The sequence below is a fragment of the Pedobacter xixiisoli genome (genome assembly GCF_900215335.1).
GTDB classification, from domain to species: domain Bacteria; phylum Bacteroidota; class Bacteroidia; order Sphingobacteriales; family Sphingobacteriaceae; genus Pedobacter; species Pedobacter xixiisoli.
In genome coordinates this window covers 919,694-1,381,066 of record NZ_OCMT01000002.1, presented here as the reverse complement: position 1 = coordinate 1,381,066, position 461,373 = coordinate 919,694, and the positions used below count along the sequence as shown (strand labels likewise).

Below are 461,373 nucleotides of genomic sequence, written 5' to 3'. Positions count from 1 at the left end.
TGAGCAGTTTATGGTATTACAGCATGTAGAAAGTGGCTTCGAAAGACTAAAAGCTATGGGTAGAATTTATATAAATTTTGCTATTCAAAATACTGATTTTTACCAGCTTATGTTTATTATGAAAGAGCCTATGGAGTTTATATCTGATAAAGATTGCTGCGAATGGGAGGAAGGGGAGTTTGCTTTTGGTGCTTTACAACAAACTGTTTTGGATTGCAAAGCTGAAGGTTATTTTAACGGCTTGAATGAAAATAATGTAGCCTTAAATATTTGGGCTTTAGTACATGGTTTGTGCAGTTTGAAATTGCAAGGTCACTTAGACCATGTGGCAAGTGCACACCTTCACGTACCAGAAGATAGAAACATTTTGGAGGAAGCTTTTGAGACCTTGGTACTGATGTTAGATAAAATGAAATGATATGTTAACACTGTTAATTATTAAAAATAGATTTTACTTTGTTCTGCTGTTCACGCTGCTTAGTTTTTCTGTTGCAAATGCGCAAGATGTGCTAAAAGCTTATGTAGATACTGCCTTTAAAAACAATATCGTTTTACAACAAAAAAATGTATCGTTAGAGAAAGCGCAATATGCTTTGAAATCTGCAAAAGGATTGTTTCTTCCTAATGTGGCATTTCAGGGAGCTTATCAAACGGCAGATGGTGGTCGTAATATTCCTTTGCCATTGGGCGATTTGATGAACCCAGTTTACAATACACTGAATCAAATCACGGGCAGCAGTAATTTTCCGATGCTAGAAAATCAGACTATTAATTTTTTGCCTAAAAACTTTCACGACGCGAAATTGCGTACTACGGTTCCAATTATCAATACGGATATCATTTATAACAAACGTATTGCGGAGCAACAATTGGTGTTGAAAGAATTTGAGGTTCAGATTTACAAACGTGATTTGGTAAAGGAAATCAAAACTGCTTACTATAACTATTTAAGTGCGCTTGCGGCAGTAGATGTTTATAAGTCTGGTTTGCAATTAGCTAGGGAAGGTCTTCGCGTAAACGAGAAACTTTTGGAGAACGGAAAGGGTTTGCCTGCTTATGTACTGCGCTCGCAAAGTGAAGTGGAAAGTGTGAATGCGACCTTGTTGGATGCGGAACAAAAAGTGAACAACGCTCGTCTGTACTTTAATTTTCTATTGAATAGAGATGCCAATGAAGCAATTATTGTGGAAGCTGCTAACGACAAATCAGAATTGGCAAAAGTGGAAGGTTTACTGGCTGGTTTAAATATCGCTAACCAAAGGGAAGAACTGAAAGCGCTGGGACAAGTGGAAGGCATCAGTAAAAACGTTCAAAAGATGAACGGGCAATTTGCAGTTCCAAAACTCGGAGCATTTTTAGATGTAGGTACACAATCCGAAGGTTTTCATTTTAATTCGAATACCAGATATTATATGGTCGGCTTGCAATTGGACATCCCAATTTTCTCTGGAAACAGAAACAGCAACAAGCAAAAAGAAAGTAGCCTCGATTTGAGAAATGCACAATTGAATTCGAACTTGGTCGCTCAACAATTGGGCTTGTCTGCCAAAGTTTCGCAAAACAACCTACGTTCGGCATATCAAACTTACCAATCGTCGCAAAAACAGTTTGAAGCGGCTGCTACCTATTTAAGGCTAATCGATAGAGGTTATTTGGCAGGTGCAAATTCGTTTGTAGAAACCATCGATGCTAGAAACCAATATACATCGAGCAAAATTTTAGTAAATATTAACCTTTATAAGGTGCTTACTGCCATGGCCAATATGGAACGTGAAACTGCATCTTATGTAATCAATTGATAACCATGAAAACGAAAATTATACCTATTGCATTTGGTTCGGTTTTCTTGTTGTTGCTTGCCTGTAAAGGTGGAAGCCAGCGAGAGAAAGCGATTATTCAGCAAGACACCATTCCTGTTAAGGTGGTATCATTAGTGGAGGAAGATACCGATGCGGAAATTATCACCTCTGGATATTTTACTACCAATGATGAAACCATTCTTTCGTTTAAAAACGGCGGTGTAATCAATCGGATTTATGTAAAAGAGGGAGACCGAGTTACTAAGGGACAGTTATTGGCTTCTGTAAATCCAACAGAGATTGGTTCTCAGGTAGAGCAAGTTCAGCTTTCTGTGCAAAAGGCGCAACGCGATTACGACCGAGCCAACAAGTTGTTTAAAGATAGCGTGGCTACTTTGGAGCAATTACAAAATGCTAAAACAGCCTTGGATGTCGCTAAACAGCAAATTCAATCTGCAAAATTTAATGAAGGTTATACGGCAATTAGAGCAACCAGAAATGGCTACGTGCTTAAGAAACTTGCTAATGATGGACAAATTGTTGGACCAGGTACTCCTGTGCTACAAATTAATGGCGCAAGTGAAGGTAACTGGATTTTGAAAGTCGGCTTAAGCGATAAACAGTGGTCGGCTTTGAAAGTTGGCGACAGAGCAACTATTAGTTCTGAAGCGTTATCGGGGCAAGTTTTGCAAGCGAAAGTGAGTAGGAAATCAGAAAGTATTGATGCGCAAAGCGGGACTTTTGGAGTAGAGCTGGCTTTAGTAAATCAAGTTAAAGGTTTGGCTGCTGGATTGTTCGGCAAGGCAAGTATCTATCCTTCGAAAAAACAGAATTCATTCACTATTCCCTATGATGCGCTTTTGGATGGCGGTGAAAATGAAGGGTATGTTTTTATAACCAATGACAACCAAACCGTGAAAAAAGTGAAAGTACAATTGGGAGCGATACAGAAAGATAAAATCGCAGTAACTGGCGGCTTGGAAAATGCTAGCTCGGTAATTATTTCAGGAAGCGCTTACCTAACCGATGGTTCGAAAATTAAGGTGGTTAAGTAAGCCCTCCGAAGTATCTGAGCGGGCCCTCTCTGCCTTCGGCATCTCTCCCCTGAGGGTAGAAAAAAGCGTTGAACAAAGTGCGGTGGTAAACGAATCAGTATAGATATGCAAAATGCTTAGGCGTCATGTGTCCCCCTTTGGAGGGGGTAGGGGGAGGATTTTTAAGAACGGGACTTGAAGTGCTTTATACAGGCTTAAGTTAAATAAACCTGATGGCAGCGGAAATTTTTTTGTGTGATGCTTCGACAAGTTTAGCATGACAATCGCAAAAAGATTATAGCGAACAGCAGGGCTAAAGGCAACGATGAAAGTAGAACGTTGCTTTTCAAAAAATAGATAAAATTCGAAAAGAATCGGAATGAAAATATCAGATTATGCAGTAAAAAATTATCAGTTTACCTTAATTATGGTACTGATGGTGATGGCTTTAGGAATCACCACTGTTTTAAATATGCCGAGGGCAGAAGACCCAGATATGAACCCTCCAAACTTTCCTGTGGTAGTGGTTTATCCTGGTGCAAGCCCAAAAGATATGGAAGAACTAGTGGTAAAACCGCTAGAGAAACGTATTTATGGCTTAGATGATATCAAAACTATTAAAACAACGATTAGAGATGGTTTGGCTGTTGCTGTAGTTGAATTTAGGTACGGCGTAAATGTAGATGATAAATATCAGGAGTTGGTGCGTGAAATTAATAGCGAGCGACCAAACTTGCCACAAGATATTTATGCGATGGAAGTGCAAAAAATATCTCCTACAGATGTGAATATTCTACAAGTAGCGTTGGTTTCTGAAAATGCTTCGAGAGATAAACTGAAAAGTACTGCCGAAGAATTACAAGATCGTTTGGAGAAAATTTCGTCCTTAAAAAATGTAGAAATAGTTGGCTTGCCCGACCAGTTGGTAAAGGTTGATTTGGATTTGGAGAAACTGGCTTTGTTGCGTATTCCGGTTACTCAAATTGCCAATGCGATACAGAGTGAGGTGGCTAATATTCCAGGGGGAAGTATTGATGCAGGAACTAAATCTTTCAATGTTAAAACTAGCGGAAACTATCAAAGTATAGATGAAATTAGAAACACCATTGTAGCCAGTGGCGGCGGTAAAAATACTACGCTTAAAGATGTAGCCAATGTGTACTTCGATTATTCGCAAGACAAGCATATCACTCGATTAAATGGGTTTAGAACGGTATTTGTAGTGGCTGCCCAAAAAGTTGGCGGTAACATTACCCAAACACAAGAAGCTTATTTGCCAGTATTGGACGCTTTCAAGAAAACTTTGCCGAGCAATATAGACCAGCAGGTGATGTTTGACCAAGCAGATAATGTGAATAATCGTTTAGGAGGCTTGGGTGTAGATTTTGGAATTGCGATTTGCTTGGTGCTAATTACTTTGCTGCCTTTGGGTACTCGAGCTTCGTTGGTGGTAATGGTTTCTATTCCATTGTCGCTTGCTATTGGTATCATTTTGATTAACCTTTTAGGCTTCAGTTTAAATCAGCTGAGTATTGTGGGCTTGGTGGTTTCGTTGGGTTTACTGGTGGACGACAGTATTGTGGTGGTAGAAAACATAGAGCGATGGATGCGTGATGGGCATAATCGCCTGACCGCAACATTAATGGCTACTAAACAAATTGGTTTGGCGGTAATGGGCTGTACAGCAGCTTTGGTGATTGCTTTTATGCCACTGATGTTCATGCCCGAAGCTTCGGGAGAGTTCATTAGAAGTTTGCCGGTAGCGGTAATTTGTTCGGTAATTGCTTCTATGGTGGTGGCGCTAACGGTAGTTCCGTTTTTGTCGAGCAAGATTTTAAAACCACATGCAGATGTAAATGGAAACATCTTTTTAAGAACCTTACAGAAAATTATTCACGGGTCTTATGCGAAGTTGTTGGATAAAGCATTGCACAAACCTTATTTAACCATTTTAATTGGGGTAGCGGTTTTTGCAGGTTCCTTGGCCTTAATTCCAGTAATTGGTTTTAGTTTGTTCCCGTCTTCAGAGAAACCACAATTTATCATCACGGTTTCTACTCCTTTGCAATCTAATTTAAAATACACTGATTCTATTGCCAAGCAGATTGAGAAAGAAATCAAGGAAATTCCAGAGGTGAAATATTTTGCTTCGAATGTAGGTAAGGGAAATCCTCGTATCTACTATAATTTGCTGCAAACTAACGAGCGTAGCGATTTTGCTGAGATTTTTGTGCTGTTGCACCCCGATGTGAGGGCAGATAAAAAAGTAGAGCTGATTGAAAAACTGAGAGCGAAATGGTCGCCGTATTTAGGTGCTAAAGTAGAGGTAAAAGATTTTGAACAAGGCCAACCGATTATTTCTCCGGTAGAAGTTCGTGTTTTTGGAGAGAATTTGGATAGCTTGAGAAGAATAGCTGGACAGGTAGAAAACTTACTGCTAAAAACAGAAGGGACGATCTATACCAACAATCCGCTCAAGAATCTGAAATCTGATATCAAGGTAGAAATTAACAAAGAAAAAGCTTTGGCATTAGGTGTGCCAATGGTAAATATTGACCGTACGGTGCGAATGGCAGTGGCAGGTTTTGAAGTAGGTAAATTCCTTAATCCAAAATCTAGTGGCGATGATTATAATATCTTGCTAACCACTAAATATTCTTCAAACCCGAGCTTAAATGTTTTCGATAACCTGTACGTAAACAATGTGCAGGGAACTTCAATTCCATTATCGCAGTTGGCTAGTTTAAAGCTCGAAACTTCAGCTTTGAGCATTAATCACCAAAATAAGGTGCGTACCATTTCTGTAAACTCATTTGTACAAAAAGGTTACTTAAATGATAAGGTAATTAAGGATGTAGAAGCGCAGATGGCTAAAATGAAATTACCTGATGGTTATCATTTCGAAATGGGTGGAGAGGTGGAAAGTCGTAACCAGTCGTTTGGCGGATTTGGCAGTATTATTTTGGTAACGCTGTTTATGTTCATCGCGGTGTTGGTGTTGGAATTTAAAACTTTCAAAAGCACTTTGATTGTACTTTCGGTAATTCCATTGGGGATTGTTGGTGCGGTGTTGGCTTTGATGGTTACTGGAAATTCACTTTCATTTGTAGCCACCATCGGGATTGTAGCATTGGCAGGTATCGAAGTTAAAAATACCATCCTATTAGTTGATTTTACCAACCAATTGAGGGCAGAAGGGAAAGAGTTGAATGCCGCAATTGAAGAAGCGGGAGAAGTACGTTTCTTGCCAATTATCCTTACTTCTTTAACTGCAATTGGAGGTTTATTGCCAATAGCAATGTCGAGCAATCCTTTAATTTCGCCTTTGGCCATTGTAATGATTGGCGGATTGATTAGCTCGACTTTGCTATCGAGAATTATTACACCGGTAGTTTACAAATTGATGCCACCTAAGATTGCGAAGGCAGAAGATTAAAAATATGATAAGAACGGCAGGGATGCTGTTCTATGAAACCAACAAAGCCTTTGACTTATAAGTTCAAAGGCTTTGTTGGCTATGTGGTTGTTGAGGAAGCTATATAGCTCGATATTGCAAATGTAGAACAGCAGGTTGTTAAGTTGCCGTAGCAGACCCTGCAAGCTGATGCTGAAATAAATTCAACATGACGAAGCGATCAATTTACGTCACCCTGAATTTATTTCAGGGTCGGTGATATCGATAGCTTGTTGTGTTAATATGTCAAAGCTCTTCGGAGTTTGTAACTCCGAAATCTTATCATATTTTTAATCCGAACAAATAAACAAGCAAACGATATAGTTGTATAAGTGGGAATTAGAAATTCCCCGATAAGTAATTCGACATTATAAATGTCGAACAGTGAGGGATGCGTCATTTCGACTTTAATGGAGAAATCTTTGAACTGTGTGTGAGCAAATTTACAGATTTCTCCATTTCGCTGCGCTTCAGTCGAAATGACGAGAGAGATCAATTTACGTCACCCTGACCGCGAAGTAGCGGCAAAGTAAATTTATTTCAGCATCAGTAATATTCAAGAACAAGTTATGCTGGTGTGTAAATAATATAACAAACGATAACAAAAATCATTACCTATCACTTCGGTCATCCATATTCAAATCGGTATCAAACGGACTTTTAGTAAACGGATAAATAGATTGTTTGATAAATCCTTTTGGATAAGAAGCCTCATGTACACCTGTTCCTGCTGGCCATTTTTTGTCGGGCAAATAGTAAGTGCCGAACATCATATCAATAAAAGGAAAAATAGAAGCAAAGTTATGCCCATAGTATTTTGGGTCTTCGCAATGGTGCCAATGATGATACTGTGGCGTAGTAAAAATGTATTTAATGAATCCAAAGTTGATACGAGTATTGGCATGAATTAGTACAGCATGAATAGCAATAAATACAATGTAAACGCTAAATACAGTAGAAGAAAATCCTAAAATGTAAAGCGGAATAAAAGTCATTGCTCTGGTGAAAAAGATGTCGATAAAATGCGTTCTACTTCCAGCTAACCAATCCATGTTTTGGGTAGAGTGGTGGATAGAATGGAAACGCCATAAAAATACTCTGGTGTGAAAAAAGCGATGTGCCCAGTATTGAAATAAATCGGTAGCGAAAAAAGCCAGAAACAAAGCAACGATAAAAGGCAAACCTTGCACCCAAGCATGTAGATTTTCTAAGCCAATCCACCCGAAAAACAACACTGCAGGTTTTTGTGTAACGATACCGAAAAACTGTATAAATAAATGACTGATGACGAAATAGGTTAAATCGGTACGCCACTCTTCGTGAAACTTGGTCTGAGATTTATTTCTAGGGAAGAATAACTCTAAAGGCACGAAAATCGCTACCATCAGCAATAAATCTAAAATCATCCAGTCTAGTCCAAAATGCCAATCTGTTTTTACCACATCTCTTCCGTTTAAGGTGAGAGCACCTAAAATAATAGCCAAACCTGTAATGGAGGTTCCTATTAAGGCCAATTTAATTTTCTTGCTCAATAATAAACTTACTGCGGCGAAGAAAAAGGAAGCAATTACCCCGAAAATCATCAGTGCTTCCGCAATAGTTTTGGTGTAAACTTCTCTAAATTCTGGTGTGGTTAATTGCTCTGGATACCTGAAACAGAAAACCGCCAGTAGCACCAAAACTGCTAAAAAAATAGATAAATACCCGCTAATCTGTCCTTGTCCTACTTTGAGGCGTTTGTTTGTAGTCATTTAGTTGTGTTGTTTGTTTCAATTATAGCAAAATTGCTGCAAATTTTAAACCATTTCAAATCTTGACTAGCATTTAGAGACGATAGCTCTGCTAAAAATAAAACAAGCTTGTGTTTCCAAACCCTTAGCGCAAAAGCTAAATATTCAGTAGTTTTGTGCTACTTATATGCTAAAATACCTACGTCTTTTATTGTTGCCATTTAACGTGATTTATGCCTTGGTGGTATTTATCCGCAATAAATTCTACGATTGGGGCATTTTTCAGTCTACCAGTTTCGATATGCCTGTTATTTGCGTAGGTAACTTGGCTGTAGGAGGTTCGGGCAAAACACCAACTACCGAGTATTTGGTAAGGCTACTGGGCGAATATAAAGTAGCTATTTTAAGTAGGGGCTACGGTAGAAAAACCAGAGGTTTTATTTTAGCTAATGAAACTGCAACTGCGGAAACCATAGGCGATGAACCTCTGCAGTATTATCGGAAATTTAAAAACGTGACGGTTGCGGTTTGTGAAGACAGGGTAAAGGGTATTCGAGAATTGAAAGATGGACATGATGTAATTTTACTGGATGATGCTTACCAGCACCGTAAAGTAAAAGCTGGCTTTAATGTGTTGTTGTTCGAGTTTGCAAAAATCAGGAAGTTCCAAATGTTAATGCCCGCCGGAAATTTGAGAGAGCCGTTTTCGGTAGTTAAAAGAGCACAGGCAGTTCTGATCACCAAATCTCCCGCAGAAATAAATGAGGGCGTAAGAACTGAAATTGCTAATAAACTTCAATTGGAACCTCAGCAAGATTTGACTTTTTCTAGCATCGGATATCAACAATTAAAACACATTTATACTGGGGAAGAGGTAGTTTTTAAGGCAGAACAAGAAGTTTTTTTATTAACTGGAATTGCTAATCCTGAACCACTGAGACAATATTTAGAAAGTATGCCCGTAAATATTCATGCCTTCGAATACCCCGACCATCATCGTTTTACGGAGAAAGAAATAGAAGCTTTAGCTAAGGCTTTTCAAAAGCATCCCGCAAAGGAAAAAATCATTGTCACAACAGAAAAAGATGGACAACGTTTATTAGATGATAAATTAAGAGATTTACTGTTAAATTTGCCTGTATATTATCTGCCAATTGCAAATGAAATTAACGCAGCCGATAAGTGCAGATTTGACCAAAAAATATTAGATTATGTTGCAAGCGCTAAACGATTCGATAAAATACATTAAAAATAAAATAGGTGAGTTTGAACCAGAAGTAGGTATTGTTTTAGGAACAGGCTTAGGTGGTTTAGTTAGCGAAATTGAGGTGCAGCATAGCATTATGTATTCGAGCATCCCAAATTTTCCAATTTCTACTTTAGAATTTCACTCTGGTAAATTAATTTTTGGAACACTGAAAGGTAAAAAAGTAATTGCCATGCAAGGCCGTCTGCACTTTTACGAGGGCTATAGCATGCAACAAATTACTTTCCCAATTAGGGCAATGAAGTTGTTGGGCATTAAGTATCTTTTTGTTTCCAACGCTGCGGGTTCTTTAAATCCAGCTTTCAAAAAAGGCGATTTGATGATTATTAACGACCACATCAATTTACAGCCAGAAAGCCCATTAAGAGGATTAAATAACGAAGATTTTGGGCCACGTTTTCCAGACATGAGCCAGCCTTACAACAAGGAGCTGATTGAGAAAGGTTTAAAAATTGCACAAGACGAAAATATAACTTGCCATCAGGGCGTTTATGTATCGGTAACTGGACCAAACCTCGAAACTAAAGCAGAATATAAGTATTTGCGTATCATTGGTGGCGATGCTGTTGGAATGAGTACTGTACCAGAAGTAATTGTAGCTAACCACATGAATATACCCGTTTTTGCAATTTCTGTATTAACAGACGAAGGTTTTCCTGAAGATTTAAAACCAGTGAGTTTAGAAGAGATTATCGAAACTGCTGCTAAAGCAGAACCTCAAATGACAAAAATTTTAAGCCAGCTTATCTCAACTCTATAATGCAGAAAATATTTGTTGCTGTACTTTTCTTTTCGCTATTTGGTATAATCAACGCTTTTGGGCAAGATTTGAAAACCTCTATTGCCGGTAATAAGGAATTAGATTCGTTGCGTAAAAAGGAACAGATGGGCAAGGATTCGGTAGTTTTTACTTCTAAATACATCCGCTACACTACACGTAAACTTACCAAAGACAGTATACAAACTATTCCGTTGGATACTACCTTAACTGGTATCCAAAATTTTAGCCCAATAGCACAGCCACGCTACCCAACAGTAGGTACGGGTTTGGTTGGTTTAGCGGTTACTCCTTTGCTGTTTGATCCTGTTAAAACTATTGGTTTCGATGCAGGTTTCCATTCGTTGGATATGTACAGGTTTACCCACGACGACACCAAGTTCTATAGAGCTCGTACACCTTTTACTAGTTTGTCTTATATCAGTGCTGGTGACAACGTACAATTACTGAAAATCATCCACTCGCAAAATATCAAACCTAACTGGAATTTTGGAGCAAACTTTAACCGTATTGGTGCCAATGGTTTTTACAAACGCCAACGTGGTGATGTTTTAAATGGAACCTTATTTACTTGGTATCAAACTAGAAACAAACGTTATAATATTTGGGTTGATGCTGTTTTCAACACCATGAAGGCACAAGAAAATGGCTCTATTTTAAAAGATACGGTCATTTTTTCTAAAGGTGGAAATACTTTGGTAAGTAAAGTGACAGAACCCGTAAGATTGAATAGTGCTAGTCAGCTTTACCGATATAATTCTTTGATGATTAGGCAGAGTTATTTTGTTGGGCGTATAGATAGTACCACGAATAGCACCACGCAAAATATATTGCCAACCAATAAGGTAACTCACACCTTTGTTTATAACAATAGTTCTTTCAGCTTTAAAAAAGACGAAGAAGATTTGGAAGGTGTTTTCCCTTCCATTGCAGTTTCTGATTTGGTTTTCACCAACGATACCACCAACGTAAAGCATATTCAAAATGAGTTTATTTATAGCTTTTTCTTAAGGGCGAAAAATAGCAGTATCATTAAAAACGAATTGAAAATTGACGCGGGTATCAGAAACGATATTTACAGTTTTAAGCAACAAGTTTTACAACGAGATACTAGTATCTTCTTTGGTCGTAATTTCAGTGCCCAAAACACTACCTTGTTGGGCGCTTTAGGCTACCGCTTTAGTGATAAAGTAGATGTAAACTTAAACGTTCAGCAGATTTTTCAAGGCCGTAACGCTGGCGACTACCTTTACGAAGCCAGCAGTAATTTCGCTCTAAATGAGAAAACTGGTAAAATTGTGATGAGTGTTTACACCCAAAATAAATCTCCAGAAGAAATCTTTAACCGCTACTATGGTAACCATTACCAATGGGATAGAAGAAACGATTTTTCACGCACCAAAACCACCAATTTTTCTTTTGCTTACATCAACAACTTTTTAAAGCTAGATGCAAGTGCATCGTATTATCTAATCAGCAGCTACCTTTATTTTCTTCCTTCATCAACTTTGGATAGGGCAATTGTACCCGAGCAATTTAATGGCGAAATTAGTTTATTACAATTTAAAGTTGGCAAGCAGGTAGACGCCGGTAGTTTCCACATTAATGCCTACGGAGTTTACCAAAAAACCGACCAGCAAAGCTTATTGCGTACACCAGAAATTTATCTTTTCGCAAGTGTTTACAAAGACCAAACGTTTTTTAAAGTATTAAAGACTCAAATCGGATTCGATGTTTTCTATAACGACTCTTACTTGGCGAAATCTTATTCAATAGCAGCAAGTCAGTTTTACAATGGCGATGCGGTAACTTTTAGTTCAAAACCAATTGTAGATGCTTGGGTGAAAGTTGGTTTAAGAAGAGCGAATCTTTTTGCTAAATATCAATATGTAAATCAAGGTTTGTTGAGTGGCGGTTATTACACCGTTAACCGTTATCCAATGCCAGATCGCTTGCTTACCTTGGGCTTTACTTGGAACTTTTACGATTAATTTTTGAAAAGCAATACCAGTTTCACTTCGGTAAACGAAGCCGAGCTTTCCGCTTAAATCTTTTTGTCAACAACATGTTGTGCTAAGTTGTCGTAGGCTTTTTATTGCAAAAAGTTTCGGTAAACTAAACTTGGTGAATAACAAAAAGGATTACCGCTTCAATCTCGTTTAAAACGCAAGGTCAATTTATCAATCTGCGTTACCTTTTAGATCGCATAGCCTTTACTACTTTAATACCGGCTTGGTTAAGGAAATCCTGATATGCTGGAGTTTCGCATCCGTAAATGGCAATTTTACCTTCTGCATCGTGATGAATACCCCAGCCATAGCGTTTGCCCAAAGCAGAAGCCCTCAAACAAGCTTGTCCTTTAGAGAAGAATTCAGCTTTGGCTTTATTAAACTCGGTGGCTAATAAATCTTTCTGTAAGGCATGTGCCAAAAACAGCACGTCATCAGAATTGTATTGGTAAGGGTTATTGCTAATAATATCAAATTGCCATCCAGCCAATGTTTTAAGGTCAGCTTTTTCTGCCGGTATTTCGCCTCGAGCAGCGTTAGAATCATCCGCGATAGCGATAAAAGTATTTTGGTAGTTTGTGGTGTGAATTTTCATCTTTATGCATTAAATTCTCGTTGCGAATAATCGTAATCAGTAAAAACAATCATCTTTTTATTTCGCAATACGACCAGCAAAATAAGCTACAGGTAAATATGCCCCAGCTAAATCTACAATGGTAAACCAAATGGGCGAAGGTAAAATCGTCACCATCCAAATGCCTCCCATTAAGAAAAACATGCCAATAAACATGGCGAACAATATTTTCATGGTCGAAATACGAGCGGCAATGTAAGCGCCTATAAAGGTTCCAATGGCATGTGCCAAAAATGGAAATATATAGTGTTTGGGCTCAAATAAATGCATGCTGGCTTTTAAGCCTGCTTCGGTAGTAATGTCTGCACCAGTTGGAGGAGCAATGATGTTTCCGCTAATCATGATGATCGCAGTGTTTACTAAACCGCCAATAATAATACCGACGATGATGGCAAGAATGTTTCTTAATATTGGATGCATACTGCGTTATTTTGATAAAGCTTTGATGGCTTCGATTTTTGAATTTACGAAATTGATTTGACCTAATTTATTGCTTTCAAAAATAAAATCTTTAATGCTTTTACTTTGATACGGTGCAAAATTGCCCACTATGGCTAAACTCATACGATAGTTAGAAAACTTCTGTAATATTTCGCCCGCTATTTTTGTACTTAAATCGAAGAATTTTGGTGTAATGTTTTGCTCGTAAATAATCATTTTATCAAAACCTTGGTAGTATACATTTCCTACCAACTCCACACCATCTTCTATATTAGTTATTACAAACTCATCAGCAATTATTTCTGCAATTCCGTTGTCAATTGGTAAAATTTCCATATCCAAATTTATAAAACTAATGTCAACCAAAAATTAATTCAAAAAAAAGCCAGTTTCCAAACAGAAACTGGCTTAAAATTAAATTTGTGGATTCTATTAGAATGAGTATCCTAAACTAAACCCCCAAACTCTATTTGCTAATTTGCTATCTCCAGAACGCTCAGCTTTTGGTTGTACGTTAGTTAAGCCCATTCCATAATTCGCACCTAGCAAAAATCCATTACCCATACGGTAACCTACTCCAAAGTTGGCACCAAAATCTGTGCTAGTGAAATTGTCTCCAGAGTCGTTACCAAATTTTAAGTCAGTTTCAGTAGTTCCAGAGTTCGCTCCTCCACTAATTTTAGTTTTTGCCTTACCGTCAATGTTAAATCCGATGTATGGACCAGCACTTATTTGTATAGCTCCTTCGTTTCCAGTAGGAATTCTAAATACAGCATTTACAGGCACCTCTACTGCCATGATATTTGCCGTAGCTTCGGTAGTTACACCCGCTGTTGTATTTTGCAACTTCGTACCTTTATTTTGCAACGAGACACCCGGTTGTATAAAGAAGTTATTACCTACGCCGAAGTCACCAAATACAGTAAAGTTATAACCAACGTTCTGTTTTGTTGCATCGTTAATTGCACTAGCACCATCAAAGCCTCTTGCTCTAATTGTACTTAAGTTCACACCAGCTTTAATTCCTATACGGGCATCGCTTCCAGACATTGTGTTTTGTGCAAATAATGCAGAACTTGATAGTGCGAGAGCGGTTCCAAATAATAATATCTTTTTCATAACATTTCATTTTTGAGTTGAAACTATTTTCAACACTCACTCAATTCCAAAAGCTATGCCAAGTTCCGTAACAATTACCGATGAAAATACTTAAAAACAGCATTTTTAGATGTTTTATCGCATGTTTTGACCTGTAGAATGAATGATGCTTTTTAACGTAACAGAGTGTTTACAAAAGCAGACAATGTTGTGCTCGTTAGTGGAAAATTGGCTTCAGGACAAGTTGATTTCTCTATTCATATTGATTCGTTTTAGAAAATATTCATCGTGAGATACCACGATTAAAGTTCCTTCATATTCGTTGATAGCTGCAGTTAAAATTTCAACATTCTGTATATCCAAATTATTGGTGGGTTCATCTAAAATGATTAAATCTGGCGCTATATTTTTAATGGTTAAACAGCATAACATCAGCCGCATTTTTTCGCCGCCGCTTAAACTCTTGCATAATTTGTTCCAATCATCCTTACCGAACAAAAAACGGTTTAGTCTAATCTTTACCTCATGTTCTTGCAGTAGGTTGGTATTGTAATTTTGAGCTTGTTCGTAAATAGAGAGTTCGTTATCAATTAACGAATAATCTTGGTCGATATAAATGGCATGACCAATAGCTTGATAGATTTCGTCCAACGAACCTTCCAAATTGCCTAATATTAATTTGATTAAGGTGGTTTTGCCAGAACCATTAGCTCCTTTTAGCGCAATACGTTCGCCACTATTGATTTGAAGGTTTAGACTTTCTTTCCAAAGCAATTCATTTCCGAAGCTATAGTTTAAGTTGCTTGCCTTAAATAGGATTTTCCCTTTATGCAGTTTGGCATTGTCGAAACCGAATTTCATTTGATCTATATCGGCTATATTTGTCCTTAATGAACGTAATTCTTCCGTAATTCCTCCAATTTTTTCAGTATGAATATCCTTAATTTTGGCAGTGCTATTTTCTGCATTGTTCCTCAAAGTATTCATCATGATGCGAGCTACGCCAGCTTTCTCTTGTTTCTTTTTGCCACGAGCATCTTGCTTTTGTTGCCGTTCTGAAGTCTCTTGTTCTTTTTCTTTCGCCTTCCGTAAAGCCTTTTCTTTATTTTGTATATCATGACTTAATGCATTGCTTTCTATTTGCTTTTGCGCTGCATAAAAATCATAATTGCCGCCATAAATATGGATACCAGATGTGGTTAATTCGCAAACGGTGTTTAACAGGTTAAGCAATTTTCTGTCATGACTGATAATGAGTAAAGTGCTCTTGGTATTTTGTATAAATTGATATAACAATTCTCTGCTAGCAATATCTAAGTGATTGCTAGGTTCGTCCAACAAAATAAGTTCTGCCTGATGAATTTGTATACCTGCCAAGAACACCTTTGTCTTCTGCCCACCACTTAGTGAAGCCATTTTTTCGGAGAGTTTGATGTCTTTTAGGTTCCAATATTCTAAGGCTTCTTTGCAGCGCTCTTCAATAGTCCAATCGTCATTAAGCAAATGGAAGTTTTTTTCCGAAGCATTACCATCTAAGATTTGTTGCAGTGCATGGAGTTTGTCTTGAATTCCCAAGGCTTGAGCTACGGTTAACTCATTAAACTGCCCAAAAACTTGTGGAACATAGTAAGGCGTTTGGTCAATTGTTATTTGTCCAGCAGATGGTTGCAATGCCTTAGTAATGATCTTTAACAGTATTGATTTTCCAATGCCATTGTTGCCAATTAACGCAATTTTATCGTGTGGGTTAATGGTTAAGTTTATACCATCAAAAAGTAATTCCTTATTAGGATGTATGTAGCTAATATTTTGTAGGGTAAGCATAATTTCTTTCTTTAAAGATGAATAGATAGGCAAGGCAATTCGCTTTGCGGTCTTTAATGAATGGAAAGAAATTTAATCTTACATGTGGTGGTGACTTTGATTTTTACTGTTGCAAATATAGGATTTTTTTAAAAAGGGCAAACTGTATCAAATTGAATAGTTGCCCTGATTTGTCAGTCTGAGCTTGTCGAAGACCTTGTTGAAATACTTTGACAAGCTAATTATAAGGACTAGTTAAGTCTTCTGAGGTTTCTTTTTCGCTGCCGGAAATAATACATTATTCAAAATCAATCGATAGCCCGGCGAAGTAGGATGCAAGCTTAAATCGGTAGGCGGATCATTAACTTGGTGCTGGTAATCTTCAGGGTCATGTCCTCCGTAAAAACTAAACTGTCCTTTTCCTATTTCGCCATGTAAATAGCGAACTTCAGCACCAGCTTTGTTTTCTCCCAATACCGTAACATTAGGTTTCACCAAACTCTTACGAAATGCAGTGGTTTGTCCCATAAAACCTTTAATTGCTTTTTCATGGTTTTGGGTAAGCATGGTAGGCACTAAATCCCATTTGGCAGAGAAATCAAATAAAGTAAAATAATCGTTGCTTTGATTAAAATTGGTCCGAGTTTGCGTTACATCAATATCCGAAAACTCGTAATTATAAGGATTCATATCCAATTTAAAATTGGTAAATGCTACCGCCTTGTTGTAATCTAATCTCGACTGTGCATTTGGGTCCATGCCATCGCCATCAAACATACTTTCTAAAATATCTACACCTTCAGCTGCTAGAGCGATGTCAAAACTGTCGGTGCCAGAGCACATAGCGAACAAAAATCCACCGCCAGCACAAAACTCTTTAATGCGTTTAGCAACCGCCAATTTCATTTCCGATACTTTTTTAAAACCATTGCGCTTGGCTGCTGCTTCTTGGTTTTTTACATCTTCTTGGTACCAAGTTACATTTCTGAAAGACGACCAAAACCTTCCATATTGTCCCGTGAAATCTTCGTGGTGGAGGTGCAGCCAATCGTAAGTAGTTAATTTGTCTTTGAGTATTTCGTCGTCGTAAATTACATCGTAAGGGATTTCTGCATAAGTGAGTACAAGCGTTACGGCATCATCCCAAGGTAACTTGCTTTTGGGTGAGTAAACGGCAATTTTTGGAGCCTTTTCCAGCTTTACCATTTCCATATTTACGGCTGGGTCGCTAATTTCGTTAAGGATGGCACTAACTTTTGCGTCAGCAAGCACCTCATAAGAAACACCTCTTATTTTCAGTTCATTTTCAATGGACTTGGCTTGCTTGACCAAAAAGCTTCCTCCACGATAGTTTAGTAGCCAATCTACTTCAGCTTGTTGCTTAATACACCAATAGGCAATTCCGTAGGCTTTAAGGTGGTTTTTCTGACCTTCATCCATATAGATTAGGATAGAAGCCGCTCTTGCTGCTATTTGAAATAACAGAAATAAAACCAGTAAGCTATATTTTTTGCCTTGCATATATACGAAGTTAAAACTTACGAGCTAAAAAGTAGAACGTTGAGATGTAAATTGTTGGGGCGAAACAGCTTTCGCCCATGCACAAGGCGAAATATCTTTCGCATATTTATGAGGGTGAAAAATGTTTAGCCCGTACGAAAAGCTAAAAATCTTTCCTGAGGAGTGCTTAGCCTAGGCATGCCAGAGGAATAAAATTGTATGATCAGAACTGCGAAAAATCATTAGCAGTAGCATTCATTTCACAATTATCTCATCATCATGTTAACTAATTATCACATTTAATTTATTTGTGTATTTTTGCATCCTTATTAAAAAAGAAAATGGGTAAAGCAATTATAAAAACGGTAAAAGGCGATATGACCGTGGAGTTCTATGAAAAAGATGCTCCTAAAGCTGTTGCTAACTTTAAAAAATTAGCCAGAGAAGGATTTTATGACGGTGTAGCTTTTCACCGTGTAATTCCTAACTTCGTAATCCAAGGTGGTTGTCCAAACTCTAAGGATGGTGCTTCGGGTATGGCTGGTACTGGTGGTCCGGGTTACAAAATTGATTGCGAGTTAGATGGCGAAAACCAATACCACGATAGAGGTGTGCTTTCTATGGCTCACGCTGGTAGAAACACTGGTGGTTCTCAATTTTTTGTGTGCCATAGCAGAGATAATACTGCGCACCTAGATCGTGTACATACTTGTTTCGGTAAAGTAGTAGAAAACGTTGATATAGTTGACGATATTCGCCAAGGCGATAAAATTTTAACTGTAGAAGTAATAGAAGATTAATTAGACATTAGATTTGAGCTATTAGATTTGAGACTATCTCTCACTTCTCTTATCTCATTTCTCAAATCTCAAAAATATATGAATTTAAGAGGAATTGTATCTGTTTCGGGCAGACCAGGTTTGTTCAAATTAATTGGACAAAATAAAGCTGGCTATGTTTTAGAAGGTCTTGATGAGCAAAAATTAAAAATCGTTGCTAATCTTTCTAATACTAAATTGGCTTCTTTAGAGGATATCACTATCTACGGAGAAGATGAAGAATTGAAGTTAACTGACGTTTTAGCAAATATTGCAGCTACAAAAACTGCAATTCCTGATGTTAAAGCTGATGGTAATACTTTAAGAAAATTCTTTGAAGAAGTTGCTCCAAACCACGACCAAGAGAAAGTTTATGCTTCTGATATGAAGAAAATTTTAGCTTGGTACAACTTCTTGAAAGATATGCCTTTGTTTACTGAAGCAGCTCTGGTTGCTGAAGAAGATGCGGCAAAAGTAGAAGATAAAGTTGAAGCTAAGCCTAAAGCTGCACCTAAAGCAAAAGCGGCTAAAGCACCAACGGCTAAAACGGCTGCGCCTGCTAAAAAAGCAACGATGCCAACTAAAAGAGGAGCTTAGTCTTTAAAAGAGATTCAATATGATACAAACACCAACCTGCTGAAGGTTGGTGTTTTTTTATGTGAAAAAGTATTTATACGCATACCATAATACCACTAGCACAACCATGATAATAAGGATAATGTTAAGGTATTTTTTCTCTTTAGAAGTGTCTGTTCTAAATCTGTAATTTCTTTTATAATCGTTAGGTAGTTTCATAATTCCCTCCTTTTTATTATTTGATGATTGTGATAGTTATTTTCCATAATGTTTAGCCGCAGATGCACGAATAAGTTTATAAATTATTCGATTATTTTTAAATCTGTGCGTCTGTGGCTATCTTTTACTCATGGTGATAAGGTTCGTTTTTCAAGATAGTAAAAGCTCTGTAAAGTTGCTCTACAAAAAACAGACGTACCATTTGGTGAGAGAACGTCATATCTGATAATGAAATGCTGCTATTTGTTCTTTTGTAAATACTTTCGTCAAATCCATAAGGTCCGCCTATAATAAACACCAAGTTTTGCACACTTCCCACCATTTGTTTATTGATATACTGAGCATACTGCACAGAAGTATATTTCTTGCCTTTCTCATCTAATAACACCACTACGTCGCTATTGTTCAATTGTTTTAAAATCAACTCTGCCTCTTTGGTTTTTTGCTGTGCTTCGGTAAGGTTTTTGGTATTTTTCACGTCAGGAATGATAACCATGTTGAAGTTAATGTAATGTTTCAAGCGGTTGAGATACTTCTCAATTCCTTCAATCAAATATTTGTCTTCAGTTTTACCGATAGCAATTAAGGTAATCTTCATGTATATGCTTTCATTTTTTATCTTTACCGTTGTAAATGTAAATCTTATAGGCACCTTTCCCGTCATTTCGACTGGAGCACAGCGTAATGGAGAAATATTTTATATGGATAGTCCTGAAAAAGATTTCGTCCTAAGGTCGAAATGACGACCGCCCTTGGAGCATACAAAACGTAATAAATTCCACAAATATAATGTTAAATACCGAGCTAGATAGATTAAAACGATACGAGCAATCTGCAAAAGAGCAACAAACAGAGATTGCTATATTGAAGAAAAAAGTAGATCAACTTTCTTTTGTGCGGGTGGCTTTGTTATTGGTGGAAATTGGCTTTTTTGTAGGATTGGTTAGTTCTGAAGGGACTACTGCAAACGCAATTTGGTCGGTGTTACTTGTACTGCCCATATTTACTTTCGCTGCGGTAGTTAGGCGACAAAATAAACTTGAAAAGCAATACAAGTTTCATCAGAATTTACTTTGGGTTTTTGAAAATGAGATTACTCTACTGCAAGGTAAACCTAATGGATACGATGACGGAACCGCTTTTGAAGATGAAAACCATCCTTATCTTTCTGATTTGGATATTTTTGGAAGGTCATCGCTTTATGCGTTAATAAACAGGGGAGCATCAAAAATTGGTGTAGAAGAGCTGGCTAAGCATTTGGCTACGGCGAGTAACCAAAATACCATCATCGAACGCCAGCAAGCAATCAAAGAATTAACGGAACATATAGATACTACCTTCGCTTTTAGAGCTAATTTAAAAGGGCATGAAGTAACCAGAATAGAAGAAATTAAACAAAAATTGGGCAGCCAATTGTCGAAGCAAATAACCTTCACATCAAATAAATTGCTGCGAGTTTACGTGAAGTTGGTGCCTTATTTAATGTTGCTGTTATTTTTAATAGGATTAATTTTTGGCGGCACATTATGGAATATTTTCGGTGTGTTAGCTTTTACGAATGCAATGCTAACTTTCTTCTATTCTAAGCAAATTACTGCGGTTTATTATGGATTTAGTGGTAGTTCTGGTTTGTTAAGTAGTTATGCGGATGCCATTGAATGGACAGAACAACGTGTTTGGAAAAGTAAATACATTAAAGGTCTTTTCCAGTCGGAAGAAAAGGTGAGTGTTCATATTAAAACTTTGGCTAAAATCATTGTGGAATTTGATGCTCGCTTGAATTTCCTTTTGTATGCTGTACTTAATTTCTTTTTGCTATGGGATTTGAAATGCTGTATCAAACTTGGAGATTGGAGTAGAAATGTAAGTGATAAAGTGGCTCAGGGTTTAGATCGTATCGGTTATTTCGAAGAAGTGATTTCTTTTGCGACCTTAAATTACAATCATCCCGATTGGGTTTTTCCTACAATTAACAAAGATTTCGCTTTACAAGCAGATGAGCTGGGACATCCTTTAATTGCCACCCAGAAGCGGGTGAATAATACCTATTACGTAAAAGAAACGCCAACGGTGGACATTATCACTGGCTCTAACATGGCAGGTAAAAGTACGTTTCTGCGTACAGTTGGCATTAACATGGTATTGGCTTATGCGGGTGCACCGGTTTGCGCAAAGCGGATGAACTTATCTATTTTCCGTCTGTTGACTTACATGCGTATCAAAGATAATTTGATAGAAAGCACCTCTACTTTTAAAGCTGAACTAAACCGTTTGAAAATGATTTTAAGTGAAGTAGAGTTACATGCTAATGCTTTTGTGCTGATTGATGAAATGCTACGAGGAACTAACAGCAAAGATAAGTTTGACGGTTCTAAAGCATTTATAGAAAAACTGATTAAAATAGGAACACCAACGTTATTTGCTACACATGATTTACAACTTTCAGAATTGGAACAGGTACATCCAGTTGCGGTACGTAATTTCCATTTTGATATTCAGCTGGTAGGTAACGAAATGGAATTTGATTATTTAATTAAACAAGGACCTTGTACGAAATTTAATGCGGCTATTTTGTTAAGAGAGATAGGTTTGGGTTAGATTTGTTTTTAGCCATCCAAAAATTTTTTGCCACAGATTCACAGATATTAAAATGATTAATTATTAAATTATATTTCTAATTAAAGTTATCTGTGGCATCTGTGGCTAATCTTAAACCAATAATTTAACTTTAATTTAATCTCATCATCCTAATTATTCATTTTATTTGATGCAATGTACAGCAGCGATTTTGGGAAAGACTTTTTATGGGGCGTGGCTACTGCCGCTGCTCAAATAGAAGGTGCTGCGAATAGCTACGGCAAAGGTCCTAGTATTTGGGATACTTTTTCGAAGCGTACTGGTAAAATCAAGAAAGGGCACAATCCAAGCGAAGCCTGTGATTTTTACCATCGTTATCCAGAAGATATTGCTTTGGTAAAAACCCTCGGGTTTAATGTTTTTCGCTTTTCTATTGCGTGGTCACGCATTTTTCCGATAGGTCACGGTACGCTAAATAAAGAAGGCGTAGCTTTTTACCACAATGTGATAGACGAGTGTTTAAAGCAGGGCGTCACACCGATGATCACGTTATACCATTGGGATTTACCAGAGGCCTTATCTAAAGAAGGCGGCTGGACTGCCTTTGGAATTAATAGCCATTTTAACGAGTTTGCGACTTTTTGTGCCAAAGAATATGGCGATAAAGTAAAACACTGGATTGTAATTAATGAACCATTCGGCTTTACTTCGTTGGGTTATATGTTGGGCGTTCATGCGCCAGGACAAAATGGCGTAAGCAATTTCTTTGATGCCGCCTTGCATACCGCAATTGCACAAGCAGATGGTGGCAAAATATTGAGAGCTGAAGTGAAAAATGCAGTGATTGGAACTGCCTTTTCATGTTCTGAAATTATACCTTACACACAATCATCACAAGATATAATAGCAGCGAAAAGAGTAGATGCGTTGATGAACCGTTTCTTTTTGGAGCCTACTTTAGGTATGGGTTTTCCTACCGCAGATTGGGATGTGTTGGAGAAATTCGCCATTAGTCACTCCACGTGGCGCCACCAAGAGCGAATGAGGTTTGACTTTGATTTTATTGGCGTACAGAATTATTTCCCATTGGTGATTAAATACAACGCTTTTATTCCAGTAGTACAAGCTTGGGAAGTGAAGGCAAAAAATAGGAGGGCACCTCATACTGCCATGGGTTGGGAAGTTAATGCCGATAGCTTTTATCGTATCATCAAACAGTTCGCCGCTTATCCTCAGGTGAAAAATATCATGGTTACTGAAAATGGCGCTTATTTTCAAGACCATTTGGTTGATGGTAAAATTAACGATCAAGCAAGAATTGAATATTTCGAAGCTTATTTAGCTGCCATGCTAAAGGCTAAAAATGAAGGCATCAACATCACTGGTTATTTAGCCTGGACTTTAATGGATAACTTTGAATGGGCGGAAGGTTACCAAGCTCGTTTCGGACTCGTGTACAACGACTTTAAAACCCAACAGCGCACCATTAAACAATCTGGGTATTGGTGGCAAGATTTTTTATCGAAGTAAATCCTTATATTTAGGGATATGACAGAAGACAAAATTGTAGTTTATAAAACATTCGAAAATCCAATGGAAGCAAACATCGTAAAAAGTCGTTTGCTTGATGCAGGTTTTAACTGTTTCCTTACTGGAGAAAATGCAGCCTTAGTTTATCCGGTATTTGATATTTCTATAAGTGGGATACAATTACATGTTTTTGAAAAAGATGTTCATGCTATCGACCAGTTTCTAACTGAAGATGAAGCTTTGGAAGGATTGTAAAAAAGTATTAAGGAATTAGTAGGTATCATTACAAATAATAAATCCCAACTAGCTTTTAAACCAGTTTTCTTTCCCTTGTTGGCGTCCTCGCCAACGAGCCTTATAAATTCTACTACAAATAGTCTTATCAAATTTTGTTAGTTTTAAGTCTACCTATTTTAGATTTTTATGCTAAAATCATATCATCCAGAATTTCTTACAGCTACGATTTTAAATTGGGAACATTTATTAAGTGATGAATTTAAGCAAATAATAATTGACACGATGGGTTGGCTTGTAAGACAAAAACGTTGTACAATTTATGGCTTTGTGATTATGCCAAATCACATTCATTTATTATGGAAGATTGAAGACGGTTTTGAAAGAGCTAAGGTTCAAGGTGCCTTATTAAGCTTTACTGCTCATGAATTTAAAAAGAGAATAAATGGAGATACTGAGAAATTAAAAAGTTATCGGGTTAATCTGTTAGATAGGATGTTTCAATTTTGGCAGCGAGATTGTATGGTTAAAGAATGTTGGGGAGAAGAGTTCTTAAAGCAAAAGCTAGATTATATTCATAAAAACCCGTTGCAACCTCATTGGCATTTAGCTGGTTCGTCAGAAGGTTACTATTGGTCTTCAGCATCATTTTATGAAAATGGAGAAAGTCCGTTTGACTTTTTAACTCATTATAAAGAATAGCATTTTTTTGCACGTTGGCGGGGACGCCAACCTGAGCGAGAATGAAGCTGTGGAAGGGTTGTAATATGGTGATCAGGAATTAGTCTTCAGATATCAGTTATATCAAAATAAAAATCCCAATTAGCTTTTAAACCAGTTGGGATTTTTGTCTTAGGGTCTTTCGAAAGATTATGCCTGCGCAGCTTTCGCGGCAGCTTCTTTTCTAATGATATTTAATGCGCCGCCAGCTTTGAACCACTCAATCTGTTGTTCGTTATAGCTATGGTTTACATCAAATTGCTCTGTAGAGCCATCTGCATGGTGTAATACCAACGTTAATGGTTTGTTCGGCGCAAATTCTGTTAAACCTACAATGTCAATAGTGTCATCCTCTTGAATTTTGTTGTAATCTTCCTTGTCGGCAAAAGTTAAGCCTAACATTCCTTGTTTTTTCAAGTTGGTTTCGTGGATACGAGCAAAAGATTTTACCAATACAGCACGTACACCTAAGTGACGAGGTTCCATAGCAGCGTGTTCACGAGATGAACCTTCGCCATAGTTTTCATCGCCAACAACGATAGAACCAATTCCCTCTGCTTTGTAAGCACGTTGCGTAGCTGGTACAGGACCATACTCGCCTGTCAATTGGTTTTTAATGTCGTCGGTGTTATCGTTAAAGTAGTTTACGGCACCAATTAACATATTGTTAGAAATGTTATCTAGGTGACCACGGAATTTCAACCATGGACCAGCCATAGAAATATGGTCGGTAGTACACTTACCTTTAGCTTTGATTAACAGTTTTAAGCCTTTCAAATCTGTACCTTCCCAAGCTGCAAAAGGGTCTAGCAACTGCAGACGGTGAGAAGTAGGGGAAACTGCAACTTCAACATTAGAACCATCTTCTGCTGGAGCTTGGTATCCTGCATCTTCTACAGCATAACCTTTTTCTGGCAATTCCCAACCAGTAGGCTCGTCTAATTTCACCTGCTCGCCTTTATCATTGGTTAATGTATCAGTTAATGGATTAAAGCTTAAATCGCCAGCGATAGCCAAAGCCGCTACAATTTCTGGAGAAGTTACGAAGGCGAAGGTGTTTGGATTACCATCGGCACGTTTAGCAAAGTTTCTGTTAAATGAGTGTACGATGGTATTTTTCTCCGCTTTCTCCGCACCTGTTCTGTCCCACATACCAATACATGGACCACAGGCGTTGGTGAAGATTGTGGCATCTAAATCAGTGAAAGTATCTAACAAACCATCACGGTGTGCGGTATAGCGCACTTGCTCAGAGCCTGGGTTGATACCAAATTCAGCTTTTTTACCCAAACCTTTTGCAATAGCTTGCTTCGCTACCGAAGCAGCACGAGATAAATCTTCGTATGACGAGTTGGTGCAAGAACCAATTAAACCCCATTCTACTTTAGTTGGCCATCCATTAGCAGCGGCAACATCTTTCATTTGTGAAATAGGTGTAGCCAAATCTGGTGTAAATGGACCATTCAAGTAAGGTTCTAATTCATCAAGATTGATTTCGATTAATTGGTCAAAATATTTCTCAGGTGCTGCGTAAACTTCAGCATCTCCAGTTAAGTGTTCTTTTACCGCATTGGCAGCATCAGCAACATCGGCACGGTCGGTTGCACGTAAATAACGTTCCATGCTTTCATCGTAACCGAAAGTAGAAGTAGTAGCACCAATTTCTGCACCCATGTTACAGATAGTGCCTTTACCAGTACAACTTAGGTTAATGGCGCCATCGCCAAAATATTCTACAATAGCGCCAGTACCGCCTTTTACGGTTAAAATACCAGCAACTTTTAAAATTACGTCTTTAGCGGAAGTCCAGCCGTTTAATTTTCCAGTTAGTTTCACACCAATTAGTTTCGGGAATTTTAGCTCCCAAGGTAAGCCAGCCATTACATCGCAAGCATCGGCACCGCCAACACCAATGGCCAGCATGCCTAAACCACCCGCATTTACCGTGTGGCTATCAGTACCAATCATCATCCCGCCTGGAAAAGCATAGTTTTCTAAAATTACTTGGTGAATGATGCCAGCACCTGGTTTCCAAAAACCAATGCCGTATTTATTAGAAACCGAAGAAAGGAAGTCGAAAACTTCTGCACTTTCGGTTTTAGCATGAGGTAAGTCAATTTCTGCACCTAGTTTAGCAGTGATTAAGTGGTCACAATGTACAGAAGAAGGTACGGCTACTTTTGGCCTTCCAGCTTGCATAAATTGCAGTAAGGCCATCTGTGCCGTTGCATCTTGCATAGCTACTCTATCTGGAGCGAAATCCACATAGTCTGCACCACGAGTAAAAGCTTTGTTAGATTTTCCGTCCCAAAGGTGTGCGTATAATATCTTTTCTGAAAGTGTTAAAGGTCTACCAACCAATTCGCGAGCTGCATCTACGCGTTCGCCAAAAGTTGCATATACCTTTTTAATCATTTCTATATCAAAAGCCATAATTGTTTTGTTAAAATTATCATCAATAACGATGTTATCTAAATTAAACAATTTTCAAGACAGTTGTTTTTGAGATTTGTCAAATTGTGTTATTTAAAAACATTCTATGCAATTTTTTTTGCTTAAACAAAAGGCCATCTCGATTATCGGGATGGCCTTCTTTATGTATTGACAAATAAAATGTCTTATTGCTTCGTAGAAATAGGGGTAAACTTAGTTAGATTGATACCTTCTACTGCTAATTTATATTCTTCGATGCTTGGGATACGACCTAAGATTGCAGAAAGAACTACCACTGGCGTAGATGCCAATAAAGATTCTCCTTTTTTGCCATCTCTGTCTTCTACCACACGACCTTGGAACAAACGGGTAGAGGTAGCCATTACGGTATCGCCTTTGGCAGCTTTTTCTTGGTTACCCATGCATAAATTACAACCTGGTCGCTCTAAATACATGATATTTTCATATTCGGTACGAGCTGAACTTTTTGGTAAAGCATCGCTGAATTCAAATCCAGAATATTTCTGTAAATATTCCCAGTCGCCTTCTGCTTTTAACTCGTCGATGATGTTATAAGTAGGCGCCGCAACCACCAAAGGAGCTTTGAATGATACAGAACCAGTTTGCGTCTCTACGTTTTTCAACATTTGAGAAACGATTTTTAAATCGTCTTTATGTACCATGCAAGAACCTACGAAACCAAGGTCTACTTTTTTATCGCCACCATAGAAAGTTAAATCTCTGATGGTATCATGTGTGTAGCGTTTAGAAACGTCAGCGTTATTTACATCTGGGTCAGCAATCATTGGCTCGTTGATGATATCCAAATCAATTACTACTTCTGCGTAATACTTGGCGTTATCATCTGGAGTTAAAGCAGGTTTAATACCCGTTTTAATTTCCTCGATACGTTTGTTTGCTTTATTGATTAATCCTTGAAGAACTTGGTTATGGTTGTCCATACCTTTGTCAATCATGATTTGAATACGGCTTTTCGCAATTTCTAAGGACTCGATTAAAGTATCATCTTGAGAAATACAGATGGAAGCTTTAGCTTTCATTTCTGCTGTCCAATCAGTAAAAGTAAAGGCTTGGTCGGCCAATAAAGTACCGATGTGTACCTCGATAATACGACCTTGGAATACGTTTTCGCCATCAAATTGTTGCAACATCTGTAATTGCGTTGCATGAACCACATCACGGAAATCCATGTGTTCTTTCATTGCACCTTTGAAAGTTACTTTTACCGATTCAGGGATTGGCATAGAAGCCTCGCCAGTTGCCAAAGCTAGGGCTACTGTACCAGAATCTGCTCCGAAAGCAACACCTTTAGACATACGTGTATGTGAATCTCCACCGATGATAATTGCCCACTCGTCAATGGTGATGTCGTTCAATACTTTGTGAATAACGTCAGTCATTGAATGATATTCGCCTTTCGGGTCACGAGCGGTGATTACACCGAAATCGTTCATGAACTTCATTAATTTCGGGATGTTGGCCTGTGCTTTTTTATCCCAAACAGAAGCCGTGTGGCAACCAGACTGATAAGCGCCATCAACAATTGGAGAGATTACTGTAGCAGCCATTGCCTCTAATTCTTGAGCAGTCATTAAACCTGTGGTGTCCTGAGAGCCTACAATGTTTACCTCAACACGAACATCAGAACCAGCATGTAAAACTTTTCCTTGAGCTATGCCTACTGCATTTTTATTGAATATTTTTTCTACAGCAGTTAAGCCTTGGCCTTCGATAGAAACTTCTTTTGCTGGGGCATAAACTAGCGGAGCTTCTATTCCTAAAACTCTAGCCGCAAAAGTTTGGATTTTTTTACCAAAAACGATGGCGTAAGAACCGCCAGCCTTAATAAATTCCATTTTCTGCGGAGTTAATGCTTTTGAAATATCAATCAGCTCTTGCTCTCCGTTAGATAGTTTTTTAGTTTTTGTATTGATGGTCAATACCGTTCCTGTTGCTACAGAAAAAGCCTCCTCCAAAACTGGCTCACCGCTTTCGTTACGAATAAGGTCGCCATTTTCGTCAGTTTTCTTTACCCAGTTTTTAAGGTCGATACCGATACCGCCAGTAACATCTACTGTAGTTAAGAAAATTGGAGAAATACCATTAGTACCACCAACAATTGGAGCAATATTTACAAAGGGAACATAAGGGCTAGATTTTTTTCCAGTCCAAAGCGCTACGTTGTTTACCCCCGACATACGTGAAGAACCTACACCCATGGTGCCTTTTTCAGCTACTAACATCACGCTTTTGTCTGGATGTTGCGCTTGTAACGCTTGGATTTGTTCTTGAGCTTCTGGTGTAATCATGCATTTACCATGCAGCTCACGATCAGAACGAGAGTGCGCTTGGTTACCTGGAGATAATAAATCCGTAGAAATATCTCCAATGCCAGCAATAAAAGTTACCACTTTGATTTCTTCGGCAACCTCAGGTAATTTGGTGAAGAATTCGGCTTTAGCGTAACTTTCTAATATTTGCTTAGCGATAGGATTTTCATTTTGATAAGCTTCTTTTAAACGGTCTGTATCAGCATCGTATAAGAAAACTTGTGTTTTAAGAACATCAGCTGCTTTTTGAGCCTTCTCCGCATCATCAGCTAAGGCAATGTCCAATAAAACTTTAATAGAAGGTCCGCCCTTCATGTGTGATAACAATTCGAAAGCAAAGTCAGGCGTAATTTCTGCAACAACAGCTTCGCCCAAAATGATTTCTTTTAAGAATTGTGCCTTTACACTAGCTGCGCTAGTAGTGCCTGGCAAAGTATTGTAGATAAAAAACTTAACTGAATCTTCTCTGTTGGCGTTGTTGGTGTCTTTGATTTGAGCAATAATTTCACTTAATAAATCTGCTCCATCAATAGGTTTAGGGTGAAGATTTTGGGTTTTTCTCTCTTCAATCTCCTGGATATAATCGTTATAAATACTCATCTTAGTTGTGTTATTCTTTTTCTATGGAGGTTGCGATAAGATACACAACCTGTTTTTTAAAAAAAGAATACTGGTTTTCGTGGATTAATTTGTGTTTAACGACCAAAGAACGCAGTTTTATGGTCAAGACCAAAAATAACAAAAAACTATCTTTAAATATAATCTAGGCAGGCGATTAGCTAATTTGGAATTATTCTAAACAGCGGAATTGTAAGCTTAAAATATTAAGTTGTAATTCTCATTATAGAACACAAGATTTAATCAGCGCAGACATCTTTATAGACATTGTAAAAATAGTTTAAAGTCTTAGGTTCCAAATTGCCAAGTGTGTCAATTGAAATTTTAAAAGCTTCAGTTTGTGTCGGGCATGAATGAAATTTAGCTAGGTGAAGCTCAAATCCATTAGATGTTTTTTTATAGGAGCTTCCTAATTTTTTCTTTAAGTCAACTGAGAAATTCTGCGTTTCTGCAATGAGTAAAGCATTGGCTAAATTGTCTATTTTACCAATAAACGTTTGAAGGCTTTTCGTGTCGTAAGCATATTTCAGTTTTTTTCCATCTTGATACGCTATGTAATAATAACCGGTCCAATTTTTATTGATAAAGCCATCTCTCGGGACATCATATTTTAGATTTCTAATACTAGAACTATCTCCTTTACTAATAATTACTTTTGATGTCTTTTCATATTCCTTATAAACACATTCCCAATAAATGTATTTTTTTGAAGGATTGATATGTTTAATGAGGTTTTCTAAAGTATCAAATTCAGTGGGGATTTTTTTAAAGTCTTTTTCTACTGAGGGTGTACAAGAAAATAAGCATAATACGAGTAAGAAAAATAGGTATTTCTTCATGCTTTGTCTCTGTGAGATTATTTCTTTCCTAAATTTTTAATCTCTTTTTTCGTCATTTCTTTCTGGATAATTTCTGGAGTAATGGCTGAGGTATAATATTTCTGATTGGTTAAAATACCATTGGCATTAGCTGTGGTGCAAAAATAGGGCGTAACAAAACCATACAGACTTTTAGATTCTTTAGTGTTCTTTTTTGCTGCACCTATATCCGCAGATTTCAAATAAGTAATCATCAATGAAATACCATAACGCTCATTGGTAATGTTATTCATTCCCAGTGCTGTACCAGGGAATACAGTTTGACCCTGTTTCACAAAAATACCTTTCTTGAAACCTCGGTAATTTGCGAGTGTGCCATCAGCATGTTCTATAACGATGGTATTTACTTTACTGGTATATTTCAGGTCTTTGGTGTCTTCGTCATACAAGTCGGAAACGCTGACTACAATCCCTTTTCTAACTGCTGTTACGGTATCTATTTCTTCGGTATAAAAACGATAAGATTTCCAATCATCAGGAGTAGTAGAACCAAAATAAGTAGCATTCAGGAAATTAGCTTCAGTGGCTCTTACTTTCTTACCTTTTCCATAAGGTAATGCATACACAAAAAGTGGGTTATACTTTGGGTTAAGTTCTCCTCTAATGTAACTGTAGCTATATGCATAGCCAATACTTTGGTCTCTATTGCTAGGCGTTAAAGTAAGGAAGTTGCCTCCGCTGTGTTTAACCTTATAAGTAGGGTCGCTAACGCTGTGAGTGTTGGTTAGTTCCCTAAAATTTAAAACAACGGTATAAGTTCCTGGAGAAGTTTTTTCGGCGGTAAGTGTAACGCTCTTGTCTTCGTTTCTTTTACTACTAACAGTTAGCTCTCTATCTTGGGCGTTTAGGGTAAAAGTATTTGCACAAATTGTGAGAACGAGAATGGCTTTAGATAGTTTGTTCATGGTTTCCTTTTAATTGAATGGCTAAAATAAGATTTGCTATATGTTTTTAATATTAAGGATGAAAAAAACTTCACGAATCCATAGAAAAGCCAAAAATTAAAGTGTTTCGAATCGAAAACCTTTCTTTAAAAGAGATTCAATCGATTTTGGTAGCGCATATTCTAGTCTTTCCCAAGCTTTTAAACTATCGTGAAATACGATGATAGAACCATTTCTAGTTTTGCTAATTACGTTTTCATAACATTTTTCTGGAGCTAAATTGATGTCAAAATCACCACTTAATACATCCCACATCACTATATCTAGTTTCTGATTATGGGTTGTGGGTTGTGTATTGACCATAACTCGCAACTCGCAACTCTTAACTAAATCCTTAATCTGACTTTTCTTAATCCTCCCATATGGCGGGCGAAACAAATTAGTATTTGTTAATTCTTGACATTTCCAAAAATTATTGATGTAGGTTTCGTTCTCTGTTTTCCATCCTTTTAGGTGGTTGTAAGTATGGTTGCCGATAGCATGACCTTCTCTTTTAATGCGCTCAAATACTTGTGGATGTTTTTGGATATTGTCGCCAATGCAAAAAAACGTAGCTTTAACATCAAAGCTTTTTAATGTATTTAACACAAAGTCTGTAACATTTGGTATTGGACCATCGTCAAAGGTGAGATAAACGATTTTTTCTTTGGTATCTTTATTCCAAATTAAATTGGGATAAAACCATTTGAGAAAAAAGGGCGGTCTAACAGTGTACATGCTGTAAAAGTAATATTTAAGCACTATAGTTAAAAATTTACAAAAAACGACCTCCCGTTTATTTATAATTGTGAACGAAATTTATGAGACAAACTTCTAAAATAAGCTTTTTGTTTGCGGCGTTCTCCCTGTCTGTGGCAGGTTTTACAGCCTCAGCACAAGAAGTGATTACCATTCAGCAGGCGATAGATAAAACGCTAAATAACAATTTGCAGGTAAAGCAGGCGCAGTTTAGTGCAGCATTGGCCGATGAAAATTACGGTCAATCGAAAAATGCGTTACTGCCATCTATAAGTGGAAGTATTAATGGTAATAGAAACTTTGGTAGAAGTATTGACCCATCTACTAACCAATTTATTAGTCAACAGTTTAATGCCGCTAGTGGAAGTATTAACGGAAGTGTAGATTTATTTGCTGGAGGCCAAAAAGTTAATCAAATTAAGCAGAATAAGTTATTGTTGGATGCGGATAAGGCTAATGTAGAAAAAGTTAAAAACGATTTGATACTACAAGTGGTTACGTCTTATATGCAAATTTTGTTTAATAAAGATTTACTAAAAGCCGCACAGCAACAGCTAGAAGTAGCTAAACAGACATTAAATCAACAACAACAATTGTTGGATGTAGGTAATAAAACTTTAGCCGATGTTTCACAAGCTAAGTCACAAGTTGCCACCTCGGAACTTGAAGTTACTAATGCTCAAAATAACTTAGCAATTTCTTATTTGACACTTAACCAGTTGATGGAATTGCCATCTGATAATAAGTTTGAAGTACAGGTGCCATTAGTAGATGCCATTACTTATGCTAAAAATAGTTACAGTGCACCAGAAGTAGTTGCAACGGCAATGACTGTATTCCCTGATATTAGGTTGGCTTCTTTAAGAGCTCAGGCAGCAGAAAAAGCAATTGATGTTGCAAGAGGAACTTATTATCCCCGGTTATCATTTGGTGGTGGCGTAGGTTCCAATTATTCTAGCATAAAACCAAAAGTAACAGAAGTAAATAATGGTCTTAAAGAGGTTGTTATTGGAAAAGTACAAGGTACCCAACAACCCGTTGTAAATGAAGTTCCAGATATCCTGAGAACTTTGTCCAATTATAGCTTTGGCTCACAGATTCAAGACAACTTTAATCAGTTTGTTGGTTTTAGTCTTTCTATTCCAATTTTTAATGGATATCAAGCTCGTTCTAATGTGAGAAGAGCAAAAATCAATTATCAAAATGCACAAGTTGACGAGCAGCTTTCGAAAAATAATCTTAATAAGGTTATTTATCAGGCAGTTGCCGATTTAAGAGCTGCTGAAAGTAGATTCCGATCTACTACAAATGCATTTGCGGCACAAAAAGATGCTTTTTTCGTAATCGAACAGCGCTATAACGTTGGTTTGGCTAATTCTGTAGAATTTAGTACTGCACAAACGAATAGAAACAAAGCAGAAATAGATATGATACAGGCTAAGTACGATTTGTTATTCAAATCGAAAGTGATAGATTACTATTTAGGCAAACAAATCGCATTTTAATTAATACAAAAAGAAACCACGACTTGTCCCGACCATTCGGGATTGGAATATTAAATAATTATGAAGTTAAAACACATTTTAATAGGCGCAGGTGCAATTATCGCAATACTAATCGTATTGGCTGCTACAGGTGTAATTGGTAAAAAGCAGGTAGAGAAAGTTACCGTAGAAAAAGCAGGAAATAAAACGGTTATCGAAACAGTAACTGCCAGTGGAAAAATACAACCTGAAACTGAAGTTAAACTAAGTTCTGAGGTTTCGGGAGAGGTGACGGAGCTTTTGGTTAAAGAAGGTGATATAGTGAAGAAAGGGCAGTTGTTGTGTAAGGTACGTCCAGATATTTTGCAGTCTAGCTATGAACGTACGGTTGCTTCTTATAATGCTCAAAAAGCTAGTGTGGCTTCGGCTCAACAACAATTGGTACAAGCGGAGGCTAACTTTGTAAACGCAGAGGCAACTTACAAGCGTAATGTTGAGCTTTTTAATAAAAAGGTGATTTCTGCCGCAGAGTTCGATAATGCTAAAGCGGCATATTTAACAGCAAAATCTACGCTGGCTAGTGCAAAAGAAGGTGTAGTAGGAGCTAAATTTAATTTGGAACAAACCGGAGCTAGTGTAAAAGAGGCTGGCGCTAACTTAGCTCGAACTACTATTTATGCTCCTGTTGATGGCGTAGTTTCTAAACTTTCAATTGAGTTAGGCGATCGTATTTTGGGTACGTCTCAAATGGCTGGTACAGAAATTATGCGTATTTCTAACTTGAGCAGTATGGAAGTAAATGTAGATGTGAACGAAAATGATATTAACCGCGTAACTTTAGGCGATAGCGCAACCGTAGAAGTCGATGCTTTTGCAGGTAAGAAATTTAGAGGTGTGGTAACGGAAATTGCAAGTTCTTCAACTGCAGTTGGTGCCACTACAACATCGGTAGATCAAGTAACTAACTTCTCGGTAAAGGTAAGATTGTTAGCTGCATCATATAGTGCAGTTAAAGGCGGTGCAAAAGATTTGCCTTCGCCATTTAGGCCAGGTCTTTCTGCTACGGTTGATATTGAAAGTGAAACGGTGAACGGCTTAGCTGTACCAATTCAGGCAATTTTTACTGATGCTAAGACTGACGGTGATAATAGTAGCAGTGCTCAAGATGCCGAAAAGCAAAAGAGTAAACTTAATGATAAGCAGGTTAAACAATATATCTACTTATTTGACGCAAAAGCTTCTACGGTGAAAAAAGCAGAAGTAACCACGGGTATCCAAAATGATCAGTTTATTATTGTAAAAACGGGGTTAAAAGCTGGACAAGAAATTGTTTCGGGACCTTATTCGGCTATACAAAATAAACTTAAAGATGGTTTAAAAGTAGAGCAAACATCTAAGGATAAGTTATTTACTTCTGGAGACAAAAAGTAGGTACAACAAGTCATAATATTTAATTATTTTTGCAAAGGTTTAAAAAGGTGCTCATCGCATTTTTTTAAACCTTTTGTTTTTAATCTGTGTTTAAAATTAAATACCCGCTTTAAGATAATTAGATATGAGTGCACCTAAGATAGCCATGATTGGCGGTGGAAGTTGGGCAACAGCCATTATCAAAATGCTTTCAGATAATGAAACTGAAAAGGAAATTTTTTGGTGGATGCGCAACGAAGAAGCGATAACTCATATCAGGAAATATAAGCACAACCCTAGCTATTTAAGTGCGGTTGAGGTTAGGCTAAAACCAGAAAATGTATCTTCAGACATTACCCACATTATTGCTCAGGCCGATTACGTGATATTAAATGTGCCAGCTGCTTTTTTAAAAGACAGCCTAAAGGATATTAGCCCGGCGCAAATGAAGGGTAAAAAAGTAGTATCTGCCATTAAGGGAATTGTGCCAGAAGATAATTTGATTATTGGCGATTTTTTGCATGAGAAATATGAATTACCTTATGAAGATATCTTGGTAATTAGTGGTCCGTGCCATGCAGAGGAAGTAGCCCTAGAGAAGCTTTCTTACCTTACTATTGCTTGTACAGATGTTAATTCTGCAAGTGTTTTTGCTAGTTACCTCAATGCCCGTTATATCAAGACCAATATTTCTGATGATATTTTTGGAACTGAGTATGCTGCGGTTTTGAAAAACATTTACGCAGTGGCTAGTGGTATTTGTCATGGTGTTGGCTATGGTGATAATTTTCAAGCGGTACTCATTTCTAATGCTATTCGCGAGATTGAACGTTTTGTAGATGCGGTACATCCAATTGAAAGAGACATCAAAGAATCTGCCTATTTGGGTGATTTAATGGTGACCGCTTATTCCCAGTTCAGTAGAAATAGAACTTTTGGCAACATGATAGGGAAGGGTTACACGGTAAAATCTGCGCAGTTAGAAATGAACATGATTGCCGAAGGGTATTATGCTGCAAATTCAATGCATCGCATCAATGAAAAATATAAGGTAGATATGCCAATAAGTGAAGCGGTTTATCAAATTTTATACGAGCGTAAATCTCCTCATATAGAGATGAAGATGTTGACCGAAAAGTTGAGTTAAATCCCTAAATCGACTAAAAGGGGACTTGAACTAGCTGGCGTCTAAACACAGCTTAGACTAGTTTCAGTGTCAAAGTCTATTGGCATTTTAAATCAATTCAAATTATACCAGCTTTTTGATATACTTAACGTGAGTTCGGGATGAGAGAATTAAGATGTTCGCTAGCGATAGCCCTTCAAATCTACGTTCAGCTTATATTCGGTCTCTTGTTTTTCGGTTTGCAGCAATAAGCCACCGCACTTTCTTTGAAAGAAAAATAAGCAACCGAGAGTTTTTGTTACTTTTTGCGGCCAAAAAGTAAGAGCCCAGCGGCGGCGAGCTAAAAAACACATTCTAGTATCGATTGAATAAAGTTTAAGACAATGCTTAAACCGAACTCACTTTTATACTTGCTTTTTGAGCGAACCGAAAACTCTCAAAACCAAACCTTTCTCTTTTTTGTTCTCTATTCATTAAATTCTAAGATAATGAAAAAGAGATATTTATTAGGTCTGTTCGCTATTGCTGCGATGACCCTGTTTTCAACAAGTGCTAGTGCACAAGAGAAAAAAACTGAAGCTGGAAAAGTAATCCAAAAAACTGGCAAGGCAGTAGAAAAAGGAGCGAATGCTGTTGGTAATAAAACGGCAGAAGTAGCTGTTAAAGGCAGCGCTAAAGTTGCCGACCAGACCTATAAAGGTAAAATGGCTCCAGACGGTACTAATGTTTACATCGATGGTAAAAACCGTAAATATTATGTAAACAAAAAAGGAGCAAAGGTTTATTTAAAAGCAAGTGAGATTAAGAATAGACCGGTGCAATAAGTCGATATTTTTCAATTTACAGTTTGCAATGAGGCGCCCAAAACTGTAAACTGATATAAAAAGAAAAAGTCCCATTAAATTTAATGGGACTTTTTCTTTTTATAATTGGAAACTGAAAACTAAGATCTACGTCTTCTATCGCTTCCGCCATTTCCACTTCCGCCTTCACGTCTTCCGCTTCCGCCGCTTCTTTCTTCACGACTACGTCCAGAGAAGTCTCTGAAACCGCCTTCACTACTTCCGCCACCAGAACGATCACCACGTCTTCCGCTTCCAGAACGATCTCCACCGCCGCTTCTTCTGTCGCCACCACGATCTCCACCTCTTCTATCACCACCGTAGCCACCACTTCTTCTCTCTCCTCCGTTACCACCTCTGTAGCCACCACCGCTTCTTCTTTCACCGCCTCTACCTCCAACTGGAGCTTCGCCACTTTTCTCAATTCTAACTTCTCTACCGTTGTATTGTACGTCTTTAAAGTTGTTGAAAAGTGCATCAACTGCACCATTTTCTACCTCTACAAAAGAGAAAACACCTTTTAAGTCGATTTTGCCAACAGCTTTGCCGCTAATTTTACCGTTGTTGCAAACGAAGCTCAATAAATCACCTCTGGTAAACTCATCTACCGAACCAACGTTAATAAACAAACGAGAGTAGCCATCTTCTGCACCACGCCCATTACGTTCTCCACGCTCTCTTCTTTCACCACGCTCACCTCTGTCAAAACGGTCATCAGCACTTAAGTTAAGGTCTGGTGCGTTTTGGTAATATTCTAAGAAACGGTTAAACTCTAATGACGCAAATTTCTTAATTACTTCTTCTTTGCTCAAATCAGCAAATTCGTCGTTAATTCTCGACATATATTTGTCGATTTGCTCTTCGTTAACCTCTACGTTATGTACACGGTGAATTAAGCCGAACAATTGTTTTTCGCAAACATCAAAACCTGTAGGTAATTCAGCTTTTGTAAATTGTTTGCCAATGATTCTTTCAATCTGACGGATTTTACCAGTTTCTTTAGCGTTGATGATACATATAGAAACACCAGTTTTACCAGCACGACCAGTACGGCCAGAACGGTGAGTGTAACTTTCAATTTCATCAGGCAAAGCATAGTTAATTACGTGAGTTACCCCTGAAACGTCAATACCACGAGCAGCAACATCAGTAGCAATTAATAATTGCATGTTACGATCGCGGAAACGTTGCATTACCTTGTCACGTTGTTGTTGAGACAAGTCTCCGTGTAAAGCATCAGCATTGTAGCCATCTTTAATTAAATGCTCGGCAACATCCTGCGTATCCATTTTCGTTTTACAGAAAACCACACCAAAAATATCTGGGTTGTAATCTACAATACGTTTTAGGGCAGCATACTTATCGCGAGCTTTTACAATGTAATACTCGTGCTCAATATTTACGTTACCTGTGTTTTTTGTGCCCATGGTTAATTCTACAGGGTTGTCCATGTAGTTTTTAGCTATGCGACGAACCTCAGGAGGCATCGTTGCAGAGAATAACCATGTTTTTTTATCGTCTGGTGTAGTCGATAAAATGTCGTTGATGTCTTCTTGGAAGCCCATGTTTAACATTTCATCTGCCTCATCCAATACTACATATTTAACGCTAGAGAAATCGATGGCTTTACGACCAATGATATCTAACATACGGCCGGGCGTGGCCACTACAATTTGTACGCCATTGCGTATTTCGCGTAGTTGTTGCATAATGTTAGCGCCACCGTAAACGGCAACCACGTGTGCATTCTGCGTGTTTTTAGAGAAATTTTTGATGTCGTTTGCAATCTGCAGACATAGCTCACGCGTTGGGCACAAAATTAGTGCTTGCGGCTTATTGCTCTTAAAGTCTATTAATTCTAACAACGGCAAACCAAATGCGGCTGTTTTTCCTGTTCCTGTTTGGGCCAAACCAACAAAGTCGTTACTACCTTCTAACAGTACAGGAATAGATTGCTCCTGAATAGGCGTAGGATTTTCGAATCCTAGCTCTTTTACGGCATTAACAACGTCATCACTTATCCCCAATTTACTAAATGGGTTTATCATTATAACATTTTTTATTAAGGCGCAAAGGTACGGTTAATTATTCGTAATATATATAGTTGTAAATAATTTGTTTTAAGCTTAATAAATTGTAAATAAGAAAGTTATGAAGGGTGGTGTTTGCTCAATTGGCTTGGTGCCGTGTTCGAGGCGCATTTTTAGTGCTTGTTGCTCTCGAAAGTTTTCCTGTTTCGACTTTTTTTCGGGAGCTTTACTGTAATCTAAATATGGGCTAATTAACTTCCGACTGACGCTATTTGGTTAGTTTCAAAAATGTGATGCAATTAAGATTTGATAAGTTTTTAACACTTCATAAGTCTTGTTATTATCGCTAGACCGAGTATTGTTGCTCGCTATTTTGTCGATTTTATAAGCAGAAGCTCAACAAGTTTAAGGATACAGAAAAGCCAGTCTTTGAAATAAACTGGCTTTGATGCTAAGGATTGCATTGCAATAAATGTCGTAGAGTCGACTACTATATAAAACCTTTGCTTACATGTAGCTTAACGCAGTCTATCAGCAGAGCGAATCAGTTTTTCATCTTGTTTGATCCCTCTAATCGCCAATAAGGTAAAAATGATAGCTACTAATGGAAGAAATATTCCTGGTTCAATATCTAGTACTTTTAGCTCTCCAAGACTTTTTACCATTTGGGTGAGCCAGAAAGATAAAGCGAGGATTAGAAAAATATTTAGCGAAGCGATACGTATTTGTAGTTTTCTATTTCTGAAATTAAAGACGTTAATCAAGCTGATTAATCCAGCTAAAATAACACTTACTAAAAGCGGGATATTAGTTGCCTGCTCTTTTGCGCCTTCTAATTTAAGACCGGAACCATTTAATATATAGTATCCACTATCCGTAGATGCGCCGATGGTAGGTACAAATAATAGGCATAAAATATTGATTGCAGCAAGCAAAAGCCAAATAGATTGAATTCTTTGGATCATGAGTTTTAATTTTTTACAAACTTAATCTTTTGAGGATAAAAGAACAAAGAACAAGGATGAAAGACTTCTTCTTTGTAAAATTATAGCGCATGTTTCATAATCTTTTATCCTTATTCTTTATTCCTTGTTCTTTCCGCTATTTTTGCAGCATTGGAAACAAAGCGATATTTTATTGAATTGAGCTATAATGGCACAGATTTTCATGGTTGGCAAACACAGCCCAATAGCATTACTGTGCAGGAATGTTTAGATAAGGCGTTAAGCACCTTTTTTAGGCAAGAAATAGTTTCATTAGGTTGTGGAAGAACAGATACAGGGGTGCATGCCACACAATTTTATGCGCATTTCGATTTGGTAGATGTAAACCCGAAACAAGTAGAAAATTCAGTAAAGGGGATCAATGCTTTGTTGCCTTACAGTATTGCTTTACATCGTATTTTTGAAGTAGCTAACGAAGCGCATGCCCGTTTTGACGCAACAGCTAGAGAGTACAAATATTACCTGCATTTCCATAAAAATCCTTTTAAGTTAGACCGGTCTTGGTTGTACAAAGGTCAATTGGATATCGGAAAGATGAACCAAGCTGCACAAGTATTATTGCAGCACAAAGATTTTTCTTGCTTTAGCAAATCCAATACACAAACCTTTACCAATAACTGTAAAATCAGCTATGCTAAAGTTGAACAACAGCCCGATGGTTTGATTTTTACCATTAAAGCTGATCGTTTTTTGCGTAATATGGTGAGGGCTATTATGGGCACTTTGGTAATGGTAGGTAGGGGCGATATTGAGATTGCTGCTGTTGAAGAAATCATAGCAAGTAAAAATAGAAGCAAAGCAGGACAATCTGTGCCAGCGTGCGGATTGTATTTAGTCGCAATAGAGTATCCTTATATTAAAATTGATTAAAATGACGAAATGAGAAATTGATTGAATAGATATCGGAGAGCTTCATTCGATCAATCAAGTTGTACTCATTCAAAATTAAAAATATGGCTGTAACCGGAGACGCGTTTAATTTTAGCTTATTGAAAAGGGTGATGGCCTATGTGAGGCCTTACAGGGCTATTTTTGTGTGGTCTGTTTTGCTGACGATATTATTAGCTGCAATTGCTCCTGTTAGACCAATGCTAGTGGGCTATACTTTAGATCAGCATATTTTAAAGGGTGATTTCCAAGGCTTGCTAAACATTACTATTTTGATGTTGATATTGCTGGCTCTGCAAACTGTTTTTCAATATGCACATACATTATTGACTAATAAACTTGGTCAATCGGCTATTAAGGATTTAAGAATAAATATATTCAATCATATTACTAAGCTAAGGTTAAAGTTTTTCGACAAAACACCCATTGGTCAGTTGATTACCCGTACAGTATCCGATCTGGAGACCATCGCAGATATATTTTCGGAGGGCCTAATTGCTATGATTGGTGATTTACTGCAAGTGATTGTGGTTACTAGTATCATGTTCTACATGGATTGGAAACTTACACTTGCCGTGCTTATCCCAATGCCATTTTTAATTATAGCAACTCGGATTTTTCAGAAAGCTATCAAGGTAGCTTTTCAGGAAGTAAGGGCAGAAGTTTCCAACTTGAATACTTTTTTACAGGAGCATATCAGCGGTATCGCTATTATCCAATACTTTGCAAGAGAAGATCAGGAATACAGAAAGTTCGAGAAAATCAACTCTCGCTACCGTGATGCCAATATTCGTTCCAATTGGTATTATTCGATTTTCTTTCCTGTAGTGGAGTTAATTTCGGCGATGTCACTAGGTTTGTTAATTTGGTATGGTTCCAAAACAATATTAAACAATCCTACTATTGAGCCGGGCATCATCACCACTTTTATCATGTTCATTAACATGCTATTTAGGCCCATAAGGGAGTTGGCAGATAAATTTAATACGCTGCAAATGGGGATGGTTGGCGCTGAGCGTGTTTTTAAGGTGCTAGATACGCAAGAACAGACCGAAGATAAAGGAACTTTGGCACCACAGAAACTAAGGGGCGATTTGTCTTTCCAAAACGTTTGGTTCAGCTACGACCAGGATGGGGAGGAAAACCCGAAATATGTTTTGAAAGATATTTCTTTCGAAGTTAAATCTGGACAAACCATTGCGCTGGTTGGTGCTACTGGAGCGGGAAAATCATCCACCATTAATATTTTAAATCGCTTTTACGAAATCCAAAAGGGAAGTATTGCTATTGACGGTAACGCGATTCAGGATTATGAATTGGCGTATCTGAGGAAAAATATAGCTACGGTGCTGCAAGATGTGTTTCTTTTCTCAGATACAATCTATAATAACATCACATTAAATAATCCAGAAATTAGTTTCGATGAAGTAGTAGATGCTGCGAAAAAGGTTGGAGCGCATCATTTTATTGAACGTTTGCCTGGTGGATATCATTACAATGTGATGGAAAGGGGAGCTACACTTTCGGCAGGACAAGCACAGTTGATTTCATTTATTCGTGCTTTGGTGTACAAACCAGCTATTTTAGTATTGGATGAAGCTACCTCATCTGTAGATACAGAAACAGAATTGTTGATACAGAATGCTATCGATAAATTAATGCAAGGCAGAACTTCTATCGTGATTGCGCATCGTTTATCAACTATCCAAAAAGCAGATTTAATTATTGTTTTAGATAAGGGCGAAATCAAAGAAAAAGGAACGCACCAGCAATTGTTAAAGTTAGATGGCTATTACAAACGTTTGTATGACCTACAGTTTTCTTCAGTAGGCATCGCAAAGTAAGTTACAACTTGCTAAACTCTTGTTCTATCACATATTTATGCACATCTGTGCCAATAGTCTCCTGGCGTGTATGCGTAATTTTGAAATAATTGTTTCTCAAATAAGAAATTGTCCAAGTGCTATCTGGAGTGGTGGCAAAGTTGATGTTTTTTCCATCAGCGTCAATACTGTATTTAATAGTATCTCCATTTTTGATAAAGGTCATGCCTTCTGTATACTTTACCCTAACTTTAGAAGTGTCATTTTGTATTGGAAGTATGGTGTCGATTTTCGAGCTGTCAATTATACCATTTTTGTATTCTAACCTTACGTACGTTTTGATAGGCCATTGACCTACTAAATATCTTTCTACAAATAGTTTACTGTCTACAGGCTCTTTCTTGCAAGCATATCCAATAATTCCCGTTAATATTAAGCCTAATAAAACAAACTTTAATTTTCCCATCACTTTTTGATATATGCAAATATACAAAACAAAATTGCTAGACATTTTTTGGATGAGGGTTATTTTAGTCCTAGAAATAAAGTGAATTCAATGTATTTTTAAAATATTTTAAAAATAAGTTATATATTTCCAGCTTCAAACCAAACCAAACCCAACCAAAATGAAGAAAATTATTTCGAACCTTACTTTTCAGGTATTATTTGCCATCTCTCTAGGTATTTTAGTGGGCGTACTTTATCCAGGGTTTGCTCCCCATGCCGAATTGATTAGTAAGAGTTTTATCAATATGATTAGCATGTTGATTGCTCCAATCATTTTCTTTACTATCGTTTTAGGTATTGCCCACATGGGCGATATGAAAAAGGTAGGTGTGGTAGGTGGAAAAGCCTTGCTTTATTTCGAAGTTGTAACAACCATTGCCATTGCTATTGGATTGTTGGTGGCTAATATATTGAAACCTGGAGTAGGTGTTAAAGTGCCAGAAGGCGATGTAACTAAAATTGCTGAGTATACTAAACAAGCTGGTTCTATCAACTGGTTAGAGTTTATTGCACATATTTTCCCTAAGAATATTTTTGAAGCTTTCTCAAAAGGTGAGATTTTGCAAATCCTTGTTTTCGCTATTTTATTTGGCTACGGCCTAAGTAAAATGGGGCAGGCTGGGCAATCACTTCTAGTAACTTTTGATAAGATTGCAAAGGTGCTTTTTAATATGATGAAGGTGATTATGCGTTTGGCGCCCTTAGGTGCTTTTGGCGGAATGGCCTATAGCGTAGGTAAATTCGGTTTGCATACCTTGTTGCCAATGGCGAAGTTAATGGGTGCTGTTTATCTTACCTGTTTTCTGTTCATATTTATTGTGTTAAATGCAATCTGTCGTTACTATAAGTTCAGTTTGTGGAAATATCTTAAATACATTCGCCAAGAAATCTTAATTGTTTTGGGTACTTCATCATCAGAATCGGTTTTGCCAAGTATGATGAAAAAGATGGAAGATATTGGTTGTGAGAAATCAGTAGTAGGTTTGGTCATTCCAACGGGGTATTCTTTTAACCTCGATGGCACCGCGATTTACCTTGCTATGGCGGTAATTTTCTTAACCCAAGTATTCGGCATCGATTTAACTTTGGGAGAACAGGTAACGATTATGTTGGTGCTAATGGTAACGAGTAAAGGTGCCGCAGGTGTTACGGGTAGTGGTTTTATTGTGCTTGCAAGCACTTTAACCGCTTTAAAAATTATGCCAGTAGAGCACATCGCTATTTTGTTAGGGGTAGATAGATTTATGAGCGAGGCTAGAGCAATTACAAATATGATTGGCAACGGCATTGCGGCTATTGTAATTGCTAAAAGTGAAAACGAATTTGACGAAGAGAAATATTTGTTGGCGGTTAGTCCTGCGGCAATTGAAAATGCTGAAGAAGAGAATATAATGAAGGAATAAATAAAAATAACTAATTATCAATTATCAATTATCAATTATCAATTATCAATTATCAATTATCAATTTTTTCGGTATCAACCATTTATCATTAATAATTATCCATTAAAAATCATCCCCAATTCCAAAATTGAAGTTCTTTTTGGTCTAAGCTAGTTGCGATACTCGCTACGTAACTTTCTTCAATCATAAAAGTACGCATCTTAAAAACTTCTTTATTTCGCTCCAAATACTCGCTGAGGCAGTCTATTAGGTGTAGGTTATCACTTACGCCTTCTCCGCTAGCTTTTAATAAGGCCTCTTTTCGGGTCCACATTGCATAAAAGTTAGTAGGATTAACTTCTTCGGATCCAATAAAATCGATTTCCTTTTTAGAAAAAGTGATGTCTAAAATGGATTTGAAATCAAATTCTCTGTTTAAATATTCTACATCAATGCCAACTGGCTTAGGGCTTATGGCAATTAAAACATAATCGCCCGTGTGGCTAATGTTAAACTCAATGTCTTTTACCGTTGGTTTTTTATGTTCGTGAAAAATGAACTCTACTTCGTGTGGCGCTTTATTTAAGCATAGCGAAAGGATAGTACGGAGGCAGAATTTACTAACGGCATAACGTTCTTTGTCTTTTTGAATGAACATCCTGCCAGCCTTATCCTGCTCGCGATCTGATAGTACTTCGGGTAGCTCTCTTTTGATTTTCTGAAAATGATTTTCGACAGAAATTCTGAAAATATGAGTTTTATCTGTGGCTAATGATTGTTCAATGCTATAGGGTTTCCACGCAAGGTCGTAGCTTAACAGGGTATCTATCATTTTTAGGTTGAGTTAGTTTAGTGTTGGGCTGATGGAGTAAATATCGTTAATTTTTATACTTTACACTAAATATTTGTATAAGTTGTTAGTTGTTGAAAACTAATTAGTTGTGCTTTGTAAAAGCTTTGTTGAACTAAAGGTGGCTAGTGGAACTTCTCCGCCTGTAGTTCGTCAGGAACTATTGCGTTAACTCAATAATGGCATTGCGTTTTGGTACAAAGTAAGTGCATAGCTTTTGTAATGATTGATGTTAAGCTTAAACTAATGATTTGTAAAGAAATAACTAGATAACAAATAATATGCTTTTGCAGTTGACATTCCGTTGCAATTAGTTTAAGTTTGCACAACAAAAAAAATAGATACAATGAGTGTTTTAGTAAATAAAGATTCAAAAGTAATTGTTCAGGGTTTTACCGGAAATGAGGGTACTTACCATGCTGAGCAAATGATAGCTTACGGTACAAACGTTGTTGGTGGGGTAACTCCTGGCAAAGGCGGACAGGAACATTTAGGCAGACCTGTTTTTAACACAGTTAAAGATGCTGTTGATAAAGCTGGCGCTGATGTATCTATTATTTTCGTGCCTCCTGCATTTGCTGCTGATGCGGTTATGGAAGCTGCAGAAGCTGGTATCAAAGTAATTGTTTGTATTACTGAAGGTATCCCTACAAAGGATATGATCGCAGTAAAATCTTATATTGCTGATAAAGATTGCCGTTTAATCGGTCCTAACTGCCCAGGTGTAATTACTGCTGATGAAGCTAAAATTGGTATCATGCCAGGCTTTATCTTCAAAAAAGGTACTGTTGGTGTAGTTTCTAAATCAGGTACTTTAACTTACGAAGCGGTAGACCAAGTAGTGAAAGCTGGTTTGGGTATTACTACAGCTATCGGTATTGGTGGTGACCCAATTATTGGAACGCCTACTAAAGAAGCGGTTGAGTTGTTAATGAACGATCCAGAAACTGAAGGTATCATCATGATTGGTGAAATTGGTGGTGGCATGGAAGCTGAAGCTGCTCGTTGGATTAAAGAACACGGTACTAAGCCAGTTGTAGGTTTCATCGCTGGTCAAACTGCTCCTGCTGGACGTAGAATGGGCCACGCTGGTGCTATTGTTGGTGGTGCTGATGATACTGCTGCTGCTAAAATGGCAATTATGCGTGAATGTGGTATCACAGTTGTAGAAAGCCCTGCAGAAATTGGTGCTGCTATGGCTGCTTTGTTGAAAAAATAGTCTCGACAAAATATATTTTAGAAAAGCGTCCCGACATAAAGTCGGGACGCTTTTTTTTGGAAGTAAAACTTACTTGCTGGTGAAAAATCCCAAATGTTTAATAATTATATTTGTGTAAGGTAGCTTCTAAAAAAACTAAATCTTCTGCTAAAGCGTATATAATTAAAAATGTATAGCATGAAACTGATAAGCAATAAAACATTCTTAGCATTAACCTTGTTAGTGGCAACAAGTATATCTGCTTGTGCGCAACAGCAAAAGGAAGAGGGAAAGCAAACTACTAAAGCATCCTCAAAAACAACGAAAAAAATGGAATGGAATAAATTAACTAAGGAAGAAGAACGCGTTATTGTTGGTAAAGGAACTGAATATCCTGGAACTGGCCAGTACGATAAGTTTTTCGAGAAAGGTACTTACATCTGTAAACGTTGTAATGCTCCTTTATATAAATCGGATACTAAATTTGATGCACACTGCGGCTGGCCAGCTTTTGATGACGAAATTAAAGGAGCTGTAAAACGTATTCCTGATGCTGATGGCTCACGTACAGAAATTGTATGCGCTAATTGCGAGGCTCACTTAGGACATGTGTTTGTGGGTGAATTTTTAACATCGAAAAATACACGTCATTGTGTAAATTCTGTATCGATGAGCTTTGTGCCTGATAAGAAAGAAGAGTAGTGCGAAAGAATATAGTCAGGATTCCGATAAGCTGAAATGAAAAGCGGAGTAAACTGTAAAGTCTACTCCGCTTTTTTATATATGATCTTTCATTCTACTCAAACGGCAAAAACTAAACTACTTCAACTACGCCCGCTTCTGTTTTTACAGGAGATTTTGTTTCTACTTGTTCCGCTGCCTTAGTCTTCGCAAATCTCAGAATCAACCAATAAGCGAAAAAGGAACCTACTAAGGCCATCACTGCACCAACTAATGAAGGATAATTGTAAGTGAATCCATACACCAAAGGAAAACCTCCGAACAAAGCGCCCAAGGCGTTTCCGATGTTGAAACTTGCCTGACTAGCAGAGGCAGCAATCATTTCAGATCCTTTCGCAGTTCTAATCATCAACATTTGTATCGGCGCTGCTAAAGCAAAAGCAATAGCTCCTGTTAAGAAAGTGGTAATTAACGCTAATATTGGATTGGATGATACAAAGAAAACCACAATCAAAATAGCACACATGGCAAGCAGCAAAGCAATGGAAGCTTTGGCAGGTGAGAATTTATCGGCCAAATAGCCACCAAAAAAATTGCCTACCAACATGCCAAAACCAGCTAACATCAAAATATAGGTAACATTTGCTTCTTTAAATCCAGCAACTTCAGTCATTAAAGGTGCGATATAACTAATCCAACAGAATAGCCCTCCAGTACCTATAGAAATCATTAAGATGATGATCCAAGCCTCTCTTTTTGCGAAGAAGCTCAATTCTGTTTTCATGTCTCTGTTTTTCTCCGATTGAAGATTGGGTAGCCAATATTTAAGACTTAAAAGTGTAATGATTCCTACAATCGCCACAATACCAAAAGAATATCTCCAAGAGTAGTTGTGCCCAATAAAAGTGCCAAGTGGAACACCGAATAAATTAGCGATAGTAAGCCCAGCGAACATTAAGGATACTGCTTGTGCTTCTTTACCTTTTGGTGCAATACGGCTGGCAACTACAGAGCCTACTCCAAAAAAAGCACCATGAGGTAAGCCAGAGAAAAATCTGGCAATAAATAAGGTTACATAACTTGGAGAAAACGCAGAAATAGCATTAAAGACAGTAAATAAAACCATCAATGCAATTAAAATATTTTTAGGTGGATATTTTGCTGCAATAATTGCTAATACGGGTGCGCCTACTACCACGCCAAGTGCATATGCCGAAATTAAATGTCCAGCTTCTGGAATTGTGATGGAGAGGTCTTTGGCAATATCTGGTAAGAGGCCCATCATTACAAATTCTGTAATACCTATACCTAAACCACCAAAAGTTAGGGGAATTAATTTTTTGTCAATCAACATTTAGCTTAGTGTTTTATTTACACTAAGCAAAGTTAGCCGTTTTTATTTTAGGATACTGTCACCTTAGAGTTAATTGTGTCTTAAAATAATAAAAGCCCCAATGTTTATCGGGACTTTTAGTTTCAACGCTTCTTAGCGTAGCTTAAAATCTTTGCTATCGTTTCTGCTGATGGCTCTCTGTAAAGCTTGTCTAATTGCTGTTTAATGCCGTCATAGAATTTTTGATCATCTTGGTTTTGTTGGTCAAAAGCCTCGGGTTTCGATAGGTTTTTTAAATTAGTTGGAGTAAAGGTTTTTGTCATACGCATTTATATCTTTTTGTTTAGATTTTAAACGCAACTAAAAGCCCTTTATTTTATGAATGTTGTGCTTGAATTAAAATATTTTTAGAAATAACGATTAAACTGAGGTTAAACCATTGTTAAATCAGTAAAGAAGTTATTTTAGTTTAAAAATCCTTTTTGTAACATTTATGTTGCTTAGCTTCTGCTTACACTTACTTCCTTCACGTTCATCATTTTGCGCAAGTTGCTTAGTGCATAACGCATTCTGCCTAAAGCGGTATTAATGCTCACATCAGTTAATTCAGCAATTTCCTTGAAGCTTAAATCAGCATAATGACGCATAATTAATACTTCTTTTTGTTCATCCGGCAAATGATGAATCATTTTGCGCAAATCTGTGTGCGTTTGTTCTCTCAACATACGCTCTTCTGCACTTTCCTCATGAATCTGTATAAGGTTAAGTACATCTGTGCCATCCGCACTAGTAATTGTTGGTGTACGTTTTTCCTTTCTGAAATAATCAATAACCAAATTGTGCGCAATACGCATTACCCAGGGTAAAAATTTGCCTTCTTCATTATAACGGCCAGAGCGTAGGGTGTTAATTACTTTGATAAAAGCATCTTGAAAAATATCTTCAGCCAGATATTGATCCTTAACCAATAAGTAAATTGAAGTGAAGATTTTAGACTTGTGCCTACGAAGAAGTTCTTCGATAACATATTCTTCGCCACCGATATATAACTTCACTAAATCTTGATCACTAACCTGTTGTAACCTCATAGGAGTGTGTTTGATTAAACCCATCTTTATTAAATAATAAACACGTAAATTTTTAATCTATAGCTTTTCTCCTTCTGTTTTTTAGTTAATGAGTAATGAATGATTTTGCGTTACAATTTCAAAAGAAACATTTTTTTGTGAGATTCAAAGAATTAATTTGTTAAAAATTCTAAAAAATCCGGATCAACCTAAAAATTTCCTGCCGTTAACGTTAATTATATATTTCATTAGCGATTGACATATTGCTATCAATCACTATAACATATGGCAAATTTTGTACCAATTGAATTTTTATTGTTTTATGAGTGGTCATGAATATTTGTTAGTGATTGAATAAGTGGATTTTGAATGACAGAATAACCTCATTCATCTTTCTTCACGCTTCCGACCTCGGACTTTTATAACTATCTTTGTGAATTATATCGAGAGGTTATCAATGAGCAAGGAACTAGAGAAAGATCCACATCAAAATATCATCATAAAAGGGGCTAGAGTACACAATTTAAAGAATATTGATGTCGCTATTCCTAAAAACAAATTTGTCGTAATTACTGGAATGTCTGGCTCTGGAAAGTCGTCGTTGGCATTTGATACACTATATGCTGAAGGGCAACGTAGGTATGTGGAGAGCTTATCATCTTATGCCCGTCAGTTTATGGGACGGATGAACAAGCCTGATGTTGATTACATTAAAGGTATCGCTCCGGCCATTGCTATCGAGCAAAAGGTAATTACTTCTAATCCACGTTCTACGGTGGGTACTTCTACCGAAATTTACGATTACCTTAAATTATTGTACTCGAGAATTGGTAGAACCTATTCCCCGATTTCGGGCAACGAGGTAAAAAAGGACACTGTAAGTACAGTAGTAGATTTTGTATCGGCGTTAGCGGAAGATGAGGTAGTGACCATTTTCTGTCCGTTATATCCTCAAAATAATAGAACCATAAAAGAGGAGTTAGCTATTCTCCTACAAAAAGGATTTTTAAGAGTTTCTTATTTAGGAGCTATCAAGAAAATAGAAGATATATTAGAAGATGAATCTATTAATGATGCAGAACTAACTGAAGTCGACCAGGTTTTTATTTTGATTGACCGTATAGTGGTTGCTCATGACGATGAAACTTTAAGTCGCGTTGCAGATTCAGCACAAACTGCATTTTTTGAAGGTAAAGGCGATTGCTATATTGAAAACGATGGCAAGCAAACTTTCTTCTGCGACAGATTTGAGTTGGATGATTTGAAATTCGAGGAACCCACACCAAACTTCTTCAGCTTCAACAACCCTTATGGTGCCTGTAAACGTTGCGAAGGTTACGGAAATGTAATCGGCATTGATGAAGATTTGGTAGTGCCTGATAAAAGCAAGAGCGTTTATGATAGTGCCATTGCGCCTTGGCGTGGTGAGAAAATGGGCGATTGGCTAAAAGCATTCATTAAAAATGCGGATAAGTTTGATTTTCCAATCCATAGGCCATACAGCGATTTAACCGAAAAACAACAGAAACTACTTTGGACAGGTAATAAATACTTTAGAGGTTTGGATGATTTCTTCAAGGAATTGGAGGAGCAGACCTATAAAATCCAATACCGTGTGATGTTATCGCGTTACCGTGGTAAAACGTCTTGTCCAGATTGTAAGGGAACTCGTTTACGTAAAGATGCTTCCTACGTAAAAGTTGGTGGGAAATCTATTTTAGAATTGGTATTGATGCCACTTTCTACGATTCTGCCATTTTTTGATGCTTTAAACCTAACTGAAAACGAGCAGAAAATCTCGAAGCGCTTGTTGGCAGAAATCAGTAGCCGAATTTTGTATCTAAATAATGTTGGTTTGGGGTATTTAACCTTAAATCGTTTGTCAAATACTTTATCTGGTGGCGAAAGTCAGCGTATTAATCTAGCCACTTCTTTAGGTAGTAGCTTGGTAGGTTCTGTTTATGTTTTAGATGAACCTAGTATTGGTTTGCATCCGCGAGATACACATCGTTTAATTGGTGTGCTAGAATCATTGAGAAACGTTGGAAATACTGTTTTGGTGGTAGAACACGAAGAGGAAATGATGAAAGCTGCCGACCATCTGATTGACATCGGTCCTGAAGCGGGTACACTAGGTGGGAATTTGGTTTTTAGTGGTACGTACGAACAAATTATTAAAGACAAGAAATCACTTACTGGCAGGTATTTAGCAGGACTTGAAAGTATAGAGATCCCTAAAAAACGCAGAAATTGGAAAGACCATATTCTCATTAAAGGTGCTCGAGAGAATAACCTGAAAAATGTGAATGTAAAATTCCCTTTAGGCATATTTACTTGTGTTACGGGTGTTTCTGGTTCTGGTAAAACCAGTTTAATCAAACGTATTTTGTATCCGGCTTTGCAGAAAGCCATTGGTAATTATGCAGGCGAACAAACTGGTTCATACGATGGTATTTTCGGGAACATCGATTTGGTGCAGCAGGTAGAAATGGTAGACCAAAACCCAATTGGCAGGTCTTCACGTTCTAATCCGGTAACTTATGTAAAAGCTTGGGATGATGTAAGAGCCTTATTCTCAGGTTTGCCAGCAGCAAAGGCAGCAGGTTTAAAGCCGGCGGCATTTTCATTTAACGTAGAAGGTGGCCGTTGCGATGTTTGCCAAGGCGAAGGCGAAGTTAAAATTGAGATGCAGTTTATGGCTGATATTTATTTGCCATGCGAAACTTGTGGAGGTAAACGCTTTAAACAACAGGTGTTAGATGTAACTTATCAGGATAAAAATGTGTCTGATATTTTAGATATGACCATTGATCAAGCTGTTGAGTTTTTTGCGAAGGAGCCTAAGATTATGGCTAAGCTACAGCCTCTGGTTGATGTTGGCTTAGGTTACGTTCACTTGGGGCAGTCTTCGAATACTTTATCTGGAGGTGAAGCACAACGTATCAAATTGGCTTCATTTTTAATTAAAGGAAATAATGCGCAAAAGGCGGTTTTCATTTTCGATGAACCAACTACAGGTTTGCATTTCCATGATATCAAAAAATTATTAAAGGCATTAAATACTTTGATAGAACAAGGCAGCACCGTAATTGTTATAGAGCATAATATGGACATGATCAAGTGTGCAGATTGGGTGATTGATATTGGTCCTGAAGGTGGAGATAAAGGCGGAGAGGTAGTTTTTGAAGGGAAACCAGAAGACTTACTCCATGTAGAGAACTCTTATACAGGACAGTTTTTAAAAGCGCATTTGAAGGGTTAATAAAAAACAAGGAATAAAGACAGATCACCTAAAAAACAAACAACCAACAAACCGGATATGCTTGTGCTAACATTTCTAATTGGCGTTGCTCTCAACGCGATGGGATACATCCCACCGGGTAATATTAATCTAACGCTGGCGCAATTAACCATCAACAGGGGAATGCGCCAAGCTTGGGGATTTATCCTTGCTTTTTCTTGTGTAGAGGTTTTCTTTACCTTCGGGATGATGCGTTTTGCTCGTTGGATTTCTAGTGATGTAGATATTGATGCCATCAAAGTTGGAAACTTTCAGTTGAGCTTTTTGGTTGATGTTTTCATGATTGTACTTTTACTAACCATGGGGACATTGGCATGGAAAAACCGAGATAAAGTAAGCCAGCCTAAAGCTGCCGAAGATAGTAGGAAAGGCAGTGTACTTTATGGCGTAATTTTAGGGGTGCTCAATCCTGTTCAAATTCCTTATTGGTTGTTTTTTGGAAACTACGTTATTCTGCACGAGTGGATTACAACCAGTTATCTTTCTTTAACTATTTTTAGCTTAGGCTCTGGTGTGGGTTCCATTTTGGCGCTTTATGCTTACGCTTATTTCGCTAAATTTATTCAGGAGAAATTTACACTGAGTAGCCGATTAATCAATAAATGCATTGCAATTTTTCTTTATTGTTTGGCGCTTTATTTGGTGATAAAGCAAATAGTGGTTCATTTCGGGTAGTCTATTTAGAGAGTAACACGTCATTTCTATGAGGAGGCACGACGAATAGAAATCTCGAAAAAAGCCTACTGATTTAAACTGAGCATGTTGCTAGATTTAACCACGTTGATTTTCAGTTCTTTCCACACTGTGCTCAGAAATCGAAATGATGGAAAGTTAAAAGAACCTGTGTACTAAAATTAGCCATTCTTCAGCTTAAATAATTTTGTGCCGAAAACAGAAAGCGAAATAAACTTAATGCCTTCCGCAATAGCGTAGTATAAATGTAAATTAGATGGGGGAACGGTTTTACCTTCGATATATAATTCTGCTCTTGCATCTAATGCAGGTAATAGCCACACAGTTTGTACAATCAATATTAAAACCACTATAATGTAAAACGGATTGATGCTGATTTTTTTCGCTATCCTGATGTTACTAATCAAAATCGCTACTGCAAATACCCATTCCACTTTGTTGAGTGCAGCAAAAACCAATCTGCCTATACCTAAACCAATTGGCAAAGTAACCCCAGGTGCTCTAAATTTTAACCAAGCTTCCATAAAGCTGATGGCACAGATAAAGCCCACCCAAGTGAAAGTACAAATGACTGCGATAGGTTGTTCTACTTTTGATTTCATGTTTAGATTTGAGACGGTAGATTTGAGATTTTAGACTGCAAACTGAAAATTGTAAACTGCCGACTGGGAACTGCTAAAGCAACGGTTTTGCATCGTTATTACGATAATATTCAATTTTGTACATGAACATTTCTGCCATTTTATAACCTCGCCATTTTGCTTCGCTCGCTTTTTCTCCAGCAAAAAACTCGTCTAAAGTGCCGTTCCATATTTGTAGCCAAGTATCAAAATGTAAGGCTTCTACAGGTAATTTAGCATGTGGTGGAAAAGGACTTCCCGTGTAGGTATGAACCTCTAAAAGTACAGTTTGCCAAAAGCGATACATTTTTTCTAGGTGTTCTGCCCATCTATCTCCAATTCGTTCGTTGAAAATTGGACCTAATAATTCGTTCTCTCTTACTCGCGAATAGAAGGTGTTTACTAATAATTGAATGTCTTCTAAGTTACTAATATCTGCCAATGCCATTTATTCATATTTAATATTCAAAGATAAGGCTAATTGAACTTTTGTTTTTATGACGGAGGTCAGGTTATTTGATTATGGTGGTCAGGTATCAAGAATTAGTGCTCAGATAAATGACCAATATCCAAGTACCAATAATCAGACACGTCATATTATAGAACCTGCAACTTTCGACTATCAACCATTAACCATTTACAATTAACCATTATCAATCGCCTACTTCTTCATAAATTCCAAACTCCAGATTTTTTCCGCTTTGCGACCAATCAATATAAAGGAAATAGCTAGAACGAGAAAGAAAACCGCTTTGTGCCAGCTGTCCCAAAAATATTCGAAATAGCGGGTGTAAAGATTGATGAATAGAAAGATAATCCCGAATTCTCTTAACATCGCATCGTTTTTTTTAAGGCCGATGATGATGGCGAGCACACATATTACCGCAGAGATAATTGCCCAATAGAAAAGCGTAGTTTGTTTAATGAGGTACCATTCTTCTAAAGTGCCATAATTGCCAAAAATGGATAGCAGTAATAGCGAAGTAAATAGGTACAGTAATCCAGCAAAATAGGTAATATCGAAGAAATAGGATAGTTGTTTGTGTTTCCTTAAAAATAAAGAAACCCCAGTAAGTAATAATCCGAAAAAGACGAACCTAAGCGGATAATTTAAGCCCAAAAAGTACCAGTTCCATTTTGAAAGATAGCCTGTTTCTGTACCAAACCAAGCGCCCAAAGCTAATAAGGCGAAAATCCAAATTAATCTTGATTTGAAGAAATAAGCTAGTGATAGGTAAATTATAACCGAGAAAAATATCAATAACGAAAAGTGATTACTATTACTGTTGAACGCTTTACCTAGATAGGCAATGGCATTTGCAGTGAGCATCACTCCGGAAAAAATAATCGCCTCGTTACTGAATACATGTTGAGGTTTTGTTTTTTTTCTGCGAAAGCCCAAAATGTAACATCCAGTTGCCACGAATGCAGATATAATGCTGATAACAATATTTGGTGTATTGTAAAGATTTTTGATGTAATCGAGTAATGATTTATCAACCAATAGTGCACTTAACGAAATTACGCCGCAGGCCATTGCAATCCAGAATGAATACTGGGCCAAACGACGCCAATCGAAAGTTTTAGGTTCGTAACTGGCTTTCAGCTTTTGAATGTCAGTATCAGCTAAGAAACCTTCTGATTGCCAATAATCTAGCATTTCATCTAAAAATTCACTATGATCTTGGTCTATCTTTTTCATTTGCAAAATGTAATAAAAGAGCAGCGTATAAAACTAATCGTAATTAACATCCCGGTTTTCAACCACCCCTCTAAAAGAGGGGAATTAAATACAGCCATTCCCCTCTTTTAGAGGGGTGCCCAAAGGGCGGGGTGTTTTACTAAAAGTAAATATAGTTTTTATCTCCTATTTCAATAATTCGGGAATACGCTTATTGTTGCCCACAATCCAAACAATATCGTCATTTTCAAAAACAAGATTTGAATCCGGATTAAGGATACGTTGACCATCTCGTTCAATACCAACTACCAAACCTTGCGTTTTTTCTCTGATGCCGCTTTCTCTGATGCTTTGACCAAATACTGGAGATTTGCTGTTAATGACAATCTTCTGTAATGACATATCCTGTTTAGGGAAAGTTTCGTCTTCGTCAATCTCTATCTGTTCACCATCAAAAAGATGCTTAACGCTAGCCAATTGGTCATCTGTTCCAATGACGAGTACTTTATCGTTAGGGTACAGTCGTTCATCACGTTTTGGGGTTGGAATCATGATTTTACCACGTTCAATCATGGCAATGTTAATTCCGTATTTCTCTCTCACAGCTAAATCCACTAGAGTTTGTCCTACCAACCTCGACTCTGGTGCTACCGTAAGTTCTAATAAGTGCGTATCCCAAGGTAGGATTTCGGGTTGTTTTTTAGCGGTTTCTCTAGCGTTAAGGTTATAGAAAAATCTGTTCTCCATACGTTCGTAAAAACTTTGTAGTTTGCGTGAGAAAACAACCATTACCGCAACAATTAAACCTAGCGCTATTCCTGCAGCTACCCAAGTATCAAAGAATTCGTACATCAGGAAACCTACAAAGAATACACCTAGTGCAATTCTAAAAACCTCCATGGCGATCAATGGACCACGAGTATATTTTTTGTTTAACCACAAATGCGAATAGGCAACTTTTTGTATCCTCTTAATAGATAAAGCCCATAAAAATGGAGACATAATGAGGAAGGAAATAATTACACTAATCACAACTCCGTCTTTTCCATTGGTAATGTTTTTAACTATAAATGGATGTAAATACCTCGAAGCTAAAACCACAATCGCAATAATAATTACCGAGTGAATGATGGTGTTGGAGATATAAGCTCTAAGTAGAACTTTCCAATCGCTCAGGGTGGTGATACCTTCGGTGCTACTGCTATATCTGCTAATGGCATCTAACCATTTTTTTGGAAGTATCTTCGCCAAGAAATTATAGAAATTCTCTGAATACTTGATGAGGTATGGCGTAGTAAATGTCGTAATTGCCGACACAGCAACGGTAATAGGGTAAAGGAAGTCGCTGGTTGCTTTTAACGTTAAACCTAAAGTAGCAATAATGAACGAGAACTCTCCAATTTGTGTTAAACTCAATCCAGTTTGCACCGATGTTTTAAGTGGTTGCCCCGACAGTAGTGCACCACTTCCAGTAGTTATTAGCTTACCAACAATGGTAATACCTGTGATAATTAGGATTGGCTGCCAGTAGGCTAACAATATTTTTGGGTCAATTAGCATCCCGACGGAGACGAAAAACACTGCTCCAAATAAATCCTTCACTGATTTGGTGAGATGTTCAATTTTTTCGGCTTGAGGTGTTTCTGCCAGAATTGAACCCATGATGAATGCGCCGAGTGCTGGCGAAAATCCAACCTTTACAGCCAGTATTACCATTACTAAACACAATGCTAGTGATACGACCAATAAGGTTTCGTCGTTCATCAATTTTTTAGTCAATTTTAAGAAAGAAGGAATGATGAAAATACCACCTAAGAACCAAAGTATAAGGAAGAAACTAAGTTTCAGTATAGATACAATCATTTCTGCTCCCTCAAATTGCTGACTAACGGCAACTGTGGTAAGCAAGACCATAATTAAGATGGCTGCTAAATCTTCTACAATCAATGCCCCGAACACAAGGTTGGCGAATTTCTTGTGCTTTACACCAAGTTCATCAAACGCTCTGATGATAATGGTGGTAGATGAAACGGAAAGCACAGCACCTAGAAAGATGCTATCCATGGTTTCCCATCCCATTAATTTACCTGCAAAGTAGCCAATGAGAGACATTCCTATAATTTCTACCAAAGCGGTAATAGAGGAGGAACCTCCAACCTTGACTAGCTTTTTAAAACTAAATTCGAGTCCTAAACTGAATAGCAAGAAAATAACACCGATTTCTGCCCAAATGGTCACATTTGCATTATCGGAAACGGTAGGTATAAATTTGAAATGTGGTCCAACTAAAAGTCCGGCAATGATATAGCCTAAAACCAGTGGTTGTTTGATTTTTTTGAATATAATAGTGGTAATGCCTCCAGCGGCAAGTATCAATCCTAAATCTGCAATAAGTACAGGTAAGTGTGTCATCTAGCTAAAAATGTTGTTGGGTTGTTTAAATTTTAATGATTAGAAATGAAAACAGTGTTTACCAAAAGGCATGTTTAGGGTATAGATAGCTGTAGATATATCGGTAACTGAAATTTTCGAAAGTATTCCAGCCAATAATTGGTATTATAACAGGTAGGGCGGACTTGGTTTTAATACTAAAAGGCAAATCTGGCAAATTGCTTTGAGAGAAAAACAGTCTAGCTTTTGTAGAATGAAGTTTGATTTTTGTAACGCTTGGAGATTTTTTCTTCTTGCTGATATTTACGCTATTAGAAATACTCGTTTGCAAATATTTTTGCTTGTGCGAAGGCATTTCGCTGGCAGATAACGAAGAAAAACATAACGTTAACCATATACAAAAGAGCAGCACATACTTCATAGCCCACAATTTACAAAAAAATGTTGGGTTCTTTAAGGTTTAAAGCAATAAAGGATAGTTGTTAAAATTGAAAACGACAATTAGATGTTAATGACCTTCAAAAAAAGCCAAAGTATCTTGTTTGTCTCGTTGTAGTTGTATTTTTAATGCGTCTAATCCGGTAAATTTTACATCGTGCCTTAAAAAAGCCAAGAAATTCATCTTGATATTCTGTCCGTAAATTTCTCTGTCGAAATCAAAGATGTTCACTTCGATGTTTCGAGTCATACCGTTAATAGTAGGACGTTGACCGATGTACGCCATTCCTCTGTAGGTCTCTGGGTTTTTCTCTTCGCCCATTTCAACCGTAACCGCATAAATGCCATCACTTGGAATAAGTTTGTAGGTTTCAGATACGAAGATGTTCGCCGTAGGAAAACCAATGGTTCTGCCAATTTTATCACCTTTAATTACTGGCCCATAAATAGAAAAGGCATAACCTAAATATTCGTTTGCCAAGGCTACATCGCCATCTAATAATGCTTTTCTAATTTTAGTAGAGCTTACGGCAACGTCGTTAATATCTTGCTCCGGAATTTCCTCTACTTCGTAACCGTGTGTAGCAGCATTTTCCACTAAAGTTTGGATGTTACCCAATCTATCTTTGCCAAAACGGTGGTCGTAACCGATGATGATTTTTTTTGTGCCAATGGCATCAACCAAGATGTTTTTGATGTACTCTTCTGCACTTAAATTAGAAAAATCTCTAGTAAATGGTGTGATGATTAAATGATCTACCCCTAAACTTGCTAAGATTTGAGCTTTCTCATTGACAGTGTTAATCATCTTCAAATCCTGATTTTCAGGGTCGATAATCATTCGTGGGTGCGGGAAGAAAGTAAGTAGTACTGTTTCTCCGCCAGATGATTTTGCCAGCTCACAAAGTCTTTTGATGATTTTTTGATGCCCAAAATGTACACCGTCAAAAGTACCGATGGTAACTACCGCATTGGCTAATTTCTTAAACTCCGAAAGTTGAGTATATATTTTCATCCAGCTATATCTTTGCTTAATGGAGATGAGCTATCATGATTATTTGCTTATTTTTTGACTTGAAAATCATGATGGTTCAAAACGTATAAATCTTTTTTAACCACATAGAAACATAGTTTTTCCTGTCTATTAGATAAAACATTCTGTGTGTATGTGGTTTCATTTTAATTTTAATGGAAAGCCTGACGTTTAACTACGCCACCTTTTAAATCAGCAATTTGTTGTTGTACTACAAACGCATTTGGGTCAATTTCGTTTACTTTATCTTGCAGTTTGCTCAATTCGAGCTTCGTTACCACTGTATAAATAATGTCGATGTCTTTTTTCTGCAAATAACCACCTTCGCCTTTATAAATGGTTACACCACGTTTCATCTCGTTAATAATAAACAATTTGATGGTTTCATTCTCCTCAGAAATGATGGTTACACCTGTATAAGCTTCCAATCGGTTTACAATAAAATCGATGGTATTGGTAGCGGATAGGTAGGTTAGTATAGCATATAATGCAGTATCTATATTTATAAAATAAGCGGCAAAAAGGAAAATCACAATGTTAAGCATGAAAATGATATTTCCTACCGTTAGTTGGCTATTTCTACTGATGTAAAGTGCTAAAACTTCGGTGCCATCAATTACACAGCCACCACGCATTGCCAAACCAATACCACCTCCCAAGAAAAATCCACCAAAAAAAGCGACTAAAACTTTCTCGTGGGTAATGGGTTGGAAAGGAATAAAAATCAATCCTAAAGAAAGTGCCGCAATGGCGATGGACGTTTTAAGTGCGAAAGTTTTTCCAATTTGCTTATATCCTAAAATGATAAAAGGAATATTAATGATGACGATGAGGTACGATAAATTCCATTTGGTTAATGTGCTTACTAATAAGGAAATACCTGTTACGCCACCATCGATAAAATCTTCGGGCATTAAAAAACTTTTCAATCCAAAACAAGCAGAGATTACACCTAAGCACATGAAAAGGATTTCCCTTGCCATACGCTTACTTTCTGTACTATTAAGCTTTTTCATCAGTTTCGATATTTGCTTTTGCTTCTTCTTTTTTATTACGAAGATAACCAATCAAATCTGGGAGCTCATAGGCTTTACTCAATAAAAAGTTACCACTTCTTGTGCGTGTAAGTTTAGACAAATAAGCTCCGTTATTCAGTGCTTTTCCAAAATCAGAAACCAACGAACGGATATAAGTTCCCTTGCTGCAAACCACTCTAAAATCTACATCTGGTAAAGCAATTCTGGTAATTTCGAACTCATTAACGGTTACGAAGCGTTTTTTTAATTCCACCTCTTCACCCAAACGAGCTTTCACATACAAACGTTCGCCGTTTACTTTTACTGCAGAATGCGCTGGCGGATATTGACTGATGTCACCAGTAAATTGTGCTGTAGCCGCGTAGATTTGCTCCTCGGTAATATTAGCAATCTCGAAAGTGCCATCTACCTCGGTTTCCATATCGTAAGATGGGGTGGTAGCTCCTAAAACTAAAGTTCCTGTGTATTCTTTTTCTTCCGCTTGGAAAGTATCAATTTGCTTGGTGAGTTTTCCTGTGCAAACAATCAGCAAGCCGGTGGCTAAAGGGTCTAAAGTACCAGCATGGCCAACCTTTAACTTCTGTGGTTTTAACGAGTTACGGATTTTTCCAACAACGTCAAAAGAAGTCCATTTATACGGTTTATTGATGAGCAGGAGTTCGCCAGCGGCAAAGTCAAATTCTGGAAATGTAATATTTTCTTGCAATACGGTATTTTATTAGGCCGCAAAGTTACAGATTAAATGATTGATAATTCGTGGCCAGAAAGTAATAAAACCAAGATGATTAAGCCTACTACAATACGATACCATCCAAAAGCTTTAAAACCGTGTTTAGTAAGGATATTGATGAATGTTTTGATAGCAATAATAGCTACGATAAAACCAACCACATTGCCAATAACTAACATATTGATTTCTTCGCCAGAAAAAGTATGGCCTTCTTTTAAAAACTTGTATAATTTGATAACAGACGCTCCCAGCATCATTGGTATGGCCAAGAAGAATGAAAATTCGGCTGCTGCCTTACGTGTGAGGTTTTGCGTCATTCCACCAACTATTGTACTTGCAGAACGAGAAGTGCCAGGAATTAAGGCCAAGCATTGGTAAAGACCAATAATGAAAGATTGCTTATAACTGATTTCGTCCGAGTTGTCAATTTGTGGCTTGTTAAACCATTTGTCTACAAACAGAAGTATCACTCCCCCAACAACTAACATCACAGCTACCATTAATGGACTTTCCAATAGCGAATCAATAAAGTCGTTTAACACGATCCCTAAAATTGAAGCTGGTATGGCGGCTACCACCAATTTATAATAAAAGTTTAACGATTTGAAAAAGCGTTTGAAATATAATACCAACACTGATAAGATAGTGCCAAGCTGGATAACGATGGTAAAAAGTTTGACAAAAGGAGTAGGCTCCATGTTCATCAAGGCCGTTCCAATAATCATGTGACCTGTAGAAGAAACAGGCAAAAACTCGGTTAATCCTTCAATAATAGCAAGGATGATTGCTTGTATATAATTCATTATGGAATTTACGATTGTAGATTTGAGAATTACGATTCTAGTGCAATTGCCTAGCTTTCGTGTAGAGGCTCTATCTCTTTAAAATAGCGTAAACACCAAATCCAAACCCAAAAAGTACGGTTATCGGAGCAATAAGTGTTCTTCTAGTATCGTAGATATCTCCATCTGCGCCCATCATCAATAAAAAGCCAACCACAACAATTACCATGCTGATGATTAACAATTGGTAGTTTTTCTTGGTAAATACCAATTCTTCTTTTTGGTTCTGCGTTGCAGAAGTTATTTTTTTATCTGACATGATCTATCTGTACAGGTCGTAAATTTTTAAACGTAAATATTTGCTTACCGCAAACCAAGTGCTAATTGCAGTAATGAAAATGCCAATCGCTATCATACTGATGAATACAAAGCCAAATTCGGTAAAGTTTCTCAAAATGATGATTTCTGGCAACTCTTGTTGTGCGTAGTATAGCAATCCTAAAAGGATGATAATGGCAATGAATGATGCAATAATACCATGTAAAGCCGCAACTAAAATAAATGGCTGACGGATGAAGTTCTTCGTAGCGCCTACTAACTGCATACTCTTGATTAAGAAACGCTGAGAGAAAATGGCTAAGCGAATAGTATTGTTGATTAAAGCAATGGCAATTACTAATAAAATTCCCGCAAAACCCAATACGATTAAACTAATGGTATTGATGTTTTTATTCACCATGTCAATCAATGAGCTTTGGTAAACTACTTCTTTTACAATAGGATCTTTTTCTATACTTTTTCTTAACGCATCGATATTTTGGTTATTAGCGTAATCAGCTTTCAAGTAAACATCAATGGTAGAAAGTAGCGGATTGTAACCTAAGAAATTCACGAAATCCTCACCTAAATCTTTGGTTAAGTTATGCTGAGCAACTTCTTTATTTACGTATTGCGTTTGTTTAACTGCAATATTGTTGTCTAAATTCTTTTTAAAAGCAAGCACTTCGGTTTCTTTAGCACCTTCATCTACTATGATGTTTAGAACAATATTTTCTTTCACATAATTAGATAAGTTTTTAGCGTGTACCAAGATTAAACCCAACATCCCCAACATTAACAACACTAATGCAATGCTGAAAATGGTAGAAATATATACTGTTTTGGTCTTTTTAGCCGCCTGACTTACTTCAAATTCTTCCATACGTACTTAATTGTTTTTGCGAAAATAAGTAAAGATAACTTAAAATTAAATTTAATGAGGGCTTAATTGCTCAATTGTTTTATTGTTGGTAGTGAATAAAGTTGAGAAAATGTATCGATTAGTGAAGATAGTTTAACATTCTTTAACGTGTTTAGTCCGGAAGTTGATAGTCGGGAAGTCCGTAAGTTAGCAAATGCGATAATATTTCTTGTTTGATAATGATGCTTGGTTCTTGATTATTTTCTATCCCGCAGATTTTTGCTGACGTTTCCGCACATTTAAGAGGAATTTGCATCAGCGATAATATGTGTTGTTTGATTATTGGTGCTTGTCTATTGGTTATTTCTCTGACCACTGATACCTGACTACTGCCCCCTTTTTGACCAATCGTAAATTTCCTTACCTTTGCCCGTTAAAGAGCGTTATTAGAAACAACATATCAATGGATTATCAATTTGCAGCCATAGAACAAAAGTGGCAAAAATACTGGGCAGAAAATCAGTCGTTTAAAGCCGAAGCCAATTCAGACAAGCCGAAATACTATGTTTTGGACATGTTTCCTTATCCTTCGGGAGCAGGTTTGCACGTTGGTCATCCACTGGGTTATATTGCTTCAGATATTTTTTCGAGATACAAACGTTTAAAAGGTTACAATGTATTACATCCAATGGGGTACGACTCATTTGGTTTACCTGCTGAGCAGTATGCTATCCAAACTGGGCAACATCCGGCAGTAACTACTGAAACTAACATTAATACTTACCGTCGTCAGTTAGACCAAATCGGTTTTTCTTTCGATTGGAGCCGTGAAGTTCGTACCAGCGACCCAGCTTACTACAAATGGACACAGTGGATTTTCATGCAGCTATTCAATTCTTGGTACAACCTAGAAACAGATAAGGCAGAGCCGATTTCTACCTTAATTCATAAATTTAATGAGGCTGGCAGTGCTGATGTAAAGGCTGCTAAAGATGAAGATACAAGAAGTTTCTTGCCAACTGATTGGGCTGCTTTTAGCGAAGAAGAAAAGCAAGTAGAGCTATTAAAATATCGCTTAACTTATTTAAAGGAAAGCACGGTAAATTGGTGTCCTGCTTTAGGTACCGTATTGGCTAACGATGAAGTTAAAGACGGTTTTTCTGAGCGTGGTGGTTTTCCTGTAGAGCAAAAGAAAATGATGCAATGGAGTATGAGAATTACTGCCTACGCAGATAGGCTTTTGCAAGGATTGGACACCATCGATTGGCCAGAACCGATGAAAGAAATGCAACGCAACTGGATTGGCAAGAGCGTGGGTGCATCGGTGAAGTTTAAAGTAGAAAACAGCGAAAAACAAATTGAAGTTTTCACTACACGTGTAGATACGATTTTTGGTGTTTCTTATTTGGTTTTAGCGCCAGAGCACGAATGGGTAGCAGAATTAACTACTCCAGAACAAAAAGCTGATATCGAAAATTACATCTTACAAACTAAGAAGAAATCGGAATTAGACCGCATGGCGGATGCTAAAACTGTTTCTGGTGCTTTTACGGGAACTTACGTGGTTAATCCGGTAAGTGGCGAGCGTGTACAATTGTGGATTGCGGATTATGTATTGGCGGGTTATGGAACAGGTGCCGTAATGGGCGTGCCAAGTGGTGACCAACGCGATTGGTTGTTTGCAACGCACTTTAATTTGCCGATTATCCAAATTTTGGATGCACAAAAAGATATTGATGTACAAGCCGACCCAACCAAAGAAGGTAAATACATTAACTCTGGTTTCATCAACGGCATGGAATATAAAGAAGCGGTTGCTTTCTTAAACCAATGGTTAGAGGACCAAGGCGTAGGAAAAGCAAAAGTAAATTTCCGTCAACGTGATGCTATTTTTGGTCGCCAACGTTATTGGGGCGAGCCAATTCCAGTATATTTTAAAGATGGTTTGCCTTACTTGTTAAAAGAGGAAGAGTTGCCATTGTTATTGCCAGAAATCGATAAATATTTACCAACGGAAACTGGGGAACCGCCACTAGGTAGAGCCGAAGGTTGGAAATATGAAGACCAATACGAGTACGAATTATCTACCATGCCAGGTTGGGCAGGAAGTAGTTGGTACTGGTATCGTTATATGGATGCGCAAAACAACAGCGAGTTTGCTTCAAAAGAAGCGGTAGATTACTGGAAAGATGTGGATTTGTACATCGGTGGTAATGAGCATGCCACAGGTCACTTGTTGTACAGTCGTTTCTGGAACAAGTTTTTGAAGGATTTAGGTTTTGTGCAAGAAGAAGAGCCTTTCAAAAAGTTGATTAACCAAGGGATGATCCAAGGTAGGAGTAACTTTGTTTATCGTGTGGTTGATGAAGAAGGACGTGGCACTAATACTTTGGTATCTGCTGGTTTAAGAAAAGACTACAAAACCATTGCTCTACATGTTGATGTAAATATTGTTGAGAATGATGTCTTAGATATCGAGAAATTTAAAACGTGGCGAGATGAATTTGCAAACGCTGAACTTATCTTGGAAAACGGCAAATACGTTTGCGGTGTAGAAGTTGAAAAGATGTCGAAATCTAAATTCAACGTGGTAAACCCTGATGTGTTAATTGCACAATACGGAGCAGATACTTTGCGTATGTACGAAATGTTCTTAGGTCCGTTAGAGCAAAGTAAACCTTGGAACACCAATGGTATCGAAGGTGTGTTTAAGTTCTTACGTAAATTCTGGCGTTTGTTCCATAACGAAGCTTGGGAATTTACCGTAAGCGATGCTGAACCAACAAAAGCAGAGTTGAAAGCATTGCATAAAATCATTAAGAAAGTACAAGATGATGTTGAAAGGTTCTCTTTCAATACCTCAGTTTCTAGCTTTATGATTGCCGTAAACGAACTAACAGATTTAAAATGCAACAAGAGAGCAATTCTACAAGATTTAGTAGTAGTATTGGCACCTTATGCACCACACATCTGCGAAGAATTATGGTCGTTGTTGGGTAACAAGGATTTGTCTACAGCAGCATATCCAACTTTTAATCCTAATCACTTGGTAGAAGACGAGTTTGCTTATCCAATTTCTATCAACGGTAAAATGAAGATGAATTTGAATTTGAGCTTGGCGTTAGAACCTAAAGACGCTGAGGCAGCTGTTTTAGCCAATGAACAAGTTCAAGGATTTTTGAATGGTGCTACACCAAAAAAAATCATCTTTGTAAAAGGAAAGATTGTGAATATTGTAATATAGTCAGCACGTCATTTCGAGCGAAGTGGAGAAATCTTTCAGGTTGGTCATATTAGTCGAAAGATCTCTCCACTTCGTATTACTACGGTCGAGATGACGACCAAACTATTTAAAAACCCCAAATAAGTGTAAAACTAATTTGGTATTTTTTGTTTCATCACATCACATCACATCAAAGCTAAAGCTTTTCTACAAAAACAGGAGTTTCGGTTACATTAACACTTAACTTGCCGTTTATTAAGTTCACCTTCGTAGCTTTTGCTGTTCCTTTGTCCGTTTGCAAATGGTAGAGGACTGCCTGTTTAGTATCGCCTAAATTTAAGGTATAGTTAGCGGTACGTCCAATCTGGTCTGGAATCGTTAATACGTAAATTTCTTTGTTCCCCTTTTTATAAACATCAACAATAGGGTCTTGATGGATGGTATTTGAGTAAGTATAGTCGCCTAATATAGTTTTAGCTTGTTGCATGTAGTACCAAGATGGACGAGCGCTCAAATCAGGATTAATAAAGCCACTGGTGCTAAATTGAATTGAAGGATCTCCGTTAACAATATCATTCAGCATGTAAAATACAGACCTGCTAATACCACTTCTAGCATAGAGCAATGAGGTACGTAAATTCCAGTCTGCTTGTGTTACCAAAGCTGATTTGCTGCCGATGGAAATGGCTCTTATGTTACTATTCGGTGAAATGTCATAGCCAGTTTCTGTAACCCATACCGGTATAGAATTTGCTTTTTCCCTAGAAAGTGCGACAAACTTTTTCGTAAGCTCTCCTATCAGTGAAAGCTCTGGTGCCAAACCGACAGTGCTTCGGCTCCGTTGGCTGTAATCTGTATCGCCAGAATAAGCATGGTAATTAATTATATCGAAGCATAAGTTCACCGATCCATCAGGGTTAAGGCCACGGTATTTTCTACACCACTCAATCATACGACTAACGTAATTCGTATCTGGTACGGCCAGTCCACCCATTACAACTTGAATGGAGGTGTCTGCCGTTTTTACCCCTACATCTTTTCCGAGTGTTTCTTTATGCCCGTCATAAAAAGCAGAAAGATTTGCGGCATATTCTTCAGGACTTTGGTAAGCCTGCTGCCCCTTCCACCATTTATCCCTTTCGTTATCACATTCGATATATTCAATGAGACCTAGACCTGTTTTCAATTCGTTAGCGTTATCTCCAGGCCAGCGAGTTTTAGTGTTGATCTTAATTAAAGAAGGATCTATGTTTTTATTTCGACCGTATCTTGCAGCAAGTTGGAAGCCAGCTTTTGCTTGTGCGATGTAAGATTCTGGTTTGCTCTTGTCCAATGGATAAGGAGCAGGCACATTTTCATAATCTCTTTGGTTTTCGGGATAGGAGTTAATTAACCATTGAGGAATGGTTTTTAAACAAACCAAAGTTCCGATATCTTCCTGAGCATTGCGTTGGTAAATAATATCAAGGTTCCAATTGCCGGTATGCGAAGGGTTAAATGTAAAGCTATCTTGTATGGTTTCAATTTTTTCCCAATCTAGATAATGCCTTACTGTTCCAAAGGCTTTAATCCGTTCCATTTTAGCTTCATTAATATGGTTTTCCTGTTGGTAGGTGAGGTAATCCCATTCAAATAAGTTAATGCCCAAATAGTTCTTAAAAAGAGGTTTTACACTTGTGTTTTGCCAATTGTTTGCAGCCTTATAAGGAGTGAAATTAGGTTTGGTACAAAAAAAGCAGCAGGAAATAACACAGATAAATGTGACGAGCGGGTATTTGGACATGGGCTATTGGTTTATTACGTACTAAATTATGGATATAAGCTGAACAATATTCTATGCGAATTACTTTTTTAGCGGAAAAATGATTTATCCTAAACCATTCGCCGTTTAAAAATTGCCATTCACCGAGGGTTTCCTACAAGTTGTGAGAAATTACTTTAGTGCCCCTGTAACAAAATATATCTTTGAAAGACTAATACGTACAAACAACAGAATAAAATGAAAAAACTACTACTAATTTGTGCCGCTTTACTGATGATGATGAATGCAAAAGCGCAATTCCCGATGATGGGAGGAGGCAATGCAGCACCGAAAGTAACAGGGCGTATATCGGCAACTATTTTAGATTCATTAACTAAACAACCTGTAGAATACGCTACAGTTTCGTTAATCAATACCAAAACATCAAAACCAGTAAATGGAGCCTTAACAGATGCAAAAGGTAAGGTCTCTATCCAAAACATCGCCCCTGGCGAATATAAATTGGTGGTTGGTTTTATTGGGTACACCACTAAAAATGTATTGGTTAAAACTACTCCAGAAAAGCCAGACAACAATATGGGCAATGTTTTTTTGTCAGGTAGTGCAAGTACTTTAAATGAAGTAACTATTGAAGGAAAAAAGAACGTAGTTGAGAATAAAATTGACCGTATGGTTTACAATGCAGAAGCAGATGCTACCAATGCTGGTGGAGATGCAACTGATGTAATGCGTAAAGTGCCGATGTTATCTGTAGATATGAATGGAAACGTTCAATTGCGTGGAAGTGCAGTGAGGGTTTTAATCAATGGAAAACCATCTGGAACGATGGCAAATAGCGTAGCTGATGCCTTGAAAATGATTCCTGCAGAGCAGATTAAGAGTGTGGAGGTAATTACCAACCCATCGGCTAAATATGAAGCAGAAGGTTCTGGTGGTATCATCAATATCATCACCAAGAAAAGCAACGCAGAAGGTGTAAGCGGTTCAGTAAATGCTTCGGCAGGTACACGCCAAAACAACGGTAACTTTAACTTAACAGCAAAATCTGGACGTTTTAGTGCAAATACGGCATTAGGTGGTAGTTTTGCTTATCCGCAAGAAACCAAAACATCTTTCCTAAATACAACTAGTTCGGGCGATGTTTTGCAAAATGGAATGTCTGATTGGAAAAGAGAAGGCTTTAACGGTAGTTTAGGTCTAGATTATGATTTTAACGCTTATAACAACTTAAGTACCAACGCTAAATACAACAGGTTCTATAACGGAGGACCTTCTGGATCAAGTATATTCGAGAATGGAGTACCAAATGGGACTATTGTTGGTAGAAGCGATATGGGGAACAACAACTTGGATTGGAATTTGGATTACAGAAAGACCAGCAAAAAACAAGGCGAAGAATTTTCTGTTGCTGGTCAGTTAATACAAGGCAGAAATACCAATGAATTTGTAAATGATCAACGCGATGCTTCTGGGGCTCCATTAAGATATACAGAGAGCGATAACGTAGGTAAAAATAGAGAGTATACCTTACAAACTGACTACGTATATCCTTTTAGTAAGACAGTAACTTGGGAAGTTGGAGCAAAAGGAATTTTAAGAAATATCAGAAGTGAGTTTGCTCAAAATTCTGCACAGGATTTTGATTACGACCAAAATGTTGGTGCTGCTTATTCTACTATCGCTTTCAATTTAACGGAAAAGATAAAATTTAAAGGAGGCGTAAGAGGCGAGTATACGGAAATCGGTTTTACCAATGCGAACGGTGTTCCAGTTAAAAATGATTATTTTAACTTGTTCCCAAGTGCGGTACTTTCACAAACCATTAAAGGATCTACTACAATTAAATTAGCCTATAATAAAAGGGTGCAACGTCCAAGTTTGGCTTACTTAAATCCATTTTTGAATGAAACAAACCCGTATAGCGTAATGCAGGGTAATCCAGATCTAGATCCAGAGTTGAGCCATAATGTAGAATTAGGTTACTCAACTTTCATTAAAGGTTCAATGATCAATGCTTCATTATTTTACAGAAATACTAGAAACGTGATTGAAAACTTTGTTACGGATGGCGATATTCCAGGATCAACCTTGACTACTTATAACAACATTGGAACTACACAAAGTTTCGGCGCAAACGTTTTTGCTTCTTATAACCCAACACCAAAATGGACTTTAATGACTAACGTAGGTGTAAATACTTACGAAATTGAGAACAAAGATCCTAATAGAATAGGCATGCACGAGGGTACTTATCTAAATTATAACCTCTTTTTACGTTCTGCTACAGCATTTAAAGGTGGTTGGAATTTAGAATTGTTTGGTGTGGTTAACTCACCTCGTTATACTTTCCAAAGCAAGACAGATCCAATGTTCTTCTATGGAGGTGGTGTGAAAAAAGACATCATGAAAAAACAAGCTTCACTTGGGTTGAACTTATTGAATCCGTTCAATAGAGATCTACATATCAAAACGGTATCAAAATCGGGAGAGTCATTTGGTCAAACCTCTAATATTTACTATCCATTACGTCAGATCAGCTTAAACTTTAGCTACAAATTTGGTAAGTTGAAGTTTACTGAGAAAAAGAAAATTAAAAATGATGACGTGAAGCAAGACCAACAACAAGGTGGCGGCATGGGCGGCATGGGACAAGGTAAATAAGTAAAAAGTTAAAAGTATAAAGTTAAAAAGGGCTGTTCTAAAGTTTAGAACAGCCCTTTCGTATTTCCGTCATTTCGAGCGTAGTCGAGAAATCTTTGGATTATAGTTGCTTAGTATTTCGCTTTAAGATTGCTTGGTGCCTCGCAAAGACGATATGATTATTTAGCAAAAAATGATTTTCTATTGCATTACGATCCCGAAATAAATTCGCAATGACTTTCTATTTTAGGTCTTCGCTAAGTCACCGATGGAAATGAAATACCCTTAATCTTTCCATAAAGTTCAACGGCATACAAATCAGTCATGCCAGATACGAAATCCAGTACACTCTGTACACGAGAATATAGATCTTCTTTTTCGGTATGGAATTGTTTTGGTATCAGCTTTACTAACTTTTTATAATAGTGACTATCGTTATTGACCAAGGCAGGCACAAATTCTTCTAGTAAACCAGCCATTACCTTATAGCCAGAAACCTCTTTTTGTATAACCGATTGGTAGTTGTAGATTTTTTCTACCGAGACTTTCTCAATCTTCTTCCAAGCATTTAAATAAGCCTCGGGTAGGGTATCTGTTAAACTTTGATTAAAAGTGCCACTTAGGATAGCGCTTTGTTGAGCGTAGAAAACAGCAGAGCATTCGTAGATTAAAGTGCTAATTGCTTTTGCTCTCAACAAACTTACTTTTGCATCGTCATCTTCTAGATCGTTTTGCAGTCGTTCTTCTAAAGTGGTGCTGTTACATAACGGCAATAGCAAATTTTTCACTTCATCGAAACTTAGTATCTGCAAACGATGCGCATCTTCTAGGTCAATAATTCCGTAGCAAATATCATCAGCGGCTTCTACTAAATAACTAAGCGGATGTCGAAAATAACCTAGTGGATTTTCACTGTCGGATATCATCCCCAATTCTGTAGCTATCTTTCTGAAAATTTCTTTCTCTGATTGAAAGAAACCATATTTTTTACGATGCAACAACGGTTTTTGATGCCCTAATATAGATTCGCAAGGGTATTTCCCGATAGCGGCTAAAGTAGAATACGTAAGCGCATAAGCACCATTTCCTTTACCTTCGAATGGATGTGTTAGAATGCGGATAGCATTGGCATTTCCTTCAAAATGGGTGAAGTCCTTTTTTTGCACTTCTTCTAGTTGGTCTAGATAGAATTTGCCTTCGCCATTAGTGAAATAACGTGAAATTGCTGCTTCTCCCGAGTGTCCAAAAGCTGGATTACCTAAATCGTGTGCGAGTGCTGCTGCGGCAACAATATTGCCTACTTCACTCATCAAAGGCACTTCTTTGTCAATATTTGGGTTGTCTTTTTTAGTTTGGTTATAGAAAATCCTTCCTAAAGATCTACCCACACTTGCTACCTCTAAACTGTGCGTTAAACGATTATGTACAAATACACTTCCTGGTAAAGGGAAAACTTGTGTTTTGTTTTGTAGCCTCCTAAAAGGCGAAGAAAAAATTAACCTGTCGTAATCGATTTGAAATTGAGATCTGGCCTCGTCTGTATCTCTTATTGCTTTGTCTTCGTGTCCCCAACGTTTTGCTGAAAGCAAATTTTTCCATTCCATCATATAAAAAAGTGGTATTCTTGAATTAGGTAGCAAATGTACATTTTATTGGTTTAATGGTAGCGTAAGTAATGAACTGTAAAATATTGCCAGATTGTAAAACATTGCCGTCGACTTTAGTCGACGGTTTTTAAATATTTGGCTTTAGCCAAAATGTTAATCGCCATCAGCTGTTTGGTTAATAATCGATATGCTTCTTGGCGAATTGATCAATCGCTTTTTCGACACTCGGAATATCTTTTGAAGTAATGGCAGAACCAATTACATGATTGCCAGTTTTAGGTAAGGCATGCTTTTCTTTTTTCTCCACAGTAGTGCCCAATTCATCAAACATGCTAAGCATTGCAGATACCTTAACCACAGGATCTTGTTCCTTTTCGTTTTTATAATAGTAAAGTAATAGCGTTGGTTGTTTCACTTTTTCAAAATTTGTTTTTGTCATGCTGCTTTCCAATAGCTCTTGTAATTGAACTACAGATTCTAAGCGATAATGATCATACCAGTATTTTTTGTAGACGGGAGATTTTCCGTCTAGGATACGTTCATTGCTTTTACTGACAGCTTGGGCAATTTGCAAGCCCCAAGGTTTAGTTAACAACCAAACTTTATCATCATTAATGGCAATGTTTGGCGATAGTAAAATCAAGCTATGTACTTCAGGATAAGTAGCTGCTAACTGTAAAGCCAAGGTTCCGCCAGTAGAAGTGCCTACTAATATTACTTTTTTACCCAGTTTTTTACCAACTGCAAAGGCTTCTTTCGCTGTTTCCCAAAGTCTGTCGGCAGTTAAATATTGCATGGGAGCCACTGTATCAATACCATGATCTGATAAGCGAGCTAAATAAAGATTGGCTTTAATGGATTTTGCAAAATTGATATGAACTGGATTCCCCTCTTCTTTTGATGCAGAGAAGCCATGAAGATAAACAACTGCGTATGCGGTCTGTTGATGACTGCTGTCTGCCCAAATAACTTCAGCTTGATTGTTAGGTTTTATTTTATGTTTGCTTTCCTGATTTTTAACATGAGTAGTTAAAGAGTCCAAAGCTGGTACTGTTGGCAGTGATGTTTCATACTTTGCCTTTTGTGTTTTTGGTCCAAACAAATAAATAATTCCCAAAAGAGCAATTAAGATAGCGAGAGTTCTTAGAATGGTTTTCATAAGTGTATGGCTTGTTTGGCTGTAAGATTAATAAGATTAATGAAGGTCTGTGCGAATAGTTTCATTAAAAATACGCTTTTAATAGAAATTCAACTAAGTTTGCAAACACATTTTTGACAGATGCCCGGAATAGATCAGATTAAGCAGCCTATTGCAGCAGAAATTGATGCCTTTGAGGTAAAGTTCAAGGAGTCGATGCAGAGTAGTGCGCCCCTGCTAAATAGAATTACCCATTATATTGTTAAAAGAAAAGGGAAGCAAATGCGCCCCATGTTTGTATTTTTTGCAGCCAAGCTTTGCGGTGGTATAGTAGAATCTACGCATAGAGGTGCTGCTTTGGTTGAGCTGTTGCATACAGCAACTTTGGTTCACGATGATGTAGTGGATAACGCTTACGAGCGTCGAGGTTTCTTTTCTATCAATGCGCTTTGGAAAAACAAAATTGCTGTTTTAGTGGGTGATTATCTGCTTTCTAAAGGTTTGCTACTTTCGGTAAACAACAATGAGTTTCAGTTGTTGAAGATTGTGTCTGAAGCGGTACAACAAATGAGTGAAGGGGAGCTTTTGCAGGTAGAGAAGGTACGTAGGATGGATATAAGCGAGGAATTGTATTTTAATGTCATCCGTCAAAAAACAGCCTCCTTAATTGCTTCATGCTGTGCATGTGGTGCTGCATCAAGTGGCGCTTCGGAAGAAGATATTGAAAAGATGCGATTGTTCGGTGAATTGGTGGGAATTGCTTTTCAAATTAAAGATGATACTTTTGATTTTGGAACTGATGATGTGGGCAAGCCTGTAGGCATCGATATTAAAGAGAAGAAAGTGACTTTACCTTTAATTTACGCTTTAAACAGGGTTGATAAAGCCGAGCGTAAAAATATCATTAACTTAGTAAAAAACCATAACGACGACCCGAAGAAGATACAGCAAATCATCGATTTTGTAAATGCTAATGAGGGTGTGCATTATGCCAATCAAAAAATGCTTGAATACCAAAATAAGGCTTTCGAAGTTTTAGAAACATTTCCAGATGGAGATGCTAAAACCGGACTGCAGCAATTGGTCAAATATACTACAGAACGTAAAAAATAATGTCGCACGAATTAATATTCATCGGTGGATTTCTTCTTTTCATCGTATTTATCCTAGCCCTAGATCTGGGCCTTTTTAGTAAGAAAGAGCATGTAGTAAGCTTAAAGCAAGCCGGTATCATGAGCTTTGTCATGGTGCTATTAGCGCTAAGTTTCTATCTGCTGCTAATCTTAAAAGGCGATTATCTTCATGGGATAGATAGTATGGAGCGTTTAAAAGAAGTTATTGCAGCTCACAAGCATCCAATCACTATTGTTCCGGAAAGTTTCGAGGCTAGTTTGCAAATTTATAAGAAAAACTTAGGGATTGAGTTTTTAACGGGTTACGTAGTAGAATACGCACTTTCTGTAGATAATATCTTCGTTATCGTGCTGATTTTCTCTGCATTTGCTGTGCCCGAAAAATACTATCACAGGGTTTTATTCTGGGGTATTTTAGGAGCCATTATCATGAGGTTTATCTTCATCTTTGTAGGTGCGGCTTTAATCAATCAGTTTGAATGGATTTTGTATGTGTTCGGTGCGTTCTTGGTTTTTACTGGTGTGAAAATGTTTTTCTCTAAAGATGAAGACGAGAAGATAGATCCCGAAAACCATCCCGTAGTTAAATTTGCTTCACGTTTTTTCAAGATACATCCTAAGTACGAAGGCAAGAAGTTCTTCCACAAGATTAACGGTAAAAAGTTTGTAACACCTTTGTTTTTGGTACTACTTATTGTTGAGTTTACTGATTTGATTTTTGCGGTAGATTCAATCCCTGCGATTTTTGCAGTAACGAAAGATGCTTACATTGTGTTCTTCTCTAATATTTTTGCCATCATGGGTTTGCGTTCAATGTTCTTCCTTTTGGTGAATATCATTCATAAATTCCATTACCTAAAAACGGGATTAGCAGTTTTATTAACCTTCATCGGAGTTAAAATGTTGGGGCATGGTTATTTAAAAGCTTGGGGTTTTACTACGGAACATTCTTTGATTATTATTGTAGGAATTTTAGCTTTAAGTATCATCGCTTCGCTGGTGTTCCCGAAGAAGAAAATACATACAGTCTAGTATTTTTATAATAGACAACTTGCTGTTTCTTTTCAATTTTCCTTAGTTAATTGGATATTTTCCTTAGCTCACTTCTTTTATCTTTTTAAGATGCGTTTTGACAAATAGTTTTGTGCTATTCAAATCATATTAATCTAAAAAAAAACGAGGAAATGAATAAGGAACTGGTGTTTTTAAGAAGCTTTGGTGTAGCTACAGCCTTTGGTGTGATTATACTTGCCTCTTCGGCTTTCAAAAAAATAGGTAATCAAAGGTTTACGGAAATAGATGTAGAAAGAATCAACATCATCGAAAAAGACGGAACGGTTAAAATGGTCATCACCAATGTAGACCGTTTTCCTAACGGTCAGGATTCTATTAATCACAGGCCTACCAATGTAAAACGTAAAAAGCGTTCTGGAATGCTGTTTTTTAATGAAGAAGGAATAGAATGTGGAGGTTTTATCTATGATGGACAAAAGAAAGCCAACGGCCACAGTGCTGGTTTGTCTTTAACATACGATCAGTACGATGGCGATCAAGTGATGCAATTACTTACCCAAGATTTTAAGGAAGGAGAACATCGTTATGTGACTAGTAGTTTGGTGTTTAATGATAGACCTGCAAATGAAACGCAGTTTAACGATCAGCTTTACGAAGAGCTTGCAAAGTTGAAAAAGACCGATCCTGCAGCTTCTAAAAAGAAATATGAAGAATATGTAGCAAAAGGTTTAATGGGTGGTGCTCCTCGTGTGATGCTTGGTCAGACCAGAAGCCGTAAGAATGGATTATTCCTAAATGACGACAAAGGGAGGCCAAAAGCGATGTTCTACGTAGATGAAAACAATGAAGCTAAACTCAGTTTTTTCGATGACAAAGGAAATGTGATTGCATCTTTTCCTAAGTAAGCTAAATAAGGTTAAGTAGCCCAAATAAAAAGGGCTACTTTTATATTTTTATGTGATGAAATTTCTAAAAACACTACAGCTTCATCAATATTTTTTTGGATTCATATTTCTGTTTGGTTATGCGCAATCTATACAGGGACGTATTTTAGTGCGACAAACTGTCGATTTCTACACATTTACACCAGAAGCGGCAATCGGTACATTTATAGAAAGCTGTATTGTGTTTCTAATTATCACAAAACTATTAAAGCGATTTCAAAGGTCTAATGAACTAGACTTTGTAGCGGTAATCAAAGTTTTTGCGCTATCATTATTATTATATCTTTTCGTAGCAAATCTTATCTCGGCAATAATAGCATTGATTTTTAATACTTGGGATAGAAATTTCAACGGTAATGTATTTCTAAATAATAACATAGGTAATGTTTTAGATGTATGTATATACGGAGGCTTTTTTATCGCCTATTTTTTCTATCAAAAAAACAAGAATGATACCAAGCAGCTGCTAAGCTATAACAAAGCGTTGGCTGATAGTAAAATTGCTCAATTGAAAATGCAGCTCAATCCACATTTTTTGTTCAATAACTTAAATGCCCTAGATCAACTTATAGAGGAAGATCAAAGTAAAGCTTCAGATTTTCTAAATGATTTTGCTGAGCTGTATCGCTATGTACTTGAAGTATCCAATGAAAAGTTAGTTTCGATAACGGAGGAATTGGTATTTGCACAATCTTATTTTAGGATCATGCAGTACAAGTTAAACAACGGCTATCATCTACAAATAAATGCTCCTAAAGAAGTTGATGGCTTTGTAGCTCCTTTAGCACTACAACTACTTGTAGAAAATGCAGTGGAGCATAATTTAGGTACTGCGAGCCATCCTGTCAATATTCTAATAGAAATTACAGACCAACTCTTAGTTACCAATAATGTTGCAATTAAAAAGAAAAAGAAGACAGGGGGAGGTAGAGCCTTGCAAAATCTAAGCGAACAGTATGCTTTGCTAACGAATAAGCCTTTAGAAATTATAAAGACTGAGGATTCTTTTACTGTGTGCTTACCTATTATTTAGTAAATAACTGATGACAAAAATTGTAATTATAGAAGATGAAGCACCTGCAGTAAGAAAACTGAAGCGATTTTTAGAAGAGCTAAGCGAACCACTGACCATTGTAGCAGAATTAAGTAGTGTTGAAGATGCGATTGTCTTTTTTAAAGATAATGTGGATATCGACATCGTTTTTTCCGATATAGAATTAACGGATGGTAACGCTTTCGGCATTTATCAAAAAGTAACGCCTAATTGTCCGATTATATTTACTACGGCCTACAATCAGTTTTTAATGGATGCTTTTGAAAGTAACGGCATCGCATATCTTTTAAAGCCATTTTCTTTCGGCAGGTTTGAAAAAGCATGGCAAAAATTCAAGTTGCTTTATCAGTCGAAACCCCAACTTGATAATTCGATGATAGAAAAGCTGGGTTCGCTATTGGGTCAATCTTCCATCCAAAAGAATTACAGAACCAGATTTTCCATCAGTAAAGCTAAGAGCACCTATTTTTTAGAAATCGATGATATTGTTTTTTTAAACGCGGAAGATGGAATTGTTTTCGCAATAGATTGTCAAGGCAAGAAACACCTGCTTACACAAGCCACCTTGAAAGAAATAGAGGAAGATTTAGACCCGAAATGTTTTTTTAGGATAAATAGGGGGCAGCTTGTTCACAAAACTTACATTATAGGATTAGAGCGTTATAACAAAAATACCTTAGCTGTTAAATTAAAAAATAGTGAACAAAATTTGATGACTAGCCAAAGTGCAACTTCTGTGTTCAAAGATTGGATAGAAAAATAAACTTACTTCACTCTTTTTTTATTATCTGTAACGAAAGCTTCCCAGCCAGAGTAAGATTTACTTTTGCCTCCACTGGTAGGGATTCTTTGGAACGAGTGACAAACGGCAACTGCTAAACCATCGGTAGCATCTAAAAATTCGGGAGTTTCTTTAAAGTTGAGCAAGCGTTGCAACATTGCGGCAACTTGTTCTTTGGTGGCAGTTCCTTTTCCGGTAATCGACTGTTTGATTTTTCTGGGAGCGTATTCTGATACTGGAATGTTTTTAGACAGTGCGGCAGCCATAGCGATGCCTTGCGCTCTGCCGAGTTTAAGCATAACCTGTATGTTCTTGCCGTAAAACGGTGCTTCGATGGCTAAAGCATCCGGCTTGTAGGTCTCTAGCAATACCATGGTTTTTTCGAAGATGCGCTGAAGTTTAAGGAAGTGGTCGTCTAAGTGGTCCATGCGTACGATGCCCATAGTTACTAACTCCATCTTACTCCCTTTTTCCAAAATCACTCCATAACCCATAATTGCCGTTCCTGGGTCAATACCTAAAATAACACGTTCCTTTTTTTCAGTCAACATAGCACAAAAATAGAACTTATTTGTTCAATCTCTTGTTGATTTACACACATCTAGATTTTATACCAATTTAAGTTTCCAGATGTTTTTATGTATTTTTGTGAAAGTAGAAAATAAAAAATCAAGAGTCATGACCACATTTTCGTTTGAGATAGAACAATCTGAAGTTTCAAAGCTTAAAGCTGTACTTAAGGCTTTTGGAGTGAAAAAAATGAAGATTAAAGATGATGAATCTGAGTTGAGTAAAGAGGAGTTTGAGGAAAAGATTGAGAAAGCTAAATCAGGTTCTGGAACCATCCTTAAAACTAAAAAAGATATAGACTCATTTTTTGACTCATTATGAGTTTTATCATAGATTTTAAAGATATAGCTAAGAAAGATGTTGTTAAACATCAGAAATCTGGTCAAAAGATTCTAATAGAGAAAATAAAAATCTTCACATTTGAGTGTCAAACTAACCCTAGAGTTGGTACGGGTAAACCTGAACAATTAAAACACCAGAAAAGTGAAATTTGGAGCAGAAAGATAAACGAACAACACAGGTTTGTTTATGAAATAAAGGATGAATTTGTTTATGTCCTTTCAACATGGGGGCATTATAAAGATAAGTAATTTTGACATCCAACTATAAAACAGTACTAACCACTCTCATCAAAATAGCCGTAGTGGCTTTTGCTTTTTGGTTCATTTACAATAAGCTAACCAAGCACAATGATCTTAAAGAGTTCATCAAACTATTAGATAGTATTCCGAACCAGCAAATTTGGATGGTAATTGGTAGTGTATTTATATTAATGCTTTTTAACTGGGGTTTGGAAGCCGTAAAGTGGAAAGAACTCATTGCCAGAGTGGAGCAAATTAGCTTGTGGCGAGCTGTAGAATCTGTGTTTTGTGGATTAACGTGGGCCGTTTTTACGCCTAATAGATTGGGAGAATATGGAGGCCGTGTGTTTTTCCTTTCTCCAAAAAGGAGGATTATTGGCGTTGTAGCTATGACCGTAGGAAACATCGGTCAACTCGTGCTAACTAACGTTTTTGGCGCAATCACCGTTTGCATATTCGTATATCACTTTATTCCGTTAGAACCTATTCTGCAAGCTGCAATTTGTGCGGCAGCTTTCGTTTTTGCACTGTTTTTTATCATCTTCTACTTCAATATTAAATGGCTTAATGGTTTATTGTTATCTGTAAAATTTACTCGCAAATACCAAAAGTTCTACGCTGTATTAGCCCGGTATCAAAAGAAAGAGCTTTTAAAGATATTATTGTTTTGCTTAGCTAGATATGCTGTTTTTACCACGCAATATATCATCATGTTTTTATGGTTAATACCCGAACTAAGGTTGCTTGACATATTAATGTTAGTGCCAATCTTGTTTTTTGTACAATCTACTTTACCTTCATTAGATTTGCTGGATGTAGGCATTAGAAGTGTAACAGCCTTGTTTTTCTTCAAATATGTAACTAGCCAAAACACAGCGGTGGTGGCATGTATTGCAAGTATTTGGCTCATCAATATTATAATTCCTGCTATCTTAGGCTCATATTTCGTATTTAAACTCAACTTCTTTGGAAATACTCGACGCAATTAACTACTTCTCCGCTTTTTTAACACTCATCTATGTGTTTGTAGTGATTACTTTCATTGTCGGTTGGATTAGAATTAAGCCTTATCTGAAAAGTTTGAAGCAGCCCTCTACCGTTGTTTCTATAATTATTGCAGCTCGTAACGAAGAAGATAAAATTGCAAAAACGATTGATGATGTATTGGCACAAAGTTACCCAAGAGATTTGTTTGAAGTAATCATTATTGATGACCATTCTACTGACCGTACAGCCGAGATCGTAAAATCTTACAAAGGGATTAATTTAATTCAGCTTAACGAACATAAAGCATTGAATTCTTATAAGAAGATGGCGATTCAAACCGCTATTGGTCAAGCCAAGGGCGATTTGATTATCACTACCGATGCCGATTGCAGGATGGGAGCTGAATGGCTTGCCACTATCGTAAATTATTACGAAGCCACTAACTGTAAAATGATTTCCTCGCCTGTGGCTTATTTTGAAGAGAAAAGCTTTTTCGAAAGGGCTCAAGCCTTAGAGTTCTCGTATCTTATTGGTTTGGGAGCATCAACCATAGGTAATAAAAATCCAAGTACCTGTAACGGTGCAAACTTAGCTTATGAAAAAAAGGCTTTTTTCGAAGTTGGCGGTTTCAAAGGAATCGATGATTTGGCTTCTGGTGATGATGAATTGCTGCTGCACAAAATGGCAGCTATCTACGGAGATAAAATCGGATTCCTTAAAAATAAAGATGCTGTAGTTTACACCCATGCCAAGGAAACATTGGGCGAATTTATTCAGCAGCGTAAACGTTGGGCGTCAAAAAGTACTCGTTATAAAGAAAAATCAGTTATTATTTTAGGCGTAAGCGTTTGGATGTTCAATCTAAGCATTATCGTCAATGCCATCTTGGCTATTTTCTCTCCCGCAACATTACCCTTCTTAATATTTCAATTGGCTGCAAAGCTGGTATTAGAATTTATTTTCCTTAATAATATGATGTCTTTTTTCAAAAGAAAAGCATTGTTATGGTGGCTGCCAATTTTGAACGTACTGCATATCATTTACATTGTTTATATTGGCATTGCCGGAAATTCGGGCAAATACAATTGGAAAGGCCGCATGGTAAAATAACATGGCAAATAATACACAGTCTGCTAAAATTTGGAAGAAGTTTAAGCGTAATACGTTCGCATTAGTTGGCCTTATCTTTATCATTTTAATGGTATTGGTTGGTGTTTTGGGCTATTTAATCACACCCGACCAAACGCCTTACGCCAATACACAGCAGTTGCAAATCAGCAAAGAAAAACCTGGGAGTAAATTTAAGTTCCTCATCGTGCAATGGTACTCAAACGTAGAAGACGTAGGGTTTTTCGAAAAAATGCTCTACGGACAGCCAGCTAAATTTAAAAGTGTGCCTATTACTTCGTACAAAATTGTTAACGACGAAGTGATTGCCTACGAATATATAGGCGAGGAAAAAAATCTAACGCCAACGGTTTACAAGCTTAGAGATCTTTGCAGAAATTGCACTTTGCCTAGTAAACTTGGTAGCACAGCAATGCTTTTTGAACGCAATAATGTTTACGAGCAAACTTTTTACTTAGGTACAGATATTTATGGGAGGGATTTGTTAAGTCGTCTAATTCTTGGGATACGGGTTTCGCTTTCTGTAGGCTTAATGGCAGTACTCATTTCTATGTTTATTGGCGTTGGCTTGGGTGCTATTGCCGGTTATTTTGGAGGAAAGATAGATGCAGGAATCAGTTGGTTCATGAACGTAATTTGGTCCTTGCCGTCGTTACTTTTGGTTATTGCTATTTCATTTGCTTTGGGCAAGGGATTTTGGCAAATTTTCATCGCCGTTGGTTTATCTACTTGGGTAGATGTAGCCCGTTTAGTGCGTGGACAGGTGATGGCTCTCAAACAGGTAGAGTTTGTGGAGGCTGCAAAAGCGCTTGGTTTTTCTAATAGCAGAACCATCATTAAGCATATTTTACCTAACATCGCTGGACCAATTTTGGTAGTAGGCTCGGCCAATTTTGCTTCGGCTATTTTGTTGGAAACAGGGTTGAGTTTCTTAGGATTTGGTGCGCAACCGCCAATGCCAAGCTGGGGAACCATGATTAAAGAGCATTACGGTTATATCATTATGGATGCCGCTTATTTGGCCATGTTGCCAGGTTTGGCCATTATGCTTACGGTTTACGCATTTAACCTTATCGCCATTGGTTTACGTGATGCTTTTGATGTAAAAGGGCAAAATGTAAGCGTTTAAAATTTTTCTTTCTTGAAAAGCAGTAGCATTGCTAATCGGCGCCGAAAGTCCCGCTTTTTGCTTTATTCGCTGCGCTCATGTTCGCTCCAATCGGGTTTGATTTGCAAGGACTTTGCAATTAGCTTGGTTTTAGAAGCACAACTTTAAGTACAATAAACCCGATTGAAATGAAAGCCCGAAAGCGAGTGCAACGAGTGCGGACTTAAAATGGAAAGCGGGACTTACACTTGTGAGTAGCATGCTAAAGCTTTTCAAAACTCATTAAAAAACAATTATAATTTTCATCACTATTGCGTGTAAGGGTTTAGAAGTGTTATTTTTGTAATATGCTGTTAAACTGTTATCAAATAGAACTTATTGAAGCTGGCTGCGATGAAGCTGGACGTGGCTGTTTGGCTGGTCCTGTAGTTGCTGCGGCTGTAATTTTGCCTAAAGATTTCTATTTGGAAGGTTTGAACGATTCGAAGCAATTATCTCACAAACAACGAGATTTGTTGCGTCCAATTATCGAAAAGGAAGCGTTGGCTTGGGCAGTTGCTATGGTAGACCACGAAGAAATTGACCAAATCAATATTCTCAATGCCTCTTTTTTGGCTATGCACCGAGCTTTAGACCAACTCACTTTACGACCAGAATATTTAGTGATAGATGGGAACAGGTTTAAAACCTACCAAGACGTAAAACATTCTTGTATTGTAAAAGGCGACGGAAAATACCTCAATATTGCCGCTGCTTCTATTTTAGCCAAAACCCATCGAGACGAGTACATGGCAGCTTTAGATTTGGATTTTCCTGACTACCAATGGAAAAAAAATAAAGGTTACCCAACTATTGCACACCGAAACGCCGTTATCAATATAGGCCCGTCTCCGTTCCACCGAAAAACATTTAACGTAAGTAGTCCACAATTAGCTATAGAATTCGAACTTGAAAGTACTTCTGTTAAGCCATAGGGTCCCTTTTCCGCCAAATAGCGGTTATCCGATAGTGGTTTATAACACTATCAAGGGCTTGCTTAGTCTTGGGGTAGAGGTTACATTGTTCAGCCTCAATAATTCAAAACAGTACATAGATGTAGATGATATTTACGATCCTGTTTTCGAAAAAATCAGTTTCCATTCTTTTACGGTAGATATTGAAGTAAATGCTTGGGATGCTTTTGCGAACATATTTTCCAATCAATCTTACAACGTTTCTAGGTATTTTGATAGCGATGCTGAGAAAGTGCTAGAAAATGTTTTGAGAGAACAAGAGTTTGAAGTAGTTCAATTTGAAGGTCTTTTTGTAGTACCTTACTTGGACGTGGTTAAAGCATATAGCAAAGCCAAATTAGTTTACAGGGCGCACCATATAGAACACGATGTTTGGGAGCGACTAGCGCTTCGGGAGCGTTTTACCCCTCGAAGAACTTACTTAGAATTTTTGTCGCGAAGGTTGAAGGCTTATGAAATGGAACAAATCAATCGCTTTCATCAGGTTTTTGCCATTAGTAATCCCGATAGGCAGAAATTGTTGCTAATGGGATGCGAAACGAGGTTGGATGTTTTTCCAGTAGCCTTAGATTTTGAGAAGTATAAAATAGATACGAGTAAAACGAGTTTCCCAACTTTGTTTCACTTGGGGGCTATGGATTGGCGCCCAAACAAGGAGGGCTTAGAATGGTTTTTGGATGAAATTTGGCCTGATATTGAAGAACTAAGCGGAGAGTTGCGTTTCTATATTGCTGGTAAAAACATGCAGAAGCATTTCTTTGAATACGATTCTGATAACCTCATTGTAGAAGGAGAGGTGTTTGATGCGGTGGATTTTATTAATAGTAAGGCTATTATGATTGTGCCTTTGCTTTCGGGTAGTGGAATGCGGGTAAAGATTATCGAAGGTATGGCCATGCAAAAATGTATCATTGCTACCACTATGGCTGCAGAAGGGATTGATTGTAAACATGGTAGGGATATTTTAATTGCAGATACCGCAGATGAGTTTTATCGCTCTATCTTAAAATGTATTACACAGCCCAATAAATGGCAGGAAATAGGTAAGAATGCACGTAAAACTGCAGAAAAGCATCATGAAGTTAATGCCAACGCAAAGCGGATGTTTGATATTTATGGAGAGTTGGTTGGTATTCAAGAAGAACCATTGTCAAGCTGAGCTTGTCGAAGCTTTTGATGAACATTTCGACAAGCTCAATGTGACAAATGCAGTATTATGATTTTGGAACTTCCAAGTTTGTGCTAATCGCAATTCTGTTCCAAGCGTTAATGGCCACACAAGCCATGATAATTTGTGCCACATAACTTTCGCCAAATGTATCAACTGCTTTTTTGTACAAGTCATCATCAACACCGCACTGACTAATTAGCGTAATTTTTTCTGTTAAGCCTAAAATTATTTTTTCTTCTGCCGAGAATAAATCCGTTTCACGCCAAGCGTTTAATAAAAATATACGCTGTGGAGTTTCGCCTAGTTTAATGGCGTCTTTAGTATGCATATCTAAACAAAAAGCACAACCATTAATTTGCGAAGCTCTAATTTTAATTAACTCTTTGTGAGATTTTTCTAATGACGTTGTTAATAAATAATTTTCTAATCCATACATGGCTTTGTAAGCATTAGGCTCCAGTTTCGATATATCCAGTCTTTTCATTTTTGTTGTTTTTTATGTGATTTGATAAAGCAAAGTTATTGTGCCTATAGCTCAAAAAACTTAAACTGGTTTAAGAAAAGATAGTTTAATAAATTATCCACATAGACACATAGAATAACAAATTAAAAACTATGTGTCTATGTGGTTTTATCTATTTTCCAAGATGTTTTTTCTTAATCTCGCTCAAATATTCTGTTGTAAAACCTAAATAAGAAGCCAGCATATATTGTGGCACACGCTGTAAAAATGTAGGTTGAACTTTTGCAAAATAGATATACATTTCTTCCCTCGAATAATCGTTAATATACTTGATTCTGAGTTGAGAAGCAGCGAAAGCCTTTTCGTACACTTTCCTAAAATAACGTTCCATTTGAGGGAATTGGCTTAACATTTTTTCCTGTGCTTCGTAGCTGATGGCTAAAACTTCAGATTGCTCAATTGCTTGTATGGCGAACGAACTTGGTCTTTGTTCCAAAAATGCGAGGTTGTCTGTCATCCACCAGTTTTCTATCGCAAATTGAGTGGTTTGCTCAATGCCCGTTTCTTTCATGAAAAACAAGCGTAAACACCCTTTTAGCACAAAGAAATGTCTTTTACAATGTTGACCTTCGTTCATCAACATCTCTTTTTTCTTCACAGAAAGCACTTCGAAAAACAATAATATTTCTGCAAAATCAGCTTCGCTAACGTTAACAAACTTTTTAATATGTTGATGTAATGAATGAGCCATGGTTGGCTAAAGATAGTTTTTTCTACCTTTTTTTAGGTTTCAACAACGTTTCGTAGTGTTATAGATATGTAAAAATGAAGTAGCGTTTTAAGCTTTTGGCTTATTTTTTTGCAAATTAGCAGTCACTAAATAGAATGGCTTCGGATATGGGCAAAAAGATTTTGGTATGGTTTAGAAATGACCTTCGCTTGCATGACAATGAAATGCTTGTTGAGGCTATTGCTAAGGCTGATGAAATTTTGCCAGTTTATGTATTCGATCCTCGTCATTTCGAGAAAACCCAATATCATACTTATAAAACCGGTGCTATAAGAACTAAATTCTTTATAGAAAGTGTTGCTTCACTGCAACAGTCTTTACAAGCAATAGGCGGTAATTTGTTAGTGCTGCAAGGTCATCCAGAAGAGGTGTTGCCTGCATTAGTGGTGAAGCATGATATCACGGAAGTTTACCATCACAGAGAGGTGGCAAGTGAAGAAACTGCCGTGAGTTTAAAGTTGGAAGATGCGCTTTGGAAGCAAAAAGTGAATCTGAAACATTTCATTGGGCATACACTTTACAATAAGGAAGATTTACCTTTTCCAATTAAGGATATTCCTGATGTGTTTACGCAGTTTAAAAAGAAGACAGAGCGTGATGCTGTGGTAAAACCTTGTTTCCCCACGCCAAGCGCAATCAGTTTTATCAGCCTTGAAGATTGGGGTGCAATTCCTTCAATCAACGAATTGTTGCAAGATGAAGCTGCGGTAATCCTAAAAATCCAATCTGAGTTTATAGGAGGCGAAAAGGAAGCATTAGCACATTTGCATGAATATTTGCACGCAGGCGAAGGAATGGTTTTAGCCAACGCTACGTTGAAAAAGCATGAGATTGTATCCAAACTTTCTGCTTGGTTAGCATTAGGTTGCCTATCGCCAAGAGAGGTGTATTGGAAAATGAAAGATGCCGAAGCGACACACGGTGTAAGGCCTTATTTTCATCAAATTGTTTTGGGCTTGTTGTGGAGAGATTATTATCGTTTCATGTTCAAGAAATATGGCAATACCTTCTTTAAACCTCTAGGCTTTAAGAAAGATGGCGTTTCGTTACAGTTAGAAAATACATCAGCCTTGCAAAATTGGAAAGATGGCAATACTGGACAACCATTAGTTGATGCCTGCATGCAAGAGTTAAATACTACTGGCTATATTAACCAGCTGGCCAGACAACTGGTAGCTACTTATTTGGTTAAAGAATTGGAAATAAACTGGGTACTTGGTGCTGCTTATTTCGAAGAGCAACTGTTAGATTATGCTCCGGCAAGTAACTGGGGTAATTGGGCTGCCGTTGCAGGTGTGGGTAACGACCAAAAATTGTCAAATAGTTTTGATTTTGAGAAGCTAATGAAAATTTTAGACCCAAAAGGTGCGTTCGCACAGGTCGTTCGAGCTTAGAAAAGCGTCTATATTTTAGTTACAGTTTTTTAATTTATTTAAATGTGATTTTATTGCCTTTTCTAAAGGTAAAATCCTAATTTTGCAATACTTATCGTAATAGTTATATATACAAATGGATAACCTAACTTATCTTAACGGCCCCAACGCCGAATACGTTGAATCCCTATACCAGAGTTATAAAGAAGACCCTAGTTCTGTAGAGTTTGGATGGCAGAAGTTTTTTGAAGGTTTTGATTTCGGAAGAGGAGCAGATGCACCTGCTGTTAGTGGTGGCGATGCTCCAGAGCACTTTTTGAAAGAAATTAGTGTTTTAAACTTGATTAATGGCTACCGTCAACGTGGTCACTTGTTTACCAAAACAAATCCGGTTAGAGAAAGACGTAAGCACTTGCCAACTTTAAATATCGAGAATTTTGGTTTAGCTGCGGCAGATTTAGAAACTGTTTTTAATTCAAGCGTTGAGCTTGGCATTGGCCCAGCAAAGCTGAAAGATATTGTTGCTTTCTTAGAGCAAACTTATTGTGGTTCTATAGGTGTTGAGTACAAATATGTACGTACGCCAGAAGTACTTTCTTGGTTAGAAGGTAAAATGGAAGGTAACCGCAATACACCCAATTTATCTAACGATGAGAAAATGAGAGTAGTTAAAAAGTTGAACGAAGCAGTTGTTTTCGAAAACTTTTTAGGTACTAAATTCTTAGGTCAAAAGCGTTTCTCTTTAGAAGGCGCTGAGGCATTAATTCCAGCGTTAGATGCTGTAATTGAAAAAGGAGCTGATTTAGGTATTGAAGAATTTGTATTGGGTATGGCACACCGCGGTCGTTTGAACGTGTTGGCTAATATCATGCAAAAAAGTTATAAAGATATTTTCACTGAGTTCGAAGGAAGAAGTTACAATCCGGAAACTCCTTTTGGTGGCGACGTGAAATACCACTTGGGTTACTCAACCGATGTAACCACTAATAAAGGTAAAAACGTACACTTAAGCTTATGTCCAAATCCATCGCACTTAGAAACTGTTGATGGTATTGTGGAAGGGATGAGCCGTTCTAAAATCGATTTCAAATATGCTGGCGATGATGGTCGTTTAGCTCCGATCTTGATTCACGGTGATGCTTCTGTAGCGGGTCAAGGTATTGTTTACGAGGTCATCCAGATGGCTGGTTTAGATGGTTACAAGACTGGAGGTACCATCCACTTGGTCATCAACAACCAAATCGGTTTTACCACCAATTATAAAGATGCTCGTTCTAGTACTTACTGTACAGATATTGCTAAAGTAACTTTATCTCCAGTTTTTCACGTAAATGGTGATGATGCAGAAGCGTTAGTTTATGCAATTAATTTAGCAATGGAATATCGTCAGAAATACAGAAATGATGTATTTATTGACATCCTTTGCTACCGTAGATTTGGCCACAACGAATCTGATGAGCCTAAATTCACTCAGCCTTTACTTTACAAAGCAATTGAGAAACATGATAATCCATTAAAGATTTATGTGGCTGAATTGATTAAAGAAGGCAAACTTGATGATGCTTGTGCAAAGAACATGGAGAAAGAGTTTAAAGCGCTATTACAAACATCATTAAACGAGGCAAAAGAACACAATGCAGCATTATCAGATGTTAAATTTGGTGGTGCTTGGGCTGATTTACGTATCGCTACAGCAAAAGATTTCGAATCTTCTCCAGAAACAGGTGTTAAAAAAACAACCCTGCTAGAAGTTGCAAAAAGAATTACCACTTTACCAAAAGATAAAAAGTTCTTCAAGAAGATTGAAAAGTTATTTGAAGAGCGTTTGAAAATGGCGACAGAAACTAACGTTTTTGACTGGGCGATGGGCGAGCAGTTGGCTTACGGTACTTTATTGGCTGAAGGGAAACGTGTTCGTTTAAGTGGTCAGGATGTGAAACGTGGTACTTTCTCTCACCGTCACGCGGTATTGACGCTAGAAGATTCGGAAGAAGAGTATACTCCATTATTGAATATTTCTGAGCAACAAGCTCAATTTGATATCTACAACTCACACTTGTCTGAGTATGGTGTTTTAGGTTTCGAATATGGTTATGCAATGGCTAACCCTAATGCATTAACTATCTGGGAGGCACAATTTGGTGACTTCTTTAACGGAGCTCAAATTGTAATCGACCAATATATTGCAAGTGCGGAAACTAAATGGCAAAGAGCTAACGGTTTGGTAATGTTATTGCCTCACGGTTACGAAGGTCAGGGTCCAGAGCACTCGTCAGCACGTATTGAGCGTTTTATGGAACTTTGTGCAGAGTACAACATGCAGGTAACTAACTGTACTACTCCTGCAAACTTCTTCCACGCTTTACGTCGTCAGTTTAAACGCGATTTCCGTAAACCTTTGGTGAACTTTAGTCCTAAGAGTTTGTTACGTCATCCACTTTGTGTAAGCCCATTAGCAGATTTTACTGCTGGAGGTTTTAAAGAAGTAATTGATGATGCTAACGTAAAAGTGGCTGATGTGAAGCGAGTTGCTTTCTGTTCTGGTAAGATTTATTACGATTTGTTGGAAGCACAGAAAAAGAATGAGAACAAAGATGTCGCTGTTGTACGTGTAGAGCAATTATATCCAACTCCTGTAGACCAAATGGAAGCTATTGTAGCTAAATATAAAAACGTTGAGGATGTGGTTTGGGTACAAGAAGAACCAGAAAACCAAGGTGCTTGGCCATATTTGTTACGTAGATTGAGAAAAACGTCATTGAGTAATATCGATGTGATTTCGAGAAAAGAAAGCAGTAGTCCGGCCACTGGTTATATGAAGCAACATACTAACCAACAGGCTTATATTGTAGCTAAAACTTTCGAAACTTCGGTAGCAGAAGTAGCGAAGAAACCACTTAAAGAAACTGCTAAAAATGCAGTGAAAGATAAAGTTTAAGAAATAGTAAATAAAGACTAGCGTTAAGCGATTATGATAGGCTTTGAAAAAAAAAGCTTTTTGCTAATCGCCAAACGCCAAACAAAACATATAATTTAATATGAGTTTAGAAATCAAAGTTCCGCCAGTAGGCGAGTCGATTACCGAGGTAGTATTATCTCGTTGGGTTAAAAACGATGGCGAATTTGTGGAGATGGACGAAATTATTGCGGAGTTAGAATCAGACAAAGCAACTTTCGAACTTACTGCAGAGAAAGCAGGAACTTTAAAAATTGTTGCTAGCGAAGGTGATACGCTAGAAATTGGTGCTGTAGTTTGCAGCATTGAAGAAGGTGGTGCTGCTCCGGCTGCTGCGAAAGAAGAAGCTCCAAAAGCTGATGCTCCTGCGGCAGATAAAGTTGCGGCGCCAGTTGCTGAAAAAGAATCTAAAGATAGCTATGCTTCTGGAACTCCATCTCCAGCTGCTGGTAAAATTTTAGCAGAAAAAGGCGTTGACGCTGCTAGCGTTAAAGGTACTGGCGTTGATGGCAGAATTACCAAAGAAGATGCAAACAACGCACAAGCTGGTAAACCTGCTGCTAAGACAGAATCGCCTAAAGCTGCTGCAGCTCCTGCGGTTGCTGGTTCAAGAAATGAGCGTGCTGAAAAAATGTCGCCATTGCGTAAAACGGTTGCTAAGCGTTTAGTTGCCGTTAAAAACGAAACGGCCATGTTAACTACTTTTAATGAAGTTAACATGAAGCCAATCATGGATTTACGTGGAAAATATAAAGACCAATTTAAAGAGAAACACGGTGTAGGCTTAGGCTTCATGAGTTTCTTCACTAAAGCAGTTTGCGAAGCAGCGAAAGATTTTCCTGCGGTAAATGCTCGTATTGATGGCGACCAAATTATTTTTAACGATTTCGTTGATGTTTCTATCGCGGTATCTGCGCCTAAAGGTTTGGTTGTACCAATCATTAGAAATGCAGAGAGCATGAGCTTAGCGCAAATCGAAAAAACGGTAATTGAGTTAGCTACTAAAGCTAGAGATAGCAAATTGACAATTGAAGAAATGACAGGTGGAACTTTCACGATCACTAATGGTGGTGTATTTGGTTCAATGATGTCTACACCGATTATCAATGCGCCTCAATCAGCAATTTTAGGTATGCACAACATTATTGAGCGCCCAATTGCTGAAAATAAAGAAGTGGTAATTCGCCCGATGATGTACATTGCTTTATCTTACGATCACAGAATTATCGACGGACGTGAGTCTGTAGGTTTCTTGGTAAGAGTTAAACAATTATTGGAAGATCCAGCTAGATTATTGTTGGGCGTATAATCGCCAACTGTCATGCTGAATTTATTTCAGCATCTGGTAGAAATAAATACAAAGCCTTGTTCATGAAAATGAGCAAGGTTTTTTTTGTGCGCTATACTCATCTAATTCGTCATTGCGAGGCACGAAGCAATCTTAATGCGCCATATTATGTTAATCGTTGTAAGATTGCTTCGCAAAGCTCGCAATGACCACAAAGTGTTTTATGCACAAAAAGCAGTTGGGTATGACGACCCTACTTAGGATGACGGCAAGAAAAAAACACTTTGTTTAGTTTCTGTTACGTTTTCGTTGCTTTTAATAGAATTTAATATTTTCGTTATCACACAAATTAAAACCAAATGAGAAAAATTGTACTTGTCGCTTTCTTAAGCGTCTTCACATCCTTGAGTTATGCACAAACCATTAATCAAAATACTGGCTGGCTTTTTTTGATGAACACCACTAAATTTAATGATAAATGGGGAATGCATTTCGATTTGCAAGTTCGTTCTGAAAATAATTGGGATGGTGTTAGAAACTTATTAGTAAGGCCAGGAGTAACTTACTATATCAATAAGAATTCAAATGCAACTGTGGGCTATTTATATACGCCAACTTTTTTGCCAAATGATATTTTAATTGGTGCGGCACCGATGAAAAATACCTTAACAGAACACCGTATTTGGCAACAGTACATCTACAATCATCAACCTTGGAAAGGGGCAGCATTAAGTCACAGGTTTAGGTTAGAACAACGTTTTATAGAACGTCAAATTGATGATTTGTTTTCGCAACGTTTTCGTTATTTCTTTAGGCTGGTTCAGCCGCTACAAAAACAAGAAGGTGCATTTACCAAAGGGATATTTGCCGCTTTGCAGAATGAGCTTTTCTTCAATATTCAGAATAAAGAGCAGTTAAACGGAAGTTTGTTCGATCAAAATAGAGCTTATTTAGCGGTAGGTTATCGAGTTTCTAAAAGCTTTGATATCGAAGCTGGATATATGAATCAAACAGTAAATGGAGCTAATGCCAATACTGTAAATAATGTGGCTCAGTTAGCTTTGTATACTAGGTTTTAAAAAACCTTAATTGTTTTCACAATAGAAACTTAGATTTGGGAAGATATCATTTTAATGCTGTTAAGTCATATATAGGTTAAATAAGTATTTATACTTAAAATAATCACGTATTTTACGCAATTTTGGCGAATGAAACGTGCTTCTATATTAGTACTAGCTTTGCTGTTCGGCAGAAAAATAAATGCTCAAGAAATTATTTCAAAACCCATTTCAGAAGCAAAGATTGGCAAAAGTTTATTTTCCAATTCTACTCAGAGAGATTTCTCTAGAAAAGGTCAATTCTATGTGCATTGGGGTTGGAATTTTTCTTGGTACGATAAAAGTGATATCACATTTCAAGGTCCAGGATATGATTTTACTTTGAGAAATGTAAAAGCAAAAGACAGACCTTCCAAATTAAGTTTGGATTATGTTAACCCAATGGAGTTAACTACACCTCAATTTGATTTTAGATTTGGATACTTTTTTAAAGACAATTATAGTATTTCCATCGGTTGGGATCATATGAAATATGTAATGGATATCCCACAGAAAGTAACTATAGATGGATATATCAACGCTACAGTTTCTAATCCGGCAATAGCGACTGGAAGTTATGCTGGTGTTTACAAAGATCAGGAACTAGATGTTAAGGATGATATGCTGACATTTGAACATACTGACGGACTGAATTATGTAAGTGCAGAATTAGAACGCTACGATGATATCTGGATAGCCAAGAATAAAAAACAAATGTTAACGATGGAAACGGGAGTGGGAGCAGGCTTTGTAATTCCACGTTCTGATGTGAGATTCTTTGGAGTAGGTGAAAATAACTTTTGGAATTTTGCAGGTTATGGAGTTTCGTTAAAAGCAGGTTTAAAATTTAACGTGACAAGAAAGCTATATTTTCAAAATGTGACTAAGGCAGGTTATATCGATATGGATAAAATTCGTACCACCGGCAGAAACGATATAGATAAAGCTAAGCAAACTATCCGTTTCTTAGAGAACTATACTGCTATTGGCTACCAGTTCTAAAACCTGCATTTGATAAATAAAAAGCCTAGTGAATTTAACCACTAGGCTTTTTGTTTGGTGTCTTGATTGGATTAATCTAGTTTTTTTACTCCACCAGAGCCTAAAAATTTCTTCTCTTTAACATCTGCGTTGCCGGTATAATAAACTTTTCCAGAGCCACTAATTAAGGCACTAATTTCGCCATTTGTGTGTATGTATGCGCTGCCCGAACCACTGATGGTAGCCGATAGTGAACCTACTTTTAAAGCTCCCTTTTTAGAAAGTACACCAGAACCACTAATGGTTAAGCTTGCTTCGTCGGTTTCGCCAGAAATATTCAATTTACCAGATCCGCTAACTACACCGCTGTATTCTTGCACGTCTACATTTGCAGAAATAGAACCAGAACCACTTAAAGTTGTAGTAAGGGAATTATTGTTAATTGTTCCTTTCACTGTGATGGAGCCATCGCCACTCATGGTTAAGCTTTTGATGGTCTTAGCATTTACATGAGCAATAATTTTCTTGTCCTTGTATTTATGCGACCAACTCGTCCAGCTCATTTGTGGTCTGATGATTAAAGCATTCCCTTTTACTTCTGTAACGAGCGTAGCAATCGCCTCTTCATCACCTTCAAATCTAATGCTTTCGGTATTGCCTAAAGTAATGATTACTTGTAATGGACCGCCTGCAGCAACAGCATTGAAGTTTTTCACCTCTGTTTCTTTAGCCTTAGTTTTTACTTTGGAAACACTGATGTTAACAGGTAGTTCTGACTGTACAGGTTTTGCAATAGCTACACTTACAGCTAACATTAAACCAACGGAAATATATTTTTTATTCATTTTTGTAATTTATCTGTCTAAAAGACGTGGTCTATTCTAAAAACGTTGCATCATTTAGAAACTTATTTAAAGGAATAAGTTGTTAACGTAAATTTAATACAGTTTCTTTTAATTATTCTGGCTTTGTCCAAAATAAATTAGGGTTGTTAGTTTTGTATTGAATGAATTTTACTCCAGATTTTTCGTAATTAACCTCTTTCAGCTGTGGAGTTTGTTCTATTCCATCTAAAGGTAGCAGCTCTACGTAAGTAATATTTTTGCCTCTTACCGAAGTTTCCGTATTGTATTCACTTGTTAATGGGGTTTGTAATCTGTATAAATTTTTTGCCATATATTTTTCGAGGTATTCTTCCTTGGTTTGCAGATTTGTCCTGTTCCAATTGGCATCAGCGTTTAATACCAATGGAAGCCCTTTTATCAGCCTTTCCCTTACTTCTTGTACGCCTAAAAGATTTCCTTTTTCATCCATTACGTAAGAATCGAATGTTGGATCCATCCAAATCCATTTGTTTAAATCTTTACTATAAACCATGTTGATTACATGGCAGTCATCAAATTTACTTTCTCTCGGCATACAGGTGATGTGCCTAGATTTGATGTCCATCGCCAAGTAGCATTCATTCAAGATTGTAGCCAGCATTCTGCAGTTCACTCCACGGTTTTCGGCTTTGCAAACTTTAATCAAATCGATAGCATTTTGTAAGGTTGGATTATTGCTGCTTCCATCATGTCTGATTAAATTATGTACCCAATGCATTAAATTGAATATTTGCGAAAGTTCTGTGCCTTTACCAGCTATAGAATCTAATTTTAGTTCTTTCCTTACTTTTACTAAATCAGGATGGTCTTTTGATTGGTAAGTAAATGCTGGGATAAAACGATTATCCGAATAGTTGTATTTCTCTGCTTTCTTTAGTTGTGCTAATCTTGAAGGTTGATATTTAATTTGAGTTTTGGCGGTGTCTTTACCATTTAGTAAAATAATGAAATCGTACTTTTCTACTTTCGGATCAATTTTGAACGAAATAGAATCTACATCGGTGTAGAAAGTAACTCTTTTGCCCGAAGTAACATATACATCTAGTTTTTCTTCGGGAACAATTCGCCAAGCTTTTTTAGTTAATTTTTGATCATCCCTGATATCAACTTCTATTGAATTAGCTTTGATGATAGGCAATTTTTTCTGTGCAAATGCGAATTGGGTTAAAAGTGCAATAATGCAGCTGGAAAGTAATTTAGTCTTCATGTTTTGGTTGTTAATTAATTGAGCAGGAGTTTGACCTGCCCAATTTGAAGACGAAATTTTAAGCTAGAGGTTGCATGGTTAAACCAATTATTCTGCTTTTTTGGTTTTTACATAAAAATTTCTTTCTACTGAAAAATTATCGGAGTTAATGCTGCCATCTACCTTGATTGATTGCCACTCATTACTTGGCTTAACTAAAGTATATTCGTTGGCTCTTAAAGATACTTTTACAGGCATATCAAAACCTACAACATCTGTTAGCCAGCGGTATTTTAATTCACCGTTTTCAATTTTGTATTCTAGCGTAGGAATTTTAGCATGGCGCAAATACTGGTCGAAAAACTTGTCTAACTTTAATCCACTTTGTTTGGCGATAAAAGCTTCTACTGCCGCCGAAGTAGTCGTTGAGTGATAAAAAGTCTTGTTCAAACCTCTTAAAATCTGTCTAAACTTTTCATCGTTATTTACTAACTGGCGGATGGTGTGGATGATATTGGCTCCTTTCGAATACATATCGCCATCGCCTTCTGTGTTCGTGTTGTATATGCCAATAACTGGTTTTTTGTTGCCAATCCCCTTTCGCTGACCAATTACGTAATCTTCCCCAGCTTTTTTGCCCTGTGTACTTTCGGTAAAAAGCGCTTCAGAATAGGTAGTAAAACCTTCGTGAACCCACATATCTGCAATGTCTTTAGTGGTAATGTTGTTGCCAAACCACTCGTGCCCAGTTTCATGGATGGTAATGAAATCCCATTTTAATCCATTTCCGGTACCAGATAAATCCTGACCTAAATAACCTTTCATAAACTGATTACCATAAGCTACGGCACTTTGATGTTCCATGCCCAAATGTGGGGCCTGAACTAATTTGTAACCGTCTTTGTACCAAGGGTAGGGGCCGAACCAATATTCGAAGGATTTGAGCATTGGCTTTACATCAGCATCCCAATGCGGACGAGCTTTTGCGCTGTCTTCTTTCAAAGCGTAGAAATCCAAATTGAGTTTGCCGTCTTCGCCATTGTAAGTGTCTGTCCAATGGGCGTACTTGCCAATATAAAATGCGATGCTGTAATTATTGATAGGATTGCCCACAAACCAGTTGTGTTTGGTGTAGCCATCTTTGCCGTCAGTTTTACCACGATAGCGACCGTTGGCAATACAATCTAAGTCTTTAGGTGCGCTAATGCTGACCAACATGCTATCCACTTCATCACTTTGATGATCTTTGTTTGGCCACCAAACGCTAGCGCCCAAGCCTTGACAGGCTACAGATACAAAGGGGTTGCCAGATTTGTCTTTTCTGAAAATAAAACCCCCATCCCAAGGTGGCATTTTAGCAATTTGAGGATTACCACTATAAAAAACTGTGAAACGCTCTTTACTGCCTTTTTTGATTTTTGGGAATTTCACAAAAACCGCTGCAAATTCTCTGATGAACGGCAACTCTTTACCTTTAAAAACCACTTTTTCAACTTTCAGGTTTTCAAATAAATCGAACTGTAGACTTTCGAAATCTTTGGTTGCAGTAAAAGCGAATTCATTACTTCCGCTCACAGATTTATTGTCGATATCAATTTTCACATCTAAGTGATAGTAATTGATATCGTAGCAGGTTCTCAAGTCTGTTAAAGCACCTCTTAGAAATTTGGCTCTGTCATTTTTTGCATTGCTGCCGAGCATATCTTGGGCAATTACCGTTAAGCAAGAGCCTAGTAACGCAAGAGCGAGGAATGTTTTCTTCATTTGATTATATTTTAACCACATAGAAACATAGGAAAATTTATATAAGGCCTATGTTTCTATGTGATTTGTTTTACGGTTTTAATACAGGTAAAGATAAGAAAGAACCGTCGGCTTCGCCATGATAAATTCTGTGCGTTGCTTTTTGGAAATCGCTTGGTTCTGCCTCATAAATATTCATGAATTGCTGCGGATTTCTATCAGCCAAGGGAAACCATGAGTGTTGTACTTGCACCATGATGCGATGTCCTTTTTTGAAGGTATGACCAACATCTGGTAGTGCATATTTCACTTTGGTTGCCTCGTTTGGCACAAAAGCTTCAGGTTTTTCGAAGCTGTTTCTATACTTGCCTCTCAAAATTTCGCCACGAACCAACATTTGATAGCCAGCCATCATTTTGTCTTTATCAGCAGGAGAAACTTCTTTAGTATCTTCCGGATAAACATCGATTAACTTCACTACATAATCTGCATCAGTACCCGAAGTGCTGACCATTAAATTAGCTAAAACAAGTCCAGTAAGGGTAAGGTCTTCTGTTAAAATATCGGTTTGATAAGTTTTTACATCTGGTCTTCTGGAAGCAAAACGTTGGTCGTCTACCATGTATTCTCTGGTACGGTTCGCCTGTACACCATCTTGATAAGGAACAGGTGCGTTAGGGTCGCTTACGTATTCATCGAAACTATTATTGGTAGTCGGTTTTGTGAAGGATAATTTCCCGTTAGCATGGAAATACAAAGATTTTAGCTCTACGTCTTGTGGAGGCCAAGTATTGAACTTTTTCCATTGGTTGCTTCCAGTCAAGAAGATGTTTGCTTCAGCAGCATCAAAATTTCCTTCGCCTTTGAGGTAATATTTGAAGAAAGGTAATTCTAAATTGTCTTGATAGTAAGTGCTAGTAGGCGTACCAAAGTTGATATCTCCGAAACTATCGCCTTTGCCACGCACCCAACCACCGTGGTACCAAGGTCCTGCTACTAAAATGTTGTTTGCTTTTGGGTTTTGTTTTTCTATGGCTTTGTAAGTCGCGAAAGCTCCGTATGCATCTTCGGCATCAAAGAAGCCACCAACGGTCATTACCGCAGGTTTTACATCTTTCAAGTGTTTCACAATTTGGCGAGCTTGCCAAAAAGTATCTAGGTTTGGATGTTTAAACAAATTGTTCCAAAACTGGATGCTATCGCCCATGTATTTTTCTTTCAAGTTTTTTACCGAGCCAGCTTCTAAATAGAAACGATAGTTGTCTTTAATTGGAAACTGGAAAGGTTTCGGACCTTTGTCTGGTGTAATTGGTTGCGGGCGAGGAACACCAAAAGAAGTCATAAATTTAAAGGCATCCATTAAAAATAGCGCACCACCGTGATGGAAATCATCGCCAATAAACCAATCGGTAACGGGTGCCTGTGGCGAAACCGCTTTTAATGCAGAGTGAGATTTAACCAAAGAAGCGGTAGAGTAGAAGCCAGGATAGGAAATGCCGTACAAGCCTGCTTTTCCGTTATTGTTTTTGATGTTTTTTACTAACCAATCGATGGTATCGTAAGTATCGGTGCTTTCATCGACAGCTTTTTTGCCTCTGTCTAAATTGGTAGGTCTAATGTCTTCAAAATTTCCCTCGCTCATCCAACGGCCACGTACATCTTGGTAAACGAAGATAAAGCCGTCACGCATTACTGCAGGGTAGCCACCTAAGCTGGTTTTATATTCGTTTTCTCCGTAAGGACGTACCGTGTAAGGAGTACGATTAATTAAAAATGGATATTTCTTATTGGCGGAAATATCTTTTGGGATGTAGATAGCAGTGAAAAGTTTCGTTCCATCACGCATTGGAATTAGGCGTTCTATTTTGGTGTAGTGACTGCGTACGTAAGCAGAATCTGTTTCTTGTGCAAAAGTGATTTCTGCAAAAAAGCAAGAAACTAAAAATAAGGCGAGGAGTATTCGTTTCATTGTTTGATTGGATTTAGGGTTAGTTCTAAGCAGAAAACTTAAGGCTGAAAGCCCTTGTGGGAAAGAAACGCAAATAAAATCGTCATTTCGAGCGGAGTAAAACGAAGTCGAGAAATCTTTAGATTGTGTTTAGCTAATTCAAAGATTTCTCCATTACGCTACGCTTCAGTCGAAATGACGAGAGAAAATTAGTGACCGCCGTCTGAGGTATCAATTGGTTTGCGGAATGCGAAACCTAATACGAAATATACTAATGCAAGGATATACCAAACATAAGGGCAGTCATTTTTGAATGCCAATGCTCCTAACAAAAATGTAGCTAGGCCTACTGCAAAAAATGGAATGTTTCTTAAGCTTATCATATTCAAACTTAGATATTATTGCTTAAATAAGCAATAATATCTGTTTGAAAAAGCAGTTCTATCATACTCAAATTTACAGACAAATAGTTTCGGATTGAAAAAAGTGCAAGCGATACGGTCAAAATAGTAAATTACATTGTGATATAAGTTGTGCCTAGATAATCAAAGTCATTGTCGAATAAAAAATTGTATACTGAAAATCCGTTATTGCTTAAGCTGGGATCTAACCCCAATGGCACACCATTAGTTATAATAGTTTTACATAATAAATGATGAGATAAGAAAGAATAGTTAGGGAACAAAACTGTAACAATTCGTTTTATTGTGTCCATATATTTTTCCTGATAATTAGCAACACGTGTCTTTGAAGAACGAATACTTGTTGTTATAGGTGTAAATGTATGTAAATGTAAAGAGGAATTTTTATGGATTATTCTTTCTTCATAGAACGCTGTAAAGTATTGAGTTAGTAATGATAATCTCAATTCTAAGCTATAGATTATTGTTAGTTCTTCTATATCTTTTTCATGAAGTTGTATTGAAATAGAATAGTTAGGGAACTGTTTTTCAAATTCTGAAAGAACATTAAACTCTTTGAATTCTTTTTCTATATCGGATATTAGTTTTCTTTCGGTAAAAGATAGATTATCAGTGAGTAATCGATTGATTTTTGCTTCTGTTATTTTGAATATATCGTCAAATTGAGAAGGTGAGCCATTCGGCATGGTCGGAAACCCTAAATCATAATATCTTTCGATTTCTTTTATTAAATTGTCAATGTTCATATGGCAGGAGTTATAGTTTTAATAGCCTAATTGCAATAGGTTGCTACCGTTGATGGTACATTTCCCAGACATCCACTTGTAGAGAAAGATGAACCGTAACCGCCAGAAATCTGTAATACAGTGTTTATTTGAGTAATAAGGGCTTGTCTAAGTGTAACAGAGTTAGCCACAGGAATAATATTCCATTTTACTTCATACATTATTGCTTCAACGGCAAGATTATAAGATGTTAAAAAGGCTGTAGACGCAAGTGCACCATTAGTATTTTTAGTTGAAAAACATGCTTCACCTATAATTACTGGAATTGAAGAAGTTCCACTCGATGTCGTTATCTGCATTGTGAAACCTAGGTTTTTGTAGGCCTCCAGTATACGAATTGCCAACTTTAATCACCGCAGGTACTCCACATAATCTGGCGTGATTGGCATCTATAGTTACTGAAATAATACCGTTTCCGGTATATACACCGCCGACAGGAATATCTCCTCCTCCAGGATTTGGGTATGTTGGTATATAAGGTATGCCGCCACCACCACCACCGATGATTGTTACTGTGCCTAATCTGGAATAAGTAAAGTCAATATATTGTCCAACTGTATATAGTTTTTCTGCCTCATCATCATAAATATCTATTTCAAACTCTTCTTCGATATCCATAACAATTTCCCTGATATTTAATTCATCCGCTCCTAAATCCATTACTAAATCTGATTCGAGTGTTACGTAGTCATCTGCGATACCAATGCTTTCCGCAATAATTTTTTTAACTTTTTGGGTAACAGTATACATTGATGGTGGTTGGTTTTCATCATACCCACCGTAGCTGTGCTTGTTTTCAATTTTGAGCTTTTCGCTTTGTTGAGTAAGTTCTAGTTCATTCTTACTGCAAGAAAAAATGAAAATGCTTAATAAGATAGTTGTAAGATGTTTTTGTTTTTCATATGATAGGATTAAAAATTTTCGACAAAAATATTTAAAGTATTTGTAAAACGCATAAATGTGACAATTTTTCACACTGCGCAGTTTGAGGGAGTAGAGTGATTTTTTATGTTTAGTAGTAGCAAATACTTTGGTTCTCTAAACGGGATTGCAGCGGAAAAACTTTTTGTTATTATTCCTGTCATCCTGAACGCTAGTGAAGGATCTGTAAGTTAATGCAGACCAGAAGTAGATTCCTCGTTCCTCGGAATGACAGGTTAACTAGAAACAAAAAGATTGCAGCGTAAAGCCCGACTTTCGAGTGCTATGGAATGCTGGTATTGCTTTTCAAAAAATATTCTTTGCTCTTCAATTTATGACCACCTTAAAACCGTGACCAAGTTTTTACAACATTAAAACACTTAACTTTTGGTGTTTAAGCGGTAAAACGTACATTTGCCAGAACAAAAATTCTTAAAAGATCATGCAATACGATGTAGTTGTTATTGGCTCGGGTCCGGGCGGTTATGTAGGTGCCATCCGTTGTGCACAATTAGGTTTAAAAACAGCGGTAGTAGAAAAATATAAAACTTATGGCGGTACTTGCTTAAATGTAGGCTGTATTCCGTCTAAGGCATTGTTAGATTCTTCGGAGCACTTCCACAACGCGGCTCATACTTTCACTACTCACGGTATTAACATCAAAGATTTGAAAGTTGATATGAAGCAAATGATTGCTCGTAAGGATGATGTTGTAGCGCAAAACACTGCTGGTATCACTTATCTTTTCAAGAAAAACAAGATTGATGCTTTTGAAGGTGTGGCTTCTTTTGAAGATAAAAACACCATTTTGGTAACTAAAGCAGATGGTAGTACAGAAAAATTAACTGCTAAAAATGTAATCATCGCTACAGGTTCTAAACCTACGGCTTTGCCTTTCTTGCCCATCGATAAAAAACGTATCATCACTTCTACCGAGGCTTTAACTTTGAAAGAAGTTCCTAAAACTATGATCGTAATTGGTGGTGGGGTAATTGGTTTAGAGCTAGGTTCGGTTTATGCTCGTTTGGGTACTAAAGTAACTGTGGTTGAGTTTGCTCCAGCTATTATCGGTACAATGGATGCTGGTTTAGGTAAAGAATTGCAACGTGTGCTAAAGAAATCTTTAGGCATGGAATTCTTAACTAGCCATAAAGTAACTGGTGCATCGGCTAAAGGTAAAGTGGTTACGGTAACTGCTGAGAATGCTAAAGGCGAAGCAGTTTCTGTGGAAGCTGATTACTGTATCGTTGCGGTTGGCAGAACGGCTTACACTGCTGGTTTAGGTTTAGATAAAATCGGAATTACTACAGAAGAAAGAGGTAATAAAATTCCTGTGAACGACCACTTAGAAACTTCGGTTGCTGGTGTATATGCCATTGGCGATGTAGTTAAAGGTGCCATGTTGGCTCACAAAGCAGAAGATGAAGGGATCTATGTGGCTGAGCGCATTGCTGGACAAAAACCGCATATCAACTATAACTTAATTCCGGGTGTGGTTTACACTTGGCCAGAGGTGGCTTCTGTGGGTCAAACCGAAGAGCAATTGAAAGCTGCTGGTGTGAAATATAAAGCTGGTTCGTTCCCTTTCAAAGCGAGTGGACGTGCGAAAGCAAGTATGGATACTGACGGTTTCGTGAAAGTATTGGCTGATGAAAAAACTGATGAAATTTTAGGTGTTCACATGATTGGTCCACGTGCTGCTGATATGATTGCAGAGGCGGTGGTAGCGATGGAATTCCGTGCTTCGGCAGAGGATATTGCTAGAATTTGCCATGCACACCCAACTTATACTGAAGCTTTAAAAGAAGCGGCAATGGCTGCTACTGAAAATAGAGCGATACATATTTAATTTAAGTGGTCAGGTATCAGTTTACAGTGGTCAGTTGATTACTACTTTATATACAAATCCTGCGGTTGTTACCGTGGGATTTTTTTTGCTCTCGTCATTGCGAGGCACGAAGCAATCTTACAACTTAGACAAAAATACAAATCGCTTTAGTATTGCTTCGTGCCTCGCAATGACGAAAACTTTAAGCTTTTCTCATCTCAATCTTAATTTTCTTCATTCCTTAATGGTTTTATTTTTAGATATGTATTTTAGCATTGATGAGAATTACCTTTTCTTTAGCCGCGATTTTACTTTTCCTTTCTGCATGTGTACCCTTACGGTCTATGAAATATCTAATCCCCGATTTGGGCGATAGTGCCAAGTTCGAAAATGTAACTATCCAAAAATCTGCTACACCTTTTTACTTTAAAAATAACTTAGCGAATAAAGTTTACGACTCATTAAAAACACGTTTAGATACTTCGCTGATTGGTACAAAAACCAATGTCTTTTTGGTCATTAAAAACGATAGCATCATTTACCAATACCTATCAGATGGAAATACTTTAGCAGTGAGGCAACCTAGCTTCTCTATGGCGAAATCTTTCGTTGGTACTTTGGTTGGCATGTCTGTAGATAGAGGAGAAATCAAATCAACGGATGATCTGGTGATTAAGTACCTGCCCGAGCTAGCTAAAAATGATGAACGTTTCAAAAGATTAACGATTCAACAGGTGTTGGATATGCGCAGTGGATTTGACTTTAAGGAACGCTCTTTTAGTCCATTTTCGCAGATAACCCGCAGTTACTATGGTGCCAATTTGAAAAAGATAGTGGGCAAACTGAAGATGAAAAACGAACCTGGAAAGGTTTTCGAATATCAAAGTATCAATACTCAAGTGCTGGCTTTTATTTTGGAGAAAGTAACGGGAAAGGGCATGCAAGAATTGATGCAAGAACGTTTATGGAAACCACTGGGTGCTGAGAGCGATGCGCTTTGGAGTTTGGATAACGATGAAAATATCAAAGCTTTTTGCTGTATTAACGCCACAGCTTTAGATTTCGCTAAAATTGGAAGACTTTACTTAAATGGAGGTAATTGGGAAGGCAAACAATTGATTTCTAAAAAATGGGTGGATATAACCACCAATCCAGATACTTTAACCAAGTTAAGGTATAAGAACCAATTTTGGGCAACCCGAGATTTTAAATTCTTTAAAGATTCAATTAGTACAATAAACGCTTTGCTTAAAGATAAATTGGATTATCCAGTTGAACTAAATCCAGATGGTAGGTACTTTTATGCAAAAAAGGTTTACGATTACAAGGCGCAAGGTATGTTCGGACAATCAGTTTATGCAAACCCACAAAATAAAGTGATTATTGTGCGTTTGGGAGATAGGCAAAAGAAAGTTAATCTTCACAGTTTTGTACAAATGGTAGGACGGAGTGTGAAGTAGTTGATTTGAACAACCTCCATTGCTTCAAAAGTAATCATTGTGTTAAAATAATAAATAGCAAGTGTTTGAGGTGGTTTTATTGTAGGTTTTTATAGACCTTTGCAGAAAATTTAATCCCCGCCGTTCTTTCATGTCAACAATTGCAGATAGTCCCGATTTGTCCGTTAAGGAAACTTCTAAATATAGTAAGAAGACCGTCCGTTTAGCAGTATCGCTTTTTTACTTTGGTCAAGGTTTAGTATTTGCCAGTTGGGCAAGTCGTATACCAGATTTAAAGGCTGCGTTAAGTCTTTCTGATGCTGCCTTGGGAAGTATTTTATTAGCCTTACCTATTGGTCAATTAATTACTATGCCCGTTTCTGGGCGTTTGGTAGCAATTTTTGGCAGCAAGAGAATCCTTACCTTGGCAACTCCAGTTTACGCACTTTGCTTAACCAATTTGGCTTTGGCTACTCATGGCTGGCATTTAGCTGTTTTTCTATTGTTATTTGGAATTTCGGGAAACTTGTGCAACATCGCTTTAAACACACAAGCGGTTACCGCCGAGGGGCATTACGGAAAACCAATCATGTCATCGTTTCATGGTTCTTGGAGTTTGGGGCTTTTTACAGGTGCTTTAGTAGGTTTATTGATGATGAACCTACACTTAACTACTGCGGTACATTTTTGGATAATCGCTCCCTTGGCTTGGGTTCACATATTTATTAACCACCGTTTTTTATTGATTGGTAAGTCGGTACAAAAAGAGAAACCAAAGTTTTTAATGAAACCACAGGGTATGTTGGTTCAGCTGGGGATTATCGCTTTTTGTAGTATGGCAACCGAGGGTGCTTTGATGGATTGGAGTGGTGTTTACTTTAAGGAAATTGTACATGCGCCAGCTAAATGGGTAATTCTGGGATATGCTTCTTATTCGGCGATGATGACTATAGGTCGTTTTGTGGGAGATAAGTTCATTGCGTCGTTAGGTCGTAAAACGATGCTACAACTTTGCGGAGTCATTATTTCAACAGGGATGTTCCTATCCGTGGCTTTTCCTACTGTTATTGTAGCAACTATTGGTTTTATGTTGGTGGGTATTGGGGTTTCGGTGATTATTCCCATGACTTATACCATTGCAGGCAATAATGATAAGATGCCATCTAGTTTGGCTATTGCGATGGTATCAAGTATCGGTTATTTTGGTTTCTTGATGGGCCCGCCATTAATTGGTTATATCTCTGAGTTATTTAACCTTCGTTATTCTTTTGCCTTGATTGGCTGCTTTGGTATCCTGATTAGTTTATTGGTAAGGAAAATTAGTGCGATTAGGTAGGGGATAGGGATTAGTGGTCAGGTGTTAGGAATCAGGTACTAGGCTTTAGTAATTAGTTGGATGTTTAAGCAATTTGCTACTCTCTCCTTTTTAAGGAGAGATGCCTGAAAGGCAGAGAGGTTTTGGATACTTCTTACTTCATTTGAATAGGATAATTTTTGTCGATTTATTCCTTGTATAAAAGAGATTTAAAATAATTTATTTACCCTCTCTCCCGATAAATCGGGATCTCTCCCTAAGAGGGAGAGAATGTATTAATCAACGGAAGCACTGAATTCTTGCAACACCAATTTCAACTTATTTATCCTGACTGACCAAACTTTGTGCAAAATGAAAAGTTGCGCCGAAAATACAATTAAAATTGCCACCAAAGCCCACCAATTACTTTCTGAAAAGTTGATATTGTAGGTGAAGAATAACATCATTCCAGAAATAAATATGATTCTTGTTATGAGATTTTCTACTCGTAACACTTTTAGATTGGATACAAAATCAGTTAAATTGTCTTTAAGGTTGGTACCACCTTTAAATAGCTTTTGTAGCTTGTAGCTTTTGACGTGATGTAAGATTGGAGCCAGAATAGCTATGGTGATAATGATGTTCACAAATAATGGTTTATCTGCGCCATCAAACATCGAATAATAGCAAAATAGAAAAGCGGTGAATCCCAAAAGCTCTATAATCATCTGTTTCTTAATGGATTTTAAAACTGGATTGCTATGTTCTTTACACATCTTGTTTAAATCTTCCTTACTTTTTTGAGCTGGGGCAATGCCTTGCCAAACTGATTTTAGATTATCTGTTTCCATGACTTAAAATTTGATGAAGTTTGTTTTTAATTCGGTTGATTTTTACGCCTACGTTATTTTCGCTAATTCCAATAATTTCTGCAATTTCTTGATAACTCATTTCTTCTAAGTAAAGTGCAATGATGGCTCGTTCGCCTTCGTTTAATTGTTTTATACCCCAAAGTAATTGCTGTTGTTGTTCATTTTTTTCATTTGGATGATGAAAGTTGTTGTCTGGTAACACCGCTACAAATTCTATCGTAGGTTTTCTTTTTCTAAAAGAACTGATGGCAGTATTTAATGCAATGCGGTATAGCCAAGTGCTAAATTTAGCGTCCCCTCTAAATGAAGTGAAACCTTTCCAAGCTTGGTAGGTAATTTCTTGAAATAAATCCTCGTAGTCTTCCCTTTGATTGCAATAAATACTGCAAACCTTACCAATAATTCCTTGATTGGAAGTAAGTAATTGAAGGAACTCTATTTCGCTCATAGTTTAGGTTTGCAAGCTTATATTTAAGGTAGTTTGGAAGCGATATAATAAAGGTCGTCATTGCGAGGTACGAAGCAATCTTACAACTACTAAAATATATAATTTGCTTTAAGATTTTCATTGTCTGTTTGTGTTTTAATTGCATCGAGCTTGCTCTGCAAGTGCTTCGTACTTCACAATGACAATAAGCTAATTTTTTATTGCTTCTATCTTCTCATTTAACAAACGCATACTATCTAAAATAACGATTTGCTTTTTTTCTAGCTTGTCTATTCTTTGAGAAAGCTCTGCGTCTCTTAGTTGTGCCCGTCCATCTGGCGATGAGTTTTTGCCACAGCTGGTTAAAGCCAATAGCGAAATTATTGTGATTGCAATTCTTTTCATTTTATGTTCTTTATGGGTATAAGTAGCGAATTGAAAAGAAAACTTACACTTGCTAGTATTTTTTTTGATGGGAGTAATGCCTACAGTTTAATAAACGGGATTGCAGTGGAAATACTTTTTGCGTGTCACGTTGAGCTTGTCGAAACGTTGTTGCCATAATAATCCTTCGACAAGCTCAGGATGACGGAATGGAAGGCCGAAACGAGAACAAAAAGTTGTAGCGTAAAGCCCGACTAATTTTAAACCAAGTTGATGACCTTGCTTTTCGAGAGAATATTACATCCATAACACCCCCGCCCTTCGGGCACCGCTCTAAAAGAGGAAATATAAAAAAGTCCCGATAACAATTTGCTATCGGGACTGGGTTTATTGTGTGTTGGGAAAAATTCTTAGTGGTGTTGTTCCCACTCATTTACATCTTTATGGTCGTAAGGTTCTACCATTAATTCTTCAATGGTTTTTCCTTTTTTGTTGAAACCGAATTTCTCTAAAATATTATCGAAAATTTGGTACATTACTGGTACAACTACCAATGTAAGGAATAGCGAACTGGTTAAACCGCCAATAATAACCCATGCCAAACCATTTTTCCAGTCGGCACCAGCACCACTTGCCAATGCAATAGGTAACATACCGATTACCATGGCAATAGTTGTCATCAAAATTGGACGTAAACGAGCATGGTTAGCTAAAATTAGCGCTTCGTGAGTAGTTTTGCCTTGCGCTTTCATTTGGTTGGTAAAATCGACCAAGATAATCGCATTCTTCGCTACTAGACCCATTAGCATAATGAAACCGAGGATAGTAAAGATACCCAAAGCGTTATTAGTTAACGCCAAAGCAAGTAAGGCTCCAATTAATGCCAATGGTAAAGAGAACATTACCACAAACGGATAAACAAAACTATCGTACAATGCCACCATGATTAAATAAACCAAGATAATTGCTGCTAACAAAGCGATACCTAAAGTACCGAAACCTTCGCTTTGGTTTTCTTGGTCACCAGCCCAGAAGAAACTTACACCTGCAGGCAATTTCATTTTATCTAACTCCGTTTGGAAATCAGTTACCACAGAACCTGTCGGTCTGCCCACTGTTTGCGCTTGTACTGTTACCGAAGTAGATTTATTTAAACGCTCTAATAAACTTGGTCCAGAACCTTCTTTAATTTCTGCAAATTGCGAAAGTTTGATTTGTTGGCCTGTAGCATTTGCAAAGATCAGGTTACGTACGTCATCAATATCTTTACGATCGAAATCTTGGTACTGGATGTTAATGTCGTATTCGTACTCACCTTGACGGAATTTACCATCGGTATTACCAGCAAAAGCTGTCTGCATGGTTGAACCTACTGTCGAAAGGTTTAATCCTAATGCCGACATTTTATCCCTATCAACTTTTACGTTAATCTCTGGTGTACCTTTTTCTACCGAAAGTTTAGTTTGCGTAGCACCAGGAATTTTCGCTAGTACTTTTTCTGCTCTTTCTGCAACAGCTAAAACAGTATCTAACTGAGGTCCCATTACTACCAATTGAATTGGAGCATTATCAGCGGTTCCCAAAATACCGATTGGAACGGTCTTGATTTTAGCGCCTACCAACACTTTTTCCAACTCACGGGTGTAAGTTGTTGAAATGATATCAGAAGAGACATTGCCACGTTCTGGTTTGTCTTTTAACTTAACGTTAATTTCCGACTTATAAGCAGTAGCAGTGGTAGCGCCCATGTTTCCGCTAGATTGACCAACAGTGGTAATCATTTGAATTACATCTTTCTGACCGCTTAAATAGTTTTCAGCCTTTTGCGTATATAGGTTGGTCTGTTCTAAAGAAGCATCTTTAGGCATCTCTATTTGTAACAAGAACTCGCCTTTATCAGACTTAGGGAAGAATTCGAAACCAATGTATCCGCCAGCTAATAAGCCGCAAGAAGATAGCAGTAACAAAACCATTGAAACAAGTGTAATGGCTTTGTGTTTAAGTGTCCATTCTAATAATCCAGTAATCCATTTGGTAAATTTTGCCAATTGTTTTTCGAACCAAAGGATGAATTTACCAAAGGCATTTTTACCTTCTATTTTCTCCAATTTACCAAAACGAGAGAAAATTAACGGTACAATAGTAAACGAGGCAACTAACGATAGTAATGTTGCAATAATAACTACCACACAGAACTGACGTAAAATGTTAGCTACCATACCAGTACTTACTGCGATAGGGAAGAAAACTACCACAATTACGAAAGTGATGGAAACTACGGTAAAACCGATTTCACGTGTTCCGTCTATAGCAGCACGAACCTTGTTTTTACCCATCTCCATGTGACGTTGGATATTCTCCAAAACCACAATCGCATCATCTACCAAGATACCTACCACTAGGGATAGACCTAGTAAAGACATTAAGTTTAATGAATAACCGAATAATGAAATACCAATAAACGTAGCAATTAAAGATGCAGGAATGGAAACCATTACAATGATGGCATTACGCAAACTGTGTAAGAAGAAAAGCATTACCACGGCTACCAAAATAACCGCTAAAATTAAATCGTGGATTACCGCATCGGCAGATTGCAAGGTATAAACAGAACTATCGTTTACAATCTTGATATCTAAGTTGATGTCTTTATAATCAGTTTTTAGTTTTTCGATAATTGCTTTAGTGCCTTCACTTACCGTTACCGCATTGGCATCACTTTGTTTAATAATTTGCAAAGCGATAGAGTTAGCTCTGTTGATACGGGCAATTTTCTCAGTTTCTTTTTGGGTATCCTGAACATCGGCAATATCGCCTAAACGAATTTGTGCGCCATCTTTACCTGTAGAAACTACTAGGTTACGCATCTCTTCGATACTTGCGTATTTACCAGATAAACGTACTAAAATGTCTTGCTCTTTAGTTTTAACACTTCCTGTAGGGAAATCTAAGTTAGAAGCTAAAATTGCCTGTTGTACAGCTGGTACAGATAATCCGTAGCCTTGCATTTTTTTAGCATCTAAACCTACTTTAATTTCACGCTCTGAACCACCAATTAAGTTAACTTGCGCTACACCAGATACACGGGAAATGATTGGTGCAATACGTTTGTCCATTAAATCGTAGAACGAAATATCATCCATGTTACCAGATGCAGACATGGTGATTACAGGGAAATCGTCTAACGAGAACTTACTCAATGAGGGTTGTTTAACATCGTCTGGTAAATCCGCCAAGATGGCGTTCACCTTTCTTTGTGCATCATTTAGTGCAATGTCTATTTCAGCTTTATCCGTTAAGGTAATTACCACTACAGATAAACTTTCGTAAGAGCTGGCATTAATTTTCTTGATGTTTTCCATCGAAGAAACCGCATCTTCAATTTTCTTGGTTACGGTACTTTCTACTTCGTTTGGCGAAGCACCAGGGTAAATGGTAGAGATAGATACTACGTTTGAAGTGAACTTTGGTAAAAGCTCGTATCCTAACGAGAAATAGCTCAATAGACCCATCAAGGTTAGTGCGGTAAATACCACAATTACCAGCGACGGTCGTTTTATGGATATGTCAGTGATTTTCATTTTTTTATGTTGGGTAATTAGTATCGAGATTTAAGTATCGAGTATCGAGATTTTAGCTCGTAGCCCGCAACTCTTAACATTCAACTATCCTTATTTAATAATGGTAACCGGAGTGCCTTCTGTCAAGTTAATTTGACCACTTGTAATTACTGTTTCTCCTTCTTTTAAGCCTTCTAAAATCTCTACGTTATCTCCCAAAATACGACCAGATACTACTTTACGAGTCTCGGCAGTGTTTTTAGATTTGTTTAGAACGTAAACTTCGTTGCTACTTACACTACCCACAAAAGAAGTACGAGGAACCAAAATTGCAGGAGCTTGTTTAGGGAATTTGAATACCGCTGTACCATACATACCTGCTTTTAAGCTAGATTTAGTATTGTTAGCTACTTCAATCTCGATAGGGAAGTTTAAAGTTTCGTCAGCTTTTGATGCAATAAAAGTTACTTTTCCAGAAAATTTCTCTGTAGGGAATACCGATGATTGAATTTGAACTGCATCACCATTTTTTAGGTTAGCAACCTGTCCTTCGTTCACGTTTACTTTCAACTTCAATTTGGAAACATCTACCAATTCGAACAGTTGCGTACCTTGAGCGGTTACAAACGCACCTACCTCAATGTATTTTTTGTTTACGATACCGTTAATTGGAGATTTGATGTTAGCATCGCTTAATCTTCTTTGTGAAGCTTGTAAACGTAATTTAGCATTTTGAGTTGCCAATTTAGCTTGGTCTAACTGTTGTTGTGTAACACCACCAGTTGCATAAGAACTTTGATACCTAGCTTCGTCTTTTACCGCATTTTGGTAAGCAGCTTCTGCAGTTTCTCTATCGGTATTGATAATTTCAGCATCGATACGAGCTAAAACTTGTCCTTTGCTTACACGGTCACCTTCTGACACATATATTTTAGTCACACGACCGGCATTCTCTGATAAGAAGTTTAGCTCTTGCTGAGGAGCAAAGTTTCCGTTAGCAGTAAAATCCAAATTCACTTCTTTGCGTTCTACGTTTGCAGCCTTTACAGCTACAGCACCACTACCTTTCGCGATAAAATCGGTGGTCTCTTGTGCCTTCTTCTTGTTGTTGTTTAATATGTAAAAAATTGCAGCTAATATGACAACAACTACAATAATTATGGTAATTACTCTTTTCATCTGTTTATTGATTTGACTTTATTTCTTCTGTACTTTGGTTTATTGTGCTAAAGTGTTGATTTCGCCTTTAGACTTGATCAACTGTATTTCGGCAATTTTATAGTTTAATAATGCTTGTGTGTAGCTGTTTTGAGCTTGTGTTAAAGCATTTTCAGTATCTAACAGGTCGGTTAGAGAAGCCAATCCGTTATTGTAATTGTTTTGTGTACTTACATAGATTTCTCTAGCCAACTCTGCGTTTTTCTTTTGAGCATTAATGGTATTAATGCTGTTTCTCAATTGAATTTTAGCATTCTCGTAAGCCATATTCAGCGAGTTGGTGGTTTCCCTACGATCTACTTCATATTGTTTAATCTCTACATCTGCTTGTCTTACTTTAGAACGAGTTAAGAAACCATTGAAGATGGGAACACGTAAAGTTAAACCTATTGCAGAGGCATCAAAGCCAATCGCATTACGGTTGGATGTTAAGAAATCGAAACCATTTGATTGGCTGTTATAGTTGTAGTTTGCCGTTAATGCAAGTGTAGGATAGTATTCAGAGACGTAAGCCTTACGCTGTAGATTTAGCAATTTTCCTTGTACATCCAATAACTTCATTTCGGTCCTTGATGCTGTGTTCAAAGTATCTGCCAAAACTGGATTTTGATTAACGTCGGTTAGTTCAGAAGAAGGAAGTGTAATTGGATTGTTAATAGGCATTCCCATGGCAAATTTCAATTGATTTTCTAACATGGTAATCCCATTCGCAGCTTCAGCTCTTTGTGTGTTTAAATTAGTGAGGTTAACATTGATACGATCAACATCAATCTTCTTGGCTAAACCATTTTTATATTGGTTTGCGATAATTTTCTCAACTACTTTTACGTTTTTGATATTAGTATCGATTACATTTAATTGCTGCCTGTTCACCAATACTTGATAATAATTATTGGCAACCTGCTCAATTACTTGTTCTTGGGTAAGTTGTGCATTTAACCTGTAATAAGCTTCGCTAGATTTGGCAGCTTGTAAGCCAGTAAATACTTGCTGGTTAAATAACTGTTGAGATAATTGTACTCCGGCTACAGAGTTCCAAGCTTGTCCCATTTTAAAAGATTGAGTTTGTCCGCCAATATCTGCAACCAATTGACCGATGATTGCATTGTAAGTTAAGCCTACGTTACCCGTAATTTGTGGTAAGGCTTGTGCTCTTACCTCTTGCGTTTTAAACTTACCTTTATCAATTTCTAATACCGCCTTCTTAGCAGCCGCATTGTTTTCTAAAGCATATTTTAACGCATCTTTTAGCGTTATTGGCTGTTGTGCGTAGGTGAGCGCTGGCAAACCGAGACTGGCTAAGAGCAGTAACATTAGTTTTGCCGTCTTTATTCTAAACATAGTTGATATAATTATTATTTTTTGGGGTTAATGCTATATTAATTGTTTTTTACTAGTTCCTTTTGGTTCAATAGTTCATCGTCGTATTTATGGATTAACTTAAGTCCTTCATTGTTACAAATTCCGAACAAAAAATGACGAGTTATTTCCACCATAATACTTGATAAGCTATTTTTATTGGTGTCATAATGACCATTTTGAGTGAAAACCACATCTACTTGATCTAATCTCATTCTGGTAATGATTTCGGTATCGATATCTGCTCGGTAAAGGCCTTCTTGTTTACCTCTTTCCAAGTTTTCAGAAATTTTTCTTCCAATTTCTTTTTCTTTAAAAGCAACAAATTTTAACCAAGCTTCCTGATGATACTTCTGTAGGTCATAAAAAAGCATCGGGTTCATTGTTGCTAAAAAGTAGTCCATGTCCTGCATTCCTAAATACAGTTCTTGCACTGCATTTTCAGATTTAGCAAAACAATTGTTCATTTGTAGGTCCTGATTTACAATCCTGTCCTTAATCAGGATATTAATCAATTCATTTTTATCCTTGAAGTTCTGATAGATTGTCTTTTTTGATATGCCTAAATGCTTCGCAATATCATCCATCGTTACGCTTTTAAAACCGTACTGGCAAAAAAGTTTATCTGCTTCGTTAATGATATAATCTCTTACTTCCAATTTGTTATCCTTTCAAAAATCTGACGCAAAACTATGGAAACTTTTTTTAATCTGAAAGTTTCCTAAAGTATTTTTTTCTGATATTTAGTAATTTACAATTGAGAGACAAATACTTTTTAGCTCATCAGACTAGGACTACAACATGCAAAACTTAAAACGTAAATCTATTTTGTAAATCATTGTTACATTTGCAGTAAACAATAGCTTTATGCCACTTTTAGAAAACCACTCTTTAAAACTACTCAATACTTTTGGGATAGATGTAAATGCCAAACTTTACGCAGATATTTCTTCGGAAGCAGACTTGACATCAGTTTTTTCAAATCCAGTAGTAAAAGAAAATAAGTTGTTGGTGTTAGGGGGTGGTAGCAATATGCTTTTCATTAAAGACTACGATGGGCTGGTGCTTAAAATCAGCATTAAAGGTATAGATGTTACAGAAGACGGTGAAGATATTTTGGTAACTGCTGGAGCGGGAGAGGTTTGGGATAGTTTGGTAAAATATTGCGTAGCTAATGGATATGCAGGTGTTGAAAACCTAACATTGATTCCTGGTACGGTGGGAGCATCGCCTATTCAAAATATTGGAGCTTACGGCGTAGAGATTAAGGATGTTTTTGAAAGTTGTACGGCATTTGAAATTGCTACTGGACAAGTTCGCTCTTTTTCTAAGGCAGATTGTGAGTTTGCCTATCGTGAAAGTGTATTCAAAGGAAAGTTGAAGGGACAGTTCATTGTTACTTCGGTTACTTATCGATTGTCTCGTACAGCTAATTTGCAAACACACTATGGTGCTATCAATGCCGAATTAGAGCGTAGAGGAATTACAGCGCCAAGCATGGCTGATGTTTCTGAAGTGGTTGCTGCCATTCGTGTAAGCAAATTGCCAGACCCAAGTACCATTGGTAATGCAGGGAGTTTCTTTAAAAATCCAATTATCGATAAAACTGTGTTTGATGATTTACTGTCGCAATTTCCAGACATGCCGCATTATCCAGCACCAGATGGAAGGATAAAATTGGCTGCGGGTTGGTTAATCGAAGCTTGTGGTTTTAAGGGAATGGTAGACGGAAATACAGGGACATGGAAAAATCAAGCCCTGGTATTAGTGAATCATGGCGGCGCTACAGGACAGGAGGTGTACAGATTTTCAGAAAAAATAATCAATACTGTACAGCAAAAATTTGGAGTGTTACTAGAAAGAGAAGTAAATATCCTTTAGTTATAGCTTTCTTGAGTACTTTTTATTAGTTTTTAAATTTTAAGAGTTCAATTCTGCCGTTTTTGGTATCATAGTTGTAATGTGTTACACAACTATGACAGTTGCCACCCATCTAGCATCTGTTCTTTATTAACTAAAAACTAAGAATATGACACAGCTGCAATTTAACGAACAACTAAACGACTACTCTACTTCATTAAGGTCATTTGCTTTAAATTTTACTAAAGACCTTGAAGATGCGAATGATTTGGTGCAAGACACCATGCTTAAAGCAGTAACCTATTATAGTAAATTTAAAGAAGGTACCAATTTAAAAGGCTGGTTGTTTACCATTATGCGTAATACTTTTATCAACAATTACAGACGTTTGGTAAAAACAAATGCCTTAATTACGCAAAGCGATGACATTACCTATGCTAATTTGCATTACAGTGCAACAAACAACGGCGTAGAAAGCAAGTTTGTATTGAAAGATATCAATAAAGCTTTGGATTCGTTAGCTCCAGAATACTACATTCCTTTTATCAAATATTTCGAAGGATTTAAATATCATGAAATTGCTGAAGAGCTAAACATTCCAATTGGTACGGTGAAAACTAGAATTCACGTAGCAAGAGGACAACTGAAAAAATACCTTAAAAACTACTCTCTTGATAGAGGATAAGGTTAAAAATATTTTGAAGCCCTGAACTTGTTCGGGGCTTTTTTTATGAAGCATCGTTTTGAGGTTAGCCTTTTAGTTCTGTTCAGCAACCAAATTATCAATATTTCTTCTTGCTGAATTGATTTCAGCATTTGCCACATGTCTCTTTAGTTAATCCAATCATCTAATGCTAATAAAAGTTACTTTTGTGGAATAACACCCAACACCATGAAGTTTACTTTTCTTTTATTAGCACTCGGCCTTTTCGTATTGCCACTGATCTTCCATTTCGATAAAAAGATATTTAGGGATGGCAATTTTAGAGCTGCTTTGGGCGCCAGTCTAATTTCGGCAATTGTATTTTCTACTATAACTGTGGTATTGCAATTATTGGGTATAGTGGCTTTTGATGCAAGCAATACGATAGATGTGGTTTTTAAAGACATTCCGGTAGAGCAGTATCTACTTAATTTGAGTTTCAGTTTTACCGCAATTGCTCTGTTTCAATATCTTAATATGAAGTTTCCGAATAATGATTTGCAGAAATATAGTTTATCGTTAAGTAATTTACTGTTAGGCTTATGTGTGGCGTTTTTGTTTTTCGGTTATCCTAAATGGTACACCCTGTCTACTTTCGCTACACTTTTAATTTTACTGTTTTTAATTGAATATGTAGCAACGTTGAGGTTCATGTATAGAGCTTACAGAGCTTTTGTGGTAATGTTGATTCCTTTTTATTTGGTATATGGTTTTTTATTTTGGAATGAAATTTCATTAGTAGCTAAAAACCAGCTTACGGGAATGTACGTTGCCAAAATTCCAGTAGAGAATCATTTTATTGCACTTTCTATGCTGTTGGTCAGCATTTATATGTTCGAGTTTTTTAAGAGCAAAAGACCAGCCTAATGGAGCTTCAAACTTATACCAAACAGCAATTGGCCTTGCGTAATGGTCAAGACAAACCTCAAATTTGGGTAGCTTTTAAAGGCATTATATATGATGTTAGCGAAAGCAGGCTTTGGAAAAATGGTAAACATTATGAGCATTGGGCTGGGCAAGATTTAACCGAAGAACTAGCCGATGCGCCACATACCGAAGGTGTTTTTGAGAAATTTGAGAAAGTAGGGACTTTGAAAGTTTAAAGGGAGTAAGATAGCTTCTTCAGTATATAAACATTAAGAAATTAAGGGAGATTAAGATTGATAACGAGTTGCTTAATTGGTCTTAACTTCTTAATGTTAAATCAACTATTTATTGTTTGATCTCGAAGCTACTTAAGCTTACGAATTGTTGCAAGCGGGCAGTGATTTCTTCTTGGCTTAAGTTTAATAATCTTTCTGTACCAAATTTCTCTACGCAGAACGAAGCTAGTGCAGAACCGTAAATCAACGCATTTTTCATATTGTTGAAGTTGATGGTGCCTACTTTCGCTAAATAACCGATAAAACCACCTGCAAAAGTGTCGCCAGCACCGGTAGGGTCAAACACATCAGCTAATGGTAATGCAGGAGCAGAGAAAATTTTGTCTTCGTGGAATAGCAAAGCACCATGCTCACCTTTTTTGATAATCAGGTATTTTGGTCCCATGGTTAAGATTTTGTTAGCTGCTTTAACAAGAGAATATTCTCCAGATAATTGACGAGCTTCAGCATCATTAATGGTCAAAACATCTACCATTTTAATGGTTTCCAATAAGTCATCCATCATAATATCCATCCAAAAGTTCATGGTATCTAATACAATTAACTTAGGACGATTTTTTAGCCTCTTGATTACCGTTTGCTGAATTTGAGGGGTAAGGTTGCCAAGCATTAAATATTCGCAATCTTGGTAGCTTTCTGGGATAATTGGGTCAAATTTTTCCAATACGTTTAATTCGGTAATTAAAGTATCGCGACTGTTCATGTCGTTATGGTATTTTCCGCTCCAAAAGAATGATTTTTCGCCTTCTTTAATTTGCAAACCTTCAGTATCTACACCGTGTTTGTTTAGGGTTTCGATATCCTCTTTTTTGAAATCATCGCCAACAACAGCAACAATTTTTGTTTGATTATAGAAGTAAGAAGCGGCTAAACTAGCGAAAGTTGCGGCTCCACCAACGATTTTATCTGTTTTTCCGAATGGTGTTTCAATAGCATCGAATGCTACAGTACCTATGATTATCAGGCTCATACGTTATTTATTGATGTTTTTATCTTTTTTTTCGCTACAAATATTGCATAAATAATTTAAAAGCCCTAATATTGCATTCCCAAAACAAACAAGAGTGTTCAAAATAATAAAAGAGCATTTGAGAACGTTTTAAGGATTACCAGCATTCCTTCTTAGCTCAGCTGGTTAGAGCATCTGACTGTTAATCAGAGGGTCGCTGGTTCGAGCCCAGCAGAGGGAGCAAAGCCTTACTAGAGTAGGGCTTTTTATTTGACAAATTGATAACCATCTTTCCGAGGAAAATTCCTTCTTAATTGGTTAGAGTCCCGTAGGTACGGGATTAATCAGAGGGAGAGGAAAGGTAAAAGAAAATATTCCTTCTTAGCTCAGCTGGTTAGAGCATCTGACTGTTAATCAGAGGGTCGCTGGTTCGAGCCCAGCAGAGGGAGCTTGAAAGCTCAAGCTTAGCCCCACTCCGTCCGAGTGGGGCTTTTTTGTTTCTTTACTTTTGTGCGATGTAATGCTCATATTAAATTTTTTGAAAGAAAATAAGTTTTGTCGCCAGCAAGGAGTTTTAGCCCAACTGATTAGAGTCTGGTACGTACGGGATTAATCAGAGGTTAGCTGGGGAGTACTGTCCCGATAATTTTGGAGCCCAGTAGAGGGAGTTTGAAAGCTCAAGCTTGAGATTACTCCATGCGAAGCTTTTGTATCTTAACATTTATGTTTTACCTATATATTCTTTATTCTACTTGTTCAGACAAATATTACGTTGGCTACACCAGAGACTATGTTCGGCGTTTGAAGGAACATAATTCTTCTGAGGGGTTAACCTTCACTTCTAAACATAGACCTTGGGTTCTAAAAGCAGTTTTTCTATGTGGAGAAATTGAAAGCGAGGCTGTACGTTTGGATAGGTTCATCAAAAAACAAAAGAGTAGGCGACTGCTCGAAAGGCTTATTGACGTGGTAGCGCCAACAGGAGTTTTAGCCCAGCTGGTTAGAGTCCCGTATGTACGGGATTAATCAGAGGGTCGCTGGGGCTTTTTTGCTCTAAATTTTCGCTTAACTATTTTAAAGCTTTTGCCCAACTATTCGGTTAGTTCTAATATCTTCGTATAACGAATAGATTTTCACCTATCCAACCTCTAAATATGCTAAACGACACCTTGACCTCACTGTTTGAAAGAGATTTAAATAAGGTAATTAAAGAACTCGAGCTTTATCAAGCTGAGCATAATATTTGGCGCATCGAGAAAAACATAGCTAATTCGGCAGGCAATTTGGTACTTCACCTTATTGGCAATTTAAATACTTATATAGGTAAGGAAATTGGTGGTACGGATTATGTAAGGAATAGAGAATTGGAGTTCTCCCTCAAAAATATTCCACGAGAAGAACTGATTGCAAAGTTGAACGCTACGGTAGCAGTTATCAAAACTTCGCTTAAATTATTAACCGCTGAAGATATGGGCAAGGCATATCCAATCTTAGTTTTATCAGAAACAACCTCGTACGAATATTTTTTAGTGCATTTGCTAAGCCACTTGGATTACCACCTCGGTCAAATTAATTACCACCGACGGTTATTAGAATAAAATTAGTTGAGTGAATAATAGCAATGGGTATATAATGTAGACAGTTGCCGTGTTATCACAGATCAAGCCGCTTAACCAAAAAAGCCACCTGATTGCTCAAGTGGCCCAACCAAACAAGTTACTATTTATTCAAATTAACTAAGGTTATTGTGTTTTGGGATAATGCTTAGGTTTTGCAAAATTGAATTTAGGTTCTAAATAGGTGTCCTATTTTTCTTCTCCTCTGCTTAGCGTTAATTTGATTATCCTAAGTTACGTTGTGTTTTTGATTTGTAACGATGTAATTCTACTCGAAATTACACGTGTTTTTACTTGAATAAATACGTTTATTCTAACTAGCTGATGTCGGCCAATTCATTAATGAGACTATTGACTGCGCTGCTGAGCTAAAAGGTGTGAGGGCTCGAGAATAGATGGCAACTCGCAAAATTTCAATAAAGGTAGCAAGTGCTTCCAAATCTTTGGGCTGGATAGGTTTTTCAAAAGAAAAAGGTAAGTTATTCGTCATTACAGCTTCAATACTTAACATTTTCTTATCATTAACTCAATAGAATGTTAATGGATTTTTTGAAAGTTTGCAATGTTTTAAAAATCAGTTCATTGTGTTTGTTTTTGAACAGCTTGTTGCTGTGTTGTTAACGGCTTGTTCATGGTAGTTTCTTTTTTGTAACGCCCAGTTTTACAAGTGGGAGCGTCATTATTTTCAATTTCGTATCGATCAAAAAAAGGATATCCAAATTCAAACAAATTAAAGAACAGATGAGACATTCAGATTTTACAGCTGGGTGGCTTCATTACCTTAAAACAAGAACAAGTAAACAATGAAAACACTTTTTACTTCAGTACTTTTACTCTTAACTGTGGTATTTGCCCATGCACAACAAGGCAGTGGCGTAATTACAGGTAAGGTGATCGAGAAAATAACTAAGGCATCCCTTCCAGGGGCTTCTGTTAGATTAAATGTAGGTAATCGTTACACCATCTCAGACCAAACAGGAGATTATGAATTTCTAAGAGTGCCAGAAGGTACTTACGAAGTGGAGGTGATTTATATGGGTTACCAGGCACAGAAACAAACCATTACGGTAAGCAGAGGCAGCAATGCCGTACTTAATTTTTCTCTGGAAGACGGTGCTTATGCCATGAACCAAGTGGTGGTAATGGGCGATAGGTTAAGGGGACAGGCTCGTGCCTTGAACCAACAAAAGAACAAATCAAACATTTCTAACATCATTTCATCAGACCAAGTGGGTCGTTTTCCAGATGCCAATGTGGGCGAGGCTTTACGTCGTGTGCCGGGGGTAACCATGCAGAACGACCAAGGTGAAGCTCGTAATATTATCATTAGAGGTTTGGCGCCAGAGCTAAACTCTGTAACGTTAAACGGCGACCGTATTCCATCTGCCGAAGGCGATAACCGTCGTGTACAAATGGACTTGATTCCATCCGATATGATTGCGACTATTGAAGTAAACAAAACCTTAACTTCTGATATGGATGCGGATGCGATTGGTGGTTCGGTGAATTTGATTACCCGTGCTTCTCCAAATGGCGAACGTGTTTCGGCAACCTTATCATCGGGTTACAACCCAATTCGTGATAAAGCTTTGTATACAGGTAGTTTCGTGTACGGAAATCGCTTTGCTAACAATGCCATTGGTATGGTAGTGAGCGGTTCTTACAACAACCAAAATTATGGATCTGATAACGTTGAAGCGGTATGGGCAAAAGATGATTTCGGAAATGCTTTTGTGGAAGAGACGGATATCCGTAGGTATGATGTACAAAGGGTGAGAAGAAGTGTGGCTGCGGCTTTAGATTTCAAATTAGGTACCAACCATACCATTTTTGCTAATGCGATGTACAACTGGCGTGATGATAGAGAAAACAGGTACCGTATGCGTATTGATGATATTGCACCTCAGTACAACACTAGCAATGAAATTATTGGCTACAGAGGTCGTGTGGGTTTGCAAACCAAAGGCGGTATTGATAACGATAGAAACAAAATGACTCGTTTAGAAGATCAACGTGTACAAAACTATTCGTTACGTGGCGAGCATTTGATTACTTCTGGCTTAGATATGGATTGGACGGTGAGTTATTCTACAGCGAGAGAATATCGTCCGAATGAGCGTTACATGTTGTTTAGACAAAGCAATAGAACGTTAGACTTTACAGGTACCGACGAATTTCCAGTATTTAACGCAACTAACCTTAATGCCAATGCTGTAGGTTTAAATACCATTTCAGAAAATACCGACTTAACAGAAGAAAGTGAATTAGGTGCGAAATTAAATTTCAGAGTACCACTTTCAGTAATTGAAGGGCAAAAAGGTCGCTTACGTTTTGGTGGTAGATTGAGAATTAAAGATAAAGACAGAAATAACAGCTTTACCAAATATACTCCAGTAACTGGGGCGCTAATCCCGAATTTAGGTTCTATTCCTAATACGTTTTTCGATGGAAAAAACTTTCAGGCTGGAGAGCAATATGTACCAGGCTTATTTGCCAGCAGAGCTTATTTGGCTAGTTTGAACTTAAACAATACTGCTGTATTTACTGGCGAAGAAGATCCGACCGAATTTTTAGCATTAAACTATACTGCTAAAGAAAATATTTATGCAGGTTACTTGCGTTGGGATCAAGACATCAACGATAAATTATCGGTAATTGCTGGTTTGCGTTTAGAGCATACCAGAATTAACTATACGGGTAACATTATCGAGGATGAAGAAGATTTAGCAGGTACACGTACTTCGAAAAATAACTATACAGATTTATTGCCGAGCGTAACCTTAAAATATCAAGCTAATGATGATTTAGTTTTCCGTGGAGCATTTACTACGGCTTTGGCGAGACCAAATTACTATGCACTTACCCCATTTGTGGGCATTATTGCTGGCGATGAAGAAATTGCTGCTGGTAATCCGAACTTAGATGCTACGTATGCCTATAACTTTGATTTAATGGCAGAGCAGTATTTTAAATCGGTAGGCTTAATTTCTGGAGGTGTATTCTACAAAAAACTTAAAAACTTCATCTACACTTACGCCGATAGAGCATACACTACTTCGAAATTTGCGAATGATTTCCCTGATTTGGCGAACCCAATTCCTGCTGGTGAGCAATGGGCTTTTCAGCAAGATAGAAATGGTGAAAGTGTAAATGTGTACGGATTTGAGGTGGCTGCGCAAAGACAATTAGATTTCTTACCAGGGAAATTCTTAAGAGGTTTTGGTGTGTATGCCAACTATACCTTCACTAAATCTAAAGCAAAAGGTATTGCTAACAGCGATGGCGATTTGAGAGAGAACATTACTTTGCCAGGCACAGCGCCACACATGTTAAATGCTTCTTTATCTTGGGAAAACAGCCGTTTTTCTGCAAGGTTATCGGCAAACTACACAGCAGCTTATATTGATGAGCTAGGTGGCGATGCTTTTGGTGATGCTTACTACGACAAGCAATTCTTCTTAGATGCGAATGCTTCTGTGAAGGTTTCTAAAGTAGCTAGGTTTTTTGCTGAGGCTACCAATTTAACTAATCAGCCATTAAGATATTACCAAGGTACAGTAAACCAAACTAGACAAATGGAATACTATCGCCCTAGATATAATTTGGGAGTGAAGTTTGATTTTTAAGATGGGTAATTGAGAAGATAGCAGGATAGATTGCCGCGTCGCTACTCTCCTCGCAATGACGAAAATAGTCGCGTCATTGCGAACTGAAGCGTTGGACTTAACAAGAGGGTGAAGCAATCTCATTTAATGAGCTCGTTGAAAATAAACACCCCGGTTTTCAACCACCCCTCTAAAAGAGGGGAACTGCATCCAACATTCTCTCCGATATATCGGAGGGTGCCCAATGGGCGGGGTGTTGAAGATGATTTAGTGATAGAGTGCAGACAGGGTAAAATAAATATAGCAGTATGATAAAACAGATTTTATGGTTCCTATCAATGGTATTTTGTGCAGCAGGGCAGCTTGTTGCACAAAATCCAACTGCTATACATGAAGTTAACGAGCATATAGAAAGAACTTCGCCACAAACTTCGGATGCCTTGTTCGTTAGACAGAACGAAATCTATAAACAAGCAAAGGCTGATGCTGATTTAGTGCAACAGGCCAGAGCCTTGCAGCGGATGGGGCAAATCTGTTACCAAATGGGTTTGTTTACGCAGTCGCTCAATTATCACATCAAAGCTGATGAAATTTACCGTTCTGATAAAAACGAGAAACAGGCTGCAGATAACCTGAACGATTTGGCTCTGCTTTTCCTGATCACCAAGCAGGAAAAAGACGCCAAATCATCTTACTTCAAAGCTTTAACTACCTTTCAGCGATTGCGAGATAGTAGCGGTATAGCCCGTACTTATGCCAATATCGGTCATTATTACGAGAAGACGTTGAACTATGACAGTGCCTATTTCTATCAGCAAAAAGCCATGCAGGTGTTTGATCGCATTGGCGATGCGGAAGGTGCGGCCTTGGTACACGAAAATTTAGGTAGCATTTATGAAGACAAGTCTCAGTTTGATAAAGCTTATTTTCATTTTTCTAAAGCCTTAGCTTGGTTTGAGCAAGGTGGCAATACCGAAATGCTGATTGATGCTTATAACAACGTAGGTGATGTTTACCGGAAACAAGGTGACTACACAGGAGCATTACGTTATACCAGAAAAGCAGAAGCTCTGGCCAAAAGTACCAAGTCTTACAGCAGGTTAAGCAGTGCCTATCGGGATTTAGGGAAAACTTATAGCTTCCTTAAAAAAACCGATAGTACTTTTCTCTATTTGGAACTAAGCAGACGATACTTTTTGAGGTCTTATTCTGAAGAAAGTAAAAATCAGGAAGCTTTGCTTAAAGTAATTTACGGGCTGGATAGAAAGGAAATACAGCTTGCCGAAATGGCTCGACAGGAAAAGATAGCTTGGGCAATTTATATTGCTTCGGGCATTGCTGCGGTGATGTTTATTTTGGTGGCTGGCATTATCATCCGTAACCAACGTCATCGCATTTTAAAGGAAAGAGCAACCAATGCCAAGGAAGAGGAAATCTTGAAAACCAAGCAAGAGCTGATGGAGGTTGATCTGAATAATAAGAAATTGCAAGAAGAGCAGTTCAAGCAAAACCTACATACCAAAGCCAAGGAAATTACGGCGCATACTTTACAGACTATTCAGAAAAATCAGTTGTTGGAAGATATTAGGGAAGCCTTAACGGAAATGATTAAGAGCGATGGTAGAAGCTATAAAAAGGAGCTACGTAGCTTATTGAATAAAATTAATCAGAACTTTCATAAAGATGCTTATTGGGATGATTTTAGAAGGATTTTCGAAGAAATTAACCAAGAGTTTTTTGACCAATTGCAGCAAATCAATCCAGGACTTTCGGCAACAGATATCAAGTTTATCTCGCTGATTAAGCTCAACATGAATGCGCCTGATATTGCAGCATTGCTAGGCGTTTCTACAGACAGTTTACGTGTGGCAAGATATCGCTTGCGTAAAAAGCTTAAATTAGAGCAAGGAGCTAGTTTAACCGCATTTATACAATCAATTTAGCAGACTGTTGCTAATTTGATTACACCATTTTTTATTTGTTAACTATTTGTAACGCCATTTTTTTGGCGATACGGTAGTTTAACGCAAAATTTGTTAAACATTAATACAATTGTAAATGAATCATTCAAAGACATATTTTTTAGCACTAATGCTACTGGCCTTAAACGCTTGTGGCCAGAAAATAAAAGAAGATAAAAATAAAAACAACGCTAATACGGTACAGGCTACCGTAATTACTGAAAAAGTAAAACACGACACCGACGACCCTGCCATTTGGATTAACCCCGCTGATGCGAGCAAGAGTTTGATTCTTGGTACCGACAAAGATACAGATGGCGCTTTATATGCTTTTGACCTTTCGGGAAAAGTAGTAAAAAGAGTAGGGAATATCCAGCGCCCCAATAATGTAGATATTGCCTATGGCATTATGCTAAATGGTAAGAAAGTAGATGTTGCTGTCACTACAGAGCGTCAGGCCAATAAAATCCGCATTTTTACTTTGCCAGATTTACAGCCCATTGATAATGGCGGTATCGAAGTTTTTGCTGGCGAAACAGAAAGAGACCCAATGGGAGTGGCTTTGTATACTCGTCCATCAGACCAAACCGTTTTTGCGGTAGTGGGTAGAAAATCTGGTCCGGCAGATGGGTACTTGTGGCAATATGAATTGAAAGATAACGGCAAAGGTGCGCTTACTGGAGCAGTGGTGCGCAAGTTTGGTAAATACAGCGGCAAAAAAGAAATTGAAGCCATTGCGGTAGACAATGAACTAGGTTTTATCTACTATTCTGATGAACAGGTAGGGGTAAGGAAATACCTAGCAGACCCAGCAGCTAAGAACGACCAAGAGTTGGCGTTGTTCGCAAAAATTGGCTTTTCAGAAGACCATGAAGGAATTGCCATCTATAAAACGGGTGCTCAAACTGGCTATATCTTGGTGTCTAACCAAGGTTCGCAAAGTTTTATGGTTTACCCACGAGAAGGTAGCAATGGCAATGCAAATCAGTATGATTTAATTACTGAGTTTCCGGTAAGTGCGATGGAAACTGATGGAGCCGATGCTACCAACGTAAACTTAGGCCCTAATTATCCAGAAGGTGTTTTTGTGGCGATGAGTACGGATAAAACTTTCCATTTCTATGATTGGAGATTGATTGCGGCAAAGATTAATGCGGCGGCGAAGAAATAATAAATTGTCAGGCTGAGCCTGTCGAAGCCTTTTAAATTAAGACACTTCGACAAGCTCAGTGCGACAAATACCAAAGTAATCCCTCCAGTAGTACAGTGTCTATCGTTAATTTCCTTTTCCCGAAGGAACTGCTAACGTAGGGTAGTTTTCGTAATGCTTCCCCGAAAGCCATAAATCATTCCCTTCGAACCTTAAATCATAGCTTTTGGTGAAAAAGAATTTATAATATGCCGCATCATGCTTTGCTTTTTTTAGCTCGCTTGCATTATAAATGGCACCAGTTTGTGCAATAGGCTGCATGTATCCTTTGGGAACTTTTGGTGCAACTGCAGTTACATTAAAGCCAATATTAATCATTTGGCGGTCTTGGGTGCTTTGATTATAAGTTCCCACAAAAGTTTGTTTATTTGCTAAAGTCACTTTCCAGTTCATATCATCTAAAAAAATGATTTTATTGCCATACTTAGCTTTTTTTGAGAGTCTTACATTGATGAAATATTCGTCAGTGTAGGATTTGTCGTCTTTGAGATCAGTATCGAAATAATAGGTAGTATTTTGTAGTGGATAAGAATAATCAACTGGAAATTTAATTGGTCTGTTTTCAATAGCGATTCTACCATTCGTAAAATCTTCTATCACTACTAAGCTTAACAGGTTATAGCTTTTACCTACTTCTTGTACATTTCTTTTGATTGCTATCCTTATCGTCGTGTTCTTATCTTTATGCTCGAACAGATTTTCGTTCATCTTCTTCAGCCCACTTTCTCCTGCTCGCTTCATAAACCGATTTAAATCTTTCGCCATGCTGTAATAATCTACCCTAATTTCCTCTTTATCTTGACTGACATTGGAAGATAATTTAACCTTTTCGCCGCTTTGCTTATTCACAAATAATAGGTCATCAGCCAAAAAGAACCCTTTCTCATTTAAGAAATAACTGTTGGGTTTGATTTCCATTTTATCTCCCGTTTTTTCTACTGAGATAAGCGATTTTAAGTTCATCGGGAAAAATTCCTGACAGGAACTTTTATTTATAGTTAAGCCCATTATGATGGCGATGCAGATCAATATTCTCATGATGTAGGTAGTTATAAATAATTTATTTATTGTTCTTATCATAAAACTCGAAGAAATCCTGTAGCCTGAATATTTTCGTTAAAAAGGCATAATCTTGGTTCATTTTATTATAACTCTCCGAAGATGGTTCTTTAGTATCGATATTGCCTTTTCCCAAGGTTCTGTCTGGTATAAATAAAGCGGTACTTACTTCGGGCTCACCTAAAAGCGAATAAACTTCTTTGCCTTCTACTTGATAAGGTTTAAACTGGTCTCTCAAATCTTTTTTAGTGTAGATGATATTGTAAATCACATATTTAGATTTAGTTGGATTGATGACGCCATATTCCGTTGGGTCTAGGTGTAAATCTTGCCCCGCGATATTGTAGGCCTCACAATCAATTTTATGATGCCCCAACTCAAGTTCCACCGCAACATAACTGTTTGCAGGTACGTTGTACGCTTGTCCGTCAATTTTTACGTTAATGGCTTTTGCTGTGGGGTTGTCAATTAGTGTAGCACCATTGAGCTTGGTTTTCAAAACAACCTCATAATAGCCATAGGCAAATAAAGCACCAATAAAAAGTAAGATGACTACGATGTGTGCCTTGGTTAATTTTTTGTTCGCTGTAGTTGTCGTCATGGTTTTGGTCATTAAATTTATTCGAATATAAAACGCAGTTGGCAGTAATTAGTTTGTGGTCTTATATTCAATTGGTTTCGGTGTAAATGCGTAGCAATTTGATTTAAATTCGTAGCGCTACAATTGCCATCATCTTCTTTTTTTCTCGGCAGAGTAAGTATATCTTCCTATTTTGGTGTCATTGTATCAACCAACCTTTTTGCAAGCCAAGTTTTGATGTCGGAAAAAGAAAAGATTAAGCTACTATTTCAGGAAATCCAGCAGGGAGATAAAACCGCATTTAATACACTTTTTGTAGCTTATTACGCAAAATTGGTGGTTTTTGCCCAACAATACACCAAACAATTGGAAAGTGCTGAAGAAATTAGCGCTGAACTTTTTGTGAAGCTTTGGCTAAAGCGACAACAACTTTCTACGGTACTTCATCCAGAGGTTTACCTGTATGTTTCTGTTAAAAACGCTTGCTTAAATTTAATCAGAGCTGATAAAAAACGAGCTGTAGTAGGTTACGAAGAAAATCAACTGTTTCCGACAGAAAGAGCTGCGGCAAATTCAAAATTGGAAGACAAAGAGTTGTTCAATTTGCTCGATAAAGCGGTAAGCTCACTTCCCGAGCAGCGAAGGATTATTTTCAGATTGATTAAGGAAGATGGATTGAAAACGGATGCAGTTGCTGCGATATTGGGAATTTCGAAAAGAACGGTAGAAAATCAGTTGTACAAAGCAGTGAAAACACTTGCCGATGAGATGAGTGATTATTTGGGCTATCATCCGCAATCTAAAACAGCTAGGAAACAGCTTTCGAAGTTATCTGCCATTTTTTTGATGTTGCAGTAAGTAGTTTGCTAAAAGTTGGTGTCTTAATGAGATAAGATTAAAACGATGGAAAAAGAAAAGTTCATCCTATTGCTTTCTAAAAAGCTTTCGAAGGAAATTTCTGCGAGCGAACAAGCACATTTGGAGCAGGCACTTCAACATGAAACATACCGAGTATTGGCTCATGAGATGGAGAATTATTTTTTGAAGAAGAAAGATGTCGACACCATTTTACCGCCACTTGATGCCACTTGGCAGAAAATTGCGGAAGCTGAAAATAATGCCGTAGCTCCTCGATTTGATTTTTCTGCACCCAAAAGAACTCTGTTCTCGCATGCTTTAGTGAGGGTTGCGGCCATCGTAACACTTGTTTTGGGCATAGGTTTGGTGGCTTATCATTTTTCTAATCGAAGCCAAACGATATTACTTACTGCAACAGACCATAAAATCTTTAAAATTTTGGATGACGGTACCCGAATTTGGTTAAATAAGGAATCTAGCATTACTTACAATGAAAATTTCGGAAAGCATCAACGTGAAATTACCTTACAGGGAGAAGCGTATTTTGATGTGGTTAAAAATGCTGCTGTTCCTTTGATAGTTCATGTTGGGGCGCCAGAGAAAGGAATTGATATTGAGGTGAAAGGTACTGCATTTAATGTGAATGCATACCCAAAAAATAGTGGAATAGCAGTGGCCTTGCTGAGAGGTTCTATAGCCGTAACCGATAGAGGAAACGTGAAAAATAGTGTGCTGCTGAAACCTAATGACAAGCTGGTGTTTGTTAATCAAGCTGCCTTAACCAATCAAAATATTTTTCAGATTGTTGCGCTGAAACCTGAAATGATGCTGAGAGAAGCGAGTTGGGCGGCAGATACGCTGGTTTTCCACAAGGAAAGATTAGTGGATTTGGCCCCAAAGCTAGCCAAGAAATACGATTTGAAAATCGAAATCCGTAGCGAAAAATTAAAGGAAAAGCGCTTTAGTGGTACATTTATCAACGAAACCATTTATCAAGCATTGGAGGCATTGAAACTTTCCTATCCATTAACCTACACCGTTGACAAACAACTGGTAATTATTAAGGATTAGGAATGAAGAGAATTATTTTAATTGCCCTGATTTGGTGTGTCTGTTTTACGGCTTTTGCTCAAGATAAGAAGTTTAGTTTGTCGCAAGAAACGTTGTCGCTGCCATCGTTATTTAAGAAAATACAGGCACAATGTGGCTATACCTTTGTATACAGTGATGAAATCGTTTCGGACACCATGATGGTAACTGTAAACGCCAATCGATTGCCAGTTTCGGAAGTTTTAGCGAATGTGCTTCCCCATAGAAAGCTCTTTTACCAAATGCTCTCGGAAAGCATGATTGTAATAGGAAGTGAAAATTTATTGAAGCAGCAGGATGCAACTGCGAAATCCTTATTAACAGGAGAGGTGCTGGAAAATGACGGTGCTGTGGTGCCTTTCGCTACCGTGACCTTGTTTCAAGATACCACTCAAATTAATGGTGCCATTGCAAATGAAAAAGGCGAATTTCAGTTTTATCAATCGTTAAGAGTTGGCGCTGCTTATTTGCTGAAAGTTTCTTCAATGGGCTTCGAAACTGCTCAAGTTTCCTTTTTTCCTACTGAGCAAAATCGTTCATCGAAGGCTTTCGGAAAAATCAAATTGAAGCACAAGGCTAGGGTTTTGAAGGAAGTAAATATCAGCGGTGCGCAAAAGGTGATTGAGATGGATGGTAGTAACATCGTTTTCAACGTTTCTAAAAGCTTGACGGCACAAGGTACAAATGCACTGGAATTATTGAGCAGGGCGCCCGGCGTTACAGTGGGTACTGATAACAACATTGCTTTAAATGGCAAAGGTGGCGCAGCGGTACTCATCGATGGCAAACAGACCTACCTCTCTAATCGGGAAATTGCAGAATTGTTGAAGTCTATGTCTGCTTCCGAAATCAAATCGATAGAAATCATGAACAGCCCAAGTGCCAAGTATGATGCGGCAGGAACGGCTGGCGTAATTAATGTGAAAACATTGAAGTCTACTATGCAAGGCTTTTCTGCTGGCTTTACTACAGGTTTAAGTTATGGTGCTTACTTGCGCAACAACCAAGATTTATTTTTTAATTATAGAAAAAATAGACTGAACGTCTTTGGGAACTATAGCCATTTCATAGGTTACTATTCTTATTTATATGGAGCAGATAGAATCCAAGAGGGGAAATTTTATGATAGTTTTACCGATGATGTGGACAAGCGTAACAAAATGGGCTCTCGCTTGGGTGCAGATTTTGCCATCGACAAAAAGAATACCGTTGGCATTTTACTGAATGGGAATTTTATTTTCGGGGGAGGAATTACCGATACACAAACAGATATTGGTGTTGCCCAAAGCAATCAGATAGACCAAACATTGAGTGCCATTAACGATTATTATCAGCAACAAACCCAACGCTACAATGTAAATTTAAACTATAAATATGAGGATACGTTAGGCAATATCATCAACTTTGACGCAGATTACGGCGATTTTACCAAAGGAGCGGGCAACCTTCAAACCAACAAATATACCGCAAGTAATGGTACGGTATTAAGCGATAATCTGTACCGTTCTTTAAATGCCATTGACATTGGTTTGCGGGCAGTTAAAGCAGACTACACCACCAAACTTTGGAAGGGAAAGCTAGAAACGGGACTTAAATTTTCATCGGTTTCTGCGGATAATGATTCGAAGTTTTTGGAAGTGAAACCAGAGGGCGAATTTAGAGACCCAGATAGGTCGAACAGGTTTGTTTACCAAGAGGAGATTGCGAATGCCTATGTGAATTATCAAAAGACTTTCGGTAAATGGCAGTTGCAGGGAGGTTTAAGGGTAGAAAACACGGCTTCTAAAGGCGAGTTAGACGAAATTTCTGTAGTGGCTGGCAATATGAAAGTTACCGAACGTAATTATACCAATTGGTTCCCGTTCTTCTCCGCGGCGATTAAGCCCAGTGCTCATCATAATTTTTCATTGAGTTACTCGAAAAGAATTGACCGACCAGCCTATCAAAACCTCAATCCATTTATTTACCTATTGGATGAACTTTCTTATTGGCAGGGAAATCCGTTTTTGGCACCTCAAATAAGCCATCGTTTGTTGCTACAGTACGCTTATAAAAGTTCTACCATTATTGGCTTGAGTTATACGCATACCAATAATTTTAGTGTAGAAGTTACCGATGTGGTTGATGATACGAAGATTGTAATGGTTCCTCGAAATTTGGGTACACAGCAGCATTTGGCCTTAACGCTAACGCAAACTTTAAGTCCTGCAAAATGGTGGAATGTAATTTTTAACGGTACGCTTTTCGGCTTACATAATGACATTGATTTTGGTGGAGGTAGAAAATTGGATTTGAAGCAATTGGCCGGTAGGATGAATTTACAGCAGACTTTTAAACTACCTTATGGCTTCAATGCGGAAGTAGTAGGGATTTATAATTCGAGGAAGTTAGCGGGTGCCAATCAGTTTCCAAGGGCTACCGGTCAGATAGATTTGGGTTTGCAACGTAATTTGATGAACGACAAAGCTACGCTGAGATTAATTTTTGCAGATATTTATAAAGGAACTAAAGCTTACTCTGTACAAAGTGTAGATGGTTTGTATATCCGCAACTACAGCTATTTCGAAACCAGCCAAGTCAGGTTGAATTTTAGTTATCGGTTTAGCAGTGGTAATTCTAAAGGGCCTAGAACCAGAAGTTCGGCGCTTGAAAATGAGCAGGGAAGGATTAAGTAAAGGAGTTAGTCTTGGTTAATTTTATAGCCCACGGTTTAAACCGTGGGCTATGAATCTTAATCATTTTTTATTACCTTCGTCGCCCCGCAAATTTTTATTGTTTTAGCTTCCTTCTCATGAAACGATTTTTATATGGTATCGACTTCGGTACTACCAACTCTGCTTTGGCCATTTACGACGAAGACTCGAAAGAAATTCACAGTACCATCATCATTCCTTCTCTAATTTATTTCTACCACCAATTAAATACTGCTGCCGAGAAATGCTATGTAGTTGGCGAAGATGCCATCGACGCTTACCTCAGCGAAGGGATGAAAGGTCGTTTCATCAAATCCATTAAGCAAATTCTTTCTCGTAGCAGTTTTTCGGAAACTCGAATTCACAATAGAAGATACAATGCTTCAGATTTAGTGGCGATAATTTTAAAAGAGCTAAAAGGCAGAGCTGATGAAATCGTTGGTCAGGATGTGAAAAAGGCAGTAATTGGTAGGCCTGTTTTCTTTGACGATGATAACGTACAGAAAGATACCTTAGCGCAAAATCGATTGAACAAAGCCGCTGAATTGGCTGGTTTTACGGAAGTCCGGTTTCAGTTTGAACCCATTGGTGCCGCCTTTGCCTACGAGCAAACTTTAACCAAAAAAGAGCATGTATTGGTAGGGGATTTAGGCGGTGGTACTACCGATTTTACCTACTTGGTGCTAGACCCCGCTAAAGTGGGAAGCAAAGACCGCAAGAAAGATATGATGGCTACAGGCGGTATTTACATTGGTGGCGATAGCTTTGATTCGGCCTTTATGTGGGAACGTGGTACGCCATATTTTGGCAAACATACCACTTACGAAGCAACGCCAGGCAAAGTACTGACAGTCCCGAAATCATTATTCGCTAATATCTGTTCTTGGGAACAAATGAACTTCTTTAACGGTCAACGGATAAGAAAGGACATTGATGATTACTACTATTATTCTGGCAAGGATAGAAAGTTTAAAAACCTAATTACGCTCATTGAAAATAATTTGGGTTATTCTGTGTTCCAAGCTATCGAGCAAACGAAGATTGCCCTATCAAGCGAAGAGGAAGCCAATTTTGCCTATCATCAAATGGAGATAGACATTGATGAGCAAGTTTCATTGATAGAATACGAAGAAATTATCCAAAAGGATGTCACTAGAATTGCTAATTACTTGGAAGAATTTCTGATGCAAAATAACATTGAAGTAGAAAAGATTGATAGCTTGTTCTTAACTGGTGGTACTTCTATGGTAGCAAGTATCCAATCTTTATTCAAGAATAAATTTCCTCATATTACTTTAAACTCTGGCGATAACTTTAAAAGTGTGGCCAAAGGTTTGGCTTATAGTGGTTATTTGTTTGAGGAGTAGGTTTTGCTATGCCCAAACCCAAGCACGTCATTCACGCGTAGGCGGGAATCTTAAAGCGATCGTAGAATTCTTCTAAAGCATTAAGATCCCGTATCGAGTACGGGATGACGCACTATTCATGGACTGCACTTCTTGATGCGACATGAAATTAGCATTACGAAGTTTAAAAAACTTCGTAAGTCTGTAAAACAATAATTACCCCAACAAAACCTTATCGGGTGTAATTGGTAAATCTCTTAATCTTTTTCCAGTAGCATTGTAAATGGCATTGGCAATTGCTGCGGCAGTGCCGATGATACCCACTTCTCCCAAACCTTTAGAACCTTGTGGATTGATATTTGGGTCTGGTTTATTGATGAAAGCCACCTCAATTATCGGAGCATCTGCATTTACAGGAAAGTGATAGCCTGCGAAATCGTTGCCCACTAAAGTGCCCAAACGTTCATCGGTGGCTTGTTCTTCCATTAGCGCCATACCAATGCCACCAACTGCCGCTCCCGACATTTGATTCGCAGCAGCTTTTTCACTGATAATTTTACCACCGTCAGAAACTGTTACTAATCTTTCAATCTTCACTTTTCCTGTTTTGCGGTTAACCCTTACCTTGCAGAAATGTGCCGCCGAAGAACAGAAAGCATATTTTTGTCGCTCCGCACCTGGGCCAGAACTAGCTTCCACTTCTAATATACCTAGCTTATTTTTCTCCCAAAGGGAAGCATAGCTGATGAAGAATTGACTGTTCGCTGTTTTAAGAGAAATTCCCTTGTCGGATAACAAAATATCAGCTGCTGCCACATTTTTATAGGCTTCATTTTGTAGGGCAGCATGCTCAGCTAGTTTCAGTTTTAGTGCATTTACAGCAGCTACTACCGCACCGCCAATAGAAGATAATCCATTACTTCCACCTTGACTAGGCGCAGGGGGAAGGTTGGAATTTCCTAATTCTATCTTGATTTTGCTTTTAGAAATTCCTGTAGTTTCATGAGCGATGTTTTGCATTGATATTCCTGTACCTGTACCAATGTCTGTCATTGCTGTCTGTACGGTAATCGAACCGTCTTTCTGCATTTGGATACCTGCACTTGCATTACCTCTACCTGCGTTCCAAGCACCAACGGCCATTCCGTATCCAATATTCCAATCGCCTTCTATGTTTTGTGAGTGCGCAGCTTTTCGGTCTTTCCAGCTAATCATTTGTGCACCTTTTTCAATGCACTCGTTAATGTAGTTGGTAGACCAAGGTAAACCCGTTTCTGGATTTTTCTCCAAAGCCAAATTTTTCATCCTTAAAGCAACTGGGTCGATGTTGAGTTTGTAACTCAGTTCATCAATTGCACTTTCAATAGCAAAGTCTCCGGTGCAGTCCCCTGGGCCACGCATCCAAGTTGGCGTAGATAAGTTTAAGGGAACTGTAGCTGCTTCTGCTTTTAAATTATCGAAATTGTAAATTAATCGGGTTACACGAGTAATGCCTTCGTTAAAGTTTTCGTAAACCGAAGTACCGTTTTTAGCTTGGTGATGGATACCAATAAATTTGCCATCAGCATTAGCACCCAACTTAATTTTTTGCCAAGATGCAGGGCGGTAACCCACCGAATAAAACATCTGTGGCCTGGTTAACATCAGTTTTACTGGACGTTTGACCAACTTTGCCGCCATGATGCAAGCCAAAGCATGAGGCCAAACTCTTAAGCCCGAACCAAAACCACCGCCTACAAATTCACTAATTACTTCGATGTGATTTACAGGGATATTAAATAATTTGGCGAAAGTGCGCTGTACATTATTTACTCCCTGGTTTTTATCGAATAACTTCAACTTATCGTCAGCCGTCCATTCTGCAATGGTGGCATGCATTTCCATCGGGTTGTGCACTTCTGCTTTGATATTGTATTCTGCTTCTATAGAATGGGCAGCACTATTTAAAGCCGTAATATCTCCTCTATCTTTTCCTGCAGGTGTAAGCGATACGAAGCCTAAAGTTCCGTTAAAATCTACAGTTTTTGCATCTTCCCTATATTCTGCACTAACCAACGATGCCGCATAAGTAGCATCTTCCAAAGTCTCCGCAATTACTAAAGCAATAGGCTGCCCTTTAAAATAAACTTTATCGGTATGAAAAACAGGTAAACCAAAACGAGCTTCCTTGATTTTCTCTTCATCGGCCATGCCAGGCACCACAGGTTTCTCTAAATGCGTAATAACACCTAACACACCTGCCACTTGTTTGGCATTGCTCGTATTGATGTTGAGTATAGTGCCAGCGGCAATAGTGCTGCCTACCAAAACAGCGTGGCAAAGTCCATTCACTTTATATTCTGCTGCGTATTTACCGCTACCAGTTACTTTGGCAACGCCTTCTACACGACCCTCCGGTGGCGTCATTAAATCGAAAGGTTCATCAAAAAATCCCATAGCTATTTAATTATCGATTTAAACATTGTTGTAATGCAGTTTCAATCGCTCCTTTTAACATCGGGATTTTGAAACCATTATGCGATTGTGCTCTTAAATCTTTAATGGCGATATCAGCCGCAGCTTCAAAAGTTGCTGCATTGGCAGTTTTGCCTTTTAGATACTGCTCGGCTTCGAGCCAACGCCAAGGTTTGTGTGCTACACCGCCTGATGCTAACCTCGCTTCCACAATTTGATTATCTTTTAAGTTTAATGCTGCTGCCACAGACACCAATGCAAAAGCATAACTGTCTCTGTCACGAACTTTCACATAAGCACAGTTTTTAGCAAAAGCGTTTTCATTAATTTCTATGGAATGAATGAGCGCATTTGCCGGTAAATTATTATCTCTTTCTGGCGTAGTTCCTGGCAGGCGATGGAAATCTGTAAATGCAATGGACTGCGTTTTTCCGCTTTTGTCTTGGACCTTAACGCTGGCATCTAGCGCAGCTAAAGCCACACATAAATCTGATGGATGCACCGCAATGCATTGGTCGCTATAACCCACAATGGCCGACATGCGATTTTCGCCTGGTATAGCACTGCAACCCGAGCCTGCTTTGCGTTTGTTGCAAGGAGTGGTTACATCGTAAAAGTATGGGCAACGGGTGCGCTGTAGTAAATTTCCGCCAGTAGAAGCCATATTACGTATCTGTGGAGAGGCGCCAGCTAACACAGCTTTGGCTATCAAAGGATATTTTGCAAGGATGATGGCATCGTTAGCTAATGGAGTATTGCGTACCATGGCACCAATCTGTATACCTTTTGCGGTAACTTCAATTTTTGCCGGCAAAGCCGATGTAATATCTACCAAACTTTCAGGCTCTGCGATATGCTTTTTCATCAAATCTACCAAGTTGGTGCCACCCGCAATGTATTGCGTAGTGCCATTTTTCTTCGCTAATGCCTGATTAATGGCTGATGATTTTGAAAATAGAAATGGTCTCATTTTGCAGCTACTTTTTGAATAGATTCGACAATACCATTATAAGCGCCACAACGACATAAATTGCCACTCATAAATTCTTTAATTTCTGCTACCGATTTGGTGTGTCCTTCTTTTACACAAGCTACCGCCGACATGATTTGTCCTGGCGTACAATAACCACACTGGAAACCATCACATTCGATAAAAGCTTCCTGCATGGGGTGAAGTTTGTCGCCGTTAGCTAAACCTTCAATAGTCGTCACTTCCTTACCTGGAACCATTGCTGCTAGCGTCAAACAGCTTAATGCTCGTTCGCCATCAATATGAACGGTGCAAGCACCACACTGACCATGGTCGCAACCTTTTTTAGCTCCCGTTAGGTTCAAGTCTTCCCTCAGCAAATCCAATAGCGTAGTTCGCGTATCCGCCTTGATGGCGTAACTTTTTTTATTGATAGAAACGGTGAGTGGCAATTGTTCCTTTTTGGGAACAATGAAGTTTTTTACTTCCTCATAAAATGCCTTTACACCTTTTGGGATAAAAGCCAATGCGCCAAGCGCCGACGAGGTTTTCAGGAAAAACCTTCGGGAAAAATTGTATTCCTGCTTCATAAATGATGGTAATCGTTTAAGGCAACGGATTTATTAATGAAATTGTTTTGTTTATAAAGTATGGTTGTTAGGCCATCCTCTAAATAAAAGTAAGAAAAATAAGTTGTGGTTTTAGCAAAGGCTCAAATTTGATACAAAGGTTTTTTTAGCCACAGATGCACAAATAATTTCAAATAAATCAACCACATAGACACATAGTTTTTCTTACAATCATTCTATGTGTCTATGTGGTTAAAATAAATTCTATTTATCATAGCAAGCGTTTGGTGAGGACAACAAACGTTAACGATGGCTAAAGGCGGGTGTCTTCACCCGCCTTATCTGTACATCTGTTGCAAAAATCTTAACTATTTTTCAAAGAAGCCATATCAATCACAAAACGATAGCGCACATCACTTTTTAGCATGCGCTCGTAAGCGGTGTTGATCTCCTGCATCTTGATGATTTCGATTTCTGAAACGATACCTTTTTCACCACAGAAATCTAACATTTCCTGAGTTTCGGCAATGCCGCCAATTACAGAGCCAGCTACCGATTTACGTCCTAAAATCATTGGAACAGTATTTAAGATAGGCTCTAAACCTCCTAAATAGCCCACTAAAACTAAAGTGCCGTTGATATTCAATGTAGCTACATAAGGGTTTACATCGTGAACGTAAGGAACAGTGTCAATAATTACATCGAACTGTCCACGTACGGCTTTCATTTGTGCTTCGTCTGTTGAGATTACCACATGGTCGGCACCTAATGCTTTTGCGTCTTCAGTTTTATCAGGAGTTCTAGAAAACAAGGTCACATCAGCACCTAAGCCTTTGGCTAATTTAATAGCCATGTGGCCCAAACCACCTAAGCCAATTACCGCTACTTTGCTACCTTCTTTAACATTCCAGTGTTTTAATGGCGACCAAGTGGTAATTCCAGCACATAACAATGGTGCTACCGCTGCTAAATCAAGGTTGGCAGGTACCGCTAAAACGAAGTCTTCCTTAACTACCACTTTTTCTGAATAGCCACCAAAAGTTTGTCCGCCTAATTGTAAATCTTGTCCGTTATAAGTGCCAGTGAAGCCGTTTAAGCAATATTGCTCTAAATCTTGCTGACAGCTGCTACAAGTTTTGCAAGAATCTACAATACAGCCAACGCCTGCTAAATCGCCTACTTTAAATTTGGAAACGGCACTGCCAACTGCGGTAATTTTCCCTACAATTTCGTGACCTGGTACTGCTGGATAAATAGAACCTCCCCAGTCGTTACGGGCTGTATGTAAATCTGAATGGCAAACGCCACAGTATAAAATCTCAATCTCTACATCGTTTGGTTGTACTGCTCTACGGTTAATGCTCAATGGAGCTAAATCTGCTTCAGGTGCCGTAGTACCGAAAGCTTTAACACTTGTTGTTTGCATATAAATTTATCTATGATTATTATTAATTGGTTTTGTTTTGAAATTTGGTCTTTTCCTCAAATAGAATAGGGCTCATGTCTAATAGCTCTAAAGATTTGATCATCTTAAGCGTGCCGGTTTTGTATTTTAGAAAATGAGGTGTTTTAATGTGCGCTTCATAGGCGGTGGTATTTGCATAAACTTCTAAGATGGATATTTTGTAATGTTCATCTTTTTCATGCATTGCATATAAAGTTAACACGCCAGGTTCTTTTGTTAATGATGCTTTAATTTCCTCAGTTAAAAAAGATTTATACTCTTCTAGATATTCTGGGTGGACTTCAATTTTTGCTATACGTATCATCCTTTCTTGATGCTGAGCATGTGATTGCTGATAACTAAACAAAGAAAATAGAGTTATGATTGCAGCCGAAGTAAATTTCATTCTAATAACAGATTAATTTAACACTCGATATTCCTTAGGAGAAACGCCAACTTTTTGCTTAAACAATCGAGTAAAGTGCTGGGGATATTTAAAGCCCAATTCATAAGCAATTTCGCTTACCGATTTACGCTGGTCGAAAATGAGTTCTTTGGCCACATCTATTACCTTGTTTTGAATATACTCTTGTGGAGATTGCCCTGTTTCCTTTTTAATTAAATCACCAAAATAATTTGCGGATAGGTTTAGTTCTTGGGCACAGTAAGCTACCGATGGTAAGCCAATGTTCTGAGGATTTTCTGAAGAGAAATAACCATTTAATAAATCCTCAAATCGTTCTAAAAGCCCTTTGTTGGCATTTTCACGGGTAATAAACTGACGGTCGTAAAAACGGGTGCAATAATTTAGAAATAGTTCGATATTTGATACAATCAGTTGTTTGCTGTGTTTATCGATGGCGTGTTGTAATTCGTATTCGATTTTCGAAAAGCAATCTAATATTATTTTTCTTTCCTGTTCTGATAGGTGTAAAGCTTCGTTTACGGCATAAGAGAAAAATTGATAGCTGTTCATGTTTTTGCCTAATGCAGTGCCATGCAATAAATCAGGATGAAAAACCAAGGCAATACCTTGCGGATCGTAATATTCCTCACTATTTTGACCAATTACCTGTCCTGGTCCTAAGAATATCAAAGTGCCTTCTTCGTAATCATAGTTTTTTAAGCCATAACGTAAATCGCCGCACTTAATCTGCTTTAAAAAGATAGTGTAGAAATCGTAACGTAAGCGTCTGTGTTGCCTAGGACTAGCTTTTTCCAAATAAACCACGTTTACCAAAGGATGCAGTGTTTCGTTGTTGTTGAATTGGTTGTATTCCTTAATGGTGCTGAAATTGATAATCTCTGCCATGATTTCCTAATTTGTCTTCACAAATTTAAAGAAAGAAATAACCGCTTTTGTCATGTGTAACTCCAATCAGTAATTATGGTAGGTAATACAGGAATCAATATAAGTAAAAAAGAGATTGGTTGATATTTGCTCGCAGAACAATATTTAAGCGTGGTCTGCTAATCGTTTTCTATTCCCTATAATTGTATCTTTCGGATTAGAAGCAGCATAAGTAATGGAAATAACTCAATCTACAGACAAAGAACTTTCTACTGGTCATCGTATCAAAGCCATTGTTGGTGGCTCCATAGGTAATTTGGTAGAATGGTACGATTGGTATGCCTACGCTGCTTTTGCCATTTACTTTTCTGGTTCTTTTTTTCCAAATGGAAACCAAACGGCGCAGTTGCTTAATACCGCCGGTATTTTTGCAGTAGGCTTTTTAATGCGCCCCATTGGAGGTTGGCTGTTTGGTACAGTTGCCGATAAAATTGGTCGTAAAAAAGCGATGACGGTTTCGGTTTTGTTAATGTCTTTTGGTTCTTTATTAATCGCAATAACGCCCACTTATGAATCTGTCGGGATTTTTGCGCCGGCTATGTTACTATTGGCTCGTTTGCTGCAAGGTTTAAGTGTGGGGGGAGAATATGGTGTATCGGCCACTTATTTAAGTGAAATGGCGACAAAAGATAGGAGAGGATTTTATTCCAGCTTTCAGTATGTAACGCTTATTGGCGGGCAGCTGATGGCTTTGGGCATCCAATTGGTGTTGCAGAAATTTATCCTAACAGAGGCGCAGCTACACGATTGGGGTTGGCGAATTCCTTTTGTAATAGGGGCGATGTTGTCGGTAATTGCGCTCTACTTGAGGTCTAGTTTGCACGAAACCGCGTCCTTCGAGAAAAACAAATTAGCCGCTGATGAAGCGAAAGATAAAAAAGGTTCGATTAGGGAATTGTTGAAACATCCTAAAGCACTGATCACCGTAGTAGGTTTAACCTTGGGCGGTACTTTAGCATTTTATACTTACACTACTTATATGCAGAAGTTTTTGGTAAACACGGTGCATTTAAGCAAGCAAGAAGCAACGTTGATCTCGTTTTTGTCCTTATTTATTTTCGCCTTGATACAACCTCTTTTTGGCTTGCTGTCGGATAAAATTGGTCGCCGCCCTTTGTTGTTAGGTTTTGGCATTGCTGGAACTTTGCTTACCGTTCCGCTGTTGAATGGATTAAGTAACGCAGCGGGTATGTGGGAAGCCTTTGTTTATCTCCTTATTGCCTTGTTGATTGTTTCGGGCTATACTTCTATCAATGCCGTAGTGAAAGCTGAGTTGTTTCCTACGCATATTAGAGCACTTGGGGTGGGCTTGCCTTATGCGCTAACGGTGGCTATTTTTGGGGGCTCGGCAGAGTACGTCGCTTTGCTGTTTAAACAAAACCATGTAGAACATTATTACTATTGGTACATTACTGGTTGTATTGCTTTTTCGTTGGTTGTTTATATTTTTATGAAAGACACCAAGCAAAATTCGATGTTGAACAAGGATTAGGAGATGTAAAAAATCAATATTTTGAATAAACAAAGACATCTGTTTTTTTCTTTAGTTAGTAGCTTTACTGCCGCAGTCAAGGATAAAAGATAATGCAAGAATCCACTTCACCACCCAGCACCACGAAAAAACTACTGCCCGTAATACTGGCAACGTCCATCTTTATGCAGATGTTGGATTCTACCATCCTAAATACATCACTGCCTACCATTGCCAAAGATTTGAACGAATCGCCGCTAAACATGCAAAATGCGATTATCAGTTATGTGCTAACTTTGGCGCTATTTATGCCGGTGAGTGGTTTTTTGGCAGATAAGTTCGGTACCAGAAAAATATTTATTGCCTCACTAATTTTATTTGCTGCAGGTTCTTTATTTTGTTCGCTTTCCCATAATTTAACGCAGTTGGTTTTTGCTAGGGTGCTACAGGGTATAGGTGGTAGTTTAATGACGCCCGTAGGAAAGTTGGCGCTCATTAGAACTTTTCCCAAAAACGAACTGCTTAAAGCAATGAACTTTGCCATTATTCCAGCATTAATTGGTCCTGTGTTGGGGCCATTGGTGGGCGGTTATATGGTAGATTATTTATCGTGGCACTGGATTTTCCTTATCAACATTCCCATAGGGTTAATTGGCATTGTTTTAAGTATCAAATACATGCCCGACTATCGTTCAAACATCATCGATTTTGATCTTAAAGGCTTTTTGATTTTTGCTGCGGCTTCTCTATTGCTTTCCATTGCGTTAGAAATGTTCGGTAATACGGCGCACATGACACCAGTTTTATCTGTGTTTTTTCTGGGCTTCTTAATGTTATATTTCTATTATCGCCATGCCACTCGAGACAATAACCCTATCTTCCCATTAAACTTGTTCAAAGTTAGAACTTTTAGAGTGGGCATTGTTGGTAATTTGGCCACTCGCTTAGGGATCAGTTCGGTGCCCTTATTGCTACCAATGATGATACAGATTGCTTACGGTCAGTCGGCAGTTACCTCTGGTTGGATTGTGGCGCCAATGGCACTTACAGCCATGTTAGCTAAATCTAATGTCATCAAAATTCTCAATAAATTTGGTTACCGCAAAACCTTAATGTTCAATACGTTTATGATTGGAATATTAATTTGTTGCATGGCCATTCCAGTAATACAAACCTCGTTTTACTGGTATATGCCAATCATCGCTTTGCTAGGTTTTTTCAACTCCATACAGTTTACCGCAATGAACTCCATTTCTATTGCCGATTTGCGACAATATCACACCAGTAGCGGTAATTCCTTAGCTTCGGTGAACCAGCAGCTTGCCATCGGTTTTGGTATCGCCTTTGGCCTAATTGTTTTAAAGGTTTTTCAGGGCGATGTGAAGTTGATTCACAACGAAATTCACAATGCCTTTCGCTATACTTTTTTAGTTATCGGAGGTTTAACCATCCTATCGGGATTTGTTTTCAGAAGACTACACTTTAAGGATGGTGAGAACATGAGAGCAAAAGAATAAACTCCAGCCTTATGGCTTGCCTCTCTGGTAAATAGCGTCACTTCTATAGACTCAAACAAAGTGATTAGTGGTTTGTTGGATAAGAAAAAGGACAACGCTACTATGCTCCAAGCTTCTAGTGAAATATTAACGGAAATGGCTTCTATGGCTAAAATTGGCGTTTGGGAACTCGATGTTCTCCAAATTAAAGCCCGTTGGTCTGAGGAAGCTTTCCGCATTCACGGTGCCTTGAACGCCACAGATGCCGATATTGAACAAATTGAACAGGGCTATACTCCCGAAGCGCTTTTAACTTTAAAGAGTGCTATTGACGAAGCCATTAACGAAGGACTACCTTTTGATTTGGAATTACCTTTTAATCATCCTTTAAATAAACGTACATGGATTAGAATGATGGGCAAGCCTATGAAAGAAAATGGAAAAACTGTAAAACTATACGGCGCTTTCCTTGATGTGTCTGCAAGAAAGGAAACCGAGCGCAACTTGATTAAAGCAAAGGAATTGGCAGAAGATGCCGATAAACTGAAAACAGAATTTCTGTCGACCATGAGCCACGAAATTAGAACGCCGCTAAATGCCATTATTGGTTTTACGGACCTTCTGCTAGTGGGAGAGACTTTGCCCCATCAAATTGAATCCTTAAATATTCTCAAGTTTTCGGCAAATAACTTGATGGACTTGATCAATGATATCTTGGATTACCACAAGATCCAATCGGGTAAACTGGGACTAGAAGTAGTGGCTATTAATATTCGGGAATTATTGGAACACACACTTGGCTATTTCAAAAGGCAGTTAGAGCATACCGACGTAGAACTGAATGTAAGGATTGCTTCGGAGGTGCCCCAATGGGTTAATGGCGATCGTACACGATTGGCGCAGGTGCTCACCAACTTAATGACCAATGCAGTAAAATTCACCAAAAAAGGTTCGATTACAGTAGGTTTAACAACTAAAAAGGAGGGAAGAGTAGATTTCCTTGTTTTCTCGGTAGCTGATACGGGTATTGGCATTGCTAAAGAAAAGCTAGGCTTGATTTTCGAAAGCTTTACTCAAGGAAGCAGAGATACGACAAGAAAATACGGAGGTACAGGCTTAGGTTTGGCTATTTCTAAAAAACTAATTGAACTGCAAGGTGGAAGTATCGACGTGGCAAGCAAACATGGCATAGGTTCTACATTTACGGTTTGCGTTCCTTTTTTAGTGCCTAAAAATCATCAACAATCTACTGTGATCACAGAAGACGATTCGCTGAATGGCAAGCACATACTTTTGGTAGAAGATAACGAAGTGAATGTGATGTTGGTGTCTAGGTTGTTGAAACGCTGGGGCGTAACTTTCGACGTGGCAGAGAATGGACAGGTAGCGGTCGACCAAACTATCGAAAGAGATTACGATTTGGTGCTAATGGATTTGCACATGCCTGTGATGGATGGCTATCAGGCAACTAGGAAAATTAGACAATTGGAGGGAGCACAGCAGCGTGTACCCATCGTAGCCTTAACGGCTTCTGCGGTAACCGTTGTTAGAGAAGATATGATTCAGCAAGGGTTTGATGAATTGGTGTATAAGCCTTATCCTCCGAAGGAGCTTTTCGCTAAACTTAAAATGTTACTGTCTTGATGGTATAGCATCTAATCAAGTAAATCCACTATTATTTTAAAATCTGAAAGTGACCTGTTATCTTGCAGGAAAGCTTTGATATGATAGCACTTAAGGAAACTTTTTACACGCTTTTAAATCGCTACACTATTAACAACGAGTTGATTGAAGAACTTTGGGATGAGATAGAAATAGCGTACTCAGGGCAGCAGCGGTACTATCATTCTCTAACTCATTTAGAAAATTTACTGGCACAGCTCGAAGCCATAGCAGCGCAATTGCAAAACTGGGATGTTATTTTGTTTTCATTGTATTATCACGATATCATTTACAGCGCTACACAATCAAATAATGAGGAAAAAAGTGCTGAACTAGCCGAAAATCGAATGCTAAAAGCTGGAATTCCCTTAGCTATCATCAAAGAATGTAAGGAGCAAATTCTGGCAACAAAATCTCATGTTGTTAGCAATAATCACGATACTAATTATTTTACAGATGCAGACCTTTCTATTTTAGGACAGGATTGGGATAGTTATGCTGCATATTTTAAGAGCGTTAGAAAAGAATATCAAATATTTCCAAATTTGATTTATAAAGTTGGTCGAAAGAAGGTTTTAAAGCATTTTTTAACGATGCCGAGAATTTATAAAACAGCCTACTTCTATGAAAAACTAGAATCTAAGGCGAGAGAAAATCTACAAAAAGAAATTGATTTGCTTTAGGCTTTAGCCTGGTAATAAAATGATGAATCACGTTGAAATATTAAAAAGATAAGTCAAACGCAAAAGGGAAAATTGTCTTTAAAATGTATCAATATGCAGGTTATCAGATAGCTAAGTTTTTGTTTACTTTGGTTTGACAAACCAAACCCTAAGTATTGCCGTATATTTGCTCAACGTTCTTTATTGGATTAAACTTGTTCGAAAAGCATCAAATTAAATAAAAATAGATGCCATAAATAAGTTGAGTCTTTTTAATAATTAACAGAGTAAAATTTTTAATCCCATCATGTCTACCAAAAGAAAAACGTCGCTCTACCTCGTATGTTTTTATGCTTTATTTTTAATCACTTCCTGTGTAAATTCAAAGAAAAACAAAGTTACTTTCCAAGCTCAAAACAAAGAAAGCCAAGCCGAAGTTTCGGTGCTGTATAGAACAGAAACGTCTTTAAGTATCCAACTCACCTGTGTTTCGAAAGCTAAGGGTATAGATATCAAGGAGGTTAATCTGGTTTGTTTAAATCCTAACCCAATAGGTAATAACGTAAAGGTTTTAGATACTGCCGATAGTAAGCCGGTACAGGTTTACAATGGCGAGTATAATGGCAATAAAATAAGGGTGGTTCTTCCTTACGGAAATCTAGAGAAAACCAGCCGAGATTTAATTTTAAATGTGGTGAGCGCCAGTAAAGCGAACTTAGAGCTAAAACTTGCGAAGAGCAAAGTCGTTAAGCAAGAAGCTTAGAAATACTAAAGCTTACTAAAGCCTTCAATAATTTAGCTAAATTTGAAGTCTAAGGAGCAATTAGTATGAAAAGTAACAACGAAAGAGTTTACAAGATGTCTTTTGCTAGTGTTTATCCGCACTACATCACCAAACTAGAAAAAAAAGGACGTACGATAGCTGAACTAAATGAGGTGATTACTTGGCTAACAGGTTACGACGAAAATGCGATACAGCAGCATATCGATAACAAAACTAATTTCCAAGATTTTTTTGCCCAAGCTCAGCTTCATCCCAATGTTTCAAAAATTACAGGAGTAATTTGCGGCTACAGAATTGAAGAAATAGAAGACGACTTAATGAGGCAAGTACGCTACCTGGATAAGCTGGTTGATGAATTAGCAAGAGGAAAAGCAATGGATAAAATATTGAGAAAGTAGCTTTTTCAGTTTAGCGATAAGATGCAGATGGAATTCTATAGACCAAAAAACGAGGTCTTGAAAAAATATATCGAAGGTTACTATTTTATTGCTTCTTCAGAAGAGCCAACATCTTTACATTATTGGACTTTCCCAAATAACTTTTTTATTGTTTCGGTAAATGCCAATGCCGATATACAGGTTGAAGAAAATAAAATTGTGGTTAAGGAATCCGAGCACGAAAATTTAGTAGCTAATTATGTTTCGCGTTACACAAATCCAATAGAAGTTAATTGCGAAGGCGCCATCAACGAAATTACAATTTATTTCAAGCCCTTAGGTATTCATCATTTTATGGCTAACGCAGATGAGCTGATCCTGCAAAAAAGTGCCTTATGTTTTAATCCTTTTCCAGATTTCAAGGAGACAATGGCTGCCGTTCTAAAACAAAAAGATAGAATGCTTCAACGAGATATGCTAGAACAGTATTGGCTTTCAAAACTTCGTACTGTTGAGTTATCGTTGCTAGAAAAAGTAATTATTGATATAGAAGCTGATCTGAGGATAGACGGAATTGCCAAGAAACATAATTTCTCAAGACAATACCTGAACAAATTATTCACTCAAGGGGTAGGTAAATCTCCTACAGAATATAGAAAGATACACCGTTTTAGAAATGCGATAGCAAAACGAAAAGAGACCGATAGCTTAACGGAATTATCTTACGAGAGCTTGTTTTACGACCAGTCACATCTCATTAAAGACTTTAAACAGTTGGCAAAAGTTAGCCCAAACGCTTTCTTTAAAAAAGTAGATACCAATAAAGGATATATCTGGCTGTTTATTTAGCAGGTTACATTTTTACAATTTTGATTAAAGCGTTAAACTTATTTTTGTTGCGTAATCGAAATTGATATGAAGAAAATACTTTACCTAATTGCTGTCTTATTTGCCCAATCCCTGTCTGCCCAACAGCTGCCAGCCTGTAATTGCGAGCAAACCCTAACAAAACTAATCTCCAAAGTAGAGACCGAATATCCAGGCTTTTCCGCAAAAACAAAAGAAGCCTTTTTATACAATGGATTTAAAGAAAACCTAATTGCTGAAGCTAAAAAAGCAGACGAATTGACTTGTCGGCAACTTTTAAAAAGATACACCGATTACTTTAAAGACCCGCACTTGTGGGTAGGTGCCAATGGCGCTCCCTTTGCTGCTGGAGGTGTAATTGGTTCGGTTGCTTCTTTTGCGGTGGATATTAAAGACTTTCAAGATAAGGTTCAATCTTCAGAGGATCATTTAGAAGGTGTTTGGATAACAGATGGCTACAAAATAGGAATTAAAAAGAACGGAAAAGATGAATATGTTGGCTTTATTATAGAAGCCGAATCTATCTCTTGGAAACCTAAAGAAATTAAATTTAAGCTATTAACTAATGGAGATTTTGAGTACGCACTCTTAGATAAGAGCTTAAAACAGGGTTCGTATAAATATTACGATGAAGGTGTGCTTTTTTTGGATGAAGTAAGTGTAACCTTGGTAAAGCAAGTGCCAAAATCGAAAGTGAATGAGGCAAAAGTTGCAGCTAGGTTAAAAGAATTTGAAGGTTTCTATATTAAAAAATTGACTGCTAGAACAACCATTCTAAAGCTGCCTAGTTTCGAATATCAATATTTGAAAGAAATAAATGAACTTATTGAACAGCATAAAGAGTTGCTTGAAAATACTGAAAATCTGATTGTTGACCTTAGAGGTAATCCAGGGGGTACCACCGATGCCTATAAAAAGTTATTGCCCTACATTATGGGTAAAAACATACGCAACACCGGCGCAGAGTTTTTAGCTACCCAAACATATATTGACAACTTGGAACGATACAAGAAAACGCTTGATGCCAATGCTTCAACAGAAGGAATCGACAAGAATATTGCAACTTTGAAACAACAGCTTGGTAAGTTTGTAAACTTTAATGGAGGTGGGGAACTTGTTCAAATTCAAGAAGTGGAAATTGCCGCGAAAAGTCCAAAGAATGTGGTTGTACTAGCCAATAAACGAACGGGAAGTTCTGCAGAATATTTCCTGTTTCTCGCTAAGCAAAGCAAGAAAGTAAAATTAATGGGCATACCAAGTTATGGTGCATTAGATTACGGTAATGCTTATTTAATAGATTTTGGTTGTGCGAATTATCAACTCCTAATGCCAACTTACAGAGCCTTGCGCTTGCCAGAGTATCCGATAGATAACATTGGGATCCAACCCGATGTCCATTTAGATAAATCGGTAAAAGACTGGGTAGAATTTGCTGTAAAATATTTGGAAGAATAAAACGAAGCGTCTCATTTATTGGGACGCTTTTTTGTTGAAGGTGAAAAGTAAATGCTTATTCCTTTAAAACCAAAAAAGCCCACATTGCTGTGAGCTTTTAACCAGTAGCGGGGAGCAGAATCGAACTGCCGACCTCAGGGTTATGAATCCTGCGCTCTAACCATCTGAGCTACCCCGCCGATTTTCGAGATGCAAATATAGGATTTAATCCAGTAAACAAGAAAAATATTTTCAAAGGTTTTTATTTCCCATAAAACTAATTCAGATGTGCTTGTTTTATAGGTTTTTGCAGTAGGAATAAATTTTGTGAAACCTTTAAATCTATCTGCTGTGAGTTTTAAAAAATACTTATTTCTAAAACTTTGCTTTTATAAAAGAAATTACTTTTCTTTAGAAAAATATAGTCAGTACTAAAAAAGAAGTAAGGATGTCAGAAAAGAAGAAATTTACATTAGAATACGCCATAAGGTCTTCACCACGTATATTATACAGTTTTTTGAACGAGCCCAACGGCTTGTCGCAATGGTTTGCAGATGATGTAATATTTAGAGACCAAACTTATACTTTTACTTGGGACGGAGAAATACAAAAAGCGAAGCTCATTAGCATTAAAGAAAATAAACTAGTGAAGTTTAGATGGGTTGATGATGAACCTTATTGCTACTTCGAAATGGAGATTGTACAAGACGAACTAACCAACGATGTAGCTTTGGCCATTACCGATTTTGCTACGGATGACACTTTGCAGGAAAGAAAACAGATTTGGGATAATCAAATTACTTATTTGCTGAGCGTATTGGGAGCTTAAGTTCCGAAATCAAATTGCAGTACTTCATCTTTGCCTCGGTTAAAGGTGTATGTTTCTAGCGTTAAAACAAAAAACTTACCAAGTATAAGCCTCCAATTTCTGCAAAAAACGCCTATCTTTGCATAGTTGAAAAAGATTCATTTACTGCTAATCAAGGCATTTATTAGACCTTTTGCCGTCACATTTTTTATTGTGATGTTTATTCTGTTGATGTTCTTTTTGTTTAAGTACGTCGATGATTTAATAGGCAAGGGGTTCGAATGGTACGTTATAGCCGAATTGATGATGTACGCATCGGCTTCAAATGTAGCTATGGCATTGCCGTTGGCCATTTTGCTGTCTTCCATCATGACTTTCGGTAACCTCGGAGAGAATTATGAGTTAGTGGCCATCAAGTCGGCGGGAGTTTCTTTGCGTAAAGCTATGCAGCCATTGCTTATTCTCATTGTAGGTTTAGCAGTCGCCTCCTTTTTCTTTTCAGATTATATGCTGCCCAAGGCCAATTTAAAATACGGTTCGCTACTCTGGGATGTTCGTAATAAAAAGCTTTCCTTTTTAATTAAAGCCGGAGTGTTTAACAATAGCATTCCAGGTTATTCTATGCGTATAGAGCGCAAGGGCGAAGGAGCGGTAGATTCCCTTTATGGCATCATGATTTATGATCATAAAAGTGGAAGTAACACTGGTATTCCGCAAATTATTATGGCCGAAAAGGGGAAGATGTCCAAAACCTCAGATGGTAACTACATGGTGCTGAACTTGGTCAATGGCGTTCGTTACCAAGAAGCTGCGTCTAATAACGGTAGCTATAATCCTCGCCAGTCGTTAACTAGGATGCGCTTTAAGCAAACGGAAGTTAAGTTCGATTTCAGTAGTTTTAAAAGCATGACACGTACAGAGGAGCAAAATTTTAAGAATAATGCACCTATGCTGAACCGTAAAGAGTTGCTGCACCGAAGAGATTCGTTGACAAAAGGTTTGGATAGTATTGGAAGGGCGTTGCAAACAAATGCACAGTATTACTTTAAACAAAGTAGTTATATAAAAGGATATACCAAGGTTAAAACCCCTCCAACGATCTTTAAAGGCGATGTGCTTAGCTTTATCCCCAAAGATCAGAAAGCGCAGGCATTACAAAGTGCATACGATCAAATAGACGCTTTGAAGCAAACGATCAAAGGTCAGCTTGCAGATTACGAGTTTAGAAGTAAGGAAGTTTTAAGGGCGAAAATAGAGTATCAGCGTAAGTATACCTTAGCCGTATCTTGCTTGTTGCTTTTCTTTATCGGCGCACCTTTGGGGGCTATCATTCGTAAAGGCGGTTTAGGTTTGCCGGTGGTAATTGCAGTGATTTTCTTTTTGTTCTACCATATCATTTCTACAGTAGCCGAGAAATCTGCCAAAGAAGGATCTTTAGACCCTGTTGCGGGAATGTGGATGGCCGTAATTATCCTCACGCCAGTAGGTGCTTTCCTAACTTACAAAGCAACGGTAGATTCTGCCTTATTCGATATCGATTATTACAAACAACTAATTGTTGGCTTATTCAAAAAGCTTTTTAAGCGTAAAAAAACTACAGAAATAGAAGCCAAAAACTAGTTTTTTGCTTATTTGTTTAAAAAGCTGCGGCTGTTTTCCATCGCAATGGTAGTCCCGCTTTACGTTTCAATCTTTTTTGTCTTCTACTGCCGTCATTTCGAACGCATGTAAGAAATCTCCAAGTTATGCGCTACTAAAAAACAGATTTCTCCCTGCGGTCGAAATAACGCGTCAAAAAAGTATTTCCACTTCAATCGGGTTTGGCTTACCTAGGCTTTTGCTAGGAACGTTAAATAGCACCCCTCATTTTGCCGATTAGACCTGATTGAAATGGCAGCCCCGAGCAAACGTAGTGTAGCGAGGGCTATAATGAAAAGCAGGACTACAGGAAGTTTGGAATAGCTGTTATTGCTCTTCAAATTATTTGCTAATTATAATAACTGTTGATTTATTAAAACTAGGAAACTGCTTCTCCAATGTCATAATGTTCTTTACAGGTCAAAAACTAGTGGCTAATAACCCACAACTCATAAAATGGTTGTACCTTTGCACTCAAATTAAAAGTGGGGCAAATCCCATGCATTTTGTTATTGCCAAAATGGAAATCAAATTAAATACAATAGAAGAGGCACTTGCCGATGTAAGAGCTGGAAAAATTATCATAGTAGTTGATGATGAAGACCGTGAAAATGAAGGTGATTTTTTAACGGCTGCCAGAAATGTAACACCAGAAGTAATCAACTTCATGTCTAAGTACGGACGTGGTTTAATCTGCGCTCCACTAATCGAAGAAATGTGCGATAAATTGGAATTGAACTTAATGGTTCAAAACAATACCGTTTTACACCAAACGCCATTTACTGTATCGGTAGATTTAATTGGACAAGGTTGTACTACAGGTATTTCGGCACACGATAGAGCTAAGACTGTACAGGCTTTAATAAATCCATCTACTAAGCCAGAAGATTTAGGTAGACCTGGGCATATTTTCCCGTTGAGGGCTAGAAAAGAAGGCGTATTACGTAGAACTGGGCATACAGAGGCTACCATTGATATTGCTCGTTTAGCAGGTTTTGAACCTGCTGGCGTTTTGGTAGAAATTATGAACGAGGATGGTACCATGGCTCGTTTGCCTGACTTGATGCTAATTGCTAAACAACACGATTTAAAAATCATTTCTATCAAAGATTTGATTACCTATCGTTTAGCAGCAGAAAGTTTAATTAAAGAAGAAGTAACGGTGAATTTGCCGACACAATGGGGCGATTTCAAAATGACTGCTTATACGCAATTGAGTAACGGTGCTACGCACATGGCTATCTCAAAAGGCGAATGGGAAGAGGGCGAAGCGGTGTTGACACGTATTCACAGTTCATGCGTTACGGGAGATATTTTTGGTTCTTGCCGTTGTGATTGTGGTCCACAGTTACACAGAGCTATGGAAATGATTGAGAAGGAAGGTAAAGGCTTAATTGTATATATGAACCAAGAAGGTAGAGGTATTGGTTTAGTGAACAAACTGCATGCGTACAATTTGCAGGATGCGGGTATGGATACGGTAGAAGCAAACATTCAACTTGGTTTTAAAGGCGATGAACGTGACTATGGTGTTGGTGCTCAAATTTTACGAGCGCAAGGTATTACCAATATGAAACTGATGTCCAACAATCCAACTAAAAGAGCTGGCTTAGTTGGCTACGGTTTAGAAATTGTAGAAAACATAGCGATAGAGATAGAAAGTAACAAACACAATGAATCTTACTTAATTGCTAAGAGAGATAAAATGGGACACCAGATTTTAAAGGGCTAACTTTTTAAGTTAAAAGTAGAAAGTAAAAGGTTAAAAAGCGTCAGGAGGTAATTACTTCTGGCGCTTTTATATTTTAGTAGTCGAAATCGTCAGTCGTAATTCTAAAGTTGTAAATACCCTTATTTGTTTTGGTTTTTCTTCTTCTCAGTAAGAATCGCTTCTTTATCTATTCGCTGCTTTTCTTTCTCCGCGTCTTTCTTCTTTTGCTCTCTGCGATATTTGCCCGAAATTTTTTTCAGTAGCTCTGTAAAGGTGTCGAACTGTTGGTTATAAATTAAACCTAAAGAAAATACATTTCGATATGGATCTATACCTGGGTTGGCAAATATACTTTGAATAGTGGGTGGTTTATTGGCGATTTTACCAACTAAGCTGCCATCTTTTTTAATTAAGCCTAGTATTTCTACCTCACGACCAATCTCATTTCTAAAACCGATAGAGTTATCAATAGAACTTTTGCTAATATCGGTGATTCCAGCACTAATAATTACCCGGTCATTGAAGAGCTTTGCTGAGGCACTAGCTTCATTAAACGAACGAATATTAATGTCTACAAAGTTTAAGTTTAAGCTAGATAGTACATTGTTCAGCTGGTTAAAAATCAAATCTGTTGCGGTACCTGTGCCTACCGAGCCTAATTGCTGACTTAAATTCTCAGCACCTGTACCAGGAGCAAATCTACGCTGTATAATTAAGCTTAAAGCTTGAGTGTTTAAGTTGTTTCCGTCGTTAAAATAAGACTGTAGTTCTTCTTTGATAGCTGGATTGGCAGGGAAAAAAATATCCAATTTAATATCTGGTTTCATTAATAAGCCTGTTAAACCCATTTCCACCTCGGTTTGTGCAGTTTGTGTAGCATTACTACTTGCATCTCTATTTGCAGCTTGATAAAGGTCGCCCAAGGCTGCACGTAACATGTAAATGGCCTTCAGGTTAATTTGCGCATTAGTTGGGTTTCCAGTCCACCTAATGGTTCCTCCTTGCCTAATTTCAAATCGCTTATTGATTACTTCTCTCGCCGTAAAATCAAATACACCACTTTCAATAATGTAATCGCCCTTCATCTCAAAATCACCCACTTTAGATATATTGAGCTCTAAGTCTGCATTTCCCGTTCCACTAAGCTTGCCTAACACGGTAAAAATATTTACTGTAGTATTTGGGTCAACGCTTAGTTTAAATCTCATGCTTAATCCTTCGAAGCTCGATATTTTTTTAACTACTTTGGTGGTGTCTTTACTTACAAAAGTGATGAAGTCTTTGTCCGTTATTGTTTCAGAACTGTTTAATGGTAAGCTAAATACAGTTCCTTTTTCGGTTTTGGCATCAATGTCAATAAACATATCATTGGTAGGTCCTTTAAAAGAGAATTTACCGGTACCATAGGCTTTCCCGAAATAAACAGCATTATCTTTTGATGTAGTATTTAACGCTAATAAATTTTTTGCCTCAAGTTCTACCTGAATGTTAGGGTTGTCTATATTTTTTAGGTCTACCGAACCACTTGCTGTTCCTGTATGCCCCTCCAAGTCTTTTAGTACTAAATTGTTTAGTTGTATAGCACTGTTGTTTACCGTTACTTGGTCGTCTATAATGTAAGTTGTTTTTAAGTAGTTAACAGTTACCTGCGCTTTATCCAAATTGATATCGCCATTTATCAATGGTTCTGAGAAAGGACCTTTTACCGATAAATCTGCAGATACCTTTCCTTTTAGGTTAGAAACCAGCTTGCGCACAAAAGGGGTGAGTAAGGCCAGCTCACTGTCATCTAATTTTACATTAAGATCAATTTGCTTTTCTGCGGCATTGATATTTCCAGTGATATTGAACGTTTCTCTGTCGGCAGCCACAATTTTAGCGTAAACCGTAGCTATTTTGGTATCACTATTAAAAGAAGAAGTATCGGTTAAGCTGCCGATGTAAGTACCATTAAACCCTAAAGAATCAACCCTCAAGCTGTCTGAAATTTTAGGCGATTTTAATAAGCCGTAGACCATTGTCTTTCCGTTTGCTACACCAGCAAGATTAACGCCTGCCGATTTGAAGAACGGATTTAGCGTTTTAAGATTAAAATTTTCTAAAGCTAAGGTGACCACATCAGTTGGATCTTCAGAAATAATTCCATTGATTTTTAACTCCTGTGTACCGCTGCTCAGCGAGAAGTTTTCAATTTTTGTTTTGCCTTTGTTGAGTCCAATTTGTACTTTTTCTTCAATATTCCAGTCTTGATAGTTTATTTTCAAGTTAGAAGGGAGGATACTGATTTTAGCGGTATCAGGTAAGAATTCAACTAGTCCGTTTAAATCGAGTTGGTTGGCATCATCTGCGTTAGAAAGCTTAACGTTTAGCGATAGACTGTCGTTCCGTAGAATATTAGAAATGTTGACGTTCTTGATGTAAAGGCTGTCATTTAAATCTATTCTATCCGAAGAAACAATGGCAGTAAGTTGTTGTGGCGAAGTATTCTCGTCGATAATAACGTTGTTGGCAACGATACCTTTGAACTTTAATCGTTTAATTACGCCACCCAACGTAGCGGTGTTATTTCTAGAGTCGAAAGCACCTACTAGTAAGGATTCTTTGTCAATTTCTAATCCCGGAGAAATCAGTTCAGCAATAGGCTCGAAGTTTTTTATCCTTAACCTAAAATCAAATACCTGTGTTTTGAATTTATAGATGTCTGTTTTTAGAGACGGAACGTATGTTTTTCCAATGGTTTTAAAATAAGATACAATGGTTCCTAAATCATACTGGCCCTTAATTCCTGCTTCCAGAATATCAGAATTGATGCTTAGACTTCTATCCATCCCCGTACCTCGAGCATTTAAAAATACAGAATCAATTTTATAGATTCCACGTAGATTGTTCAAGGTGATTTCTTGAAGCAGCAATCGTCCTTGTATATTATCTAAGTTAGTTCCGGAGAAATTGGTGCTGAAAATTGCATCTACTTTAAGGGAATCTTTGTAAAGTTTCAGTGTTTTTAAACGGGCATTTCTGATGTTTGCTTTAAAGTTAAAAACTGGTAGTTCTGGATTAAGGTTTACGCCGCCATCAAAGTCTAATTGTACGTTTTTATCATTTATTTTTAAGTTTCCGTCAAAGAATTTTTTCTCAAAAGTACCGTTGATATCAATGTTTCTGTAACGATAGCCTTTAAAATCTAGGTAACTGATCTTTCCCTTCAACTCTTCGTTTAGGTCTTTGATTTCTGTACCTCTACCTTTAATATTCAGTTCAGAGGTAACTCTGCCTAATAATTTTTCATTGAGTAAATCGCCAATATGAAAATCGTAAGTTTTTACATTCCCTGAGTAAGATGGAATGCCTTTTTTATCAATTTTCATGTTTACATCAGACTTCAAACGGCCTAACTTGGTTTTAAACTCACCATAGGCGATGAAATCATTCTGAAAACCAGTGAAATGCCCATTGAAGTTGATATTTCCAAACTTGTTTACAATTTCTGGAATTGATTTGACGCGTTTCCCGGTAAGGTCAGTTAGAATTTCGTCTAAGTCTTTCTTGTTGGTTCCCGCAAGCTCAATCTTCATGTCCATAAAAGTTTCATCCCAGTTGGGAAGTCCTTTCATAGAGAAATCGCCTTTAATGTAAGTTGCTTTTCCAGTCTTAACTGATAGCTTTTTTGCTCTTAAATTATTTACTAAACCCGTAATCTGCCCGTCAATATCGATATCCAGTTTCATCTTTTTTAACGCAGGAGCAAAAAAAGCGATATCACTGGAAGATATATGACTATTTACGAAATTGGCTTTCATCCTTACCTTATTTTCGTAATCCTTAAAATCTCGGAAGCTTTTAAACTTCATTTGATAATAGTCGGTAAGGCGAGTTTTATTGGTGACTAAAAGTAGTTTTTTTAATTCTATTGCATTACTATCTACTGTAGTAAAAGCGCTCAGGTTTTTTAAATAAAAGCCACTTTTTTCCTTTAGAGTAAGGTTCTTGATGTTCGCTTGCAGTAGGTGGTCCTTCGTATCTAGACCTTCGAATATGCCATTCATCTCGGTAACATCAACATCTTCAAAATTTACGCCATCAACCTTTTCGTTATCATTAAAGTTTTTGTATTTGAAGTGAAGATTATTGATGATAACCCTATCGAAGAGAATTTGAAACTTTTTCTTTTTCGAAGGAGTCTTTGGCTTACCGCTATCAAAATAATCAATTATGAAATCCAAGTTGCTATTCCCATCGGTCTGTTTTTTTAGAAAGAAAGTTCCATCGTTTAGTTGAACAGTGTTGATGTCTACTATTCTTTCTTTCAAAGAAAAATAGTTAAGATCTACCAGAAATTTTGGAAAATGGGCCAAAGTATCTTTCTGTAGGTCTAATACTAATAATTCTTCAAGCACTACAGATTTGAAAGGCCTTACATAAAGCCCACCAACTTTAACGGTTGTATTCAATTCTTTAGAAAGATAATCTGCGGCTTTTTTGGCTACAAACGTCTGTACAGGTTTAAACTGTAGGGAAAAAACTACGCCGGCAACCAACAATATGATTGAAGCGATAATCCACAGAAGTATTTTTAATAGTTTTTTAATAATTTTGTAGCTTAAATCTCTTGTACGTGCCCATTATATTAGCTATAGAATCATCCTGCGACGAAACTTCAGTTGCCATCTGTGATAACGGCAAAATTACTGCCAATGTTATTGCAAACCAAACAATTCATGAAAATTATGGAGGTGTAATTCCAGAGCTTGCCTCGAGGGTGCATCAACAAAATATCGTACCGGCTGTGCAACAGGCTTTAGCGATAGCAGGAGTGGATAAAAAGGACTTGGAAGGCGTTGCATTTACGCAAGGTCCCGGCTTATTAGGAGCGCTTTTGGTGGGCGTTTCTTTTGCAAAATCTTTTGCTTTAGCATTAAATTTACCTTTGATTTCTGTAAATCACATGCAAGCTCACATTTTGGCGCACTTTATTGACGAGCCAAAACCGAGATTTCCTTTCTTATGTCTTACCGTTTCGGGTGGTCACACCCAGATTGTTTTGGTGAAAGACTATTTTGATATGGAGATTGTTGGAGAGACGTTAGATGATGCAGCAGGAGAGGCCTTTGATAAAACTGCGAAAATTTTAAACTTACCTTATCCCGGTGGTCCGTTGATTGATAAACATGCGAAAGAAGGAAATCCGAAAGCCTATCAATTTCCAGAACCGCAAATACAAGGTTTAAACTTTAGTTTCAGTGGATTTAAAACTGCTATACTCTATTTTGTAAGAGACCGTCAGAGAGAGAATCCATCTTTTGTGGAAGAAAATCTGGCAGATATTTGTGCATCCGTACAACACAGCATTGTAAATATCCTACTTAATAAATTAAAGAAGGCCGCAAAGCAGTATAATTGCAATCAAATAGCTATTGCTGGCGGTGTTTCGGCAAATTCTGGTCTGCGTAACACATTGTTAGGCTTGCAAGATACTTTAGGTTGGGAGGTTTTTATCCCAAAATTTGAATATTGTACTGATAATGCGGCTATGATTGCAATAGCTGGCTATCAAAAGTTTTTACAAAATGATTTTGTTGGTCAAGAGGTATCGCCAATGGCCAGAATGAATTTCTAATATTAGAATATATGCAAACTACTAGTTTTATTTTTTTCGGCTTACTAGCCATTCCCTTAATCGCATTTTTAATTTGGGTAATTAAGCAAGACAAGAGAAAAAATTACATAGGCTTAGTGCTGTTATTAATCGGTGCTGTGATAGCTGCTTATACCATTGTTAGGTTAGATTCTTCTTTTGTGAAAGAGAAAATGCCTGCCGCCGCACCAAAAGCTTCTAGTTTTAGGTAATAATAATATGTATAGGAAAAGTCTGTTACTACTGATGCTTTTTTTGCTTCATCAATCTCTGTACGCTCAGACTGATTGGACGCTAAAGAGTACGAAGAATGGGCTAAATATTTATACCAAAACGGTTTCTGCTTCTGGCTTAAAGGGCATTAGGGTAAAATGCAGTCTTCCTGCCAAGCTTTCTCAGGTCGTCGCTTTAATTATGGATGTTAATGCTGGGGAAGAATGGGTGTATGGAACTAAATCAAGCTTCTTGCTTAAAAAAGTTTCACCATCAGAACTGTATTACTATTCTGAGGTAGATATTCCTTGGCCAGTAAATAATCGAGATTTTATTGCTCATTTAAAGGTAACTCAAGATGCGCAGAGCAAAGTAGTTACCATTAATGGTCCAACAGAAGCCAATTACCTACCTGTTAAGCCACATATAGTTAGGGTAGCGCACTCTAACGGTAAATGGGTGTTAACTCCTGTGAAAAATAACTTAGTGCAAATAGATTATACCTTAGAGGTAGATCCAGGAGGTACTATTCCTGTTTGGTTGGTTAATCTTTTTGCTACCAGTGGACCAGCAGAAACTTTCAAGAAAATGAAAGTGCAGGTGAACAAATCACAATATGTAAATGCCAATTTAGGTTTCATCGATAACGGGTAGGGGCGAAACATCTTTCGCCCAGTAGCCTGTGAGATATTTTTAAAGATGTTTTGAAACAAAATCAAAAAGGAACGTATATAATTAAAAAGGTCGCAATTTTTAAATTGCGACCTTTTTAATATCCTGGCATTGTAATAAATGCTATTGTTCTTCTAACTGTTCTCCAGTTACTTCTTCTCTAATACGGGTTTCAATTTCTTCTGCCAACTCAGGGTTGTCTAATAATAATTGTTTAACCGCATCTCTACCTTGTCCTAATTTAGTTTCTCCGTAAGAGAACCACGAACCTGCTTTTTTAACGATACCAAAGTCAACGCCTAAATCTATAATCTCACCAACTTTAGAAATACCTTCACCAAACATGATGTCGAATTCTGCTAAACGGAAAGGAGGAGCAACTTTATTTTTTACAATCTTAACTTTAACGCGGTTACCAGAAACTTCGTCAGAATCTTTAATCTGTGAAGTTCTACGAATATCTAAACGTACTGAAGCATAAAACTTAAGTGCGTTACCACCAGTAGTCGTTTCTGGGTTACCGAACATCACACCAATTTTTTCACGCAATTGGTTGATGAAGATACAGCAACATCCTGTTTTAGAAATTGTTCCAGTTAATTTACGTAGTGCCTGACTCATTAAACGAGCTTGTAAGCCCATTCTACTATCACCCATTTCACCTTCAATCTCAGCCTTAGGTACCAGTGCAGCAACAGAGTCAATTACGATTACATCAATAGCGCCAGAACGGATTAAGTTATCCGCAATTTCTAAAGCCTGCTCACCATTATCTGGTTGAGAAATCAATAGATTATCAGTATCAACACCTAATTTCTTCGCATAAAATTTATCAAAAGCGTGTTCCGCATCAATAATAGCTGCGATACCACCTTTTTTCTGTGCTTCAGCAATAATGTGTGTAGCTAAAGTAGTTTTACCAGAAGATTCAGGGCCATAAATTTCAATAACACGACCCTTCGGTACGCCGCCTACACCTAAAGCAATATCTAAACTGATAGAACCAGTTGAAATAACGTCCATCTTTTCTACAGCTTGGTCGCCAAGCTTCATGATAGAACCTTTACCGTAGGATTTTTCAAGTTTATCTAAGGTAAGCTGTAATGCTTTTAATTTTTCTGTATTTGGATTCATGTCTTTTAAATTCTGGTAATAAATATAATAATAGGTTTCGGCAAATATTTAATTATTTTTAACTAATAATTTTAGCAAAAATATCAAAATGTTTTCATTAAGTGCAAATGTTTTTAGAAATATTTTTTACTCCTTTATGTTTTGCTCATATTTTTAGCTTTTTGCTGTTTTTCAAAGTATTGGCAAAAGTAAGTTAATTCACAAATATCGCATTTTGGACTGCGAGCCACACAAATATATCTGCCATGCAAAATTAACCAATGGTGCGCCACTGCTATGGTATGCTCTGGGAGGTGTTTTACCAAATCTTTTTCTACAGCCAAAGGCGTCTTTCCTTTGGTTAAACCTAAGCGGTTGGCTACTCTAAATACATGCGTATCTACAGCCATTGCTGGTTCATTATAAACTACAGAAGCAATTACATTAGCCGTTTTTCTGCCTACACCGGGCATTTTTTGTAGCTCTTTTATGTCAGAGGGCACTTCGTCATTAAAGTCATTTAGCAGCATATTGGCCATGCCTACCAAATGTTTGGCTTTATTGTTTGGGTAGCTTACACTTCTGATATAATCGAACACAATATCCGGAGTAGTTTCTGCTAATGCTTTTGCATTGGGAAACCGCTGAAAAAGAGCCGGAGTTACCTGATTAATACGTTTATCGGTACATTGTGCGGATAGAATTACCGCAACCAATAATTGGTAAGGATTATTGTAATGCAATTCAGTTTCGGCATGCGGCTGATTGGTAGAAAAATGCTCAACAAAATGCTGATAACGTTCTTTTTTTAGCATTGCCAAATTTACGATTATTAGCTCAATAGTTCATTAGTCATCGGTTCATTAGTTTGCCTTCTTTTTGAAAATGTTTGCTGGTGTTCCATGGCAATTGTAGTCCCGCTTTCCGCTTCTGCCGATAAAATCGGCATTCGCTGCAATCGGGTTTAATTAACTTAAACCTGTGCACAACACTTGCATTTTAAACCCGACATAAGCGAGCACGTAGTAAAGCGTTTGGCGGGAGTAAGCCTCAATAGCAGTACTGTCATTGCTTTTCAAATAATGAATAACACCTTTAATCCAAAAATTCTACCTTTGTATTAATGGCTCGCAAATCAACCAAATCAAAAAGTGAAAATTCTTTATTTAAACGTATAGCTATTGTAGTAGGAAAAGTACTGTTGTGGTTTTTTATGTTCTCTGTGATTTGGGTTTTAGCTTATCGCTTTATTAACCCGCCAATTACCTTTTTAATGGTGCAACGTAATTGGGAACGCAAAGCTGAAGATAAACCTGCCAAAATTAAAAAGGAATGGGTGAAGTTTGAAGATATTTCGGATAACATGAAACGTGCCGCGGTATCTGCCGAAGACCAACTTTTCCTTAAGCACATGGGCTTCGACTTGAAAGCGATGGAAAAAGCTTACGAAAGCAATGCGAAGAAGGGAAAGAAGACTAAAAAAATCAAAGGGGGCAGCACCATTTCCCAACAAACGGCTAAAAATGTGTTTCTATGGCCTGGACGTTCGTATATAAGAAAAGCTTTTGAAGCTTACTTTACACTACTGATAGAAGTATTGTGGAGCAAGGAGCGAATTTTAGAAGTATACTTGAATGTAATTGAAATGGGTGATGGTATTTACGGTGCCGAAGCTGCATCTCAGAGATATTATGGCCATTCTTGTAAGAAAATGAGCCGTTCTGAAGCAGCTTTATTGGCTGCATGTTTCCCAAATCCATTACGTTGGAACCCAAACAAGGCAACAAGTTATATCCAGCATCGGAAATATCTGATTATGCGAAATATGCGTAGGTTGGGGCCGCTGGATTTTTAATTATTCCTTTGAGTCAGAAATAATTTGAGAAATGTCATGCTGAAGGTTCGGTAATTTATTTTTGATAATATCGATCACTATATCGTAATCAACTCCGAAATAATCATGGATTAATCTATTTCTTGTTGCTGACATTTTTCGCCATTCTACTTGAGGATGAATAGCTTTGAAATCAACGTCTACTTTGGTGCTTGCTTCTCCAATAATTTCTAAACTTCTAATGATTGCTCTAGATAAAATCGGATCATTTACAATTTGTTCATCATTTTTGTCATCTACAGCATTTAAGATGAATGTTGTTTCATCTAAAATGTGTCTAAGCAATTCTAGATTAGAGGGCAACATATTCTGCGCTTGCTAAAATGTGAGGTCCAATATGTTTGCTTAATGATTGTGGGGTCACAATCTCTACGCGTCTGCCTAAAAGTTCTTCTAAAAAGAAGGAGAGATTCATGAAGTTGTCATAGTTTTTTTGATGAGGGGCAAACTCTATCAAAAAATCTACATCGCTTTCTGGAGTTGGATAATCTTTAACAAAAGAACCAAAAATTCCAAGCTTAGCCACGCCAAACGATTTTAGTTTAGTGCTATTGACTTTCAGTCTGGTTATTAAGCTTTGTTTGTTCTCTACTGCCTCCATATACAAATATAGATATTTAGGTGTTAGTTTTGTTTAGGGTATGTTAATGTGCATTTTATTTATTCGCTTCCCTGTCTTTCTTCTTATTCCATCTAATTTTTAATTCCCCATCTTCATCTACCGCTTTTAGATGTAGTACAATGCCTTTCATTCGGGCTAATTCCCGCTCTTCCTTATCTATAATATCAGCACTTTTTTTAGGGTCTCTTAATGGAATATCCAGAGCGATATTGGTGCCACTGTTGAAACCGTAAACGCCTTTCACATCGAAGTTAAGTGCAGTAGAATTTATCTTCATCGGACTGATATCTACTTTGTCGCCGCGTAAAGTTAACGTACCATTTAATTTCTCCAATTGTACATTAGAAAGATTTCGGCTTCTAAAAACAAACTTTCCAACTTTTTCTAAAGGCTCAAAACCTACCAATGCAGCTTTATCCAAGGTGAAGTTTACTTTTCCATACATTGATTTTGGTGCTATATTGCCTTTAGCGGTTACATTACCAGAAGCATTAACATTTGCCGACAGAAATCCTTTTAAATTTTTATTGGTAATAGACTGCTGTCCGAAATTATCAAAGGCGTAGAAAAACTCTTTAATACTTACCTTGGCAATATTCGCATTGAGCTGCATTTTATTGATAGCACCCAGCTGCTCCACCTTTCCACTAAAATTAACGTGACCGCCAGCATGTTGCACCGTAATTTTATTGAAATAAACCCCATTGCCAATGAGTGAAATATGCGCATTTAAATTACGGGCAATAAATTTATTGTATGCCGCTTGTTTTACATTTAGTTGCAAATGAACTTTTGAGGCTTCCAAGGCTGCGCTTAACTGCTCTGATGCTTCCTTAATGGCATTTTTGCTCGAAGTTTTTTTACGTTTAGCTTGTCGTGGCCCCAAGAAGGGCATAAACTCGGTAAGGTTTAAATTCGGACTGCTCAAGTTTACCCTAGCTTCTATCTTTTCGGGATCGGTATAGTAGAAATTTAAGAAGTTTTCAATGGAACAATTCATGCTCAGTATGCTTTTGCCCAACTGAAACCTGCTGTTGGTGATATTTAAATCCTTTTGGTTAAAATTTAAATCTAAAGAGCTATTTACCAATTTTAAATTACGGGGAAGGTAATTGATCGTGGCATCCTTTATTATTATTTTACCATGAAGTACAGGCTTGGTAAATAGGAAATTATCAATATCAGCTTGACAAAATAGACTTAAATCTGCTGTACCTTTTTCAAATTTGAAACTTTCTTCTTCAAAAGAACCATTGAGTTTTGATAAATCAAATTTAGAAGTAATTAAACCTTGTGCTAAAGGTTTTTCTAAATTGGAAACAGTAAATGTATCTATTCTTATCGGGGCGTTATAATAATTAGCCGCCAGCCCGTAAAAACGGATAATCGAATTGGCATCTCCAATAGGTTTGCTGGTCGTGTCTTGGTTAGAGAAATATCCGATGAAAGAACAGTCTTTGAGCTCTCCAGATGGTATAGAGACATTGTTGTTCTTCACCGTCATCTTTACATTAATGAGCGGGTCGCTAGAGTTTTTGTCGCCGTTATCAATGATACTAGCGGTAACATCCATCGGTTTTTCTATACCGAACTTAAACAGTTTTTCGGATATGTTGGGAGCTAATATTTGTGCTACATTACGATACAAGATTTGGTCGGCCTTGATGGCGATAGAAAAAGCAGATTTGTTTTCTGCAATGTTGATGCTGGCACCAATACTGAAAGTGTCTTCACCTATTTTAATTGGTTTTTGGTCAATGATGATCGCTTCCGACTCATCATCATAATGAGCAGTCATATTTCCTGCAATAGTTTTATCTTTTAAAAAGCTACCCTTTCTAGTGTTGAAAGCAAAGCTTCTTACTTTGGTTTTAAGCTTGAAATTTCCATCCCATCTGCCCAAAGGATATTTAATTTTTCCTTTCAGCTCATCTACATAGAAGCTAAAAAGCTTAAAACGTTTTTGGTTATCAATTACCAAATCAACCTTGTTCAAATCAATAATTCTTATTTGCAAAGAGCTAGCGCTATCGTCATTTTCAACAGCTTTTTTCTTGTCTTTGGTACGGAACATACTGGTGTTAGTGTAGCCGGTTGAGTCTGTGTATAGATAAATGTTGGCATTGTTAATTGCTACTTTGCGGATATTGATTGTTCCAATAATTAGTGATAGTGCATTCAAAGAAACATCAATGTCTTTTGCTCTAAACAACTCTTTTTTGTGCTTGCTCCACAAACTATCGCGAAGAGAAACATTTTTAAGAGAAACAGATATGCCAGGAAATCCTTTCAGCAAAGTAGTTTCCATGTGTGAAACTTCAACGGTTCCATTTACTTTGGCATTTACTTGGTCAAGTATCTTGGCCAAAATTGCTTCATTGTTTTTGTTAATATAATAGGCAGCGCCACACCATGCTAGAATGAGTAGCACCAATAATCCACCAATAATTTTCAAAGAAATTTTGAGCCAACGTTTCATAAATGGTATTTGTATATCAAGGTAACAAATAATTATGAAGGTTGTTTGTTGTTAGGTATCAGTAACTAGTGGTCAGGTATCAGGTGTCAGGTATTAGTATTTAGCTTATAGATTGAAATGATTAGAAAAGCACTTGCAGTTTGATATCGGTTCGGCTAGTCCCGCTTTTCACTATAATCTTTTTGTTTTAGGCTTGTTGTTATCCCCGAGTTTCTAGATATCTATTTCTTCAGTGATTAAAATTAGGGATCCTTCACTAGCGTTCAGGATGACAGCAATAAAACAAAAAGTATTACCGTTTCAATCGGGTTTGGCTGGCAGCTTTATTGCACAGGTTTAAGTTTGTTAAACCCGATAGAAGCGGCATCCTTTTAGCTAAGCGAAAAGATACAGCGGATAGCGGGACTGCCATTGCCGAATTTTATGGAGCGGACGTTTTCAAAAAATCAGTTCACCAAATAACCGATTCAACAGTTAGCCAACTACCCGTTTAACTGTTCTGCAAAAATGTTTTTATGCCAGCTATCTTGTAGTTGTACTTCCCATTTTTGCTCGAAATCTTCTAAGGTCTGCACCAAATTGTTAAATACTACGGTTTCTAAACCTATTTTTTTAGCGCTAATTAAAGTTTCGAAATCTTCTTTGGTAGCAACATGAACTTCGTTATCAATTTTGTAAGCCATGTTAAAGCGGTCAAAAAGGTCTAAACTGAATTTACTTTCAATCTCTTTGATTATTCTTACCGATGAATCAATTGAGCAGCCAGTAGCATTAGCTACATCTTGATCTACAATTAATACAATAAAGTAATGATGGAAAATCTCCGCTTTCGCTTTAAGTTGAGCACCATGGGCTGTCCATTGCTCTACAAAACGATCTAAAATATCACGTATTTCTGTAGCTTCCTGATCATTAAACTTACGGTTACTTTGGTAGATCCAAACTTTGGATTGTGGAGAAAAAATCATATTTCAAATTTATCAATTTTTTTAACTTACCCTTCTTAAAACGGAACTCTCATGCAAAAGTTTACATTCGACTTGAAAAAGTTGGTTTTCTTTTCATTTAGCTTAGCTTTTTTATTGCTGTCTGGCTTTGTTTCGTCAGGAGATAGCCGTGCTTTTATTCATGGTTGGCTCAATAAATATTACGATAAAGATGGGCAAGTTGAAGCTTTAAAACGCTACGAATTGAATGTTACTAACAGTGGTTTTTGCAGATTTAGGAAGGTTTATGCCAATGGCAAAGAAGAGTTCTTTTCCTTTAATCTTTCGAGATTTTCCTCAATGGATTATTACGGTAACACCACAAGTGGCGAGCTTTGGTTGCGTACCAAAAACGACGATGTAATTGTACAAACTAGAAACGATAGGCAAGGAGCGGTAGATAGCATGTCGACCTACATGGTTGTGCCTTTGAAAGGCATTGACGAAGAAAAATTAAACGAATTGGCTAGTCATTTTAGAGCTTTAATGCAGACTAGCTTGGTGGCTAATAAGTAATTCTGTTTAAAGCTGCTTTAATTTTTTGTTTTCAGTTGTTTTTGAGTGTGAAATTATATTTTACATATCTATAAAAATCCAGTGATCTTTTTATGAAAATCGCTTTGCGCAGCGTAGGTGTATTATTTCGCCGACTGACTAAAATTTTCCTTTCTCTTTAAAGTTTTATTCTTAAAAAGAGTAATAATTTGCATAGCTTTATTGCCAGCAAATCATTTATCTTCAATATGTTAATGTCTCTTCAAGGCTTGCCGTTCTCAAATCTGGCAATTTTATATGCAATCCCATTTTTTGGCATTATTTCAATAGTATTCATGATTTGTATCATATCTGTATTTAAACTGAAAAGTCAATAATTAAAATCTAGATAAAATCAACAACGTTATATGAAGAAAAACTACCAACTAACAATAGCATTTTTTTTAATGCTAATTACTGGCTTTGTGCAAAATGCATTGGCGCAAACCACAGAAACCTTTGAGAGCTATACGTCTGGTAAGCCAAGGGCATTTGTCAGTAACTCCCAGTCATTTACATTAGTTACGCCTAATTGTGGTAAAAATACAGGTGGGCTTTTTGGTATTTTTATCCCTGGGCAAAAATTCTTGCATTGCGGAGAAACGATAGAGACAACGAGTACCGGACCCTCTACTGGTGGTTATGGTGTTGGAGTAGGTTGTGCTTCGGCGACGGCGTGTGGAGGGAGTTCCAATAATTTTATTGATAATAGTGGATCGGCAAGTGCTAATCAGGCTTACTCTATTAAAACAACGGATGCTGCTCTATTTACCATTAAATCTATTTTCGTTTATATTTCAACAGATAAAGGTTTAAATCCTACAAGCACTGGCGGAGTAACTTTTAGAGGTAAAAAAACTGGCTCAACCTTATTTACACTCAATCCTACGCTTACAGCTAATTCTAACGGTTTTACTTTTATCGATTTTGTAGCGGCGGGATTTGGCAGCGTTAATATTGATGAAATAGAGGTACAGGGCGGTGCTACAATTAACTACGTGGCTTTAGATAACTTTAGGTGGGGAAGCACGGCGGCAACTACTACCATTAATTCTATTGTAAGAGCTAGCACCAATCCAACTAATCAGTCATCGGTAACTTACACAGCTACCTTTGGAGCTTCGGTTACAGGCGTTAACACTAGTAATTTTTCACTAAGTACTAATGGAAGCATTGCCGGAGCTTCTATTGCAGGTGTTAGTGGGTCTGGTACAACTTATACTGTTACTGTTAATACAGGTAATGGAAGCGGTACCATTGGATTAAATTTTGAAAATGCTACGGGTCTTTCAGCTAGTATATCTACCGCATTGCCATTTTCTGGAGAAATTTTTACGATTGATAGATCGGCACCAGCAGTAACTTCTGTCAACTCATCTACTACTGATGGTACTTATAAACTCGGGGCCAATATTAGTGTACAGGTTAATTTCTCTGAGAGTGTAATTGTAACTGGTACACCCCAGCTTACTTTGGAAACAGGGACTACAGATCGAGTGGTAAATTACGCTTCTGGTTCTGGAACATCTACTTTAACCTTTAACTACACCGTGCAGGTTGGAGATATAGCTGCTGATTTAGATTATACGGGAACTGCTGCGTTGGCGCTTAACGGTGGTACAATAAAAGACGCTGTAGGAAATAATGCGGTGTTAGTATTAGCAAGCCCAGGGGCTACGAACTCTCTTGGTAGTAATAAAGCAATAAGGATAGATGGCGTTGTGCCAACCGTAAGTAGTGTGGGCGTTCCTGCAAATGGCACTTATAAATTAGGCGACAATTTGGATTTTACAGTAAATTTTAGCGAGGTAGTTAACATCACTGGAACCCCACGAATTGCGCTAACAATAGGTAGTTCATCGGTATTCGCAAACTACGTTTCTGGTTCTGGTTCTACGGCCGCATTGTTTAGGTATACGGTACAAAGTGGCAATTTAGATAACGATGGTATTAGCATCGGAACACTTTCTGCCAATAGCGGAACCTTACGAGATGCCGCCTTGAATGATGCAACACTTACATTAAACAGTGTAGGATCAACTACCGCCGTTTTAGTAGACGGAGTAGTGCCAACTGTAAGTTCTGTGAGCTCATCTACTGCGAATGGCACTTATAAAACAGGTGGTGTCATTAGTATTGAGGTTAACTTTTCTGAAAACGTTGTCGTAACAAATACGCCTCAGCTAACTTTAGAAACTGGTGGTACTGATAGGGTAGTGAACTATTCATCGGGATCTGGTACAGCTAAATTAATTTTCACTTACACCGTTACTGCTGGCGATATATCTTCAGATTTGGATTATACGTCAACAACGGCGTTAGCGCTTAATGGTGCAACCATAAAAGATGCCGCAGGAAACAATGCTACGCTAACTTTGGCAGCTCCGGGAGCGGTAAATTCACTTGGCAATAGTAAAGTGATAGTTATAGATGCGGTTGCGCCTACGGTAGTGTCGGTAAGCTCTACAACGGCTAATGGTACCTATAAGGTTGGCGATATCATTAACATACAGGTAAATTTCTCTGAAAACGTAATTGTAGTTGACAACCCATTTTTACGCCTTAGAATAGGATCTTCTTCAAGATTTATAGATTATACTTCTGGATCAGGGTCTACACTTAATTTTGCTTACACTGTACTAGCAAATGATGTGTCGTCAGATTTAGACTATTCTAGTACAGCTGCATTAGTTGCTGGCGAAAGCATTAGAGATGCCGCTGGTAATGATGCGGTCTTAACCTTATCCAGCCCAGGTGCGACAGGTTCATTGGGAGCTAATAAGAATATTGTAATAGACGGAGTAGTGCCAACGGTAAGTATCACTTCATCAGTAGGAATATATGGTACTACTACAACTACATCACCAATTCCATATACTATTACATTTTCGGAAAATGTAACTGGTTTTGTACAGGGCGATATTACCGTTGGAAATGGTAACATAGCTAGTTTTAGCGGCAGCGGTAGTGTTTATAACATTACAGTTTCGCCAATATCTACTGGAAATGTAAGCGTTAGCGTGGCAGCTGGAAAAGCAGTTGATGTTGCTGATAATGAAAATACCGCAGCCACCCAATTCGTTATTAATTATCAGGGCATACTTCCAGTAAGATTAATTTCTTTCAAAGCTAAACCAGAGGGAAATGCTGCAAAGTTGGAATGGTCTACAGAATCAGAAAGCAACAATAAGTCTTTTGGTATTTTTAGGTCTGCTAATGAAAAAGATTTTGTTCAAATAGGTACAGTAGCAGGAAATGGCACAACTGCTATTAGAAATAATTATTCTTTTTACGATCGCCAACCGCTAAGAGGTACCAATTATTATAAACTGATACAAACGGATTACAATGGAACGACCGAAGAGTTAGAAGTGAGGTCTGTAGATTTCAAGTTTGATGCAGAAGCAAAATTACTAGTAATCCCAAATCCGGTAGTTGCCGAAACAAAGGTAGCTTTTCCATTAGGTACCAATAAAATACAATTGGTTGATTTGCTTGGTAAAGTGCTTAAAACGATCAAAGTATCGCCATTAGAAATCGAACAAAGAATTGCTTTAACAGGCCTTTCGAGGGCAACTTATTCGGTGCGTAGCTATGGCAGTTATGGCGTGCTAAGTACAAAAGTGATCAAAGTAGATTAACCAGAAATAGATAAATTTTGTTGCTAATTAGAAAAGCTTCTACTTTTGGGTAGAAGCTTTTCTAATTTTATGGACTTGTAATTTGCTTAAACAAAATGGTAGGCCGTTTCAACTGACCCCTGATCACGGATGCATAGTCCCTACAACCCATTCGCTCTAGCGGTAATCTCAGCGATATCTAATACTTTAACTTCTTGTTCTTTGTCTTTTAATTTTACACCATCGTTAAGCATAGTCATGCAGAAAGGGCAGCCGGCAGCAATAAACTGAGGTTCAGTTGATAAAGCTTCTTCGATACGCTCAATGTTTACGTCTTTCTTGCCTTTTTCTGGCTCTTTGAACATTTGAGCACCGCCAGCGCCACAACATAGTCCATTAGCTTTGCAGCGTTTCATTTCCACTAAATCAGCATCTAAAACTTCTAACGCTTTTCTTGGGGCTTCGTAAACGCCATTTGCCCTGCCTAAATAACACGGATCATGGTAAGTGATTTTCTTGCCTTTGAAACTTTCGCCACCTTCAGCTTTAAGCTTGCCTTCGTTGATAAGTTCTTGTATCAATTGTGTATGGTGGATCACTTCGTAAGTGCCACCTAAACCTGGGTACTCGTTTTTAATGGTGTTAAAGCAATGCGGACAACCAGTTACGATTTTCTTGATATTGTAGGCATTCAGCACTTCGATGTTGGTCATGGCCTGCATCTGGAATAGAAATTCGTTTCCAGCTCGTTTTGCGGGGTCTCCAGTACAACTTTCTTCTGTGCCTAAGACAGCATATTTCAGTCCAACATGATGTAGGATTTTACAGATATCTCTAGTGATTTTTTGCGCTCGTTCGTCGTAACTTCCAGCGCATCCTACCCAAAATAATATTTCTGGTTCTTCTCCTGCGGCCATTAGTTCGGCCATTGTTGGTACTTTGAATTCCATTTTTTTAGTATCTAGTAATGAGCATCAAGTATCAAGACTTGAAATTCATGATCTTTAATCGTTATTTAAATCTTTCGGGCCTCGGACTTTCCAGCTTTAAACTAATTTCCTTCGCTCCAATTAAACCTGTCAGCAGGCGAATATTTCCAAGGAGCACCATTGTTTTCTACATTGCCCAGCATGGCATTGATGCTTGCCGGTGCAACTGATTCTTCCATTACTGCATAGCGTCTCAGTTCTACAATAATTTCTAGTGGGTCGATATTCACTGGGCAAGCCTCTACACAGGCATTACAACTGGTACAGGCCCAAATTTCTTCTCTGGTAATGTAATCATCTAGCAATGATTTGCCGTCTTGATGTTCTAACCCGTGTTTATCGATGTTTTTGCCAACTTCTTCCATACGGTCTCGGGTATCCATCATAATTTTACGAGGCGAAAGTAGTTTGCCTGTAATATTTGCCGGACAAACGGAAGTACATCTTCCGCATTCTGTACAAGTATAAGCGTTAAGTAAGTTTATCCTGCTAAGGTCTTGAATATCTTTTGCTCCGAACTTCCCAGGTGCTGTATCTGCGGGTACAAACGAAGGATCTAGCATGGCTTTAACCTCATTAGTAACGCTATCCATGTTGGTAAACTGTCCCTTTGGCTTCAAGTTAGAAAAGTACGTATTTGGGAAAGCCAACATGATGTGGAAATGCTTAGAATAGGGCAGGTAGTTTAAAAAGGCAAAAATGCCTGCAATATGGAACCACCAGCAAAAACGTTCGATGAAAATTAAGCTATCAACGCTGTTTGGTAACAAGCCAACAAACCAAGTACTTACGGGGAAAGCTCCAGCTTCGATATAATGTGTAGCGCCTAGCGACTGTAGTTTCACATCGGCAGCATTCATGGTTAAAAATGCTGTCATTAAAAGAATTTCTGTAATAAGGATGTAGTTCGCATCTGATTTTGGCCAGTTTTTCATCTCTACGCCCGAAAAACGCTTGATTTTAACCACATTTCTTCGGATAAGGAAAATAGCACAGGCTAACCAAACGCCAGCGGCCAAAAACTCGAAGCTACCAATAAGAAAGTTGTAAAAGCCTCCCAATCCTGCAAAAACACGGTGAGTTCCAAAAGCACCATCTATCACAATCTCTAATACTTCTAAGTTGATGATCACAAAGCCTAAATAAACAATGAGGTGTAGAAAGAAAGGAACTGGTCTCACGGCCATTTTAGTTTGCCCAAAAGCAACCTTTAGCATCGTAAGCAATCTTTTTTGAGGTTGGTCAGTACGGTTAACAGCTCTTCCTAATTTAATATTGCGAACTACCTTGCGGGCATTGTACGCAAATAGAGCAGTGCCTGCTAAGGCCAAAATGACGAATATAATTTGTGAAACCATAATATATCTACCGTAATGGTACAACGAAGTTAAAATATTTCGTTTTAAAACATTTACTATGCATGCATAATTTAATAAATTTAGAACGGTTATGAATTATGGAATGTTTTTCTGAAAAATTAATTCGCTGATTTATAGCTTAAAAAGCTTTATTTATGCAGGAATTACATTATTTTTTTAAAATAATTTTGTCTTTAAAAAAAGATGGCTACATTTGCATTCCCAAACGGGAGGTGCCTTAGCTCAGTAGGTAGAGCAAAGGACTGAAAATCCTTGTGTCGCTGGTTCGATCCCAGCAGGCACCACTTCCTAAAGCCTTGCAGTAATGCAGGGCTTTTTTGTTTATCGCATTTTGAATCTGCTGATGGTTTTACAAGTTAGTGAATTTGAAATGACGGACTAAAAAAGCTATTTTTGATAAACTCATAAACAGAAAGCTTGAAAAAAAAACTATCTATAGTTGACTTAGCTAAACAGCTAAACATTTCACCTACGACTATTTCTTTTATCCTTAATGGAAAAGCCAAAGAAAAAAGAATTAGTGACGAACTAGTGAAAAGAGTTTTAAAGCAAATTGAAGAGGTAGGCTATAAGCCTAATTCCTTGGCACAAAGCTTGCGGACGGGCAAAACAATGATTATTGGGTTGATGGTGGAAGACATAGCAGATCCTTTTTTTTCGAGTATTGCTAGGTTAATAGAAGAGAAGGCGTACAAAAATGGTTATAAAATAATTTATTGTAGTACTGATAACGATAGTGTAAAAACTAAAGATTTATTGAGTATGTTTCAAGACCGTCATGTTGATGGTTATATTATCAGCCCTCCGGAGGGAGTAGAAAAAGAGGTAAACGACTTAATCGATAATGGTACTCCGGTGATACTTTTTGATCGTTATCTGCCGGATACTAATGCAGATTATGTGGTAGTTGACAATAGAACTAGCACTTACGAGGCTGTTTTGCATCTCATTAACAATGGTTATAAAAACATCGCATTTATAACGTTAGATTCATTGCAAACACAAATGCAAGATAGGTTGCAGGGCTACGAGAGCGCATTAACACAACACAATTTACCTCATCATTTAAAGGAGATTTCTTTTAACCAAGATGAAGAGCAAATCATTAGGCATATTGTGTCTTTCTTAGAAAGAAAACCCAATTTGGATGCTGTGTTTTTTGGCACCAATTATTTATGTATTAGTGGTTTAAAGGCTCTTAAGAAACTAGGAAAGAAAATACCTGAAGATCTTGCCGTTGTATGTTTTGATGATGATGTGGTATTTGAATTGCATTCACCGAGTATAACAGCTATTGCTCAGCCTATTGAAGAGATGTCCGAAAAACTTATCACTATTCTTTTAGGCAAACTTAACAAGGCTTCCAAAGTAAAAAAAATACAAACAGACATTTTATCTCCAGAGTTAATCATAAGAGCTTCAAGTAGGAGATTATAAAGCTATTTAGATTTCTATTAACTAGTTTGGGTTTAAAAAGACCTTTCAATCGTTTTTAGTTTCGGTTGAAAATGTGATTTAAAGGTCTTTTTATGCGTTTTTAGCATGATTTCTGATTTCTGGCAAAAATAAATCAACAATCATATTTTGATTTTGCTAAAACGTTTTATATTATTGTAATCTAATACAAATATAAATTCTGATGGGAAATAAAAAGCTGATAGGTGTAGATATCGGAGGATCGCATATAACCGCTGGTGAAATAAATGTTAAAAATTGGTCGGTGTTGTCTGAAACTAGAAAAAGACTTCGTGTAAACTCTCACGGTTCTTTCGAATCCATTATTCATTCTTGGACAACCTTTTTGCAGGATTTTGTGTCGGCAGACAATTCTACAGAGGTGTTTTTTGGTATAGCTATGCCGGGCCCGTTTGACTACGAGAAAGGAGTTTCTTATATCAAAGGGCTTAGTAAATACGATTCGTTATATGGAAGAGATATTAAGCAGGCCTTGGCTGATGCATTGTCCGTAAAACCTGCTAATATAATGTTCAGAAACGATGCTGAGGCATTTCTACATGGGGAGATTATGCATCAAAAGCTGTCATTAAATGGCATAATTTTAGGGATTACTCTCGGTACTGGATTAGGTTCTGCAGTTAGTGTTAATGGGGTTACTCGTGATTTATTTAGGGCAATTGTACCTATGGGCGACGGTATTGCTGAAGACTATATATCAGCCAGATGGTTTGAAAGAAGATTTGAAGAGTTAACTAAACAGAAGTTAGAAAGTGTAGAAGCTTTAGTTAATTCAGGTGATTCGGAATCGAAAAATCAGATTATCGAAGAGTTTTCGAATAATTTAGGTGATTTTGTTAATGACTTCTTGAAAGAGGAGCAGGGAGACGTAGTTGTTATAGGGGGGAATATTGGGAAATCTCTAAGTATGTTCGAAAGCGGAATGAGTAAAAGTATTGAAAATAAAGATGTTGTGATTTTGCAGGCGTCATTGTGGGAAGATGCTGCTTTGGTTGGAGCTGGTTGTTTGTGGGAGGAATTATTTTTAGTTCAAAATCCTCAATAATTAAATTTTAGTGTTTGCTAAATCAATTTAGTATTTTTATATTTGATTGTAATGAATTTGTAAAAAGAATTTTTATAAAAGCTATTTGTATAGTTTCGAATGTAGGCGATTCGATTTTTTAAATAGCGCAGCATCTACTTTTTTTTTAAAGAAGTAGAAGTTTTTAACCAAAATATAAATGTGTAAAGTCTTGTGGTTGTTTCTTCAAGCAGTTTCTCGGTTTTTTAGCATGGTAACGATAGGGATAATTGAGGCCTTGTCGATGAAGAACTATGAGTTTTAACAAGTGCTTAAATAAAAAAGATTACATCATTTTATATGTTGCTGTTTCTCGTGTCGTGCTATTTAATTAGCGTTGAGGCAAGGGTGGCTTACATGGTTGCGGCAATGCGATGTGATGCAGTGCTTTAAAGTGTCATATTAATAAGTTTTTTATCATAAAAAGTAGAAGTTTTGAAACGTAGATCTTTTATAAGAAATGTTAGCTTGATTGGTGGTGCGCTTTATTTAGGCAACCCACTGTCTTATGCCAGTTCGTTAAATTTTAAAGAGGTGAGAACGCCTTTGTCTAAAAGAAATTTTAGTAGTCCTGCAATAGAAAAGGCAATAGTAGAATTTACCAAGCGTGTAAAAAACAAAGAACTAGCATGGCTTTTTAATAATTGTTTTCCGAATACATTAGACACTACGGTTAGTTTCTCTTTAAAAAACGGAAGGCCAGATACGTACGTAATTACTGGAGATATAGATGCGATGTGGCTAAGAGATAGTACAGCGCAGGTTTGGCCGTATTTGCCTTTCATGAAAAAAGACGAAAAGTTAAAACAGTTAATAGCTGGAGTAATTAATCATCAAACGGCATGTGTATTGAAAGATCCGTATGCCAATGCTTTCTACAATGATCCTCATAAGCAAGGAGAGTGGAAAGATGATATTACTGACATGAAGCCAGGGATACACGAAAGGAAATGGGAGATAGATTCGCTTTGCTATCCTATTCGTTTAGCTTATCATTATTGGAAAGAAACTGGCGATAAAAGTTGTTTCGACACGAATTGGCAAAATGCGATCAAAGCAACCTTAAAAACGTTCAAAGAGCAACAAAGAAAACAAGATTTAGGTCCTTATCATTTCCAAAGAAAAACATCTTGGGCTACGGATGGGGTGCCAATGTCGGGTTACGGATACCCGGTTAAACCTGTGGGCTTAATTTGTTCGGCTTTTAGGCCTAGTGATGATGCTACTGTTTTCTCTTTCTTAGTACCTTCTAACTTTTTTGCGGTAACGAGTTTAAAACAAGCATCAGAAATGATGAAAGTAATTGTTGGAGATGAAAAAACAGCTACTGAACTACTTGATTTAGGCTTGGAGGTTGAAGCTGCTTTGAAGAAACATGCTATAGTACACCATAAAGAGTTCGGAGATATTTATGCATTTGAGGTAAATGGATTAGGTAGTTACAACCTAATGGATGATGCAAATATACCGAGTTTGTTAGCAATGCCTTACTTAGGAGCCGTATCTCTTGAAGATCCAATCTATCAAAATACTAGAAAATTTGTATGGTCTGAGCATAACCCATTTTTCTTTACAGGTACTACCGGAGAAGGAATTGGGGGGCCACACATAGGTTTGGATATGGTTTGGCCAATGAGTGTAATCGCTAAAGGTTTAACCAGTACAAGCAACGACGAGATTAGCCAATGTATAAAAATGCTGCAAAATACCCACGGCGGAACTGGGTTTATGCATGAATCTTTTCATAAAGATAATCCGGAGAAGTTTACTAGATCATGGTTTGCATGGACAAATACCATTTTTGGAGAATTTTTATGGAAAGTCTTTAATGAGAGACCAGAATTGTTGTCTTAACTAGAAGAAATTGTATTGATATACCCCTTTCATTTTTAATAAATAGATGAATTATGATTTTTAAAAAAATTACCTTACTTACCGTTGTTCTTTTTGTTTCTGGACTTGTCGCCGCACAAGAGTCTAAATATATCGATCGTGTTAAAAAGATTGATCATGCTGTAAACACCTATTTAAAAGCGAATAAAACGTCGTTATATTACGAGAGTACGGATAGTGCTAAAAACGAAAATAAACATTCGTGGTTGTGGCCATTGTGCGCATATTTACAGGCAACTAATGAAATGGAAGTGTTGTTTCCGGGAAGTAATTTCATGAAGCCAGTTGTAAAAGCAGTTGACCAGTATTGGGTAAACACCAAACCAATTCCCGCTTATCAGGATTATGTTACAAAAGAAAAAATTACCACTAAATATTACGATGATAACCAATGGGTAGCTATTACCTATTTAGATGCTTATAAGCGTAATGGCAACAAGAAGTATCTAAAAGAAGCTCATAAAATATATGATTTTATTCTTTTTGGGCTTGATACTGTTGCTGGTGGAGGAATATACTGGAGAGAGAAAGATATGACTACAAAGAACACGTGTTCTAATGGTCCTGGGGTGTTGGTGGCACTTAGACTTTATCAACAAAATCCTAAACCAGAATATTTAAAAACAGCTATAGCTGTTTACGATTGGACTAAAAGTCGTTTGCAATCTCCGGAAGGCGTTTATTGGGATAATATCCAAATTCCATCTTTAAAAATTAACAAAGACACTTACACATACAATACTGGTACAATGTTACAGTCGGCTGTTATTTTATATAACCTTACTAAAGATGCCAAATATCTTGAAGAAGCAAAGCGTGTAGCAAAAGCAGGTAAGGCGCATTTCTTCAAAAATAATAGGTTGCCAAACGAATACTGGTTTAATGCCGTAATGCTTAGAGGTTATATGGAGCTGTATAAAATTGATAAAAATCCAGAATGGATAAACTTCTTTAAAACAGATGCCGATGCGATATGGGAAAAAGAACGTAACGAGCAAAATTTAGTGGGCACACGCTCAGAAAAACGATTAATAGATCAGGGGGCGATGATAGAAATTTATTCGTTACTGGCGCAAGTAGAGAAATTATAATATAAACAAAACTTAACCCTCTATAATAAACACCATGCAAGAAAAAGTTCGATTTACAGAAAACAAATTTTTAATAACGCTTGTCTTCGTTACCTCCCTATTTATGTTTTGGGGCATTGGCATCACTATGGGCGATGTACTAAACAAGCATTTCCAATCTGTGCTTAATGTTTCGAAGGCCAATTCGGGTTTGGTACAGTTTTCTATTTTCGGCGCATATTTTATCATGAGTATTCCTGCAGGTTTGTTTATGAAAAGATTTGGTTATAAAAATGGGGTCTTATTAGGACTTGTCCTTTTTGCCGCAGGCTCTTTTTTATTCGTTCCCGCTGCAAGTGCAGAATCATTTGGGTTTTTTCGTATCGCATTATTCATTCTTGGTTGTGGTCTTGCTACATTGGAAACAGTAGCTCATCCATTTATGGCTTCTTTGGGCGACCAACGCAGTAGTGATCAACGTGTGAATTTTGCGCAGGCATTTAACGCTGTGGGCACAATGATAGGACCTGCTCTTGGAACCTATTTCTTGTTTCGCGGCGCTGCAAGTCAGGGAGAAGGTATGGAGTCCGTGAAAAATCTCTACTTGGGAATTGGCACTGTAATTTTAATAATTGCTGTTGCATTTAGTTTCGTTAAAGTTCCTGCGCTTGCAGATCCACACGAAGAAATAGCGGAAACAAATACCGAAGCAGTTAATGTGGACATAAAGCCAGCTAAGAAACTTTTTCAGCACAAACACTTTGTTTGGGCAGTAGTTGCGCAATTTTTTAATGTAGCAGCGCAAGGTGGCACTTGGGCATTCTTTATCAATTATGGCCATGAAGTAATGGGATTCTCTGATGAAATTGCAGGTCACTATTTAGTGCTTTTCATGGGGATGATGCTTGCTGGAAGGTTTATTGGTACTTTTTTAATGAAATATATTTCGGCCAGTAGATTACTTGCAATATTCGCTTTATTAAACATCGTAATGTGTCTTATTGTAGCACAGGGATTAGGATGGACTTCTTTTATCGCATTATTATTTATCAATTTTTTCTTTAGCATCATGTTTCCTACAATTTTTAGTTTGGGCATCAAAAACTTAGGAAAGCATACGCAACAAGCATCATCATTTATTTCTATGGGCGTTGTAGGTGGTGCTGTGTTTCCTTTCTTAATGGGATTAATTGCAAATCAGAGTGTTGCTGCTGCTTTTTATTTGCCAATTATCTGCTATCTGGTCATCTTTTTATTTGGAGCCAAATTTTATAAAGTTAAGCACTAAACGAGAATGTGGCCGGCGAACTTAGCCTAGCACTTCCTTATAGAAAATAAATTTAAAACCAATTACTAACCAAAAGCCAATGTAAAATGAATGAGTTAAATCAAAAGAAATCAAGAGTTTGCTAAGCATCTCCTAGAAATAACCAAATAAAAACCTAAATGATACAATAAAGCTATGATCAATAAATGTCGTTCGCAGTCGGCAAAAAGTATCTTTTCATCTTCCTTAGACGATAGACCATTTTTTGCTGCCAGATTATTTATCTTGTTTATACTCTTTTATGGCAGTATATCTTTCGCATCAGAAGAAAATAAACAAGCAACTAACAAGTACGGTTCTAAACAGACCAGTGCAAATCTCTCTAACAAACTACAAGATTTAATTGTTTCAGGTTATGTTTTGGATTCCGAAAACTTACCATTGGTTGGTGTTGCCGTGGCAGAAAAGGGAACCAAAAAAGTAACAGTTACAAATTCTGAAGGATATTTCTCATTAAAATCACAAGTAGGAGCTATTCTAGAATTTTCTTTTGTAGGCTTTAAAAAGTCATCGTTTACCGTAGTAAATGCAAATGAAATTAAAATTAAGCTACAGGAGGATACTCAGTTAATGAACGAAGTAGTAGTAATTGGCTACGGTACTACTACTCGTAAAAGTGTTACAGGAGCAATAGATCAGATCAAGTCTTCTATAATAGAAAACCGTCCTGTAGCGAATACTACTCAGGCATTGCAGGGAGTTTCACCCAGTCTCGTAATTCAGCAAAGAAGTATGAATCCTAACGATAATACGCTAAATATTAACATTAGAGGTGTAAGTACTTTCAATAATACAGAACCTTTGGTAGTAATAGATGGTGTAATTGCGAACAGTACAGGAGCGCTAAACAGTCTTAATCCAAGTGATATTGAAAGCATATCTGTGCTAAAAGATGCTGGTAGTGCCGCCATTTATGGTTCACGTTCGGCCAATGGAGTGTTGTTAGTAACCACCAAAAAGGGAAGTAAGAATATGACTCCCCGAGTATCGTTTAGCACAAGTGTAGGTTCTCAAAATCCAGAAGTCTTGCTAAAGCCAGTTGTTGGTTACGAGAATGCTATGCTGCGTAACGATGCCTATGTCAATTCAGGTTTAGCCCCTGTATATTCATCTCAACAGATTCAGGATTTTGCTACTCACGATTCAGAATATATGATGAATGCCATTTTAAAAGATGGTTTTCAGCAAACGCATAATGCAAGTGTCAGAGGCGGTTCAGAAAATACCTCTTATATGGTATCAGCAGGTTATTTCGATCAGAGAAGTAATTTTAGAGGTCCAGATTATGGTACAAAAAGATATAATTTCCGTTTAAACCTAACCGCAGAATATAAAAAGTTTAAATTAACTACTATAGCTGCTTATGACAGAACCGAAGGGAAATCATTTCAAGGAAATACAGGGTTTTTGTTGGCAAACTCAGCTCGTGTTCCTGTCTATAATACTTACAAGCCTTTACCAGAAAATGGACGTTATTATGCAAACGAAATATTAAATAGTAATCCACTTGCTGATTTGGAGCAAGGTGGCTTTACTAAAACTGATAATGACCATTTTCAGGGGATTGTAAACGGAGAATACGAAATTATTAAAGGACTAAAAGCAAAAGCGATTTTTGGTTTAGACCTTAATCCTGATCACCGCCTAATCAGAAGATTTTTTGTGCCAATCTATGATTTATCAGGTTCGGATACACCAATTAACGCTAGTACTTCCAATAATTATAGTATCGAAGATTATAACGGAAAAGCAACTTATTTGAATAGTCAGTTTCTACTAGATTTTAACCGTACTTTTAATAAAGATCATAATATCACAGCCTTAGCAGGTTACTCTAATGAGTCTTATCGTCAACAAAGAAACGAAATTAAGAAACAATTTGTAGATCCGGAATTAGGTGTGCCTATAGAGACTACAATTATAGATGTAAGTAGCTATAACACACCTGGAGGTACAACAGAAAGAGCTTTAGCTTCTGTGTTCGGTCGTTTAGGTTATATTTATAAAGATAGGTACTTCGCCGAAGTAAGTATGAGGTATGATGGGTCTTCGAAATTTGCAAAAGAAGAGAGATGGGGGTTTTTTCCATCTGTTTCTTTAGGATGGAGAGCGTCTGAAGAAAGTTTCATGAAAGCATATAAGGAGCGTGTAGGGGATTTAAAAATAAGGGGTTCTTATGGTACTTTAGGGAATCAAAGTGCCGACGATTATCAAACCTACACTACCTATACCGTATATAATAATCAATATGGATTTAATAATGTTGCGGGAAGTGGTACTGGATATACCTTTGGAAATCCCAACTTAAGATGGGAGACCTCTAAAACTTTTAATATTGGTGCAGATGCAGGGTTTTTTAAAAATAAGTTAAATGTTTCATTTGATTACTTCCATAAATTAACGTCGGGTATTTTACTTACGCCGCTTGTACCTGGCACTTTAGGTGGTGCAGTAGCTAATGCCAATATAGGGTCAATGAAAAATCAGGGATGGGATCTAAGCATTAATTATCGTCTTAAGCACAGCGATTTTAACCATACTTTCGGATTTAACCTTGGTGATTCTAGAAATGAGGTTACAGAATTTGAAGGATTTGAAAGGATAGATAAATCTGATGAAATAGAACGTATCACAAGAGTAGGTTTGCCTTACGCTTCCTATTATGGCTATAAGATGGACGGGTATTTCCGTAATCAGGAAGAAATATTGTCTGCTGCGATACCAATCGGAGCAGATTTACAACCCGGAGACATCAGGTATGTGGATAGAAATGGAGATGGTGTAATTAATGATAGCGATAGATTTGTTTTAGGCCACGCTTTTCCAAGATTTACATTTGGTTTTAACTATAATTTTGAATGGAAAGGATTCGATATAGGTATGTTGTGGCAAGGCGTTGGTAAACGTGAAATGGCTTTACGTGGAGAATCGATCGAGCCATTTCATGGCAATTATTCATTCGTAATATTCCAACACCAATTAGATTATTGGACACCAGACAATCAGGAAGCAAGATATCCTCGTTTAACAGCTCCATCAACCTCATCTACAACTAATAATTACGGTAAAGGTTCTGATTTGCAAATATTTAATGCAGCTTATTTAAGGCTTAAAAATATTCAAATTGGTTATTCACTTCCTAAATCGTTGACACAAAAAATAGGAGCTCAAAAAGTTAGATTCTTTTTGAATGCGCAAAATATGATCACGTTAAGCCACCAGTCATTCATAGATCCTGAATCTTCAGAGTTTGGTTCTAATATGGGAGCTGGTGGAGCAAATAGTGGAAGAAACTATCCATTGATCAAATATTTTGGTGGTGGTTTAAATGTGGAATTTTAAGAAGAAAAGGATTATATCATGAATAGTATGAAATATACAATTGCAATCATATTTTCCGGATGTGTATTGCTTACAGGATGTGTAAAACTGGATGTTGCACCAACAGATAGATTTACAGAAGCAAACTATTGGAGCACAGCAGATAAAGCTTCTTCGGTTGTAAATATGGCTTACCGCCAGATGTTTAGTAGCGACAACCTTTTTAATAACGAGGTTTTAAGCGATAATGTTTATTCTGGTTACGGAAACACTAATGAAAAATTAATTGCAACTGGCCAGGCAGATGCATCTAATGGACGCTTTGCCAGCGAGTGGGATGATTGTTATGGTGGTATTAAAACCTGCCACACATTTCTAGAGAATGTAGACCGCGTTCCTAATATGAATGGTGCACTAAAAGAACGCATGAAAGCTGAAATACGCTTTATAAGAGCATTTCTTTATTTGAGATTGACAACTCATTTTGGCGATGTACCTTTCTATACAAAGGATATTACCTTAGCAGAATCTAAGTCAATAGCTCGTACACCAAGCACACAAATCAAAAACTGGATTCATACAGAATTAGATGAGGTTGCTGCTGTACTGCCTTCAAATCTGGATTACGCAGTTGCAGACAGAGGTAGAATTACCAAAGGAGCTGCTGTTGCACTAAATGCTAGGGCGTATTTGTATGAAAGTAATTTTCTTAAAGTTGCCGAGTACTGTAATAAGCTAGTGAATACTACCAATTTTGGTACCTATACCTTATTTCCAACTTATGAGGGGTTATTTTTAGCATCTAATGAATATAATAGCGAAAGTATTCTCGAAATGGGCTACGTTCCGCAGTTGCGCACATGGGGTAATCTTGTAGATTATGCTCCTTTATCTGCCGAAGCTCGTCTTAGCCTTGCTGCACCAACACAAGAATTGGTTGATTCTTATTTAATGACCAATGGTAACAAATGGGTAGAAGGAAATGCTCCCTATGCTGGCCGTGATTTTAGAATGGGTGCAACCATAGTTTATGATGGCTCTACATGGAGAGACAGAAGCGGGGTGACTTACCCAATTGTAATAAATCCCGATGGAGTTAATCCAGCTGGAAGAGTTTCCAATAAATACACAGGTCAGGGACAGGCTACCACTGCTACAGGATATTATTATCGTAAATATGCAGATCCTAATCCTTCAACTTACACATTAGGTTGGGCATCGAACTTAAACTTACCATTAATAAGATTTGCAGATGTTCTTTTGATGTATGCTGAGGCGATGCATGAAAATGGTGCGATGACACAGGCCGTATGGGATCAGACCATAAAGCCATTGAGGTTAAGAGCAGGATTTGATAATACTACTGCTGCGGTTGGTTTTCCTACTACGGCAACTCCGTTACAGTTGCAAGAAATTATAAGAAACGAAAGACGTTGCGAGCTTGCTTTGGAAGGACTACGTGTATTTGATATACGCAGATGGAAAACTGCACCAGTTGTATTAACATCAGACCGTAGAGGAGCCAAATTTGAAAAGGTTGGTGGCGTTTTCGAATATATTAAACTTACTCCAGGCAGATTTAACGTGAACAGAGATTATCTGTGGGCAGTTCCAAGAAAAGAAAGAGTTCTTAATGCAAATTTAAGTCAAAATCCAGGATATTAATTATTAAAAAAACTTAGTGGTTAACATTAAAAACATAAATATGAAAACAAAAATATTCACACAATTAGCATTATTACTAATGGTAATTGTTTCGTTCACAAGTTGCAAAAAGAAAGACGAATTAAGAGAGGTAAAGGTTTCTGAGGTAAGTAATTTGTACGAACCAGCAGATAATAGAACCGTTAATTTGCAACCAACGGCTACTGCCAGCGTATTTTTCGAATGGGAAAAAGCAACGGCTGATGATAATAGCATTGTTTACTACGATGTATTGTTTGATAAAGCAGGTGGAGACTTCTCTAAACCTATTTATTCTGTTAGTTCTGACAACAAAGGAACTAGTTCTGGTCTTACCATTACACATAGAATATTAAATAGAATAGCGGCGCTAGCAGGTGCAGCTTCTGGAGAACAAGCTGCTTTAAAATGGACGGTAGTATCATCAAGAGGCATGTCTAAAACCAAATCAGCTTTAAGCAGAAACCTCACCATTACAAGATTAGAAGGTATAGAAGCACCATTGGCTGTATTTATTAGCGGCGAAGCATCTGAAGGAGGAACAGATCTTTCTAAAGCACAGCAATTAAAAGCATTAGACGGTGGTAACGAATTTGAAATATACACCAGGTTAACAGTTGGTAAAAAATATCATTTTGTAGATTCAAGACAAAATGTATCTAGAACATTTACTGTAGATCCGTCGGGAACAAGTTTTAAGGAAAATAATAATGGTGCTGAGGTAGCTAAAACCGCAGTTTATAAAATTAAAATAGATTTTCTTTCTGGAAGTGTGGTGATTAGAGAGTTACAATCTATAGGGATTTTGTTAAGCGATCAAAACCGAGTTACGCATACTTTTACTTACCAAGGTGGAGGCGTATGGAAACTAGCTAACTATAATGTAATTTTCGTTAACAAAGGCGGATGGCAAGAAGACCGTTACAAGTTTGTTTATACATTCAATACTGGTGTTGAGAATTGGGGGCAGCTAGGAAATTCAGACAATCGTCCAAACTTAGCTACCGAGTCTTATTTCCAAATGAAACCAGTAGAAGCTGGCGCATTTACAGGTGTATTTAAATTTGCCAACGATTTCTACGATGCTGCTAACCTTGCAAAGAACTTTGTTGACGTAACCATAACAATGAATGCCAGTGGAGCATACACACATAAAATGGTTAAAATATAATAATTTTTAGTAGTCAAAGAGGATGTTTGGTAATTAAGCTAAACATCCTTCTAAAAGATTTTGTCATGAAATTAAAATTATATATCACAGTATGCTTGTTAATCGTTTTCGGGTTTTACTCATGCGGAAAAATTAATGATGAGTATATCGAAAGAAATCCAATACCAAAAATAGATTGGAATAAAGTAGCAGATAGCAGTAGTCAGGCTTTAATGACAGCTTACTGGAATACAACGAAACATCATTTTAATAATAATAATCTAGGTGCAATTGGTCAATATGATTATTGGCCGGAGGCGCATGGTTTAGAAGTCTTAATTGATGCTTATGAGAGAACAAAATCAGACCTATACAAGAATGCCATTAATGATTTTTACCAAGGCGTAAGAGTAAAAAATGGAAATAGTTTCTATAATAATTACTATGATGATATGGCTTGGCATGCGGTAGCGCACTTGAGAGCCTTTCAAGTAACTGGAGATACTCGCTATGAGACATCAGCTAAATATTTATGGGACGAAATAGTTAAAGGTTGGAATGATTTTGATGGTGGGGGTATCAGATGGAATCACGAAGAGAATACAGCAGGAAGAAGTAAAGGTATTCCTACTAACGGGCCATCTACAATTACTGCCGCAAGACGCTGGCAAAAATACGGAGAGGCTCAAACCGCTCTTGGGTTAAAGAACAACGTATGGTACAATAGAATTTATGATTGGATGAAAAACCACAGAGTAGTTCAACAATCAGGTAGGGTGTTCGAAACTATAGATAATACTAGGGGAGACTGGACTTATAATACAGGTACATATATTGGCTCGGCATTAGAAATTTATAACATTACTGGAGACAGAACTTATTTGAAAGATGCGATAAAAACTGCCGATTGGACGATGGCAAACCTTATCAATACCAATAATAGGGTATTGTCAGACTGGGCAGAGCAACAAGATCATGATGTGAATTTGTTCAAAGGCATCTTTATAAGATACTTTACTCAGTTAATTATGCATAAAGATTTGCCCGAAGCAAATAGAAAGCGTTACATCACTTTTATAAAGCATAGTGCAGAAACTTTATGGCTTAAAGGAACGCTAAAAACACCTGTTCCTTTGTATGGCTATCATTGGTGGGAAGCCCCCCAAACGGCTAATGTATCTCTTCGTGCACAAATAAGTGGCTGCACTTTAATGGAAGCAATGGCACTATTGCAAAATAAAGGGCTTCTAAACTAGGTATTTGCATTTAATTAAGGACTGTTTAAATTTTCAATGAAAATAAATACTTAGGCGGTTGGGGACATTCGCCTATAGCAAGTCGCTAGAGTTTGGTGTCCTCACCAAACTCAACCTGTCAAATATTTATTCCATTTTTTAAACAGTTTCTAAGTCAATTTCTGCAAAATTTATTCTTGTGTAAATTGACTTAATCAGGTTACTAAAACGATTTAATGAATTAAGGCAATTGAAAATGAAAGCAAAATTCTCTTTGTTAATACTATTGTTTACAAACTCCTTTCTGTTTGCGCAATGGAAACCCGCTGGAGATAAAATCAAAACAAAATGGGCCGAAACAATAGATTCTAAAAATGTTTTGCCAGAATATCCAAGGCCAATTATGGAACGTATAGACTGGATAAATTTAAACGGCTTGTGGGATTATGCAATAGTTTCTGCAGGTAAGCCGCAGCCTGCTGATTTTCAAGGTAAAATATTAGTGCCTTTTGCTGTAGAATCTAGTTTGTCTGGAGTGCAAAAAGAATTAGGGAAAACTAAAGAACTTTGGTATCGAAGAAAATTTGAAATACCAGCCAATTGGAGTGGGAAGAACATCCTATTGCATTTTGGTGCGGTAGATTGGAAAGCGGATGTTTTTGTAAATGATATAAAAGTTGGTTCACATACAGGAGGATATACAGCTTTCGATTTTGACATTACTCCATTTCTTACCACAGGATTACAAGAAGTAGTAGTAAAAGTATGGGACCCAACAGATGACGGATATCAAGCAAGGGGTAAACAAATCAAGAATCCTCATGGAATATGGTACACTCCAGTATCAGGTATTTGGCAAACAGTTTGGTTAGAGCCTGTAAATGAGCAATACATCGCTAACGTAAAATCAACTTCAGATGTTGACAATAATAAGTTGTTAATACATGTTAATGCTCAAAATGCTAACTCTACATCAATTATAGAAGCTATTGTAAAAGAGGGAAACAAAGTAATTGCGGTTGTTAAGTTTGCTGCTGGACAAAAAACAGAAATCTCAATTCCAAATGCTAAACTATGGTCACCAGAATCGCCATTTTTATATGATTTGGAAATCAAGTTATTTAATAAAGGAAAATTAATAGACAATGTGAAAAGCTATGCCGCGATGCGTAAAGTTTCTTATAAAAGAGATCAACAGGGCATAGTGCGTTTGCAATTAAACAATAAAGATTATTTTCATTTTGGACCATTAGATCAGGGTTGGTGGCCAGATGGTTTATACACCGCTCCAACAGACGAGGCTTTGCTTTATGATATCAAAAAGACCAAAGAACTTGGTTACAACATGATCCGCAAACATGTAAAGGTAGAGTCTGCTAGATGGTATACCCATTGTGATAAAGTAGGCATACTGGTTTGGCAAGATATGCCCAACGGAAATGGAACACAATCACCGAAATGGCAAATGCGTCAATTTTTTAATGGAGAAGAATTGGTAAGGTCGGTTGAGTCTGAAGCAGATTATAGAAAAGAGTGGAAAGAGATTATCGACAATTTATACTCTTATCCTTCTATCGTTACTTGGGTACCATTTAACGAAGCTTGGGGTCAGTTCAAAACAGTAGAGATTTCAGAGTGGACAAAAAGATATGATCCCTCTAGGCTAGTTAATCCTGCAAGTGGAGGAAATCATTACCGTACCGGCGATATGTTGGATATTCATCATTATCCTGGACCAAGTTTAACCGTTTATGAAAACGATTCTGAAAGAGCTACAGTTTTAGGAGAATACGGGGGAATAGGTTTACCGCTAAAAGATCATTTATGGCAAGCAGATAAAAATTGGGGGTATGTACAATTTAAAAATGCGAAAGAAGTGACAGATGAGTACGTTAAATATGGCGAAGAACTTTTGAGGTTAATTAAAATGGGATACTCGGCAGCCGTTTATACTCAAACTACTGATGTAGAGGGTGAGGTAAATGGTTTAATAACTTACGACCGTAAAGTAGTGAAAGTGGAAGAGAATAGAATGAAAGAAATAAATCAGAAAATAACCAACTCATTAAATAAAAAATAAAATCATATTTCCTTAACAAGTTAAAATCAAAAAGTTATGAAGACAAAATTTACTTTTTATTTTGTGCTAATGCTACTTTTCAGCATAAATGCTATAGCTGCTATTCCGCCAGCTTCTCTCTCGTTGCAGGGAACCGCTACAGAAACGGGAGCGTCAATTCCGATGAAGTTAAACGGTAATGTTTACGAACTTTATACCTCTTTAAAGACTGGAGATTATTCTTTTGCCGGCGATAACACGATAGCTACTGCAAATATCACCGTTACTGGAACTTTGGTGCCTCATCGTATTCGTGTAGATTATTCTGGTGCTACTCCAGTGGTAGATGTTAAAAGAATACAAAATATAACTTTATGGGCACCTTGGAATGCATTCTCTATAGGCACTTTAAGTTATGTTGGTAATTCATCTTTTAAAGCGACAGGTTTATCTGGAATTGCAGGGTGGGGAGACGATAGATACCGTATACGCTTAAATTTAGAAGGCGGAGTAATAGAAACTTTCCAGCCAGGGCCATCTGCCTCTGGTGGTGTTCCAGATGGTAGCACTCCTCAATCTTACTATGATCTCTATTTTTTAAACAGTAATGATAAGTGGCCAGGTGGAGCTAAAGAATATAAAATAGCTTCTAAGTATAACAATACAGGTACGCTGTTTAATGCTGAGGTTATTTTTAGTAATACATCTAATTACACCCATAAAATAACTGATTACGTTGCCGATTTAGTAATTGCAGATAACCTAACTATCTCTGGCTCTGCGTTGGAAACCACTACTGCTGTATTAAAGAAAAAAGATGTCGGTGTTTTTGAATTCGTAGGAGGTCTTCAGGCGGGTAGTTTTACAATATCAGGAACCGCTAATAGCCAAACGTATAACTACACAGTAACCAATAACACAGTAGTAGAAGGTAATACTGCTTTAGCAGTTACTGGTGTGTTAAAACCTTATTATATTAAAATAGATTTAGTAAATAAAACTTTTGTTCGCCAAGAAATTAATAGCGTTTATTTGTACATGAGTAGCAATGGTTGGGGTGGAGATAAGTTATTGTTACCTTATACCAATAATGGTAAATTTACAGGTACAAAAGTAAGCCCTGTTTGGCCTGCTACTATGAATGATGAGCGGTATAAAATTAAAATGGATTTAGCCAATGGTGCATCTGTTTTTTGGGGGTCTGTCAATTTTGATAATCCAAGTCGCCCAGCAGATAATCTTTTTACAGGGCCTCTATACGGATTGTATAGTGTTAATAGTGACGATTACCAATACTCTTATAAATTCCGTGGAAATACTAAAAACCAACAGATTGCTATTGAATTAGATTTTAATGCAAATGGTGCATATAATCATAGGTATGAAATTGGAGCGACCTTACCTTTAGATCTAATAGATTTTAAAGCCATCCCCACAAACGGGAAAATTAATTTAGTTTGGAAAACAGAAAATGAAGTTAATTTTAAAGAATTTGAAGTAGAAAGAAGCATAAATGGTTTAAGTTTTACTACTATAGGTAACAAACCTACTAACAAATTAGCTGGGCCACAAACCTACTCATTCACAGATCATAGCATAGTAACTTCATCAACCCTATATTACCGTTTAAAAATAGTTGATAATGATGGTACCTACAAGTATAGTGAAATTGAGGCTGTAAAATTACCTAGTTTAAGTAAAGCTCATTTTAAAGCATGGAGTACAGGTTCATCCCTTCAAATTCAGCATCCAACTACAGAAAATAATGCAGAGGTTAAGGTGTTTAGTGTTAGCGGTAACCTTTTAACGAAAGTTTCAACACAGAAAGGTTATAGTTCTGCTGAAGTAAATATTGCCAGCTTAGCTGCGGGAGTTTATGTAGTCGTTTTTAAGGATGGACATCAACAATATACTTCAAAGTTCGTTAAATAGGGATAAGATAGGCAAGGTTTAAAATACAGTTTTACTAAACCGATTAAAATCGCTGTAGACTTGTACTGAGATAATCCGCAAGGTATCGGAAATTATTTCAGTACAAGTCTATTATATTAGAAGTTAGATTTCTTGCTGAAAATCACAAAGAATAGTAGAACTTGGATAAAAGCTACTCGAAGGTTATTCGAAGTGCATATCTAGTGGACATCTAAGGAATACTAAATTTCTACAACCTAAGTTTAGTTAATTAAATCAGATATGATAAATACTATTACAATACCAAAGAGCGCAATGCTATTAATGTTTTTATTTTTTAATACAATATTTTCGGTGTTTGGGCAACAGCAAGGATATCTGGAAAGTAAAAACATTAGCTATTACAAAAATAATCTTCTGGATAAAGATAAAAAGGAACGATGCGTTTTGGATGTTTATTATCCTAAAGATATGAAAAGTTTTACCACCGTGATTTGGTTTCATGGAGGAGGGCTAACTGGAGGTAATAAAGAGATACCAACAGAATTGAAAGATAAAAACATCTGTGTAGTAGGCGTAGGTTATAGATTATCTCCCATGGTAAAATCTCCGGCCTACATAGAAGATGCAGCGGCAGCAGTGGCATGGGTTTTTAATAATATAGATAGATTTGGAGGGGATAAGAGTAAAATATTTATTGCTGGCATGTCTGCGGGAGCGTATTTAGCTAATATGATTACCCTAGATAAATCATGGATGGAAAAACACGCAATAGATGCAAATAAATTGGCGGGATTAATTTCTTTTAGCGGTCATACCATCACACATTTTACGATTAGGCAAGAAAAAAAAATGGCAGCAACAAAAGTAATAGTTGATGAGTTAGCGCCTCTTTATCACGTTCGACCTGATGCCCCGCCCATATTATTAATTACTGGAGATAGAGAATTAGAATTGTTGGGTCGCTATGAAGAGAATGCATATTTAATGCGCATGTTGAAGGAAACAGGACATAAAGATGTAAAGTTATTGGAAATTCAAGGCTATGGTCACGATATGGATAAACCTGCCTACCGTTTATTATTGTCGGAAATAGAGAGGATAAATAAACTTAATAATTTAAAGAGCAAAAAGTAACTGATCTAATCGGAAGAAAATTTAAAATTAATAAAGCATTTAATTATAGCATTTAATTATAGCATTTCAAATGGATAATAATAAGAACCAATTTTTTAATAAAGTAGAACAACAATTAGTAAAACAAGGATTAAAATTAAGTGCAAAAGATTTTAACAGACCTTGGGGCGGTTTTTTTGTTATAGATGAAGAACAGGCTCAATATTTTGCAGACTTATATTTCGACGGAATTAATGTGGATGAACTAAGAATTGGAGGTAAACTTAGTCCTAAGGTTCTGGTTGTTGCACCTGAACAGCGTTTATCTTGGCAGTATCATCACGGCCGTGCCGAAATTTGGCAAGTGATTGAAGGAAATGTAGGCATTGTAAGAAGTGACACTGATTTAGAAGGTGAATTAAAAATATACCATAAACAGGAACGGATTGTATTAAAACAGGGCGAAAGACACCGACTGATTGGTTTATCCGACTGGGGGATAGTTGCGGAAATATGGCAGCACACCAATCCAGGAAACCCTTCTGATGAAAATGATATTGTACGTATACAAGACGATTATAGCAGATAAAACGCTTTGGTGCAAATAATGGATACTGCGTTTTAATTAATTGGCTTTGGTTTCATCTGGTTCAAGTTTCGTTTCTGGTTGTTAAATCGCATCAGAGTAAGAAATGAAATCAATAAAATTTTGTTTTCATTTCGCTTTTCAAAAAAAGAAGTTACATTTGCATTCCCAAACGGGAGGTGCCTTAGCTCAGTAGGTAGAGCAAAGGACTGAAAATCCTTGTGTCGCTGGTTCGATCCCAGCAGGCACCACTTCCACAGACCCCGAAGTAAATTCGGGGTTTTCTGTTTATACACATTCCTAATTTTCTATTGAATGATGGTTGACGGCGTTTTCGATCGCTTCACATGAACTAATATTTTGAAATTAATCTAGTAATTCTAGAGAACATCCGTTTTTACAATACTTAATTGTCTTAGAAATAATCCACTAGAGAGATTTTGTTTATTTTTGAAATTCAAATGGATGCATATCAACAAATTTCGGATACAGAGCTACTACAGCTTCTACAAAAAGGCGACCGTGTTGCTTTTGCCGAATTGTTTCAGCGATACCATCAGTCACTATATTTACATGCTAAAAAAATGCTTCGTGATAGCGATGAAGCTAAAGATGTCGTACAAGAAGTCTTTGCCGCCATTTGGTCTAAACGCGAAACGTTAGCACTTTCAGGTGAGGTAGCTCCCTATCTATATGGTGCTACTCGAAACAGAATTCTTAACATCATGGCGCACCAACAGGTGGTTTCTAAATATGCAGATTCGATAACTGCTTTTATGGAATTAGGTGTTTCTTACACGGAAGATCAGTTCAGAGAAAAGGAATTGGCTCAAATTATTGAGCGGGAAATTGCATCGTTACCAGATAAGATGCGAGAAGTGTTTGAATTGAGCAGAAAAGAAGAGCTTTCTTATAAAGAAATTGCTGAACGTCTAAATATTTCGGAGCATACGGTTAAAAAGCAAGCACAAAGGGCACTTAAAATCCTTCGATTGAAGATTCGTGTCGCATTGTTTATACATTTTTTGCCTTTTTGATTTTTTTTTCATTTCAACGTACCCCTAAGTCTTCTTTAGCTGTCTGTTTTAATAGAGGGGCAACCCATTAAACCTAAACAAACCACATTTCTTTGATAAAGTATCTTAATGATACTGCCTTTTTAAAGGAAATGTCATGATATACGATGACCAAACAGACAGGTGCAAGTTTATTGCAAAAATTTAGAGACGGTAGTATCAATGCCGAAGAACGCAAATTACTCGAAAGTTGGTATTTGCATTATGCAAATCAAGCAGAGCCTTTTGAGGATACCGAAGTTTTCCGTAAAGATCTTGAAGACTTGCGTAACAACTTTTTTCTGAATGCTCAAGAGCCACGCAAAGTAAGACTTTGGCCTCGAGTAGCTGTGGCTGCGGCCATAGCTGGACTTATTTTCACCGTAGGGATATTCACCTATAGATCAGTAGATGAAAAAAATAATCCTGATAAAATAGCTTATGCCAACGATGTTCTCCCTGGAAAACAAGGCGCAACGCTTACTTTGTCAGATGGAAAGCAAATCTATTTGTCGGGCGCAATGGATGGCGAGCTTGCTCAACAGGCTGGCGTTAAGGTTCGCAAAACAAAAGATGGGCAGTTAATCTACGAGGTAAAGAAAGGTGCAGCTAATGCAAATCAGTACAATACACTGGCTACCGCTAAAGGAGAAACCTACCAAGTTCGACTTCCAGATGGTTCAATAATATGGCTAAATGCTGCATCAAGTTTAACTTATCATCCCCAATTAGTTGAGCAAGGCACACGTAAAGTGACACTTTCTGGAGAAGCTTATTTCGAAGTAGCAAAAGATCAAAAACACCCCTTTGTTGTAGAGACGAAAGGTCAAACCATAGCCGTATTGGGTACAAGGTTCAACGTCAACAGTTATCATGATGAAGAGGTAACTACCACCACACTTTTGGAAGGTAGCGTAAAATTGGAGACGGCTACAGGTCAAGCTTTGAAGTTGCGTGTTGGTCAGCAAGCTCAGTTGAAGAACAATAACCTGAGCACTTCTGAAGTAAATGCAGAAGATGCTGTGGCTTGGAAAGACGGCGTTTTCCTTTTGGCTGGTCAGGATTTGGAAACCGTAATGCGACAGGCCTCTCGTTGGTACAATGTAGAGGTAGCATTTGAAGACGAGTCGATAAAGAGAGAAGTACTCAAAGGATCGCTATCGAGGTTTGAAAATATTTCGCAGTTGCTAGAAGTTTTAGAAAGCACTGGCTCTGTTCACTTTAAAGTAAAAGGAAGGAGGGTCGTTGCTATAAGATAGAGTTCTATATAATTAGGAATGGCACTAAAAAAAGCTGGGAATGCTACGAACATCCCCAGACTATAAATTTAGTGTTCCAGAAGAATATTTGAGATACAACAACTAAATCACTAAACAAACAAATGTAATGAAAATTAAGGATCAAAAAGAGCCTTGGCATTCTGCTTTGGCGACTAATCCATTAGTAAGAATAATGAAGCTAACCATGATAATTATGACCGTTTTCTTGATGCAGCTAAGTGCAGCAGGACTCGCTCAAAATGTAACTTTCAAAAAAAATAATAGCTCTCTTAAAGAATTTTTTACTGAAATAAGAAAACAGACCGGATACCATGTGGTATGGCAGGAAGGCAAAGTGAATGATGCGATCAAGATCAATGCAGCATTTCAGGCTACGCCATTAGAACAAGCGTTAGAACAAACGCTTTCGGCTAAAAATTTAGCTTACGAAATCGTTAACAAAACGGTGGTGGTAAAGCCTAAAGAAAAAGGTTTGCTGGATCGTATCAAGAGTTATTTCGCTAGGATAACTGTTAGTGGAAAGGTGTTGGATACCGAAACAAATTTACCAATGCCTGGTGTGACCGTTAAAATTACAGGAACTAATAAATCTGCAGTCACAGATGTAAATGGATTATTCAAAATCGACGATGTAGAAGAAAATGCTTCTCTGAGCTTATCGAGTGTAGGTTATGCTTCGCGGAGTATGGCTGTACAAGAAAATATGTTAATACGCCTTTCGCCTGTCACGCAAGAATTAGATGGAGTAGTGATCTCTACAGGTTATCAGGAAATCAAAAAAGGAACTACTACCGGAGCCGCAAATGTAATTACGTCTAAGGAAATTGAAGAAACACCAAGTATCAATTTAATGGAAAGATTGGAAGGTAAAATTCCAGGAGTACAATTTGATATCAGAAAAAATACGATACAGGTTAGGGGAACTAGTTCTTATACAGGTAAATCTCCATTGGTAGTTATTGATGGCTTTCCAGCTGTAAATCAGGATTTAACAACCGTTACAAATAGTGTTATAGAATCTAGACCAAATAATAGAAATCAGCCAGAAACTTCTGGAAATGCAATATTAAGTACATTTAACCCAGCTGATATCGAAAGTATAACTTTCTTAAAAGATGCTGCCGCTTCTGCAATTTGGGGAGCTAAAGCAGCCAACGGTGTTATCGTTATCACAACGAAGAGAGGAAAGAAAGGAACGTCTTCAGTTAATTTTTCTGCGACTACTGGTCTTTCTGCAGCAGCAAAATTGTCTGATTTAAATTCAATGACCAATGCGCAGTACATTGAATTAGAACAAGAATTAGTCGATAAAAACTTTATCCAAGATCCAGTGGCCAACCTTATCGCTTCGCCAACAAATGGTTGGAGAACAGGACCAGTAACGGAAGCCCAAGAATGGATGTTTAGGGCAAAGAGAAACCCTGCATTAATTCCGCAAAGAGATGCTGCGTTGAAAGAGCTGGCAAGCCGTTCCAATCATGACCAAATAAGGGACTACCTTTTGCAAACAGCCATGCAACAACAATATAACTTATCATTTGCTGGAGGTAAAGGAAATAGTTCTTATTATATTTCGGGTAACTATACCAAAGATCGCCCCGTTTTTAAGAGTAACGAAGCAGAAAAATATTCGGTATTATCTAACCTGACTAATAACTTCCTGAATAATCGTTTGATTGTTACTACAGGTCTTAACTATAATTATTCAAAAAGTAAGGTAAATACTGCTGCTATTTCAGCGTTAAGCGAAGGCTCTCTCGGGTTGGCTCCTTACGAACTGATGGTAGATGCGAATGGAAATAGAATACGTAAGGGTGTAGTTTTTACTACGCGTACATCTGATAGCTTAACTCGAGTTAGGAATTTGCTACCGTGGACATACAACGCTATAGATGAGCTAGCGTATGGAAATACCGTGAATACCGGTAACGTTATCCGCATAAATTCTTCGGTAAAAGGTATCATTACCAATTGGTTAAATTTCACAGTATCTGGACAGCTTCAAAAATCTATTGAAGAGCAAGTTAACTTGAAAAACGAAAATAGTTATTACACCCGTAACCTGATCAATACTGGTACAAGCCAGCAAAATGTTGCGCTGCTAGGAACTGTATACGGCTTTCCTAAAGGAGGAATTTACCAAGCTGGACGTGTAAACCGTAATGATTATGGCTTAAGAGCTCAATTTGATGTAAAAAAAGATTTTGGTGCAGACCATCATTTTGATATGATTGTCGGTTCTGAGATCCGTGAAGAAAAAGCAAGTGGCTCGGAGCAGATGCTTTACGGATACAATGAAGAATTATCGACCAGTATCAATGTGAATACCGTTGGCAATGCTGCTAGGTATTATAATATCTATGGTAACCAAGTTTCGATTGGTCAGCCAAATAACCTTATTTCTCGCAATATTAGAAGATACTTGTCTTATTATGGAAATGGAAGTTATTCTTATCTTGGAAAGTACCACGCTACTGCCAGTGCTCGTTTCGACGATGTTAACGTATTAGGGGTAAGTAGAAAAGCTCGTGCTACACCACTTTGGTCTGCTGGTTTGCGTTGGGATGTTTCTAAGGAAGATTTCATGTCCGACATCCGTTGGGTTTCAGGTTTAAGTTTACGAAGTTCGATTGGTGTATCTGGGAATATTCCTGAGCAATCTTCAAATTTTACCACCATACGTTTAGGTTTAGTAGATGGTTATACACAATTGCCTTATGCTAACATCGGATTTCCTGTAAACCAGGATTTAGGTTGGGAAATCACAAAAATGACCAACATTGGTTTAGATGTAGCTCTTTTTAATAATAGAGTGAGTTTCAACTTCGATTACTATAAAAAAAATGTTAGCGACCTATTAATAGCTCTACCAATTAATTCTACCTACGGTTGGCAAAGTTTAACTTACAATGCAGGAACGCTGAAAGCACACGGAGTAGATTTAGGTATTACAGCAGAATTATTACGTACCAAAGATTTTAAATGGAACGCAATCTTTAATTATGGCTACAATACTAATGAAGTAACAGAATCTCGTATCCAACCACAAACGATTACTGGTCTTGCACTTACTAATGGTTATGCAGTAGATAATATTTGGGTATACAGATGGGCTGGTTTGGATAATTTGGGCAGAGGACAAATCTTTGATGCAAATGGGATTATCAAGTCTTCTACCGATAATACGATTAGAACAGAAGACAGGGTTGCTGCTGGAAGAACCGTTGCACCGCATTTTGGAGGTTTTACCAATACTTTCAGTTATAAAGGTTGGACTTTAATGGCTAGGGCAACCTATAACCTAGGCCATAAATTCTTGATCCAGAATATTTCGCAGGGCTTATATCCAACAAACGGAGGTTATTCAGGTATTATTGGGAATAATGCAGCCATCGTAAATCGCTGGAGAAATCCTGGAGACGAGGCATTTACCGACGTACCAGGTTTATCAAATGTAAATGTAAACTCTATAACCAGATATATTAACTCGGATTTAAATATTAGAGATGCTGGACAAATTCGTTTACAACAGGTTTCATTAACTTATGCTTTGCCAAATAGTATGCTTAAAGGTTTACCTTTCATCAAAGGAGTAAACCTTGGTGCTACAGTAAGCAACTTAGGTTTAATATGGGTTGCAAATAAAGAAGGTATCGACCCAGAATATCAAATGACAAGTATGTTTAACAACTTGCCTCCAACCCGTAATTATGTATTCAATTTAAATCTAACATTATAAGCTATAGATTATGCTTAAATATATATATAGTACCCTGATTGGCGTTATTTTATTGAGCGCTGCAGGCTGCAGGAAATACGTAGAGATACCTCCTGTAAATATCAAAATATTAAAGAATACTTCTGATCATCAAGCATTGCTTTATAACTCAACTTTATTGGAGTTGTCTTATTCCAATCCGTTATATGCAGCAGATGATTTAGAGAGTGATGACATTAGATGGCAGACAGCACTGTCTACAGTTAATGCAAATATCTACACTTGGGGAGAAAAAATATATAGTAATACAGAAGAGGATGCAGATTGGCAGAAACTTTACGAACAACTATATACTTGCAATACGGTCATCAATGGTGTTTTAGATAGCGAAGGCGGGTCAGAAGCGCAAAAGAAAACTATTCAGGCTTCAGCTTTGTTACACCGTGCTTTTATCTTTCATACCTTAGTAAACCTCTACGCTAAGCAGTACGATGCTAATACTGCTGCTACAGATCCAGGTATTCCATTGGTAATGGGTATCACGTTCTTTAATGATCTTAGTCGCTCAAGTGTTGCGAAGGTTTATGAACAAATTGAGACAGATTTGAACACTGCTTTACCAGCATTGAACAATTTGCCAGATTTCCCTACCAATGCCTCTAAAGTGGGTGCCTACGGAATGCTGGCAAGAGTAAATCTGCATAAACGTAATTTTGCAGAAGCAAAGAGAAATGCAGAACTAGCACTTTCCCTAAAAAGTAGTTTATTGAATTTAGGGGCGATTACTACACATCCTACTAGGAACTTACATCCTGAGAATATTTTCTTTAAGCGTGTATCTAGCTTCCCCGTTGCGCTTCCTATGACCGCTTCGCTTGAAAGTTTATTTGACACAAACGATATTCGTTATACAACGTATACTGCCCCAGCGAGTATATTTTGGCAGCCAACTTTTACCAACCGTTCTTATGCCAAACAACGTGTAATTTACGATGGTATTAACACTGGTCCAAGTGTGCCAGAAATGATGCTAATTAAAGCGGAATGTGATGCAAGAGCGGATAATACCGCTGCAGCAGTTGCTACGTTGAATGCACTGCGCCAAAACCGTTTCAAACCTGAGCACTATGTTGCCTTTACGGCATCAAATAGTGACCAAGCTTTGCGATTAGTTTTAGATGAACGCCGTCGCGAATTAATGGGTACTGGTATGCGTTGGTTTGATCAACGAAGATTGTCGAAAGACAATGGTTTAATGCCGACTGTGACACGTGTATTTAAAGGAACAGCCATCTCTTTAACACCAAATAGTAACCGTTATACTTTCCCTATCGGTGATAAATACATCCAATATAACCCAGAAATCACACAAAATCCAAGATAAGTTTAGAATGAAATTCAATAACAAATCAATTGTATTGTATGGGGCAATCAGCATCCTGACGTTAGGGTCGGGATGCGCCCTGTTTAAAAAGAAAAAGCCGGCTCCTGTTGCAAAAGTAGCAGTTGATCCAGCTAAAAAAACTGCAGATAGCCTGAAAAAGGCTTCTGCGATTAAGCCTTACGGCGAAATCATTACCAAAGGCACAAAAACACAAGCAGGTTATTTCAAGGTACATCAAAAAGAGAAAAAGTATTTTTTCGAAGTGCCAGATAGCATTTTAGGCCGCGAAATTCTGATTGTAAACCGTATTGCTAAGGCATCTGCCGATATGCGTAACGGTAATTTTGGCTTAGCTGGTGACCAAATTGGCGAAGGTGTATATCGTTTTGAGAAAGGAGCTAACGACAATCTTTTCCTCAAAAGAATATCTTTTACCGAGTTTGCCAAAGATAGCACAAGCGCTATGGCTGCCAGTGTGGTAAAAAATAATGTGCATGCCATTGCCGAAGCGTGGCCAATAGTAGCGTTAAGCAAAGATTCGTCGGGCGTAGTAGTGGATGTAACCGAGTTTTTAAATTCCGACAATGAAGTTACTTATTTTGATCGCAAGAACTACAAGGAACGTGCTGGTATGGGTGCACAACAAAACAATAAAAGCTACGTAGACTACATTCATGCCAATAACAACAATGTAGAGATTCGTGCGGTAAAAACCTATGCTGCGGGCAGAAACCCAACAAGCAGTAACTATACCGTAGAGCTAAACTCTTCTATGGTTTTATTACCTAAAGTTCCTATGCGTCCGAGAATTGCGGATCCACGAGTAGGCTATTTCTACAAATCATTCCGTGATTTTGATGCCAATGACCAAGGTGTAGAAACTACCGTTTATGCTACACGCTGGAGATTAGAACCTAAGCCCGAAGATGTTGAGAAATACAAACGTGGCGAATTGGTAGAGCCGGCTAAAAGAATTGTATTCTACATTGATCCAGTTACGCCAAAAAAATGGGTTCCTTATCTAATTCAAGGAGTAAACGATTGGCAAAAAGCTTTTGAAGCTGCAGGTTTCAAAAATGCAATTGAAGCTATAGAAGCGCCAACTAGTGCTCAAGACAGTACTTGGAGTATCGACGATGCCAGTCATTCGGCAATCATCTACCGTCCTTCGGCAGTAACCAACGCAATGGGACCTAGTGTGGCTGATCCACGCAGTGGCGAGATTATCGAGAGCCATATCTTTTGGTATCATAACGTAATGGCTTTATTGCAGAAATGGTATATGGCTCAGGCAGCAGCAGTTGATCCTCGTGCCAGAAAAGCAAAATTCGATGATAAGCTAATGGGCGAATTGATCCGCTTTGTTTCATCGCATGAAGTAGGGCATACCTTAGGTTTGATGCACAATTTCGGCTCCAGCTCTACTACGCCAGTTGAAAAACTTCGTGACAAGAAATGGGTAGAAAAACACGGACATACACCGTCTATTATGGATTATGCTCGTTTCAACTATGTAGCCCAGCCAGAAGACAATATTAGTGAAAAAGGTATTTTTCCGCGTATTGGCGATTATGATATTTGGGCCATTAAATGGGGATACACTTGGCGTCCAGAATTTGAAACTGCAGAAGAAGAAGCTAAAGTATTAAAGAAGTTAGTTACAGATTCTACACAACGTAACCCACGTTTATGGTTTGGTAATGAAATGGAGCAATTTGATCCTCGTTCTCAAAATGAAGATTTAGGTGATGATGCGATGTTGGCCAGTGCGTACGGAATTAAAAACCTAAAGCGTATGATGCCGCAAATAGATAAATGGATGAGCACACCAGGTGAAGATACCAAAGATCTATTTAAAGGTTATGAAGCCATCTGGGATCAGTATACGTTATACATGGGGCACGTGATGAAGAATGTTGCAGGTATTTATCATAATGTGAAATTAAATGGAGAACCGGGATTTGTGGTAAAACCAGTGTCTTTTGATAGGCAGCAGCGTGCAGTAAAATTTTTGAACGATTATTTGTTTACCACGCCAAAATGGTTGCATCATCCCGCCGTTGCCGACAAGCTTGGGGTGAATTTCAATTCTGAGCTTTATAAAATCCAAGAAGATATCTTGTATCCGATGATTAGTCGTGCTAAGTTGAGCAAGTTGCTTGATAATGAGACTAGCGGAAAAGGTTATGGGGTTAGCAACTTGTTGAATGATTTAGAGAAAGGCATATTGAGCGAGGTTTATGCGGGTAAAAACGCAGATGTAAATCGTCGTGCTATGCAGAAAATGTACATTAATAGGTTATTGATGCAGGCATTTTACGCCAATGATATGGTAGAGATTGTGCCTCCAGGAATTTACCGTTTCGGTACGAGCGATTTAAGAGGGATGTTCCAGGCTCGTTTAAAAGGTTATCAGACATTGTTCCGAAACACGTTGAAAAAAGGCGGGTTAAACAAGGAAACCCGTTGGCATCTAGAGCAAATGGATAAAATGATCGAACAAAAATTCAATGCTGAAAAGCAAGGAAATTTGAGATAAGATTTTTTCCTTAAAAACGAAAGGCCATATTGGGCGAACATCATGTTCGCACAATATGGCCTTTTTTCTATTTAAAATTAAAGAGATTCGCATTACTGATAGGTAATGCAAACCTATTTTGTAACGTCCGCCACTAACCAACCGGATGTAGTGGCTTTATTTAAGAACTTCAATTAGCCGTTAACTTACAAAGGCCCCGATTAAATTCGGGGTCTTTGATTTAAAGGTTTTTTTTGCGCACAACTTTAGTCACTTAAACAGTTAAAAATATAACAGACTTAAATTAAGTTCGATAATATTTGGGGGCTAACTTGGTCTGCTTCTTAAAAAAGTTGGTGAAATGTGCCGGTTCTTCGAATCCTAAGGTGTAGCTAATTTCTGAAATATTCCAGTTGGTATGTTTTAGTAGGGCAATTGCTTCAGTCACTAAACGCTCAGCGATGTAAAGCGTTGTTGTTTTTCCGGTAGTAGTTTTAATGGCACGATTAAGGTGGTTGGGATGGATGTTCAGCTTTTCTGCGAAATCTTTGGCAGAACGTAGGCTGAACTTTTGCGAGCGGGTTTCAATCGGAAATTGTCGTTCTAACAATTCGTTAAATACCGCTGTGATGCGAGTATTGGCATCTACATGGCTATACAAATTTTCTGTAGGTTCTAGCTTTAGCGCACCATGAATCATTTCCATGATATAGTTGCGAATCAGGTCGAACTTAAAGGCATATTCAGAATCAATTTCTGTTAGCATTTTCTGAAAAATAAGACTGAAGTTTTGTTCCTGTTCTCTGCCAAGTACATAGGCAGGTTTTCCGTTAACGGCATACATCGGTAGGTCTTTTAGACTGCCGCGTAGGTGTTCTGAGAAGAAGGCATCCTTAAAAATGCAAAAATAACCAGTTGCATCTGGCGTAAGCGGCTCAAAAGTATAAGGCACTTGCGGGTTAAAGAACAATAAAGTAGTTCCATCTACTTCAAGGGTTTTATCGCCATAATGATACAGATGTCTTCCTCTCATTAAGGAAATTTTATAAAAATCGCGACGACTGTATTGTACGGGTGGCTTTCCTGGTGCATTGCAATCTTCTAACCTGAACACGTTAAAGTGACCCAAGTCTGAATTGATACCTTCACGTTTGACGTTGAATTTCCTATCGTAAAAATCTTCAAGGGTTTCTAGGGGTTCCATATTGTAAATTTAAAACATTTCTATTCGTAAATGAAAATAGAGGTCGGCCAATTGTTTAACTCGACCGATCTCCATTTTTAACTACTATTCAATGTGAGTTTAGGGTAGGCGTTTTGCTTTCTGGATCATCTCGAGCCTTCGTACAATTCTCCGTTCTACTAAATCGACCTTGGCTGGTGCGGTAAGTAGTAATTAGCCAAAGTAGAAACTTTAAAGCATCAGGCGCAGTCGTGGCTTTTTTGTCTACTTTTTCAGCTAAAGGAAAAAGTAGAACCCGCGGTAGCGACAGAATTGTAAATAAACCGTATTTGCTTGATCATTTGATTTTCGATATCAAGAAAGCTGGTGAAGTTACTTCAGTTTCTATTCAAATGAAGTTTGTGTAGCTAAACGCTCATAAGTTGCCATATCAGCTTGGATTAATGCTATCTTATCCTTTGCTAACTGATAAGCATCTGGACCTAAGAAGAGATTCAAGCTCGGATTTTTCATGTTCGCTACTGCAATTAGTGCTGCTGCGGCTTTTTCAGGATTTCCAGGCTGGTTGGCATTGATTTCATCTAAATGACTTTTTTGCACGGCTCTTACATTTTGATAAGCTTCAATTTCTGTTTGCGGCTTTACAATAGAACCCTCGCTAAGAAAATTGGTTCGGAAATAACCTGGCATTACCAAGGTTACCTCAATGCCAAAAGGCTTCACTTCGTGGAATAGCGATTCTGTAAGTCCACTTACAGCAAACTTAGTAGCGCAGTAAATACCGAAAGCTGGAAAGCCACCATTAAAACCACCTATAGAACTGATGTTGAAGATATGCCCGTTGTTGTTAGCTCGTAAATGTGGCAATATGTTGCGGATAACGTTCAACATACCGAAAACGTTGACTTCAAAGTTGGCTCTGCCTTCTGTATCGGTCAGTTCTTCTAAACCACCCATTAAGCCGTAACCTGCATTGTTTACCACTACATCTACAGTCCCAAAATGCGAAATAGCCGTTTGTAGTTTTTCGGCTACGTCTTTTTCATTGGTAAGGTCCATCGCCAATGGCAATAATTGTCTGCTTTTTTGACCTAGTGCTGTTTCTAAACTGTGGATATCACGTGAAGTTGCAGCTACGTTATAACCTTGGCTAAGTAATTGTTTTGCTAGGGTTAGTCCTATGCCTTTAGAAGCACCAGTAACCAACCATGTTTTTCTTTGTCTCATTTTCTTTTGATTTTTGTTGATACAAAGTTGCGCCGATTACGAACGCTGGTGTTAGCGAAGGTCAAACAGATAATTGCGAAATTCAAACATACTAAAGGTAAAGCTGTTTGGTGGCATATGCTGTAGCTATGTTTCTCTACACTTGGTTAATTAGGAAATAAACTTACGATTTGGGGCTATATCGTTTAAATTTTAGGGGTTTCCTTCGGGTCTTCTTTGGTACTTGTTCGGGAAAGCTCCCTATTATGCAAAGGTGAACAAAACATGAACCGAACATGAACCAAATAAAGTGTTATCAAAAATTGGGGTTATTTAGCGCTAATTATGCAACTGAAGACAATGAAAATTGAAAAGAAAGAAATGGGATTACAAGAGCCTGCGAGTGTTGATGCTGTTTGCTTTATCATCGTAGAATGCAATTTTTTGCGTTCATCTTCTTTGCCAGCAAATTTGTAAATTTCAAAGCCTTGTTGTATTTTGCTTTATCTAAATACCTCCAGCTCAAACCTCACGTTTTTATATTGAAGTTTTGCAAAGCCAATGGCATTTGAGTAGATAGCTGCTGTAGTGTGCAAGTATGTAAGAATTAGCGGTCAATGTAAGAGCCCAACCTTAAAACTGAGAGATAAAACAATGCCATTTACATTTTCACATCCAGCAATTGTGTTACCACTTACCTATTTTCCTAAAAAGTGGTATTCTTTGACAGGACTTGTGATCGGCAGTTTGACACCTGACTTTGAATATTTTCTAAGAATGAGAATCAAGAGCAATTACAGTCATACAGTTGAAGGACTTTTTTGGTTCGATTTGCCGCTTGGACTATTACTTGCATTTGTTTTTCACAATGTCGTTCGGAACAGTTTATTGAACAACTTACCAACAATTTTAAAAGCAAGATTTACAACATTTAAACAGGTTGATTGGAACGAATACTGTCGCAGAAATTGGTTGGTGGTGATAATTTCAATTCTAATAGGAGCAGCATCTCATATGCTCTGGGACGGTTTTACACACGATCATGGCTATTTTGTTCAGAAAATTTCAACTTTACAAAACTCGATTCACTTGCTCGGTATAGAAATTCCTATTTTAAAAATATTACAACACTTATCAACTTTAATTGGCGGACTAGTAATCGCTTTTGCGATTTATAGACTGCCCATAAACAACAGTGGAAATGGAAATTTAAACTTAAAGTATTGGATTATTGTTGTAGGAATAACTTTGACAATTATAGCAGTAAAACTTTTAACAGGACTTGAAATACGACAATATGGAAACATAATTGTAACAACCATTTCCGCATTACTCATTTCAATCATATTAGCGCCATGGCTAGCAAGAACTCTAAAATTTGAGATATAAATAGGCTTTGAAGCGTTTTAGAAAATACGACAATTGAAATTACTGCGTTGATTAAATTAACTAATTATATTTCTGAATTGAAGAACGGCGTCACCGCCAAAATTAGAAAGATTATCATCCTATTCACTCCCCACAACCCAATATTAGCCACTATACGCTAATCGCACACTTTCCATCAATACCGATAAGCTAGGTTGCTGCAACACAGCCTGTTTTTTTAGCTCCTTAAGTTTTTTGCCTAAAAACTGAACTTTAACTTCGGTGAATAGTGCTTCGTAAGCTTCAATCTGTTGGGCAAGCTCGGTGAGCAGTTTCTCGTAGGTGCTATAACTGTTTGCTAGTGCTGTACCATAGGTGGTGGCTTGCTGTAAGCATTCTTCATCTAAAGATCTTTGCTTAACAATTTGTTGTAAATTATGCAGGGCATCTGTCAAATGCGCATGCTTTGCTTTATTGATGCCCTGCATATTAATTAGTATTTCTGCTTTGTGTTAAATTAGTTTTTATTGCTATTGAAAAGTTGATACCAAATCATTTACAGCCGATAGACCAGGTTTTCCGTCTTTAGAGATTTGGATGTAGATGGCCTGCACACCACCACCTTGATACCAACCTCCATCAACAGGTAGATTTGCCTGAATATAACTGAGTTCAAAATTATTATCGACCAACCATTCTTTTGTTCCGGCCTTTAGAAGAAATACATAAAGGTCCTGGCCATTACTGTTCAAAGGAGGTATCTGTAGGAAATCGATCCATTTATTTGATTGGACATTTCTTGCCAAATAAGTTACCGCATTGATATCCCCCGAGGCATCAGCATAAACAATATCCACCGGCATGTTTACAGAACTAGCAAAATAGAAGGAAATTTGTTCCAAGTTCGCTATTGGCGCAGGATGGGTATATTTTTCCTTTATTACTTTATCTGCATAATAAAAGGTAATGTACTGCTCTGGGTTGGGCCTGTCTTGGGTGATGGTTTGGCTAAGCAGTGCTTTGCTATCGCCCTTTCTTTTAATCTCCATCAGAATTGGGGCGTCGCTATCGAATACGATTTTACCATCATATTTTGACCAAGCACTGAATTCTCGGATTTTTCTTCCGTCGAAATATTGTTCCAATGTATCACCAATTACAAAGCCTTTGATATTGAATGGCATTATTTTTTGAATGGGCTTGATGATCATCTCCCCATTCTTTTCACATGAAGTGAATAGTATAGCCAGAAATAAGACTACTAGTATATGATATTTTTTCATTTGAGCTATTTTTAAAATTTATAGGATAGGGATAAACTGTAGGTTCTGCCGATATATCTCGTAAACGACTCCCTATCGCCAATCAAGATTCCGGTTCCTTCTTCGGTATAACCTTTTTCGAATTTCTCAGAGAAGCCTGGTTTGTACTCGAAACGTTCTGCCCATTCGGCGTTCAATAAATTTTCTGTTCCAGGTTTAACCTGATAGGTATAGGCATCGTTTACAAAGAAGCGGAAAGGTGCATCGGTAAGGTTACTCATGTTCAGCTTAGCTTCCATTCTTTTACTAAGGAAACGGTAGCTCACCTGAAGATCTAGCTGGCCACGTGGACGCTCATATTCGGCCAGCATAGGTTCGCTGGAGGTAACAGAGGTTTTGTAATCCATATAGTTATAAGTGATGTTTAAACCTAGCTTATCTCCCGCATACTGCGCTCCAATATTATAAAGTAGTGGCACCTGGCCATAAAGCTGACGCGGATATTTCATATAATAATAGTAGGGCTCTGGCTTTCCTGGTTTGTCGGTATTGTACCTTATTTCCCTACCCTTAACTTCAGATTTTTGTATCGTTAGGTTTCCCATCAGATAGATATTGTTTAAAAAAGAAGTTTTTGGAAGAATAAAGTTTAGGCTCTTTCTAACTTCGAATTCCCAGCCACTCACTTTTGCCCATTCTGAATTAGATAGGGTAACGTAAGGGATACCGCTACTGCTATTATTTATCCTGTAGAATTCGGCTGGCTTATCAAAGTGCTTGTAGAAGTAGCCTACCGAAATAAGCTCTCCCGCTCCAGGGAACCATTCTATTTTGGCATCATAGTTATCTATAGAGGTAGTGGTTACGCCGTTACTACGTACTCTAGAGCCTAGATTGGGATCTACTCGCGAAAATCTGGAGTTTTCCATTAGTCCAGGTCTTACGGCAGATTTTGCATAACTGGCTCTAATATTTAAGCTTGATAGTGGGCTATAGGTAGCGTTTGCTGATGGCATGAACCTCCAGTTTTTTTCTTCGTCCAATAATAGCTTAGTATTTTGGTCAATTAGCAAACTTGCCGGGTTTTTAAGCGTGTCGAGCCTAAAGTATTCTGCTCTTGCGCCCCATACTAGCCTCAATTTGGAACCTATTTTGTTATCCAACATTAGATAACTGCCATGCGTAATGCTTTTTCCTTCAAACTCGGCGTCGGTAAACTTCGAAGTATTATAGAAAAGACTGGTCAATCTATTTTTCATATCCATATAGTTACCCCATTCTTGAATAGGTATTTCTGAATAATTGATGACCGAAGGATTGGAAACTACGATAGGCAGTACTAACCAACTATTTGAGGCACGGCGGTATTGGCTGTTGTAACCTGCTTTTAGGATATGCGAGGTATTTCCCCAACGAAAATTATAGGCAGCATTGAACATGGTTTCCGTATTAGTTTCGCGGTAGCTAAACTTGCCTCGGTGAAAAGTACCCCAACCCGGATCGCTGGCTTGTCCTGGATAATAGCTGTATAACGGTGCATAGTTGGCGTATTCTCTATTGTTAAGATTAGCGTATGTGGCATCTTTCTCTACCTGTTTAAGATAGGTTTTGGAGCCGCTCCAGTCTAAGCTAAGATTTCCGAAGCTATGCTTTCCAACCAGTTTGTTTTGTAGGATGTCGGTAAATTTGGGACGCTCATCTTCTTCTACGGTAGGGTAGGGATTGGAAGAGCTCTTAGGTCTTTCGTTATCCCAGCCCGTTAGTCGGTTAAACTCGTTGTCGAACACCCTATTGTACATGTTATAACTGTTCAATTGGTGCTTTTCGGTATTGAAGCCCACATTGAGCAAAGTAGCCAATGAGGTATTAAAGTTATAGCGGTTACCAGTGTTGACATCGGTGATATCATCTGCATCTGTTGCCCTTTGCGCCCAATCGCCACGTCGCATGTTGGCAATGTAGCTGTTGCGTTGGGTATTTCGGTAACTGGCAGAGCCTATATAGCCCAATTTGCGCACTTTGGTTTTGCTCAGTGAATAAAGCCTACCGATAGTTAACTGGTAGTTCTGCGAAGGGGCTGCCGCAAAAATACGGGCGCCCAAGCGTTCAGTGCCTCCAATGCGTTTGTTCTGTTCTGCTACTTGTGCAGCGGTAATTTTGTTTTGTGCATCAGACTTTCTAGGGTCGAAATTGGAGGTGATATCTAGGATGCCTTCTGGGTAACGGTTTCTGGTACCGTCATCAAATCCTAAGTAATCGTATTTTCCCCGTCCATAGCCCATAAAATCCTTTCCTTGTGTACGGTCGTTGATACCAATACCTGTAGAAAACGAAATGAAATTTTCCGAAGGAATAGCCTTGGTGGTAATCTGTACCAAACCACCAGCGAAACCGTAGGGCATATCTGGAGTGATAGACTTAGATACGACCACTTGATCTACCATATTGGTAGGAATCAGGTCGAATTCGAAATTACGCTGCAGCACATCGGTACTTGGGAGCACGCTACCATTGAGTGTGGCCACGTTGTAACGTTCGGCAATTCCCCTAACCACCACACGTTTACCATTGGTAGTGCTTACTCCCGTTATACGACCCAAAGTTTCTCCAACATGCCTGTCGGGGGTACGAGAGATCTGTTCTGCGGAGATACCATCGGTTAATCCGGCGGCATTTTTCTGTTGTACATAAAGTCCAGCTACGCTCTCCTTTTTATAATTTCCAGTTACGGTAACTTGTTGTAAGGCACTCGTAGAGGGATTAAGGGTCACATTCAGATTTGTTAACTGACCTTCCTTCACATTTATGTCGGTAATACGCTTAGTTTGGAAAGAAATGTAGCTTACTTCCAAGGTGTAGTTTCCTGGTTTTATGGCAATGTTATAGGTGCCATCTACACCACTTTGGATAAAGGCACCTGTTTCTACAATTTTGATACCTGCAGCGGGCAGCACCTCACCTCTATCATCCATAATTTTTCCCGAAATGCGACCAGGTTGTTGGGGTTTAGGCGCCCTTACAATGGCAATCAGATAGTTCTCGCGTACAAAGCGTAGGTTCTTTTGTCGGCAAATTTCTGTTAAAACGTCGTAAAGTGTGTTGGTTTTTCCAGTAAGATGAAATCCTGTAATATTTCCAATTTCTTGTGTGTAGGCAAAGCTAAATCCAGATTTTTTTTCTAGCGTACCCAATAATGCGCTAAGGGTGTTTGGTTTTTCATCAAGACTAATCTTGACATCCTTTAAGTTTTGAGATTTGACATCCGACGCCAAGATTACTCCCGAAAAGGTCAGGGTAACGATGGTCATCAGAAAAGTTAATCTCGTCATAGAATATAGTAGTTTAATTGCACTTCTTTTTGTAGAATTGTACATGGCTTTTTTTAAATGATTATTTTGTTAGTAGCTTGATGATTATAAAAGCTTTTGGGCGGGAGAGGTGAGATTCTTCCGCTTTGTTAGCTTCGTTAAGGGTGTTTATTCCATAGCTTTTCCTTTCTCTTGAATTAAGTTTGCTCTTTTTGCGGTCTACCAGATTTCAACCGCTCTGCCATTTATTTGATGTTTAAAATCGCCAACAATGCCCAACATTTTGAGTACGGTGCTTAGGCTTTCATTTTTCTGTTTCAAGCTAATGCGTTTGTTTTTTAGCTGCGCATTGCGGATGGTAATTTTCACATCGTACCATCTTTCTAATCGCTTGCAGATATCTTCCAACCTTTCGTCCTTAAAGATTAATTCACTTCGTTGCCAAGCGATATAATCAGCTGGGTCTACTAGATTTTGTACGGCACTAGCGTTTAATTTATCGTACAATAGTTGATGGCCGGGTGTCAATAACCACGTTTGATGTTGTCCCGCGGCCTTAACACCTACCTTCCCCGTTGCTACTACCACATTTATATTTTGGTCTGCACTGTAGTGTTTGATGTTGAACGAGGTGCCCAATACTTTGATGCTTAGCTTGCCTGTCTTAACCACAAAAGGCTTATATTTATTCTTGGCCACGTCAAAAAAGGCTTCTCCTTCTAGGTAAACCTCACGTAGGGTATCGCTAAATACTTTTGGGTATTTTATTCTGCTGTCATTGTTGAGCGTAATTACAGAACCATCACCCAGCGTAATGATTTTTCTTTCAGCTGCTCGGGTAATGGTTTCTTCTAAAATAAGTTGTTGTTCTTTTTTAGGCATGCCAATTAGCCAAATGGTGCCCGCTACAATGGTAAGCATTGCCGCTGTAGCTAAAGGAAACCAAGTTGGTAGCTTCCTGATACGCGTTTGCTGTTCCACTGGGAAAAAATGGCTGTGTAAATGCTGCTCCATTTTATCCTTAATTTGTAGCTCTTCTTGCGGGTTGCTAAAAATTTGACCATTAGAAAGGTCTAGGCTGCTAAACCAGCGAGCAAATAATTGTCTTTCCTGAAGATTTGCGTCTTTACGGAAGAGTCGCTTAAACGAGGCGTTGAGTTTTTTTCTGTTCTGCATTCATAACTATTAAACACAGATTGAAAAAAGTACCACAAAAAAATTGTTAAGCTTATGTTAAGCTTGTGTTAGCCAAATCAAAATCACCACTTGCGTAACGTTAAGGTTGTTTTGTGCAGCAGCTTCCCTAATGCGAGTAAAGGCTTTACTAATTTGATTTTTGATGGTTTGCGGAGACAGGCCTAGTTTATCTGCAATCTCTACGATAGAGTATTGTTCGCTGCGGCTCATCAGAAAAATTTCCTTCATCTTATCTGGCATCTCATCTATGGTCCGGTAAATTAACTCCACCATTTCCTCAAATTCTAATTCGTTCTCCTTGGTGGTCAGGAGGTCAAATGAACTATCCGAATCTTGCGCTTGTTGAATAAATTGCTGAAAGTTGAGGTAATGCTTCTCTTGAAACCCTTTGGTACGGAAATAATTGGAAAGCTTATAAAGCATAGCCGTACGCAAATAGTTCTTAATCGGAATATGGATAACCAGATTTTCTCGCTTATGGTAAAACTCCATAAACACATTTTGCGTTAGGTCGGCGGCATCATCTTTATCACCAAGCTTTTTGTAGGCAATGGTGTAAATATATTTCCAATAACGTTGGTACAGCTCATTAAACGCCGGATAGCTTGATTGCTTAGTCAATTCGAGCAGTTCGCTATCGGCAATTTCTTTCATTTGCTGCAAAGCTAATTCAAGCATATTAATTCTGTGTTAAGAAAAATGGTGGTATTTGTGATGTCATTATGAACTGATTTTCATTACATATCAAGAAACAAGCACACGGTTTAAAAAATAGATGCTATCTTTGCGGCATTAGATTTTGGTCCATTTCTCTAAATGATAGGAGATAATGGTTAAAAGGGAATCGGGTGTAAATCCCGGACAGGCCCGCTACTGTAAGTTCTATCTAAATCTTTGGGCACATCAACCACTGTTCTTTTTTAAGGATGGGAAGGTCGCTTAAAGATGGAACAAGTCAGGATACCTGCCAAGGTTACATAGTTTGAAACTTTCGAGGAATGGAGTTGAACAACAAGGAATTGCTCCGCTAGCAGATAGCGAGGGGCTTTTTATAATTCCGTCTGTTCCATCCTGATAAGTTTTTACCATTATTTAGTGATGTACAGAAATAAGATATCAACTTTTACACTTCTTCTATTATGGTCGCCTTTAGTACTGCTTGCGCAAGTACCGAAAGATACCGTGAAAGTATTAAAGGATGTCATCATTACTGGAAAACCGTACAGGGAAGTGATCCCTGTACAAAGCCTTTCTGGAAAGCAGTTAGAAAACTTAGCAAGCCATAATGTGGCCGACGCGTTACGGTATTTTGCAGGCACACAAATTAAAGACTATGGTGGTCTTGGTGGATTGAAAACTGTAGATGTACGCAATATGGGCACCCATCATGTAGGTGTTTTTTACGATGGTATCCAACTTGGCAATGCTCAAAATGGTGTCACAGATTTGGGTAAATATTCGCTTGACGACATGGAGGCTTTAACGATGTACAATGGTCAAAAAAGCGAAATCTTCCAGTCGGCGAAGGATTTTTCTGCTGCCTCTACCATTTACATGAGAACAAAAAAGCCGGTCTTTAAAGATGGTAAAAACACTAACTTATTGCTACGCTACAAAACCATGTCCATCAATTATCACGACCCGTCGTTTCGTTGGGAACAGCGATTGAGTGATAGTGTAAGCTTGAGTGTAAGTTCGCAGTACATCAAGTCTAATGGCGAGTACTCATTTAGGTATAAGAGAAATAACCAAGATGGCTCTTTGGCCTATGATACCACAGCTACCAGACATAACAGCGATATCGCTGCGTTAAGGGTGGAATCGGGTTTATATGGTAAAATCAAAAAAGGTTCTTGGGATGCAAAACTTTATTACTACGACTCGGACCGAGGTGCGCCTGGAGCAATTGTAGCCAATAAGTTTGCTGATGGATATAGGCAATATGACCGTAATTTCTTTGCCCAAGGATATTTGGTAAAGGATTTTTCGGATAAATTCAAATTTCAGACTAGAGCCAAATATGCTTACGATTATACGCATTATTTAGCGAGAGATACCACCAGTATATTGGGCGAAACGGTTACTGAAGGTGCTCAGTCTGACGATAGCTATTACCAACATGAGCTCTATTTTTCTACCGTAAGTATGTACAGTATTTTACCAATTTGGGATATTTCCTTAGCTGTAGATTTCCAGTACAACAAGTTAGATGCGACTAGAAAAGGTATACAAACACAGTTTTCTTATCCGCAACGCTATACAGTGTTATCTGCATTGGCAAGTTCATTTAGGCTTGGCGAGTTTAAGGTGCTGGCCAGTGTAGTTGGTACGCATGTTACCGAACAAGTGCGTTACAATGCTAAAGCGCCAGACAAAACAGAGTTTACACCTGCTATATTTTTAGGCTATCAACCATTTAAGGAAACAGATTTTAATATAAGAGCTTTTGCTAAGCGTATTTTCAGGATGCCTACGTTTAACGATCTGTATTATACCATGGTTGGTTCTAGTACATTAAGACCAGAATACATGAACCAGTACGATGTTGGTTTTACGTATAATTTCCTTTCTGAAACAGCATTTTTAAACAAATTTTCTATTCAGGCAGATGCCTATTACACGCATACTAGAGATAAAATTGTTGCCGCTCCTACCGGAAATCTTTTCCGTTGGATGATGACCAACATGGGACAAGTACGAGGTAAAGGGATAGAAACGGTACTTAATTTGGGTAAGCGCATTCAGCAACTAAACCTATCCACTAATTTGAGTTATACCTATGCGGAAAGTAAGGATTTTACCACTTTCGCAGGTTTGGCACTTTCATCTTACGGCGACCAAATTCCTTACACGCCATGGCATAGCGGTTCTGCAATTATTAACGCAGGTACCGAAACATGGAACTTTAACTACAGTTTCATTTACGTAGGTAAGCGGTACAATGGGAACGTCAATAACATTAAAGTGAACGAAGTACAGCCTTGGTACACCCACGATTTATCCGCACAGAAATCTTTCACAGTTCGTAACTATAAGTTTAAAGCTACAATAGAAGCTAATAATCTGCTCAATCAGCATTACGAAGTGATTTATAATTATCCTATGCCCGGACGTACGTTCAGGTTAATCATGAGTGTTCAGTTATGAGAAAGATATCCAATAACATATTAATCGGTTTTTGCTTAGCCCTTTGTTTTATTTCCTGCCGGAAGGACGAAACTATTTTTCTTTCTACAGCTAAGAATGTCGCCTTGCCAGTAAATGGTGGTAACATTGAAGGTTTTTACATGTTAAACGAGGGAAACATGGGCATGAACAGGGCTAGTATCGATTTGTTCAACTACCGAACTGGAACTTATACCGTAGATATTTATTCGGAACGTAATCCAACGGTGGTGAAAGAACTTGGCGATGTTGGGAACGATATCCAAATCTATGGCAATAAAGTTTATGCGGTTATCAACTGTTCTAACAAGATAGAGGTGATAGATAAATGGACGGCTAAGCGCATCAACAAAATCGACGTACCAAATTGTAGGTATATGGCTTTTCATGGAGGTAAGGCTTATGTAAGTTCTTATGCTGGTCCTGTAGCCATAGACCCCAATGCCGAAATTGGTTTTGTGGCCGAAATTGACACAGCAACCTTACAGATTAAACGTAAAGTAAATGTTGGCTACCAACCCGAACAAATGGTGGTACAGAACGGTAAATTATACGTAGCCAATTCTGGTGGTTACCGTGTGCCAAACTATGATCGAACCGTTTCGGTAATTGACCTCAACACTTTCACCGAAATCAAAAAAATTGATGTAGGTATTAATCTTTATGGGATGCAGGTAGATAGCAGGGGCGATATTTATGTGAATTCTAGAGGCGACTACTACAATACGAATTCTAATCTTTTTGTGATTGATACCAAAACCGATGAAAAGAAAAGCGTGTTGAATATGCCAGTATTGGGCATGTGCTTGGTAGATGACTTGCTTTATTTCTATAGCGTTGAGTGGAGTTACCTAACGAACAGCAACAAAATAACCTACGGCATTATGGATACCAAAACCAAAAAAGTAATCAGCAATAAAATCATTACCGATGGTACCGATAAACAAATTATGATTCCTTATGGCTTGAAGGTTAATCCAGAGACCAAAGAAATTTACCTTACCGATGCGCAAAATTATGTAGTTACGGGCTATGTGTATTGCTTCACTCCAGAAGGTAAATTAAAATGGAAAACCAGCGCAGGCAATATTCCGGCACATTTCGCTTTTATCACTAAAAACTAAAATAACGTATGTATCATAAAACTTTTATTTTTTTTAGGCCTACTTTGGTGTTATTATTGGCATTGTTGCTTATGCAATGCGCTAAAGATAAAGGTGCTGAACCTAATCCGACAGAAGAGGAAGGTACACATAAAGCAGTAAGATCTTCGGTAGTTGCCATCACTTCAAATATAGTAGCCAGTACGGAGGCCACTTATCAATGGAGTGTAAGTACTGCACCATCACAAGACTACTCGTTAACCAGTGCTAATACTAAAGAAGTTTTGTTCGCTGCAGCAGAAGTTGGTGTGTATGAACTAACTGTCGTAGTAACTGACAAAGGAAATACGCAGATACAAAAAGTGAAGGTTTCGGTAACTAAAGAAACCAGCGAATACAAAACCTATATCAATAAGGTATTTGAATTTAGACCTGCTCCAGGGCAGTTTATTAATGATTTGCCTTCTGCTAATGATGGCGATACCTACGATAGGATATTGACTAGAGCGAACACTTATCTGGCTAAAAAAAGTGGAGATTTATTATCTCTAGGTGCATTTGGCGGTTACATTGTGTTCGGTTTCGACCATACCATTCTGAATGTAAAAGGCAAGCGTGATTTTAGGGTACTAGGTAATGCTTTTTGGGCACAGGCCAATCCTAATCCAGATGCTACTATGCGTGGTGGAAGTAGCGAAGCTGGTGTAATTATGGTTTCTTACGATAAAAATAAAAATGGTTTGCCAGATGATGAATGGTATGAAATAGAAGGCGCTGGACATAACATGGCAAAAACCGTTCATAACTATGAAATCACTTATTACCGACCAGACCCAAATAAAGTTCCTGTGCCAGGAAGTGCTACAGGCACCGTGGGTTTTGTTGATATGGAATATATCTATTGGAAAGATAATCAAGGTAAAGATGGCTATCTGATCCAAAATAACGCTTACAACCATTCCTTAGATTATTGGCCAAAGTGGCTCAAAGACCAACCTAGCATTACTTTTAAAGGTACCAGATTACCCGACAACGCTGTTGATGAAAGCGGGAATGGCAGCTATTTTGTACAATACGCATTTCTTTATGGTTATGCAGATAATGCACCTAATACCGACGATGATTCGGCAATTGACATTGATTGGGCAATTGATAAGAACGGGAATAAGGTACAGTTGCCAGGTATCGATTTCGTAAAAGTTTACAATGGCCTAAATCAACAAGCTGGTTGGCTCGGCGAAACTTCGACCGAAATTATGGGTGCTACCGATTTGCACTTGCTAAAAGAAAATATCCCCACTAGAATTAAATAAACGCACATACAAATCTAATTCGTAATCAATAATGAAACAGAATTTTACCCACTTAACCGTGCTGGTACTGGCATTGCTATTTACTAGTTGCAGTAAAGACAAAGACGAGAGCAGCCCCATCGAAATTGCACTTCAAGATAAATATGAAGTAGCCACATTTGCCGTATTGAACATTAACGCATCTGCAAATGCAAACAACCCTACCTACGAGTGGATAATGACTAAAAATCCGGTAGACAATACTATCGATTCTCTGATGGGAACGACCAAAGACCTTAGGTTTATTACGGCCTACCCTGGTGCTTATGAGTTAACCTTGAATGTAAAAGAAGGAACCAAAATTTCGAGCAAAAAAACGATGGTTAACGTTACAAATGAGGCAGCCAACTTCAATCCTTACATTACCAGTATTTTCGATTTTAGTCCTGCGCCAGGCATGTTCGCTAATGAACTTTTCAAAACAGGAAATACTAAGGTAGATGTCATGAAAACGGCTTTGGGCAGAATTAATGAGACTAGCGTTGGTTATCAATTAGATTTGGGAGGTTTTGGAGGTTCGATCGTGGTAGGTTTTGACCATACGGTTATTAATGTAGCTGGACAAAAAGACCTTAGGCTATATGGAGGCATTTTAACCGACAAGGCTAATCCACCTGCGCCAGGGTTGATTTATGTGGCATATGATAAGAACAAGAACGGAAAACCAGATGAAGATGAATGGTATGAAATTATTGGAAGTCTACATGCTAAAAGCACTACCATAAAAGGTTTTAAGATTACCTATCATAAACCAGCAAACGGAAAACCCTTAGTTGCAGCTGGTCCTAATGACCCTTTCGTCGACCGTGAGCATATCTTCTGTGAAAATAATCAGGGAGCATCTTATTATCTGCCTAGACCGAAAGTTAAAAAGGAGTTTTTCCCAGCATGGCTATCTGAAACAAGTGTTGTTTTTGAGGGCATCAAATTCAATGTGAATTTTGCACCTGCACGTGCTAACCAGACCACACTTTTTAATTTTGATATTCCCGAATGGGGCTATGTAAATGCCGCTGATCCAGATATTGATTTAGATTGGGCAGTTGATAAAAACGGAAATAAAGCAAATCTTCCAGGGATAGATTTCATCAAAATTGTGAATTGTGTAAGCGAACCGATGGGGCTTTGCCAACAGCAATCATCTATGGCGACCAGATTTGCTGGCGCTGCAGATTTACACCTATTGAAAAAATATAACCTTAGATAATTGAGCTTACAGATGAAAAATTGTATATCATATTTCTTTAGCATATTGGCGCTGACTACTTTTTTTTCTTGTAGTAAAGATGATAGTGGAAATGAACCAACGCCAGTTCCAGAACAAACAATGAGTATTAAACTGGCAGCATCATTTACAACGGCTAGGTTCAATGTCGTGGAAATTAATCCGGAAGTGCTTATCGAGAATAATAAAGGCCTTGTTGCCAAATACAGATGGACAGCAAAAGTAACCAATCAAAGTGGTGTAGTAGAAGAGGTTGTAGTCGGTGATACAAAAACTTTGAGCTTTATTATGCCCAAAGCTGCAACTTATCCCTTAGAATTAACGGTAACCTCTGGCGAACTGGTCAAAAAAGCAACAACCACAGTGGTGGTTTCAGAAACGGGAAAAACGTATGGAGCAACCGCACTTTCTCTAATTGACTATGTACCTTCACCTTGTTTCAATATGAATAACTTCAGTTTTACTTCAAAGGCAGAGGTATTGGAAGAAGTGAAAACGACACTTAATAATGGCGAAGCAGTGCCTTTGGGAACTTTTGGAGGTTACATTGTGCTTGGCTTCGACCATACGGTAATCAACACTTATAATAAACGTGATTTTACCGTCCAGATGCAGATGGCAAGTGGCTCGATAAAATACACACCAGCCAGTATTTTTGTGGCTTATGATGCCAATAAAAACGGTATTGCCGATGAAAATGAGTGGTTTGAAATTGCAGGCAGTGAGCATCATAAGTCTACTACGATAAAAGATTACGAAATGACTTACTATAAACCCGCTACCGACAAAGTAGCGACGCCAGGTACAAAGTCTTGGCAGTTTGACACCAGTTATCTCAAATGGACGGATAATAAAAATGGTACAGCTCACCTTACCAAAACTGATAAATGGAAGCGATATAACTATTATCCTGCTTGGATGTCAAATACTTATACCTTGAAAGGTACCAAACTATATCTTCCTATTAAAGATGTAAGCGATGGAGAAGGAACGACTTTTAACGTTGGTACTTTTGAATGGGGCTACGGCGGAATAAAAGACCCGTCGATAGACATTAGTTGGGCGGTAGATAAAACAGGCAAGAAAGTTCACTTGCCAGGAATAGATTTTGTAAAAGTATATGTTTCAACTTTTGCAGCAATTGGTAATTCGGATTTATTGACCAATTCTTTAGAGTTTGTTCAAGATTTGAACTTATAGTAATTCAAATAATCTGCATATTTTGGCTGCGAAACTGATGTTTCAAAAGTCATATAACGTAAAAAAGCATCTTATTGAGATGCTTTTTTACGTTATTGATTTTAATATTGTTATTGTTAGACTTTCAGTCCGGTAGCGTTAAGCATCAGGTTGTGTAGTTCTGTGTTGCGTACAAAAGGTTCCATTAATTCACTCCCTGGTCCATACGCTGCTAATTCCACATAATCTGCCGAGTGGTCCATCGAGCCCCAGTACACAGAAGTATAATTGCTTTGTATTTTCCCCAGTAGCTCAAAGGGCAGTTTTCTGGCATTGTATAAGCCTCCTCCATCAAGTTTTTGGTAATGTGACAATAGGTCTTTTGCTTGTTCGTTTGAAATGGCATAACCTTGTCCATGCTGAATCATTTCTATAAGGCTCGCAGGACTAGTGTTGGGTTTAACTTCGTTTAATATCCACTCGTTACTATGTTTAAATTTCTGGAATAGGTCAAACTTCTGGTCGCTGTTGTCTTCTCCAAATAAACCAGGGTTGCCATTACCATGGTCGGTAGTCACAATCACTAAGGTGTTTTTGTCTTTTTCTGCAAACTCGATGGCTTTTTCTACCGCTTGGTCAAATGCAATTTGGTCAAAAAGTAAGCCTGAGGTATCATTTGAATGAGCCGCCCAATCTACCTTTCCGCCTTCTACCTGTAAAACAAATCCATTGGGATGGTCTTTCATCAGCTCTATGGTCTTCACGGTCATTTCAGAGAGTGTTGGCACAAGTTCTTGATGGTTTTTATCGTGTAGTTGGTCTATGGTAAATGGAAGGGCGTCATTGCCAAATACTCCCAATATAGGTTTTTGGTTTTTGGCCGATAACATTTGTGCCTTTGTTTTAGCAATTTGGTAGCTCGCTTTTTCAAACTTAGCATACACATCTACTTTGTCGCTCCTTTTGGTAGGATTAAAGTATTTGTCGCCACCACCCATCATCACATCGAATTGGAGCGGAAGGTATTGAAGTGCTATTTCTGCTTGGCTATTTCTGGATTTGTTGCATATACAAAACCCAGCTGGAGTAGCATGTGTAATAGGTACGGTGGTTACACAGCCCACTTTTTTGCCTGCATTTTTAAATTTCTGTAAAATTGGTGTATTGTGCGAACCATCCGCATTTACATTTAGGCTGCCATTATTTACCCTTTTTCCTCCTCCCCAAGCAGAACTTGAAGCGGCCGAATCGGTTACCATCGAATCTGCAGAAGCGGTATCCATAAATGCCCTAACCGCTTTTTTTTCACGGTAGAGCGATATCCATCTGCTTTCACGGCCGTACATTCTGTTAGATAGCAAGTTGGCCATGGTAAGTGTGCCACTGCTCATTCCATCGCTCACTAAAAAGATGATATTTTTTGCTGTGCCTATGGTATCCTTATTACTAGGTGTAAATAGTTGCCCAAAAGTTTCCGTAGTACCTACCAGCGAAATGCCTAAAGCAGAAAGTGTCCCGTTTTTGATGAAATCTCTTCTAATCATGGCTCAAAATTAACTTTCAGATATTAATTGGATATTAACTCGAGCCTTTGCAAGTATTAATTTTAAGAGCGGTAATATCTAAAATATGGATGATAAATTGCGTTTTTGTCAGATCTTTTACTCTTTTTAGCTCTGCTATTATGCCTTTTAATCTCAAAATTTTTAGATATTTGGTAACGTATCTATTTTTACAACGCCTTGAAATGAAGAAATTTACAATCACTCTAGTTGTGGTTTATTTAATGGTGGGAGCCCTTTGGTTGGTTAGCGGTTCTTGGCTCATTAACGAACTAAAGACGGTAAAGTCTGTATCTGGTTTCCAATATCTCTACGATATTAAAAACTTACTTTTTTTAATTATCAGTATCGTTAGTATTGTATGGATTATTAACGGAAGGTATCATAGACTATTGTTAAAAGAGCAGGTGCTTAATGCGCAACTTAGCAATAGGGAGCAACAGCTTAACGAGGCACTTCATAACTATGAACTGGTTACTAAAGCTAGTAATGATCTAATATGGGATTACGATATCGCGAAGGATGAACTAAAATGGCTACATGGCTACAAAGAGCTTTTTGGTTATGAAGATGATGTGGTGGTACAAAACACCTTCTGGAAAATGAAACGTATCCATCCAGATGATCGTGAGACTATCATTTCTTTGTTTGAAAAGTTGGTGAAAGGAGAGAATTTAACATGGAATACAGAATATCGGTACCTATGTGAAAATGGCTCGTATAAATACGTGAGTGATAGGGGCTATGTAATTAGGGATGAGGAGCACCGAGCATTAAGATTATTGGGGGCTATGCAAGATATAGATCAGGCCAAAACCTACAGTAAATTACTCGAAGAACAGAATCAAAGGCTGCGGGAAATTGCCTGGCTCAACTCTCATGAAATTAGACGCCCATTGAGTAACGTAGTAGGCCTAATGCCCATGTTCAAATTAAGTTTAAACGACATTGAAAGCTTAACTCAGTTGCTTTCGCTATTGGAAACTTCTGTAAGCGAACTGGATCAAACGGTACATAAGGTAAACGAACAAACCAATACTTTAGGTGCGGTGGAAGGATGATTTAGAAAGAAATCTAAAAGAAAAAATGAACTACAACCAAATTGCTGAAAAACTAATTGACCTGCAAAATGCAGATTTGGCATTAAGGGAAAAGCTAGTTAAAAGTGGAAGGCTTAGCGAAGGGTACGATGAAGAAATGAAAGCTTTGCACAACCGTAATGCTAAACTCTTGAACGAAATTATAGCGGTAATTGGTTATCCTACTGTTGAAAAAGTGGGTAAAGAAGCGAGTGAGGCTGCTTGGTTGGTCATACAGCATGCTATTGAGCAACCTCAGTTGATGAAGAAATGTGCAGAATTATTGAGAATCGAGGTAGCGAAAGGAAATGCGGAACCTAAAAGTTTAGCCTACCTTTACGACCGAATAGCTGTATTCGAAGGGAAATCACAATTGTATGGAACTCAATTCGATTGGGATGAAAATGGAGAATTGAGTCCGAATGCTTTTGATGACCTGGTTGAAGTGAATAAAAGGAGAAGTTCTGTTGGACTAGACACGCTGGAAGAGCAAACTGCGTTAATTAGAGCAAATGCAAAGAAGGAAAATCAACAGCCTCCTAAAGATCTCGAAAAAAGAAGACAAGAGGTAGAAGCTTGGAAGAAAAAAGTCGGTTGGATAAGATAACAAAAGAAGTAAGGGCGAAACATTTTTCGCCCAATAAAAATGAATATGGAACTAACTGAACTAAGCAACGAAGCGCTTTTAAAAAAGAGCAAAGAACTAAAAAACGGTAAGATAATGAATGCCGCAATTGTTGGTTTTACTATCGGGATTTTCTGTTACAGTGTCGTAAATAATGGTTTCGGGCTGTTTACTTTCTTCCCTTTAATTATTACCTATTTAGTGGTTAAGAATGCTAAAAATGATAAAATTTTAGCTGCTGAAGTGGAAAAAGAATTGAAAGTTAGGGGATTGGGCTAAGTTCAATAATTTTGCATTTATTTATAGCTTATTTTCAGTTATATCATCTTCGCGTTTTGTTCGATATGTGCTAAAAACAGATGAACAAGTCCAACCAAGATCGCAGTAGAAACCCCTATTGTTGAAAATAGGCAATAAAGGAATTAACCAGTGATAGTGAGGCTATACCAAACCTATCTAGCGCTAAAAGGCAAGTTTGATAGGATATGAACGGACTTTAAGAGACTTTGCCGTTTGCTGGGGTGTAATCTTTGGATGAATATAGGAAAAATAGAGCATAGAAATTTATTTGCTTCGTGATCGGCACCGAAAATGAGAAAAATTTAATTTCATAAACTTGTTAATTCTTAACACTTTTCAAATCTAAAATATGACTTTAAGGAAGCATAACTGCTATGTAATTACAGGCGGTCCAGGAGTTGGCAAAACAACGCTTTTAAATGAATTAGCTAAACATAGCTATTACACTGTCCCTGAAAATGCAAGAGCAATCATTAAAGAAGAAATGGATAGCGGAGGGGATGGGCTTCCGTGGAAAAACAAAGAACGTTATACCTATTTAATGTTAGAGGCAGCGGTATTGAGTTACCATAGAGTTTCAGTTAACGATGATAAAATTTACTTTTTTGACCGAGGAATTTTAGATGCCATTTGTTATGCCGATATGATAGGTCTTAATATTTCTGCAGAAATGGACCAACTAGCTAAAACATTACTGTACAACATCAAAGTTTTTATGCTGCCACCTTGGCAAGAGATTTACCATACTGATAAGGAGCGAAAGCAAACTTGGGACGAAGCACTGTATACATTTAAGAAAATGAAAGCAACCTACCTCAACTATGGATATGAAGTGGTGGAATTGCCAAAAGATACCGTCAAAAATAGAGTGACATTTGTGCTGGAAAAAATGAATGCTACATCCAATTATTGAAAGTAGTAAAAATTATGCTGCTTAAATAAATGCTGCATCCTAACCATTAGCTCATAAAATTAATGAATACGATTATTCTAAAATTTAGGTTCACACCCGACAAATTTTCAAGTAGACCAGTCAATGCACCTGTTCAATATATCATGCATTAATTCAATTAGAATTCCTAAATTGGAGCGTAAATTAAACATCGCATAAAAAATAAAATTTCAATTGAATATTTAAATTAACCATGAAACAGCTATTACTTTCTCTTTTTGTACTAATTGCTTTAAATGCTGCTGCGGCTAACGTAGATACCGTTAAAACTTATAGCCCTTCTATGAAAAAGGAGATAAAGGCGGTAGTAGTTACGCCAGCCAATTACAAAGAAAAAAGTAAGTTTGCTGTGGTGTATTTGTTGCACGGTTATTCTGGTAATTATGCGAATTGGGTGAATTCTGTTCCAGCCATTAAAGCCTTGGCAGACCAGCATCAGTTGATTATCGTTTGCCCTGATGGTAATTATAATAGTTGGTATTTGGATAGTCCAGAGCTACCAAACTCAAAATACGAAACCTATGTTGCGCATGAGTTGGTCAAATGGATTGATGGAAATTACAAAACCATTGCCGATAAAAAAGCTAGAGCCATTACAGGTTTGAGTATGGGCGGACATGGTGCTTTGTATCTCGCTTTCAAACATCAGGACATATTTAGCGTAGCTGGGAGTATGAGCGGTGGTGTAGATATCAGGCCTTTTCCAAACAACTGGGATATGACAAAATTGTTGGGTACTTATGCAGCAAAACCTACAAATTGGGATAATGCTTCGGTAATTAATTTGACTAATCTGTTAACGCCAAACTCGCTAGCTTTAATTGTACAGTGTGGTACCGAAGATTTCTTTTACAAGGTAAATGTGGCTTTGCATGAAAAGCTAACCTATCAAAATATTCCACATACTTTTATTGCTAACCCAGGAGCACATAACTGGAAATATTGGGCAGATGCCATTCATTACCAATTGGTGTTTATCAAGGCGAATTTGAAAGAGTAAATGAGGAATGACCAATAGTCAACTAGAATAACCAAAATCCAATAATTAATTTCCAACGACGAAAAGCTAGCGACGAGCAACGGCTGTGCAAGCACGGATTAAAGTAATCTTTAAAAGCCTAGCTACCGCATTACGATCCCCAGTCAAGCTGAGGATGACGGCATTAGGAGTAGAACTGCTGAAAAACTAGGCAAGAATAGGAAAAGGAGTTATGAAACCAACTGATCCCTGACTACTGATTCCTGACCCCTAACTAATCCCACACACCATTTCCTGTTGTAAGAATAACAGGCTTACCATCCGTTACGATGATAGTATGTTCATGTTGAGCCATATAACCACCTCTGTTGCCTACCATGGTCCAACCATCTGCTAAAGTTTCTGCAATGGTAGAATCTGTGGAGATGAAGGTTTCGATAGCTACTACAGAGTTTTTCTTGAAACGAGTTAAATTAAAGCGGTCTTTGTAGCAGGCAACCTCATGCGGTTCTTCGTGTAAACTACGACCAACACCATGACCAGTCAAGTTTTTAATCACTTTGTAGCCACGTTTTTTAGCTTCGGTTTCTATTAAATGTCCGATATCTGAAATACGCACACCTCCTTTAATATTAGCAATGGCTTTTTGTAGGATTTCTTTTGAAGCATTCACTAATTTTTGATGTTGATGGATATCCTCTCCCAATATAAAAGAGCAACCATTGTCAGACCAAAAGCCGTTGAGCTCTGCCGATACATCGATATTAATCAGATCGCCTTCCTGCAAAATTCTTTGAGCAGTAGGTATGCCGTGGCAAAATTCATTATCAACGCTAATACAAGTATATCCAGGGAAATTATAAGTAAGAAAAGGGGCAGATTTAGCACCAAATTCTTCTAGCATCTTTCCTCCAAAATCATCTAACTCTTTGGTACTCATTCCAACCTTGGCATAGTCCTTCATCGCTTTTAACGTTAGGGCTACAGCTTCGCTGGCTTTTTGCATTCCTTGTAATTCGGCTTCGTTGGTAATAGACATGGGCTTTTAGTTACGCTTCAAAAAATAATGAGGCAAAGTTAGTTAAATTTAGAAACCTAGTCTGTCTTAAGGATGTAATTTAGCGTAAATCCATTGGCCCAAAGCATAGCCGTTTTGGTAAATCCCTATGGCAACAATTAAAATAATGATAGGAAAAAGGATTTTGACCCACTTGGATTGCATGAGTTCTTCTCTGTTCATGTTTTAGTTTATTTTAGGTTTTGTTTAGAACGAGACAATGGTGGATTTGTTACAGTAACTAATTGAAAAAAGGGTAGCCGAAAAATTGAAACCACATAGATACATAGGTTTCAATAGTCAAATTTAATTGAGCACTCTTGATAATACGTTTGCTCACGTTGGCGTCCTCGCCAATGTGTTAATTTGATTGTTTCTGCGTTGTTTTAATGTATAAATAACACTAAGCTGTTATATTTTTCGCTTGTTTATTTTATCTTTAGACGATTTTATCAATCGGTTCGCTATTAGCGGACATTTTTCAAACTTCATAAATAAATATACATGTCAAACTCATCAAAAATTATCTATACCAAAACAGACGAGGCTCCATTGTTGGCTACTTATTCTCTTTTACCTATCGTACAAGCTTTCACGGCTTCGGCAGGTATCGATGTAGAAACTAGGGACATCTCTTTAGCAGGAAGAATTTTAGCGAACTTTCCTGAGTTTTTAAAAGATGACCAAAAAATTGGAGATGCATTGACAGAGCTAGGCCAATTGGCAAATACACCAGAGGCCAATATCATCAAATTGCCAAACATTTCTGCTTCTATTCCACAGTTGAAAGAAGCTATCGCTGAATTGCAATCACAAGGTTTTGCATTACCTAACTTCCCAGAAGATGCCAAAACTGATGAAGAAAAAGCAATCAAAGCAAAATATTCAAAAGTATTGGGTTCTGCTGTAAATCCAGTTTTACGTGAAGGTAACTCAGACCGTAGAGCACCAAAAGCGGTGAAGAACTATGCAAAAGCTAACCCACATTCAATGGGCGCTTGGTCATCAGATTCTAAAACTAAAGTGGTAAGCATGAGCGAAGGCGATTTCTATGGTTCAGAAAAATCTGTTACCGTTGAAAACGACACGCAATTTAAAATAGAATTTGTAGGTGCTGATGGTGCTGTAACTGAATTGAAAGGTTTAGCTAACTTAAAAGCAGGTGAAGTAATTGACAGCTCTGTATTGAGCCTTGCTAAATTGAAAGCATTTGTAGTAGATGCAATTGAGCAAGCTAAAGCCGCTAACGTATTATTGTCAGCACACTTAAAAGCAACGATGATGAAGGTTTCTGACCCTATCATTTTTGGTGCAATTGTAGAGGTTTACTTTTCGGAGGTTTTCACTAAATATGCCGAACTTTTTAAAACTTTAGGTGTGGATACACGTAATGGTCTAGGCGATGTTTATGCGAAAATTGCTGGTCACGCACAAGAAGCGGAGGTTAAAGCTGCAATTGATGCTACTATCGCACATGGTCCGGCGTTAGCCATGGTAAACTCTGATAAAGGCATTACGAACTTACACGTTCCTTCAGATGTAATTGTAGATGCTTCGATGCCTGCAATGATTCGTACTTCAGGCCAAATGTGGGATAAAGATGGTAAGCCACAAGATACAGTAGCGATTATTCCAGATAGAAGCTATGCAGGTGTTTATACTGCAACTATCGATGATTGTAGGAAAAACGGTGCTTTAAATCCAACAACTATTGGTTCGGTGCCAAACGTAGGTTTAATGGCGCAAAAAGCGGAAGAGTACGGTTCTCACGATAAAACTTTCCAAGCTACGGCTAATGGAACAATCTGTGTAACTGATGCTGCGGGTAATGTTTTCTTCGAACAAGCTGTAGCAACCGGAGATATCTTCCGTATGTGCCAAACTAAAGATGCTCCTATCCAAGACTGGGTTAAATTAGCAGTAAATAGAGCTCGTTTATCTAGCACTCCTGCTGTTTTCTGGTTAGATGAGAACAGAGCACACGATAGAGAAATCATTAAAAAAGTAAATAAATATTTGCCAAACTTCGATACCAATGGTTTAGATCTTCGTATCCTAGCGCCAATTGAAGCTACTAAATTTACTTTAGAGCGTATCCGCAAAGGCGAAGACACGATTTCGGTAACGGGTAACGTATTACGTGATTACCTAACCGATTTATTCCCGATTTTAGAACTAGGTACTTCAGCGAAAATGCTTTCTATCGTTCCATTAATGAATGGTGGTGGTTTGTTCGAAACTGGAGCTGGTGGTTCTGCACCTAAACACGTAGAGCAGTTTGTAAAAGAAGGTTACTTACGTTGGGATTCATTAGGTGAGTTTTTAGCGTTACAAGCTTCTTTAGAGCACTTGTCGCAAACGCAAAACAATGCAAAAGCGCAAGTATTAGCTGATGCCTTAGATGAGGCTAACGCGAAATTCTTAGCAACGGATAAATCTCCAGGTAGAAAATTAGGAACTATCGACAACCGTGGTTCTCACTTCTATTTAGCTTTATATTGGGCTGAGGCTTTAGCTGCACAAACTAAAGATGCTGAACTTAAAGACAGATTTGCTCCTTTAGCGAAAGCATTAGCTGAAAACGAAGCGAAAATTACTGGCGAATTAATCGAGGCTCAAGGTAAAGCGCAAGAAGTTGGTGGTTATTATCATCCAAATGATGAATTAGCTGGAAAAGCAATGCGCCCTAGTGCTACTTTAAATGATGCTTTGGCGAGTTTGTAGGTAGATAGGAAATAGGAATTAGTGTCTAGGTGTTAGTATCTAGTAATTATAAAAATCCCTCGATAGTTCATCGAGGGATTTTTTTATTGCTCTAGCTTAAATAGTTCGTCATCTCGAACGAGGAACGAGGAGAGATCTAGCATTCTGTTATTTTATTGTACATGTTGATTTTCTAAGTTGCTAGATTTCTCACTGCGTTCGAAATGACGGAAATGGCTAGGTCACTCGCTGATTAAAACTGTAGTAAGAAATTAAGGGTTACTTAAATAGTTCGTCATCTCGAACGAGGAACGAGGAGAGATCTAGCGATTTGATATTATTAATTTGACTGGATGTTAGATGATTTTTGACTACGTTTAATTTTGTTTAGAAACGATGGAAGTAAGAAGCTTTCTGTTAGTTTGATATTGCAGATATGGCTAAATATTCTACCACTCCTTCACTTCATTCCAAAAATCTTTCCAAGATGGATTTACAGTATTAATTAATTGTTCCTTCTTTTCTCTTCGCCATTTTTTAATTTCTTTTTCTCGCTCTATAGCTGCTACGATATCTGTAAATGTTTCGTAATAGACACAAATTATTGCATTATATTTCGCTGTAAAAGATTGCGAATGTACTTTCTCTCGATGTTCTATTAAACGAAAAACTAAATCTGAAGTCACTCCTATGTAGAGTACAGAACGGTTAACGTTGGTAAGTATGTAGATGTATCCGCCTCTTTCCATAGTTAAAAATAGCAATAATTTCCAAGTCAGTTTCGTCATTTCGAACGAGGTATGAAAAGAAATCTAAAGTCTTGATATTATTAATTTGATGGCATGCTAGATTTCTCACTGCGTTCGAAATGACGGAAATGACTAGGTCACTCGCTGATTAAAACTGTAGTAAGAAATTAAGGGTTACTTAAATAGTTCGTCATCTCCGAACGAGGTTACGAGGAGAGATCTAGCGACTTGCGCCTAGCTGTTCATTTTTCAAGTCGCTAGATTTCTCACCGTGTTCGAAATGACGTAAGTTTTAATATTTCTGCTAATCTTAATATGTCTACTAAGCCTCTTCCGCCAATTCCTTAACTTTCTCCAAAGCTAAAGGCCATTTCTCTTCGAAATAGCTTTTATATTCTTCGTTAGTATCCATTTCTACACTTAATAGCGATTTGCCGTCTTTGGTGCTCAGCTTGTAGTTCTCAAAAACATCGCCCCATTTTTTTGCCTCTTCACTTTCATAATCTTCCACACCATTTTTGTAAAAGCCTAAGTGTTGGATGGAAATGTATTCGTTAGGCATATGTTCAGCGATTTTAGAGGCCATACCATCGCCTTCAGCATTTACAAAAAATACTTTACTTCCAGCTTGCCAATCGGTTATTGCTCTTGAGCCTTCAGCGAAAACTGCAGTCCATTTTGGGTAGCTGGTTTCTCCTAAAAGGATATCCCATACTTTTTCTTTGGGCGCATCAATTTCGATTTTGAAATATATTCTTTCCATAGTAACAAGTTTTTAGCCACAGCACTTGTCCCGATATCGGGATGCACAGATATATAAATGATGTTTAAAAAATACCTTTTATATCCTCTAAAAATCCAATAGGTATCTGTGCATCTTTGGCTTATTAATAATTTATTGTTTGAATTTACTAAAATCCATGAATAAAACATTCCATTTATGCCCATCTAAATCTGTGAAGCCACCACCATACATCCAGCCGTCTTTTTCTCCACCTTTTGCATAAATGTCAGCACCTGCGGCTTCAGCTTTCGCTAAAATTTCATCAACTTCTGTGGCGCTTTCTGCATCTATAGAAATCAAACATTCCGTTTTATCGTTTAAATCAGCGATTTTAAAAGGCGTAAAACTACTGAACACCTCTTCACTAAAGAAGTTAATGATAAAGTCTCTCTGTCCAATTTTAAAGGAAGCCATAGCATCACTTTTTGGTGCATGATTATTTAACGTGAAACCAATTCTCTCAAAAAAATCAGTGGTTTTCTGAATGTCTTTAACTGGCAGGTTAAGCCAAATATCTTTTGTCATGGTTGATTTGTTTAATGAATATAACCAAATTTCACGAAAATTGTTGATGTTGAAGGGGGTAAAAGAGACAATATAGCGGGCGAAAAGTACGTCGATATTTCTAATTAAAATATTATGTAACTTAGATTAACACAATTAAACCTATGAAAAAAAGTTACTTATTCATCATTTTCTTATTTGTACTTTTTGCTTTTACCGAGCAAACTCCAATGGTAAAAGCTAAGTTTAAGCTGCCTGCCGGAATTACCTCGAAAGACTATCTTCCCAATAATTTGGTCATCAAATTTAAAGAGGGGACAAGGTTAGATATTGCTACGCAAAGCGCCGAAAAGGAATTGAGCGCCAACGGTATTTCCTTAACAGTGCTGGAGCCGATTTTCAATTCTGGTGCTAAAGCAAGTCAAGCTTCTACCAACGATAAAGGCTTCCATTTTGAGAATTATTACCATGCCAAATATCAGGGTAATGCTAAGATAGAAACAGCCATCAACACCTTATTACAGAACGAAAGTATAGCTTATGTGGAACCAAGTTATATTCACAGCACTTGGTACACACCCAATGATGTTTCGTATGGTAGCCAGTTTTACTTGCCACAGGTTAAAGCTCCACAGGCGTGGGATGTTTTGAAAAATTCTTCCAACGTCATCATTGGGATTGTAGATTCTGGTTCTGAAACTACCCATCCAGATTTGGCAGCCAACATTTATTACAACACTGCCGATCCTATAAATGGAATTGATGATGATGGAGATGGTTACATAGATAATTACGCTGGTTGGGATTTTTGTGGTGCTTCTGCAACTACTATGATTGGCGACAATGACCCGAATGTAAAAAGTCATGGGGCAGAACACGGTGTGCATGTAAGTGGCATAGCGAGTGCTGTTTCAGATAATGGAGTTGGTGTTGCAAGTTTGGCTTATAATGCAAAGTTACTCATCGTAAAAGCAGGTGCTGACGATAATGGAACTTCTATTTACAAAGGTTATGAAGGAATCAAATATGCGGCGGATAAAGGTGCGCATATCATCAATTGTTCGTGGGGTGGTGCTGGCGGCGGTCAGTTTGGGCAAGAAATGGTGAATTACGCCATCAGCAAAGGTTGTCTGGTCGTAGCTGCTGCCGGCAATTCTGGGAACGATAACCCTGTGTATCCTGCTGCTTTTGAAGGTGTATTGGCAGTGGCAAATGTAAACCCCAACGATACTAAATACTCAGGCTCCAACTACGGTACGTATGTAGATTTGTCTGCTCCAGGACAGGGGATTTACAACACGATTTACAATAATAGTTATGGCTATTATTCGGGAACTTCTATGTCGGCACCGTTGGTTTCTAGTGCAGCAGCGTTGCTTAAAGCTAAATACCCAAATTACACAGGCTTGCAGATTGGCGAAATATTAAGAACAACGGCTGACAATATCGATGCGCTAAATCCTAATTATGTGAATTTGTTGGGCAAGGGACGCTTAAATATTCTTCGAGCATTAACAGAAAGCCCCGCTTCGGTTCGTGCACAAAGCGTTTCCATCAGCGACCAAAGCTTAGGAAATAGGGCGCCAAATACAGAAATAACCTTGCAATTTGCTTTGAAAAACTTCCTGATTCCAGTAACGGGATTGACCGTGAATATAACGAGCAATAGTGCATTTGTACAAGTTGTAGATCAAAATATCAGTGCCGGTAATTTTACTAGTTTAGAAACGAAGACAGGAATTGGGCCAATGCGGGTAAAGGTATTAGCTGGTGCTCCAGAAAATCATGAGGTCATTTTGACTTTAAGATACACTGGCAATAACGGCGCCTACGTAGATTCGGAGAGTTTCAAAACGGTAGTTGCACTAGATTATCTCAATATTGCCGTTAATAAAATTAGTACTACACTTACCTCTAATGGTAGGGTAGGTTATAGCAAAGCTAATGCTGCTGCAGGTTTAGGTTTCATGTATAAAGATGAGAATATGCTGTTTGAAGCGGCTTTGCTAATCGCTAAATCTGAAACACAGGTAATGAATAACGCCAGAGCTTCTGCTGCAAGTAGCGAAGATTTTAAGAGGCAACAAACAGCAGCAATGGTTGCTTCGTCTAAGGCTGCATTTGAAGGTACCAGTGTATTTACTGATGCAGGCAGTACAAATCCATTGGGTTTGAGCATTCTTTCTAGGGCACTAGCTTTCAGTTCTACAGCGGATGAAAAATACGTCATCATGGAATATGAAATCACTAATACTAGTAACGCCGATTTACAAAATATCTACACTGGTTTATTTACTGATTGGGATTTGGATGATGCATCTGCTAATGCAACCCAATATGACGCAACTACAAAAACTGCTTACGTTTATGCGAAGAAAAATGCGGCTTATCCATACGCCGGCATACGATTGTTGAGTTTAAGTACAGCTCCCGCTTATTATCCGTTGTCGTATCAGTTGCCCAATAGTTTGTTGGCGGATAACAATTTTACTGTAGCAGAAAAGTATCAAACATTAACATCTGGTATACATGCTACAGGTTTGGGACACGATAATGCCAATGGTTACGATGTGATGTTTACCATAGGCAGCGGCCCTTACAATATCGCAAAAAATGGAACCGTAAAAGTTGCCTATGCTTTTGTGGCGGGAGATAACCTAAGTCAATTGACGACGATAGGAGCTGCCGCTGAGCTTAAATACAAGGAAGTATTAACCGATCGAATTAAAAGTATCCCTGTGGAGTATGCGCTAAAGCAAAACTATCCCAATCAGGCGAAAACCTTTACGTTTATTCCTTTAGACTTGCCTGAAAGAACCAATGTTGATATTACTATTTACGATGTTACAGGGAGAAAAGTAGGTAAGGTAACCAATGGGACTTTAGACGCGGGGAGCTATCGTTTTTATGTGGATGTGAGCAAATTTGCTAATGGAGTGTACACTTATCAACTGAAAACTTCAAACTATAAGCAGGCTAAGAAGATGATTGTGTCTAAATAGATAGGTTAAACTGTTTGTCTTTAATCTTTGCTCTTTATTCTTTTATCCTACAATTAACCAGTTCAAACACTTAACCGAATTAATCCTTATTAAAGCAAGCTCTACAACGAGGCTCATAGCTATCTTTTTCGCCCAGTAATACCCTCGTTTCGCTAGCAGAAGTACGGAACGAATAAACCGCTGGACTACCACATTGCATACAAACTGCATTTACTTTGGTAACGTGTTCTGCAATGGCCATCAATGCGGGCATTGGCCCGAAGGGTTTACCTAGAAAATCCATGTCTAACCCTGCAATAATTACCCTAATTCCTTTTTTAGCCAAGGTATTGCAAACTTCAGGAAGTCCGTCATCAAAAAACTGAGCTTCATCAATGCCTACCACTTGTGTGTTTGCTCCTAACAATAAAATGGAAGAAGAGTGGTCAACTGGAGTAGATTGTATCGCATTTTTATCGTGAGATACTACAGCGGTATCGTCGTAACGGGTGTCTGTTTTGGGTTTAAAAATCTCTACATTAAGTTTAGCAATTTGAGCTCTTTTTAGTCGTCTGATGAGTTCTTCTGTTTTGCCAGAAAACATGGAGCCACAAACAACTTCAATACTACCACTGAACTCTCCCCGTCTAAAATTTTGCTCGCTAAATAACATTGTAAAGGTATTTTTAGCCAAATATAAAAGATTTTTATAGTATTTTTGATTGTCAGTTACCAACATAAAAAGCCAAAACTTTCGTTACAACATTATGGTTTAATAATTGTTGAAACTTAGTAGGCTTTGCCTCAGTGGATAATATAAAGAAATAAAATAGCAGATGAAGCAAGAAGCTCTTTTCAAAAAACTAGGAAATATACTTAACGAATTGAACGAACAGTATGAGTTTTTAGCTCAGAATCCCGAACAGTTAAGTGAGTTAGAGCTAGAACTATTTTTAGCCAATGCTAGTTTTTTGACAGACCATATCCAGATCATCAAGAAATTAAACTTGTCTGTTTTAACTCCAGTGCTCACGCAGAAAGTTGAGGAAGTGACCAATGAATTGGTGGTTGACGATGAAATAAGTGACGAGCTTAAGGATATACAGCAAGTGGAAGCCATTACATTTGCTAATGTAGTGGAAGAGGAAGAAACGGCATCAGCTCCAGTGATAAGAGAAGAAGAAATTGTTGTTCCTGTTTTTGAGATAGACGAGCCAGTTGTTGAAGAGGTGGAAAAGGAAATCTTTAGGTTAGATTCGGAGCCAGACCAAACTTTTGAGTTTATTCTAAATAGAGAAGCTTTTACAGAGGATGATAAATTCGATTTCGAAGAGAAAACTACTGAACAGCTTTTTGATAGACCCTTAAGTAGAGAAGAAGCGCTGATTTTAGAGCAAAAGAAGAAGGTAAAGGAAAACTTGATTCGTAACCCTGAAGATTTAGAGGAAGATGAAGTTGGTCCAGAGCCTTTTTTGGTACATCACGAAGAAGAAAAGCAGGAAGTAGCGGTTCCAATTCCAGTTTCACCACCAGTTGTGGAGCCTGTAATTGAAAAAGTTGAGCTTCCAGTAGTAGAAGTTAAAACAGTGGTTACAGAGACGAAAACTGTAGAAGTAGAAACCACTTACAAGCCTACCTTAAATGATATTTTAGCTGGAAAAAATGTCAGTTCAAGAATCAATGAAACTTCTGGTGCGGTAATATCAGATTTGAAAGCAGCCATTAACCTTAACGATAAATTGCTTTACATCAAAGATTTGTTCAATGGTTATAATTTGGCTTATGCAGAGGCTATCGACATCGCCAATAAAATGCCAAACTTTGATGCTGCTGATAACTTCTTCCAAAAGAACTACGCTGTAAAGAACAACTGGGCCGATAAACAAGCTACCGTAGATAAGTTTTATTTGCTGCTGAATAAGAGGTTTAAAGATTAGATTTGGATAAATGAACAAAGAACAAGGACTTCCTTTTTTGGATGTATAATTTCTATTCCTTGCTCTTTGCTCCTTAATCCTTGCTCCTTCTAAATAAACCCCATCCTATTAGAATCCAACTTTAGGAAGATAAATAGCAATATCGTAAAACTCCATAAAGACGAACCTCCATAGCTAATAAAGGGCAATGGAATGCCAATTACAGGCATAATGCCAATTGTCATTCCGATATTGATAAATACGTGGAAGAATAAGATACAGGCAATGCTATAGCCGTAAACTCTGGAGAAAACAGACCGTTGTCGTTCGGCCATGTTTAAAATACGTAATAAGAGAAAAACGTATAATCCAATTACAACAAAACAGCCTGCAAAACCCCATTCTTCGCCAATAGTAGAAAAAATGAAATCGGTACTTTGTGCAGGTACGTAGTCGTATTTGGTTTGAGTTCCTTCTAAAAAACCTCGACCTGTCAGCTGACCTGCACCTATCGCAATTTTAGACTGTATCACGTTATATCCAGCTCCTCTATTGTCGCTCGTTAAACCTAAAATAAGTTCAATACGGGTGCGTTGGTGCGGCTTTAATACATTTTCGAAAATATACTTAGCTACGAATAAATAGCAGATGGCAATTGCTGTAATAACACCTACATTAATCACTTTCTGAACTCTCTTCCTCGTATTGTAGGCAAACAATCCTCCAATAATTAAAATACTGATGATAAGCAAAGAAGGAGTGACGAATAAGTTGAGGATAAACAAAAGTACCGCTCCCCAAAAGATAATCAATAGGTTTCCTGGTAGACCTTCTCTGTACAGAGGAAACATGAAAGATAGGAACACCAACATCGAACCTGCGTCTGGCTGAAGCATGATTAAGGCCATTGGCAACACAATAATTGCTGCACAGATAATAATGGGTTTAAACGTGTTTAGCTTTAGGTTGAAAGTGCTGATGTACCTAGCTAATAACAACGCGGTGCCAAACTTGGCAAATTCTGAAGGCTGCAGACGAAAGGAACCCAAGGGAATCCAAGCTTGGTTACCACCTACATTTCTACCAACTACCAAAACCGTAATCAGCAAAATAATGGTTATGCCGTACACTACAGGAGCAAAAACACTGAAAAATTTAGAATCTAACAGGAGTATAGAGAGACCTAATATCAAACCAGAAATGATAAAAATCAGTTGTTTCCCATATTCGGCAGCGAAACTAAAAGCCTCAGATTTGTCAGGGTCGTATTGTACAGAAAAAATATTGATGAAGCCAACAGCACACAGAGCCATATAAATTAATATGGTAATCCAATCAACATTAAAGAAGAATCTATTATTCTGTTGTTGCATTGCTTTTAGGTGCTATGGCAGTTTTGTTAAATGTATTGCTAGCTACAGTAGTTTTTAACGGAGCTGTTTTTTTAGTTGTATCTACTTTGCTGGTATCTACTTTAGGTTTCTGTTTAGGTATTTTGTCTTTTAAAACTGGAAGTAGGTTGTCCGCTTTGTATTGTTCAACGGTGGCACCATTAATTCTTCTGCCTTTTAAACTATCTGTTAAATATTTTTCGGTAATGAAGCTGGCAATTGGCGCAGCATAAGCACCGCCGTAACCACCGTTTTCTACAATGACTGCAATGGCAATTTTAGGATTATCTCGAGGGGCAAAGCCGATGAATACCGAATGGTTTTTGCCATGTGTATTTTGCACTGTTCCTGTCTTGCCGCACATCAAGATATTAGGTATCATTGATTCTCTTGCTGTTCCAATTGGACTATTTACAGCGTCCTGCATTCCATCTATCACTGGCCCAAAATGTCTCGCATCTACACCAACATAATGTTTTTCCTTATATTTTGGGTCGATACGTTTATCGCTGCCAATTCCTTTTACCAAGTGAGGTTTAATGTAATAACCTTTATTGGCAATAATGGCCATAATATTAGCCATTTGTAATGGAGTAGTAGTAATCTCTCCCTGACCAATTCCTACGGATAAAATGGTTCCGTAGTTCCAGTATTTGCTGTAACGTTTGGTATAGTCTTCTGCCCTGAATAATTTGTAGGCACTTTCCCCTGGAAAATCAACCCCCAAAGTATCACCGATGCCAAATTTGCGTACTTTTTCTTGCCATTCATCGTACGCTTTATGTTGATTCTTTCTGCCTTTCTTCATCATCTCTTTTTCAAAGATGCTCCAGAAATAAGTGTTGCAAGAACGGGCAATACCTCTCTTCAGGGCGATATTCCCATCAACGTGTTCGCACTTGAACCTTGTTCTGCCTACTTGATAATACCCAGGGCAATTGAAAGTAGTGTTTTCATTGATCAAGCCTTCTTGCAAAGCAATTAAGGCACTTAAAGGCTTAAATGCAGAACCTGGAGAATATCTACCTTTTAACGGACGAATGAAGAATGGACGATAAGGGTTTGAGAATATCTTCATGTAGTTATTACCGGTCTCGCGACCAACCATCATATTCGGGTCGTAACCAGGACTACTCACGAACGCTAATACTTCACCCGTAGCAGGTTCGATGGCAACAATACTTCCTACTTTGTTATTCAGTAGTTGTTCTCCCAATTTTTGTATTTCCACATCAATGGTGGTGGTAAGTTGTTCTCCGGAAACTGCTAAAGAGTCAAATTTTCCATCGGCATAACTTCCTTGCGCCACATTATGAGCATTGTAAAGCATGTTCCTTACGCCTTTTGTTCCTCTTAGGTCAACCTCGTATTGCTTTTCAATTCCAGATTTTCCAATGTAGTCGCCAGGTTTATAATAACCTTGATGTTTTTCTATTTCACGCTGATTAGCTTCTCTAATGTAACCTAGAAACTGACCACCTATACTGTCGGGGTAATAACGGATGGTTCTTTTTTGCACCTCAAATCCTTTGAAATTCGCCATTCGTTCCTGTAAAGTAGCATAGGTTTGTACAGAAAGCAATTTTTGGAATATCGAAGCTTGGTATCTTGATTGTACCACTGCTTTATGGAATTTCTTTCTAAAATCTTCCATCGTAATGCCAATGATATTACATAACGAAAGCGTATCGAAAGGTTTAACCTCGTTAGGCGTTACCATTAAATCATAAGTGGGTTGGTTTTGTGCTAAAACTTGTCCATTACGGTCGGTAATTACACCACGAGCAGGGTAGATGAATTTTTTACGTAAAGCATTATTGTTGGCATCAAGGAAATATTTATCGCTAGCAACCTGTATATAGAAAAGCCTGCCCAACAATGTTAGCGCAAGTAGAACAAATAAGCCTTGTATAATATATTTTCTATTAAACAGTTGGTCCATTAAGCCGATTTTCTATTATGGAAGATAAATTCTACCAGTAATACAGTAAACAGTGTAAATACTACGCTCAGCAATGCTCTTCCCAAAGTGTAAGTTATTGATGTAAATTTAAACGCTTCTAGGAAGAATAATACGATGTGATGAGCAAAAATACACAATACTGCATATAAAGAAAACCACCTAAAGCCCATATTTCCTAAAGAAGGCTCAGGTTCGTCAATAGCTTCTCTGTTTAAACTTACAGAGATAAAAAGAATTCTTACGAAAGCTAAAGCAACACAGGCGGTTGTATGTACGCCGAGTGTATCGTAAAAGGTATCAAGCGTTAGGCCCGTAATGAATGCGATGATATATAAAAGTAAGTTGGGTGTGCTAAAGGGCAACACCAAAATGAACAGCACGTAAATAAAAGGCGTAGAAAGATTGTAAAAAGCCATATTGCGCAAGAGAAATATCTGTATAAACAACAGGACTATCCATCTGAAAATATTTATTATTACAACTCTACTGTTCATTTTTTACTTCTGGTTGTATCGATTTTATTTCTTCTGCAAATTTATCTTTCACTACATATACCATCTGTAAGGTACTAAAGTTGTTAAATAGAGCAACTTCTAAAGTCATGAAACTATCGCCTGTACTTATCGTATTGGTTACTCTGCCCACTTCAATTCCTTTTGGAAAACCACCAAAGCCTGATGTTACAATCGTATCACCAACTTTAACTTTGTAGTGGTTAGGTATTTCTTTCACTTGCGCTTTGCGGTAATCGAAATTATCATCGCCCCAAACCAAGCTACCAAAAGCATTATCCTTTTTCAAAACCACACTAATTGCAGTTTCTTGATTGAGTAAAGGACGTATGGTCGCGAAATTTTCCGAAACGTTTTGAACAAAACCAACCACACCTCTAATTGGAGAAATTACTGCCATATCTTTCATTATACCGTCTTTAATCCCTTTGTTAATGGTGATGATATTATTGGTTAAAGTAACAGAGTTTTTAAAAACTTTGGCAGAAATTAGGGTGTACTGTTGGTGGCTAATCGTGTCTCTTATTTTCGTAATTTGCGTGCTATCGATACTTGCAATGGCCAATAATTGAGTTTTAAGCGCTGCATTTTCTGCTGCTAAACTATCATTTACCTGTACCAAGTTTAAATAACGCTTAATTACGTTTAAACGCTTGTAAGCTGTACCAACCACTTCATTAGTAGAACTAAAGGTAACGCTGCGTTGGTATACATTATTCCTAATCGTTAAAATAATTCCAACGGTAAAAAAGATGATGAAAAAGAAAAATGCGTTGTATCTACTAAGAAAAATCCAAAGGTTACGCATTTAGGTTAGGAGTTATGGGTTACGAGTTACGAGCCAAGACTTTTAACCTGCAACTCGTAACTCGCAACTCGAATTATTGCATTAAGAATTTATAATTTCCAATGTTTTTCAGGGCGATACCTGTACCACGCACTACAGCACGTAGTGGATCTTCGGCAACGTGAACAGGCAATTTAGTTTTTGCAGCCACACGTTTATCCAAGCCTCTTAACAAAGCACCGCCACCAGTTAAATAAATACCAGTTTGGTAAATATCAGCAGAAAGTTCTGGAGGAGTAATCTCTAGCGCTTTCAAAATCGCTTCCTCAATTTTAGAGATTGATTTATCTAAACAATGTGCAATTTCAGTGTATGAAACCGTAATTTGCTTAGGCACACCAGTCATCAAATCACGTCCTTGAACTGCGAAATCAGCAGGTGGATCACTCAATTCTGGCAATGCCGCACCAACTTCAATCTTGATTTTTTCTGCCGTACGGTCACCAATCATAATGTTGTGCTGACGACGGATGTAGTTCACGATATCAGAGTCGAAGTTATCTCCCGCCACACGGATAGATTGGTCGCAAACAATACCAGACAAAGCAATAACTGCAATCTCAGTAGTACCACCACCAATATCAATAATCATGTTACCCATTGGTTCTTCCACGTCAATTCCAATACCTACAGCAGCAGCCATCGGTTCGTGGATCAAGTAAACTTCTTTAGCTCCAGCAATTTCTGCACTATCCCTAACCGCACGTTTTTCAACCTCAGTAATACCAGACGGAATACAGATCACCATTCTCAACGAAGGGAACATCCATCCTTTACCGCCGTTTAGCATACGAATCATTCCTTTAATCATGGCTTCTGCAGCGTTAAAATCTGCAATTACACCATCTTTCAAAGGTCTAACGGTTCTAATGTTATCGTGGGTTTTACCCTCCATCTGCATCGCCTGGCGGCCAATAGCAATAATTTTATTTGTCGATCTGTCGAAAGCCACAATAGAAGGCTCATCAACCACAACTTTATCGTTATGTATAATAAGGGTATTCGCAGTGCCAAGGTCAATGGCAACTTCCTGCGTAAACCAATTAAATAATCCCATGTAAGAGGTATGTTATTGTATGTATTAACAAAAATGTCTAATATCTAAATGTAAAATTAGACAAAATATTATATTAAGTTTCTTTTTTCTGTTTGAAAATCAAAACCTCTCTGTCAAACCTTGCAGGTTTTAAAAACCTGTAGGGTTGTATACAGCCAGTATTTCAAAACTGATTCCTAGCCACTGATTCCTGACCCCTGTTTAGTGCTTAAAGTGTCTTACGCCAGTAGTTACCATTGCAATACCTTTTTCGTTAGCTTTCGCTACAGAATCAGCATCTTTAATAGAACCGCCTGGTTGCAAAACCGAAGTGATACCAGCATCAGCAGCAATCTCCACACAATCAGGGAAAGGGAAGAAAGCATCAGAAGCCATGGCAGCACCTTGTACGCTAAAACCAAAAGAAGCAGCTTTTTCAATCGCTTGTCTTAAAGCATCAACCCTAGAAGTTTGACCCACACCACTAGCAATTAAAACATCATCCTTAACCAAAACAATAGTGTTAGATTTAGTGTGTTTTACAATTTTATTAGCGAAATGTAGGTCTTTTAATTCTTGTGCTGTAGGTGCTTTTTCAGTAACAGCCGTCATTTGCTCAGGACCTTCGATAATTAAATCCTTATCCTGCTCAATTACACCGTTTAATAAAGTTTTGAATTGTTTTTTGTTCAATTCAACGTAATTACGTTTTAAGATAACACGGTTTTTCTTTGTTTTAAACAAGTCAATCGCCGCTTGCTCGTAGCTAGGTGCAATTAGAACCTCAAAAAATAAGTTGTTGATTTCTTCAGCAGTTGCCAAATCAACTTCTCTGTTGGTAATTAAAACACCGCCAAATGCAGAAACTGGATCGCAAGCTAAGGCATCAATCCACGCTTGTTTAACTGTGCTTCTAGAAGCCACGCCGCAAGCGTTAGTGTGTTTTAAGATGGCAAAAGTAGGCTCTTCGAACTCATCAATTAAACTCACAGCAGCATCTACGTCTACCAAGTTGTTGTAGCTTAACTCTTTTCCGTTCAATTTGGTGAACATCTCATCTAAATTGCCGTAGAATGTTCCTTTTTGGTGAGGATTTTCTCCGTAACGTAAAGTTTGTGCACTAGCAATGCTTTCTTTGAAAACGTTTAAAGGCTCTTCATTGTTGAAATAATTGAAGATAGCCGTGTCGTAGTGAGAAGAAGTATGGAACGCTTTTTTAGCGAAAGCCTTACGTTGCGCTAAAGTAGTTTCGCCATCTTGCTCTTGTAGTTGCATTAATAAACTCGAATAATCATCTTTCGATGCAATGATTACCACATCGTTAAAGTTCTTAGCAGCAGCTCTAATTAATGAGATTCCGCCAATGTCAATCTTCTCAATAATTTCTTCGTCAGTTCCACCACCTTTTACGGTTTCCTCAAAAGGATAAAGATCTACAATTACCAAGTCAATTTCTGGGATTTCGTACTGAGCAATTTGTTCTTGATCGCCAGCCAAATTTCTGCGGTTTAAAATACCACCGAAAACTTTAGGGTGTAAAGTCTTCACACGTCCACCTAAAATAGAAGGATAGCTAGTTAAATCTTCTACAGCGGTAACAGGAACGTTCAAGTCTTTGATGAATTGCTCGGTTCCACCGGTAGAAAATAAGGTTACACCTTGCTTGCCAAGGTACTCCACTAATGGTGCTAAACCATCTTTATAATAAACTGAAATTAAGGCGTTTTTGATCTTTACTGATTGGCTCATTTTGAGGGGTTTGCTTTGAGCCGCAAAGGTATGAAAATGAGACGATTTTTAGAGGAGGTTTTTTAAATAAAATTACAAATACAAAATTTGAGGTTTAATGCACAAAAGCTGGGATTCTAAAAGAACTTTTTTGTTCAGTTTGATAAGAAGTTCTGCAATGAAGTACACTGCAGAACTTCTTATTATTAAAAACCTAAGCCAAGTGTAAAAGCCTTCGCTGCAGGTGCAAATACAGCCATTTGAGTGGCTGCTCCGGTAGTTAGATTTACGGTGTATATGCGTTGGGTGCTGCCTACGGTGAAAATGCCATAAGCAATACCGCTAGTTCCGCCAATGTCAAATCCATTAGCGCTTTCTACATTGGTTCCAAGTGGGCCAACATCTACTAATGTGCCATTATTGGGCGGATCTTGCTTGTAAAGTCTATCTCCTAAAGCATCAATATCAAATAATACCGTGCTTGTAGTGCCTGTAAAATTGTTGGTGTATGCAGCACCACTTACAGAAGCGGTAACAGAGGTGATTGCACCGTCTACTGCTACAACGGCATCATCAGGATTAATCCTTAGGTTTTGACCAAGGTTGCTTACAATTCGAATTCTATCCACAACAGGGTTGAAATCGAAACCAAATTGGGAGCCAGTAAGTGAAGTTGATAATTGACCGCCAACTACGGTTGCAACTCCAGAAGAAGCATTGATCGTGTATATTCTAGAAGAACTGCCAAGTGCATAAAGCTGCCCGTTTTTAGGACGCATGTCTAAGCCGAGAATACTTTCGCCAGCTTGTATACCTGTAATTAATTTTGTAACAGCTGTAGGTGTTGTGCTGGTGTGGTTAAAGATTAGTAACTCATTGTTTGCTGAAATAGCGTAGGCCACTGGTTCTGTTGGAATGGCAATTCCAATGATTTGTTGGTTAAAGTCACCAATTTTAGCTGCTTTTCCTGTGTTGATGTCGATAGTAAACAGCGATGACTTGCCAACGTGACCAAGTACAGCGAGTGCTGCGCTGCCATCCGGACTGATGTCAAAACCTCCAGTTTCATCAATATCGAAACCTAAACTGCCAATTTCCATGAGCTTTCCATCATTTGGTGGATCTTGTTTGTAAAGTTTGTCTGTGGTCGCATCAATATCAAATAAGGTTGTAGTGGCTGCTCCTGCTCTATTTTGAGTGTAAGCAACGCTTCCAATTTTTGCGCCAGTAACAGTGATGTTAAGGTCTGTTGCTGCTACAGCTCCGTTTTCTGGGTTTAAACGTAGGTTTTGGCCGCTCGGACTTACTACACGAATCCTATCTACTGTTGGGTTAAAATCGAAGCCGAAACTAGTGCCCGAAAGTGCTGGAGTGAATGGAGCTGAGTTAATTGCTCTAGATACACCAGTTTTTGGGTCAATTACATAAACATAGCTGTTGCTGCCAAGTCCATATAGCTGTCCCGTTGCTGGTCTAAAATCAATTCCAACAATCTTATCTCCTGTCACAAGTCCGGAGATGGTAGCTTGAGAAGTGATGGATTGTGGGTTTTGCGCATTAAACCACAGCAGTTTGCCATCGTTGGTTAATGCATACAAATTAACATTCGGTCCGTTTGCAAAGCTTTCAGTGTTTCTGTCTTTTTTGCAGGCGCTAAAAGCGATTGAAATGAATAGTGTAGCAAGTATTGCTATTGATTGTATTTTTTGATTAATCATGTTTCTAAAGATTATTTTAAGTTAAATGGTTGATTTTGTTTTTGGTATTTAACTTGTTTTTCGCGGCGGCCGCTTCGGGATCTCTAGAATTGAATAAAGTATTGTTGTGGCAGGAATATAGTAGGTATGTGTAGGGTCATGCTTTTCGAAAGAAAATGCAAGAGTTGAATCAATAAATTCAGTGCTTTTAAATGATTTGTTAGGTTCTGGGTTTTCTTTTTCGCTTAACTTTTCGTTTAATTCGTAATCAAATTGTTCGCATGCTAGAGAAGAAAAATGCTTGAATACAGCAGGTGAAGCCTTGGCTAGTAGAAGTAAGATGAATAGGGAGTAAAAAAAATAGATAATAAGTTTCGCCATAAACAATCATTCATCATAGATGATTTTTTGTTTATATACGAGTTGGCTTTGGGTTTAGGTTTTTAAGAAACTGATTTTTTCTATAAATTTTCTTTTCAGTTTATTTCTTTATTTTCTTGATCAATGTTTCTACTATTTTTGGGTAGTGTAAATGCTCTAGTTGTTGCCCTTTAAATTTGATCATCTCCAAGTTGTCGTCTTTCTCAATCCGATATTTAGCTTGATAGATGAATTCGCCTTCATCATAATGTTCATTTACATAGTGAATGGTAATGCCTCCCTCGGTATCTCCTGCTTCCATTACCGCTTTGTGTACACGGTCGCCATACATTCCTTTTCCGCCGTGTTTAGGTAGCAGGGCAGGGTGTATGTTGATCATTCTTCCTGGGTATTCTTTTAATAGGTTTTGAGGAATTAGCCAAAGGAAGCCTGCCAGTACAATTAAATCTACATCTAGATTTTTCAACAAGTCTAACACATCATCAGTTTGGTAAAACTCGTGCCTGTCAAAAATATGAGAGGGAATCTCAAAGCTATCAGCTCGCTGTAGTACGTAAGATTCTGGGTTGTTGGTCAAAACTAGGGCAACCTCTGCCTCTGTACTACGTTTAAAATGCTCCATAATTTTTTGAGCATTTGATCCTGATCCTGAAGCAAAAATGGCGATACGTTTCTTCACTGAGTTCTGTGTTTTTTTCAAAAATAATATTTTAAGGCTTTTTACACTAATTTTGAGCCAAAAAACCTAATTTTGTTAAATGTTAGCACGCCGTTATATGCGTTTCGCTTTCAAAAGCTTCGTGCTTAAATCATTAGATGAAAATATTTTTTTAAAACCATTTTGCATTTAAAAATATTACCTCTATATTTGCAGTCCGAAAATAAATACAAGAAGAAATAAAAGGCTAAACAATGGCAAATCATAAATCAGCATTAAAAAGAATTAGAGCAAACGCTGCAAAACGTCTACGTAACAGATATCAAGCTAAAACTACACGTACTTTTATCAAGAGATTGCGTGCTGCTGAAGATAAAAAAACTGGATTAGAATTACTTCCTAAAGTAATTTCTATGTTGGATCGTTTAGCTAAAAAGAACGTTATCCATAAAAATAAAGCTTCTAACAACAAAGCAAAATTGACGAAATTCGTTAACACTTTGAAATAGTAGTTTTTTAAACGATATTAGAACGGTATCATCGTAAGATGATGCCGTTTTTTTTGTGCTTAAATTTCTACATCTATGTCTAACTATGAAAACAAACTCGGCATTAAAGCTTGGGCAGAAGCCGATCGTCCGAGAGAAAAGCTCTTACAGCAGGGGCGAAGGCAGCTCACAGACGCTGAACTTATTGCTATCTTAATTGGTTCTGGAAGTAAAAATGAAACTGCTGTGGACCTCAGTAAGCGAATCCTTAATTCATGCCAAAATGATCTACACAAATTGGCGCAACTTGGGGTAAAAGAATTATCAAAGTTTAAAGGCATCGGCGAAGCTAAAGCTATAGCGATAGTTGCTGCCTTAGAATTGGGCAGACGGAGAAAAGATGCTGAACCAGCCGAAGTGCAAAAGGTAAGCTCTTCTATTGACGTACATCGGGTAATTAAAGCAGACTTAGCAGATTTACCTCATGAGGAGTTTTGGGTGTTGCTGTTGAACCGAGCCAATGTTGTAATTGGAAAGCACTTTTTAAGTAAAGGTGGGCAAGCGGGTACTGTAGTAGATCCAAAGATGGTTTTTAAGATTGCTTTGGAGCAAGGAGCAGCTTCTGTTGTTTTAGTACACAATCATCCCTCTGGGAGTTTAAAGCCAAGCAGCGCAGATATAAGTATTACCAAGAAATTGATGGAGTTGGGAAAGATGATGGAAGTTGCCGTTCATGACCATTTGATCGTTTATAACGATGCATTTTTAAGTCTAGCGGATGAAGGATATGTTTAGGATTTAAAATCGGCACGCGAACTTGCTTTAAGCTCAGCGTGCCGATTAGGACTAGCTTACTAATAACCAGGATTTGGTTTAAGTACACCGTTAGATAATGTGATTTGTGCAGGAGGGATAGGTAATCTTCCCCTTTTTGAAACATCCCAATCCATTTGATAGGCGTTTGCAGGTGTATTTGCTCCGCCCGTCAATGTAACTGGACCGCCTAAACTGCTAGTGCCGTTGTAATAAGGACCAATCAAGCTAGAGGCATCAATCATCTGTTTGGCATAAGGTAAGCCGTAACGTAGTAAATCCCAATAACGAATGCCTTCACCAGCTAACTCCACTCTGCGTTCGTGTCTGATGTTATCTATGGTCGCTACACGGTTTCCCAAGCCTACACGACCACGAACTTTATTTAAATAGGCGTCGGCTTTAGTTTGATCCACACCAATGTATAATTCTGAGGCCATCAATAATACATCAGAAAACCTAATGGCATGTAGATTTTGCCCCCAGTTGATGTCGTTTAAGCCTGAAGCTGTTTTGTATTCGGCAGTGGTGTTATACTTGTTGTTGAAATAGCCTGTATGTTGCCATCCTTTGATTATTCCTGGTGCAGCAGTGGTAGAGTTTAATACCAATATAGTGGCTGCACGGCGTGGATCTAAAATAGGTGTAGTTTCAAAGGCTTGATACAATGATTCTGTAGGAACGGCATTGCTAAAACCTGCCGTGTAAGGGGTTCCGTTTACACCTCTAGGGCCAAAATAAAGCACATTGTAGTTTCCTTGTGCACGAAATTGGTCGCTAGTACTGCCAGAGATAGGTTGTACGTTACTGTGCACCACTTCCCAAACAGATTCTATACCTAGTTCATTCGCTTTTCTCCAGACATCGCTGTAATTCCCAATAAGGTCGAAACCTGCAGAAGGGGCAATAATTTCGTCCAGATAAGTACGTACTGCCGCCGCATCTATTGTTCTTGTTCCGGTATTTAAATCCGTATTGTAAACACCTTTGTTAAATAGGTAAACCCTTGCTAGCAAAGCAGAAGCCGACCAATAGGTAGCACGACCACCATTTGCCTTCATGCTGGTTTTAGGTAAAACTGTCATTGCGTCTGTAAGGTCTTTCGCAATTTGGTTAAATACCTCTTGAGGCGGTGCCTGAGGTTGATTGTACTCGTCTGGTGTTTGTTGTTTTATAATCAAAGGAACGTTTTCGAACCATTTCACTAAATCGAAGTAGAAATGTGCTCTCAAGAACTTTGCTTCGCCAGTTGTTAATGCTTTAAAGTTATCGGTACTTTCTACGCGATCGATGTTGGCTAAATAAGTATTTGCTCTTGCAATTCCTTGGTAGTATATACTCCAAACACTTCCGTAGGTACCATCATTTGCATTAAATGGGGCGGTTGTAGTTACTTTGAAATTCTCGATGCCCTTTACACCAACTGCATCAGAAGAACTTCCTCCGCCAGAATAAGCATCGTCAGAAGCAGCTTCTGCCCAGCCCATTAATGGTGTGTGACCTTGGTTGATATTTCCCCATTGTAGAACATGATAAATACCCGCTAAAGCTTGCGTGGCCTGTAGTTCTGTTTTAAAGAAATTACTTTCTTCAATCTGAGAAGCAGGTGTGATTTCTAAGAATGATTTTTTACATCCGTTGGTAACTAGCAGTAAAGTTGCCGCTACCAAGAACATGATATTTTTTTGTATATGTTGCATGATTAGATTCTTTTAAGGGTTATAACTTTACATTTACACCGAAACGGAATGTTCTTGCTTGAGGATAAACACCTCTGTCAATTCCTAATGATAACGGGCTGCTTGCACCAATTTCTGGATCAAATCCTGAGTAATTGGTGAGGGTGAATGCATTGTCTACAGCTACAAAAAGTCTCAAGCCGTTTAAACGTACTTTTTGAGTTAATAACTGAGGTAAGGTGTAACCTAATTGAATGTTCTTCACGCGGACAAAGCTGCCATCTTCTAATAAAAGATTTGAAACAGTTGCGTAGTTACGGTTTGGATCTGTAGTTACAAAACGAGGGAATTTTGCATCTGTATTGCTCGGCGACCAGTAATCTAGCATCGTTGCAGGCATGTTTGAAACTGTTTTATCAAATCTGTAATTGCCATTAAATACTTTGTGGCCAAACATGCCAATACCGAAAATGCTTAAATCGAAGTTTTTGTAATTTACGTTGATGGTTAAGCCAGAGATGAATTTTGGATTTGGATCGCCAATGTTGGTACGGTCGTTATCGTTAATTACGCCATCACCATTGGTGTCTATGAATTTCAAATCACCCGGTTTTGCATTGGGTTGAATTTTAGTTACCGCTCCACTGGTAGGATTAGTGAAAACGTAAGCATCTACCTCAGCCTGTGATTGGAAAATACCCGCTGTTCTTTGTCCCCAGAAATAACCAATAGGTTGTCCTACTGCCATTCGTGTGATGCTTCCCATGCTAATGTATGCTGCGCCAGCTAAAGCTTGAGCAGTATTATTGATTTGGGTAACTTCATTTTTATTATGTGAGATGTTGAACGAAACACCTAAGCCCCAATCTTTTCCAAACTTCTCATTGTAGTTAATTCCCAACTCAATCCCTTTGTTCTGTACATTCCCGCCATTTATAAAAGGGGCCGTGTAGCCTACGCTCGTCAAAATATTCGGACGAATCAATAAGTCTTTCGTAGTCTTCTTATAGTAATCAGCAGATACCGATAATTTGTTTTTAAAGAAGTTGACATCTAAACCGAAGTTAGTTTGCTCACTTGTTTCCCATTTAAGATCTGGGTTAGAAATTGCACCTAACGAGGCACCACTATAAAGATATTCTGCACCAGTACCGTTCACGAAAGTGTAACCATTATTTGCGGTATTGATAGTCGATGCCCAAGGAAATGAACTCCCTAAGTTTTCGTTACCATTTTGTCCCCATGAAGCACGAACTTTTAAGAACGAAATCGCATTTACATCAAAGAATGATTCTTTAGAAACCACCCAACCTCCAGAGATAGACGGGAAGGTTGCATAAGGGTTGTTTCTTCCAAAACGTGAAGAACCATCACGGCGAATAATACCAGAAAGTAGATATTTGTCATCATAGCTATAAGCAAACCTGCCGAAGTAAGATGCTAACGTTCTGCGATCAGCACCTCCACCATTTACACTTGAGGTGATGTCTGTAGCTACATCGATATAAGCTAAATTAGGGTCAATTGGAGAATTGTCGTTTCTAGAACCACTTAGGTTTTGAGTGAAGTATTTATAAGCCGATTGTCCTGCTATTAATTGGATATTGTGTTTTTTAACATCAAGATTATAGCTTAACACGTTTTCTACTTGCCAAGTATTGGTGCGGTAGAAGTTAGTGGTAACCCTTGAGAAAGTTTGGTTAGAAGTAGGTAGCAAATAATAAATAGGAGTATAGCTATTTACATTTTCGTTAGCTAAGTCTATTCCGTAGCTAGATCTAAATTTAAGGTTCTTTAAAATGCTAAGTTCTGCGTAAACATTTCCTAAAAGCTTATCTATTTTACGATTGCCGTTAATGATAGCAATTTGTGCCAAAGGATTGGCGAAAGTAGCTTCTGGCGAGATGCCAAAAATACCATTGGCATCACGAACTGCATTTGCATTGTAACCCGCTAGTTTTGCTGGGTCAGTTTCGTAAAGTGGGGTAATTGGATCTATACTAATCGCGTTTCCTAATACGTGACCACCTTGATCACCATTGTCAAAAATCGCTCTTCTATCCGTATTGATGTAGTTTAGGTTGGTTCCGATTTTCAAGAAATCAGTTATTTTCTGGTCTACATTCAATCTGAAAGTATAACGTGTAAATTCAGAACTTTTTCCGCCAATCACACCTTCCTGACCAAAATACGAGAACTTAGCTAGGTAAGTTGATTTATCGTTACCACCCGACGCAGAAACTTGATGGTCAAATATCGGTACATTGCTCTGGAATAATGCATCTTGCCAGTTGGTTCCATTGCCGAGTGCAGACGGATTTGGATAGGGCAAAGGATTCGTTGGATTGGCATTAATAGCTCCAACATTCATCATTTCAGCATACTGTGTTGCGTTCAATACATCTAGTTTACGCCAAGCGTTTTGCACTCCGTAATAACCATCGTAACTTAATTGAGGTTTACCTGTAGTTCCTTTTTTGGTGGTGATTAAAATTACACCATTAGCACCTCTAGCACCATAAATAGCAGAAGAAGCGGCATCTTTCAATACATCCATTCGCTCAATATCGCCAGGGTTAAGGTACTCAATCGTGCTTACTGGGAAACCATCAACAATGAAAAGTGGGTCTGGGCTATTATTCGTTCCCGTGCCTCTAATCCTAATCATTGGTTTATCTCCTGGCTGTCCGTTTTGGTTAAGTACGAGTACGCCAGGTGCATTTCCTTGAAGCGCTTGTTCAACACGGGTAATCGATAGTTTTTCTATGGTTTTACTTTGTACAGAACTGATTGCAGTAGTAATGTTTTGCTTTTTTTCGCTGCCATAACCTACTACCACTATTTCTTGCAGAGCAGATGCGGAAGCCTTTAAAACAACCTCTAATGTCGTTGGTGTCGCATCAGTAATTTGGATTTCTCGGGCAATAAATCCCAAATAGCTAACCACTAAAGTATTGCCTAGCGTTAACTGTTTTAAGGTAATTTCCCCATTTAAATCAGTACTGTAGTTTCTGCCAGTTTCTTTGATGGTGATGTTTGCACCGGGTAAAGCCAGCTTAGTCGTATCTAAAACCTTTACTTTTATATCTATAAACGCTTGTACAGACGATACGTTATCGCTTATCGCTATTTTGTTCTTCGGCTGTATTACAATCGTTTTTTTAGCGATGGTATAGGTGTATGGCAGTTCCTTAAGTAAAGTAGAAACTGCGTCATCAATATTTGCCGACTTAATATTTACGCTAACATTAAGTTGGTTGATATCATTTCCTTTCCAGAAGAAACTATATCCACTTTGTTTTTCTATATCAGAAAATACGGTAATAATAGGTTTGTTCTTCGCCGTAAGAGATATGAGCTGGCCATATCCTTTGGCGGATACCTGTAAACAGGCAATGGTAATCAATAATGTTGTGATTTTCATTGCTTTGACTAGTGTTTTCGGGATTGTAAACTGTTTAAAAACAGTTTTAACACCTAAGTTTAAAATCATACTTTTGTTGTGTTATTTGGTTTTACGAATTAATTAGATTTACTGTTTGATAATTTTGGGCCAGATAATTTTTGCCGGGGGTGTTGGAGCACTTCCGGTTTTTTATTTTTGGCTACTGTGTGTAGAGTTACTTCTTGTTCATATTTTCCTTTCTCTGTTTTAATGTGGTAGGTTTTATGGCATTACGATCAGCTTCCTTTTGCCGTTGGTATTTGTTTTATCGTCAATTTTAAAGTGTACTTGCCCCAGTTGTAAAACTTTAAGTACTTCGCTCAACGTGTAGTTTCTTTCTATTTTTCCGAAGAAGCGCTCATCAGGTATTTTACCTTCGTAAACTACTTCGATAGGGTACCACCTTTCTAACTGTTTCATTAAGCTCATGATATCCGTATTGTCGAATTTGAAGAGGCCGTTTTTCCAAGCAATTGCTTTTTCTACATCGGTTTCTGAGATATTGATGATGTCTTTTTCCAGCTGAATGCTTGCTTGTTGCCCCGGTTGTAATAGTTTGGTGATTTTGTTTTGCGAAAGTCGGATACTGCCTTCTACTAAAGTCGTTTGATATTGCTTTTGGTCGCCGTAAGCATTGATGTTAAATTGTGTTCCCAGTACTTCGATTTTTTGCTCGCCAGTGCTTACCCTAAATGGAACTTTTTCTTTACTGCCATTTTTAAGTGTGGCTACTTCGAAATAAGTTTCTCCCGTAGTGCTCACTTCTCTCACCTTGCCATTAAACTGATTTGGAAAGGTAATCGATGATGCTGCATTTAACCAAACTTTGGTGCCGTCGCTCAGTATAACCTGGAACTGACCGCCAACAGGTGTGTTAATGGTGTTCAGTTGGCTTGCTGCATTAGCATTTTTAGCTGTATTTTGATAAGCTAGCATGCCGCTATTCAGCTTGATGATGGTCATGTTTCCTTCGGCGGCGACTTGTCCATCCGGGCTGTCTTCTAAAATAATCTTTCTTCCATCAGCTAAAGTCAAAACGGCTTTATCGCCTCCAGGTGCTACATCTACAGTAGTAGCTAATTGAATCTCTTCTTTTTCACGTTTTGAGGATGGCCAGAATAAAAATGTCCCTGTAATTATCAAGAGCACAGCAGCAGCTGAAGCATATCTTAATAAAGGTAAGCGGTGTTGTTTAGGTGGTTCGGCGGTAAGTTGGTCAAGCTGATTGAAGAGCCGTTGCTTACCCATTTGTTTTTGGGCTTCGGTTAACGCCGGTGTTGCTTCATCCTCAAAAGAAGCATACCAAGCATCAAGCTCTTCCATTTCTGAGGGCGTTGCAATGCCTTGATTAAATCGCTCAAGGAGAAATAGTATTCGGTTCTTTTGTACATCCATTTCAAATACAAATAACTTAACTCGCTAAGAGGTGCTAGTCAAAATTTAAAAAAAAATAAAAATTGTGTGAATTGCTTGTTTAAAGCAAGTATAGGCTAGATAGAACTGCCAACAAATCAGGACTGTGCTGCTTGAAGTTAGCTTTTAAAATGTTGGTAGCTTTGGTGATGTGCTTTTTTACAGTGCTCACCGAAATCCCTAGTCTGCTAGAAATATCTTTATGAGAAAGCTGTTGATAACGACTCAGCATAAAAACTTCTTTGCACTTTTCGGGCATTTGTGCTGTAGCAGCAATAATTAAAGCGTTCAGTTCCTTTTTTTGGAAAACCTCATCTGGAGCTGGAGAATGAATTTTTTGTATGCTCAGTTCGCTGTTCAAATAAGATTGATGAATTTGCTGCGAACGATAGTGGTTGTATATTTTGTACTTAACCGCTGTTTTTAAGTAAGCTTCTAAGGTAGAGTTTAGTTGAAGTTCATTTCTTCTAACAAATAAGTCTACAAAAATCTCCTGAACAATTTCTTCTGAAGTCTCCAAACACTTTAATCGTTTGAAACAGGTTTGTATGAGCACAGCCCAATAACGATCATAAAGCACGGAAAATGCTTTGCGGTCGTCATCGTTACAGATACGCGAAAGCAGAAGCTCGTCGCTGACTGAAGATAGTTCCCTGTCGTTCATATTTGGTCAAAAGTAGGCTAATATAATAAACTTATTGTGATTAAATGATGAACTTTATGTTGTGTTTTTTATTTAAAATGCTTTCATTTTATATTTTTTTGTTAAAAAACAATCTCTTTTTGATAATGATAAGTTCGCTTTTTTGTTTGGTTATGAGTTTGTTAGTAATTGTTTTGTAGTGTTGTTTATATAGAAATAATATGAGATGCCATCATAATTAGGTTTGAATTTTTACTTTTGATACTATCCTAAGGTTAAATCAAATTTTAAAAAAGATGAAAAAAATTATAGCCGTTCTGTTGCTAATTGTTGTTGGTTTCCAAGTTCAGGCACAGAAAAATCAAACCATTAATGTGATAACTTATAACGTAAGATATAGTACTGAAAAGGATGGAATTCACGCTTGGAATAAGAGAAAAGATAATGTAAAGGCTTTAGTGAAATTCCATGATACCGATATTTTATGTGCGCAAGAAGCCTTGGCAGAACAGTATGATGCAATTTTAGAAAACTCCGATTTTGAAGCAGTAGGAGCGGGTAGAGATGATGGTAAGCGTAAGGGGGAGTTCTCTCCGATTTTCTACAATAAAAAAAGGTTTGCCAAAAAAGACGGTGGCGTTTTTTGGTTATCGCAAACTCCAAATGTACCGAGCAAAGGTTGGGATGCCATGTTTAACCGTGTTTGTACTTGGGTAAGATTATACGATAAACTAAATAAAAAGGAATTCTTGGTATTCAACACACACTACGATCATGTAGGCGTGCAAGCAAGAATAGAATCTGCAAAATTAATCAAGCAGAAAATACAAGAAATAGCACCAAAACTACCTGTTATTTACACTGGCGATTTAAATGTAACTCCAGAAACTGATGCCATTGCAACTATTAAATCTTTTTTAAGCGATAGTAAAGAAATATCAATAGAGCCTCCTTATGGTCCAGAGGGAACTTTTAATGGTTTCGATTTTAATAGCCCGTTAAAAGATAGAATCGATTATATTTTCGTAAATAAAGGCTTCAAGGTGCAAAAATATGGCGTGTTGACAGATAGCAAAGACCAAAAATATTTTTCAGACCATATGCCTGTATTGGCTAAATTATTGTTTTAGCCAACTGATTTACGTACTTAAAAGAGGTATACTTACGAAGTTTCATAAACTTCGTAAGTCTTATTCTTCATTCCTTCTCCTTTAGCTTTATAAATAATATCTTTGCATTTTATTTTTTGCATCAATACGCATGAAATTCTCATGCTTGATATGCGATTATGGAAGGCATATTTTAGTACAGACGCGTGATTATGCGTCTCTATACATATAAATTACAAATGAAAATATCATACAGCTGGCTTAAACAGATATTAAAAACGGATAAAACTCCTCAAGAACTTTCGCTAATCTTAACTAATATCGGATTAGAGGTGGAAAGCTTGGAGAAAGTGCAAACTATTCCAGGAGGATTGGAAGGTTTGGTGATTGGATATGTAGAAGAGCGAGCACAGCACCCTAATGCAGATAGGTTAAGCGTTACCAAAGTAAATGTTGGCGGACCAGAACTATTACAAATTGTTTGTGGTGCGCCAAATGTTGCTGCCGGACAAAAAGTAGTGGTTGCCATTGTGGGTACTACAGTTCATCCAAATGAAGGTGAGCCTTTTAAAATCAACAAATCGAAAATTAGAGGTGAAGTTTCTGAGGGAATGATCTGTGCCGAAGATGAAATCGGCTTAGGTGGTTCTCATGCTGGCATCATGGTATTGCCAGAGGATGCAACCGTAGGTCTTGAAGCTAAAAAATATTTCAACGTTGATGATGATTATCTATTCGAAATAGGTTTAACGCCAAATCGTGCCGATGCAGCTTCGCACTTAGGTGTGGCTAGAGATTTAGCAGCTTATTTACGTACGAGCTATGAGTTACCAGATGTAAGTGCTTTTGCAATCGAGAACGAAAACTTAAACATCGCAGTGGAGGTGGAAGCTACAGATGCTTGTCCGCGTTATAGCAGTGTAAGTATTAGTGGAGTTACTGTAAAATCATCGCCAGATTGGTTAAAAGATAAATTGAAGGTAATTGGCGTTCGTCCAATTAATAACATAGTAGATGTGACCAATTACGTGTTGCATGAGTTGGGGCAGCCTTTACATGCTTTTGATGCAGATCAGATTGCAGGTAATAAAATCATCGTTAAAAAATGTGCGGAAGGTACACCTTTTGTTACTTTAGATGAAGTAGAGCGTAAACTTTCGGCAGAAGATTTAATGATTTGCGATGCTGAAAAGCCTTTGTGTATTGCAGGTGTTTTTGGTGGAATCGGTTCGGGAGTTACTGAGCAAACTACCAATATATTCCTGGAAAGCGCTTATTTTAATGCAGTTTCTGTACGTAAAACATCTAAGAGGCACGGCTTAAAGACAGATGCTTCGTTCCGTTTTGAGCGTGGCACAGATCCAGAAATTACCATTTTGGCATTGCAAAGAGCAGCTTTGTTGATTAAGGAAGTTGCTGGTGGTGAAATTTCTTCATCAGTTTCTGATATTTACCCAGTAAAAGCTAACCCATTTGAAGTTGCTGTAAAATATCAAAACATAGTTGATTTAATTGGTAAGGATATTCCTGCTGCAGAAATTAAGGAAATCATCACTGCTTTAGGTATCAGCGTTGCTAAAGAAACTGCAGAAGGATTAGATTTACTGGTTCCCGCATATAAAGTAGATGTTACCCGTGAATGTGATATTACAGAGGAAGTTTTACGTATTTACGGTTACGATAACATCGAAATTCCATCGAAAGTAAATGCTTCGTTGGCTTTCACAGTTAAACCGAATAGAGAAAATATCCAAAACTTAGTAGCTGATATGCTTACTGCAAATGGTTTTGTAGAAATTTGGTGTAACTCTCTAACACGTTTGGCAAATTCTAAGAACGAAGAAGAGGCGGTTCAAATTTTAAATCCGTTAAGTTCTGATTTGAATGCGATGCGCCAAAGTTTGTTGCAGCCAGCTTTAGAGAGTGTAGCTTATAACATCAACCGTAAAAACTCAGATATCAAATTCTACGAGTTCGGAAAAACCTATCATTTAATTGAAGGTAAATATGTGGAACGTCCACGTTTGTTAATTGCATTGAGCGGTGCAAAACAAAGTGAACAATGGAACCATCAATCTGCTAATTCAACTTTTTATAATTTAAAAGGAGCGGTAGATGCTGTGGTAACACGTTTAGGTCTTTCTAGTTTCCAAACTGCGGAAGTTAAAGACGAGAACTTCGCCTATGGCTTAAAATACTTTAGAGGAGACAAGACCTTGGTAAGTTTTGGAGCGGTAACCCAAGCCGACAAAAAAGCAGCGGGTTTGAAACAGGATATTTTTTACGCAGATTTCGATTGGGCTTTTGTATTGGACGCTTTGAAGAAAAACAAAATCATCAACAAAGAAGTGCCTAAATATCCAGCGGTAAGAAGAGATTTATCTTTATTGGTAGATCAAGCTGTAACTTTTGATGAATTGAAAACCATTGCCTTTAAAGCTGAAAAGAAATTGGTGAAAAATGTGCAAGTGTTTGACGTTTATGAAGGCGATAAATTACCAGAAGGTAAAAAATCTTATGCTTTAAACTTCACTTTGCAAGATGAAGAACAGACTTTGACTGATAAACAGATCGATAGCATTATGCAAAAGATTATTACTAACTTAGCACAAACTGCTAAAGCAGAAATAAGATAAAATATTAAAAATTGTTAAGAGTATCGTGTGATGAGTTACTGGGTTAAAACCTTATAACTCGCAACTCGCAACTCAAAACCCATAACTGGAAAAATGGCTGCTGTAGCTGATCAACTAAATAGTGTAATGCAAAAAACTGCTCGATTAATTGAGCTTTGCAGTGCTTTACAGGAAGAAAATCATTTATTAAAAGCAGAAAATCAGCAACAAAAGCAAGCGTTGGTGAGTGCTAAAAACACTCATTTAGAGCTAGATGAAAAGATAAGAGTGCTCAAATTAGCAAAGAGTATTGAAGGTACAAGTGAAAAGACACTTGATATAAAGCAAAAAATTAACGATTTTGTGCGTGAAATTGATAAGTGTGTGACATTGCTTAAGAAATAAGCAAACAGATTAATTGAAACAAAGCTACGAAAATGGGAGAAATCTCGATTAAAATAACTATCGCCGACCGCATTTACCCTTTAAAGGTAAGTATGGAAGAAGAGGAAATTGTGAGAAGGGCGGCAAAAATTATCAACGAACGTATAAAAGACTATCAAGAAAATTATGCGGTTAGAGATAAGCAAGATTTGCTGTCGATGGCAGTTTTACATTATGCAACAGCAGTTTTAAAAGCCGAGCATAAGGTACAACACCAAGACACAACAGTTGCTGATAAAGTTGAGGAGTTAGATAGTTTATTGAACGGATTTTTCGCTAAATAAAATGTTCTTTATGCCTTTTTGAAATTCAAAAGGGTTTTCTATAGCTATAAATTTGGCCGTGGCTAAATTTTTATGTTTCTTTTAATTGATGTGGCTGCACATTTGGAACATAATAATTTAGTAACGGCTTTTTTTATATACAAAACCTAGATGGTGCGGAGCATCATCAACATAAACAACAACTAGAAAATGGAACCGTCGGTTACGACAGCTCCATTACCAATAAAAACAAACAATAGACAATGGAACCATCGGAAACGATAGCTCCATTACCAATAAAAACAAAAACTAGACAATGGAAATATTAGGAATCGTAGGATGCATACTTGCCAGCTTAATTGTTGGTGTGGTAATTGGCAGATACCTGCTGCGTAACCTGTTAAAGCAACAGGAAGTAGCGGCACAGACAAAGGCGAAGAAAATTCTAAAAGATGCAGAGAATAATGCCGAAATCTTAAAGAAAAATAGATTGCTCGAAGCAAAAGAGAAGTTTTTGCAAATGAAAGCCGAGCACGAGCAGCAAGTTAATTCGAGAAATAATGAAGTTGCGCAACGCGAAAACAGTATCAAACAAAAAGAGCAATCACTAAACTCAAAACTAGAGAATGCCAATAGAAAAGAGCAAGATTTAGATAAGCAAAAAGATAATCTAGAAAAACAAACCGCTTTGGCTGTTAAAAAACAGGAAGAAGTAGATGTGCTTAAAAATCAACACGTACAACAATTGGAAACTATTGCGGGTTTAAGTGCCGAAGAAGCTAAAAACCAGTTGGTAGAAAACATGAAAGCAGAAGCTCGTTCGCAAGCTTTAATGCAAGTAAAAGACATTGTCGACGAAGCTAAATTAACCGCAAGCAAAGAAGCGAAGAAAGTAGTTATCCAAACGATTCAACGTACTGCGGCAGAAGCCGCGATTGAAAACTCAGTTTCTATTTTCCATATCGATAACGATGAAATTAAAGGTCGTGTAATTGGTAGGGAAGGCCGTAACATTCGTGCTTTAGAAGCAGCTACAGGTATCGAAATTATTGTAGATGATACTCCAGAAGCAATTATCCTTTCAGGTTTCGATCCTGTGAGAAGAGAGATTGCTCGTTTGGCTTTACACCGTTTGGTAACCGATGGTCGTATTCACCCAGCTCGTATCGAAGAGATTGTGGCGAAGACCAAAAAGCAAATCGAAGACGAAATTATTGAGATTGGTGAGCGTACGGTTATTGATTTGGGTATCCACGGTTTACACCCAGAGTTAATTAGAATGGTGGGTCGTATGCGTTACCGTTCTTCTTACGGACAAAACTTATTACATCACTCTCGTGAGGTAGCGAACTTTTGTGCTACTATGGCGGCAGAATTGGGCTTAAATGCTAAATTGGCTAAACGTGCTGGTTTATTACATGATATAGGTAAAGTGCCTGATGATAATCCAGAATTACCGCACGCTATTTTGGGTATGCAATTAGCAGAGAAATATAAGGAACATCCAGAGGTTTGTAATGCGATTGGTGCCCACCACGACGAAATTGAAATGACTTCGATGATTTCTCCAATTATCCAAGCTTGTGACTCTATTTCCGGTGCCCGTCCAGGTGCTCGTAGAGAGGTAGTAGAAAGCTATATCAAGCGTTTGAAAGAATTGGAAGAATTGGCATTGTCTTATCCAGGTGTAGAAAAAACTTTTGCGATACAAGCAGGTAGAGAGCTACGTGTAGTGGTAGAAAGCGAAAGAGTAACCGACCAGCAAGCAGAATTGTTAGCTGCAGATATCTCAAACCGTATCCAAACTGAAATGACTTACCCAGGTCAAATCAAGGTTACTGTAATTAGAGAAACTCGTTCGGTAGCATTTGCGAAGTAAACGATTTCGTCATTGCGAGGCACGAAGCAATCTATCATGAATTTAGAAATCGCTTTAAGGTTGCTTCGTGCGTTGCAATGATGGTTTAAATAAAGATACAAAAACTAAAAGCGATAGATTCCTATCGCTTTTCTTATTTTTACAATTCAAAATTAACCAAATATGAGCAAGACTGTAAAAGCCCCAGAAAAAAAGCCTGTAGATATCTTATTCGATAAATACGCAGAAAGCCATCAAGATGGAACTAATAAGTTAATCCACTGGATTTGTGTGCCGCTAATTGTTTTTAGCTTGCTGGGGCTAGTTTGGCAAATTCCATTTCCTAAGTTAGATTTTTTGGGACAATACCAGACGTTCCTTAACTGGGCTTCCTTTTTACTCGCCTTTTCGCTTTATTATTATTTTACACTTTCTCCGGTTTTATTTTTCTTGATGATATGGGTGGTAGCGGCCATGAGCTTCGTCATTGTAAAAATAGAATTGATTGTAGGTCTAGGTAGCGGAACGGCTTATGCTATTTACGCCCTTATTTTTGTACTTGCTTGGGTGGGTCAATTCATCGGTCACAAGATAGAAGGTAAAAAGCCCTCATTTTTAGAAGATGTTAAGTTTTTGTTAATTGGCCCAATTTGGTTATTACACTTTATATGCAAGAAAATTGGCTTAAAATACTAATTTAAACGCTCTTAAAAAGCCATGCTGGCGGGCTTTAACAATTTGTTAACCTGTGGATAAACAAATGGTAATTTCAAGCTAACATGAAGCTAACATTGTGATAATAGTTTTGCCCTAATTAAAAATAAGGCAAATTGAAATCACAACTAACTCTAAAAAAAGCACTGCTCACCACTACCTTGGTGTTATTAAGTGTATTTGTTTTCGCACAGGGAACAGGAAAAATCGCAGGAACTGTAACGGATAAAACTACCGGAGAGACACTGATTAGTGCCGCTGTTAAAGTAGTAGGTTCTAATAAAGTTGCAGGAACTGACGCTAATGGTAAGTACTCAATTGGTGGCTTAGCAGCAGGAAAATACACCGTAGAGGTTTCTTACGTTAGTTACCTTCCAAAAATTATCAAATTAGTTGAAGTAAAAGATAATGCTACAACTACCTTAAATATTGCTTTGGAAGAATCTAGCGCTACATTAAATCAAGTTGTAGTTGCTGGTAAAGCAAATAAGGAATCAAGTAACGCACTTCTTGCTGAGCGTAAAAATTCAACTTTAATAGTTCAAAAAATCGGAGCACAAGAGCTAAGTCGTAAAGGTCTTTCAAATGTGGCTGAAGGCGTAAGTAAAATTGCTGGCGTATCAATGGTGGGCAATAAAAACGTTTTCGTTAGGGGTTTAGGAGATCGCTACAACAACACTACACTAAACGGATTACCAATTCCATCTACCAATCCAGATTTGAAACTAATTCCTTTAGATATCTTTCCAACTTCGGTAGTTAAAAACATTGGTGTTACTAAATCTTACTCGCCAGAATTGTACGGAGATTTCTCAGGAGGTTCTATTGATATCGTAACTAAAGATTATCCTGACCAAGGTTTCTTTAAAGTTGGTTTGTCTAGCGGTTATAACTCAATTACTACAGGTAAAGACTTTTACACCACACAAAGAAGCTTCTTGAATGTTGCAGGTTTTGATAGAGGGGAAAGAGCAATGCCAGCTGTGGTAGCTGGAACTAAAAGCTACGAATCCACCAACTTTTCAAACCCAAAGCCTGGTTTTGCAACACAGTGGTCGCCGGAACAAATTAAGGCACCAGTAAGTACAGGCATTTCTTTTGTTGGAGGTGACTTGTATGATTTAGGTAACGGAAGGCAATTTGGTTTTTTAACAAATTTAGGCTACAAAAACGATTTAAGATATAACGATGGTATCAGCGCTATTTATAATGCTCAGCAGGCACCAGATTATCTTTACCAAACAGAAAGATATAGCTTCACTACTAATACATCAGCATTAATAAATCTATACTATAAAGCAGGAAGTAAAAGCAGTTACTCTATTACAGGTTTGTATGTAAATGATTCTAGCAATGACATCTTTGATCAACAAGGTTTCAAATCTGATTTAAGTGGTGATATTTATGCTAGAAGAAATTCTTATGTTCAAAATTCACTTTTGACAAGCCAGTTTTCAGGTACAAATAATTTTAGTGATAGATTTAAATTAAAATACACTCTAGGTTACACTAATATTACAGGTAGCACTCCTGATAGAACTCAGAATAGTTTTATAGATAATAAAAATGGTTCTTACTCATTTCTAAAACTTAATAACAGTGATAACCACAGGTTTTTTGCTGATTTAAATGAAGATGATTTTTCAGGTAGTATTTCTGCTGATTTATTGTCTAAAGGAACAGAATCCTCTTTAAAAAGTTTACAATTCGGTTTTCAGGGAAGATATAAATCAAGAGTGTTTAATTCAAGACAGGTTGAAACTCGAATAGGCTTAAATCCTACATTTACTTTAGATCAAGTAGACAACTACTTAAAAGATAGTAATTTAGGTAGCGGTAACGATGCGAATACATTTAGATATACAGAATCTTATTACGCACCAAATGATTATGAGGCTGATCTTTTAATTGCCGCTTCATTTTTAAATTTCAATTTTGAATTTAACAATAAATTGAAATTAATTGCTGGTGTTAGAGCAGAGTATTCTCAACAAAACACTTATTATAAATTAGGTAGCCAAACTTACGATTCTCCTTTTAGAGTTAAAACCATCGATGGTTTAGATGTATTACCTGCTGTTACATTAAAGTATACTATTAATGATAAGGAAAATGTTCTTTTAGCAGCAAGTAAAACTATTTCTCGCCCGCAATTTGTGGAAGCAGCGCCATTTAGATACAATGTTGGGTTTGGTATAGCTGAAGGTGAAGGTAATCCTGACTTAGTAAATAGTAACAATTATAACGTGGATTTGAAATACGAGTTGTATCCATCTACAGGTGAATTGTTTGCAGTGAGCTTATTCGGAAAATACATTGACAAGCCAATCGAATTAAGCCAAGTAAATTCTGCGGATCCGTTGTTTACCTATATCAATACAGATAATGCAACTTTAGCTGGTGTGGAGTTAGAGTATAATAGAAATATTGGTTCAATTTTCGGATCATCTTCAAAAGCACTACAAAATATGTCTCTCGGATTTAATGGATCTTACATCTACAGCAAGATAGAAATTAGTCAAGAAACGATAAACAATTCTGCAAAGCCTATCGCTCCAACTAATCGTTCGAGACCTTTGTTCGGTGCATCTCCGTATCTAATTAACTTCGATTATAGCTACAAGCATAATTGGTCAACTAGGTCCAATACAACCTTAACATTGGCTTACAATATTTACGGTAAACGTTTATTCGTAGCTGGAGCACAGCAGTCAGGAGACATTTACGAAATGCCGGTTAATACCTTAGATTTTGTAGTGAATACAAAGCTGGCTAACAAAATAGGCTTAGATTTCTCTTTCGGCAATCTCTTAAATCCAAATATCAAATTTCAACAAGAGTATAAGGATAATAATCTAATCTATAATCAATACAAAAAAGGTGTAAATGTAGGTGTAAATCTTAACTATACTTTCTAATCAATATTAACAATTAATTAATGTTTAATTGACGGACTGATAACGGTAAGCTAATCTAAGCTTAATACAAGTGCTGTTACTTTGTGTTGATCAAAAGATTGAATATAAACAAATTAAAAAAAAATGAATAAGCTAAAATTTTCAAAATTTCTTTTAGTTACAGCTTTAGCAAGTGTGTCTGTGTTTACAGCTTGTAAGAAAGATAAAGGTGCCGATGAAGAAACTGTACTTAGAGGAGACTTGGCCAATGGAACGGTTATTACTGGTGAGTTGGTTAACGATGTAACTTTGTTAAAAGGCAACTCTTATGTATTAAAGGGTGGTGTTCACGTTAAAACGGGAAAAACCATTACTATTCAAGAAGGTGTAACTGTAAAATCTGATGCTAATGAACCAGCAACAGCTTATTTGTTAATAGAACCAGGTGCTAAAATTATGGCACAAGGTACTGCAGCTAGTCCAATCATCTTTACTTCGGGTGCAACTGCTCCTAAAGAGCAAGATTGGGGAGGAATTATCGTTTGTGGTTTAGCTCCTGTAAATGGTGAAGGTGGTCGTATTGCTTCAGAAATGGGTGCTGGTGTAACTTATGGTGGTACTAATGCAGCCGATAATTCAGGTGTTCTAAGATATATCCGTGTAGAATATACTGGTAAAAAGCAAACTGCCGATAAAGAGCACAACGGTTTCACTTTTGAAGGTGTGGGTAACGGAACAACAGTAGAATATTTATCAGTGTACAGAGGTGGTGATGATGCTTTTGAATGGTTTGGTGGTACTGTAAATGTAAAATACCTTTTCGCTTATGGAGCGCAAGATGATACTTTCGATTGGACTTTCGGTTGGAATGGAAAAGCTCAATTTTTAGTAGGTGTACAAGCAGATGGTGTGGCTGATAGAGGTATAGAAGCTGATAATAGCAACAAAAACCGTACTGCTAGCCCTTACTCTAACCCTACTATCTCTAACGTAACTTTAGTAGGTTCGTTAACTGCTAAAACTGGTGATGATCCAACTAATGCAACAGATGTAGGTAAAACAACTGGTTTGAAATTACGTGAAGGAACAAGAGGAAAGTTACATAACTTCGTCGTTTACAACTTTAATAACGGTGTTGATGTAGAACATGATGAGACATTAAACAATGTTGCAGATGCTACACTTATCATCAAAAACTCGGACATTTCAAATGTTAACCCTTGGGCATTGAAACATACTTTGCCTTCAACTACAGGAGCTACTCGTCCTCCGTTTACAGGCGTTAATCCATTCATCTCTGCAACTTATGCAAATACTACAACTGCATCAAGTACTAGACCATCTTACATGACAAGCGTGTTTGTAGGTACTACTGCAACTGACGCGATCAACCCTACAACTTTAGACGCATTCTTTACTGCTGCTAATTATAAAGGTGCTGTGCAAACTGGTTCAGATTGGACAAATGCTGCTTGGGTAAGAACAGATAAAAGAACATTTCCTAATTAAATAATTAAGAAATTAAATGCAAAAAGGTGTACTGTAGCTATAGTACACCTTTTTTGTTTTCAGGCTCATAGGCATATACAATTTCGTAAGCAGCCCTTTTCAATTTAGGTGGAAGTTTACCTATTGGCAAATCTTTAATTTGAGGGGTAGGTTCGCAAACTGTATAATCTCTATTATTGTAGCTAATAGTCTTTCCTACAGGTTTATTAAACTGAACCGCCATGGTAACGTGTGTTGGATATAAAAGAACGATCATAGGTAAATCGTAAATCTCCTTTACGAGATAGAAAAATAATGCAGCCCTATCATCACAGTCACTATGTTCATTCAGTAACGTTTGTTCAGGAGACAATCTCTTTTCTTTACCGAAATTTTCTATGTCATTTTCGTATAAGAATGAATTTCTAGTAAAGCGCATGAGGTAGTCTACGCCATTTTTTTGAGAGAGATTACTAATGTTCTTTTTCAATAAAGGAATTAAAGATCCATAGGTTTCTTTGGTCATTGGAATATTGAAATAGTATTTAAAATCAACACCCGGATAATTTTTAAATATTTTCTCAACTTCAGGGCTAACCTTTAGATCAAAGTGATAATCTTTCATTCCATACCTAAAAGCCAATTTGCGTTCACTATAATTTTTTGGGTCAAATTCGGGCATCTTAGTAATCTGATACGAGAATGCCTTTTTCGAATCTGCTATACCTATCATCTCAGTATCTGGCATAGATGTAAAATTGGTATGGGCATAGTCATGGTAATTTAAACACATATACTTTTTGTCGCCCATCATTACGTATGGTATATCGAAAATATTCTCATCGTTATATACATACATAATAATTCTATTGTCGGTAATTACTAAACGAGTATCGTAACCAGATTTACCTAGAAAGAACCATTTATAAAGAGTATAGCGTTCAAAATTTTGGTTTTTTGGACTAATAGTTTCCGCTGTTTTTCTTATCAATTGGTAAAATAACCAATCATTTAATTGCTTCTTTCTTTTATATGAAATTAAAGAATCTATTATTGGCTGATAATTTCCTTTCTCAAGTTTATCGTAAACGTTAGCTATGCTTTCTGTATTTAATCCAAATTTCTGCGGAATGGAAATAGATGAATCAAGCGCTATGTTAAATGTGTCATTGTAAAACTCAAAACTATAGAGCTGCGCCTTTGCCGTGGCAAAAGCGAATATATTTATCAGCATTGCCAATAAAAATGTAAGGCCGTATCTCTTGAGTAAATACACTTATTAACATTGAGTTAACAATAAATTTAAGTAAAGTTAACTTAGTAATGCAAGAGAAATCTTCAAAAAAAAGCCGTTTTTACTCGAATTTGATTTTTCCTGTTAAGTAAATATAAAATAACCTAGTTTTTACAGAGGCTTAACATTGCAAACTTACATTTGTGACGTTAAATATTTGGTTAGTATTTATCATACAGTTTAGGTTAGTTGATAGCACAGAGCCCCGATGGATGTCGAGGCTTTTGCTTTTTATATCGTTTTTGAAACTATGCTTGTCAACTGAGAACTGTCAACTGCAAACTAACTAAAGGTTCTTTCCAACCTTTTCCAAAATATCTGCAGGAATTTTATGCGTATCTACTACCAAAAATCCATCTAAACAATCCGAAAATTTAGGGTCGATGTTGAAACAAATGATTTTGGCATTTAAGTTCATGTACTGGCGCAACAACACAGGTATTTTAATATGGTTATTTTCGATATCTCCAATCAGTCCGTCCAAATCCTTCAAGCTTTCGCTCTGTTCAATCAATAAATCAGTATCTATCGGACTAAGGTCTGCCTTAAATTTATTTCTTGGTTTTACATAATGCGCCATTTCATAATCAAAGTGGTTTTTGGTAATGAAATCTACAATCAACGATTTACTGAACTTCGAAAAACTATTGCTGATACTCACGGGGCCAATCATATAACGATACTGCGGGTTTAACATCAGGTATTTCAAAATCCCTTTCCACAGTAAGAAAAGTGGTAAAGGTTTAAGCTGGTACTCCTTTCTAATCCACGAGCGTCCTAACTCAATACCTTGCCTTAAAATCGGATAAAAAGGTTCTTTTATTTTAAATAGCTCCGAAATATAGAAACCACGTTTGCCCATCGTATCTAAAATTTCATCGCCTTTTCCAATACGATAAGCACCTACAATCATATGGGTTTCTTTGTCCCAAATAAAAAGGTGGTTATAGTAAATATCGTAGTTGTCTAAATCTATTTTTTTATTGGTTCCCTCACCAACCTGTCTAAATGTAATTTCTCTTAATCGGCCAATTTCTCTTAAAATATGAGGTATGCCCGTTGTTGGTACAATATAAACCTCGTAGTTTTTCTCTTCCCAAACCCTATATTCAGCTAAGCCGGCTACTTCTTTAGCCATCAAATCTTTAGGTGTCTCTTCAACTATTTCGGCTGGCTTTTTCTTAATCTTAAATAGGTTGATCGGGTTGAAGAGCTTTCTTTCTTGTTCTAAGCTAGTGCCTAAAGCATAAGTTCTGGCTCTTAAAAAATCTAATAATTTATTGGTGTCTTTATTGTAATTGATGTCTTCAATCTTGATAGGCTTGCCAATACGTACTTTAATTTTTAAGCCTTGTTTGTTCAAAAATTCAGAAGGCAGCTTGGCCGTTCTTAGCGTAGGGTGTATAAAGCTCAAGATATTAAATAACACGCCGTTATTGCCATGAAAATAGATAGGCACTACTGGTAATTTCGCTCTTGCAACCAATTTACCTACTACAGGGTGCCAAAGCCTATCGGTGATTTCCTGTTTTTCCAGGTTGAACGTCGATACCTCACCCGCTGGAAAAATTCCTATTGGCGTACCGCTTTGCAATAAATCAAAAGTTGATTTTAAACCGCTGATGCTTGAAGAGTGCTGTACATTCTCGAAAGGGTTTACCGCAACAAAGAATTCACTTAGGTTAGGTATTTTTTTAAGGATGAAGTTAACCATTACCTTAGCTTCTGGCCTAACAGTACAAAGCAACTTTACCAAGGCCAAACCTTCTACGCCACCATAAGGATGGTTGGCAATGGCAATAAATCCTCCTGTTTTGGGGATGTTTTTTAGGTCATCCTCATCAAAATCAATAGAAACTCCGATAGTTTCTAATATCTTATCTACAAATTCTAAACCCTCAAAATGCTGGTTCATGGAGAATACCTTATTAATGTCGTTCAGTTTCATTACCTCCATTAACAGTGCGGCCAGTCCCGGAACCCCCAACTTATCTATCTTCGTTGCCTGTGCAAATTCTTGTTTAGTAATAATCTTCATGTACAAATAATAAGGTTAAGTATAACTGCGATATCGAATAAGTATAACGCAATGTCAAAAATAAGATTTATTTTAGAGTTACTATCTAAACTATGAAAACATCTTGACTTCTTGTGCCAAAAGAAATCAGATTGAATTCATCAAATACCTATGAATGATGGAAAAATGGCTAAGCAACAACTTCGGTTTTAGTAAACGAGAGTATAATGGACTTTTGTATCTAGTGATAATAATTGTTGTTGTCACCTTTATACCTTATATATATCAGTTTTATTTTCATACAAAGTCGATAAATGAAATTGCTGAAAAATTAGCAGTGCAAAAATTGGTGTTGGTAGACCGATACAATAAGAAGAAATATAGCAACACTCGTAATGAGATTGAAAATTCAACTGCAAAACGAACAGTCCATTACTTCGAATTTAACCCTAATACAATTACCGAAAAAGAATGGCAACAATTTGGTCTTTCTTATAAACAGGCGATGTCTATTGTAAACTATGTGAAAAAAGGCGGTAAGTTTTACAAACCAGAAGACTTAAAACGGATGTATACGATTTCGCCAGAGAAGTATGAGGCGTTGTTGCCTTACGTAGCCATCCCCAAAACTGAGCAAGTAGATAAAAAGCCAGCCTTTGCTTACACTAAAAAGGAAGCCGTAATTGTAGAGATTAATACCGCAGATACTTTAGAGCTCGATAAGATTAAAGGTGTTGGAGCTGCATTTGCCCGAAGGATTGTGAAATATAGAGAACGCTTGGGCGGATTTTATAACAAAGAGCAATTGTTTGAAGTCTTTGGCGTAGATACCCCAAAATTTAATGAGATAAAAGACCAAATTAAAATCGATATGGCAGGTATTGCGAAATTAAACATCAATACAGTAGAGTTTGATGATTTGAAACGACATCCTTACCTAACTTTTAAGCAAATGAATGCCATTATACAATACAGAAAACAGCATGGTCCTTATAAAAGCATAGCTGATTTGGGTAAGGTGCTTATTTTAAAGCCCGAAACCATCCAAAAGATAGCGCCATATTTAAGTTTCTGATACTAGGCTATTAAAGATGAACTATTAACCATCAGCCATCAGCTGTTAACTATTATCCATCAACTATCAACTAAAATACCTTACTTTTGGCTTTCAATTTTCAACCCTGAACTTTTTGACTTTCAACTTTTAACTCAAAATGGTATCCGATAAAATCAAACAAATTATTAGAGACGTTCCCGATTTTCCAAAACCTGGGATTATTTTCAAAGACATTACACCAATATTAAAAAATCCAGCTTTGTGCAATGAAATTGCCGATGCTTTGGCTGCGCAGCTAGCAGGTGTTAAAGTTGATGTGGTTGCCGGAATAGAAAGCAGGGGTTTTTTATTTGGTTTAGCTTTGGCGCAAAAATTGAATGTTCCTTTTGTACCTATCAGAAAAGCGGGTAAACTTCCGTATAAAACTATCCAACAGTCTTACGATTTGGAGTACGGAAGTGCTACTTTAGAAGTTCACGAAGATGCTTTTGAAACAGGACAAAAAGTGTTAATCCACGATGATTTGTTGGCAACTGGCGGAACTGTGGTTGCTGCATCAGCTTTGGTACAGAAGCTAGGCGCTGAAGTAGCAGGCTATTCTTTCCTAATCAATCTAGATTTCTTAAATGGTAAAGACAGACTAAAGGTATTTAGTGATAAGCTTTTTGCCTTGGCTGATTACTAAATCAAAGCTTTTTCGATAAAAAGGTTTCAATATAAGCCTCATTTCAAATTAATTTAAAAAAAAGTTTCAATTTTAGAAGCTTGTATTTTGTTAGGTTTTTGGTGCTGTTCACTAAATATTTGAACCACATACCAAATCATTCCACTTAAAGAAGAATATTATTGCTTTGAAAGTGTAATTTAATTTGTTTAACATTGCCCTTAACCAAATATAAATCTTACTAAACTGTTTAAATGCACAACGCTACAACGCAAGGTATTTAAGCAGTTTTTTCTTTTAACAGCAACTTATGAATCAAACAGGAGTGAGTTTCCAAGAGAGTGAAAACCGTACCATGATTAAGAAGATGGTGCGTGATTTTGCAGAAAAAAACATTCGTAAGAATGTAATGGAATGGGACGAGGCACAGCATTTTCCCGTAGAATTATTTAAAGAACTTGGCCAAATTGGCTTAATGGGCGTTTTGGTTCCGGAAGAATATGGTGGCTCTGGTTTTGGCTATCAGGAATATGTAGATGTAATTGTAGAGGTGGCCAAAGTTTGCGGCTCTATAGGTTTGTCGCTGGCAGCGCATAATTCCTTATGTACTGGCCATATTCTAGCTTTCGGTAACGAAGAACAAAAAGCGAAGTGGTTGCCTAAATTGGCTACCGCAGAATGGATTGGCGCTTGGGGTTTAACCGAAGCGAATACAGGTTCGGATGCTTTGCGCATGCAAACTACAGCTGTTTTAGATGGCGATGAATATGTGATAAATGGTGCTAAAAACTGGATTACTCACGGAAAATCTGGGGATGTTGCCGTAGTAATGGTGCGTACAGGTGAAGCTGGAAGTTCCAAAGGGATCTCGGCGATTGTGGTAGAAAGAGGTACAGCAGGTTTCAGTGCTGGTAAAAAAGAAAATAAACTAGGCATGCGTGCATCAGAAACTACGGAAATGATTTTTGACAACTGCCGTGTACCAAAAGAAAATTTATTGGGTGTAGAAGGAGAAGGCTTTAAACAAGCTATGAAAGTACTTGATGGCGGGCGTATTTCTATCGCTGCATTAGGTTTAGGTATAGCAAAAGGAGCTTTTGAAGCTGCCTTAGCTTATTCTAAGGAAAGACAGCAGTTCGGTCAAAGTATTTCGAGTTTTCAGGGGATTAGTTTTAAATTGGCAGATATGGCCACTGAAATAGAAGCAGCAGATTTATTGATTCGTCAGGCGGCAGATTTGAAAAACAGACATCAGCCAGTGAGCAAAGAGTCTGCAATGGCTAAGTATTATTCTTCGGAAGTAGCGGTAAGATGTGCTACGGAAGCTGTGCAAATTTTTGGAGGTTACGGCTATACCAAAGATTTTCCAGTAGAGAAGTTCTACAGAGATGCTAAACTTTGTACGATAGGCGAAGGAACCTCAGAAATCCAAAAAATTGTAATTGCCAGAGAGATTATGAAATAATATTTTTCTTTTTTTGAAATTTTAGCCACAGATGCACGAATGTTATCATAAATAATTTGTGCATCTGTGGCTTTTTACTTGTGGGGAGTGTTTTCCAAATATTTTTTACGAAAATAGGGTAACAAATTTTAATGCTAGTTGATATGCTTATAAACAGGGTGGAAATTAAACTCCCTAAATAGATAAGCTCATTTAAAAAACTAGTATTATGAAAAATTTAACTTTAATTGCATTAGTTGTAATAACTACATTGTTTGCCTGTAAAAAAGATAAAGGAAATGATGAAACTAAATTAACCTTGGCAGAATTTAATGCTAAGTTTTCTGTTCCTACTCAAAAGTTTAATGGCACAGGAGCAACTGCATTTAGTATTACTGGAACCAAAGGGATGAAATTTGATTTCCCCGCCAACTCATTTATCGATGCCAGTGGAAACCCAGTAACTGGTGCTGTAGTAGTAAGCTTGAAAGAAGTTTTAAGCAAAAGAGACATCATTCTTTCTGGTAAGGTAACTCAATCTAACGGACAATTGCTGGTATCGGGGGGCGAATTTCAGATTTTAGCTAGCCAAAACGGTCAAGCGCTTAGGTTAAATCCAGCAATTGCTGTAGCCGTAAAGGTGCCAACAACATTTAATACCGCTCCAATGGATTTATTCGTATGGGCGCCAACTGCTGCCTCAGATAGCACTTGGGTATTAGACCAAAAAGCAAGGGTAGCCACTAGTACCGATTTCTATCAATTCAATTTGCCAGGCTTTGGCTGGGTTAACTGCGATTATTTCTACAGTAATCCAAATCCTAAAACAACCGTTACTGCTAGCCCAGTTTATGCAGGCGCAGCTCCAAGTATTAAAGACCAAAGAGCATACATGGTTTTTGATGATTTGAAAACTGTTGCAGGCTTGCCATTTGTATTGGCTGTGAATAAGCACCAGTCTTATCTCAATTCTATGCCTATTGGTTTAAAAGGTAAATTGGTGGTTTTATCTACCGATGTAAACGATGTCATTTATTTTGGGCAAACCAACTTTACCGTAAGCGCCGATTTGCACTTAAATGTAAATGTTGCACCAGCTACAGCAGCCCAAATAGATGCATTTTTAAATACACTCAACTAATATTACGCTCACACTTTATAGTTTCTGGTTTGATAGAAGGGATGCTCGCAAGGTATCCCTTTAATTTTTTTAGAAATAAAACAGTAAAAACTTTCTCTTTTTCAATAAATTACCTACATTTGCAGCCCCAAGCATAAAAGCTGGGATTAAAAAAAACGAGAGGAGGTATTTCAACGTTATGATCATGATCAATATTAAAGATGGTGAATCGTTAGATAAAGCGTTAAAGCGTTTTAAGAAAAAATTCGAAAAAACTGGTGTTTTAAGAGAACTACGTAGCCGTCAAGCATACGAGAAAAAATCTGTAACTCGCCGTACTGAAGTTAAGAAAGCGGTTTATATCCAAGGATTAAATCAAGAAGGAACAATTTAATTCCTTTTCGAATGAACATATAAAAGAGGATACCTACTTAGGTGTCCTCTTTTTTTATATCTAATCTTGTTGAAGTTCGTCCCATTCTTTATAAACTATACAGTTTTACGTAATAAATAGCAACTTTCCTCCTTACATTTCCTAAAGTTTGATGTAATTCAATGCATCGAAGGATTTTGGTCATTATTTGAAAAAAACCTTTGGTGATGTCGTTTTCTTTTGTAAATTGACTCATCAACCAATCTGAAATGTAAAATGCTGATCAACGATTTTTTCACTTATTTACAGTATGAAAAGCGTTATTCGCCGCACACCTTGCAGGCGTACAAAGCAGATTTGCAACAATTCCAAGATTTTCTACAGGCTGATTCTCCCACTAACATAGTTGATGTAAGAGCGGTCGATATCAAAAACTTTATGGTAGAGTTGCTGAAAGAGAAAAAACTCACCGAAAGTGCCGTGAATAGAAAACTGTCGTCACTAAAAAGCTTCTACAAGTTTTTGCATCGCGAAGATAAAATAGCTTCGAATCCAGCTAGGTTGATCAAGACACTGAAAACACCAAAAAAACTTCCTGTTTTTGTTGAGGAAGTGAAAATGGACGCATTGTTGGACGGAGAACATAGCTTTGATGATAGTTTTGCTGGAAAGAGAGACAAGTTGGTGGTAGAGCTATTGTTTGGCACAGGTATGCGTTTGGCAGAGCTTATAACTTTAAAAGAAGAAGATTTTAATGAATACGAAGGCACGGTTAAAGTGTTGGGCAAGAGAAATAAAGAAAGGTTAATTCCTTTGCATAAGGCACTGCAAAATGAGGTGCTAGAATTTATTTCATTGAAAACTTTGCAAAATTTCGACAACAAAAGTGCTTACCTGGTCGTTACCAATAGTGGTGATCAGGCATATCCAAACCTCATTTACCGTATAGTAAATAGTTGTTTGAAATTAGTATCTACTCAAGAAAAGAAAAGTCCGCATGTGCTGCGACATTCTTTTGCGAGTAGTTTGTTGAATAGGGGGGCAGATTTAAATGCAATTAAGGAACTTTTGGGTCATGCTAGCTTGGCGGCTACGCAAGTTTACACGCACAATTCAGTAGAAAGATTAAGGTCCATTTATAAACAAGCCCATCCTAGGGCGTAAAAAAGGAGGAAAAATGAAAATTAGAGTACAGTCTATCCATTTTAATGCAGATAAGAAGTTATTGGAGTTTATTCAAAAGAAAGTAGATAAGTTGGATCAGTTTTTTGATCAGATTATAAGTGGTGAAGTTTACCTAAAACTAGAAAATGTAGAAGATGAGGCAAACAAAATAAGCGAAATTAAGCTGATAGTACCTGGCGGAACTATGTTCGCAAAAGAACAATGTAAGTCTTTCGAGGAAGCGACCGACTTGGCAATTGAGTCATTAAGGAAACAGATTACTAAACATAAAGATAAAACTAGAGCAAAATTGAGTGAACATAAAGCACTGACTAGTGCGGATGAACTATCTGATTATTAGAGCGATATTTTGCAGTAAAATCATAAAGTGAAATTGGCGAGCCTAGGCTCGCCAATTTTTTTTTAAAATAAATTTGCAACTAAGAATAATGCATGTATATTTGCATTCCATTTCGGAAACGGCTAGGATAGCAAAGAAAAAATGGTTCGTTCTGTGAAGAGAAAAAAAAATAAAAAATGTGCGATTTAGTAGGTAAGAAAACAAAATTTTATATATTTGCGCCACATTAATTAAAAAGTAAAAAGCCTCCTTAGCTCAGCTGGTAGAGCAACTGACTTGTAATCAGTAGGTCATTGGTTCGATTCCGATAGGAGGCTCTTTTTATGCTAAAACTTTAGGTTTTGGAATAAAAGGGGGGAGATACCAGAGTGGCCAAATGGGACAGACTGTAACTCTGTTGTCGCAAGACTTCGAAGGTTCGAATCCTTCTCTCCCCACCATCAGTTAACAGTAATCAGTTTTTAGTTAGCCATTCTTAAGCACTAACTGGAAATTGAAAACTGAAAATTGAAAAGCGGAAGTAGCTCAGTTGGTAGAGCGATAGCCTTCCAAGCTATAGGTCGCGAGTTCGAACCTCGTCTTCCGCTCCTAGAAGTTCATTGGGAATTTGTTCAATGGTTCACTAGTAGCCTAATGAACAGATGAACGAGTGAACATGAGCTAAGGGTAAAAGCCGAAGTAGCTCAGCGGTAGAGCACTTCCTTGGTAAGGAAGAGGTCGTGGGTTCAAGTCCCATCTTTGGCTCACAAGTTAACTAACTTTGTTATTCTGTTAAGATAAAGAACAGAAAGAACAAGGTTTTTTGTATTGAAATTGTATCAAAACAATAATTAAATAAAAAATTTTAACCTACTAATAAGTATAAAAAAATGGCAAAAGAAAAGTTTGACCGCAGTAAGCCGCACTTAAACATCGGTACAATCGGTCACGTTGACCACGGTAAAACAACCTTAACAGCAGCAATTACTAAAGTATTGTCTGACGCAGGTTTATCTGAGGCACGTTCATTTGATTCGATTGACTCTGCTCCAGAGGAAAAAGAAAGAGGTATCACTATCAATACTGCTCACGTTGAGTATTCAACTGCTAACCGTCACTACGCACACGTTGACTGTCCAGGTCACGCGGATTACGTGAAAAACATGGTTACAGGTGCTGCTCAAATGGACGGAGCTATCATTGTGGTAGCTGCTACAGATGGTCCAATGCCACAAACTCGTGAGCACATTCTTTTGGCTCGTCAGGTAGGTGTACCTTCATTAGTTGTATTCATGAACAAAGTGGATATGGTTGATGATCCAGAATTGTTAGAGCTAGTTGAAATGGAAATCCGTGAATTATTATCATTCTACGAATTCCCTGGTGATGACATTCCTGTAATTCAAGGTTCAGCTCTTGGTGGTTTGAACGGAGATGCTAAATGGGTAGAAAAAATTATGGAATTAATGGCAGCTGTTGATAGCTACATTCCAATTCCTCCACGTTTGACAGATCTTCCTTTCTTAATGCCTGTTGAAGATGTATTCTCAATCACTGGTCGTGGTACTGTTGCTACAGGTCGTATTGAGCGTGGTGTAATCAACTCTGGTGATCCAGTTGAAATCTTAGGTATGGGTGCTGAGAACTTAAAATCTACAGTAACTGGTGTTGAGATGTTCCGTAAAATCTTAGATTACGGTGAAGCTGGTGATAACGTAGGTTTATTGTTACGTGGTATTGAGAAAACTGATATCCGTCGTGGTATGGTTATCTGTAAACCAAGTTCAGTAACTCCTCACACAGATTTCAAAGCTGAGATCTATGTATTATCAAAAGCAGAAGGTGGTCGTCACACTCCATTCTTCAACAAATACCGTCCTCAATTCTATTTCCGTACTACAGACGTAACTGGTGAAATTTCATTAGCTGAAGGTACTGAGATGGTAATGCCAGGTGATAACGTAACGATCACTGTAAAGTTGATCAACGCTATCGCAATGGAAAAAGGTCTACGTTTCGCTATCCGTGAAGGTGGTAGAACAGTAGGTGCTGGTCAGGTAACTGAAATCTTAGCTTAATTTATAGCTATAATATAGAAATTAGCTAATCGGCTTATATGCTGATTAGCTAATTTTATCCACGGGTGTGGTGCAATGGTAGCATGCCGGTCTCCAAAACCGTTGATGGGAGTTCGAATCTCTCCACCCGTGCAAATTAATTGAAAATTAGCTGATTGGCTAATTGGCTAATTTAAATTTATATAATATGGCTAAGGTAGTTCAGTTTATAAAAGAATCATACGAAGAAATGACCCAAAAGGTAACTTGGCCTACATGGGGTGATCTACAAAATTCGGCGGTATTGGTTTTAGTAGCTTCAGCAATTATTTCTCTTGTTATTTTAGCAATGGATAAAGGAGCTAATTACATTCTTGAGACTTTTTACAATTCACTTTAAAATAGATTTATTAGATGAGCGATCAGTTGAAATGGTACGTTGTTAGAGCGGTAAGTGGTAAAGAGAAGAAAGTAAAACAGTACATTGACTCGGAAATTAGTCGTTTAGGGCTATCTCATTTAGTTCCTCAAGTATTGATCCCAACGGAGAAATACTATCAAATGAAAGATGGTAAAAAGATTGCAAAAGAGCGTAACTACTATCCTGGATATGTAATGATCGAAGCGTCTCTAGATGGAGAGCTTGAGCACATCATTAAAGGTATCAATAGCGTTATTGGTTTCTTAGGTGATAAAGCTGGAAATGCTATCCCAATGAGACAAGCTGAAGTTAACCGTATTTTAGGTAAGGTTGATGAGATGAGCCAGCAAAGTGAAACCATGAGCGTTGCTTACTATGTTGGTGAAAACGTTAAAGTAATGGATGGACCTTTCAACGGATTCAGTGGTATCATTGAAGAAGTTAACGAAGAGAAAAAGAAATTGAAAGTAATGGTTAAAATCTTCGGTCGTAAAACACCACTTGAGCTTAACTATATGCAAGTAGAAAAAGAATAATAAAATATTTCATAAAAGTATTGGAGGACTGCAAGATAATTCATATCTTTGCAGTCCTTTTTGCGTTGTAGGACAACGAAAGGAATCTTAAATGTTACATGCTTCCAATATTTAACATTGAGTTTTAATTAAACAAAAACAAAAAATGGCAAAAGAAGTCAGTGCGATGATCAAATTACAGATCAAAGGCGGAGCTGCAAACCCATCGCCACCAGTAGGACCTGCATTAGGTGCTAAAGGTGTTAACATCATGGAGTTTTGTAAACAATTCAATGCTCGTACCCAAGATAAGCCAGGTAAAGTTTTACCAGTTGTAATTACTGTATATGCTGACAAGTCTTTCGATTTCATCATCAAAACCCCTCCGGTTGCTATCCAATTATTGGATGCTACTAAATTACAGAGTGGTTCTGCTGAGCCTAACCGTAAAAAAGTTGGATCGGTGACTTGGGATCAAGTTAAGGCAATTGCTGAAGATAAAATGCCTGATTTAAATGCATTTACTATCGAATCAGCAATGAGTATGGTTGCTGGTACAGCACGTAGTATGGGTATCACTGTTTCAGGTGATGCGCCTTTTAACTAATTATTTAACATTAACAGTTTACACTAGTGGCTAAGTTAACAAAAAATCAAAAAATAGCACACGCTAAACTAGAAGCCGGTAAATCGTATTCTTTGAAAGATGCAGCTGCATTGGTAAAAGAAATCACGTTAACTAAATTCGATGCATCAGTTGATATTGATGTGAGTTTAGGGGTAGACCCACGTAAAGCCAATCAAATGGTTCGTGGTATCGCTACCTTACCACACGGTACCGGTAAAACTGTTCGCGTTTTAGTACTTTGTACTCCTGATAAGGAAGAAGAGGCTAAAGCTGCAGGAGCAGATTTTGTAGGTTTAGACGAATATGTAGCTAAAATTGAAGGTGGTTGGACAGATGTAGACATTATTATCACTACTCCTGCGTGTATGGCAAAAGTAGGTAAGTTGGGCCGTGTTTTAGGTCCGCGTAACCTTATGCCAAACCCTAAATCAGGAACAGTAACTAACGAAGTTGGTAAAGCTGTAACTGATGTAAAAGGCGGTAAGATTGATTTTAAAGTTGACAAAACTGGTATCATCCACGCTTCAATCGGAAAAGTATCATTCCCAGCAGAGAAAATTTATGAAAATGCTTTAGAAGTTCTACAAGTAATTTCAAGATTGAAACCTTCTGCTGCAAAAGGAACTTATTTTAAGAGCATTCATGTTTCTTCAACAATGAGTCCTGGAATTGCAATTGAAACTAAATCAGTAGCGGGGATCTAATTATGAACAGAGAAGAAAAACAAGAAGTAGTTTTAGCTCTACAAGAGAAAATGCAGGAGTTTGGCAATTTTTACATTGCTGATACCTCAGGCTTATCTGTTGAAAAAGTAAATAACATCCGTCGTAAATGTTTCGAGAGCGGTATCGAAATGCAAGTTGCAAAAAACACTTTGATCAAAAAAGCGATCGAAGGATTGGAAGGCGACTCATCTGAGATATTCCCAGCATTAAAAGGTCAGTCGGCTTTATTATTTTCAAAAGTAGGTAACGGTCCAGCTAAGCTGATCAAATCTCTAAGAAAAGGTAAAGGCGAAGATAAACCTCAACTAAAAGGAGCATACGTAGACACAGCAATATTTGTTGGAGATAACCAATTAGATGCATTAGTAAGCCTTAAATCAAGAGAAGAGCTTATTGGCGAAATCATTGGATTATTACAATCACCAGCTAAAAACGTTGTATCTGCATTGCAATCAAGCGGAGGTAAGATCGCAGGTATTGTTAAAACACTACAAGAAAGAGGTTAACGAACACCTTAAGTTCGTAAGTTAAACAAACAACAATCACGTAAAATTTTAAAATCTTAATAAAATGGCAGATTTAAAAGCGTTTGCTGAGCAATTAGTAAACTTAACAGTTAAAGAAGTTAATGAATTAGCTCAAATCTTAAAAGACGAGTATGGTATCGAGCCTGCTGCTGCTGCAGTAGCTGTAGCTGCTCCTGCTGCTGGTGGCGAAGCTGCTGCAGCTGAAGAGAAAACATCTTTTGATGTAATCTTGAAAGATGCTGGTGGTCAAAAATTAGCAGTAGTTAAATTAGTAAAAGATTTAACTGGTCTAGGTTTGAAAGAAGCTAAAGACTTAGTTGACGGTGCACCTAAAGAATTAAAAGCTGGTGTTGCTAAAGACGAAGCAGAAGCTCTTAAAAAACAATTAGAAGAAGCTGGAGCTGTAGTTGAGATTAAGTAATCACTTAATATAACGAAACTCAAAAGAAAAGACTCCGACTACAAAGTCGGAGTCTATTCCCGTTTATAAACATTTCATTTTGTTTGGTTGATGAAATGTTTCCCTTTGAAACCAAAAAATAGTTTATTCTTAAACTAAATTAAATTTAGTCCCTTGGCAAATAAAGTCGACCAAAGAGTAAATTTTGCACGTAGTAAGCACATTATCGATTATCCAGATTTTCTGGATGTGCAGTTGCAATCATTTAGAGAATTTTTCCAGATCGAAACTACTTCAGACAACCGTCACACAGAAGGTTTGTTTAAGGTATTCGCTGAAAACTTCCCAATCACTGATTCTAGAAACATCTTTGTTTTAGAATTTTTAGATTATTTTATTGATCCACCTCGTTACGACATTCCTGAATGTATTGACCGTGGACTAACTTACAGCGTTCCGTTGAAAGCTAAATTGAAGCTTTCTTGTAACGATGCTGAGCACGAAGATTTTGAAACCATTATTCAAGATGTATACTTGGGAACCATTCCTTATATGACTCCTAAAGGTACATTCGTGATTAACGGTGCAGAGCGTGTAATTGTATCTCAATTGCATAGGTCTCCAGGTGTGTTCTTCGGCCAAAGCCGCCACACTAATGGTACCAAGTTATATTCTGCCCGTGTAATTCCCTTTAAAGGTTCTTGGATCGAATTTGCTACAGACGTTAATAACGTAATGTATGCTTATATCGATCGTAAGAAAAAATTCCCTGTAACTACGTTATTGCGTGCTATAGGTTACGATTCTGATAAAGATATCTTGGAGCTTTTCGATTTAGCTGATGAAGTAAAAGTTAGCAAATCTGGTTTGAAGAAATATATCGGACGTAAGCTTGCTGCAAGAGTTCTTAGAAAATGGGTAGAAGATTTTGTGGATGAGGATACCGGTGAGGTAGTTTCTATTGACCGTAATGAGGTTATTTTAGACAGGGATACTGTTTTAGAAGAAGACCATATTGATTTAATCATCGATGCAGGTGTTAAAACTATTATCTTATCTAAAGATGATGGTGCATCTCAAGCTGATTATACCATTATATATAATACTTTACAAAAAGATACTTCTAACTCTGAGAAAGAGGCTGTGGAGAACATCTATCGTGCTTTGCGTAACGCAGAACCACCTGATGAGGAAACTGCAAGAGGTATCATTGATCGTTTATTCTTCTCGGATAAGCGTTATGACTTAGGTGATGTGGGTAGATACCGTATCAACCGTAAGTTAAAAATGGATACTCCTGATGAGGTTAAAGTTTTAACGAAAGCAGATATTATCGCAATTGTTAAATATTTGATCAAGTTAATCAACTCTAAAGAAGAGGTGGATGATATCGATCACTTATCAAACCGTCGTGTACGTACGGTGGGTGAGCAATTGTACGCACAATTCGGTGTAGGTTTAGCTCGTATGGCTAGAACTATCCGTGAGCGTATGAATATTCGTGATAACGAGGTGTTTACACCAACAGATTTGATCAATGCTCGTACATTATCATCTGTAATCAACTCTTTCTTTGGTACCAACCAACTTTCACAGTTCATGGATCAAACCAATCCTTTGGCAGAGATTACGCACAAGCGTCGTCTTTCAGCTTTAGGTCCAGGTGGTCTATCTCGTGAGCGTGCTGGCTTCGAGGTTCGTGACGTTCACTACACGCACTACGGTCGTTTGTGTACTATCGAAACTCCAGAGGGTCCAAACATTGGTTTGATTTCTTCACTTTGTGTACATGCTAAGATCAACAGCTTAGGTTTTATCGAAACTCCTTACAAAAAGGTTGTTGATGGTAAAGTAGCGATGAACGAGGATGTGATTTACTTATCTGCAGAAGATGAAGATGGTAAGACTATCGCTCAAGCTAATGCGCAGTACGATGATAAAGGTAATTTCTCTACGCCACGTGTTAAAGCACGTTACGAGGGTGACTTCCCGATTATCGAGCCTGAGAAATTAGATTTGATGGATATTGCACCTAACCAGATTACTTCAATTGCTGCTTCGTTAATTCCGTTCTTAGAACATGATGATGCGAACAGGGCTTTGATGGGATCGAACATGCAACGTCAGGCCGTACCATTGTTACGTCCTGAGGCTCCAATTGTAGGTACAGGTTTGGAAGGTCGCGTTGCCCGTGACTCAAGAACTTTGATCAATGCAGAAGGAAACGGTGTTGTTGAATATGTAGATGCAAATCAAATTGTTATTAAATATGAAAGAAATGACGACGATCGTTTAGTTTCTTTTGAAGGAGATAGCAAAGCTTATAGATTAACTAAGTTCAAGAAAACCAACCAAAATACTTGTATCAACTTGAAACCAATCGTTAAGAAAGGTCAAAAAGTGACTAAAGGACAAGTGCTTTGCGAAGGTTATGCAACTGAAGATGGTGAGTTGGCATTAGGAAGGAACTTAAAAGTAGCTTTCATGCCTTGGCAAGGATACAACTTTGAGGATGCGATTGTAATTAACGAGCGTATTGTTAGAGAAGATATCTTTACTTCATTACACATCGAAGAGTTTGAACTAGAAGTACGTGATACTAAACGTGGTGAAGAGGAGTTAACTCCAGATATCCCTAACGTTTCTGAAGAGGCTACTAAAGACTTAGATGAAAACGGTATCATCCGTATCGGTGCAGAGGTGAAAGAAGGCGATATTCTAATTGGTAAAATTACACCAAAAGGCGAATCTGATCCTTCACCAGAAGAGAAATTATTACGTGCTATCTTTGGAGACAAAGCTGGTGACGTGAAAGATGCTTCTTTGAAAACTCCACCATCAATTAAAGGTGTAGTTATCGATACTAAATTATTCTCTAGAGCTAAGAAAACTACAAAAGCTGAAGAAAAATCAGCAATTGAGAAGTTAGACAAGAAATATAATATTGCTACTGAGAACCTTAAAAACGAGTTAGTAGATAAATTGTTCCAAGTTGTAAATGGTAAAACATCTCAAGGTGTATTCAACGTTTACAAAGAACTTTTAATTGCTAAAGGTGCTAAGTTCACTCAAAAAATATTAGCTGATTTAGAATACGCTCACATTAATCCATACAAATGGACTACTGACGAAGACAAAAATGAGCAAATTAAAATGTTGTTGCACAACTATGGTATTCGTGTAAACGAAGAACTAGGTGCTTACAAACGTGATAAATTTGCGATTAGCGTTGGAGATGAGCTTCCATCAGGAATTGTTCAAATGGCTAAAGTTTATGTAGCTAAAAAACGTAAACTAAAAGTAGGTGATAAGATGGCGGGTCGTCACGGTAATAAGGGTATTGTTGCTCGTATTGTACGTGATGAGGATATGCCGTTCTTAGACGATGGAACTCCAGTTGATATTGTGTTGAACCCACTAGGTGTACCTTCACGTATGAACTTGGGTCAGATCTACGAAACTGTATTGGCTTGGGCTGGTCAAAAATTAGGTGTGAAATTTGCTACTCCGATTTTTGATGGTGCTAAATCTGATGAAGTTGAAGACTGGATCGCTAAAGCAGGTTTACCAGCTTCTGGTAGAACTTACTTAAACAATGGTTTAACGGGTGATAAATTTGACCAACCGACTACTGTAGGTATTATCTATATGCTGAAATTAGGTCACATGGTTGATGATAAGATGCACGCTCGTTCTATCGGACCATACTCATTAATTACACAACAACCATTGGGTGGTAAAGCTCAGTTCGGTGGTCAGCGTTTTGGTGAGATGGAGGTTTGGGCATTAGAGGCATTTGGTGCTGCTAATATCTTACAAGAGATCTTGACTGTGAAGTCTGATGATGTTATTGGAAGAGCTAAAACTTACGAAGCCATCGTTAAAGGCGAAAACCTACCAACTCCGGGCGTACCAGAATCGTTCAACGTATTGGTACACGAGCTACGCGGCTTAGGTTTAGATATTACATTAGATTAAATAAGCCGAAAGACTAAAGACTAAAGCTCAAAGCAGCTTTGGTCTTTAAGCTTTCCGCTTTAACCTTACATAAGTATGTCTTACAAAAAGGATAATAAATTAAAAAGCAATTTCACCTCGATTACCATTAGCTTATCGTCTCCAGAAATTATTCTAGAGCGTTCAAGCGGTGAGGTGTTAAAACCGGAGACGATTAACTATCGTACTTACAAACCTGAACGTGATGGTTTGTTTTGCGAGCGTATTTTTGGTCCGGTAAAAGATTACGAATGTCATTGCGGTAAATACAAGCGTATCCGTTATAAGGGTATTGTTTGCGACCGTTGTGGTGTGGAAGTAACGGAGAAAAAAGTACGTAGAGAACGTATGGGACACATTAATTTGGTAGTTCCTGTTGCGCATATTTGGTATTTCCGTTCTTTACCTAACAAAATCGGTTATCTTTTAGGCTTGCCAACTAAAAAATTAGATTTGATCATTTACTACGAACGTTATGTAGTAATTCAAGCTGGTTTAATGGGCGAGCAAGGTATCCAGTTCATGGATTTCTTAACTGAAGAAGAGTATCTTGATATCTTAGATAAATTACCTAAAGAGAACCAATATTTAGACGATAAAGATCCTAATAAATTTGTTGCCAAAATGGGAGCAGAAGCATTAGAAGACTTATTGAAACGTATTGATTTAGATAGTTTATCTTATAACTTACGTCACCAGGCAGCTAACGAAACTTCTCAGCAACGTAAAAACGAAGCTTTGAAACGTTTACAAGTTGTGGAAGCTTTCCGTGGTTCAAGAGCTAATATCGAGAATAACCCAGAGTGGATGATTATTAAAATCGTTCCTGTTATTCCACCTGAGTTACGTCCATTAGTTCCTTTGGAAGGTGGTCGTTTCGCTACTTCAGATTTGAACGATTTATATCGTCGTGTAATTATCCGCAACAACCGTTTAAAACGTTTGATCGAGATTAAAGCACCAGAAGTTATTTTACGTAACGAGAAACGTATGTTGCAGGAAGCTGTAGATTCGTTATTTGATAATTCTCGTAAGGTAAATGCTGTTAAAACTGAAGGTAACCGTGCCTTAAAATCACTTTCAGATATCTTGAAAGGTAAACAAGGTCGTTTCCGTCAAAACTTATTAGGTAAACGTGTGGATTATTCTGCTCGTTCGGTAATTGTTGTAGGTCCAAACCTTAAATTACACGAATGCGGTTTACCAAAAGATATGGCTGCTGAGCTTTACAAACCGTTCATTATTCGTAAGATGATTGAGCGTGGTGTTGTTAAAACAGTAAAATCAGCTAAGAAAATTGTTGATAGAAAAGATCCACTAGTTTGGGACATCCTTGAGAATGTGTTAAAAGGACATCCAGTGTTGTTAAACCGTGCACCTACGCTACACAGATTAGGTATTCAGTCTTTCCAACCTAAATTAGTAGAAGGTAAAGCTATCCAATTACACCCATTAGTGTGTACGGCTTTCAACGCCGATTTTGATGGTGACCAAATGGCAGTCCATTTACCGTTAGGTAATGCTGCAATTTTGGAAGCTCAAGTATTGATGTTGGCTGCTCACAATATTCTTAACCCTGCTAATGGTACACCTATTACTGTACCTTCTCAGGATATGGTTTTGGGTCTTTATTACATTACTAAAGGCCGTAAAACTGACGATAAGAGAGTAGTAAGAGGTCAGGATATGAATTTCTACTCTGCAGAAGAGGTAATTATTGCCTACAATGAGAAAAGAGTAGACTTACACGCTTGGATTAAAGTTAAAGCTAACGTTAAAGAATCAGACGGTACAATTGTAAACAAGTTAATTGAAACTACAGTTGGTCGTGTTTTATTTAACCAAATGGTACCAGAAGAAGTTGGTTATATCAACGAACTATTAACTAAGAAATCTTTAAGAGATATCATTGGTGAAGTAGTGAAAATGACTGGTATGGCTCGTTCTGCAAGATTCTTAGATGATATCAAAGAACTTGGTTTCAAGATGGCTTTCCAAGGAGGTTTATCGTTCAACTTACAAGACGTAAACATTCCTGTAGAGAAACATACTTTATTAGAACAGGCTGCAAATGAAGTTGAAGAGGTAAGAAACAACTATAACATGGGTTTCATTACCAACAACGAGCGTTACAACCAAATTATCGATATCTGGACTCGTATTAACAATCGTTTAACAACGTTTGTAATGAACCAACTATCATCAGATAACCAAGGTTTCAACTCTGTTTATATGATGCTTGACTCTGGAGCCCGTGGTTCTAAAGAGCAGATTCGTCAGTTAGCAGGTATGAGGGGCTTGATGGCTAAACCTCAAAAATCAGGTTCTGGTGGTGAGATTATCGAAAACCCAATCTTGTCGAACTTTAAAGAAGGTTTATCTGTATTAGAGTACTTTATCTCTACCCACGGTGCCCGTAAAGGTTTGGCGGATACGGCGTTAAAAACTGCGGATGCGGGTTACTTAACTCGTCGTTTGCATGACGTAGCGCAAGATATGATTGTTAATGCAGTAGATTGCGGTACTTTAAGAGGTATGTACACTACGGCATTGAAAGATCAAGAAGATATCGTAGAGCCTTTATATGAGCGTATCTTGGGACGTATATCATTGCATGATGTATTTAACCCATTAAATGGCGAATTATTAGTAGGCGCTGGTCAAGATATTGATGAAGATATCGCTAAAGCAATTGAAGAGTCTCCATTAGAAGGAGTTGAAATTCGCTCGGTATTAACTTGTGAGAACAAGCGTGGAGTTTGTGCTTTATGTTACGGACGTAACTTGGCATCAGGCAAACGTGTTCAAAGAGGTGAGGCTGTTGGTGTAATTGCTGCTCAGTCAATTGGTGAGCCAGGTACGCAGTTAACACTTCGTACATTCCACGTGGGTGGTACGGCATCTAACATTGCCAACGAATCGCAAATCAATGCTAAGTTTGATGGTGTAATCGAGTTCGAAAACTTGCGTACTGTTCAAACAACTACAGAAGATGGCGTGGTTGATATCGTTTTAGGTCGTTCGGGTGAATTCAGAATTGTTGAGCCAGGAACTAACAAAGTAATCGTAAATAACAATATCCCTTACGGTGCATTTTTATATGTTAAAGAAGGTGATAAAGTTGCTAAAGGTGATAAAATTGTTTCTTGGGATCCATATAACGCGGTTATCATCTCAGAGTTTGGTGGTAAAATCGAATTCGATGCAATTATCGAAGGCGTAACTTTCCGTGAAGAATCTGATGAGCAAACTGGTCACCGTGAAAAAGTAATTATCGATACTCGTGATAAAACCAAAAACCCTTCAATTAAGGTATTGGATAAAAAAGGCGAAGTAATCAGAACTTACAATATTCCGGTAGGTGCACACATTGCTGTTGATGACGGAGATGCAGTACAAACTGGACAGGTGTTAGTTAAAATTCCTCGTGCTACTGGTAAAACCCGAGATATTACAGGTGGTTTACCTCGTGTAACTGAGTTATTCGAGGCTCGTAACCCTTCAAATCCTGCGGTTGTTACTGAGATTGATGGTGTGGTAACTCTAGGTGGTATCAAACGTGGTAACCGTGAGATTACTATCGAGTCTAGAGATGGTGAGGTTAAAAAATACCTTGTTCCATTGTCTAAACACATCTTGGTACAAGATAATGACTTCGTAAAAGCAGGTATGCCATTGTCAGATGGTTCTATCTCGCCAGCGGATATCTTGGCAATCAAAGGTCCAGCAGCAGTACAAGAGTACTTAGTAAATGGTATCCAAGAGGTTTACCGTTTGCAAGGTGTGAAAATCAACGATAAGCACTTTGAGGTAATTGTACACCAAATGATGCAGAAAGTACATATTGAAGATCCGGGAGATACCCGTTTCTTAGAAAATGACTCTGTTGATCGTTGGGATTTCATGATCGAAAACGACGAAATCTTTGATAAAAAGGTTGTTGTTGAGGCAGGTGATTCGACTGCAGTTAAACCAGGTCAAATTCTTTCTTTACGTAAATTAAGAGACGAAAATTCTCAATTAAAGCGTCAAGATTTGAAACAGATTGAAGTTAGAGATGCTAAACCAGCTACTGCAAGTTCAGTACTACAAGGTATCACACGTGCTTCATTAGGTACTAAGTCATTTATCTCTGCTGCTTCATTCCAGGAAACTACAAAAGTGTTGAACGAAGCTGCAATTGCAGGTAAGAAAGACAGAATGTTAGGCTTGAAAGAAAACGTAATTGTTGGTCACTTGATTCCTTCAGGTACTGGTGTACGTGGTTACGAGCGTATCATTGTAGGTTCTCAAGAAGAGTACGATAAATTATTAGCTTCTAAACAAGAAGAAGTAGAGGCTTAATAATAACCTTATAAATCTAAAGCTCCGGAGTTTACTTCGGAGCTTTTTTATTTTTGAATGTTTCCTTTAAAAAGTTAGTTTTGTTATTATGGAAGAACAACAGAACGAAAATCAATTAAATATAGAATTAGCTGAAGAAATTGCAGAAGGTATTTTCTCAAACTTAGCTATAATCACGCATTCTAATACAGAATTTGTTTTAGATTTTATCAGGGTAATGCCAGGTATTCCTAAAGCTAAAGTAAAATCTAGAATTATATTAACTCCAGAGCATGCTAAACGTTTAATGCAAGCAATGCAAGATAATATCGAAAAATTCGAAGCAATTCATGGTCGTATAAAAACACAAGACGAAACGCCATTTCCGATGGGATTTGGTGGGCCAACAGCGCAAGCATAACCCATTTGAAGCCATTCGCATATAAGTGAGTGGCTTTTTTGCTATCTAATAATCTTCTAAAATTATGGAAAAATCTCCGAGTCTCTCTGAAAAGGTATACTTATCCATTCTAGTGTTTTTAGCTTGGTTTGCATTAATTTTTCAATTCTATTTGCATCTTAATAGTGGTGCGGCAGCCAAAGCAGAACTTCTTATCAGGTTTTTTAGTTATTTTACGATAGATAGTAACCTGCTTGTTGCCATTTGTAGCACTTCTATTCTTTTGCTGAAATCAACCAGCATTGGAAAATTTTTTTGCAAACCGCAGGTGGTTACCGCTATTTCTGTCTACATCATTGTAGTAGCCTTGATATATAATACGGTTTTGAGATTTTTGTGGGTATTAGAAGGTTGGTCTATGGTGCTAAATGAATTATTACACGTAGTGGTGCCATTTATGTTTTTAATTTACTGGATATACTTTGTACCTAAGCATCGGTTACAATGGAAAAACCTATGGCTGTGGTTAATCTATCCTTTAGTTTATACTGTATTTGTAATGATTAGAGGTAGCTATTCAGATTTTTACCCTTATCCATTTTTAAATGTTACCAAATTTGGATTAGATAAAGTATTGGTGAATTGTGTGATTATTACTGTATTGTTCGCTTTTTTGTCTTTGCTATTTATAGGGATTGGACGGCGCAAAGCTAAGCTGAATCAAGTCATGGATTGATTTTGAACATATTATATGTAAACAGTTGTTTTTTAATTTGTAACCATTATTTTTGAAGGTAATGGAAACACAGAAAAAAGATATTTTTGATAGCGTAGCACAACGATTAAAACTGGAAGGTTTTAATGTAGTAAATAGAGATGAAACTAGACCTTGGGGTGGTTTTTTCGTAATAGATGAAGGGCAAGCTCAACAATTTGCGGATACTTATTTTGAAGGTTTAGATGTAGATACTTTGAAGATAGGTGGAAAACTAAGCCCGAAGATATTGATTGTGGCACCAAATGCTCGTCTTTCTTGGCAATATCACCACCGTAGGGCAGAAATTTGGCAAGTGGTAACTGGTACTGTTGGTATCAAAATTAGCGAAACAGACGAAGAGGGAGAATTGAAGCGTTATCATCCCAACGATCAAATTAAATTGCATCAAGGTGAGCGTCACCGCTTAATAGGTTTAGAAGATTGGGGTGTAGTAGCTGAGATTTGGCAACATACCGATGCTGAAAATCCTTCAGATGAGGACGATATCGTTCGCGTTCAGGATGATTTCGGTAGATAGTTTATAATCCGTAACTTAGTAGCGCTATTTTAGCTTGTTTGAAGACTATTGTGAAATAGACTTCGTTTTAATTTTGTATGATCATTTTGTATTTCTTCTTGGCACATTGGTTTTTATCATTGTTTAGCCAAACTTTTTTCCTTCACCGTTATTCGTCTCATAAAATGTTTAAGATGAATATCTTTTGGGAGCGATTCTTTTACCTTGTATTGTTAGTTTCTCAGGGTTCTTCATTCCTAAATCCTAGAGCTTATGCAATTCTTCACCGTATGCATCATGCTTATAGCGATACGGTAAAAGATCCACATTCGCCACATTTTTTTAAAGATGTTTTTGGAATGATGATAGCTACTAAGAATATGTATTTAGCTTATCTATTACATAAAATTGAGCCAGAGCCGGCATTTAGGGGCAATTATCCTGAATGGCCTATTATCGATAGAATAGGAGATTCTTGGTTATGGAGATTGGCATGTGCCGCATTCTACATCTGGTTTTATATTACCTTTGCTACGCAATGGTGGATGTTCTTATTATTACCATTCCACTTTTTAATGGGACCACTTCACGGCGCCATTGTTAACTGGTGTGGGCACAAATATGGCTATTCGAACCATGATAACGACGACCATAGTAAAAACTCTTTACCTTGGGATTTTCTCTTAATGGGCGAGTTGTTCCAGAATAACCATCATAAGAAACCTAATTCTCCAAATTTTGCCACCAAGTGGTGGGAGTTTGACCCAACTTATCCATTGATGAAAGTAATGCATTGGCTAAGGATAATTAAAATTAGAAAAGTATAAAAAAAGCTCCCGAATATTTCGGGAGCTTTTTTATTTATTTGCGACGATTGCCACCGCCTTTGTAAACTTTCTTTTTATTGCTTGCCGCATTTCCTTTGGAGTCTTTCTGTGGCTTGCGTTGTACCTCTTTGCTGGCCAACATACTCTTCCAACTTAACGGATAAGGATGGTCTTCTACAATTGGAATGGTACGTTTAATCAGTTTGTGAATATCAAGTAAGTATTCATTTTCTTCTGCATCTACAAAAGAAATGGCAGTTCCATTTGCACCCGCTCTACCTGTACGTCCAATCCTATGTACGTAAGTTTCTGGAATATTAGGTAAATCGTAGTTGAAAACATAAGTTAAGTCGTCAATATCAATGCCACGGGCAGCAATATCTGTAGCTACCAAAACCCTAAGCTTACGTTCTTTAAACTCATTTAATGCCCTTTGTCTAGCGCCTTGAGATTTATCACCATGTATCGCCGCCGATTTAATACCGTCTTTTGCTAAATCTCTAGCAATACGATCTGCACCGTGCTTAGTACGGGTAAACACCAAAGTATGGTCAATTTTAAGTTCATCTAACAAGTGCCTTAATAATTTTCTCTTGTCAGGTTTGTCAACAAAATATACCGATTGTGTAATCGTTTCTGCTGTAGAAGAAACAGGAGTAACTTCTACCGTCACAGGATTTTTTAGGATAGTATTAGCTAATTTCTCAATCTCGGTAGGCATCGTTGCCGAGAAAAATAAGGTTTGTCTTATCGCAGGTAACTTACCTACAATTCGCTTCACATCGTGAATGAAACCCATGTCTAACATACGGTCGGCCTCGTCTAACACGAAAATTTCGATATCGCTTAGGCTAACATGGCCTTGGTTCATTAAATCCAATAACCTACCAGGTGTTGCTACTAAAATATCAACACCTTTTCTAAGCGCATCAACTTGTGGTTGCTGACCAACACCACCAAAAATCACCAAATTTTTTATCGGTAGATTTTTACCGTAGGCGTTAAAGCTATCTTGTATTTGTATGGCTAGTTCGCGAGTTGGCGTTAAAACCAAAGCTTTAATTGCTTTTTTATTGGTTTTTAAATGGCGCATGTGCAAAATCTGCAACATAGGAATAGCGAATGCGGCAGTTTTACCTGTTCCCGTTTGTGCACAACCCAATAAATCTTTTAATTTTAAGATGTTTGGAATGGCTTTTTCCTGTATAGGAGTAGGCTTTTGATATCCTTCGGACTCAACAGCTTTTAATATAGGCTCAATAAGCCTTAATTCTGAAAATAACATTTTTTCTATTGAAAAGTTAAAATTAAAAATTAAAAAGTGCATGTATCACTCTTTAAAATTCGAAGAAGCTAGAACAATCATTGCTGGAAGGACTAACTTGCGAGTTGCTTTAAATGATAAAGAAATTCAGCTTCGAGCAGCAAAGGTAGGTAAAATTTATTTGCTAGGCCTTTTTATAATTTTTTGGAAATGATTGGTGGCGTTTCCTGGCAATTTAAGCCCCCGCTTTGCACTGTAGGCCTCGTGCCTCGGGGCTGCCGTTTCAATCGGGTTTGATGAACGAAGTCTTTACTTCTATGATAGTCTAGTCTGCTCTACTTTCTTCCAACTTTGAGTGGAGTAAATTAAGCAAATGCTTTTCATTTATATCTAAGAGGTTAACATCTATCCAGAGTAAATCGGGTTTGGATCTAAAAAACTTACCTATTCGATTTATAAAAGTGAGGTATGCACTTCTCCTTAGCTGATGATATTTATCAGGATTGCTTACTTTGACGAAGATTTGTTGATTTGCTCTGTAGAACCCCGTTTGAAAATCCTCAATTTCCGTCCAAGGAATAAATACAGAGGTATCGGCTGTGTTATTCGTAATCCCTTTTTTGTCGAACGCTAGTCCTAGTTTTGCATTATTATGTTGAATTAAATGACGTAGACCATGAATAACAATAATATGAAGGCTAACCAATATTAAAAATAGAAATATTGGTTTTATTGAGTTATCACTTTGGAACAAACAAAATGAAACAAATGCGAGGAACGCAAAACCGAGTATTATTCTAGTAACGATCTTTCCATGTTGAAAGCCTATGCCTGTCTGTTCATTTGGCGATAAATTTACGTTATACATCATTAGTTAGAAATCAACTTTAGTGCCTGTTCCAAATCCTTAATCAAATATTCAGGTTCTTCTAAGCCAACGTAAATCCTTATTAAAACGTGCCTTGGATTGTTGCTGTCAAAATCAGCTTTGCTTACACCAGCACAAGCGGGAATAATTAAGCTTTCGTAACCACCCCAAGACACTGCCATTAAAATATGTTTCAAGTTATTACAAAAAGCCTCTATCTTTTCCAAACTCGGGTTTTTAAGTACGATACTGAATAATCCTCCACAGGCTTTCATCTGTTTCTTCGCAAGTGCTAATTGCTTGTTGTTCCTGTTAAAAGGATGAAGTATCCTTTCTATCGCTGGATGTTGTTCTAAATACTGGATTACTTTGTTGGCATTTTCGGTGATTTTTTCCAATCGGATGGGTAAAGTACGCAAGCTTCGTAAGAGTAACCAAGCGGTTTGTGGTGCTACGGAAGCACCTATGTTCATATATTCCTTCTCGAAAATCTTTTTGATGAGTTCTTTTTTGCCCGTAACAACACCCGCTACTACATCACTATGTCCAGCTAGATACTTAGTTGCCGATTGAGCCACCAAATCAATTCCGTAGGCTATCGGCTGCTGATAAAGTGGCGAACAGTAGCTGTTGTCAATCATGGTGATGATATTTTTCGCCTTTGCTATTTTTGCTATTGCTTCCAGATCCTGTACTTCAAAACTGAAAGTATTTGGCGATTCCAAGTAGATCAACTTTGTTTGGGGAGTAATTGCAGCCTCGATTGATTTGGTACCGCTTCCATCTACAAACGTAGTTTTTACTCCAAATTTAGGGAGTAAATTATTAAATAACTTGATTGTCCAGCTGTAAGGATTTTCTACGCAAACAACCTCATCACCTTGTTGTAATAGAGCTAACACCGGAATGGTCACGGCTGCAATTCCACTTCCAAAAACTAGGGCATCTTGGGCACCATCAAGTGCAGCCAATTTTATCCTTAAAATATCAATTGTAGGATTAAAACCACGTGAATAGAGGTTGCCTTGGTATTCATCAGCCAAAGCGCTACGAAAATCATCAACGGTGTTAAATTTGAAATTACTCGTTTGAATAATGGGTGGAGCTATCGCATTGAAATAATTTTCTCGTTCTTCACCTAGTTCGTTAAGTATGTAAGAAATATCCATTTAAGTTAAAAGTCTAAATTAAAAAGTTAAAAGACCAAAGCAACATTTCTTACTACGCTACTTTTTTCTTGTTAAAAAATCTTTGGATAAAGTAAATGGCTACAAAACCTAAGAAAATGTAAATCCCATTTAACGCAGCTTCAGAGTCATCATTATAAATGCTGATGGCTACAAATAAATATGCCGCTATAAAAATTATTGGCATTAACGGATACAGCTTCATGGTATAGATGGTGTTTTTGTCTAGATGTGCTGTTTTTTTACGAAGATAAAAGATGGTTGCTGCAGAAAAAATCATACCAGCTCCGTCCATGAAAATGGTGTAGTTTAAGATCTTATCGAAGGTTTGTGCGTAAAATAAAGTAACAATAGAAAGAATGGTGAATAGGGTTAAACTTACCACCATTACATCGTTTTTCTTAGTCTTTTTGGTAAAGATTTTAGGTAGTGCACCTTCTTCGCCCATGGCATACATTGCCCTTGGATTACTTAATAAATTCACGTTTACATAACCTAGTACCGAAAGAAATATCAGTACCGAAAGTATGGTGAAACCCGTTGGACCAAATATCTGCCCAGCTAAAATTGCTGCAATACTTTGTGCCGATTTTAACTGTTCGAAGCCAATTACTTTGACGTAAGCATAGTTTATAGCCATGTACAAAGTGATGATAATTCCCAAGCCAACTAAAATCGAGCGAGGAATCACCGTTTTTGCATCTTTTGCTTCGCCACCAAAATTGATAGTTTGTTGATAGCCGCCAAAGCTAAAGGAGACTGCAATTAAACAGATGCCGAGTGCTTTTCCGTAATCGCTCCACGTAGCTGGCAATCCATCTGAGGTGCTAAAAACAGAAGGGAATTGCTGCGTTTGTGCCCCAAAAAATATAGCGCAAATCAGGGTGATAACCATCACCAATTTGATGATCGTCAAAATATTTTGTGTCCTAGAACTGGTTCTTAATCCCATTAGGTTAATGGTGTAAAAAATGATGATACTAACCAGCCCAATTAGAATACGGTGGTCGTTAGTCTGCATTTCTGGCGGGAAAAGTGCTTTGTTTAGGTATTCGGCACCAATCAAGGAAACCCCTGCTACCGAAGCAGCATTGCTTACCACAATAATACAGTTAATGGCAAATGCGATGGAGGGATGATAGCAAACGGAGAAAATCTTATAATATCCACCAGTAACAGGATAACGTGAACCAATTTCGGCATAAGTTAAGGCGCCACAAAGAGCCACAAAACCGCCAACCATCCATGCTAAGAAAAACAATTCGGGAATTTGTGCTTTGGCAGCTACGTTAACTGGGGTTCTAAAAATCCCCATGCCTATCACTAGGCTTACTACAATCATCGACAGGTCGAAGAGGGAAAGTTGTTTTTTCTCAGGGTTCATCTGAATTTTTTAGTTTGTTGTTGGTTTAGGGTTGTTTATGCATCACGTCATTGCGAGGTACGAAGCAATCTTAAAGCAAATTAAAAGCATTTTGTCGTAGGATTGCTTCGTGTCTCGCAATGACGATAGAAAATCCGAACACAATTTAACAATAAAAAGCTGCCCAACAATTTCATCATCAAAAAAATACAGAGCATGTTTTGCATTTGTTCAAATGTGGAAATCTACCTAAAAAAAGCCCCTAAAATTGATTAAATTTGTAATACTGATTTTTTTATAAAAACCATTAATAAGTTAAGAAATGAATAATAAGCTTCATTATCCTTAATGGTTAATTGACAACATCATAAAAGCATTATGGCAGAACCTATTTACAACGAAGACAGTATTAAATCCTTAGATTGGCAAGAACACATTCGCCGCCGTCCTGGTATGTATATTGGTAAGTTGGGCGATGGTTCGGCACAAGATGATGGTATTTATGTATTGTTAAAGGAAATACTGGATAACTCGATTGATGAGTTTATGATGGGTGCCGGTAAAACTATAGACATCAGCCTGCACGAGCACAAGGTAATTGTACGTGATTATGGTCGCGGTATTCCTTTGGGTAAAGTTATCGACTGTGTTTCTAAAATGAATACTGGTGGTAAGTATGACAGTAATGCTTTCCAAAAATCGGTAGGGATGAACGGGGTAGGTACGAAAGCCGTTAATGCGCTTTCTAGCATTTTTGTAGTACAAAGTTATCGAGATGGCAAAACTAAGAAAGTAGAGTTTAGCAAGGGCTTGGTTACTTTAGAACATCCAGAAATTGAAACTACTCAGCGAAACGGTACTTCTATTACTTTTCATCCAGACGAAACTATCTTTAGAAACTACCATTACATTGCGGATTTCGTTGAAAGTATGATTTGGAACTATGTGTTTTTGAATACAGGTTTGACTATCAACTTCAATAATCAAAAATATTTCTCTGAAAGAGGTTTGTACGATTTGCTTTCAAGACAGAATAAGCCAGAAGAAATCAGGTATCCTATTATCCATCTAAAAGGCCATGATATTGAGGTAGCGATGACTCACGGTCAACAATATGGTGAAGATTATCACTCTTTTGTGAACGGACAGTACACCACTCAAGGTGGTACGCACCAAGCGGCATTTCGTGAGGCTGTGGTAAAAACCATCAGGGAGTACTACAATAAAGATTACGATGCCTCAGATATCAGGGCTTCGATTATTGCCGCGGTTGCGATCAGAGTGCAGGAGCCAGTATTTGAGTCTCAAACTAAAACCAAATTGGGGTCTGAGCGAATTGCTCCTGAAGGGCAAACAGTTCGTACGTTTGTAAATGATTTCTTGAAAAAGGAATTGGATGATTATCTACATAAGCACAAAGAGGTGGCCGATGCTATTGAAGCCAGAATTAAACAATCTGAACGTGAGCGTAAAGATATTGCTGGAATTAAAAAACTAGCGAACGATAGAGCTAAAAAAGCATCTTTGCACAATAAAAAATTGAGAGATTGTAAGGCTCATTTCAATACCAGCCACGAACGCAGATATGAAACTACCTTATTTATTACCGAGGGAGATTCTGCTTCTGGGTCTATCACGAAATCAAGAGATGTAGAAACACAGGCGGTATTTAGTTTGAAGGGCAAGCCATTGAACTGCTACGAACTAACCAAAAAAGTGGTTTATGAAAATGAGGAATTTAACCTTTTACAACATGCGCTAAATATTGAGGATGGTTTAGAAGGGTTACACTATAACAACATTGTAATTGCTACTGATGCCGATGTGGATGGTATGCACATTCGTTTATTGATGATGACTTTCTTTTTGCAGTTTTTTCCTGATTTGGTGAAAGCTGGTCACGTTTATATTTTGCAGACACCACTTTTTAGAGTAAGAAATAAAAAAGAAACCATTTACTGCTACAGCGACGAAGAACGTCGGAATGCGATTTCAAAATTAGGTGGAAAGCCAGAAATTACTCGATTTAAAGGTTTGGGAGAGATTTCTCCTGATGAATTTGGCTTGTTTATCGGTAAGGATATTCGTTTAGATCCTGTAATCTTGAAAGAGCAGACTATTAAGAGCTTATTGGAGTATTACATGGGTAAAAATACCCCCGATAGGCAACAACATATCATCAGAAATCTACGCATAGAAAAAGATGAAGTAGAACAAGTGGAGAAAGAAGCAGAAGATTTAGATGTGGCTTAAAACCGTAAGTTGTAGGTTTGTAGTTGGTTAAGTCGTTTGTTTCTTGGTGTTAGTATATATTTGTATTAAGCTCAAATCTTTACTGGTTAAAAGGTATAGTTTTTGAAATTTGTTTGCATTTGTACGATTCACTTTAACGCATGACCATCAACAATAAGAAAAGCTCTGCTCGGTTTGGACTGATAGTAATTTTAATATTAGCTCTTTTCATTTCAGCAATTTTTTTCTACACCCGTAGTAATCGTATTAACGTACTTTCCACTAACGTGGATCAGCTTGATGTTTTAGAAAACGACTATGCAAAATTAGATACCTGCATATTGGTATTGTACAGAGCTGATAATAATTCCCGTTTATTTGAAGCCACAGGCAATAACGTCTACATTAGGCAGTTCTCAAAAGAAATTGAAAAAGTTTCTGGAATTTTAGAAGGCTTAAATATTAAGGATAACACTAAAAATCAGTCTCAAAATATTAAGGGTTTAGTAGAGCAAAAAAGAGCAAAAATGCAGCTCTATCTGAAATTAAAGCAACTTACAGATAGCTTAATGTATGTTAGTTCGGGAATTGATACGGTAAAAGAGCGTACTTGGACCAAAGGCTTGGAGATTACTAGGGGTAAGTTTAAAACTATGCTTACTATTGATACCATTAAACCTAAACAAGAGCGAGAAGAAAAAGGCTTAATTGGAAGAATTGCTGATGCATTTAAGCAAAAGAAAAAGATAGATACAAGTGCTACAATTGTAAGGAAAGAAATTACCTTAGACACCTCGTTAACGAGTAGAAATTACAATAAAATGCAATTGAGGAATATCAATACTTATTTTCGCAATTTGTACAATACCAGAAAAATTTTAAAAAACAACGAAATTGAAGTTCTACGCATTAATTCTAAAATTGTTAATGAAATTGTAGCGCTAATACAAGATTTTAAAGCAAAGGAAACCTCTTTTGTAGCTCAAACAAAAAGAACTATTCATTACGATTTAGATAACACGTTTAAAAGCATCAATAAAATTTACCTCTTTATTTTTTGCTTATTGGCACTTTTGGTAGCAGCAATTTTGTTTAACCTTTGGAAAATTTACCGGAACGAAAATAATTTGATTGACTACGGGCAAAAGGCTGCGTTATATGCCCAGTCGAAAAGCAGGTTCTTGGCTAATATGAGCCATGAAATTCGCACACCTCTCAACTCTGTGATAGGTTTTTCGGAGCAGCTAAGTCAAAACGAGCTTTCTGAACAACAAAAGGAACAGATAAATGCAATTAAAACTTCTTCTGAACTGTTGCTCGATTTGGTTAATGACATCCTCGATTTCTCAAAATATGAAGTGGGGAAAATTAATTTCGATAAGGTTTCATTCGCCCCAGCAGATGCTATAAACGAGGTGTTTAATAGCATTGCTATATTGGCTTCACGCAAAGGCTTAAAGCTTGAGAAACAGGTTTCTTTTGATTCGAAGACAAGTTTACGCGGCGACTCCTTACGGCTTAAGCAGGTTATTATGAACTTATTAAGCAATGCTATTAAATTTACGGATAAAGGTTCAGTTATATTAAAAGCTGATATCATTACCAACGCTAAGAAAAAAGGCATACTTAAAATTCAGGTAATTGATACCGGTGCTGGTATAGAGGATAAAGATGCTTTGGTCATTTTTGATGAATTTTCACAAGCTAACTATGCAGCTACCAAAAACACACAGAAAGGGACAGGTTTAGGTTTGGCAATCTGCAAAAAGATAGTAGAGTTGCAAGGAGGTAAAATTGGCTTAACCAGTAAGTTGAATAAAGGGTCTAATTTCACTTTTGAAATCCCTTACGAATTCTGTTTTGATGTAACCAATAAGCAAAAAAAATTGGTGATTGCTGATATTTCTCATTTAGCAGGCAAGCGTATTTTGTTGGTCGACGATAATAAACTGAATATTCTATTGGCACAAACGGTAGTGAAAAAATACAAGATGCTAACAGATGTAGCCAATGATGGAGCAGAGGCTTATCAATTGTTTGAAAAAAATAACTACGATTTAATCTTGACGGATGTGCAAATGCCTGTAATGGGAGGGGTAGAACTAACTCGATTAATTAGAGCCGAAGCCAATGCGAATAAAGCAAGTGTGCCGATTTTAGGTGTTACTGCCAATGTAATGGAAGAAGATAGAGAAAGATATTTAGATTCGGGCATGAATGCTTTGGTGCTAAAACCTTATTCTGAAAAAGAACTTATAGACAAGATAGCTGCTCATATTTCATCTTAAAGGTAATTTAATTGAAATAGAAAGGGTTAGTAATTCAAATTGCTAACCCTTTTTCTCTTTATTCCTTTTCTGGATTGATGGTGTCTTCTGGATGTTGTGGAGGAAGTTCTTTTACCTCTTTTTCTACGATAATGGTTTTTAGATGTACCGCATATTTTGAAGGAGCGATGCCCGTATCAAATTTCTCTGCATAAGCTTGCGTAAACTCTGCGCCAAAATAAAGTATTACTGCGGTGTAATAAATCCATACTAAAATTACAATAATAGAACTTGCTGCACCAAAAGCTGACCCCGGATTACCCTTTTCAATATAGATACCAATAGCGTATTTACCCAAACTAAAAAGTAAAGCCGTAAATAATGCGCCAACTAGGGCCGGTTTCCATTTAAGATTCACATCTGGTAATACTTTAAATATGATCGCGAAAATAGTAGTTACTACCGCAATTGTTAAAGCATTGGTCACAATAAGCATTAGCCATTCAGAGACTTCTTCGACGCCTATTTTAGCTGCGTAAGTATCAAGTTTGCCACCTATACCTACTACTACACTATTTACTACTAAGGATACCAATAACAAAAAACCTAGCGACGCAATCAATGAAAAGGATAATAAGCGATTGGTGATTAGTTTTTTCCATCCTTTTTTAGGCACAGCCTTTACTTTCCAAATTAGGTTAATACTGTCTTGTATCTCGATGAAAATAGCGGTAGAACCAATTGCAAGTGTAGCTATACCTATAATTAAGCCAAAGGTACTTCGGCCGGAAAGATTGGCATTGTTAACGAAAGTCCGTAATTGATTGGCAGCTTCTACACCAATCATTTCACTAATTTCTCCAAATATTTTGGTGTTGGGATCCATATTATCTCCCAAAAAAATCGAGGCTGAAGAAATGATGATGATGATTAATGGAGTTAGTGAAAAGATAGTATAATAGGCTAATGCAGCACTTAATTTCATTACACGATCTTCTACAAAACCTTTGCCCGCCGCAATAAATAGATGGTAGGCATGTATAAAAAATGATTTTATTTTGCTAGGTATTTTTTTCATTCTCTTTGTTTCTTAGGTTGATAGATGATAGTTTATTGCTGATAAGTTAATTGTCGCGAAGAAATGAAGTTATCAATATTTGTTATCATTTAATAGCTATTGACTGTCTGCCGTCAACTATCAATCAATTTAAAACGGATAACCAATACCAATATTTAATACCAAATTGTCTCTTCTCCACGCCTTGCTACCAAAATCAACATCGTTAATTACCCAACGTTGCCCACTTGGTAAATAAGGTTTGCGAATAGGGAAAGCACCATCTAGGCGGATAACAAAAATAGTTGCGTCTACTCTTAGACCAACGCCGGTACCAACCGCCAGTTCATCTAACGAATTTTGTAATTTAAACTCAGAACCTGGCCTTAACGGATCTTCTTTACGTAACCAGATATTTCCGGCATCTACAAAAGCTGCACCGTGTAAAATGCTTACTATTTTAAATCTTAATTCTGAGTTGAGCATCATTTTGATGTCACCACCTTGGTCGGCAAATCCGGTGTTGTTGTTTGGGATTTGATAAGTTCCGGGTCCTAAAGACCTAGCTCTAAACGCCCTGATATCGTTTGTACCTCCTGCAAAAAACTGACGAACAAATGGGAGTGAAGTGCTGCCGCCATAAGCATAACCATAACCTAAATTCAACCGATTGGCCCAAATTACTGTTGGTGTAACCTTGTAGTAACTTCGTAAGTCGGTTTCTACCCTTACAAATTGAGTTAAAGCTGTGTTAAATATTTCTTTTTTGCCTTCTGCATTTTTTGGAGTAAATAATCCCCAAACATTACCGCTGGTTTCTAATCCTCCAAAGAAATACAGATTATGCCTACGTTTGTCTTGCATTTGATTGGTATACGTGAAATTGTAATTGCTACCTATAATAAACTGGTTTTGCAGGGTATATTCCAATCCTGGGTTTTGATCAGTTAATAGCTTGTAAGCGGCAGAAGCTGTATCTTTATTAGAAGTAACTAGGTTTACAGATATAGGGTTGAAATTATGTTCCTTGAACTGATTTTCTTTCCAGTTGTAACCATACTGTGCTTTAAATGAATTCAGTTTGTAAACCGTATCTCTGCTTAATAATTGATAAGATAACGAAGCAATTGTTTTCGGAATAAATGCCGTTGTACTTTTGGGTTTATAAAACGGCACAATAAAACGAGGGAAGGTTAATTTAGCTTCTCCAGTTAAAGAGTATGAATTAATGCCACTCGCTTGTCCGCTGTATTGCGTTTCGAAACCACCACTCGCACTCACATCCAGCTGTTCTGCGCCTCTGAAAATATTACGGGTAGTTTGGGTGATTTTTAGCTCAGAACCTACAAAGTTGTTCGATTTGTTAGTTCCTGTTACAGAAAAAGTTAAAGAGTTTTTTTTCAAAGGTGTGAGATAAATATTCAAGTCTAACTGGCTATTCTTGAAGCTGTCAATCGGTAAAAACTCTGTTCTTACATCTTGAAACGCACCTATGTTCACCATTCTGTTCAACGATTGGTTATGGTCTTTTCGGTTATATCTTTCACCTTTTTTAAAGAAAACTAACCTGTCAAAAACCCTAGGTTTAAATGTATCTCTGTTATCATATATGTTGAAATCATTATATTTTAGCGGCTCTAAACTCCTTAAAACGCTATCTCTACGAAGATGATAGCTAGGATAAATATTGATATTCCTGATGGTGTAGGGTTTTAGCGAAGCTTCGGGAGCTATATTTTTGATGCGCACATTGATGTTAACCAAGTTTTTGCCGATGGTACTGTCTACTTGCAAAATCAAATGCTCTGGACTAAAGTAGAAATATCCGCTTTCTTTCAAGTCATTATCAATTCTGATACGTTCGTTTTTGTAAGTATCCAAATCATAAAAATTACCCACTTTTAACAGTGTATTCTCTTTATTTTGATTGATAACATGGGTTAAATCTCCGCTATCTGGTGGAAAAGTAATTTTGTTGATTTTGTATCGAGTACCAGTGATAGCAGTGTAAATTGCTTTTCCGCGTTTATTTTTAATTACGGTATCGCCAGTAACTTCGGCCTGTAAATAACCTTGGCTAATTAAGTAACTTTTCAATACATCGTTATTGTATTTGATTTTTAATTCGCTCATGAGTACAGGTGCCTCTCCAACCTTATTTCGTAGCCAGTTTCTAATTCCTTTTGGTTTTTTAGGCTCGCCGGCTAGGTTATAGATAAATAACTTTGGTTTAAGACCTAAGATAGATTTATTAGGGCGTGGTCTGGTTTTGCCTTCCAGCTCTTTTTTAACTTGTTTTTGGTTGTCAATTTTGGCAGCAGAATCAGGGTTGATTTTGATTTCTGAACCTGTATAAAGGTTTTGTCCAGGTTTTAAATACCTAGTGTTGCTACAATTGGCAAAAATTGAACATGCCAATGCGAAAGCTCCTATCTTAATTAGTTTTCTCATTTTTTGGTCTTTGTTCAACATTGTTTCTATTTCTACGTTTTTGGAATATTTCTTTAAATCTATTGTAATCTACCACTAAGGTAAATCCTAAGCCAGTTTCTATAATTTGACCTTCAATTACACTTTCAGTTTGGTTGCGCCTGTAAGCTCTTAAGCGATACCTGCCATCTCTAGAAAGGGCATATTCTGCATTAACATTACCAGCAATATTTGTAGCACTTTGGTTAGCTTGCTGTGGTCCTTCTAGAGCGAATGAACTGCCCACGGTTACGGTTAACCTATCACTAAACAATTTTTTAGATAACCCCACTTCTAAATCAGTTTTTTGCTCTAAACTACCAGTAGAGTAATCTTCTGAGGAGTTCACTCCGAAATTCAAATCAACTCCTTGAATTAAGTCTGATGCCAAGTTATTCAATTGCTCAGTTAACAATTTACTTACGCTAGAACGAGCTAGGGTAGAAACTCCGCCACCGCCACCGGCTAAACTTTGGAATGGATTATTGGCGATAAATCTATTAAGAGCCAACAAGGCAAATACTTGTTTATTCAGCTCGTTTTCATCTCTATTCACGCTTTGTAACTTGGTATAAGCTTGACTTCCTACTGCTGTACCTCTTTCATTTTCTGGTAAATCAATTTTAAATGAAATGATAGGTTTCATTAACTCACCTTTCATGTACAAATAAACTTGGAATGGTAGTTTCGTTTTTGTAGTTGGGTCGTCTGGCGTGTTGAGTAAATCTATCGGAGCTGCATTTACTTCGTACAACGCCGTTAGATTTACATTTGCTTCAGTAGGCTCACCTGTCCATACCATTGTACTTCCTTTTACTAATTTGAAAGGTTTTTTACCCAAAGGGCCTACTGAAAGGCTATAAGAACCATCCACAATTTCATATCGACCTGTCATGCTGATTTTACCACTTGGATCCATGGTCGCATTTAAATCTGCATCGCCTCTTACAGTCAACATATCTCCGTTTGCAGGGTCTACCACTACGTTTAACTCCGCTTCTGGATCTACATTAATATCAGCCACTAAGTTAATTCCCTTAATTGCCGATTTACTTACGCTATCTGCTTTTAGGTCTTTCTGTCCGTTAAAAGGAGGTGCATCTTCATCTATAAATTGCACAATACCTTCTTGGTCAATTACCGAAGGGTCGTTAACAGGCATTGCAAAAAAGAATTTCGTTCCTTTTTCTACCGTTACGTTCATGTTTACGTCTGGTTTGTTCATGTCACCACGAACACGGATATTGCTACTCAAATACACCGTTCCATAAATCATATCATTGTCTTCAGCGTTAGAGTTCATCACTCTAAAGTTGTCGGTTTTGATGTCAAGCCCAAATCCTACGTTGCCGAAATCGCTGGTATTGATGGTACCATTGATTGTCGCTTTTTTGTTTAAAGAATCCACTAAAGTGAAATTGTTAAATCGAATTCCTTGATTATTGAAAGCAATTTCTTGCGTTGGCATGGTAAAATAAGAGTTGATATAGGCAATTCGCATACCCGCATCATTAAATTTCAAAGCACCTAAAATCTGAGGTTTAGATAATTCACCTTTCACGGTAAATTGCCCCGAAATAGTACCCTTACCTTCTTTGATTTGCCCTGCACTTACGCTTTCAATCTGCCTTAAATCAATTTTGCCAATGTTTACGTTTAGGTCTAGGTTGCTTTGCGGTGCAGTATAGTAAAAGCCTTTTGCCGACATTTCATGCGCTCCTTGCAGGCTTACATCCACTTCAAAAGCATTTTCTGTATTGTTGTTAACGATGGCTTTCAGGTCACCCAATTCATCTTTTTGGTAACGTAATTTGTTGATGGTTAAATCTGCTTCGAACTTTGCATTTGAAACCAAATCTTTCACGTCTACTGTTCCGTTAATTGCGCCACCTACCAATGCTGTATCAGTTTCTGCAAACTTCATTAACGTTTCTATTTGGAAGTTTTTGAACTCTACTTTTAAGGGAGAATTAGGTTGATCAGAAGTGCTATTGATACTCAACAACTGTGAACTTTGACTAATGTTAAATTCATGAGCTAAAATTCCAGATTCACCAAACTGAATATAATTTTCTGGTGCAACCGTCCATTTTTCGTAATCTAGCAGAAGTTTTTCAGGATCTAAATTGAAACGGAAATCTTTGTTAATAGATTGGAAAATGCCAGCAATCACATATTTATCTTTGCGCTGTCTGTCACGTAAGAAAACATTTAAATCTAATTTATTGTCGGCGGCCGAACCAGAAATTTCGGTGTTAAACAAAGCAATAGAAGTGTTTTGAATGCTGTTTACAAATAACCTATAATTTAGTTTTTCTGCTTCGTTGGCAACATTTAATTTGATGCTGTCTAGGTTGATTCCGTTGTACGTTACTTTCGGGAAAACAGCATTCATCAGCAAGCTATCCTTTTCTGTATCGATTAATCCATTAATTTTAGATGGTGCAAAAGTGGTTAATGCTGGTACAAAATCTTGCAAAAACTTAGGGTTGTAAATATTTGCTGTAAAGCGGATTCGTTGTGGTGGTACGTTGGTTACTTCGCCAAAAGCATAGTACTTGTTAATTTGATTGATAATGGCATTTCCGACTTTACTTAATTGGTATTTTCCATCTATAGTAGCACTAATCAACTCAGATTTAAGTACTAATTTGTTTTCGGTTGCCGTTGATACTGCATTTAATTGAATAGTATCAACGTTGAATTTTTTACCTTCCTTAACCAGCTGTAAACCTGTGGCAAAAACATCGCCATTTAAATAGTCCACATCCATTGTTTTGATATCAGCTTTGATATTTCCAGCAATTCTGAACTCAGTGGTGCTAAAATTTAATTTCTGCAGATCAATTTGTTTAAGTGCCAGATTTGCTTTTATCGCTGGATATTTTCCGGCTAAATCAGCATTTGCAGTTAAATCAAAATTGGCATTGCTATCTGGCATACTACCTTTTATGGCTACTTTTTGGTTAGCGTAATTGCCCGATAATTTAAGATTGCGGTAATTATACTTGTTGTAGTACGCACTCAAGACTGTTGCATTAAATTTAGCATTGATTTTTTTAGGATCTAAGCCGGTGCCCACCACATCTGCCTTTGCCGAAACCCTGCCCAAAGTAGGTTGCTGTTTCAGTAATTTACCAACATTGAAGTTGTTTAGGCTAATATCTGCTTTATATTTTTCGTTGCCTTTCGGACCATTCATGTTCGCTGCCAGAACTGCGGATCCCATATCTGAACGTACATTCAAATTGGTAGTGAAGTCGGTCATCGAACCTTTGAATTTACCGTTGGCATCAATAACATTAGGCAATTCTATACTTGGAGGTAATGATTTTTTAGGTACAACTGCTAAGATATCTCCTTTGGTAATATGAACTTTCTTGATGTTCAAATCTAGAAATGCCTTATTGATATCAGTAACATTGTTTGCCTTACCACTAACGTCGATTTGAGTGTTTCTCAATCCGCTAATCTGCAATTTGGAAATATTCAGCTGATTTAAAAAGCCATCAACTTTAGCATCAACTTTTATCTTTTGGTTGGTGTATTGTTTAGGTAGGGCATCACTAAAGAACGTGGCATCTTTTAAGCCTATAGTAGTATTTTTCACATTAATCGCCAACTTTACACGTTCTGGATTTTTGGTCAAATCATCCAGCGAAGTAAAAGTTAGATCAGTTTCGTTTTCGATGCTGGTATTAGGTGTTTTCAGCACAAAATCAGTTAGTTTGATTTGCTTGTCGTTGTAAATAGCATCGCCTCTCAAAGTGCTTAACACAAATCCGCTTTTATCGCTCAACGAGCCATTTTTAACTTTTGCTGTGATGCCTTTGCTGCTGTAATTTACGTCTTCAGCACCCAAATTCAATCCTTTGATGTCTAGATGGTTGAAGTCAATTCCTTTTTTAAGTGGTTTTGCTCCAAGGTTATCGAATTGTAGTTGGTTGTTAACTAAGTCGATTTTTTTGATGGCCAATGATAATGAAGACTGTTCTGCAATAACCGTATCTTTTACTTTACTCAAATCATTTGAAGGAGCAGGTTTAAACGCAAATTTGATGAACGAGTTAGCTAATTCAGCATTATCTGTGGTGTAGCTTCCATTTGTTAAATCAACCTTCAAATTATTGAAATGCAGTTTGTCTACATTGGCAATCGCATTAGTTGTGGTCAATTGGTCGTCGTAGTTTACCTTTACTTTGTTAAACTCAAATTTTTGCACTTCAATTGTTGGCAATTTCCCCTGCTCTTTTTCTGCGCTATCTACGCTGTTGGTTAAGTGTTGCACCAATTGAGTTAAAGGTTTTTGCTGTAAGTAGAGTAGTGAGGTGTTATTAACAGCAAAATTCTTAATTACATATTTCTGGTTGGCTAAATCAAAATCTTTGATGTCAGTTTCTAACTTGCCCAAATAGAATTTTACATTGTTGCCTGCTACATCATCACGATAGGTTAGGCCGATGTCTTCAAATCGAACTTTATCCACAGAAAATTTAAGTGTAGAAGTAGAGTCTTTTTGAACTTCTTCTTCTGGCTTTTTCTGCTCGCTGGCAAAAGCATCTGCCAAGAAAGAAAAATTAAACGTAGTATCTGGATTTACACGTTTAACGTTAGCCCTAATTCCTTTTAATTCGATATAATTAACTTCAACCGTGTTTTTTAATAGTTTGAATAAACTGATGTCAACCTGTAGTTTTTCAGCATACAACAACGTGTCCTTATTTAAATCTTCGATGTAGAATTTATTCAATACCACATCTTTTGGAAGCGCAATTTTAATGCTTTCCAACCTTACTTCGGTTTTGGTTTTATTTTTAAGATAGCTGATGGCCTTATCCTTTACAAAATTCTGTACGGCGGGAATATTTAGCGAGAACGCAACAAGTACCACCAGTAAAATCACACTGGCGATAATCCATAAAACAACTTTAAGACCTTTTCTGAAATACTTGTTCAAGCGAGACTAATTTTTTGATGGTAAGATAATTATTTATTTGAAGGTAGTTTCCTTTCAGTTAGTCAAACAAATGATTATAGATAAAGTTTTAAGAAAACTGGCTATATAACGCCTATTTCTACAGTTTTGTTAATTCTAATTTGTATGTTTAATTTATGAATGTACTTGATTTTAAAATCACCTACGAGACTTACGAAAATATAAATGAGCTTTCTGTTGAAGATAAGTTGTTGTGCATAAGAGCAGAAGAAGCTTTGCAGACCTCATATTCACCATATTCTAAATTTAAAGTAGGTACAGCTATTAAGCTTGTCGACGGAGAAATTATTTTAGGAAGTAATCAGGAAAATGTGGCCTATCCCTCTGGTTTATGTGCAGAAAGGGTAGCGCTTTTCGCTATTGGTTCAAATAAACCTAATGCAGTGGTAACCGCTATGGCCATAACTGCATTTACCGAAAATTTCGATATCAAAAACCCAGTAACTTCGTGTGGTGCATGTTTACAGGTAATGGCTGAGTTCGAGCAAAAACAGAAATCGCCAATTGCCGTAATTTTTTATTGCTTAAATGGGCAAATTATTAAAGTAAATGGTGTGAAAAGCCTGCTGCCTTTTGTTTTTGTAGAGGATAGATTGGCAAACGCTAATTAACTTTCAATGCCTGCTTAGCATGGATGTTATCTGTTTGTATAAAATCTGGATTCATTGCAAAAACTGTCCTAAGTTCGTCACGGTAGTAAGGTGTCCATAATTGAACTTTTAAACCAGCTTTGTGGGCAGCAGCTACGGTTTCTGCAGTCACGGTTGGGTCTGTGTAATTGCAGCTAATGCCATCGTAGCCTAACCTTACAGCATTTTCTATTTTATCTTCCATTGGTTCGTACCTCATAAAACAAGTTGTGATGTTTTTAGTAGATGGAAAAGATTTTAAGGTAGTGCAAAATAATTGGTTATCGATTTCTACCAAAGTTCTGTCGCTGTATCTGTAGTTTTTAAAAATCGATGCTAAGCTCGTAGCCAATTGGGTTAAATAACCATCTCTACCACCGTAAAGACTAAAAGTGTTTGTACTAAAAGATATTTTAATGTCGAGCGATAGATAGATGCCTGTCCCGGCATTGCTCCAATCAAGAACTTCTGATAATTTATAAATCCTGTCAGTTTTATTTCCATGGCAGATTCTGATTTTTTCGATATCAATATCTCTCATTTCTGGAATGATGGCCTGAGAGTCGCCGTCACAGATGTAACCGCTCAAATTAGCATTGTGCCAAATCCAAGGCGTACCATCTAGGCTCATTTGAATATCTAACTCAGCTCCGTCTAATTTATTCAATATATTTTTTACAGAAGGAACCGTATTTTCAATAAAAGTGTCGCTGTAATTATTGCTTCCGCTCCCTTTGTGCCCCAGAAATATCGTATCAGTTTCTATAGAATTAGATTTGCGGCAGGAAGTGAAGAGTAAGGGCAATGCTATGAAGAAAAATCCAACAAGAAGTACACGTCTAAAATTTAAAGGCATTACGAACGATAAAAATGAAGCTTAATAATACAAATTTAAGTAATTGAGTACGTTATTCTGTACTTTCATTATTAAGTTTTCCATAGGTAGATGTGAGAGGTTAAGCTAGGGAAGGTTTTTGACACAGGTAGAAGGGTCGCTAACATAAGCAGGTGAGAATGCTATTTTTTATAGCTTAGGTTACTCCTTTTAGCTCTAAAAGTATGCCTTTTCTAAAAAAATGCTTCCATTGCTATTTGAATAAAGAATGTAATAGTATGTGGATTTTTTGATGTGTATAATTTTGCTCAAATAATGGAAAAATGGGTTTTATTTTCCTAATCTTACTATCTTTAGAGTAGTAAACAAATCATCATTTAAATGAAGAAAATTAGTATTTTGTTATTTGCCATAACAGCTATGTTGTTACTTGCCTGCAATAATGAAAAGGCAGATTTAGTAGTATACAATGCCAAGATTTACACGGTGAATGAATCTTTCGAAGTAGTGGAAGCGATGGCGATCAAAGACGGAAAAATTCTAGCGTTGGGGAATTCGTCGGACATCAGGCAAAAGTATCCTGCTAAAGAAGAGCTAGATGCCAAAGGCGACGCCATTTACCCTGGATTTATTGATGCACATGCGCATTTTTTTGGTTACGCTGAAAGTTTGAACAACGCAAATTTAACCGATACCAAATCTTGGGAGGAAGTGTTGCAACGGTTACAAACTTTTGCAAAAAATCAACCTGAGGAATGGTTGACAGGTAGAGGTTGGGACCAGAACGATTGGCCTGATAAACAATTTCCTGCAAAAGATAGGCTGGATGAGCTTTTCCCCAATAGGCCAGTGTTGTTAACCCGTATTGATGGACATGCTGCCATTGCTAACCAAAAGGCGTTAGAAGCTGCAGGTATTAATAGGGCCTATGATTTAACTGGCGGAGAAATAATGGAGAAGAACGGTAAGCCTACTGGAGTGCTAGTGGACAACGCTGTCGATTTAGTAAGTGCTAAAATTCCGGCTTTAACCAAAGAAAGAATGAAAGAGCTTTTACTACAAGCACAACAGAATTGTTTTGCGGTAGGACTGACTACAATTGATGACTGCGGTTTAGATTATCCTGCGGTAGAAGGAATTGAAAAACTTCAAAGCCAAGGAAGTTTGAAAATGCGAATGTATGTGATGCTTTCGGATGATCAGAAGAATTATGATTTCTTAATTAAAAGAGGCAAAATTAAATCCGATAGATTAAATGTGAGAGGATTTAAGGTTTATGCCGATGGCGCATTAGGTTCTCGAGGCGCTTGCTTGCTGCATCCTTATAGCGATATGCCAAAGAAAAATGGGTTTTTATTGAGTGATTTGACTCACTTCGAAAGCGTGGCGAAGAAAATTTACGAAAATGATTTTCAGATGTGTACGCATGCCATCGGAGATTCTGCAAATAGAGCAATTTTAAAAATTTACAATAAAATTCTGCCAAAAAATAACGACAAGCGTTGGCGAATAGAGCATGCTCAGGTGGTGAATCAGCAAGATTTTAACTTATTTGGCTCTGCTAATGTAGTGCCTTCTGTGCAACCAACTCATGCTACTTCAGATATGTATTGGGCCGAAGAGCGTTTGGGTAAAGAAAGAGTAAAAGGAGCTTATGCTTACAAACAATTGTTGCAACAAAATGGTTGGATACCTTTAGGAACCGATTTTCCGGTAGAGCAAATTAACCCCATGTTTACTTTTTATGCGGCAACAGCTCGAAAAGACAATCAAAATTATCCGAAGAATGGTTTTCAGCCAGAAAATGCTTTAACCGCTGAAGAAACTTTGAAAGGTATGACCATTTGGGCCGCAAAATCAAATTTCGAAGAAAAGGAAAAAGGTAGCCTAGAAGTTGGTAAATTAGCCGACTTCGTGTGGATGGAAAACGATTTAATGAAAGCTAACGCGAAACAAATTTTAGAAAATAAAGTAATTAGAACTTACGTTAATGGAGAAAAAGTTTATGAGAAAAAATAGTCTGTTGGGCATATTTGCCATTTGTTTAACCGCTATAACTACGGTTACTGCTTGCGCCCAAGACCATAAACAAAACCAAAGTCGTTTGAACAAGATTAACGAGGTGGTTAAGAGTACCGTTCTCCTTAATAATTATCAGAATTTCATTCCAGTTGTAGGTTTAGCCGAAAAGAAAATTGTTTCCATTGATTTGGGCTACAAAAATCAGATCGGTTTCGATAGCTTGTTGAACAAATATGCACCAGTAGTTTCTTTAAGTGCTACGAAGTATTCAGATTCTGCAACGCTAAATGACTTGGAAGATGATGTGAAGTTCTACAATACCATAATCATCGCATTAAATGCCGAAATGGTAAATAAGGGCAAGTACATCAATTTTATTGCTAGTTTATCAAAAAACAAAAACGTAGTAATAGCACTTTTCGGGGATGGAAAAGCACTGAGTTCTTTTGACCAGATTAATGCGCCATTGATTTGGAGCTCTGAAGATAATGAAGAGGCTGCATTAGTAGTTCCTCAGTTTATTTTCGGAGGCATTGCAGCAAAGCAATTGCTGTCAAAAACTTACTCTGCAAAATATGTTCAGGGAACAGGCTACACTACTAATGTAACTCGTTTGAAATACACCGTGCCAGAAGATGCGGGTGTAAATAGTAACGATTTAAAGGAAATAGACGATATCATCCTAGAGGGAATAGCCAAGAAAGCATCTCCAGGAATGGTGGTTTTGGTGGCTAAGGATGGAAAGGTGATTTATAATAAAGCATTTGGATACCACACATATGATAATTTACAGCCTGATAAAGTGACTGATATTTTCGATTTAGCTTCGGTAACTAAAACTACGGCTACTACACCAAGTGTAATGCGTTTGGTAGAGCAGCAAAAGTTGAAATTGGATACGAACGTAGGTTATTATATTGCGAAAGCTCGTACTTCGCCCATGAATAATATAAACGTCAGAGAAGTGATGCTACATCAAGCAGGGTTTATTCCTTATATCCCTTTTCATAATTTTGTAAAAGAAGGCGATTATAGTAGAGATTCTTCAGCGGCTTATCCTACCAAAGTGGCAGATAACTATTACATTAAAAAAGGCTTCTTTAATGATTTTATGTGGCCAAAGATGCTGAATTCGCCAATAAAAACCAGAGGAAGTTATGTGTATAGTGATATCAGCATGTATGTAATGCAGGATATCGTCGAGCATATTTCCGAAATGCCGGAAGACCAATATGTACAAGAGAATTTCTATGTGCCGCTAGGCATGCAAACCGCTGGTTACTTACCTAGAAACAGATTTTCGAAAAGCAGAATTATTCCAACAGAAGATGATAAGGTATTTAGGAAAACCTTATTAGAAGGATATGTACACGACCAAGGTGCTGCTTTGAGAGGTGGTGTTGCGGGTCACGCAGGTTTATTTGGAACAGCGAATGATTTAGCAATTTATAATCAGATGTTGCTGAACAAAGGAACTTACGGTGGCGAACAATATTTTACACCTCAAACAGTAGAAATGTTTACGAGCAAACAATCAAACGTAAGTCGTAGAGGATTGGGTTTTGATAGATGGGATCCAGATTCGACCAAAAAATACCCTTCAGAGTTAGCATCGCCGCAAACTTTTGGTCACACTGGCTATACTGGTATTGGTGTTTGGACCGACCCCGCTCGTAATATGGTTTATGTTATTTTGACGAATAGGGTACATCCAGGTGTTAGCGAAATGTTGGGGAAATTAAACATTCGACCACGCATACAAGATGTAATTAATAGGGCGATAGATAAAGCGAAGAAATAAGCTTTTATAAATTAAGGTGCGGAATGATGGACTCGAACCTTTTATAGTTTATTTGGACTTACGAAGTTTTCGAAACTTCGTAAGTCTTTATAAGTCTAGCGTTTAAGAAACTCAATAAGTTTTTGCATTGCCAAAGCCCTGTGGCTAATTTTGTTTTTCTCACTCATGTCCATTTCTGCAAAAGTAATTTCGTAGCCATCTGGCTGAAAAATAGGGTCGTAGCCAAAACCATTTGCGCCGCTCTGGGTTGTTCTGATGGTGCCTTCAATCACACCTTCAAATAAATGATTTTCTCCATCCTTTAATAAAGAGATGACCGTTTTAAACCTAGCTCTACGGTCGGTTTTGCCTTCCATATTCTTGAGCAACAGTCGTAAATTTGTAGCGTCATCTTTTACGCCGCTATATCTAGCTGAGTAAATGCCCGGCTCATTGTTTAAGGCCTCTACTTCCAAGCCGCTGTCATCAGCAAAGCAATCTAAACCAAAAGTCTCAAAAACGTAAGTGCTTTTAAGCGTAGCATTTTCGGCAAAAGTACCTCCCGTTTCTGGAATATCAACCAAGCAATTAATATCTTTTAGGTTGAACACTTTATAGTTCGGAGCTAATATTTTGGCTACTTCTTCTGTTTTGTGTGCATTATTGGTCGCAAATACCAGTTCTTGTGTCATATTTCGATTTGTTTTTTAACACCCGATGTAGTTCCATGTTTAACAGAAAGCTTAAGTGCGCTAAGGTGTCTTAGGTGGTAAGATTAATTGTCAACTCAGATTTTTTAACGTTCCCCACAGTGCTTTCTTTGCAGAAAGGTCTGTTTCTAAATCGTGAAGATTGTGGGTAAAAATCATTTTTATATCGTTAACTACATGAAGTTGGTGGCGCAGTTGTTCGCCTAAACCTAATGTTAATGGAGGTACTCCAAAAGAAATCACCAACTTGCAAGCAAAAAATGAATACAGATGTTCAAACTTAGCATTAGTGTAAGCCGAATAATTCAAAAGTGCAAAATCAGCATTTTTTAGGTTGATAGACAATACTAGTTTGCGTAAAAGTTCCGTTCCTTGCGGCGTACTTACTGGATTTTGCGAATCATTTACCAATATTAGGATAGATTTTTCATTCTTTCCTAAATATTTGAAGTCGAAAGATGTTGGATAAGCAGCTACAGGTTCTTCTACCTTAGGAAGTGTAGCAACTGTTTCAGGCTGCTTGATGGTTTGTACTTTTTCTACTGCAACAGGTATTGGTGTAGCCGTAGATTCTTGAATAGCAGTGTTTTCTAAAGCAGTAAGGTCTCCTGTTAAATAAACATCATCGTTAAAAAATAAACGTAAAGCTTCTGCGTTAGTTATAAGTTGGTTGCTATTCATTTTTATAGAAAAAATTTCTGTTAAAATTAGTTAAATATCTTATTATAGCACCTTAAATTATTACTTTTATCCATTAATTAACAAACGCATCTTTTGTGAAGAAAGTCTTTTTAGTTCTGTTTTTTACTACTGCGGGAGGTTTTTTGTACGCTCAAAACGTCGCTACAATAAACAGTAATCCCATCAGTAGCAAAGAGTTTCTTTGGGTTTATAAAAAGAATCATGCTGGTCAAGCCAACCTGAATCAAAAGGAATTGGCGGCCTATTTAGATTTGTACGTCAACTTTAAATTAAAAGTTGCCGAAGCAAAATCTTTAGGGTTGGATGCTGATGAAACTTATAAGGAAGAAATTGCTGGCTATGAAGATGCCTTGAAAGCGCAAAAGAAAGTTTCAGCAGATACGCCTGAGTATGCTTACATCATGAATGAGTATAGGGAAGGCGTATTGATGTTTAACGTTTGCGAGCAGAAAATATGGGGAAAAGCTCAAGAAGACGATGAGAAACTGAAAACTTATTACACAAACAACGCTAAAAATTACGAAGGCAAACCGTTTGAAGAAGTAAGGGGACAAGTAGTTGGAGATTACCAACAACAACTAGAAACAGAATGGGTAAATAGCTTAAGGTCTAAGTACAAGATAAAAATTAACCAAGCAGAGCTGAAGAAATTAACTAAGCAATAGAGCTGCTAAATTAGCTTCTACGCCTAATAATTTTAACTTTGCAAATTATACAACAGAATTAGCATACTAATGAAGAGAATTTTATCAATAGCAAGTATTTTAGTATGCTTGTTTTTGAACGTTGAGAGCGTTAAAGCGCAGCCGAAGCCGAATTTGGACAAAGTAGTAGCGGTGGTAGGTAGCAATATTATTTTATTGTCTGATCTTAACCAACAATATGCTATTTACTTAAATCAAGGTAATCCTGCAGATCCAAAAGCAAAATGTTACTTTTTACAACAAATGCTAGTGCAAAAGTTGTTAAAACAGCAAGCAGAAATAGACTCTATTGTTGTGGAAGAAGGTCAAGTTGATGATGAATTGGATAAACGTATGCGCTACCAAACGCAACGTATGGGCGGACAAGAAAAATTAGAACAATTCTTGCAAAAATCTTTATTACAGTATAAAGATGAGATGCGCCCAGATGTAAAGGAGGGTTTGATTGCGCAAAAGATGCAAGCAAAAATTACCGAAAATACAACTGTAACTCCTTTAGAAGTAAAAAAATATTTTGATACTTACCCTAAAGATAGTTTGCCAGATATTGGTGCCGAGGTGGAGGTTGGAGAAATTGTACTACAGCCAAAATTAACCAAAGCAGAGAAACAGAAATACTACGATAAGTTAGAAGCAATCCGTTTACGTGTAAAGAGTGGGGAGGATTTTGGCTTCTTAGCTAAATCTTATTCAGAAGATCCGGGTTCTGCCTCTGAAGGTGGAGATTATGGTTTCATTGATAGACAAACCATGGTAAAGGAATTTACTGCTTGGGCATTTAAGTTGAAGGCTGGAGAAATGTCGCCAGTATTTGAAACAGAATATGGATATCACATTTTGCAAGTTTTAGAACGTAGAGGTGAGCAATCTCATGTAAGACATATTTTGGTGCGTCCTCAAAATACACCACAAAGCTTGGAGCGTGTTAAGTCAAAGGCAGATAGTATTTATCAAGATTTATTGAGCAAAAAATTACCGTTTGCAACAGCGGCATCTTTATATTCAGATAATAAAGAAACTCAGTACAATGGTGGTATGATGCTTTATGCTGATAACCAAACTGCTAGAACTACATTTATGCCAGTAGAGAAATTAGATCCGTCTGTGTTTGTGGTAATAGATACAATGAAAGTTGGAGAGATTTCTAAACCTACTCAGTTTAACGATCAGCAAAGTGGTAAATCTGGATATAAAATATTCTTCTTGAAATCTAAAATAGCGCCACATAAAGCCAGTTTAGAACAAGATTATCCAAAATTCAAAGAACAAGCCCAACGAGAAAAGGAATCGAAAGTAATGAGCCAATGGTTTGAAAAACGTAAAGAAACTACCTATATTAGGGTTGACGACGAATTTGAAACTTGTGACGAATTGAAACTTTGGGTTAAAAAGGATAAAGATAGTAAGTAGCCAATGCAGTTTAAAAATGAGGTTGAAGCCGTTGATGCCCTGCATCAATCATTTAGAAATATACATGCCGAAATCGGTAAAGTCGTAATTGGACAGGACGAAATTGTAAAATCAGTGCTCATTGCTATTTTTAGCAATGGGCATTGTTTGTTAGTAGGTGTACCTGGATTAGCCAAAACTTTATTGGTGCAAACCGTGGCTGGTGTACTAGACCTTAATTTTAACCGTATTCAATTTACGCCAGATTTAATGCCTAGTGATATCATTGGTGCAGAAATTTTAGGCGAGGACCGTCAGTTTAAGTTTATCAAAGGCCCAATATTTTCCAATATTATCTTAGCGGATGAGATTAACCGTACGCCTCCTAAAACACAAGCTGCCTTATTGGAGGCTATGCAAGAAAAAGCAGTTACCGCTGCCGGAGTAACTCATGGTTTGCCTCAACCCTTCTTTGTTCTAGCTACACAAAACCCAATTGAGCAGGAGGGAACTTACCCGTTGCCAGAAGCACAGCTGGACCGCTTTATGTTCAATATTTCGCTAGATTATCCAGCGTTTGCTGATGAGTTAACGATTGTGAAAAATACCACGAGCAATCAAAAAGTAGAGCTGCAAAAAATCATTAGTGCTAGTGAGATTCAGTATTTTCAAAAACTGATTCGTAATATTCCAGTAACGGATAATGTATTGGAGTATGCGGTAAAATTGGTAGCCAAAACCCGTCCTAATAGTGAGTTTGCAACTGCTGAAATCAATAATTTTATTTCTTGGGGTGCTGGTCCAAGAGCGTCGCAGTTTTTGGTTTTAGGTGCTAAATGTCATGCGGCTATCTCTGGTAAGTACTCTCCAGATATTGAAGATGTGCAAGCAGTAGCTGAAGGTATTCTACGCCATAGAATTGTACGTAACTACAGAGCTGAAGCTGAAGGTTTAACTACAGAGCAAATCATCAAAAACCTTTTCTAGTACTTTTTATCATAACAAAGTATAGCTTTAAGCCATTAAATATTTGATGCTTTAGATTTTTGTATATTTGTAATCGTATGAAAGTTGCAAGAAATACCGTAGCAAAAACAGAAATCAAAAAGTTAATTCATAGTTCTGAAGTGGCATTGTCGCATACAGAAATACAGGCTGCTTTAAACGATTTGTGTGACAGGGTTACCATTTACCGTGTGTTAGACAGATTGGTAGAAGAGGGTTCTGTACATAGAATTGTAAATGTAGATGGCGTAATCAAATATGCTGAATGCCACGATTGTGAAAAGCAACACCACCATAATCATGTTCATTTTAGCTGCGAAAAATGTAAATCTGTAACTTGCTTGGAAGATGTTGAGCCAACTTTTAAACTTCCAAAGCAATATCAAGTTAAAGAAGTAAATTTTACACTTTCGGGATTATGCCCAAAATGTTCTTAAAATAACGTGAGCTTTGGATATTTTGCTCTGTTTTTCGATTACTTAATTTGCATCAAGAAGTAGAACTGCCGTCATCTCGACCGAAGTGGAGAGATCCTTAAGCATAATTGGAACAAATATATATTCAAAGATTTCTCCACTCGCTTTGCTGCGGTCGAAATGACGAATCAAGACCCAAAACTCACGTTAAAATAAGATATAAGATTTTGTCGTCATTGCGAGGTACGAAGCAATCTCAATTCGCTTTAATAGTTAACGAATAGTTGTTGGATTGCTTCGTACCTCGCAATGACGATTTCACTACAATTTAATCGCCAATTTACCAATTGTAGTTCCGGACTCTAGCTGTTCATGAGCTAGTTTTAAAGTTTCAGCAGAAAGGCCATCTAGCGTTTGGGTCAAAGTATGTACTAATACTCCCTCATCAATTAAATCAGCTACTTTGTTTAAAATGTGATGTTGCTCAATCATGTCTTCTGTCTGAAAGCTTGAGCGAGTGTACATAAATTCCCAAGAGAAGCTAGCACTTTTAGTTTTTAACTTATTTAACGCAATTGGCGTGGCGCTACCTGTAATAGAAGCAATGTGTCCTTGTGGTTTGATGAGTTCTACCATTTCGTCCCAGTAGGCATTGGCATCTACAAAATCTACAATAAAATCTACGTATTGAAGTCCTGCATTTCTAACTTCTTCTGTCAGATTTTTATGATTAACCACCACGTCGGCACCCATGTGCTTGCACCATTCGATACTTTCAGGTCTTGATGCGGTGGCGATAACTTTTAAACCTGCTATTTTTTTCGCCAACTGAATAGCGATAGAACCTACACCTCCTGCGCCAGCAATAATTAGTAGAGTTTTGCCTTTGTCCTTCTCTGTGCTGATACGAATTCTGTCAAAAAGAATTTCCCATGCGGTAAGGGTGGCGAGCGGCATTGCTGCGGCAGCTTCATTACTTAAACTCTTAGGTTTTTTACCTACAATTCGCTCATCTATTACTTGATATTCTGCATTGCAGCCGGCTTTGGTAATGTCGCCTGCGTAATAAACTTCATCGCCAACTTTAAATAAAGAAACCTCGTTTCCTATGGCTTCGATTATACCGCAAGCATCCCAACCGATGATTTTAGGTTCGGCAAGTTCTGTATCTTTTGCGGAGTTCTGTCTTATTTTATAATCTACTGGATTTACTGCAATGGCATTTATTTTCACCAAAAGTTCGTGTCCTTTTGGAGTTGGTTTTTCGATTTCAAAATCAATAAAACTATTTGGTGATGCTATTGGGAGGGAAGTTTTAAATCCTACTGCTTTCATGATGTTAGGGGTTTGATAACAAATTTAGCAGAGAGAATAGATTAGCCTGTCATTAAAAAGTTGTTTTTATTCAGTGGTTTGAAATAAGCACTAGTATTTATAGAACACCCCGGTCTTCGACCACCCCCTCTACAAGAGGGAAATTGCATCATACCTTCCCCTGTTGTAGAGAGGTGCCCAGCGGGCGGGGTGTTTTTAGAGCAATGCAGTTTGTTTTTAAACCTGATTGAAATGTAAATCTTTTTTGCAGGTGTCATCCTTGAACCTGTCGAAGGATTGTTGCTAATAGATGCTTCGATAAACTCAGCATGACAATGATGAAAAGGCAATGCCAGCAAAAAAATTGAAATGTAAAGCAGGGCTAACGTAAATCGTAGCTCAGCTCTTGCTTTTCAAAAAATTAAATTACTTGGCTTCGAAATCTAATCTGATAGAAAAAACGTTGCTGTAAAGTGCGTCAGAGCTGTTGCCAACGTTGGTTAACGCATAGTCTAAAGAGAAATTCTTTATTTTAATACCTACACCCATATTAGGTTGATAGGTGTAAATTTGTTTGCCTGTAAAATCTGTAGACTTTTGAATATTACCTACTCCGCCACGTAAAAAAATGGTTTTCTTGAAATCAACCGAGAGACCAACAGTTGGGTCGGCACTAACAGGGTCGGCACTTACCAACACGTTTCTTTGTCCATCAGTAGTTAAATTGATGTTGGTTTCGGCCATGATGTTGAATTTTTCGCTTAACGCTGTATCGTAAGCTACACCTAAAATAATGCGAGGCATGGTGGTTTCTGTAGAGCTTTTAGGGATATCGTTGCCTGTGGTAGCGTAAACGGTAGAAAGTTTGTCGGCATTATAGCTCCACGAGTTGAAGGTAGAAGTAATGTCTTTTCCAACTGCGGCAAATTTCCATTTTCCTTTTTGGTATTGCACACCAGCATCTAAACCAAAGCCCCAAGATTTACCGTACTCGCCAACCAAACGGTGGATGACCTTAACATTGGCTCCATAACTTAAACCGTCACCTGCTCCAATGCCATTTTTGCCTTTTTTACGGGCATAAGAAAAGATAAACGCATAATCTGCGGCAGAAAATTTCTTCACTCTATCGTAATTGATATTTCCATCGGCATCAATTAATTCAGAAGTATCAGGAATATCATCTACACCAAATCTTAAAACAGATGCGCCAATTACAGCAGTGTTGTCTTGCACCGAAGTGGCGAACGAACCGTAGTCGTACTTGGCAATACCCGCAAAATATTCGGAGTGCATAAAACTCACTTGTCGAGGGGTTTCCATACGGGCCAAACCAGCAGGATTCCAGTAGCCAGCTGTTACGTCGTTTACGCTTGCCACTACAGAACCCGATAAGCCAAACGCTGTAGAGCCCACACCGATGTTGAGGAACTCGTTACTGTATTTTCTTTGCGCATTTGCCGAGGTAGCAGCGACAGATAAAAGGATAAGTAGTAGATGTTTACGCATAGGTTAGGTCAATCGAATTTCGATTTCTTCAAATATAACCATAAAATCAATTTCTAATTGGATTTTGTAAAATTCTAGTACTGAGGTTAAATCATAAGTCGTTTTTTCCGTAAAGGGATGTTCCCACAATCGCATGCAAATACGTTGTAGAGCAAAGCTGATATTCTCTAGTTTTTGATAGCTGAGCAAGTATCTACTAGATTTGAAACCGTTGAAAAACTTGAAGAAAAGTTCAGTATCATCGATATTGCAGTTTTTTAGAAAATCCGCTAAATCATCGTCTTTGACGGCATCCAAATTATCATAAAATGAATGAATGGCTATTTGCTGATGTTCGATGAGCAAATGGTCTAAAAGTAGTTCTACACCAATATGTGCTAAAAAAGATGGGCGTACTGGACTATCTTTTAATATTGGGATAAGTAGTTGTTTTAAATCTTGAGTTTTGCTAGTGAAAAAATCTGACGAATGAAATAACAAATCTACCTGTAAATGTCTTTTCCAGCCCTGTAATAAAGTGTCTAGGCCATTTTTTTCAAATAATTCTGCATGTTTCTCTGGATGAACATTCCAGCTCTTGTTGGCATTTTTTAAAAGGTCCGGCAAAATAGTTCCTAAAACGATGTTAGCGTTTGGCGTATTTCTGTCGAAGTAAAAATGCGAAAGGAAGTTCATATCGTAAATATAGCTATATAGATTGTTAGTCGTTTGGTTGTTTTGTTAGTTAGTTGAGTATTTCTAAGAAACCAAAAAACCAAAAAACTGAAAAACCAAAAAACTAAAAGTTATCTTTGCGCCTTGAAAAATCGTTAAAGATGAAACCATCGTGATTTTTGAAATCCGAAGGGAATTTGAAAAAACTGATTGCTTCATCACAAAAGAAACAAAAAACTGATGGAAAATTTTGTAGAAGAATTACGTTGGAGAGGCATGTTACATGACATCATGCCCGACACTGAGCAGAAACTGAATGACGGTATGTGTGCTGGCTATATTGGTTTCGACCCAACAGCTGATTCTTTGCATGTAGGACATCTAACTCAAATCATGACGTTAATCCATTTCCAGAGAGCGGGACATAAACCTGTTGCTTTGGTTGGTGGTGCAACAGGCATGGTGGGTGATCCATCTGGAAAATCTGACGAACGCAATCTGCAAACGGAAGAAATGGTTGCTCATAACCTTGCGGGAATGAAAAAGCAACTTTCTAAATTTCTTAATTTTGCAGAAGGCGGAAATGGTGCCGTAATGGTTAACAACGGCGACTGGTTCAAGGATTTCAATTTTCTGGATTTCATTCGTGAGGTAGGTAAACACATCACAGTGAACTACATGATGGCAAAGGACAGCGTGAAAAAGCGTTTGGAAGGAGATAATGGACTTTCTTTCACCGAATTCAGTTATCAATTAATTCAAGGTTACGATTTTTATTATTTGTGGAAACACCATAACTGCATTTTGCAAATGGGCGGTTCTGATCAATGGGGTAACATTGTTACCGGAACAGAATTGATTAGAAGAAAAGACCGTGGTACTGCTTATGCTTTAACTACACAGTTGATTAAAAAGGCGGATGGCACTAAATTTGGTAAAACAGAAAGTGGTGCCATTTGGTTAGATCCGGCAAAAACTTCACCTTATAGATACTACCAGTTTTGGTTAAATTCATCGGATAGCGATGTTAAGGCTTGGATCAGGATCTTTACTTTAAAAGGGAAAGAAGAGTTGGAGGCGTTAGAAGCACAACATGATGAAGCACCACACTTGCGTATCTTGCAAAAGGCATTAGCGGAAGATATTACCGTTAGGACGCACTCTGTTGAGGCATTGGAAACAGCGATCAAGACTTCTGAATTTTTGTTTGGTAATGGTTCATTAGAATTTTTAAATGGACTTAGCTCTGCAGAGGTATTGGACATTTTTGATGGTATTCCTCAGTTTAAAGTCTCGAAAGCTGACTTGGCTGCCGGAATTGACACACCTTCTTTATTGGCAGAAAAAACTACTGTTTTCCCTTCAAAGGGCGAAGTTAAGAAAACGGTACAAGGTGGCGGTTTAAGTATCAATAAAAATAAAGTAGCCGATTTAAATGCTACTTTCTCTAATGAAAACTTGATCAATGACGAGTTTTTGGTAGTTCAAAAAGGAAAGAAAAACTACTTTTTAATTATAGCAGAATAATTTCTTTTTACGAAAAAGCTGTTTAAAAGTCGGTCGTCATTTCGACACGAAACGAAGTGAAGTGAGAAATCTAGCATATGAATTAGATTTTGCTAGATTTCTCCTCCTAACGTCGTCGAAATGACGTTGAGGCTGCTTTTACTTATTGTACTAGCAGGTTACAGCCTCTAATATCTGCATTATCAAATCTGCCCATAATTTCGAATCGGTTTTCTCCGTGAATTTTACCTAAGTCTTGCGTTGCTATAAACGAACAAGAGTTGATGTTGGCCAAGTCAATGACATTGATGCCGCCAGTAATATACGAAGCTGATAAGATGCTTAATGGGTCAGAAGTATCTCTCAACAGAATTTTCATCCACGGTGGGCATTCGAAAATCCCGTCTCCTTTGGAATATCCTTGAGATAGTAGTTCGGTCATTCCGTATTCGCTATGAATGTGTTTTACACCAAATGACGAACAAAGCAGCTGATGAAGTTCAGCACGTACCATTTCCTTTCTTTTCCCTTTCATACCTCCAGTTTCCATCACAATGAGCTCAGGAAAATCAATTTGATATTGCTCTGTAAAATCAAGTAAAGCGTAGGTAACCCCAATTAAAATTGTCTTTTGCTTCATTGATTTCAGTTCTCCTAAGGTTTGGTGAAGTTCTTCATGGTTATGTAGAAAATAGCCACTTTTAGGGTGAGTACTTTGCTTCAATAAATCATCTACCATGTAAATTAGAGAAGAACCATCGCGTTCTAAGTAGGATGGAAGTAGTGCTAGGATGCAACAATCATCTGGTTTGCCGTAAAATAATTCAAATGCTTTGTTGTAACTATCTTCGTAGATTGATACCTCTTGAACTAAATGTTTGCTGGTAACTTGACCTGTAGTTCCAGAGCTGCTGAAAGTAATTTCTACAGGCTTATTACTAGATATAACAGCATGCGATTTAAAAAAGCTAATCGGAAGGAAAGGAATATCTGTATAGCTGTTAATAGCTTCAACATCAATTTTTAGATGAGAAATATACGCTCTATATATTGGATTATTAGCGGCTTGAAAACGAAAAGTTTCTAATGCGGCTTCGTTAAATTCTGCTTCGGTCTGTATAGAAAAAAAATGCCCTGCGTTGATGTTCACAGGGCAAAAATACGAAGTTTTTTATCGACTAAGCTTTCGCTTTAGATTTAATTGTTGCTTTTCGGAAATGATAGCCGCAATAACCGCTAATGCCAGCCGCTAAACCGCCAATTAGCGCAGTAACTGCTAAAATTGCTGGCCATACTTTTAAGCCAAACATTTCAGCTACACGTCCGGCTAGCAGGTGGTTGTTCGGAAAACTTTTATATAAAGCCATTCCAGTCCACAGAACGATAATGGCAAAAAATGGTTGCCAAAAAGAGATTTTTCCTGTTTTTCCAATAATGCCGCAAGTGGCAAAAGAAACTACAATGATAGTCCACCAAGGGAAAAAAGATTGTAGTGCGAAAGATAGAATAAGTATAACGATGAAAACCATTGTCTATTTTTTTGAGATTTTATAACGAGAGATAATTTTTCCTCCTTTATCATCGGGAGATTGCATGAAGAACAAATCATATAACTTGCCTTCTGCCCAAGTGTCAATCATGTTATCATAGTATGGGCTGCCTGGATTTCCAGATTGTCCACCAGGATAAACGCCGTGACCTTTAGGTGTTTTGCCCAATTCAATCACCATTCTCCATGAAGGGCCATTAGTTTCTGATAGCGCATTTACAGTACTTTTAGAACCGCCAATCAACATTTTTTTAGAGCCAAACCCAGGTATTTTTGCTAAGTGAGGCACATTAGAATTTTTGAAATTACCCCATTGCCAATCTTCGCCAATTGGACCATATTTCCTTTCTAAACTATCGCATGCATATTTAAAAGAAGAGTTAACTAAATCTGCTAAAGTTTCTTTTTTAGAGGTTTTTACATTGTCAAACCATTTTGAATTGGGATCTTTTTGTATCAACTCAATGGTGCGATCCCTAGAAGGAAAGCGCATCGGTGTGTCTTTGTCGCCAAAATCATCATCCCAAATTTCGGTAGATAATCTCTTTGTCCAAAGGTCAAAAACACTTGCCGCAACAGATTTGGCGTCAAAATATTTGTTCCACTTTGTAATTAAGTTGTACGATTCTTTTTGCGTAGCATTTAGGTTGGCATTATTAACCAGTGGTAAAATATAAGGTACGATGTTTTCGGCCATGATGCTGTACGAGTCCATTTGTAGATTACGCATGCTGTCTGCCGTTACATTTTTCATTGCCGCCAGCCTGTCATTAATTCTTTTGCCTCTTTCGTAAGGTGCAAATTCCCAATTGATGTAATATGGGTAAGTAGGATCTGTAGAAGATTGATTGGCAGAACTTACGAAGTTTCGTGGTGGATTTTTAACCGTCGGATTTTGCGAAGCTGGAATCCAGCCTTGCCAATCGTTGCTAGGATCGGTTCCATCTAAAATGAACTTACCTTGGTTTTTCCATTTTAAAGGAAGTTTACCATTAGGCGTAATTGCAATATCGTTATCTGCACTTGCAAAGATGAAGTTTTGTGCAGGAGCGGTAAAATAAGGTAAAGCTTTTCTGTAGTCATCATAGTTTTTAGCTCGGTTCATCAAATAAAAGGTTTTCAATTCATTCGATTTGTCGTGAGCTATCCAACGTAAAGCATGTCCTGTAGGTACATTGTTCGCCCTGCTGTAGCTAGGTTTCTGAAAGTAAACTATCGGGCCATGATGAGTGTAATAAACAGTGTCAACAATATCTTTTCCACCTTTAATTTTGATGGTTTCATACCTCGGCTTGGTAGCATTCCATTTATTGTTGTACCAATAACTGTCGTGTTTGTCATCCTTAAATTTAATCTGATAAAAATCTAGCACATCTGCAGCTACGTTGGTTACACCCCAAGCAATGTTTTGGTTAAAACCAATAATGACTCCAGGAGCACCAGGAAGTGAAACACCATATGTATTAATGCCAGGAGCATGCAATTGTATTTGATACCAGATCGATGGTAACGTTAAATCTAAGTGCGGATCGTTTGCTAAAATAGGGAAACCAGATGCTGTTTTAATTCCAGATACTGCCCAATTATTGCTTCCAATTCCTTCTACTTTTTGTTTTGTAGCGATATTGGCAGTCATCATTTCAGTAAATGATTTTGGTGTGCCAGGTACTGGAAGTGGTTCAAAATCCCATTTGGTGCCTACGGGTATAATTGGATCTTCCTTAAATGGATAGTCTGGGAATAAGTCTTTGGTAATTGCCGGTCCGTATTTTTTAAGTACGTTGGTCATGTAGAATTCATCAGAACCCATTGCTAATACCGCAGACATTTGTTTAAGCAACAATGCGCATTTGATCGGCGACCATTGTTCGGGTTTAAAGTTTAATAGTTTGTATTCTACTGGTAGATTGCGTTTGTTTAAAGATTTGATGTAATCGTTAATGCCTTCTGTATATGCTAATAACATTTCTCTAGATTGAGGATCTGCCATCATGCCTTCCAGAGAATTTTCGGCACCATACATCATGCCCATTCTGCGTTGGTATTTGTCTACCTCAATTGCTTTTGCTCCCACAACTTCAGAAATTCTTCCGGCAGCAAAACGAGTTTGGAAATCCATTTGCCAAAGGCGATGCATGGCAGTTACATAACCTTGCGCATAATATACATCATGGTCATTTTGTGCAAATACGTGAGGGATCATCCTGTCGTCAAACAAAATCTCAATTTTGTCGTGAGCATTTTTTAGAACCAATTTTTTGTTTTTAGCAGGAGATGACCCTTCAGCATTCTGCCAAAATCCAGTAAAAGGATTAAGGAATTTTAATATTGGAGGCAGGTCGCCAAACTTCGTATTTAATGTATATCCCAATAGAATAGGAATAATGATGCAAATCAATGCTTTAACTCTGTTCATTTGGTAATTTGTAGTTTTTGGTTGTTGTTTTTGATGTTTCAATCAAAATGTAAGGAGGCAATTTAATTATAAAAACGAAATGAAACGTAATCTATTTTTAATTACTCAAAACTAATTATGTTAAAAAAAATAGAATTTGTAAGTATAAAAAAATGTATTAAGTTTATGTTAAAATAAACAATATAAACTACAGACGTATGAACAAAACTATTACTAAAGTCATTCTTATGATTTGTGTTTTGCTGTGGACTGGGTTCGCAGCCATTGCACAAAGCATTGTGGTGAGCGGTACCGTAAAGGACAAGCTAACCAACGAGCCGATCCCAGGAGTAAGCGTTACAGTGAAAGGAAAAACGATAGGTTCATCTACCGATCAAAATGGTAGATTCTCTTTTACAACAACTGAAAAACCTCCATTTACACTTTCTGTTACATTTGTAGGATACACTACCATTGAAAGATCGGTTACAGGTGCTACGAACAATTTAAGTTTTGAGTTAGAATCTGGTGCTATTTTAGGTCAGGAGGTTGTAGTTTCAGCTTCGAGAACGCCAGAACGTATTTTGGAATCTCCAGTAACCATTGAGCGTTTGGGGCAAGCTCAGATTAAGGAAGCTGCTGCTCCTTCATTCTATGATGCTATTCAAAATATCAAAGGTGTGGAGATGAGTACGCAAAGTTTAACTTTCAGATCTTACAATACAAGAGGTTTCAATGCAAATGGTAATACTCGTTTCAATCAATTAATTGATGGAATGGATAACCAGGCGCCGGGCTTAAACTTCTCTGTAGGTAATATCGTTGGTATCACGGAATTAGATGTTGATAATGTAGAGTTATTGCCAGGTGCTTCTTCAGCTTTATATGGTGCTGGCGGTATCAGTGGTACCATGTTAATGACTTCTAAAGATCCGTTCAAATATCAGGGTGTAAGTTTTCAATTAAAAACTGGTGTGAACCACGTAAACGATAACAATACTTCTGCGCAAGAATTTAGACAGTTTGATATGCGTATGGCAAAATCTTGGAACAACAAGTTCGGTGCTAAATTTGCATTTTCATTCTTACAGGCGAAGGATTGGTTCGGTACTAATACATCAAATTTTGATAGAAATGCCAATATGCCGAAAGCGGGAGATCGTCAGAGTGATCCAGCTTATGACGGCGTTAATGTTTACGGAGATGAGACAGCTTATAATATGAGAACTACTAATAATACAGTTGAAGCTGGTGCTAGGCAAGCAATATTAAATGCTTCTGGAGGCCTATTTAACCCACAAACGGTACTAAATAATTTGCCTGCTGGTACTCCTTATGCCAATTATATATCTTTTATCAATACAAATGTTCCTGCTGCTCTTAGAACAGCGGTTACGAGTCAATATTTGCCATTCTATTATGCTCAACGTAATCCTGGCGTTTTGCCCAATCAAAATATTACAAGAACAGGATATAATGAAATAGATTTAGTAGATTATGACACTAAATCGTTAAAAATGTCAGGAGGTTTGTACTATAACTTTACGCCAACGATTCAATTAACGGCACAAGCAAATTGGGGAACAGGTACATCTGTTTATACCGGTTCAGATAGATATTCATTACGTAATTTTAATATTGGTTTATATAAATTAGAATTAAAAGGTGAAGATTTTTACGTTAGAGGTTATACTACTCAAGAGCGTTCAGGAGACTCATATATTTCTTCAATTTTAGGAGCATATGTTAGCGAAAAGGATAAATCTTCTACTGCTTGGTTGCCACAATATATCGGTACTTATGTAGGCGCACGGTTGAATCCAGCAGTTACTGAAGCACAAGCTCATGTGGCCGCTCGCCAAGCAGCAGACGCTGGACGAGCTATGCCGGGGTCTGCTAGGTTTGAGACTTTTGCGGAAGAAATTAAAAACACCTATATCAGTCAAACAAATCTAGCTACTGGGGTATATGGCGCAAAGTTTAATGATAAGTCTAATCTTTATCATTACGAAGGGATGTATAATTTCTCAAGGTTGTTTGATAATGTAGTAGAGTTTCAAATTGGAGCTTCTGCCCGTAGATTTGACTTAAATTCTGGAGGCACTATATTTGATGATTTAAGTAGAGAAATAGATATTGATGAATATGCGGCTTTTGGTCAGTTAGGAAAGAAATTTGGAGAATCGTTTAAATTAACTGTGGCTGGCCGTTACGATAAAAGTCAAAATTTTGATGGCCGTTTTACTCCAAGAGTAACAGGAGTTTGGACAGTTGCTAAAAACAGTAACATCCGTGCTTCATTTCAAACTGGTTTTCGTAACCCAACAACTCAAAATCAGTATATAAATTTAGCAGTTGGTGGGGGTAGTCAACGCCTTATTGGTGGAATACCTGAGTTTTTAGATAAATATAATTTACAAGGTAATAGACCTTATACAGAAGCCAGTTATAGGGCTTTTGTGAACGCTTTGGCAGCTGGTCAGCCAACAACAGGCATTTTAAAAGAATACACTTTTGATTCAAGAGGAGTGCGTCCAGAGAGTGTTAATGCCTTCGAATTGGGCTATAAAGGTTTGTTAGGTTCTAACTTCTTAATAGATGTTTATGGTTTCTATAATGAATACAAAAACTTCATTACCGGTGTGAATGTTCATCAGTTAAATGGAACCACGTTTACTAAATTTGGTGTGCCTGTAAATGCAACAGGTAAAGTTACTACTTATGGTGGTGCATTTGGTTTAGATTACGTTAGAGGCAAATACACTTTCTCAGGTAACGTTTCTTACAATAAATTAAACGACTTGCCAGCTGACTACAATAACGATTTCAACACACCAGAAATCCGTTATAACTTAGGTATTAGTAACCGCGAAGTGTTCAAAAACGTAGGTTTCAATGTGAACTATCGTTGGCAAGATAGATTCGTTTGGTTCTCATCTTTTGCCGGTGGTGAAGTACCTGCATTTGGAACAGTAGATGCCCAAGTGAATTTGAAAGTGCCTTCAGTAAATTCTATAGTTAAAATTGGTGGTTCAAACATCTTGAACAAATACTATATCACTTCTTATGGTAACCCAGAAGTAGGTGCAATGTACTATGTTTCATTAGCGTTTAATCCATAGGGCGCCTCCCCAACGAGGGGCTTATTGTAAAACAAAAAATCCCTGAGAGAATTCTCTCAGGGATTTTTTTTATGCGTTCTCGTCATTTCGATACGTAGTGAGAAATCTAGCTTATTATAAGTATCATATTAGATTTCTCATCATTCTTCGTCGAAATGACGATAGTAAGTACTATTTATACATTTCTTCTCTCAACTTCGCAACCTCGCTGCTGTTGATATAATCATCGTAAGTCATTAGTTTATCGATAATTCCTTTTGGCGTAATCTCGATAATACGATTCGCAACAGATTCGGTCAATGCATGATCTCGTGAGGTAAATAACATCGTGCCTTTAAAATCTTTCATGCCGTTGTTTAATGCGGTAATTGATTCCAAATCCAAGTGGTTGGTTGGTTCATCAAACAATAAGAAGTTAGCTTGTTGCAACATCATTCTTGAGAACATACAACGCATTTTCTCACCTCCGGAAAGCACTTTTACGTTTTTCAATACTTCTTCGCCAGAAAATAACATACGACCCAAGAAGCTACGTACAAATTGCTCATCAGCATCAGTTCCAGAGTATTCACGTAACCAATCTACCAAGTTCTCGTCTTTGTTAGCGAAAAACTCAGTGTTATCGTTAGGAATATCAGCTATGCTAATAGTCACACCAAATTTAAACTCTCCAGTGAAATCTTTATCGTTACCATTTAAAATTTCGTAAAAAGCGGCAGTAGCTAAGCTGTTTTGAGATAGCACGGCGATTTTATCTCCCTTGTTCACCATAAAGCTGATGTCTTTGAAGAAAACCTCGCCATTCACAGTTTTGCTCAGTTTTTCAACCTGTAGAATTTGGTCACCTGCCTCACGAGCACCATTATTGTTAAACATAATAGCTGGATACTTACGACTTGAAGCTTTAATTTCTGAGATATCGATTTTATCTAAAGCCTTTTTACGTGAAGTTGCTTGTTTAGATTTAGAAGCGTTCGCACTAAACCTGCGGATAAAATCCTGTAACTCTTTTACTTTATCTTCTAGTTTCTTGTTTTGGTCTGAACGTTGTTTTAGCGCTAACTGCGAACTTTCGTACCAGAAACTGTAGTTACCGCTGTAAATATTCATTTTACTGAAATCAATATCTACGATGTGTGTACAAACCGCATCTAAAAAGTGCCTATCGTGACTTACCACTAATACAATGTTTTGGTAGTCTGCCAAGAAATTTTCCAACCATGCAACGGTATCAATGTCCAAATCGTTGGTAGGCTCATCCAATAATAAAATATCGGGATTGCCAAATAAAGCTTGTGCCAATAACACACGTACTTTTTGGTTACCGTCCAATTCTTTCAATAACTTATGGTGAAACTCTTCCTTAATGCCAAGGTTACTCAACATCGTAGCCGCATTGCTCTCCATGTTCCAGCCGTCCATTTCTGCAAAAAGGTTTTCCAATTCGCCAGCACGTTCGCCGTCTTTTTCAGAGAAATCTTCCTTCATATAGATGGCGTCTTTTTCCTTCATGATGTCGTACAATTGCTTGTGTCCCATCATCACCGTTTCAATTACCGGAAACTCGTCGAACTCGTAGTGGTTCTGCTTAAGCACAGCCATACGTTCGCCTGGCGTAAAAGCCACCGAACCACTAGTTTGCTGTACATCACCAGATAAAATCTTCATGAAGGTAGATTTACCTGCGCCATTTGCGCCAATTACTCCATAGCAGTTGCCATGCGTAAATTTTAGGTTAACATCCTCAAATAGTGTACGTTTTCCGTAACGTAGCGATAAGTTTGAAACTGAAATCATGTTGCTGAAAAATAAGCCGCAAAGGTAGTTAAAAAAGGTGGAAGCTGAAAGGTTTAAGGTAGAAGAGGTGTTTTTGGAAAAGCTTAGTCAGTACTTTTAGGCAACTGCAGCCCCGCTTTTCGCTGTAATCTTTTTGTGAACGTAGTTGCGAAAAAAAGACTTCGTAAGTTTTAAAACTTACGAAGTCTGAAGTAAGTGCAACAAAAAGTATTTCCGCTTCAATCGGGTTTGAATAACAAAGGCATTGCACCAAAATACCATAATTGACTAAGCAATGCGTTATTCTCAAATCATCACATTATCGAATAAGCTCATCATATTCAAGAATCCTCATCCTGTAGCTCATCATCGCGGTTTTTCCCAGTTTTTTGATGAGCTGATAATTGGCAACAGCACCAACTGCAGCGCCAACTACAGGAAGTAGTTGCGCTAATTTTGCCAAGTCAATATAATCACGGTACTCTTGCTGAAAGGTTTGCCAATCAAACTGGTCACCACTTTCTGGAAGTAAAATAAGTTTCTCATCCCAATTTTTCATTTGTGACAGAATTTTTTGTCCGCCCTTCTTGCTAGAAAAGGCCAATTGAAAGATATGTAAAATGTACAAGCGTTCCCTAAAATCGCTGGTATTAAAGCCATAAAGCGCTGCAATTTCGTAAAGTAGTTTCATTTTAATAGCAATCAAAATCGGGAAATCAGCCATGCTCATTAAGAAGCCGCCTGCTCCCGTAATGCCGCCTTCTGCTGCGCCAGTTTTGCAGTAACTGTCAATTTTCGCCTTCACTAGTGCTTCTCTGTGGATCAAGCTCATCTCGGCAGGCGGTATATCGGAACTTGTAATCTCCGATCCAAAGAGCACTGCTTTGATCATCTGCTTAATAGTAGCGGTAATGGCATTATGAACTTTTTGCGGAATATAGCTGTTGATTTTTCCTTGGACTTTAGTAGCGATATTTCCCATCAACGATGGTTTCTTCATTACTTCTAGTTTCCAAAACTCAAGTTCTAGTGCTATTTGCTGCTGATATCTGTCCATGGTTGTTGAGTTTACAACAAGTTAGAGCGGTGAAAGTTGGAAGATGTTACAAATGGATGGAGATACGAAGCAATCTTAAAGCGTTTTATTTGCTTGTCTACAGTTGTAAGATTGATTTACGTCGTAGCTGCTTCGCGGTCGTGCCTCGCAATGACGACAAATTGCAAAAAAAAAGTCCCGCAAAATGCGAGACCTTAAACTATTTTTTAGATTTCTCCCTCTGGTCGAAATGACGGAAGGGCTGTGAATTTATTTCTTCTCTTTAGTATAAGCTTCGTTTAAGCCTTTAATTACTTCGCTAGTTACGTCTAAACTTGCGTCAGCGAAAAGAATATCGCCCATGCCTTTTTGGTATTTCAACACCATTTTATAGCCTTTGTCTTTAGCGTAAACTTTAAGATAATCAGCAACTTTGTTGTAAAGTGCTTCTTGCTCTTTAGCTTGTTCGTTTTGGAAAGCGGCGCCAGCATTTTGTTGGTAAGCTTGTAATTCTTGTTGTTTACGGCCCAATCTTTCTTCGGTTGCAGCTCTTTGCTCAGCAGTCATTCCTTGTGCTTGCGCTTGGTATTGTTGCATATCACGTTGGAAAGCTTGTCCTTTAGCTTTCATGTCTGCATCAGCAGCTTTTCCTTTGGCTTCCATTTTAGTTTTAAGTACTTTGAAGTACTCATATTGGTTTAAAAGCGAATCCGAATCTACGAAAACGATTTTATCCTTATTTGCATCTGTAGTTACAGCTGGTTTTGCTGCTGTTCCTTCTGTTTTTGCTTCGTTATTTCCGCAAGCGCTCATGATAGAAACGATGGCAATTGCAGTAGCCAAGCCACTAAATTTTACTGTGTTTAATCTCATTCTGTTTTTGTAAATTTTAACAAATATAAAAATCAAATTCAATTCTTTGGTTTAAATGTTGAAACCTTCGAAGTTTAGATGGTTGGCTAGCTATTTAACAAGCTAATTGAGGAGCTTTTAACTGTCGATTGCGTACTTCAGAATAATGGCTAAAAAACACTCGAATAGTTATCCACAATACCCTGAAATCCATAAAAATTGCGTATTTTTGATTCTTAATTTTTCACATAAAATATGAGCGAAGAAAATAATCCAAACTCTAATTATTCGGCGGATAATATACAGGTTTTAGAAGGTTTAGAGGCTGTTCGTAAGCGTCCTTCGATGTATATTGGTGATACCGGAGTTAAAGGTTTACACCATTTAGTTTATGAAGTTGTAGATAACTCTATTGATGAGGCTTTAGCCGGTCACGCAGATACAATCTATGTAAATATTTTAAAAGGCAATTCTATCCGAGTTGAAGATAACGGACGTGGTATTCCAACCGGTATCAACACTAAAGAAAATAAATCGGCATTAGAAATTGTAATGACCGTTTTGCACGCAGGTGGTAAATTCGATAAAGATACCTACAAGGTTTCTGGTGGTTTACACGGGGTGGGGGTAAGTTGTGTTAACGCATTATCTACCCATTTAAAAGCCGAAGTGCATCGCGAAGGCAAAATCTGGATGCAAGAGTATGAAATTGGTGTTCCGCAATATGATGTTAAAGAAGTTGGAACTACGGACAAAAGAGGAACGATTGTAACTTTTAGTCCAGATCCAACCATCTTTACGCAAACTACAGAATATAAATACGATACTTTGGCTGGTCGTTTACGTGAACTTGCTTTCTTAAATAAAGGCATTTCACTAACGTTGACAGACGAACGTGAAGAATTGGAAGATGGTACTTTCTATCAGGAAGTTTTCCACTCTGATGGTGGTTTGAAAGAGTTTGTTGCCTTTTTAGATGGTACACGTGCATCTTTCTTGCCAGAGCCAATTTATATCGAAGGTATTAAAAACGGAATTCCAGTAGAATTGGCTTTCCAATACAATGATAGCTACTCTGAAAATGTACACTCTTACGTGAATAATATTAATACTCACGAGGGTGGTACGCATATCGCTGGTTTCCGTCGTGGTTTAACACGTACTTTAAAAGCTTACGCTGATAAATCTGGTTTGTTGAAAAACCTAAAAATGGAGATTACTGGCGATGACTTTAGAGAGGGTTTGACGGCAGTTGTTTCTGTTAAAGTTCAGGAGCCTCAATTCGAAGGACAAACCAAAACCAAGTTGGGTAACAGCGAGGTAATGGGTGCGGTAGATGTTGCTGTAGGTGAAGCCTTGGGTAATTACTTGGAGGAAAATCCGAAGGAAGCTAAAATGATCATCAATAAGGTGATCTTAGCTGCGACAGCTAGGGCGGCAGCTCGTAAGGCTCGTGAAATGGTTCAGCGTAAGAGCGTAATGGGCGGTTCTGGTTTGCCAGGTAAATTGGCCGATTGTTCTGATAGTGATCCAGAAAAATGCGAGTTGTTCCTAGTAGAGGGTGACTCGGCGGGTGGTACCGCTAAACAAGGTCGTGATCGTAACTATCAAGCTATTCTTCCGTTAAAAGGTAAAATTTTGAACGTGGAGAAGGCAATGGAACATAAAATCTACGAAAATGACGAGATTAAGAATATGTTCACTGCTTTGGGCGTAAGTATTGGTACCGAAGAGGATGATAAAGCATTGAATATTGCGAAATTGCGTTACCATAAAATAGTCATCATGACGGATGCTGATATCGACGGTTCACACATTACTACGTTGATTTTGACTTTCTTCTTCCGTTATATGAAACCTTTGATCGAAGCGGGTTACGTGTACATTGCTGCGCCACCACTTTATCAAGTTAAAAAGGGTAAAGATTTTGAATATGCTTGGAACGATGTTCAGCGTGATGCTGCAATACAACGTTTAAAAGGAGCAGGTAAGGAAGAAAGTGTTCATATTCAACGTTATAAAGGTTTGGGTGAGATGAACGCAGAGCAGTTATGGGAAACTACATTAGACCCGGCTCGTCGTATCTTAATGCAAGCAACTATTGAAAATGCTGCAGAATGTGACCATACTTTTTCTATGTTGATGGGAGATGAGGTTGCGCCACGTAGAGAGTTTATTGAACGTAATGCAAAATATGCTAAAATTGATGCGTAAGCTTTAAAAGCAATTATAAAATCAAGCCCTCCCTGTGAATTACAGCGGAGGGCTTTTTATTGGTTTAAAATCATTTCTTTCATGCAAGACTGATGCTGACCTGTAGTGAAGCGGAAAGCTACGAAGTAAAATAAATTCAGCATGACCGAATGCCCATGCATCCTTATCCTGAATTTATTTCAGGGTCAGTAAGATCAAAACGATATTATATAACTACAAATCAAACGATAATAGTCGAACTCAGGTTGAAAAAATAAACCCTCCCCGCATTAAGCAGTGGAGGGTTCGTTGTAATCAAAAACAACACTTAGAAATTTCTTATAGTATGTAGTATGAGCCTACAGGTGCCATATCTACGTGAGCTTTATCTTCGAAAAGATTGTCATCATCTAGCATTTGATACAAATCTTTTTCAATCGTTCTGCAAATGGTAGTGGTAGGTGTGTCAGTCGGTTTATTCTCAAAAGGATCCTGTAAATGTACTGCCATCTTTTCTACTAGTAAGAAGAATACCGAGATAGAAATTACCACTGGAACCTCCATCAGTCCAAAATATTCTATGAGGCCAAAAGGAAGCATCATAATGAATAAAATGATAGACATATGGATGTAGGTACTGTAAGTAACTGGAAAAATTGTTTTCTTGATACGTTCGCATCCACCCATGTGATTACAAAGTGCATTCAGTGTCTTGTCTAGCTCAATTTGCTGGTATTTGTTAATCCAACCTTCTTGCAATGCTCTTTTTAGATCCATTGCATGTAATTCTAATAAAGCAACGGTAACATTGTTTCTAGTTTTGATAAAGGCAAGCTCTTTGCTGTCTAGGTAACGCTCTAATCCTTTAGAAGAATTGAAGCCTCGCAATGATTGGCTTAAAGCGTAACACCAAGCAATTTGTCTTTTTACAAATTTGTTTTTAAAAGCACTGACTTCTTCTGTTGCATAAGGACTGTCTACAAAAGAGAGGATTTGCCTAGATAAAGAACGGGAATCATTTACAATAGCACCCCATAATATTCTTGCTTCCCACCACCTGTCGTATGCCTGATTAGACCTAAAAGCTAATAGCAATGATATAATCGTACCTAATAAAGCGGGAACTGCAATAGGAATAGATATACGGGTAAAATGAAAATTCTGATATAATATAACTACTCCAATTGAATATAAGACAACATAAAGTAGCTCTTTTTTAATCTTCCCAAAGATGTACGTAATCGGTATGTTATTTCTTAATAGCATGATATTGGGGATTTAATTTGTTAAACTGTTGATTAGGCAGACACCTTTTTTTCAACCTCTGTGGATTGAATTTTGGTATCGAAAAGTTCTTGCTCATTAGCAATCACTTCAGTATCTAATTCTAAAACTTCACAACCGCTGCGAGCAGTTAAGTATTTAGGGTCGATACTATATTTGTTGATAGGTTTGAAGTTGTAGTTCTTCGGATAAACAATCATGTCTATCTGTAAACCTTCTAATAAATTTCTGAAAGCAACAGCTGTACTTCCATAGAAATATTCTACACCAATACCTTTTACCTTGTTCTGATATTTGTTGGTATAGGCATCTATTTTTTTATTGAAATCATCGCTGATGTTTTCGTAATCTCTGCTTCTTCTGCTCAACATTAACATGTCGGTAATAGAATCAGATAGTTTGAAAGCATGTAAAAAGATAATGGTTACTTCTTCTAAACCTTGGTGTAGTGCAATAGCGTCAATTATTTTGGTGCTTTCTACATTAAAATCCGTTGGAACTAATATTCTTTTCATAACCCTTATTGTTTAAATGTTTAAATAAATATTTAATACAAGTTTAGGGCGAGGAAATTATAGCCGCTTAAGAACGAGATTAGAATGACATTAGAATTTCAAATAATTGCGTTGATGCGTATTTGAGCGCTATGGTAGCTCGGAGTTAACTGGCAACATTACTTTAATCTCCGTTCCGAAGCCTTCTTGGGTTTTAATGCCGATGCTTCCACGGTGTAACCTGATGATGTTCAACGACAAAGGCAAACCAACACCGTAACCTTTAAAGTTAGAAGTATTAGAAGCTCTGAAAAATGGTTCAAAAATGTGCTGGATGTCATCTTGTGGAATTCCAATACCTTGGTCTGTTACTGCAATGGAAAGTAAAGAACCGTTACTTTCTAATTTAACACTTACTGGTTTAAAATCCGAATATTTACAGGCGTTACTCACGATATTAGTAAGTGCTAATTTCAATAAGTTCTTATTTGCTTTTAGCGTTACCGTCGCTTCGTCTTCAGGAAGTTCATTTAAATCTAATGCTATTTTACTTTCTGGATGAACCTGAACTACGGCATCGGTAATTTCCCACAACAGTTCGTCGATCCTAACCGACTCACGGGGTTGAACTTTTCCATTGAAGCCAGATTGCGCCAAACCTAAAAGGCTGGTTAATATATGCTCTAACCTGTCGGCTTCACTTTTGATTTTATCTAGTGCAGCTAAGTGGTCCTTAGAGCCCATTTCTGCATTGGTAGCCAATTCAACCTCTCCACTGATAATGGTTAAAGGAGTTCTCAGCTCATGCGAAGCATTGCTGATGAAATTGTTCTGCGTTTCGAAAGCAGTCTCCAGTCTGTTCAGCATATTGTTGAATGTTTGTGCCAATTCCGACATTTCATCCCCACCATAACTCTTCACATCTAAGCGTAAGTGAAGGTTTTCCGCTTTAATCTTCTTCATACTTTTAATAATATTACGAAGCGGAACAAGTGTGTAGTTAGAGAACTTCCAACCCACTATAAAAGATAAAAGGACGGATAGGAAGAAACCAGCGATTAGAATTTTCTGCAAATCTTTTAACTCCCTAAAACCAAAGGGGTCATTTGCGGCAATAATTACAATATAACCTTGGTTGCCAATCTCAAAATATTTTCCAGCATAAAAGTGATTTTCTTTTCGATAGCGAGCCGTTTTTCCCTCGTTTATTTTAGAAAAGAAGCTTTTAGGTAAAACATCGTCAGTTTGTATGGTAGGGTGAGTGTTTGTATCGGCTTTGATTACGTATTCTTTTTCAGATGGTAGTCTTTCCAGATATTGACTACGCATTTTCGAATAAACGTCGTTGTTTTCATCCTTAACAAGTTTAATTTGTGCTGCGATGTTAACCCTCGCCTCTAAACGCTTGTAAAAGTCTTCAAAGGCAAATTCATTTGAAAAATACCATACAAAACCACTAAGCAATGAAATAATAACTGCTGAAAGGATGGCAAAAAGGAGCGTGATTTTTTTAGCTAACTGCATTAGGATTCTTTTAATACATAGCCTAAGCCAACAGCGGTATGTATCAGTTTTTGGTCGTTATTTTTGTCTATTTTTTTACGTAGATAATTTACATAAACATCTACTACGTTGGTGCCCAAATTAAAATCGATGTCCCATACGTTCTCTAAAATATCAATTCTCGAGAGAATTTTAGCTTTATTTTTTGCCATAAATTCTAACAAGCGATATTCGGTAGCTGTTAGGGTAATTTCATTGCTGTCTCGCTTTACGCTTTTTGCCGTAAGGTTAATCTGTAAACTACCAATGTTGATGATTTGATCGGGATTAACCGAACCATTGTAACGCCTTAGCAGCATCCTGATACGGGCAAACAATTCGGCAAATTTGAACGGTTTAATTAAGTAGTCGTCGGCACCGTTATCTAGGCCATTAACAACATTTTCAGTCGTACCTAATGCAGTAAGCATAATAATTGGCACATTTGGTTTCTCTTTCTTGATGATTTTGCAAAGCTCTAAACCATTAATGCCTGGTAGCATAATATCTAGAATGATAAGGTCGAAGTTGTTAGCCAAGGCCATTTTTTCGCCAGTGGTACCGTCGGGTGCAACACTTACATTAAATCCTTCTGCAGAAAGACCTCTTACGACTACCGAAACCACATTAGGTTCATCTTCAACTAATAGTAAATTCATCAAGAGGCAAATAGTTTAAAAAAAAGCAGATAAAAAAATATTATCTACTTATCAGCATAATTTTTACTGTTTTTTAACGAACAACAGACAAAAGCTTTTGTTTGGAATATCTGAAATAGAACAGTCCTAAATTTTAATTTAGGACTGTTTCAATAGGCTTATTTCTTTTCCGATTTTTCTTTGAGAGATTAATCCATCTTCAAAGTCTTTTCCAATCATCGAATCCATACCCCCCATAATTAGGCACATCCATTTGCTCATGATATTGTTTTCGCCACTCATTGTCCAAGTTATTTTGGTAGAATCAGCTTCTTTAGCTACGTTGAATTGAGTGTTTGCTAAACTTTCAAATGGCTTAATGAACTTTAATTCTATCTTAACTTCCTCTAAGGGTTTAACTGAAGTAATTTTCATTTGACCAGAGCCAGTTTCTTTGCCAACCCATTCGTATAAATGTCCAGGTTGTTCTGGTGTTCCGCTAATTGTAGTTTTTGCAGTCGGTTCCATTTTGTACCATGGGTTCCATTGCTTGAAGCTGTTAAAATCAGCAATGTTTTTGTAAACTGTGGTATCAGATGCTGCAATATTGGTAGACCTGCGTACCGAGTAAGTGTTAGGAAGAAATAGGCTTCCAATTAAGATAATGGCGATAAGTACGACGATTATCCCTAAAAAGATTCTTAAAAATTTCATATTTACTTTGTTTGATTAATTAAAGTTAATGAAATTTAGAAAGAAGAAAAAAATAGGCTATTTTGTAGGTACTCCCTTTAGGTTTAGTTCTTTAACATCATTTCTAACTTTTAACATAAAGTCTGCTCCAGGGTCATTTTTTCCAGTCTGGTATTTTGGATTGGTTTCTTTCCAGAGTGATGTATTTTTAAACTTGGTGTATTCGTAATGACCAATCAAATATTCGATATTGTATTTTTTGCTTAAGTATTTTACTAATTCGATATTGGCTTTTAGTTGTGCGTCTGTTAATGGAAAATCGGCACTGCCCACATTTTCTACACCTATGGCACAATAGTTCAGTCCAATTACATGACGAGCAAAATAATTCTCTGGCATTAATCGGTAGATGGTACCATCTCTATCAACCATAAACTGTGACGATGTATTTAAACTGCTGACTATGGCGATATCTTTTCTATCTCCGTTTGGGAGTTTAGCAGGGTTAAAAGCATTAAAAGTAGAAGAAAAGGTTTTGGCAGCAGTCCAATGTAATACAATTATTTTGGGCTGTATAGTGGGCGTGTTTTGGATGATCCCGTGTCTTTCTTTAAGGTACTGCAGAGATAAACGAACTCTGTTTGAATCGTAGGTAATTGGCTTGTCTACAATTTTAATTTCTTGGGCAAATGATAAAATTGAAATGCAATAAAAAAGGGTGAATAGAATAGGGTTTTTCATAACATAGTGAATTTCTCAGTCGTAATGGTACCTACATTTTGCAATCTGTATTTCATCGTCTACAACTCTGTAAATCAGTCGATGTTCGTCATCAATTCTTCTCGACCAAAACCCACTATACTTATGTTTTAAGGGTTCCGGTTTACCTATTCCTTCAAAAGGATGACGAGAAATATCTTTAATGAGTTCATTGACTTTTTTGAGCTTCTTTTTATCGGTTTGCTGCCAATAAAGATAATCCTCCCAAGATTCATCAGTGAAAACGTACTTCATCTAACCTTCAATTAGCTCTTTAGTAAGTGTAGTTTTGTTTTTTAGCTTATCTATGGAGCTATCAAGCCTTTGTTCGTTTTTACGGGAAGACAATTCATAATTGGTAGCCATAAGCGAATTATACTCTTCTAAAGACATGATGACAATGCCAGAGTCTTTACCTCTATTGATAATCAATGTCTCGAAATTTTTAGCCACCTTATCAAGGTAAGCCTTAATGTCTTTCCTAAAATCGGATACTGATGCAATTAGCATAATAATTTTTTGTACAAAAATATGTACAAAATTTTGTAAAAGCAATATTACTTTTTATAAAACCTTAACACCTTTGTCTTGTAATCAATCTTACAATTAAACTCTACCAAAATATCACCACCGATAATTCCTGCAATAGACGGCTGCCCCATTTGTATGTAAGTGTCTGAAACACTTTGTAAATCAATAGCTACAGTTTCGTAGTTGGGTAACTTTAGCTTTCCAATTTGCAGTAGGGGGATAGTACCCACTAAAGTTGTTGCACTGCTAAAAATGGTTGCTGCTTGTTGCTCATCGTTTTCTTGCAGGTCTTTTATATTTGCCTCCAATAAAGCTTTGTCAAATACAGAACGCGAGGCACCAGTATCTACTACTGCAAAAAGCTTTTCGCCAAAAACAACAATTTCCACTAGAATGTGGAAACCGTTGTCTTGTAAGTTCACTAAAATTAGGGGAACAGAAATTGTTCTCATTATATTTGTTTAATCGGTTAATTGTTTTAATTGGTTAATTGTAGCGGTACAGTTAACCAATTAAAACGGTTCAAACAGTTAACCAAATTTTTATTTAAACCAACTTCATTTCTGCCAATACACTGTTCATATTACGAACAGCATCGGCACTTTTATTAAAAGCTGCTTGTTCCTTTTCGTTTAATTTGTAGTCGATGATTTTTTCCCAACCATTTTTGCCTACGATTACAGGAACGCCCAAGCAAATATCCTGCTGGCCATATTCGCCTTCTAAGGCTACACAGCAAGTGAATAATTTTTTCTCGTCCCTAACAATGGCTTCAACCAGTGCCGCACCAGCCGCACCAGGTGCATACCAAGCAGATGTGCCCAATAAGCCCGTTAAGGTAGCTCCACCAACCATAGTGTCAGCAGCAACTTTTTCTAAAGTAGCGTCATCCAATAAATCGGTGACAGGTAAGCTTTGGTAAGTAGCATATCTGGTTAAAGGAATCATCGTCGTATCACCGTGACCGCCAATTACGAAACCTTGTAAGTCATTCGAATTGCACTTTAAAGCCACACTTAAATAATATTTGAAACGAGCACTATCTAAAGTGCCGCCCATACCAATGATTCTGTTTTTAGGTAAGCCCAACGATTTTAACGCTAAATAAGTCATGGTGTCCATTGGGTTGCTGATAACAATGATAATCGCATCTGGCGAATACTTAAGGATATTCTCCGCAACACCTTTTACAATGCCCGCATTAATGCCAATCAGCTCTTCGCGGGTCATCCCGGGTTTACGTGGTAAGCCCGATGTAATTACCGCAACTGCCGAACCGGCCGTTTGACTATAATCGTTGGTAACGCCTTTAATTTTAGTATCGAAGCCAAGCAATGTTGCCGTTTGCATCATGTCTATAGCCTTACCTTCGGCGAAACCTTCTTTAATATCTAATAAAACTAGTTCTTCTGCTAACTCTTTTCGTGCAATGTTGTCTGCACAAGTGGCGCCAACGGCACCAGCACCTACTACTGTTATTTTCATATCGACTATATTGGTTTTTAATGGTTATGAAGCTCTCATGATTTAGTCTTTAAGTTAATTAATTGCAAATCATGATGGTTTCATATTTCTATAACTTGGTTTTTAATCATATTGAAACTATTTTTTTCCTGCTGAGAAAATTTGATAGCCTCATTTAGAGTGATCTAAGGATTTAACGCTTAAAGAATTTCACGAAACTAAGGTATAGATTTGTATCAGCTAAACAAATATTTTTTGCATTTGAGTACATTTTGGCATTTCTGGGTAGTTTTTTCGGAAAAGTATAGGTTGTGCCTATGGTTATACCTTTCATTTGTAGCTGTGTTAGCACACTTTGTAAGTCTAAAATTTACAGCGTTTAAAATAATGTGGAGAACCTAAGCCTAGTGATTTTATTTATAAATTTTTAGAACTATTTGTTATGTTTTTCTGTTTAAATTCTAAACTAATCTTCACTAAAATTTTTGGGTTATGAATATTAAAGAACTATTACTCAATGGTAAGGCTTTTTTGGCCCTTTTAAATGATTTTGCAATCGAAGCAAAAAACATAATTATCCAAGACGAAGAAACACTTTTTTCTGGTGTTAGAAATCCTAAAAATGCTGTATTAAAAGAGTCTGTTTGTATTGAAGGTAAAAATGAAAACGGGATTTTTAATTTCTTCGGAACATTGCACCTTAACTCGTTAGATAAATTGGCCGTATTTGAAATGCAGGGATTTGAAAAAGTTGAAGCAAGAGCTTAACAGGTAAACTATCTATTTGATAAAAACTTGTTTAGCGAGTACTATTTCGTTTTGTGCTTATTTACTCCAAAAAGGAGTATTTTAGCCGTGTATATTAAATTTTAAATATTGATTTTATGAAAAGAATTTCTCTGGTAGCGATCTTGATTTTTTCTACCTTTTTAGCGTTTGGTCAAGTACTCCCTTCGTTTCAGTTTGGCCTGAAAGGTGGTGCTAACCTTTCTAAATTTAGCACCGAAAACACTTTTGGCAGTGATAACAGAGCTGGCTATTATGTAGGTGTTTGGACTCGTATTGGTGCAGCCGGCATACATTTACAGCCAGAGTTATACTTATCGGGTAAAAATACTACCTTAAAAAGTGGTGGTTTAGAAAGTGATGTGAAATTTACAAGTTTGGATGTGCCTGTTTTAGTAGGAACGAAAATTGGCGCTGCTGGAATTGGGGTAAGATTAAATACTGGGCCAGTGGTATCATTTATTTTGAATGATGAACAAAGCTTTGGTGATGCAGCTTCAAATGTTTTTAGCGGTAGTTTTAAAGACCAAGCTTTTGCATGGCAATTTGGAACAGGATTAGATGTTGGCAAGCTGAGCGTAGATTTAAGATACGAAATGGGCTTATCTAAACTTAACGACGCAGGTTATCCTGATACCAAGCTAAATATGTTTACATTAGGTTTAGGCCTAAGGTTATTCTAATAAGTATTATATAATTTCTTTTAACTCGTAAGCATGTGCGCCCTTAATTGGGCGTATATCTTTATGCTTACGTTCGCTAATCACCTTGATGAAACAAGCTCCAAAATAGAAGATTAGTGAAGAGTAAAATACAAATAGCATCACTAAAATAATAGAGCCTGATGCACCATAAATGTTTTCGATGTTACTAAGCGGCAACATGATTCGAAGAATGTATTTTCCAATATTGAATAGCACCGCAGTTAACAGTCCGCCTTGTATAGCAATTTTCCAGCTTGGTCTGGCATTGGTTAAAAACCTAAATAAAATGGTAAACCAAGCCATAACAATCAAAGTAAATAAAGTTTGATTCAACGCCCAAAGTAACCATTTGCCAAAGTTTGGAGATGTACCGTTAAGGTAAGTGCTTACAAATGCTTGAATACTATCTGTCACCAAACCGACGAAGAATAAAATTCCCGCTAACAGGATAATGATCATGGACCTCGCTCTGATTTTTAAGGTAAACAAGAAACCAGCTTTCGCATCCTGACCGATATTCCAGATTTGTTCTACCGAATTTTTAATGACGTTAAAAAGGGTGGTCGCCACAAAAATGAAAAACACGAAAGTTAAAACCGTAGCCCACCAATTATGATCCACACCACGAATGTTTCGCAAGGTTTCTCTAATTTGGTCAGTACTGCTCGGAATTAAAATTTCAGAAATACGCTCGAATAAGCGAGTAGCTAAAATTTTTCTGTCTACAAAAAAACCGAATAGCCTAATAAGTATTAATAGAATGGGAGGAATGGCAAAGTTGGCAAAAAATGCCGTAGCACCAGCTAAGCGTAAGGGATCATTTTTTTGGTATAGAACAAAAGCTTTTTGTAAGTGATAACAAAAGTGAAAGAGCTTTGATTTTTTGATGGCTGCAGTTTTTTCCATTAGCGAATTTCAAAAGTAACAAAATATGCCTAAAGGATGTTTGTTATTCTATGATTTAACATAAAATTAAATTCTCCAACCAATCTAAATGGTTTTAAAACCTTTTGCCTTTTCTGTGGTTATCCCTATCAAACTAGCATTAAAAAGTATGAATAACTTTTTCAGAACAATATTTGCCGGATGGGGCGCTTGGAAATTAGGAGGTGGTTGCGTATCAACCATTGTGGTTTTTGTAGTATTGTATTATTTATTGGGGCATTGTTAACTAGCATTGCCATCATTTTGACTAAGCGAAGTACAGTGCGTACTTGAGAGAAATCTTTGAAATAAGTAAATCCAAAGATTTCTCGACTACGCTCGAAATGACGATTAGACCTGAAAATTACAAATTCCCTCTTAAGGCTTGTTCACGTTCTAGGCTCTCGAACAATGCTTTAAAGTTCCCAGCACCAAAACTTTGTGCACCTTTACGTTGGATGATTTCGAAAAACAAGGTAGGTCTGTCTTCCACTGGTTTAGTGAAAATCTGTAATAAATAACCTTCTTCGTCGCAATCCACCAAAATACCTAATCCTTTCAACAACTCTATTTCCTCATCAATTTGGCCGACGCGGGTAGGCATCATTTCGTAATAAGCTTGTGGTGGTGCACTTAAAAATTCTACTCCTCTTTCTTTCAATTGTTTTACAGTTTTGACGATGTCGCTTGTAGCAACTGCAATGTGTTGTACACCTTCGCCCTCGTAAAACTCTAAATATTCCTCAATTTGCGACTTTTTAATACCTTCAGCAGGTTCATTAATCGGGAATTTCGAATAACCATTTCCGTTACTCATCACCTTGCTCATCAAAGCAGAATATTCGGTGTTGATTTGTTTGTCGTCGAATGAAAGGATATTCACGAATCCCATTACATCTTCATACCATTTCACCGTTTCATTCATACGGTTCCAACCTACGTTGCCTACGCAATGGTCGATATAGAGTAAACCAGCATCGCTTGGGTTGTAGTCACTTTCCCATTTCTTGTAACCAGGCATAAAAACGCCATTGTAATTCTTGCGCTCAATAAACATGTGGATAGTTTCGCCATAGGTATAGATACCCGACATTTTTACCTCCCCATTTTCGTCAGTTAAAGTTTGAGGTTCTAAATAAGGTTTTGCACCACGTTTAGTAGTTTCTTCAAATGCGCTGTAAGCATCGTCTACCCAAAGCGCTAATACTTTAACGCCATCACCATGTTTTTTAACGTGCTCTGCAATTGGGTTGTCAGATTTTAAAGCCGTAGTTAAAATCAAACGGATTTTTCCTTGTTGTAGAACATAAGAAGCTCTGTCTCTAACGCCAGTTTCTGGGCCAGCATAAGCTAGCGATTGAAAACCGAATGCTGTTTTGTAATAATGTGCCGCTTGTTTCGCGTTACCTACATAAAATTCTATATAATCCGTTCCGTTAATGGGAAGGAAATCTTGCGCCTTAGCTATTTTTTCTGCAAATGTTTGTGTGCTCATTGTGTGTTGTTATTAGTCTGAAAATCCGAAACCTGGAAAAGTCGGATGTTATAATAAGTTATTAGTGTAAGCTTGTAAAGTAATCCTTCCTTATCCTGAAAATCCTTAAATCCTATTCCTATTCTACGTTTATCTGCCAACTTTTGTGATAACTCTCATCTTCTATCGCAATGGCATCTTCGGTTAACATCAGCGGTCTAAAAGGATCAATCATAACGGCCAATTCTTCTGTACTTTCTTTGCCTATTGATTTTTCTACAGTTCCAGGGTGTGGCCCGTGAGGGATGCCGCCAGGATGTAATGTAATCTGACCTTTTTCTACACTCTTACGGCTCATAAAATCACCATCTACATAGTATAAAACTTCATCGCTGTCTACATTACTGTGGTTATACGGTGCTGGTATAGATAATGGATGATAATCGTACTTACGTGGTACAAAAGAACAAATCACGAAGTTATGCCCTTCGAAAGTTTGGTGTACTGGTGGCGGCTGATGCAAACGACCAGTAATGGGTTCAAAATCGTGGATAGAAAAAGCCCAAGGATAGTGAAAGCCATCCCAGCCTACAAAATCAAAAGGATGCGTGCCGTAAGTGTAGGGATACATAATTCCCTGCTTTTTAATCAAAACCTTAAAGTCACCAAACTCATCAAAAGTCTGTAGGTTCTGAGGTCTTTTAATATCTCGCTCACAAAAAGGGGAATGTTCTTCTAACTGACCAAAAGCATTTCTGTAGCGTTTTGGCGTACGAATCGGACTAAAACTTTCTACAATAAACAGACGATTCTTCTCGTCATTAAACTCCAATTGGTAAATCGTACCACGAGGAACAACAAGATAATCCCCATATTCGAAAGCAATTTCGCCGAAGCCTGTTTTTAATTTTCCCGTTCCTTCGTGAATAAAAATCACCTCATCAGCCTGACTGTTCTTGTAAAAATAATCAGTCATCGATTTTCGAGGAGCAGCCAAAGAGATATGCAAATCGCTATTTACCAACACAGGTTTACGACTTTGCAGATAATCATCCTCTGGTTTAATATTGAAACCAATTAGACTAGTATGGCGCAAATGCTTTTCACGAGCAATTTTAGGTTCTACATTGTAAGGTTCGCCCAATTCTTTAACAATAGTTGGCGGATGGCAATGGTATACCAACGAGTACAAACTCGAAAATCCTTCGGTAGAAACCAGTTCTTCGGCATATAAATCACCATTTGGCTTACGGAAAACAGTATGTCTTTTAGGAGGTATAGCTCCTAAGCTGTGATAAATGGGCATATGATACGGTTAATTTGGTTAGAATTAATATAACGAATAATAATGGAAAGCGTTTTCGTAAGTTTGTAAAAACGTTTGAGATAGATATAAATACCTATAAAGAATATTGTGCAAAAATCAACTTAGATAACATCGCATATCGGTAAGCAGAAAATACTTCTGCCACACAATGGTTCTGATATGGGAAAATCTCGTTCATTTTTATTTCCGTAAAATTAGGTTTTTTACGGCAATGTTTCAAACCTCAATTTTTATCTTTTAAAAAATTACCACCTAAGTCACCTTATTTCACTTTAGAAATTACATTAGTCTAAAATGTTTTTAGGTGGTAAAATAATAGACGTATCATTCAACAGATTTTGGAAAACCCATAATGCTTTCATAGCTTTGAACACATCCAATTATAAACCATCTCCAATAAATATTGTTGTTCCATTGGGATGTGGATTTTTACATCGCTAACTAAAATTTTTTATAACAATGAAGCTTGTATCCTACAAAACAGAAGATAAAGAGCATTTAGGCATTTACGCTAATGGTCATATCTATAATCTTAATTCTTGTGATAAATTAATACCTGATAACATGAATGCTTTTTTGGAAGGTGGCGAGCCTTTAATGGAAAGAGCAAAAAAAATTAATCAGGATATTTTAGATGCAACAATCTTTCCAAAGGAAGAGGTTTTTTATGAACTTCTAGCACCAGTTCCGCACCCAACTTCGTGTAGAGATGGTTATGCTTTTAGACAACACGTGGCTGCAGCTCGTAGAAACCGTAAGGTAGAGATGATCGCAGAGTTCGACCAATATCCAATTTTCTATTTTACCAATCATAATGCGATTCAAGGTCCTGGTGAAATTGAATGTATGCCAGACCATTTCCAAAAGTTAGATTTTGAGTTGGAAGTGGCGGTAGTCATCGGTAAAAAAGGGCGCAACATTAAGGCTTCAGAGGCTGATGAATATATTGCAGGCTATACCATCATGAACGACATGAGTGCCCGAACTTTGCAAATGGAGGAGATGTTGTTGAACCTTGGTCCAGCTAAAGGAAAGGATTTTTCTACCGTAATTGGTCCGTGGTTGGTCACTCCAGATGAGTTGGAGGCTTTTAAAGTTCCTTCAAAAGAAAATCATGTGGGTAACGCCTACAACTTAAAAATGACCTGCAAAGTAAACGGCATTGAGGTTTCTAGCGGCAACATGGCCGATATGGATTGGACTTTTGCCGAAATCATTGAGCGTTGCGCTTACGGCGTAGATATTTTGCCAGGCGATGTGATTGGTTCTGGAACGGTAGGCACCGGTTGCTTCTTGGAATTAAACGGCACAGGTTTATTAAACGACCCTAATTATAAAGTGCAATGGTTGCAAGATGGCGACCATGTAGAAATGGAGATTGATGGCTTAGGAGCGTTGACTAACAACATCACCAAAACAGATACTGATTTTTCTATTCTAGCACTTAAAAAATAATATTTGAAAAGCAGGGTTCTGTGTGCTTCGGTTACGAAAGCCCTGCTATTCGCTTTATCCCGATAAAATCGGGATGCTCGCTGCTATCAGGTTTAGGTAACTTAGGTAAACCTTTCTATGCTAAAACTGACAGCAGTGAAAATATTTTCTTTCTGCATTCAACTTACAATTGGTGTCACGCTGAGCTTGTTGAAGCGTTTGTAAATATAAAAATCCTTCGACAAGCTCAGGATGACAGATGCATAAAATAACTTTAAAACATTTCAATTTTACAATCTTCCAATTCTAATTATGCTAACATTAAAATGCGATGATTTAACTCCAATGCAATTGCAAAACTACTTGCAGTACGCCATTGCTCCACGCCCTATTTGTTTGGCTTCAACTATTGATGCAGAGGGAAACGTTAATCTCAGTCCGTTTAGCTTTTTTAATCTATTCAGCACCAATCCGCCAATTTGTATTTTTTCTCCTGCACGAAGGGTGCGAGATAACACCACTAAACATACTTTAGAGAATGTGAAGGAAGTTGGCGAATGTGTCGTCAACATTGTGAATTATGCGATGGTGCAGCAAACCAGTTTGTCGAGCACCGAGTATGGCAAAGAGATAAACGAGTTTGAAAAAGCTGGTTTTACTATGGAGACTTCGCATTTGGTGAAACCGCCAAGAGTTGCCGAAGCTCCTGTTCAATTAGAATGTGTAGTGAATCAAATTATCCCATTGGGCGACCAAAATGGTGCGGGTAACTTGGTCTTGGCAGAAATTAAGGTCATCCACGTGAAAGAAGAAATTCTAGACGCAGAAGGTAAAATTGATCAACAGAAAATAGATTTAGTGGCCCGTTTGGGAGGCAATTGGTACAGTCGTGTAACACCGGAGAGTTTGTTCACTGTTCCAAAACCGTTAACCACATTAGGTATAGGCGTAGATGCGCTACCATTTTCGGTTCGTCGTTCTAAAGTACTTACCGGAAATGATTTAGGTTTGTTGGGAAATGAAGAACAATTGCCAAATGAAGATGAAGTTGCCGAAATGCAGTGGAATACCAATGTTAAAGATATTTTGGATGCAACCATTGGCGATGAAACCAACAGAGAAAGAGAACTTCACGAATTTGCGAAAGAATTAATTGCTTACGGTAAAGTAGCAGATGCTTTGAAAGTGTTGTTGCTATAAGTAGTTAAAAAAGCTTTTAGTCCGTAAAGTCTGAAAGACATAAGTTTCAATGTTAATGAGGTAGATTTGAAAAGACTAAATGATACAGGTTTTTACCATCATGACTGATACCTAGCCCCTGATACCTGACGACTGTTTTATTCCATCACAGTTACCGCCTTTAAGAAACGGTTCTTGTAATAACCTTCTAAATCAGTAATAGTTACACCCTTGGCTTTTCCAGAAGAAGAGTGGATAAACTTAATTTTGCCTGCCTCGTCAATAGAATAGATAATACCTACGTGACCAGGTCTTCTCACTCTAGAGTTAGAGCCTGTGAACACTAGCACGTCGCCAACCTTTGCATCAGCCAATTTAATAGCCTTACCTTTTTTCGCGAAATCTGCGGAAGAACGAGCGCCACTATAACCGAACTGCTTATAAACGTAGCTCACAAAGCCCGAACAATCAAAACCAATTTCTGGGTTACTAGAAGCATAACGATATCTAGTTCCAATTAAAGATTTAGCAAAGTCCATGATTTTGTTCGAAGTAGAATTAGCCACTTCTGGAATGCGACTAATTACTTTCTCCATCATTTTCTGATATTGCATTGTTAAAGACACATTATCTTGTGCTTTAGAACTAAACGCAACACTACCGAGCAATAAGATGGTTAAAAGTATTTTCTTCATGTTTGTTTCCAAACTTAAATAAAAAAGAAAAAACTTGTATAAAATGTTGATAACTTGTTAATTGTACAAACAAAACAAAGCCCCAACGTAAATTGAGGCTTTGTTCATATAATTAAGTTCAAAAGCCTAGCGACTCTCAAGTATGCTCAATTAGATAGAAGCAAACATGGTTTGAGCTTTCTCGCCAATAATAGGCATTGGTTTCTTTTGGCCATTGATAGCACCAATCAAGCCTATTATCCAAATGATAAAAATACCTAATTGAACAACGTAAGAAACATAAATAAGTGCAAAAATTCCAGTAGTAGCAATTAAAAGTCCAAGTATAAAACCTAAACCCCAACCTAATACTAGAGCTGTAATGTTTAAAAGAAGTGTTTGTCTTAATTGGTAGCTGCTTAATTCTGTTCTGTTGTCTTTGTGCATAGCAAAATATGCAATTAACCATCCAATAATGGTAAAGTAACTGATGATTGAGGCGGTTTTACCGTTGTCTGTAGTGATAACGTTGTTTTCCATGCTAATTAATTTTAGTTTTTAGTTTTAATTGCAGGGTTAACAACAATATTGTTGCCAAAAAATGATATTGCTTAGATATATTACTCTTATTAGCTCTAAGGCGTGGTTGCCGCTACTGGTAGCACCTTTCCGTTGAAAAATTTGTGTCCTGTTTTAGCGAAATCAGCAATATACTTGCCCATTTCAAAGGCCAGTACCGGACTTTCATAACCTGGAAAAGCCGCTTCTAACATTTCTGTTTGCGCAGAGCCTAATGCTAAACAGTTGATTTTAATTCCTGTTTGTGCTAATTCCTGCGCCATACATTCTGTTAAGGTGTGTAAAGCAGCTTTGCTAGCCGAATATGCAGCTAAGCCCGCGAACTTTACGCTGCCTTGAAAACCTCCCATACTTCCAATATTTACAATGTGTGCACCGGCAGTCATGAATGGTAGCATATAACGGCTCATTTTAAAGTGGCTCATTACATTATGTTCTAGCATTTCAGCTAAATCAATTTCTGTAGTTTCTAATATAGGTTTATTGATCAATGCACCAGCATTGTTTATCAAAATATCTACGCTACCTAGTTTCTCCTTGATGAAAGGAATTAATACACTATAATCATCGTTTACTAAATCAAAAGCTACAGGCAACAATGTACATTCTGGAGTTATACTTTTGGCAATTTCGTGAAGCTTACGCAGCTTGTCTGCCGAGCGAGCTATACATACCACTTTGTTTTTAGTGTCCAAACTAAATTCTAATGCTGCTTCGAAACCTATGCCGCTACTGGCTCCTGTAATGATGATATTCATGGATAATAACTTTGAGCGGGCAAAGATAGGGATTAAAAATGTTTCGTATTTATTGTTTAAAAAATGATTAATGCCATATTTTGATGCTGATGAACATAAATGAGTAAATTTGTCGCTTGAATTCAAAAAAGACATGTTAGAAAAACTAAAAGAACGCAGTGGTGGATTATGTGAGTTATGTAGTAAAACAGAAGCTACAAATGCCTATGTGGTAAGCCCAAAAAAGGATGATGCCGTAGAAAACCACGTTGCTTTATGTAATGATTGTTTGGGAAACTTAGAAGCAACTGACCAAAGTTTTTACTGGAGAGTGGTAGAGGGAAGTATCTGGAATCCTGAGCCAAGTGTGCAAGCGTTGAGCTTTCGCATTTTACAAAAATATAAGGACGAAGATTGGGCAAGCGGTGTTTTGAGTATGGTTGATTTAGATGAAGATGTAATCCAATGGGGAATGAGTGGTTTAGAAGCAGCTGCGGTTCATATCGATGCTTTTGGTAACGTTTTGGAAAATGGAGATACGGTGGTTTTAACCCAAGCTTTGGATGTTAAAGGAACCAGTTTTAGTGCGCCTAAAGGTACAGTAGTGAAACGCATTAGATTGGTGCACGATAATAATGAGCAGATTGAAGGAAAAATCAATGAGCAAATGATTGTGATATTGACGAAGTACGTAAAGAAGAACAATTAATTCCTTACTCCGTCATTTCGACCGAAGCAAAGCGAAGTGGAGAAATCTTTGGATGTAATAATGCTCAGTATATAAGTAAATTCAAAGATTTAACTTCGTTGATTTTCAATTTCTCGACTGTGCCAAATGACGACAGCTTATGTATAAAACTTACGAAGTTTTTAAAACTTCGTAAGTTTATTTAAGTACTAATCCTCTACAGTAATCAACTGTGTTACCGGATTGGCAATTACATGGAAACCATCGTTAATCAACTTGGTCAGCTCTTTTTCATTTGCCGCTTTCATTTCTAGATAAATCCTTACTTCGTTTTCTAGCGCTGGATTACTTGATGTATGCTGCAAAATCTCTAAAATCTGCATGGCACAAAGCCAATCGTGGCGGAAACTGGTTTTCAGCTCGTTAAAAATATCGACCAATTTTTCTGTTCCTTCGCCAGCTTCACGAATATCCCTTACTTCTTGATATAAACCATGTAAGCGTTTTGTAGCATCGTCATACACTATTTTGTGTGTAAGTTGCTCGCTAATATGGGTAATCTCTTCGTAAGCATCTTTATCGGCAGCACCATTAAAAACCGAAACAATTTTTTCGCCTAAGGCCATGTCATAAGTGCCCCATTCTGGTTGGAACAATATATTGCCATTTGCTTCTTTTACGGTACAATCTTCAAAAGCAATCAATATCGTTTTATCGCCCTTGCGGATAATTTCTTTTACTGTTCCTTTTACATCTATACCACTTTCAAAAACTAAATTTCCTTCTAAACCAACTTGGATGCCCAAGGTAGCTAAATCTTTAAGCGAGTGGTCTTCTAGCAATTTGTCCATAGCTTTTAATTTGCCAACTGGCGATGAAAAACCATCTTTATGATAATGTTTACTATGTCCATCCAGCTCTTTGCCATCAAAAGCCAAAGCTGATTGGCCAGTAGTTTTTATGAACGTTACTTCATCATCTTTGCTGATACCCACATCGGTAAATACGCCCGTAACTTGTATGCCAGAACTATAAACTGCCGTACTTGGGTTCTTGCACTCAATTGCTTTTAAAATACTCTCTGAGCCACCGCGTCTAAAGGCCATGGTATCTGCAAAAGCTTCTAAAACATCAATTAAGTTCTGGAAAGTAGGTGTTACAAACAGCTGCGGCTGCTCTTGTGTAATATCGTAAGAGTAATTTATCGTATTGATATCATACCAAAGTTTCTTGATTTTTGGGTCCATGCAGGTTGCACTTTCACCAATAGAAGAAAGTAAGCCGGCTCCGTAAATCTTCGGATTTTCCAGTGTGCCGATTAAACCATATTCTACCGTCCACCAATGCAAACGACCTAGCAAGGCCATTTCAGATGGTTCGCCCATATTTTCTGCAATGAACTTCAATTCCTTTTCTGCTTTGGCAATTTCAGTTTCATCCACATTGGCCGCTTCTTTTAAAATCGACAATCTGCGGATAGCCTCATAAAGTTCGAAATCTTTACTCGAAAACATGGCTTTTGCACCGATAGATCCAAAATAGCTTAAGTAAGCATTGTAATCTTCATCAGCAATAATTGGCGCATGGCCCGCACTTTCATGGATAATATCTGGTGCTGGCGTGTACTCAATATGGTTAATCTGGCGGATATCGGCAGCAATTACCAAAACTTTATAAGCTTGATATTCCATAAATGCAGCCGGCGGAATAAAACCATCAACAGTTACAGCACCCCAACCAATTTTGCCCAAATTGTCGTTCATGGTTTGCAAATCTGGAATGTATTCGATACTTAAACCTGCTCTTTGCAAACCTTTAATGTACGGATAATAAGCAACGTGCTTTAGATAACTATAGTTTTGACGCATTACATAACGCCAAACCGCTTGGTCTATTGGCGTGTATTTCCCATAATTTTGCTCTACTATAAATTGCCTCAAATGTTTAGGCAATTTGGCAACTTGCTTGTTATTAAAGTCGTTAAAATCGCTCATTTATACATTATTAATTGCCCTAAATTAGCTGATTTGGCGGTAGAAAGCAAGAAAACACTACTGTTTTAGTAGAAAATTGACAAATGCCACATTAGAACAGTTATAGAGTTGTAAACTCTGTGAAAAAATGGTGGGCTAAGATAGGGCTAAATATCTCTAACAGTTATTGATGCTCCGTTCCTAATATTGCAGCAAAAATCTAAGGTTTTAAATTAAGTGTTTAAAAAATGATTCCTGTCGGATTTGGCGCATTTGTTCCTAATTAGTGGCTTTTGTCGTGTTTGTCGGTTTTTGACGGAATTGTCGTTTTGGGTGTGCTCGTCTACCGTCGGTCTACCGCTCATCCTACGTTGTTGCTACGTTCGTGGTAAGGCCGTTAAAAAAATCGAAAAAACGCGGAGTAAGAGAATAGGTGTTAATGGTGCTACAGCTATGTATTGCCTAGATTTTCTTTTTAACTCTAAATGAGAAATACTTTTGGGAAAAATAGCTGAAAACGGCTAAAAGGATAGTGATAAATGCTTTTGAAATAGATGGGTAAAATTGAAATCCTTCTACCAAAATTTTCATGAGTGCATAGTTAAGAAGGATATTGGTACAAACTACGGTTCCGTACCTAAACAATTGGATTCGGCCTTTCAGGTCTGACTGTGTAAATACCAAATACTTGTTCAGCATAAAACCTACTACAAAGGTAAAGACAGATTCTAGTGCTAAAGCTGCAATTGGTGCGGTAACTAAATAACCGTTTAAATGAACATCTTTTTGTTGAAGGATGTAATTATAAATGATAAAATAAGCAACAATACCAGAAGCCGCGGTAAAGCCACCACTGGCCATGTACCTAAAAGTATGAATAGAAAACCAATTTTTAAACGGTGGATAGAAAAAATCGATGATGCGCAGGGCTAATTTTCTCATCGTTTAATTGGTGGTTAATTGGTTGTTTATCATTCTATTGTTGTACTGTTGCATAAAAGCTTTTAGCTTCTGTTCCAATTCTTGTTTTACCAAGGGTAAATGGTTTATCAAGTTGTTGCTTGTAGTTCTATCTTCTTTCAAATTGAATAATGAAATAGACTTTTCTCCATCGTTAATTAATAGGTAATCTCCATCATAAAAATTAAAATTACCATCGTTATTATTAACCGCAAAGTTATCTTTTTTATTGTTTAAGGCATCAAAACCGAAAGCAAAATAAGGCTTTTTGTAGTTTAGGTAATTAAGTACCGTAGGCATAATATCTATCTGCTGAATAATTTTATCTGTCCTTCCTTTTAAATTTCCAGCAGGATAGTAGAATAATATGGGGATAGAGAAATAACCAGGTACTGTTTGATAATCGGGGAGATAGGATACCGTTGCGTGGTCTGCACAAAGAACGAATAAGGTGTTTTTGTACCATGGCATTTTTTTAGCAGCCTCGAAAAACTTACGTATGGCCATATCGGTGTAACCCATTGGCTCTTGTACTTCTAAGGGGCCTTTTGGAAAAACTCCTTGGTACTTTTCAGGAACCTTAAACGGGTGGTGAGAAGAAACCGAAAAGAACGAGGTGAAAAAGGGCTGCTTAAAAGTATTAATGGTTTTTGCCATATATTGCATAAAAGGCTCGTCCCAAATACCCCAAATGCCATCAAAATCGGCATCGTTGTTATACTCGTCTTTGCCATAGTAATGGTTTACGCCCGCCAAGTTGGTATATGCCGAAAATCCCATAGATCCATTTGGAGCGCCGTGAAAAAATGCGGTGTAGTAGCCTTCATCGCCAAGTAGTTTAGCAATACTAGTAGTGTTATTGCTAGCGTAAGAAGAAAGTACAAAAGGCTCTTTAATAGATGGAATGCCCGAAATTACAGAAGGTAGTGCATCGATAGATTTACGGCCGTTAGCATAAGTTCGGTTTGAAGTGAAGCTCTGCTCAACCAAGCTATCTATAAAAGGAGTGTAGCCTTTGTAAGTTCCATTTAGCTGGTCTTTATTTAATGCACCAACATGTTCCTTGCCTAAGCTTTCGATAATTAAGAAAACTACATTCAGTTTTTTAAATGCTGCAGTGTCGTTTCCTTTATGGATAGGATTATATAATTGTGTTAAAGTTTGTTCGTCAAAATAATTTACTGGTATTAATTTTGGAGAATTTAGGGTCTTCATAATACTGAAAGGCGTGTTCAGTACCAAACTCATATCGCTTGGAGATTTAACAAAATCGCCGGCGTTACTTAAGGTAATTGGTCGAGTACTATGCTTCCAACCTCCTCTTACACCACCAATAAATAAAAATGCGATGACTAAAAAAGCCGCAGTTTGTGCTAAATAAGCTTTCCAATCAAAGCGAACTTTGTTTGGTGTCCTTAGAATTTGGCTAAGCTTGGCAAAGGCATAGATGAAAAGGAAAAAAATGATCAACAAAAGCCAATACTCTAAAAGAAAATCGGTGGTTAGCTTAAGTTTGTTTTTTTCGTGGCTAAATTGAGAGAAGACGCTGCCAGTAGTTCTTTTTAAAGTGAATTTATAATAAGCAAAATCAATAAAATTAGCTAAGAAACCTATGCTGTTGGTAACAATAAAAAGCCACTTATTGAAGTTTTGATACCCTTTTCTATACTTGAAGGGAATTGGTAAGGCTTGAAGTATAATATACAATGAGTTGATGTACAACAGCGCAACCACATCAAATTTAATTCCGCCTAAAAAAATATGAGCTATTTCTCCAGTACTTAAATGTGTAAAAAGTGATCTGTTGACTAATAAAAATCCCAGTCTGCAAATTGCGTAAAATGCTAATAATAAAACAAACTGGTAAATAAGTATCGTGTATATCGACTGCTGGCTACGTTTTTGGTTCATTGATGCGGTTATCCATTGCCAAATTGCTGGTTAAGGTGCAACAATGGTGAACAGATAGGCCGCAAAAATAGTTAATAATACAACGCCTTGCAATATGTTTGTACGGCCCGAGCCTAGTGAAAGCATAACGGTAAACAGCGATAGCAAAAGCAAGGTTACAGACTTGGTGTCGATGCCCAAGGTAATGGTTAAACCAGATACCAATGATACAATAGATACCGCTGGAATAGTTAAGCCAATGGTGGCTAAAGCAGAGCCTAAAGCTAAGTTTAAACTTGTTTGAAGTCTGTTTTTTCTTGCAGCATTGTAGGCTGCTAATCCTTCTGGTAGTAAAACCACCGCTGCAATAATTACGCCCACCAACATTTTTGGAGCACCAGCACTTATTACCGCATTTTCAATATCGGGAGCTAAAGATTTTGCTAATAAAACTACAATCCCTAAACAAACCAGCAAAAGCAAACCGCTGCTTAAAGCTACCCCTTTTGTAGGTGGTTCGGCATGTGTTTCTATTCCCTTATCATCGTTTCCTGGGGGCAAAAAGAAATCCCTATGTCTTACCGTTTGTACCAACACAAAGGTTCCGTACAAAATCAACGAGATAATGGCCACAAAGATTAACTGTGCATTGGAATAAGTTGGGCCAGTTATGCTTGTGGTGTAATTTGGTAATACTAAAGTAAGCGTCAGGATTGCGGTTAATGCTACTAGGGCAGCTTTTACACCATCCAAACTAAATCGTTGCTGCCTAAATTTTACTCCGCCTGCTAGCAGACAAATCCCAATCATTCCGGTAAGGATAATCATTACGGCTGCAAAAACGGTATCTCTCGCCAATTCCTCTGTTCCCGGACCTCCGGTAAGCATTAAAGAAACGATAAGTGCTACTTCTATGGTGGTTACTGCCAGTGCTAAAATCAGCGTTCCGAAAGGTTCGCCAACTTTATGGGCAACTACCTCTGCATGGTGCACTGCTGCTAAAACGCTTCCAATTAGAAATACGACTAATAAACCGGTACCAAAACTGCCAATACTTTCTAGCGGTAAGAAGTAGGCCAGCCAAGCTAAAATGGGTAGGGCGATAGTCCAAAGTGGAAGAGGTAGTTTTTTAAGCATGTCGTTTTGTTTATAGATGTAATACTTGGGTGATTTTCAAAAATATGGATAACAAGTTCTTACGCAAGTTATCTGTGTAAAGATTAGATTACCAAAATGCCAATCGCTATTTATATTGTAACTTAGTTCTAAACGAAATCCAACTCACTAACACTTACAATGAAAAGATGTTTTTTCTTTTTGGTTTGCAGTATTTTTAGCCATACAGCTTTTGCCCAAATAGATACCCTAGCTTATAGAGCGGTAGCCAATTCCATACAGAAGAAATTTGCACCAGATAAAAGGTCTGTTTATTTCAATCTACGTTTCAAGGCTGATTCTGTTTTTGTAGAAAGTACTTCAGAATTAGCGGTAGAGGCATTCGGAAAATCATTTCCTGCAGATGTAAAAGAGAAGTTGATTGCGTCGGTATTGCCTGCCAAGAGCTTAAATGGACAAATTTACGGCGTGACGACGATCTCGGTAGCTAATAATAGGAGCCAGCCATTTCATGGAGCAGAGCTGATGACGCAAACTTTGCTAGGTACGCCCATCCAGATTTTGAAAAAACAGGGTGGATTTTATTTGGTGAAATCACCAGATGGCTACTTGGCTTGGACAGACGGCGGGTCTATTGCGTTGATGAACGAAAAAAGTTTTAAAGAATGGCAAGAAGCGAAGAAAATTGTTTTTGTAGCTGATTATGGACATGCTTTTGCGAAAGCTGACACAAATTCTCCAAGAGTTTCTGATTTGGTAAATGGTAATATCCTAAAGGTATTGGCTGTAGAAGGTTCTTTTACCAAGCTAGGTTTTCCTGATGGGAGGGAAGCTTATGTTCCAACTGAACAGCTTACCGATTACAATGCTTGGATAAAACGACCTATCCCAAATGCAGATGCGATTTTAAAAACGGCACAGACTTTAATTGGTGTGCCTTACTTGTGGGGCGGTACTTCTATTAAGGGGGTTGATTGCAGTGGTTTTACCAAAACAGCCTATTTTTTAAATGGGGTAATTATCCCGCGTGATGCCTCGCAGCAGGCTTTGGTTGGCGAGAAACTGGATGTTTTAGACAGTGATTCGATTAGCGTTGAGAAATGCTTGAAAAACTTAAAAGCAGGAGATCTAATGTTTTTCTCGGCAGCCAAACGTAGAGGTGTAAATAACGGAAGAATAAGTCACACCGCTATTTATATGGGTAATGGAGAATTTATTCAGTCGGCGGGGATGGTGAAAATTAGTAGTATTTTGCCAACGGCTGTTAACTACGACGAATATCAGACGAAGACTTTAGTAGGTGCCCGAAGAATTTTAACACAAGTCAATCAACCTGAAATCACTAAAGTAGAAAAACACGATTGGTATTGGAATAAAAAATAATGAGCATTAAAATTTATCATAACATCAGATGTAGCAAAAGCAATGCTGCACTCAAAGAACTAGAAAGTCAAGACATCGACTTTGAAATTATCAATTACTTAGAAAATCCGCCTAATGTAGAAGAAATAAAAGCTATTTTGAAATTGTTGGGTATTGCACCCCTAGAATTAATTAGAACAACAGAAGCTGTCTTTAAAGAGCAAATAAAAGGTAAGGGTTTGTCAGACGAAGAATTGATTGTTGCCATGCATGAAAATCCGATTTTAATACAGCGACCCATTATTGTTAGAGGCGACCGAGCGGTAATTGCTCGAAGTGATGATGCAATTGATGATATTTTGGAATAAAAGAAAAGCTCCGATTTATGTCGGAGCTTTTCTTTTATGATTCTATTTCAATAAAGTAGTTTAATTGAATTCCTTAATTTCAAAGTTGCCGTCGGTAACAACAATAGTTTCGCCATTGTCATTAGTTAAAGTTCCACTAAATGTACCTTTAATAGTGTTATTAGCAGTACTTGTAACTATCGCTGTTCCTGAGGTAGAAATGTATTCTGGTTCGTCTGCGCTAGAAAAATAAGATAATCGATCGCCTAAAAAGGTATCGCTCAATTGGTAGGTACCAACGCCGGTGTAGCTAGGTAAAGCTAATGTCATTGATTTTGTGCCATACATTCCAATAATATTTATTATCCCTGGAGCCACTACCTGTCCTTTGAAGCCAGTTAATACGCCATTTAATTTTGCGCTAAATTTATTGTCTCCTAAATGTTCGTGTGTTTCTGCAGTATTAAGATCTATAGAAAAATCTCCGTTGCTAATGCTAATGTCTTCGGTGCCATTGTTGGCTATTACCTCAAATTTTCCAACAATTAGGTTGTCATTGGCTTGTGTAATAGTTATTGTTCCACTAGTGCTAATAAAATAAGTGTCAAAATCTTGAATATCGCCTATGTAGCTAAAAGTGGTAAGCATACTTTCTGTAATTTCATAGCTTCTAGGTCCTGTAAAGCCATCAATAACAAAACCTATCATCTTTCCGCTTGGGGTGAATGCGGTAATCTCAACGGTTTTCTTATCGCCAACGTTATAAATAGCTTTGGTTGCTGTAGTAAATTCTACAGCTTGGCCACCAATTTGTGCTTTGATGAAAGATTTAGTAGGTGCTGTTAAACGTTCAGTGTCTTTTGCGCAAGAAAAAGTAAAGAGTATCAAACAAAATAAGCTCGCTTTTGCTAAGATGTTTCTCATTAGATTGAGGGGTTAAATTATAATGTTGAAAAATTATGCATAAATAGCTAATTAGTTGCTATTTATCAAATTAAACTTCGAAATTGCTAATCTTTTAAAAGATATAAATAAAAGAAAATCCCGATTTAAAAACCGGGATTTAATATTATGATTGGCTCAATAAGCTTCTCCAGCTTACCTTGCTTTCAATAGTCCAGTGCAAATCTTTAATTTCAATACGTTGTTGCTCCATGGTATCGCGGTGGCGGATGGTAACCGTATTATCCTCTAAAGTTTGGTGATCTACCGTGATACAGAAAGGGGTACCTACAGCATCTTGTCTGCGGTAACGTTTACCAATCGCATCTTTCTCTTCGTAAATACAGTTGAAATCAAATTTCAAAGCATCCATTACTTCACGAGCTTTTTCTGGCAAGCCATCTTTTTTAGTTAATGGGAAAATAGCTGCTTTAATTGGCGCCAATGCAGGGTGTAAACGCAATAAAGTTCTGCTATCTTGTTTTTCTGGCGTGCTCAAATCTTCTTCTTCCAATGCGTTCATCATTGTTAGCAAGAACATTCTATCTAAACCAATTGATGTTTCAATTACATAAGGAACATAGTTGCCGTAAGGTTTTCCGTTCTCATCTAATTCAGCATCAAAATATTGCATTTTCTTGCCGCTAAATTCTTGGTGCTGCGATAAATCGAAATCAGTTCTACTATGGATACCTTCCACTTCTTTAAATCCAAATGGGAATTCGAACTCGATATCTGTGGCTGCATTAGCATAATGGGCTAATTTCACATGGTCGTGGTAACGATATTTTTCTGTAGGCGTGCCTAAAGCTTTGTGCCATTTCAAACGAGCTTCTTTCCAGTATTCGAACCATTTTTTATCCTCACCTGGGCGGACGAAGAATTGCATTTCCATTTGTTCAAACTCACGCATACGCATAATGAACTGACGGGCAATGACCTCATTTCTAAAAGCTTTACCAATTTGCGCAATACCGAAAGGAATTTTCATTCTTCCCGTTTTTTGCACGTTCAAAAAGTTTACAAAAATACCTTGAGCAGTTTCTGGGCGTAAATAAACTTGGTCACTGCCTTCTGCCATTGCACCAAATTGTGTGCTAAACATCAAGTTAAACTGGCGTACATCGGTCCAGTTTTTAGTGCCACTCACCGGACAAGCAATTTCATGCTCTTCAATTAAAGCTTTTAAGCGAGGTAAATCTTCCGCTTTTAAAGCATCATCCATGTCGGCTTGTAATTTTGCAGCTTTCTCTGTTTTGCCGTCTTTCTCGTATTTGGCAATTTTATCTTCTAATAATTGGTCGGCACGATAACGTTTTTTCGAATCTTTGTTGTCAATCATCGGGTCGTTAAAACCATCAACGTGACCACTCGCTTTCCAGATCTTTGGGTGCATGAAAATAGCAGAATCTATACCTACAATGTTTTCATGCATTTGTACCATCGATTTCCACCAATAGGTTTTGATGTTGTTTTTTAATTCGGCACCTAATTGTCCGTAGTCGTAAACCGCACTTAAACCATCATATATTTCGCTGCTTTGGAACACAAAACCATATTCCTTCGCATGTGATATAACATTCTTAAAAAGTTCGTCGTTGTTTTTTTGAGCCATAGTGTGCCAAAGTTAAAAGTTAAAAGCGAAAAAGTTGAAAGTTGCAGCTTATAAGTTAAAAGTTTTATGTTTAGAAAAGCAATTTTAGTGCTCATCGGTCCCGAAAGTCCTGCTATAGATTAAAAGTCCGCACTCGCTACACTCGCTTGCGGGCTTTTCATTTCTATCAGGTTTAATGAATAAAACACACCTTTCCAAACTTAGCGTCCTTTGCGCTATCGTGTGGACACAAATAATTATATATAGCATATTTTCTCCCCCTGCCCCCTCGGAGAGGGGGATATGTAATACCGCTAAACTACATGTATCCACCGCTGGCGGGGGAATTAAAGGGGGTGGTAAAAATGTGTCCACACAATAGGTACTTTTGCTTTAAAAATGGATATTCAACTAATATGAACTGAAGTGTCTTAAGTGGTGAAAAAATAATCGCAAAGAGATATTGAAACCAACCAGAGCTAAATCTCTTACATCGTTAAAAAAGAAATAAACCTAATTTTTTCCTACATTCGGTTATTTACAAAAGAGAATAAAAATGAAAAGGATACTTTCCATAGATGGCGGTGGTATTCGTGGAATTATTCCAGGGATGATTTTGGTGGCATTAGAAGAAAGGATTCAGCGAGCAACGAATAATCCAAATGCCCATCTCACTGATTATTTCGATTTTTTTGCTGGTACAAGCACGGGTGGGATCTTACTTTCTATACTATTGTGCCCAGATGACCATGAACCAAATAAACAAAAGTATGCTGCCAAACAAGCCTTGGATATTTATCTAAAACATGGTGTAGAGATATTTACAGCTAGCCCGTGGCGACGTTTCCTAAACAAATTTGGCTTACTTAGTGAATTATACGATAATACCGTTCTAGAAAAAGTATTGCTCAGCTACTTTGGTGATAAAAAACTAAGCGAATTGTTAAGGCCTTGTATCATTACAGCTTATAATATCGAGTTACGCAAAAATCACCTTTTTCGCCAACAAAAGGCAATATCACATGGCGAATCAAGAGATTTTTACATCAGAGATGTTTGTCGTGCAACTTCAGCGGCACCAACCTATTTCTCTGTTGCCGAAATTTTCTCTTTAGCAAAAACACGTTATCCTTTGGTAGATGGAGGTGTATTTGCTCACAATCCATCTTTATCGGCGTTATTGGAAGTGATTAAAAATTACAATACCTATAAAATAGATGATATTTGGGTGTTATCATTAGGAACTGGGTTATCGAAGATTTCTTACAATTACGAGGATTTTAAAAAGAAAAAGGCAATTTCTATCGGGCCAGCACTGGTAGATATCATGAGCAGTAGCTCTGCTGAAAGTACCGATTACTTTTTGAAACAACTTTTCCATTCGGTAAAAAAATCTGGTAACTACATCCGCATAGAGCCTAGCAACCTTTCATCAATTGATCCATCAATGGATGCCGCATCAACTCATAATATCCAGAAAATTGTTTCTCTCGGAGATAAATTAGTGAGTGAAAATGAAGAATTGTTAGATCAGATTGTTGCAGGACTTATTGAGGACAAACCCGACAAAAAAGATGAATCCGTTTGGAATTTCTTGAAAAGATAGCTCAATTCAAATAGGATTAAAATAAATCGTTGCTATTCTTGGTGCCTTTGTGGTTAATAGAGTATGTAAACAAAAAACTACCTTTGTACCTTAAATTTGTTAAAGTGAAGAAAATACAATTTTTAGTCCTTGCTATAGCTTTGATTGGCATTGCCTGCATTGTCCCAAAGCAACATCAGTATATCAGTTTTAAAACGGCAAAAGAGTTTCAAGCTTTCTTAAATAGAAAAACAAAGCCGTATCCATTGTTAAGTGCGCACCGTGGTGGACCAATGCCTGGTTTCCCTGAAAATGCCATTGAAACTTTTGAGAATGCAACAACTTATCAGCCGGTAATCATAGAATTTGATGTGGCGTTGAGTAAGGATTCTGCTTTAGTAATAATGCATGATGACAAGTTGGATAGAACTTCTACGGGGACTGGCCTGGTTTCATCTTATACTTATAACGAATTACAAAAGCTTACTTTAAAAGACGATGACGGAAAAGTAACGACTTTTAAAATCCCAACTTTGGAAGAAGTACTACACTGGGGCAAAAACAAAGTGCTTTTTACCATCGATATTAAAAGAGGTGTGCCTTACGAGAAGATTATTGCTGCGGTGCGTAAAACAAAATCAGAAACCAACTCCATCATCATCACCTACAATGCTAACCAAGCGGCAAAAGTACATGAACTAGCACCAGATTTAATGATTTCTGCAACGGTAAAAAGTCCGGAAGATCTAGAACGTTTAAATCAAATGGGTGTGCCAAACGATAAAATTATTGCTTTTGTAGGTGTGTCTGAGCCAAGTCAAAGCCTTTACCAATATTTGCACGGCAAAGGTATAAGCACTATTTTGGGCACTATGGGCAACTTGGATAAAAGTGCAAAGGCCAATAAGAACAGACAAGTGTATCGTAATTTGGTGGGAAATGGTGCCGATGTACTATCTACAGATGATGTAGTTTTAGCGGGTCAACAGTTAGATGCCTATCGAATCGAAAAACAATTGAACTTAAAGAACATAAAGCTGCAATAAATTGAGCGTAATTGTAAGAAATTTGGCCAAACACTATGGCGAACAAAAGGCAGTAAACCAAATCAGTTTCGAAGCAAAACCTGGGCGTATTTTAGGTTTCTTGGGCCCAAATGGTGCAGGTAAGTCTACCACCATGAAAATGCTGACCGGCTATCTGCAACCTACTTCCGGCGAAGCCGAAATTGCTGGTAAAAGTGTACAACTAGCACCCTTGGAAATTAAAAAGCTGATAGGTTACTTACCAGAAAACACACCCTTGTATTTAGAGATGTATGTTCGTGAGTTTCTTAGCTTCGTAGCTGAAACCTACGGATTGAAGAACGTATCACAAAGGGTGGAAGAAGTGATTAAGCTGGTGGGTTTAGTGCAAGAGCAGCATAAGAAGATAGGAATGCTCTCTAAAGGTTATAAGCAACGTGTAGGTTTGGCACAAGCAATTATCCACCAGCCGCAAGTGTTAATTTTAGATGAGCCGACCTCGGGCTTAGATCCGAACCAATTATCAGATATTAGAGCCTTGATTAAAAATTTAGGTAGTGATAGAACCGTAATCATTTCTACCCATATCATGCAAGAAGTAGAAGCACTATGTGATGATGTGATCATTATCAATAAAGGAGTTCTGGTAGCTAATTCTTCTGTTGCCGACCTAAAAAAAGAACATCCTACTGCTTCTTTGGAAGAAATTTTTAAAAAACTAACACGTTAACATGAACTATAAGTTATTCGCTTCTTTATTTTTTATAGTAGTTTCAATTTCTTTTACTGCGCAGTCTCAGCAAGTACGAATTGGTTTTGCTCCAGAAATAAATTTGCCAACAGGCAATGCTTCTAGCATAAGTGGCATTGGTTTTGGCGGAGCATTAAAAGCTGAAATTGCGATAGCAGAAAAATATGCGATTACCGCAAATGGTGGATATAACTTATTCCTAACCAAAAGGAAATTAGGAACGAAGCTAGCAAACATCGAAGCTATTCCTGTAAAACTAGGTTTTAAGCACTATCCAAGCCAAGATTTTTATATAGAAGGACAGGCAGGAGCTGCTTTTCACATGGGCGCTTCTTCTAGAACATCTTTTGTTTGGTCGCCAGGATTGGGTACTTATTTTAAAACAGGAAGCTCAAATAACAAGCTTGAGTTTGGTTTGAGATACGAAGCTTGGACTAACACGAGCTATGGGGCAACTTCTACCCTAAAGACTACAAGTTTCTCTTTTATAGGGTTGAAGTTGGGCTATGTTTTTGGGATGTAGATTTAGCATCTTCTGATCTATTTCTTCCATCGTTTAAAGACTAGGTTTGGGTAATTTTGATAGAAAACCGTGGAAATTATTACTTCTATATTGCTGGTATTCAATTGTTTTTTTTGTGAATTTGTTTTTTAGTGTATTGATTACTAGTTGATTGATTGTTTTTTTCTGATTTGGTGATTATTGGAAGAATAATTGCCTTAGCCGAAGCAATTAATTACAACAAAATATATTACACTATGAAAAAATTATTATTATCTGTAGCTCTTGTAGCGGGTTTAGGTGCTGCCGTTAATGCACAAGACAATCCAATTAAAATCGGTGTTAAAGCTGGTGTTGCTTTTCCAAATGTTTCAATTTCAGATGCTGGTGAAGATGTTAAAACTAAAACCAACGCTTCTTTCTACTTCGGCGGAACAGTAGATGTTTCAATAAGCAAAATGTTCTCAGTACAACCTGGTTTAACTTTAATTGGAAAAGGCACTAAGATTGATGAAAGCGAAAATCTTAGCACTACACTTAGCAATATGTATTTAGAGCTTCCAGTAAATTTATTGGCAAATTTCCCTGTTGGTTCTGGTAAAGTATTTGTTGGTGCGGGTCCTTATTATTCTATGGCATTAAGTGGAAAGTATAAATTTACTGGAGCAGGTGAAACGGTAAAAGAAGATGTGAAATTTGGTTCGGATGGTGATTTTAAAAGAGGTGATTTCGGTTTAAACTTCTTAGGTGGTTACCAGTTATCTAATGGATTTAACGTTCATGCAGGTTATGGAATAGGTTTGAGTAATATTTCTTCAGATTCTGATGGAAAAATTAAGAATAAACTGTTCTCTATTGGAGTAGGTTTCTCTTTCTAATTAGATTTTAATGTTATTTAAGCCAGTTAGCGTAAGCTATCTGGCTTTTTTATTGTACAGATTTTACTTTTGTTTGCTAGTTTTGCGTAAATTAAATTGTTGTATTCCAGTTGTTTGTTGGTCGTTTTTGTTGCGTATGTAACTATTGGCAATATTGTTGTGTCTACTAGTGCAGTTAATTAATGCACAAATTTAAATTACGTAAAACAGTATGAAAAAATTATTATTATCGTTAGCTCTTGTAGCAGGTTTAGGTTTCGCTGCTAATGCACAAACAAAAGATCCTGCAATGAATGGTTCAAAAATTGGTATTGGAGCAGATTTCGCATTTCCAATGGGTGATTTTGGAGACACATGGGATTTCGGAGTTGGAGGTTCTTTAAACTTCCAAGCCCCAATTGCAAACAAGGTAAATTTTGTAGGTGAGGCAGGTTATTTAAGCTTTACAGGAAAGGAAATTGGCAATACTGGTGTTAAGTTTCCAAGTGTAGCTGCAATTCCTTTAAAAGCAGGTGTTAGATTTTTCTTAGCGGAGAATTTTTATGCTCAGGGTCAAATAGGTGCTGCAATTGCAACTGGAGATAATTCTAATGGTACCGCATTCTTATATGCACCAAGCTTAGGTGTAGAATTTCCAGTAGCAGATAAAATGGCGATTGATTTCGGTGCTCGTTATGAAGGATGGTCGAAAGACGGAACTAGTTCTTTCATCGGTTTAAGAGCAGCTTTAAACTTCGGTTTATAAGAAATAAACACAAAATAAATAAAAAAGCCCCAGTTGTAAACTGGGGCTTTTTTATTTGCATTAATTTTATAGTTTTGCACCTAATTAATTAACAATCAAAAAATAATCAAATTAAAATGAAAAAAATCCTTCTATTATTAACGCTAGCAGCGGGCCTAAACGTTGCTACAAACGCTCAAGACAAACCTGTTTCTTTTGGAGTTAAAGCTGGTGTTGCATTTCCAAATTTGGTATACTCTGCTGAGGGAATGTCGGCAAGTGCAGATGCTAAGACCTCATTCTATGTTGGAGCTATTGCAGATATTAATGTTTCAGAAATTTTTTCTGTACAACCCGGTTTAACTTTTATGAATAAAGGAACAAAATCTGATGCACTAGATGCAGGAGCTTCTATTAACTTTTCTTACTTAGAACTTCCGGTAAATTTAGTAGCGAATTTTAATGCTGGCCCCGGTAAATTTTTTCTAGGTGCAGGCCCTTATGCTGCTTATGCATTGTCTGGTAATTCTAAAGTTGATGGAGAGAAATATGATGCAGAATTTGGATCAGGTGAAGAACAAGTTAAAAGAATGGATTTCGGAGTTAACTTTTTAACAGGTTATAAATTGACTAATGGTTTAAATCTTCACGTTGGTTATGGACTAGGTCTAGGTAACTTAAGTAATATCAGCGAGAATGGAACAGACTTAAAAATCAAAAACAAAGTTTTCTCAGTAGGATTAGGTTTCAATTTCTAAGAGAAATAAAATATCATCAAAGCCCCGACAATTTTGTTGGGGCTTTTTTGTTTTAATAGATATTGTATAACTTCGTCATTCCTATACAACGGCATGCTAGCAGTATTTAAACGAGAATTATTCAGTTTCCTTAACTCTTTAATGGCCTACATTACCATCGGTATATTTTTACTGGCTTGTGGTTTAATGTTTTGGTTTTTTCCAGATACCTCCATCTTAGAGTATGGCTATGCCGAGATGGATGGCTTCTTTAGTTTGGTTCCTTACCTATTTATGTTCCTAATCTCAGCAATTACCATGAGGTCGTTTGCCGAAGAAAGAAAAGAAGGAACCTACGTATTATTGGCTACAAGACCGCTAACAGATATGCAAATCATCTTGGCTAAGTACTTGGCTTGTATGGTATTGGTGCTATTCTCGCTGGTGCCCACGTTGATTTACTACTATAGTATTTCTCAGTTAGGTTTGCCAAAAGGAAATATTGATACGGGAGCAGTAATAGGTTCTTATGTTGGTTTGTTTTTATTGGGTAGTGCATTTGCATCGATAGGAGTTTTTGCATCATCCATTACTAAGAACCAAATTATTGCTTTTGCAGTTGCGGTATTTTTATGTTTTTTCACTTACAGTGGCTTCGATTCATTAAGTAGGATTGCTGCATTTGAAGGAATAGAAAGTTTTTTGATGAATTTCGGGATAAACGAACATTACCAATCCATAAGTAGGGGAGTTTTAGATACTAGGGATGTGGTTTACTTTCTCACTTTTGTGGCTTTGTTTTTATGGCTAACTAAATTGGCGATAGGAGGTAGGAAATGGTAGCGCAAGGAAGAAGGAACAAGGAGCAAGGAGCAAAGACAAAAATCTTGAAAGTTTTAGGGTTTGCATTGATCTTGGTGCTGGTGAATGTAATTGCTCAATTTGCTTACACTCGAATAGATTTTACCAAGGAAAAACGTTTCACGCTTACCGAAAAGACTAAAGAGACTTTACGGCAGAATAAAAATGAAGTTATTGTAACCGTTTTCTTGGATGGGGATATGCCATCGGCTTTTAAGCGTTTGCGCAATGCGACTAAAGATATGCTGGCCGATTATAAAGCCTACTCAAAAGCAAACTTTAAAGTAGTTTATGTAAATCCTATTTCTGGATTAACGGTTAATGAACAAGATACGGTAATTCAGCATTTGTATGAAATGGGGATTCGACCAACGAACATCAATATCAAGACAGATGCTGGCTTCTCGGAGAAGCTCGTTTTTCCGATGGCATTGATAGAAAGTAACGGAAAACGGATGCCGGTAAAACTACTTCAAAACTTAGGTGGCGAAGCTTCTAACTATGATGAGAGCATCAATAACTCCATTAAAAACCTAGAATACGTATTTACATCATCCCTAAAAAAGGTGATTTCGGGCTACAATCCACGTATCGGTTTTACAGAAGGAAATGGAGAACCTAACGATAACTATCTTTATGATGCGATGAGCTCCTTGTCTGATAGTTATGTGGTTGGAAGGGTCAATTTAGATTCGATGACCAAGCAAGGTTTGGACAGCTTGAAAATGCTAGTCATTGCAAAGCCTTTACGAGCGTTTACCGAGGCGCAGAAGTATAAAATCAACTATTTTGTGATGAAGGGCGGCCATGTTTTATGGTCTATAGATCAAGTGAGAATGGAGTTGGATAGTTTGCGTAGCGGCAGGTCATTTATGGCTGCCAATAATAGCTTGAACTTAGATGACATGTTGTTTGAATACGGTGCTCGTGTAAACTACAATATCATTGCCGATGTAAACTGTGCGGAAATTCCCGTAGCTACTGGCGGACCTAGAGGAGATATACAAATGGCACCATGGTTGTATTATCCAGTTTTATTGCCTGATACAAGTAATAGTGTAGTAAAGAATTTAGATAACATTAAGGCGGAATTTGCCAGTACCGTAGACACCATTGGAAGCCGAAATGTAAGTAAACGCATCATTTTAACTACTTCCCCGTATAATAAGGTTTATACTTCGCCAAAAATGTTTAACCTACAAATGGTAGATGAACAACCTACGCAGAAGGAATTTACCAATGCGCCGAAAAGTGTAGGTGTTTTATTGGAGGGAAGTTTTAAATCGGTGTTTTTGAATCGACCGATACCTGAAGGCATTAGAGAACAGTTTGATTTGCCCGCACAAAGTAAACCTGCAAAAATGATTGTTTTGGGAGATGGAGATATCTTTCGTAACCAAGTTTCTGCCGATGGTTCGCCTTTTCCTTTAGGTTTTGATAGGTATACGCAGCAAAATTTCGGAAATAAGGCACTGCTGCTCAATATTGCAGATTATTTCACGAATGAGGACAATCTTATCGCCCTGCGAAACAAAGAAGTTACGGTAAGACCCTTGGATAAAACCTTGGTACGTACCGAAAAAACAAAATGGCAGCTGGTTAATACCGTTTTGCCAATCCTGTTGTTGATATGTTTCGCAATTTTTCAACATTATTATCGTAAACATAAGTATGCAAGGTAAATTTCATACTTTTGAGTCTATATATAACAAACTATGAGATTTATAGTATCCACGTCGACATTATTAAAACATTTACAAACGGTTAATGGTGCTTCGAGTAGCAGCACAGTATTGCCTATTTTGGAGAATTTCCTGTTTGAAATTAAAGAAGGAAATTTAACTATTTCTGCTACCGATTTACAAACGAGCATGACTACTTCTTTGCCTGTTGAATCGAAGGAAGAAGGTAAAGTTGCGGTTCCTTCGAGAATCTTACTAGATACTTTGAAAACCTTGCCAGATCAGCCAATTACTTTCCATGTAGATGATAATAATTTTGCTATCGAGATTAGTGCGGGTGACGGAAAATATAAATTAAGTGGTGAGAACGGTGATGATTTCCCTAAAATTCCAGTAGTGGATAACGCTTCTTCGGTAAATCTTCCTGCAACGGTTTTAAGTGAAGCTATTACTAAAACAATTTTTGCAGTAAGTAACGATGAGCTTCGTCCGGCAATGACTGGTGTTTATTGTCAGTTGTCTCCTCAAAATATCACTTTTGTAGCCACAGACGCACATAAATTGGTTCGTTACAGAAGAAATGATGCTAAAGCTGATAAAGCTTCGTCATTCATTTTGCCTAAAAAAGCGTTGACTTTGTTAAAAGCAGCTTTGCCAAATAACGATGTGAATGTTTCTGTTGATTACAATGCTACAAGTGCATTTTTCAAATTCGAAAATATCAATTTGATTTGTCGTTTAATTGATGAGCGTTACCCAGATTACGAAGCGGTAATTCCTGCAGAGAACCCTAACAAATTGGTTATTGATAGAGCATTATTTTTAAATACTTTACGTAGGGTAGTGATTTTCGCTAACAAAACTACACACCAAGTTCGTTTAAAAATTAACGGTAGCGAGCTAAATATCTCTTCTGAAGATTTAGATTTCGCCAACGAAGCTCACGAACGTTTGAGCTGCCAATATGATGGCGAAGATTTAGAAATTGGTTTCAATGCTCGTTTCTTAATCGAGATGTTAAACAACCTAAGTGGCGAAGAAGTTACTTTAGAACTTTCTACTCCAAACAGAGCAGGTTTGTTAATTCCTCAAACTAATGATGAGAATGAAGATGTGTTGATGTTAGTGATGCCGGTAATGCTAAATAGCGCTTACTAATAAGTTACAGGTTGTGCGTTACGACTAGTAACAAGTTTAATCCCATAACTCGCAACTGATCACTCATAACAAAATAAAATAGTCCCGACAACATCGGGACTATTTTATTTAATTGCAGTCATATTTTAAAAATTAGCAACATATCTAAACGATATCCTTACTTTTGTAAAAAAAAATAAAACGGTGGAATTTTTCGACTTACTGATACAGCTACTTACGAATACAAAAGATACTTTAGAGCAAATCATGCAAGAGTATAGGACATGGACCTACCTTATCCTTTTCATGATTATTTTTGCAGAGACAGGATTTGTAGTTACCCCATTTTTACCTGGGGATTCAATGTTATTTGCCGTTGGTGCTTTGGTTGCTGGCGAAGGTACTGGTTTAAATATCTGGTTTATGTTGGTGATATTAATTATCGCAGCTATTTTGGGTAACTCATTAAATTATCAGCTTGGCAAATATTTTGGCATTAAAGTTTTTAAGGAAAATAATAAGATTTTGAAATTGAAATATTATCATCAATCTCATGCTTATTTTGAAAAACATGGTGCGAAGGCTATCGTTTTCAGCAGATTTTTGCCAATTGTTAGAACTATTGCGCCTTTTGTAGCTGGTGCGGCTAGAATGTCTATCGGTAAATTTCAGTTCTATAATATAGTGGGTGGAATTGGTTGGATTACAAGCTTATTATTTGCCGGTTACTTATTAGGAAAGATTCCATTTGTAGAAAAGAATTTTGAAATTTTAGTGTTGGTTATTGCAGTTGGAACATTTGTTCCGGTTATTTATGGTGCTGTAAAATCATTGTTTTCTAAAAAGCCAGTAGAGCAACAAATAGAAGAAGAAATTAAAGAAGACTAGTAGAGGTTAATCGGTTAATTGTTTAACTGTTAATATCTACTATAAGCCAGTCTAGTCTATAATAAGTTCGCTGTGTCAGGCTGAGCCTGTTGAAGCGCTCTGTTAAATTTGCAATGCTTTCTTTGTGGTTTTATATTCTTGAACTACGAAATGTTTATTGTTTTCTGCCGCATTAAGATAGCTTCAGTGTTGTTAGCTAGGAAACTTTGTCTTCTATGCCGATTTTTTTATAGATAGTGCAGGATCATTGAAATAAACAAATTCTTCCTAGAGTTAGAATTACAATTAACCATTTATCATTAACAATTAACCACTAACTAAAACTCTCTTCCTATAATTTTACCTTCTTGGTATTTTTTGTTTACTTTTTCCGCTTGTTGCTTATCTTCCAGAGTCGTTTCAATTTTTATCATATTCTTTAAGTCGGGTTGTCCAGCGTCAACCCAAGCAGAAAACCAAAAGCATCCTACTTTAATAATTGATGATTTCATTTGTCTTTCTACCATACCATTCATCATGTTTTGATATGCTTTGGTATAAGCCGAAGAATATTGTTTCATTACATTTTTACCACGCATAGAGAAATCGTACTTCTGGTCGGCAGGAAAAGTTTCACTTAATTTTTTCTCAAAAGTTAATACAGTATCTACCATGGTATTCGCATTCTTTACAATTTTCCAAGCTTCTTTTAATGGGTCTTCAATGTAAGTAGCTTTCCCTACTAATAGATTGTAGTCTTTTGCAAAAAGTTCGGGTATTCTACTTTCCCAAAAGCCGTGTATACCTGTTTGGTTGGTTAGCTGTCCGTTGTGGTTGGCTGTTGTGTGTAGAGGTACATGGGCATCACCTATGTAGTGACCTAAATCTGCAGAATATCTTAATATTTTTAGGGAATCTTTTTCTTTAAAAGCCCTGATGAGATTGTAGTAAGTGCGTTGTATTTGCCAAGGAACCATTCCATCTTTTGCTATTTTCTTAGCTCCGTACTTATTTACGGCTTCGTTCCACTTTTCAGGGATACTGTCGATATGTGTCTCGTAGTTTTCTACATCTAAATAATGTCTGGGAGCTTCGGCGGTATCTGCATACCTTCTTTTGTCGGGGTCAACGGCATGCTCGGTAATATATTTATGGTTGTTTTTGTAGAAGCCAATCATTCCTTCTGGTAAGGTGAAAATTGCCAGCTGATTAATCCGCTTATGCGCAAAAAATCCCCAAGATGAACCTAGGATAAGGGCAACAAACAATGATAAATAAAGAGGTAGCTTTTTCATCAGTAATTTGGTTTAAGTTTGGCGAAATGTCATTCTTTGCTTTCCGCTATGCGAAAAATTGAATAGTTTCCTTTATATCATGAAAATAAGTAAAACAGTTGTTTTTTGAGTTAGATATTATCAATTTTTTATCAGCCATATTGGCTCGATGCTCTAGTCAAAATGCCTATATTTGCTTCAAAATATAGTCTTATGCAAGAAATAAAGAAATATGTAGAAGATAATAAGCAGCGTTTTTTAGACGAGCTTTTTGAACTATTGCGTTTTCCATCAGTAAGTGCAGACCCAAAATATAAAGGTGATGTGTTGAAAACTGCCGATTTTGTTGCGCAAAAACTTAAAGAAGCTGGTGCTGATAATGTTGAAATTTGCGAAACTGCAGGATATCCAATTGTTTATGGAGAAAAAATTGTAGATGCAAGCTTACCAACTGTTTTAATCTACGGACATTATGATGTGCAGCCAGCCGATCCATTGGAATTATGGCATACGCCTCCTTTTGAGCCGACGGTACGCGATGGTAAAATTTATGCTCGTGGTGCTTGCGACGATAAAGGTCAATTTTACATGCATGTTAAAGCTTTTGAGCTGATGATGCAAACCAATACCCTGGCTTGTAACGTAAAGTTCATGATTGAAGGTGAGGAAGAAGTGGGTTCCGCTAATCTTGGTATTTTTGTAAATGCTAACACTGAACGTTTAAAAGCTGATGTGGTTTTGATCTCGGATACTTCGATGATCAGTATGGAAAATCCTTCGATAGAAACTGGATTGAGAGGTTTGGCTTATATGGAAGTAGAAGTAGTAGGTCCAAATAGGGATTTACACTCTGGTGTTTATGGAGGCGCAGTAGCTAATCCAGCAACTATTCTTTGCAAAATGATTGCTTCGTTACACGATGAAAATAATCATATTACCATTCCGGAATTTTATGATAAAGTGGTAGAATTAACTGACGCTGAAAAACAGGCCTTAAATTCTGCTCCTTTTGATTTAGAAGAATACAAAAAAGATTTAGATATTGATGCAGAGTGGGGCGAGAAAGGTTATTCTACGTTAGAGCGTACGGGTACACGTCCAACCTTGGAAGTTAATGGTATTTGGAGTGGTTATATTGGCGAAGGTGCTAAAACCGTTTTGCCAAGTAAGGCAAACGCTAAGATTTCGATGCGTTTGGTGCCTAACCAAAGTTCAGAGGAAATCAGTGAAATTTTTGCAAAGCATTTCGAGAAAATCGCACCTAAGGGCGTAAAAGTTACAGTTACTCCACATCACGGTGGGGAACCAGTAGTTACACCAACGGATAGTGTCGCTTATTTAGCGGCAGAAAAAGCTATTGAAAATAGTTTTGGTAAAAAGCCAATTCCTACTCGTGGTGGAGGTAGTATTCCAATTGTAGCTTTATTTGAAAGCGTATTGGGCATTAAATCTGTATTGTTTGGTTTTGGTTTGGATAGTGATGCTTTGCATTCACCAAATGAGAAATACGATATCTTTAATTACTATAAAGGAATTGAAACATTGCCTTTATTTCATAAATACTTCGCAGAGTTAAATAAGTAATCATTATTTATTTATGCAAAAAGCCTTTCGATTTTTAAATCGAAAGGCTTTTTTATTGGGGATTTTAATTAATAGCTTGGATTAAGCAATAATCACTTTAACTCCTTTTTCTTCTATTTGTTGCACTACAATTTCTGGTACTTTATCGTCGGTAATAACGTACGAAACTTGTTCAAAGCCGCACACCTTGCCTAAACCTCTTTTATCGAATTTGGTACTATCTGCAACAATAACTACGGTTTGTGCGGTTTCAATCATTTTTTGGTCTAATGCTGCTTCTGCAAGGTTGGTGATCGAAAAGCCAAAGTCTAGATCTATGCCATCAACACCTAAAAAAAGTATGCCACAAGAAATTTCCTCTAGGGTTTTCTCTGCGAAGTTTCCGGCTACAGATGTAGAGTTAGAACGAATCATACCACCTAATTGTAACACCTCTACATTAGTTCTGTTGCATAACTCTAATCCTACTTTTAAAGCGGGTGTAATTACAGTAATATGTTCTGTTGGATTTAAGAACCTAGCAATTTCAAAAACTGTAGAACCAGAACCAATGGTAATTGAGTCTGTATCCTTAATTAATTTTAGAGCTGCTTTTGCGATACGTTGTTTTTCGTCGGCGTTAATTAGTTCCTTTTCATAAATGCTTCTATCACTAGCATAAGGATTTTTGATAGAACCACCACCTCTAGTTCTAAAGAGTAGGTTTTTATCCTCTAACATCTTTAAATCTTTTCTGATGGTTACACCAGAAACCTTCATTAAATCTATTAATTCTATAATGCTGACTTTGCCGTCGTCTTTTAATTTCTTAAGGATATATTCGTGTCTATCAGTAATGTTTTTCATTTCTAACAATAAGTTTGCTGCTAATATATAGATTTATTATTGCATAAAAAAAGTGCTATATCCAACCGATATAGCACTTAAATTTGTGTGTGTAATGCCTATTTAGCTTTTGCGTAATCTGCTGAGTTTCTTTTCTCAATTTCAGTTTTAGCAGCTTTGAAGTTTTTGGTATTTATAGTCGCTAATTCATTAGTAGAAATAGCATGCATGCCAGTAGTTCCGTTTAGTTTCAAGGCGCTTTCGTTGCTCAATTTAGTGAACAAACTTTCTGTTTTAGAACTGATATCCGCTTTTGCGTTATCTTGTAAAATGATTTGTAGATGTTGAGCGTTTAGGGTGTTTTTGGTATTTACTACTGCATTTCCGGTAACGTCAACTCTGTAGATGTTACCTACATAAAGTGTGATTTTAGCAGTTTCTGAGTTTTTCTTGGTAGAAACATAGATGGCGTCATCGCTAGTATAAACTCTAGCTTTCGCAGTACCGTCGTTAGTGTACAACTTCTTGCTTTCGTGGTCTTGCACTAAAGTTACTTCCACATTTCCAGAAATGATTAATTTCTTTGGAGCCTCTTCGTTAGTAGTTACATAGGTTACTGTAGGGGTAACTTCATTGTTTGCATAAACCGATGATGTGGTTAGGGCTAAAGCTAAAATTCCAATAGCGAATAGCGAAGTCGTTCTTTGTTTCATTTGTTTTTGATTTTGCTTTTAGTGGTTAAATGTTCCTTACCATAATTAAATAATCATACTCTTGTTTTTTAATGATGATTTTAATTACGGGCGGTTCATAATTGATTTGTGTTTTTTAATTAAGACGCAAGTCATCTAAAAACGTTGCACGCAAATAGGGGCTAATCGACGAACTCCCGATTTATTTCGACGAACTCCGAATTCTTTCGTAGATTGTTAAGGCTATGTTAAAATTAGGTTAGGTATCCCTTGTGATTTTAAGGCTAGGTTAATTGGTTAACTGTGTAAATTGGTTAATTGCCAACTGTTAATTGAAAATGGCTAACTGAAAACTGTAATTACACCGTCCAGCTTTCGCATTTTTCTAAGAAGGATTCGTCAGCTTCTGCTCCAATGCCTGGCGTATCAGGAACGTCTAACATAAAACCGTCATAGGTTAGGCCGCCAACCACTGGGTCAACCAAATGGCCAAGTAAGCAAGTATCTAAATCAAAATAGACCACGTTAGGACTGGCTAAAGCAAAATGTAGGTTAGCGGTTAATGCCAATCGACTTTCGAGCATACTGCCAATCATACATTTTACACCATTTTGTAAGGCTACTTCATGTATTTTCTGCGCTTCTAAAATTCCACCAGATTTAGCAAACTTGATATTTAAAAAAGTGGTAGCCTGCGAGTTGATGAGTTTTCTGGCATCGTGATGATTGTAACAGCTTTCATCTGCCATTAAAGCAATAGGAGAGTTGACATTCAGTTCAGGTAATTTATCATCAAACCAGGTTCGCATTGGTTGTTCGCAAAACTCGATGTTAAACTTTTCTAGTTCCGTTAAGGCGAAAAGTGCATCATCAAAACTCCAGCCTTGGTTGGCGTCTAAGCGTAAAGTAATGTCATCGCCCACAGCTTTTCTAATTGCCGCAACACGGTCAATATCTTCATGAACTTTTTTGCCCAGCTTAATTTTGATAATGCTACAACCTTTATTTACATGCTCCACTGCTTTTACAGCCATTTGTTCTGGTGTGCCAATTCCTAAGGTCATGTCGGTTTCTATGGTGCGTTTGTGCCCTCCTAAAAATTCATATAAAGGCTGGTTTGCATTTTTTGCAGCAATGTCAAATAAAGCCATATCGAATGCGCTTTTAATAGTTGGATTGTGCGCTGCATAACCTAGCAAATCATCCATTCTCGCTGGAATATCCAATGGGTCTTTACCTTTCAGTATTTGTGCAAAATCTTTAGCCATCGCTAAACAAGTTTCCTGTGTTTCGCCCACAATCATTGGAAAAGCCGAACATTCTCCGTTGCCATGTATACCTTCATCTGTAAAAATCCTTACCAAAACATTTTGTGCAAAATGCATGGTGCCGGTAGCAATTACAAAAGGCTCCATCGGAATACTAAAGCGGTAAATTTCGGTGTGGATGATTTTCATGTCTTAATTGTCTAGTTCAAATCTAAGTCGGTCTTGTTCAATAATGTTCTTCAGTTCTTCTTCTTTAGGCAGGTACAATAAATATTTGCTTGCGAAAAGATGATTTTTATCGTTTAACACAGAATATTTAACAATAGTTTCATCTTTTTCCGAGCATAGCAATATCCCAATTGTCGGATTATCATCTTTGCCTTTTTTTAAGTCATCATACATTCTAACATACATGTCTATTTGTCCAATGTCTTGATGGTTTAAGTTCCCAGTTTTTAAATCGATGATTACAAAACATTTCAAGATGTAATTGTAAAATACTAAGTCGATAAAGAAATCAGAAGTATCTGTTACAATATGTTGTTGTCTAGCTACAAAGGCAAATCCTTTCCCGAATTCTAGCAAAAATTTTTGTAAATGGTCGATAATTCCAGTTTCTAAATTTCTTTCGGTGGTAGAAGTTTCTGGACTTATTCCTAAGAATTCAAAAATGTAAGGGTCTTTAATTAAGTTTTGGATGTTGTTCTCTTCGGCATTAGAACTTCGTAAAGTTCTTTCGAAGGATAAGGTTTCTATTTGTCTTTGAAGTACCCTGCTATTCCAGTTGGAAACGACAGCTTCATTAACGTAAAAATTTCTTTTTTCCTCGGAATCTAATTTGGATATTATTCTGTAATGCGTCCAACTCAATTCTTGACGCAATGCGTCAAGAATTGGAAACGCAAGGTAAAACTTTCTTATGTTGGTTAAATTAGTATAATCAAATCCTTTTCCAAATTCTAACGAAAGCTGCTTAGATAATTTTTTTAAGGTTGCTTTTCCATAATCTGCTCTATGTTTACCTTGTTGTTCATCTTCTACAATAAGTTTACCCATATGCCAATAGGTTTCTAAAAGTGCAGAATTGGCCATACGAAATACTCTCAACCTAGATTGAAGAATGATTTCTTTAATAGAATTAAATAATATATTTTCCGCTAATTCCATAGGTTAAACATTTGCCTAAAAGTATAAAAACAATAACTAATCCCAACAGGTTAGTTAGATAATTTATAATTTTACAGATGTGGAAAATCTATTCACAATAAATATCCAAATCCTTTATGCAAGAGCCTAATTCCCTTATTCACGCCTCATCTCCTTATTTATTGCAACATGCTTACAACCCAGTTGAGTGGTATGAATGGAATGAAACATCCCTGAAAAAAGCGAAGGATGAAAATAAATTGATTATTGTGAGTGTGGGATATTCGGCTTGCCATTGGTGCCATGTGATGGAGCATGAAAGTTTCGAAAGCCATGAGGTTGCCGAAGTAATGAACAAGCATTTTGTTTGTATTAAGGTAGATAGAGAGGAACGTCCGGATATTGACCAGATTTACATGCTGGCGGTGCAGTTGATGAACGGAAATGGCGGTTGGCCATTAAATGCGATTTGCTTGCCGGACCAACGTCCAATTTACGGCGGTACTTATTTTCGAAAAGCAGATTGGATTAATATTTTACTTAACCTTACCAATTTGTGGGAAAAAGAACCAGAAAAGGCTGTTAAATACGCAGAGCGATTAACGGAAGGTTTACAACAAGCGGAGCTGATAGAAGCTGGCAACGAGGAGTTAACTTTTAACGAGGAACAACTAATAGAAATTGTAGAGCCTTGGAAAAGAAATTTTGATATTACGGAAGGTGGATATAACCGTGCACCTAAATTCCCTTTGCCAAATAACTGGTCATTTTTATTGCGTTATGCTTTTTTAAAGGATGACCAGACCGTGATGATGGCAGCAATGAGAACCTTGGAGGCAATGGCAATGGGCGGCATTTACGACCAAATTGGAGGTGGTTTTGCCCGTTACTCGGTAGATGCGAAATGGCATGTGCCGCATTTCGAAAAAATGCTGTATGACAACGGACAGTTGGTTAGTTTGTATGCAGAAGCTTATCAATGCTTAAAATACGAACCATTTGCTGAAATTATCAAAGAAACCATTGAATGGATAGATAGAGAAATGACATCGCCCGACGGCTTATTTTATTCTGCTTTAGATGCGGATAGTGAAGGCGTGGAAGGTAAGTTCTATGTATGGAACAAGGCAGATTTCGATGAAGTGATAACTATGCACAAAGAGTTGCTTTCTGAATATTTTACAATTACTGAAGATGGCAACTGGGAGGAAGAGCATACCAATATCTTGATGCGAAAAGTGTTTGATGAGGAGCTGGTAGAGAAATACAAGGTTAGTAAAGCTGAATTGGAACAAATTGTCGCGGAAGCAAAAGTTAAGTTGTTGGCAGTAAGAAGTAGCAGAGTTAGACCTGGTTTAGATGATAAGTGCCTAACCGCCTGGAATGCACAAATGATTAAAGGTTTGACGGATTCGGCCCAAGTTCTGAATAATGATGCTTATTATGAAAAGGCCAAAAAAGCAGCAAGTTTTATCCTTAACAATTTGATGGATGAAGATGGGGGCTTGTATAGAAACTACAAAAATGGAAAAGCAAGTATCAATGGTTTCTTAGATGATTATGCGTCTTTAATAGAAGCACTAATTGCTCTTTACGAAACAGATTTTAACGAAGCTTGGTTAAATGAAGCACAAGAATTAACAGACTATGTATTGTCTAACTTTACTGATCAAAACAATGTAATGTTCTTCTACACCTCGAACAAAGGCGAAGATTTGATCGCCCGTAAACACGAGGTGATGGATAATGTAATTCCTGCTTCTAACTCGGTAATGGCTCAAAATCTCCAAAAATTGGGGTTGTTTTTTGATAATGAAACGTATAGAGAACGAGCATCAGCTATGCTAAAGGCAGTGCAACCTCGTATCAAAGCTTATGGTTCGGCTTATTCTAACTGGAGTATCCAGTTGTTGAACGAAGTGTACGGTATTAACGAAATTGCTATTACTGGTTCGGATTTTAGGGAAACCAAAAAAGAATTTGATCAACAATATATCCCCAATAAAATTACTTTGGCAGGGGTAAAGAGCAGTTTGCCTTTATTGCAGTATAAGCAGAGTGAGGAGACGAAAATTTATATCTGTAGGGATAAAACTTGCCAACTTCCTGTGGGAACTGTTGACCAAGCCTTGCAGCATATCAAATAATGGCATTGTCTTTGGTGTTTAAGAAGTTTTTATCTAACCCTTAACGTCTTTCGTTTATGAGATTTTCTAAACTTCCGCTTTTACTTATTGCATTATTTACGGGCTGTGTGGGTAATATGAATCCAACTGGAGGCAACAGTACACCAAACTATCCCTATTTTATCACTAAAGAGCCTTTAACCATTAAAAAGATTTCGGTTCCTGTGGGTACAAGATTAACTTATAAGGAAAGTTTCTGGAAAAAAGGGGAGCAAAATAAAATGATGGCAGAAGAAAAGCTCACTGATATCAGGCTGCCGGAAGGTGCAACCATCAATTGGGGCGGTGTTCCCGTAACTTGGATTTCACAGTTTTTCAATTCAGAAATGAGTGGTTTTAGCGTTTATGCGGATTTTAATAAACTGGATGCTAATCAGCACAATAGATTTACGGAAATGTGGCAAAGTTGTAGTGAAGATATTGGGATTACCGTTAAAAATACAGACGATTGGTCTTTTAACCCTGATAATATTTTAGATATCGAAAGTTGTAGCGTGAATTATCAGCGATATTTTAAGAACGATAAACATCAACAATCTTTTTTGGATGAAATGTATTCGGAGATGCTGAAAAGCGGTAAGCAAAACGCATCAAAATAATAGCTAATAATTTCAGATATACACATTAAGTTCATAATCCTTTCAACAATAATGCTGGTTTTTTGTTAGCATAATAATTAAGCTATATTTGCCCAGCATTTCAAAAAGCTTAATACAAATAATGATGATGTTTAGAAGGCTCATCAATTAATAAAACAAAAAAGAATAGAATGAAGATCACATCTAACACGGTAGTTTCTCTTACTTACGAGCTACATACCACAACTCCAGAAGGTAACCAAGTTTTTGTAGAGAAAGCTACTGAAGAAAATCCGCTAGTATTTTTATACGGTGTGGGTATGATGTTGCCAAAATTTGAAGAGCACTTGACAGGTTTAACCGTTGGTGATGAATATGGTTTTGAATTAGAAGCGGCTGATGGTTACGGAGAGATTGACCCAGGAGCTCACGTAGATTTGCCAGTAAGTATGTTTAAAGAAGGTGGTGCAGAAGAATTGCCTAACGTTGGTGATGTAATTCCTTTGCAAGACAACCAAGGTAACCAATTCCGTGCTGGCGTAACTGCAGTAGGCGAGGAAATTATCTCGGTAGATTTAAACCACCCAATGGCTGGTAAAAACTTAATCTTTGCTGGTAAAATTTTAACAGTGAGAGAAGCAACTGCTGATGAATTGTCACATGGTCACGCTCATGGCGCTGACGGACATTCTGGTCACTAACTATCAATAATCCGTCATGCTGAATTTATTTCAGCATCTGTTAGCAAATAACAAAAAAATCCCTAGACATTTTTTCTAGGGATTTTTTTGTTTTTATTCTTGCCGTCATTGCGAGGTACGAAGTAGTCTATAAGGTTATTAATGTAAAAATTAGACGTTAAAACTGATGCTGAAATAAATTCAGCATGACGAAAAGTCTATCTAGTGAGGCTAAATTTGTGATAGCTTATTCAAAACAACCGACATGAACTATACCTCGCAATGACGAATTATTTACGTCTGTGCTACTTTACTTCACCACCGTTCCGTTCAATAACGAAATTGGCGAAGCATCCAAAGCGTTTGCCGTACTCAATTTCAAGATGCCTTTCACTTTAATGGTTTGATAAGTGAACTTAGTTGGCTCTTTCAGTTGCACTTCAACCATGATAGGTACCCCATTTTTACCACAGTAAAAACATTGGTTAATCGGTAGTGTAGAAAGCATGAATTTAGTTTGTTTCATGCCATCTTTAATCGGTACAATGTAACCTTCTAATTCAAAAGGTTTACCTGCTCTCTTTTTGATATCGTTGTTGAAGATGGCGTACATTTCACTATCGTCTTTAGCCATTTTAAATTCTACATCGCCAATTACATCCCAGTTTGCAGATAGTATTTGATCGCTTGGATCGTGTTGTGCTTTTGCTTTGTTAATGCCAAAGCCAATGAATAATAAAAATATGAATGTAAGTTTTTTCATCTGTGTTTTTATGTTTTTTAACCACCTTAGACACCTAAAAAAACCTTAGGTTCACTTAGGTGTCTAGGGTGGTCATTTTCAAAATTAATTCTTTGCTAAAATTTTCGATATATTAGATTGGTAAGCCTGTATTGCTGGAATAATTGCCGCAACAATTCCAATCGATAAACCTGCCGCCAGTAAATAAAATTCTTCCGTTATAAAAAGTAAACCATTCATTTTCGCCTGACTACTTTCTTGATAGTTTCCAATTAAGTGTAAAATGCCATGCCCTAAAGCAATACCAATAAGTGTGCCTATCAGCGTCAAAATTAAGCCTTCTAATATGATTAACGAAAAAAGTTTGCCTTTTGATGCGCCTAAGGTTCGCATAATGGCCAAATCGTAGCTTCTTTCTTTTAAGGAATTGTACAGGTTTACAAATACACTAATGGCTGCAATGAACATAATCAGAACCGCAAACCATTGCAAAGTATCTACACCAACACCAATTAAAGAGAACAAACGAGTGCTTTCTTGCGCTGGACTGGCTGCTTGCATATTGGTAGTTTGGTTCACCATCATCGGGAACATCGCTACTGCCATTGGTGAGCGATATTGGATGAGCAATGAGGTGAACTCTCTGTCCTCATCGTGAGTGTGTTCTGCTTCAGTTGCGTGGTCATGGTCATGATGTTCGTTGCTTTCGCCTTCATCGCCATGCATTTTCCAGACGCTACCAATGCCCGTTAAAATCAGATTGTCGGTTACGTTTTGCTGCGGTGCCAAAATACCCACCACTTTGTAGGCGTGGTCTTTGTGTTCATCCTTCATTTCGGTTAAACCATGACCGCCAAAAAAGGTATCGCCAACTTTGAGATTTTGCTCCTTTGCAACGTTAATGCCAATAGTAGCTTCTAAATCAGCTTCCCAAAACTTGCCGCTTTGTAGTTTTAAGCCATAAAGGCTGATGTAATTGCTGTCGGTACCAACAATTCGTACACCGTTGTAATTATCTCCCAAAGCTAAAGGTACAGCACTTTTTACGAAAGGGCTTTTCATTAATTTCTTCGCCTCATTCATCGGGATATTTCCTGTTGGGAAATCGATGTAATAAATGCTGCTTAAAATCAATTGTAGTGGACTGCCTTTCGCTCCAACTACCAGATCAATGTCTTTTGAATTTTTGTCTAATTTATCTTCTATTTGGGTTGATGCTAACAATAAAACAGTTAAAATAGCAGTTCCAAAAGCAATCAGTAAGATATTCAATGCGGCGTTTAGCGGCTTCGACCAGATGTTTTTCCAGCTTATTTTAAATGGGCTCATGATAAACTGTAGGTTAGGTTAAACGCATCTTTCACTCTTTTGTCGTGTGTGGCTACCACCAAAGTAGCTTTATTCAATTCCGATTGTTCTTTCAGTAAAGCCAATACCGCTTCAGCATTTTTATCGTCTAAGCTTGATGTTGGTTCGTCGGCAATTAACAAAGTTGGTTTATTGATTACTGCTCTAGCAATAGTAACCCGTTGCAACTGCCCTTGACTTAATTCTTGCGGATAAGCATTTTTCTTGTGTGCCATATCCAACGAAGCCAATACTTCCTCGATACGGTTTTTATCCGTTGATAAGCCAGCAAAACTTTGTGCTAATAGTAGATTTTCAGAAATGCTGAGGCTTTTAATCAAATGTGGTTTTTGGAATACGATGCCAATGTGCTGCCCCCTAAATTCATCCAGTTTTTTAGATGAAAGTTCATATAAATTGGTGTCGTTGATTTTGATTTCGCCATCAGTAGGTTTAAGCAAGCCTGTTAAAATATGCAACAGTGTAGTTTTTCCGCTGCCAGATTGCCCAAGCAATAGCCATTGCTCACCATTATTCACTTGCCAATCGGCAAATTTTAACGCTTGGTCTGCACCGTATTGATGTGAAACAGATTTTATTGATATCATTTGTTTTCTGTATGCTACAAAAATAAGATATGCACTTGGATAGCAAGGTATGGATGTGTAAAGTATTTGCTACTACGGATCAAGATTAATTGCCATTCGTGTTTGCTGTTCGATATTTGTAATGTCGAACTCCTATTATAGGATTTTTAATCCGTTCTAAAAATTTGGATTATAAATCCAACGATATGGCTTCGGTTGCAAATCCCGAAGAGCAGTTACTGTCGACGTTTGTTGGCTAGTCGAGATTTGCAATCTCGATTTTGTTAACTGCGAATTTTAAATCCGCACATAGATAGTTCCGGATTGCAAATCCGGAACAGCGAATGTTGCTGCTAGTCTTCAAATATACGCATATCGGTTGGTGGATGCGTTAAAATCTTAAACGATTTGATGGGTTGCTCGATTGTTAATTGAACAGTTTTTTGTTAATCAAACCCGATTGTCGTGGGAATACTTTTTGTTGCGTCATTTCGACGAGGAACGAGGAGGAATCTGTTACATAGTAGTATTAAACTTAGAGATTTCTCTCTGCGTTGGAAATGACGGAGGACGGAACACAAAAAGATTTTAACGGAAAGCGGGGCTACATTTTAATAGTAGTACTAAACCTGCTTTCCTAAAAATTAAAATAAATCTAACTTTTGCTTCGTGTTAGTGTTAATTGTACATTAAGTTGTTTTGTAAGCGTTATTGCGTTTTACACCTATTTAATCTAGAAAAGTTAACAAGAGTTTTATTTGCCTTGAAGGGTAATTATTATATATTTACAGTATCATTAAACATCTATTAAACATATCCATCAACAAAACAATTTAAAATAAACGAGCTGTTTTTTGTTGTTAGAACAAGCTTAAAACGAATAATATGGGAGACGAACTGAACAAAGATTTTGAAGTTACGGAAGTGCATAACAAAGAACAATTTGAAGAAGAAGTAGTTCAGCATTTAAATAATCCGGTGACGGATATAAAAGCAATTGAAAAAGAGTACTTAACGTCGGTAAAAAGTGTTAAAAAAGAGGGCAATAAGTTCTATTTTTCTGACGGCAGTGCAAGCGTAGAAGTGCGTGTGGTAAGCGATGAAATGATTAGGGTTCGCTTGGCACCGCATGGTACCTTCTTGGCCGATTTTTCTTACGCTGTAGAGCAGGTAGACCAAAAAGTGACTACTTTTAAGTTGGAAGATACTACCGATGCTTACTTGATTTCGACGAATACGGTTACTTGTAAAGTTAGCAAAGCTGATTTTCTGATTTCGTTTATTTGTAATGCTACTGGTCTGGTAACCAGCAGCGACGCATCGCCAATGCACTGGGAAGAGAATGCGGAGTTCGGTGGTTTTTATGTGTATGCAACCAAACAATGTCAGTCGGAAGAGAATTTCTTTGGCCTAGGCGATAAGTCTGGCAATATGAATTTGAGGGGTAGAAAGTTCCAGAACTGGAATACTGATGCTTATTCTTACGGATGGGACCAAGACCCTTTGTACCGTACTATTCCATTTTACACCGGTATTAATCAAGGTGAGGCTTATGGGATTTTCTTCGATAATACGTTTAAATCGTACTTCGATTTTGGAATGCAGGACAACACGAAAACCAGCTTTTGGTCTGACGGTGGTGAATTGCAGTACTATTATATCCATGGGCCGCACATGATGGATGTGGTGAAACGTTACCAATCTTTGACGGGAACGCACCAATTGCCACCAAAATGGGCTATCGGCTACCACCAATGTCGTTGGAGTTATTATCCTGAAAGCAAAGTGAGAGAAATTGTAGATGGTTTTAGGTCGCAGAATATTCCATGTGATGCCATTTATTTAGATATCGATTACATGGACGGCTACCGTTGCTTTACATGGAACAAAAAGTATTTTCCAGACCCTAAAAAGATGATTAAGGAGTTGGCGGATGTAGGGATGAAAACTGTAGTGATGATTGACCCAGGAATTAAAGTGGACGAAAATTACTGGGTATTTAAGGAAGGAAAAGATAATAATTATTTCTGCCGTAGAAGTGATGATTACTTTATGGAAGGCCATGTTTGGCCAGGTCGTTGCCAGTTCCCAGATTTTACCAACCCAACCGTAAGAGAATGGTGGGGAGGTTTATATAAAGAATTGGTAGATATGGGCGTAGCTGGATTTTGGAATGATATGAACGAGCCAGCGGTGTTTGGTGCGGGAACTTTTCCTAACGATGTACGTCACAATTACGATGGCTACCGTGGTTCGCACCGTAAAGCACACAACGTTTACGGTATGCAGATGGTACGTTCTACCTACGAAGGTTTGAAGAAACTGCAACGCAATAAACGTCCATTTACCATTACTAGAGCAGGTTATTCGGGTATGCAGCGCTATGCTTCTGTTTGGACTGGCGATAACGTAGCAACTTGGGAACACTTAAAATTGGCGAACATTCAGTGTCAACGTATGTCGATTTCTGGAGTGCCGTTCTGTGGCACTGATATAGGTGGTTTTAGCGGCGAGCCAGATGGCGAATTGTTTACCCGCTGGATACAATTAGGCGTATTTTCTCCGTTTATGCGTGCCCACTCTGCTGGAGATACTCGTGAACGTGAACCTTGGAGTTTCGGCGAGCCATTTACTTCGATTAACCGTAAGTTTATTGAGCTACGTTATAAATTGATGCCGTACATTTATTCGGTATTTTGGGAGCATCACCGTTATGGTTTTCCAATTTTACGCCCATTGGCAATGTTGGAGCAAGAAAATATCGGTAACCACTACCGTCAAGACGAGTTTACTTTTGGTGATAAGATTTTGGTTTGCCCAGTATTGGAACAAGGTGCTACATCAAGACGTGTTTACCTGCCAAAAGGAAAATGGTTTAACTACTGGACTTTAGAATTGCTAGAAGGTGGTAGCGAATATGTGGTAGATACACCTTTAGATACCATGCCTTTGTTCGTGAGAGCAGGTTCGGTAATGCCGGAATATCCAGTAATGCAGTATGTGGGAGAAAAACATATCGACGAAGTTTGGTTGAATGTTTACTATTCGGATTACGAAGTAAACTCTTTCATGTACGAAGACCATGGCGATACTTTTGCCTACGAGCAGGATATTTACTTGGAGAAGAAATTTAATGTAAAAGGTGATGGCAATAGTTTCAATATCCAACAAACCATCGACGGTTTGTTTACACCAACTTACGAATTGTACGATTTCCGTATCATCGCTTTGCCGTTTAATGTAGGTAAAGTATATGTTGACGATAAAGAAGTGAAAGATTTTGTAGTGAACGAGCGTGGTATTTTACGTTTTAAATCGAACAAAAACTTCTCTAGAATTAGTATTTTGAAGGGATAAGATACACTTAGACCTGCAAGGTTTTGAAACGGCGAAGCCCTCAATTTTACAATTAAATAAAAATGAGAGAAGCCAAAATTAAACCTTGCAGGTCTTAAATAACTCTCGTCATTGCGAGGCACGAAGATTAATACCTTAAAGATTGCTTCGTGCCTCGCAATGACGTAATATGCCTATCTTGTAAATCGTATATTCTATCTAACCAAACAAATATGGCCAAACGAACCACAAAAACCATCAAATCCAAAGCAGCAGCGACTGTAGAGAATGCTTTAGGAAAATATCAATCTACAGTTTGGCAACACAGCTTGTTAACAGATTTCGATATTTCTCTTTTCCTTTTAGGCAAGCACTTTAAGCTTTACGAAAAAATGGGAGCGCATTTAAGTACGGTAAATGGGGTAGATGGTGTGTATTTTGCAGTCTGGGCACCAAATGCGCAAAAGGTTTGTGTAATGGCCAATTTCAACGGTTGGAATAGAGAAAGTCATTTGTTATACAATCGTTGGGACGAATCTGGTATTTGGGAAGGCTTTATTCCTCACGTAAAAAAAGGAGAAGTTTATAAATATTATATCAAAGGTTTTGATGGTTCCGATTTGGAGAAAAGTGATCCCTATGCTTTGCATGCAGAACATCCGCCTCATAAGGCATCGGTAGTTTGGGACACTGATTACCAATGGAAAGACAAAGCTTGGATGGGCAAGCGAGAGAAGAAAAATGCGTTAGACCAGCCTATTTCGGTTTACGAAGTGCATTTAGGTTCTTGGCAACGCGACCCAGCTGACCCAGAAAGAGTATTGAGTTATGGCGAAATTGCCAAAGCACTTGTTCCTTATGTGGTTGAAATGGGCTTTACACATGTCGAATTTCTGCCAGTAATGGAATATCCATATTACCCATCTTGGGGATATCAGGTTACTGGTTATTATGCGGCGAGTTCCCGTCATGGTTCGCCACAAGACTTGATGGTTTTGGTAGAGGAATTCCATAAAAATAACATTGCTGTAATTTTAGATTGGGTACCGTCGCATTTCCCTGGTGACGCCAACGGATTGTATCATTTTGATGGTACGCATTTATACGAGCACTCGGATATGCGGAAGGGTTTTCATCCCGATTGGAAATCTTACATCTTCAATTACGATAGAAATGAGGTGCGCTCTTTCTTGATTAGCAACGCGATGTTTTGGCTTGATAAATACCATTTGGACGGACTGAGGGTGGATGCGGTAGCTTCCATGCTATATTTCGATTTTAGTAGAAATGAAGGCGAATATGGTACTAACGAATACGGAGGAACAGAGAATCTAGGTGCAGTGAAATTCCTTAAAGACATGAACGAAGCACTTTATGGGAACTTTAAAGGGATACAAACCATTGCCGAAGAAAGTAGTACTTATGATGGGGTAACTAGACCTGTATATGCTGGTGGTTTAGGTTTTGGTATGAAATGGATGATGGGTTGGATGAACGATACATTGAAGTATTTCAAGGTTAATCCAATCGGAAGAAAACACAATCACCACCAGCTAACTTTTAGCATGACTTATGCTTTCACGGAAAACTTCATGTTACCGTTATCGCATGATGAAGTGGTACATGGTAAATCGCCCATGATTTATAAAATGCCTGGCGACGAATGGCAGAAATTTGCTAATTTGAGAGCTTTGTATGCTTATATGTGGACACACCCAGGAGCTAAATTGCTGTTTATGGGAGATGAGTTTGCACAAACTTCTGAATGGAACTGTTTCGAATCGCTAAATTGGGATTTGCTGCAACATGCACCGCACAAAGGAATGTTAGTACTGGTAAAATCACTTAACGAACTACTGAAAACCGAACCCGCTTTATATCATCATAATTTCTCTCACGAAGGTTTCGAATGGCAAGAGGCAGATGATGCAGACCAGTCTATCTATGTTTATCAGCGTAGGTCGGACAAAGCAAAAGATACGTTAGTTATTGCTATTAATCTTACGCCAGTTTACAGAGAAAACTATAGAATTGGAATTCCTGTTAAGGGAAAATGGAAAGAAATTTTTAATTCAGATGCAGAAGGATTTTATGGTAGCAATAAATTGAACTCGGACCCTAAACTAACTGAGAATATCGCTCATCAGCATCAGCAGCAATCTATTGCGATTAATTTGCCTCCATTAGCAGTAAGTATTTTTAAAAAAGCTGGCAAATAATGACAAGAGACTTTAGGTTTTATAAAACTGCCAAAGGGGATTGGTATATTGATTTGCCTGAATGGAAAGGCGATCCCGAAGATTTGCAAATGATTCAAGGAGCAGACGAATGGTTAGATTTGGTCAGTAGTTCGAACGAAGTTTTACTAAACGTAGCCGATGTTGATTTCGAGAATGCCGAATTTATAACTTTAATCCGTTTGGGAGAGCCAAATCTTGGTGGTGGTGGGAATTATTACTTAGAGCGATATCAAGAGCAAAGAGCCGACCTGAAAATATGGCTTTGCGAAATTGTTACCTTTATTTTTGACAAATATCCTCAACGCATTTATTTTAAAGTGAAATAGATTTAGCTGTTTTTCTCTTTTTCAAACCGAGGTAAGCTGCAATTCCTATAAATAACAAGGCAAATCCCGAACCGTATACCAGCCAATTTATTGGCTTGCTTAATTCAATCTCCTGATTTTTACCCATGTAAATTAGACTATCCCAATAGTAAGGAAGGAGCACTGCATTGCTAGTTTTCGCGGTGTTAATCCAATTTAATTTAGCTAAGCGAAGCGCTTCGCTTGCATTTTTAGTTTGCTCAAGAGATTGATAAAAACTAGCCATAATTTGCGCTGCGGCATCATCATTTACGTTCCATAAACTGGCAATAGTGGCAGCAGTGCCAATGGCATTAAAGCCCCTCGATAAGCTGATGATACCTTCACCGTTGGCTAATACGCCATCAGCCGTTTGGCAGGCACTGAGTACTACCAAAGATGGAGCGCTTTGCTTTGCCGAAAGCTCAAAAAGATACATCTTTTCTTTGCCGAAATCTAAGGTTGGTTCGTTGTTTACACCAGTTAAATAAGCATGCGTACCAATATGCATTACTTTGCTTGTGGTAAATAATTGCTCAAAAGATTTAGGATTTACATCATCATCAAATATAAAATCACCGCTTACGTGCTCCCTGATTAAATCAGCTTCCGTTGTGATGGCTTTTAACGCAGTCTTTTCGCTATCGCTATGTGTAATAAATAAGCCTGCAAAGCTACCTGACGAGCTCACTTTCTTTTTTGCCTGCAGTGTTTGGATAGAAAAAGCGTAGTCTGTAGCATGGTTTTTAATTAAAAAGGGCCATTTGCTGATATTTTCCGTATAGCTATTTTGCGTAATCAAGCCATCAAAAGAAAGGTAGCCTAACATTCCATCGGGTATAATGGTAAGTTGTTCGTTCGGTTTAATGTGGATAGGTGCTAAAATTAATTGGTAAATATCATGTGATGCCTGAAAAAATGCTTTGGGATTGTTTAGCATCGCATTTGGGCCATTATGAAAATAGGTTTGTACAAAACTTCGCAGAGCTGATTTTACTTTCTCTGCATCAGCTAATTTCACTACACCTTCTATTTTATTTTGATTGATATTGATGATATAGACATGATGTTCTCCAATAAAATATTCAATAAAACGATGGTTTGGGAGTTTGTCGATCTGGATTTTAGTCTGGTATTCTTCGGTATTTAGGTATTGATATTTTTTTGATAAAGCCTTATTGAGCAATGCTAAGTCATATTTCAATGCTTCTACATCTTTAGTCGAACTGCTATTCGGTTCTTCTATCATTTGTTTTTCCAGATAGCTGATGTGACGTTCTAGTTTTTGTTTTTTGATAAAAAGACGATCACTTTTAATATTCTTGGAAATCGACTGCTGATTTCGCTGCATTTTATCTAGCAAGGTGCGGCTTTTGCTCTGTTCTGCTAATGTTAAAATCTGCTGTAAGTATTTTTTGTCTCTTGTTTGTTCGTATAGCTGATAACTGATTTCAATACCTTGCTCTGCAATTTGCTTCAAATAGCTTTGTAATCGTTCCTTAGTTCTATCTGCCGCAAATTCATGTCTAATCTTATCTGCAGAAAGTAGGCTCAAATTGATGTTTTTTAAAGCTTTTTCGGGTTGTTTTAGCTCTAGGTTCGCTCTTGCTATCAGCATGAAAACTTCCACAAGTTTATTATCACCATAAATGGTTTTTGTAGAAGTAATGTCTAGTGTACTTAAAGTTTTTTGTCCGAAGCTAATGGCCTCTTTGGCTTTGTCTTGCGCCAAATAAGTTGCTCCAATTTGAGTATAGAGATTTGCCCGTTCGCGTATTCGAGAGTAAGGATAATATTGATCTAGTAATTGCAGTGCTTTTAAGTAAGCAACATTTGCCTTTCCATTATTTTGCTGTTGCAAGTAGATATTTCCAGCAGTGGTGTAGGAGCTCATTAACCAGTAAGCATTTTCTGTATTGCTGGCCTTTTGTTTGCTGATATTGTTTTCGATAACTGCTGCTGCCTTGGCGTAGTTTTCATCATCGTACAATACGTCTGCATAAACGTTGTTCAGCATGATCCTATTAAATTGATCTGGTTTTAAGGCTAAACCCATTTCTATAGCTTTGTAGGCATCTTCCAATTTTGCCATCGAGCGGTACGAAATAGCCATATTGCAGTAAATGGCTGCGGTTTTATTACTGTCTTCACTATATTTCTGCTGAAAGGCGATGCTCTGTTTTTGGATATATAAAGCCCTTTCGTAGTCTCCTACTCGGGTGTAGTTGTTACTAAGTGGTTTAAAGGTATATTCTACAATATCATAATCCAGTACTTGATGTTTTTTGAAAAAGCTTAACGCACTTTCGTAGGCATTGATAGAACCGATAATATCACCATCTAAAAGCTGGTAATAACCTAATGTGCTAAGGAGGTTTAACCAAGCGAAATGTTCTTCGTTGGTTTTGGTAGCTCTCCACTTTGTTTTTTGTGCGTTTTGAAGTGAAGTTGTGGCTAATTTAGGGTTGTAATTAGCATAATCCAACTGTTCGTAAATCCAATTACTGAGGTCGTTTTTGGCTTTGAAACTGTTTAGTTTAGCCTGCAAATCATCGCCCTGCGCTATTACAAAACTGCTTTGAAATAGTAGTAGAAGTAAACATAAATACTTGAGGTATCTAAAGGGCATGAGCGGTGTGGTTTTAGCTAAAATAAGTAAAATGTTTTACCACATAGAAACATAGGTTTAAATTTTTATTGGGCTGTTGGTGATAATACCTAACCAGATGTTTGGAATCGGATTAAACTATCGTAATGACGAAAAATACAGGCGTCATTGCGAACTGAAGCGTAGGGCAAGCGAGAAGAGTGAAGCAATCTATCCAAACTTATATCTTCGTAACACTCATGATGGTAACACCAATCAAAGGATTTGATGTAGTTGACGGTTTTACCTGTGCTTAGGTGTTATCATCAACCACGACTTAACTTATAGCTTATCACGTATAACTTAAAACTTCCAACTTACATAAGTCGTCATTCGGTTATTATTGGTCTTCGGGTCATAAATGTACCTCAAACCCAAAGCCGGACCAACACGCACCAAACCTAGCTGTACATCTGCGAAGAACGAAGTCCTCACTTCCGAAAAGTTCTCCTTCAGCTCATCCATAGCTCGGTTCAAATTAACATCTGTTACCGTTCCCGAAGCATTTTGGGTTCTTAATTTGTAACGCAGTTCGCTAGAACTTCTATTGTACATGTCTATCGCCACCAAGGCACCCGCACCAACGCCCACATATTTGTGTAAGTTGTAACGCATCTGTAGCGGGACAGCGTTAATCGTAGCAACTTTGGTGGTTTTATATAGCTGTTTATCCATAATTTGGTAAGCAACATTATTAATGACGGTGTCTTTCCTTACCTGTGTACCTATTGGAACTTGGTAAGTTCTCTCATTAAATGAATTGAAGTAAAGCTCTAACTGCCAATAATAGCGATGCGAAGCGTAAGGCGATAAAGTTGCACCTAGCACGACATTTTTATGGTTTAAATAATTGCCATTGTCCGTTTCGAAAGGGAAGCCATAACCAATAATTAGTCCTGGAGAAAGCCCCATTTTAAACCTACCCACAGCCCTATTGGTATAAATGGGTTCGTTCTTGTCGAAAACAATAGCTGCACCACTTTTGATAGGTAGTTTTGGTGGTTTTTCCTTAAATCTGATCTTATATTCTACAAAGCCTTGGGTAGAATCTGCATCATTAACGCCTTTTTGCTGCATGCCAGGTAGATAGATGTTGGTGAAAACAAAATGCACACTATCAGCACTAAAAAAAGTCTTCATGCAGCTTTGGTTCGCATAGGCAGAATCGCAATTCACTACCTCCGGTTTCGTCTTTACAATTTTTAAAGTTGATGGGTCAAAAACTTCAGAGATGTTAACCCCAACATCAATTTTTTTAGCTGGACCTTTGCCTGTGTTCTGGAAACGCACTTTGTAGGTCAGCTCCCTGTTTTTACCAGTAAGACGGTAATTCATCCTGCTTTTTCGCAGTACCATTTTGTTGGGGTCATGAGAAGCTACAATTTGTAGTTCGAGGTTAAAAAACTCCGTTTCTACTAAAGGATTATCGGGAATGAAAGCACCAGAAATGCGCACTACCGCATTGGTGTCTTTTAGCATTTCGGGAGTAGTTTTAAAATGCATAAAAACAAAGCGCTCCTCGTTTTGTGCCAAGTTCTCAAACTTCCAGCTCTGCTGACTTCTAAAGGCTTTGGCTTGGTCTTTAAGCAAAACCTTTTCAGCTGGAGAAAGCGTATTGGGCAAATTTAAATTATCTCCTAAAGAAGCATAATAAATAGGTTCTTGGCTCTTTTTGTTTGAAAATGCTGTATTTAGCAAAGGCTTCAACTCTGATTTTTTCTCGTTATGGTAAGTCCTTGCTGCTGCCAGTTCAAAATTATTGTTGCTAAACTCTACATCGTTATACAAAATAGCGATAGTTCCATTTAAGTTCTGTTGTCCATTTTCAGCTTTGTTGCGATAGCCAAAAACCAACATCATATCGTCACCAGGTTTAGGCATGCAATTGGTTTTCATTTCTATATTACCACCCATTTTAAATAAACTAGGTTCGCCGTTAGCAGCAAGCATGGGTTTGGTAGCAGGTTTAGGAGTAATAGGTGGCCTAACAATAGGTTTTGGACGAGTAGGAGGCCGTTTGCCATCATCATAATTGTTAGTAGCAAATAGGCGTACCATAATCGAATCGTACCTCGTAAAAATATGCGACGGATTTTCTTCAAAACTAAAACCTCCATCTCCAAATTCCCAAAAATAAGTATAAAAAGGAGCTGGTGCGCCTGCAATGGCTCTTAATGGACGAAGTTCACTAGTGAATTTGGTAACTCCATTTTCTGTTTGATGATGAATAATGGCTGGAACCGTATCAATAGGCGCCACTTGTGCATTTAATTCCGTACAAAAAAAACAGAGCAATATGAAGGTTAATAGTTTGGTCATGGCTAAATAAATATAAGGAAATATTCTTAGTACAAATATTTTTAACCACATAGAAACATAGTTTTATCAGTTTGCAATTAAACTTCTATATATCTAGTGGTTTACTAACGATAAAAAGACAAAGCCCAAAATGAGCTTCGCCTTTTCTGTTAACTTTTGGAAAGTTTTTAATAGGTGTTTAATGAGTTGATGGCCTGTTGTATCGCTGTCTCTGTTGTTTCTGCTAAAGTTAATGTAATGTGTTGGCTTGCAGTGATAGTGGTAGCCTGTTCTGCATAGTAATATTTTCCATCCTTGATAGAGAAAGATATATATTTTCCTTCGGCGCCAATTGGCATAATGTCGTCGTAGCTTTTTAAGGTATTTACGCCATCTGGATTATAAAATTGGGCTACCACGTTACTGCCTTTTGCGCAGAAGAAAACAAAGGTCTCTCCAGTAAATCCCATAAAGGTTGCAAAACTACCAGGGTTATTGGCAATAGTAACCCTAACGGTCGTTTTTGGATTGCTCATGCTGTAGAAAACATCACAGTTCATCCAGCCTAAATTACCCATTTGGAAATTGTAGAACCCATTTATTGGATTACTTTCTCTTGGTACTCCAGCTACACCATTTGGATTGGGTACAAGAGGTTGCCAAGCCATTTGGTTAACGTTTCCAATATTTTCTATACCTTCCCAAATTTGGGTAGCTCTGGTATTGGTAGTTGGGATAGCAATTTGTATGTTAGCGGCTAATTGTTTGTCTACATTGGTGCCATTAGCAGCTGCATTAAGAAAGATAAAACCATCAGATTCTAGCGGTGCACCGCTGATATGATTGGTATTGGTGCCACTGAAAACAACATCACTACGCTTTAAAAATTCACCAGCGGTAATCACCACGTTGCCTGTAACAGGTACACCATTAATTTTAAATGCATTGGGTGGAATGGTAATTTTCGTGCCTCCTAGCAGGGTAAATGTATTTGATTCACCAGTGTTAATTAGTTTCTGCTGTGCCTGTGGCCCAAACAAGGCTGTAAATTCTCTGGCATTTCTAGCCGAGTTTCCCCTGGTTTTGTCTTTTTTGCAAGCTTGAAATATTGCAGAAAACGTCAATAGCACTGCAATTAGGAAAAGCGTATTTTTTAAGTTTAAAGTTTTCATCGTCTTCATTTTTTAGTAGAGCCTACTCTGTTTTGGGCTTTTCAGCAATCGCCTTTGTTGGTATATCAGCTGTGCTAAAAAAATGTTACCCATGCTTTATTATTTTTTTGAATGACGGATGGAGAGAATGATTGAATTAAGCTTGGAAAACTTTGTGCTCTTCGCGTAACCCTTCCTATGCTTTGCGGTTAATTTTAAACGTAAAGGTTTTAAATCTTTTACCTTCTAGAAAGCCATTCTACATACTGGTCATAGTAATGCCAGTTATTTCCAATGAATTATCAAATCTTTTTTAACTTATCCCTAATAAATTCTACTTTTAGAGAAATCAATAACCGATGACCAAAAAAGTACATGAGGACCAACGTTATGTTACTGCGCTACTTACCAATGATGTAGCTTTGGTTAATGAGATTTACAAGAAATGTGCAGGTAAGGTAAAGTCGTTTGTGTTATTCAACAATGGCAATGCTGATGATGCCGCAGATATTTTTCAGGAGGCTTTGGTAGATATCTACAACCAAGCAAAATATAAAGATTTACAGCTTACGTGTCCCTTTGAACCATTTTTATTATTGGTGTGTAAACGGAAGTGGCTTAACGAATTGAAAAAAAAATCGGTAAGCCCGGTAACAAAAGGCGAAGACGATTTATTACATATTGGCGAGGATACATTTGAACAGGCAGAAGTTTTAGCACAACAGCAAGAGCAGAACGTTTTATTCTTACAAGCTTTTGAAAAACTGGGAGAACGTTGTAAAGAAATTATTAGGTGGAGCATGAAAGGCGAAGCGCAAGAAAAAGTAGCGGAAACATTAGGCGTTACGTACGGTTATTTAAGGAAAAAGAAATCTGAATGTATGGCAAGCTTGGTTAAATTAATCGATAGAAAAAATGACTGAGGACAAAATTTTATGGACAGCTCGATATGCTGAGGGTGACTTGAACGAAACCGAAAGTTTGGCATATGAGAGCCTTTTAAAGCACGACCAAGAACTAAAAGAACATCTTTTAGATTACTTAGAAGCACATGGTAGTTTGAGGATGTTGTTTGCATACGATAATGAGCGAAAGTCGTTGGTGTCTACTTTAGAAGCGCTAAACGAAGAATATTTCGATAATATAGAAGCAGCCGAAGCTGAAATAGATACTGTGCAACCGAAGGTGACGAAGCTAAGCACTTATTTAAGATGGGTTTCTGGTTTAGCGGCAGTATTTGTATTAGGAATGTTGATCTGGGCACCATGGAAGGGCGACTTGTACGAACAATTTAACGCTGCTCCTCAAATGAACGTTGCAGAGCGTGGAGCCGAAAAAACAGACTTAGACCAAGCGGCAACATTGTTTAACGATAAGAAATACCAAGAAGCTAAAGTTGCCTTGTCTAAATTAAACCTAGCTGATTCGCAAAATGCAATGGTGACTTATTATTATGGAGTAAGTTTAATTGAAACTAGTGAAGTAGCTAAGGGCAGGTTGTTGTTGGAAGAGCTGTTCAAAGGCGATTCGGTTTATAAATACGATGCTGCGTATGCTATGGCAATGAGTTATTTGAAAGAAGATAAGAAAGTTGATACTAGATTTTGGTTAGAAAAGATTCCAGATGGCGCAGTACAGTTTGAGAAAGCGCAACAATTGCTGAAGAAATTATAGCGAAAAGTTGTATGTCGTAAGTCTTTGCTTTTTTCAAGTATTTTTCGCTGTTAAATGAATCATTAAAATTTATAAATTATTCTAAATGAACCCCAAAGATGAATTAAAACATCTTTGGGGTTTTTAATGTTGTTTCATTTAGCTTAATATTTTTTAATTAATCATTTCTTAATCTTATTTTGCCGTAAAATGATTATCGTCACTTATTTTTGATGGCTAACATCAATTTATATTGGCTGGTAATGACTTAAGTTTGCCTAAACACAATAACAAACAGCTATCGTAACAATGCCCACAAGCTCTAAGCAACCTATTCAGTCTAATTGGTTTACGCTAAATCCCAAACTAACCACATTTTTATTTTTCATTATTCTCGTTGCCGTTATTTCTTTAATTACGCAACAGCGTTATCAAATCATTAAAGAGAACAGGGAGAAAGATATCAATGCTATGTTAGAAAGCGTAGAGCTCCGCCTGGATCAACTACTTAAAAACAGTCAAAATATAGCTCTCACCGTAGCTTTAACGATAGATCAACAAGGTAAGCCTCGTAATTTTGAAAAGGTTGCTGCGGAAATCATGAAAGCTAACCCCTCTTTACAAGGAGTGCAATTAGTTCCAGATGGCATTATCAAATACATGTATCCTGTTAAGGGAAACGAAGAAGCTATTGGCTTAGACTTGTTTAAACTGAGTGTGTTTAACGAACTCGAAGCTAAAAAAGCCATACGATTGCGTAAAATGTATTTTCAGGGTCCGGTAGAATTGGTACAAGGTGGAAAAGGGGTAATTGGCCGATTGCCTTTATATATAGACAATAAGTTTTGGGGTTTCTCTGCGGTGGTGATCAAATTAGATCAATTGCTTAAAATAGCAGGTTTAGAGAACGATAATTTTAGCTACTATCGTTTCCAGTTTTCTAAAATTAACCCGCTAACCAACGAGGAAGAATTTTTTATCCCAGGAGAGCATAAATATGCCGGTAATACTTATAAAACAAAAACATTTGAAGAGGGCGATTGGAAAATTTATCTTACCGATACCAGAAAGATCGTAGCAGATTACCAATTGGGCGGCTTAATGGGATTTGGTCTATTGGTGACCGTACTTTCTAGTTATTTGTTGTTGAGGTTATTGAATAAGCACCGTCAACTTTTTTTAATGGTAGATCAGCAGAGCGATATGCTGCATGTGGTTGATAGCAAGTATAAAACCATTTTTGCCAATGCTGCTATCGGGATAGGTAGGGTTAATTCTATCACAGGAGAGTTTATAGAAGCCAATGCTTTCCTATGTAAACTGTTCGGTTATTCAGAAAAGGAACTTACTTCAAAGAAAATTAAATCGTTAATTCATGTAGATGATTTAGCAGTAGATGCCTATGACTTTAAACGACTTCGTAACAACGAGATTCGTCAGTTTTCTTCGGTACGTAGGTATGTCAATAAAAATCAGCAGGTAATTTGGGCCAATGCCATTATTTCTCCGCTTTGGGAAGAAGGAGAAAAGCCTAGTCAGCACATTGTGATTATTGAGGACATTACCCCGCAGGTAATTTATGAAGAACAATTGATTGCCTCCAAAAAATATGCGGAAGAACTGATCAATTCTATGGAAGGTATTGTTTGGGAGGCTTCGATAAAAGACAACTTTGCCAATACTTTTGTAAGTAGTAAGGTTTATGATATTTTAGGTTATACGCAATATGAGTGGAGTTCGGAAATTGGATTTTTCTTAGAGAAGCTATATTATGAAGACAAAGAGCGGGTAACGGAATATTTGGATAAAGAGCTTTTTTTGAGAAAGCATCACGAATACGAATATCGGATGGTAGCCAAAGACGGTTCAATTATTTGGATAAGAGATACGCTAACTGTAGAGCCTAGTATAGAGGCACCTGAAAAGCTGAGAGGTATCATGATGAATATCACGATGATCAAAGAAGCCGAAGAAACCTTGCATAAATCTTACGAGTTAGTGAACGAACAGAATAAGCGTCTGCTTAATTTTTCTTACATCGTTTCCCATAATTTAAGGTCGCATGCCAGTAATATAGATGGTATTAGCTCGCTTATCAGCAATGCAGAAACTGATACAGAACGGAATGAAATGATCAAGCTGCTGCGTAAAGTAGTAGTAAACCTAAATGATACGCTGTACAATCTTAATAACATCGTGAACATTCAAACCAGTATGGATCTGGTGAAAGAACCACTTAACCTACTGGACTATATTAATCATGCCATACAAACTCAAGAATCACAAATCCTGAATAAAAATGCAGAGATCATTGTGAATGTGGGCGAAGATGTGTTTGTGTATTTCAATAAGGCTTATTTGGATAGTGTGCTGCTTAATCTGATTTCCAACGCACTACGTTACAGCCATGCCTTGCGTAAACCTGTAATAGAAATCATATGTGAACCTTTAGGCGGAGGGTATATCCTTCGGATTAAAGATAATGGAGTAGGCATTGACTTACCTAAAAATGGTGAAAGGTTATTTGGCTTAAACCAAACCTTCCATGGTAATAGCGATGCCCGCGGTTTTGGTTTATTTATCACCAAAAATCAAGTAGAAGCTATGGGAGATCATATTGAAGTGGAGAGTAAAATAGGAGAAGGTACTACTTTCTCTATTGTGTTTAGTTAAGAGATAGTCTTATAAAAAAAGCGGCATTAAGCCGCTTTTTTTATTTCTGTATAACGATATGATATTTCGCTTTGGTACTGGTAGAACTGTCGAACCAAATAATGTAATTTTTACCAGCTTGTAGCTCCGAGCCTGCAATGGTAGTGACTTCTAAAGAACCTGTCATTGTTATATTCAAACTGGTATTGGCATCTACAGTTTGATAAGCAGATGCGGTTCTAAATAATAAGTTGGAAACTAAATTTGTACCAACGCTAGTAGTTACATTAATTGCATTGCTTAATAAAGGTGCAACATTAATAAAACGGACTTTAGCTTTTCCACTAGTAGTTGTTTCATCATTGGCATATGTATTTACTGCCAAGCTACCATTGGCTTGTTTTACTAGGAAGACAGTATGTGAAGAATTAGCTTCCGCACTAATGTTTGCCGAAGCGGCTACTGTTGCAGTTCCTGTGTTCTTAAAAGATAGTGTTTTGCTTCCCGAAGATGTGTTTACGTCGGTTACAGTGTTGGTGTAAGCTACAGCCGAAGTGTTCACCTTCAAGTCATTAATGTATACGTCTTGTGCTACTGAGCCCTCTACAGTGTTTACAAAAGATAATTTAGAGTTTAGGGTTAAATCTTCATCGTTATCTTTTTTACAGGATGAGATGGAGAAAATCACCGTTGCTGCTACAGCCAAACGGGTGATCAAATGGTTAGTATTTATTTTCATGACAATTTAATTAAGTTTTATTAGTCTAGCCAAAAAAAATGCCTATAGCGTTATTTGCTGTTAAAAAGCCTGTTTTTGAACTAAAAAATGGTAAAAACAAGTACATATACGTACATCTCAAGTTTTTGGTTTGTAACAGAAATGTCTAGAAAAAACTTCAATGGCGTTTAGTGTATCAGGCATCTTCCTTTTCAACAAGAACAAAAATCTTGAATCTGTTTCCAATGAAACAGCATTAGGAATTGCCTATATTCGAAAAAAAATAAGAGTTTAATGGCTGTAGAAATAGAACATAAATATTTGGTGCTTGAAAACATTTGGGACAAAGAAGTAGCTCATGACCATATGGTAATTAGGCAAGGCTATTTACAAACAGATCCCAATAAAACCATTCGTGTAAGAACTAAAGGCCCGCAAGGTTATTTAACCATTAAAGGGAAAGCGGTAGGGGCGAGTAGACCAGAGTTTGAGTACGAAATACCAGTAGAGGAGGCGAACGAACTATTAAATCATTTTTGTACCAACTTAATTGATAAAACTAGATACTATGTGGTTTATGAAGGAAAAACGTGGGAGGTTGATGTGTTTGGTGGACTAAATGAAGGACTGGTTGTTGCAGAAATTGAATTAAGCAGTGAAGGCGAGACTTATAGTTTGCCAAGCTGGGCAGGCGAAAATGTAACTACTGATATGAGGTATGCCAACTCTAACTTAACCATCAACCCATTTTCTATGTGGTAATTAAACCAGACTTTCAAAAATAGACTCATGTCTTCAAAGGTCAGGGATATAGATGAAATTAGGTTTGGGGAGTTAGCTATTATCCAAACCTAATTTCTTTTTCATCGCCTTTACTAATGCGCTGGTGGTTGAGGTGGCTGCGGCTGTCCTAATGCCTTGTGTAGGCCTGCTGCAAGTTGTTTAAACTTAGCAATTTCTTTGGCAGAGGCATTTTCTTTATCTAAATTAGCTTTAAATCCAGTTGGAGTAACAGTAGCGGTATAGGTGCCACCTGTCCAAGTGCTTTCTGTAGCCGACGATTGCTTTGCTACTCCCAGTGCGGCTGTAAATGCAGCATATACACGTTCAGCCCGTTCTGCCGGAAAAGAAGCTTTAAGTCTGTGCTCGGTATCGGTTTCGTGTGTAGAAAAGCTAATTTTTTCCGACTTGCTTTGTGAGCTCTGCGCCAAAGCTATAAGGCTGCTTATTACAGTTAGTAGAGTTAAAAGGTATTTTTTCATTTGCGTAATTGATAATGTTGTGATTTCTTTTTTCAAAGATAGACAGCCCTACACTAGATGACGGTTAATGAAATGTTAATGCAGTGTTAATGGCAATTAGCGCCCACTTGGCATTATGCTTGAGGTTCGTTAAAATTTTAGTTTAAACTTTTTGATGAATATGATGGGTAGAAAAGCATTAGGTCACCATTTCTTTGTGATTGATCATCAGATGATCCTCCATTTTGATAGCGAAGTTTACCGTAAATTCTATTCGGTAATTGATTTCGAAACCTTTGAAATTATACAGAGTAACGGCTCTACTTTCCATTATTTCAAAGATAAGAACCATGTTTATATAGATAGCTATATGAACAGTTTCGACATTCTGCCAGGTGCCAATCCTGCTGATTTCCAGATTTTAGATTTTGAGAAGGGGATGGCAAGCTCTGGAAATGCTGATTACCTCTTTGAACAGCGACTTCCTCATCGTTTTTCGGCTTATGAAGCGCTGTCGGGACTCTACCAAAAAGTAGGCAACAAAATTTACTGCTTCTACCATCATGAGTTAGCAGAGGCTGATGTTGAAACTTTTGAAGTGCTTTATCCAAGCGAAGTACAGAATGTGGCCAAAGATAAAAATCATGTCTATTTTCGTGATCAGCTAGTGCCAGATGCTGATGCCGAGAGTTTTCATTTTTTAGCCGAGTGTTTCACTGCCGATTATTATCGGGAACGCGATCATACCTATTATGCAAAAGATAAAAATGTAGCCTATTATGTGGATACGATCAGTAAAGCTTTTAAGGTAATTAAAACAAAAAACCTAGCTAATTTCCATTTTAAAGTAATAGGCGAATTGGGCTACGCCTTTGATGGACAGTACCAATATCTTTTTGGAAAACGAAAGAAAATAGAAGCGAAAAGCTGAGTTTTAAAATTTTAGATTTGCAGCTAGCAAATTCCACTTCTGTGCTTACAGGGCAAAAAAATAGCCCACTGACATCCATCGGTGGGCATAACCAAACAAACTTTTTTATGAAGATTTATATAGATATAACCATCAATTTTTAAAAAGGTTTTATTGAAATTAAAAAAAAATGAATCTATCGTCTAAGGGCTTAAAATCAAGGCGATGGACTTATTCGTTAGAGCAATGTTGGTTATTTGAATTTGATTACCTCCACCTTGATCGTGAAATCATCAGTTGTTTTCCTGTTCACCTGTCTGTTAAGTTCCGAAAAAACAACACCGTCTCCCCCAATTTCTTTAGCTTTTTTAATTACCTCTCGCCTGGTTCTCTCTTGGCTCGCTTCCGACCATCCCGTTGCCACGTTCATGTGTCCAATGACTTCGTAAGGCTTATCAATGTCTTTGGTAGAATAGTAGGATTTAATGGTTTCGGTCGGCGGATATTTAGATCCGAAATAGTTTGGCTTGTAGGCGGCGCAGGCACACAGGCATATACTAATGCCTAAGGCAATCAATGTTTTAACTGGTTTCATAATTGGTTTTCTTTTGTGTGTGATCTAAGATAATAAAAAACCAATTTAAAATGTTTTGCTAATGAAGTGATTAACTTTTTTTCGTCAATTTGTTACATTTCTTGAAGAAAGCAAATGCACCTGTGCTCCATAAAGCCCATGCCACTAATACCGGCTGAAAAAATAATCGAGCTAATCGGGCTTTATCGCTATTTAATCCGAAAGCATCCCTATGGTTAAGGTATTGCGCTATATTACCAGGAAAAATGGCGATATAAAATAGCGCTAGTGCTATCCCCACTTTTGGACGCTGTTTGCTGTAAAACAACATAGCCAAGCCAAATCCAATTTCGGCTACGCCAGAAAGTATGACTGTTGCATCTTTATTAATAGGCACCCAGTTGGGTACCTGCGCCTGAAATTCTTTACGCTGAAAAGTGAGGTGCACAATGCCCGCCAAAACCATGAAAAGTCCTAGGGTTATTCGGGCACCTTTTTGTAAAGTGTTAGTGTGCGAGGTTGTAATTTCCTGTGTTGCCATGTAGCTAATAACCTCGTAGATTCGCTAATTGTTTGTTCTTACATCAACCAGCTTGTAGCAATTACTGTTTTTTGAATAGAAATTCGCCGCTACCCTGTTTTAAGAGCATGGTTTGTTCTGCTGGATGAAATATCAAATTAATGCCAGCCTTGTCAAATCTAAATTGATCTTTCGAAACGGCTTCGAATGGCATAGCCGATTGACCATCTGCTTGTGCTACGAGTTGTTGGCCGTTACTGCTAATACTGATTTTAAAAGGTAGCTTGGTAGAACTGTAGGTGCCAATGTACTGTACCAGTGCAGTTGGTTCTAGGGCATAGGTAGTAAAGTTTGGAACTTCGAAGTCTTTTCCAAAGATGGCATTCAGTACAGTTAACGGAATTTCGTTACCGTTGTAATTGCTGCCATTAGCGGTAAGTGCAAATGTAATATCCTCCTTTGGGAAATGTGAAAATACAGCTGTAAACTTATCTATCCCGCCTCTGTGACCATAGCTTATTTTCTCCTCAAAAGGGATAGCAAAAAGCCCTAGACCTATACCTTCTTGCATGTTCTGCATCAGCGCTAAGCTTTCTGTGCTAATTAGCTGCTTATTGAATAAAGCATGTGCAAAGCGCAGTAAGTCGGTGGTGTTGGATACAATGGCACCAGAACCTAGAGGAATAGACATATCGGTTTCGCTGCTCAGCTGCCAACCATTGTTGTAGCTATAGGATTTTACTTCTTGCTTTTGCATGTCAATCGTAGCGCCTACATAGGTGCTTCTTAATCCAATTGGTTTACATATTTTTTGTTGCAAGATAAACGCAAAGGTTTTACCGTAAGTTTTCTCTAGAAGATAGGTTAACAATACGTAATTAGAGTTACTGTAACCTGTTTTGCTCCTAGGTTCAAAATCGCTACCACCTCTAGTAATTATTGCTAGCATTTCTTTTTCACTCTTTGGCTCGGTGTTCCAAGTGAGATAGTCGGCTTGATCAGTAAAATCTGCAATACCACTGCGATGTCCTAACAAATCGGCAAGGGTGATTTTACTGGCATTAGGCAGATTTGGGAAAAATGTTTCGAGCGATTGCTCAAGTCTCAAGCGCTTTTCCTCTATGGCCTTCATTACAAGTACTGCGGTAAAAGTTTTCGAAATGGAGCCAACCCTGTAAATAGATTCATTAGTAGCTTTTTTAGCTTGCGCTACATCGGCAAAGCCAATTGTTTTTTGATAAAGTATTTGTCCCTTTTTTGAAAAGGCAACACTGCCCATAAATTTATCATGTTTGGCTAAAGTGTCGAAGTAGGCATTGAGCTTTGCCGTATCAATTTGCTGTGCACAAAGTAAAGTGGAACTGAATAATAAAATGAAAGCTAAATAGTGTCTAATCATGATGGAGTTTTATTTGTTAAACCATGTTAGACCTATAGTTTGCTTGGCAGGTTACAGTTGCGTGAAGTATTGCTGTTACAGAAAGTAATTTTTATAATGAATAATAACTTAACGAATAATCAATTTTCTATAGACAAATAATGAAATAATCAATAAATAGGAAATAAAATAATGGTTAGATCGTACATCATCAATAACCAATACTTAAAAATGCCAAGGTTTAAATTTGCGGCTATTCAAATCCTAACTAATACACCGTGTTTCCTGCTATGGTAAGGATATGATCCGTTTTTATGGATGGGCAGCATCTGCCATCGGTATCTGCGTAGGCCAATTTTTCGATGTAAATTTTTCCCTTCTCAATTTTTGTGAAGCTGAAAAGATAGTTGGGTTCAAAACCTGCAATTACCTTTACTGTGGTTCCATTGTTTTGGTATAGCGCCAGTCCTTGCGCAACTATGGTATTGCCGCCCTCTTTCGGAGCCAAGGAAAAGTAGATGGCAATGTCGGCGATGCCATCACCCGTAAAATCACCAGTGAACGTATCTTGACTATCTGGATAGGCATTGTTGGCTTCGAGCATTTTCGGTAGGTACTTTCCAAACTGCGCTTCAGCCAGTTTCACGGCCTCGGCGGTAGATAGGCTATCCTTTTTAACCATCGTTGCTCTAGGCAATGTCGACTTGCTTTCTTGCTTTGGTTTTTCTTCCTTACTTTCTTCTTTAACGTTGTTGCAGCCTATCGATAAAAACAAGGCAAATAATAAGGCAAAAGATTGTTGTTTCATGCTCATATCGGTTGATATTGTTTTCGCAATTCAGGCAAGATACTATTTATCATTTCCATATAAAATCTCATCGATGTTATTTTCAATCTGATGGTCTTCGGGAAATCTGGCTAGGTAAAACTCTTCGTAATAAGCTTTAATAATAGCTGCCATAGGTGTAGCCAATAATGCACCCATAATCCCGAAAGCTGCACCCATCGATAACAATAGAAACAACAAAGAAACAGGGTGGATGTTCATGGTCTTAGACCTAAGCTTGGGCATTAGAAAATCGGCAGTTACCTCGTTCAATATCAGGAAAAACACCAAGCACCACAATGCTGTTGCCGGACTGATAGACAATGCCACCAAAGTGGGAGGTATGGCCATGATATAAAAACCTATCTTGGGAATCAGCTCAGAGAAAAATGCCAAGGCTGCCCAAACCAGTGCGCCCGGTACGCCAAATATGCTTAGGAACACAAAAACTAGTACTGCTTGTATAATGCCACCAATTAGATTTGATTTCATCCAGCCGCCCAACATGGTAGAAGTATGTTTTAACGCATTGGTGGCCTTTTCACGTTTATCTGGTAAAAAAGCAGATAGGTACAATTGAATGATTGGTCTGGGATTGCCCACAAAGAATACAATCATCGATATGAAAACGATAAAGACAAATAAGCCTCCCAAAATGCTGAAAGAAAAGCTGCCCAGGCCCATTACGGTTTTCCCGAGCGATGGCATTGCACTGCCCAAAGAAACTTGTTCTTTAGGGATGTTTTTACTTAATTCTGGATATTTCCTTAAAAGATGCTCTAAATGTGAGGTAATGCTATTGATATAGCTGGGTATATTTCCTATTAAGATATCTATTTGATCGCTAATTACTGGCACTACCAAAATACCAATTACCGAAGTTACGATAAAAATGGCGCCAAGCACTAGCAGCGCCGCAAGCCATCTCTTCATGCCCCGTTTCTCTAATTTGTTGACAGGCTGGTTGATGATGATACCCAAGATTATGGCAAATAAAAATAAGATCACCACCGAGATGGTCTTGTATAAGAACCATAATAAGACTACTAGTCCAAAGAGATAAAGAATACTTGCAGTTAAAGTTCGGTATAGGCTAAACGATCGGTTTTCGGTCATAGATATGAAATTATCTAGTCCTAACATTTTTGGAAAGGGAATGTTTTATGGAGAATCGCTTTAACTTATAGGCTGATGTCTTTACCTGCCAAAATATTCGTTAGCCCTGGTTAAAACCGAAGGGCTATGAATAATAATCTACCGACCATTCCTACATCGTCACCATATGCGCCTTAATGTCCCACTTTGGAGGGGGTAGGGGGAGGAATTTCTACCCTCATATTAGCTTATAGGCTGATGTCTTTACCTGCCAAAATATTCGTTAGCCCTGGTTAAAACCGAGGGGCTATGAATATTAACCTACCGACCATTCCTAGTTCGTCATCCATTCCCGAACCGTCATTGCGAACTGAAGCAAGGGATTTGAGAGGAGTGAAGCAATCTATCCAATTAGTTAGCCCTTGGTTAAAACCGAGGGGCTATGAACAACCCACCGACCATTCCTACATTAGCACCCATTCCTAGATAGTCATTGCGAACCGAAGAATGGGGAATGTGTATGGGAGTGAAGCAATCTATCCAATTAATTAGCCCCTGGTTAAAACCGAAGGGCTATGATAAACCCACCAACCATTCCTATATCGTCATGCCGGATTTAGTCCGGTATCTTAATGCGATAGCAGTAGTTGCGCTGATAATTGCCCAAGGCATACACCTTGGACTTGTGTTTCTATTTCTTGATCAACAGTTTTTGGGTAACCGTTGTACCATCTGCTGCAATTATTTTTACAAGATGTAAGCCTTCGCTCATTGCGGAGATGTCATAATTGGAGACCCTATTTTCCCACTGCTTTAGTAGTCTGCCGCTAAGATCATAAAGCATCACGTTCTTTACATCGCGCTCATCCAGTCTATTGATGCTGAAGATGCGTTTTGCAGGATTAGGATAAATCGACAAGCTTTCCAGTGCTGAAGTACCTGGTAGTACAGCGATTGCTGAATGGCTTTCCTTCCCATCCATATCTATTTGTTTAACTCTATAATAACGTCTTTGCATATCGTTGGGCCTGTCTATCTGATCGTACAAATTTGGACCTGCCAAGTTGCGAGCGACAATTTGTTGGATGGCTACTTCCCAATTTTGACCATCCCTGCTGCGCTCTACAACAAAGTGGGCTACATCTTGTTCATATTGGGTCTTCCAAACTATTTTGACATTCAGGCCCTGTCTTTTAACTGTTAATTCGCCCCATCTCAAAGGTAGCACGTCAGCTAAGCCTAGTGCTAACTCTCCCAATATGATATTATCGAGCTGAGCAGCTGTAGCAATATTGTCAGCCGTGTTTGTAGTACTTGTGGCTAAATACTGCCATTGCGTATTGTTGTATACCGCTAATTTTAACTGGCTTTCATCCAATCCGTTGAGTTCTTGATCCAAATAGTTAATAAGGATCTCTCCAGAAAAATTAGGCGCATTTGTACCCAAAGAGTAAGTTCTGGAGATATGGGTCGTGCCTAAGGTTTGATTGGTCAACGTAGCCTTTGGCTGTATACTTAGGCCAGTTAAATTTACCGTGGCTGATGGTTTAAGTGTCAGTCCGTTTGCATAGAAAGAAACCCCGTTTGAAAGTTCCAATGTAGCATTGCTTGAAATTTCGAGCTGCTGTGCATAAAGATGGCTACAGGCCAGGCTTATCATCATACTAAAGAGTAGCTGTTTTTTCATGGGCTTTAGTTTTTAGTATTGATCGAGGCCTTGCGGCGGCTGAAATATAAACCTCCCAAAGCTATTATGCCTAAGGCTATGCTTAACGGTAGCGAGAAGCCTGCCATTGCCGCACCACTGTTTCTTTCCAATGCTTCCAATCTCTTCTTTAAGTCTTGGTTTTCTGCTTTGAGGATCGCAATTTCGCTGGTTTGCTTAACCGTTCTTTGCTCAAGTGCCTTAATCCCTGCCAGTGCAATACCATCTGCATCTACAGTACCAATTGATTTTTGATCAGAGCCCAGACCAAAGGCACTATAAAAGTCTTGAGAAGTTGGACCAACATGTTTGATCTGGTTCGACTCCGCTTTATAGCTCCACTTTTGGATGTCTAGTTGAGCGATTTTTTTTAGTACTTCTTCTCCTGATACTTTTTCGAACAAGTGTTTCCTGTTTACATCTGAAGCATTTTGCCATACGCCGCCAGTAGTTAGCATGGCACCAGTAGAAGTGGAGATTACAGCATTTGACTGTCCCCAATTACTTACTGATGCGCCCGATTGTATCGTTACTCCCGTAGAAAGGTTGCTGCTAGAAAATATCCTAAAGCCACCCGATACACGCCAATTGGAAGAATGGTTAACCCCTGCTCTAAAAATGCCATCATTTCCGTTTGGATCGTTAGGTAAATATGCCACGCTGCGGTCAGCAAACACGAATGAACCTTGGCGGGCATTAGTGTGTGCACTATATCCAAGTGCTACCGAGGCTGCACCACTTGCTACCGTGTTTTCACCCATGGCTACGCTCGAGAATTGTGCTGCGGTAGTACCAATGCCAAATGCGACAGCGTTATCACCCGATGCCCTAACGTTTTGTCCCATGGCAACGGAATAGTGCCCAATATTCGCATCATCCCATTGAGTTCCCGATACACTGCCAGCCCTAAAAGCAGATTTACTAGGATACCAAAGGAGCCTTGTTCCTCCCCCTTCAATTGGAATATTATCCATACCAGTATAGGACGTAGGTAAAACTAAAGAACCATTTGCATAAACAGTCATCTTGGCATTTTGGCTTTGGTCTTTAATTTCTACCAACTTTTCTGGCGTTTGAGCTTTTATTGTAAAAGGAGCCGCTGCTAGTGCCATCAATGACAACACGCTTGTACATACGTTTAATCTCGATTTTTTTTTCATTTTCTGATGAATTGATTGATTTTTGGATTATTCTTAATAGTTGTAAAACTATAGAAATTTTAAATTAAAAAAGCAGATTAATATTTTTTTATTTGATTTGTATGTTGCTGTTAAACTGTTGGTTATGATGGGTTTAGCTTAGCTAAGGTTAGACGCATCACGGGCTATTAATAGATCATCATCCTTGCCCTTACTGCCATCCAATAACTCTTAACCTGTAACTCCTAACCCGTAGCTCGAATCCCTGCCAAAAACAGCTATTCTTTAACCGGTATTTCAATGTAGCTTTCATTGAACCAATTAATTTTTAGCGGAGATTTGGCATCGTGTATCGTTTCCAAGCTCACCTCCTTTCCCGTGCCGTAATTGATTTGCGCAAAAGGGTTCTTGTCGATATTTAGCACCACTACTAATCGACTACCTTTTTGCAGTTTCTTACTAACAAGCCTTGTTTTTTCAAATGGTAGCTTTTCTATTTTGTTTGGTCTAAGCAGCTGTCTTTTGGTGGCATCTTTCAAATAGCTTGCCCTTCCTAAAAAATAGGATAAATGAAAGTATTTACCTTCCGGGGTCAGTTCATAGAGTACCACACCAAAGTCCATATCCTTTTTGTTGATGCTGGCCAATAGCTTGCCGCTGAAAAAACCATTAATGCTAATTTCCTGGTCAAAAGGCTCGGATACAAAGAAAAGGCCATTGCTTCGATCTAATTCGTCGTTAATGATCGGATTTGGGTAATAATCATTATTGGAAGTCTGTCTATCGGCTAAATCTACCAGCTGTTCATGATGGCTTTTTTTCTTGGGCTTCACAGCAGAAAGGACAGCATTGTTGCCCCGCATTTCAGTACTGAGGTACAGCCTAAGTCGCTTATCGCTCATTGCAGATACAGAGGGGGCATGCTGCCACTCATTCGCACCCATCACCTCATAATTGATCTTATCTTTAAGCAGCTCGGGTTTAGGACCACCTTTGAAGATATAATCTAGCCAGTTAAAAGTAATTTTACGGGTGTTAATGAGGGCAACCGAATCTATTTGGTAGCCATTCAATATCGGTGTTCCTCCTCTTTGCGCTCCAAAATGATCGTATGGCCCGATAATCAGGTAATGGTTTGCCTTAGGGTTGTATTTATAGTGCTCGGTGAGGTATTGCAGGGCAGAGATTTGGCCGTCATCATAATAGCCAGTAATACTGAGTATAGGGATAGTTATTTTTGCAAAGTCTCTACCATAGGGTACCATGGCTTGCCAATAACTATCGTAGCTTGGGTGCAACAGCCATTTTTGTAACCATGGGTTTTTAGTGCCATCAACACTATCAATTTTATTGTAAGCTACACCAGAATGGTACCAGTTCGACCGCATTTTACGCCATCGGTCGTGGTCATTGTTTACGCCATTGTCTACGTACTTGTTATTGGTCACGTGAAATGCCCATTGATAATTGGCATTCAGAAAAACATTGTTTTCCATCGGTAAACCTTGTCCAGGAATCGCTGCCACATAGGGAACAATAGTTTTAAGTGCAGGATGCGGTTTTTTTAATGCTGCCCACTGTGCAAAACCTGAGTAGCTACCGCCGTACATCCCCACTTCTCCGTTACTCCAAGCTTGTTGGATGATCCATCTAATTACCGCATTCACGTCTTTCACTTCATTCTCATAAGGAGCAACGGTATCGGGACTAAGTCTTTTTCCTCTGGTATCGGCCACTACACCCACATATCCTTGCTCGGCCGCATAGCTTGCTTCCTGTATGCTGCGGGCGGTATTGGAATAAATAAAAAACATTAAAGCCGTAGGCTGCGGCCCTGTAGTTTCGGCTTTGCGCACTACCACTGCCGAGAGGGTATGACCTTCTGGTGTTTTGATCATTACACTATCTTGGATGATATATTTTTGTGCCTCGGCAAAATGGGAAAGGCAAAGACATAGCCATGCCATCATGAGTAATTTCTTCATGTGATTTTGATTAATGGATTTGAATAATTCTATATTTTATTAATGGCCCTGAACTCAACAGATCTGCGCTCTGACAGTTCTACTTTTTGACCTGATTTCAATAGGATCGTTAATTTATTGCTGGATTGGTTAGTGATTTGCGCTATATAATTTAAGTTGACCAGTTGTGCTCTATTGCACCTAAAAAATTGCCTTTTATCGAGCTTATGCTGCAATTTATTGAGGGAGCTTTTAAACAAAACACTTTGATCATCAAAAAATAACTTGGCATAATTGTCCAACGATTCTACCAGATAGATTTTATCCCAGCTTACGAAATGATAACGATCCCTATCTTTCACAAATACACGATCCGCTGTTTGTTTTGTACTTAATTTGCTATGGATCCGTTCAATCGCCAAGGCCAAGCGTTCAGAACGAATTGGCTTGAGCAGGTAATCTAATGCATTCACCTCAAATGCTTTTACGGCATACTGATCAAAGGCAGTAGTGAAAATAACATCAGGCACCTGCTGCAGCGATTGCAGGAGCTCGAAACCAGAGCGTTCTGGCATTTGGATATCGAGAAAAAGCAATTCAGGTTGTTGTATATGGATCAACAGCTCCGCTTCGTCTGCATTAGCAGCTTCGCCCACCAGCTCCAATTCAGGAAATACCTCAAGCATGCGCTTTAGCTCAGCTCTCGAACTTCGTTCATCGTCGATAATCATGGTGCGAATCTTGTTCATAGCGGAAGTGTTAAAGTTGCCCATACTTTAGAATCTGCTGCGGTTAAACTAAAAGACGCCTCGTCTTTGTAGCTTAAGGAAATACGTTCGATAAGGTTTTTTAAGCCAAGTCCAGTAGAAGGATTGTCGTTGGAAATGCTGCCAGGGTTCGAGACCACAATCACCAAGCTACTGTGTTGCCTCCTCACTTGTACACTTACCGTTCCGCCGGCTTTGAATTTACTGATGCCATGCTTGACCGCGTTTTCAACTAAGGCCTGTATCGATAATCGTGGAATACTTAAAGTATGGAGCTCAGCCAGTTCCTTAGCAAGCTCAATATGATAGTCGAGCCGTTCCTCAAAGCGAAATTTTTCTATCTCCAAGTAATCGGCCACAAGGTTCAATTCGGCTTGAAGCGAAACCATGCTTTCCTCCCCATTGTAAAGTCCAGACCTGAGCAGGTCAGAAAGTAGATCAATTCCTCTTTTAGCCGCCACTGGATTTTCTGTAATGAGCGATTTGATTGTATTTAACGCATTAAACAGAAAGTGGGGGTTCAGCTGTGCCGATAAATGTTGGATGCGTGCATCTTTTTGAAGCAATTGTAGCTTGGCGTTCTCCTTGGCAATGTTAATTTCACGGATGGCATAATGATACAGGTGGTAGGCGAGGAGCCATATCGACATTAGCCTGATGCCCGCCATTAAAATATTCAGTCCGTTGCCCTCTACAAAAGTGTGAAAAGAATACCGATTGCCCGTTAATAAAAGCATTCTGAAAAGCCAGATTTTTCCCAACGTAGTTAGCGTATAGAGGGCGCCCATTACCGCGATCGCAAAAATCAGTCGCTTCAATAAGGCATTTAGCGCTAGCTTGTCCCAGCCATTAGCCAAAGCAAAATTACGGTACAGGTGTGTGATGGCGATATAAAGCAGCACATCGCTAACGAATTGTAGTAAACCCACTAGCCAGTTAAAACTTCCGCCAGTATAGCCCACGTAGCCCCAGTATAGAGCAGCGCAAGACCAACCAATAAGTTGGCATTTCCAGTAAAGCGAAATCTTTATCCCTGCAACCATGATTCAAAACAACAAAAACTTTTGCATATAAAATGATAAAATACAGGAGCGCAGATTTTTGGGGATTAGCGTAGTTGCCTTCCGTATTCCTATGCTAAAGTTTTGAAAGTGAAGGGTTTTTTCTATCTGTCGGTGTCCTCACCTGCCGTAATAGTCATGATTTATTACGCTTGGTTAAAACCTAAAGGCAATGCTTTAGGAATAAAAATTGGATTTGATGCAACAAATATCCTGATATGGAGACTTCATATTGTTAAACCTTATTTAGAAAGAATGAAAAAACTATTATTTATGCTTGTTTTGCTAGGGTTAGGTCATTACGCCGATGCCCAACAGACTGAGCAGGTTCGCCAATTGGACAGCATTTTTGCTTTCATGTATAATCAAAATCAGTTCAACGGCACCGTACTAATTGCTGATAAGGGAAAGGTAATCTATAAAAAAGGGTTCGGTTTAACTGATGAAACTACTGGCTCAAAGAACGGTACACAAACAATTTTTGAACTGGCCTCCTGCGCCAAACAATTTACCGCGGCGGCTATTGTACTATTAAAAAGAAAAGGAAAGTTAAACTACGAGGATAAGATTTCGAAGTTTTTGCCAGAGCTGGCATTTTGGGACAAAGTGAGTATCATAGATTTGGTGAGGCATACGAGTGGAATTCCCGAATACTTGATAGACATGCCCAAAAGTGTAAAAGGAAATCAGATAGCAGATAACCTGGATTTGATTGATTTTTACGCATCTAAAAAAGATACTTTAGCGTTTACGCCGGGAAGTAGACATCGTTATAACAATACAAATTACGCCTTATTGGCCACGATCATAGAGCGGGCTTCAGGAAAAACATATGCTGATTTCCTCACCGACAATATTTTTAAGCCGTTGAAGATGAAACATACTTTCGTTTACAACCGGAGGCAGGTCCCAAAAAAGATAAGCAACCATGCGATCGGTTATGTATGGGCTAAATCTTCCTTTAAAAAAGTAGTGCCCGAGGATGCTAGGTATGGCGATAGCTTATCATACAAGTTGGATGGCGTAGTGGGAAATGCTAAAGTAAATGCTACCGTAGAAGATATCTACAAATGGATCAGCTCACTAAAAACTAATACACTTTTCTCAGAACAGGAATTTGAATTGATGACCGCAGTTACCAAAACCAGCGAAGGCAAAAACATCCCCTATGGTTTCGGCTTGGACGTATCGAAAGGTAAGGATCATTTTTCTTTCGGTCATACCGGCAGTTGGGATGGTTACGCAACATTTATCTACCACAACATGGTAAAAGATAGAACAATAGTGGTGTTGGAGAATTTTAAATTTGGCACCTATCCATATAAAAACATTAATGAGATTTTAGAGGGCAGGCCAATTACCATTGAATACAAAAAAAAGGTCGATCTTCCAGAATCAGAGATCAAGAAATTCATTGGAAGCTATGTAAACGACAAAAATGAGCGACAACTCATCACTTATACAGATGGTCATTTGATCCATAACGCTGATCAGATAGCATGGGATATGCGTTTTTTTCCTGTTTCTGCAAACGAGTTTCAGGCTGTGAGGCAGGGCGGTACAGATGGTGTACTAAAGTTTACCACGCAGCAAGATGGTACGCTAAAGCTCGAGATGTTACAGTATGGGCAGTTAATGGGCTGGGGCACTCAACAACAAAAATAGTATAATTAGGGCTTTGATGTTAAGATTTACATTAAGTTGCATCGGCATGTTCCAATAGCATCCGTGGCTTTATAAAGCATTTATGCTATACTCGATCTACCAGCTATGAGATGGTGGTTTAAACGCTATAGTTTATCCTCTACTTTTTAAAGCCTGTGCCGATGCAGCCGAAATAATCAGCCATTCGTTAAAATCAAAGTGCAATTTTCTTGTTATGGTAATGACCACTAAGAAAGCCCAAGACAAACAAAAGGTATTGACTGATATGGTTGTAGCAATAGCTAATGCATATCGCATCAAAATATTTAAAACTCTCCATAAAACCATTTTCGTTTCAAACTGTTGCTTGTATAAACGAAATTAGCATGGAAAACGCATCAACAAATCATCCCAAAAAGGAGCAAGGAGCAGATATGGAAGCCCTTAATGAGTTCGATCAAAACCATTTTTATGAAAGCGATCACATTAGTGATGATATGCTGTCGGAGAAAGACCGTTCCTCCGAAGAACTTACCAGTCAGGAAATTTCGGGTACCGCATCTTTAGCAGATCGCATTGCGGAAGAACAGCAATCGCAAAAAAAGGAAATACATACGCCTAAAGAAAATACAGACCTACCTACAGCAGAGGATGGAAGGAAATTGATGGATGTGGGTAGGGCGCCAGATTCATAAGGCTGAACCTATGGTTGGTTTGATCATTGCTCCTATTTTCATATAACCTTAGGTGGTTGATTACAAGCAATTACTAGATAAAATTATACGTCCGCTCTTGCCCCACCTATCGAAATAAATATTAAACATTATTCATAGCCCTCGTACGGACGAAACACCTTTCGCCTCAGATTAGGCAATCCGTAACTCATCACCTTTAACTCATTTCCAACTCCCTAACTAAACATATTTCCTACTCGTTTGTTAAACTGATACCTAAAAGATAAACCATGACCCATACAACTCACAAAATTACCGGCGAACCTGCTGCTAGAGATGGCTTAGACAATACAGGCACACAAGGTAATGATTCCCTAAGTGACGATGCTTATAAAGGAGCCGTAATCATCACTGAGCCAAGCAGCAACGACCCGCATAAACAGACGCCAATTACCATTAGCTCGCCGCCACATAAAGGTGAAAAAATCATCTTGGATGTGTTGATTAACGAGAAATTAGCTCACGTAATTGTGATACAGAACGGATCCAGCTTTCATATCAACCTAGATGGTAAAGATAAAGGGCGGTTAGAGCTAGCTGAAGATGGTAAAATTAAACGTTTCCCGCAACCCAAAAGTGACAGTATAGACAATGATATTTATTTTGACCCTATTGAGGAAAAACTAAAGGCCTTAAATAAATTAGGATAAGTACGCATTTATTTGACGTTTCCTTAATGCTAGCCCTTGGTTAAAAACCGAAGGACTACGAATAATAACCCACCAACCATTCCCAAACCGTCATTGCGAACTGAAGCAAGGGATTTGAGAGGAGTGAAGCAATCTATCCAATTAGTTAGCCCCTGGTTAAAACCGAGGGGCTATGAATAATAATCTACCGGCCATTCCTAATCCGTTATCCTGCCAAGTGTCCCATTTTGACTAGCTTACCCAAATCTTGGGAGGTAGCCAGCATTTGAGCAAATAGAAGATGCTAAAATTTGTAGATGTAACCTAAAGATATTGCACTTGCACCTCTTAGTTTAGCAACTGTCGTGACCTCTGGTTTGCTACTGTAAGTAGTACCTGCGTTATAAACGTTACTTTTTCTATCAACATACCCACCTAAGCAAAGATAGTTTAGACTTAACATGTTTTTGTTTCCTAATGTGAATCCACCTCCAATAGCTACCCTAGGCTTTACTGTATTAGTTAAAGAAAGTGCGGGTCCTGTTACTACATTTACGGCAAAAATGTCGGTTAACCTCATTCCAAAATGGAGCATGGCGGACAAACCCAGTTCGCCTTTCTTATAGTCTTCTGCAACTATACTGTATTCATTTACTTCAGGCGCTATGGTTCTGCTGCTCACACTATAAGCATCTTCTCTAAAATTAGCATAGTAAAATGACATTCCAGCCCCTATAAAGAATTTTTTACGTTGCGGAAACTGGATTTCCGTACTATAGCTAGGCAATGCGTATTCTTCTTTAAGTGATGTCAGCTCAATACGTAATTTAGTTTGGTCGCCATTAAATTGTTGTGGCAACGAGGTATAAGTTGTTTTTATATTGTTCTCTTTATAAAGTAATTCTTTTAACCAATTGCCAGTAATATCGGGACTAATCGGTTCTAAAAGTTTTTCTTTATCCCCTATACCTTTAATATAGGCTGATTCTATTAGCTTAGTGGCTTCTAACAGTTTTTGTTGTTTTGCATCCTCCAAAATCTTTTTAAATCGATCTTGCGAAATAAAGCTGTTAAACTCCTCCTGTTGGGTATTTAACTGATTTCCTAACTGCTTTAATTCTTTACGTATGCTGTTGGTACTTGTTAACACCTTGCTAATGTTAGTGCTAATATTTAGGTTCTTGTAGGTTTCACTACTTTGATCTAATACCAAATAACTCAGTAATTTTTGCTGAACCTCCGATTGCAATTTGGCAATCTCATCCCTCAACTCGTTAATTTCCTTTTGTTTATTTAAAAGCTCCGCCTTCTCTTTCACAATTCTAGCTTCCAATAGTTTTTTAAGAATCTCCTCCTCAGTTTTAATCTTGTCGTAAAGTGCAGTAAAATCTTCGCTTTTCATCTTTTCTAGCATCAACTGGTTTGCATGATTTAAAAGCCCTTTTTGTTGAAGAAAAGCCTTCGCAGCGGTGTTGTCTGGAAGTGTTTCTGCTGCAGAAGTTATACCCGAGCCAATTTTCCCCAAGATGTCCGCTATGCCGCCTACGTTGAGAAGGTCAAAAGTTGGGAAACTGTTGACACTCGATACAATAGTGCTATCTTTTGCCTTAAAGCTTATTTTGTAAAGATTTAGGTTGATATTCTCGATTTTCAATACATAAAAATCACCTTTCTTAAGGGTTTCCAGTTTTTTAAGGTCGTCTTTGTTGAAGTTCGGAGAGTCTGGATTTAATTTTAGCGTAATTGTTTGCTGCGCTTTTATTTGTGAGCAAAATAAGAGTGCAACAAGCACCATTAACATTTTTTTCATGAGCGTAATTTGAATTTTTATGGTTTTATAGTGATGGATTTTAATGTAAACTTACTTGTTGTTACTATGCCAGTCAATACCTACATTTAGGTAAATCAACTACGTCTACGCATTCACTTTGCACTGGTAGTATGGCAACTGAAAAATGTTCGATTCCATACCTTAAATTTTCATTTTTTAACTTTCCATTAGCATTAGACAATAGCTTACGTCCAAAACATCTCTCGCCTAAAATATAGACAATCAAGTACCTGTCCCTACACTTCAGTAGAGTTAGTAAGAGTTTTTTTTATCGATTGGTTTCTTCACCTATTTAAATATTCATTACTCTGGATAAAACCGAAGGGCTATGAATAACAATCCACCAGCCATTTACAGTTCGTCATCAATTCCCAAACCGTCATTGCGAACGGAAGCGAGGGATTTGAGAGGAGTGAAGCAATCTATCCAGTGAGGCAATCTATTCACAGCCCCTTAATAACCCGCAACCCACATTTCCATAATCCCAATCTTTCCCTTAAATTAGCTTATGGGAGAAAAATTTTTCGCCCACATAAAACCAACCAATTAACTAGCTCTAAAAATCACCTCAAATTTCTTCATCATGTGCGCAATGAAAACACCGGGAGTGTATCTCGTTGAAAAAAATGCTTTTCCCAATTCAGTTGTAGAAGTAGCCACGGCAGTACCCGCTTTTATCGGATACACCGAAAAGGCCATCAACGGTAGCCACTCGCTTAGCGCCGTTCCATGGCGTGTCAGTTCCTTGGCAGAATATGTAAGCTATTTTGGAGAAGGTCCGAAATCACTTTTTCATATCGATACTACAGCGGTAAATGACAAGCCTGTTGCTGATTTAGCAACCGCATTTCAGCAAATCAAAATAAGCCTAACAGATAAATTCAGCTTTTATCGAAACTTGAAACTCTTCTTCGCCAACGGCGGCGGCCCTTGTTACATCGTATCCGTAGGTAGCTATCACGACGAACTGAACAAAGATACACTCATCAGCGGCATAGCCACACTTTTGAAAGAACAAGAGCCTACCATGGTAATTGTGCCAGAAGCGGTAAACCTTACCCAGCACGACTATTACGAGGTACAGAACGCAATAGCCAACCATTGCGGGCAAATGCACAGCCGAGTAGCCATTGTAGACGTATATGAGGGTTATAAAGATAGAAAAGATGCCAATGGCGATGTAGTCAGTAAGTTTAGGGAGCAAATGACCACGCCCCACCTCAGCTACGTGGCAGCCTATTATCCTTGGTTACATACTTCTATCGTTGCTGCCAACGAAGTTTCCTTTGCCAATATCACCCCAGCCGATATTGCTAATTTCAAAGCGATATTGAAAGCGTACTCGCCGCCTGCTTTGGTGAAAACGATTGACAGTATAGACCCCAAGCTGGCGGAAACCGAGCTGCAAAAGATACATCAGCTACTTTATCAAGAAATCCCACTTTATGCCATGGTGATGCAAGAAATGTTGCAACAGCTTAACTTATTGCCTACGGCAGCGGCCATGGCGGGTATCTATTGCCTTACGGATAATACTAAAGAAGTTTGGAAAGCTCCGGCAAATGTGGGCATGGCTAACATCATCAGCACGGCGGTAAACATTTCTCATCAGCAGCAGGAAGACCTCAATGTACCGCTTGAAGGCAAAGCTGTCAATGCCATCCGCTATTTTACAGGCGAGGGTATAAAAGTATGGGGCGCAAGAACCTTGGATGCCAATTCGTTAGACTGGAGGTACATCAATGTGCGCAGAACCATGATCATGTTAACAGAAAGTATTAAAAGCGCAACTAAAGCCTTTGTATTTGAGCCAAATGTAGCCAATACTTGGGTAACGGTACGCAGTATGCTCATCAATTTCCTTAATGGCATTTGGAAACGCGGCGGATTGGCAGGCGCCGTACCAGAAGATGCCTTTAGCGTACACATTGGTTTGGGCGAAACCATGAGCCCCGATGATATACTGGAAGGGATCATGCGTATTACGGTTTTGGTAGCCATCTCTAGACCTGCAGAATTCATAGAAATCACCTTTCAACAGCAAATGCAGAAAAGCTAAGCGTTAAAAATCAATATCCAGCAAGCAATAGTATGGACGAAACATTTTTCGCCCAATAAGCACCCTAAACATCAAATGAAAAGATACCTGCTATATTTTCTAGCCCTATCGCTAATCGGGTTTATTAAACAATTCGCCCTTGTTTAAAACCGAAGAACTGCATGATGAGCTTGCAAAGCGAGATCCCGACACTTCGGGAAATAACAACCAACCATTCCTAGTTCGTCATCCTCTGCACCCTGTCATCCAGAGCTTGTCGAAGGATCTATCTTGTTATGCCTGATATCAGCCCCTGGTTAAAACTAGAAGGCTATCAATAATATTCCACCAACCATTCCTAGTTCGTCATCCATTCCCAAACCGTCATTGCGAACTGAAGAATGGGGAATGTATATGGGAATGAAGCAATCTTTCCAATTAGTTAGCCCTTGGTTAAAACCGAAGGGCTATGAATAATACATGATGAAAGGATATTGAAACTCATAAAATTCACTATTTCCAAAGCATGATTTGAACTTTTTAAACTTCCTGCTATCTTTAGGCAATAACGTACGGGCGAAACATTTTTCGCCCCTTTTAAAAAAAACAACCAATTGCTCGCTCTCCAGAAATACGCCAAAGCTTTTTCACGCCTTAAACGAGGCGGAACCAAATACGGTGCAGCACCGCATAAACCTATTTTGCTATTAACCCTCATCGAACTCATCGAAAAAGGTATCGTAACCGATAACAGAGTATTTGTAGAAGCCCAATTGGTTGGCACCTTTAAAGAAAACTGGCTCTTGTTGGTAAGTACTGCCCACCAAGAAGACTTTACCCAGCCATTCTACTACCTACAAAATGAAAGGGTAGAAGGCCAAGGCTACTGGTTCTTACAGCCCATGCCAGGCTGCCAAATCAATGCACATATCAAATCCGTAAGTGTGTTGGCTAGCATTTGCCAATACGGCTACCTCGCAACAGATTTATGGCTCTTGCTCAACGATAGCATTAGCCGAACCTACCTCAAACAAGTACTGCTAGATACCTACTTTGTAGCCAACAAAAATAACCTGCTCGCCGCCAAACAGCACGGGCAAGGCTACCTTAACGACCAAACTTCCGATCTATTAGAAGAGCCTCTTGCCAAGCTGAAACACATCAGCAAATACACCGAAGAAGATGTTTTTGTACGCAATGGCCTGTTTAAACGCTTAGTACCCAAACTCTACCAACAGCAATGCTGCTTCACAGGCATGAGCCTCAGCAGTATGTACAAGCATAGCTTTATCGATGCCTGCCACATTGTGCCTTTTAGTCGTACTCAAAACGATAGCGTAACCAATGGAATTGCCCTTTGCCCAAATATGCATCGTGCTTTTGACCGTGGGCTGCTCAGTATCGATGATAACTATCGTATTCTAGTGTCCGAATATTTAACAGAAGATAAAACCCATCCTTATGCACTTAATGCATTAAAGGGAAAACAAATTATATTGCCTCAACAACAAAACCATTACCCAGCCCAAGAAGCTTTGGAATGGCATAGGAGTGAGGTGTTTAAAAATTAACTAAATTAGTATCCTCATATAAGTAATTTAATACATGAAGTCTGCCAAAAAATTAATTTCTTATAAGATCGAAAAGCGTAGTGGACTATCACCCTCAGTAAAACAATTTTATTTGGCAAAAAGTCATCAAGTTGTTGCGCTGAGTGAAACCGTTGGAGGTGATGCACCAAAAGATTTGATTAGATTGTATACTTATGGCGAAGGAAAAAAAAGCAATCCAAAAACCTGGAAAAAATATATTGCTAAAATAGGACACAAGTGGTATCCTAATGAAAGTATAACTGAACATTTTTTGACAGTTCTAGGGCAATGTTTTGGAATGAGTATAGCCAATAGTAAGTTAATCTTTGCCGAAGATTATATTAGATATTTGAGTGAGCACTTCCATACAGAAGAACAGGTATTAAGTCATGGAGCCAATATTCTCACTAGCTACCTAAATGAAGATAATACAGACTGGATTGACGAACTAGACCGAACAAAAAAACTTAAAGGGGAAATACATATAGATGATGTACTATTCGCAATCAACAAAGTATTTCCAGACAACTCGCATGCCATTATAGAGGGGTTTCTACACATGATCTTGTTTGATGCGTTAACGGGAAATAACGACAGGCATTATTATAATTGGGGTGTAATTTCACATGTAAAAAATGAACATCCACCTTATTTTTCACCAGTTTATGACACGGCCAGAGGCTTGCTTTGGAATAATTCTGACAAAAATGTATTACCTTTGCATAAAGAATTAACTCGCAATGATAAGATACAGCTACAAAAATACGTTGTAAAGTCGGTACCCAAAATTAGTATTCCTGATAATGCAGATTGTAATCACTTTGATCTAATTCATCACTTACATCTCAAATCATGTTTTAATAAAAAGCACATAAATACTTGGACGAATTAAGATCATCTTAAATTAATTTTAGATAAATTACACAAAGACTTTGGTTCTTTGTTTATAAAAGAAAGAAGAGATGTTATCCAATACATTTTGGAAACTCGGTTTAATAAAATAAGCGAAATTCTTTTGAAATAAGACTTATGTTAAAGAAAATTAAAAACTTATTATCCTCATCAAAAAAACAAGCTATTTCTCTTGAACATCAAGAAACTACGCATTTGTTTTCTTTGAAATATCATGAACTAGAAATGGGAACACTAAAGTTTTTAGGAGAAGAATGGGTATTTGAATATGCTGATTTATTTAAGAAGCAGCAGGTCATTTCTCCGTTAATAGATTTTCCAGAACCGAATAAAGTGTATAAGTCGAAAATCCTATGGCCATTTTTTTCTAATAGGATTCCTTCACTCAAGCAACCTAAAATAAAGTCCTATATAGATCAAAATCCTTCCGAAAAGCAGAATGTAGTAAAGTTGTTGGAATTGTTTGGCGAATATTCAGTTAACAATCCCTTCCGTCTGCAGTTAAAATAATTTCAATGTTAATCGCATATAGAAAGACCGAAATTACTCGGTCTTTTTTATTTAACAGAAAATAAAAACCATCCTTATGCGCTAAGCACATTAAAAGGGCGACAAATCATTTACCTCAACAAGTAAACCATTGCCCAGCACAGGAAGCATTGGCATGGCATAGGAGTGAGATGTTTAAGGGGTAGTATGACCTTGAGAAGTCGTCCCAATTATACATGCCGCTATCCGTTTATCAATTTCATCGCCAAGCATACAACGCTCTAGCATTTCAGAAAGGTGGTCTATATCAAGAATTATCTCTTTTTGGCTCGATTTCAGGTTGTTTAAATTTCTTATCGGCTGGCGTCCTCATCCGCCGAAATAATCATTATTCATTAGCCCCTAGTTAAAACCGAAGGAACCGAATGTTGAGCTTGCAAAGCGAGATCCCGACACTTCGGGAAATAACCCACCAACCATTCCTAGTTCGTCATGCCGGATTTAGTCCGGTATCTTAATGCGATAGTATGAACTTTCTTGAAATTAGCCCTTGGTTAAAACCGAAGGGCTATGAATAATGCATGATGAAAAGGATATTGAAAATCATAAAATTCATTATTTCCAATAAGCATGATTTGAACTTTTTAAACTTACTGCTATCTTTAGGCAATAACGTACGGGCGAAACATCTTTTGCCCTAAAAAACAATCTATTTAATATTAGAAAACTAATGCCGCTACCTTGTGGCAACAGGCAGTCCCGCTTTCCACTATAGCCCTCGTGCCTCGGGGCTGTCGTTGCAATCGGGTTTATTTAACAAAAGCCTGTTTCTAAAGCATAAACTTAAACCTTCTATTCTAAGCTTTTCTACTTTTTATAGTTACAGCACTAATTTGATGTTTTTCGACTGATCTACAGGTTAAAAGATTGTTGTCGAATATTACAATATTGTTGCCTGTAGTATGCAAAGAGCTCCTAAACTTAATTCCTTGTACTGCGGTGAATACCTTGATAAATTCACAGATGAATTGCGTAGGGATATAATCAAGTTCCGAATCATATCTGCGCATGGGCTTAGAAAGGTCAACGCTGATGCTCTTTTTAAGTAAGGTAGATTTGATCCGCTTATTTACTTCAGACGGATGGAATAAGGTAGGTATTTCAGTGAAATCAGAAATTTTAACTTCTGCGGTAACATTGTCTGCAACAGAAAATGTAGCAATAGTTACTTCATCTAAATAGGAGGCTCTAATTTCATAAAGTATCGTATCTGGATTATCACTTAAATATAAATAAGGAATGCCAATAGGGTTTGACCTCCCCGCAGTAGATATTGCTTTTGGAGGACAGTTCATTTCTTCAAGAGGAAATGAAGCTGTAGCAGGTTCTGTATGAATTCTCGCTCTAAAATAATGGTCTTCCTTTTTCAGATTAATCTTACTGTTGAAAAAACCATCCCAGCCAAGATCCTCCGTCAAATAGGCTATATCTGTCAAATAGCGTCGTTCCCATTTCAATTGTTCTTTCAGTTTTTGCCAGTAATTGATATTGGCAATAATTTCGTCGTTAAAGTCAACGGGGTCGTCAATACTTTGTATGGAGGTGTTAATTGACGGGATAACTGCGTTTAGAATTTTGCTAGCTATCGCATTACTTTTAAATAAGTCCCAATTGCCTTGTAGTTTCTGAATAATGGTTTCACCTTTATCACTTAGCTGGAAATTGGCAAACAACTCATTGAAAAAATCGTACAGTTCTGCTAAGGCAATGGTTTCTATATCGGTTGATTTGCAGCAGGCGCAAGTCCCTAATTTGGCTTGAGCAATAATGAAACCTCGCAGTTCTTCATCAAGAAAGCAATCTTTGCAAACAGTTTCCATTAGCGTAACAGATAAGCGTCAACTACAATCAGGTGGTTTTTGATAGAAATTTTCTTAACTGTGCCCAGCCCCGGATAACGACCTTCGGTGAGATACTTACGGATTTCTTCAATAGCAACATTGTTAATGCCTTTCTCATCACAGAAAGCGATGGCCTTCTCGGCAGCTTGGGCGAATTTACCCTGTACGTTAGCAATAGAATCGTTAGATTCTGAAGTGAAATGTCTGATCCAGATGGTATTGTCATCCTCCTCATTCTGGTAGGTAAGGTGTATAACGACTGCCCTTGGTGTACTACCACCCTCCACATATAACGAAGGAAGAGTCGTAAAATCCGAGAAGCCTTGATAGTTTTCCTCCCGATAATATAAGTGCTCTTCACTGAATTTGTGTCCGGGTATCTCTAAGAAGTCTGCATTTTTTGCCTGTTTCTCAAAAAGATCATCAAGTCGGATGTAATTCTTTCCCAAAGTTTTAATGTGACGGTCAAGACCACGGTATTTTCCCGGATCAAGCAACATAATCTCGGTAACCTCTGGCATGGCACAGCATGCCTTAAATCCAATGTCGTTAGAAAAACTGTCTAACCCTATAATCATACAATTCTCAAGACCATAATCAGCAATAGCTTCCTGAATGAAGTCTTCATTGTCGGTATAAATGAAAGCTGGATGAAATCTGCAATGATCTAATTGGCTGATGTAGTCAAGAAAGAAAGTGCTGTGAGCTGTTGTTTGTCCTACTTGGGGGTTAACAATCAAGAAACAGTTGAACTCATGGTGCTGAAAGATATCGTGAGCAATATTGAGGTTGCCAAACTCTTCCTTTACAGGTTCCAATACTGGGATAATGCTATCCTGTAGTGTACCGTCTGCAACAAGCTCCCTTATAGATATCAGCTCAAATTGTCTGGCTCTCAAAAAAGGGTAGTACATATTCGTTTATTTAGGTGATCTGCGTATTTAAATTGGCTACCAAAGCGTCGAGCTGTTTGGTACTTAGGTTTAAAGATAAGCAAATTTGATTAAATTCGATATGTGCTTTTTTTAGGAATTCTTGCTTAGACTTGCGTTGCTTCATAGCTTGTATAAATAAGCTATTTAATTCTGCCTCAGGGATTTGCGAGATCAATTCTTTGCATTGGTCAAATTGTGTAAAGGCATTCATTTCTGGCAGCGTCCCATAATATTCCAAAACTAGCTGTTTATATTCCTTCGTATGTAGAATTTCCATCAAAGCGTGGGCATCCACATTGTAATTGGTCGTAGCAAGTCTTTCCAGATGGAAAATTTTGTCATCATACACGATAATTCCTACCTCTTCGTCAATACCCTGATAGCGCTCTAATTGACTGAATGGAACAACAACATAAACTTCATTAAATACTTTCTGATAAACCTCTAATTGGCTATTCAACCTATATGCTGTATCCAGAATAGTTTTAATTTCAAATACCTTAGAAACACCATTAAACATGGCTAGGTCGGCTATGGCCTTGCCTAAACGTAACTCACTAAAAATAACAGACTCATTGGTGCCTAGTTCATTTTTAAGCCAATTGTTAAGAAACTGGTTCTTGTAGATATACTCGTTAGGGTAGTGTTTAGAAAGTACCTTGTAAGCATGCTTAAAGAACTTCAGGTAAGTGTGGCCCTTAAAGCGCCGGCTCGTTGCATATCTTTCCAATTTGGCATTGATAGAATGAAAATCATTCGCCAACAGTTTCATCATTTCACTTCTTGTAAAAAGAGTAGAATAATCTCTCAGTTGATGGTTTGAATACATTTATGCCTTTTATGCTTGAACTTCGGTCAAAAGTAATGATTATAATAACGAATAAATATTATTCATTGTTATAATTATTTGGATTAGTAATAATTCTCTGGCTTGTGATGTGCTGAGATATTCGCTCTGCAAGTATTGAAAAATATGGGGTATAAGTTTGCCTCGTTTTATTAATGCCATATTCTTGCCAAAGCGTTTGGTAAATATATTCGGCAATTTCCTTATACCCCTGCCAGTCTAGACTGTTAGTGTTCGGCATAATTTTTTATAAAAGAAATCTTTAGTCCCTATAATCTTCATCCGCCCAGTGTTTGATGAGTTCAAATCTTTCTTCATCATCCGCATAAAAAACTTCATCCGGAATACTTACTTCCCCTATTCCAAGTGATTCTTTTAATGTAGTTGGATGCGAGTCAAAATAATATTCTGTTTCTATGACAACTTTCTTAGTGATTGCCGCTTTATATTGGTTCACTCCGAAATATACCCATTCCTTAGTGTCGTCATCTTTATATGATGCCGTTTCATCAGCCGCCCAAAGTCTCAGCTCATAGGATATTAAAGTTTCAACTTCTATATTAGCAGTTTCTCCTGTATATGAAATGATGTTAAAATCCAATATATCAACTTTTACACTTGATATATCTAATTCTTCATCTGGGTTGATCCATGAATCATCAACACTGAAAGAACCATCGTTAATTTGTTCAATAATTTCTTCCACCAATAATTCAGATTTTCCTTCAATTGCTTCACGAAGCATAGTAGTAAATGTTTTATCGAAATCCGAAAGAATGAAATCAATCATCTTTCTAATTGATTCGAAATATCTAGTTTGAGGATAACCTTCCGCAAACTTTTTCCAATCTGGATCGTTGCTTACAATACATGTCTGATCAAGATGATCCTTGTATTCTTGTACAAAAGCATATAAAATAAAGGCGTCGGGAAACTCTTTGCGCTTTCCACCTTCTCCAAATGGAGGTTTAATTGCAAAGTAATTTATTAAGATTTGATTTATATCTACGTCTGATATATCCAAAGTTTCTATTTTGGCATTGTCAAAAAAAGTGTCTATCCGATCTAAACGCTCTTTCAATAAGTCATTTTTAAGTTTTTCTTTGTCATTCAGCAATGTGGTTATAGCTCCCAGATCTCCAAAAGAAAGTCTATTTATGTCTTTAGATACCTTATCTATCTTATTTATTGAAGTCGCAATACTCTCTTTCAGGTGAGCTTTCATTTCTTCATAAATAATAATACTACTTACGATAATGATTTTTTGCTCTTTACTAAGATTAATTAGTGAGTCAAATATGTCACCCTTAAAAGAAAGACGAAGTTCTTCGTAAGCGGAAGTATCTATGAGTACTGAAAACATATATAAATATTTAAAAATTTTCTAAAAAACTATTTTGTTAAATCTTTTAACTTCTTCTTTTCTAGGTGTTATGAATTTCTGTAAAACTTTTATCTGGTTTTTACTTTCCTATGTAAGATAGGAAATATTACACATTTTAACATAAATCCTAACTCGCAGTCCCAAATTTGGTTTACTCAAAAGTGGAACTAAAAATTGACATCATTTCGAAATACAACCAAAGGTATAATAGTACTATAATATCGTTTAACATTTAGTTGCTGTACTAACAAATTTGTAAATTTCAACGCCTTCTTCTATCTTGCATTTGCTAAATATCTATACTCTCGCTTTTACAATTAACTCATTGTAAAAATAAAAATCGCTCAAATATTCTTGCCCTTAGATGAGTAGACTGTAGAGTAGCTAAAATGAGATAAGGTAGCTGAAAATTTTAAAACAATTATCAATGAAAATTTTAAAACAACTTATAAAAGAATTTTATGTGCCATTTCTTGTTGCGATTGTTTGGACTGGAATTAATGCTCTTAAATTGACAAAGAAACCATCGAGTTGGACCGATTACGTTAATATTGGAATGCCTACATTTTTCTTTGCTAGTTGGATGACAGGACAGTTTTTTCGTGTTAAAAAACAGGAAAGTGTATCTTCTTCATTGAGTAACATCGAGGCTAGGGTTGAAGCTGTGTTGGGAGATATATCGAAGCAAGCAAACGATATGAAAATTATTTCTGACCGTCAGTTATACCAAGCTTTCGATGTTTGCCTTAGCAATCTTCGAGATGCGAGAGAAGAATTGGCCGACTTAACACGGCAATTTATAAAAACAAAAGCGTTTGATGTCGAAAAGTTTTCGTATAAACGTGACAATCCATTATACCGTTGTAAGGTTGCCTTAAATACATTGATTAGTTACGCTATGTACACACATAATTTCGAAATTAACGACGAGCTTAGAAGGCGCTATAATCGGACAGCAACCTTTACTGAAGAGGTTGCGGGTACGGTAACTAATTTTCTCAAGCAATTAAGTCGTTTCAGTCAAAAATGGCAGACCGATAAGAGCAGAGAGATTATAAAAGAGATACATAATAATCTAGAACAAGTAAAAAATAACATTGTTAAAGATACTATCTACGATACCAAGCTTTATAAGAATAATAATCTGAAACTAGTTCTAAATAGGCATTTGAATAGTCTTGATAAGCTAATGACATAGGCTATAATTTGTTAAAGGTAAATTATAAAAATGAGTTTTATAAATTTAGAAAATTTGGTGACGCTGAAGAAATTCAACAGTATCTATTAACTAAATTTTAGACTGGGAATATAAAGACGAATATCGCATAATAATGGAAAATAGCGCTAATGTAGCCATACCTTATAGCAAAAATAGTTTAAGAGAGGTTATTATTGGTATGAATATGAGTAATGAAAAGCAAACAAAACTTATTATAGGATTGACAAAATCTTCATTATAAAATTTTAAGAGTTGTCTGCGTAAAGCAGCTTCACTTTCGCTTGATATTCCGTAGAACACTAAAGAATATGCAATGTCAATTTTCGCAAGCTCGGCTAGGTTTATTTTTCTTTCAATTATATTTTCATTACTTCGCAAGTTCAATAGCTCATTTCGATTATATATATTGGCTTCTTCATTATCAAATTCGTCTAAGAAATTGTCAATGAATTCCAATGCGAAAATGATTTGATAGTATATTCTTTTGAAAACTATTCGTCCTTTTTCATTGGCAGTAGCTATGCCTAATTTGTTTAACTTGCTTTTATATGGAGCATGATATTCCATCTCTAAAGCATTTTCTCGATGCAGCTTTATAAGTTCTAGAAAACGACTCTCAATTTGCAACTTTTCTGAAGATTCTCTTGACTAGATAAACTTATATAAAGTAGTAGAAAACCGCTCAAAGAAAATAATGTTCCAGCAATCCCACCTATAAAGTCCCCTACTTTCCCCAACTCGCCATTGTCGCACCTTTATCTATGACCGCTGAAATGTCCTTAATATAAAATAACCAGCTGAAAGATAGTAATCCTAGGGTAACAAAAAAAAAGCGATTATTACTAGCCAATTATATTTGCCATTTTTATGTCTTAACCAATTACTTGATAATTTTCTTCCTAGGCTATATAGATGTGTATGTAGTTCCGTGAAAATTAGAATAACTACTACAAGGATTAAAGTAGCTAAGAATAGTAGTGTGATTATCATGGAATTGGTTTTAAAAATAAAGATAAATGTAAAATAACCTATTAGAAATTGCTTAATAACAGATTGCCGCATTATTTTTTAATAATCCCTTTCAATATTTTAACGACTTCTTTAATGTCAGAATAGTATTGCTTCATATCTCTAAAAGATGTGTTGTCAGGGTTTCCGTGAGAAATGTTATTTCTATTTGCAACTACAGAGTTTAAGGCAGCTTTTTGCTGATCAGATATTTTGTCAACGAATGTTTCACACCAATTAGCATCAAACTCAGCTAATAAATCTCTCATCTTAACATAACTGAGATTGGTGATATATTTTGTTTTACTCTGTACATAACTTTGAATAGGTTGAGGAGAGGTTCCATCACTCAAGTTAGAGATTAAGTTCCTTATTACAACTTCCAAAAATCCTGATGTTCTTACGCATAGATACCGGGTTAGATGGGCTTTATTAATATCGTCATCATCCAAGGATGAAATTTCTTGAAATAGTCTATCTAAGCTAATTTCATAACTATTTAATCTGTGGAAACTCATTTAATACTACAAACTAAATTATTTAAGATTTTTAAATGTACTGATAGCCATTTCAATTCTCATTTCAACGTTTTTTTCATCTGAAGTTCCTCCTTGTACTACTGTAATAAATTCTTTGCTGTTTGTAAGATCGTTATATGCACTTTTAAATGCTGAAGTGTCAGTAATGTCCCCCTGTTTTAATCTTTCAGCAATTCCAATTGAGATTGCATCAAACGCTCCTAGATTTAGATTTCGATTAACTCTAAAAGGCTTAAGACCAATAGTATTAACGATAAAGCTGTAAGTTTTTTTAAATATTGTTTCTAGTTCATTTCTAGAATTAAATTGTAAATCTCTATTTACATTCATATAGGTATTTAAGAAACTTTTAAGTGGTTTCTCATATTTGTCTCTATAGTATAACAAAGAAAAAAATCGTAATATTAATTCTTGTTCCTTCAAACGTTCATCAGATAGTTTTCCGAAAATTAATCGCCAATTAATATCTTTAACTAGAACGTTAAGCAATTCGTTAAATTCACCGTAGTAAATGCACGCCCGTATTTCTTGGGGTTTCAAAGCTCTGCCCCCAGAATTAAGCCGTTCAAAGATTTGATAAACACTGCTATTATTATCGTCAGGTTCATCTTGTCTCACTACTGTAGCATGTAGAATCGAGTCATCGAGACGTATTCTATCATTAGCTTTTAAAGTGCTGTAAGAACGACCCACTAGGTCTTCTTGAACATTTTGAAGCCGAAAAGGTGTTTTTCCAAAATATCCTTGATAGAAAAAATACAAGCTTAAAAGACGTTGTTGGCCATCGACAACTAAGAGTCTATTCGTGTCCTTTTCTTTTGATAAAAAGATTCCAGGTACTGGAAGACCAAGTATCAAAGACTCGATGAATTTAGACGCTTCATCCATGTTCCAGACATACTGTCTTTGAAACGGAGGAACAAATATGACCTCATCTTTAATTCTTTTAATAAGACTATCTACTGGGTAATCAGCGCCATAGCTGGTTATGACATATCTAAAGTCAATACTTTCATTTTCAGTTTCGTCCGAAAATTCAAAGAGTAATTGTTTTTCGATATTCTTAGTTTTACTTAGCATATTTTAAAATATAGACGTTCGTTGGTATCTGAAGAGTTATTTAGGTTGTTATCTAGTAAAGTAATGATGATTAGTGCTCTAGGTTATATTTAAAATTGAATATTTTGAATTGTCATAGGTGCTTAAAATTTTTTATTCTATTTTATAGATTAGTATATATGAAATAATAACATAGTCCAGATTTATTAGAATTAAGAAAGAATATCTTCAGGTAATAGCTTAAAATAATCCTTATACTTAGTTTTTTCGCCTCTTAAAACTTCACTAATTATTTTTCTTAAAACTAGCTTAGATAATTCAGAAGCTTCCTTTGAATTAAACTTTTTAATTAGCGAAACAAATTCGTCTTCAATTATATTTATAAATTTAAAACTTAATTTTTCTTTAATGAGAATTTTACTTAAACCCAAATCTTCTAATTTAGATATGCCTTTATTAATTGAGGAAATATCTTCTTTAATTATTGCTCTAAAGACCGTATTATATACTCCTATGAAATTGAAGGGTAAAAATTTTGAACTGTGATCATTAAAGATAGCTTGGATTTTAAAGTTTTTGATAAAATCAATGACGTAATCAAAGCCTTCTAACTTATTGTTGAAATAATGATATAATTGATAAGAAAATGGATCATTTTTAGTAGCATCAATGAAAATTTTGGAGTCAGAAAGTTTTTTGTGTGTAAGTGACCCTTCAAAATTCATAAGATCTGTCACAATGAAAAATTCTCCATAAACAATAATTTCTGACAAGCTCAACGTTGTCTCAATTTCTTCCGCTATTATACTGTCAATTATTTTTTGGAAACGAGAATGATGGTTTGTTAGTTTTTCAAGTGATGAAAGTAATTGATCATCATTTTTTTGCTCAAGCGTAATATTCTTCACAAAGAATATTAATGCGTTTTTAATGGTTTTAACTTGTATTTGATTACTTATGTTTTGCAATGTGGGCAAAACATCAATAAGAAATGAATAAGCATTCTCAAGTTTCAAATTGTCGTTATACAATTTATCGATAATGTCTGAGTCGGGTTGGTCATGATCAATCATATTGAATAATAGTTCCAATACAATAGACCAAAAAGAATTACCTATATACTGTTTAATTATTTTATCTCTTTCTTCTGAAAGTTGCTTTTTATCACAATTAGAGTATATCCAATACGCTGTAAAATATTCAAGAAAAGTTTTGTGAGTAAAATTGTTCTCAAAATATATAGACCTATTTTCTGCATACAGTAAGAATTGTTCTGCATAATCGCACGCATCATGCCAGTCTTCTGTTAATTTTAGCTTACTATGTATTGATTTAGCAATTGAATCCTTCGCATTTTTGTAGGTTATTTTAGGTGAATCACTGCTCAATATGGTATATTGCCAAAAAGCAAGGTCAGCTAAAAGGGTTTCTTTTTTTCTGACCAATATTTCATCTAAGTTAATTTGTAGGTCTTTAGTCTTATCCCATTTATCAACCAACGTTTTCGTACAACTCTGGTAAATTTCCAGCTTTGATTCGGGTAACTTTAGATTGTTTCTAAATAAAATTACAATAAGTGACAACAGTAATGGATTATGAATTAATTCTCTATCTAATGTATGTCGTTTTTCAAGAAATTCTCGTAATTCCCTTTTTCTAATATCCTCATTTTTTTCTTCATGTAGATACCATTTTGATACATATTCCACAACTTGTGAGTCGGAAAATGTATCAATTTCTAATTCAGAAAAGTCATCATTAAGTTTTGCATCAGAATATCCTATTTTCCTAGAGGTGACCATTGCAAGAATATTTTCATTTGTTAAGCATATATTCTCTATGTCATTTTTTATCTCAATTTTTTCTTCTATATCGAAGATCTCATCCAGTCCATCGAATAGTATTAAAATCTTTTTATCGTTAATTATATGTGTCAAGTCCTTTTCGGAAATATTTATTTGATAATCTTCCTTTAGCATCTGAATTATGTACTGCTTAATATGGCAGGAATTTTTCTTTTTAGAAGATAAATATTTTCTTAATTCAATGCGTATTGGAAGAAATCTAAAAATAGATTGCTCTTTAAAACTTTCCGTCTGATTGTTTAGTATTGAACAGATTATATATTTGACTAAAAATGATTTTCCAGATCCTGGATTCCCTAAGACAACGATATGGGTCTTTTTATCGAAAAAATCTTTTAATCCTAGAATGCTTTTTTGATCTTCTAGGGGATAATCAATCTCATTTTCGTCATTGCTAATATGACTGTCATCTATAATTGAAAGATTTAATACTCTGTCTTCATTTTCGATAACACTTCTGTCCAAAAAATTTGGAGCTACAAAAATTTCTTCAAGCTTTTTTCTACTTTTCTTTATTGATGAATCAATGCCAAGGCCTAAAAAATTAACTTGAGATAAAACATTTAATGCCGTTAATCTATATTTTTTGTAGAAAGTGAAAAAATCAAATTCATTTGAATTACTACTAAGTATACGTCGAATTTCTTGGAGCTCCCTAACGGTTGATTCTGAATTCGAGCTAATCTCTTCGAGTTCTTCAGAGATACCCCGGACAATTAAATAAATTTCCTTATCCTTTAAGATTTTACCAAATTCTTCCTTTGTTAATAACTTAGCCTTAAGTTCAGTAATAAAATCTTTAAGAAAATTTTCTGGGAGAGTACTTGTGTCTAAAAAGCTTTCTAGGTACTCTATTGAGCTATTATCATACACAAATAAATGCTCCAATAATGAATTGAATACCTCCTCTTTAGTAAAGAAATGATTTATTGCACCTCCTAATACATCTGGATAAGTTACTTGTATTTTTTTAGAGACGTCATTAACAGCTTCAGATAACTCTTGTGATAAAAGTGGACCACTATTTGTGTATTTTGAGAATATATGATCGAAAGATTTTTCTGCAATCTTTGCTCCTAACCAAGTAGCGACAATTGATGTTGTTAAAATCATTTATTATTTATTTTTAATGTTATTGAAATTAAAGACCGTAGTTTAAATTTTTAATACTTCAATCCTTCTATATCTGAAATACTGTTTAATTGCTATTCTGTTAACGGTAATAGATACTCTTTTGAATTCGAGTAAAATTCACTTCTAATGGAACTTGATAGTTCCATAATCTCGGTGTAGTATCTAGAACCTCCATTGTAGTGCCATATTATATCTTGCTCAATTTTATATTCTGGATAATCTACTTCAGGATTTTCTTCTATTTCCTTTAATATAAAATCAAATTTTTCTCTAAGCTTTTTAGTTCCTAGGTCAACACTTTGTTGATCATTTACAAGTTTATCTGTTGGAAATTGCATAACTCCGAGCGAATGTTTTTTTCTTGTTAAAAAGAATGTCAAATACTCAACCCACCTTGCTACTAATGGCCTGTTAAAATCTTCATAAATAAGTATTGAATATGCTGTTATTTCGAGTGCATCATTTTTAGTGTTTTCAGATATTATCGTACCGAATTTTTTTTTAAAGTGAGAGTATTTATAGGTTAAGTAGTTTTCCTTTCTCCTAACTTGCCCATCGTTTGATAATTTTACACCATTAACTATTTGAAAAATAAATACTAAAATGATTATCCAAAGTTCGTTGGCAATAGTAGTAAAATCAGGTAGCACATTTTCTCGATGCCTAATAATTTTATCATAAATCAAATAAGACAATAGTATAATTGATACCCAATAAATAATCTGTTTACTCCAATTTAATAACGGACCACGTTCTGTAATTATGTTAAAGAATAGTCTAAACGATATGTAATAAATATTTACAAAATAAATGTTATACACATACTCATCTAGATTTAAAAGGTAAAGTATCGATGATACGATGATTATATAGACTATTGGTGAAAGAACCCTTATAAGATAATTGATGGCCGGGGCTTCCTCATCTTTAATAAATAGAGTAATCTCCATATATCCCATTGAAAATGAATGTCGTCCAATCCAATTTATGAGAAAGAATAAAATGACGCCTAGTGAGAAGTGAGCGAAAAACAAATAAATCATATATCAGTTAGCTAATAAAAAACTAAAGTCGTTCATAAGAATATATATCCATTAGATTTTTTATTTCTTTTTCATCATATCGCTCACCAGTATCGAGATTGTAGTAAAAAACTTTATTGCCATTATATCTTTCGTCAACTAAAAGACCATTACTAAACCTAATTTTGCTACGATTTAACCGTTCTGTGTCACTAAATTCTCTATCATTTAACATGACCTTTAAAGACTGTAACTCTTCGTCTTTTTCATAAATCTTACTATTCAACTCACTAATTTCTCTCCTTTGTTCGCTATATCTTCTTTCGAAACTTCTGTGTTCATCGGAAGTCATTTTTTCACGATTATTAAGCTCTGATTTTAGTTCATCAATAATCGACTTATTAAGCTCTTTTTCTTGTTTAATTACAACTTCTAACTCGCTATTTTTTTTCTGCAATTCTTCAACAAGTTTATTGTGAGTATTGCGTTCCCTAAAGTCTGTTTTAGCTTCTTCCAGTTTAATTTCTTCAATAGCAAGTTGTTTTTGATTTTCGATATTTTGCTTATGTTTATTTATAATGATTTCATTCCGTTTTAGTAATGAGTGTTTTAATAGAATATCAATAATTAAGCTTATGTAAGGTAAAACTAGAACGTAGAATATTGCCGCTATTAAGGGGAATATCAATAGGTTATTTGTTGATGAAAAGTTGTCATCTATGAATTTTATCTTTTCTTCGATATTTTTTGATGAAAAAAAAGTAAAGAATATCGGTTTCCAATTGAAAATAATCCAAGATGTAAAAAAAGCTCCAATAAATGGATTTTTTATTCTTTCTTCTGTTGTCTTAAAGACGGATTGTAATAGTTCCTTCATTACCTAGAGCACTTATTTATTTTTTAATCAACCTATAAAATACAGGCTTGGGCCCACGGCCTTGTCTTTCTAAAACCTTTCTTTTAGTGTTCTCTATATATTCTTGTAGAGAGTTTCTAAATCGGTTAACAATTTCAGTTACTGTGTACTTCACTCCATACTTTTCATATATCCTAATTGAAATATCGTTCGCCAAAAATTCATCGCCTATTTGATAGCTCGCTAACACTTTTTTTATCTGATCATTGATTTCACTTGTAGTATAAGTGGTTTCTATGGCTGGGCCTTCTTTTTTGCGGTATGCTATTCGCTGTTTAGTTTTTTCAGGTAGCGATTCGAAAGAGGGCATAGGATAATTTGGATTGCCGAACTCAAAATATCTTAGTCCAAACGACTTAGCAACAGCCTCAACTGTTTCAAGCTTTAGACTCCCGGTATCATCCAAAACAGAAGAAATAGTCTTTTTTACTGAATTGGCTAAATAAGCGATATCGATAGCTTCCAAAGAAAATTTTTTCATATATCTTCCTAAGATTTTAGCAAATTCTTCAACGACCAAACCTTCTTTCATCTTAATTAGTATAAAATTTTTGTTTTTTGTATTATTGTTTACTATATTTGTTATCAGTTAATTATAGCGACAAATAGGAGTGGGGTATAACCTTGCTTTTTACGATGTCACTCATGAAACGAAACCGTCAATTTCTGCATGAGGCGATCGTGAGTTCGCTTTCTATTGGATTTTGTATCTTCGCATACTTATTCAATAGGGCGAGCTTCATGTCAGTCTTTTGCGGAACTCAAACCTTAGTTTGAGTGGTTCTTGACGGTACCAGTTTCAAAAGCTTTGGAGTTCGCCTTATTGGTTTCTCACCAATTCGGTTTTCTTCCATTGCTTTTCGGGTACACATCGTTTAACATATACCAAATATGAAAACGAAGAAATTAAGCTCCGCCATTTACCGTTACCTCAAGGAGGTTAGGTATGGCTTTTCCCAAACTATCCTAATAAAGAACGTCATCTGTTCTCCTACATAGTTGTATACTAGAAATTCCAAGTGTAAAATAGCCAACAAAAAAGGCCTGTTGTGAAGGAGAGCGCACAATTCGGTCTATCGAGGTTATATTTAGCTTGGTACCAGCCTTTTTGCTTACAGGCAAAAATTACAGCTACTATAGGTATCGCAATTCCAAGGTAGGTATTTTTTCCTAATAAGCAAATAAGGTTTCCCGTAAAGGCGGTTAAAAGCCGCCTTCATGGGCTGGTATTGCCCTAATTTTTTTTCAACATCCCCTTCTGGCTTTGCCAGTGTCCCCCTAAAAGGGGAGGAAACAAGGAAGAGAGTTTTAGAAAAGTGATGGGTATTATGAGTAGCAGATCCTTCGACAAGCTCAGGATGACAGGCATGGGAGTAATGACGGCAAGTGGTGGGATGACGGTAAGGGTTGGGACGGTGCTGATGAACTTGGAGATTGCCGCGTCGCTACGCTTCTCGCAATGACGGGAAAGGGGAAGGGGAAGGGTAGTGCGGGAATTCCTCCCCCAACCCCCTCCAAAGGGGGACATGGACAGTGCAAAGTAGAACTGACATTGCTAAACACGAAGGACGGCCTCAGCTTATCTCCGTTTAAAGAATTCAATAAGAGTAGCGTTAAAAACAAAAAGCTGTTTGAGCGTAGCGAGTTCTTTTTGTTTAGCGGAACGTTTGAATTCTTAGGAGAGAAGGTGCAGCCTTGATTTTTTGGTGACTTTTTTATCAAGAAAAAAGTTACTAGGCCTCCACGGCCAAGAGTGGAAAAAGACTTATTACCGCATTACGTCCCGAACTCGCTTCGGGAGACAATAATAGGAACAGAAGAGATAAAAATTAATTAACACCCACTTATGAACCACAACCATTACAACTTCGAGCGGCTTTACCCGCTCAAACCCCGAAACCCAACATAGTCTTCATAACTATGCCCGTCGCCATCCATAGAAGTTTAGGTTAATGATAATTCTTAGGCGGCGGGTTTTTAATGGCGAAATGTTCATTTCGACCAAATGGCATAGCTATGCCCATACTTCGACAAGCTCAGCATGACAACTACGGCTTGAATCATCTAAAATGTATTATACTAAACTAAACAAATGAAAAACTATTTATTCATCATATTAACGATGCTCATAGCTAATTGCTATGCGCAAGAAACTAACCCTCTACGCGTGGGCAATACGCTACCTGAAACCTTCTGGAACCAAACTTTTGACGTTTATGAGAACGGCAAATTTGCTCAGCAAAATCTAGCTGCTTATCAAGATAAGTTGCTGATCCTAGAATTTTGGGCTACTTGGTGCAGCAGCTGTACCGTAAAATATAAATACCTCAACAACTTACAGCAAAGCTACGATGGGCAGTTGAAGGTGATATTGGTAAACAGTGTAAGCACTAGGGATACCAAAGAAAAGATAGCCAAGAATGCCGTGCGATTGGGGAAAAACTATTGCTCTATCGTACTAGATACTACGCTTTATAAGCAGTTTTCTCATACTACGGTACCACACTTCATTTGGATTAATAACGGTCGCTGGTTGGCGGCAACGGGTGGAGATTTTGTGCAACAGGCAAATATTGATGCCATTTTAGGCAAGAAACAGCCACTAAAAGCAAGCGTTCAAACCCATTGATCTGATGAAAATGAAACAGTTATTAATCATCTTTTTGTTGGCGCTTGGCTTATCGGTCAATGCCCAGCAGCTGGTATTGTTTAAGGGAACGGTAAGCAGTAGCACAAATGGCGAGGCCATTGCAGGCGCAAAATTAAAGTTAGCAGGTGTGGAGCAGGTAATTATTACTAACAGCGATGGTGGTTTTGAAGTGAGGCTTGTTCGGGGCAGCTACACACTCAAGGTAAGCCATGTAGGCTATACGGTACTAGATACTTTGGTAAAGCTGCCCAATGCCGAGTATGCCATTAGCTTAACGCCAGCCGTGAAGCAGCTAGATGAAGTGGTGATCAATACTGGCTATCAGAAAACGAGTGTAGAGAAACTGACAGGTGCGTACCAGCATATTTCGGCCAAGGTATTGGAAGAGCAGGTAGGTTTTGATCTGTTGCCGAGGCTAGAGGCTGTAGCCAATGCATTGAGCATAGATAGGGAAAGTAATGAAAGGGGGCGAATTAACATTAGGGGTGTAAGTACCATTAATGGGGCCAAGCAGGTGCTAGTGGTATTAGATAACTTTCCCTATGAGGGAGATATAGAGAACATTAACCCCAATGATGTAGAAAGCATCAGCATTTTGAAGGATGCGGCGGCCACTTCTATTTGGGGCAGTAGGGCAGGTAACGGTGTCGTTGTCATAACCACCAAGAAAGGGAAGTACAACCAAGGCCTTAAAATTTCGGGCAATTTTAATACTACCATTAAAGAACGGCCCAATCTTTCCCGCTTGCCACAGCTAAACAGTAGCGATTACATAGACGCGGAGTTGTTTCTTTTCAATGCAGGGCGCTACCTGAACGATTATAACAATGTGGCGAGGCCAGCGGTTACGCCAGTGGTAGATTTAATGTACAGTAATTTATCGGCGGCCGAAAAGACAGCGAAATTAGATGAATGGCGCAAGCAGGATGTGCGTGACGATTTTAACCGTTACATGTACCGCAATGGTTATACCTCGCAGTATTTTGTGCAGGCAACGGCAGGTGGCAAAGGCTATGGCTGGTCTTTATCTGCAGGGCATGATCGGGTAACGAGCACCTTGGACGCAAGCAACCGCAGAACAAGTTTGCGTTATGCGCTGAATGTAGACCTTATACCATCGCTAAAACTGAATTTTGGTTTGGCTTTGTCTGACAACAATGCCGAAAGCGGGAAGTCGGGCTATGGCAATATCACCTCGGTTGGCGGGGTGCTGTACCCTTATGCCGCTTTTGCAGATGCCGATGGCCATGCGTTAGCCATTCCCAAAACCTATCGCGTCAGTCATTTGGCTACGCTAGATAGCAGGTTGCTAGATTGGAAATATTATCCGCTGAATGATGATAGCCATGGGGTATTGCGCAGCAAGCGGAATGATATGGATGTTAATGTAGGCTTAAATTACCATTGGGCAGGGTTTACGGCAAGTGTATTGGGCCGCTTTGAGCGCCAATGGGGCAGTACTAACCAATTGTATGGTTTGGAAAGCTTCTATACCCGCAACCTGATCAATAGCTTTTCGCAATTGAGCGGGACCAATATGCTGTACAAAGTACCTTTTGGAGGTATAGACGACCGTGCGGCCAACAATTTACAGGCCAGCGATTTGCGGGCACAGTTGGCTTACGATAAAAGTGTGAAGTCGCATGCCTTTAGGATGATGCTTGGTGCAGAGCGTAGGGAACTGCTGAACAACAGCGAGCGCTTTAGGAACTATGGTTATGATGAAAGCTTAATGAGTACTACTCAGGTAGATTATGTTAACCCATACCCTAATTTTATTACTGGCGCTACGGCTAGGGTACCTTATTTGCAAAGTTTGGGTGCTACCAATAACCGTTATGTAAGTGTTTACGGAAACTTAGGCTATGATTACGCCGATAAATACCTGCTATATGCCTCGGCCCGTAGGGATGCTACCAATTTCTTTGGTGTAAACACCAATAACAAATGGCGGCCATTATGGTCGGTAGGTGCTGGTTGGATTGTTTCTAAGGAAAGTTTTTACCGATGGACTGTGGTGGAGTATTTGAAGCTGCGCATTAGCTATGGGCATAGCGGCAATGCCAACCCTACGCAAACGGGTGTGACCACGATTATGTACGGTAGCGTTTCGCCGTACACATTAAGTCCCGATGCCAACATTGACAAGGTAGCTAATCCAGAATTGCGTTGGGAAAAGGTAACCACCACTAACATTGGCCTTGATTTTAAGTTGTTGGCGGGCAGGCTTTCTGGAAGTATCGATTATTATCAGAAAAAGGGAACTGATTTGTTTGGTGTTTTTCCGATAGATTATACTACTGGCGTGGGTAATTCTATTTTGCGCAATGTGGCTTCTATGTTGGGCAGGGGAACAGATCTGCAATTGAACAGCGTCAATTTAAATGGGAGCTTTAAATGGGAAACACAGCTTAACCTGAGCAACAACAAGGACAAGGTGACCGATTATTATTTTGAGCCTAGTAATAGCTACGAGTATGTGAGGCCGGGACGAGCGAATATCAGTGGCATTGTAGGCCGTCCTGTTTACAGCATGCTATCTTTTGAGAGTGCTGGGCTAGATGCCAATGGTAATCCGGTAGGTTATTTGAACGGAGAAAGGAGCTTGGATTACATCAATATCACCCAAAAGGGAACTGCGCTAGATCAGCTGAGGTTTCATGGTGCGGCACTGCCTACTTGGTTTGGTAATTTGCAGCAGCGATTTAATTATAAAGGCTTTGGCTTGCAGTTGAGCTTAAGCTTTAAAGCTGGACATTATTTTAGGCGCAGCAGTATCAATTACACCAATTTCATTAACAGCGGACAGGGGCATAGCGATTTTAGTCAGCGTTGGCAAAATCCTGGCGATGAAGCCAAAACGAATGTGCCAGCTTTTATTTATCCTAATAACGCGTCTAGGGATGTTTTTTATGCCAGTCAATCTTCTTTGGTGGCACGTGCCGACCATGTGCGCCTGCAATACGTTAACCTTAGTTATACTTTGCCGAAGATGCTGCTGAAAGGATATGTTAAGCAGGCCAGCGTGTATTGTAATATGGCCAACTTGGGTATGGTTTGGCGGGCGAATAAGTTGGGGCTAGATCCAGAGATCAACGGCTTGACCAATTTTCCGGCAGAACGTACACTTTCATTTGGGGCTAGGTTAAGTTTTTAAATTTTTAGATGATGAAGAAGTTATATGTTTTTATGCTGTTGGGGGCATTAGGGATTTTTGCCTCCTGCAAAGAGTATTTGGATGCCAGACCAGACCAATCTCTGGCCACTATAGAAACGTTGAAGGATATGCAGGCACTGTTGGATTTTTTTAACACGATGAACAGCAACGACCCTGGAACAGCAAATGCCTGTGCCGACGATTCTTATGTAACAGCAGATGTGTTTAATGCTAGGGACGAGTACGATAGGAATTTATACCTGTGGCAACCTGCCCATGTTTTTAAGCCTTTATCTAATGCGTGGAAAAGTGCTTATGATGTGGTTTATGTGTGTAATGCCTTATTGGATGCGGCGAAAGCAAAGAAAGATGATATTGCAGACCGAGAGGGGCTTAACTATGTAAGGGCGCAGGCTTTGTTCCATAGGTCGAGGATGTTTCTCAATATTGTGGGTGTTTGGGCAATGCCCTATGACAAGGCAACGGCCAGTAATACGCTTGGCATACCCTTAAGGTTAGATGCCGATTTCAATAAGGTTTCAAAAAGGGCAAGCTTGGAAGAAAGTTTTAGACAGATTGTTACCGATCTGAAGGCGGCATTGCCGCACCTCAAAGCGCAAGATATTTCTCCGGTGAGGGCATCGAAGGCGGGTGCTTATGGTTATTTGAGTAGAACGTATTTGCAGATGCGGGATTATGAAAATGCTGGCTTGTATGCAGACAGTGCCTTACAGATTGCTAAAGCGCTGATGAATTATAACACCTTAAGCACCACTGCCAATTTTCCAATTTTAAGACATAATGTAGAAGTATTGTTTGATGGTAGGGCACCTGCTCCTGGTACGGCATCACAGGCGAGAGCCTTGGTTAACCCCGAACTTTATAACTTGTATGACGCTAATGATCTACGCAAGGTAATTTTTTACAGGGCAAGTGGTAGCGCATATATCTTTAAGGGCTATTATGCGGGCGCTGCTTCAATATTTACGGGTATCGCTACCGGAGAGCTGCTGCTCAACAGGGCGGAAAGCTATACTCGAGCTGGCAGGCTGGAAGAAGCAATGGCCGATCTCAATTATTTATTGCTGAACAGGTACAAAACAGGAGCGTTTGTTCCGCTGAACAGCTTGACAAAGGCCGAGCTATTGACGGTGGTAAAAAAGGAGAGAAGAAAGGAGCTTGCCTTTAGAACCTTGCGTTGGAATGATATCAAGAGGTGGAATTTGGAGGGTGATGATTTGGTGCTGAGCAGAACAATAAATGGTGAAACCACCGTTCTGCAGCCGAATAGTCTGCGTTATGCCTTGGCCATTCCGGAAGATGTGATTGAGCGATCGGGTCTACAACAAAATCCTAGGTAGCAAAAAAAGGCCGCTGTTGGTGCAGCGGCCTAAAATTCTAGTCTTGCAATTTTTTGTAAATGGCATGATCTACAATGTCCTGATCGGAAGGGAAGGTCGTTAGATTGTTTAAGTAGGCATCCAACTTGCCTTCATCATCAATTGATTCGTCTACACGCAGTACACAGGGAAGATCTTCGCCTGATTCGCAAGGTTGCTCTACAGGCTCTGCAATGGGCGTATAGTTGCTAGCATCACGTATGCCAGTCATTGTACCTGGTTCGTATTGCCAGTAAGTGAAAGATTTAGTGCTTGTTTTGCTTTTAAATGCACTTGCTGTAAAGATTAGGCCGAACGCAATTACTAGCGCTGCAAGGCCAAAAAGAATTTTATTTCTTTTCATGGTTAATGACTGCTATTTTACATTGAAAAAGCAGACGAAAAAGTTTAGTTGATAGAATTAGGTGCCATAGCTTGCAGATTGCCGTGTCAGGCCTCTCCGATAAATCGGAGTAAACTCTCGCAATGACGGTAATTATGATAGCCACTTTGGTAGGCTGTAACACCTGCAGTAGTTAACTTACCAAGCTAACCACCACATTTTATTTGATCTTCGTCTTTACTCCTTGTTCCTTACTCCTTACTCCTTGCTCCTTGCTCCTTGTTCCTTGCTCTTTACTCCTTGTTCCTCCCTCAACACATACCGTTGCAGTTTCCTATCATAGTTAATAGTATGTCCCTCTTGGCGTAGCCGTGCAATACGATATTTCAAAGTGCGTACACTACAACCTAATTTTTTGGCACCATCTTTCGGCTTGCGCATTTGCTGAAGCTTGATTAAAGACAGGAGCCGATCTAATAGTGGCCAATATTTTTTGTCGCCATACATAAACGATGTTTAGGGCTAATTTAGGCGCATTGGGTGCAATACACATTTACCGTTTTGGTAAAAAATGCATTGGCTTGTTTTACCTTTTTGTTAAACTTTCGTGGAGGATACGGCTTAGCGATTGCTGGGTAATACCTAGGTAGGAGGCAATATCTTTGCGCTTAACATACCTATTGATATTCGGATAATTTTGGCAGAGGTATTCGTATCTAGAGGTAGCATTGGCCCATCGATACAGGTCTCTTTCTTGATTGATCAAACTGAGGTAATGGCAGATTAGCTGTTTGTATAGTGAAGTAAATTCTATGGTGATGTCCTCCAATGCCATTAAGTCGTAGTAATTGAGGGCGTACAGTACACAATCTGTTTCGCACAAAATACCCTCTTCACTTTGCCGCTGTGTAAATATGCTGTCTATAGCGGTGCAGAAATGCCCTTGGCATACAAAATCTGTGGTATATTCTATATGTTCTGACATCTTGAAGTGTCTTAAGAAGCCCTTTTCTACAAAATAGATATAGCGGCAAACCTCGCCGGGACGTAAAATAGCGCTGCCTTTGGGGAGCCATTCTTTTTTAATGCGAATTTGCAGCAGTTTCTCTGCATTTTCTGATAAGCAATAAGTAGTTTTTAATAAATTAACAAAAAGAGAATTTTCCATAAGCGTTTTTTTATCTAAAGGTGCTTGTGATAGAGTGGTAGTGTTGCCTAATTTGTGGTTCTAAGCTAATACCTATGCAAAAAGAGCTTTTCAAATACCTCGATACCATTGTGGCTTTACAGCAACAGCTGTTGGACGCCTTATTGGGAGCCAAGCCATTTTCTCAAGATGAAGAGTGGTTGGATAATGCTGATATGAAGCAACTTCTAAAAATTAGTGATGCTACTTTATATCGCCTAAGAAAGAGCGAACAACTATTGTCGAAAAAGATAGGAGGTAAATGGTTTTACGCGAAATCAGCGATGATAACGGAAATCAAGCAGCAGCAAAAGCCATCTTTATGACTTTTGCTGCTAAGCGTGGGCTTATACTTCGGTATAACGGATGTAAAAAGTGAGTGTGCCAGTCGCTTCGAAATGATCAATGCCAGCTTGTGCCTTTAAGCTACTTACATTCCAGATGATCTTGCCCTGTTCATCCTTGTCTTTCTCTTTGTCGAGCCTAACGATTAAGCGATTCTCTACGGCAAATGCCGTTTCTGCGCTATACAGCGAAATCGCCGAGGGGTTGATTTGCGCTAAAAAGGATTCTTGGCGACGGCTTAATTCGAAATGCGTAAGCAGCCATTGGCTAAAGTCTGCCCTGATCTTCGCTGCTTCCGCTGAAAGCGCTTGGTCATCTAATTGTTGAAGTTGTTTTTGTAACTGTACAAAGCCTTCATTGGTAAATGGATACTTCATGGTTTTTTAGGTTAATGATTTATAAAAATGCCAATATGGAGCCTTTAAAGTACTATTGCAAAGCTTAAGGTCTATAAATTAGACGAATGGATATTCATTTTTGACGAGTGGTAAATTCTGTTGTGATGACGATCACTTGGATGATTTCTTGACTTTTTCGTAAATTGCTTTGATCTACTAACCTCTTGCTTATGAAACCATCATGATGTTAAAAACCACACGCTAGGATAAGTCATCCTGAAAGTTCGAGGTCTTGAACAAAAAGTCAGTTCAGATTCGAGTGAAATCTCATTGCTCATCACCTATAAAACACCTTCTCTACTTATGAAAAAACCTATTTTAGGTAAATTCTCCTACTTTGGGAGAGTTGCCAGCCTGTTCATTGCAGCAGCAGCCACTTTCTGTTTGCTTGTTTATGTCGAAAATCCGCCGTTAGTATTTCTATTGACAAAAATCAACTTTTACCTAGCTTGGCTGCTCAATACCATTATTGCTTATGTAGTAATTAGAGGCAGTATATGGGGCACACGATGGCTCGATAACCATCATCCATGGCAACGTAGCTATCGTAAAAGGTGGCCTCGTCAGTTATTACTGGCGGTATCCATCCCTTTATTGTTCTGCACGCTTGGGGTGTCGGTGTATTTTTTGCTTTATCAGAAAAACATCTTAGAAACCAATTATTTCACACGCTACCTATTTTTAGATACGCTGGCCATTTTTCTGCTGAATGGGGCGCTTTTCTTTATGTATCAAAGGGAGCTGAGCAGACGTAACAAACCCGAGCGCAAATCTGAGGTAGACCAGTCATTAGACTTCCCACTACCCTTGGTAGAAATTGCCTATCTATATGCCGAAAATAAGTATTGCTATGCAGTAGGTTTTGATGGCATTCCCGAACCTATGGAAATCTCCCTGACCAAAGCCCTTACTGCCTTGCCGGAAAAGCAGTTTCATTTGGTAAGGCGTTCGCATATCGTAAACCGTAGTGCGGTAATGGAGCTAATTAAAAGGAACAATACGATACAGCTTAATTTGCTCATGCTGTTACGTTTGAGTATTCGGGTAAGCCGTAAAGAGATGCACGCTTTTAACACTTGGTGGACGGAGGTTGAAGCACAGCGGCATTCGGAGTCAAAAAAGCTTGATTAATTGGGCTGTGCTTGTGTTGTCTAGGTACTTTCTTCGCTAAACCTTTGCTTAAATAGGGGGGTTAGCGAAGAACTAGCGAAGAAGAAGCGAAGCCGATACCTCTTTGGGCTCTGCTATTCCAAAGCCCTTCTCTCTACCTTTGAGCTACCATGTGGACACATTTTTTTTCGGCTCAATGCTAGCCCACGTCCATAAAACTACTGTTTCTCACTATTACGACCGTCAATCTCCAGTGCCCAGCCAAATCAAAAAAAGAAGCACGACCGAAAGCTAAACAAGACCGAGCCTAAGCCTGTCTATTTCTGACAGGCAGCGATATTATTTTTTGATGTGTTGGCCTTGTGGAAAGGCACCTCAGGAGATTGACAAGCATTTATTCATGAGGTAGTTGTAATTTTAATTGTATGAATGAGCTACGCTAAAGCTTCGGTTTTGCATACTTTTGATGCTTCAACCTGCGAAGCAAGCTTGAATACCTATGAAAACATAAATACTAATGAAAAAAGTTTGATACCCGCCGGCATAGAGGCAAAGATAAGTCCTAATATTTGTGTCCACACGATAGCCTTTGAGGGGAGAACCGTAGTGAAACCAAGCTTATTGATACCATTAAAACCAAGCATCAAAAGATATCAATAGATCGCACAGCGTAGAGAGGAGCTCAAACTCATATCGCTTTCAAATGCAGTCAATTACGATCAAAGCTATTCAAATCCATTCATAAGGATTTGAATGTGAGGTATCTATGTATTTTTCCCTTTCCTTTGACTCAACATTTAAGCAAAGGCCTGCGCAGAAAATGGAAACAAATTTTCTAACATTTTAAATTTTAAAGATATGGCAACATATAAAAAAGGAATACTAGGCGTATTCAGTGGAAAAGTAGGTACCGTAGTCGGCAGTAGCTGGAAAGGGATCAGTTACATGAAAAGTTTGCCTAAGGCGAGCAGTAAAACACCAAGTCGATTACAGTTGGACCAACGCCTGAGGTTTGGGCTGGTGACAAGTTTTCTCAAACCTATTCAAACACTTACCAATATTGGTTATGGTTCGGTAAAAGGTAGTCTTACTGCTTACAATGCGGCAGTTTCTTACCATTTAAATGCGGCAGTTGTTGGAGATGCATCAAACTTCGAGATCGATTATCCGAGGGTGATCTTCAGTCGAGGGGAGTTGCCTAGCCCTGCAGTGCCAAGTTTGTTAGCAGGAGCGGGTGCCGAGATCAACTTTAGCTGGGCAGATAATTCTACGGCAAACTTAGCCAAACCTACAGATCGAGCGGTACTATTGGTTTACAATCCAGTAACCAAAGAGTTCGTATTTGATGACACGGCGACTAGGGTTTCGGCAGGCGCAGTATTGAGCTTGCCACCGAATTTTATCGGAGAAACCTTGCATGCTTGGATGGCTTTTTTTGCGAGCGATGACAAGCAGGTGTCTACCAGTATTTATTTAGGTACAGTGGTAGCAAATTAATCAAATTTAAGGTGCCATCTCTAGCGCAGCAATGTGCTGGAGATGGTTATTACCCCACTTAGCTCGCTTATGCCAACGTCCCATGACGGCAGAGGGCTGGAAGGGATAATACAAACAAGCAATGACTTTCCTAAGATCGGTGACGACATAACTTATGCCGATTTTATCGGTAGAGGAGAAAAATACCAATTACTCTATTACGATAAGCTGTGTCGAGCACTTCGTATCTCCCTTTTTAAAAGGAATGACGAATAAATATTTTTAAAAATAAAACTAAAGAAAATGAAATCACTTATTTTATATCTAAACAACCGATTAAAACCACTGCCAATACGATTTTGGCACATCCTTTCAATAACCATCATCTGTTGGTTGGCAATGCCCTATCTGTTTGGTGCATTTGGCACGATAGTAGGCTTTGTAGATTTCGGCATGCTGCACGTCATATTATTGGCTTTCTGTTGCTGGCTGTTAGCTGTTGTAAGTTCATATCTGCTATTTCGCCTGCTGTTATTACGCATGGGGATGCCTGACATTAACGAAATGATTCATCACCTTAAAATATTAGATTTATGGGAACAACATCTTATCTATTTGGCTTGCTATGCCTTGTTGCTTTGCTCGGCCATTGGCGCCCTGATCGCGATTTGTTAGTCGTCAATGGTTCTTCGCCTTTCGTCTTTAGTTCTTGGAATATGGTTTATCAATCAATCAAAAAACAAAACACCCAAAAAAACAAACAACTGATTTCCATTGCAAAATCCCAAATCGGCATCCGTGAAGCCACGGGCAACAACGACGGAGCTGCGGTAGAACAATACTTGGCTTATACTGGCAACAAAAAAGGCGAACCTTGGTGTGCTTCTTTTGTCAGCTGGGTATTTGGGCAGGCGGGTTTTAAACAACCTAAAACGGCTTGGAGTCCGAGCTTGTTTCCAAAGGGGAGGTTGATCTCCGAAGTGACACCAGCAAGTGTTTTCGGTATCTATTTTCCTGATAAAGGGCGGATTGCCCATGCAGGTTTGGTAGAACGGCAACAGGGTAGTTGGATTTACACCATCGAAGGCAATACCAATATGGTAGGCAGTAGGGAAGGCGATGGCGTGTACCGCAAGCTGCGGCATGTAAGAACGATAAAGTGCTATGCCGATTGGATCAATACGAAAGGAGGAGCAAAATGAAACAATTAATTTATGTATTGCTATGCTTAATGTGTAGCTGTTCTGCCAAGCGCAAGCTGACCTCAACTACAAGAATGCATACGGAGAAGCTTACAGAGTTGCAGAGCCTACGGACACGAAAGCAAAGTGCGCAAAGCTATCTATTCAGCTTGGACAGCTCCAATGGTTCGAATTGGCTGAAGGTTTACCCTAGGGAGGTGTTTACGGTTAATAAAGATGGCTTTATTGGAGCGGCAGATAGCCTGATTTGGTATGGCAATAGTCGGCAGTTCAGCATGCGTACCCAACAGGATAAGCAGGATCAGGAACAATGGCAGAGCGAGGTCTCAACAAGTAAAGAAGGGGTTTCGTTAAAAGCACAGCAACGTGAGGTATTTAAAACAGGCACTTCTTTATGGTGGATTTTGGCTGCGGGTATAGCCATTGGTATGTTACTTATTTGCCGAAAGCTCAAACATTTATTAGCCCCGGGTTGAAACCCTATGAATCATCGTTCATAAACCCAAGGTTGAAACCTTGGGCTATGAAATCCCTTATCTTCCCTTGGTTAAAACCGAAGGCTATGAATAATAATCCACCAGCCATTCCTAGTTTGTCACCTTATGCTTCTTGTCATCCAGAGCTTGTCGAAGGATCTATCTTTATATACCTCATATCAGCCCTTGGTTAAAACCGAAGGGCTATAAATAATAATCCACCAATCGCTCTTAGTTTGTCATCCATTCCCAAACCGTCATTGCTGCCTGTCCCGATTGTTCGGGAAACCGAAGGATGGGGAATGTGTATGGGATTGAAGCAATCTATCCAATTAGTTAGCCCTTGGTTAAAACCGAAGGACTGTGAATAATAATCCACCAGCCATTCCTAGTTTGTCACCTTATGCTTCTTGTCATCCAGAGCTTGTCGAAGGATCTATCTTGTTATTACCTCATATTAGCCCTTGGTTAAAACCGAAGGGCTATGAATAGATCTTTCTACAGCAATCAATTTGCTAATGGATTATCCATTGGTTTTATCTTCTTTGCCACCATCTCTTACCACATGGTAGCTTGGCGACATGATTTCGATGCCTGCTGCTGTAAACGTATCTTGTATGTTTTCTAAGAGGTTACTATAAATCAAAGCCTGACGGTTGGCTTCTTTGGTATAGGCATTAATTTGATAAGAGATATTGAAGTCATCTAAGCTGGTCTGCAGCACAAATGGCTTAGGCTCGTCTAAGATGTGTACCGTTTTTACGGCTGCAGCAGTCAGCAGATCATATACCTTCTGCCAAGGTACATCGTAGCCAATGGTGACATTGTAATGCACAATCAGCCCCTGTTTCTCATTTTTGGTATGGCTAGAATAATTGACGGTAGAGGCAGAGAGTACCATAGAATTTGGTACGGTAATATCTTCGTTCTTGATTGTTTTAATACGTGTAACCAGCATAGATTTTTCCATGACGTCGCCGACTACTTCACCAATTTTGACACGGTCGCCTATTTTGAACGGACGCATGTAGGTAATTACCAAACCCGCTACAATATTGCTAATGGCACTAGAAGAGCCTAGGGAAATTAAAATACCTAGGAATACGGAGACGCCTTGAAATGCAGGAGAACTGGAACCGGGAAGAAATGGAAAGACCAGCACCAGCATAAACGCATAAAGAACAAACCTTAGGATATTAAACGTAGGAATGGCCCACTCGGGATGGAAACCCCTGAATTGGATATTGCTTCTTTTAACTTCATAGAAAAGGTAGCGGATGCCTTTGAGCAGGTACCTGAAAATTAAATAGATGACGAGTACCTTGAAGAGATCGGGCAGATAATTAACCACTGCTGCACCAGCTGAACGCAGGGGTGCTAAAATCCAATGGAGTAAAGTGCCAGTCCAAGCTTCGGTTTCTGGAAAGATACTAAACAGCAAAGGCAGCGATAGGTAGGCAATTAGAACAATAAATACGATTTTAATTAAGGTGTTGAGCTTTAACAAGGCGGTTTCCAAGTGCTCGGCAGTAATGATCTTAATTTTCTTTAGCCTAAAGCCATGAACGTACTTTTCTTTATTGGCCATGATGAGGGCAGCAGATCTACGAAAGATGCGGTTGAGCAGCCAAACAATGATGACCAACACCGTAATGA

The 461,373-nt window shown here is 37.7% G+C and carries 381 protein-coding genes, 10 tRNA genes and 1 riboswitch (2 of these 392 only partly in view); of the genes, 208 read left to right on the top strand and 183 right to left on the bottom strand.

Annotation, left to right across the window (positions count from 1 at the left end):
- The 4 genes from CRO54_RS12135 to CRO54_RS12120 all read left to right on the top strand — a co-directional run.
- Positions 1-418, top strand: the 3' portion of a protein-coding gene (locus tag CRO54_RS12135; RefSeq protein ID WP_097132269.1) for a TetR/AcrR family transcriptional regulator. The gene continues 218 nt to the left of window position 1, outside the view; the window shows 418 of its 636 coding nt (coding positions 219-636); its start codon lies beyond the left edge, outside the window; its stop codon occupies positions 416-418.
- A gap of 1 nt (position 419) precedes the next feature.
- Positions 420-1,799 (top strand): TolC family protein, encoded by a 1,380-nt coding sequence (locus CRO54_RS12130; RefSeq protein ID WP_097132268.1) that lies wholly within the window; start codon positions 420-422, stop codon positions 1,797-1,799.
- 5 nt (positions 1,800-1,804) lie between these two features.
- Positions 1,805-2,854 carry an efflux RND transporter periplasmic adaptor subunit gene (locus CRO54_RS12125; RefSeq protein ID WP_097132267.1) on the top strand — a complete coding sequence of 350 codons (1,050 nt, stop codon included), beginning with the start codon at positions 1,805-1,807 and terminating at the stop codon, positions 2,852-2,854.
- Positions 2,855-3,212: 358 nt separating this feature from the next.
- Positions 3,213-6,269: an efflux RND transporter permease subunit gene (locus CRO54_RS12120; protein WP_097132266.1), complete on the top strand. Its 3,057-nt coding sequence runs from the start codon at positions 3,213-3,215 to the stop codon at positions 6,267-6,269.
- 629 nt (positions 6,270-6,898) lie between these two features.
- Here CRO54_RS12120 and CRO54_RS12115 read toward each other — a convergent pair.
- The gene (locus tag CRO54_RS12115; protein WP_097132265.1) at positions 6,899-8,038 is read right to left on the bottom strand and encodes a sterol desaturase family protein; all 1,140 of its coding nucleotides are present in this window, start codon (positions 8,036-8,038) and stop codon (positions 6,899-6,901) included.
- 166 nt (positions 8,039-8,204) lie between these two features.
- On the opposite strand from CRO54_RS12115, the gene lpxK reads away from it, so the two are divergent.
- The 3 genes from lpxK to CRO54_RS12100 are packed head-to-tail and all read left to right on the top strand — an operon-like array spanning position 8,205 to position 12,053.
- Entirely contained in the window at positions 8,205-9,266 is a 1,062-nt protein-coding gene (lpxK, locus tag CRO54_RS12110) for a tetraacyldisaccharide 4'-kinase (protein WP_097132264.1), read from the top strand.
- A complete protein-coding gene (locus CRO54_RS12105; RefSeq protein ID WP_097132263.1) occupies positions 9,229-10,044 on the top strand; it encodes a purine-nucleoside phosphorylase in 816 nt (271 codons plus the stop codon). Before lpxK ends, CRO54_RS12105 begins: the two co-directional genes overlap by 38 nt.
- Positions 10,044-12,053, top strand: coding sequence for a putative porin (locus tag CRO54_RS12100; protein ID WP_097132262.1), 2,010 nt, complete (start codon positions 10,044-10,046; stop codon positions 12,051-12,053). Before CRO54_RS12105 ends, CRO54_RS12100 begins: the two co-directional genes overlap by 1 nt.
- Before the next feature lie 199 nt (positions 12,054-12,252).
- On the opposite strand, the gene CRO54_RS12095 is transcribed toward CRO54_RS12100, so the two are convergent.
- From CRO54_RS12095 to CRO54_RS12070, 6 genes are all read right to left on the bottom strand, one after another.
- A complete protein-coding gene (locus CRO54_RS12095; RefSeq protein WP_097132261.1) occupies positions 12,253-12,666 on the bottom strand; it encodes a DUF6157 family protein in 414 nt (137 codons plus the stop codon).
- 57 nt (positions 12,667-12,723) lie between these two features.
- A complete protein-coding gene (locus CRO54_RS12090) occupies positions 12,724-13,125 on the bottom strand; it encodes a hypothetical protein (protein ID WP_097132260.1) in 402 nt (133 codons plus the stop codon).
- 6 nt (positions 13,126-13,131) lie between these two features.
- Positions 13,132-13,482 (bottom strand): DUF4180 domain-containing protein, encoded by a 351-nt coding sequence (locus CRO54_RS12085; RefSeq protein WP_097132259.1) that lies wholly within the window; start codon positions 13,480-13,482, stop codon positions 13,132-13,134.
- A 96-nt stretch (positions 13,483-13,578) separates the two neighbouring features.
- Complete coding sequence (locus tag CRO54_RS12080) at positions 13,579-14,265, bottom strand: porin family protein (protein WP_097132258.1); 687 nt, start codon at positions 14,263-14,265, stop codon at positions 13,579-13,581.
- A gap of 213 nt (positions 14,266-14,478) precedes the next feature.
- Entirely contained in the window at positions 14,479-16,068 is a 1,590-nt protein-coding gene (locus CRO54_RS12075; RefSeq protein WP_097132257.1) for an ABC-F family ATP-binding cassette domain-containing protein, read from the bottom strand.
- Between the two features lie 234 nt (positions 16,069-16,302).
- Positions 16,303-17,487, bottom strand: coding sequence for an asparagine synthetase B (locus tag CRO54_RS12070; protein WP_097132363.1), 1,185 nt, complete (start codon positions 17,485-17,487; stop codon positions 16,303-16,305).
- A 401-nt stretch (positions 17,488-17,888) separates the two neighbouring features.
- Here CRO54_RS12070 and CRO54_RS12065 point away from each other — a divergent pair, with 401 nt between their 5' ends.
- Both CRO54_RS12065 and CRO54_RS12060 read left to right on the top strand, forming a co-directional pair.
- A complete protein-coding gene (locus CRO54_RS12065; RefSeq protein WP_097132256.1) occupies positions 17,889-18,347 on the top strand; it encodes a peptidylprolyl isomerase in 459 nt (152 codons plus the stop codon).
- A gap of 78 nt (positions 18,348-18,425) precedes the next feature.
- Complete coding sequence (locus CRO54_RS12060) at positions 18,426-18,962, top strand: DUF5606 family protein (RefSeq protein WP_097132255.1); 537 nt, start codon at positions 18,426-18,428, stop codon at positions 18,960-18,962.
- 57 nt (positions 18,963-19,019) lie between these two features.
- Here CRO54_RS12060 and CRO54_RS21210 read toward each other — a convergent pair whose 3' ends face one another.
- The gene (locus CRO54_RS21210; RefSeq protein ID WP_171047889.1) at positions 19,020-19,160 is read right to left on the bottom strand and encodes a hypothetical protein; all 141 of its coding nucleotides are present in this window, start codon (positions 19,158-19,160) and stop codon (positions 19,020-19,022) included.
- A gap of 124 nt (positions 19,161-19,284) precedes the next feature.
- Complete coding sequence (rlmH, locus tag CRO54_RS12055; protein WP_097132254.1) at positions 19,285-19,758, bottom strand: 23S rRNA (pseudouridine(1915)-N(3))-methyltransferase RlmH; 474 nt, start codon at positions 19,756-19,758, stop codon at positions 19,285-19,287.
- Between the two features lie 191 nt (positions 19,759-19,949).
- On the opposite strand from rlmH, the gene CRO54_RS12050 reads away from it, so the two are divergent.
- From CRO54_RS12050 to CRO54_RS12035, 4 genes are all read left to right on the top strand, one after another.
- The gene (locus CRO54_RS12050) at positions 19,950-21,758 is read left to right on the top strand and encodes a MutS-related protein (RefSeq protein ID WP_097132253.1); all 1,809 of its coding nucleotides are present in this window, start codon (positions 19,950-19,952) and stop codon (positions 21,756-21,758) included.
- Positions 21,759-21,932: 174 nt separating this feature from the next.
- On the top strand, positions 21,933-23,267 hold the full coding sequence (locus tag CRO54_RS12045) for a GH1 family beta-glucosidase (RefSeq protein ID WP_097132251.1): 1,335 nt from the start codon (positions 21,933-21,935) through the stop codon (positions 23,265-23,267).
- An 18-nt stretch (positions 23,268-23,285) separates the two neighbouring features.
- Positions 23,286-23,522, top strand: a complete 237-nt coding sequence (locus CRO54_RS12040; RefSeq protein ID WP_097132250.1) for a putative signal transducing protein — start codon at positions 23,286-23,288, stop codon at positions 23,520-23,522.
- 168 nt (positions 23,523-23,690) lie between these two features.
- A complete protein-coding gene (locus CRO54_RS12035; protein ID WP_097132248.1) occupies positions 23,691-24,203 on the top strand; it encodes a transposase in 513 nt (170 codons plus the stop codon).
- 168 nt (positions 24,204-24,371) lie between these two features.
- On the opposite strand, the gene CRO54_RS12030 is transcribed toward CRO54_RS12035, so the two are convergent.
- The 5 genes from CRO54_RS12030 to CRO54_RS12010 form a co-directional block, all read right to left on the bottom strand.
- The gene (locus tag CRO54_RS12030) at positions 24,372-26,654 is read right to left on the bottom strand and encodes an aconitate hydratase (RefSeq protein ID WP_097132362.1); all 2,283 of its coding nucleotides are present in this window, start codon (positions 26,652-26,654) and stop codon (positions 24,372-24,374) included.
- A gap of 185 nt (positions 26,655-26,839) precedes the next feature.
- Positions 26,840-29,605, bottom strand: a complete 2,766-nt coding sequence (locus CRO54_RS12025; RefSeq protein WP_097132246.1) for a bifunctional aconitate hydratase 2/2-methylisocitrate dehydratase — start codon at positions 29,603-29,605, stop codon at positions 26,840-26,842.
- Positions 29,606-29,862: 257 nt separating this feature from the next.
- On the bottom strand, positions 29,863-30,462 hold the full coding sequence (locus tag CRO54_RS12020; RefSeq protein ID WP_097132244.1) for a hypothetical protein: 600 nt from the start codon (positions 30,460-30,462) through the stop codon (positions 29,863-29,865).
- 17 nt (positions 30,463-30,479) lie between these two features.
- On the bottom strand, positions 30,480-31,406 hold the full coding sequence (locus tag CRO54_RS12015; protein ID WP_097132242.1) for a peptidoglycan DD-metalloendopeptidase family protein: 927 nt from the start codon (positions 31,404-31,406) through the stop codon (positions 30,480-30,482).
- A gap of 96 nt (positions 31,407-31,502) precedes the next feature.
- Positions 31,503-32,162 (bottom strand): polysaccharide deacetylase family protein, encoded by a 660-nt coding sequence (locus tag CRO54_RS12010; RefSeq protein WP_097132240.1) that lies wholly within the window; start codon positions 32,160-32,162, stop codon positions 31,503-31,505.
- Positions 32,163-32,245: 83 nt separating this feature from the next.
- On the opposite strand from CRO54_RS12010, the gene CRO54_RS12005 reads away from it, so the two are divergent.
- The 4 genes from CRO54_RS12005 to CRO54_RS11990 all read left to right on the top strand — a co-directional run bounded on the left by CRO54_RS12005 (position 32,246) and on the right by CRO54_RS11990 (position 37,027).
- On the top strand, positions 32,246-33,688 hold the full coding sequence (locus CRO54_RS12005) for a TolC family protein (protein ID WP_097132238.1): 1,443 nt from the start codon (positions 32,246-32,248) through the stop codon (positions 33,686-33,688).
- Between the two features lie 60 nt (positions 33,689-33,748).
- Positions 33,749-35,098, top strand: coding sequence for an efflux RND transporter periplasmic adaptor subunit (locus CRO54_RS12000; RefSeq protein ID WP_097132237.1), 1,350 nt, complete (start codon positions 33,749-33,751; stop codon positions 35,096-35,098).
- A gap of 124 nt (positions 35,099-35,222) precedes the next feature.
- Positions 35,223-36,224, top strand: coding sequence for an NAD(P)H-dependent glycerol-3-phosphate dehydrogenase (locus CRO54_RS11995; protein WP_097132235.1), 1,002 nt, complete (start codon positions 35,223-35,225; stop codon positions 36,222-36,224).
- A gap of 467 nt (positions 36,225-36,691) precedes the next feature.
- Positions 36,692-37,027: a hypothetical protein gene (locus CRO54_RS11990; RefSeq protein WP_097132233.1), complete on the top strand. Its 336-nt coding sequence runs from the start codon at positions 36,692-36,694 to the stop codon at positions 37,025-37,027.
- Positions 37,028-37,146: 119 nt separating this feature from the next.
- On the opposite strand, the gene CRO54_RS11985 is transcribed toward CRO54_RS11990, so the two are convergent.
- Positions 37,147-39,093 (bottom strand): DEAD/DEAH box helicase, encoded by a 1,947-nt coding sequence (locus tag CRO54_RS11985; protein WP_171047888.1) that lies wholly within the window; start codon positions 39,091-39,093, stop codon positions 37,147-37,149.
- A 500-nt stretch (positions 39,094-39,593) separates the two neighbouring features.
- Entirely contained in the window at positions 39,594-40,040 is a 447-nt protein-coding gene (locus tag CRO54_RS11980) for a DUF4293 domain-containing protein (protein ID WP_097132231.1), read from the bottom strand.
- Positions 40,041-40,190: 150 nt separating this feature from the next.
- Between CRO54_RS11980 and truA the strand changes: the two genes are divergently transcribed.
- Together truA and CRO54_RS11970 are read left to right on the top strand one after the other, a co-directional pair.
- Positions 40,191-40,949 carry a tRNA pseudouridine(38-40) synthase TruA gene (gene truA / locus CRO54_RS11975; RefSeq protein WP_097132229.1) on the top strand — a complete coding sequence of 253 codons (759 nt, stop codon included), beginning with the start codon at positions 40,191-40,193 and terminating at the stop codon, positions 40,947-40,949.
- Between the two features lie 83 nt (positions 40,950-41,032).
- On the top strand, positions 41,033-42,811 hold the full coding sequence (locus CRO54_RS11970) for an ABC transporter ATP-binding protein (RefSeq protein WP_171047887.1): 1,779 nt from the start codon (positions 41,033-41,035) through the stop codon (positions 42,809-42,811).
- A gap of 1 nt (position 42,812) precedes the next feature.
- Here the strand turns inward: CRO54_RS11970 and CRO54_RS11965 are convergent, their stop codons facing one another.
- Entirely contained in the window at positions 42,813-43,256 is a 444-nt protein-coding gene (locus CRO54_RS11965; protein ID WP_097132226.1) for a hypothetical protein, read from the bottom strand.
- A gap of 160 nt (positions 43,257-43,416) precedes the next feature.
- Between CRO54_RS11965 and dctA the strand changes: the two genes are divergently transcribed.
- Positions 43,417-44,700, top strand: coding sequence for a C4-dicarboxylate transporter DctA (dctA, locus tag CRO54_RS11960; RefSeq protein WP_097132224.1), 1,284 nt, complete (start codon positions 43,417-43,419; stop codon positions 44,698-44,700).
- A gap of 109 nt (positions 44,701-44,809) precedes the next feature.
- On the opposite strand, the gene CRO54_RS11955 is transcribed toward dctA, so the two are convergent.
- Positions 44,810-45,511 (bottom strand): 4'-phosphopantetheinyl transferase family protein, encoded by a 702-nt coding sequence (locus tag CRO54_RS11955; RefSeq protein WP_097132222.1) that lies wholly within the window; start codon positions 45,509-45,511, stop codon positions 44,810-44,812.
- 364 nt (positions 45,512-45,875) lie between these two features.
- Between CRO54_RS11955 and sucD the strand changes: the two genes are divergently transcribed.
- Together sucD and CRO54_RS11945 are read left to right on the top strand one after the other, a co-directional pair.
- Positions 45,876-46,748 (top strand): succinate--CoA ligase subunit alpha, encoded by an 873-nt coding sequence (gene sucD, locus CRO54_RS11950; RefSeq protein ID WP_097132220.1) that lies wholly within the window; start codon positions 45,876-45,878, stop codon positions 46,746-46,748.
- Positions 46,749-46,925: 177 nt separating this feature from the next.
- Positions 46,926-47,429, top strand: a complete 504-nt coding sequence (locus CRO54_RS11945) for a methionine-R-sulfoxide reductase (RefSeq protein ID WP_097132359.1) — start codon at positions 46,926-46,928, stop codon at positions 47,427-47,429.
- Positions 47,430-47,541: 112 nt separating this feature from the next.
- Here CRO54_RS11945 and CRO54_RS11940 read toward each other — a convergent pair whose 3' ends face one another.
- The 3 genes from CRO54_RS11940 to CRO54_RS11930 form a co-directional block, all read right to left on the bottom strand.
- Positions 47,542-48,762: an MFS transporter gene (locus CRO54_RS11940; RefSeq protein ID WP_338065627.1), complete on the bottom strand. Its 1,221-nt coding sequence runs from the start codon at positions 48,760-48,762 to the stop codon at positions 47,542-47,544.
- A 122-nt stretch (positions 48,763-48,884) separates the two neighbouring features.
- Positions 48,885-49,070, bottom strand: coding sequence for a hypothetical protein (locus CRO54_RS11935; RefSeq protein ID WP_097132218.1), 186 nt, complete (start codon positions 49,068-49,070; stop codon positions 48,885-48,887).
- A gap of 171 nt (positions 49,071-49,241) precedes the next feature.
- Complete coding sequence (locus tag CRO54_RS11930; RefSeq protein WP_097132357.1) at positions 49,242-49,829, bottom strand: RNA polymerase sigma factor; 588 nt, start codon at positions 49,827-49,829, stop codon at positions 49,242-49,244.
- A gap of 436 nt (positions 49,830-50,265) precedes the next feature.
- Between CRO54_RS11930 and uvrA the strand changes: the two genes are divergently transcribed.
- Together uvrA and CRO54_RS11920 are read left to right on the top strand one after the other, a co-directional pair.
- Entirely contained in the window at positions 50,266-53,070 is a 2,805-nt protein-coding gene (gene uvrA / locus CRO54_RS11925; RefSeq protein ID WP_097132216.1) for an excinuclease ABC subunit UvrA, read from the top strand.
- Positions 53,071-53,127: 57 nt separating this feature from the next.
- A complete protein-coding gene (locus tag CRO54_RS11920; protein WP_097132214.1) occupies positions 53,128-53,784 on the top strand; it encodes a LysE family transporter in 657 nt (218 codons plus the stop codon).
- Between the two features lie 179 nt (positions 53,785-53,963).
- Here the strand turns inward: CRO54_RS11920 and CRO54_RS11915 are convergent, their stop codons facing one another.
- Both CRO54_RS11915 and CRO54_RS11910 read right to left on the bottom strand, forming a co-directional pair.
- Positions 53,964-54,404, bottom strand: a complete 441-nt coding sequence (locus CRO54_RS11915) for a hypothetical protein (RefSeq protein WP_097132211.1) — start codon at positions 54,402-54,404, stop codon at positions 53,964-53,966.
- Between the two features lie 73 nt (positions 54,405-54,477).
- Entirely contained in the window at positions 54,478-54,870 is a 393-nt protein-coding gene (locus tag CRO54_RS11910; RefSeq protein ID WP_097132210.1) for a group III truncated hemoglobin, read from the bottom strand.
- Between the two features lie 49 nt (positions 54,871-54,919).
- On the opposite strand from CRO54_RS11910, the gene CRO54_RS21205 reads away from it, so the two are divergent.
- Entirely contained in the window at positions 54,920-55,069 is a 150-nt protein-coding gene (locus CRO54_RS21205) for a hypothetical protein (protein WP_171047885.1), read from the top strand.
- Positions 55,070-55,083: 14 nt separating this feature from the next.
- Here the strand turns inward: CRO54_RS21205 and CRO54_RS11905 are convergent, their stop codons facing one another.
- The 9 genes from CRO54_RS11905 to CRO54_RS11865 all read right to left on the bottom strand — a co-directional run bounded on the left by CRO54_RS11905 (position 55,084) and on the right by CRO54_RS11865 (position 63,715).
- Positions 55,084-56,124 (bottom strand): DUF2157 domain-containing protein, encoded by a 1,041-nt coding sequence (locus tag CRO54_RS11905; protein WP_097132208.1) that lies wholly within the window; start codon positions 56,122-56,124, stop codon positions 55,084-55,086.
- Positions 56,125-56,289: 165 nt separating this feature from the next.
- Positions 56,290-58,515 (bottom strand): monovalent cation:proton antiporter family protein, encoded by a 2,226-nt coding sequence (locus CRO54_RS11900; RefSeq protein ID WP_097132206.1) that lies wholly within the window; start codon positions 58,513-58,515, stop codon positions 56,290-56,292.
- 58 nt (positions 58,516-58,573) lie between these two features.
- On the bottom strand, positions 58,574-58,849 hold the full coding sequence (locus CRO54_RS11895; RefSeq protein ID WP_138765815.1) for a hypothetical protein: 276 nt from the start codon (positions 58,847-58,849) through the stop codon (positions 58,574-58,576).
- A gap of 153 nt (positions 58,850-59,002) precedes the next feature.
- Complete coding sequence (locus tag CRO54_RS11890; protein ID WP_097132202.1) at positions 59,003-59,947, bottom strand: bifunctional riboflavin kinase/FAD synthetase; 945 nt, start codon at positions 59,945-59,947, stop codon at positions 59,003-59,005.
- A 170-nt stretch (positions 59,948-60,117) separates the two neighbouring features.
- Positions 60,118-60,981: a YitT family protein gene (locus tag CRO54_RS11885; protein ID WP_097132200.1), complete on the bottom strand. Its 864-nt coding sequence runs from the start codon at positions 60,979-60,981 to the stop codon at positions 60,118-60,120.
- On the bottom strand, positions 60,968-61,708 hold the full coding sequence (gene truB / locus CRO54_RS11880) for a tRNA pseudouridine(55) synthase TruB (RefSeq protein WP_097132198.1): 741 nt from the start codon (positions 61,706-61,708) through the stop codon (positions 60,968-60,970). The genes CRO54_RS11885 and truB overlap by 14 nt, the downstream gene beginning before the upstream one ends.
- A 32-nt stretch (positions 61,709-61,740) precedes the next feature.
- On the bottom strand, positions 61,741-62,535 hold the full coding sequence (locus CRO54_RS11875) for an undecaprenyl-diphosphate phosphatase (RefSeq protein WP_097132196.1): 795 nt from the start codon (positions 62,533-62,535) through the stop codon (positions 61,741-61,743).
- Between the two features lie 70 nt (positions 62,536-62,605).
- A complete protein-coding gene (locus CRO54_RS11870; protein WP_097132195.1) occupies positions 62,606-62,833 on the bottom strand; it encodes a DUF3098 domain-containing protein in 228 nt (75 codons plus the stop codon).
- A gap of 3 nt (positions 62,834-62,836) precedes the next feature.
- Complete coding sequence (locus CRO54_RS11865; RefSeq protein WP_097132193.1) at positions 62,837-63,715, bottom strand: cell division protein FtsX; 879 nt, start codon at positions 63,713-63,715, stop codon at positions 62,837-62,839.
- 442 nt (positions 63,716-64,157) lie between these two features.
- Between CRO54_RS11865 and leuS the strand changes: the two genes are divergently transcribed.
- On the top strand, positions 64,158-66,938 hold the full coding sequence (leuS, locus tag CRO54_RS11860; RefSeq protein WP_097132192.1) for a leucine--tRNA ligase: 2,781 nt from the start codon (positions 64,158-64,160) through the stop codon (positions 66,936-66,938).
- A gap of 175 nt (positions 66,939-67,113) precedes the next feature.
- Here the strand turns inward: leuS and CRO54_RS11855 are convergent, their stop codons facing one another.
- Positions 67,114-68,700 (bottom strand): hypothetical protein, encoded by a 1,587-nt coding sequence (locus CRO54_RS11855; protein ID WP_138765814.1) that lies wholly within the window; start codon positions 68,698-68,700, stop codon positions 67,114-67,116.
- A 216-nt stretch (positions 68,701-68,916) separates the two neighbouring features.
- On the opposite strand from CRO54_RS11855, the gene CRO54_RS11850 reads away from it, so the two are divergent.
- On the top strand, positions 68,917-71,340 hold the full coding sequence (locus CRO54_RS11850) for a TonB-dependent receptor (RefSeq protein WP_097132188.1): 2,424 nt from the start codon (positions 68,917-68,919) through the stop codon (positions 71,338-71,340).
- A gap of 236 nt (positions 71,341-71,576) precedes the next feature.
- Here CRO54_RS11850 and CRO54_RS11845 read toward each other — a convergent pair whose 3' ends face one another.
- Entirely contained in the window at positions 71,577-72,923 is a 1,347-nt protein-coding gene (locus CRO54_RS11845) for a deoxyguanosinetriphosphate triphosphohydrolase (RefSeq protein WP_205943975.1), read from the bottom strand.
- Positions 72,924-73,101: 178 nt separating this feature from the next.
- Positions 73,102-74,085: an alpha/beta hydrolase gene (locus CRO54_RS11840; protein ID WP_097132184.1), complete on the bottom strand. Its 984-nt coding sequence runs from the start codon at positions 74,083-74,085 to the stop codon at positions 73,102-73,104.
- A gap of 120 nt (positions 74,086-74,205) precedes the next feature.
- Here CRO54_RS11840 and CRO54_RS11835 point away from each other — a divergent pair, with 120 nt between their 5' ends.
- The 5 genes from CRO54_RS11835 to CRO54_RS11815 all read left to right on the top strand — a co-directional run bounded on the left by CRO54_RS11835 (position 74,206) and on the right by CRO54_RS11815 (position 78,972).
- Positions 74,206-75,177, top strand: coding sequence for a polyprenyl synthetase family protein (locus tag CRO54_RS11835; protein ID WP_097132181.1), 972 nt, complete (start codon positions 74,206-74,208; stop codon positions 75,175-75,177).
- Positions 75,177-76,229, top strand: coding sequence for a TerC family protein (locus tag CRO54_RS11830; protein WP_097132179.1), 1,053 nt, complete (start codon positions 75,177-75,179; stop codon positions 76,227-76,229). Before CRO54_RS11835 ends, CRO54_RS11830 begins: the two co-directional genes overlap by 1 nt.
- Positions 76,230-76,381: 152 nt before the next feature.
- Entirely contained in the window at positions 76,382-77,116 is a 735-nt protein-coding gene (locus CRO54_RS11825; protein WP_097132177.1) for a hypothetical protein, read from the top strand.
- Positions 77,117-77,171: 55 nt separating this feature from the next.
- Positions 77,172-78,188: a sensor histidine kinase gene (locus CRO54_RS11820; protein ID WP_097132175.1), complete on the top strand. Its 1,017-nt coding sequence runs from the start codon at positions 77,172-77,174 to the stop codon at positions 78,186-78,188.
- Positions 78,189-78,198: 10 nt separating this feature from the next.
- Positions 78,199-78,972, top strand: coding sequence for a LytR/AlgR family response regulator transcription factor (locus CRO54_RS11815; RefSeq protein WP_097132173.1), 774 nt, complete (start codon positions 78,199-78,201; stop codon positions 78,970-78,972).
- 2 nt (positions 78,973-78,974) lie between these two features.
- Here CRO54_RS11815 and ruvC read toward each other — a convergent pair whose 3' ends face one another.
- Positions 78,975-79,541 carry a crossover junction endodeoxyribonuclease RuvC gene (gene ruvC / locus CRO54_RS11810; RefSeq protein WP_097132171.1) on the bottom strand — a complete coding sequence of 189 codons (567 nt, stop codon included), beginning with the start codon at positions 79,539-79,541 and terminating at the stop codon, positions 78,975-78,977.
- Between the two features lie 97 nt (positions 79,542-79,638).
- On the opposite strand from ruvC, the gene CRO54_RS11805 reads away from it, so the two are divergent.
- The 7 genes from CRO54_RS11805 (at position 79,639) to CRO54_RS11775 (ending at position 85,536) form a co-directional block, all read left to right on the top strand.
- Positions 79,639-79,881, top strand: coding sequence for a hypothetical protein (locus CRO54_RS11805; RefSeq protein ID WP_138765813.1), 243 nt, complete (start codon positions 79,639-79,641; stop codon positions 79,879-79,881).
- Positions 79,878-80,150 carry a Txe/YoeB family addiction module toxin gene (locus tag CRO54_RS11800; protein ID WP_097132167.1) on the top strand — a complete coding sequence of 91 codons (273 nt, stop codon included), beginning with the start codon at positions 79,878-79,880 and terminating at the stop codon, positions 80,148-80,150. The genes CRO54_RS11805 and CRO54_RS11800 overlap by 4 nt, the downstream gene beginning before the upstream one ends.
- A 2-nt stretch (positions 80,151-80,152) precedes the next feature.
- On the top strand, positions 80,153-81,130 hold the full coding sequence (locus CRO54_RS11795; RefSeq protein ID WP_097132165.1) for a lysylphosphatidylglycerol synthase domain-containing protein: 978 nt from the start codon (positions 80,153-80,155) through the stop codon (positions 81,128-81,130).
- Positions 81,108-82,238 carry a glycosyltransferase family 2 protein gene (locus CRO54_RS11790; RefSeq protein ID WP_097132164.1) on the top strand — a complete coding sequence of 377 codons (1,131 nt, stop codon included), beginning with the start codon at positions 81,108-81,110 and terminating at the stop codon, positions 82,236-82,238. Before CRO54_RS11795 ends, CRO54_RS11790 begins: the two co-directional genes overlap by 23 nt.
- Position 82,239: 1 nt before the next feature.
- Positions 82,240-83,385, top strand: coding sequence for an ABC transporter permease (locus CRO54_RS11785; protein WP_097132162.1), 1,146 nt, complete (start codon positions 82,240-82,242; stop codon positions 83,383-83,385).
- Positions 83,386-83,711: 326 nt separating this feature from the next.
- Positions 83,712-84,338, top strand: coding sequence for a ribonuclease HII (locus tag CRO54_RS11780; protein ID WP_097132160.1), 627 nt, complete (start codon positions 83,712-83,714; stop codon positions 84,336-84,338).
- Positions 84,313-85,536 carry a glycosyltransferase family 4 protein gene (locus tag CRO54_RS11775; RefSeq protein WP_097132158.1) on the top strand — a complete coding sequence of 408 codons (1,224 nt, stop codon included), beginning with the start codon at positions 84,313-84,315 and terminating at the stop codon, positions 85,534-85,536. Before CRO54_RS11780 ends, CRO54_RS11775 begins: the two co-directional genes overlap by 26 nt.
- 55 nt (positions 85,537-85,591) lie before the next feature.
- Here the strand turns inward: CRO54_RS11775 and CRO54_RS11770 are convergent, their stop codons facing one another.
- Together CRO54_RS11770 and CRO54_RS11765 are read right to left on the bottom strand one after the other, a co-directional pair.
- On the bottom strand, positions 85,592-86,032 hold the full coding sequence (locus CRO54_RS11770) for a carboxymuconolactone decarboxylase family protein (RefSeq protein WP_097132155.1): 441 nt from the start codon (positions 86,030-86,032) through the stop codon (positions 85,592-85,594).
- Between the two features lie 151 nt (positions 86,033-86,183).
- A complete protein-coding gene (locus CRO54_RS11765; RefSeq protein ID WP_097132152.1) occupies positions 86,184-86,762 on the bottom strand; it encodes a Crp/Fnr family transcriptional regulator in 579 nt (192 codons plus the stop codon).
- 134 nt (positions 86,763-86,896) lie between these two features.
- On the opposite strand from CRO54_RS11765, the gene CRO54_RS11760 reads away from it, so the two are divergent.
- From CRO54_RS11760 to CRO54_RS11740, 5 genes are all read left to right on the top strand, one after another.
- Entirely contained in the window at positions 86,897-88,195 is a 1,299-nt protein-coding gene (locus CRO54_RS11760) for a DASH family cryptochrome (protein WP_240775090.1), read from the top strand.
- Between the two features lie 115 nt (positions 88,196-88,310).
- Positions 88,311-91,112, top strand: coding sequence for a 2-oxoglutarate dehydrogenase E1 component (locus CRO54_RS11755; protein WP_097132150.1), 2,802 nt, complete (start codon positions 88,311-88,313; stop codon positions 91,110-91,112).
- A 100-nt stretch (positions 91,113-91,212) separates the two neighbouring features.
- Positions 91,213-92,439: a 2-oxoglutarate dehydrogenase complex dihydrolipoyllysine-residue succinyltransferase gene (gene odhB, locus CRO54_RS11750; protein ID WP_097132148.1), complete on the top strand. Its 1,227-nt coding sequence runs from the start codon at positions 91,213-91,215 to the stop codon at positions 92,437-92,439.
- Between the two features lie 338 nt (positions 92,440-92,777).
- A complete protein-coding gene (locus CRO54_RS11745) occupies positions 92,778-93,497 on the top strand; it encodes a DUF2490 domain-containing protein (RefSeq protein ID WP_097132146.1) in 720 nt (239 codons plus the stop codon).
- Positions 93,498-93,626: 129 nt separating this feature from the next.
- Positions 93,627-94,517, top strand: a complete 891-nt coding sequence (locus CRO54_RS11740; RefSeq protein ID WP_097132144.1) for a hypothetical protein — start codon at positions 93,627-93,629, stop codon at positions 94,515-94,517.
- A gap of 71 nt (positions 94,518-94,588) precedes the next feature.
- Here the strand turns inward: CRO54_RS11740 and CRO54_RS11735 are convergent, their stop codons facing one another.
- The 7 genes from CRO54_RS11735 to acpP all read right to left on the bottom strand — a co-directional run bounded on the left by CRO54_RS11735 (position 94,589) and on the right by acpP (position 102,214).
- Positions 94,589-95,341: a head GIN domain-containing protein gene (locus tag CRO54_RS11735; protein ID WP_240775089.1), complete on the bottom strand. Its 753-nt coding sequence runs from the start codon at positions 95,339-95,341 to the stop codon at positions 94,589-94,591.
- 112 nt (positions 95,342-95,453) lie between these two features.
- Entirely contained in the window at positions 95,454-96,587 is a 1,134-nt protein-coding gene (locus CRO54_RS11730) for a transglutaminase domain-containing protein (RefSeq protein ID WP_097132142.1), read from the bottom strand.
- A gap of 87 nt (positions 96,588-96,674) precedes the next feature.
- A complete protein-coding gene (locus CRO54_RS11725; RefSeq protein ID WP_097132354.1) occupies positions 96,675-98,330 on the bottom strand; it encodes a M1 family metallopeptidase in 1,656 nt (551 codons plus the stop codon).
- A gap of 70 nt (positions 98,331-98,400) precedes the next feature.
- Positions 98,401-100,278, bottom strand: a complete 1,878-nt coding sequence (locus CRO54_RS11720; protein ID WP_097132140.1) for a CocE/NonD family hydrolase — start codon at positions 100,276-100,278, stop codon at positions 98,401-98,403.
- A 188-nt stretch (positions 100,279-100,466) separates the two neighbouring features.
- Entirely contained in the window at positions 100,467-100,640 is a 174-nt protein-coding gene (locus CRO54_RS21200) for a hypothetical protein (protein ID WP_171046944.1), read from the bottom strand.
- A gap of 131 nt (positions 100,641-100,771) precedes the next feature.
- Positions 100,772-101,425 (bottom strand): hypothetical protein, encoded by a 654-nt coding sequence (locus tag CRO54_RS11715; protein WP_097132138.1) that lies wholly within the window; start codon positions 101,423-101,425, stop codon positions 100,772-100,774.
- Positions 101,426-101,710: 285 nt separating this feature from the next.
- Positions 101,711-102,214 carry an acyl carrier protein gene (acpP, locus tag CRO54_RS21660; RefSeq protein WP_097132353.1) on the bottom strand — a complete coding sequence of 168 codons (504 nt, stop codon included), beginning with the start codon at positions 102,212-102,214 and terminating at the stop codon, positions 101,711-101,713.
- A gap of 613 nt (positions 102,215-102,827) precedes the next feature.
- Between acpP and lpdA the strand changes: the two genes are divergently transcribed.
- The 3 genes from lpdA (at position 102,828) to CRO54_RS11695 (ending at position 106,988) form a co-directional block, all read left to right on the top strand.
- Positions 102,828-104,234 carry a dihydrolipoyl dehydrogenase gene (gene lpdA / locus CRO54_RS11705; RefSeq protein ID WP_097132137.1) on the top strand — a complete coding sequence of 469 codons (1,407 nt, stop codon included), beginning with the start codon at positions 102,828-102,830 and terminating at the stop codon, positions 104,232-104,234.
- A gap of 323 nt (positions 104,235-104,557) precedes the next feature.
- Positions 104,558-105,673, top strand: coding sequence for a serine hydrolase domain-containing protein (locus tag CRO54_RS11700; RefSeq protein ID WP_171047884.1), 1,116 nt, complete (start codon positions 104,558-104,560; stop codon positions 105,671-105,673).
- A gap of 130 nt (positions 105,674-105,803) precedes the next feature.
- Entirely contained in the window at positions 105,804-106,988 is a 1,185-nt protein-coding gene (locus tag CRO54_RS11695; RefSeq protein ID WP_097132133.1) for an MFS transporter, read from the top strand.
- A gap of 254 nt (positions 106,989-107,242) precedes the next feature.
- Here the strand turns inward: CRO54_RS11695 and CRO54_RS11690 are convergent, their stop codons facing one another.
- The 7 genes from CRO54_RS11690 to CRO54_RS11660 form a co-directional block, all read right to left on the bottom strand.
- Positions 107,243-107,797 (bottom strand): hypothetical protein, encoded by a 555-nt coding sequence (locus CRO54_RS11690; protein ID WP_097132131.1) that lies wholly within the window; start codon positions 107,795-107,797, stop codon positions 107,243-107,245.
- Positions 107,784-108,266 (bottom strand): RNA polymerase sigma factor, encoded by a 483-nt coding sequence (locus CRO54_RS11685; protein ID WP_097132129.1) that lies wholly within the window; start codon positions 108,264-108,266, stop codon positions 107,784-107,786. Before CRO54_RS11685 ends, CRO54_RS11690 begins: the two co-directional genes overlap by 14 nt.
- 189 nt (positions 108,267-108,455) lie before the next feature.
- A complete protein-coding gene (locus CRO54_RS11680) occupies positions 108,456-108,650 on the bottom strand; it encodes a hypothetical protein (protein WP_097132127.1) in 195 nt (64 codons plus the stop codon).
- 389 nt (positions 108,651-109,039) lie between these two features.
- On the bottom strand, positions 109,040-112,210 hold the full coding sequence (locus tag CRO54_RS11675; RefSeq protein WP_097132125.1) for an efflux RND transporter permease subunit: 3,171 nt from the start codon (positions 112,208-112,210) through the stop codon (positions 109,040-109,042).
- A 90-nt stretch (positions 112,211-112,300) separates the two neighbouring features.
- Positions 112,301-113,368, bottom strand: coding sequence for an efflux RND transporter periplasmic adaptor subunit (locus tag CRO54_RS11670; protein ID WP_097132123.1), 1,068 nt, complete (start codon positions 113,366-113,368; stop codon positions 112,301-112,303).
- Between the two features lie 39 nt (positions 113,369-113,407).
- Positions 113,408-114,721 carry a TolC family protein gene (locus CRO54_RS11665; protein WP_244904291.1) on the bottom strand — a complete coding sequence of 438 codons (1,314 nt, stop codon included), beginning with the start codon at positions 114,719-114,721 and terminating at the stop codon, positions 113,408-113,410.
- A gap of 65 nt (positions 114,722-114,786) precedes the next feature.
- Entirely contained in the window at positions 114,787-115,425 is a 639-nt protein-coding gene (locus CRO54_RS11660) for a TetR/AcrR family transcriptional regulator (RefSeq protein WP_097132120.1), read from the bottom strand.
- A 208-nt stretch (positions 115,426-115,633) separates the two neighbouring features.
- On the opposite strand from CRO54_RS11660, the gene murB reads away from it, so the two are divergent.
- The 4 genes from murB (at position 115,634) to CRO54_RS11640 (ending at position 118,432) form a co-directional block, all read left to right on the top strand.
- Positions 115,634-116,647: a UDP-N-acetylmuramate dehydrogenase gene (murB, locus tag CRO54_RS11655; RefSeq protein ID WP_097132117.1), complete on the top strand. Its 1,014-nt coding sequence runs from the start codon at positions 115,634-115,636 to the stop codon at positions 116,645-116,647.
- Between the two features lie 148 nt (positions 116,648-116,795).
- Complete coding sequence (locus tag CRO54_RS11650; RefSeq protein ID WP_097132115.1) at positions 116,796-117,311, top strand: RNA polymerase sigma factor; 516 nt, start codon at positions 116,796-116,798, stop codon at positions 117,309-117,311.
- A gap of 207 nt (positions 117,312-117,518) precedes the next feature.
- Positions 117,519-118,196, top strand: a complete 678-nt coding sequence (locus CRO54_RS11645) for a lycopene cyclase domain-containing protein (RefSeq protein WP_097132114.1) — start codon at positions 117,519-117,521, stop codon at positions 118,194-118,196.
- Positions 118,196-118,432 carry a cytochrome b5 domain-containing protein gene (locus CRO54_RS11640; RefSeq protein ID WP_097132111.1) on the top strand — a complete coding sequence of 79 codons (237 nt, stop codon included), beginning with the start codon at positions 118,196-118,198 and terminating at the stop codon, positions 118,430-118,432. The genes CRO54_RS11645 and CRO54_RS11640 overlap by 1 nt, the downstream gene beginning before the upstream one ends.
- 109 nt (positions 118,433-118,541) lie before the next feature.
- Here CRO54_RS11640 and CRO54_RS11635 read toward each other — a convergent pair whose 3' ends face one another.
- Positions 118,542-119,462 carry a PfkB family carbohydrate kinase gene (locus CRO54_RS11635; protein ID WP_097132109.1) on the bottom strand — a complete coding sequence of 307 codons (921 nt, stop codon included), beginning with the start codon at positions 119,460-119,462 and terminating at the stop codon, positions 118,542-118,544.
- Positions 119,463-119,608: 146 nt separating this feature from the next.
- Between CRO54_RS11635 and CRO54_RS11630 the strand changes: the two genes are divergently transcribed.
- From CRO54_RS11630 to CRO54_RS11615, 4 genes are all read left to right on the top strand, one after another.
- A tRNA-Asn gene (locus CRO54_RS11630) sits at positions 119,609-119,682 on the top strand.
- A 134-nt stretch (positions 119,683-119,816) separates the two neighbouring features.
- Positions 119,817-119,890 (top strand) — tRNA-Asn (locus CRO54_RS11625).
- Between the two features lie 247 nt (positions 119,891-120,137).
- Entirely contained in the window at positions 120,138-120,467 is a 330-nt protein-coding gene (locus CRO54_RS21720; RefSeq protein WP_420812681.1) for a GIY-YIG nuclease family protein, read from the top strand.
- Between the two features lie 128 nt (positions 120,468-120,595).
- Positions 120,596-121,039, top strand: coding sequence for a DUF1572 family protein (locus CRO54_RS11615; RefSeq protein WP_097132105.1), 444 nt, complete (start codon positions 120,596-120,598; stop codon positions 121,037-121,039).
- A gap of 331 nt (positions 121,040-121,370) precedes the next feature.
- Here the strand turns inward: CRO54_RS11615 and CRO54_RS11610 are convergent, their stop codons facing one another.
- Positions 121,371-121,568, bottom strand: coding sequence for a hypothetical protein (locus CRO54_RS11610; protein WP_097132103.1), 198 nt, complete (start codon positions 121,566-121,568; stop codon positions 121,371-121,373).
- 292 nt (positions 121,569-121,860) lie between these two features.
- Here CRO54_RS11610 and CRO54_RS11605 point away from each other — a divergent pair, with 292 nt between their 5' ends.
- From CRO54_RS11605 to CRO54_RS11595, 3 genes are all read left to right on the top strand, one after another.
- Positions 121,861-124,683, top strand: a complete 2,823-nt coding sequence (locus CRO54_RS11605; RefSeq protein WP_097132101.1) for a TonB-dependent receptor — start codon at positions 121,861-121,863, stop codon at positions 124,681-124,683.
- A 287-nt stretch (positions 124,684-124,970) separates the two neighbouring features.
- Positions 124,971-126,605, top strand: coding sequence for a tetratricopeptide repeat protein (locus CRO54_RS11600; protein WP_097132100.1), 1,635 nt, complete (start codon positions 124,971-124,973; stop codon positions 126,603-126,605).
- A 115-nt stretch (positions 126,606-126,720) separates the two neighbouring features.
- Positions 126,721-127,794: a phytase gene (locus tag CRO54_RS11595; protein WP_097132098.1), complete on the top strand. Its 1,074-nt coding sequence runs from the start codon at positions 126,721-126,723 to the stop codon at positions 127,792-127,794.
- A 105-nt stretch (positions 127,795-127,899) separates the two neighbouring features.
- Here CRO54_RS11595 and CRO54_RS11590 read toward each other — a convergent pair whose 3' ends face one another.
- The gene (locus tag CRO54_RS11590) at positions 127,900-128,871 is read right to left on the bottom strand and encodes a hypothetical protein (protein WP_138765812.1); all 972 of its coding nucleotides are present in this window, start codon (positions 128,869-128,871) and stop codon (positions 127,900-127,902) included.
- Positions 128,872-128,893: 22 nt separating this feature from the next.
- On the bottom strand, positions 128,894-129,493 hold the full coding sequence (locus CRO54_RS11585; RefSeq protein ID WP_138765811.1) for a hypothetical protein: 600 nt from the start codon (positions 129,491-129,493) through the stop codon (positions 128,894-128,896).
- A gap of 216 nt (positions 129,494-129,709) precedes the next feature.
- Here CRO54_RS11585 and CRO54_RS11580 point away from each other — a divergent pair, with 216 nt between their 5' ends.
- The 4 genes from CRO54_RS11580 (at position 129,710) to CRO54_RS11565 (ending at position 135,479) form a co-directional block, all read left to right on the top strand.
- Positions 129,710-130,330 carry an RNA polymerase sigma-70 factor gene (locus CRO54_RS11580; protein WP_097132092.1) on the top strand — a complete coding sequence of 207 codons (621 nt, stop codon included), beginning with the start codon at positions 129,710-129,712 and terminating at the stop codon, positions 130,328-130,330.
- Positions 130,331-130,375: 45 nt separating this feature from the next.
- Entirely contained in the window at positions 130,376-131,401 is a 1,026-nt protein-coding gene (locus tag CRO54_RS11575; protein ID WP_097132090.1) for a FecR family protein, read from the top strand.
- A gap of 2 nt (positions 131,402-131,403) precedes the next feature.
- On the top strand, positions 131,404-134,094 hold the full coding sequence (locus CRO54_RS11570; RefSeq protein WP_097132089.1) for an outer membrane beta-barrel protein: 2,691 nt from the start codon (positions 131,404-131,406) through the stop codon (positions 134,092-134,094).
- 116 nt (positions 134,095-134,210) lie between these two features.
- Positions 134,211-135,479 (top strand): Hsp70 family protein, encoded by a 1,269-nt coding sequence (locus CRO54_RS11565; protein ID WP_097132086.1) that lies wholly within the window; start codon positions 134,211-134,213, stop codon positions 135,477-135,479.
- Positions 135,480-135,674: 195 nt separating this feature from the next.
- On the opposite strand, the gene CRO54_RS11560 is transcribed toward CRO54_RS11565, so the two are convergent.
- From CRO54_RS11560 to CRO54_RS11535, 6 genes are all read right to left on the bottom strand, one after another.
- On the bottom strand, positions 135,675-137,894 hold the full coding sequence (locus tag CRO54_RS11560; protein ID WP_240775088.1) for a xanthine dehydrogenase family protein molybdopterin-binding subunit: 2,220 nt from the start codon (positions 137,892-137,894) through the stop codon (positions 135,675-135,677).
- Between the two features lie 10 nt (positions 137,895-137,904).
- Positions 137,905-138,882 carry an FAD binding domain-containing protein gene (locus tag CRO54_RS11555; RefSeq protein WP_097132084.1) on the bottom strand — a complete coding sequence of 326 codons (978 nt, stop codon included), beginning with the start codon at positions 138,880-138,882 and terminating at the stop codon, positions 137,905-137,907.
- Positions 138,879-139,472, bottom strand: coding sequence for a (2Fe-2S)-binding protein (locus CRO54_RS11550; protein ID WP_097132083.1), 594 nt, complete (start codon positions 139,470-139,472; stop codon positions 138,879-138,881). The genes CRO54_RS11555 and CRO54_RS11550 overlap by 4 nt, the downstream gene beginning before the upstream one ends.
- Positions 139,473-139,815: 343 nt before the next feature.
- Positions 139,816-140,877, bottom strand: a complete 1,062-nt coding sequence (locus tag CRO54_RS11545) for an NAD(P)-dependent alcohol dehydrogenase (protein ID WP_097132081.1) — start codon at positions 140,875-140,877, stop codon at positions 139,816-139,818.
- Between the two features lie 22 nt (positions 140,878-140,899).
- Positions 140,900-141,301: a putative quinol monooxygenase gene (locus CRO54_RS11540; protein WP_218840072.1), complete on the bottom strand. Its 402-nt coding sequence runs from the start codon at positions 141,299-141,301 to the stop codon at positions 140,900-140,902.
- 12 nt (positions 141,302-141,313) lie between these two features.
- Positions 141,314-142,207 carry a helix-turn-helix domain-containing protein gene (locus tag CRO54_RS11535; protein WP_097132079.1) on the bottom strand — a complete coding sequence of 298 codons (894 nt, stop codon included), beginning with the start codon at positions 142,205-142,207 and terminating at the stop codon, positions 141,314-141,316.
- A gap of 214 nt (positions 142,208-142,421) precedes the next feature.
- Between CRO54_RS11535 and CRO54_RS11530 the strand changes: the two genes are divergently transcribed.
- From CRO54_RS11530 to CRO54_RS11495, 8 genes are all read left to right on the top strand, one after another.
- Positions 142,422-143,738: an MFS transporter gene (locus tag CRO54_RS11530; RefSeq protein WP_097132077.1), complete on the top strand. Its 1,317-nt coding sequence runs from the start codon at positions 142,422-142,424 to the stop codon at positions 143,736-143,738.
- Positions 143,739-143,830: 92 nt separating this feature from the next.
- Positions 143,831-145,234: a DHA2 family efflux MFS transporter permease subunit gene (locus CRO54_RS11525; protein ID WP_097132075.1), complete on the top strand. Its 1,404-nt coding sequence runs from the start codon at positions 143,831-143,833 to the stop codon at positions 145,232-145,234.
- A 75-nt stretch (positions 145,235-145,309) separates the two neighbouring features.
- Positions 145,310-146,857, top strand: coding sequence for a PAS domain-containing hybrid sensor histidine kinase/response regulator (locus tag CRO54_RS11520; protein ID WP_144371968.1), 1,548 nt, complete (start codon positions 145,310-145,312; stop codon positions 146,855-146,857).
- A gap of 140 nt (positions 146,858-146,997) precedes the next feature.
- Entirely contained in the window at positions 146,998-147,558 is a 561-nt protein-coding gene (locus tag CRO54_RS11515) for an HD domain-containing protein (protein ID WP_205943972.1), read from the top strand.
- Positions 147,559-147,844: 286 nt separating this feature from the next.
- Positions 147,845-148,300, top strand: a complete 456-nt coding sequence (locus tag CRO54_RS11510) for a hypothetical protein (protein ID WP_097132069.1) — start codon at positions 147,845-147,847, stop codon at positions 148,298-148,300.
- A gap of 65 nt (positions 148,301-148,365) precedes the next feature.
- A complete protein-coding gene (locus CRO54_RS11505; protein ID WP_097132067.1) occupies positions 148,366-148,719 on the top strand; it encodes a DUF2200 domain-containing protein in 354 nt (117 codons plus the stop codon).
- Positions 148,720-148,776: 57 nt separating this feature from the next.
- Positions 148,777-149,547 (top strand): helix-turn-helix domain-containing protein, encoded by a 771-nt coding sequence (locus tag CRO54_RS11500; RefSeq protein WP_171047883.1) that lies wholly within the window; start codon positions 148,777-148,779, stop codon positions 149,545-149,547.
- A 66-nt stretch (positions 149,548-149,613) separates the two neighbouring features.
- On the top strand, positions 149,614-151,020 hold the full coding sequence (locus CRO54_RS11495; RefSeq protein ID WP_097132064.1) for a S41 family peptidase: 1,407 nt from the start codon (positions 149,614-149,616) through the stop codon (positions 151,018-151,020).
- 105 nt (positions 151,021-151,125) lie between these two features.
- On the opposite strand, the gene CRO54_RS11490 is transcribed toward CRO54_RS11495, so the two are convergent.
- Positions 151,126-151,199, bottom strand: a tRNA-Met gene (locus CRO54_RS11490).
- Between the two features lie 248 nt (positions 151,200-151,447).
- Between CRO54_RS11490 and CRO54_RS11485 the strand changes: the two genes are divergently transcribed.
- From CRO54_RS11485 to CRO54_RS11475, 3 genes are all read left to right on the top strand, one after another.
- Positions 151,448-151,828, top strand: coding sequence for an START-like domain-containing protein (locus tag CRO54_RS11485; protein ID WP_097132062.1), 381 nt, complete (start codon positions 151,448-151,450; stop codon positions 151,826-151,828).
- A gap of 126 nt (positions 151,829-151,954) precedes the next feature.
- Positions 151,955-153,427, top strand: coding sequence for an LptF/LptG family permease (locus CRO54_RS11480; RefSeq protein WP_097132061.1), 1,473 nt, complete (start codon positions 151,955-151,957; stop codon positions 153,425-153,427).
- A gap of 538 nt (positions 153,428-153,965) precedes the next feature.
- Positions 153,966-155,177, top strand: coding sequence for a bifunctional 3,4-dihydroxy-2-butanone-4-phosphate synthase/GTP cyclohydrolase II (locus tag CRO54_RS11475; RefSeq protein ID WP_097132350.1), 1,212 nt, complete (start codon positions 153,966-153,968; stop codon positions 155,175-155,177).
- A gap of 119 nt (positions 155,178-155,296) precedes the next feature.
- Here the strand turns inward: CRO54_RS11475 and CRO54_RS11470 are convergent, their stop codons facing one another.
- On the bottom strand, positions 155,297-159,694 hold the full coding sequence (locus CRO54_RS11470; RefSeq protein ID WP_240775087.1) for a translocation/assembly module TamB domain-containing protein: 4,398 nt from the start codon (positions 159,692-159,694) through the stop codon (positions 155,297-155,299).
- Between the two features lie 77 nt (positions 159,695-159,771).
- Here CRO54_RS11470 and tsaD point away from each other — a divergent pair, with 77 nt between their 5' ends.
- Genes tsaD through CRO54_RS11455 form a run of 3 tightly spaced genes read left to right on the top strand, consistent with a single transcriptional unit; the run spans position 159,772 to position 161,658 of the window.
- Positions 159,772-160,773: a tRNA (adenosine(37)-N6)-threonylcarbamoyltransferase complex transferase subunit TsaD gene (gene tsaD, locus CRO54_RS11465; protein WP_097132056.1), complete on the top strand. Its 1,002-nt coding sequence runs from the start codon at positions 159,772-159,774 to the stop codon at positions 160,771-160,773.
- Positions 160,774-160,784: 11 nt separating this feature from the next.
- Positions 160,785-161,003, top strand: a complete 219-nt coding sequence (locus CRO54_RS11460; RefSeq protein ID WP_097132055.1) for a hypothetical protein — start codon at positions 160,785-160,787, stop codon at positions 161,001-161,003.
- 7 nt (positions 161,004-161,010) lie between these two features.
- A complete protein-coding gene (locus CRO54_RS11455) occupies positions 161,011-161,658 on the top strand; it encodes an START domain-containing protein (RefSeq protein WP_097132053.1) in 648 nt (215 codons plus the stop codon).
- Between the two features lie 141 nt (positions 161,659-161,799).
- Here the strand turns inward: CRO54_RS11455 and recA are convergent, their stop codons facing one another.
- Positions 161,800-162,810 (bottom strand): recombinase RecA, encoded by a 1,011-nt coding sequence (recA, locus tag CRO54_RS11450; RefSeq protein WP_097132051.1) that lies wholly within the window; start codon positions 162,808-162,810, stop codon positions 161,800-161,802.
- A gap of 134 nt (positions 162,811-162,944) precedes the next feature.
- On the bottom strand, positions 162,945-163,604 hold the full coding sequence (gene nth, locus CRO54_RS11445; protein WP_097132050.1) for an endonuclease III: 660 nt from the start codon (positions 163,602-163,604) through the stop codon (positions 162,945-162,947).
- A gap of 308 nt (positions 163,605-163,912) precedes the next feature.
- Between nth and mtgA the strand changes: the two genes are divergently transcribed.
- Positions 163,913-164,644, top strand: coding sequence for a monofunctional biosynthetic peptidoglycan transglycosylase (gene mtgA, locus CRO54_RS11440; protein WP_097132047.1), 732 nt, complete (start codon positions 163,913-163,915; stop codon positions 164,642-164,644).
- Here the strand turns inward: mtgA and CRO54_RS11435 are convergent, their stop codons facing one another.
- The 4 genes from CRO54_RS11435 to CRO54_RS11420 form a co-directional block, all read right to left on the bottom strand.
- Positions 164,645-164,989, bottom strand: coding sequence for a HepT-like ribonuclease domain-containing protein (locus tag CRO54_RS11435; protein WP_171047882.1), 345 nt, complete (start codon positions 164,987-164,989; stop codon positions 164,645-164,647).
- Positions 164,976-165,284 (bottom strand): nucleotidyltransferase family protein, encoded by a 309-nt coding sequence (locus CRO54_RS11430; protein WP_097132045.1) that lies wholly within the window; start codon positions 165,282-165,284, stop codon positions 164,976-164,978. The genes CRO54_RS11435 and CRO54_RS11430 overlap by 14 nt, the downstream gene beginning before the upstream one ends.
- A 55-nt stretch (positions 165,285-165,339) precedes the next feature.
- On the bottom strand, positions 165,340-167,784 hold the full coding sequence (locus CRO54_RS11425; protein ID WP_097132043.1) for an AsmA family protein: 2,445 nt from the start codon (positions 167,782-167,784) through the stop codon (positions 165,340-165,342).
- Between the two features lie 482 nt (positions 167,785-168,266).
- On the bottom strand, positions 168,267-168,752 hold the full coding sequence (locus CRO54_RS11420) for an ABC transporter ATPase (protein WP_097132040.1): 486 nt from the start codon (positions 168,750-168,752) through the stop codon (positions 168,267-168,269).
- Positions 168,753-168,803: 51 nt separating this feature from the next.
- Here CRO54_RS11420 and CRO54_RS11415 point away from each other — a divergent pair, with 51 nt between their 5' ends.
- Both CRO54_RS11415 and CRO54_RS11410 read left to right on the top strand, forming a co-directional pair.
- Entirely contained in the window at positions 168,804-169,286 is a 483-nt protein-coding gene (locus CRO54_RS11415; RefSeq protein ID WP_097132038.1) for a hypothetical protein, read from the top strand.
- 386 nt (positions 169,287-169,672) lie between these two features.
- Entirely contained in the window at positions 169,673-172,945 is a 3,273-nt protein-coding gene (locus CRO54_RS11410; protein ID WP_097132036.1) for a beta strand repeat-containing protein, read from the top strand.
- A 140-nt stretch (positions 172,946-173,085) separates the two neighbouring features.
- Here CRO54_RS11410 and CRO54_RS11405 read toward each other — a convergent pair whose 3' ends face one another.
- Both CRO54_RS11405 and CRO54_RS11400 read right to left on the bottom strand, forming a co-directional pair.
- The gene (locus tag CRO54_RS11405; protein ID WP_097132034.1) at positions 173,086-173,874 is read right to left on the bottom strand and encodes a (Fe-S)-binding protein; all 789 of its coding nucleotides are present in this window, start codon (positions 173,872-173,874) and stop codon (positions 173,086-173,088) included.
- A gap of 101 nt (positions 173,875-173,975) precedes the next feature.
- Positions 173,976-175,271, bottom strand: a complete 1,296-nt coding sequence (locus CRO54_RS11400) for a 4Fe-4S dicluster domain-containing protein (RefSeq protein ID WP_097132032.1) — start codon at positions 175,269-175,271, stop codon at positions 173,976-173,978.
- Between the two features lie 232 nt (positions 175,272-175,503).
- Between CRO54_RS11400 and CRO54_RS11395 the strand changes: the two genes are divergently transcribed.
- From CRO54_RS11395 to CRO54_RS11300, 20 genes are all read left to right on the top strand, one after another.
- Positions 175,504-175,576: transfer RNA gene (locus tag CRO54_RS11395), tRNA-Phe, on the top strand.
- Positions 175,577-175,709: 133 nt separating this feature from the next.
- Entirely contained in the window at positions 175,710-176,729 is a 1,020-nt protein-coding gene (locus CRO54_RS11390; RefSeq protein WP_097132030.1) for a LacI family DNA-binding transcriptional regulator, read from the top strand.
- Positions 176,730-176,931: 202 nt separating this feature from the next.
- Positions 176,932-177,813, top strand: a complete 882-nt coding sequence (locus tag CRO54_RS11385) for an ROK family protein (protein ID WP_097132028.1) — start codon at positions 176,932-176,934, stop codon at positions 177,811-177,813.
- Between the two features lie 453 nt (positions 177,814-178,266).
- Complete coding sequence (locus tag CRO54_RS11380; RefSeq protein WP_097132027.1) at positions 178,267-179,685, top strand: glycoside hydrolase family 125 protein; 1,419 nt, start codon at positions 178,267-178,269, stop codon at positions 179,683-179,685.
- A gap of 53 nt (positions 179,686-179,738) precedes the next feature.
- Positions 179,739-180,815 carry a glycoside hydrolase family 76 protein gene (locus tag CRO54_RS11375; RefSeq protein WP_097132024.1) on the top strand — a complete coding sequence of 359 codons (1,077 nt, stop codon included), beginning with the start codon at positions 179,739-179,741 and terminating at the stop codon, positions 180,813-180,815.
- A gap of 34 nt (positions 180,816-180,849) precedes the next feature.
- Complete coding sequence (gene fucP, locus CRO54_RS11370; protein ID WP_097132021.1) at positions 180,850-182,082, top strand: L-fucose:H+ symporter permease; 1,233 nt, start codon at positions 180,850-180,852, stop codon at positions 182,080-182,082.
- A gap of 174 nt (positions 182,083-182,256) precedes the next feature.
- Positions 182,257-185,463 (top strand): SusC/RagA family TonB-linked outer membrane protein, encoded by a 3,207-nt coding sequence (locus CRO54_RS11365; protein ID WP_097132020.1) that lies wholly within the window; start codon positions 182,257-182,259, stop codon positions 185,461-185,463.
- A gap of 27 nt (positions 185,464-185,490) precedes the next feature.
- Positions 185,491-187,107 (top strand): RagB/SusD family nutrient uptake outer membrane protein, encoded by a 1,617-nt coding sequence (locus CRO54_RS11360; RefSeq protein WP_240775086.1) that lies wholly within the window; start codon positions 185,491-185,493, stop codon positions 187,105-187,107.
- A gap of 40 nt (positions 187,108-187,147) precedes the next feature.
- Complete coding sequence (locus CRO54_RS11355; RefSeq protein WP_097132016.1) at positions 187,148-188,296, top strand: SusE domain-containing protein; 1,149 nt, start codon at positions 187,148-187,150, stop codon at positions 188,294-188,296.
- Between the two features lie 65 nt (positions 188,297-188,361).
- Positions 188,362-189,531: a glycoside hydrolase family 76 protein gene (locus CRO54_RS11350; protein WP_097132014.1), complete on the top strand. Its 1,170-nt coding sequence runs from the start codon at positions 188,362-188,364 to the stop codon at positions 189,529-189,531.
- 235 nt (positions 189,532-189,766) lie between these two features.
- Positions 189,767-191,590 carry a glycoside hydrolase family 2 protein gene (locus CRO54_RS11345; protein ID WP_097132012.1) on the top strand — a complete coding sequence of 608 codons (1,824 nt, stop codon included), beginning with the start codon at positions 189,767-189,769 and terminating at the stop codon, positions 191,588-191,590.
- A gap of 36 nt (positions 191,591-191,626) precedes the next feature.
- Positions 191,627-193,501: a T9SS type A sorting domain-containing protein gene (locus CRO54_RS11340; protein ID WP_097132010.1), complete on the top strand. Its 1,875-nt coding sequence runs from the start codon at positions 191,627-191,629 to the stop codon at positions 193,499-193,501.
- A 261-nt stretch (positions 193,502-193,762) separates the two neighbouring features.
- Entirely contained in the window at positions 193,763-194,617 is an 855-nt protein-coding gene (locus CRO54_RS11335) for an alpha/beta hydrolase (protein WP_240775084.1), read from the top strand.
- 70 nt (positions 194,618-194,687) lie between these two features.
- Positions 194,688-195,185 carry a cupin domain-containing protein gene (locus CRO54_RS11330; protein ID WP_097132008.1) on the top strand — a complete coding sequence of 166 codons (498 nt, stop codon included), beginning with the start codon at positions 194,688-194,690 and terminating at the stop codon, positions 195,183-195,185.
- A 175-nt stretch (positions 195,186-195,360) separates the two neighbouring features.
- Positions 195,361-195,433: transfer RNA gene (locus CRO54_RS11325), tRNA-Phe, on the top strand.
- Positions 195,434-195,643: 210 nt separating this feature from the next.
- The gene (locus CRO54_RS11320; RefSeq protein ID WP_097132006.1) at positions 195,644-196,219 is read left to right on the top strand and encodes an RNA polymerase sigma factor; all 576 of its coding nucleotides are present in this window, start codon (positions 195,644-195,646) and stop codon (positions 196,217-196,219) included.
- Between the two features lie 146 nt (positions 196,220-196,365).
- Positions 196,366-197,496 carry a FecR family protein gene (locus CRO54_RS11315; RefSeq protein WP_097132004.1) on the top strand — a complete coding sequence of 377 codons (1,131 nt, stop codon included), beginning with the start codon at positions 196,366-196,368 and terminating at the stop codon, positions 197,494-197,496.
- Between the two features lie 127 nt (positions 197,497-197,623).
- Complete coding sequence (locus CRO54_RS11310) at positions 197,624-201,256, top strand: SusC/RagA family TonB-linked outer membrane protein (RefSeq protein ID WP_097132002.1); 3,633 nt, start codon at positions 197,624-197,626, stop codon at positions 201,254-201,256.
- Positions 201,257-201,266: 10 nt separating this feature from the next.
- Complete coding sequence (locus tag CRO54_RS11305) at positions 201,267-202,619, top strand: RagB/SusD family nutrient uptake outer membrane protein (protein WP_097132000.1); 1,353 nt, start codon at positions 201,267-201,269, stop codon at positions 202,617-202,619.
- A gap of 7 nt (positions 202,620-202,626) precedes the next feature.
- Positions 202,627-205,158 carry a zinc-dependent metalloprotease gene (locus CRO54_RS11300; RefSeq protein WP_097131997.1) on the top strand — a complete coding sequence of 844 codons (2,532 nt, stop codon included), beginning with the start codon at positions 202,627-202,629 and terminating at the stop codon, positions 205,156-205,158.
- Between the two features lie 283 nt (positions 205,159-205,441).
- On the opposite strand, the gene CRO54_RS11295 is transcribed toward CRO54_RS11300, so the two are convergent.
- Together CRO54_RS11295 and CRO54_RS11290 are read right to left on the bottom strand one after the other, a co-directional pair.
- A complete protein-coding gene (locus CRO54_RS11295; protein WP_097131995.1) occupies positions 205,442-206,341 on the bottom strand; it encodes a helix-turn-helix domain-containing protein in 900 nt (299 codons plus the stop codon).
- 363 nt (positions 206,342-206,704) lie between these two features.
- Positions 206,705-207,547, bottom strand: coding sequence for an SDR family oxidoreductase (locus tag CRO54_RS11290; protein WP_097131993.1), 843 nt, complete (start codon positions 207,545-207,547; stop codon positions 206,705-206,707).
- Between the two features lie 633 nt (positions 207,548-208,180).
- Between CRO54_RS11290 and CRO54_RS11285 the strand changes: the two genes are divergently transcribed.
- Positions 208,181-208,915 (top strand): DUF4184 family protein, encoded by a 735-nt coding sequence (locus CRO54_RS11285; protein ID WP_097132347.1) that lies wholly within the window; start codon positions 208,181-208,183, stop codon positions 208,913-208,915.
- A gap of 143 nt (positions 208,916-209,058) precedes the next feature.
- On the opposite strand, the gene CRO54_RS11280 is transcribed toward CRO54_RS11285, so the two are convergent.
- The 5 genes from CRO54_RS11280 to CRO54_RS11260 all read right to left on the bottom strand — a co-directional run bounded on the left by CRO54_RS11280 (position 209,059) and on the right by CRO54_RS11260 (position 215,339).
- Positions 209,059-209,382 (bottom strand): hypothetical protein, encoded by a 324-nt coding sequence (locus CRO54_RS11280; protein ID WP_097131990.1) that lies wholly within the window; start codon positions 209,380-209,382, stop codon positions 209,059-209,061.
- A gap of 42 nt (positions 209,383-209,424) precedes the next feature.
- Positions 209,425-210,177, bottom strand: a complete 753-nt coding sequence (locus CRO54_RS11275) for a hypothetical protein (RefSeq protein WP_138765809.1) — start codon at positions 210,175-210,177, stop codon at positions 209,425-209,427.
- Between the two features lie 11 nt (positions 210,178-210,188).
- The gene (locus CRO54_RS11270) at positions 210,189-213,485 is read right to left on the bottom strand and encodes a TonB-dependent receptor (RefSeq protein WP_171047881.1); all 3,297 of its coding nucleotides are present in this window, start codon (positions 213,483-213,485) and stop codon (positions 210,189-210,191) included.
- Positions 213,486-213,683: 198 nt separating this feature from the next.
- Positions 213,684-214,640, bottom strand: coding sequence for a FecR family protein (locus tag CRO54_RS11265; RefSeq protein WP_097131984.1), 957 nt, complete (start codon positions 214,638-214,640; stop codon positions 213,684-213,686).
- A gap of 57 nt (positions 214,641-214,697) precedes the next feature.
- Positions 214,698-215,339: a sigma-70 family RNA polymerase sigma factor gene (locus CRO54_RS11260; RefSeq protein ID WP_240775082.1), complete on the bottom strand. Its 642-nt coding sequence runs from the start codon at positions 215,337-215,339 to the stop codon at positions 214,698-214,700.
- A 105-nt stretch (positions 215,340-215,444) separates the two neighbouring features.
- Positions 215,445-215,647: riboswitch (cobalamin riboswitch) on the top strand.
- Positions 215,648-215,759: 112 nt separating this feature from the next.
- Between CRO54_RS11260 and CRO54_RS11255 the strand changes: the two genes are divergently transcribed.
- Genes CRO54_RS11255 through CRO54_RS11235 form a run of 5 tightly spaced genes read left to right on the top strand, consistent with a single transcriptional unit; the run spans position 215,760 to position 222,706 of the window.
- Entirely contained in the window at positions 215,760-217,808 is a 2,049-nt protein-coding gene (locus CRO54_RS11255) for a TonB-dependent receptor (protein ID WP_097131982.1), read from the top strand.
- Positions 217,805-218,950 carry a DUF5074 domain-containing protein gene (locus CRO54_RS11250; RefSeq protein WP_097131980.1) on the top strand — a complete coding sequence of 382 codons (1,146 nt, stop codon included), beginning with the start codon at positions 217,805-217,807 and terminating at the stop codon, positions 218,948-218,950. The genes CRO54_RS11255 and CRO54_RS11250 overlap by 4 nt, the downstream gene beginning before the upstream one ends.
- 8 nt (positions 218,951-218,958) lie before the next feature.
- On the top strand, positions 218,959-220,242 hold the full coding sequence (locus tag CRO54_RS11245; RefSeq protein ID WP_097131978.1) for a cell surface protein: 1,284 nt from the start codon (positions 218,959-218,961) through the stop codon (positions 220,240-220,242).
- Positions 220,243-220,273: 31 nt separating this feature from the next.
- Positions 220,274-221,488, top strand: coding sequence for a hypothetical protein (locus tag CRO54_RS11240; RefSeq protein ID WP_097131976.1), 1,215 nt, complete (start codon positions 220,274-220,276; stop codon positions 221,486-221,488).
- 12 nt (positions 221,489-221,500) lie between these two features.
- On the top strand, positions 221,501-222,706 hold the full coding sequence (locus CRO54_RS11235) for a hypothetical protein (protein WP_138765808.1): 1,206 nt from the start codon (positions 221,501-221,503) through the stop codon (positions 222,704-222,706).
- A gap of 116 nt (positions 222,707-222,822) precedes the next feature.
- On the opposite strand, the gene CRO54_RS11230 is transcribed toward CRO54_RS11235, so the two are convergent.
- On the bottom strand, positions 222,823-224,229 hold the full coding sequence (locus CRO54_RS11230; protein ID WP_097131972.1) for an alkaline phosphatase: 1,407 nt from the start codon (positions 224,227-224,229) through the stop codon (positions 222,823-222,825).
- Between the two features lie 203 nt (positions 224,230-224,432).
- Here CRO54_RS11230 and CRO54_RS11225 point away from each other — a divergent pair, with 203 nt between their 5' ends.
- From CRO54_RS11225 to CRO54_RS11205, 5 genes are all read left to right on the top strand, one after another.
- The gene (locus CRO54_RS11225; protein WP_171047880.1) at positions 224,433-225,308 is read left to right on the top strand and encodes a PAS domain-containing protein; all 876 of its coding nucleotides are present in this window, start codon (positions 224,433-224,435) and stop codon (positions 225,306-225,308) included.
- A gap of 25 nt (positions 225,309-225,333) precedes the next feature.
- Entirely contained in the window at positions 225,334-225,933 is a 600-nt protein-coding gene (locus tag CRO54_RS11220) for a DUF6624 domain-containing protein (RefSeq protein WP_097131967.1), read from the top strand.
- A gap of 39 nt (positions 225,934-225,972) precedes the next feature.
- Positions 225,973-226,230, top strand: a complete 258-nt coding sequence (locus CRO54_RS11215; protein WP_138765807.1) for a hypothetical protein — start codon at positions 225,973-225,975, stop codon at positions 226,228-226,230.
- A gap of 370 nt (positions 226,231-226,600) precedes the next feature.
- Positions 226,601-227,164, top strand: coding sequence for an AAA family ATPase (locus tag CRO54_RS11210; RefSeq protein WP_097131963.1), 564 nt, complete (start codon positions 226,601-226,603; stop codon positions 227,162-227,164).
- Positions 227,165-227,396: 232 nt separating this feature from the next.
- Positions 227,397-228,203 carry an alpha/beta hydrolase gene (locus tag CRO54_RS11205; protein WP_097131960.1) on the top strand — a complete coding sequence of 269 codons (807 nt, stop codon included), beginning with the start codon at positions 227,397-227,399 and terminating at the stop codon, positions 228,201-228,203.
- A gap of 253 nt (positions 228,204-228,456) precedes the next feature.
- On the opposite strand, the gene map is transcribed toward CRO54_RS11205, so the two are convergent.
- Together map and CRO54_RS21595 are read right to left on the bottom strand one after the other, a co-directional pair.
- Complete coding sequence (gene map, locus CRO54_RS11200; protein ID WP_097131958.1) at positions 228,457-229,221, bottom strand: type I methionyl aminopeptidase; 765 nt, start codon at positions 229,219-229,221, stop codon at positions 228,457-228,459.
- 66 nt (positions 229,222-229,287) lie between these two features.
- On the bottom strand, positions 229,288-229,422 hold the full coding sequence (locus CRO54_RS21595) for a hypothetical protein (protein WP_262710536.1): 135 nt from the start codon (positions 229,420-229,422) through the stop codon (positions 229,288-229,290).
- Between the two features lie 321 nt (positions 229,423-229,743).
- On the opposite strand from CRO54_RS21595, the gene CRO54_RS11195 reads away from it, so the two are divergent.
- Positions 229,744-231,963 carry an NADP-dependent isocitrate dehydrogenase gene (locus CRO54_RS11195; protein ID WP_097131956.1) on the top strand — a complete coding sequence of 740 codons (2,220 nt, stop codon included), beginning with the start codon at positions 229,744-229,746 and terminating at the stop codon, positions 231,961-231,963.
- Positions 231,964-232,391: 428 nt separating this feature from the next.
- Here the strand turns inward: CRO54_RS11195 and CRO54_RS11190 are convergent, their stop codons facing one another.
- From CRO54_RS11190 to CRO54_RS11180, 3 genes are all read right to left on the bottom strand, one after another.
- Positions 232,392-232,730, bottom strand: a complete 339-nt coding sequence (locus CRO54_RS11190; protein WP_244904290.1) for a GIY-YIG nuclease family protein — start codon at positions 232,728-232,730, stop codon at positions 232,392-232,394.
- A gap of 283 nt (positions 232,731-233,013) precedes the next feature.
- Entirely contained in the window at positions 233,014-233,454 is a 441-nt protein-coding gene (locus tag CRO54_RS11185; protein ID WP_097131954.1) for an SRPBCC family protein, read from the bottom strand.
- A 132-nt stretch (positions 233,455-233,586) separates the two neighbouring features.
- Positions 233,587-234,000, bottom strand: coding sequence for a VOC family protein (locus CRO54_RS11180; protein ID WP_097131952.1), 414 nt, complete (start codon positions 233,998-234,000; stop codon positions 233,587-233,589).
- Between the two features lie 143 nt (positions 234,001-234,143).
- On the opposite strand from CRO54_RS11180, the gene CRO54_RS11175 reads away from it, so the two are divergent.
- Positions 234,144-236,981 carry a S8/S53 family peptidase gene (locus CRO54_RS11175; protein ID WP_097131951.1) on the top strand — a complete coding sequence of 946 codons (2,838 nt, stop codon included), beginning with the start codon at positions 234,144-234,146 and terminating at the stop codon, positions 236,979-236,981.
- Between the two features lie 79 nt (positions 236,982-237,060).
- Here the strand turns inward: CRO54_RS11175 and CRO54_RS11170 are convergent, their stop codons facing one another.
- Entirely contained in the window at positions 237,061-237,633 is a 573-nt protein-coding gene (locus CRO54_RS11170; RefSeq protein WP_097132344.1) for a thymidine kinase, read from the bottom strand.
- 163 nt (positions 237,634-237,796) lie between these two features.
- Here CRO54_RS11170 and CRO54_RS11165 point away from each other — a divergent pair, with 163 nt between their 5' ends.
- Entirely contained in the window at positions 237,797-238,897 is a 1,101-nt protein-coding gene (locus CRO54_RS11165) for a hypothetical protein (protein ID WP_097131949.1), read from the top strand.
- A gap of 89 nt (positions 238,898-238,986) precedes the next feature.
- Here CRO54_RS11165 and rodA read toward each other — a convergent pair whose 3' ends face one another.
- The 8 genes from rodA to purN form a co-directional block, all read right to left on the bottom strand.
- The gene (rodA, locus tag CRO54_RS11160) at positions 238,987-240,249 is read right to left on the bottom strand and encodes a rod shape-determining protein RodA (RefSeq protein WP_097131946.1); all 1,263 of its coding nucleotides are present in this window, start codon (positions 240,247-240,249) and stop codon (positions 238,987-238,989) included.
- On the bottom strand, positions 240,233-242,209 hold the full coding sequence (mrdA, locus tag CRO54_RS11155) for a penicillin-binding protein 2 (protein ID WP_097131944.1): 1,977 nt from the start codon (positions 242,207-242,209) through the stop codon (positions 240,233-240,235). The genes rodA and mrdA overlap by 17 nt, the downstream gene beginning before the upstream one ends.
- Complete coding sequence (locus tag CRO54_RS11150; protein ID WP_097131942.1) at positions 242,209-242,724, bottom strand: rod shape-determining protein MreD; 516 nt, start codon at positions 242,722-242,724, stop codon at positions 242,209-242,211. Before CRO54_RS11150 ends, mrdA begins: the two co-directional genes overlap by 1 nt.
- On the bottom strand, positions 242,714-243,550 hold the full coding sequence (mreC, locus tag CRO54_RS11145; RefSeq protein ID WP_097131941.1) for a rod shape-determining protein MreC: 837 nt from the start codon (positions 243,548-243,550) through the stop codon (positions 242,714-242,716). Before mreC ends, CRO54_RS11150 begins: the two co-directional genes overlap by 11 nt.
- A gap of 73 nt (positions 243,551-243,623) precedes the next feature.
- Entirely contained in the window at positions 243,624-244,646 is a 1,023-nt protein-coding gene (locus tag CRO54_RS11140) for a rod shape-determining protein (RefSeq protein WP_097131938.1), read from the bottom strand.
- A gap of 201 nt (positions 244,647-244,847) precedes the next feature.
- Positions 244,848-246,374, bottom strand: coding sequence for a bifunctional phosphoribosylaminoimidazolecarboxamide formyltransferase/IMP cyclohydrolase (purH, locus tag CRO54_RS11135; RefSeq protein WP_097131936.1), 1,527 nt, complete (start codon positions 246,372-246,374; stop codon positions 244,848-244,850).
- Between the two features lie 185 nt (positions 246,375-246,559).
- Positions 246,560-248,071: a DUF4394 domain-containing protein gene (locus CRO54_RS11130; RefSeq protein WP_097131934.1), complete on the bottom strand. Its 1,512-nt coding sequence runs from the start codon at positions 248,069-248,071 to the stop codon at positions 246,560-246,562.
- A gap of 460 nt (positions 248,072-248,531) precedes the next feature.
- On the bottom strand, positions 248,532-249,110 hold the full coding sequence (purN, locus tag CRO54_RS11120) for a phosphoribosylglycinamide formyltransferase (protein WP_097131930.1): 579 nt from the start codon (positions 249,108-249,110) through the stop codon (positions 248,532-248,534).
- 233 nt (positions 249,111-249,343) lie between these two features.
- Between purN and rpsT the strand changes: the two genes are divergently transcribed.
- Complete coding sequence (rpsT, locus tag CRO54_RS11115; protein WP_097131927.1) at positions 249,344-249,598, top strand: 30S ribosomal protein S20; 255 nt, start codon at positions 249,344-249,346, stop codon at positions 249,596-249,598.
- Positions 249,599-249,673: 75 nt separating this feature from the next.
- A complete protein-coding gene (gene radC, locus CRO54_RS11110) occupies positions 249,674-250,372 on the top strand; it encodes a RadC family protein (protein WP_097131925.1) in 699 nt (232 codons plus the stop codon).
- Positions 250,373-250,431: 59 nt separating this feature from the next.
- Here the strand turns inward: radC and CRO54_RS11105 are convergent, their stop codons facing one another.
- The 4 genes from CRO54_RS11105 to CRO54_RS11090 form a co-directional block, all read right to left on the bottom strand.
- Positions 250,432-252,090, bottom strand: coding sequence for a RagB/SusD family nutrient uptake outer membrane protein (locus CRO54_RS11105; RefSeq protein ID WP_097131923.1), 1,659 nt, complete (start codon positions 252,088-252,090; stop codon positions 250,432-250,434).
- Between the two features lie 19 nt (positions 252,091-252,109).
- Positions 252,110-255,493, bottom strand: a complete 3,384-nt coding sequence (locus CRO54_RS11100) for a TonB-dependent receptor (protein ID WP_171047879.1) — start codon at positions 255,491-255,493, stop codon at positions 252,110-252,112.
- A 243-nt stretch (positions 255,494-255,736) separates the two neighbouring features.
- The gene (locus tag CRO54_RS11095) at positions 255,737-256,909 is read right to left on the bottom strand and encodes a FecR family protein (protein WP_097131919.1); all 1,173 of its coding nucleotides are present in this window, start codon (positions 256,907-256,909) and stop codon (positions 255,737-255,739) included.
- Between the two features lie 79 nt (positions 256,910-256,988).
- Entirely contained in the window at positions 256,989-257,591 is a 603-nt protein-coding gene (locus CRO54_RS11090; protein ID WP_097131917.1) for an RNA polymerase sigma factor, read from the bottom strand.
- A 275-nt stretch (positions 257,592-257,866) separates the two neighbouring features.
- On the opposite strand from CRO54_RS11090, the gene CRO54_RS11085 reads away from it, so the two are divergent.
- The 8 genes from CRO54_RS11085 to CRO54_RS11050 all read left to right on the top strand — a co-directional run bounded on the left by CRO54_RS11085 (position 257,867) and on the right by CRO54_RS11050 (position 268,979).
- Positions 257,867-258,700: an endonuclease/exonuclease/phosphatase family protein gene (locus tag CRO54_RS11085; protein WP_097131915.1), complete on the top strand. Its 834-nt coding sequence runs from the start codon at positions 257,867-257,869 to the stop codon at positions 258,698-258,700.
- Positions 258,701-258,918: 218 nt separating this feature from the next.
- Positions 258,919-261,315, top strand: a complete 2,397-nt coding sequence (gene pheT / locus CRO54_RS11080) for a phenylalanine--tRNA ligase subunit beta (RefSeq protein WP_097131913.1) — start codon at positions 258,919-258,921, stop codon at positions 261,313-261,315.
- A 93-nt stretch (positions 261,316-261,408) separates the two neighbouring features.
- A complete protein-coding gene (locus CRO54_RS11075) occupies positions 261,409-261,699 on the top strand; it encodes a hypothetical protein (RefSeq protein ID WP_097131911.1) in 291 nt (96 codons plus the stop codon).
- 32 nt (positions 261,700-261,731) lie between these two features.
- Positions 261,732-262,022, top strand: a complete 291-nt coding sequence (locus CRO54_RS11070; RefSeq protein ID WP_097131908.1) for a cell division protein ZapA — start codon at positions 261,732-261,734, stop codon at positions 262,020-262,022.
- A gap of 295 nt (positions 262,023-262,317) precedes the next feature.
- On the top strand, positions 262,318-263,880 hold the full coding sequence (rny, locus tag CRO54_RS11065; protein ID WP_097131907.1) for a ribonuclease Y: 1,563 nt from the start codon (positions 262,318-262,320) through the stop codon (positions 263,878-263,880).
- Positions 263,881-264,042: 162 nt separating this feature from the next.
- A complete protein-coding gene (locus CRO54_RS11060) occupies positions 264,043-264,555 on the top strand; it encodes an Mpo1 family 2-hydroxy fatty acid dioxygenase (protein ID WP_097131905.1) in 513 nt (170 codons plus the stop codon).
- Between the two features lie 134 nt (positions 264,556-264,689).
- Positions 264,690-267,491, top strand: a complete 2,802-nt coding sequence (locus CRO54_RS11055; RefSeq protein WP_097131902.1) for a TonB-dependent receptor — start codon at positions 264,690-264,692, stop codon at positions 267,489-267,491.
- A gap of 123 nt (positions 267,492-267,614) precedes the next feature.
- A complete protein-coding gene (locus CRO54_RS11050) occupies positions 267,615-268,979 on the top strand; it encodes a hypothetical protein (RefSeq protein ID WP_097131900.1) in 1,365 nt (454 codons plus the stop codon).
- Positions 268,980-269,016: 37 nt separating this feature from the next.
- Here CRO54_RS11050 and CRO54_RS11045 read toward each other — a convergent pair whose 3' ends face one another.
- Together CRO54_RS11045 and CRO54_RS11040 are read right to left on the bottom strand one after the other, a co-directional pair.
- Positions 269,017-270,192, bottom strand: coding sequence for a hypothetical protein (locus CRO54_RS11045; protein ID WP_097131898.1), 1,176 nt, complete (start codon positions 270,190-270,192; stop codon positions 269,017-269,019).
- 346 nt (positions 270,193-270,538) lie between these two features.
- Entirely contained in the window at positions 270,539-272,290 is a 1,752-nt protein-coding gene (locus CRO54_RS11040) for a lysophospholipid acyltransferase family protein (protein WP_097131895.1), read from the bottom strand.
- A gap of 157 nt (positions 272,291-272,447) precedes the next feature.
- Here CRO54_RS11040 and CRO54_RS11035 point away from each other — a divergent pair, with 157 nt between their 5' ends.
- The 25 genes from CRO54_RS11035 to CRO54_RS10915 all read left to right on the top strand — a co-directional run bounded on the left by CRO54_RS11035 (position 272,448) and on the right by CRO54_RS10915 (position 294,524).
- Complete coding sequence (locus CRO54_RS11035; protein WP_171047878.1) at positions 272,448-273,344, top strand: ComEA family DNA-binding protein; 897 nt, start codon at positions 272,448-272,450, stop codon at positions 273,342-273,344.
- A gap of 139 nt (positions 273,345-273,483) precedes the next feature.
- On the top strand, positions 273,484-274,011 hold the full coding sequence (locus tag CRO54_RS11030) for an adenine phosphoribosyltransferase (RefSeq protein ID WP_097131890.1): 528 nt from the start codon (positions 273,484-273,486) through the stop codon (positions 274,009-274,011).
- 289 nt (positions 274,012-274,300) lie between these two features.
- Positions 274,301-275,455 carry an acyl-CoA dehydrogenase family protein gene (locus tag CRO54_RS11025; protein ID WP_138765806.1) on the top strand — a complete coding sequence of 385 codons (1,155 nt, stop codon included), beginning with the start codon at positions 274,301-274,303 and terminating at the stop codon, positions 275,453-275,455.
- Between the two features lie 208 nt (positions 275,456-275,663).
- Complete coding sequence (locus CRO54_RS11020) at positions 275,664-276,575, top strand: hypothetical protein (RefSeq protein WP_097131888.1); 912 nt, start codon at positions 275,664-275,666, stop codon at positions 276,573-276,575.
- A gap of 178 nt (positions 276,576-276,753) precedes the next feature.
- Entirely contained in the window at positions 276,754-276,948 is a 195-nt protein-coding gene (gene rpsU, locus CRO54_RS11015) for a 30S ribosomal protein S21 (protein WP_097131887.1), read from the top strand.
- A gap of 255 nt (positions 276,949-277,203) precedes the next feature.
- On the top strand, positions 277,204-278,091 hold the full coding sequence (locus CRO54_RS11010) for a tyrosine-type recombinase/integrase (protein WP_097131886.1): 888 nt from the start codon (positions 277,204-277,206) through the stop codon (positions 278,089-278,091).
- 13 nt (positions 278,092-278,104) lie between these two features.
- A complete protein-coding gene (hpf, locus tag CRO54_RS11005; protein WP_097131884.1) occupies positions 278,105-278,452 on the top strand; it encodes a ribosome hibernation-promoting factor, HPF/YfiA family in 348 nt (115 codons plus the stop codon).
- Between the two features lie 244 nt (positions 278,453-278,696).
- Positions 278,697-278,769 (top strand) — tRNA-Thr (locus CRO54_RS11000).
- Between the two features lie 37 nt (positions 278,770-278,806).
- Positions 278,807-278,892, top strand: a tRNA-Tyr gene (locus CRO54_RS10995).
- 74 nt (positions 278,893-278,966) lie between these two features.
- Positions 278,967-279,039 (top strand) — tRNA-Gly (locus tag CRO54_RS10990).
- A gap of 85 nt (positions 279,040-279,124) precedes the next feature.
- Positions 279,125-279,196 (top strand) — tRNA-Thr (locus CRO54_RS10985).
- Positions 279,197-279,321: 125 nt separating this feature from the next.
- Positions 279,322-280,509 (top strand): elongation factor Tu, encoded by a 1,188-nt coding sequence (gene tuf, locus CRO54_RS10980; RefSeq protein WP_097131882.1) that lies wholly within the window; start codon positions 279,322-279,324, stop codon positions 280,507-280,509.
- A gap of 61 nt (positions 280,510-280,570) precedes the next feature.
- A tRNA-Trp gene (locus CRO54_RS10975) sits at positions 280,571-280,641 on the top strand.
- A gap of 55 nt (positions 280,642-280,696) precedes the next feature.
- The gene (gene secE, locus CRO54_RS10970) at positions 280,697-280,888 is read left to right on the top strand and encodes a preprotein translocase subunit SecE (protein WP_097131880.1); all 192 of its coding nucleotides are present in this window, start codon (positions 280,697-280,699) and stop codon (positions 280,886-280,888) included.
- A 14-nt stretch (positions 280,889-280,902) separates the two neighbouring features.
- Complete coding sequence (nusG, locus tag CRO54_RS10965; protein WP_097131878.1) at positions 280,903-281,445, top strand: transcription termination/antitermination protein NusG; 543 nt, start codon at positions 280,903-280,905, stop codon at positions 281,443-281,445.
- A gap of 145 nt (positions 281,446-281,590) precedes the next feature.
- On the top strand, positions 281,591-282,031 hold the full coding sequence (gene rplK / locus CRO54_RS10960) for a 50S ribosomal protein L11 (protein WP_097131876.1): 441 nt from the start codon (positions 281,591-281,593) through the stop codon (positions 282,029-282,031).
- Between the two features lie 26 nt (positions 282,032-282,057).
- The gene (gene rplA / locus CRO54_RS10955; RefSeq protein WP_097131874.1) at positions 282,058-282,756 is read left to right on the top strand and encodes a 50S ribosomal protein L1; all 699 of its coding nucleotides are present in this window, start codon (positions 282,058-282,060) and stop codon (positions 282,754-282,756) included.
- A 2-nt stretch (positions 282,757-282,758) separates the two neighbouring features.
- Positions 282,759-283,283, top strand: a complete 525-nt coding sequence (gene rplJ, locus CRO54_RS10950; RefSeq protein ID WP_097131871.1) for a 50S ribosomal protein L10 — start codon at positions 282,759-282,761, stop codon at positions 283,281-283,283.
- Between the two features lie 64 nt (positions 283,284-283,347).
- A complete protein-coding gene (rplL, locus tag CRO54_RS10945) occupies positions 283,348-283,725 on the top strand; it encodes a 50S ribosomal protein L7/L12 (protein ID WP_097131870.1) in 378 nt (125 codons plus the stop codon).
- A gap of 153 nt (positions 283,726-283,878) precedes the next feature.
- The gene (gene rpoB / locus CRO54_RS10940) at positions 283,879-287,682 is read left to right on the top strand and encodes a DNA-directed RNA polymerase subunit beta (RefSeq protein WP_097131868.1); all 3,804 of its coding nucleotides are present in this window, start codon (positions 283,879-283,881) and stop codon (positions 287,680-287,682) included.
- A gap of 75 nt (positions 287,683-287,757) precedes the next feature.
- Entirely contained in the window at positions 287,758-292,044 is a 4,287-nt protein-coding gene (gene rpoC, locus CRO54_RS10935; RefSeq protein WP_097131866.1) for a DNA-directed RNA polymerase subunit beta', read from the top strand.
- Positions 292,045-292,132: 88 nt separating this feature from the next.
- Complete coding sequence (locus tag CRO54_RS10930) at positions 292,133-292,444, top strand: DUF3467 domain-containing protein (RefSeq protein WP_097131864.1); 312 nt, start codon at positions 292,133-292,135, stop codon at positions 292,442-292,444.
- 64 nt (positions 292,445-292,508) lie between these two features.
- Positions 292,509-293,159, top strand: coding sequence for a Pr6Pr family membrane protein (locus tag CRO54_RS10925; RefSeq protein WP_097131862.1), 651 nt, complete (start codon positions 292,509-292,511; stop codon positions 293,157-293,159).
- A 61-nt stretch (positions 293,160-293,220) separates the two neighbouring features.
- A complete protein-coding gene (locus tag CRO54_RS10920) occupies positions 293,221-293,718 on the top strand; it encodes a cupin domain-containing protein (RefSeq protein WP_097131860.1) in 498 nt (165 codons plus the stop codon).
- A 77-nt stretch (positions 293,719-293,795) separates the two neighbouring features.
- Positions 293,796-294,524, top strand: coding sequence for an acyl-CoA desaturase (locus tag CRO54_RS10915; protein ID WP_097131859.1), 729 nt, complete (start codon positions 293,796-293,798; stop codon positions 294,522-294,524).
- 34 nt (positions 294,525-294,558) lie between these two features.
- Here the strand turns inward: CRO54_RS10915 and CRO54_RS10910 are convergent, their stop codons facing one another.
- From CRO54_RS10910 to CRO54_RS10895, 4 genes are all read right to left on the bottom strand, one after another.
- Entirely contained in the window at positions 294,559-295,809 is a 1,251-nt protein-coding gene (locus CRO54_RS10910) for a DEAD/DEAH box helicase (protein WP_097132342.1), read from the bottom strand.
- A gap of 304 nt (positions 295,810-296,113) precedes the next feature.
- Positions 296,114-296,659 (bottom strand): STM3941 family protein, encoded by a 546-nt coding sequence (locus tag CRO54_RS10905; protein WP_097131856.1) that lies wholly within the window; start codon positions 296,657-296,659, stop codon positions 296,114-296,116.
- A complete protein-coding gene (locus tag CRO54_RS10900; RefSeq protein WP_097131854.1) occupies positions 296,659-297,825 on the bottom strand; it encodes a trans-sulfuration enzyme family protein in 1,167 nt (388 codons plus the stop codon). Before CRO54_RS10900 ends, CRO54_RS10905 begins: the two co-directional genes overlap by 1 nt.
- A gap of 52 nt (positions 297,826-297,877) precedes the next feature.
- Positions 297,878-299,227 carry an APC family permease gene (locus tag CRO54_RS10895; RefSeq protein WP_097131852.1) on the bottom strand — a complete coding sequence of 450 codons (1,350 nt, stop codon included), beginning with the start codon at positions 299,225-299,227 and terminating at the stop codon, positions 297,878-297,880.
- A gap of 357 nt (positions 299,228-299,584) precedes the next feature.
- On the opposite strand from CRO54_RS10895, the gene CRO54_RS10890 reads away from it, so the two are divergent.
- Positions 299,585-301,459, top strand: a complete 1,875-nt coding sequence (locus CRO54_RS10890; protein WP_097131850.1) for a DNA topoisomerase IV subunit B — start codon at positions 299,585-299,587, stop codon at positions 301,457-301,459.
- Between the two features lie 140 nt (positions 301,460-301,599).
- The gene (locus tag CRO54_RS10885; protein WP_097131848.1) at positions 301,600-303,726 is read left to right on the top strand and encodes an ATP-binding protein; all 2,127 of its coding nucleotides are present in this window, start codon (positions 301,600-301,602) and stop codon (positions 303,724-303,726) included.
- Between the two features lie 58 nt (positions 303,727-303,784).
- Here CRO54_RS10885 and CRO54_RS10880 read toward each other — a convergent pair whose 3' ends face one another.
- From CRO54_RS10880 to CRO54_RS10870, 3 genes are all read right to left on the bottom strand, one after another.
- Positions 303,785-304,783, bottom strand: a complete 999-nt coding sequence (locus CRO54_RS10880) for a YihY/virulence factor BrkB family protein (protein ID WP_097131846.1) — start codon at positions 304,781-304,783, stop codon at positions 303,785-303,787.
- Between the two features lie 129 nt (positions 304,784-304,912).
- Entirely contained in the window at positions 304,913-307,213 is a 2,301-nt protein-coding gene (gene tamL, locus CRO54_RS10875) for a translocation and assembly module lipoprotein TamL (protein ID WP_097132341.1), read from the bottom strand.
- Entirely contained in the window at positions 307,197-312,188 is a 4,992-nt protein-coding gene (locus CRO54_RS10870; protein ID WP_097131843.1) for a translocation/assembly module TamB domain-containing protein, read from the bottom strand. The genes tamL and CRO54_RS10870 overlap by 17 nt, the downstream gene beginning before the upstream one ends.
- A 155-nt stretch (positions 312,189-312,343) precedes the next feature.
- Here CRO54_RS10870 and CRO54_RS10865 point away from each other — a divergent pair, with 155 nt between their 5' ends.
- Positions 312,344-312,838, top strand: a complete 495-nt coding sequence (locus tag CRO54_RS10865) for a cytidine deaminase (protein WP_097131841.1) — start codon at positions 312,344-312,346, stop codon at positions 312,836-312,838.
- Here the strand turns inward: CRO54_RS10865 and CRO54_RS10860 are convergent.
- Positions 312,831-313,712, bottom strand: coding sequence for a glycerophosphodiester phosphodiesterase (locus tag CRO54_RS10860; protein WP_097131839.1), 882 nt, complete (start codon positions 313,710-313,712; stop codon positions 312,831-312,833). The two genes, CRO54_RS10865 and CRO54_RS10860, sit on opposite strands and share 8 nt — an antisense overlap.
- A gap of 360 nt (positions 313,713-314,072) precedes the next feature.
- On the opposite strand from CRO54_RS10860, the gene CRO54_RS10855 reads away from it, so the two are divergent.
- Positions 314,073-315,710 (top strand): amidohydrolase, encoded by a 1,638-nt coding sequence (locus CRO54_RS10855; protein ID WP_097131836.1) that lies wholly within the window; start codon positions 314,073-314,075, stop codon positions 315,708-315,710.
- Positions 315,682-317,514 carry a serine hydrolase gene (locus tag CRO54_RS10850; RefSeq protein ID WP_244904289.1) on the top strand — a complete coding sequence of 611 codons (1,833 nt, stop codon included), beginning with the start codon at positions 315,682-315,684 and terminating at the stop codon, positions 317,512-317,514. Before CRO54_RS10855 ends, CRO54_RS10850 begins: the two co-directional genes overlap by 29 nt.
- 95 nt (positions 317,515-317,609) lie before the next feature.
- Here the strand turns inward: CRO54_RS10850 and rdgB are convergent, their stop codons facing one another.
- Together rdgB and CRO54_RS10840 are read right to left on the bottom strand one after the other, a co-directional pair.
- Entirely contained in the window at positions 317,610-318,185 is a 576-nt protein-coding gene (rdgB, locus tag CRO54_RS10845) for an RdgB/HAM1 family non-canonical purine NTP pyrophosphatase (RefSeq protein ID WP_097131834.1), read from the bottom strand.
- Positions 318,186-318,275: 90 nt separating this feature from the next.
- A complete protein-coding gene (locus CRO54_RS10840; RefSeq protein WP_097131832.1) occupies positions 318,276-318,884 on the bottom strand; it encodes a hypothetical protein in 609 nt (202 codons plus the stop codon).
- A gap of 95 nt (positions 318,885-318,979) precedes the next feature.
- Between CRO54_RS10840 and CRO54_RS10835 the strand changes: the two genes are divergently transcribed.
- The 4 genes from CRO54_RS10835 to CRO54_RS10820 all read left to right on the top strand — a co-directional run bounded on the left by CRO54_RS10835 (position 318,980) and on the right by CRO54_RS10820 (position 322,440).
- Positions 318,980-319,570: a hypothetical protein gene (locus CRO54_RS10835; RefSeq protein ID WP_097131830.1), complete on the top strand. Its 591-nt coding sequence runs from the start codon at positions 318,980-318,982 to the stop codon at positions 319,568-319,570.
- Between the two features lie 69 nt (positions 319,571-319,639).
- Positions 319,640-321,019 (top strand): peptidylprolyl isomerase, encoded by a 1,380-nt coding sequence (locus CRO54_RS10830; RefSeq protein ID WP_097131828.1) that lies wholly within the window; start codon positions 319,640-319,642, stop codon positions 321,017-321,019.
- A 3-nt stretch (positions 321,020-321,022) separates the two neighbouring features.
- Positions 321,023-321,985, top strand: a complete 963-nt coding sequence (locus tag CRO54_RS10825; RefSeq protein ID WP_097131826.1) for an AAA family ATPase — start codon at positions 321,023-321,025, stop codon at positions 321,983-321,985.
- A gap of 77 nt (positions 321,986-322,062) precedes the next feature.
- Positions 322,063-322,440 carry a Fur family transcriptional regulator gene (locus tag CRO54_RS10820; protein ID WP_097131823.1) on the top strand — a complete coding sequence of 126 codons (378 nt, stop codon included), beginning with the start codon at positions 322,063-322,065 and terminating at the stop codon, positions 322,438-322,440.
- Between the two features lie 300 nt (positions 322,441-322,740).
- Here CRO54_RS10820 and CRO54_RS10815 read toward each other — a convergent pair whose 3' ends face one another.
- The 3 genes from CRO54_RS10815 to CRO54_RS10805 all read right to left on the bottom strand — a co-directional run bounded on the left by CRO54_RS10815 (position 322,741) and on the right by CRO54_RS10805 (position 325,917).
- Positions 322,741-323,754, bottom strand: a complete 1,014-nt coding sequence (locus tag CRO54_RS10815) for a zinc-binding alcohol dehydrogenase family protein (protein ID WP_097131822.1) — start codon at positions 323,752-323,754, stop codon at positions 322,741-322,743.
- Between the two features lie 405 nt (positions 323,755-324,159).
- The gene (locus CRO54_RS10810) at positions 324,160-325,242 is read right to left on the bottom strand and encodes a putative type IX sorting system protein PorV2 (protein WP_097131820.1); all 1,083 of its coding nucleotides are present in this window, start codon (positions 325,240-325,242) and stop codon (positions 324,160-324,162) included.
- A gap of 3 nt (positions 325,243-325,245) precedes the next feature.
- Positions 325,246-325,917, bottom strand: a complete 672-nt coding sequence (locus CRO54_RS10805; protein WP_097131818.1) for an ACP phosphodiesterase — start codon at positions 325,915-325,917, stop codon at positions 325,246-325,248.
- A 219-nt stretch (positions 325,918-326,136) separates the two neighbouring features.
- Between CRO54_RS10805 and tyrS the strand changes: the two genes are divergently transcribed.
- On the top strand, positions 326,137-327,423 hold the full coding sequence (gene tyrS, locus CRO54_RS10800) for a tyrosine--tRNA ligase (protein WP_097131816.1): 1,287 nt from the start codon (positions 326,137-326,139) through the stop codon (positions 327,421-327,423).
- 142 nt (positions 327,424-327,565) lie between these two features.
- On the opposite strand, the gene CRO54_RS10795 is transcribed toward tyrS, so the two are convergent.
- From CRO54_RS10795 to CRO54_RS10785, 3 genes are read right to left on the bottom strand one after another with little or no spacing between them, the layout of a single operon-like run.
- Positions 327,566-328,552 (bottom strand): LuxE/PaaK family acyltransferase, encoded by a 987-nt coding sequence (locus tag CRO54_RS10795; RefSeq protein ID WP_097131814.1) that lies wholly within the window; start codon positions 328,550-328,552, stop codon positions 327,566-327,568.
- Between the two features lie 28 nt (positions 328,553-328,580).
- A complete protein-coding gene (locus CRO54_RS10790; protein ID WP_097131812.1) occupies positions 328,581-328,931 on the bottom strand; it encodes a hypothetical protein in 351 nt (116 codons plus the stop codon).
- 3 nt (positions 328,932-328,934) lie between these two features.
- On the bottom strand, positions 328,935-331,367 hold the full coding sequence (locus CRO54_RS10785; RefSeq protein ID WP_097132339.1) for a penicillin acylase family protein: 2,433 nt from the start codon (positions 331,365-331,367) through the stop codon (positions 328,935-328,937).
- Positions 331,368-331,564: 197 nt separating this feature from the next.
- On the opposite strand from CRO54_RS10785, the gene CRO54_RS10780 reads away from it, so the two are divergent.
- Positions 331,565-334,468 (top strand): TonB-dependent receptor, encoded by a 2,904-nt coding sequence (locus CRO54_RS10780; protein ID WP_097131810.1) that lies wholly within the window; start codon positions 331,565-331,567, stop codon positions 334,466-334,468.
- Positions 334,469-334,639: 171 nt separating this feature from the next.
- On the opposite strand, the gene CRO54_RS10775 is transcribed toward CRO54_RS10780, so the two are convergent.
- The 3 genes from CRO54_RS10775 to CRO54_RS10765 all read right to left on the bottom strand — a co-directional run bounded on the left by CRO54_RS10775 (position 334,640) and on the right by CRO54_RS10765 (position 338,153).
- On the bottom strand, positions 334,640-336,265 hold the full coding sequence (locus tag CRO54_RS10775) for an ABC-F family ATP-binding cassette domain-containing protein (RefSeq protein WP_097131808.1): 1,626 nt from the start codon (positions 336,263-336,265) through the stop codon (positions 334,640-334,642).
- Positions 336,266-336,563: 298 nt separating this feature from the next.
- Positions 336,564-337,301, bottom strand: a complete 738-nt coding sequence (locus tag CRO54_RS10770) for an EcsC family protein (protein ID WP_097131806.1) — start codon at positions 337,299-337,301, stop codon at positions 336,564-336,566.
- 249 nt (positions 337,302-337,550) lie between these two features.
- The gene (locus CRO54_RS10765; protein WP_097131804.1) at positions 337,551-338,153 is read right to left on the bottom strand and encodes an OmpH/Skp family outer membrane protein; all 603 of its coding nucleotides are present in this window, start codon (positions 338,151-338,153) and stop codon (positions 337,551-337,553) included.
- 234 nt (positions 338,154-338,387) lie between these two features.
- Here CRO54_RS10765 and gyrB point away from each other — a divergent pair, with 234 nt between their 5' ends.
- On the top strand, positions 338,388-340,346 hold the full coding sequence (gene gyrB, locus CRO54_RS10760; RefSeq protein WP_097131802.1) for a DNA topoisomerase (ATP-hydrolyzing) subunit B: 1,959 nt from the start codon (positions 338,388-338,390) through the stop codon (positions 340,344-340,346).
- Positions 340,347-340,664: 318 nt separating this feature from the next.
- Here gyrB and CRO54_RS10755 read toward each other — a convergent pair whose 3' ends face one another.
- The 10 genes from CRO54_RS10755 to mdh all read right to left on the bottom strand — a co-directional run bounded on the left by CRO54_RS10755 (position 340,665) and on the right by mdh (position 347,751).
- The gene (locus CRO54_RS10755) at positions 340,665-341,591 is read right to left on the bottom strand and encodes a bestrophin family protein (RefSeq protein ID WP_097131799.1); all 927 of its coding nucleotides are present in this window, start codon (positions 341,589-341,591) and stop codon (positions 340,665-340,667) included.
- 32 nt (positions 341,592-341,623) lie between these two features.
- Complete coding sequence (locus CRO54_RS10750) at positions 341,624-342,124, bottom strand: universal stress protein (RefSeq protein WP_097131797.1); 501 nt, start codon at positions 342,122-342,124, stop codon at positions 341,624-341,626.
- A 129-nt stretch (positions 342,125-342,253) separates the two neighbouring features.
- On the bottom strand, positions 342,254-343,627 hold the full coding sequence (locus CRO54_RS10745) for a sensor histidine kinase (protein WP_097131795.1): 1,374 nt from the start codon (positions 343,625-343,627) through the stop codon (positions 342,254-342,256).
- Positions 343,627-344,304, bottom strand: coding sequence for a response regulator transcription factor (locus tag CRO54_RS10740; RefSeq protein WP_097131793.1), 678 nt, complete (start codon positions 344,302-344,304; stop codon positions 343,627-343,629). Before CRO54_RS10740 ends, CRO54_RS10745 begins: the two co-directional genes overlap by 1 nt.
- Positions 344,305-344,442: 138 nt before the next feature.
- Positions 344,443-344,997 carry an SRPBCC family protein gene (locus CRO54_RS10735; protein WP_097131791.1) on the bottom strand — a complete coding sequence of 185 codons (555 nt, stop codon included), beginning with the start codon at positions 344,995-344,997 and terminating at the stop codon, positions 344,443-344,445.
- Between the two features lie 57 nt (positions 344,998-345,054).
- Complete coding sequence (locus CRO54_RS10730) at positions 345,055-345,717, bottom strand: peptidoglycan recognition protein family protein (RefSeq protein WP_097131789.1); 663 nt, start codon at positions 345,715-345,717, stop codon at positions 345,055-345,057.
- A gap of 15 nt (positions 345,718-345,732) precedes the next feature.
- Positions 345,733-345,990: a Txe/YoeB family addiction module toxin gene (locus CRO54_RS10725; RefSeq protein ID WP_097131786.1), complete on the bottom strand. Its 258-nt coding sequence runs from the start codon at positions 345,988-345,990 to the stop codon at positions 345,733-345,735.
- A complete protein-coding gene (locus CRO54_RS10720; protein ID WP_097132338.1) occupies positions 345,991-346,245 on the bottom strand; it encodes a type II toxin-antitoxin system Phd/YefM family antitoxin in 255 nt (84 codons plus the stop codon).
- A gap of 47 nt (positions 346,246-346,292) precedes the next feature.
- Positions 346,293-346,718 (bottom strand): aspartyl protease family protein, encoded by a 426-nt coding sequence (locus CRO54_RS10715; RefSeq protein WP_097131784.1) that lies wholly within the window; start codon positions 346,716-346,718, stop codon positions 346,293-346,295.
- A gap of 94 nt (positions 346,719-346,812) precedes the next feature.
- Positions 346,813-347,751: a malate dehydrogenase gene (gene mdh / locus CRO54_RS10710; RefSeq protein WP_097131782.1), complete on the bottom strand. Its 939-nt coding sequence runs from the start codon at positions 347,749-347,751 to the stop codon at positions 346,813-346,815.
- 471 nt (positions 347,752-348,222) lie between these two features.
- Here mdh and CRO54_RS10705 point away from each other — a divergent pair, with 471 nt between their 5' ends.
- Together CRO54_RS10705 and CRO54_RS10700 are read left to right on the top strand one after the other, a co-directional pair.
- Positions 348,223-348,498 (top strand): hypothetical protein, encoded by a 276-nt coding sequence (locus CRO54_RS10705; protein ID WP_097131780.1) that lies wholly within the window; start codon positions 348,223-348,225, stop codon positions 348,496-348,498.
- 116 nt (positions 348,499-348,614) lie between these two features.
- Positions 348,615-349,199 carry a porin family protein gene (locus CRO54_RS10700; RefSeq protein ID WP_097131778.1) on the top strand — a complete coding sequence of 195 codons (585 nt, stop codon included), beginning with the start codon at positions 348,615-348,617 and terminating at the stop codon, positions 349,197-349,199.
- 6 nt (positions 349,200-349,205) lie between these two features.
- Here CRO54_RS10700 and CRO54_RS10695 read toward each other — a convergent pair whose 3' ends face one another.
- Positions 349,206-350,126 (bottom strand): YihY/virulence factor BrkB family protein, encoded by a 921-nt coding sequence (locus CRO54_RS10695; protein WP_097131776.1) that lies wholly within the window; start codon positions 350,124-350,126, stop codon positions 349,206-349,208.
- Positions 350,127-350,214: 88 nt separating this feature from the next.
- On the opposite strand from CRO54_RS10695, the gene CRO54_RS21195 reads away from it, so the two are divergent.
- Positions 350,215-350,391: a hypothetical protein gene (locus CRO54_RS21195; protein ID WP_179747336.1), complete on the top strand. Its 177-nt coding sequence runs from the start codon at positions 350,215-350,217 to the stop codon at positions 350,389-350,391.
- A gap of 117 nt (positions 350,392-350,508) precedes the next feature.
- Here CRO54_RS21195 and hppD read toward each other — a convergent pair whose 3' ends face one another.
- Positions 350,509-351,639 carry a 4-hydroxyphenylpyruvate dioxygenase gene (gene hppD, locus CRO54_RS10690; protein ID WP_097131774.1) on the bottom strand — a complete coding sequence of 377 codons (1,131 nt, stop codon included), beginning with the start codon at positions 351,637-351,639 and terminating at the stop codon, positions 350,509-350,511.
- A 118-nt stretch (positions 351,640-351,757) separates the two neighbouring features.
- Entirely contained in the window at positions 351,758-352,924 is a 1,167-nt protein-coding gene (locus CRO54_RS10685; protein WP_097131772.1) for a homogentisate 1,2-dioxygenase, read from the bottom strand.
- A 480-nt stretch (positions 352,925-353,404) separates the two neighbouring features.
- On the opposite strand from CRO54_RS10685, the gene CRO54_RS10680 reads away from it, so the two are divergent.
- A complete protein-coding gene (locus CRO54_RS10680) occupies positions 353,405-354,400 on the top strand; it encodes a fumarylacetoacetate hydrolase family protein (RefSeq protein ID WP_097131769.1) in 996 nt (331 codons plus the stop codon).
- Positions 354,401-354,691: 291 nt separating this feature from the next.
- Positions 354,692-355,579 (top strand): flavin reductase family protein, encoded by an 888-nt coding sequence (locus tag CRO54_RS10675; RefSeq protein ID WP_097131767.1) that lies wholly within the window; start codon positions 354,692-354,694, stop codon positions 355,577-355,579.
- Between the two features lie 137 nt (positions 355,580-355,716).
- Here the strand turns inward: CRO54_RS10675 and CRO54_RS10670 are convergent, their stop codons facing one another.
- The 3 genes from CRO54_RS10670 to CRO54_RS10660 form a co-directional block, all read right to left on the bottom strand.
- A complete protein-coding gene (locus CRO54_RS10670; protein ID WP_097131765.1) occupies positions 355,717-356,253 on the bottom strand; it encodes a C40 family peptidase in 537 nt (178 codons plus the stop codon).
- Between the two features lie 150 nt (positions 356,254-356,403).
- The gene (locus tag CRO54_RS10665; RefSeq protein WP_097131763.1) at positions 356,404-356,772 is read right to left on the bottom strand and encodes a magnetosome magnetite crystal formation protein family; all 369 of its coding nucleotides are present in this window, start codon (positions 356,770-356,772) and stop codon (positions 356,404-356,406) included.
- A 95-nt stretch (positions 356,773-356,867) separates the two neighbouring features.
- A complete protein-coding gene (locus CRO54_RS10660) occupies positions 356,868-357,569 on the bottom strand; it encodes an SDR family oxidoreductase (protein ID WP_097131761.1) in 702 nt (233 codons plus the stop codon).
- A 133-nt stretch (positions 357,570-357,702) separates the two neighbouring features.
- Between CRO54_RS10660 and CRO54_RS10655 the strand changes: the two genes are divergently transcribed.
- The gene (locus CRO54_RS10655) at positions 357,703-358,257 is read left to right on the top strand and encodes a PhnA domain-containing protein (RefSeq protein WP_097131759.1); all 555 of its coding nucleotides are present in this window, start codon (positions 357,703-357,705) and stop codon (positions 358,255-358,257) included.
- 188 nt (positions 358,258-358,445) lie between these two features.
- Here CRO54_RS10655 and CRO54_RS10650 read toward each other — a convergent pair whose 3' ends face one another.
- From CRO54_RS10650 to CRO54_RS10635, 4 genes are all read right to left on the bottom strand, one after another.
- Positions 358,446-360,230: an aromatic amino acid hydroxylase gene (locus CRO54_RS10650; RefSeq protein ID WP_097131756.1), complete on the bottom strand. Its 1,785-nt coding sequence runs from the start codon at positions 360,228-360,230 to the stop codon at positions 358,446-358,448.
- Positions 360,231-360,671: 441 nt separating this feature from the next.
- Positions 360,672-361,151: a GtrA family protein gene (locus tag CRO54_RS10645; protein ID WP_097131753.1), complete on the bottom strand. Its 480-nt coding sequence runs from the start codon at positions 361,149-361,151 to the stop codon at positions 360,672-360,674.
- A 3-nt stretch (positions 361,152-361,154) separates the two neighbouring features.
- On the bottom strand, positions 361,155-363,080 hold the full coding sequence (locus CRO54_RS10640) for an LTA synthase family protein (protein ID WP_097131751.1): 1,926 nt from the start codon (positions 363,078-363,080) through the stop codon (positions 361,155-361,157).
- A 30-nt stretch (positions 363,081-363,110) separates the two neighbouring features.
- A complete protein-coding gene (locus tag CRO54_RS10635) occupies positions 363,111-364,196 on the bottom strand; it encodes a calcium:cation antiporter (protein WP_097131749.1) in 1,086 nt (361 codons plus the stop codon).
- Positions 364,197-364,355: 159 nt separating this feature from the next.
- On the opposite strand from CRO54_RS10635, the gene CRO54_RS10630 reads away from it, so the two are divergent.
- Both CRO54_RS10630 and arsC read left to right on the top strand, forming a co-directional pair.
- A complete protein-coding gene (locus tag CRO54_RS10630) occupies positions 364,356-365,558 on the top strand; it encodes an SH3 domain-containing C40 family peptidase (RefSeq protein WP_097131747.1) in 1,203 nt (400 codons plus the stop codon).
- Positions 365,558-365,905: an arsenate reductase (glutaredoxin) gene (arsC, locus tag CRO54_RS10625; RefSeq protein ID WP_097131745.1), complete on the top strand. Its 348-nt coding sequence runs from the start codon at positions 365,558-365,560 to the stop codon at positions 365,903-365,905. The genes CRO54_RS10630 and arsC overlap by 1 nt, the downstream gene beginning before the upstream one ends.
- A gap of 60 nt (positions 365,906-365,965) precedes the next feature.
- Here arsC and CRO54_RS10620 read toward each other — a convergent pair whose 3' ends face one another.
- On the bottom strand, positions 365,966-366,808 hold the full coding sequence (locus CRO54_RS10620; RefSeq protein ID WP_097131744.1) for a hypothetical protein: 843 nt from the start codon (positions 366,806-366,808) through the stop codon (positions 365,966-365,968).
- Positions 366,809-366,953: 145 nt separating this feature from the next.
- A complete protein-coding gene (locus CRO54_RS10615; RefSeq protein WP_097131743.1) occupies positions 366,954-368,441 on the bottom strand; it encodes a glycine--tRNA ligase in 1,488 nt (495 codons plus the stop codon).
- Between the two features lie 535 nt (positions 368,442-368,976).
- On the opposite strand from CRO54_RS10615, the gene CRO54_RS10610 reads away from it, so the two are divergent.
- The 11 genes from CRO54_RS10610 to CRO54_RS10560 all read left to right on the top strand — a co-directional run bounded on the left by CRO54_RS10610 (position 368,977) and on the right by CRO54_RS10560 (position 379,190).
- Positions 368,977-370,026, top strand: coding sequence for a patatin-like phospholipase family protein (locus tag CRO54_RS10610; protein ID WP_097131742.1), 1,050 nt, complete (start codon positions 368,977-368,979; stop codon positions 370,024-370,026).
- 104 nt (positions 370,027-370,130) lie between these two features.
- A complete protein-coding gene (locus CRO54_RS10605; protein ID WP_240775079.1) occupies positions 370,131-371,051 on the top strand; it encodes a glycerophosphodiester phosphodiesterase family protein in 921 nt (306 codons plus the stop codon).
- A gap of 1 nt (position 371,052) precedes the next feature.
- Positions 371,053-371,760 (top strand): ATP-binding cassette domain-containing protein, encoded by a 708-nt coding sequence (locus CRO54_RS10600; protein ID WP_097131741.1) that lies wholly within the window; start codon positions 371,053-371,055, stop codon positions 371,758-371,760.
- 1 nt (position 371,761) lies between these two features.
- Positions 371,762-372,304: a hypothetical protein gene (locus CRO54_RS10595; protein WP_097131740.1), complete on the top strand. Its 543-nt coding sequence runs from the start codon at positions 371,762-371,764 to the stop codon at positions 372,302-372,304.
- Between the two features lie 236 nt (positions 372,305-372,540).
- Positions 372,541-373,161 carry a porin family protein gene (locus CRO54_RS10590; RefSeq protein WP_138765805.1) on the top strand — a complete coding sequence of 207 codons (621 nt, stop codon included), beginning with the start codon at positions 372,541-372,543 and terminating at the stop codon, positions 373,159-373,161.
- Positions 373,162-373,372: 211 nt separating this feature from the next.
- Positions 373,373-373,906 carry an outer membrane beta-barrel protein gene (locus CRO54_RS10585; protein ID WP_097131738.1) on the top strand — a complete coding sequence of 178 codons (534 nt, stop codon included), beginning with the start codon at positions 373,373-373,375 and terminating at the stop codon, positions 373,904-373,906.
- Between the two features lie 116 nt (positions 373,907-374,022).
- Entirely contained in the window at positions 374,023-374,643 is a 621-nt protein-coding gene (locus CRO54_RS10580; protein WP_097131737.1) for a porin family protein, read from the top strand.
- A 93-nt stretch (positions 374,644-374,736) separates the two neighbouring features.
- Positions 374,737-375,465, top strand: coding sequence for a gliding motility-associated ABC transporter permease subunit GldF (gldF, locus tag CRO54_RS10575; protein ID WP_097131736.1), 729 nt, complete (start codon positions 374,737-374,739; stop codon positions 375,463-375,465).
- Positions 375,466-375,509: 44 nt separating this feature from the next.
- Positions 375,510-377,165 (top strand): gliding motility-associated ABC transporter substrate-binding protein GldG, encoded by a 1,656-nt coding sequence (gene gldG, locus CRO54_RS10570; RefSeq protein WP_244904288.1) that lies wholly within the window; start codon positions 375,510-375,512, stop codon positions 377,163-377,165.
- Positions 377,166-377,198: 33 nt separating this feature from the next.
- On the top strand, positions 377,199-378,323 hold the full coding sequence (gene dnaN, locus CRO54_RS10565) for a DNA polymerase III subunit beta (RefSeq protein WP_097131734.1): 1,125 nt from the start codon (positions 377,199-377,201) through the stop codon (positions 378,321-378,323).
- Positions 378,324-378,506: 183 nt separating this feature from the next.
- On the top strand, positions 378,507-379,190 hold the full coding sequence (locus CRO54_RS10560) for a VTT domain-containing protein (RefSeq protein WP_420812680.1): 684 nt from the start codon (positions 378,507-378,509) through the stop codon (positions 379,188-379,190).
- A 317-nt stretch (positions 379,191-379,507) separates the two neighbouring features.
- Here the strand turns inward: CRO54_RS10560 and CRO54_RS10555 are convergent, their stop codons facing one another.
- Positions 379,508-380,464 (bottom strand): zinc dependent phospholipase C family protein, encoded by a 957-nt coding sequence (locus tag CRO54_RS10555; RefSeq protein ID WP_097131733.1) that lies wholly within the window; start codon positions 380,462-380,464, stop codon positions 379,508-379,510.
- A gap of 192 nt (positions 380,465-380,656) precedes the next feature.
- On the opposite strand from CRO54_RS10555, the gene CRO54_RS10550 reads away from it, so the two are divergent.
- Positions 380,657-382,027 carry a dipeptidase gene (locus CRO54_RS10550; RefSeq protein ID WP_097131732.1) on the top strand — a complete coding sequence of 457 codons (1,371 nt, stop codon included), beginning with the start codon at positions 380,657-380,659 and terminating at the stop codon, positions 382,025-382,027.
- Positions 382,028-382,108: 81 nt separating this feature from the next.
- Here the strand turns inward: CRO54_RS10550 and CRO54_RS10545 are convergent, their stop codons facing one another.
- From CRO54_RS10545 to CRO54_RS10530, 4 genes are all read right to left on the bottom strand, one after another.
- Positions 382,109-382,873 (bottom strand): DeoR/GlpR family DNA-binding transcription regulator, encoded by a 765-nt coding sequence (locus CRO54_RS10545; protein WP_097131731.1) that lies wholly within the window; start codon positions 382,871-382,873, stop codon positions 382,109-382,111.
- A 98-nt stretch (positions 382,874-382,971) separates the two neighbouring features.
- On the bottom strand, positions 382,972-383,565 hold the full coding sequence (locus CRO54_RS10540) for a GIN domain-containing protein (protein WP_097131730.1): 594 nt from the start codon (positions 383,563-383,565) through the stop codon (positions 382,972-382,974).
- Between the two features lie 338 nt (positions 383,566-383,903).
- A complete protein-coding gene (locus CRO54_RS10535; RefSeq protein WP_097131729.1) occupies positions 383,904-385,001 on the bottom strand; it encodes a mandelate racemase/muconate lactonizing enzyme family protein in 1,098 nt (365 codons plus the stop codon).
- Between the two features lie 3 nt (positions 385,002-385,004).
- Complete coding sequence (locus CRO54_RS10530) at positions 385,005-385,979, bottom strand: PDDEXK nuclease domain-containing protein (protein ID WP_097131728.1); 975 nt, start codon at positions 385,977-385,979, stop codon at positions 385,005-385,007.
- A gap of 116 nt (positions 385,980-386,095) precedes the next feature.
- On the opposite strand from CRO54_RS10530, the gene CRO54_RS10525 reads away from it, so the two are divergent.
- The 3 genes from CRO54_RS10525 to CRO54_RS10515 all read left to right on the top strand — a co-directional run bounded on the left by CRO54_RS10525 (position 386,096) and on the right by CRO54_RS10515 (position 389,423).
- Entirely contained in the window at positions 386,096-388,105 is a 2,010-nt protein-coding gene (locus CRO54_RS10525; RefSeq protein WP_097131727.1) for a thioredoxin domain-containing protein, read from the top strand.
- Between the two features lie 56 nt (positions 388,106-388,161).
- Positions 388,162-388,743: a hypothetical protein gene (locus CRO54_RS10520; protein WP_097131726.1), complete on the top strand. Its 582-nt coding sequence runs from the start codon at positions 388,162-388,164 to the stop codon at positions 388,741-388,743.
- Positions 388,744-388,913: 170 nt separating this feature from the next.
- A complete protein-coding gene (locus CRO54_RS10515) occupies positions 388,914-389,423 on the top strand; it encodes an FKBP-type peptidyl-prolyl cis-trans isomerase (RefSeq protein ID WP_097131725.1) in 510 nt (169 codons plus the stop codon).
- 289 nt (positions 389,424-389,712) lie between these two features.
- On the opposite strand, the gene CRO54_RS10510 is transcribed toward CRO54_RS10515, so the two are convergent.
- From CRO54_RS10510 to CRO54_RS10500, 3 genes are all read right to left on the bottom strand, one after another.
- Positions 389,713-390,165 carry a hypothetical protein gene (locus CRO54_RS10510; RefSeq protein ID WP_097131724.1) on the bottom strand — a complete coding sequence of 151 codons (453 nt, stop codon included), beginning with the start codon at positions 390,163-390,165 and terminating at the stop codon, positions 389,713-389,715.
- 84 nt (positions 390,166-390,249) lie between these two features.
- Positions 390,250-391,473: an ABC transporter permease gene (locus CRO54_RS10505; protein ID WP_097131723.1), complete on the bottom strand. Its 1,224-nt coding sequence runs from the start codon at positions 391,471-391,473 to the stop codon at positions 390,250-390,252.
- Entirely contained in the window at positions 391,470-392,099 is a 630-nt protein-coding gene (locus CRO54_RS10500) for an ABC transporter ATP-binding protein (RefSeq protein WP_097131722.1), read from the bottom strand. Before CRO54_RS10500 ends, CRO54_RS10505 begins: the two co-directional genes overlap by 4 nt.
- An 864-nt stretch (positions 392,100-392,963) precedes the next feature.
- Here CRO54_RS10500 and CRO54_RS10495 point away from each other — a divergent pair.
- The 3 genes from CRO54_RS10495 (at position 392,964) to CRO54_RS10485 (ending at position 397,980) form a co-directional block, all read left to right on the top strand.
- The gene (locus CRO54_RS10495) at positions 392,964-395,435 is read left to right on the top strand and encodes a glycoside hydrolase family 31 protein (RefSeq protein ID WP_097131721.1); all 2,472 of its coding nucleotides are present in this window, start codon (positions 392,964-392,966) and stop codon (positions 395,433-395,435) included.
- A 212-nt stretch (positions 395,436-395,647) separates the two neighbouring features.
- Entirely contained in the window at positions 395,648-397,633 is a 1,986-nt protein-coding gene (gene glgB, locus CRO54_RS10490; RefSeq protein ID WP_097131720.1) for a 1,4-alpha-glucan branching protein GlgB, read from the top strand.
- Positions 397,633-397,980: a DUF6717 family protein gene (locus CRO54_RS10485; RefSeq protein ID WP_097131718.1), complete on the top strand. Its 348-nt coding sequence runs from the start codon at positions 397,633-397,635 to the stop codon at positions 397,978-397,980. The genes glgB and CRO54_RS10485 overlap by 1 nt, the downstream gene beginning before the upstream one ends.
- Here CRO54_RS10485 and CRO54_RS10480 read toward each other — a convergent pair.
- The 3 genes from CRO54_RS10480 to CRO54_RS10470 all read right to left on the bottom strand — a co-directional run bounded on the left by CRO54_RS10480 (position 397,967) and on the right by CRO54_RS10470 (position 404,115).
- Positions 397,967-400,627, bottom strand: a complete 2,661-nt coding sequence (locus CRO54_RS10480; protein WP_097131716.1) for a CHAT domain-containing protein — start codon at positions 400,625-400,627, stop codon at positions 397,967-397,969. The genes CRO54_RS10485 and CRO54_RS10480 overlap by 14 nt on opposite strands.
- Before the next feature lie 321 nt (positions 400,628-400,948).
- The gene (locus CRO54_RS10475; protein ID WP_097131715.1) at positions 400,949-402,964 is read right to left on the bottom strand and encodes a DUF7849 domain-containing protein; all 2,016 of its coding nucleotides are present in this window, start codon (positions 402,962-402,964) and stop codon (positions 400,949-400,951) included.
- Positions 402,965-403,131: 167 nt separating this feature from the next.
- Complete coding sequence (locus CRO54_RS10470) at positions 403,132-404,115, bottom strand: hypothetical protein (protein ID WP_097131713.1); 984 nt, start codon at positions 404,113-404,115, stop codon at positions 403,132-403,134.
- 338 nt (positions 404,116-404,453) lie between these two features.
- Between CRO54_RS10470 and CRO54_RS10465 the strand changes: the two genes are divergently transcribed.
- From CRO54_RS10465 to CRO54_RS10455, 3 genes are all read left to right on the top strand, one after another.
- Positions 404,454-405,017, top strand: a complete 564-nt coding sequence (locus CRO54_RS10465; protein WP_097131711.1) for an RNA polymerase sigma factor — start codon at positions 404,454-404,456, stop codon at positions 405,015-405,017.
- Positions 405,010-405,768, top strand: a complete 759-nt coding sequence (locus tag CRO54_RS10460) for a hypothetical protein (protein WP_097131709.1) — start codon at positions 405,010-405,012, stop codon at positions 405,766-405,768. Before CRO54_RS10465 ends, CRO54_RS10460 begins: the two co-directional genes overlap by 8 nt.
- 288 nt (positions 405,769-406,056) lie before the next feature.
- Complete coding sequence (locus tag CRO54_RS10455) at positions 406,057-408,420, top strand: PAS domain-containing protein (protein ID WP_097131706.1); 2,364 nt, start codon at positions 406,057-406,059, stop codon at positions 408,418-408,420.
- Positions 408,421-408,460: 40 nt separating this feature from the next.
- On the opposite strand, the gene CRO54_RS10450 is transcribed toward CRO54_RS10455, so the two are convergent.
- Positions 408,461-409,138 carry a DUF4397 domain-containing protein gene (locus CRO54_RS10450; protein WP_097131705.1) on the bottom strand — a complete coding sequence of 226 codons (678 nt, stop codon included), beginning with the start codon at positions 409,136-409,138 and terminating at the stop codon, positions 408,461-408,463.
- A gap of 273 nt (positions 409,139-409,411) precedes the next feature.
- Between CRO54_RS10450 and CRO54_RS10445 the strand changes: the two genes are divergently transcribed.
- A complete protein-coding gene (locus tag CRO54_RS10445; protein ID WP_097131703.1) occupies positions 409,412-409,879 on the top strand; it encodes a CYTH domain-containing protein in 468 nt (155 codons plus the stop codon).
- 113 nt (positions 409,880-409,992) lie between these two features.
- Here the strand turns inward: CRO54_RS10445 and CRO54_RS10440 are convergent, their stop codons facing one another.
- The gene (locus CRO54_RS10440) at positions 409,993-410,379 is read right to left on the bottom strand and encodes a hypothetical protein (RefSeq protein ID WP_097131701.1); all 387 of its coding nucleotides are present in this window, start codon (positions 410,377-410,379) and stop codon (positions 409,993-409,995) included.
- A gap of 163 nt (positions 410,380-410,542) precedes the next feature.
- Here CRO54_RS10440 and CRO54_RS10435 point away from each other — a divergent pair, with 163 nt between their 5' ends.
- Positions 410,543-411,289, top strand: a complete 747-nt coding sequence (locus CRO54_RS10435) for a DKNYY domain-containing protein (protein ID WP_179747342.1) — start codon at positions 410,543-410,545, stop codon at positions 411,287-411,289.
- 232 nt (positions 411,290-411,521) lie between these two features.
- Here the strand turns inward: CRO54_RS10435 and CRO54_RS10430 are convergent, their stop codons facing one another.
- From CRO54_RS10430 to CRO54_RS10385, 10 genes are all read right to left on the bottom strand, one after another.
- Entirely contained in the window at positions 411,522-411,863 is a 342-nt protein-coding gene (locus CRO54_RS10430; RefSeq protein WP_097131697.1) for a hypothetical protein, read from the bottom strand.
- Between the two features lie 70 nt (positions 411,864-411,933).
- On the bottom strand, positions 411,934-412,383 hold the full coding sequence (locus tag CRO54_RS10425) for a DoxX family protein (protein WP_097131695.1): 450 nt from the start codon (positions 412,381-412,383) through the stop codon (positions 411,934-411,936).
- 61 nt (positions 412,384-412,444) lie between these two features.
- Complete coding sequence (locus tag CRO54_RS10420; RefSeq protein WP_097131692.1) at positions 412,445-413,761, bottom strand: serine hydrolase domain-containing protein; 1,317 nt, start codon at positions 413,759-413,761, stop codon at positions 412,445-412,447.
- Positions 413,762-414,008: 247 nt separating this feature from the next.
- Positions 414,009-414,548 (bottom strand): hypothetical protein, encoded by a 540-nt coding sequence (locus CRO54_RS10415; RefSeq protein WP_097131690.1) that lies wholly within the window; start codon positions 414,546-414,548, stop codon positions 414,009-414,011.
- Between the two features lie 42 nt (positions 414,549-414,590).
- A complete protein-coding gene (locus CRO54_RS10410; RefSeq protein ID WP_171047876.1) occupies positions 414,591-415,682 on the bottom strand; it encodes an AI-2E family transporter in 1,092 nt (363 codons plus the stop codon).
- Between the two features lie 670 nt (positions 415,683-416,352).
- Entirely contained in the window at positions 416,353-417,348 is a 996-nt protein-coding gene (locus CRO54_RS10405) for a T9SS type A sorting domain-containing protein (RefSeq protein ID WP_097131686.1), read from the bottom strand.
- A 5-nt stretch (positions 417,349-417,353) separates the two neighbouring features.
- Positions 417,354-418,526, bottom strand: a complete 1,173-nt coding sequence (locus CRO54_RS10400) for a tail fiber domain-containing protein (protein ID WP_097131685.1) — start codon at positions 418,524-418,526, stop codon at positions 417,354-417,356.
- A 257-nt stretch (positions 418,527-418,783) separates the two neighbouring features.
- Positions 418,784-420,490: a CocE/NonD family hydrolase gene (locus tag CRO54_RS10395; protein ID WP_097131682.1), complete on the bottom strand. Its 1,707-nt coding sequence runs from the start codon at positions 420,488-420,490 to the stop codon at positions 418,784-418,786.
- A 29-nt stretch (positions 420,491-420,519) separates the two neighbouring features.
- Entirely contained in the window at positions 420,520-421,218 is a 699-nt protein-coding gene (locus CRO54_RS10390; RefSeq protein WP_205943969.1) for a LytR/AlgR family response regulator transcription factor, read from the bottom strand.
- Positions 421,215-422,279, bottom strand: coding sequence for a sensor histidine kinase (locus CRO54_RS10385; protein WP_097131680.1), 1,065 nt, complete (start codon positions 422,277-422,279; stop codon positions 421,215-421,217). The genes CRO54_RS10390 and CRO54_RS10385 overlap by 4 nt, the downstream gene beginning before the upstream one ends.
- 273 nt (positions 422,280-422,552) lie before the next feature.
- Here CRO54_RS10385 and CRO54_RS10380 point away from each other — a divergent pair, with 273 nt between their 5' ends.
- Positions 422,553-423,962, top strand: coding sequence for a serine hydrolase domain-containing protein (locus CRO54_RS10380; RefSeq protein ID WP_097132334.1), 1,410 nt, complete (start codon positions 422,553-422,555; stop codon positions 423,960-423,962).
- A 132-nt stretch (positions 423,963-424,094) separates the two neighbouring features.
- Here CRO54_RS10380 and CRO54_RS21190 read toward each other — a convergent pair whose 3' ends face one another.
- A complete protein-coding gene (locus CRO54_RS21190; RefSeq protein WP_171047875.1) occupies positions 424,095-424,259 on the bottom strand; it encodes a hypothetical protein in 165 nt (54 codons plus the stop codon).
- Between the two features lie 68 nt (positions 424,260-424,327).
- Here CRO54_RS21190 and CRO54_RS10370 point away from each other — a divergent pair, with 68 nt between their 5' ends.
- Together CRO54_RS10370 and CRO54_RS10365 are read left to right on the top strand one after the other, a co-directional pair.
- The gene (locus CRO54_RS10370; protein ID WP_097131676.1) at positions 424,328-424,636 is read left to right on the top strand and encodes a hypothetical protein; all 309 of its coding nucleotides are present in this window, start codon (positions 424,328-424,330) and stop codon (positions 424,634-424,636) included.
- A gap of 269 nt (positions 424,637-424,905) precedes the next feature.
- Entirely contained in the window at positions 424,906-425,325 is a 420-nt protein-coding gene (locus tag CRO54_RS10365; RefSeq protein ID WP_097131674.1) for a hypothetical protein, read from the top strand.
- A 283-nt stretch (positions 425,326-425,608) separates the two neighbouring features.
- Here CRO54_RS10365 and CRO54_RS10360 read toward each other — a convergent pair whose 3' ends face one another.
- A complete protein-coding gene (locus CRO54_RS10360; protein WP_097131672.1) occupies positions 425,609-427,114 on the bottom strand; it encodes a coiled-coil domain-containing protein in 1,506 nt (501 codons plus the stop codon).
- Positions 427,115-427,727: 613 nt separating this feature from the next.
- Here CRO54_RS10360 and CRO54_RS10355 point away from each other — a divergent pair.
- The 4 genes from CRO54_RS10355 (at position 427,728) to CRO54_RS10340 (ending at position 432,187) form a co-directional block, all read left to right on the top strand.
- Positions 427,728-429,194 carry a phage tail sheath family protein gene (locus CRO54_RS10355; protein WP_205943968.1) on the top strand — a complete coding sequence of 489 codons (1,467 nt, stop codon included), beginning with the start codon at positions 427,728-427,730 and terminating at the stop codon, positions 429,192-429,194.
- A gap of 593 nt (positions 429,195-429,787) precedes the next feature.
- A complete protein-coding gene (locus CRO54_RS10350) occupies positions 429,788-430,744 on the top strand; it encodes an HNH endonuclease (protein WP_097131668.1) in 957 nt (318 codons plus the stop codon).
- Between the two features lie 34 nt (positions 430,745-430,778).
- Positions 430,779-431,657, top strand: coding sequence for a HipA domain-containing protein (locus CRO54_RS10345; RefSeq protein ID WP_097131666.1), 879 nt, complete (start codon positions 430,779-430,781; stop codon positions 431,655-431,657).
- Positions 431,658-431,794: 137 nt separating this feature from the next.
- Positions 431,795-432,187, top strand: a complete 393-nt coding sequence (locus tag CRO54_RS10340) for a HipA N-terminal domain-containing protein (RefSeq protein ID WP_097131663.1) — start codon at positions 431,795-431,797, stop codon at positions 432,185-432,187.
- Positions 432,188-433,023: 836 nt separating this feature from the next.
- On the opposite strand, the gene CRO54_RS10335 is transcribed toward CRO54_RS10340, so the two are convergent.
- From CRO54_RS10335 to CRO54_RS10315, 5 genes are read right to left on the bottom strand one after another with little or no spacing between them, the layout of a single operon-like run.
- Positions 433,024-434,046 (bottom strand): RES family NAD+ phosphorylase, encoded by a 1,023-nt coding sequence (locus CRO54_RS10335; protein WP_097131661.1) that lies wholly within the window; start codon positions 434,044-434,046, stop codon positions 433,024-433,026.
- On the bottom strand, positions 434,046-434,981 hold the full coding sequence (locus tag CRO54_RS10330) for a sce7725 family protein (RefSeq protein ID WP_097131659.1): 936 nt from the start codon (positions 434,979-434,981) through the stop codon (positions 434,046-434,048). Before CRO54_RS10330 ends, CRO54_RS10335 begins: the two co-directional genes overlap by 1 nt.
- Positions 434,982-434,991: 10 nt before the next feature.
- Complete coding sequence (locus CRO54_RS10325) at positions 434,992-435,831, bottom strand: sce7726 family protein (protein ID WP_097131657.1); 840 nt, start codon at positions 435,829-435,831, stop codon at positions 434,992-434,994.
- Positions 435,832-435,889: 58 nt separating this feature from the next.
- The gene (locus CRO54_RS10320; RefSeq protein ID WP_097131655.1) at positions 435,890-436,090 is read right to left on the bottom strand and encodes a hypothetical protein; all 201 of its coding nucleotides are present in this window, start codon (positions 436,088-436,090) and stop codon (positions 435,890-435,892) included.
- A 21-nt stretch (positions 436,091-436,111) separates the two neighbouring features.
- Complete coding sequence (locus tag CRO54_RS10315; protein ID WP_097131653.1) at positions 436,112-437,212, bottom strand: PIN domain-containing protein; 1,101 nt, start codon at positions 437,210-437,212, stop codon at positions 436,112-436,114.
- Positions 437,213-437,660: 448 nt separating this feature from the next.
- Between CRO54_RS10315 and CRO54_RS10310 the strand changes: the two genes are divergently transcribed.
- Positions 437,661-438,431: a hypothetical protein gene (locus CRO54_RS10310; RefSeq protein ID WP_097131651.1), complete on the top strand. Its 771-nt coding sequence runs from the start codon at positions 437,661-437,663 to the stop codon at positions 438,429-438,431.
- A gap of 162 nt (positions 438,432-438,593) precedes the next feature.
- Here the strand turns inward: CRO54_RS10310 and CRO54_RS10305 are convergent, their stop codons facing one another.
- The 7 genes from CRO54_RS10305 to CRO54_RS10270 all read right to left on the bottom strand — a co-directional run bounded on the left by CRO54_RS10305 (position 438,594) and on the right by CRO54_RS10270 (position 446,527).
- Entirely contained in the window at positions 438,594-439,019 is a 426-nt protein-coding gene (locus CRO54_RS10305) for a hypothetical protein (protein ID WP_144371966.1), read from the bottom strand.
- A 494-nt stretch (positions 439,020-439,513) separates the two neighbouring features.
- Complete coding sequence (locus CRO54_RS10295) at positions 439,514-439,978, bottom strand: HEPN domain-containing protein (protein ID WP_097131644.1); 465 nt, start codon at positions 439,976-439,978, stop codon at positions 439,514-439,516.
- Between the two features lie 18 nt (positions 439,979-439,996).
- Complete coding sequence (locus CRO54_RS10290; RefSeq protein WP_097131642.1) at positions 439,997-441,079, bottom strand: DUF262 domain-containing protein; 1,083 nt, start codon at positions 441,077-441,079, stop codon at positions 439,997-439,999.
- A gap of 191 nt (positions 441,080-441,270) precedes the next feature.
- A complete protein-coding gene (locus CRO54_RS10285; protein WP_097131639.1) occupies positions 441,271-444,036 on the bottom strand; it encodes an NACHT domain-containing protein in 2,766 nt (921 codons plus the stop codon).
- A 92-nt stretch (positions 444,037-444,128) separates the two neighbouring features.
- Positions 444,129-445,007 carry a hypothetical protein gene (locus CRO54_RS10280; protein WP_138765804.1) on the bottom strand — a complete coding sequence of 293 codons (879 nt, stop codon included), beginning with the start codon at positions 445,005-445,007 and terminating at the stop codon, positions 444,129-444,131.
- Positions 445,008-445,122: 115 nt separating this feature from the next.
- The gene (locus CRO54_RS10275; protein WP_097131635.1) at positions 445,123-445,956 is read right to left on the bottom strand and encodes a hypothetical protein; all 834 of its coding nucleotides are present in this window, start codon (positions 445,954-445,956) and stop codon (positions 445,123-445,125) included.
- Positions 445,957-445,972: 16 nt separating this feature from the next.
- On the bottom strand, positions 445,973-446,527 hold the full coding sequence (locus CRO54_RS10270; protein ID WP_097131633.1) for a hypothetical protein: 555 nt from the start codon (positions 446,525-446,527) through the stop codon (positions 445,973-445,975).
- 1,560 nt (positions 446,528-448,087) lie between these two features.
- On the opposite strand from CRO54_RS10270, the gene CRO54_RS10260 reads away from it, so the two are divergent.
- The 3 genes from CRO54_RS10260 to CRO54_RS10250 are packed head-to-tail and all read left to right on the top strand — an operon-like array spanning position 448,088 to position 453,163.
- Positions 448,088-448,624: a TlpA family protein disulfide reductase gene (locus CRO54_RS10260; RefSeq protein WP_097131629.1), complete on the top strand. Its 537-nt coding sequence runs from the start codon at positions 448,088-448,090 to the stop codon at positions 448,622-448,624.
- 4 nt (positions 448,625-448,628) lie between these two features.
- Positions 448,629-451,802, top strand: a complete 3,174-nt coding sequence (locus tag CRO54_RS10255; protein WP_097131627.1) for a SusC/RagA family TonB-linked outer membrane protein — start codon at positions 448,629-448,631, stop codon at positions 451,800-451,802.
- 11 nt (positions 451,803-451,813) lie between these two features.
- Positions 451,814-453,163, top strand: a complete 1,350-nt coding sequence (locus tag CRO54_RS10250) for a RagB/SusD family nutrient uptake outer membrane protein (RefSeq protein ID WP_171047873.1) — start codon at positions 451,814-451,816, stop codon at positions 453,161-453,163.
- A 37-nt stretch (positions 453,164-453,200) separates the two neighbouring features.
- Here CRO54_RS10250 and CRO54_RS10245 read toward each other — a convergent pair whose 3' ends face one another.
- The 3 genes from CRO54_RS10245 to CRO54_RS10235 form a co-directional block, all read right to left on the bottom strand.
- Positions 453,201-453,545 (bottom strand): DUF6520 family protein, encoded by a 345-nt coding sequence (locus tag CRO54_RS10245; RefSeq protein WP_097131622.1) that lies wholly within the window; start codon positions 453,543-453,545, stop codon positions 453,201-453,203.
- Positions 453,546-453,782: 237 nt separating this feature from the next.
- Entirely contained in the window at positions 453,783-453,965 is a 183-nt protein-coding gene (locus CRO54_RS10240) for a hypothetical protein (protein WP_138765803.1), read from the bottom strand.
- Between the two features lie 145 nt (positions 453,966-454,110).
- Positions 454,111-454,692, bottom strand: a complete 582-nt coding sequence (locus CRO54_RS10235) for a Crp/Fnr family transcriptional regulator (protein WP_097131618.1) — start codon at positions 454,690-454,692, stop codon at positions 454,111-454,113.
- A gap of 74 nt (positions 454,693-454,766) precedes the next feature.
- Here CRO54_RS10235 and CRO54_RS10230 point away from each other — a divergent pair, with 74 nt between their 5' ends.
- Positions 454,767-455,036 (top strand): helix-turn-helix domain-containing protein, encoded by a 270-nt coding sequence (locus tag CRO54_RS10230; RefSeq protein WP_097131616.1) that lies wholly within the window; start codon positions 454,767-454,769, stop codon positions 455,034-455,036.
- A 21-nt stretch (positions 455,037-455,057) separates the two neighbouring features.
- Here the strand turns inward: CRO54_RS10230 and CRO54_RS10225 are convergent, their stop codons facing one another.
- A complete protein-coding gene (locus CRO54_RS10225) occupies positions 455,058-455,432 on the bottom strand; it encodes a hypothetical protein (protein ID WP_097131614.1) in 375 nt (124 codons plus the stop codon).
- Positions 455,433-455,756: 324 nt separating this feature from the next.
- Between CRO54_RS10225 and CRO54_RS10220 the strand changes: the two genes are divergently transcribed.
- The 5 genes from CRO54_RS10220 to CRO54_RS10195 all read left to right on the top strand — a co-directional run bounded on the left by CRO54_RS10220 (position 455,757) and on the right by CRO54_RS10195 (position 459,717).
- The gene (locus CRO54_RS10220; RefSeq protein WP_097131612.1) at positions 455,757-456,584 is read left to right on the top strand and encodes a LytTR family DNA-binding domain-containing protein; all 828 of its coding nucleotides are present in this window, start codon (positions 455,757-455,759) and stop codon (positions 456,582-456,584) included.
- Between the two features lie 837 nt (positions 456,585-457,421).
- Entirely contained in the window at positions 457,422-458,060 is a 639-nt protein-coding gene (locus tag CRO54_RS10210) for a DUF6266 family protein (RefSeq protein ID WP_097131606.1), read from the top strand.
- Positions 458,061-458,342: 282 nt separating this feature from the next.
- Positions 458,343-458,714 carry a hypothetical protein gene (locus CRO54_RS21045; protein WP_138765802.1) on the top strand — a complete coding sequence of 124 codons (372 nt, stop codon included), beginning with the start codon at positions 458,343-458,345 and terminating at the stop codon, positions 458,712-458,714.
- Between the two features lie 41 nt (positions 458,715-458,755).
- Positions 458,756-459,241 carry a C40 family peptidase gene (locus CRO54_RS10200; RefSeq protein ID WP_097131602.1) on the top strand — a complete coding sequence of 162 codons (486 nt, stop codon included), beginning with the start codon at positions 458,756-458,758 and terminating at the stop codon, positions 459,239-459,241.
- A complete protein-coding gene (locus CRO54_RS10195; protein WP_138765801.1) occupies positions 459,238-459,717 on the top strand; it encodes a hypothetical protein in 480 nt (159 codons plus the stop codon). Before CRO54_RS10200 ends, CRO54_RS10195 begins: the two co-directional genes overlap by 4 nt.
- 523 nt (positions 459,718-460,240) lie before the next feature.
- On the opposite strand, the gene CRO54_RS10190 is transcribed toward CRO54_RS10195, so the two are convergent.
- Positions 460,241-461,373, bottom strand: partial view of a mechanosensitive ion channel family protein gene (locus CRO54_RS10190; RefSeq protein WP_097131597.1) — the 3' portion only. 667 nt of this gene lie beyond the right edge of the window; 1,133 of the gene's 1,800 nt are visible here — the last part of the coding sequence; its start codon lies beyond the right edge, outside the window; its stop codon occupies positions 460,241-460,243.

Excerpts from the sequence above, each read along its gene's own strand:
- CRO54_RS12130 (WP_097132268.1), top strand. The coding sequence starts at position 420 with ATGTTAACACTGTTAATTATTAAAAATAGATTTTACTTTGTTCTGCTG.
- CRO54_RS12125 (WP_097132267.1), top strand. The coding sequence starts at position 1,805 with ATGAAAACGAAAATTATACCTATTGCATTTGGTTCGGTTTTCTTGTTG.
- CRO54_RS12120 (WP_097132266.1), top strand. The coding sequence starts at position 3,213 with ATGAAAATATCAGATTATGCAGTAAAAAATTATCAGTTTACCTTAATT.
- CRO54_RS12115 (WP_097132265.1), bottom strand. The coding sequence starts at position 8,038 with ATGACTACAAACAAACGCCTCAAAGTAGGACAAGGACAGATTAGCGGG.
- lpxK (WP_097132264.1), top strand. The coding sequence starts at position 8,205 with ATGCTAAAATACCTACGTCTTTTATTGTTGCCATTTAACGTGATTTAT.
- CRO54_RS12105 (WP_097132263.1), top strand. The coding sequence starts at position 9,229 with ATGTTGCAAGCGCTAAACGATTCGATAAAATACATTAAAAATAAAATA.
- CRO54_RS12100 (WP_097132262.1), top strand. The coding sequence starts at position 10,044 with ATGCAGAAAATATTTGTTGCTGTACTTTTCTTTTCGCTATTTGGTATA.
- CRO54_RS12095 (WP_097132261.1), bottom strand. The coding sequence starts at position 12,666 with ATGAAAATTCACACCACAAACTACCAAAATACTTTTATCGCTATCGCG.
- CRO54_RS12090 (WP_097132260.1), bottom strand. The coding sequence starts at position 13,125 with ATGCATCCAATATTAAGAAACATTCTTGCCATCATCGTCGGTATTATT.
- CRO54_RS12085 (WP_097132259.1), bottom strand. The coding sequence starts at position 13,482 with ATGGAAATTTTACCAATTGACAACGGAATTGCAGAAATAATTGCTGAT.
- CRO54_RS12080 (WP_097132258.1), bottom strand. The coding sequence starts at position 14,265 with ATGAAAAAGATATTATTATTTGGAACCGCTCTCGCACTATCAAGTTCT.
- CRO54_RS12075 (WP_097132257.1), bottom strand. The coding sequence starts at position 16,068 with ATGCTTACCCTACAAAATATTAGCTACATACATCCTAATAAGGAATTA.
- CRO54_RS12070 (WP_097132363.1), bottom strand. The coding sequence starts at position 17,487 with ATGGATGAAGGTCAGAAAAACCACCTTAAAGCCTACGGAATTGCCTAT.
- CRO54_RS12065 (WP_097132256.1), top strand. The coding sequence starts at position 17,889 with ATGGGTAAAGCAATTATAAAAACGGTAAAAGGCGATATGACCGTGGAG.
- CRO54_RS12060 (WP_097132255.1), top strand. The coding sequence starts at position 18,426 with ATGAATTTAAGAGGAATTGTATCTGTTTCGGGCAGACCAGGTTTGTTC.
- CRO54_RS21210 (WP_171047889.1), bottom strand. The coding sequence starts at position 19,160 with ATGAAACTACCTAACGATTATAAAAGAAATTACAGATTTAGAACAGAC.
- rlmH (WP_097132254.1), bottom strand. The coding sequence starts at position 19,758 with ATGAAGATTACCTTAATTGCTATCGGTAAAACTGAAGACAAATATTTG.
- CRO54_RS12050 (WP_097132253.1), top strand. The coding sequence starts at position 19,950 with ATGTTAAATACCGAGCTAGATAGATTAAAACGATACGAGCAATCTGCA.
- CRO54_RS12045 (WP_097132251.1), top strand. The coding sequence starts at position 21,933 with ATGTACAGCAGCGATTTTGGGAAAGACTTTTTATGGGGCGTGGCTACT.
- CRO54_RS12040 (WP_097132250.1), top strand. The coding sequence starts at position 23,286 with ATGACAGAAGACAAAATTGTAGTTTATAAAACATTCGAAAATCCAATG.
- CRO54_RS12035 (WP_097132248.1), top strand. The coding sequence starts at position 23,691 with ATGCTAAAATCATATCATCCAGAATTTCTTACAGCTACGATTTTAAAT.
- CRO54_RS12030 (WP_097132362.1), bottom strand. The coding sequence starts at position 26,654 with ATGGCTTTTGATATAGAAATGATTAAAAAGGTATATGCAACTTTTGGC.
- CRO54_RS12025 (WP_097132246.1), bottom strand. The coding sequence starts at position 29,605 with ATGAGTATTTATAACGATTATATCCAGGAGATTGAAGAGAGAAAAACC.
- CRO54_RS12020 (WP_097132244.1), bottom strand. The coding sequence starts at position 30,462 with ATGAAGAAATACCTATTTTTCTTACTCGTATTATGCTTATTTTCTTGT.
- CRO54_RS12015 (WP_097132242.1), bottom strand. The coding sequence starts at position 31,406 with ATGAACAAACTATCTAAAGCCATTCTCGTTCTCACAATTTGTGCAAAT.
- CRO54_RS12010 (WP_097132240.1), bottom strand. The coding sequence starts at position 32,162 with ATGTACACTGTTAGACCGCCCTTTTTTCTCAAATGGTTTTATCCCAAT.
- CRO54_RS12005 (WP_097132238.1), top strand. The coding sequence starts at position 32,246 with ATGAGACAAACTTCTAAAATAAGCTTTTTGTTTGCGGCGTTCTCCCTG.
- CRO54_RS12000 (WP_097132237.1), top strand. The coding sequence starts at position 33,749 with ATGAAGTTAAAACACATTTTAATAGGCGCAGGTGCAATTATCGCAATA.
- CRO54_RS11995 (WP_097132235.1), top strand. The coding sequence starts at position 35,223 with ATGAGTGCACCTAAGATAGCCATGATTGGCGGTGGAAGTTGGGCAACA.
- CRO54_RS11990 (WP_097132233.1), top strand. The coding sequence starts at position 36,692 with ATGAAAAAGAGATATTTATTAGGTCTGTTCGCTATTGCTGCGATGACC.
- CRO54_RS11985 (WP_171047888.1), bottom strand. The coding sequence starts at position 39,093 with ATGATAAACCCATTTAGTAAATTGGGGATAAGTGATGACGTTGTTAAT.
- CRO54_RS11980 (WP_097132231.1), bottom strand. The coding sequence starts at position 40,040 with ATGATCCAAAGAATTCAATCTATTTGGCTTTTGCTTGCTGCAATCAAT.
- CRO54_RS11970 (WP_171047887.1), top strand. The coding sequence starts at position 41,033 with ATGGCTGTAACCGGAGACGCGTTTAATTTTAGCTTATTGAAAAGGGTG.
- CRO54_RS11965 (WP_097132226.1), bottom strand. The coding sequence starts at position 43,256 with ATGGGAAAATTAAAGTTTGTTTTATTAGGCTTAATATTAACGGGAATT.
- dctA (WP_097132224.1), top strand. The coding sequence starts at position 43,417 with ATGAAGAAAATTATTTCGAACCTTACTTTTCAGGTATTATTTGCCATC.
- CRO54_RS11955 (WP_097132222.1), bottom strand. The coding sequence starts at position 45,511 with ATGATAGATACCCTGTTAAGCTACGACCTTGCGTGGAAACCCTATAGC.
- sucD (WP_097132220.1), top strand. The coding sequence starts at position 45,876 with ATGAGTGTTTTAGTAAATAAAGATTCAAAAGTAATTGTTCAGGGTTTT.
- CRO54_RS11945 (WP_097132359.1), top strand. The coding sequence starts at position 46,926 with ATGAAACTGATAAGCAATAAAACATTCTTAGCATTAACCTTGTTAGTG.
- CRO54_RS11940 (WP_338065627.1), bottom strand. The coding sequence starts at position 48,762 with ATGTTGATTGACAAAAAATTAATTCCCCTAACTTTTGGTGGTTTAGGT.
- CRO54_RS11935 (WP_097132218.1), bottom strand. The coding sequence starts at position 49,070 with ATGCGTATGACAAAAACCTTTACTCCAACTAATTTAAAAAACCTATCG.
- CRO54_RS11930 (WP_097132357.1), bottom strand. The coding sequence starts at position 49,829 with ATGAGGTTACAACAGGTTAGTGATCAAGATTTAGTGAAGTTATATATC.
- uvrA (WP_097132216.1), top strand. The coding sequence starts at position 50,266 with ATGAGCAAGGAACTAGAGAAAGATCCACATCAAAATATCATCATAAAA.
- CRO54_RS11920 (WP_097132214.1), top strand. The coding sequence starts at position 53,128 with ATGCTTGTGCTAACATTTCTAATTGGCGTTGCTCTCAACGCGATGGGA.
- CRO54_RS11915 (WP_097132211.1), bottom strand. The coding sequence starts at position 54,404 with ATGAAATCAAAAGTAGAACAACCTATCGCAGTCATTTGTACTTTCACT.
- CRO54_RS11910 (WP_097132210.1), bottom strand. The coding sequence starts at position 54,870 with ATGGCATTGGCAGATATTAGTAACTTAGAAGACATTCAATTATTAGTA.
- CRO54_RS21205 (WP_171047885.1), top strand. The coding sequence starts at position 54,920 with ATGACGGAGGTCAGGTTATTTGATTATGGTGGTCAGGTATCAAGAATT.
- CRO54_RS11905 (WP_097132208.1), bottom strand. The coding sequence starts at position 56,124 with ATGAAAAAGATAGACCAAGATCATAGTGAATTTTTAGATGAAATGCTA.
- CRO54_RS11900 (WP_097132206.1), bottom strand. The coding sequence starts at position 58,515 with ATGACACACTTACCTGTACTTATTGCAGATTTAGGATTGATACTTGCC.
- CRO54_RS11895 (WP_138765815.1), bottom strand. The coding sequence starts at position 58,849 with ATGCCTTCGCACAAGCAAAAATATTTGCAAACGAGTATTTCTAATAGC.
- CRO54_RS11890 (WP_097132202.1), bottom strand. The coding sequence starts at position 59,947 with ATGAAAATATATACTCAACTTTCGGAGTTTAAGAAATTAGCCAATGCG.
- CRO54_RS11885 (WP_097132200.1), bottom strand. The coding sequence starts at position 60,981 with ATGAAAAAGCTTAATAGTACAGAAAGTAAGCGTATGGCAAGGGAAATC.
- CRO54_RS11875 (WP_097132196.1), bottom strand. The coding sequence starts at position 62,535 with ATGAATTATATACAAGCAATCATCCTTGCTATTATTGAAGGATTAACC.
- CRO54_RS11870 (WP_097132195.1), bottom strand. The coding sequence starts at position 62,833 with ATGTCAGATAAAAAAATAACTTCTGCAACGCAGAACCAAAAAGAAGAA.
- CRO54_RS11865 (WP_097132193.1), bottom strand. The coding sequence starts at position 63,715 with ATGGAAGAATTTGAAGTAAGTCAGGCGGCTAAAAAGACCAAAACAGTA.
- leuS (WP_097132192.1), top strand. The coding sequence starts at position 64,158 with ATGGATTATCAATTTGCAGCCATAGAACAAAAGTGGCAAAAATACTGG.
- CRO54_RS11855 (WP_138765814.1), bottom strand. The coding sequence starts at position 68,700 with ATGTCCAAATACCCGCTCGTCACATTTATCTGTGTTATTTCCTGCTGC.
- CRO54_RS11850 (WP_097132188.1), top strand. The coding sequence starts at position 68,917 with ATGAAAAAACTACTACTAATTTGTGCCGCTTTACTGATGATGATGAAT.
- CRO54_RS11845 (WP_205943975.1), bottom strand. The coding sequence starts at position 72,923 with ATGGAATGGAAAAATTTGCTTTCAGCAAAACGTTGGGGACACGAAGAC.
- CRO54_RS11840 (WP_097132184.1), bottom strand. The coding sequence starts at position 74,085 with ATGAAAACCATTCTAAGAACTCTCGCTATCTTAATTGCTCTTTTGGGA.
- CRO54_RS11835 (WP_097132181.1), top strand. The coding sequence starts at position 74,206 with ATGCCCGGAATAGATCAGATTAAGCAGCCTATTGCAGCAGAAATTGAT.
- CRO54_RS11830 (WP_097132179.1), top strand. The coding sequence starts at position 75,177 with ATGTCGCACGAATTAATATTCATCGGTGGATTTCTTCTTTTCATCGTA.
- CRO54_RS11825 (WP_097132177.1), top strand. The coding sequence starts at position 76,382 with ATGAATAAGGAACTGGTGTTTTTAAGAAGCTTTGGTGTAGCTACAGCC.
- CRO54_RS11820 (WP_097132175.1), top strand. The coding sequence starts at position 77,172 with ATGAAATTTCTAAAAACACTACAGCTTCATCAATATTTTTTTGGATTC.
- CRO54_RS11815 (WP_097132173.1), top strand. The coding sequence starts at position 78,199 with ATGACAAAAATTGTAATTATAGAAGATGAAGCACCTGCAGTAAGAAAA.
- ruvC (WP_097132171.1), bottom strand. The coding sequence starts at position 79,541 with ATGTTGACTGAAAAAAAGGAACGTGTTATTTTAGGTATTGACCCAGGA.
- CRO54_RS11800 (WP_097132167.1), top strand. The coding sequence starts at position 79,878 with ATGAGTTTTATCATAGATTTTAAAGATATAGCTAAGAAAGATGTTGTT.
- CRO54_RS11785 (WP_097132162.1), top strand. The coding sequence starts at position 82,240 with ATGGCAAATAATACACAGTCTGCTAAAATTTGGAAGAAGTTTAAGCGT.
- CRO54_RS11780 (WP_097132160.1), top strand. The coding sequence starts at position 83,712 with ATGCTGTTAAACTGTTATCAAATAGAACTTATTGAAGCTGGCTGCGAT.
- CRO54_RS11770 (WP_097132155.1), bottom strand. The coding sequence starts at position 86,032 with ATGAAAAGACTGGATATATCGAAACTGGAGCCTAATGCTTACAAAGCC.
- CRO54_RS11765 (WP_097132152.1), bottom strand. The coding sequence starts at position 86,762 with ATGGCTCATTCATTACATCAACATATTAAAAAGTTTGTTAACGTTAGC.
- CRO54_RS11760 (WP_240775090.1), top strand. The coding sequence starts at position 86,897 with ATGGCTTCGGATATGGGCAAAAAGATTTTGGTATGGTTTAGAAATGAC.
- CRO54_RS11755 (WP_097132150.1), top strand. The coding sequence starts at position 88,311 with ATGGATAACCTAACTTATCTTAACGGCCCCAACGCCGAATACGTTGAA.
- odhB (WP_097132148.1), top strand. The coding sequence starts at position 91,213 with ATGAGTTTAGAAATCAAAGTTCCGCCAGTAGGCGAGTCGATTACCGAG.
- CRO54_RS11745 (WP_097132146.1), top strand. The coding sequence starts at position 92,778 with ATGAGAAAAATTGTACTTGTCGCTTTCTTAAGCGTCTTCACATCCTTG.
- CRO54_RS11740 (WP_097132144.1), top strand. The coding sequence starts at position 93,627 with ATGAAACGTGCTTCTATATTAGTACTAGCTTTGCTGTTCGGCAGAAAA.
- CRO54_RS11735 (WP_240775089.1), bottom strand. The coding sequence starts at position 95,341 with ATGAATAAAAAATATATTTCCGTTGGTTTAATGTTAGCTGTAAGTGTA.
- CRO54_RS11730 (WP_097132142.1), bottom strand. The coding sequence starts at position 96,587 with ATGAAGACTAAATTACTTTCCAGCTGCATTATTGCACTTTTAACCCAA.
- CRO54_RS11725 (WP_097132354.1), bottom strand. The coding sequence starts at position 98,330 with ATGAAGAAAACATTCCTCGCTCTTGCGTTACTAGGCTCTTGCTTAACG.
- CRO54_RS11720 (WP_097132140.1), bottom strand. The coding sequence starts at position 100,278 with ATGAAACGAATACTCCTCGCCTTATTTTTAGTTTCTTGCTTTTTTGCA.
- CRO54_RS21200 (WP_171046944.1), bottom strand. The coding sequence starts at position 100,640 with ATGATAAGCTTAAGAAACATTCCATTTTTTGCAGTAGGCCTAGCTACA.
- CRO54_RS11715 (WP_097132138.1), bottom strand. The coding sequence starts at position 101,425 with ATGAACATTGACAATTTAATAAAAGAAATCGAAAGATATTATGATTTA.
- acpP (WP_097132353.1), bottom strand. The coding sequence starts at position 102,214 with ATGTATACTGTTACCCAAAAAGTTAAAAAAATTATTGCGGAAAGCATT.
- lpdA (WP_097132137.1), top strand. The coding sequence starts at position 102,828 with ATGCAATACGATGTAGTTGTTATTGGCTCGGGTCCGGGCGGTTATGTA.
- CRO54_RS11700 (WP_171047884.1), top strand. The coding sequence starts at position 104,558 with ATGAAATATCTAATCCCCGATTTGGGCGATAGTGCCAAGTTCGAAAAT.
- CRO54_RS11695 (WP_097132133.1), top strand. The coding sequence starts at position 105,804 with ATGTCAACAATTGCAGATAGTCCCGATTTGTCCGTTAAGGAAACTTCT.
- CRO54_RS11690 (WP_097132131.1), bottom strand. The coding sequence starts at position 107,797 with ATGGAAACAGATAATCTAAAATCAGTTTGGCAAGGCATTGCCCCAGCT.
- CRO54_RS11685 (WP_097132129.1), bottom strand. The coding sequence starts at position 108,266 with ATGAGCGAAATAGAGTTCCTTCAATTACTTACTTCCAATCAAGGAATT.
- CRO54_RS11680 (WP_097132127.1), bottom strand. The coding sequence starts at position 108,650 with ATGAAAAGAATTGCAATCACAATAATTTCGCTATTGGCTTTAACCAGC.
- CRO54_RS11675 (WP_097132125.1), bottom strand. The coding sequence starts at position 112,210 with ATGAAAATCACTGACATATCCATAAAACGACCGTCGCTGGTAATTGTG.
- CRO54_RS11670 (WP_097132123.1), bottom strand. The coding sequence starts at position 113,368 with ATGAAAAGAGTAATTACCATAATTATTGTAGTTGTTGTCATATTAGCT.
- CRO54_RS11665 (WP_244904291.1), bottom strand. The coding sequence starts at position 114,721 with ATGTTACTGCTCTTAGCCAGTCTCGGTTTGCCAGCGCTCACCTACGCA.
- murB (WP_097132117.1), top strand. The coding sequence starts at position 115,634 with ATGCCACTTTTAGAAAACCACTCTTTAAAACTACTCAATACTTTTGGG.
- CRO54_RS11650 (WP_097132115.1), top strand. The coding sequence starts at position 116,796 with ATGACACAGCTGCAATTTAACGAACAACTAAACGACTACTCTACTTCA.
- CRO54_RS11645 (WP_097132114.1), top strand. The coding sequence starts at position 117,519 with ATGAAGTTTACTTTTCTTTTATTAGCACTCGGCCTTTTCGTATTGCCA.
- CRO54_RS11640 (WP_097132111.1), top strand. The coding sequence starts at position 118,196 with ATGGAGCTTCAAACTTATACCAAACAGCAATTGGCCTTGCGTAATGGT.
- CRO54_RS11635 (WP_097132109.1), bottom strand. The coding sequence starts at position 119,462 with ATGAGCCTGATAATCATAGGTACTGTAGCATTCGATGCTATTGAAACA.
- CRO54_RS21720 (WP_420812681.1), top strand. The coding sequence starts at position 120,138 with ATGCGAAGCTTTTGTATCTTAACATTTATGTTTTACCTATATATTCTT.
- CRO54_RS11615 (WP_097132105.1), top strand. The coding sequence starts at position 120,596 with ATGCTAAACGACACCTTGACCTCACTGTTTGAAAGAGATTTAAATAAG.
- CRO54_RS11610 (WP_097132103.1), bottom strand. The coding sequence starts at position 121,568 with ATGTTAAGTATTGAAGCTGTAATGACGAATAACTTACCTTTTTCTTTT.
- CRO54_RS11605 (WP_097132101.1), top strand. The coding sequence starts at position 121,861 with ATGAAAACACTTTTTACTTCAGTACTTTTACTCTTAACTGTGGTATTT.
- CRO54_RS11600 (WP_097132100.1), top strand. The coding sequence starts at position 124,971 with ATGATAAAACAGATTTTATGGTTCCTATCAATGGTATTTTGTGCAGCA.
- CRO54_RS11595 (WP_097132098.1), top strand. The coding sequence starts at position 126,721 with ATGAATCATTCAAAGACATATTTTTTAGCACTAATGCTACTGGCCTTA.
- CRO54_RS11590 (WP_138765812.1), bottom strand. The coding sequence starts at position 128,871 with ATGAGAATATTGATCTGCATCGCCATCATAATGGGCTTAACTATAAAT.
- CRO54_RS11585 (WP_138765811.1), bottom strand. The coding sequence starts at position 129,493 with ATGACGACAACTACAGCGAACAAAAAATTAACCAAGGCACACATCGTA.
- CRO54_RS11580 (WP_097132092.1), top strand. The coding sequence starts at position 129,710 with ATGTCGGAAAAAGAAAAGATTAAGCTACTATTTCAGGAAATCCAGCAG.
- CRO54_RS11575 (WP_097132090.1), top strand. The coding sequence starts at position 130,376 with ATGGAAAAAGAAAAGTTCATCCTATTGCTTTCTAAAAAGCTTTCGAAG.
- CRO54_RS11570 (WP_097132089.1), top strand. The coding sequence starts at position 131,404 with ATGAAGAGAATTATTTTAATTGCCCTGATTTGGTGTGTCTGTTTTACG.
- CRO54_RS11565 (WP_097132086.1), top strand. The coding sequence starts at position 134,211 with ATGAAACGATTTTTATATGGTATCGACTTCGGTACTACCAACTCTGCT.
- CRO54_RS11560 (WP_240775088.1), bottom strand. The coding sequence starts at position 137,894 with ATGGGATTTTTTGATGAACCTTTCGATTTAATGACGCCACCGGAGGGT.
- CRO54_RS11555 (WP_097132084.1), bottom strand. The coding sequence starts at position 138,882 with ATGAGACCATTTCTATTTTCAAAATCATCAGCCATTAATCAGGCATTA.
- CRO54_RS11550 (WP_097132083.1), bottom strand. The coding sequence starts at position 139,472 with ATGAAGCAGGAATACAATTTTTCCCGAAGGTTTTTCCTGAAAACCTCG.
- CRO54_RS11545 (WP_097132081.1), bottom strand. The coding sequence starts at position 140,877 with ATGCAAACAACAAGTGTTAAAGCTTTCGGTACTACGGCACCTGAAGCA.
- CRO54_RS11540 (WP_218840072.1), bottom strand. The coding sequence starts at position 141,301 with ATGAAATTTACTTCGGCTGCAATCATAACTCTATTTTCTTTGTTTAGT.
- CRO54_RS11535 (WP_097132079.1), bottom strand. The coding sequence starts at position 142,207 with ATGGCAGAGATTATCAATTTCAGCACCATTAAGGAATACAACCAATTC.
- CRO54_RS11530 (WP_097132077.1), top strand. The coding sequence starts at position 142,422 with ATGGAAATAACTCAATCTACAGACAAAGAACTTTCTACTGGTCATCGT.
- CRO54_RS11525 (WP_097132075.1), top strand. The coding sequence starts at position 143,831 with ATGCAAGAATCCACTTCACCACCCAGCACCACGAAAAAACTACTGCCC.
- CRO54_RS11510 (WP_097132069.1), top strand. The coding sequence starts at position 147,845 with ATGTCTACCAAAAGAAAAACGTCGCTCTACCTCGTATGTTTTTATGCT.
- CRO54_RS11505 (WP_097132067.1), top strand. The coding sequence starts at position 148,366 with ATGAAAAGTAACAACGAAAGAGTTTACAAGATGTCTTTTGCTAGTGTT.
- CRO54_RS11495 (WP_097132064.1), top strand. The coding sequence starts at position 149,614 with ATGAAGAAAATACTTTACCTAATTGCTGTCTTATTTGCCCAATCCCTG.
- CRO54_RS11485 (WP_097132062.1), top strand. The coding sequence starts at position 151,448 with ATGTCAGAAAAGAAGAAATTTACATTAGAATACGCCATAAGGTCTTCA.
- CRO54_RS11475 (WP_097132350.1), top strand. The coding sequence starts at position 153,966 with ATGGAAATCAAATTAAATACAATAGAAGAGGCACTTGCCGATGTAAGA.
- CRO54_RS11460 (WP_097132055.1), top strand. The coding sequence starts at position 160,785 with ATGCAAACTACTAGTTTTATTTTTTTCGGCTTACTAGCCATTCCCTTA.
- CRO54_RS11455 (WP_097132053.1), top strand. The coding sequence starts at position 161,011 with ATGTATAGGAAAAGTCTGTTACTACTGATGCTTTTTTTGCTTCATCAA.
- recA (WP_097132051.1), bottom strand. The coding sequence starts at position 162,810 with ATGAATCCAAATACAGAAAAATTAAAAGCATTACAGCTTACCTTAGAT.
- nth (WP_097132050.1), bottom strand. The coding sequence starts at position 163,604 with ATGCTAAAAAAAGAACGTTATCAGCATTTTGTTGAGCATTTTTCTACC.
- mtgA (WP_097132047.1), top strand. The coding sequence starts at position 163,913 with ATGGCTCGCAAATCAACCAAATCAAAAAGTGAAAATTCTTTATTTAAA.
- CRO54_RS11435 (WP_171047882.1), bottom strand. The coding sequence starts at position 164,989 with ATGTTGCCCTCTAATCTAGAATTGCTTAGACACATTTTAGATGAAACA.
- CRO54_RS11430 (WP_097132045.1), bottom strand. The coding sequence starts at position 165,284 with ATGGAGGCAGTAGAGAACAAACAAAGCTTAATAACCAGACTGAAAGTC.
- CRO54_RS11425 (WP_097132043.1), bottom strand. The coding sequence starts at position 167,784 with ATGAAACGTTGGCTCAAAATTTCTTTGAAAATTATTGGTGGATTATTG.
- CRO54_RS11420 (WP_097132040.1), bottom strand. The coding sequence starts at position 168,752 with ATGATTTTTTCTCCACAATCCAAAGTTTGGATCTACCAAAGTAACCGT.
- CRO54_RS11415 (WP_097132038.1), top strand. The coding sequence starts at position 168,804 with ATGCAAAAGTTTACATTCGACTTGAAAAAGTTGGTTTTCTTTTCATTT.
- CRO54_RS11410 (WP_097132036.1), top strand. The coding sequence starts at position 169,673 with ATGAAGAAAAACTACCAACTAACAATAGCATTTTTTTTAATGCTAATT.
- CRO54_RS11405 (WP_097132034.1), bottom strand. The coding sequence starts at position 173,874 with ATGGAATTCAAAGTACCAACAATGGCCGAACTAATGGCCGCAGGAGAA.
- CRO54_RS11400 (WP_097132032.1), bottom strand. The coding sequence starts at position 175,271 with ATGGTTTCACAAATTATATTCGTCATTTTGGCCTTAGCAGGCACTGCT.
- CRO54_RS11385 (WP_097132028.1), top strand. The coding sequence starts at position 176,932 with ATGGGAAATAAAAAGCTGATAGGTGTAGATATCGGAGGATCGCATATA.
- CRO54_RS11375 (WP_097132024.1), top strand. The coding sequence starts at position 179,739 with ATGATTTTTAAAAAAATTACCTTACTTACCGTTGTTCTTTTTGTTTCT.
- fucP (WP_097132021.1), top strand. The coding sequence starts at position 180,850 with ATGCAAGAAAAAGTTCGATTTACAGAAAACAAATTTTTAATAACGCTT.
- CRO54_RS11365 (WP_097132020.1), top strand. The coding sequence starts at position 182,257 with ATGATCAATAAATGTCGTTCGCAGTCGGCAAAAAGTATCTTTTCATCT.
- CRO54_RS11360 (WP_240775086.1), top strand. The coding sequence starts at position 185,491 with ATGAAATATACAATTGCAATCATATTTTCCGGATGTGTATTGCTTACA.
- CRO54_RS11355 (WP_097132016.1), top strand. The coding sequence starts at position 187,148 with ATGAAAACAAAAATATTCACACAATTAGCATTATTACTAATGGTAATT.
- CRO54_RS11350 (WP_097132014.1), top strand. The coding sequence starts at position 188,362 with ATGAAATTAAAATTATATATCACAGTATGCTTGTTAATCGTTTTCGGG.
- CRO54_RS11345 (WP_097132012.1), top strand. The coding sequence starts at position 189,767 with ATGAAAGCAAAATTCTCTTTGTTAATACTATTGTTTACAAACTCCTTT.
- CRO54_RS11340 (WP_097132010.1), top strand. The coding sequence starts at position 191,627 with ATGAAGACAAAATTTACTTTTTATTTTGTGCTAATGCTACTTTTCAGC.
- CRO54_RS11335 (WP_240775084.1), top strand. The coding sequence starts at position 193,763 with ATGATAAATACTATTACAATACCAAAGAGCGCAATGCTATTAATGTTT.
- CRO54_RS11330 (WP_097132008.1), top strand. The coding sequence starts at position 194,688 with ATGGATAATAATAAGAACCAATTTTTTAATAAAGTAGAACAACAATTA.
- CRO54_RS11320 (WP_097132006.1), top strand. The coding sequence starts at position 195,644 with ATGGATGCATATCAACAAATTTCGGATACAGAGCTACTACAGCTTCTA.
- CRO54_RS11315 (WP_097132004.1), top strand. The coding sequence starts at position 196,366 with ATGACCAAACAGACAGGTGCAAGTTTATTGCAAAAATTTAGAGACGGT.
- CRO54_RS11310 (WP_097132002.1), top strand. The coding sequence starts at position 197,624 with ATGAAAATTAAGGATCAAAAAGAGCCTTGGCATTCTGCTTTGGCGACT.
- CRO54_RS11305 (WP_097132000.1), top strand. The coding sequence starts at position 201,267 with ATGCTTAAATATATATATAGTACCCTGATTGGCGTTATTTTATTGAGC.
- CRO54_RS11300 (WP_097131997.1), top strand. The coding sequence starts at position 202,627 with ATGAAATTCAATAACAAATCAATTGTATTGTATGGGGCAATCAGCATC.
- CRO54_RS11295 (WP_097131995.1), bottom strand. The coding sequence starts at position 206,341 with ATGGAACCCCTAGAAACCCTTGAAGATTTTTACGATAGGAAATTCAAC.
- CRO54_RS11290 (WP_097131993.1), bottom strand. The coding sequence starts at position 207,547 with ATGAGACAAAGAAAAACATGGTTGGTTACTGGTGCTTCTAAAGGCATA.
- CRO54_RS11285 (WP_097132347.1), top strand. The coding sequence starts at position 208,181 with ATGCCATTTACATTTTCACATCCAGCAATTGTGTTACCACTTACCTAT.
- CRO54_RS11280 (WP_097131990.1), bottom strand. The coding sequence starts at position 209,382 with ATGCAGGGCATCAATAAAGCAAAGCATGCGCATTTGACAGATGCCCTG.
- CRO54_RS11275 (WP_138765809.1), bottom strand. The coding sequence starts at position 210,177 with ATGAAAAAATATCATATACTAGTAGTCTTATTTCTGGCTATACTATTC.
- CRO54_RS11270 (WP_171047881.1), bottom strand. The coding sequence starts at position 213,485 with ATGACGAGATTAACTTTTCTGATGACCATCGTTACCCTGACCTTTTCG.
- CRO54_RS11265 (WP_097131984.1), bottom strand. The coding sequence starts at position 214,640 with ATGCAGAACAGAAAAAAACTCAACGCCTCGTTTAAGCGACTCTTCCGT.
- CRO54_RS11260 (WP_240775082.1), bottom strand. The coding sequence starts at position 215,339 with ATGCTTGAATTAGCTTTGCAGCAAATGAAAGAAATTGCCGATAGCGAA.
- CRO54_RS11255 (WP_097131982.1), top strand. The coding sequence starts at position 215,760 with ATGTACAGAAATAAGATATCAACTTTTACACTTCTTCTATTATGGTCG.
- CRO54_RS11250 (WP_097131980.1), top strand. The coding sequence starts at position 217,805 with ATGAGAAAGATATCCAATAACATATTAATCGGTTTTTGCTTAGCCCTT.
- CRO54_RS11245 (WP_097131978.1), top strand. The coding sequence starts at position 218,959 with ATGTATCATAAAACTTTTATTTTTTTTAGGCCTACTTTGGTGTTATTA.
- CRO54_RS11240 (WP_097131976.1), top strand. The coding sequence starts at position 220,274 with ATGAAACAGAATTTTACCCACTTAACCGTGCTGGTACTGGCATTGCTA.
- CRO54_RS11235 (WP_138765808.1), top strand. The coding sequence starts at position 221,501 with ATGAAAAATTGTATATCATATTTCTTTAGCATATTGGCGCTGACTACT.
- CRO54_RS11230 (WP_097131972.1), bottom strand. The coding sequence starts at position 224,229 with ATGATTAGAAGAGATTTCATCAAAAACGGGACACTTTCTGCTTTAGGC.
- CRO54_RS11225 (WP_171047880.1), top strand. The coding sequence starts at position 224,433 with ATGAAGAAATTTACAATCACTCTAGTTGTGGTTTATTTAATGGTGGGA.
- CRO54_RS11220 (WP_097131967.1), top strand. The coding sequence starts at position 225,334 with ATGAACTACAACCAAATTGCTGAAAAACTAATTGACCTGCAAAATGCA.
- CRO54_RS11215 (WP_138765807.1), top strand. The coding sequence starts at position 225,973 with ATGAATATGGAACTAACTGAACTAAGCAACGAAGCGCTTTTAAAAAAG.
- CRO54_RS11210 (WP_097131963.1), top strand. The coding sequence starts at position 226,601 with ATGACTTTAAGGAAGCATAACTGCTATGTAATTACAGGCGGTCCAGGA.
- CRO54_RS11205 (WP_097131960.1), top strand. The coding sequence starts at position 227,397 with ATGAAACAGCTATTACTTTCTCTTTTTGTACTAATTGCTTTAAATGCT.
- map (WP_097131958.1), bottom strand. The coding sequence starts at position 229,221 with ATGTCTATTACCAACGAAGCCGAATTACAAGGAATGCAAAAAGCCAGC.
- CRO54_RS21595 (WP_262710536.1), bottom strand. The coding sequence starts at position 229,422 with ATGAACAGAGAAGAACTCATGCAATCCAAGTGGGTCAAAATCCTTTTT.
- CRO54_RS11195 (WP_097131956.1), top strand. The coding sequence starts at position 229,744 with ATGTCAAACTCATCAAAAATTATCTATACCAAAACAGACGAGGCTCCA.
- CRO54_RS11190 (WP_244904290.1), bottom strand. The coding sequence starts at position 232,730 with ATGACGAAACTGACTTGGAAATTATTGCTATTTTTAACTATGGAAAGA.
- CRO54_RS11185 (WP_097131954.1), bottom strand. The coding sequence starts at position 233,454 with ATGGAAAGAATATATTTCAAAATCGAAATTGATGCGCCCAAAGAAAAA.
- CRO54_RS11180 (WP_097131952.1), bottom strand. The coding sequence starts at position 234,000 with ATGACAAAAGATATTTGGCTTAACCTGCCAGTTAAAGACATTCAGAAA.
- CRO54_RS11175 (WP_097131951.1), top strand. The coding sequence starts at position 234,144 with ATGAAAAAAAGTTACTTATTCATCATTTTCTTATTTGTACTTTTTGCT.
- CRO54_RS11170 (WP_097132344.1), bottom strand. The coding sequence starts at position 237,633 with ATGTTATTTAGCGAGCAAAATTTTAGACGGGGAGAGTTCAGTGGTAGT.
- CRO54_RS11165 (WP_097131949.1), top strand. The coding sequence starts at position 237,797 with ATGAAGCAAGAAGCTCTTTTCAAAAAACTAGGAAATATACTTAACGAA.
- rodA (WP_097131946.1), bottom strand. The coding sequence starts at position 240,249 with ATGCAACAACAGAATAATAGATTCTTCTTTAATGTTGATTGGATTACC.
- mrdA (WP_097131944.1), bottom strand. The coding sequence starts at position 242,209 with ATGGACCAACTGTTTAATAGAAAATATATTATACAAGGCTTATTTGTT.
- CRO54_RS11150 (WP_097131942.1), bottom strand. The coding sequence starts at position 242,724 with ATGAACAGTAGAGTTGTAATAATAAATATTTTCAGATGGATAGTCCTG.
- mreC (WP_097131941.1), bottom strand. The coding sequence starts at position 243,550 with ATGCGTAACCTTTGGATTTTTCTTAGTAGATACAACGCATTTTTCTTT.
- CRO54_RS11140 (WP_097131938.1), bottom strand. The coding sequence starts at position 244,646 with ATGGGATTATTTAATTGGTTTACGCAGGAAGTTGCCATTGACCTTGGC.
- purH (WP_097131936.1), bottom strand. The coding sequence starts at position 246,374 with ATGAGCCAATCAGTAAAGATCAAAAACGCCTTAATTTCAGTTTATTAT.
- CRO54_RS11130 (WP_097131934.1), bottom strand. The coding sequence starts at position 248,071 with ATGATTAATCAAAAAATACAATCAATAGCAATACTTGCTACACTATTC.
- rpsT (WP_097131927.1), top strand. The coding sequence starts at position 249,344 with ATGGCAAATCATAAATCAGCATTAAAAAGAATTAGAGCAAACGCTGCA.
- radC (WP_097131925.1), top strand. The coding sequence starts at position 249,674 with ATGTCTAACTATGAAAACAAACTCGGCATTAAAGCTTGGGCAGAAGCC.
- CRO54_RS11105 (WP_097131923.1), bottom strand. The coding sequence starts at position 252,090 with ATGCAACATATACAAAAAAATATCATGTTCTTGGTAGCGGCAACTTTA.
- CRO54_RS11100 (WP_171047879.1), bottom strand. The coding sequence starts at position 255,493 with ATGAAAATCACAACATTATTGATTACCATTGCCTGTTTACAGGTATCC.
- CRO54_RS11095 (WP_097131919.1), bottom strand. The coding sequence starts at position 256,909 with ATGGATGTACAAAAGAACCGAATACTATTTCTCCTTGAGCGATTTAAT.
- CRO54_RS11090 (WP_097131917.1), bottom strand. The coding sequence starts at position 257,591 with ATGAACGACAGGGAACTATCTTCAGTCAGCGACGAGCTTCTGCTTTCG.
- CRO54_RS11085 (WP_097131915.1), top strand. The coding sequence starts at position 257,867 with ATGAAAAAAATTATAGCCGTTCTGTTGCTAATTGTTGTTGGTTTCCAA.
- pheT (WP_097131913.1), top strand. The coding sequence starts at position 258,919 with ATGAAAATATCATACAGCTGGCTTAAACAGATATTAAAAACGGATAAA.
- CRO54_RS11075 (WP_097131911.1), top strand. The coding sequence starts at position 261,409 with ATGGCTGCTGTAGCTGATCAACTAAATAGTGTAATGCAAAAAACTGCT.
- CRO54_RS11070 (WP_097131908.1), top strand. The coding sequence starts at position 261,732 with ATGGGAGAAATCTCGATTAAAATAACTATCGCCGACCGCATTTACCCT.
- rny (WP_097131907.1), top strand. The coding sequence starts at position 262,318 with ATGGAAATATTAGGAATCGTAGGATGCATACTTGCCAGCTTAATTGTT.
- CRO54_RS11060 (WP_097131905.1), top strand. The coding sequence starts at position 264,043 with ATGAGCAAGACTGTAAAAGCCCCAGAAAAAAAGCCTGTAGATATCTTA.
- CRO54_RS11050 (WP_097131900.1), top strand. The coding sequence starts at position 267,615 with ATGAATAAGCTAAAATTTTCAAAATTTCTTTTAGTTACAGCTTTAGCA.
- CRO54_RS11045 (WP_097131898.1), bottom strand. The coding sequence starts at position 270,192 with ATGCTGATAAATATATTCGCTTTTGCCACGGCAAAGGCGCAGCTCTAT.
- CRO54_RS11040 (WP_097131895.1), bottom strand. The coding sequence starts at position 272,290 with ATGAAGATTATTACTAAACAAGAATTTGCACAGGCAACGAAGATAGAT.
- CRO54_RS11035 (WP_171047878.1), top strand. The coding sequence starts at position 272,448 with ATGGAAAAATGGCTAAGCAACAACTTCGGTTTTAGTAAACGAGAGTAT.
- CRO54_RS11030 (WP_097131890.1), top strand. The coding sequence starts at position 273,484 with ATGGTATCCGATAAAATCAAACAAATTATTAGAGACGTTCCCGATTTT.
- CRO54_RS11025 (WP_138765806.1), top strand. The coding sequence starts at position 274,301 with ATGAATCAAACAGGAGTGAGTTTCCAAGAGAGTGAAAACCGTACCATG.
- CRO54_RS11020 (WP_097131888.1), top strand. The coding sequence starts at position 275,664 with ATGAAAAATTTAACTTTAATTGCATTAGTTGTAATAACTACATTGTTT.
- rpsU (WP_097131887.1), top strand. The coding sequence starts at position 276,754 with ATGATCATGATCAATATTAAAGATGGTGAATCGTTAGATAAAGCGTTA.
- CRO54_RS11010 (WP_097131886.1), top strand. The coding sequence starts at position 277,204 with ATGCTGATCAACGATTTTTTCACTTATTTACAGTATGAAAAGCGTTAT.
- hpf (WP_097131884.1), top strand. The coding sequence starts at position 278,105 with ATGAAAATTAGAGTACAGTCTATCCATTTTAATGCAGATAAGAAGTTA.
- tuf (WP_097131882.1), top strand. The coding sequence starts at position 279,322 with ATGGCAAAAGAAAAGTTTGACCGCAGTAAGCCGCACTTAAACATCGGT.
- secE (WP_097131880.1), top strand. The coding sequence starts at position 280,697 with ATGGCTAAGGTAGTTCAGTTTATAAAAGAATCATACGAAGAAATGACC.
- nusG (WP_097131878.1), top strand. The coding sequence starts at position 280,903 with ATGAGCGATCAGTTGAAATGGTACGTTGTTAGAGCGGTAAGTGGTAAA.
- rplK (WP_097131876.1), top strand. The coding sequence starts at position 281,591 with ATGGCAAAAGAAGTCAGTGCGATGATCAAATTACAGATCAAAGGCGGA.
- rplJ (WP_097131871.1), top strand. The coding sequence starts at position 282,759 with ATGAACAGAGAAGAAAAACAAGAAGTAGTTTTAGCTCTACAAGAGAAA.
- rplL (WP_097131870.1), top strand. The coding sequence starts at position 283,348 with ATGGCAGATTTAAAAGCGTTTGCTGAGCAATTAGTAAACTTAACAGTT.
- rpoC (WP_097131866.1), top strand. The coding sequence starts at position 287,758 with ATGTCTTACAAAAAGGATAATAAATTAAAAAGCAATTTCACCTCGATT.
- CRO54_RS10930 (WP_097131864.1), top strand. The coding sequence starts at position 292,133 with ATGGAAGAACAACAGAACGAAAATCAATTAAATATAGAATTAGCTGAA.
- CRO54_RS10925 (WP_097131862.1), top strand. The coding sequence starts at position 292,509 with ATGGAAAAATCTCCGAGTCTCTCTGAAAAGGTATACTTATCCATTCTA.
- CRO54_RS10920 (WP_097131860.1), top strand. The coding sequence starts at position 293,221 with ATGGAAACACAGAAAAAAGATATTTTTGATAGCGTAGCACAACGATTA.
- CRO54_RS10915 (WP_097131859.1), top strand. The coding sequence starts at position 293,796 with ATGATCATTTTGTATTTCTTCTTGGCACATTGGTTTTTATCATTGTTT.
- CRO54_RS10910 (WP_097132342.1), bottom strand. The coding sequence starts at position 295,809 with ATGTTATTTTCAGAATTAAGGCTTATTGAGCCTATATTAAAAGCTGTT.
- CRO54_RS10905 (WP_097131856.1), bottom strand. The coding sequence starts at position 296,659 with ATGATGTATAACGTAAATTTATCGCCAAATGAACAGACAGGCATAGGC.
- CRO54_RS10900 (WP_097131854.1), bottom strand. The coding sequence starts at position 297,825 with ATGGATATTTCTTACATACTTAACGAACTAGGTGAAGAACGAGAAAAT.
- CRO54_RS10895 (WP_097131852.1), bottom strand. The coding sequence starts at position 299,227 with ATGAACCCTGAGAAAAAACAACTTTCCCTCTTCGACCTGTCGATGATT.
- CRO54_RS10890 (WP_097131850.1), top strand. The coding sequence starts at position 299,585 with ATGGCAGAACCTATTTACAACGAAGACAGTATTAAATCCTTAGATTGG.
- CRO54_RS10885 (WP_097131848.1), top strand. The coding sequence starts at position 301,600 with ATGACCATCAACAATAAGAAAAGCTCTGCTCGGTTTGGACTGATAGTA.
- CRO54_RS10880 (WP_097131846.1), bottom strand. The coding sequence starts at position 304,783 with ATGAAAAAAATACCTAGCAAAATAAAATCATTTTTTATACATGCCTAC.
- tamL (WP_097132341.1), bottom strand. The coding sequence starts at position 307,213 with ATGAGAAAACTAATTAAGATAGGAGCTTTCGCATTGGCATGTTCAATT.
- CRO54_RS10865 (WP_097131841.1), top strand. The coding sequence starts at position 312,344 with ATGAATGTACTTGATTTTAAAATCACCTACGAGACTTACGAAAATATA.
- CRO54_RS10860 (WP_097131839.1), bottom strand. The coding sequence starts at position 313,712 with ATGCCTTTAAATTTTAGACGTGTACTTCTTGTTGGATTTTTCTTCATA.
- CRO54_RS10855 (WP_097131836.1), top strand. The coding sequence starts at position 314,073 with ATGAAGAAAATTAGTATTTTGTTATTTGCCATAACAGCTATGTTGTTA.
- CRO54_RS10850 (WP_244904289.1), top strand. The coding sequence starts at position 315,682 with ATGGAGAAAAAGTTTATGAGAAAAAATAGTCTGTTGGGCATATTTGCC.
- rdgB (WP_097131834.1), bottom strand. The coding sequence starts at position 318,185 with ATGACACAAGAACTGGTATTTGCGACCAATAATGCACACAAAACAGAA.
- CRO54_RS10840 (WP_097131832.1), bottom strand. The coding sequence starts at position 318,884 with ATGAATAGCAACCAACTTATAACTAACGCAGAAGCTTTACGTTTATTT.
- CRO54_RS10830 (WP_097131828.1), top strand. The coding sequence starts at position 319,640 with ATGAAGAGAATTTTATCAATAGCAAGTATTTTAGTATGCTTGTTTTTG.
- CRO54_RS10825 (WP_097131826.1), top strand. The coding sequence starts at position 321,023 with ATGCAGTTTAAAAATGAGGTTGAAGCCGTTGATGCCCTGCATCAATCA.
- CRO54_RS10820 (WP_097131823.1), top strand. The coding sequence starts at position 322,063 with ATGAAAGTTGCAAGAAATACCGTAGCAAAAACAGAAATCAAAAAGTTA.
- CRO54_RS10815 (WP_097131822.1), bottom strand. The coding sequence starts at position 323,754 with ATGAAAGCAGTAGGATTTAAAACTTCCCTCCCAATAGCATCACCAAAT.
- CRO54_RS10810 (WP_097131820.1), bottom strand. The coding sequence starts at position 325,242 with ATGCGTAAACATCTACTACTTATCCTTTTATCTGTCGCTGCTACCTCG.
- CRO54_RS10805 (WP_097131818.1), bottom strand. The coding sequence starts at position 325,917 with ATGAACTTCCTTTCGCATTTTTACTTCGACAGAAATACGCCAAACGCT.
- tyrS (WP_097131816.1), top strand. The coding sequence starts at position 326,137 with ATGGAAAATTTTGTAGAAGAATTACGTTGGAGAGGCATGTTACATGAC.
- CRO54_RS10790 (WP_097131812.1), bottom strand. The coding sequence starts at position 328,931 with ATGGTTTTCATCGTTATACTTATTCTATCTTTCGCACTACAATCTTTT.
- CRO54_RS10785 (WP_097132339.1), bottom strand. The coding sequence starts at position 331,367 with ATGAACAGAGTTAAAGCATTGATTTGCATCATTATTCCTATTCTATTG.
- CRO54_RS10780 (WP_097131810.1), top strand. The coding sequence starts at position 331,565 with ATGAACAAAACTATTACTAAAGTCATTCTTATGATTTGTGTTTTGCTG.
- CRO54_RS10775 (WP_097131808.1), bottom strand. The coding sequence starts at position 336,265 with ATGATTTCAGTTTCAAACTTATCGCTACGTTACGGAAAACGTACACTA.
- CRO54_RS10770 (WP_097131806.1), bottom strand. The coding sequence starts at position 337,301 with ATGGACAGATATCAGCAGCAAATAGCACTAGAACTTGAGTTTTGGAAA.
- CRO54_RS10765 (WP_097131804.1), bottom strand. The coding sequence starts at position 338,153 with ATGAGATTAAACACAGTAAAATTTAGTGGCTTGGCTACTGCAATTGCC.
- gyrB (WP_097131802.1), top strand. The coding sequence starts at position 338,388 with ATGAGCGAAGAAAATAATCCAAACTCTAATTATTCGGCGGATAATATA.
- CRO54_RS10755 (WP_097131799.1), bottom strand. The coding sequence starts at position 341,591 with ATGCTATTAAGAAATAACATACCGATTACGTACATCTTTGGGAAGATT.
- CRO54_RS10750 (WP_097131797.1), bottom strand. The coding sequence starts at position 342,124 with ATGAAAAGAATATTAGTTCCAACGGATTTTAATGTAGAAAGCACCAAA.
- CRO54_RS10745 (WP_097131795.1), bottom strand. The coding sequence starts at position 343,627 with ATGCAGTTAGCTAAAAAAATCACGCTCCTTTTTGCCATCCTTTCAGCA.
- CRO54_RS10740 (WP_097131793.1), bottom strand. The coding sequence starts at position 344,304 with ATGAATTTACTATTAGTTGAAGATGAACCTAATGTGGTTTCGGTAGTC.
- CRO54_RS10735 (WP_097131791.1), bottom strand. The coding sequence starts at position 344,997 with ATGAAATTTTTAAGAATCTTTTTAGGGATAATCGTCGTACTTATCGCC.
- CRO54_RS10730 (WP_097131789.1), bottom strand. The coding sequence starts at position 345,717 with ATGAAAAACCCTATTCTATTCACCCTTTTTTATTGCATTTCAATTTTA.
- CRO54_RS10725 (WP_097131786.1), bottom strand. The coding sequence starts at position 345,990 with ATGAAGTACGTTTTCACTGATGAATCTTGGGAGGATTATCTTTATTGG.
- CRO54_RS10720 (WP_097132338.1), bottom strand. The coding sequence starts at position 346,245 with ATGCTAATTGCATCAGTATCCGATTTTAGGAAAGACATTAAGGCTTAC.
- CRO54_RS10715 (WP_097131784.1), bottom strand. The coding sequence starts at position 346,718 with ATGAGAACAATTTCTGTTCCCCTAATTTTAGTGAACTTACAAGACAAC.
- mdh (WP_097131782.1), bottom strand. The coding sequence starts at position 347,751 with ATGAAAATAACAGTAGTAGGTGCTGGTGCCGTTGGCGCCACTTGTGCA.
- CRO54_RS10705 (WP_097131780.1), top strand. The coding sequence starts at position 348,223 with ATGAATATTAAAGAACTATTACTCAATGGTAAGGCTTTTTTGGCCCTT.
- CRO54_RS10700 (WP_097131778.1), top strand. The coding sequence starts at position 348,615 with ATGAAAAGAATTTCTCTGGTAGCGATCTTGATTTTTTCTACCTTTTTA.
- CRO54_RS10695 (WP_097131776.1), bottom strand. The coding sequence starts at position 350,126 with ATGGAAAAAACTGCAGCCATCAAAAAATCAAAGCTCTTTCACTTTTGT.
- CRO54_RS21195 (WP_179747336.1), top strand. The coding sequence starts at position 350,215 with ATGGTTTTAAAACCTTTTGCCTTTTCTGTGGTTATCCCTATCAAACTA.
- hppD (WP_097131774.1), bottom strand. The coding sequence starts at position 351,639 with ATGAGCACACAAACATTTGCAGAAAAAATAGCTAAGGCGCAAGATTTC.
- CRO54_RS10685 (WP_097131772.1), bottom strand. The coding sequence starts at position 352,924 with ATGCCCATTTATCACAGCTTAGGAGCTATACCTCCTAAAAGACATACT.
- CRO54_RS10680 (WP_097131769.1), top strand. The coding sequence starts at position 353,405 with ATGAAGCTTGTATCCTACAAAACAGAAGATAAAGAGCATTTAGGCATT.
- CRO54_RS10675 (WP_097131767.1), top strand. The coding sequence starts at position 354,692 with ATGCTAACATTAAAATGCGATGATTTAACTCCAATGCAATTGCAAAAC.
- CRO54_RS10670 (WP_097131765.1), bottom strand. The coding sequence starts at position 356,253 with ATGAAGAAAATACTTTTAACCATCTTATTGCTCGGTAGTGTTGCGTTT.
- CRO54_RS10665 (WP_097131763.1), bottom strand. The coding sequence starts at position 356,772 with ATGGAAAACAACGTTATCACTACAGACAACGGTAAAACCGCCTCAATC.
- CRO54_RS10660 (WP_097131761.1), bottom strand. The coding sequence starts at position 357,569 with ATGAATATCATCATTACAGGAGCCAGTAGCGGCATAGGTTTCGAAGCA.
- CRO54_RS10655 (WP_097131759.1), top strand. The coding sequence starts at position 357,703 with ATGTTAGAAAAACTAAAAGAACGCAGTGGTGGATTATGTGAGTTATGT.
- CRO54_RS10650 (WP_097131756.1), bottom strand. The coding sequence starts at position 360,230 with ATGAGCGATTTTAACGACTTTAATAACAAGCAAGTTGCCAAATTGCCT.
- CRO54_RS10645 (WP_097131753.1), bottom strand. The coding sequence starts at position 361,151 with ATGAGAAAATTAGCCCTGCGCATCATCGATTTTTTCTATCCACCGTTT.
- CRO54_RS10640 (WP_097131751.1), bottom strand. The coding sequence starts at position 363,080 with ATGAACCAAAAACGTAGCCAGCAGTCGATATACACGATACTTATTTAC.
- CRO54_RS10635 (WP_097131749.1), bottom strand. The coding sequence starts at position 364,196 with ATGCTTAAAAAACTACCTCTTCCACTTTGGACTATCGCCCTACCCATT.
- CRO54_RS10630 (WP_097131747.1), top strand. The coding sequence starts at position 364,356 with ATGAAAAGATGTTTTTTCTTTTTGGTTTGCAGTATTTTTAGCCATACA.
- arsC (WP_097131745.1), top strand. The coding sequence starts at position 365,558 with ATGAGCATTAAAATTTATCATAACATCAGATGTAGCAAAAGCAATGCT.
- CRO54_RS10620 (WP_097131744.1), bottom strand. The coding sequence starts at position 366,808 with ATGAGAAACATCTTAGCAAAAGCGAGCTTATTTTGTTTGATACTCTTT.
- CRO54_RS10615 (WP_097131743.1), bottom strand. The coding sequence starts at position 368,441 with ATGGCTCAAAAAAACAACGACGAACTTTTTAAGAATGTTATATCACAT.
- CRO54_RS10610 (WP_097131742.1), top strand. The coding sequence starts at position 368,977 with ATGAAAAGGATACTTTCCATAGATGGCGGTGGTATTCGTGGAATTATT.
- CRO54_RS10595 (WP_097131740.1), top strand. The coding sequence starts at position 371,762 with ATGAACTATAAGTTATTCGCTTCTTTATTTTTTATAGTAGTTTCAATT.
- CRO54_RS10590 (WP_138765805.1), top strand. The coding sequence starts at position 372,541 with ATGAAAAAATTATTATTATCTGTAGCTCTTGTAGCGGGTTTAGGTGCT.
- CRO54_RS10585 (WP_097131738.1), top strand. The coding sequence starts at position 373,373 with ATGAAAAAATTATTATTATCGTTAGCTCTTGTAGCAGGTTTAGGTTTC.
- CRO54_RS10580 (WP_097131737.1), top strand. The coding sequence starts at position 374,023 with ATGAAAAAAATCCTTCTATTATTAACGCTAGCAGCGGGCCTAAACGTT.
- gldF (WP_097131736.1), top strand. The coding sequence starts at position 374,737 with ATGCTAGCAGTATTTAAACGAGAATTATTCAGTTTCCTTAACTCTTTA.
- dnaN (WP_097131734.1), top strand. The coding sequence starts at position 377,199 with ATGAGATTTATAGTATCCACGTCGACATTATTAAAACATTTACAAACG.
- CRO54_RS10555 (WP_097131733.1), bottom strand. The coding sequence starts at position 380,464 with ATGAAAAAGCTACCTCTTTATTTATCATTGTTTGTTGCCCTTATCCTA.
- CRO54_RS10550 (WP_097131732.1), top strand. The coding sequence starts at position 380,657 with ATGCAAGAAATAAAGAAATATGTAGAAGATAATAAGCAGCGTTTTTTA.
- CRO54_RS10545 (WP_097131731.1), bottom strand. The coding sequence starts at position 382,873 with ATGAAAAACATTACTGATAGACACGAATATATCCTTAAGAAATTAAAA.
- CRO54_RS10540 (WP_097131730.1), bottom strand. The coding sequence starts at position 383,565 with ATGAAACAAAGAACGACTTCGCTATTCGCTATTGGAATTTTAGCTTTA.
- CRO54_RS10535 (WP_097131729.1), bottom strand. The coding sequence starts at position 385,001 with ATGAAAATCATCCACACCGAAATTTACCGCTTTAGTATTCCGATGGAG.
- CRO54_RS10530 (WP_097131728.1), bottom strand. The coding sequence starts at position 385,979 with ATGGAATTAGCGGAAAATATATTATTTAATTCTATTAAAGAAATCATT.
- CRO54_RS10525 (WP_097131727.1), top strand. The coding sequence starts at position 386,096 with ATGCAAGAGCCTAATTCCCTTATTCACGCCTCATCTCCTTATTTATTG.
- CRO54_RS10520 (WP_097131726.1), top strand. The coding sequence starts at position 388,162 with ATGAGATTTTCTAAACTTCCGCTTTTACTTATTGCATTATTTACGGGC.
- CRO54_RS10515 (WP_097131725.1), top strand. The coding sequence starts at position 388,914 with ATGAAGATCACATCTAACACGGTAGTTTCTCTTACTTACGAGCTACAT.
- CRO54_RS10510 (WP_097131724.1), bottom strand. The coding sequence starts at position 390,165 with ATGAAAAAACTTACATTCATATTTTTATTATTCATTGGCTTTGGCATT.
- CRO54_RS10505 (WP_097131723.1), bottom strand. The coding sequence starts at position 391,473 with ATGAGCCCATTTAAAATAAGCTGGAAAAACATCTGGTCGAAGCCGCTA.
- CRO54_RS10500 (WP_097131722.1), bottom strand. The coding sequence starts at position 392,099 with ATGATATCAATAAAATCTGTTTCACATCAATACGGTGCAGACCAAGCG.
- CRO54_RS10495 (WP_097131721.1), top strand. The coding sequence starts at position 392,964 with ATGGGAGACGAACTGAACAAAGATTTTGAAGTTACGGAAGTGCATAAC.
- glgB (WP_097131720.1), top strand. The coding sequence starts at position 395,648 with ATGGCCAAACGAACCACAAAAACCATCAAATCCAAAGCAGCAGCGACT.
- CRO54_RS10485 (WP_097131718.1), top strand. The coding sequence starts at position 397,633 with ATGACAAGAGACTTTAGGTTTTATAAAACTGCCAAAGGGGATTGGTAT.
- CRO54_RS10480 (WP_097131716.1), bottom strand. The coding sequence starts at position 400,627 with ATGCCCTTTAGATACCTCAAGTATTTATGTTTACTTCTACTACTATTT.
- CRO54_RS10475 (WP_097131715.1), bottom strand. The coding sequence starts at position 402,964 with ATGACCAAACTATTAACCTTCATATTGCTCTGTTTTTTTTGTACGGAA.
- CRO54_RS10470 (WP_097131713.1), bottom strand. The coding sequence starts at position 404,115 with ATGAAAACTTTAAACTTAAAAAATACGCTTTTCCTAATTGCAGTGCTA.
- CRO54_RS10465 (WP_097131711.1), top strand. The coding sequence starts at position 404,454 with ATGACCAAAAAAGTACATGAGGACCAACGTTATGTTACTGCGCTACTT.
- CRO54_RS10460 (WP_097131709.1), top strand. The coding sequence starts at position 405,010 with ATGACTGAGGACAAAATTTTATGGACAGCTCGATATGCTGAGGGTGAC.
- CRO54_RS10455 (WP_097131706.1), top strand. The coding sequence starts at position 406,057 with ATGCCCACAAGCTCTAAGCAACCTATTCAGTCTAATTGGTTTACGCTA.
- CRO54_RS10450 (WP_097131705.1), bottom strand. The coding sequence starts at position 409,138 with ATGAAAATAAATACTAACCATTTGATCACCCGTTTGGCTGTAGCAGCA.
- CRO54_RS10445 (WP_097131703.1), top strand. The coding sequence starts at position 409,412 with ATGGCTGTAGAAATAGAACATAAATATTTGGTGCTTGAAAACATTTGG.
- CRO54_RS10440 (WP_097131701.1), bottom strand. The coding sequence starts at position 410,379 with ATGAAAAAATACCTTTTAACTCTACTAACTGTAATAAGCAGCCTTATA.
- CRO54_RS10435 (WP_179747342.1), top strand. The coding sequence starts at position 410,543 with ATGGGTAGAAAAGCATTAGGTCACCATTTCTTTGTGATTGATCATCAG.
- CRO54_RS10430 (WP_097131697.1), bottom strand. The coding sequence starts at position 411,863 with ATGAAACCAGTTAAAACATTGATTGCCTTAGGCATTAGTATATGCCTG.
- CRO54_RS10425 (WP_097131695.1), bottom strand. The coding sequence starts at position 412,383 with ATGGCAACACAGGAAATTACAACCTCGCACACTAACACTTTACAAAAA.
- CRO54_RS10420 (WP_097131692.1), bottom strand. The coding sequence starts at position 413,761 with ATGATTAGACACTATTTAGCTTTCATTTTATTATTCAGTTCCACTTTA.
- CRO54_RS10415 (WP_097131690.1), bottom strand. The coding sequence starts at position 414,548 with ATGAAACAACAATCTTTTGCCTTATTATTTGCCTTGTTTTTATCGATA.
- CRO54_RS10410 (WP_171047876.1), bottom strand. The coding sequence starts at position 415,682 with ATGACCGAAAACCGATCGTTTAGCCTATACCGAACTTTAACTGCAAGT.
- CRO54_RS10405 (WP_097131686.1), bottom strand. The coding sequence starts at position 417,348 with ATGAAAAAACAGCTACTCTTTAGTATGATGATAAGCCTGGCCTGTAGC.
- CRO54_RS10400 (WP_097131685.1), bottom strand. The coding sequence starts at position 418,526 with ATGAAAAAAAAATCGAGATTAAACGTATGTACAAGCGTGTTGTCATTG.
- CRO54_RS10395 (WP_097131682.1), bottom strand. The coding sequence starts at position 420,490 with ATGAAGAAATTACTCATGATGGCATGGCTATGTCTTTGCCTTTCCCAT.
- CRO54_RS10390 (WP_205943969.1), bottom strand. The coding sequence starts at position 421,218 with ATGAACAAGATTCGCACCATGATTATCGACGATGAACGAAGTTCGAGA.
- CRO54_RS10385 (WP_097131680.1), bottom strand. The coding sequence starts at position 422,279 with ATGGTTGCAGGGATAAAGATTTCGCTTTACTGGAAATGCCAACTTATT.
- CRO54_RS10380 (WP_097132334.1), top strand. The coding sequence starts at position 422,553 with ATGAAAAAACTATTATTTATGCTTGTTTTGCTAGGGTTAGGTCATTAC.
- CRO54_RS21190 (WP_171047875.1), bottom strand. The coding sequence starts at position 424,259 with ATGCGATATGCATTAGCTATTGCTACAACCATATCAGTCAATACCTTT.
- CRO54_RS10370 (WP_097131676.1), top strand. The coding sequence starts at position 424,328 with ATGGAAAACGCATCAACAAATCATCCCAAAAAGGAGCAAGGAGCAGAT.
- CRO54_RS10365 (WP_097131674.1), top strand. The coding sequence starts at position 424,906 with ATGACCCATACAACTCACAAAATTACCGGCGAACCTGCTGCTAGAGAT.
- CRO54_RS10360 (WP_097131672.1), bottom strand. The coding sequence starts at position 427,114 with ATGAAAAAAATGTTAATGGTGCTTGTTGCACTCTTATTTTGCTCACAA.
- CRO54_RS10355 (WP_205943968.1), top strand. The coding sequence starts at position 427,728 with ATGAAAACACCGGGAGTGTATCTCGTTGAAAAAAATGCTTTTCCCAAT.
- CRO54_RS10345 (WP_097131666.1), top strand. The coding sequence starts at position 430,779 with ATGAAGTCTGCCAAAAAATTAATTTCTTATAAGATCGAAAAGCGTAGT.
- CRO54_RS10340 (WP_097131663.1), top strand. The coding sequence starts at position 431,795 with ATGTTAAAGAAAATTAAAAACTTATTATCCTCATCAAAAAAACAAGCT.
- CRO54_RS10335 (WP_097131661.1), bottom strand. The coding sequence starts at position 434,046 with ATGGAAACTGTTTGCAAAGATTGCTTTCTTGATGAAGAACTGCGAGGT.
- CRO54_RS10330 (WP_097131659.1), bottom strand. The coding sequence starts at position 434,981 with ATGTACTACCCTTTTTTGAGAGCCAGACAATTTGAGCTGATATCTATA.
- CRO54_RS10325 (WP_097131657.1), bottom strand. The coding sequence starts at position 435,831 with ATGTATTCAAACCATCAACTGAGAGATTATTCTACTCTTTTTACAAGA.
- CRO54_RS10320 (WP_097131655.1), bottom strand. The coding sequence starts at position 436,090 with ATGCCGAACACTAACAGTCTAGACTGGCAGGGGTATAAGGAAATTGCC.
- CRO54_RS10315 (WP_097131653.1), bottom strand. The coding sequence starts at position 437,212 with ATGTTTTCAGTACTCATAGATACTTCCGCTTACGAAGAACTTCGTCTT.
- CRO54_RS10310 (WP_097131651.1), top strand. The coding sequence starts at position 437,661 with ATGAAAATTTTAAAACAACTTATAAAAGAATTTTATGTGCCATTTCTT.
- CRO54_RS10305 (WP_144371966.1), bottom strand. The coding sequence starts at position 439,019 with ATGGAATATCATGCTCCATATAAAAGCAAGTTAAACAAATTAGGCATA.
- CRO54_RS10295 (WP_097131644.1), bottom strand. The coding sequence starts at position 439,978 with ATGAGTTTCCACAGATTAAATAGTTATGAAATTAGCTTAGATAGACTA.
- CRO54_RS10290 (WP_097131642.1), bottom strand. The coding sequence starts at position 441,079 with ATGCTAAGTAAAACTAAGAATATCGAAAAACAATTACTCTTTGAATTT.
- CRO54_RS10285 (WP_097131639.1), bottom strand. The coding sequence starts at position 444,036 with ATGATTTTAACAACATCAATTGTCGCTACTTGGTTAGGAGCAAAGATT.
- CRO54_RS10280 (WP_138765804.1), bottom strand. The coding sequence starts at position 445,007 with ATGGAGATTACTCTATTTATTAAAGATGAGGAAGCCCCGGCCATCAAT.
- CRO54_RS10275 (WP_097131635.1), bottom strand. The coding sequence starts at position 445,956 with ATGAAGGAACTATTACAATCCGTCTTTAAGACAACAGAAGAAAGAATA.
- CRO54_RS10270 (WP_097131633.1), bottom strand. The coding sequence starts at position 446,527 with ATGAAAGAAGGTTTGGTCGTTGAAGAATTTGCTAAAATCTTAGGAAGA.
- CRO54_RS10260 (WP_097131629.1), top strand. The coding sequence starts at position 448,088 with ATGAAAAACTATTTATTCATCATATTAACGATGCTCATAGCTAATTGC.
- CRO54_RS10255 (WP_097131627.1), top strand. The coding sequence starts at position 448,629 with ATGAAAATGAAACAGTTATTAATCATCTTTTTGTTGGCGCTTGGCTTA.
- CRO54_RS10250 (WP_171047873.1), top strand. The coding sequence starts at position 451,814 with ATGAAGAAGTTATATGTTTTTATGCTGTTGGGGGCATTAGGGATTTTT.
- CRO54_RS10245 (WP_097131622.1), bottom strand. The coding sequence starts at position 453,545 with ATGAAAAGAAATAAAATTCTTTTTGGCCTTGCAGCGCTAGTAATTGCG.
- CRO54_RS10240 (WP_138765803.1), bottom strand. The coding sequence starts at position 453,965 with ATGCGCAAGCCGAAAGATGGTGCCAAAAAATTAGGTTGTAGTGTACGC.
- CRO54_RS10235 (WP_097131618.1), bottom strand. The coding sequence starts at position 454,692 with ATGGAAAATTCTCTTTTTGTTAATTTATTAAAAACTACTTATTGCTTA.
- CRO54_RS10230 (WP_097131616.1), top strand. The coding sequence starts at position 454,767 with ATGCAAAAAGAGCTTTTCAAATACCTCGATACCATTGTGGCTTTACAG.
- CRO54_RS10225 (WP_097131614.1), bottom strand. The coding sequence starts at position 455,432 with ATGAAGTATCCATTTACCAATGAAGGCTTTGTACAGTTACAAAAACAA.
- CRO54_RS10220 (WP_097131612.1), top strand. The coding sequence starts at position 455,757 with ATGAAAAAACCTATTTTAGGTAAATTCTCCTACTTTGGGAGAGTTGCC.
- CRO54_RS10210 (WP_097131606.1), top strand. The coding sequence starts at position 457,422 with ATGGCAACATATAAAAAAGGAATACTAGGCGTATTCAGTGGAAAAGTA.
- CRO54_RS21045 (WP_138765802.1), top strand. The coding sequence starts at position 458,343 with ATGAAATCACTTATTTTATATCTAAACAACCGATTAAAACCACTGCCA.
- CRO54_RS10200 (WP_097131602.1), top strand. The coding sequence starts at position 458,756 with ATGGTTTATCAATCAATCAAAAAACAAAACACCCAAAAAAACAAACAA.
- CRO54_RS10195 (WP_138765801.1), top strand. The coding sequence starts at position 459,238 with ATGAAACAATTAATTTATGTATTGCTATGCTTAATGTGTAGCTGTTCT.